Source organism: Xanthomonas sp. NCPPB 2250 (assembly GCF_056725265.1).
Window position 1 is genome coordinate 1,778,004 of the sequence record NZ_CM161520.1, and the last position, 453,655, is coordinate 2,231,658.

The window sequence follows — 453,655 nt, forward strand, 5'->3', positions numbered from 1 at the left end:
TGCACCGTGTGCGTGGACCGCGACGGCCGCGCGCTGGGCAACGCCATGCTGTGGCTGGACATGCGCGGGCAGGCCGCGATCGCGCGGCGCCTGCGCGGTCGTTGGCTCAACGTGCGCGGCTATGCGCCGCTGAAACTGCTGCGCTGGCTGCGCCTGAGCGGCGGCGCGCCGGCCGGCAGCGGCAAGGACTGCGCCGGCCACATCGCCTACCTGCGCGACCACGAACCGCAGCGCTACCAGCGCACGCACAAGTTCCTCAACGCGCTGGACTATCTCAACCTGCGCCTGACCGGGCGCTTCTGCGCCACCGCCGACTCGGTGCTCACCACCTGGGTCACCGACAACCGCGACCCGATGCGCATCCGCTACGACGACGGCTTGCTGCGCTTGCTCGGCATCGAACGCGACAAGCTGCCGGAGCTGGTGGCCTCCACCGAGGTGCTGGGGCCGCTGCTGCCGCAGGTGGCGGCGCAGCTGGGGCTGTCGCCGCAGACCCGGGTGATCGCCGGCGCCATCGACAACTCGGCGGTGGCGGTGGCCGCGGCGGTCGAGGACTACGCCGCGCATCTGTACCTGGGCACGTCGTCGTGGCTGGGCGCGCACGTGCCGCGGATGAAGACCGATGTGTTCAGCAACATCGCCGCGGTGCCGTGCGCGGTCAGCGGGCGCTACCTGGCCACGGCGCTGCAGTCTACCGCCGGCGCCAACCTGTCGTTCCTGCGCGACCGCATCCTGTTCCATCCCGACGAACTGCTGCGCGACGAAGAACGCCCGGACGTGTACGAGGTGCTCAACGTCATCGCCGCGCGCGTGCCGCCCGGGGCCAACGGCCTGGTGTACATGCCGTGGCTGTTCGGCGAGCGCACCCCGGTGGAGGATCACAGCCTGCGCGCCGGGCTGGTCAACCTGTCGCTGATGCACACCCGCGAGGACATCATCCGTGCCTTCATGGAAGGCGTGGCGTTGAACACGCGTTGGATGATGGAGCCGTTCGCGCGCCTGCTCGGCCGCGATCCCGGCGTGATCGCCGCGGTCGGCGGCGGCGCGCAGTCGGACCTGTGGTGCCAGATCATCGCCGACGTCAGCGGCCAGCCGATCCGGCAACTGCACAACCCGATCCAGGCCAATGCGATCGGCGCCACCTTCATCGCCGGCGTCGGCCTGGGCCGGCTGCGCTTCGCCGACCTGCCGGCGCTGCAACGCGCGCGCCGGGTGTACGAGCCGTCGCCGCTCACCCGCGCGCTGTACGACGACCGCTATGCGATGTTCCGCGAATTGCAGCGCACCCTCGCGCCGATCTACCGGCGCATGAATCCCGTTCCCGAATGCGTGCCGGAGGTTCCCCAGCATGTTTGCCCATGAACAACGCACGCGCGTTGTCGCGCTGTGCGTGGAGTTGTCGCGGCGCGGCTACCTGGCCGGCACCGGCGGCAACGTCGCGCTGCGCCTGGACGCCGAACGCTTCGCGGTGACGCCGTCGGCCATCGATTACCTGGCGATGCGCGCCGAGGACATCTGCGTGGTGCGCCTGGCCGACCTGCGGCAACTGGACGGCGCCGCCACGCCGTCGGTGGAGACCGGCCTGCATGCGCAGGTGCTGCGCCGCCGGCCCGACGTGGCCTGCAGCATCCACACCCACCAGCCGGTGGCCAGCGCCTGCGCGCTGCTGGGGGCGGCGCTGCCGGTGGAGGATCCGGCGTTGCAGGCAACGATCGGTGCCCGCGTGCCGATGGTCGGCTACTTCCCCTCCGGCACCGGGCTGCTGGCCTGGCTGCTGGCGCGGCAACTGCGCCCGTCGAGCAACGCCTATCTGATGCGCAACCACGGCGTGCTGTGCTGCGGCCGCAGCCTGGAACAGGCGGTGGCCGCGGTCGATGCGCTGGAGCAGGTGGCGCGCGATCACCTGGCGCGCCGCATCGAACGCCGCGCCCTGCACGACGCCGGCCTGGCCGCGCCGTTGCGCGCCGTCCTCACCGCACTGGAGGCCTGACCCCATGCACGCGTTTTCCGTTTCCGTTCCCCCGAGCCCGGCACCGACCATGAGCCAGACCCCCGCCATTTCGCAGTGGCCCGATGTGGACCAGCTGTACGCACGCTTCCATGCATTGGTGAACCAGCCGATGCGGCCGATCGGCGCCGCCGGCATGGCCAAGGTGATGCGCTATTTCGACGAGCGCTGCCAGGGCTCCAAGCGCCTGGGCGAGGCGGCCAAGCAGGTGATCCCCGGTGGCGTGCAGCACAACCTGGCGTTCAACCATCCGTTCCCGCTGGCCATGCACAGCGCCGATGGCGCGTACCTGACCGACGTGGACGGCAACCGCTACATCGACTTCCTGCAGGCCGGCGGCCCGACCCTGCTCGGGTCCAATCCGCCGGAACTGCGCGAGCATGTGCAGGCGGTGCTGGACCAGTGCGGCCCGGTAACCGGCCTGCTGCACGAGTACGAGGTCAAGCTGGCCGAACTGGTCTGCGCCAGCATGCCGGCGGTGGAGATGCTGCGCCTGCTCGGCTCCGGCACCGAGGCGGTGATGGGCGCGGTGCGCCTGGCCCGCACCCACACCCGCAAGAAATGGATCATCAAGATCGGCGGTGCCTACCACGGCTGGAGCGACCAGCTGGTGTACGGCATGCGCCTGCCGGGCACCGGGCGCATGGAGGCGATCGGCATCCCGCGCGGCGCCACCGCCTATACCCAGGAATGCCATCCCAACGATCTGGAGGCATTGCGGCGCAAGCTGCAGTTCAATCGCCTGCGCGGCGGCACCGCGGCGGTGCTGCTGGAACCGCTGGGGCCGGAGAGCGGCACGCGGCCGGTGCACCACGACTACAACCGGCAGGTGCGCAAGTTGTGCGACGAGTTCGGTGCGCTGCTGATCTTCGACGAAGTGGTCACCGGTTTCCGGCTCGGCCCGGGCGGTGCGCAGGGCTACTTCGGGGTCCTGCCGGACATCACCGTGCTCGGCAAGTGCCTGGCCGGCGGCTATCCGATGGCCGGCGCGATCGGCGGCCGCCGCGAGGTGATGATGAGCCTGGTCGGCGGCATCGGCACCACCGCGCGGCGCGCCTTCGTCGGCGGCACGCTGTCGGCCAATCCGCTGTCCTGCGTGGCCGGCTACCACGCCTTGCTGGAGGCGCAAAGCAGCGATGCCGCCGGCCAGGCCGGCCGCGCCGGCGATCGCCTGCGGCAGGGCCTGGAGGCGATCATCCGCCGTCTCGGCCTGCCATACGTGGTCTACAACATGGGCTCGATCGTGCACCTGCAGACCTCCGGCGTGCTGCTGCTGGACACCGGCAACCTGTACAAGCTGTGGCGCGTGCGCAACGAAGCCAAGGAGCGCAAGCACATGATGGAGGAGATGGGTGCGGCGTATTCGGCGCACGGGCTGATCACCCTGGCCGGCAGCCGCATCTACACCAGCCGCGCCGATACCGATGCGGTGGTCGACGAGTCGCTGAACCGCTTCGACGACGTGTTCAAGCTGGTGTAGCGCATGCCCACCGTCCCGCAGATCGAAGCACTCTGGCTGCACACCCGCGAGCGGCTCGTGGCCAAGCGCCTGCTCGGCGACGACGCGGCAGCCCTGGCGCTGCGCTGTCCGGACAACACGGCGATGTGCTGTGGCGCGCTCGAGGCGGAGCGGCCGCAGTGGCTGGACTGGCGCGACCCGGCGCTGCCGGCATGGGCGCAGGTGCACGCGCAGGTGTACCTGCAGCGTCCCGATGTCGGTGCCAGCGCCTGGTCGGCCGGCGCGTTCGGCCACCTTCTGGCCAATGTCGGCGGCGTGCTGCCGCAGGTCTTCGACGAACAGGCCCGGCACATCGGGCCGATGCCGCCGCCGTTTCCTGCGGTCGACGCGTTGGCGACGGCCGCGCCGGGCGTCGGCAGCGTCCTGCTGTTCGGCGGACGCCCGCTGTGTCTTGGCATCACCGCGCAGCGGCTGGCATTGAACGTGGAATTGTTCGAGAAATGCGCCAAGGCCTATGTGCTTGCCGCGGCCACCGGCGGGCAGGTGCGGGAGCTGCCCTGGTGGGTCCGGCGCATCGCCAACGGGCGGCTGCGCAAGGACCAGATGCGTGCCGCCGCGGCCTTCGCCGCGGGCGAATTGCCGGCCGAAAGCAAAGGCTACTGAGGGTCCATCGCGATGACCGCCACGCCATCCCCGTTTTCCGTCGCATCAACCGGCGTCCACGCGACACGTCCGCTCGCCGCGGCCTTGTCGATCGGCGCCATCGCGCTGCTGATCCTCGGCGTGCAGCCGATCGTGCTCGGCGCACTGGTCGAGCAGCACCTGATCACGTTGCCCGGCGTGGGCGTGGTGGCGATGGGCGAGATCATCGCGCTGGGGATCGGCGTGGCGCTGGGCGATGCGCTGCTGCCGGTGTCCTGGCAGCGTGCCACGGCGGTCGTGGCGGCGTTGCTGGCCGCGGCGCTGAACCTGGCAACGGTGCAGGCGCAGGGCGATGCGGCTTTCGTCGCGCTGCGCGCCGTCGCTGGCCTGGCCGAGGGCCTGCTGGTCTGGGTGGCCACCGTCAGCATCGTGCGCGCGGCCACGCCGGACCGGATCACCGCGGTGTTCATGGTGCTGCAGGCGCTGGCGCAGATCGCGCTGGCGGCGGCGCTGGCGCTGTGGGTGTTGCCGGCGGCGGGCTGGAAAGGCGGTTTCGTCGCCATGGCCGCGACCTGCCTGCTGGTGCTGCCGCTGGCGGCGGCACTGCCGGTGCCGGCAAGCCTGGCTCCCGCCGCCGATGCGCAGTGCGCGGCGACCGCCACCGCCAGGCTGCGCTGGTCGCCGGCGACGCTGGCGCCATTGCTGGTGGCGTTCCTGCAGATGTCGGCGATCGGAGCGCTGTGGGCGTACCTGGAGCCGCTGGCGTTGCGCGCGGGGCTGGACGCGCATGCGGCGCAACTGCAGACCTCGTGGGTGCTGGGCATGCAGATCGTCGGTGGCCTGGCGGCGATCTACTGGGTGCGCCGGCTCTCGGTGACGGCGACCCTGACCCTGGGCAGCGTGGCGCTGTGCCTGGTGGCCGCGGCGATGTACCGGGTTCCGGGCAATGCGGCGCTGGGCTTTGCCGCGGTGTGCGTGGCGTTCGGCTTCGCCTGGATGTTCCTGATGCCGTTCCATGTCGGCCTGGCGCTGCGCGCCGATGCGCAGGGGCGGGTGGCGGTGCTGGTGCCGGCCGCGCAGTTGATCGGGTCGGCCTGCGGGCCGTTGTTGGCGTCGCTGCTGCTGCATGCCGACGATCCGGCGCCGGTGCCGCTGGTCGGTCTGGGATTCGCGCTGGCTGCGGCGCTGCTGGCGCTGTGGATCGGCCGGCGGCAGCGCCGTCCGGCTGTCGTGGAGGCAGGCTCGCATGCGGGCTGATGGTGGTGGCCGTGCGAGCGCGCTGGCCGCTGTGGTGACGCGCTTCCGTCGGCCGCGCATGGCGCAGGGCAGGGGACTGTCAGGCACCGGGCGATGGCCGACGTCCGCCAAGCAGGAGCGCGGCGATGGCGCCTGAGCCCGTGCTGGACACCCCACCGGAGACGGTCGCGGCGCTGTTCGCCGCGCAGCAGGCCACCGCGCTGGCCTGGCGCGGCTCCTCGGCGAACACGCGGCGCGCGCATCTGCGTGCGCTGCGTGACGCCTTGCTGGCGCGACGGCAGGCGCTGATCGCCGCCTTCGCCGCCGATTTCGCCAAGCCCGCGCTGGAAGTGGAATTGACCGAGCTGCTGCCGGTGGTCGACGAGATCGCCACCGCCATCGCGCAGCTGCCGCGCTGGATGCGTCCGCGCAAGGTCGCGCCGACCCTGCTGGCCCTGGGCACGCGCGCGCGCATCGCGTTTCAGCCCAAGGGCCGCTGTCTGATCATCGGGCCCTGGAACTACCCGGTGGCCACCGTGTTGGGGCCACTGGTGTCGGCACTGGCCGCCGGCAACACGGCGCTGATCAAGCCCTCCGAATTCACCCCGCAGGTCAACGCGGTGCTGCAGGCGGTGCTGGAGGAGGCGTTCGCGCCGGAGGAGGTGGCCCTGGTGCAGGGCGGCGCGGCGACCGCGCAGGCCTTGCTGGCGTGTCCGTTCGACCATGTGTTCTTCACCGGTTCGGCGTCGGTCGGCCGGCAGGTGATGGCCGCGGCGGCGCGGCAGTTGACGCCGGTGACGCTGGAGCTCGGCGGCAAGTCGCCGGTGATCGTCGACCGCAGCGCCGACCTGCGTCTTGCCGCCGAGGTGATCGTCTGGGCCAAGCTGGTCAACGCCGGGCAGACCTGCATCGCGCCGGATACCTTGTTCGTGCATCGCGATGTCAGCGCGCGCCTGCTTGAGCACTGCCGCGCCCTGCTGGCGCAGCGCTACGGTGCCGACGCGCAGACGGTCGCCGCCAGTCCGCACCTGGCGCGCATGATCCACCCGGCGCATGCCGCGCGGGTGGCCGCACTGATCGACGAGGCGCGCGCCGGCGGCGCGCAGTTGCTGGCCGGTGGCGAGCACGACGCGGAGAGCTGCTACGTGGCGCCGACGCTGCTGGCGCAGGTGCCGGCGCAGGCGCGGATCGCGCAGGAAGAGATCTTCGGTCCGGTACTGCCGGTGGTCGAGTTCGCGCGCCTTGACGAGGTGCTCGACCGGCTCGACGCCGCGCCCAAGCCGCTGGCGCTGTACCTGTGGAGCCGCGACCGTGCCGGCATCGCCCAGGTGCTGGCGCGCACCAGTTCCGGCAGCGCGGTGGTCAACCACTGCCTGCAGCAGTTCGTGCACAGCGGTTTGCCGTTCGGCGGGGTGGGCGCCTCGGGATTCGGCAGCGCGCACGGCGTGCACGGCTTCCGCACCTTCTCGCACGAACGCGCGCTGCTGCGGGGCGGCCGCCTGCCGATCGTCAAGGCGTTCTTTCCTCCGTACACCACGTTGCAGCGGCGCTTGGCGGCCGGCCTCAGCGGATGGCTGGCACGGCGCTGAGCGACGCTACCGGTGTGCCAGGGGCGGGCGCGGTAAGATGCGGTGTCGGCGCGTGCCGCGACGTCCGGCGCAGCCCGCGCACCCATTGCCGCGGCGATGCGTGCCGTCAGGCTGGCGTCGTGCCGCCACCGCGGCGCCTGCTGCTTCACCACCATCGAGATCCCATGCCCGCCGACACGCCGCGCCCCTCCGCACCGCACCGCCCGCGCCTGACCGGGAACAAGGTGCCGGCCCAGCATCGCGCCACCGAGACCTACGAACAGATCCTCTCGGTCACCGCGCAACTGCTCGGCGACGTCGGCGTGGAGCGGCTGTCCACCAACCTGGTCTGCGCGCGTGCCGGGCTGACGCCGCCGGCGCTGTACCGCTATTTCCCCAACAAGTACGCGCTGCTGTCGGAACTGGGCCGGCGGCTGATGGAGCGGCAGAACCAACTCGTCCCCAAGTGGATCACGCTGCAGGCGATGAGCGGCACGCGCGAGGAATTGCAGCGCGCCCTCGCCGGGTTGGTGCTGGATACCTACCGCGTCACCAAGGCGACCGAGGGCGGGGTGTGGGTGCTGCGCGCGCTGCGCGCGGTGCCGGCGTTGCAGCAGGTGCGCCTGGAGTCGCATGCGCAGGTGACCAAGGGCCAGGTGCGCTTCCTCAGCGAAGCCTTCCCCGACGCCGACCCGCGCCAGTTGCGGCTGGTCAGCCGCATTGTGGTCGACCTGATCTATGCGACCGTGGAGTTGCTGTTCGACACCCGCCTGAGCGCGCGCGCGGTGGCCGATACGGTGGCGGCGATGATCGCCAGCCATATCGAGCAGCTGCGCGATGCGGCGACAGTGGGCTAGGCGACTTGGACTCGGTCGCTCGGGCGGCCGCGTTGTGGGAGGGGCTTCAGCCCCGACGCGCTGCAGGTGATGCGCGTCGGGGCTGAAGCCCCTCCCACAAAAGCCTCGTGACGTGCAGGTATTCGGGACGCTTGGCTTCGCACGCGATGCGCGTGCAGCCCGTGGTTGCTTTTGCGCTTCGACCGCGACGCTTCAGCGGTAAGGCCTCGCGGCTGAAGCCGCTCCTACCAAAAGCGCGATTCCGCCGAGAAGCGGGATGCCGCGCCGTATGCAAACGCTGCACCGGCGCGAAACGCTCATCCCGAATCCCGAATCCCGAATCCCGCGCTTGGCGCCAAGCGCCAAGCGCTTACTCGACCGCCAGATCGTCCACCTTCTGCCACCCGCGCGGCAGCAACCCGCCGCGGCTGGCGCGGGCGCCGAGGTAGGCGTCCAGGTCCTTGAACGACAGCGACATGGTGCGCTGGCCGCTCTTCACCAGCAGCGTGTTGCCCGGTGCCACCGCGGCGATCGCCACCACCCGTTCGGTGCTGAGCTTGGCCTTGGGGATGTCGATGATCTTGTTGCCCTTGCCCTTGTCCAGCTCGGGCAGGTCGGCGACCGGGAAGGCGAGCAGATGGCCGGCGCTGGTGACCGCGACGATGCGGTCGCTGCCCGCGCCGCTCACCGGTGCGGGCGGCAGCACCTTGGCGTTCGGGGTCAGGTTGAGCATGGCCTTGCCGGCCTTGTTGCGGCTGGTCAGGTTCTCGAAGCGGGTGACGAAGCCGTAGCCGTGCGAGGACGCCAGCACCAGGCGGCTGTCGTTCTCGCCGCTGGCGATGGCCTGGAACGAGGCGCCGGCCGCGGGCGCGAAGCGTCCGGTCAGCGGTTCGCCGTTGCCGCGTGCCGAGGGCAGGGTATGCACCAGGGTCGAGTAGGCGCGGCCTTCCGAATCCAGGAACGCCACCTGCTGCGTGCTGCGCCCGCGTACCGCCGCCAGCAGGCCGTCGCCGTCGCGGTAGGACAGCGCCGCCGGATCCACGTCGTGGCCCTTGGCCGCGCGGATCCAGCCCTTCTCCGACATCACTACGGTCATCGGCTCGCTCGGCACCAGCTCGGTCTCGTCGATGGCCTGGGCCGCGCCACGCTGCACCAGCGGCGAGCGCCGCGCATCGCCGAACTTCTTGGCGTCGGCCATCAGCTCGTCCTTGATCAGCTTCTTCAGCTTGGTCTTGCTGGCCAGCACCGCCTGCAGCTGCTCGCGTTCCTTGGCCAGCGCGTCCTGCTCGCCGCGGATCTTCATCTCTTCCAGCCGCGCCAGCTGGCGCAGGCGCGTTTCCAGGATGTAGTCGGCCTGTTCCTCGCTGAGCGCGAAGCGCGCGATCAGCGCCGGCTTCGGCTCGTCCTCGGTGCGGATGATGCGGATCACCTCATCCAGGTTGAGGAACGCGGTCAGCAACCCTTCCAACAGGTGCAGACGGCGCTCGACCTTCTCCAGCCGATGGTTGAGGCGGCGCACCACGGTGTCGCTGCGGAAGCGCAGCCATTCCTCCAGCAGGGTCTTGAGGTTCTTGACCTGCGGGCGGCCGTCCAGGCCGATCACGTTGAGATTGACCCGGTAGCTGCGCTCCAGGTCGGTGGTGGCGAACAGGTGGCCCATCAGCTGCTCGGCGTCGACCCGGTTGGAGCGCGGCACCAGCACCACCCGCACCGGGTTGGCGTGGTCGGACTCGTCGCGGATGTCTTCCAGCCAGGGCAGCTTCTTGGCGCGCATCTGCTGCGCGATCTGCTCGATCACCTTGGACGGCGACACCTGGTACGGCAGCGCCGTGACCACGATGTTGGCGTTTTCCTTCTGGTAGGTGGCGCGGGCGCGCACGCTGCCATGGCCGGTCTCGTAGATCGCGCGCAGGTCGGCGGCCGGGGTGATGATCTCGGCGGTGGTCGGGTAGTCCGGGCCGCGCACGTGCTCGCACAGGTCGCCGACGCTGGCATCGGGGTCGTCGAGCAGGCGGATCAGCGCGCTGACGATCTCATTGAGGTTGTGCGGCGGCACGTCGGTGGCCATGCCCACGGCGATGCCGGTGGTGCCGTTGAGCAGCAGGTGCGGCAGCCGCGCCGGCATCCAGGTCGGCTCGTCCAGGGTGCCGTCGAAGTTCGGCGACCAGTCCACCGTGCCCTGGCCGAGTTCGCCCAGCAGCACTTCGGCGATCGGAGTCAGCTTGGACTCGGTGTAGCGCATCGCCGCGAACGACTTCGGGTCGTCGGTGGAGCCGAAGTTGCCCTGGCCCTCGATCAGCGGGTAGCGGTAGGAGAACGGCTGCGCCATCAGCACCAGCGCTTCGTAGCAGGCGCTGTCGCCGTGCGGGTGGTACTTGCCGATCACGTCGCCGACGGTGCGCGCGGACTTCTTCGGCTTGGCCGTCGCGTTCAGGCCCAGCTCGCTCATCGCATAGATGATGCGCCGCTGCACCGGCTTGAGCCCGTCGCCGAGGAAGGGCAGGGCGCGGTCCAGCACCACGTACATGGAGTAGTCGAGGTAGGCGCGTTCGGCGTATTCGCGCAGCGGCAGCTGTTCGAAACCATGGAAGGCGGGGCGGGCGAGATCGGTCATGCGCGGGAAATACCTATAGGGGAACGCGGCGCCAGGCGCCGCAGGTCAGCCGGTCGATTATCCGGATGCGGCCGGCGATGCCAAGCCGCGCGTGCCGCCGGCGCTGGCCAGGTAACGGGCCGGAGGATGGCCGAAGCGGCCGCGAAAGGCGGTGACGAAGGCGCTGGGGCTGCTGTAGCCCAGCCGGAAGGCGGTATCGGCGACGCTGGCGCCGTCGCTGAGCCGGCGCAGCGCCTCGGCCAGCCGCGCCTGCTGGCGCCAGCCGGCGAAGCCGAAGCCGGTCTCGTCGCGGAAGTGGCGGCTCAGGCTGCGCGCCGACAGCCCGGCCCAGTGCGCCCACTGCGCCAGCGAGCGGTCGTCGGCGGGGGTTTCCAGCAGTTGGGTGGCGATGCGCAGCAGCCGGCGGTCGCGCGGCATCGGCAGGTGCAGATGCTCGACCGGAGCATTGCGCACCTCGTCCAGCAGCACCGCGCACAGGCGCTGCTGCTCGGCTTCCAGCGCCGGCGGCACCCCCCATTGGCTCATCCGCCGCAGCACTTCCCGGAACAGCCCGTTCATGCCGATCACGCAGGTCCGCGGCGGCAGGTCGGCGCAGACGTCGGGGCGGATCAGCACCAGGTAGCTGCGCACCCGCCCGGACACCTGCACCGTGTGAAGTTCCTGCGGCGGCATCCAGCCGGCGCAGCCCGGCGGCAGCGACCACTGGCCGTGCGCGGTGCGGGTGCCCAGCACACCGTCCTCCACGTAGATCAATTGCCCGCGCACATGGCGGTGCCAGTCCACCTCGCGCCGCAGCGACACCGGCGAATGCGCGATGAAGGCCAGCGCGGGCGGGCCATCGGCGCGCTCGAACCACTCCATGGCGCGCGGGTCCAGCGCGCTGTCGGAGCCGGCGCTGGCCGGAGCGTCGGTCGATTGGGTTGGCGCGATTTCGATATCCATTGTCCGGATTGTAATACCGAGCCATGGCCGCGCGCCGCTACAGTGCGCTCGCCGTCAGCGTTCCTTCGCTGCAACGCAGCATCTACTTTCCTTGGGGATATTTTCTTGACATATATTTCTAAATGAAAATAATAGGCGCCCATGAACTGCGCTCCCTCCTTCCCTGGCCAGCCCTCGTTCGGCCTGCTGCTGCGCCAGGTGCGTGACGGCCTGATGCGCCGCCTCGACCAGGCCATGGCCGGGCTGGAGCCGGACCTGGGCTTCAGCCACTACATCGGCATGAAGGCCCTGGCCCACATGGCGCCGTGCACCGCCAACGAACTGGCCCAGGCCATCGACCAGAACCCCAGCGCGGTGACGCGCCTGCTGGACAAGCTGGAAGACCTGGGCTGGGTGCGCCGCGAGGCGCACGCGCAGGACCGCCGCGCGCTGCGCCTGGTGCTGACCGACGAAGGCCAGGCGCTGTGGCAGCAGCTCAAGCAGCGCGGCGACGACGCCATCGCCGATGCCTTGCGCGATCTGTCCGCCGACGAGCGCGAGCACTTGTTTTCGCTGTTGGTCCGCGTCCGCGATTCCCTCAATTCGCCCTGAACCCGCCCACATGACTCTGTCCTCTTCTCCCTCCCGCCTGCGCCCGTTCGCGGTCGCGGCCCTCACCCTGGCACTGGCGGCCTGCGCCAGCAGCCGTGGCCTGGAACCGCAGGGGCGCCGGCTCGATGCCGACCGCCAGCTGCACATCGGCAAGACCCTGGCCGCCGACGCGCTGGCGCCGGCGCCGTGGCCGCAGCAGGACTGGTGGAAGGCGCTGGGCGATCCGCAGCTCGACGCACTGATCGCCGAGGCCCTGCAGGGCACGCCCAGCCTGGACGCGGCCGATGCGCGGCTGCGCCTGGCGCAGGCGCAGGCCGGCGCGGCCGATGCCGACCGCGGCGCCAAGCTGTCGCTGTCGGCCGGCTACACCGGCCTGCAACTGCCCAAGGGCCTGGTCGGCGACGAGATCGGCGGCAAGTACATCCACAACGAACAGGCGCTGCTGAACTTCAGCTACGGCTTCGACCTGTGGGGCGGCAAGCGCGCCTCGTGGGAGGCGGCGGTGGACCAGGCGCATGCGGCCGAGGTCGACGCGCAGGCCGCGCGCCTGGACCTGTCGGCCGGCGTCGCCCGCGCCTACGCGCAACTGGGCTACGCCTGGCACCTGTACGACCTGGCCGGCGCCGAACTGGCGCGCTCGGAGAACAGCCTCAAGCTGGTGCGGCAGCGCCGCGATGCCGGCATCGACAACAACCTGCAACTGCGCCAGGCCGAAGCGCGCGTGCCGGCGGCGCGCCAGCAGCAGGCGGCGGCGCAGCAGCAGATCGACGAAGCGCGCACTGCGCTGGCGGCCCTGCTCGGCCGCGGCCCGGACCGCGGGCTGCAGATCGAGCGGCCGCGCCTGCTCGACCCGCAGGCCGCGCGGGTGCCGTCGGTGCTGCCCAGCGACCTGCTCGGCCGCCGGCCCGACGTGGTCGCCGCGCGCTGGCGGGTGGAAGCCGCCTCGCAGGGCATCCATGCGGCCAAGGCGCAGTTCTATCCCAGCATCAACCTGAGCCTGCTGGGCGGTGTCGCCGCCACCAACCCGGGCGACCTGTTCAAGAGTTCGTCGGTGCTGGGCCTGCTCAGCCCGGGCGTGAGCCTGCCGCTGTTCGACAGCGGGCGGCTGCGCAGCCAGCTGGCCGAGCGCGATGCGCAGTACGACCTGGCGGTGGCCAACTACAACCAGACCCTGGTGGCGGCGTTGCGCGAGGTGGCCGATCAGGTCAACGCCGCGCGTTCGCTGGCCGAGCAGGCGCAGCAGCAGGCGCAGGCGCTGGAGACGGCGCAGGCCGCCTTCGACCTGTCGCAGCAGCGCTACCGCGCCGGCATCGGCAACTACCTGGACGTGCTCAGCGCGCAACAGCAGTTGCTGGACGCGCAGCAGCGCCTGGCGTCGCTGCAATCCAATCAGATCCTGGTCTCGGTGCGCCTGAATCAGGCGCTGGGCGGCGGCTACGACGCCACCTCCGCCGCCGATGCGCCGAGCTCTTCTTCTTCCGCACCTTCGCATTCCTGAGATCGCTGCAATGAATCAGACAACGACCCCCGCTTCCTCCGCTCCCGCCCCCAGCCGGCGCGGCAAGCTGCTGCGCGGCCTGGCCGTGGTAGTGGTGCTGGTGCTGATCGCGCTGGCGATCTGGTATTTCCTGGTCGGCCGCTGGCACGAGGACACCGACGACGCCTACGTGCAGGGCAACCTGGTGCAGATCACCCCGATGGTGGCCGGCACCGTGGTGCGCATCGACGCCGACGACGGCATGCGCGTGGAGCGCGGCCAGCCGCTGGTCAAGCTCGACCCGGCCGACACCGAGGTCGCGCTGCAGCAGGCCGAGGCCAATCTGGCGCGCACCGTGCGCCAGGTGCGCGGTCTGTACCGCTCGGTCGAGGGCGCCCAGGCCGAACTGTCCGCGCAGCAGGTGACCCTGCAGCGCGCCCGCGCCGACGTCGCCCGCCGTGCCAGCCTGGTCGCCACCGGGGCGATCTCCGCCGAAGAACTGGCGCATGCCCGCGATCAGCTGGCCGCCGCCGAGGCCGCGGTCAGCGGCTCGCGCGAGACCCTGGCGCGCAACCGCGCGTTGATCGACGAGAACGGCGTGGCCGACCAGCCCGACGTGCAGGGCGCCGCCGCGCAGGTGCGCCAGGCCTTCCTCAACAACGCCCGCAGCGCCATCGTCGCGCCGGTGGCCGGCTATGTGGCGCGGCGCTCGGTGCAGGTGGGCCAGCGCGTGCAGCCCGGCACCGCGCTGATGGCGGTGGTGCCGCTGAACCAGGTGTGGGTGGACGCCAACTTCAAGGAAACCCAGCTCAAGCACATGCGCCTGGGCCAGCCGGTGGAACTGGAGTCGGATGTGTACGGCAGCGCGGTGACCTACCACGGCACCGTGCAGAGCCTGGGCATCGGCACCGGCAGTGCGTTCTCGCTGCTGCCGGCGCAGAACGCCAGCGGCAACTGGATCAAGATCGTGCAGCGCGTGCCGGTGCGCATCGCCATCGACGCCAAGCAGCTGGAGCAGCACCCGCTGCGCATCGGCCTGTCGATGAAGGCCAACGTCAACCTGCATGACCAGAACGGCTCGGTGCTGCCGACCAAGCCGGCCAGCGGCGTGCTGCTGGATACCGATGTGTATGCGCAGCAGCTGCAGCAGGCCGATGCGGCCGTGAAGCAGATCATCCACGCCAACCTGCCCGACGCCGCCAAGGCGAACTGAGCCCGGTCATGTCCAACCAAGCTGCCGCTCCCGCCGCGCCCGGGGTTCCGGGCGCACCGGCCACCGGGTTCCGCCCGGCCAGTGTGGCGTTGTGCACGGTGGGCCTGGCGATGGCCTCGTTCATGCAGGTGCTCGACACCACCATCGCCAACGTCTCGCTGCCCACCATCGCCGGCAACCTCGGCGCCAGTTCGCAGCAGGCGACCTGGGTCATCACCTCGTTCGCGGTCAGCAACGCCATCGCGCTGCCGCTGACCGGCTTCCTCAGCCGCCGTTTCGGCGAGACCAAGCTGTTCGTGTGGGCCACGCTGGCCTTCACCGCGGCCTCGCTGCTGTGCGGCCTGGCCCAGAGCATGGGCATGCTGGTGGTGTCGCGCGCGCTGCAGGGCTTCGTCTGCGGCCCGATGTACCCGATCACCCAGAGCCTGCTGGTGTCGATCTACCCGCGCGAGAAACGCGGGCAGGCGTTGGCCTTGCTGGCGATGATCACCGTGGTCGCGCCCATCGCCGGGCCGATCCTCGGCGGCTGGATCACCGACAACTACAGCTGGGAATGGATCTTCCTGATCAACGTGCCGCTGGGCATCATCGCCGCGACCGTGGTCGGCTCGCAGCTGCGCGATCGTCCCGAGCCGATCGAGCGTCCACGCATGGACTATGTCGGCCTGATCACCCTGATCATCGGCGTGGGCTGCCTGCAGGTGGTGCTGGACCTGGGCAACGACGAGGACTGGTTCAGTTCGACCAAGATCGTCGTGCTCGCCGCGATCTCGGCGGTGGCGCTGGCGGTGTTCCTGATCTGGGAACTGACCGACAAGGATCCGATCGTCGACCTGCGGCTGTTCCGCCACCGCAACTTCCGCGCCGGCACCATGGCGCTGATCGTGGCCTATGCCGCGTTCTTCAGCGTGTCGTTGCTGATCCCGCAGTGGCTGCAGCGCGACATGGGCTACACCGCGATCTGGGCCGGCCTGGCCACTGCGCCGATCGGCATCCTGCCGGTGATCATGACCCCGTTCGTCGGCAAGTACGCCTCGCGCTTCGACCTGCGGATGCTGGCCAGCATCGCCTTCATCTTCATGGCCACCACCAGCTTCATGCGCTCGGACTTCAACCTGCAGGTGGATTTCCCGCACGTGGCCGGCGTGCAGTTGCTGATGGGCGTGGGCGTGGCGCTGTTCTTCATGCCGGTGCTGCAGATCCTGCTGTCGGACCTGGACGGGCGCGAGATCGCCGCCGGCTCCGGCCTGGCCACGTTCCTGCGCACGCTGGGCGGCAGCTTCGCCGCCTCGCTGACCACCTACCTGTGGGCCAAGCGCACGCAGTTGCACCATGCGCACCTGACCGAGCACATCTCCACCTACACGCCGGGCATGCAGGAACAGGTGCAGATGATGGGCAACGGCAGCCTGCAGAACGGCGCGGCGCTGCTCAACAACACCATCAACCACCAAGCCTCGCAGATGGGCTTCAACGACATCTTCTACCTGCTGGGCTGGACCTTCCTCGGGATCATCTTCTTCCTGTGGCTGGCCAAGCCGCCGTTCGGCGGCGGCGGTGGCGCGGCGGCGGCTGGCGGCCACTGAGCCTCGACGGCGGCACGTCGGCACGGACGGCACCACGCCCGGTGCCGTTCCGTGCCGCTGCAATGGTGGTGCGATAGCGGCGCATGCACCCCATTGCCTGATGGCGTGCCGTCCGGCGCGCCGCACCCGGGCATGCCAAGTGGCATGCGCGTCCGGCGTCGCGCTCCAGCGCCGGGACACTTGCCGCTGCCGCGGCCTGCGCACCAGAATGCGGCTCTTCGCAGGCTTCGGCAGCCCCGCACATGCAGCGCTTTCTCCGCGCCTTCGGCGCCCGCTTTGCCGCATCGCTTCCGCGCGCGGCCGTCCTCGTACTGCTGTGCCTTGGCGCGCACCCGGGCCATGCGCAGGCCGCGTCGCCGCCGGCGCCCTCGCCAGTGCCGGTGACCCCGGCCGATCGCCTGCACCAAGCCTGGTGGGCCGAGCGCCACCAGCAGGTGTTGGCGCAGGTGCATGCGCGCCCGGATGCGCCGCTGCTGCTGATCGGCGATTCGATCACCCAGAACTACGAGAAGGCGCAGGCACCGGACGAAGACTTCCAGTCGACCTGGCAGACCTTCTACGGCAGCCGCGGCGCGCTCAACCTCGGCTTCAGCGGCGACGCCACCGAACACGTGCTGTGGCGCCTGCAGCACGGCGAGGTCGACGGCCTGCGGCCCAAGGTCGCGATCCTGCTGATCGGCACCAACAACACCGGCCACGAAGGGCACAGCGCGGCGGACACGGTGCGCGGCATCGATGCGGTGGTGGCCACGCTGGAGCAGCGCCTGCCGCGCACGCGCATCCTGTTGCTCGGCGTGCTGCCCAGCGGACTGTCGGCGCAGAAGAGCGCGCGCGATGCCGAGGTCAACCGCGCGCTGGCGGTGCGCTACGGCGACAACCCGCGCGTGGCCTACCTGGACATCGGCACGGTGTTCCAGCGCACCGACGGCACGCTGGATCCGAGCCTCTTCTACGATCCGCGGCAGCATCCCGGCAGTGGCGCGCTGCACCCGGACACGCGCGGGCAGCGGCGCATGGCCGAGGCCATCGAGCCGACCCTGGCGCGGCTGCTCGACGAGGCGCCGCGGGTGCCGCTGGACGCGATGACCGACGTCGACACCGCGCGTATCGCGGTGCCCTGGCTGGAGCAGGATTCCTACGACTGGTACGGACGCCACCATGCCGCGCTGGACGCGGCGCGGCAGTTGCAGCCGCAGGTGGTGATGCTCGGCGATTCGATCACCCATTTCTGGGCGGGCGCGCCCCAGGCGATCCGGGTGAATGGCGCGCAGGCCTGGCAGCGCACCTTCGGCGACGCGCCGGTGCTGAACCTGGGCTTCGGCTGGGACCGCACCCAGAACGTGCTGTGGCGGCTGCGCCAGGGCGAGGTGGACGGCCTGGCGCCGCGCTGGGTGGTGATCAACCTCGGCACCAACAATCTCGCCGGCACCGAGCATGCGCGCACCAACACGCCGCAGGAGACCGCCGACGGCGTCGCGGCGGTGGTCGCCGAGATCCGGCGGCGCCTGCCGCGCAGCCGGATCGTGCTGATGGGCATCTTCCCGCGCGGCTTCGCCGCCGATGCGCCGCAGCGTGCGCCGATCCTGGAAACCAACCGCCTGCTGGCCGCGCGCTTCGCCCACGACCCGCAGGTGCGCTGGCTCGACATCGGCGCGCGCTTCCTGCAGCCGGACGGCACCCTGCCGGCGGCGCTGATGCCCGATGGCACCCATCCCAGCGAAGCGGGCTACGCGATCTGGGGCGAGGCGCTGCGCAAGCTCGGCGTCGGCGGCTGAAAGGGCGTCTCGAACAACGCGCGTTGCCGCGGCTCAGCGGGACACGTGGTTGCCCTCGTAGGAGCGGCTTTAGCCGCGACAGGCGCTACCGATAACGCCTCGTCGCGGCTGAAGCCGCTCCTACAAGTGGCCTTCGGTCGTTGCTAGTGATGCCCGAAAGCCGCACCCGCCGCCGATGCGACCTCAGCCGTTATCGGGCTTGAGCAGTTCCAGCACGGCTTCGCGGCGCCGCACCGAGGCGTTGCGATAGCGCGCGAGCAGGGCGCGCTCCTGCGCGTCCTGCGCCAGCAACGGATAGTCGGCGGGCAGGTCCTGCACGCGCTTGCCGGGACCGACGCCGCACACCAGTTCGTCGAGCGAGCGGTTCAGCACGCTGCGCAGCGTCGGCAGCAGGCGGAAGCTCGGCGTTTCGCGGTCGTTCTCCCAGGCCGACACCGAGGACTTGGTGACGTCCAGCGCGAAGCCCAACTGCTCCTGGGTGAGCCCGGCGGCTTTTCTGGCTTCGCGCAAACGCTCGCCGAAGCTATTCATCGCGGTGGGCCTTGGGGGACGGCGGGCCTACCAAGATATGGAGCATCCGCCGGCTTGTCGTACAGTCACGCTTGACTCCAATTGTTCGGAGATTCAATACTCGTGCGGTGCGGAATGCACGGACGCGCGAGGATGCGCATGCAGGACATGGAGGTTGTGGACACGAGGGTGTCGGCGCCGCGGTGCGCCGCCGCCATGCGTTGGCCGATCGCGGCACGACGCGGCGCCTGCCGGTACGTGGGGGAGGGCGCATGGCCACCTACGAAGTGAGACTCCGGCGCGTCGCGCAACTGGAGCCGTCCTTGCAGGTGCTGGTGCATGCCGCCAATGCCTACCTGGCCGCGCGTGCGGCCGAACGCCACAACCCGGGCTACCGTGCCTACAAGGTGGCGGTGTGGGTGAAGGGCGTGCGCGTGGACATCGGTCCGTTGCGTCCGCCGCAGCGCTGAGCGCCGCGGCCTGCGCGCAGCCAACAAAAAACCCGCCGAAGCGGGTTTTGAGATCTTGCTCGACCTGTCGGTCGTGGTGCCCAGGAGAGGACTCGAACCTCCACGGTTTTACCCGCTAGTACCTGAAACTAGTGCGTCTACCAATTCCGCCACCTGGGCAACTCAGAACGAGGATTGTGCGCGTGGCGGCGGGCACTGTCAAGCGTTTTGCGACGGCGGCAGTGCAGCGCCGTCGCGGACGCGTCGGTGGCGACCTCAGTAGCCGACGTTGAAGCGCAGGCCCTGGTTGATCGCGCAGCGGTAGCCGAGGGTGCTGCCGGTCTGCTGGTAGCTGGGCAGGGCGAACACGAACATGGTGAAGTCCACCGTGTTGTCGGGATGCACCTGGTAGCGCAGGAACTGCTGGATCGGCTTGCCGTCGCGGCCGACGGTAACGTGCTCGTCGGCGAAGGACAGGGTGCCGTCGGCGGTGACGCGGTAGGCGCCGATGCGCAGGCCGCCACGGGTCTGGCTCGGGGTGGCGCCGCCGGAGGTCGGCGTGCACTGGCTCAGGTCGATCGCCACGGCGACGGAGGCGCCGCTGTCCAGGGCGCGCTGGATCTCGGTGAGCGAGCCGAGCGAGGCGTCGTCGGCAGTGGCGGCAGAAGCGCTGCCGGCGCTGGCGAACAGGGCGGCGGCGAGCAGGGAAGCGGACAGGCTGTGCATGGGGGAGGCTCCGGAGCGTGGGGGAGGGCGACGGATTGCCGGATGCAAACTAGCGAGGCGCCGAATCGGGTCAACCGACAAAATCGCGAACTTCCGCTGCCGTCACGGCGCATCTTCGAAGCAGGTCCGCTTGTGACAGCGCTGTGTCGGAATCGGCATCGCGCATGCTGTTTTCCGCCGAATCCGCGCGCCGTCGAAGCGTGCGCGGGTGCACAGCCGCGCGGCGCTTGGGATGTGCGCGGCACCGCTGCGTGCCTCGGTCGGATCGCGTCATCGATGCCGGCAATCGAGACCGGCGCAAAAATAGGCGTTGACAAGGTCGCGGCGGCACCGCAGAATTCGCGGCCTTCAGCGCCCAGGTGGCGGAATTGGTAGACGCACTAGTTTCAGGTACTAGCGGGTAAAACCGTGGAGGTTCGAGTCCTCTCCTGGGCACCACAGGCAACATCGCGAGAGCGCTGAACTCTCGCACCGACCGGCCCGCTGACGCGGGCTTCGTCGTTTCTGGGGCGCACGTTCGCCGCGGCGCGGCGCCCGGTTCGGGTGACGGCCACCTGCATGGGAGTACCATGCGCGGATGACAACTCGCAAAAGCAAGTCCGGCAAGCCCGGCAAATCCGCGTCTGGCGACGCGCCCACCTCCGATACGCCGAAGAAATCGCGTCTGCCCGCCTGGATGCCCAGCTTCCTGCGCCGTGGCCCCAAGCCGCCGCTGCAACCGCTGCACCCACCGTCGCCACCGCCGGCGGCCGCGCCCGACGTCGCCGCGCCGATCCAGGACCCCTATGCCGCACGCGAGGCCGAGCGCTACGCGCAGCCGATCGCCAGCCGCGAGGCGATCCTGCAACTGCTCGAACGCTGCGACGGCCCGCAGACCCTGGACGAACTGGCCGAACAGCTCGGCCTGACCGAGCCGACCCGCAAGGAAGCGCTGAGCAAGCGCCTGGGTGCGATGCTGCGCGAAGCCCAGGTTGTGCAGAACCGCCGCGGCGGCTACGCGCCGCTGCAGCAGACCAACCTGATCCCCGGCGTGGTGATCGCCAATCCGGACGGCTTCGGCTTCCTGCGCCCGGACGAGGGCGGCGACGACCTGTTCCTGCCGCCGTACGAAATGCGCAAGGTGCTGCATGGCGACCGCGCGCTGGCCAACGTCACCGGCATCGACCGCCGCGGCCGCCGCGAGGGCAGCATCGCGCGCGTGCTTGAGCGCGGCCTGACCCGCCTGATCGGCCGCTTCAGCCTGGAAGCCGGCATCGCCTTCGTGGTGCCGGACGACAAGCGCATCCAGCGCAACGTGCAGATCCCCGCCGATGCCGTCGGCGAGGCCCGCGACGGGCAACTGGTGGTGTGCGAACTCACCTCCGCGCCGGACGCGCGGCGCCCGCCGATCGGCAAGATCATCGCGGTGCTGGGCGACAAGCTGACCCCGTCGCTGCTGGTGGAAGCGGCGATCCACGGCCACGAACTGCCCTACGAATTCCCGCAGGAGGTGCTGGACGAGGCCGCGGCGGTGCCGCTGACGGTGGAGCCGGCGGCGATCAAGGGCCGCGTGGACCTGCGGCAGACGCCGCTGGTGACCATCGACGGTGCCGACGCCAAGGACTTCGACGACGCGGTGTTCTGCGAGTCCAACGCCGACGGGTTCCGCCTGGTGGTGGCGATCGCCGACGTGTCGCACTACGTGCGTCCGGGCACGCCGCTGGATACCGAAGCGGTCAAGCGCGCGACCTCGGTGTACTTCCCCGGTTTCGTGGTGCCGATGCTGCCGGAGACGTTGTCCAACGGCATCTGCTCGCTCAACCCCAAGGTCGACCGCATGTGCTTCGTCTGCGACATGCAGATCGACCGCCAGGGCGAGGTGGCCGGTGCGCGCTTCTACGAGGCGGTGATGAATTCGCACGCGCGGCTCACCTACGAGCAGGTGTGGCAGGCGGTGGGCGAAAAAGACGAGCAGGTGCGCAAGGACGTGGCGGCGGTGCTGCCGCAGCTGGAGCGGCTGCATCAGCTGTACCAGATCCTGGCCAAGGCGCGCGCGCGCCGCGGCGCGATCGAGTTCGAGACCGCGGAAGTGCGCTTCGTGCTCGACAACACCGGCGAGGTGACCCAGGCCGGCATGCTGGTGCGCAACGACGCGCACAAGCTGATCGAGGAATGCATGATCGCCGCCAACGTGGCCGCGGCGCGCTACCTGCTGGAAACGCATATCCCCGCGCCGTTCCGCGTGCACGAGCGCCCGCCGGAATCCAAGTACGCCGACCTGCTGGAGTTCCTCAAGGAGTTCAAGCTGAGCCTGCCGGCATGGAGCAAGGTGGTGCCGGGCGACTACACCAAGCTGCTGAAGAAGGTGCGCGAGCGCCCGGACGCGGCGCTGCTGGAATCGGTGCTGCTGCGCAGCCAGAGCATGGCCGTGTACTCGCCCGACAACGCCGGCCACTTCGGCCTGGCGCTGGAGGCGTACGCGCACTTCACCTCGCCGATCCGCCGTTATCCGGACCTGCTGGTGCATCGCGCGATCAAGTACGCGCTGACCCGCGGCGCGCCGGACAAGTACCTGTACGCGCCCCGCGCGATGGCGGCGCTGGCGCTGCAGTGCTCCGAGCGCGAGCGCCGCGCCGACGAGGCCGAGCGCGAGGTCGACGAGCGCTACCGCGCCGCGTGGATGGAGAAGCACGTCGGCGGGCAGTTCGACGGCGTGGTCAGCGGCGTCACCAGCTTCGGCCTGTTCGTCGAGCTGGACCAGTCCAAGGTCAACGGCCTGATCCACGTGACCCAGTTGCCGCAGGACTATTACCAGTTCGACGCGACCCGCAAGACCCTGACCGGCGAGCGCCGCGGGCGCGAGTTCCGCCTGGGCGACCGCGTGCGCATCCTGGTGCTGAAGGCGAGCATGGAAGAGCGCAAGATCGACTTCCGCCTGGTCGAGGAAGGCTCGTCGGCACACGACGAGTTGCCGCCGCCGCCGCCGCGTGGGCAGCCGGCCAAGCGCAAGAAAAAGAAGTACTGACGGCGCAGCGTCGCGGCGAGCCGCCTGGCGGCCGCCGCGATCGCGCTTCCCGTGCGTCGTGCGGGAGCCCTGCGCGATGCGGTTCGCAGCGGAGAGCGGATATGGAGCAGGAGCAGGAGTACAGCGGCGGTTGCCAGTGCGGTGCGGTGCGGTTCCGCGTGCGCGGACGGCTGCACGACGCCTCGATCTGCCATTGCCGGATGTGCCAGAAGGCGTTCGGCGCCTACTACGCGCCGCTGGTCTCCACCCGCGGTGCGGAATTGACCTGGACCCGCGGCACACCCAGGCGCTTCGCCTCGTCCAACCTGGTGCAGCGCGGCTTCTGCGCCGACTGCGGCACGCCGCTGACCTACGAAGCGCCGGACGGCATCGCGGTGGCGGCCGGCGCTTTCGACCATCCGGAGGCCGTGCCGCCGACTATCCAGTACGGCATCGAAGCGAAGTTGCCGTTCGTGGACGCGCTGCATCGGCTGTCGGCGATCCGCACCGAGGGCGACCTGGCCGCCGCGCCGTTCCTGGCCGATATCGTCCCGCGCCAGCATCCGGACCACGACACCGAGCACTGGCCGGTCTGAGCTGCGATGGGCAGTGCCGACGGCGAGCGGAGTGTGTCGGGAGACTGCCGGTAACCTCGGGTGATCGGCGCGCCAGGCAGCAGGCCGGGGTTCCCCAGGTCACCGCGTCGGGACTGAAGTCCCTCCCACAAGGCCCGTCGCGCCCAGACTGGATGGCGCTGCATCGGTGGTCTTGCCGCCGCGACACGCATGCCCCGGGCATCTCAGGAAAGCACGACGTCTCGGCCAGGCCGCTTCTGCCAATCCCGAATCCCCATTCCCCAATCCCAGCCCCCCAGGCATGACGCCAGCGGCCACAACCCCTACCATGCCCGCTTTCCTTACGCGTAGTCCCGCCTCATGAGCAAGCAGAACCAGTGGATCGTCGGCGTCAACGCCGTGGCGTCGTCGATCGAGAACGACGCCGACAACGTGCGCGAGGTGCTGGTGGAGGCGGGCAGCAAGAATCCGCGCCTGCAGGAGATCGAGGAGAACGCGCGGCGCAAGGGCATCGACGTGCGGCGGGTGAACACGCAGGCGCTGGACGGCGTCGGCGGCTCGGTGCGGCACCAGGGCGTGGCCGCGCGTTATGCCGCGGCGCGGACCTGGGCCGAGAGCGAATTGGAAGGCCTGGTCAGCGCCGCCGAGGGCCGCGCCCTGCTGCTGGTGCTGGACGGCGTGCAGGACCCGCACAACCTCGGCGCCTGCCTGCGCAGCGCCGCCGCGGCCGGGGTGACCGCGGTGGTGATTCCCAAGGACAAATCGGCGCCGGTCAACGCCACCGTGCGCAAGACCTCGGCCGGCGCCGCCGACCGCCTGCCGATCGTGGCGGTGACCAACCTGGCGCGCTGCCTGCGCGAGCTGCAGAAGCAGGGCGTGTGGATCTACGGCCTGGCCGGCGAGGCCGAGACCTCGCTGTACGCGCAGGACCTGCGTGGCAACGTGGCGCTGGTGCTGGGCGGCGAGTCCGACGGCCTGCGCCGGCTGACCCGGGAGCATTGCGACGGCCTGGTGCGGATCCCGATGCCGGGCGAGATCGAGAGCCTCAACGTCTCGGTCGCCGCCGGCGTGACCCTGTTCGAGGCGGTGCGGCAGCGCCTGGGCTGAGCGCGGTACCGCTGTGGCCGACCTGCGACACCAACGGCGCTCCCCCATCGGGAGCAAAAGCCACTCTCCCCCCGGGAGAGGGGTTGGGGTGAGGGTGCGGGGCGAAGCCATCGCGCATCAAGACAGCACCAGACTTCGCCCGCACCCTTGTCCGCCGCTGCGATGGATGCCTCCCCAGGCTGCGCCCGTACCCTCATCCGCCCCTTCGGGGCACCTTCTCCCGATGGGAGAAGGGAGCGCGCTGCGGCTGGAGCCCCTTTCCCGCCGGGAGAGGGGTTGGGGTGAGGGTGCGGGGCGAAGCCTTCGCGCATCAGGACGACACCAGGCTGCGCCCGTACCCTCATCCGCCCCTTCGGGGCTCCTTCTTCCGGTGGGAGAAGGGAGCGTGCTGCGATGGAATGTTGTTGCTGCTGTCCTGTGCAAAGGCCGCTCCGGCTTAACCGCCGCGCAATCTTCACGCGTCCTTTTCCCGCAGCCTGCTACCGCCTCCACCCGCAGCGACGCTTTTTTGCCTACCATGGGCGCTCGTCCCGTGTTCCGCTCCGGTAATGAGTCTGTGTCGCCCCCGTCCCCTTGACGCTGGCCCCCCGCGCCAGGGTCCTGTCGCGCCCCGCCTGCGTTGGATCGGGTCGGGACGGTGAACGTCGCCAGGGGGAGGGGGGAGACGGCGCTCGCACGCGACCGCGGGCGCGCCTGGCCGGCTGCCTGGCCGATGCTGCTGTTCTTGCTGCTTGCATTGGGCGTGGCGTGGCGCGCCGTTGCCGCCGATGGTGGCGCAGACGGGGTGCCGCCGCTACGCGACTACGCGATCGATTCCTGGACCTCGCGCAACGGCCTGCCGCACAACTCCCTGCGCGATCTGGCGCAGACCCCGGACGGCCGCCTGTGGTTCGCCACCTGGGAAGGGCTGGTGCGCTACAACGGCCAGGACTTCACCGTCATCGACCGCAGCACCCGGCCGGGCCTGCCCGACAACGGGGTGGGCTCGCTGTACGTGGACCGCGCCGGCGCGCTGTGGCTGAGCGATTCGCGCGGTAATCTCGGCCGCCACGATGCGGCCGGCAACTGGCGCTTCTGGCGGCAGCCGCCGGGCTGGCCGCATGCGCTGATCCACGCCATGACCCAGGACCGCGACGGCCGCATGTGGCTGCTGTTCGAAGGCAACGGCCTGGGCTGCCTGTGGCCGGACGGCCGCTTCGATTACCAGCCGGCGCCGCGCGACCTGCCGTTGGCGGCGAGCTTCCCGCACCTGGCCGCCGACGATCAGGGGCGCATCTGGATCGGCAGTCTCGATGGCCTGCTGTACCGCGACCCGCAGGGCGTGCTGCGGCGCGCGCCGGCCGCGTTCGGCCTGCCGCCGGGGCTGGCCTGGCCGTATCGGGCACCGGACGGCTCGCTGTGGGTGGTGGCCGGCGAGAACCTGTACAGACTGCAGGGCGAGCACGCGGTGCTCGTGCAGCACCTGCCGGGCTATGGCCATTTCACCTCGATGCTGCGCGACCGCGATGGCGCGATCTGGCTGGGCACCGAGAACCAGGGACTGCTGCGGATCAGTGTGCACGGCATCGAGCGCATGCTGCCGGGCGACGTGCTGCCCAACGGACGTATCGTCAGCCTGCTGCAGGACGCCGAGGGCAGCATCTGGATCGGCGCAAATGGCGGCCTGTTCCGGCTGCGCGAGACGCTGTTCGCCGGCTACACCCGCCGCGACGGACTCAGTGGCGACTACGTGCGGGCGCTGCTGGAGACGCCGGACGGCGCGCTGTGGATCGGCAGCGCCGCCGGGCTGGACCGGATGGCGCCGGATGGCCGCATCGCCCCGGTTGCGCTGCGCGACGCGCCATCGGTCCTGAGCCTGGCGCGCGGCAGCGACGGCGACCTGTGGATGGGCACCTACGCCGACGGCGTGTTTCGCCTGCGCGACGGCCGCGTCGTGCGCCACTACGGAACCAACGAGGGCTTGCCCAGCGGGCAGGTGCGTGCGCTCAGCGTCGATGCCGCCGGCACGGTCTGGATCGGCACGCGCAGCGGGGTGATGCGCATCGATGGCGACCGGCTGTCGGTGCCGGACGTGCCCGGCTTGCCGCACGGCCTGATCACCGCCCTGGCCAGCGTCGACGGCGCGCTGTGGATCGGCTCGGTCGAAGGCGCGGCGGTACTGCGTGATGGCCGGGTGCGGAAGCTGGCGCTGGAACCGCTGGGCGGCGCGCGCACCGTGTTCGGATTCCAGGCGCTGGGCCGCGACGTGTGGATTTCCACCGACCGCGGCCTGCACCGCGACCGCGACGGCCAGCTGGCGCGGGTGGGGCTGGAGCAGGGCATGCCGGTGGACACGGTGTTCCAACTGGTCCGCGACCGCCTCGGCAATGTCTGGATCAGCAGCAACCGCGGCGTGCTGCGGACCACCGCGGCGGCGCTGGACGCGGTCGCCGACGGCCGCCAGGCACGGTTGCAGGTGAGCCGTTACGACGAGATCGACGGCATGTCCAACGCCCAGGGCAATGGCAGCTCCGGGCCGTCGATGATCCTGCGCCATGACGGTACGGTGTGGCTGGTCACCGCCGGCGGCGTCAGCATGGTCGATCCGCGGCGCCTGGCGCGCTTCCGCGATCGTTTGCCGCCGCCGGCCGCGATCGAGAGCGTGCTGCTGGATGGCCAGCCCTTCCCGTGGCAGAACACGTCGCAACTGCCCGGCGCCAAGCGCATCACCGTGTCCTACGTCGGCCTCAGCTATCTGCTGCCCGAGCGCATCCGCTACCGCACCCGGCTCGACGGCCTGGACACCGGTTGGATCGACCGCGGCAACCAGCGCAGCGTGGAGTTCATCGGGCTGCCGCCGGGCGACTACACCCTGCACGTGGCCGCGGCGCATCCGGACGGCGCCTGGAGCACGCGCGAAGCCGTGTGGCGTTTCAGCGTGGCGCCGCTGTGGTGGCAGCGACACAGCGTCCATGCGGCGGCCGTGGTGGCGCTGCTGCTGGCGCTGGTGCTGCTGTACCGCTACCTGATCGCGCGCTACAAACGTCGCGCCCTGCGCCTGGAGCGGTTGGTGGCGCGGCGCACCAGCGCGCTGCGGCTGCAGACCGAGCGCCTGCTGCAGGCCGATGCCGAGAAGAGCCAGCTGCTGGCGGAACTGCAGCGCCAGGCCACCGCGTTCGAGCGCCTGGCGCACGAGGATGCGCTAACCGCGTTGCCCAACCGGCGTCACTTCGACGAGGTGCTGGTGCACAGCATGCAGCGCGCGCAACGCAGTGGCGCGCCGCTGTGCCTGTTGGTGATGGACATCGACCGCTTCAAGCAGATCAACGACGGCTACTCGCATGCCACCGGCGATGCGGTGCTGCGCGAGGTCGGGCAACTGCTGCTGAGCGCCTGCCGCGCCTCCGACCTGCCGGCGCGTCTGGGCGGCGAAGAGTTCGCGGTGCTGCTCGGCGACACGCCGCTGGCCGACGCCGAGCGCCTGGCCACGCGCCTGCGCGACCTGTTCCATGCACGCCTGCAGTGGGCGCCCGAGGCGCCGGCGCTGCGCGTCACCTTCAGCGCCGGCCTGGTCGCGCTGCGCCCGGACGACACGCCGAGCCAGTGGCTGGAACGCGCCGATGGCGCGCTTTACCGGGCCAAGGGCATGGGGCGCGATCGGGTGTGCGTGGGTTGAGTGCATGCGTTCGGGCATGCGGATCGAGTGCTGTCGTTCTGCCTTGTCGCGTGATCGCAGACGCGAGCGTTTCAGCGTGCGGCGTGCTGGTCCAGCATCTCCAGCGCCATCTCCGCCGCCTCACGGGTGTCTGGATGTTCCGACTGCAACGACAGGGCCAGCCCCGCGCGCAAGGTCGGATCCGCAAAGGCGGCGGCTAACTGCGTGACCCAGTAGCGGCTGCCGTCAGGTAGCGCGGGATCGTCGAGCGCCTCCCGGATCGCGGCAAGGGCGTCGCTGCGGTCGCAGGCATGGAACACGTCCTCGACCAGCGGATAGATACCCCAGCCATCGCCGTGGCCGAAGGAGCGCAGGAACAGCGGCAGCACGTCGCGGTCCGGATCGGCCAGAAACAGCCGTCTCGCCGCGTCATAGGCGTCGATCAGCGCCTGGGTGAGCTGGTCGTCGTCGGGCAGCGGCTGGTGCGCGCGCAGGAACACCATCGCGTCGGTCTTGTTCACTAGAGCGCGTTTATCTTCATGGCGCGCCATGATGCGCGTTGTCGTGCGGTGGCGCAGCGCCTGCTTCGGTCGCCGCGGCATCAATCGCGGCGTCAGCGCGGTTGCGGCGCAATTGCTGCAGCAGGATCAGGGCGACCGCCAGCGCGAACAGGTTCAGCCCAAGGAAGCTCGCGCCCTCCGGGCGGAACAGGGTGAACAGGAAGTGGCTGCCGAGCATGAAGTTTGCGCCGGTCTTGAGCGGGGCGAACTGGACGCCGGCGGTGAGATGAAATCCGCAGGCGAACATGTAGCTGACCCAAGGACTGTTGAAGGCCGGCACCTGCGCCAGCCAGAACGTCCGGTTGACGCGGATCGCGTTGGGCCGGCCTTCCAGCAACTGGATGCCGCAGTAGATACCCCAGCTGTAGAGCGCGGCGAACGCGGCGCAGATGATCCAGTCGGCCGGCTGCCGCAGATTCGGCACCTGGCTGACGATGGCAAGAAAGCCGATGCCGGCGCCGCCGATGTCGAGAATGCCGATGCTGCGGCGCTTCCATGCTTGCATGACGCTGTCGTCCTGGTTGTGGGGGCGCCTTGGCCGGCGCGGCGGCGAGCGTAGCACGCGTGCCGGCGTGTCTCGGGATGCGGTCGTGCTCGTGCGAATGCACGCCTCGAAGTGGCGGCCGAGGAACAGGATCAGCGCGTAGCCAGATGCCGCGATACCTTCGCGGTCAGCAGCTGCACCAGCGCCGGATCCATGTAGGCGAAGTCGTCGGGGATGCCGAGGCAGACGATGCGTGCGCGGCCGAGATGGCGCTTGAACCGGCGCGACAGCTTGGTGCGATGCGCCGGTTCCATGACGAAGACGATGTCCGCCCACTCCAGCAGTTCCGGGGTGATTGGGGTGTCCGCGTCGTGGTCGACGCCGGCCGAGGCGGTGTCCACGCCGGGCCAGGTGGCGAACACCTGTTCCGCGGTGGGGCTGCGCAGCCGGTTGCGGCTGCAGACGAACAGCAGGTGGCGGGTCATGCGAGCCGCTGCCGGCGTGTGCGCGGCGCTATCACGGGTGGTTCGGCCGCCATGGCGACGGGCCAACGCGCAGGCGGTGCGCGCGTGTCGTGCAATCCATGCCGCGGCTATGGCGCCGCGCCGACCGGCGGGGCCGGCCAGGCGTTGGCGATCTTGCAGAACAGGCGCGCGGTCTGCTCGGTGTCGTAGACCGCGCTGTGCGCGTCGGCGGCGTTCCAGTCGAAGCCGGCGGCCTGCACCGCGCGCGCCAGCACGGTCTGGCCGTAGGCGATGCCGGCGAGGGTGACGGTGTCGAACACGCTGAAGGGATGGAACGGGTTGCGTTTGTGGCCGCAGCGGGCGACCGTGGCATTGAGGAAGTTGAGATCGAAATGGGCGTTGTGGCCGACAAGGATGGCGCGCTGGCACCCGTACTTCTTCACCGCCGCGCGCACCGGCGCGAACACGTGGTCCAGCGCCTCGCGTTCGGGCTTGGCGAAGCGGAACGGATGGTCCAGGACAATGCCGGTGACCTCCAGCGACTTCGGATCGATCAGGGTGCCCGGCGCCGGTACCACGTGCGCGCTGGCGGTGACGCCGGGATACAACTGGCCGAAATCGTCCATCTCGATCGGCACCACCGCGATCTCCAGCAGCGCATGCTTGTTCCAGTCGAAACCGCCGGTTTCCACGTCCACCACCACAGGCAGGTAGCCGCGGAAACGCCGCGACATCGGGGTGATGACCAGGGGTTGCGAGGGGCTGTCGACCGAATCGTTCATCCGCCAAGGTTAGCAGAGCGCGGCCGCCGGCCGCCGCGGCGTCACTCCGGCAAGCGCGTGCCGAGCACGCTGCCCTGCGCGCGCAGCCGTTCCAGCAGGGCCGCGCCCTCGTACAGCAGGGCGGCGGGCGCAAGGCCGTGCGCGGCGGCCAGGTCCAGCAGCAGTGCGCGTCCGCTGCGCGTGCCGGACTGCAGCGCCGCCAGCACGTCATAGGCCAGCGGCGCCAGTTCGGCGAAGCGCACCTGGCCGTCGGCCTCGCGCCGCGCCAGCAGGCAGGTCGGCTGCGCCGGCGCCGTGTCCGGCTGCCAGGCCGGGCCGATGCGCTGCACCGGCCAGCGGTAGCGCAGCAGGCGTAGCCAGGGCGACAGCAGCGGGATGCCGTCGAGCAGGTCGCCGTGTGGCGCGTGCGGCGGCAGCGCCGCGTCGTCGATCTGCACCTGCAGTTCCACGGTCTCGTAGTGCGCCAGTTCGGCCAGCCACGGGCGCTGCGGATCGGGCGCGCGCTGCGCCAGGAACGCCACCAGTTCGTCGCCCAGGCGCGGGAACAGCGGGGTGCGGGCGCGGTGTTCGGCGCAGAACGCGCGCAGCAGCGCCGTCCAGTCGGTGTCGCCGAGGGTGGCGCGCAGCACCGGAAACTGGCCGCCCAGCAGCTGCGCCAGATTGTCGAAGAACAGGGCGCGATACACCGCCAGGCGCTGTGGCGGGATGTCAGCGGGCGGCGGGTGCCGCTGAGGATCGCGCAGATGCAGGGTCAGCGCGAACTGCTGCGCGCGCAGCGTCTCGCTCATGCGTCGGGCGACTGCGCACGCGCCTGCGTGGCGCGGATGCACTGCACTTCGTCCAGCAGCTCGCCCAGCGGCGGGAACTGGCCGTCGCGCTCGAGCACGGTGGGACGCACGCCGTGCAGGCGGTAGGCGGCGGCGAGCAGGGTCCACACCGGGTCGGCCACCGGCGCGGCGTGGGTGTCGATCTTCAGCCCGCTGGCCGGGTCGTCGCGGTGTCCGGCGACGTGGTACGAGGCGATGCGCGCGCTGGGCAGGGCGGCGAGGAAGGCCAGCGCGTCGTCGCCGTGGTTGCACGCATTGACGTGCACGTTGTTGACGTCCAGCAGCAGGTCGCAGTCGGCCTCGGCCAGCACCGCGGTCACGAAGGCGGCTTCGCTCATCGCCTGGCCCGGTGCGGCGTAGTAGGAGACGTTTTCCACCGCGATGCGCCGGCCCAGCGCGTCCTGCACCTGGGCGATGCGCGCGCCGACGTGGCGCACCGCTTCGTCGGTGAACGGCAGCGGCATCAGTTCGTAGAGGTGGCCGTCGTCGGCGCTGTAGCTGAGGTGCTCGCTGTACAGCGCGACCCGGTGCCGGTCGAGGAACTCCCGGGTCTGCTGCAGCAGGGTGGTGTCCAGCGCCGCCACGCCGCCCAGCGACAGCGACAGGCCGTGGCAGCTGAGCGGATGCCGCGCGCTCAGCGTCTGCAGCAGTTCCCCGGGGCGGCCACCGACGCCGATCCAGTTGTCCGGTGCGCATTCGAGGAAATCGAACGCGTCCGCCGGTGCCTGCAGCAGGTCCTGCAGCAGGCCGCGGCGCAGCCCGAGGCCGGCGCTGGCCGCGGCCAGCGGCCGGGCGTCGTACCGGGGTGGTTCAGAGGCTGCCACCGCATTTGCCCTCGCCGCACTTGCCTTCGGCCATGGCCTTGTCGTCGTGCTTGGCCTGGGGTGTGGCGGCGCGAGCGGCCGCCTCGGGCTTGGCCGGCGTCGCCGCCGGGGCGTGCGCGCCGCAACTGCCGTCGCCGGCCTTGGCGCCGCAGCCGCCTTCGCTGGCCTTGGCCGGATCGGCGGCCTGCCTGGCCTGCGCCGGCGGCGCGGGCGTCGGCGTTGCCGGCGCGCTCGCCTCGCTGCTTTGCGGCGGGGTGACGGCAGCCTGCGCGCCCAGCGCATAGCCCTGGGCGAGGTCGGTCATCGCCAGCGCGGAAGCGGACAGGCCGATCCCGCCAAGCAGGACCGCACCGGCGAGGGCAGAGGACGGACGGGACGACGTGGACATGCGCAGGCTCCTGGCGATGGACGGGGCCGGTCGGGGAGGCCGGCAGTGCGCCAAGCCTACCCGCTGCCGCACCGCGCTGCATGCGGCGCTGCGTGACAACAAAAAAGGCTCCGTTGCGCACGGAGCCCGGGGACGCCAGGGCGGCGGAACGGCGCATGGCCGGTCCGCACGCCGGGGGTCAGATGCCGCTGGTGGAGCTGGTCTCGTCGCGCTTGTCGCGCGGCGGCAGCGGCTCGTCGCCGTGCACCAGGAACCACACGTTCTCGGCGATGTTGGTGGCGTGGTCGCCGATCCGCTCCAGGTTCTTGGCCATGAACAGCAGGTGCGTGCACGGGGTGATGTTGCGCGGGTCTTCCATCATGTAGGTCAGCAGCTCGCGGAACAGCGCGGTGTACTGCGCATCGAGCTGCGCGTCGCCCTGGCGCACCAGCAGCGCGGCGTCGGCGTCGTTGTTCTGGTAGGCGGCCAGCGCCGCGCGCACCTGTTCGGCGGCGAGCTTGCCGAGCTGGCGCAGGCCCAGGGTCTGCGGCATGGGCGGGGACATGTTCAGCGCGATCGAGCGCTTGGCGACGTTGGCGGCGTAGTCGCCGATGCGTTCGACGTCGGCGGGAATGCGCAGGCCGGCCAGGATCTCGCGCAGGTCGCGCGCCATCGGCCCGCGCAGCGCCAGGCGCATCACGTCATGGCTGATGGAGTGTTCGAGCGCGTCGATTGCTTCGTCGTTGACGACGATGCGCAGCGCGGCGTTGTCGTCGCGGCGTTCGACCACGTCCAGCGCCGCTTCCAACTGCGCCACCGCGGTTTCGCCCATGCGCACGATCTCGGCGGCGAGGCGATGCTGTTCTTCGTCGTAGCTCTTCACGATGTGCTCGTTGGGCTGAGTGTTCATGTCGTAGGTCCAATAGGTGCGTTGGTGTCGCCGCGGCCATGCCTGGCGGTGCGGTGCTGGCGTCGCCGGGCGCCCGCCCGAGGGGCGGCGGGCGCGGCCGCTGCGACGAGGCAGCGGCGGCCGCAGCGGCTCAGCCGAAACGGCCGGTGATGTAGTCTTCGGTCTGCTGCTTGTTCGGCTGCGAGAAGATGATTTCGGTGCGGTCGTGCTCGATCAGGTCGCCCAGGTACATGAAGGCGGTGTAGTCGGACACGCGCGCGGCCTGCTGCATGTTGTGGGTGACGATGACGATGGTGTAGTCGTTCTTCAGCTCTTCCACCAGTTGCTCGATGCGGCTGGTCGAGATCGGGTCCAGCGCCGAGGTCGGTTCGTCGAGCAGCAGCACGTCCGGGCGCAGCGCCACCGCGCGGGCGATGCACAGGCGCTGCTGCTGGCCGCCGGACAGGCCCAGCGCGCTCTGCCCGAGCTTGTCCTTGACCTCGTCCCACAGCGCGCCCTGGCGCAGCGCGTGCTCGACGCGGTCGGCCATGTCGGCCTTGGACAGCTTCTCGTGGTGGCGGATGCCGTAGGCGACGTTCTCGAAGATGGTCATCGGGAACGGCACCGGCTTCTGGAACACCATGCCGACCTTGCTGCGCAGGCGGTTCATCGGGTACTTCGGCGAGAGGATGTTCTCGCCGTCCAGCAGCACCTCGCCGCGCGCTTCCAGCTTCGGGTACAGCGCGTAGATGCGGTTGAAGATGCGCAGCAGGGTGGACTTGCCGCAGCCGGACGGGCCGATCAGCGCGGTGACGCGCTTCTCCGGCACCTCCAGGTTGATGCCCTTCAGTGCGTGGTACTTGTCGTAGTAGAAGTCCAGGCCGCGCGCGGCGATCTTGACCGGCGACGGCGCCAGTGCGGTGTGCCCGTGGGGCATGGCGATGCGGTGCATCGGTGCGGCGTTGTGGTGATCGTTCATGGCCGGGTCCATAGGGGGCTCAATCGTTGGATGTCTTGTAGCGCCGCAGAATGCCGCGCGCGCCGAGGCTGACCAGCAGCACGAACACGGTCAGCACCAGGGCGCCCGACCAGGCCAATTGCTGCCAGGTGGGGTAGGGGCTGCCGGCAAAGGAGTTCATCACCACCGGGACGCTCGCCATCGGCTGCATGATGTTGTTGTTCCAGTACTGGTTGCCGAACGCGGTGAACAGCAGCGGCGCGGTCTCGCCGCTTATGCGCGCCAGCGCCAGCAGCACGCCGGTGACGATGCCGGCCGAAGCGCTGCGGTACAGCACCTGGATGGTCACCTTCCATTGCGGAATGCCCAAGGACAGGGCCGCTTCGCGCATCTGCGCCGGCACCAGGCGCAGCATCTCGTCGGTGGTGCGCACCACCACCGGCAGCACGATGAAGGCCAGCGACAGCGCACCGGCCATGGCCGAGAAGCGCCCGCCGGTCTGCATCACGTACAGCGTGTACACGAACAGGCCGAGCACGATCGACGGCGCCGACAGCAGGATGTCGTTGACGAAGCGCACCACCTGGCCGGTCTTGCGCGCGTTGCCGTATTCGGCCAGCCAGGTGCCGGCGGCCACGCCCAGCGGGGTGCCGATCAGCAACGCCAGGCCGCACATCACCGCGCTGCCGAAAAACGCGTTGGCCAGGCCGCCTTCTTCGCCCGGCGGCGGGGTCATGCGGGTGAACAGGTCCACGTTGATGCCCGAGATGCCCTTGGCCAGCAGGGTCCACAGGATCCAGCCCAGGAACACCAGCCCGAACAGCGCGGTGAGGCAGGACAGCAGCAGCGCGAACACGTTGATCACGCGGCGGCGGTTGTACAGGCGGTGGGCGACGTCGGCGGCCATCTCAGTTTCCCTCCTTGCGCGACAGTTGCGCCAGCATCAGGCGGGCGATCGCCAGCACGATGAAGGTGACGATGAACAGCACGAAGCCCAGCAGCAGCAGCGCCGAGCGGTAGGTCTCGGTGGCTTCGCCGAAGTCGTTGGCGATCAGCGCGGCGATGGTGGTGCCCGGCTCCAGCAGCGACGGCGACAGCCGCACCGTGTTGCCGACCACGAAGGCCACCGCCATGGTCTCGCCGAGCGCGCGGCCCAGGCCCAGGAAGATGCCGCCGATCACTGCCGAGCGTGTGTAGGGCAGCACGATGTCCCAGCTCACTTCCCACTTGGTCGAGCCCAGCGCGTAGGCCGATTCCTTCAGCCGCGTCGGCACGGTGAGGAACACTTCGCGCATCACCGAGGAGATGAACGGGATCACCATGATCGCCAGCACGAAACCGGCAGTGAGCAGGCCGATGCCCAGGGGCGGGCCCTGGAACATCGGGCCGATCAGCGGCAACGTGCCCAGGTGGTCGTTGAGCCACGGCGTGCCGTACTCGGTCATCACCGGTACCAGCACGAACAGACCCCACATGCCGTAGATGATCGAGGGAATGCCGGCCAGCAGTTCGATCGCGGTCCCGATCGGGCCGCGCAGCCAGCGTGGCGACACCTCGGTGAGGAAGAAGGCGATGCCGTAGCTCACCGGCACCGCGATCAGCATCGCGATCAGTGCGGTGACCAGGGTGCCGTAGATCGGCGCCAGCGCGCCGTACTTGTTCTCGACCGGATTCCATTCGCTGGAATAGAAGAAGCTCAGGCCCTGCAGCTGCAGGGCGTGGCGGCCGCCCCACAGCATCGACAGCGCCGCGCTGGCCAGGGCGACGAGGACGAACACGACGGTGGCGGTGAGGATCCAGCGGAACAATCGGTCGGCGCGGGCGTCACGCAGGTCGCGTCCGCGTGGCGCCGACATCGCTTCGGGAAGGACAGTGCTGTTCATGGGCTCGGTCGTCGCCGGAGCACGCGCCTGCGCGCTCCGATCGTGGCCGCGGCGGGGATGACCGCGCGCGGTGGGTGGTTGCATCGCTCCCGCACAGGCGGGAACCCGAAAGTCCGGATCACAAGTTGCCGAGACGGCGACCGGCGGCGCCTGGACTGCACCGCCGGTCGCCGGTTGCCGCCGCGGTGCGCGCAGTGCGCACCGCAGTGGCGCTTACTTGAATTCCTTGCTCCAGTAGGACTCGATCTGCTGCACCAGTTCCGGCGGCAGCGGCACGTAGTGCAGGGCGTCGGCCTGCGGCTGGCCCTTCTCGAAGGCCCACTTGAAGAAGTCCAGGGTCGCCTTGCTGCGCGCCGGGTCCTTGGCCTGCTTGTGCATCAGCATGAAGTTGGTGGCGGTGATCGGCCACGCCTGTGCGCCCGCGGCGTTGGTGATGACCAGGTTGAAGTCCTTGGCGTTGGCCCAGTCGGCCGACGCGGCGGCCGCGGCGAAGCTCTCGGCATTGGGCTGCACCCAGTTGCCGGCGGCGTTCTGCATCGACGCGTACGGCATCTTGTTCTGCAGCGCGTAGGCCAGTTCGACGTAGCCGATCGAGCCCTTGATCTGCTGCACGTACGAGGCCACGCCTTCGTTGCCCTTGCCGCCTACGCCGCCCGGCCACTGCACCGAGGTGCCTTCGCCGACCTTGCCCTTCCACTCCGGGCTGACCTTGGACAGGTAGTTGGTGAAGTTGAAGCTGGTACCCGAGCCGTCGGAGCGGTGCACCAGGTTGATCTTGGTGTCGGGCAGGGTCACGCCCGGATTCAGCGCGGTCAGCGCCGGGTCGTTCCACTTGCTGATCTTGCCCAGGAAGATGTCCGCCAGCACCGGGCCGGTCAGCCGCAGCTTGCCTGCGTCCATGCCGTCGAGGTTGACCACCGGCACCACCCCCCCAATCGCCGAGGGGAACTGGCCGAGGCCGGCCGCGGCCAGCTCGGCGCTGTCCAGCGGCTTGTCGGAAGAGCCGAAATCGACCGTGCCGGCCTTGATCTGGGCGATGCCGCCGCCGGAACCGATCGACTGGTAGTTGATCTTGTTGCCGGTGGCCGCGTTGTAGTCGGCCGACCACTTGGAGATCAGCGGGTAGATGAAGGAGGCACCGGCGCCGGAAATCTCCGCCGCGGTCTTGGCGCCGGCGGCCGGCGCGGCAGCGGGCGTCCCGCCTGCCGCATCGGCGGCGCCCTGCTTGTCGCCGTTGCCGGGCTGGCAGGCGGTGACGGCGAAGGCCAGGGCGAGGGACAGGACGGCAATGCGCGCCGGCTGCAGTTTCATGGGGGTCACTCCGTAGCGAAGAGCGCCGGGACATCCGGCGGATGCTCGCTATGAAATGATATTTTTGTTACAGCGAGATGACTTGCGGACTGGTTGGCGGACGCCATCACGGGATGCGGCGTTGGCGCCGCCTTCCGGGACAGTGGCGGGGCAGGGCGGCGTGGCCCCGCTGGGCCTCCGCACGGCTCCGACAGCGCGGACAAAAAAAGACGCGGACCCTGCGATCCGCGCCTTCGGGACATCGCCTTGCCGGCGCGCGAGCGCCGGACGGGCGAGACGCCGGCTTACTTCATGTTCTGCGCCCAGTAGGCTTCGATCTGCTTGACCAGCGGCTCCGGCAGCGGCACGTAGTCCAGCGCCTTGGCCTGCGGCTGGCCCTGCTCGAACGACCACTTGAAGAAGTCCAGCGCGGCCTTCGACGACGCCGGCTTCTTGGCCTTCTTGTACATGATGGCCCAGGTGGTGGCGGTGATCGGCCACGCGTCCTGGCCCGGCGCGTTGGTCATGATCAGGTTGAAGTCCTTGGCCGACTTCCAGTCCGCGGTGGCGGCGGCGGCGGAGAAGGTCTTGTCGTCCGGCATCACGAAACGGCCGGCGGCGTTCTTCATGCCGGCGTAGCTGAGCTTGTTCTGCAGCGCGTAGGCGTACTCGACGTAGCCGATGCCGCCGCGGATCTGCTTGACGTAGGCGGCCACGCCTTCGTTGCCCTTGCCGCCGATGCCGGCCGGCCACTGCACGGCGGTGCCTTCACCGACCTTGCTCTTCCACTCCGGGCTGACCTTGGACAGGTAGTTGGTGAAGTTGAAGCTGGTGCCCGAACCGTCGGAGCGGTGCACGATGGTGATCTTCAGGTCGGGCAGGGTCAGGCCCGGGTTCAGCGCGGCGATCGCCGGGTCGTTCCACTTGGTGATCTTGCCGAGGAAGATGTTGGCCAGCACGGTGCCGTCGAGCTTCATCGCGCCCGGGGCCACGCCCGCCACGTTGAACACCGGCACGATGCCGCCGATCACGACCGGGAACTGGCCCAGGCCGAACTTTTCCAGCTCCGCGCCGCTCAGCGGCTTGTCGGAGGCGCCGAAATCGACCGTGGCCGCCTGGATCTGCGCGATGCCGCCGCCGGAACCGATCGACTGGTAGTTGACGCGGTTGCCGCTTTTCTCAGCATAGGCAGCCGACCACTTCGACAGCACCGGGTAGACGAAGCTGGAGCCTGCGCCAGTGACGTCGGTGGCTTGCGCCGCGAGCGAAAACGTAGCGACCGCGGCGGCTGCCAGCAGTCGGAGCTTGAGGGAACGCATCGGGAGAACTCCTGAAATAGGTGGAATGCCGGCACCCCGGCCGGCATCGGCTGCATTCCAAGACTTTTTCATGAACGTCTGAAGAAAATCAGATGTCAGTCCGGTGACAGCCTTGCCGGACAGGGTTGCCTTCGTTTCGAAACGAAGCTGACTCAAAACCGTCATGTCTTTGACGGAATCTTTACAAATGGTCGGGCCATCGCACTGGGGCCGCACCGCACCCATACCACCCTGCCACCACCCATCGGAGAGATTCTAATGCGTTCCCATCTTCTCGCCACGGCGATCCTCGCCAGCCTCGGCCTCGCGTCGGCGCCGCAGGCGTTCGCGGCGAAGGCCAAGGCCAGCAGCAACCCGCCCGCCGTCAGCGCTGCCCAGCTGCAGCAGCTGCAGGCTCAGATCGAAGCGCTGCAGACCCAGGTCCAGCAACTGCAGGCGCAGTCGGAAGCCCTGCAGGCGCAGTCCGACGCGCAGTCGGAAGTGAATGTCGTGCAGGCCCAGGCGACCGAAACGGCGCAGGCCAGCGCCGCCAAGGTCGACAAGCTCGCCAAGCTGGTCAACGACAACAAGATCGGCGGCCGCATGTTCTTCGACCTGACCAACATCGACCGCACCAGCGGCGGCGCCAAGACCGCCGCCAGCGGCACCGGTCTGGACGTCAAGCGCTTCTACCTGACCGTCGACCACAGCTTCAACGAGATCTGGTCGGCCAACCTGACCACCGACTTCCAATACAGCTCGGCGCTGTCCAACACCCAGTTGTTCGTCAAGAAGGCCTACGTGCAGGGCAAGTTCGACGACGCCTTCGCGCTGCGCATCGGTGCCGCCGACATGCCGTGGGTGCCGTTCGTCGAGAAGTTCTACGGCTACCGCTACGTCGAGAACACCCTGACCGACCGCCTGAAGTACGCCAACTCCTCCGACTGGGGCCTGCACGCCTTCGGCGACCTGGGCTCGCAGGTCAACTACGCGATGTCGGTGGTCAACGGTGCCGGCTACAAGAACCCGACCCGCGGCAAGGGCATGGACGTGGAAGGCCGCGTCGCCTACATGCCGATGCAGAACCTGGCCATCGCCGTCGGCGCCTACTCGGGCAAGCTGGGCAAGGAAACCGACATCCTCGACGCGCAGCACGACTACACCCGCGCCGATGCGATGGTCGCCTACGCCGATTCCAACTTCCGTCTGGGCGGCGAGTACTTCCAGGCCAAGAACCTCAACAACGTGCTGACCCCGGCCACCGACAAGTCCAGCGGCTGGTCGGTGTGGGGCAGCGTGGCGCTGACCGACGGCGGCATCAACGCCTTCGCCCGCTACGACAAGACCGACCTGAGCAAGACCATCGACCCGACCCTGGCCGACAAGTACTGGAACGTCGGCGTCGAGTTCCCGGTGCTGAAGAACCTGAAGCTGGCCACCGTGTACAAGTACACGCACCAGGACAACGCCAGCAAGAAGACCGACGTGGAAACCAAGGAATTCGGCGTCTGGGGCGACCTGTCGTTCTGATTCGCGGAGATTCCCCCAGGTTGTACGAAAGGCGGCGCATTGCGCCGCCTTTCTTTTTTGCGGCGTGATCGCCGAGGCGCGCGATGGGGCGCGGGCCGGGGTGCCTTTCACGGTTCGCGTCGACGGCCGTGGACGATGCTGTGAATTGTGCGGCGCAGCACTTGTCATCACCGAAGTGCCTTCCTACTGTCGAGGCATGCTCGCTCGCCTGTCCATGCTGTTGTTGACTGCGTTGCTGGCGCTGTCCGCGATCCGTGCAGGATCGGCCGCGGCGGCGGCACCGGTGGCGCTGTGTGCGAGCGCCTGTGCCAGCGATGTCGACGCCGACCGCGATGGGGTGCCGCCCGAGCTGGACGCGCCAGCCGCCGATCCCGATCCCCACGATGCACCGCTCGCGGTCGCGCCCGCGTTGTTTCCGCCGGCTCTCCTGATCGGGCCCGTCTTGGCTGCGCGCGCGGCGGCGCCTCGCCGCAGCTATCGCCGCCCCGCACTGCGTCCTCCATCCCGGGCCTGACGCCTGCATCGCCGCAGTGGCGATGCCGATTCCCCTCTGTTGTTTGCGTCTGCGTCGTGCCCAGTGCGGTACGGCCGCTCTCCCCCTGTGCCTGGAGATTCCCCATGCAACGTTTGCTCGACGGCTTCCGCCACTTCCGCAACGAGGTCTATCCCCGCCAACGCGGGCTGTTCCGGCAGCTCGCCGCCGGCCAGACCCCGCACACGCTGTTCATCACCTGTGCCGATTCGCGGGTGATGCCGGAACTAATGTTCGCCGCGCAGCCCGGCGAGCTGTTCGTCTACCGCAACATCGGCAACGTGGTGCCGCCGTACTCGCAGCACGTCAGCGGCGTGGTCGCGGCGATCGAATACGCGGTGGCGGTGCTGCAGGTCGAACACATCGTGATCTGCGGCCATACCGATTGCGGCGCAATGAAGGCGGTGCTCAATCCCGCCTCCCTGCAGGATGTGCCGACCGTGGCGGCCTGGCTCAAGCACACCGACAGCGCGCGCCAGGTCGCCGCGCAACACGGCCATGCCGCCCATGCCGAGGATGCGCTGCACTGCCTGACCGAGGAGAACGTGGTGGCGCAGCTGGACCACCTGCGCACGCAACCGGTGGTGGCGGCGCGGCTGGCGCGCGGCGCGCTGCGCATCCATGGCTGGATCTACGACATCGGCCATGGCGAGATCCGCGCCTTCGACGCGGAGCAGGGGCGCTTCCTGCCGCTGCTGCCGGAAGCCGGTCGGCGCCCGCCCGATGCCACGCCGCCGCCGCGCCTGGCGCCGGTCCTGCGCAACGTCGCCGTCTGAGGAGTCGTCCATGCACACCATGACAGAGCACGCTCCGGCCGGCGCTTCCGCGCTGGCCCGTTACCTGCGCGGCGGCGCCTTCGGCCGCGACCTGCTGGCCTCGGTGGTGGTCTTCCTGGTCGCCTTGCCGCTGTGCATGGGCATCGCGATCGCATCGGGCATGCCGCCGGCCGCCGGCCTGATCACCGGTATCGTCGGCGGTCTGGTGGTCGGCTTGATCGCCGGCTCGCCGCTGCAGGTCAGCGGCCCGGCCGCGGGATTGGCGGTGCTGGTGTTCGAACTGGTCCGCGCGCACGGCGTGGCGGCGCTGGGGCCGGTGATCCTGCTGGCCGGTGCGATCCAACTGCTGGCCGGGTTGTGTCGCGCCGGCGTGTGGTTCCGCATGACCTCGCCGGCGGTGGTCGCTGGCATGCTCTCGGGCATCGGCATCCTGATCGTCGCCTCGCAGTCGCACGTGCTGCTGGATGCGGCACCGAAGGCGCGCGGCCTGGAGAACTTCGCCGCGTTGCCGGCGGTGCTGTGGCGCGCGCTGGACGCCGGCGTGGGGCGTGCCGCCTTGCTGGTCGGCCTGGGCACCATCGCGATCATGCTGGTGTGGGAGCGCTTGCGTCCGCAGCGCCTGCGCTTCGTCCCGGGCGCCTTGCTGGCGGTGGTGGCGATGACCGCACTGGTGCAAGTGCAGGGGCTGGACGTGCGCAAGGTCGACGTGCCGGCCAACCTGCTCTCGGCGATCCGGGTGCCGAGCCTGGACGACATGCTCGGCGTGCTCGATGCCACGCTGCTGCTGTCGGCGCTGACCTTCGCCTTCATCGCCAGCGCCGAGACCCTGCTGTCGGCGGCGGCGGTGGACCGCATGCACCAGGGGCCGCGTACCCGGTACGACCGCGAACTGGCGGCGCAGGGCGTGGGCAACATGCTGTGCGGTCTGCTTGGCGCGTTGCCGATGACCGGCGTGATCGTACGCAGCGCGGCCAACGTGCAGGCCGGCGCGGCCACCCGCGTCTCCACCATGCTGCACGCGGGCTGGCTGCTGGTGTTCGCGCTGCTGCTGCCCTGGCTGCTGCGGATGACGCCGGTGGCGTGCCTGGCCGGCATCCTGGTCTACACCGGGCTGAAGATGGTCAAGCTGGGGCAGGTGCGCGAACTGGCCGCGTACGGCCGCGGCACCGCCGCGATCTACCTGGCGACGACTTTCGCCATCGTCGCCACCGACCTGCTGACCGGCGTGTTGATCGGTTTCGCGTTGTCGCTGCTGCGGCTGGCGCTGCAGCAGTCGCGGCTGACGGTCGACGTGCATGCGCACGAGGACGCCGGCGCAGAGGACGCTGGTGCCGGTGCGGGCAAGCTGCGCCTGTCGCTGGAGGGCTCGGCCACCTTCCTGCGCGTGCCGACGATGGCGCGGACCCTGGAGCGGCTGCCGCCCAACACCGAGCTGCACCTGGACGTGGCGCGGCTACGCCATGTCGACCATGCGTGCCTGGAACTGTTGCGCGACTGGAGCCGCAACGCCGCGTCCCGCGGTTGCGCGCTGGTGGTGGACTGGAAGGAACTGGACCGGCGCGTGGAAGGGCAACGCGCGGCGTAGTCGGTGGATGTTGCCGGCAGTTGCGCGTTGGTCATGCGAACACCGGCAGGAGCGGATTCGACCGCGACGAACGTAGGTGGGCAGTGTTGGCTGCGCAGAGCGTCGCGGCTGAAGCCGCTCCTACAATGCAGCCGGAGCGATCCCTGCTGGCGTTGTATGAGCGGTTTCGCCCGTGGCGAGCGCTGCCGGTGGCGGAGATTGTCGCGGCTGAAGCCGCTCCTACAGGAGCTGGGTGGCATCTCGTGGAGAACTGTAGGAGCGGTTTCAACCGCGACGGGCGCAGCGGCGGACGACATGCGCCGCGCAAGTTGCCGAAGCCGACATCCCGGTGGTGTATCGGCGGGCGTTGCGCCAGGCCACTCAACCCGGCGTCTTGTCCTTGTATCTGCAAAGATCGCGGATCGCACACTGCGGGCAGTCGGGCTTGCGCGCCTTGCACACGTAGCGGCCGTGCAGGATCAGCCAGTGGTGCGCGTCGTGCAGGAACTGCGCCGGCACGCGCTTGAGCAAGGCGTCCTCGACCGCGCGCACGTCCTTGCCCGGGGCAAGCCCGGTGCGGTTGGCGACGCGGAAGATGTGCGTGTCCACCGCCATGGTCGGTTCGCCGAAGGCGGTGTTGAGCACCACGTTGGCGGTCTTGCGGCCGACCCCGGGCAGCGCTTCCAGCGCGGCGCGCGAGCGCGGCACCTCGCCGCCGTGCTGCTCGACCAGGATGCGGCAGGTGGCGATGACGTTCTTGGCCTTGGCGTTGAACAGGCCGATGGTGGAGATGTAGCGCTTCAGCCCGTCCTCGCCCAGCGCCAGGATCGCGGCCGGCGTGTTCGCCACCGGATACAGGCGCCGCGTGGCCTTGTTGACGCCGACGTCGGTGGCCTGCGCCGAGAGGATCACCGCGATCAGCAGTTCGAACGGGCTGTCGTATTCCAGCTCGGTGGTCGGGCTGGGGTTGAGTTCGGACAGCCGCGAGAACAGCTCGTGGATCTCGTCCTTGCTCAGCAGGCGTCCGCGCCGTGCAGGCGGGCTTGCGCTCGTGCTCGCGGTCGCGCTCATTGGCCGCCTCGCTGCGCGGCCTTGGCCTTGGCGCGGGCCAGAATCGCCGCGGCGGCCGCAGGCAGGGCCGGCGCGCCCGGTGTGGCCGTGGTCGACGTCGAGGCGATCGCTGTCGTTGCCGCACGTCGCGCCTGGCGCGCATTGGCATGTCGCTCCAGGCGCGCGCTGCGCGCCCGGTAGCGCGCACGCGCGTCCCACGCATCGCGCAGGCGCTGCTGCGCGGCCAGCACCTGCGCGCGCAACTGCGGATGCGCCGGGTCCAGGCGATCGTCGTCCGGATCGGTGCCGCGGTAGTCCATCAGGCCGCCGTCGATCGCGGCATCCAGATCGTCGTCCAGGATCCAGCGGAGCAACTGCAGCGGCGTGGCGGGAGCGGGGGCGTGCGACATCGTGTGCGGGCTCAGCGGTTGCGGAACTGCGGCGGGCGCCGCTCCAGGAAGGCGCGGGTGCCTTCGCGCATGTCCTCGCTGGAGAACAGCAGGCCGAATTGCGCGGTTTCGTACTCCAGCCCCTGTTCGATCGCGCTTTCGCCACCGATCTGGATCGCGTCGAGGATGCCGCGCAGCGCCAGCGGCGCGGCATCGGCCAGTTGCTGCGCCAATTTCAGCGTGGTCGCCTGCAGTTCGCCGGCGGCGACCACGCGGTTGACCAGGCCCAACTGCAGTGCGCGCGCCGCGTCGATCGGCGCGCCGAGCAGGCACAGTTCCAGCGCCGCGGGGCGGCCGATCAGCCGCAGCAGGCGCTGGGTGCCGCCGAAGCCGGGAATCAGCCCGAGATTGATCTCCGGCTGGCCCAGGCGCGCGCCCTCGGCGGCCACGCGCAGGTGGCAGGCCATCGCCAGTTCCAGCCCGCCGCCGAGGGCGAAGCCGTTGACCATCGCCAGCACCGGCTTGGGCATGCGCTCGATCCGGCGCATCAGGCGCTGGCCCAGTTGCGAGAAATCGCGGCCCTGCACCGGTGTCAGTTCGTTCATTTCGGCGATGTCGGCGCCGGCCACGAAGGCTTTCTCGCCGGCGCCGGTCAGCACCACCACGCGGATCTGCGGGTCGTCCGCGGCCGCGGCGAAGGCCGCATCCAGCGCCTGCAAAACCTGGCGATTCAAGGCGTTGAGCTTGTCGGCTCGATTCACGGTGAGGATGCGGATCGCACCCTGGGTATCGGCGAGGACCGGCGTGCCGGACATGTGCATTCCTGGTTGTTAAAAAAAAGTAATGGGAACTCTGGGCGGGCCGTACCAGTCAGAGCAGCGTCGTCGGTAGCGGTTATGCGCCGCGGCGGCTATCCTAACGCGTCATCTCAGGCGGCACGGGCCGCCCTGTGCCACCACCCTGGAGAATTGTTTGATGAAGTTGCGTTCTATTGCGGTCGCTGTCGCGGCCCTCGCCCTGAGCGGCAATGCGTTCGCCCAGGACACCTCGTCCGAGAAGGGCAAGCTGAGCTATTACTTCGGCTACGACTACGGCAACAACCTTGCCGAACTCACCGGCCGCGGCGAGCAGCTCGATATCAATGCGGTGGTGAAGGGCTTGCAGGACGCCTACGCCAAGAAGCAGCCGGCGGTCAGCGCCGACCAGCTGAAGCCGGCGGTGGAAGCGTTCCAGAAGCGCGAGCAGGCCCGCGCCCAGCAGGCCAAGGCCGACTACGAGAAGGCCGCTGCCGAGAACAAGACCAAGAGCGACCAGTTCATGGCCCAGAACAAGGCCAAGGCTGGCGTGCAGACGCTGCCGAGCGGCGTGCAGTACCGCGTGATCGAGGCCGGCAAGGGTGCCAAGCCGACCCAGGCCAGCACCGTGCAGCTGGAAGTGGCCGGTCCGTACCCGTTCGGCCAGCGTCCGGCGCAGGCGCGTCCGGCGCAGCAGATCCCGGCGATCAAGGTCAGCGAAGTCGAGATGCAGGCCATGCGCGACACGCTGCTGCAGATGCCGGCCGGCTCCAAGTGGGAAGTGACCCTGCCGCCGGACAAGGCCTACGGTGCCGACCCGCGTACGCCGTTCCCGCCGAACGTGGCGGTGCAGTTCGAGATCAAGCTGGTCAGCGTCAAGTAAGCACGCCGTTCCAGTGCACGACGATTGCGCCGGCAGCGATGCCGGCGCAATTTTTTTTGGCAGGCAACGACGGCGCCGACGAATCGCGCTAGGCTGGCAAGGTGTCGAATCCGATGGATCCCGTTCCGCATGCCCTGCTCACGCCCTGCATCGGTCTCTGCCGTCTCGATGCGCAGGGTTATTGCGCCGGCTGCCTGCGCAGCGGCGACGAGATCGCACGCTGGCGCGGCATGAGCGACGCCGAACGCCGCCGCTACATGGACGAGGTCCTGCCGGGCCGCGGCTGGTCGCCGTCGCCGGGGCAGCGTTTGGCCGAACGCGCGCACCTGCTGCGCGCACTGCACCCGCTGCAGCAGCCGCCGGCGGGGCCGGGCTGGAACCACCACGAACTGCAGGATCTGCTGCCGGACGGCGCGCCGGTGGAAGCGGCGGTGCTGGCCGGCCTGGTGCCGCGTGCCGATGGCACCCACGTGCTGCTGACCCGGCGCACCGACAGCCTGCGTCACCACGGCGGCCAGGTCAGCTTTCCCGGCGGCCGCATCGAGGCCAGCGACGCCGATGCGGTGGCCGCGGCGCTGCGCGAGAGCGAGGAGGAGATCGCGCTGGCGGCGACCCAGGCCGAGCCGCTGGGCTACCTGGATCCGTTCGTCACCATCAGCGGCTTCCGGGTGATGCCGGTGGTCGCGGCGATCGATCCGCGCTTCGTGCCGCAGCCGCATCCGGGCGAGGTGGCCGAGGTGTTCGAGGTGCCGCTGGCCTACCTGATGGCGCCCGACAACCTGCGCAGCATCGAGACCGATTACCGCGGACGCCCGCGCGTCGTGCTGGAGTACGGCTGGCCCGGCCAGCGGATCTGGGGCGCGACCGCGGCGATCCTGCTCAACCTGCGTCGCCGACTGGAGCAAGCCGCATGACCGCAACGTCCCCCGAATGGCACACCCTGGTCGAGGCGCCGACGCTGGCCGCGGCGCTCGGCGATCCCACGCTGCGCCTGGTCGATGCGCGGTTCGTGCCGGCGGCGCTGCTCGATCCTGCTGCGGCGGCGGCCGCGCGCGAGGCCTATGCGCAATCGCACCTGCCCGGCGCGGTGTACGCCGATCTGAACGCGGATCTGTCCGATCTCGGCCGTCCCGGCCTGGGCCGGCATCCGCTGCCGGACGACGCGGCCTTCGCGCGCACGCTCGGCCAATGGGGCATCGGCCCGCAGCGCCAGGTGGTGGTGTACGACGCTGGCGACGGCAGCATGGCCGCTGCCCGCCTGTGGTGGATGCTGGGCCTGCTCGGCCATCGCCGGGTCGCCGTGCTCGACGGCGGCCTGGCCGAATGGCGCCGGCTCGGCCTGCCGGAAACCGACGCGGCCTCCGCGCCGTCGCCGCTGCCGCCGTATCCGCAGGCGTTCGATGCGGCGCGCATCGTCTCCGCCGAGGAGGTGGCCGCGCGCCTGCACGAGGCGCCGGGCTGGTTGCTGGATGCGCGCCCCGGCGAGCGCTTCCGTGGCGAGGTGGAGCCGATCGACCCGCTGCCCGGGCACGTGCCCGGCGCGCTCAACCGGCCGCTGGCGCAGAACCTGCGCGACGGCCGCCTGCGCCCGGCGCAGGAATTGCGCGCGGAACTGCAGCCGCTGCTGCAGGGGCGCGATCCGCGCGAGGTGGTGCTGATGTGCGGCTCCGGCGTCACCGCCTGCCATCTGCTGTTGGCGCTGGAGCATGCCGGCCTGCACGGCGCGCGCGTGTATGCCGGCTCCTGGAGCGGCTGGATCGCCGATCCGGCACGGCCGCGCGCCATCGGCTAGGGCCGGCGCCGGTCCACACGGAACGCATGCACGATGGCACGCGACAGGGGCGGCACCATGCGCTGGCGTGAGGCCTGCGGGCTGGCGATGCTGCTGGGCCTGGCCGCCTGCGGCGACCGCCGCGCGGCGGCCGATGGCGCCGACGCCTCGCCGCGCGCGCAATCGGCCACGCACTATCGCGAGGCGGTGCAGCGTGGCCGCGCGCAGCGCCTGGCGACGTTGCGGGCGCCGTCCGGCTGGTTGAGCTATACCGGCTCTGGCCGCCTGCACAGCGGCCTGCACCGGGTCGGCAGCGCACCCGACAACGATGTGCAGTTGCCGGCCGGTCCGGCGCATCTGGGCGTGCTGCAGGTGGATCCGCAGGAGGGCGTGCAGTTCCAGCCCGCAGCGGACGCGCCGGTGCAGGTGAACAGCCAGCCGTTCGCCGGCGGCCGCCTGGAGACCGACGCGGCGCACGGCACCGAGACCCGGGTGATGCTGGGGGCGCAGGAGTTCTACGTGGTGCGCACCGGCAACCTGTTTGGCTGGCGCTTCCGGGATCCGCAGGCGCCGGCGCGCGCGCGCTTCCGCGGCATCGACTACTTCCCGATCGATCCGCAGTGGCGGGTGGTGGCCGACTGGCACCCGGTGCCGGCGCCGCGTGCGATGGTGCTGCTCACCTCGATCGGCACGCCGCAGCCGCTGGCCCTGGTCGGCAGCGCCGACTTCGTGCTGCAGGGGCGGCGCTACCGCCTGCAGGTGCTGCGCGACGGCGCCGGCCAGCGTCTGTTCCTGCCGTTCTCCGATCGCACCAGCGGCCGCGAGAGCTATGGCGGCGCCCGCTATCTGTTCGTGCCGGCGCCGCAGGGTGGCCGCATCGTGCTGGATTTCAACCTGGCGCAGAACCCGCCGTGCGCGTTCACCCCGCACGTGGTGTGTCCGCTGGCGCCGGTCGGCAATCGCCTGGACGTGGCGGTGACCGCGGGCGAGAAGAACTACGTCGGCGTGCACTGAGCGCGCGTGGAATTTCCGTAGGAGCGGCTTCAGCCGCGACGGGCGGTTCCCGGTGAAGCCGTCGCGGCTGAAGCCGCTCCTACGGGGAGCGTGCGAATGCGGCGCTGTCTGCTACTCCATCGCGGCCCGGATCGACCGTTCCAATCCACCTCCAGCGCGATCACACAGGCGGCGCATACGGCGCCAGCGCCACCGCCTCCAGCACCTGCGGCCATGGGAAGCGCGGACCCGGATCCAGCTTGCGCTGCACCTGCCGCGTCGGATCGTCGCTGGCCGGTTCCAGGCTGCGGTCCAGCGCGTCGTGTCCGGCGATGTGGTGCAGCTGCGGCAGTTCCGCGCGCAACTGCTGCAGCAGCCGGATCAGCGCCTGCACTTGCGCTGGCGAGTAGTCCTCCGTCATCGCCTGGTGGCGCGAATCCAGCCACAGCGGATAGCGCCCGCGGTTGACCAGTTCGATGCCCAGCGATTGCCGGTTGTAGCCGCGCACGTGGTGCGCGATCCGCTGCAGCGGCACGTAGCGGTGCACGCTGCCGTCGCGGTCGATGTAGAAATGGCCGCTGTTGCCGGTGCCCGACGGATACAGCACGCGTTCGCCATACAGGCGCGCGCTGGCCAGGTCCGGCAGCTCGGTGCAGTGGATCACCGCCAGCGTGATGCTGTCCGGCGCGCGCTCCTCCAGCAGTCCGACGTAGGGCAGGGGCGCATCGTGGATCGGCAACGGCGAGGTGGGCGGCATGCGCGGATGCTAGCATTCGCCGATGACCCTGAATTCCGAAAGCCCGCTGGCGACCCTGCTGGCCACACTGCCGCGCGCCGGACGCGTGGAATGGATCGGCCTGCGCCCGGCGCGCGACGTGCCGATGCACGCCGTCGACGCCGCTGCGGCGCAGACCGATGGCGGCCTGCACGGCGATCGCTACGCCGGCCGCAACGGCAAGCGCGGCGTGACCCTGATCCAGGCCGAACACTTGCCGGCGATCGCCGCGCTGGCCGGGCATGCGGCGGTGGCGCCGGCGACCCTGCGGCGCAACGTGGTGGTCTCGGGCATTCCGCTGATCGCACTGAAGGGGCGCCGCTTCCGCATCGGCGACGTCGAGCTGGAAGGCATCGCGCCGTGCGATCCGTGCTCGCGCATGGAGCAGGCGCTGGGGCCCGGCGGCTACAACGCCATGCGCGGCCACGGCGGCCTGTGCGCACGCATCGTGCAGGGCGGCACGCTGCGGCTGGGCGATGCGGTGGTGGCGCTGTGAGCCGCGGCCACTGCATCCTCTCGCACGGCTTCGAGAGCGGGCCGGACGCGATCAAGGTGACCGCATTGGCCGAGGTGGCGGAACGCCTGGGCTGGAGCCATTCGCGCCCGGACTACACCGACCTGGATGCGCGCCGCGACATCAGCCCGCTGGGCGACGTGCCGACGCGCCTGCAGCGCCTGCTGGAACTGGCGCAGGCGGCGGCGCAGCGCGGGCCGGTCGTACTGGCCGGTTCCAGCCTCGGCGCCTACATCGCCGCGCAGGTGTCGCTGCACGTGCCGGTGCGCGGCCTGTTCCTGATGGTGCCGCCGACGCGGATGGGGCACATGCCGGCGCTGGATGCGGCACCGGTGCCGACCTCGGTGGTGCATGCCTGGCGCGACGAACTGATTCCCGCCAGTGAAGTGATCGCCTGGGCGCAGGCGCGTGCCGCGCGGTTGTTGCTGGTCGACGACACGCACCGCCTGGGCGAGCACGTGGCGACCTCGGCGCAGGCCTTCGCCGAGCTGCTGGAGCGCCTGTGAGCGCATCCGACGACATGCTGTTGCGCGCCGAGCGGCCGGCCGACGCGGCGGCGATCGAGGCGCTGACCCTGGTCGCCTTCTTCCGCGTCGCGCACAGCCGCCACGACGAGCAGGACATCATCGAACGGCTGCGCGCGGACGGCGCGCTGACCCTGTCGCTGGTGATCGAGCACGAGGGCTACATCGTCGGCCATGTCGCGGTGTCGCCAGTGAGCCTGTCCGACGACAGCCGCGGCTGGTACGGGCTGGGACCGCTGTCGGTGGGGCCGGGCCACCAGCGCCAGGGCCTGGGCACGCGCCTGGTGCGCGAGGCGCTGGCGCAGTTGCAGGCGCTGGGCGCGGCCGGCTGCGTGGTGCTGGGCGACCCGGCCTACTACGCGCGTTTCGGCTTCCGCCCGGAACCTGGGCTGACGCTGCCGGGTGCGCCGGTCGAGGCCTTCCAGGCGCTGGCTTTCGGCGAGCGCCTGCCGCCGATGGCCGAGGTGGCCTACCACCCGGCGTTCCTGTCCGCGGCCTGAGCCAGCGCGGCGCACCGTGGCCCGTCGCGGTCGGGGTGCGTTAGCATCGTTCCGCGTCCACCCCGATCGAGGAACCACGCCGATGCGCCATTGATGCCGCCGTCTTCGCGACGGCCTTCGTCCTTCCTGCCGAGCGATCGGCGGGCACGACCGGCATCCATGGAGGTTCCCATGACGCATCCGCTGCTTGCGCTGGACAGCGCGACCCATGTCCTGCCCGACGGCAGGATCCTGTTCTCCGATCTGCACTTCGCGCTCGATGCGCGCCGCACCGGCCTGGTCGGCCGCAACGGCGTCGGCAAGAGCGTGTTCGCACGCCTGCTCGCCGGCGAACTGACGCCCAGCGCCGGACGCTGCGTGCGCCACGGCCGCCTGCATTACGTGCCGCAGCAGATCGCGCCGGCGCCGCATGCCACCGTCGCCGACCTGGCCGGCGTGGGCGCGGCGTTGCGGGCGCTGGCGCGGATCGAGGCAGGCAGTGCCGACGTGGCCGATTTCGACGCGCTCGGCGAACGCTGGGACATCGCCCAGCGCCTGCAGGCGCAGCTGCACGCGCACGACCTCGGCGCGCTGGAGCCGCACCGCCTGGCAGCCACGCTCAGCGGCGGCGAAGCGATGCGGGTGGCGCTGGTCGGTGCCTGGCTGGCCGATGCCGATGCGCTGATCCTGGACGAGCCGACCCTGCACCTGGACGCGGCGCAGCGGCAGCGCCTGCGCGAGGCGCTGCAGCGCTGGCCGGGCGGCCTGCTGGTGATCAGCCACGATGCGCTGCTGCTGCAGGACATGCAGCGCACGCTGGAACTGTCGCCAGGCGGGCTGCGCGACTATGGCGGCGATTACGCGTTCTACCTGCGGTGCCGGACGCGCGAGCGCGAGGCCGCGCAGGCCGAACTGGCGCAGCACAAGCTGCAGCACGCGCGCGACAACGCCGCCTGGCAGGCGCAGCACGATCGACAGCAGCGGCGCAGTGCGCGCGGGCGGCAGCAGGCCGGCGCGGCCAACCAGGCGCCGATCCTGCTCGGCCGGCAGAAGCAGCGCAGCCAGGACAGCGCCGGCAAGCGCGTGCGCGATCATCAGGCCACGCAGGCGCGCAGCCTGGCGCGGATCGCCGAGGCCGCGCGCCAGGTACAGCCCGACGCGCCGGTGGCGCTGTTCGCGCCGCCGCCGGCCGATGCGGCCACCCGGCGCCTGGTCGAACTGCAGGCGCTGCGGCTGCCGTTCGCGCCGGCGACGCGGCAGCCGCTGGATCTGGTGGTGCAGGGCGGCGCACGGATCGGCGTGGTCGGGGCCAACGGCAGCGGCAAGTCGACCCTGCTGCGCGCGCTAGCAGGGCAGGTGGCGGCGCTGTCCGGCAGTTGCCGGGTGCGCGCCGCCAGCGCCTACCTGGATCAGTCGCTGGTGTCGCTGGACCCGGCGGCCACCGCGCTGGCGCAGGTGCAGGCCGCAGCGCCCGGCATCGCACTCGCCGACTTGCGCACGCGATTGGCCTTGCTCGGCCTGGACGCGCAGCGCATCGGCGTGCCCTGCGGCCAGCTCAGCGGCGGCGAACGGCTGAAGACCGCGCTGGCCTGCGCCTTCTACCGCACGCCGCCGGCCGAACTGCTGTTGCTGGACGAGCCGGACAACCACCTGGACCGCGAAGCCCGCGACGCACTGCGCGCGGTGCTGCTGCAGTATCCCGGCGCGCTGCTGGTGGTCTCGCACGATGCGGACTTCCTGGACACGCTGTGCCTGCAGCAGCGCTTGCAGGCCGATGCCGAGGCGTGGCGGCTGACGCCGTGGTGAGCGGCGTACGCTGCCGTCGACGGGGGCGGCCGCCGGGTGCTGGGCGGCGAGCGGGGAGGGCACCGACAGCGTCAGTGCCCTCGCCGCGATGGTCTGCGCAACCTGCAGCCTTCATCGATCCGTGCCGCGGTCGACGTGGCGCGTCGCAGGGCGGCGCGATGGCCGCCGCTCAGGCATCGGTGGAACGGCTCACCGCCTCCCACGCGGCGATGTCGGTCGTCAGGCGGTCGAGCTTGTCGCGCACCAGGCCCAGCGCGTCGCTCCCCAACAACAGATGTGCAGGTGGTGCAGGCGCGTCGATCAACGCCAGCATGGCCTGGGCGGCCTTGGCCGGGTCGCCGAGCTGACGGCCGCTCTTGGCCTGGCGGGCGTCGCGGATCGGATCGAACAGCGCGTCGTAGTCGGCGATGCTGCGTGGCGTCCTGACCATCGAACGGCCCGCCCAGTCGGTGCGGAACGACCCGGGCGCCACCGCCGTCACGTGGATGCCCAGCGTGGCGACCTCCTGTCCCAGTGCCTCGGAGATGCCCTCCAGCGCGAACTTACTGCCGCAGTAGTAGGCGATGCCGGGCATGGTGATGAAGCCGCCCATCGAGGTGATGTTGACGATGTGCCCGCGACGTCGCTGCCGCATGTAGGGCAGGACCGCCTGCATCATCGCCACGGCGCCGACCACGTTGACCTCGAGTTGGCGGCGCAGGTCCGCCAGCGGCGATTCCTCCAGGATGCCCTCGTGGCCGTAGCCGGCATTGTTGACCAGCACGTCCAGCGGCCCGACCGTGGCTTCGAGCTCGGCGACGAGGCCGGGAATGGCCTCGACGTCGGTGACGTCCAGCACGCGGGCGACCGCCCCGGCGCCGAGCGCCTCGAACTCCCGCCGTGCCTGCGCGCTGCGCACGGTGCCGACGACCCGATGCCCGGCCGCCAGCGCCGCTTGAGCCAGCGCGCGGCCGAAGCCGCTGCTGACGCCGGTGATGAGCAAGGTTTTCTGCTGCGTCATGGCACGCTCCTGAGGGGATGAGCGGCGAATGATGCGATGATCGACGCGCCGCGCCGATGCCGCGACCTCTGCAATCCTTGACTGTTCCTATGACTGTTGCCGCCAGTTCCGTGGACCTGCTGCGTGCCCTGGCACCGCAGGAGGGCTACAACCTGACCGCCTTGCCGGATGTCCGCGTGCTGCGTTCGGACCGGCCGCTGACCGATACGCCGGTGCTGTACGACCCGGGCATCGTCATCGTCTGCCAGGGCGCCAAGCGCGGCCATTTCGGCGCGTCGGTGTTCGTCTACGACGAGCAGCACTATCTGTCCGTCGCCGTCCCGGTGCCCTTCACCATGCAGTCCGATGGCAGCGCGGAGCGGCCATTGCTGGCGCTGTACCTGCACCTGGACTTCCAGCTCGCGGCCGGCCTGCTGGTCGAGCTCGACCAGGCCGGTCCGGTGCCGCTGGCGCAGGCGCCGGCGAGCATGCTGTCCAGCCCGATGGACGACACCATGCGACAGACCGTGCAGCGCCTGCTGCAGGCACTGAGCCGCCCGCTGGACGCGACGATCCTCGGCCGCGCGCTCGTGCGCGAGCTGTACTTCCGCGTGCTGACCGGGCCGCAAGGCCACGGGCTGCGCGCGGCCTTGACGCAGCAAGGCCACTTCGGCCGCATCGGTCGTGCCCTGCAGCGCATCCACCGCGATCACGCCCGACGGCTCGATGTCGCGCGGCTGGCGCGCGAGGCGGGGATGAGCACGCCCTCGTTCCATGCGCATTTCAAGGCGGTGACCCAGGTCGCGCCGATGCAGTATCTGAAGTCGATCCGCCTGCACCAGGCGCGGCTGCTGATGGCGCGCGAGGGCATGACCGCCGCGGCCGCCGGTCACGCGGTCGGCTACGAGAGCGCGTCGCAGTTCGCCCGCGAGTTCAAGCGCCTGTTCGGCCGGCCGCCGATGGCCGAAGCACGGCGCATGCGTGCCGAGTTCGCGGTGCCGCCGGCCATGCCCGGGGCCGGATTCGTGGCCTCGCATTGAGCGCTGCGTCGCGCGCCGCGGCGATGCCGGGCGTGTCCGCAGCATCGTCTGTACCCGCCACGGCGCCAGGCCGGTCGCACGCTGACGCGCGCGCCGGCAGGCCGGCATTGCTGCGCCAGCCAGGCGAGGGCGGTGAGGGCTGTCGCCGCGCACGGCGCCGGAGTGCCGCGCAGGCCCTGTGGTATTCTGCGCGCCGTTCCGGTGCGGTGCGTTCGCGTGCTCATCCCCGATCCGCGGCCGCGGCCGCGGCAACGCCGGATCCGGCGCCGGCGATGCGCCACGCGCGCGGCGTCCGCCGTGCCTCCCTCCCGTCCGTCCTGGTCCGCCTTCCGTGAAATTCTTCGTCTCCTGCGCCAAGGGCCTGGAATACCTGCTTGTCGATGAACTGCTCGCGCTCGGCGCGGCGCAGGCCACCGCCACCGTCGCCGGGGTCAATGCCGAAGGCAGCCTGCAGGACGCGCAGCGCGCGGTGCTGTGGTCGCGCCTGGCCAGCCGGGTGCTGTGGCCGTTGCAGTCCTTCGACTGCCCCGACGAGGCGGCGCTGTACGCCGGCGTGGCCGCGCTGCCGTGGCGCAGCCATCTGGCGCCGCAGCACACCCTGGCGGTGGACGCGCATGTGTCCGGCACCGGCATCACCCATGCGCGCTTCGCCGCCCAGCGGGTCAAGGACGCGGTGGTGGACACGCTGCGCGGCGAGGGCCTGGAGCGACCGTCGGTGGACGTGGAGCACCCGGACCTGCGCCTGAACCTGTCGCTGCGCAAGGGGCGCGCGACGCTGTCGGTGGATCTGGGCGGCGGCTCGCTGCACCGGCGCGGCTGGCGCCAGGCGCAGAACGAGGCGCCGCTGAAGGAGAACCTGGCCGCGGCGGTACTGCTGCGCGGGCAGTGGCCGGCGCTGTATGCGCAGGGCGGCGGGCTGCTGGATCCGATGTGCGGCAGCGGCACGCTGCTGATCGAAGGCGCGCTGATGGCCGCCGATGTCGCGCCGGGCCTGCTGCGCGGCGAACTGGCGGCGCAGCAGCGCGGCGACACCGATGCCGATGCCGCGCCGAGCCGCTGGCTGGGGTTCGATGTGGCGGCCTGGCGGACGCTGCTGGCCGAGGCGCGGCAGCGCGCCCAGGTCGGTCGCGCCGCGTTGCGGCCGGTGCTGTACGGCAGCGACATCGACCCGCATGCGCTGCGCGCGGCGCGCGAGAACGCGCTGGCGGCCGGCGTGGTCGAGGCGATCGCCTTCGCCGCGCACGACGTCGCGGCATTGCCTGCGCCGGCGCAGGCGTTGGGCACGGTGGTGTGCAATCCCCCCTACGACGAGCGCCTGGCCGCCGATGCGGCGCTGTACCGGCGCCTGGGCGATGCGCTCAAGCGCGCGGTGCCGCAGTGGCGCGCCAGCCTGCTGTGCGGCAGCGACGAACTGGCCTACGCCACCGGCCTGCGCGCGGCCAAGAAGTACCAGATGTTCAACGGCGCGCTGGAGTGCCCGTTGATCGTCTGCGACCCGATCGCGGTCGCGCCGCGTGCCGGCGCCACGGAGGAGCCGCGCGCGCTCAGCGACGGCGCGCAGATGGTCGCCAACCGCCTGCGCAAGAACCTGCGCAAGTTCAAGACCTGGCGCACGCGCGAGCGGATCGGCTGCTACCGCGCCTACGATGCCGACCTGCCCGAGTACGCGGCGGCGATCGACGTGTACGAGGAAGACGGCGGCCAGGCACGCACCTTCCTGCACGTGCAGGAGTACGCGGCGCCGGACAGCATTCCCGATGTGGACGTGCGCCGCCGCCGCAACGAACTGCTGGCGGCGGCGCGCGAGGTGTTCGCGGTGCCGGCCGAGCAGGTGGCGTTGAAGACCCGCGAACGCGGCAAGGGCGGCAGCAAGTACGGCCGTTTCGAGCAGCGCGGCGAGTTCCTGGTGGTGCGCGAGCACGACGCGTTGCTGCGGGTGAACCTGTTCGACTACCTGGATACCGGGCTGTTCCTCGACCACCGCCCGCTGCGCGGGGTGATGGCGCAACAGGCGCGCGGCAAGCGTTTCCTCAACCTGTTCTGCTACACCGGTGTGGCCAGCGTGCAGGCGGCGGTGGCCGGCGCCGATTCCACCACCAGCGTGGACCTGTCCGGCACCTATTTGCAGTGGTGCGCCGACAACCTGGCCTTCAACGGCAAGGGCGGCGCGCAGCACCGGCTGGTGCAGGCCGACGCGCTGAGCTGGCTGGAGGCCGAGAAGAACCGCTACGACGTTATCTTCTGCGACCCGCCGACCTTCTCCAACTCCGCGCGCGCCGAGGATTTCGACATCCAGCGCGAGCACGTGCGGCTGTTGCGCGCGGCGGTGGCGCGGCTGATGCCCGAGGGCGTGCTGTACTTCTCCAACAACTTCCGCCGCTTCAAGCTGGACGAGAACGCGCTGGCCGAATTCGCGGTGTGCGAGGAGATCAGCGCGCAGACCATCGACGTCGATTTCGAGCGCAACCCGCGCATCCACCGCGCCTGGCGCCTGCAGCGGCGTTGAGAAGCGGTGCCCTGTTTTTTTGTAGGAGCGGCTTCAGCCGCGATGGGCGTGACCGGTCACGCCCGTCGCGGAGCGTAGTGCGCTGTTCCTTCTCCATCCGGGAGAAGGTGCTCGAAGGGGCGGGTGAGGGTACGGGCGAAGGCGCGTGTCCTCGATCTCTGCGCGTCGCCTCGCGCCGTCCCCTCACCCAAACCCCGTCTCCCGGGGGGAGAGGGGCTTGTATCAACCGCCGTGTTGCCCCAGCGCGGCCTGCGCCTTGCCGCGTGGCGGCGGGTCATCCTCGGTCTCGCGCTCGTTCCAGTACGCCTGGATCTGCAGGATCTGCGGCAGGATCGCCTCGAACAACTGCACCAGGCGCGGCTCGAACTGGCTGCCGGCCTTGTCGCGGAACAGCGCCATGGCCTGTTCCAGCGGCCAGGCGTCCTTGTACGGGCGCGGCGAGGTGAGCGCATCGAACACGTCGGCCAGCGCCACGATCCGTGCCGATTCGGGAATCTGCGTGCCTGAAACGCCGGCCGGGTAACCGCCGCCGTCCCAGTGCTCGTGGTGGTACAGGGAGACCTCGGCGGCGAGCCGGAACAGCGGCGCGTTGCTGCGGCTGAGGATGTCGTAGCCGATCCGCGGGTGCCGCTTCATGACCTGCCACTCGGCGGCGTCCAGCGGCCCGGGCTTCTTCAGCACCGCATCGGGGATGCCGATCTTGCCGGTGTCGTGCATCGGCGCGGCCTGCTCCAGCAGGTCGGCGTCCTCGCACGACCAGCCGGCGGCCAGCGCGAGCGCGCGGGCGTAGGCGGCCATGCGCCAGATATGCGTGCCGGTGTCCGAGTCGCTGTAGTGGCCGGCCATGCCCAGCATCTCGATCGCGTCGCGGTGGCTGTCGGCCAGGCTGGTGGCGCTGACCAGCGACAGGTGGGTGCGCACCCGTGCGCGCAGGATGCTCGGCGAGTAGGGTTTGGTGATGTAGTCGACGCCGCCGGCGTCGAACCCGATGCTCTCGTCGGTGTCCTTGTCCTTGCCGGTGACGAAGATGATCGGGATCGCCGCGCTGCGCACGTCTTCCTTGAGGGTACGGGCGAGGGTGTAGCCGTCGATGTCGGGCAGGTCGACGTCCAGCAGGATCAGCGCCGGGCGGTGCTTGGCCACCCCGCGCAGGGCTTCGGCGCCGTTCTTGGCGAACACCAGCGCATAGTCCTCGCGCAGGAGCTGGCGGATCAGCGCCAGGTTGCTGGGTTCGTCATCGACACAGAGGATGCAAGGCTGGGTCATGGTGGGTTCCCGTCGGACACGCGCCGCCGCGCGGGCGGCGCTCTCTCAATCGCGTGCATCGGCCAGCCATCGCCTGACTTGAGCCTCGGCTTCGCGGAAGGAAAAATTCTCCAGCAACTGCTGCAGTTCGGCGGCCTGCGCCGCCGGCAGGACCGGCGCGAGTTGCCGCAGCGTGCGGTCGATGCGGTCCGGATCGTCGCTGTCCAGCACCTGCAGCACCTGATACCAGGAGGCCTGCAGCGTCGCCGGATCGACCGCGGCGATGTTCGCTGCCGCAGGTGGCGTCGCAACCTGGGTCGCGTCGGCGAAGCGCAGCACTTCGGCAGCGGTGTCGGCCATCGCCGCGGCCAGCGCGGCGATCTCGGCGTCGGCCTGCGTCGGCGCCGTGCTCAAGCGTTCTTCCAGGGCGGCGCTGGCGATGCTCAACGCCGGCAAGGCCAGCGATCCGGCCGAGCCGCGCAACTTGTGCACCAGCGAGACGGCCTCGGCGGGCCGTCGCGTTTCCAGCAGGGTGCGGACGCTGGCCGCCGGGTCCGGATGTTCCTGCAACAGCTTCAGCAGATAGCGCCGATACGGATCGCGCTCGCCCCAGAGCCGCTGCGCCTGGACGGTGTCGAGCAACGCAGGGTCGCTGACCGGCCACTCGTCCGCCGGCAGCGCCGACGGTGGCACCGCCAGCGGCAGCAGTGGCAGCGCGGTCAGGTCCGGCGGCAGGAACCGACGGATGATCGCGATCAGGTCCTCGACCTGGAACGGTTTGGCGATGAAGTCGTTCATGCCGCTGGACAGCGCCATCTCCTGCTGCTGGCGATAGGCGCCGGCGGTGAGGGCGATCACCGGCACGGCGGCCAGGTCCGGATCGGCACGCAGCTGCCGGGTGGCTTCGTAGCCGTCCATGGTCGGCATCTGCACGTCCATCAGCACGACGTGGAAGCGGCCGGGATCGCGGCGTAGCCGCTGCAGCGCCTGCGCGCCGTCCTGCGCCAGGTCGACCAGCGCGCCTTCGCCTTCGAGGATGCGCTGCGCGACCTCGCGGTTGATGTCGCTGTCGTCGACCACCAGCAAGCGGGCCCCGGCCAGGCGTGCGACGCCGTCGCCGTGCGCTGGCGCGGGCAGCTCGCCGTTGCGGCGCGCCAGCAGCATGGCGATGGTGCGCTGCAGGGCCGAGGCGGTGACCGGCTTGGTCATCACCGCATCCACGTCGGCGACGCCAGGCTGCTGCTCCTGGATCATGCGCCGCTCGTAGGCGGTGACCATGACGATGATGGGCTGCCGGTCCGGCGCCGATTGCGCGCGGATGCGCTGGGCCACGCTCAACCCGTCCAGGTCGGGCATGCGCCAGTCCAGCAGGATGACGTCGAATTCGGCCCGTTCCGGCGCGGCCGCGGCCAACGCGGCGGTGCCGCTGGACACCGCTTCCACCTGCCAGCCGAAGCCGTTGGCGATGTCGGTCAGGCTGCGTCTGACCAGGTCGTGGTCGTCGGCGATCAGCACCCGCCGCGCCTGCGCCGGTTCGGCGTCGGCGGCCGGTGCCGGCGCCACCGCGAACGGAATGACGAAGTAGAAATCGCTGCCCTGGCCGGGGGCGCTCTGCACTTCCAATTGCCCGCCCATCAGCTCCACCAGGCGCCGGCTGATGGTCAGGCCCAGGCCGCTGCCGCCATAGCGGCGGCTGGTGGAGGTGTCGGCCTGCAGGAACGGCGAGAAGATCAGGCTCTGTTTCTCGCGCGGGATGCCGATGCCGGTGTCGCGCACCGAGAACAGCAGCTTGAGCTTGCCGGGTTCGGCGCCGGGGAAGGCGCGCACCGACAGTGCCACCTCCCCCTGTTCGGTGAACTTGATGGCGTTGCCCACCAGGTTGATCAGCACCTGGTTCAGGCGCAGCGCGTCGCCGCGCAGCCAGCGGCAGCCCGGCGGCAGCGGCTCGACGATCATCTCCACCGGCTTGGCGCTGGTCGCCGAGGTCATCAGCGCGGCGATGTTCTCCAGCAACTCGTTGAGATCGAACGGCGCCGATTCCAGGTCGATGCGTCCGGACTCGATCTTGGAGAAGTCGAGGATGTCGTTGATGATCTCCAGCAGGTTGCGTGCGGACAGCTCGATCTTCTGGATCATGTCCTGCGCCGCCTGCGACAGCGCGCTGTGCCGCAGCAGGTAGAGCATGCCCAGGATCGCGTTCATCGGCGTGCGGATCTCGTGGCTCATGTTGGCCAGGAAATCGCTCTTGGACTGGTTGGCGCTTTCGGCCGCGTCGATCGCCAGGCGCAGCTCGCGCTCGCGCCGCTTCTGCTCGGTCAGATCGACCGCGATGCCGAGGTAGCCGATCACCCGGTCGTCGTCGTCGCGCAGCGTGCTCAGGGTGAGCAAGACCGGGAAGGCGTGGCCATCCTTGCTCAGGTAGGTCCACTCGCGGGTGTCGCTGCGTCCCAGCGTGGACAGCGCGGCCACCGACTCGAACGAGGGCTGCACCGGCATGCCCGATTGCGCGGCCATGCGCTCGGCGCGTGCGCTCAGCTGTTCCGGGTCCAGGAACAGGCCCGTGGCCTTGCGCCCGATCAACTCGTGCGCGGCGTAGCCGAGCAGCAGTTCGGCGGCCGGATTGAACAGGGTGATGACGCCGTCCGGATCGGTGGCGACGATCGCGTAGCCGGCATTGGCCAGGATCGCGCGCTGCAGCGCCGAATAGGTCACCAGTTCGCTGGTGCGCTCGGCCACCTGCTGCTCCAGCGTGGCGTTGAGCTCCAGCACCCGCGCCTGCGCGCGCACCTGTTCGGTGACGTCGTGCAGCAGGTGCGAATGGCCGATGGTGCCGCCGCGGGTGCCGGCGATCGGCGAGACGCTGGCCAGGACGCTGACGGTGTGACCATCGCGGTGGCGCAGTTCGCGGACGCCGTCGCCGCTGTCGATGGGATCGCGGACGTGCGCGCCCAGCAACCGCTGCAGCGGCTGGCCGATGGCCTGCTCCGGGGTGTAGCCGAAGATGCGCGTGGCCGCGGGATTCCAGTGGGTCACGCGGCCGCTCAGGTCTTCGGCGACGATCGCTTCGCTGGTGCCGGCGACCAGGGCGGCCAGCTGGCTCTGTTCGCTGAGGATCAGGTCGCGGCGGCGCAGGCTGGTCAGGAACACGTACAGCAGGGTGGCGAGCAACAGCGCGATGCCGGCGGCCAGGGCGCCGGCGAACAGCGGCGAGGTCTGGTCGAGCGCGCGCACGAAGCCCGGCGTGGCGTGTGCATCGATGCGCCACTGGCGTCCATAGACCGCCAGGGTGCGTTCGGCGGTGGGGCCTCCGGCCAGGATCGGTGTGGCGTTGTCGCGATAGAACGGCTGCGCCGGGGTCTGGCTGTCGGCCAGGCTCAGATGCAGTTCGCTGCGGTGGTCGTCGGAGGAGGCCAGTACCTCGGCGATGCTCAGCGGCGCGTACGCCCAGCCGGTGGTGGCCTGCCAGCGCTGTTCCGGGGTCTGCAGCGGCAGGCCTTCGCGATACACCGGCAACAACAGCAGAAAGCCGCTCTTGCCCAGCCCCGGCCGCTGCACCAGGCGGATCGGCGCGGTGATGGTGGGCTTGCCCGAGTGCGCGGCGGCGATCGCCGCGTCGCGTCGCGCCGGTTCGGAGGCGATGTCGAAGCCCTGTGCCGGCGTGTTGGACTGCGTCGGCTGGATGTAGACGATGACGAAGCGATCGCCGTCGTGCGGCCCCAGCTCACTGATCTGCAGCGACGGTGCGCCGTCGGCGCGGGCCTGCTGCAGGAACGTCGCCTCGTCGGCGCGCGGCACCCGCTGGATGTAGCCGAAGCCGCGCACCCCCGGGAACTCGCGCAGGTAGTCGCGCGAGGCGCTGTAGCGGGCGAAGCGCTCGCGCGAGATGCGGTCGCCACCGGCCGCGATCACCGCACCGCGCGCGCCGCGCAGGCCGTGCTCGTACATGTCCAGGCGTTGTCGCAGATCGTTGGCCACGTGCGAGGCCAGTTGCTGGAAGCGCGCCTGCGCCTGCGCGCGGTTGCGCTGCTGCACGCCATGCGCGATCAGCAGCGCGGCGAGCAGCCCGACGGCCAGCACGGCCAGGGCGGCGAGCCGCGCAAGCCGCGCAGGGCCGGCGATGGGTGTCCGGCGTTTCTTCGACATGCTCCCCCTTCCTCTGGCGAACGCGCGTTCGGCACGCGCATCGGCTTCCCCCGACCGGTTGCGGGATGGCGTTCACAGCGGCGACGCAGGCCCCGCAGGTCGTCCCCCAACGCTAGCGCGGGCGTGGCTGTCGCGCCAGCCCTTCGGTGCAAAGAGTCGAGGCGTGTCTACACCTTGCTGCGTGGGTGGCACCGGGTGCCGCGGGTCGGCGGTCCGTCGTGGGGTGCGTGCGTCGCATCATGCGTCGGCAGCGGGCCGGCCGCTCCAGCGGCGCAGTGCATCCTTGCCATGCACGCTCAGCCAAGCAGCGTGACGGCAGCGTGCAGTGCCAGCCCGATCAATCCGCCGACCAGAGTGCCGTTGAAACGGATGTACTGCAGGTCGCGGCCCACGCTCAGCTCCAGTTGCTCGACCAGGTGGCGTTCGTCCCAGCCCTTCACGGTCTGCGCGATGTGCTCGGTGACGCCGCTGCGCAGGCGCTGGGTCAGCCGCTCGGCACCGCCGAGCAGGTGCTGGTTGAGCGCCTCGCGCAGGGCGGGATCCTGCGCCAGCGACTGGCCGAGCGCGCCGAGGGCGCGCTGCAGGTGCTGCACCAGCGCGCCGTCCTGGCGCGACAGGTCCTCGCGCAGCGCGCCGTGGATCTGATCCCACAGGCCCTGCACGTACTCCTGCACGCCGGGGTGGTCGATCAGCCGCTGCTTCAGCGCCTGCACTTTCTCGGCGGTGGCGGGATCGGCGCGCAGCCGCTGCACGTAACCGCCGAGCCAGCGCTCGTAGTCCTGGCGCAGCGGATGCTGCGGCTGCGACAGCACCTCCTGCAGTTCCTCCAGCAGCGCGTGCGCCAGGCGCTCGGCGAGGGTGTCGGCGATGCCTTCCACCGGCTTCACCCATTCCACGGTGCCGACCAGCTTGGGCCATTCGCGCCGCGCGTACTTGACGATCATTGCCGACACCCGCTGCTTGACCGCGGCATCGTCCAGGTGCCGGCCGAGCCGGGTCAGCGCTTCGTCGAGCAGTGCGTGGTGGCGGCCGTCGGCGGTGAGCAGGCCGAGCAGTTCGCCGGCGGTGGCGGCGGCGTCCCAGTCGCGCAGCCGCGCCACCACGAAACCATGGATGCGGCGCCGCACCGCGGCTTCGTCCAGCAGGTCCAGCGCCTGCAACGCCCAGCCGCGGGCCAGATCGGCCAGCCGTGCGGATTGCGCCGGCTCGGCCAGCCACTGGCCCAGCCGCGCCGCGGGATCGAACGCGCTGAGCTTGGCCAGCAGCGCGCCCGGTTCCAGGAACTGATCGCGCACGAACACCGCCAGGCTGTCGGCGATGCGGGCCTTGCCGTGCGGGATGATCGCGGTGTGCGGAATCGGCAGGCCCAGCGGATGCCGGAACAGCGCCACCACCGCGAACCAGTCCGCCAGCGCGCCGACCGTGGCCGCTTCGCAGAACGCGCCGACCCAGGCCCACACCCCGTGCAGGCCCATGGCATGGCTGAGCAGGAAGCCGCACAGCATCGCCAGCAGCAACAGCGCCGCCAGCAGCTTCATGCGCCGCAGCTGCGCGCGGCGCGGATCGGGGGGCAGGGCAGGGCCGGAAGACACGCTCATGCGGCCGAGTCTACGCAGTGCGCGGTGAGTGCGGTTGCATGAGCGGCGCCGAGGTCATCCGGCCGCGGCACGGATGGCCTGTACGCGTGGATCAGCCCGGCAACTGAGCGCGCAGCGCCGCCACTTCCTCGCGCAGCGCCTGGTTCTCGGCCTCGAGTTCGGCCACGCGCTGGCGCAACGCCAGCGTGGCGTCGCCCTCGGCGTCCGCTGCGGACGCCGCGTCCTCGGCGGCGGCCGGCGGCGTCGGTTTGGGCTTGCGCTTGGACTCGCGGGCGCGCTTGGCGGCCTGCTTCAGTTCGTCCTTGCCGGCCATCGCCGCGGCGCGCTGTTCCTCCTCGGGCAGGCTGGCTACCGCCGCGGCGGCATTGATCGAGATCGCACCGGACTTGACCGCTTCCACCACCTCGGCCGCGGCCTGCTTCTGGATCTTCTCGATCTGCACCACCTGGCTGTTGCTGAGCCGCGCCACGCGCGCCAGCTCGGCGCGGCTCAGCGGTGCCGGCGCGTCCGCCCAGGGCGGCGTATCGGCGTCGTTGACGGCATCGGCGGAATCGGCGGCGGCACGGTCGGTGTCGGCGACGTCGGCAGCGGGGGTGTCCGCGGCGGCGGCGCTGGCGCGCCGCTCGGCGAGGATCTCGCGCTTGCGCAGCGCCAGCACACCACGCTGGAAGTCGGAGACGCTGCGCCGGCCCAGATGCTGGTCGATCATCCACAGGTGCACGTCCTGCAGCGACTGGAAGCGGGTGTTCTGCACGGTCTGGAACGGCAGGCCGTGCTTCTGGCAGATGCCGTAGCGGTTGTGCCCGTCGACCAGGATGTCGCCCCACAGCACCAGCGCGTCGCGGCAGCCCTCGGCCAGCAGGCTGCGTTCCAGGGCAGCGTATTCGTCGGCGGTCAGCGGATCGATGTAGGCCTTGAGGTCTTCTTTGACAACGATGTTCATCAACGGGCAGTGCGGCGTGGCGACGGGGGCGGCATTGTAGAGGGCCGGGATTGGGGATTGGCGGATTCGGGATTCGCAAATGCGCAAATCTGCGTGCTGTTGCCAATCCCCAATCCCGAATGCCCAATCCCGGCTCGCGCAGCGAGCCTTACCCCACAACCACCTCACTGATCTGCATCACCGGCGTCAGGTCGGTGTAGTTGCTGATGTCGCCGAGGATCTCCTCCGCATGCGGGCCGAAGCCGGCCTGGAAGGACTCCACCGAGTCGCTGAAGATGTGGCACATGCCGACGTAGGTCGGGTCGCTGCCGGGGGTGCCGCCGGACAGGCCCTTGTCCACGGTGTAGCGCAGGCAGGCCGCGCCCATGCGCGCCTGCACCAGCGGCATGTGCGTGTCGCGGTAGTAGGCATGGTCGAAACGGGCGCCTGGCGTGTACGGGTACATCACGCTGACCTTGATCATGGAGCGGCTCCTGTGGCGGCGGTGGACCCGGCCGGGCGCCGGGGTGGCGCAAGGCTACACCCGGCCCCCGGCCGGCGTGTGTTGCGTTGCGGTGGGCGCAGGGCCGGGAATGGGGAATCGGGATTGGGGAATCGCAACAGCAAGAGCAATGGGTGCGGTTGCCCGGCTGCCCGATGCGCGCACCGCGGCGCTTTTGCGATTCCCCAATCCCGATTCCCCATTCCCAGCCCTTTACCGCATCGTCGGCATCGTGAACTCGGCGCCGGCCGCGGCCTCGGGCCAGCGCGCGGTGACGGTCTTGAGCCGGGTGTAGAAGCGCACCCCGTCCGGGCCGTGCACGTGCAGCGGCCCGAACAGCGAGCGCTTCCAGCCGCCGAAGCTGTGGAAGGCCATCGGCACCGGGATCGGCACGTTGATGCCGACCATGCCGGCCTGCACCTGCCGCGCGAACGCGCGCGCCGCGCCGCCGTCGCGGGTGAACACCGCCGCGCCGTTGCCGTAGTCGTGGTCGGCGATCAGGCGCAACGCGGCGGCGGCGTCGGCCACCCGCACCACGCACAGCACCGGGCCGAAGATCTCTTCGCGGTAGATGCGCATGTCGCTGCGCACGTGGTCGAACAGGCTGCCGCCGAGGAAGAAGCCCTGCAGGTGGTCGGGCGCACCCGCAGGGCGGCCGTCCACAACCAGGCGCGCGCCCTCGGCCACGCCGCTGTGGATGTAGCCGAGCACGCGCTCCCGGTGCGCGGCGCTGACCAGCGGGCCCATGTCCGGCTCGTCGCGGCCGACGTCGGCCTGGCCCGCGCCCAGGCGCAGCGCGGCCACGCGCGGCGCCAGCTTGGCCACCAGCGCATCGGCCAGCGCGTCGCCCATGCACACCGCCACCGAGATCGCCATGCAGCGTTCGCCGGCCGAGCCGTAGCCGGCCCCGAGCAGGGCGTCGGCGACATCGTCCAGGTCGGCGTCGGGCAGCACCACCAGGTGATTCTTGGCCCCGCCCAGCGCCTGCACGCGCTTGCCCAGCGCACTGCCGCGCGCGTACAGGTCGGCGGCCACCGCGGTGGAGCCGACGAAGCTGAGCGCCTGCACCTGCGGGTGCGCCAGCAGCGCGTCCACTGCCGGCTTGGCGCCGTGCACCACGTTGCACACGCCGGCCGGCAATCCGGCCTCGTGCAGCCATTCGGCCAGGAGCAGCGACGCCGAGGGCGCGTGTTCGGAGGGCTTGAGCACGAAGCTGTTGCCGCAGGCCAATGCCACCGGCAGCATCCACAGCGGCACCATCGCCGGGAAGTTGAACGGGGTGACGCCGGCCACCACGCCCAGCGGCGCGTATTCGCTCCAGGCGTCCACGCCGCGGCCGACGTCGTGCGAATGCTCGCCCTTGAGCAGGTGCGGGATGCCGCAGGCGAACTCCACCACCTCCATGCCGCGGACCACTTCGCCGCGCGCGTCGGTCACGGTCTTGCCGTGCTCGGCGCTGATGCAGCGTGCCAGTGCATCGGCATTGCGTTCCAGCAGCTCGCGGAAGCGGAACAGCACCCGCGCGCGCTGCAGCGGCGGCGTCGCCGCCCATCCGGGGAAGGCCGCACTGGCGGCGCGCACCGCCATCTCCACCGCATGCGCGGCGCCCAGCGGCACGTGGCGCTGGACGACGCCTGTGGCCGGGTCGAAGACCTCGGCGTGGTCGTCGCCGCGGAAGGCGACGGGCTGGCCGTCGATGTAGTGGGACAGGGTGTCGCGCATCGTGCTCGATCCTCGGATGGACAGGGTCAGCCCAGCGCGTCCAGCGGCCGCACGAACTCCTGGCCCAGCGCTTGCGCCACCGCGCGGTGGGTGAGCTTGCCGGCATGCACGTTGAGGCCGTTGCGCAGGTCCTGGTCGTCGCGCAGCGCCTGCAGTCCGTGTTCGGCCAGCAGCAGCACGAACGGCAGGGTGGCGTTGGTCAGGGCGAAGGTGGAGGTGCGGGCCACGCCGCCGGGCATGTTGGCCACGCAGTAATGCACGATGCCGTCGACCTCGTAGGTCGGCTGCTGGTGCGTGGTCGGGCGGCTGGTCTCGAAGCAGCCGCCCTGGTCGATCGCCACGTCCACCAACACCGAGCCGGGCCGCAGCAGCGCCAGTTGGTCGCGCGACACCAGCTTGGGCGCGGCCGCGCCGGGGATCAGCACCGCGCCGATCACCAGGTCGGTGTGCGGCAGGCACTGCTCGATCGCATCGCGGGTGGAGTACAGCGTGGTCAGTTGCTGGCCGTAGAGCTCGTCCAGGTACTTGAGCCGCTCCAGCGAGCGGTCCAGCACGGTCACGCGCGCGTGCAGGCCCATCGCCATGCGCGCGGCGTTGATGCCGACCACGCCGCCGCCGATCACCAGCACCTGCGCCGGCTTGACCCCGGGCACGCCGCCGAGCAACACGCCGGAGCCGCCCTGCGCCTTCTCCAGCGCATGCGCGCCGGCCTGGATCGCCATGCGCCCGGCGACCTCGCTCATCGGCGCCAGCAGCGGCAGGCCGCCGTGGCCATCGGTGACGGTCTCGTAGGCGATGGCGGTGCAGCCGGAGCGCTGCAGCGCCGCCGCCTGCTGCGGATCCGGCGCCAGGTGCAGATAGGTGAACAGCAATTGCCCGGGGCGCAGCATCGCGCATTCCTCCGGCTGCGGTTCCTTGACCTTGACGATCATCTCGGCCTGCGCGAACACGCTGGCCGCATCCTCGGCGATGCGTGCGCCAGCGCGCTCGTACTCGGCATCGGTCAGACCGATGGACTGGCCGCCGCCGCGCTGCACCAGCACCTGGTGGCCCTGCACCACCAGTTCGCGGACCCCGGACGGGGTCAGCCCGATCCGGTACTCGTGGTTCTTGATCTCTTTCGGAACGCCGACCAGCATGAGCGGTTCTCCAGGCAGACGCAGCGCGTGGGGAGCGCGGGCGGTGGGTTGGGTGAGGGAAGGATCAGGGTGTGCTGCGGATCATGTCCGCCAGCACCGCGAAGATGCGCTCGATGTGCGTGGCTTCCACGATCAGCGGCGGCGACAGCGCGATGGTGTCGCCGGTGACGCGGATCAGCAGGTCGCCTTCGTGGAAGCAGCGCTCGAAGATCTCGTAGGCACGCGCGCCGGGCGCGCCCTTGCGCGGCGCCAGTTCGATCGCGCCGATCAGGCCGAAATTGCGGATGTCGATGACGTGCGGCAGATCGCGCAGCCGGTGGATGGCCTCCTCCCACACCGGGCCCAGTTCGATCGCCTTGTCGAACAACTGTTCCTCGGCATAGGTGTCCAGCGTCGCCAGCGCGGCGGCGCAGGCCAGCGGATGGCCGGAGTAGGTGTAGCCGTGGAACAGGTCGATGGCGTTGGCCGGGCCGTGCGCGAACGCCTCGTGGATGGCGTGGGACACGAACACCGCGCCCATCGGCACGCAGCCGTTGGTCAGCCCCTTGGCTGTGGTGATCATGTCCGGGGTCACGCCGAAGCGCTGCGCGGCGAAGGCGTGGCCGACGCGGCCGTAGCCGGTGATGACCTCGTCGAAGATCAGCAGGATGCCGTGCTTGTCGCACAGTTCGCGGATGCGCTGCAGGTAGCCGTGCGGCGGCAGCACCACCCCGGCAGAGCCGGAGATCGGCTCGATGATCACCGCGGCGATGGTGGAAGCGTCGTGCAGGGTGACCAGCCGCTCCAGGTCCTCGGCCAGTTCGGCGCCATGCGTCGGCAGGCCGCGCGAGAACGCGTTGCGCTCCAGGTCGAGCGTGTGCCGCAGATGGTCCACGCCCGGCAGCAGCGGGCCGAATGCCTTGCGGTTGTTCGGCAGGCCGCCCACCGAGATACCGCCGAATCCGACCCCGTGGTAGCCCTTTTCGCGGCCGATGAAGCGGGTGCGCTGGCCCTCGCCGCGGGCGCGGTGATAGGCCAGCGCGATCTTCAGCGCGGTGTCCACCGACTCGGAGCCGGAGTTGGTGTAGAAGACGTGGTCCAGGCCCGGCGGCGCCAGTTCCACCAGCCGCTCGGCCAGCACGAACGGCAGCGGCGAGCCCATCTGGAAGGTCGGCGCGAAATCCAGCGTGGCGATCTGCCGTGCCACCGCCTCGACGATGCGCGGCCGCGCGTGGCCGGCGTTGCAGCACCACAGCCCGGCGGTGCCGTCGAGGATCTGGCGCCCGTCCACGCTGCGGTAGTGCATGCCCTCGGCCGAGGCCAGCAGCCGCGGCCGCGCCTTGAACTGGCGGTTGGCGGTGAACGGCATCCAGAACGCCTCCAGCGTGTCCGGCGCGCGGGTGGCCTGCGCGGCGTAGTGATCGGACAGCGCCTGGGACGAGAGGGGCGGCTGAGGGCGCATCGCAGGCTCCACGCGAGGGATGTTGAAAAAACTTTACACCATGCCGCTGCGCCGGGTGTGACCCGGCGTGTCGCAGTTCGCGCGAATCGAGCGGGCTTTTCCTGGTTGCGCCGCAACACGGGCGCGCGGCGCGAAATTGACCGTCCGGGGTGGGTGTGTAAAGTATCCGGCAACACCGCCACCGGCGTTCCCATTCGCGATGGATATCGGCGCCCGCCTGCATCGGGTTCGCACCGCCCACGGCCTGAGCCAGCGCGAGCTGGCCAAGCGGGTGGGCGTGACCAACAGCACCATCTCGCTGATCGAGCAGAACAAGGTCAGTCCGTCGGTCAGTTCGCTGAAGAAGGTGCTGGACGGCATCCCGATCTCGCTGGCCGAATTCTTCACCCAGGACCTGGACGCCGGCGCGGCCGATGCGCCGTTCTATCGCGCCGACGAACTGCCCGACGTCGGCAGCGACGGCATCCATTATTACCTGGTCGGCCGGCATCGCCCGCAGCGGCAGATGTGCATCCTGCGCGAGGTGATGCCGCCCGGCAGCGACACCGGCAGCGCGATGCTGGTGCACGACGGCGAAGAGGGCGGGGTGGTGGTGGCCGGCGAGGTGGAGATCACCGTCGGCAGCCAGGTGCGGGTGCTGCGCGCCGGCGAGGGCTACTATTTCGAAAGCCGGGTGCCGCACCGGTTCCGCAACGTCGGCAGCGAGACCGCGGTGCTGGTCAGCGCCAATACGCCGGCCACGTTCTGAGCCGCATGCGCAGCGCGCCACCGTTGGCCGTCGCGTCCCTCCGATCCTTCCTCCGCAGCAGGAGTTCCCGATGACCGCACCCCGCACCCGCGACGCCTGGCAGGCGCTGGCCGACACGCTGCGTCCGCGGACCCAGGCCTTCATCGACGGCCGCTACGTCGATGCCGCCAGTGGCAAGACCTTCGACTGCATCAGCCCCATCGACGGCCGCCTGCTGGGCCGCGTGGCCGAGGGCGAGGCCGCCGACATCGACCGCGCGGTCGCCGCGGCGCGGCGCAGCTTCGAGGCCGGGCACTGGTCGCAGGCAAAGCCGGCGCAGCGCAAGAAGACCCTGCTGGCGTTGGCCCAGTTGGTCGAACGCCATGCCGACGAACTGGCCTTGCTGGAGTCGCTGGACATGGGCAAGCCGGTGCGCGATGCGCGCCGGGTCGACCTGGCGGCGACGGTGCGCTGCCTGTCCTGGACCGCCGAGGCGGTGGACAAGCTGTACGGCGAAGTGGCGCCGACCGGACAGGACGAACTGGGCCTGATCACCCGCGAGCCGCTGGGCGTGGTCGGCGCGATCGTGCCGTGGAACTTCCCGCTGCTGATGGCGGCGTGGAAGATCGCCCCGGCGCTGGCCGCGGGCAACTCGGTGGTGCTGAAACCGTCGGAGAAATCGCCGCTGAGCGCGCTGCGCCTGGCCGAACTGGTCGCCGAGGCGGGCATTCCCGACGGCGTGTTCAACGTGGTGCCGGGCTTCGGCAAGGGCGCCGGCGAGCCGCTGGCGCTGCACATGGACGTGGACGGGCTGGTGTTCACCGGCTCCACCGCGGTCGGCCGGCGCCTGCTGCAGTGCGCGGGGCTGTCGAACATGAAACGCGCGTACATGGAGTGCGGTGGCAAGAGCCCGAACCTGGTGTTCGCCGATGCGCCGGACCTGGAACAGGCGGCGCAGGCGGCGGCGATGGCGATCTTCTACAACCAGGGCGAGGTCTGCACCGCGGCCTCGCGGCTGCTGGTGGAGCGTTCGATCAAGGACAGCTTCGTCGAGCGCGTGGTCGCCGCCGGCCGCGCGCTGCAGCCGCGGCATCCGTTCGACGACGATGCGGCGATGGGCGCGCTGGTCGACGAGACCCAGACCCACCGCGTGCTCGACTACATCGCCCGCGGCAACGCCGAGGGCGCGCGCCTGCTGCTCGGCGGCAAGCGCGTGGAGGTGGTGCCCGGCGGCTGCTACGTGGAGCCGACCATCTTCGACGAGGTCGGCCACGAACACACCATCGCCCGCGAGGAGATCTTCGGCCCGGTGCTGTCGGTGATCGCCTTCGACGACGAGGCGCACGCCCTGCGCATGGCCAACGACAGCGACTACGGCCTGGCGGCGGGTGTGTGGACCCGCGACATCGGCCGCGCGCACCGCGTCGCACGCAAGCTGCGTGCCGGCAGCGTGTGGGTGAACTACTGGGACGGCGGCGACATGACCGCCCCGTTCGGCGGCTACAAGCAATCGGGCAACGGCCGCGACAAGTCGCTGCACGCCTTCGACAAATACACGGAGATGAAGGCGACCTGGATCAATCTGGGTGAGTAGCGGGGAGTGGGGATTTGGGATTGGGGATTGGTGAAAAGCGGGGTTGCGGCTGCGGATGTCGTAGGAGCGGCTTCAGCCGCGACAGGCCTTCCCGGGAAGGCCATCGCGGCTGAAGCCGCTCCTACGACGGCAACGGCGGCGTTTCAGATCGCGGTGCAGCCACTCATCCCCAATCCCGACTCCCCAATCCCGGCTCTCTCTCCACCCGGCACGCGAAACAGCCCTGCCGCGCATGATGCAGATGCAGGTAGCGCACCTGCGGATCGGCGAAGGCGCAGGCGATCGCGGTGGCGATGCGTTCGCCCGGCTGCACGTCGGCGGCGATCAGCATGTCGTGGGCGTCGTAGCCGCGCAGCGAGATCAGGCGGCGGACGATGGCATCGGGTACTTCGCCCGGCGCCGGTGTGGCGGTGGCGACGTGGCGGCGCACGTAGATCGGTCCGGCGGCGCGGTACGGGGTCTGCGCGGGTTGGTGCAGGTAGTGCAGCAACAGCAGTTCCTCGCCGGGCCGCGCGTCCTCCAGGCTGATCCGGCAGGGATAGCCGAGCGCGCTGTCGGCGCGGAGGCGCCGCGCATGGCGCGCCTGCAGTTGCGCATCGTCGAGATCGAACAGCGGGGCGAACGCGGCGGCCGGCAGGCCGACGCAACGGAAGCTGGACATGGGCGCTCCAGGAACGGATGGAGCGCGCAGCGTGCCGGTCGGCGTGCCGCCGTGCCGGCCGCATTCGGACACGGCACTGGTCACGCCTGGCATCCGGCATGGAGGCGGTGGCGCCTGGCGCGTCGCGGTGGCGGCGTTCGCAGCGCGGCGGCGGGTGAGGGGCGCGACGTACGTGCGAGGGTCGCTCTACGCGTCGGCCCGGATGGCGACGTTACGCGCACGAGCACGCAGGCCTTGCGTGCGTGGCGGTCCGCGTCGGCGCTGCGGCAACCGGCGGCGGGCAGCCGTTCTAGGTCGATTGACCTAGTCGCATTGCCGGCATTAGGATGATTGTCCTAAGGGGCTTGGCCTGATCGGGGGGATGAGGATGGACACGCGCGCACGCATCGTTGCCGAGGCCGACCGACTGTTCTACGCGCAGGGCTATGCGGTCACCTCGTTCGCCGATGTCGCCGATGCGGTCGGCATCTCCCGCGGCAACTTCTACCACCACTTCAAGAGCAAGGACGCGATCCTGGATGCGGTGATCGCGCTGCGCCTGGAACGGACCCGGGCGATGCTGCAAGGCTGGGAAGACGCAGCGGCGGCACCCGCCGACGGCATTCGCCAGTTCATCCAGATCGTGGTGCGCAACCAGGCGTCGATCATGCGCCATGGCTGCCCGGTGGGAAGCTTGTGCGGCGAATTGTCCAAGCTCGAGCACCCTGCGCAGGCGCAGGCCACGCAGCTGTTCGGCCTGTTCCGCCAGTGGCTGCGCCGGCAGTTCGAACGCCTCGGGCGCAGCGCCGAGGCCGATGCGCTGGCCATGCACGTGCTGGCCTTCAGCCAGGGCGTGGCGGTGCTGGCGCAGGCGTTCGGCGATGCGGATTTCGTCCAGCGCGAGGTCGCGCGCATGCAGGCCTGGCTCGACGCGGTTGCCGCCGCGCCGGCAGCCACGTGATCGGCGTCGTTTTCCTCTTTCCTACTCGCAGGAGCGTGCTCATGTTCATCGTGTTGTTGCGTTTTGCCGCCGATCGCAGTCAGGCCGGGCCGTTGCTGCAGGCGCATGTGCAGTGGTTGCAGCAGGGCTTCGACGATGGCGTGTTCGCGCTGGCCGGGAGCCTGCCGCCGCAGGCCGGCGGCGCGATCCTGGCGCATGGCCTGAGCCGCGCCGACCTCGAGCGCCGGCTGCAGGCGGACCCGTTCGTTGCGGCCGGCGTGGTGCGCAGCGAAATCGTCGAGGTGGCGCCGGCCAAGGCCGCACCCGGCCTCGAGTTCCTGCTGGCATGAGCCGGCGTCGCGGCATCGACAGGACCAGCGCATGAACGCCACCATTCCCGGCCCGGACGGTCGCCCGCGTTGCCGCTGGTGCGCGGCGGCGCCGGAGTTCTTCCACTACCACGACAGCGAGTGGGGCCTTCCGGTCGACGACGACCGCCGCCTGTTCGAGAAGCTGTGCCTGGAGGGATTCCAGTCCGGGTTGAGCTGGCGCACCATCCTGGCCAAGCGCGAGAACTTCCGCGCGGCCTTCCTCGACTTCGATTACCAGCGCCTTGCCTTATTCGACGACGGCGACGTGGCGCGGCTGCTGCAGGATCCCGGGATCGTCCGCCACCGCGGCAAGATCGAGGCGGCCATCCACAATGCGCGCATGGCCCAGGCGCTGGTGCGGCAGGAAGGTTCGCTGGCGGCGTTCGTCTGGCGCTACGAGGCGCCGGCGGCGGACACCGCGCAAACGCGTGCGACCTCGCCCGAATCGGTGGCGTTGTCGAAGGCGCTGAAGGCGCGCGGCTGGAAGTTCGTCGGGCCGACCACGGTGTATGCCTTCATGCAGGCCATGGGCCTGGTCAACGATCACGCCGAGGACTGCGTGGTGCGTGCGCAGGTGGAACGGGCGCGGGCGCGTTTCCGCCGCCCCTGAGCGGCGGATGCGCGGGCCCGGCCGATCGTGGCGGGCGGGCCGCGATGGCGACGCGTCCGCGCCTCAGCGCGGCAGGTAATCGGCGAAGGCGATCAGATGCCGCGGATCGGCCGACTGCACCTGGTCGGCGTCCTTGACCAAGGCCTCGGCGTCGGGCGAAGGATTTGGGTTCATCTCCCAGCGCTGCTGGATGCGCTTGTGGAACAGCCACTGCTTGCGCTGCGGGTCGTAGCGGAAGGTGATGAAGTCGGTCCAGTGCTGGCCGCAGGAGACCCCGTTCTGCACGGTGAAGTAGCGACCCTTGGCCGCGAACGGTTCGTCGCCATCGGTGAACGGATCGCACTGGCCGCCCTCGTCGCGCTTGAGGATCACCCGGTCGTTGCGCGCCGCCAGCCGGTAGTGGCCGTCGCCCTGCTGCACGAAGATCAGCAGCGGTCGCGCCGGGGCCGGATCGCGCTGCGCCTCGCCGCGCTGCTGCAGCGCGACCAAATAATCGGCGCGGCCGTCGCCATCGAGATCGGCCTGCAACTGCGCCAGCGGCTGATAGCCGGCCGGCACCTGGCGCAGCACATCGGCGGGAAGGTCGGCTGCATGGGCGAGATGGCTGCCGAGCAGCAGGGCGGCGGCGACGCCGAGGCGGGACGGGGCGGGCATGGGCGTTTCGCAAGCGAAGGGGGCGCAAGCCTAACCGACCGGGTCGCGGGAGCGGAATCACGCGTCCGCCGGCGTCCTGTGCGCTGGTGGATCGTGGGGCGCGCGTCCGGCCGTCCCGCGCCAGAGCAGCGCCAGCGCACGGAGGCGTGTGCTGGCGGGCGCGGCGACGGCGGAGCGCGTTTTGTAATACCCTCGGCTCGTCCGGTCGTCCGTTCTGGCGCCGTTCAGCGAACGGGACGGTGAGGCTGCCGCAGGCGCTCCACCGCCACCAGGGGGCCAGGTCTCGGAGGAAAGAACTGCATGAATGAAACGCATCGCATCATTGGCTCCGTGCCGGCCGATCACGCTGGCGTGCTCTCGAAGGAACGCATCGTCGCCCAGCCCGGGTTCAACCGCTGGCTGGTGCCGCCGGCGGCGCTGGCCATCCATCTGTGCATCGGCATGGCCTACGGCTTCAGCGTGTTCTGGTTGCCGCTGTCCAAGGCGCTGGGCGTCACCGCGGCGGTGGCCTGTCCGCCCGACATGGGTTTCCTGGCGCGCATCGTCTCGGCCAGTTGCGACTGGAAGATCAGCGAACTGCAGTGGATGTACACGCTGTTCTTCGTGTTGCTGGGCTGCTCGGCGGCGCTGTGGGGCGGCTGGCTGGAACGCGCCGGCCCGCGCAAGGCCGGCGTGGTCGCGGCGCTGTGCTGGTGCGGCGGCTTGGTGATCTCGGCGCTGGGCATCCACCTGCACCAGATCTGGCTGCTGTGGCTGGGCTCGGGCGTGATCGGCGGCATCGGCCTGGGGCTGGGCTACATCTCGCCGGTGTCGACGCTGATCAAGTGGTTCCCGGACCGCCGCGGCATGGCCACCGGCATGGCGATCATGGGCTTCGGCGGCGGCGCGATGATCGGCAGCCCGCTGGCCGACGCGCTGATGCGGCATTTCGCCGGCCCCGACTCGGTGGGCGTGAAGGAAACCTTCCTGGTCATGGCCGGGCTGTATTTCGTGTTCATGATGGCCGGCGCGTTCGGTTACCGGGTGCCGCCGAGCGGCTGGACCCCGGCCGGCTGGACCGCGCCGACGGCCAGCGCCAACGCCATGATCACCGCCCATCACGTGCACGTGCGCAAGGTCTGGGGCATCCCGCAGTTCTGGCTGCTGTGGGGCGTGCTGTGCCTGAACGTGTCGGCCGGCATCGGCGTGATCGGCATGGCCTCGCCGATGCTGCAGGAGGTGTTCGGCGGCCGCCTGATCGGCGTCGATGCCGGCTTCGCCAGCCTCGACACCGCGCAACTGGCGGCCATCGCCGCCATCGCCGCCGGCTTCACCGGCCTGCTGAGCCTGTTCAACATCGGCGGGCGTTTCTTCTGGGCCAGCATGTCCGACAAGCTCGGCCGCAAGCACACCTACTCGCTGTTCTTCGTGCTCGGCATCGCCCTGTACGCGGCCGCGCCGTGGGCCGGCAAGTTCGGCGGCAGTGCGCTGTTCGTCGGCATCTTCTGCGTGATCGTGTCGATGTACGGCGGCGGCTTCGCCACCATCCCGGCCTACCTGGCCGACCTGTTCGGCACGCAGATGGTCGGCGCCATCCACGGCCGCCTGCTGACCGCCTGGGCCACCGCCGGCATCCTCGGCCCGGTGGTGGTGGGTTACATGCGCGAGTACCAGTTGGGCATGGGTGTGCCGCCGTCACAGGTGTACAACACCACCATGTACATCCTTGCCGGGATGCTGGTGCTGGGCCTGATCTGCAACCTGCTGGTACGGCCGGTCGCGGCCAGGCATTTCATGACGCCGGAGGAACTGGCGGCGGAGAAGCGGCTGGCGCACGAGCGGGTCGGCGGCAGCGGCCAGGCGGCGCTGGACGCGGCACAGCTGGCGCAGGTCGGCCGCGGCGGCAACCCGTTGTGGCTGATACTGGCCTGGCTGGCGGTCGGGGCGCCGATGCTGTGGGGCATCTGGGTCACCCTGCAGAAGGCGTTCGTGCTGTTCCACTGAGTCCGGAGGGTCGCGATGTATTCGGGTGCGTCATCCAGGCCGGGCGCGGTCGCGCGCGGTGTGTGTCGCCACCGCGACGGGCGCACGGCCCTCGCCCAGGACCTGGTCGCGGCCGAGGTGCCGGTGGCGTTCGCCTACAACGACACGCCCTTCGTGGTGATGATGGCCACGCCGGAAGACCTGGAGGATTTCGCGCTCGGCTTCTCGCTCAGCGAGGGCATCGTCGAGGCGCCGGCGCAGTTGCGCATCGAGGCGGTCGAAACGTATCTGGAAGGCGTGTCCCTGCGCCTGCGGATTCCGCCGACGCAGGCGGCGGCATTACAGGCGCGGCGCCGCAACCTGGACGGGCGCAGCGGCTGCGGCGTGTGCGGCAGCGAGTCACTGGAGGCGGTGTTGCGCGTGCCGCGGCCGGTGCCGGCCGGTACCCCGATCGCGCCCGAGGCACTGGCCCAGGCCCTGCGCGCGCTGCGCGCGCAGCAGACCCTCAACGCGCTGACCGGCGCCACCCATGCCGCGGCCTGGGCCGACGCGCGCGGCGAGCTGCAGCTGATCCGCGAGGACGTCGGCCGCCACAACGCGCTGGACAAGCTGATCGGCGCGCTGGCCGGCGCCGGTCTCGATCCGGCCGCCGGCTTCGCGGTGGTCACCAGCCGTGCCAGCTACGAAATGGCGATGAAGGCCTCGCAGGCCGGCATCCCCTTGCTGGCCGCCATTTCCGCGCCCACCGCGCTGGCCATCGCGCTCGCCGACAGCGCCGGCCTCACCCTGATCGGCTTCGCCCGCGATCACGATTACGTCGTCTACAGCCATCCGCAGCGCCTGGGGCAGCACGTCCCACCGCAGACCGAACCCGCCGGAGAGCCCGCATGAGCAAGAAGACCATCCAGCCGTACACGCAACCGGCCGGCGGTTGGGGCGCGTTGCGCGCCGTGGCCAAGCACCTGATGGAGCAGGACGTGGCGGTGCAGGGCGCCAAGACCCTGCTGCACGCCAACCAGCCCGATGGCTTCGACTGCCCCGGTTGCGCCTGGCCCGACCGCGACCACACCTCCACCTTCGAGTTCTGCGAGAACGGCGCCAAGGCGGTGGCGGCCGAATCCACCGCGCGCCGTGCCACCCCCGAGCTGTTCGCCCAGCACAGCGTCGCGCAACTGGCCCGCTACAGCGACTACTGGCTGGAAGGGCAGGGCCGGCTGACCCAGCCGCTGCGCTACGACGCCGACACCGACCACTACGTGCCGATCGACTGGGACGACGCGTTCGCGCTGATCGCCCAGCATCTCAATGGCCTGGCCTCGCCGAACGAGGCGATCTTCTACACCTCCGGCCGCACCAGCAACGAGGCCGCGTTCCTGTACCAGCTGTTCGTGCGCGAGTTCGGCACCAACAACTTCCCGGACTGCTCCAACATGTGCCACGAGCCGTCCGGCACCGCGCTCAAGGCGCAGATCGGGGTCGGCAAGGGCACGGTGTCGCTGCAGGATTTCGAACTGGCCGATGCGATCTTCATCTTCGGCCAGAACCCCGGTACCAACCATCCGCGCATGCTCGGCGAACTGCGCCAGGCGGCCAAGCGCGGCGCGGCGATCGTCTCGTTCAATCCGCTGCGCGAACGCGGCCTGGAGAAGTTCGCCGATCCGCAGGACAAGCTGCAGATGCTGCACAACGGCTCCACGCGCATCTCCTCGGACTACTTCCAGCTCAAGATCGGCGGCGACCTGGCGGCGGTGAAGGGCATCATCAAGCATGTGCTGGAGCGCGACGCCGAGGCGGCCAGCAGTGCTCAGCCGCGGCTGCTGGACCTGGAGTTCATCGCCGGCCATACCGTCGGCTTCGAGGCTTTCGCCGCCGAGGTCGCGGCCGAGCCGTGGGACACCATCGTCGAGGAGTCCGGGCTGAGCGAGGCCGAACTGCGCAAGGCCGGCGAGATCTACCTCAAGGCCGAGCGCCTGATCGCCTGCTGGGGCATGGGCATCACCCAGCACAAGCATTCGGTGGCGACTATCCAGATGATCGCCAACCTGCTGCTGCTGCGCGGCCATCTCGGCCGTCCCGGCGCCGGCGCCTGTCCGGTGCGCGGCCACAGCAACGTGCAGGGCGACCGCACGATGATGATCTACGAGAAGCCGCCGGAGGCGTTCCTGGACCGGCTGCAGGCGGTGTTCGGCTTCGCGCCGCCGCGCGCGCCCGGTTACGACACGGTCGGTGCGATCGAGGCGATGGCCGACGGCCGCGCCAAGGTGTTCTTCGCCATGGGCGGCAATTTCGCCACCGCCACCCCCGATACCGACGCGACCCATCGTGCGCTGCGCCGCTGCGAGCTCACCGTGCACGTCACCACCAAGCTCAACCGCAGCCACCTGGTGCACGGCCGCGACGCGCTGATCCTGCCGTGCCTGGGCCGCACCGAGATCGACATCCAGGAGGGCGGGCCGCAGCACGTGAGCGTCGAGGATTCGATGAGCATGGTGCACCTGTCCGGCGGCATCAATCCGCCGGCCTCGCCGCAGTTGCTGTCCGAGCCGGCCATCGTGGCGCGGCTGGCCGAGGCTACGCTGGGGGCGCGCAGCGCGATACGCTGGCGCTGGCTGGTGGCCGACTACGACCGCATCCGCGACCTGATCGGGCAGATGTTCGACGACTTCGCCGACTTCAACGCGCGGGTGCGGGTGCCGGGCGGCTTCCGCCTGTCCAACGGCGCGCGCGACCGCGAATGGGACACGCCGGAGGGCCGCGCGGTGTTCAAGGTGCATGCGGTGCCCACCGACAATCCGATCCACCGCGCGCGCCGTCAGCACCCCGGGCAACTGGTGTTCACCCTGGCGACCACGCGCTCGCACGATCAGTACAACACCACCATCTACGGCCTGGACGACCGCTACCGCGGCGTGTTCGGCGAGCGCCGGGTGCTGTTCATCAACGCGGCCGATATCGCCGATCTGGGCATGCATGCCGGCGACTGGGTGGACCTGCACAGCCTCTGCGAGGATGGCGTGCCGCGCCAGGCCAAGCGTTTCATGCTGGTCGAGTACAACATTCCGCGCGGCTGCCTGGCGGCCTACTACCCGGAGACCAATGCGCTGGTGCCCTTGTCCAGCTTCGCCGACGAGGCACGCACGCCGACCTCCAAGTCGATTCCGGTGGTGGTCACCGCGCATCTGGCCGACGCCGCCGCGGCCGCCCCGCGCGACATCGGTGTGGCGCTTGTCCGCTGATCCGCTGCTGACCGCGCGTCTGTTGCGATTGCTGGCCGAGGCGCCGGACGGCATGGCGCTGGCGCGTGTGTGCAAGCGCCTGGACGTGCGCATGAGCGTGCTGTTGCGCACGCTGGCCTGGCTCGGCGATGCCGAACTCGCCGGGCAGCCGGGACCGGGCTGGGTGCGGGTGGAGCGGCGCGGCGAACGCGAGATCGCGGTGCTTGCCGAGGCAGGCCGAGCCGCTGCGCAGGCGGCGGGTACTGCCTCGTCCTGAGTCCGGCGGTGGCCGTCGGGCCGGGCCTGTGATGCGCACCACGGGATGCACCGAGCCTGCCAGCGCATGGCGCATTTTTTCGCCGTGTCCGCGCCGCACGCGGTCAAGTTTGCTTCCACCATGCCGATGAGGCGATCACGCATCGCGGGTGTCGTGTCGTGTTCGCCAGGGCAGGACACCGGCACTGCGACAACGCGTGCAGGGCCCGATCCACCGACACGGCGCTCCGGGGAGGGGCCTGAGGATGTCCAGGTTGTTGTTCAAGCGCAGTCCGTTCTATTGGTCGTTGGCGACGCTGCTGATCGGCGCGGCGCTCACCACCGTGGTGGCGTTGCAACTGCAACGGGCCAACGCGCGGCACACGCAAGCGCAACTGGACGCGAAAGCCCACGTCGCCTTCGATCGCATCGAAGAGCTGCTGTCCAACTACGACCACGGCTTGCGCGGCATGCGCGGCATGATCGTCACCGCCGGCGACGAACTGCACGGCGATCAGGTGCTGCGCTACAGCCAGAGCCGCGATCTGCGCCGCGAGTTTCCGGGCGCGCGCGGCTTCGGCTTCATCCGCCGTGTCGCGGCGGCCGAGCAGGAACGCTTCGTCGCCACCGAGCGCGCGCTGGGGCGCAAGGACTTCGACATCCGGCAATTGGCGCCGCACAATGGCGACCGCTTCGTCATCCAGTACATCGAGCCGGTGGACAGCAACGCCGCGGCGCTGGGCCTGGACATCGCCTCGGAGTCGTCGCGCCGTAGCGCGGCCATGGCGGCGGCGCTGAGCGGCGAATCGCGTTTGACCGGGCCGATCACGCTGGTGCAGGCCGGCGCGCAGCATGCGCAGTCGTTCCTGTTGTTGCTGCCGGTCTACCGCAGCGCCACCACGCCGCCAGCGGCGGCGCAACGCCTACGCGAGCTGCGGGGCTGGACCTATGCGCCGCTGCTGATGCCGCAGGTGATGCAGGCGTTGGATCTGGATCCGCAGCGGATCGAACTGACGCTGAGCGACGAGAACGCGGATGCTGGCGCGACGCCGTTCTATCGCAATGTGCCGCAGGCCACGCTCGCGCAGGCGCCGCGTGCCGAGTTGCGGCGCGACGTGATGGGGCGGCACTGGCGGATGGACATGGTCGCCAGCCCGGCCTTCGTCGCCGCCAGCGCGCGCTGGTCGGTGCACGCCGCGGTGCTGGGTGGCGCGCTGCTCAGCGTGCTGGCGTCCGCACTGGCGTTCGCGCTGTGCAGCAATCACCTGCGGCGCCGGCAGATTGCCCGCGACCAGGCGAACCTGGTCGCGGTGGTGCAGAGCTCGGCCGACGGCATCATCGGCAAGACCCTGGAGGGCGTGGTCACCAGCTGGAACCGCGCTGCCGAACAACTGTTCGGTTTCAGCGAGGCCGAGGCGGTGGGCCGGCGCCTGGGCGAGCTGATCGTGCCGCCGGAACTGATGCACGAGGAGGAGTCTGTACTGCGGCGGATCGGACGCGGCGAGGACGTGCCGTATTTCGAGACCGTGCGCCGGCATGCCGACGGACGCCTGATCGACGTGCTGGTCAGCGTCTCGCCGATCTACAGCGCCGAAGGCCGGCCGATCGGCGCGTCCAAGACGGTGCGCGACATCTCCGAGCAGAAGGCGGTACGTGCGCAGATCCTGGCCCTGAACGCCACCCTGGAAAGCCAGGTGGCGGCGCGGACCGCCGAGTTGAGCCGCAGCACCGCGATGCTCGAAGGCGTGCTGAGCGCCGCGTCGGAAGTGGCGATCATCGCCACCGACCGCGACGGCACCATCACCCTGTTCAACACCGGCGCCGAGCGCCTGCTCGGCTACCGCCGCGAGGACGTGGTCGGCACGCTGAACCCCGGCGCGTTCCATCTGCCCGAGGAGGTGGCCGCCCGCGGCGCGATGCTGGCCGCCGAACTGGGGCATCCGGTGGAAGGCTTCCGCGTGTTCGTGGAAAAGGCCGAGCGCGATGGCGCCGACATCTGCGAGTGGACGTATGTGCGTCGCGACGGCGCGACCCGCCAGGTGAGCCTGGTGGTCACGGCGATCCGCACCGCACAGGGCGAACTCTCCGGCTACCTGGGCATCGCCCTGGACATCAGCGAACGGCAGGCCGCCGAGCGCTCGCTGGCGCGCAGCATGGCCCTGACCCAGGCGATCCTGGACACGGCGGTCAATCCCATCATCACCTTCGATGCGCGCGGCAAGGTACGCTCGGTCAATCGCGCCGGCGAGCGCGTGTTCGGGTACGGCGCCGAGGAGATCGTCGGTGAGGACGTGAGCCGGCTGATGCCCGAGGCGGCTTCCAGCCTGCATGCGGCGATGGCGGCCGACGTGCCGCCGACGGGTGCGTGGCCGGAACGCGTCGACAATGCCCGCGAACTGCAGGCAGTGCGCAAGAACGGCGACGCGTTCGCGATCGAGATCAGTCTCGGCACGATGTGGATGGACGGCGAGTGCCTGGTGGTCGGCGTCATCGCCGACATCACCGAGCGGCATCGCCAGCGCCAGGCGCTGACCCGCGCGCACGACCAGCTGGCGATGGCGGCCGACACCGCCGAACTCGGCATCTGGACCTGGACCCCGGGCGATGACGCGCTGGAATGCAACGAGCGCATGTACGACCTGTACGAGTGGCCTGCGGCCCTGCGCGAACGCGGCTTGCGCTATGCCGACTGGCGGGTGAAAGTGCATCCCGACGACATCGCGATGACCGAGGCCAGCCTGCAATCGGCGGTGGCGCACGGGACGGTCTACGACCCGGTGTTCCGGGTGCAGTGCAGCGACGGCGGCCTGCGGCATATCCAGGCCGGCGCGCATACCGAACGCGATGCGCAGGGCCGGGTCACCCGGGTCATCGGCATCAACCGCGACATCAGCGCGCAACTGCAGGCCGAGCAGGACCTGCGCCAGGCCAAGGCGCGCGCCGACGAGGCCAGCCAGGCCAAATCCTCGTTCCTGGCCAACATGAGCCACGAGATCCGCACGCCGATGAATGCGGTGCTGGGCATGCTGCAACTGCTGCAGCGCACCGCGCTGGATGCGCGCCAGGACGATTACGTGGGCAAGGCGCAGAAGGCCGGCAAGTCGCTGCTGAGCCTGCTCAACGACATCCTCGACTACTCCAAGATCGAGGCCGGCAAGCTGCAGCTGGACCTGCATCCGTTCCGCATCGAGGAGTTGCTGCGCGACCTGGCGGTGGTGCTGGCCGGCAATCACCAGCGGCCGGAAGTGGAGATCGTGTACCAGCTCGACCGTGGTATCCCCGATCGCGTGATCGGCGATGCGCTGCGCCTGCAGCAGGTGCTGATCAACCTGGCCGGCAACGCGCTCAAGTTCACCGAGCACGGGCATGTGCGCTTGCGCGTGGAACTGCTGCAGCGGCAGGCGCAGGCGGTAACCCTGCGGATGATCGTGGAGGACACCGGCATCGGCATCAGTGCCGAGCAGCAACAGCGCATCTTCCACAGCTTCACGCAGGCCGAGGCCTCGATCAGCCGCCGCTTCGGCGGCAGCGGCCTGGGCCTGGTGATCAGCCGGCGCTTGATCGGCATGATGGGCGGCGAGCTGCAGGTGCACAGCGTGCTCGGCGAGGGCAGCCGGTTCTGGTTCGATCTGCCGTTGATGCTGGATGCCAACGGCGAGGGGGCGGCTGGATGCGGCGGCGCGCATCCGCGGCATGTGCTGGTGGTCGACGACAGTGCGCTGGTGCGCGAGGTACTGACCGACGCGCTGGGCGCCTGCGGCTGGCAGGTGGAGGGCGTCGCCAGTGGCGAGGACGCGGTGGCGCGTGCGGTCGCGGCCGAGCGCGAGGGCGCACGCTTCGACGCCGTGTTGATGGATTGGCGCCTGCCCGGCATCGATGGCGTCACCGCGGCGGCGCAACTGCGCGCAGTGTGCGCCGCGCCGCCGTTGGTGCTGATGCTGACCGCCTACCAGAGCGAACTGCTGGGCCAGACCCAGCGCCACGTGTCGCCGCCGTTCGCCGATCACCTGGTCAAGCCGGTGACGCCGTGCCAGGTGATCGAAGCCCTGGAGCGGGCCTGGAGCGGGGGTGCCAGGATCGCTGCGCCAGTGCCGGCGTCGCAGCGCGTGGCGCGCCTGCCCGGGCTGCGCGTGCTGGTGGTCGAGGACAATGCGCTGAACCGGCAGGTGGCCGAGGAACTGCTGTGTGCGGAGGGCGCGCAGGTGGCGCTGGCCGAGGACGGCCTGTCCGGCGTGCAGTGCGTGCGCGACAGCGGCCAGGTCTTCGACGTGGTGGTGATGGACATGCAGATGCCGCGCGTGGACGGCCTGGAGGCGACCCGGCGCATCCGTGCCGATGCGCGTTTCGCGCGATTGCCGATCCTGGCGATGACCGCCAATGCGGCGCAGGACGACGTCGATGCCTGCCTGGCGGCGGGCATGGACGCGCATATCGGCAAGCCGATCGATCTGGAACAGATGGTGGAGGCGCTGCTGCGCCTGAGTGGCCGCGCCGCCGCGCCGGCATCGGTGGCCCCGCAGCCTGCGCCGTCCGCGCCGGCGGCGCCGGCTGCGCTCGATGCGATCCTGGCCCGGTTCGGCAACAACGCCGGCCTGTTCGTGCGCATGCTGGACGCCTTCGCCGAGGAGCACCGCACGCTGCTGCAGCGGGTCGAGGCGGCCTTGCGGCAGGGCGATGCCGGTGCCATTGCCGATGCCGCACACGCTTTGAAAGGCAGCGCCGCGACGCTGGGCGCCGCCACCCTGGCGCAGGCCGCTGCCGTGCTGGAGCAGGACGCCCGCGGCGGACGCCTGCCCGACGTCGCGGCGACGCTGGCGGCGCTGCGCGCGGCGGCCGCGCAGGATCTGGACGCGCTGCGCACCGCGGCCGCGCCGCTGCGCGCGCCCGCACCGCCTGCCGGCACGAACGCCATGGCCGAAGACGCCCTGCTGCCGTGGTTGCGCGCGCTGGAGCCGCTGCTGCGCCAGTCCGACCTGGCCGCATTGACCCTGCTGGAGCAGGCCCCGCCGACCATCGCCGGCGCCCAGGCTGGCGACGCGCTGCGCCTGCGCGAGCAGGTGCAGACGCTGCGCTTCGACGACGCCTTGGTCACGTTGAACGCCCTGTTGGAGACCGCTTCCCGATGAGCGATTTCGCTGCCTATCGACGCCTCGCCCCGCAGGGACGGCGCCCGCGCGTGCTGATCGTGGACGACCAGCCGATCAACATCCATGCGCTGCACGAACTGCTGCGCGACGCCTGCGAAGTCAGCATGGCGCTGGATGGCACGCGTGCACTGGCCTTGTGCCAGCAGCAGCCGCCGGACCTGGTGCTGCTGGACGTGATGATGCCGGAGCTGGACGGCCTGCAGGTCTGCCGCCGGCTCAAGGCCGACCCGGCGACCGCGGACATCCCGGTGGTGTTCGTCACCGGGCAGGATGCGCCGGAGGACGAGGTGGCCGCGCTGGAAGCCGGCGGCGCCGATTTCATCAGCAAGCCGGTGCAGCCGGTGGTGGTGCGGGCGCGGGTGCAGAATCATCTGATCATGAAGCTGCAGAGCGACCTGCTGCGCGAAGTCGCGTTGCTGGATGGGCTGACCGGGGTCGCCAACCGCCGCCGTTTCGACGACGCCCTGGCCACGCACTGGCAGGCCTGCCTGCGCGAAGGCAAGCCCTGCGGGGCGCTGATGATCGACGTGGACTACTTCAAGCGCTACAACGATCACTATGGCCATCAGCTCGGCGACGGCTGCCTGCGCGCCGTCGCCCAGGCGCTGGCCGGCTGCGTGCTGCGCCCGCACGATCTGCTCGCCCGCTATGGCGGCGAGGAGTTCGTGGCGTTGCTGCCGGGCAGCGATGCCGACGGCGTGCGCGAAGTGGCGCAGCGCATGCTGCAGCGGGTCGCCGAGCTGCAGCTGGCGCACGACGCCTCGCCGCTGGGGCCATGCGTGAGCATCAGCCTGGGCGGCGCGGTGGCGGTCCCTCAGGCCGACGCCAGCGCCGCACAACTGCTGGCGCAGGCCGACGCGCAGTTGTATCTGGCCAAGCAGGGCGGGCGCGCGCGGGCCTGCGTGGGGTGAGGCGCCGCGCCGGCGATCGTTGCCGGCGCAACCAAGCGCGTCGCCTCGGCGCCGATCTGCCAGAATCGGCCGATTGCCTGTCGATGTCGCCTCCATGACCGTTGCCGCGTCTCCCGTTCCGCCCGTCAACTCGCCGCGTCGCGTGCTGCTGGCCAGCCTGGTCGGCACCACCATCGAGTTCTTCGACTTCTACATCTACGCCACCGCCGCGGTGCTAGTGTTCCCCAAGCTGTTCTTCCCCGAAGGCGATGCCGATGCGGCGCAGCTGCAGTCGCTGGCGACCTTCGCCGTGGCCTTCGTCGCGCGGCCGCTGGGATCGGCGCTGTTCGGCCATTTCGGCGACCGCATCGGCCGCAAGGCCACCCTGGTCGCGGCGCTGCTGACCATGGGTCTGTCCACCGTGCTGATCGGCCTGCTGCCCGGCTACGACCGGATCGGCCTGTGGGCGCCGGCGCTGCTGGTGCTGTGCCGCTTCGGCCAGGGCCTGGGCCTGGGCGGGGAGTGGGGCGGGGCGGTGCTGCTGGCCACCGAGAACGCGCCGCCGGGCAAGCGCGCCTGGTACGGCATGTTCCCGCAGCTGGGCGCGCCCCTGGGCTTCCTGCTGTGTTCGGGCATCTTCCTGCTGCTGGGCGCGTTGCTGGACGAGGCGCAGTTCCTGCGCTGGGGCTGGCGCATTCCGTTCGTCGCCAGCGCCCTGCTGGTGATCACCGGGCTGTGGGTGCGCCTGCGCATCCACGAGACCCCGGACTTCCAGCGCGCCCTGGACCGCAACGAACGCGTGCGCCTGCCGATGCAGACGGTGCTCTCGCAGCACATCGGCGCGACGCTGCTGGGCACGTTCGCGGTGCTGGCGACCTTCGTGCTGTTTTACCTGATGACGGTGTTCGCGCTGGGCTACGGCACCACCACGCTGCACTACAGCCGCGAGCAGTTCCTGCTGCTGCAGATGGTCGGCATCCTGTTCTTCGCCGCCGGCATCCCGTTGTCGGCCTGGTACGGCGACCGTCGCGGCACGCGCCCGGCGATGCTGGTGGCCAGCGTGGCCATCGTCGCGTTCGGGCTGCTGTTCGCGCCGCTGTTCCAGGCCGGGCAGCCCTGGCAGGTGCTGGGCTTCCTGGCGCTGGGGTTCTTCTTCATGGGCCTGACCTACGGCCCCTGCGGCACGCTGCTGGCCGAATTGTTCCCGGTGCCGGTGCGCTACACCGGCGCCTCGCTGGCGTTCAACCTGGCGGGCATCGTCGGTGCGGCGCCGGCGCCGTACGTGGCGGTGTGGCTGGCCAAGCAGTACGGCCTGCCGTGGGTGGGCTACTACCTCAGCGCGGCGGCGCTGCTGACCTTGCTGGCCCTGCTGGCGATCAGGCGGCCGCGTCGCTGAGCGCCGGCTCCGCCGGCGGCGCGTGTTCGACCCGGTTGCGGCCGCCGGCCTTGGCCAGGTACAGGTACTTGTCGGCCTCGGTCAGCAGCGGATGCAGGGTCTGCCGCTGCGGACCGCTGCTGCTGACGCCGATGCTGATGGTCAGACGCAGGGTCTGCGTGCCCAGCGGAATCGCGAGGTCGGCGATGCGCGCGCGCAGGGTTTCGAAGTAATCGGCGGCCGCGGCGGGGTCCAGGCCCGGCACCAGCATGCAGAATTCCTCGCCGCCGAAGCGCGCCACCATGTCCTGCGGGCGCGCGTGCGCGGCCAGGGTGGCCGCCACCGCGCGCAGCGCTTCGTCGCCGGCCTCGTGGCCGAAGGTGTCGTTGATGTGCTTGAAATGGTCGATGTCGAGCATCGCCACGCCGACCGGCTCCTGCCGCGCCAGCCACTTTGCCAGCACGCGCTGGCTCTGTTCGAGGAAGTGCCGGCGGTTGGGCAGGCTGGTGAGGAAGTCGCGTGTCGCCAGGTCCTGCAGGGTGCCGATCAGCTCCAGCTGATCCACGTTCTGCGAGACCCGGCAGAAGAATTCCTCGCGCGAGAAGGGCTTGCGCAGGAAGTCGTTGGCGCCGTTCTTGAGGAAGCGCGGCACCAGCGACGGGTCGTTGTTGCCGGACAGGCCGATCACCGCCAGCATGTCGCGCGCGCGCAACGCGCGCAGCCGGCGGGTGAATTCCACGCCTTCCATGCCCGGCATTTCCTGGTCCACCACCGCCAGACGGATGGACGGATTGGCCTCGATCGCGCGCAGCCCGGCGGCGCCGTCGGCGGCCTCCACCACGCGGTAGCCGTACATCGACAGCAGGGAGGCGGCATAGGCGCGCGCCGACGGCGAGTCGTCCACCACCAGCGCGGTGATGGAGCGGTTGCGCGCCAGTCGCTGCACCAGCCAGGCCAGGTAGTCGATGCTGTCCGGTGCGTTCTTCAGGACGAAGTCGATGATCTGCTGGGTCAGGATGCGCTTGCGCAGGCTCTCGTCGTAGACCCCGCTGACCACCACCGTGGGCAGCCCGCGCGCGACGAAGAAGTCCACGACGGTGTCGCGGTCGCCGTCGGCCAGCACCAGCCCGGTCAGCGCCAGGAACCAGGGGCCGCCGTCATCCAGGGCGGCGGCGGCCTCGGCCAGGGTGGAGACCACCACGACCGGCAGTTCGACCCGTTGCTCGATCGCCGCGCGCAGCAGGTCGGTGAAGGTGCGCGAGTTTTCCACCAGCAGGATGCGCTGCTGTGCGGGGCTGCCGTCGGGGGCGATCGGGGCGATCGACAACGGGTGCGACATGCATGCCTCGCGGGCGGCAATCCAGGGGTGGAACCCGGTTAGCGGCCGTGTGCGCGCAAACTTGAGGGCGGCGCGGGTGCGTCGCTGGCTACCAGAGCGCGTCGCGCAGCTTGTACCAGGACATCGCCGCCACCAGCAGCGGCGTGCGCAGCAGGCGGCCGCCGGGAAAGGGCGCGTGCGGGATCCGCGCGAACACGTCCAGCCGCTGCGCCTGCCCGGCGATCGCCGCGGCGATGACCGCGCCGGCCAGGCCGGTGGCGGCCACCCCATGGCCGGAGAAGCCCTGCGCGAAATACACGTTCGGGGTCAGCCGGCCCCAATGCGGGGCGCGGTTGCGGGTGATGTCGACGTAGCCGCCCCACACCGCGTCCATCTCGACCTGGCGCAGTTGCGGGAACACCCGGCGCATGCGCCGGGTCATCACCCCGCGCAGGCCGGGCGGCGGCAGCGACGAATAGCTGGCGCGGCCGCCGAACAGCAGCCGGTGGTCGCGGCTGAGGCGGAAGTAGTCCAGCGCCCAGTTGACGTCGGCCACCGCCATGTCGTTGCCGATCAGCTCACGCGCCAACGCTTCGCCCAGCGGCGCGCTGGCGCCGATGTAGGTGCCGACCGGCATGATCCGCGATTCCAGTTCCGGAGCGATGCCGCGCAGCCAGGCATTGCCGGCGAGGATGGCGAACTCGCCCTCGACCTCGCCGTGCGCGCTGCGCAGGATCGGCCGCGCGCCGCGCACCAGTTGCGTGACCGGCGTCTGCTCGTAGATGCGCACGCCGGCCGCCAGTGCCGCGCGCGCCAGGCCACGCGCGTAGTCCAGCGGATGCAGGTGGCCGCTGGCCGCGTCGTACATCGCGCCCAGGTAGCGTGGGCTGCGCAACTGCGACTGCAACTGCGCGCGGTCCCACCACTGCAGCGGATAGTCGTAGCGCTGCGCCATCTCGATGATGCCGGCGCGCAACTCGCGTTCCTGGCGCGGCTTGATCGCCACGTGCGCATGGCCGTCGCGCCAGTCGCAGGCGATGCCATGGCGGGCGATGCGGGTACGCAGCAACTGCATGCCGTCCCGGGAGAAATCGAACAGCAGCCGCGCATCGTCCTGGCCGAGCAGGGCTTCCAGGGTGTGCTGTTCGCAGCCGTAGCCGACGATGGCCTGGCCGCCGTTGCGCCCGGACGCACCCCAGCCGACCCGCTGCGCCTCCAGCACCACCACCCGATACCCGACCTCGGCCAGTGCCAGCGCCGCACTCAGCCCGGTATAGCCCGCACCGAGGATGCACACATCGGCGCGTACCTGGCCGCGCAGCGGCGCCTGCGCCGGGAACGGCGTGGCGCTGTCGGTGTACCAGTTGCGGGCGGAAGCAGGCATGGGATTAGGGATTGGGGATTGGGAATTGAGATCAGCGATAGCGTGATGGACCTTCGGCGGGCGTAAATCTCCTTGTAACGAATCCCCAATCCCGAATGCCCAATCCCCGCTCCTCACACCGTCCGCAAATACCAGCGATAGTCCACATCGCTGACCTGCGCCTGGAAATCCAGCAGCTCGCGGCGCTTCTGCTGGCCGTAGATATGCCGGAAGCGCGTGCCGAACGCGGTGGCGGCGAAGTCGCTGTCCACGAAGCGGGCGATCGCGCTGCGCCAGTCCGGTTCGCGTGCGGCGTGTTGCGCGTAGGCGTTGCCCTGGGTCGGCGGGCCGGGGTCGAGGCCCTGCGCCAGGCCGTGTTCGATGCCGGCCAGCACCGCCGCGACGACCAGGTAGGGATTGGCGTCGGCGCCGGCGATGCGGTGTTCGATGCGGGTGTTGGCCGGGTCGCTGTGCGGCACCCGCATCGCCACGGTGCGGTTGTTGAAGCCCCAGCTGTCGTTGAGCGGGACGAAGGCATTGGCGACGAAGCGCCGGTAGCTGTTGGCGTGCGGGGCGAACAGCAGCAGGCAGTCCTCGGCGCTGTGCTGCAATCCGCCGATGGCATGGCACAGGGGCGCGGCCGGCGCCTGCGGGGTGCAGGCGAACACGTTGTGGCCGGCATCGTCGAGCAGGCTCACGTGCACGTGCAGACCGCTGCCGGATTGCGCGGCGAACGGCTTGGCCATGAAGCTGGCAAGCAGGCCCTGCTGCTGCGCGATCGCCTTGATCGCGCGCTTGAGCAGCACCGCATCGTCGCAGGCGGCCAGCGCATCGGCGCGGTGCTTGAGGTTGATCTCGAACTGGCCGGGCGCGTATTCGGCGACCGCGGTGTCGGCCGGGATGCCCTGCGCGCGGCAGGCCTGCGCGACCGCGTCGGTGAAGCCGCGCTGGTCGTCCAGTTCCTGCATGTAATAGACCTGGGTGCTGTCGTTGCGCAGTCCGCTGTGGGCGTGCAGCGGCGGCTGCGGGCGGCCGTGCGCGTCGGCGTGCGGGTCGAACAGGTAGAACTCCAGCTCCACCGCGATCACCGGCGTCAGCCCGCGTGCCTGCAGGCGTGCCAGCACCTGCGCCAGCACCTGGCGCGGGGCGAAGTCGAGCGCGCCGCCGGCGCCGTCCTGCATCGCCAGCAGCAGTTGCGCCGACGGCACCGGCGCCCACGGTACCGGCCGCAGACTGCCCGGCACCGGGAAGCACAGCCGATCTTCGTCGCCGATGTCGTAGCCCAGCCCGGTTTCCTCGACGGTATTGCCGGTGATGTCGGTGGCGATCAGCGACATCGGCAGGCACACCCCGTCTCGGTAGACCTTGTCCAACGCGTCGCGGGCGATGCGCTTGCCGCGCAGCAGGCCGTTGCAGTCCGGCAGCAGCAGGTCGACCTGCTCGCAGCCGGCGATACGCTGCAGGGTCTGGGCATCGTCCGGGGGCAGCAGCGGGGCGTCGTGCATGCGGGTCACATCGCGGCGGACGGCGGGAGTGCTTCGAGCTTAGCAGAGCGCCATGGCGTCAAGAATACTCAACAGCGGCAGGCGGCGACGTGCCGACGCTCGCTCGCGCGGCACGCTGGCCGTGTTGCGCTTTTGCGGCATGGCAGCGGAGATTTTGCGGCATCGTGCAGGCCGGTATCGCGTCTGCAGGTGTGTTGTGCGCCGTGTCCCACTGCGTGTCGTGTTGTAAAAATAAAACGCTCGCGGTAACTTGCGAGGACGCCACACGAGTTCTTCGCATGGCCGTATCGCCCTTGGTCGGCGTGCCGACCGACCGCAAGCTCATCGGCCATCATCCGTTCCTGGCCGCGGGCGAAAAGTATCTGCGCGCCGCCGTCGACGGGGCGGGGGTGACCCCGGTGCTGCTGCCGTCGCTGCAGCCCCCGGTCGACGCCCGCGCCTGGCTGACGCGGCTCGATGGCCTGCTGCTGACCGGCGCGGCCAGCAACATCGAGCCACATCATTACAGCGACGAGCTAAGCTGGCTCGGCAACCTGCATGACCCGGCGCGCGACGCCAACACGCTGGACCTGATTCCGCAGGCGATCTCGCTGGGCCTGCCGATCCTGGCGATCTGCCGCGGCTTCCAGGAAGTCAACGTCGCCCTCGGCGGCACCCTGCACCAGAAGGTGCATGCGCAGCCGGGGCTGTCCGATCACCGCGAGGATCCGCGGGCGACGCTGGAGGCGCAGTACGCGCCGGCGCACGAGGTGGCGCTGAGCGAAGGCGGCTGGCTGGAGGAGATCGCCGGCCGCGGGCGGGTGCGGGTCAACTCGCTGCACGGGCAGGGCGTGGCCCGGCTCGGCGGCGACCTGATCGTCGAGGCGCTGGCGCCGGACGGACTGATCGAGGCCTTCCGCGGCATCGGCCCCGGTTTCCTGCTCGGTGTGCAATGGCATCCGGAGTGGCGGGTCCTCGACGACCCGTTCTATCTCGGCATCTTCCAATCCTTCGGCGACGCCTGTCGCCACTATGCGGCCAGCCGCAGGCACTGATTCCCATGGCCAGTCGACCCCGATCGCGCAAGCACACCCCGGAACAACAGGAAAGCTCGCTGCGGCGCTGGCTCAAGGAACGCCACATCACCGAGGTCGAATGCCTGGTGCCGGACATCACCGGCAACGCGCGCGGCAAGATCATTCCCGCCGCCAAGTTCTCGCACGACTACGGCACGCGCCTGCCAGAGGGCATCTTCGCCACCACCGTCACCGGCGACTACCCGGACGACTACTACGACCTGACGTCGCCGTCGGATTCGGACATGCAGCTGCGCCCGGACCCGGACACGGTGCGCATGGTGCCGTGGGCCGCCGACCCGACCGCGCAGGTGATCCACGATTGCTATACCAAGGAAGGCCAGCCGCACGAACTGGCGCCGCGCAACGTGCTGCGCCGGGTGCTGGAGGCGTATGCGGCGATCGGCTGCAAGCCGGTGGTGGCGCCGGAGCTGGAGTTCTTCCTGGTGCAGAAGAACACCGACCCGGACTTTCCGTTGCTGCCGCCGGCCGGCCGCTCGGGTCGGCCGGAGACGGCACGGCAGTCGTACTCGATCGACGCGGTCAACGAGTTTGATCCGATCCTTGACCTGATGTACGACTATTGCGACGCGATGGAACTGGACGTGGACACGCTGATCCACGAATCCGGCGCGGCGCAGCTGGAGGTCAACTTCACCCACGACGACGCGCTGTCGCGCGCCGACCAGGTGTTCCTGTTCAAGCGCACCATGCGCGAGGCGGCGCTGCGCCACGGCGTCTACGCCACCTTCCTGGCCAAGCCGATGGAGAACGAGCCTGGCAGTGCGATGCACATCCACCAGAGCCTGGTGGACAAGCACGGCAAGAACGTCTTCAGCGGCCGCCGCGCCGGGGAGTACAGCCGCACCTTCGCCCATTACCTGGCGGGCCTGCAGAAGTACGTGCCGATGGCGATGGCGTTCTTCGCGCCCAACGTCAATTCCTACCGGCGGTTGATGTTCGGCGAGGTGTCGCCGAGCAATGTGCTGTGGGGCTTCGACAACCGCACCTGCGGCCTGCGCGTGCCGATCGACACGATCGAGAACATGCGTGTGGAGAGCCGCTTCGCCGGTTCCGACGCCAATCCGTACCTGGCGATGGCGGCGACGCTGGCCTGCGGCCTGCTCGGGATCCGCGAAAAGCTCGAACCGACCGAGCCGACCACCGGCAGTGGCAAGGAGATGGGCTATCAGTTGCCGCGCTCGCTGGGCGAGGCGCTGGACGAGCTGGAGCGGTGCGGGCCGTTGCAGGAGTTGCTGGGGCCGCGCTTCGTGCGGGCGTACATTTCGGTCAAGCGCAAGGAGTATGAGACGTTCTTCCGGGTGATCAGTTCGTGGGAGCGGGAGTTCTTGTTGTTGAACGTGTGAGTTGCTGGTGGCTTTCGTACGCATCGTTTGCGACGGAATTGCCTACGCGCTCTGCAGTAGATTCGTTCCTGCCGTTGCCGTTGCTGTTGCTGTTGCTGTTGCTTCGGTTGTTGCTTTTGACTTACCGGGTTCCCTTCCGAAGCGGCGGCCATCGCGGGGAAAAACCCTAAGGGCGGCGTACATGGATGTACGCCGTCCGCGGCAGGGGCAGGATGCCCCTTCCGCGGATCCCCGTGATGGACGCGGACCCGGAGCGCGCAGCGCGGAGGGCGCGAAGGCAGGGCGCGCTTTCTTTTGGTTACCTTTTCTTTGCGCGAGCAAAGAAAAGTAACTCGCCCGAAAGGGCGAAAGCCTTTGCTTTTGACTGACGCATCAGATGAAGTGAACTGTAGGAGCGGCTTTAGCCGCGACAGCCACAATGGACTTTCGCTGTCGCGGCTGAAGCCGCTCCTACAATCCAGCGGCGGCCGCCGTAGGAGCAGGTGCAAGAGCAAAGCTTTCGCCTGGCGGCGAGTCACTTTTCTTTGCTTGTGCAAAGAAAAGTAACCAAAAGAAAGCACACCCTGCCTCGCGCCCTCCGCGCTAACGCGCTCCGGGTCCGCGTCCAACCCGGGGATTCGCGGAAGGGGCATCCTGCCCCTGCCGCGAACGGCGCACGTCCATGTGCGCCGCCCCTTCGGGGTTTTTCCCCAGGCCGGCCGCCGCTTCGGAAGGGAACCCGGTAAATCAAAAGCAACGGCAAAGGCAAAGGCAACAACAGCAACAGCAAGAGCAGCAGCAACAGCAAGAGCAAAGCTTGGCCGCGGTAGCGGCCTTGGTACCGACATTGGAGTGGACATGGACCGGATCGACACGCGCGCCCTGCAGGACCTGGATGCCGCGCACCACCTGCACCCGTTCAACGACAACGCCGCCCTGGCGCAGAAAGGCACCCGCATCCTCACCCGCGGCGACGGCGCCTACGTCTGGGATGCCGACGGCAACCAGTTGCTGGATGCCTTCGCCGGCCTGTGGTGCGTCAACGTCGGCTACGGGCGCAAGGAACTGGGCCAGGCCGCCGCGCGGCAGATGGAACAGCTGGCGTACTACAACAGCTTCTTCCAGTGCACCACCGAACCGACCATCCGCCTGGCCGCCAAGCTCGCCGAACTGGCGCCGGGCGACCTCGACCATGCCTTCTTCACCAACTCCGGCTCCGAGGCCAACGACACCATCCTGCGCCTGGTGCGGCACTTCTGGGCCGTGCAGGACCAGCCGCAGAAGACCATCTTCATCGGCCGCCACGACGGCTACCACGGCACCACCATGGCCGGTGCCAGCCTCGGTGGGATGAAGGGCATGCACCGCCAGGGCGGCCTGCCGATCCCCGACATCCACCACATCGATCCGCCATATGGCTTCGGCGACGGCTGCGACATGGATCCGGACGAGTACGGGCTGCTGGCCGCGCGGCGGCTGGAGGACAAGATCCTGGAACTGGGGCCGGAGCGGGTGGCCGCGTTCATCGGCGAGCCGATCATGGGCGCGATCGGCGTGTACATCCCGCCGCGCAGCTACTGGCCGGAGATCGAGCGCATCTGCCGCCGCTACGACGTGCTGCTGGTCGCCGACGAGGTGATCTGCGGCTTCGGCCGCACCGGCGAATGGTTCGGATCGCAGCACTTCGGCTTCCAGCCGGACGTGATGACCATCGCCAAGGGCATCACGTCCGGCTACATCCCGCTCGGCGCGGCCATGTTCGGCACGCGCGTGGCCACGGTGCTGAAGGAGCAGGGCGGCGAGTTGGCGCATGGCTGCACCTATTCCGGGCACCCGGTGTGCGCGGCGGTGGCGCTGGAGAACCTGCGCCTGCTGCAGGACGAGGGCATCGTCGAACGCGCGCGCAGCGAGATCGCGCCGTACCTGGCGCAACGCTGGGCCGAGCTGGGCGAGCACCGGCTGGTGGGCGAGGCGCGCATCGTCGGCATGATCGGCGCGCTGGAACTGGTGCCGGACAAGCCGCGGCGGCACTACTTCCCCGAGCGCGGCAAGGTCGGCGCATTGTGCCGCGACAATGCGCTGCGCCGCGGCCTGATCCTGCGCGCCACCAACGATGCGATGCTGCTGTCGCCGCCGCTGATCCTCAGCCGTGCCCAGGTCGACGAACTGTTCGACAAGGCCTGGCTGGCGCTGGAGGATACGGCCCAGGCGCTGGGCAAATAGCCCGGCGCTGGGTAGTCTGGAACGTCCACCCCGGATCCGGCGCGCGGCGCCGATCCTCCCCCTCTTGCCCATGGACCTGCGGAGACCTGCCATGACCTTGCGACTGCTCACTCTTTCCCTGGCCACGGCGCTGCTCGCCGGCTGCGGCGGCTCCGGCAGCGATGCGGACAAGGCGGGGCAGGGCGAGGCGAAGGTCCTCAACGTCTACAACTACTCGGACTACATCGCCGAGAACACGATTCCCGACTTCGAGAAGCAGTCCGGCATCAAGGTCACCTACGACGTCTTCGACAGCGACGAGATGGTGGAGACCAAGCTGCTGGCCGGCGGCAGCGGCTACGACGTGGTGGTGCCGACGCTGAACTTCTTCGGCCGGCAGATCCAGGCCGGCGTGTTCCTGCCGCTGGACAAGAGCAAGATCCCGAACCTGGCCAATCTCGATCCGCAGATCATGCAGCGCATCGCGCAGCAGGACCCGGGCAACAAGTACGGCGTGCCGTACATGGTCGGCACCACCGGCATCGGCTACAACGTGGACAAGGTCAAGGCCGCGTTCGGCAGCACCGACATCGCCAACAGCTGGGACCTGGTGTTCAAGCCGGAGAATCTGTCCAAGCTCAAGGACTGCGGCGTGACCCTGCTGGACACGCCCTCGGACCTGATCCCGATCGCACTGCACTACCTGGGCGAGGATCCGCACAGCACCGACCCGGCCAAGATCGAGCAGGCCGCGGCGCTGATCAAGCGCATCCGCCCGTATGTGCAGAACTTCCACTCCTCGCAGTACGTGACCTCGCTGGCCAACGGCAGTACCTGCCTGGCGGTGGGCTGGTCCGGCGACATCATCCAGGCCCGCGACCGCGCCGAGGAAGCCAAGAACGGCGTGCACGTGGCCTATTCGATTCCCAAGGAAGGCGCGCCGCAGTGGTTCGACATGCTGGCCATTCCCAAGGACGCCAAGCATCCGGAGAACGCCTACGCGTTCATCAACTACCTGCTGACGCCCAAGGTGGCCGCGGCCAATACCGACTTCATCCACTACGCCAACCCGGTGCCGCAGGCGACCCCGCTGGTGGACGCGGCGATCCGCAACGATCCCACCATCTATCCGCCGCCGGAAGTGGCCGCGAAGATGTTCACCTATTCGATCAACCCGCCCGAGGTGGACAAGCTGTACACCCGCCTGTGGACGGAGATCAAGACCGGCCGCTGAGCCGGTGGTGTTGCGGTCCGGGTAAGGCTTTGCGGGTTGCCCCGGACCGCTATCGCGCTGCGCTTGCCCGAGCGACCAGGGTAAGCGTAAGCGGCTGTTGTGGGAGGGACTTCAGTCCCGACGTCATGCCGCCCAGGACGCATCGTGTCTTCGCTCGTCGCGGCTGAAGCCGCTCCTACCCCTTTTACCGGTGCACGCAGGCACCGCGCCGGCACGCTCTCCCGTTTGAGATCGGAGCCGGCAACACCCTCTCCCGTAGGAGCGGCTTCAGCCGCGACGGGCCTTCCCGATCGCGCCCCGTCGCGCCGCTGAAGGACGCTCCGACACATCGCTCCCCCATCGGGATGAGAGAGCGGGGTCATCGCTCCCTCGACCCAGGCGGCCGGGTCTGGCGCTGCACAGCGCCCGCCATCGCGGCGACGCTGCAGCGCCACCGCCACGCGATGCTCACACACTCTGTACTCACCGGTACAAATAATGCGCCGGCCGGCGTACGCTACCGTTTGGTGGCGTCGCCGTTCCGACCCGGCGACGTTCTTCCTCTCCCCAGGAATCAGCGACTTGAGCAACCACGACCCAGACTCCTCACAGGCGCCGCGGCAGGGCGCCGCGCGCGACGCCCATGCCGGCCAGGGCCAGTCCGGCTCGCCCCGGGACGACAAGGGCCATGACGGCAAGGGCCAAGCCGACGACGGCAAGTCCGACACCCCGTCGCCGCTGAAGAACCCCAAGGTCAAATGGACCCTGCTGCTGATCGGCCTGCTGGTGGTGATCGGCCTGGTGGTGTGGCTGATCTATTACCTCACCACCGGCCGCTACCTGCAGGAGACCAACAACGCCTATCTGCAGGCCGATACGGTGGCGGTGGCGCCGCGGGTCAACGGCTACGTGACCGCGGTGTACGTGCGCGACAACCAGAGCGTGACCGCCGGGCAGCCGCTGCTGGAGATCGACCCGCGCACCTATCGCGCCACCCTGGAGCAGGCGCAGGCGGCGATCGCGGTACGCCAGGCCGACATCGCCGCCGCCGAGGCCGGGCTGCAGGCGCAGCGCGCCAGCCTGCTGCAGGCGCGCACCCAGGTCACTGCCGCCGCCGCCAGCCTGCGCTTCGCCCAGGGCGAGGCCAAGCGCTTCGGGCCGCTGGCCGCGTCCGGCGCCGACACGCACGAACACTACGAAAGCATCGTCCACGACCGCGACCGCGCGCAGGCGCAGTTCGACGCGGCCAAGGCCCAGGTCGTCGCCGCCGAGAGCCAGGTGCAGGGCACCAGCGCCAAGCTCGACCAGGCCCGCGCCGGGCTGGTGCAGGCGCAGGCCGACGCCGCGCAGGCGCAGGTGGCGGTGGAGGACACCCGCCTGACCGCGCGCATCGCCGGCCGCATCGGCGACAAGACCGTGCAGGTCGGCCAGTTCGTCGCGGCCGGCACCCGGTTGATGAGCGTGGTGCCGGTGGACGCGCTGTACCTGAGCGCCAACTTCAAGGAAACCCAGGTCGGGCTGATGCGGCCGGGGCAGCCGGCGCGGATCGAGGTCGACGCGCTGTCCGGGGTGGAACTGGACGGCGTGGTCGAGAGCATCGCCCCGGGCACCGGGTCGCAGTTCGCGCTGCTGCCGCCGGAGAACGCCACCGGCAACTTCACCAAGGTGGTGCAGCGGGTGCCGGTGCGCATCCGTCTCAAGGCCGGCGCCGAGGCGCGCAAGGTGCTGGTGCCGGGCATGTCGGTGACGGTGACCGTCGATACGCGCAGCGCCAAGGACGCCAAGGAGCGCGTGGAGGAAGAGGACGCGCAGGGCCAGGATGCCGTCGCCCCGCGCGGGCGCACCCCGTGAGCGAAGCGGCCGCGGCGGCTGGCGCGCAGGCGTCGCAAAAGGCCGACACCGGGGCCTGGCTGGCGGTGGCCGCCGGCACCATCGGCTCGTTCATGGCGACGCTGGACATCTCCATCGTCAACGCCGCGTTGCCGACCATCCAGGGCGAGGTCGGCGCCAGCGGCACCGAGGGCACCTGGATCTCGACCTCCTACCTGGTCGCCGAGATCGTGATGATCCCGCTGACCGGCTGGTTCGTGCGCACCCTCGGGCTGCGCAACTTCCTGCTGATCTGCGCGCTGCTGTTCACCTTCTTCTCGGTGGTGTGCGGGCTGTCCAACAGCCTGACCATGATGATCCTCGGCCGTGTCGGCCAGGGCTTCGCCGGCGGCGCGCTGATCCCCACGGCGCTGACCATCGTCGCCACGCGGCTGCCGCCGGCGCAGCAGACCCTGGGCACGGCGCTGTTCGGCATGACCGTGATCCTGGGCCCGGTGATCGGGCCGCTGCTGGGCGGCTGGCTCACCGAGAACGTCAGCTGGCACTACGCGTTCTTCCTCAACGTGCCGGTCTGCGCCGGCCTGGTGGCGCTGCTGCTGCTCGGGCTGCCGCACGAGCGCATGTATCTGCGCGGGCTGCTGGACGCGGACTGGCTCGGCATCTTCGGCCTGACCGCGGGCCTGGGCGCGCTGACCGTGGTGCTGGAAGAAGGCCAGCGCGAGCGCTGGTTCGAATCCACCGAGATCGTGCTGCTGAGCGTGGTCTCGCTGGTCGGCTTCATCGCCCTGGTGGCCTCGCAGTTCTTCAGCCGGCAGCCGGTGATCCGCCTGTCGATCCTGCTGCAGCGCAGTTTCGGCGCGGTGTTCGTGATGGTGATGGCGGTGGGCATGATCCTGTTCGGGGTCATGTACATGATCCCGCAGTTCCTGGCGGTGATCTCCGGCTACAACACCGAGCAGTCCGGCTACGTGGTGCTGCTGTCGGGCATCCCCACGGTGCTGCTGATGCCGATGATGCCCAAGCTGCTGACCACGGTGGACGTGCGCGTGCTGGTGCTCGGCGGGTTGAGCTGCTTCGCCGCGGCCTGCTTCGTCAACATGCACCTCACCGCCGAGTCGGTGGGCATGCATTTCGTCGCCGGGCAGCTGCTGCAGGGCTGCGGGCTGGCGCTGGCGATGATGTCGCTCAACCAGGCGGCGATCTCCTCGGTGCCGCCGGACCTGGCCGGCGACGCCTCGGGTTTGTTCAATGCCGCGCGCAACATGGGCGGCTCGATCGGCCTGGCGCTGATCTCCACCTTCCAGGAGCGGCGCATGGTGTTCCATACGCAGATGCTCGGCAGCGGCACCACCGCCAATTCGCCGCTGGCGCAGGACTACCTGCACGGCATCGCCGCGCAACTGCAGTCGGTGTCCGGCGCTGGCGCGGCGATGCAGTCGCTGGCGCAACTGGCGCGGCTGGTGCAGCAGCAGGCGCTGGTGATGACCTACAACGACCTGTTCTGGATCTTCGGGGTGATCGTGGTCTGCACGATCCCGCTGGCGTTCCTGCTCAAGCCGCTGCCCAAGGGCGGCGCTCCGCTCGCGATGCATTGAGGATTCCATGGCCCTGCGTTTCTCCCGCGTTCTCGTCGCCGCCGCGCTGCCCTCGCTGCTGTCGGCCTGCATGCTCGGCCCGGACTACGTGAAGCCGCCGCCGGTGGCCGAGGCGGCGCTGGCGCCGCCGCGGCTGCACCGCGCCGATGCCACGGCCGCCGCCGCCGGCGTGGTGCCGGCACCGCCGCCGCAGCGCTGGTGGGACACCCTGCAGGATCCGCAATTGACCATGCTGGTCGAGCAGGCCCTGCAGCACAGCCCGAACCTGCGCGTGGCGCAGGCGCGCCTGCGCGCCTCGCGCGCGCTGGTCGACCAGCGCCACGCCGAGCAGTTGCCCAGCGTCGGGGCGACGGCCGCCTATCTCAACGCGCGCGCGCCGGATGCGCTGACCGACCGCCTGGGCAGCATCGCCGCCGGCACCGGCCAGCCGGTGGAGATCGATCCGCGCGCGCAGCTCTACAGCGTCGGCATCGATGCCAGCTGGGAACTGGATTTCTTCGGCCGCCGCCGCCGCGCCAGCGAGGGCGCACTGGCCGATGCCCAGGCCGACGAGGCCGACCTCGCCGACGCGCAGGTGCAGATCGCCGCCGAAGTGGGGCAGGCCTACCTGGGCTACCGCAGCACGCGTGCGCGCATGGCCGTGGCCCAGCGCAACCTGGAGGCTGCCCGGCAGACCCTGCAACTGACCCGGCAGCGCCGCGAGCGCGGCGCCGACGCCGACCTGCAGGTGGAACGCGCGCAGGCGCAACTGCAGCAACAGGAAGCGGTACTCCCGGACCTGCAGGCCCAGGCGCAGGTGGCGCTGGACCAGTTGGCGCTGATGATCGGCCGCGAGCCCGGCGCGCTCGATGCCGAACTGGCCGCCGACCGGCCGTTGCCGACGCTGCCGGCGACGGTGCCGGTGGACGATGCCGGCGCGTTGATCCGCCGGCGCCCGGACGTGCGCCGCGCCGAGCGCCAGCTGGCCGCCTCGTCGGCGAAGATCGGCGAAGCGCTGACCGCGTATTTCCCGCAGGTCACGCTGCTGGGCAACATCGGCATGGCCGCGACCTCGCCGGGCGATCTCGGCCGCGATGCCGTCAACAGCGTGGTGGCGCCCTTCCTGCGCTGGTCGATCTTCGATTTCGGCGGCACCCGCGCCAAGGTCGAGCAGGCCCGCGCCGGCAACGCCGCGCGGCTGGCCGCCTACGAAGGCACGGTGCTGGCCGCGCTGCAGGATGCCAACGGCGCCCTGGCGCGGTTCGGCGCCGCGCGCCAGCAGGCGCTGGCGGCGGACAAGGCCGCGGCCTCGGCCGATCGTTCCGCAGCGTTGCTGCAACAACGCTATGCCGCCGGCGCCTCGTCGCTGATCGATGCGCTGGACGTGCAGCGCCAGCAGGCCTCGGCCCAGGACAGTGCGCTGCAGGCGCATACCCAGTTGCTGCTGCGCTACGTGGCCTTGCAGAAGAGCCTGGGCCTGGGCTGGGCGGCACCGGAAGCGCCGGCGTCCGCGCCAGCGCCAGCCACCGCGCAGTAAGCGCGCGCTGCTTTGACGAATCCCCAATCCCGACTCCCGAATCCCGCGCTTCCACGGTATCGCCGACGCGGCCCCCCACGGCTACACTGAGGCTCACCGCGCCGCGGTCGCCGCCGCAGCGGCGCTCCGCACGACGGCGTGCTTCATGGGGAATCACCGATGGCGTTGAGCGAAGCGAGAACCGACCATCTGCCGGCACCGCCGCCGGCCAAGGGTGCCGGCTATGTGTCCATCGCCGGCCTGCGCAAGGAATTCGACGGGTTCGTCGCGCTGGACGACATCGACCTGGATATCGGCCAGGGCGAGATCTTCGCGCTGCTGGGCGGTTCCGGCAGCGGCAAGTCGACGCTGCTGCGCTGCCTGGGTGGGTTCGAGCAGCCCAGCCGCGGCCGCATCGTGCTCGACGGCCAGCCGCTGGATGGGCTGCCGCCGTACCAGCGCCCGCTCAACATGATGTTCCAGTCCTATGCGCTGTTCCCGCACATGAGCGTGGAGCAGAACATCGCCTTCGGGCTGAAGCAGGACGGCCTGTCGCGCAGCGCCATCGCCAGCCGCGTCGGCGAGATGCTGGAGCTGGTACGGCTGGGCACGCTCGGCAAGCGCAAGCCGCACCAGCTCTCCGGCGGCCAGCAGCAGCGCGTGGCGCTGGCGCGCTCGCTGGCCAAGCGGCCGAAACTGCTGCTGCTGGACGAGCCGATGGGCGCGCTGGACAAGAAGCTGCGCTCGCAGATGCAACTGGAACTGGTCTCGATCATCGAGACCTCGGGGGTGACCTGCGTGATGGTCACCCACGACCAGGAGGAGGCGATGACCATGGCCACGCGCATCGCGCTGATGGAGCATGGCCGCATCCGCCAGGTCGGCACGCCGGGCGACATCTACGAGTCGCCGAACAGCCGTTTCGTCGCCGAGTTCATCGGCTCGGTGAACATGTTCGAGGGCCGCATCGGCGAGGACCACCCCGATCACGTGACCGTGCTCTGCCCGCAGTTCCCGGTGCCGATCTACATCAGCCACGGCATCACCGGCGTGGAAGGGCAGGAGGTGGCGTTCGCGGTGCGTCCGGAAAAGGTCTGGATCACCAAGGGCGAACCCGAGCAGACCTACAACAAGGCGCCTGGCACCATCGAGGACATCGCCTATTTCGGCAGCCACTCGATCTTCCACGTGCGCCTGCCCAGCGGCATCCGCGTGCAGTCCAACTTCGCCAACCAGAAGCGCTGGGACAGCGAAGGCATGACCTGGGGCGACACGGTATGGGTGTCGTGGGACGACAACGACGGCGTGGTGCTGACCGCATGAGCGCGCCCGTCGTCCCGGTGCCGCCGCAACCGACGCCGCGGCTGCGCCTGCAGCAGCGGTTGCGCCTGGGCTCGCTGCCGGCGCTGCGCTGGCTGGTGATCGCCGCGCCGTACCTGTGGCTGCTGCTGTTCTTCGCGATCCCGTTCCTGATCGTGCTGCGCATCTCCTTCGCCGAACAGGCGATCCGCAGCCCGCCGTACAGCGAGCTGCTGCAGGTCCGCGACGGCGTGCTGACGCTGAAGCTGACCCTGCAGAACTACCTGGCGCTGCTGCGCGACCACCAGTACATCGAGGCCTACTGGGGGTCGATCAAGATCGCCGGCATCTCCACCGCGCTGACCCTGCTGATCGGCTACCCGATGGCCTACGCGATCGCGCGGCTGTCGCCGTCGGCGCGCAACATCGCGATGATGCTGGTGGTGCTGCCGTCGTGGACCTCGTTCCTGATCCGCGTCTACGCCTGGATCGGCATCCTCGACAGCAACGGCGTGCTCAACCGGGCGCTGCTGGCGCTGGGCGTGATCGATGCGCCGCTGCACATCCTCTACACCCCTGTCGCCGCCTACATCGGCATCGTCTACTGCTACCTGCCGTTCATGGTGCTGCCGCTGTACGCGACCCTGGTCAAGCTCGACCAGCGCCTGCTCGAGGCCGCCTACGATCTTGGCGCGCCGCCGTGGAAGGCGTTCCTGACCGTGACCCTGCCGCTGTCGCGGCCGGGCATCGTCGCCGGCTGCATGCTGGTGATGATTCCGGCGGTGGGCGAGTTCGTGATCCCGGAGATGCTCGGCGGCCCGGACACGCTGATGATCGGCCGGGTGCTGTGGGGCGAGTTCTTCAACAACCGCGACTGGCCGACCGCCTCGGCGGTGGCGATCGCGATGCTGGCGCTGCTGATGGTGCCGATCCTGATCTTCAACCGCTACCAGCAGCGCCAGCTCGAAGGCGGGCAGGCATGAGCGGCGCGCGCGGCGGCATGGGCAGGGTATTGCGGTGGACGGTGCTGGGCGCCGGCTTTGCCTTCCTGTACCTGCCGATCCTGCTGTTGATGGTGTATTCGTTCAACGCCTCCAAGCTGGCGACGGTGTGGGCCGGCTTCTCCACCAAGTGGTACGGCGAACTGCTGCGCGACCGGCAGATCCTGCAGGCGGCGTGGATCAGCCTGAAGGTGGCGTTCTGGACCGCCACCGCGTCGATGGTGCTCGGCACGCTGGCGGCGATGGCGATGACCCGCTTCCGCCGCTTTCCCAGCAAGAGCCTGTTCGGCGCGCTGGTGACCGCGCCGCTGGTGATGCCGGAGGTGATCATCGGCCTGTCGATCATGATGATGCTGGTGTCGATGGGCGGCGTGCTCGGCATCCCGCCCAAGGGCGTGATGGCGATCTGGGCCGCGCATGTCACCTTCACCCTGTCCTTCGTCACCGTGGTGGTGTCCTCGCGCCTGCAGGAACTGGACCGTTCGCTGGAAGAAGCGGCGATGGATCTGGGCGCCAACCGGCTCAAGGTGTTCTTCCTGATCACCGTGCCGATCATCGCCCCGGCGCTGGTGTCGGGCTGGCTGCTGGCGTTCACCCTGTCGCTGGACGACGTGGTGATCGCCAACTTCGTCGCCGGCCCGGATTCGACCACGCTGCCGATGACCGTGTTCTCCTCGGTGCGCATGGGCCTGAAGCCCAAGATCAACGCACTGGCCACGCTGATGGTGCTGGCGGTGTCGATCGCCGCCGTCGTCGGCTGGTGGCTGATGGCGCGCAGCGAAAAGCGCCGCCAGCGCGATATCCAGCTTGCCCAGCAGCAAGCCGGCTAGGGCGTGACGTCGCTCCATGTAGGAGCGGCTTTAGCCGCGATTGGGCATTGCCGGTAAAGGCCCCGTCGTAGCTAATCCCGAAAGGGGCCGAGAGCCGCTCCTACGGGCCTCGCGGAACACTGTGAGCCATCGCATTCGACAGCATCGCCACGTCGCCGCAACGTCCACAGCGCTAGGCTGATTGCACATTTTTCCAGGAGTCCGCGCGATGCCTTACGACACCGTCAATCCGGCCAACGGCCAGGTCGAATACAGTCTCGAGCTGATGGATGCCGCCGCCGTCGAACAGCGCCTGGCCGCTGCGGCGCAGGCGTTCCCGGGTTGGGCGGCGACGCCGCTGGAGCAGCGCGGCGCGCTGCTGCGCAAGGTCGGTGCGCAGCTGCGCGAACAGCGCGACGCGATCCAGCGGGTGATGACCGCGGAAATGGGCAAGCTGCGCAAGGAGGCCCTGGCCGAACTCGACAAGTGCGCCGCCGCCTGCGACTACTACGCCGAGCATGCGGCGGACTACCTGCGCGAGCAGGCCGTGGCCACCGATGCGCAGCGCAGCTACGTGCGCTACGAACCGCTGGGCTGCGTGCTGGCGGTGATGCCATGGAACTTCCCGATCTGGCAGGTGTTCCGCTTTCTGGCGCCAGCGCTGATGGCCGGCAACGTCGCCCTGCTCAAGCACGCCAGCAACGTGCCGCGCTGCGCCGACGCGATCCGCAAGGTGCTGGCCGACGCCGGCGTGCCGGACGGGGTGTTCGACGTGCTGCACATCGACAACGACCAGGCCGCCGAGGTGCTGCGCGATGCGCGCGTGGCCGCGGTCACCCTGACCGGCAGCGAGCGCGCCGGCCGCTCCATCGCCGCCAATGCCGGCGGGCAGTTGAAGAAGTGCGTGATGGAGCTGGGCGGCAGCGACGCCTTCGTGGTGCTGGACGACGCCGACCTCGACGCCACCGTCGCCGCAGCGGTGAAGTCGCGCTTCGACAACGCCGGGCAGACCTGCATCGCGGCCAAGCGCTTCGTGGTGGTGGAGGCGATCGCCGACGAATTCGTGCGCCGCTTCGTGGCCGCCGCCGCCGAGCGTCGCCTCGGCGACCCGCAGGACGAGGCGACCACGCTGGCGCCGATGGCGCGCCAGGACCTGCGCGACGAACTGCACAAGCAGGTGCAGGCCAGCATCGCGAAGGGCGCCAAACCGCTGCTCGGTTGCGAACCCGAGCGCGACAGCCACGCCGGCTATCCGGCGTCGATCCTCGACCACGTGGCGCCAGGCATGCCGGCCTACGACGAGGAACTGTTCGGCCCGGTTGCCGCAATTCTGCGCGTGGCCGACGAAGCAGAGGCGGTGCGCGTGGCCAACGACACCACCTTCGGCCTCGGCGGCAGCGTCTGGACCGCCGACCCTGCCCGTGGCGAGCGCGTGGCCTGCCAACTGCAGTGCGGCGCCGCCTTCGTCAACGCCATCGTCAAGAGCGACGTGCGCCTGCCGTTCGGCGGCATCAAGCGCTCCGGCTTCGGCCGCGAACTGGCCGAGCATGGCATCCATGAGTTCATGAACATCAAGTCGGTGTATGTTGGGTGAGGCGGGGATTGGGAAGTCGGGATTGGGGATTCGCAAATGCGGATCCCCTTCGCCGATGTACCCCTTGCAACCCAGGCGTTAAACCATCAGGCGCAGCGCACCGCTTCAACGAATCCCCAATCCCCAATCTCCAATCCCGGCTTCACAGCCACCTCGCCCGCTTGAACGCCACATACAGCGCCACGCAGACCGCGGCGACGCCGCCGACCATCAGCGGGTAGGCCCAGGGCCATTCCAGTTCCGGCATCTGCTTGAAGTTCATGCCGTACCAACTGGTGATCAGGGTCGGGGCGGCGAGCAGGGCGGCCCAGGCGCCGAGGCGTTTGACCGTCTCGCCCTGGGCCAGGGTGACCAGCGACAGGTTCACGCTCAGCGCGGTGCCCAGCATCTCGCGCAGGGTGTCGATGGCGTCGTTGGTGCGCACGGCATGGTCGAGCACGTCGCGCACGTACAGGCGCACTTCTTCGGCGATCAGCGGGCCGGGGTGGCGCTTGAGGTGCGCCAGCACGTCCTGCAGCGGCGCCACCGCCAGGCGCATCTGGTTGAGTTCGCGCTTGAGTTCGTACAGGCGGATGGCGGTGTCGCGGCGGTACGACTCGGCGAAGATGTCGGCCTCCAGCCGTTCCAGGCTCTGCCGGAAGGCGTCGAGGATCGGCTGGTAGTTGTCCACCACATAGTCCAGCACCGCGTAGAGCGCATAGGACGGGCCCAGTTTCATCAGCGAGGCCTCGCGTTCCAGCCGCTCGCGCACCGGCGCGTAGGGCAGCGAGGCGCCATGGCGCACGGTCAGCAGGAAGCGCGCGCCGAGGAAGGCGTGGGTTTCGCCGTAGACGATGCGCTCGTCGATCACCTGCGCGGTGTGCACCGCCAGGAACAGCGAGTTGCCGAAGGCCTCGACCTTCGGTCGCTGGTGCGCCTTGCGGGTGTCCTCGATCGCCAGTTCGTGCAGCTGGAACTCTTCCTTGAGCTGCTGCAGCACCGCGTCGCCGGGTTCGTACATGCCGACCCAGACGAAGCCGTCGTCGTGGCCGGCCAGCACGTCGCTGATCTGCTCCAGGGAGATGTCGTGGCGGCGGCCGTGGCCGTCGTAGTGCACGCAGTTGATGACGCAGGCGGGATTGGCGGTCGCGGAGGCCATGGCAGGATCGTGTTCGGCGGAGGCGCGCGTGGCGAGTGGCGTGACGGTATCAGGGCTGCGGGCGAGGGCGGGTGAGCGCCCAGGCCAGCGCCGCGTGCACCGGCAGCAGCAATGCGATCCATTGCAGGTTGAACTGCGGCTGCAGCATCGACAGCCAATGGATCAGCAGCGCGGCGCCGGCCAGCGCCACCACCAGCCACAGCAGCACATCGAACCAGCGTCCGGGGCGGCGCCCGCGCAGCACCGCAAGACCGCCGACCAGCAGTGGCAGGCACAGCGGATCCAGCAGCAGCAGGTTGCGGTTGCCCCAGGCGGCGCGATGCTCGCTGAAGCCCCACAGGTACAGCAGGACCGCGCCGCCGAGCGCGCACAGCAGCCAGAACGGCAGCGCCAGCGCGGCCAGCCAGCGCGGGCGGCGGCCCAGCGCCAGCACGCCCGCCGCCGCGGCCAGCCCGACCAGCAGCCACGGCCACCAGTGCCGCAGCTGTTCCGGCGGTTCCGGCGGCAGCCGCTGCGGCAGCAACTGCTGGCGCGCCTGCACCAGCGGGCGGCCTTCGCTGTTGCGCACCTCGCTCAGGCTCTCGGCCAGGCGCATCGGCACGAACGCCTCTTCCCAGCGCGACAGCGGCTTGTCGGCGTACGGGCCCAGGCCCAGGTCGAAGCCCAGCCACATCCACGGTGCCGGCGAGGCCAGGCGCACCGATTCGCTGCGGTAGGTGTTGCCGCGCGAGCGGCCGGACAGCTGCGCATGCAGCGCGCCGCCCATGGCCCGGTCCAGCGCGTCGCGGACCATCGTGGCGCAGTTGGCGGTGTAGTAGTCGTAGCGGTAGCGCGCGTTTTCCGGGCGCGCGCGCCAGGCCAGCGCCTGCTGCAGCGCACGCGCCTGCGCGGGCGCCAGGTCCAGCCACTGGATATCCACGCCGCGGCCGGCCTCGCGGTACTGCTCCAGATCCTCCTGCAGCGGCAGCGCGACCAGGTAGTAGCGCATGTCGCCGGCGGCGAAGCGACCGACGAAGCCCGGTTCGCTGGGGTCGAAGAAACCGAAGTTGTACGAGGTCGCCTGGCCCGTGCGCGGGTCGAGCACCACGATGGCGTCATGGCCGAAGCGCTCGAAGAACACTTCGCCGGGCTGCATCGTCGCCACGCCGATGCGTGGTGCGGGGTCGTTGGCGCCGGCGGCGGTGGTCGCAGCCGCGTCGGGCACTGCGGGCGCCGCTGCGGCCAGCGGCGGCGGTGCCGCCGGATCCGCAGGCGCGGCCTGCGCGACCGCCAGCCCGGTCCACAGGGCCAGCAGCATTCCCAGCCAGCAGGCCGCGCGCATGCGCGGCACGCGGTGCGTGCTCAAGCGCCGTCCTGCGCGGGAGGCGGCAGGATGGTGACGTGGAAGGCCTGCACCCGGCGCGCGTCGGCCCGCGCCACGCGGAACGCGAACCGCCCAAGGGTCAGTTCCTCGCCGGTCTCGGGCAGGTGCCCGATCGCCTCGGTGACCAGCCCGCCGACGGTGTCGTAGTCGTCGTCCGGGAAGTCGGCGCCGAAGCGCTCGTTGAAATCCTCGATCGGGGTCAGCGCATCCACCACGTACTGGCCGTCGGCCTGCGCCGCGATCAGCGAGGCCTCGTCCTCGGCGTCGTCGTGCTCGTCGTCGATGTCGCCGACGATCTGCTCCAGCACGTCCTCGATGGTCACCAGCCCGGCCACGCCGCCGTACTCGTCGACCACGATCGCCATGTGGTTGCGCGAGAGCCGGAACTCCTTGAGCAGCACGTTGAGCTTCTTCGACTCGGGAATCAGCACCGCCGGACGCAGCAGTTCGCGCACCGTGCCGGGACCGTGGTCGGCGACCACGCCGCGCAGCAGGTCCTTGGCCAGCAGGATGCCGAGGATGTCGTCCTTGTTCTCGCCATGCACCGGGAAGCGCGAGTGGCCGGATTCGACCACCTGCTTCATCAGGTCGAGGAAGCGCGACTCCACCGGCAGCGACACCATCTGCGCGCGCGAGACCATCACGTCGCCGACGGTGAGTTCGGAGACCGACAGCGCGCCCTCCATCATGCGCAGCGTGTCGGCGGCGATCAGGCCATCGTGCTGCGCGTCGCGCAGCACCTCGACCAGATCGTCGCGGGTGTGCGGGTCGCCGGAGAACACCGAGGTCAGGCGTTCCAGCCAGCCGCGACGTTTTTCGTGGGATTCCGGGGAGGTACTACTCGGTCCGTCTTCTGACATGTTCTGTGGGTAGGCGCCCGGTCGAACGGGCGGTAACCGCAAGTCTAGCAGGGCGGTCGCGACAGCATCGCGACGTCGGCGGCCCGCACCGGTAGGCCCGCCACCGCGGATTCAGCCGCCCTTGGGCGGCGTATGCAGGGCGTCCGGTGCCGGTGCCGCGCCCGGCTCCTCGGGCAGGTCCAGGCTGTAGCTGCAGCCGGCCAGGGTCTTGCCGGGGTGCGATTTCACCGTGGACACGCTGAGGATGATCGACTCGATCATCGGCTCGCCGGTCTTGGGATCGTGCACGTCGCGGCTGAGCACTTCACGGCCGAACATGGCCTTCTCCGGGGTGTCCACCGCCGCTTCCAGATTCAGGCGCTTGGCCAGCGGCCGCGGGTCGGGCAGGTCCAGGATCGCCATCACGCTGGCGCCGGAGAAGGCGATGCGCTCGCTGCTGTAGCCGAACACCTGGATCGGCCGGGTCAGCGCGTACTCGGTCATGAACAGGTTGGACTGCGGCAGCGGCCGCCAGCCGTGCGCGACCGCCTTCAGCGGATCGGCCAGCAGCGGCGCCAGCGCGGCGAAGTCGGCCACGTGCTGGCGGCATTCCAGCAGGGCCGGCAGGTCGACGGACGGATCGGTAGCCGCGGGGACGGCAGGCGCCGCAGCGGGTGGCGCGGATGGCGTGGCGGTCGCCGCCGCCGGAGCGACGCAGGCGAGCGCGAGCAGGACGAGCGAAGGACGGATCAACGCACGGAACCTCGAAGAAAAGCGGGGCTGCGGCGATCGCCGCGCGGCCACGTTACCGCCGGCGCCTGCGCTTGACCAGCGCGGGGCAAGCCGTTGTCGCCGGATCAACGTTCGCCGGCGTAGGGGTCGGACACGCCGAGATCGGCGAGGATCTCGCGCTCCAGTTGCTCCATCGCCTCGGCTTCCTTGTCGTCCTCGTGGTCCCAGCCGAGCAGGTGCAGCACGCCGTGCACGGTCAGGTGCGCGTAGTGCGCGCTGAGCGGCTTGTCCTGTTCGACGGCTTCGCGCGCCACCACGGGTGCGCAAATCACCAGGTCGCCGAGCAGCGGCAGCTTCATGCCCTTCGGCAGCCCCTCCGGCAATTCGGCCGGGAAGCTGAGCACGTTGGTGGCGTAGTCCTTGCCGCGGTAGTGCAGGTTGAGGGCGCGGCCTTCGCGGTCGTCGACCAGGCGGATCGCCAGGTCGGCCTCGCGGATGCGGCCCTTCAGTGCCGCGGCGACCCACTTGCGGAAGCTCGGCGCCGCCGGCAGCCCGGCGCGGGGCAGGGCGTAGCTGACGCCGACATCGAGGCGGACGGGACCTTTGGTCATGGCGGAACGGCCGGGTGCAGCGGTGGGGGCCACAGTATCGCGCTAACGCACGCTCAGGGCGAAGCCCAGTCGCCGGCGTCGTAGGCGATCTCGATCACAGCGGCATTGCCTGTGGTGCGATCGATGCCGGCGTCCGCGGCGGATTTGCTGCAGTTGAAGCCCTGGTAGAGGGCGCTCTGGCGGACGAGCTGCAGTGCCGCCTGTTCCGGCTTGCCGTTCGGGTCGATCTGGATGGTCGGTGTCGCGCAGCCGCCGACATTGGTCACCTGGATGGCGGGCACGAGCGCGCGCGCCGCCTGGTCGGCGAGGGTGTCGAAGACATCCGGTCCGATGTCCTGCGCAGCGGCCGACACGCGCACCTTGAAGTAGTAGAGCTGTTTGTAGAACAGGTAGCCGTTGGAGCGGGCCGGTGCGTCCTCCGGGTCGAGGCGCAATTCCATCCGCAGCTTTTCTCCGGGCACACGTTGGGCCTCGGCGATCGCCGCGACCAGCGCCTTGTCCAGGGCGCTGGCGGCCTTCGGTGCGGGTTCGGCCACGTCGCCCAGTACGAACCGCTGCGCGCCCAGTTCGTGCAGTTCCGCGTAGGTGCCGCCGGAGACCGCTGCGGCCAGATCGGCGCGGAAGCCCGCCATGCCGTCGGCGATGGCGCGCGCCGATTCCTTTTGTCCGGCGGGATAGACGAACACGTTGATGGTCAGTTCCGGATGACCGTTCAGCACGTAGAGGAAGCCGGCGCCGGCGGCCTTGGCGGCCGGGTCGTACTTGCTGCTGCGCAGGCTGAAGTCGCCCACCGTGTCGGGAGCGACCACGTAGCTGGTTTCGACGAAGGGCCGCGCCGGCGTGGATGCGGGCGGCGCGGCCGCGGCGGCAGCCGCTGGCGCGGCGCAAGTGGCCAGGATCGGCCAGAGCAGACAGGCGGACAACGACGCTCGCTGGAACATGGCACCTCCCCGTGTACGGCAACAGCATCGCAGTGTACGTCGGTCACTGCGATGTGGCGCCTGCGCGGTTGCTATCGAGTACCGCGGCAGGTGCGCGGAAGCAGGCTCAGGTCACGCACGCGACCAGGAACAGCAGCGGAGTTTTTTCGTCGTCGATGCGGTAGGCCAGGCTACCCATCGGGCCTCGCTGGCACTGCGGATTGTCGCGACGGATTTCCACCGTGGCGGCGAAGCGCCCCGACGCGGGCAGCCACACCGCGGCCTGGCCGCGTTCGAGCAGTTGGCCGACGAGGTAGAGACTGTCCGCCGGCACCTTTGCGTAGGCCAGCGCGTTGCAGCCGAAGCGGTCGCGCGTCGCGCCGACGGTCTCGGCCGCATTGAGCAGCGCTTGCGCGCGGGTGCCGGCGATCCAGGCCAGGCGTTGCGCCTCGTCGTCGCGCGGCGCGGTCGGCGAAGTGCGGGCGATCGCCGCGGCGCGCTCGAGGACGTCGCGCGGCAGTCCCATGCTGGCCGTGTCCTGGACGATCGATAGGCACGGCGGGGTCAGCGATTGCGCCAGGGAGATGCGCTGCGGTGCCGGGTCCTGCGCCGGCGGCGGATCCTGCGGCTGGCTGCTGGCGCCGCCGGCCACGCAAAGCAGCGCTGCCAGCAGGCCGGGCCAGGGCCGGATCATGCGGACGGGCCGCTGGCGCGGTCGACCACGTCGCGCTTCTCGTAGGCGTTGACGATGCGCGCCACCAGCGGATGCCGGACCACGTCGCGCGCCTCGAAGAACGTGAAGCTGACCCCGTCCACCTCGTGCAGCACCTCGACGGCATCGCGCAGGCCGGACTTGACGTGCTTGGGCAGGTCGATCTGGGTCAGGTCGCCGGTGACCACCGCGGTGCTGCCGAAGCCGAGCCGGGTCAGGAACATCTTCATCTGCTCGATGGTGGTGTTCTGCGCCTCGTCCAGGATCACGTAGGCATCGTTGAGGGTGCGCCCGCGCATGTAGGCCAGCGGTGCGATCTCGATGACGTTCTTCTCCAGCAGCTTGACCACCTTCTCCACGCCCAGCATCTCGTACAGCGCGTCGTACAGCGGGCGCAGGTAGGGATCGACCTTCTGGGTGAGGTCGCCGGGCAGGAAGCCCAGTTTCTCGCCGGCCTCCACCGCCGGGCGCACCAGGATCAGGCGCTGCACCCGCGATTCGTTCAGCGCTTCCACCGCGCTGGCCACGGCCAGGAAGGTCTTGCCGGTGCCGGCCGGCCCGATGCCGAAGTTGATGTCGTGGGTGGCGATCTGGTGCAGGTACTTGGCCTGGTTGGCGCCGCGTCCGCGCACCGTGCCGCGCCTGACCTTGATCGCCACGTCCTGCGGCTGGTAGGCGCGCTGCGTCACCTGGTCGACGTTGGACTGGTTGAGCCGCAGGTGGATTTCCTGGTCGTCGAAGGCGACGTGCTCGGCCTCGGCGTACAGCGCCTGCAGCAGCCGCTCGGCCGCCGCCACCGCCTGCTCCGGCCCGGTCACCCGGTACACGTTGCCGCGGTTGGAGATCTCCACGCCCAGGCGCAGTTCGATCTGCCGCAGGTGCGCATCGAACGGGCCGGCCAGGTTGGCCAGGCGTTCGGTGTCGGCGGGGTCCAGGGTGAAGTCGCGTTGCGCAGGGGTGGTCATGGCGGGCGCGCGCCGCCGGCGGCGACGTCGAAAAAAAGAGGGGCGCAAAGGGTAGCGCGCGGCGCGTAGCCGGGCCAGTGAAGGGCGCGCGGCGACGGCGTCGGCATCGGCGGCGGCATGTCGGTGCGGTCAATGTACGCCTTGCGGATCCGCAAGTGCAAGTGCCGCGCCGCCGCCCGGACCTCCGCGCCGCGGCAATGGCAACGTTGTCCACAATGCATGTGGATCGATTGTCCAAAAGCCTGTGGACAACCGCGCGAACGCCTTGCCACGCAAGGCGCCGCCCTGTGGTGGCGAAAAAATCGCACCCGTGCGGCCGGCGACGCATGCAGGGCGGCGCGCGTTCCTTCGAAATCGATTGCGACGCGCTTTATCGACCGCCGCCGCCAGCGTCGTTTCCACGCCGCGCGGCGCGCGCCTGCATCCAGGCGTCCGCAATCGCGTGTGCAATGGCGGGGTCGTCCACGACCAGGATCAGGTGCCCATGGTGGTCGCTGTACTGCACGGCGATGTTGATGCCGGCGGCGCCGAGCATGCCGGTCAGCAGGCCGAGCTGTCCCGGCGTGTCCTGGTCCAGGCGCAGGCTCACCACCGGATGTTCGGCGGCCACGTGGAAACCGTGCGCGCGCAAGGTCTCGCTTGCCGGTGCGGCGGCATCGAACAGGAAGTGCGCGACCGCGCGCCCGTCTACGCGCCACACGCCGCCGCCTTCGATGCTGATGCCGGCCGCGCCGAGTGCCTGGGCCATCGCGGACAGGGCGCCTGGGCAGTCTTCGAGGTGGATTTCGACGTCCTTCATCGCGCGGCCTCCGGCGGCTCGCCCGGGCGCACGATCGTCGCCTCGCAACGCACCGGCATGGCGCAGCTGTTGGCGATGAAGCACTGCGCGTGGGCCTTTGCGTGCAAGGCCTGTGCGCGGTACGCGTTGCTGTCCGCCGCGATGGTCACGCGCGGTGCCAGCGCCACCTCGCGAAAGCGTCCGCCCTGGCCGGGGCGCATCTCCAGCCAGCCCTGGGCCTGGTCCTCGTAGGCCAGCACCCGGATGCCGGTATGCGCGCACAGGGCCAGGTAGGTGAGCATGTGGCAGGCGGCGAGGGCGCCGACGAACAGGTCTTCCGGATTGTGCAGCGCCGGGTCGCCGAGGAAGAGCGGGTCGGCGCTGCCGGTCAGCATGGGTTTGCCGGAAACGGCCAACGCGTAATCGCGACCGTAGCCGCTGTAGTCGACGGTGCCGCCGCCGCGGTTGCCGATCCAGTGCAAGTGCGATGTGTAGTGGTGCAGCGTGTCGGCCATGCGCCTGCCTCGTGTGGGAAGCGGGCACGGTAGGCCGGAGCGCGGCGGCATGCTTCGTCTAGAATCGAAGCATGAGCGAGGACACCCTGCTTGCGCGCGCCGCCTTCCTGCTCGGCGACCCGGCGCGCAGCCGCATGCTGGCGGCACTGATGAGCGGCCAGGCACGTACTGCCAGCGAACTGGCGCTGGACGGCGCGGTGGCGCCGTCGACTGCGAGCCGGCACTTGTCGCAACTGGTCGACGCCGGCTTGCTCGCGGTGGCCCGCCAAGGGCGGCACCGCTATTTCCGTCTGGCCGGCGCAGACGTCGCCGCGGCGGTCGAGGCGATGATGGGAGTGGCGCCGCCGCCGACGCGGCGGGTCGGCCCGGCGGATCCCGCCTTGCGCCGCGCGCGGGTGTGCTACGACCACCTTGCCGGCGAACTGGCGATCCGCTGGCGTCAGCAGATGGAAGCGCGTGGGCATCTGCTGTGCAGCGACGGCATGGCCCTGAGCGCATCCGGTGCCGCCTGGTGCGCGGCGATCGGCATCGACGTGGCTTCGCTGCGTGCGTCGCGGCGGCCGCTGTGCCGGCCGTGCCTGGACTGGAGCGAGCGCCGCGACCACGTCGCCGGTGCGCTGGGCAGCGCCGTGCTCCGGTATCTCCTCGACACCGGCCTGGCCCGGCGCGTGCCGGATTCGCGGGTGGTACAGATCGGCCCGCGCGGCGAGCGCTTCCTCAGCGCGCTCGACTAGCGTGTACCCGGCGCCGCTCAGGCCGCGGCGTCGTCCTCGGCCAGGTGCAGGCGGCCGCGCAGCGAATTGCTCAGCGCCTCGGTGATCGTCACCTCGACGAACTGGCCGATCAGGCGCGGATGGCCGGGGAAGTTCACCGAGCGCATGTTCTCGGTCTTGCCCGTCAGTTCGGCCGGGTTCTTCTTCGACGGCCCTTCCACCAGCACGGTCTGCACGCTGCCGATCATGCTCTGCGAGATCTGCTGCGCATGCGCGTTGATGTGCGCCTGCAGCCGCGCCAGCCGCGCATGCTTGACCGCCTCGGGGGTGTCGTCTTCCAGGTCGGCGGCGGGCGTGCCCGGGCGCCGCGAATAGATGAAGGAGAAGCTCTGGTCGAAGCCCACGTCCTCGATCAGCTTCATGGTCTTGTCGAAGTCGGCGTCGGTCTCGCCGGGGAAGCCGACGATGAAGTCGGAACTGATCGAGATGTCCGGGCGCACCGCGCGCAGCTTGCGGATCTTCTGCTTGAATTCCAGCGCGGTGTAGCCGCGCTTCATCGCGCTGAGGATGCGGTCGCTGCCGGCCTGCACCGGCAGGTGCAGGTAGTTGGCCAGCTGCGGCACGTCGCGGTAGGCCTCCACCAGCGAGTCGCTGAATTCCAGCGGATGCGAGGTGGTGAAGCGGATGCGGCCGATGCCCTCGATCTGCGCGATGCTGCGGATCAGCAGGCCCAGGTCGGCGACCTGCGCTTCCTCGCCGGCCTCGGCGTCGGCGTAGGGGCCGCGGTAGGCGTTGACGTTCTGGCCGAGCAGGTTGATCTCGCGCACGCCTTGCGCGGCCAGTTGCGCCACTTCCACCAGCACGTCCTCGAACGGGCGGCTGATCTCCTCGCCGCGGGTGTAGGGCACCACGCAGAACGAGCAGTACTTGGAGCAGCCTTCCATGATCGACACGAAGGCCGACGGGCCTTCGGCGCGCGGCTCCGGCAGGCGATCGAACTTCTCGACCTCGGGGAAGCTGATGTCCACCTGCGACTTGCCCGATTCGCGGCGCGCGCGGATCAGCTCCGGCAGCCGGTGCAGGGTCTGCGGGCCGAACACCAGGTCCACGTAGGGCGCGCGCTTCACGATCGCCTCGCCTTCCTGCGAGGCCACGCAGCCGCCGACGCCGATGATCACCTGCTTGCCGCCGGCCTTGAGCGCCTTCCAGCGGCCGAGCTGGCTGAACACCTTCTCCTGCGCCTTCTCGCGGATCGAGCAGGTGTTGACCAGGACCACGTCCGCTTCTTCTGGATTGTCGGTCAGCTCCAGGCCCTCGGACGCGGCGAGCACGTCGGCCATCTTGGCCGAGTCGTACTCGTTCATCTGGCAACCGTGGGTCTTGATGTACAGCTTGCCGCGCACCGGCGCGGGTGCGGCGGCGGTGCCGGCGGAGGGCAGGGGATGCAGGGCGGTCCCGGGCATGGCGCTTAATCCAGGCGGGTGGAAAGGAAGCCGGCTAGTTTACCCGTGCCGGCGCGCGGGCGCAGGTCAGCCGCCCGCGGCATCCACCGCCAGCGCCCGCTGCACCGCCGGCCGCTCGGCCATGCGCTCGGCGTAGGCGCGGGTCGGCGCCGGCGAATCGAGCAGGCCGAACTGCAGCATCCAGCCCAGCGCGCTGCCCCACAGCACGTCGGCCGCGCTGCAGCGCGCGCCAAGCAGGTAGTCGCCGCGCGCCAGTTGCGCGTCCACCACCGCCAGCACGGTGTCGCAGTCGGCATACGGCGACATCGCCCGCGGTGGCGGGGCGCGCTTGAGCGCGCGGTCGACCAGGGCCGGTTCGAAGCAGGCGCCGTAGAACGCCAGCCAGCGCAGGTAGGGGCCACGCAGCGGGTCGCCGATCGGCGGCGCCAGTCCGGCTTCGGGATACAGGTCGGCCAGGTAGGGGTAGATCGCACCCTGCTCGGTCACCACCGCGCCGGCATGGACGATCGCCGGCACCTTGCCCATCGGGTTGATCGCCAGGTAGTCCGGCGCCAGTTGCGCCTGCCGATCGAAGTCGATGCGCTCGATGGCGTAGTCGGCACCCAGTTCCTCGAGCAGGATCAGCACGCCGCGCGAGCGCGAATGCGGGTTGTGGAACAGGGTGATGTGGCGGTCGGTGGTCATGGGCGGCTCCTGGATGGTCGGTCTGCACACCCTAGACCCCATTGCGGACAGATCCTGTCCGCAATAGCGTGCATCCATGTCATCGCCCGCCGCCCGTCTGTTGCGCCTGATCGCCTTGCTGCAGACCCGACGGCTGTGGTCCGGCGCCGAACTGGCGGCGCGGCTGGGGGTGGACCGGCGCAGCCTGCGCCGTGACGTGGAGCGGCTGCGCGCGCTGGGTTATGCGGTGGAGGCGGCGGCCGGGGTCGGCGGCGGTTACCGGCTGGCCGCGGGCGCACAGATGCTGCCGCTGCTGTTCGAGGAGGACGAGGCAGTGGCGGTCGCGGTGGCGCTGCGCGCCGCCTGCGCCAGCATGGCCGGCCTGGAGGACACCGCGGTACGGGTGCTGGCCAAGCTCGAACCGCTGCTGCCGGCGCGGGTGCGGCAGCGCGCCGAGGCCTTGCAGGGGGCGACCCTGGCGCTGGGCCAGGACCCGCTGCGGCCGGACACGCGGGTGCTGATCGGGGTCGCCAGCGCTTGCCGCGACCGGCGCCTGCTGGGCTTCGCCTACCGCGACCATACCGGCCGCGCCAGCGAGCGGCTGGTCGAGCCCTTGCGCCTGGTCAACGCCGGCCGCCGCTGGTACCTGCTGGCCTGGGACCGCGGCCGTGCCGACTGGCGCACCTTCCGCGCCGAACGCATCGTGCCGCCCTTGCAGCTCGGCGCGGCGGTGGCGTTGCGCCTGCCGCCGCAGGAACCGGCGGCCATGGTCGACGCGGCGATCCGCTACAGCCCGCAGGCGATGGGCTTCGCCCTCAGCGTGCGGCTGCGCGGCAGCGCCGCCGAGCTCGGCGCGCGCATTCCGCTGTGGTGCGGCACCCTGCAGGACGAGGCCGACGGCCACTGCCGGCTGTCGCTGCTGGCCGACGCGGTGCCGTGGCTGGCGGCGCAGTTGCTGACCATCGGCGTGCCGTTCGCCGGGCTGGAGGCCACGCCCGAGGTGCGGACGGCGCTGCGCGGGGTGCTGAACGCATTGCTGGAGCAGGTGCCGGAGCCGGCACCGGTGGAGTAGGTCATTCGGCCGGGGAGGGCGCACTGGCCGCCCGGCGCTGCCGCGGCCCCGGGCGGCGCGGACTTGGCAAGCGCCGGGGAAGTTGGGACACTCGCCGCCATGAAGGGGATGCTGTGGCTCCTGGGGCTGGGACTCGCCACGTTGACGGCTGCGCCGGCCAGCGCCGGCACCCTGTACAAGTGCACCGGCAACGATGGCGTGCCCAGCTACGGCAGCAAGCGCGTTTCCGGCGCCAGCTGCAGCGTGATCGGCCGCTACACCCCCGACCGCCGCGCCGCGCGAACCGCCCCGGCGCCTGCGCCGGCCAAGGCCAGCACCGAGCGGCCGCCCAGCCGCGGCGTCATCGCCAGTGCCGGCACCGTGGCGCCGGCCACCCTGATCAGCGCGCCGGTCGCCGCGCCGACCCCGGTGACCGCCAACGCCGTGCCCAACCGGGTGGCGCCGGTGCCGCCCGGCAGCAGCGGCGCACCGCGGCGTCTGGTCAGCGGCCAGCTGTATTCGTACATGAAGGATGGCGTGCGCCACTACACCAGTGCGCGCCCGACCCAGGTCGCCAATCTCGGCGCGGTGCGCACGATCCGCTACAGCTTCATGGAAACCTGCTACGCCTGCGCCAACCCGGGGGTCAACTTCGGTGCGGTGCGCCTGAACACCACCGCCTACCAGAGCGAGATCGCCGCCGCCGCGCGCGAGTACGGCGTCGACGAAGCGGTGGTGCGCGCCATCATCCACGCCGAGTCCGCCTACAACCCGACGGCGCTCAGCCGCGCCGGCGCGCAGGGGCTGATGCAGTTGATGCCGCCGACCGCACGCCGCTTCGGTGTCAGCGATTCGTTTGATGCAGCGCAAAACATTCGCGGCGGCGTGCAGTACCTGGCGTGGCTGCTGAAGCGCTTCAACGGCAATCTCAGCCTGGCCGCGGCCGGCTACAACGCCGGCGAAGGCGCGGTAGACAAACACGGCGGGGTGCCGCCGTACAGCGAGACCCAACGCTACGTGCAACGGGTCGGCGTGCTCGCCGAGCGCTACCGCGGCGTGCTGGCGACCGCGCATTGAGCCATCGCCGCGGCCCGGCAGGAGGCGTTGCGCGTCCATTGTCGGCGCGTTAAGGGTTCCGCTACACTGCAGTGGATTCAGTGCGGCTCGACCCCCACCGAGCTGCTGGCAGCCTCACGCTACCCAATCACAGATCGGAGTGCCGGATGGCCAACGATGGGGTCAACGATTCTGTAAATGTAGGACGCCGCCGCTTTCTCACCGCCACCACGTCTGTCGTGGGCGCGGTCGGTGCGGGGTTCGTCGCGGTTCCTTTCATCAAGTCCTGGAATCCGAGCGCAAAGGCCAAGCTGGCCGGCGCGCCGGTCACCGCCGATATCAGCGCCCTGCAGGAAGGGCAGCGCTTGATCCTGGAATGGCGCGGCCAGCCGATCTGGATCGTCAAGCGCTCCAAGGCGATGCTCGATGCGTTGCCGTCGCTGGACAGCCGGCTCAAGGATCCGGAGTCCACCAACAAGGACCAGCAGCCGGACTACGTGCTGAAGAATCCGGAGTACCGCTCGATCAAGCCCGACGTCTCGGTGCTGGTCGGCCTGTGCACGCATCTGGGCTGCTCGCCGGAAATGGTCGCCGAGATCCGCCCCGAACCCTACGACCCCGACTGGAAGGGCGGCTATTTCTGCCCCTGCCACAAGTCGCGCTTCGACATGTCCGGCCGCGTGTTCCAGGGCGTGCCGGCGCCGATCAACCTGCTGGTGCCGCCGCACCACTACCAGGACGACAACACGCTGGTGATCGGCGTGGACCCGAGCGCGTCCGCGAAGGGAGGGGCGTAAGTCATGGCCGACAACATCCTCACCCGCACCGCGGGCAACGTGTTCGACTGGGTCAACGAGCGCGCCCCCGGGCTGATGCCGTTCTACCGCAAGCACGTCACCGAGTACTACGCGCCGAAGAACTTCAACCTCTGGTACTACTTCGGCTCGCTGGCGATGGTGGTGCTGGTCAACCAGATCGTCACCGGCATCTTCCTGACGATGCACTACAAGACCAGCGCGGCCGAGGCGTTCAACTCGGTCGAGTACATCATGCGCGACGTCGAGTGGGGCTGGCTGATCCGCTACATGCACTCCACCGGCGCCTCGCTGTTCTTTATCGTGGTGTACCTGCACATGTTCCGCGGGCTGATGTACGGCAGCTACAAGAAGCCGCGCGAGCTGGTGTGGATCCTGGGCATGCTGATCTACCTGGTGCTGATGGCCGAAGCCTTCATGGGCTACGTGCTGCCCTGGGGGCAGATGTCGTTCTGGGGCGCCAAGGTGATCATCTCGCTGTTCGGCGCCATCCCGGTGATCGGCAACGGCCTGACCGAGTGGATCATGGGCGACTACCTGCCGTCCGACGCCACCCTCAACCGCTTCTTCGCCCTGCACGTGATCGCCCTGCCGCTGGTGCTGCTGCTGCTGGTGGTGCTGCACCTGGGCGCGCTGCACGAGGTCGGTTCCAACAACCCCGACGGCGTGGAGATCAAGAAGGGGCCCAAGGGCAATCGCTGGAGCCCGATCAAGCCGGCCGACGGCATCCCGTTCCATCCGTACTACACGGTCAAGGATCTGGTCGGCGTCGGTTTCCTGCTGATGATCGGCGCCTTCATCATCTTCTTCGCGCCCGGCTTCGGCGGCCTGTTCCTGGAGCACGACAACTTCACCGAGGCCAACCGCCTGGTGACGCCGGAGCACATCAAGCCGGTCTGGTACTACACCCCGTACTACGCGATGTTGCGGGTGGTGCCGAACAAGCTCGGTGGCGTGCTGGTGATGTTCTCGGCCATCGCGATCCTATTCCTGGTGCCGTGGCTGGATCGCGCCAAGGTCAAGTCGATCCGCTACCGAGGCTGGATCTCGCGGGTGATGCTGGGGATGCTTGCGGTGTGCTTCGTCTGGCTCGGCGTGATCGGTTCCGGCCCGGGCACCGAGATCATCGAGACCTACATCGGTCGCGTGCTGACCGTGCTGTATTTCGCCTTCTTCCTGACGATGCCGATATGGACCTCGCTGGATCGAACCAAGCCGGTGCCGGAGCGGGTGAGCAGCCATGACTAAGCGCCTGATCGCTGTGCTCGCCGGCTTTGCTTCGGCCTTGCTGCTGTCCGCCTCGGCCATGGCCGCCGAGGGTGCCGCCACCCTGCAGGCCGGCAACGACCTGGGCGACCGCGCCTCGCTGCAGCGCGGCGCCAAGCTGTTCATGAACTACTGTTCCGGCTGCCATTCGCTGAAGTACCTGCGCTACCAGCGCATGGCCGAGGATCTGGGCCTGAGCGAGGACGAGGTGATGCACAACCTCAACTTCACCGGCGCCAAGATCGGCGAACACATCGAGACGGCGATGCCGCACGATGCGGCGACCAAGTGGTTCGGCAAGGCGCCGCCGGACCTGAGTCTGATCGCCCGCGTGCGCGGCACCGACTGGGTCTACACCTACCTCAAGTCGTTCTATCTCGACCAGTCGCGGCCGCTGGGCTGGAACAACAAGCTGTTCGCCAACGCCTCCATGCCCAATCCGCTGTGGGACCTGCAGGGCCTGCAGCAGCCGGTCTACGGCAAGGCCGAGCAGCCGGGCGTGGACAAGCCGGTGGAGCGGCTGCAACTGGCGACGCCGGGCAAGCAGAGCCCGGTCGAGTTCGACCAGACGGTGCGCGACATCAGCAATTTCCTCGAATACGCCGGCGAGCCGGCGGCGCTGAAGCGGCAGAGCCTGGGCGTGTGGGTGGTGCTGTTCCTGGCGCTGCTGACCTTCCTGGCCTATCTGCTGAAGAAGGAATACTGGAAGGACGTGCATTGAGCGGCGGCCGTTTCGGCCGCATCCCGGCTGCACCGTTGCTGAGCCGATCCCCTGTTCATCCTATTGGCTTTTGTGAGCGAGGGTTGCACACTCAGGGGCCGTGACGACCGTCCGCAATGTGCGGGCGGCGTCGATGCGGCCGGCGGATTCCGGCCGTCGGAGAGCCTTGAATGGCGGCGAGTTTGCGCATGCGAAATACCTTGACGTTGTTTTCCTCCACGGATGATGTCCTGTGCCACCGCGTCCGCCTGGTGCTCGCGGCCAAGGGCGTGACCTACGATTTCGTGGCGGTGGATCCGCAGAATCCGCCGGAAGACCTGATCGACCTGAATCCCTACCACTCGGTGCCGACCCTGGTCGAGCGCGAGCTGGTGCTGTACGCCGCCTCGGTGGTCAGCGAGTACCTGGACGAGCGCTATCCGCATCCGCCGCTGATGCCGGTCGACCCGCTCTCGCGCGCGCGGCTGCGCCTGGCGATGCTGCGCATCGAGCACGACTGGGTACCGCAGGTGCAGGCGATCCAGCTCGGCAACAAGGCCCAGGCCGAAGCCGGGCGCAAGCGCCTGAAGGAACTGCTGACCGCGTCGGTGCCGCTGTTCAAGGCCAGCAAGTTCTTCCTAAATCCGGAGATGAGCCTGGCCGACTGCGCGATGGCGCCGATCATCTGGCGCCTGCAGGCGCTGGATATCCCGCTGCCGAAGGACGGCAAGGCGATCGAGGATTACGGCAACCGCATCTTCCGCAATCCGGGGTTCATCCGCAGCCTGACCGATCAGGAAAAGAAACTGCGCGACCTGCCGGCATGATGCTGTCCGCCGCGCCGTCTCCATTGTCTTCCGAGCTGTACCGGCCTTGCGCGCCGGCACGTAGAATGGGCGCATGAGCGACGACACTTCCCGCATGACCAGCCATCGCCCGTACCTGCTGCGGGCGCTGGTGGAATGGATCAACGACAACGGCATGACGCCGCACATCCTGGTGGATGCGGGCCTGCCCGGCGTCCAGGTGCCGCCGAGCGCGGTCAAGGACGGACGGGTGGTGCTGAACATCGCCGAGCGTGCGGTGGTGCGGCTGCAGATCGACAACGAGGGGGTCAGCTTCACCGCCCGCTTCGGCGGCGTCAGCTACCCGGTGCAGGTGCCGATGTCCGCGGTGCTGGCGGTCTATGCACGCGAAACCGGGCAGGGCATGGCGCTGCCGGACGACATCCACGGCGCCAGCGAGCCGCCGGGCGACGACACCCCGCCACCGCCGCGGCCGGGCGGTTCCGACGACGCCGGCAAGCGGCCGCGCCTGCGCGTGGTCAAGTAAAGCATCGGATGCGCGGCCGCGGTGGCCGCGCTTCACCCATCCAAGCGTTGGCGTTTTCGGTGTTCGTGCGCCGCGTACCGCGTTGTTCTGTCGTAGGAGCGGCTTCAGCCGCGACGGGCATTACCGGTAACGCCCATCGCGGCTGAAGCCGCTGCTACATTCGCCGTCCATTTCAGGTGGCATGCGCATCGCCCGCGCACTCAGCTTCGCTGTCGCCCGACACGCCACACGCCATCGGTATCGGTGCGTGGCTGTCGCGCGCGGCTCAGTCGCGCTGCGCGCGCGCTTCCTGCAGGCTGCTCACGCTGGCGACCGACGGCCCGGTGAACGCGATCAGCTGATCGCCGAGCAGTACCAGGCGCCCGCTGTGGCGGTCGGTGCCATCGTAGGAATAGTCGAAGCGGAAACTGCGCTCGAAGCCGAGCCAGCCGTTGGGCAGGCGCCGCAGGCGCAGGCCGGTGCCGTGCACGCTCTGGTCCAGCCACTGCACGTCGGCGGCCTTGCAGGCGTTGCGGCCGAGGATTTCGGCGCGTTCGGCAGCGGCACGCGAGGCGTTCCAGAACGCGAACACCGCGGCGCCGGCGATCATCAACAGGATCAGGCTGGGCATGGCGTCACTGTAGCGAGGTGCCGGTAGGCGGGCAATCTTGCTTGGGGCGGGGATTGGGGATTCGGGAATGGGGATTGGCAAGAGCTGCGCCCTTGGGCGGTGTCGCGCGCTGCTCGTAGATGTCTTGGGGTGAGGCGCCGCGGCTGACGGACGCCTCCAAGCCTCCGCCATGGTCCTGAGCGAGGCACCTGCATGTATTGATGACGCGCGGTGTGCGTCCACCGGAATCCCGGTGTTGAGAGGCGCCCTGGTGTTGCGATTGGACGAATACGCCTTAGCGCTGTGGCTGTGACTGCGGTTCGGTCCTGGGGGCCTGGTTGCCGGTGGGCGCGGTGGGTTGCGGCGGTGCTGGTGCTGCGGTGGGGACGGGGGATACCGCCGCCGGCGTGTTCGGGCCGGTGGGTGGTGCGGGCGGTGCCGGCGGGGCGGCGGGCGTGCCGGGGGCCGTGCTGGCCGCGGGCGCGGCGGGCGTCGTCATCGGCGCGGCGGCGGGATCGGTCGGGGCGGTCGGCAGCAGCACCTGCGCCTGCGGTTGCAGCTTCAGCAGGGCCGACCAGTCCTGTCGGTTGAAGTCGCACAGTTCCTCGTGGCCGGGTGTGCATTCGAGCGCGGCGCCTTCGTCGTTCTGGTCCTGCGCCAGCGGCGCATCCAGTTGCAGGCGCCCGCTGCGGTCCAGCTTGAGCTTGCGCATGGTCACCGCGTTGAACACGTTGCCGCCGATCAGGTACAGGGTCTGGTCGCCGCCGACATTGGCCGCGACCACGATGTCGCAATGCGATTCCCACGGCAGCGGGCGGCCGCGCGCCAGCGCTTCGCGCAGGCCGGCGGTGCCGACCGGTTGCCGGCGTCCGCGCAGGAAGCACAGCAGGTCGCCAGGGGCAGGCTTTTCCTGCTGCGGGTCGGCGAAGCGATAGGGCAGGCCGTCGGCGCCGGCCTGGTAGGCGGCACGGATGTAGTCGATATGGCGGATCGAGGTGTGGAAGCCGGCCACACCGGCGCGCACCATCACGTAGGACACGAACGCCGCCGACCACGGGTTGTCGACGATGAAGGCGCGGCAGTCGTTTTCGCGGTAGCGCGACCCGTCCAGCTGCTGGCAGCTCTCCGCGCCGTCGAAGCGGCCCATCGCGCCCAGCGTGCCGCTGTCGCGCCAGTAGGCGGCGACGCGCTGCCAGGCTTCGATGCCGTCGTCGGCAAGGTCGGCGCGCTCGGCCTCGGTCACGCGCAGGCCGGCCAGGCGGCCGTCGCGATCGATGAACGGGCGCCACCACAGCCGGTGCTCGTTGCAGGCGGTGCGCACGATCGCCACCGCCGCCGGGGTCAGGCCGAAGCGTGGCGGCAGATCGCAGACTTCCGCGGCCGCGGCGCGGCCGGCGGGAAACAGAGCGGCGACACACAGCAGCGCGAACCAGGGGCGGAACATCGGTGAACTCGGTGGGGACGGGGAAGCGCGCAGCGTCGCAGAGCGGCATTGGCGAGGCCGTGAAGTGTAGGGCGTGCCGCGCGATCCAGGCAGATCGCGCCGTGCTGGCTAGCGCGTTCCGGGCGGATCAGGCGCTTCGCGATTGCCCTTGGGGTGGTGGGACTCACCCAGCGGGGTGGAAACGATCAACGTCGCGACTGGGCCATGCGTGCAGACATGCACGCATGGGATGTATCCGCGTTCGCTGCGTGTGGATTCGCCGCGCGGTCGCCTCGTTACACGCGGACTGGCCGCTACTGCGGCGGCGTTCCGAGTTTCAGCGACAGATCCACCGCCTGCACGTGCTTGGTCAAGGCGCCGATGGAGATGCAGTCGACGCCGTCCTGCGCGATCGCGCGCACCGCGTCCAGGTCGACACCGCCGGAGACTTCCAGCGGAATCGCGCGATTGAACGGCGCAGCCGCGGCGATCGCCACCGCGTCGCGGCGCTGTTCTGCGGTGAAGTCGTCGATCAGGATGCGATCGCAGCCGGCTTCCAGCGCTTCGCGCAGTTGCTCCAGGGTTTCCACCTCGACCACCAGCGGCAGCGCCGGCCACTGCGCGCGCGCGGCGGCCACCGCCGCAGGCAGCGAGCCGGCGGCGTGGATGTGGTTCTCCTTGAGCATCACCGTGTCGTACAGACCGATGCGGTGATTGCTGCCGCCGCCGCAGCGCACTGCGTACTTCTGCGCCAGGCGCAGGCCGGGCAGGGTCTTGCGCGTGTCCAGGATGCGCGCGCCGGTGCCGGCGACCGCGGCCACGTAGGCGGCGGTGGCGGTGGCGGTGGCCGACAGGGTCTGCAGGAAGTTCAGCGAGGCGCGCTCGGCGCTGACCAGGGCGCGACTGCGCCCGTGCAGCAACGCCAGCACCGTGCCGGCGGCCACGCGCTGGCCTTCGGCCACCTGCCAGTCGATGCGGACCTGCGGATCCAGCGCCTGGTGGCAGGCGTCGAACCAGGGGCGGCCGGCGATCACGGCGTCTTGCTTGCACAGCAGGTAGGCGCTGTCGGCGTGGTCGGGCAGCAGCGCGGCGGTGACGTCGCCGCTGCCGAGATCCTCGGCCAGCGCACGCGCCACGTCGGCGGCGATCAGCTCCGCGGCGGGCGCCTGCGGCGGCGCCGTGTCGCGGCTCATTTGGCCGGGAAGTCGGCGAGCTGGGCGGTGCCGATGGCCTCTTCGGCCAGCAGCACCGGAATGCCGTCGTCGACGCGGAACACCTGCTTGCGGTCGCGGGTGATCAAGGCTTCGCGCAGCGGTTGCGCCTGCGCACTGCCATCGGCGCGCTGCACGCCGCCGGCGGCGATGGCGCGGTTCAGCGCCTCCAGGCCGCGCGCCTCCAGCAGCGCCAGCGGTTGGCGGGTGTCGGGCGAGCACAGCAGGTCGAGCAGTTTGCGGTCCATCCGGTCTTCGTCTTGCGTGGAAGACGGCTAGAATACGTCTTTAAGGCAGGGGACGGCCATGACCTCCAAGCAAACCGCGCCGCTCGTCGGCATCGTGATGGGTTCCCGCTCCGACTGGGAGACAATGCAGCATGCTGCGCAGAAACTCGATGCGCTGGGTGTGCCCTATGAAGTGAAGGTGGTGTCGGCGCACCGCACCCCGGATGTGTTGTTCTCCTACGCCGAGCAGGCGGCTGGGCGCGGCCTGCGCGCGATCGTGGCCGGCGCCGGCGGCGCCGCGCACCTGCCGGGCATGCTCGCAGCCAAGACCGCAGTGCCGGTGCTGGGCGTGCCGGTGCAGTCCAAGGCGCTCAACGGCATGGACTCGCTGCTGTCGATCGTGCAGATGCCGGCCGGCATCCCGGTGGCCACCTTCGCGATCGGCAATGCCGGCGCGGCCAACGCCGCGCTGTTCGCTGCGGCGATGCTGGCCCACGACCACGTTGAGATCGGTGCCGCGCTGGGCGAGTTCCGCCAGCGCCAGACCGACGACGTGATGGCCAAGGACGATCCGCGCCAATGACCACCGTCGGCATTCTGGGGGCGGGGCAGTTGGCACGGATGATGGCGGTGGCGGGCGTGCCGCTGGGCCTGCGCTTCGCGCTGCTGGATCCGGCCGCCGATGCCTGCGCCGGGCAGGTGGCGCCGCTGCGGGTCGGCGACTATGCCGACGAGACCGCGCTGGCCGCGTTCGCGGACGCGGTCGATGTGGCGACCTTCGATTTCGAGAATGTGCCGGCGGATAGCGCGGCTGCCCTGGCCGGGCAGGTGCCGGTGTTCCCGAGCCCGGATGCGCTGGCCGTGGCGCAGGATCGCCTGGCCGAGAAGACCCTGTTCCGCGAGCTCGGCATTCCCGTGCCGGCGTTCGCCGCGATCGACACCCGCGCCGATCTGGACGCGGCGCTGGCGCAGGTCGGCACGCCCTGCATCCTCAAGACCCGCCGGCTCGGCTACGACGGCAAGGGCCAGTTCCGCATCGCCTCCGCCGCCGACGCCGATGCGGCCTGGGCGGCGCTGGGCGCGCAGGCGGCCAGCGTCGGCCTGATCGCCGAGGCGTTCGTGCCGTTCCAGCGCGAGGTCAGCGTGGTGGCGGTACGCGGCCGCGACGGCGAGTTCCGCACCTGGCCGCTGACCGAGAACTGGCATGTGCACGGCGTGCTGTCGGCCAGCCTGGCGCCGGCGCAGGCCGATGCCGCGCTTGAACAAGCGGCGGTGGCGCATGCGCGTGCCCTGGCCGAGCGCCTGCAATACGTGGGCGTGTTCGCGCTGGAACTGTTCTGCCGCGACGGCGAACTGCTGGCCAACGAGATGGCCCCGCGCGTGCACAACTCCGGCCACTGGACCATCGAAGGTGCGGAGACCTCGCAGTTCGAGAACCATCTGCGCGCGGTGCTGGGGCTGCCCTTGGGATCTACGCGCATGCGCGGCCATGCCTGCATGCTCAACTGGATCGGCGCGATGCCCGATGCCGCACCGGTCCTGGCGCAGCCCGGCGGACACTGGCACGACTACGGCAAGCAGCCGCGCGAGGGCCGCAAGGTCGGCCACGCCACTTTGCGCGAGGACACGCCGGAGGCGCTGGCGCAGGCCCTGCAGACCGTGGGCGCACAGTTGCAGCGCGAGCCCCAGGTCGCCCCGGTGATCGCCGCATTACGCGGCGAGCGCTGAAACCAGCAGCAGGCCCAGGCCACGCCTGGGCCAGGAACTGGCGGCCACGGCCGCCGCTCCTGCGAATCCCCAATCCCGACTCCCCAATCCCCGCTCACCGCAGATTCGACGCCGCGAACTCCCAATTGACCAGTTTCCAGAACGCCTGCAGATAGCGCGCGCGGTCGCCGGGATAGTCGATGTAGTAAGCGTGTTCCCAGACGTCGCAGCCGAGCAGCGGCGTGTCGTCGCCGGTCAGCGGGGTGCCGGCGTTGGCGGTGCTGACCACGGCCAGGTTGCCGTCGGGACGCTGCACCAGCCACACCCAGCCCGAACCGAACAGCGCCAGGGCCATGCGCTCGAACTCGGCCTTGAATCGGGCCACGTCGCCGAAACTCCTGGTCAGGCGCTCGCCGAGCGCGCCGCCCGGTTCGCCGCCGCCGCGCGGGCGCAGGCCGCGCCAGTAGAACTCGTGATTCCAGACCTCGGCCGCTTCCTGGAACAGCCGGCCCTGCGCGCGCCGCAGCAGCTCCGGCAGCGCCAGCTCGGCCAGGTCGCTGCCGGCGAGCCGCGCATTGAGCCGTTCCACCAAGGCGCGCTGGTGCTGGCCGTGGTGCTGTTCCACCGCCGCGGCGGACAGGTGCGGGGCCAGCGCCGCAGCGGCGTAGGGCAGGGGAGCGAGTTCGATGGGCATGGATCCTCTGGCGGTTTCGGGCGCGCGTCGCGGTACTGCCGCGCGCAGGGCTTACACTATGCGGCTACGCGAGAGTCTAGCCGACCGCCAAGGTCGTTCTTTCGCCCCAGCAGGAGAGAACCCGCATGCAGGTGATGGAGCGCATCCAGGCCGACGTCGAACGCCATCCCATCGTGTTGTTCATGAAGGGCACGCCGCAGTACCCGATGTGCGGCTTTTCCAGTCGCGCGTTGCAGGCGCTGCTGGCCGCCGGCGCCGACCGCCTGCACACCGTCAACGTGCTCGACGAGCCGGAGATCCGTGCCAATCTGCCGCGCTATTCGAACTGGCCGACGTTCCCGCAGCTGTTCATCCATGGCGAGCTGATCGGTGGCTGCGACATCACCATGGAACTGTTCGAGTCCGGCGAGTTGCAGCGCATCGTGACCGAGGCCTACCAGTCGTGAGTGCGCCTGCGTCGCCGCAGGCCGGCGCGCTGGCGCAGCGGGTGATCCTGGTCAGTGGCGCCGCCGGCGGGCTCGGCAGCGCCGCGGCGCTGGCCTGCGCCCAGGCGGGGGCCAGCGTGGTCCTGCTCGGGCACAAGCCGGCACGCTTGAACCGCGTCTACGACGCGATCGCCGCGGTCGGCGCCGCGCCGCTGCTGTACCCGCTGGACCTGCTCGGCGCCACTCCGCCGGACTACGCGACCCTGGCCGAGCGCCTGCAGGGCGAGCTCGGCCGCCTGGACGGGCTGCTGCACTGCGCCGCCGACTTCGCCGGACTGACCCCGTTCGAGCATGCCGATCCGGCCCAGTTCGCGCGCGCGATCCACGTCAATCTGACTGCCGCGGCCTGGCTGACCCAGGCCTGCCTGCCGTTGCTGCGGCAGGCCGAGGATGCCGCGATCGTGTTCGCGGTGGACGATCCGGCGCGGGTCGGCCAGGCCTACTGGGGCGGCTACGGCGCGGCCCAGCACGGCCGCCGCGGCCTGCTGGCGAGCCTGCACGGCGAGCTGGCCGCCTCGCGCGTGCGCGTGGCCGGCCTGCAGCCGGGGCCGATGCGCACCGCCTTGCGCGCCCGTGCCTACACCCATCAAGAAGACCGCGACGCGGTCGATCCGGCGCGCTACGCCGGCGCCTGCGTCGACCTGCTGTCGCCCGCCGGCGCCGCGCACCGCGGCGCAATCTGGAATCCCCTGGCATGACCATCCTGTCGGCAGCGCTGCTGCTGTTCCTGATCCTCGACCCGCTGGGCAACATCCCGGTGTTCCTCAGCGTGCTCAAGCCGCTGCCGGCGCGGCGTCAGCGCATCGTGCTGGCGCGCGAGCTGCTGATCGCGCTGGGCGTGCTGATGGGCTTCCTGTGGGGCGGCAAATACGCCCTGGAAGTGATGCACCTGCGCCAGGAGTCGGTGGCGATCGCCGGCGGCATCGTGCTGTTCCTGATCGGCATCCGCATGATCTTCCCGCGCCCGGAAGGGCTGATGGGCGAAATTCCCGACGGCGAGCCCTTCATCGTGCCGCTGGCCATCCCGCTGGTCGCTGGTCCCTCCGGCATGGCCGCGGTGATGCTGATGGGCAGCAACGAGCCGACCCGGTTGGGCGAGTGGAGCCTGGCGCTGATCCTGGCCTGGCTGGCGACCTCGGCCCTGCTGTTCTCCGGCACGCTGCTGTACAAGCTGCTCGGCATGCGCGTGCTGACCGCGGTCGAGCGGCTGATGGGCATGCTGCTGGTGGCGATCTCGGTGCAGATGTTCCTGGACGGGCTGACGGCCTATCTGAAGTCGCCGGTCGCCGGCTGAGGTTGCGGCGTGGGCAAGTGACGGGTGCCGTGGGGACGGCGCCGGCCCTGGGCACACTGTAGTTCGCAGCGCCGCCTGAGGCGGCCCCCGTCACGCGGCACGGGTAGGGGATCTGCGGCCGACAGCCGTCCCGGGCGACCCTTCGCGCCTGTCCCGGCGTTGTCGCCGATGCCCGCCAGGACTGGGATCGACGTCTTCTGATGTCCGCTTGTGCCGCGTTGTCACGGTTTGGCAACAAATTGGCCCTATGGTGTTAAACTCATGTTAACCCTTGCGGGGAATCGGCAAGGGTGACCAGCCCCCTCATTCCGCGGCCGTGCGCACGTACCCCGCACGGCCTGCCATGCGCATTTCGTCAAACTCCATCGAGGCTATTGCAATGATTCAACCCCGTCTGCGGATGTCCAAGCTCACTCTGGGCCTCGTTGCGGCGCTGGCCGCGGCGCCGGTGTTCGCCCAGAGCACCTCCGCCGGTGTCGGCGGTGTGGTGACCCACGGCGGCCAGCCGGTCGCCGGCGCCGAGGTGACCATCACCCACGTCGAGTCGGGCACGGTCAGCCGCGCCACCACCGATGCCGCCGGTCGCTACAACGCGCGCGGCCTGCGCGTCGGCGGTCCGTACAGCATCACCATCACCAAGTCGGGCGACGGCACCAAGACCGAAGACGGCGTGTACCTGAGCGTCAACCAGAACGCCACCATCAACGCCGACCTGACCGGCGACATGGCTGCGCCGACCACGCTGGAGACGGTCAACGCGGTCGCCATCGCCACCGGCTCGGAAGTGTTCAGCGCCACCAAGATGGGCTCGGGCACCAACGTCGGCCGCGAGCAGATCGAAGCGCTGCCGTCGATCAACGGCAACATCCAGGACTACATGCGCCTGGATCCGCGCGTGGCCTTCGTCGATCGCGCCTCGGGCACGATCAGCGCCGGCGGCCTGAACCCGCGCTACAACTCGATCAACATCGACGGCGTCTCGGCCAGCGACACCTTCGGCCTGGAAGGCAACAACATGACCACCCGGCGTCAGCCGGTGTCGATGGAGGCGATCGAAGCCATCGACGTCAACCTGTCCAACTACGACGTCAGCATCGCCAGCGCCGCCGGCGCCACCGTCAACGCGGTGACCAAGTCCGGTACCAACGAGTTCCACGGTTCGGTGTACGGCAGCTATCGCGATGGCGACTGGTTCGGCGACAACCCGGACGGCAGCAAGTTCAACGGCTTCACCAAGGAGAAGACCTACGGCGCGACCTTCGGCGGCCCGATCGTCAAGGACAAGCTGTTCTTCTTCGCCAACTACGAGAAGTTCCAGCAGGATGCGCCGGGCCTCGACCTGGGCAGCACCGCGCTGGGCAAGGCCAACGCCAAGTACGGCATGGCCGACGTGACCCGCGCCCAGCAGATCGCCAAGAACTACGGCTTCGACGCCGGCACCCTGGACAGCGACGGCAACACCGACCTGAAGGAATACGCGCTCAAGCTCGACTGGAACATCAGCGACAACCACCGCGCCAGCTTCCGCTACAGCAAGCTCGACCAGAGCAAGCTGCGCATCAACGGCGCCGGCAGCTCCAGCCAGGCCTCGCTGAGCTCGTACTGGTACCAGCACGAGAAGTCGGTCGAGAGCTACGTCGGCCAGCTGTTCAGCGACTGGTCCGAGAACTTCTCCACCGAGTTCAAGGTGTCCTACCGCGACTACTCCGCGATCCGCGTGGTGCCGACCAATGCGCCGAGCATCGCCGTGTACTTCGACGGTTCGGTCGCCAACCCGACCGGCGACGTGCTGTTCCTGGGCACCGAGACCAACTCGCAGGGCAACATCCTCACCACCAAGACCTGGAACTACTACGGTGCGGGTACCCTGACCCTGGACAACCACAACCTGAAGTTCGGCGTCGACTACAGCACCAACGACATCTACAACCTGTACGGCCGCAACACCTGGGGCGTGTACACCTTCTTCGGCCTGGACAACTTCGCCAGCGGCCGCTGGAGCTCGTACCAGCTCAACCAGGAGCGTAGCCCGGGTTCGATCGCGGCCGACTACAAGAACAGCAACCTCGGCCTGTTTGTGCAGGACACCTGGTACGTCAACAACAACCTGACCCTGACCCTGGGTCTGCGTGGCGATCGCGCGAAGGTGAGCCCGGATCCGACCTACAACGCCGGTGCGCAGGCGGTGTTCGGCTACGACAACAGCAAGATCTTCAACGGCGATTTCCTGATCCAGCCGCGCGTCGGCTTCAATTACACCTTCGACACCGACCGTCCGACCCAGTTGCGCGGTGGCGTGGGCCTGTTCCAGGGCGATGCGCCGCAGGTGTGGATCGGCAACAGCTACTCCAACACCGGCTTCAACTACAACGCTTATAGCCTGACCACGTACGATCCGACGGTGCCGTTCAGCGCCAACAAGGATACCCAGCCGGTCCCGAATCGTCCCGGTTCGGCGACCCAGGGCGTGAGCTTCGTCGGCAACGACTTCAAGCTGCCGTCGCTGTACAAGGCCAACCTGGCCCTGGATCACGAACTGCCGTGGTACGGCATCGTGGCCTCGGCCGAGTTGCTGGTGACCAAGGTCAACAACGGTCTGTACTACAAGAGCCTGAACATCGGTCGTGTCACCCCGGGGCAGGATCCGAGCCCGGCCTACTACGGTCCGGATGGCCGTGCGCTGTACTGGAACCCGGCGCGTACCGGCCGTCCTTGGGCGACCGGCGATAACCGCTCTGGTCGCAACACCAGTTACAGCGACGTTTACCTGATCGACAACACCGACAAGGGCAAGACCCAGCAGTTCACCGTGTCGCTGTCCAAGCCGTTCAGCGAAGGCGGCGACTGGTCCTGGACCCTGGGCTACACCTACACCCACGCCACCGAAGTCGGTTCGCTGACCAGCTCCACCGCCAGCTCGGGCTGGGGCTACCAGTACGCCTTCAACGCCAACTCGGAAACCGAGAACACCTCGCGCTACGAGATCAAGGACCGCATCTCCGGCTCGCTGGACTGGAAGCACATGTTCTTCGGCGACTACGAGACCCGCGTGGGCCTGGTCTACGAAGGCCGCAGCGGCCGTCCGTACAGCTACGTGTTCAACGGCGACGCCAACGGCGACGGTCGTTCGACCAACGACCTGTTCTACGTGCCGAAGGGCCCGGGCGACGTGCTGTTCGGCACGCTGAGCAACACCGGTGCGTTCACCGCCAACCCGGCGCTGCAGCAGCAGTTCTTCGACTGGCTGGCCAAGAACCCGCAGCTGGCCAAGTACGCCGGCAGCTACGCCCCGGCCAACGGCTTCCGTTCCGGCTGGATCAACACCTTCGACGTGCGCATCACCCAACAGCTGCCGGGCTTCTTCAAGGGCCACAAGTCCGAGGTCTGGCTGGACATCCAGAACGTGGGCAACCTGCTGAACAAGAAGTGGGGCCGGATCTACGACTACGGCTTCTACGCCGACGCCCGCGTCGCCAACCTGCAGGGCATCTACCAGGGCAAGTACGTGTACAACACCCTGTACACCGACCAGCCGACGGCCGCCAATGCCGACGCCGACGGTTTCAACACCGGCGTGTCGCAGTGGTCGCTGCAGCTGGGCTTCCGCTATCAGTTCTGATCGCGGCGCACGCTAGCTGAAGCGTTGGAAACGGCCGGGGCGACCCGGCCGTTTTCTTTTTATGGGGGCTGACGTTAAAGTCGCCGGCTGACGACACCGACAAGACATTCGATATGACGACCAGCAATACGGCGGCGCGCGCGCTGCCGGTAGTGGATGCGCGGATCTACCCGCGCGGCGGCCTGGACATCCTCTCGCGCGTGGAAGTGGCGCGCCTGCGCGACGCCTCCAGCGGCGGCCTGCACGAACTGTTGCGGCGCTGCGCGCTGGCGGTGCTGACCAGCGGCAGCGCCTCGGACGATCCGCGCGCGGCGCGCGATCTGTATCCCGACTTCGACATCCAGGTGGTGCAGCGCGACCGTGGCGTGCGCATCGACCTGCTCAACGCGCCGGCGATGGCCTTCGTCGACGGCGAGATCATCAATGGCGTGGCCGAGCTGCTGTTCGCCGTGGTCCGCGACCTGGCCTACATGGCCATCGAGTTGGGCCCCGAATCCAGCACCGACCTGCAGTCCAGCGAAGGCATCACCAATGCGGTGTTCGGGCAGTTGCGCAATGCGCGCATCCTGCAGCCGACCGATCCCAAGCTGGTGGTGTGCTGGGGCGGCCATTCGATCTCGCGCGACGAGTACCTGTACACCAAGCAGGTCGGCTACGAGCTGGGCCTGCGCGGGCTGGACATCTGCACCGGTTGCGGCCCGGGCGCGATGAAGGGGCCGATGAAGGGCGCCACCATCGCCCATGCCAAGCAGCGCAAGCACGACAACCGCTACATCGGCGTGACCGAGCCGGGCATCATCGCCGCCGAGTCGCCGAACCCGATCGTCAACCACCTGGTGATCATGCCGGACATCGAGAAGCGCCTGGAGGCCTTCGTCCGCATCGGCCACGGCATCATCGTGTTCCCCGGCGGTGTCGGCACCGCCGAGGAGATCCTGTATCTGCTCGGCATCCTGCTGCGCGAGGAGAACCGCGACCTGCCGTTCCCGCTGATCCTCACCGGCCCGACCATCGCCGCGCCGTATTTCGAGCAGATCGACCGCTTCCTGCGCCTGACCCTGGGCGAAGTGGCCACCTCGCGCTACGAGATCGTGGTCGGCGATCCGGTGGCGGTGGCGCGCAAGATGGCCGCCGGCATCCAGCACGTGCGCACGCACCGCAAGGAGCAGAAGGACGCGTTCTACTTCAATTGGTCGGTGGACATTCCGCTGGAGTATCAGCGTCCGTTCGAGCCGACCCACGAGGCGATGGCCGCGCTGGATCTGCACCATGGCCGTCCGCCGCATGCGCTGGCCGCGGACCTGCGCCGCGCCTTCTCCGGCATCGTCGCCGGCAACGTCAAGGAAGACGGCATGCGCCGGATCGAGCAGCATGGCCCGTTCGAGATCCACGGCGATGCGGACATGATGCAGGCCTTGGACGAATTGCTGCGCGCCTTCGTCGAACAGCGCCGCATGAAGATTTCCGGCGAGTATCGGCCCTGCTACCGGGTCATGGCCTGAGTCCGATCCGGATCGTCGCGACGAACCAGGCGCCATCGCTGGCGGTGTGCAGCGAGGCGCCTTCCAGGCTGTCCAGGCGCGTGCGCAGCGCCGACAGGCCGACGCGGTGACCGCGACCGATATGCGGCGACAGGCCGCCTATCGGCACCGGGTTGCGCACGCTGATCTCCAGGGCGCCGTCGCGTTCGCCGATGGCGATGCCGATCTCGCCGCCCTCGGCACTGCATTCGATGCCGTGGTGCACGGCGTTCTCCAGCAGCGGTTGCAGCGACAGCCGCGGAATCCGCACCGGTGCCGGCGCCTCGGGTACTTCCCAATGTACGCGCAGGCGCGGCCCGAAGCGGATCGCCTCGATGTCCAGGTAGCGCCTGGCCAGGTCGATCTCGTCCTGCAGGTCGACCAGGTCCGGCGCGGCCAGCGCGGCGCGGAACAGATCCGACAGGTCCATCAGCAGCTGTTCCACCTGCTGCGGCTGCCGGTGCACCAGCATCACCGCGGTGTTGAGCGTGTTGAACAGGAAGTGCGGCTGCACGCGCGCGGTCAGTGCGTCGATCTCGGCCTGCTTGGCGCGTTCGACCAGTTGCTTGATGCGCACGTGGTTGTGCAGCGCGGCCATGCCGAGCAGGCCGATCAGCAGGGCGATGCCGGACAACTGCAACGACAGCGTCAGCCATGCGCGGTCGGAGAGCTGCCAGTAGTCGCCGAAGGCATAGAGAATCACGCCGCTGATCAGCCAGGTCAGCGCCTGCATCAGGCCCAGTGTGGCCACGGTGATGGACAGGAAGCCGCACCCGGCCAGCGCCCGGCGCAACAGCAGCAGGCTCGCCAGGGTCAGCAGCGCGACCCACTGGATGCCCAGCGACGCCAGCCCGAAGTAGACCCAGCGGCTCCCTGCCATGCCCGTGCCCGGGACCGGGGTCAGGGCCAGGATGGCGGCGATGCACTCGCCGGCCATCACGATCCAGATCAGGGTCGAGGGTTGCTTGAGGACCTGGAGCTGGTCCTTGGAGTAGGCAGAGGCGGGCATCGGGGCGGAAGGCAGTGGGGCAGGGCCGAGGTGCATCATGCCGGCTGGCGCCCTGCCGCGCACGGTCCGTCCACTCCCCCATATCCGCCATCCGTCGGCAACGGCTGGCGCGGCGGCGGTCCGGCCGCTAGCGTGGCCGGCGGGAGAATCTGGGGAAGGATATGGCTGTTCCTTGCGCGCGTGGCCTTGCCGAACGGACGCAGCGTGGTTTCACGCTGGTGGAACTGATGGTCACCGTGGCGGTGCTGGCGATCATCATGGCGCTGGCGGTGCCCAGTTTCACCGGTCTGATCCGCAGCAACCGCTTGACCGGCGCCGCCAACGAACTGATCGCCGCGGTGCAGTTGACGCGCTCGGAGGCGGTGCGCCTGAACGGTGGCGTCAGCCTGTGCCGCAGCGACGACGGCGCGACCTGCGCCAGCGGCGGCAACTGGACCCGCTACCTGACCGTCGCCCGCGACGGCACCGTGCTGCGCAGCACGACCCTGCGCACTGGCCTGGTCGTCACCAGTACGACCCTGGATGCCATGGGCGACAAGCTGACCTTCGGAGCAGACGGCATCGCGCGCAACAGCAGCGGTACGCCGGTGACGGGTGGCATCGTCGTCTGCATGGCGGTTACCAATCCATCCAACAATGTCCGGAACGTCAAACTGATGGGCGGCAGCCGCGCCCAGGTCACATCGACATCCGACGGCGGCAGCTGCACCACCCCCGGCTGAGCCGGTTCCGGCAAGCGGAGACACCATGAAGCGGTTCGAGAGCGGCAGACACATGGCGGGCGTCACCCTCATCGAGGTAATGATCTCGGTGCTGATCCTGGGGGTGGGGATGCTGGGCGTGGCGGCGATGCAGACCACGGCGCTGCGCAACAACCAGAGTGCGCTGCAGCGCAGCCAGATCGTCATGCAGACCTACACCATCCTCGATGCGATGCGGGCCAACCGCAGCGCGGCGATGCTGGGTGCCTACAACACCGGCAGCATGCTCTGCACGGCGCCGGCAGCGGGCGACCTGGTGGCGAACGACAAGGCGGTCTGGCTCAGCGGGTTGAAGGCGGCGATCGGGGGCGACCCGGCCACGACGTGCGGCTCCATCGCCTGCAACGACGGCAATTGCACGATCACCGTGCAATGGGACGACAGCCGCGGCGTGAACTCCAGTACTGGCGGCAACACCAGCGGCAGCGCGACCCAGACCCTGAGCACGGCGGCCCAACTGTGAACACACTGATCGCGCGGGCGCTGCCACGGCGCCAATCCGGCTTCAACCTGATCGAGCTGATGATCTCGATGTTGCTCGGCCTGCTGGTGGTCGGTGCGGCGATCGGCATCTTTCTCTCCAACCGCCAGACCTATGCGGCGACCGAGGGCCTCAGTCGGCTCCAGGAGTCGGCCCGGACCGGTTTCGAGATGATGGCGCAGGATATCCGCGAGGCGGGCGGCAATCCTTGCGATTCCGGATTGCCGGTCGCGAACGTGCTGAACAATCCCGTGGCGAGCTGGTGGATGAATTGGGCGCTGCCGCTGACCGGCTACAAAAACAGCAACCCGTCCGGTCTCACCATCACGGCAGGGACCGACGCGATCCAGATCCTCTCCGCCGGTACCGGCGGCGCCACCGTGATCGCGCACAACCCCGCGAACCAGACGCTGACGCTCAACGCGGCAGCGCCGGACCTGCACAGCAACGCGATCATGCTGCTGTGCGATCGCCAGCAACTGGCGGTGCTGCAGGTGAACAGCGTTTCCGGCACCACGGCCAGTTACGCGAGCGGCGGCCTCAATACCTGCACACGACTCGGACGCCTGCCGGGCGTGTGCGTCGCCGGCTCGAACAATTACACCTACGAGATCAACTCCATCCTGACCGAAGTGCGGGCGGTGCGGTGGTATGTCGCGGCCAGCAGCGGAGGAACGGGCGGCACCTCCTTGTATCAGGAAGTGGCCCTGCCGGGCGGCACGAGCCAGAAGAACGAAATCGCCGATGGCGTCACCGGCCTGCAGTTCAATTATCTGTCGACCGGCCAGACCGCATATCAGCCCGCCAGCGTGGTCGCCAACTGGGCCAACGTGATCGCGGTGAAGATCGACATGACTGTCAGCGCCGATACGGCGTCCGGCGCAAACAAGCAGCCGGTGACGCGGACCTTCAGCACGATCGTGAGCATCAGGAACCGGAACCCGTGAAAACGTCGCCATCGCTCCGCCGGCAGTCCGGCATCTCGCTCATCGTCGTCCTGCTGCTGTTGCTGGTGATGACCCTGCTGGGGCTTGCCGTCTTGCGCGGCACGCTGCTGCAGGAGCGCATGTCCTCCAACATGTACGACCGCAGCCTGGGGTTCCAGGCCGCCGAAGGCGCCTTGCGCGATGCGGAGAAACTGATTCAGACAGAGGCTGGAAAGGGCAACACCGTCGGCTTCAACTGCGTGAAGGTCCCCGGCACCGTATGCCCTGCGGTTCCCAGCAACACGTATACCGGCAATGCCTCCAGCGGCTGTGCGCTGGGCACCCAGGAGTGCTGGGTGGACGGCACGGTGACGCCGGCGGGCCAGGCCGTCCCGGCCCAGTACTACATCCAGTATCTGGGCCAGCGCACCAGCGAGGATCAGCTGGGCCTGGGATCGAGCATCAATCAGAACCAGTACGGCGGCACCGGCGGCACCTCGCTGGAGCACTACTACCGCGTCATCGCGCGCAGCGGCAACCCGGCCGCGTCCAATGGCCGGGCCATCGTCGTGCTGCAGACCAACGTCACCGTCAAGTAAGGACCCCACTATGACCAGTCGAGCGAAGAAGACGACGTACCGGGACTGGCTCCTTGCCGTGGTGGCCGGTGTGTTCATCGGTACCGTCGGCGGCGCCGGCGCGGATGTGGATGTCTCGCAGTCGCCGCTGTATGTGGGCAGCGACGTGCCTGGTAACCTCGCGATCGTTGCGTCAGTGGAATATCCAACCGCAATCAGTGTGGCGAATCTGGGGGATTTCGCTATCGGTCCAAAGTATGTGGGGTACTTCGACTCAGGAAAATGTTATAAGTATAATTATGACAAAATTGAGGCCAATCGCTACTTTTATCCGGTAAATAATTCGGTCGCAAAGCCTGATGCTAATTATCAGTGCAATGTGGATGGTTATTGGTCGGGTAATTTCCTGAATTGGGCTGCCACCCAAACTATCGATCCATTCCGTTCAGCTATGACGGGTGGCTATCGGGTCGTGGATACGCCAACGACAACTATTCTTGAGAAAGCAATTGGTGATAGACCTGACCAGGGCGATTTTCCGCGTCGCACTGTATCTAATGCGAATGCTATCAAGGGTGGGATAGCTTCCAAATGGGGCGTCCTCAGGATTCGGGTTGATGGATTAGGGAGTCAGATGTGGATAAGCAACAATCTTGATCTCAAGAATGTGTCCACTCCAGTATATGACTACAATCCTGCCGTGCATACGCTGGATGGCGGCTGCTTGGAGAAGAATATACTTGGCTTTTGCACTCTGAGGGACAATGACGCTATTTTTGCTGTTAGCATAAGAGTCAAGGTTTGTGATAACTCGGCTGGCCTTGAGGATAATTGTGTGGCCTATTCCCAGGGGTATAAACCTGAGGGGCTTATCCAGCAATATTCTCGGCGAATAAAGTATAGCATTTTTGGATATCTTAATGTCGATGGCAATGGCGTCGATACCGGCATATTGCGGTCTCGGCAAAAATTTGTCGGACCAAAAACTTATGCTCCGGAGCAAGGGGTTGCTGCTAATCCGAACTCTGAGTGGGATCCTTCCACCGGGGTGCTTGCCGTAAATCCTGACAAGGCAGACGCTGATGCGACAACTTTGCTCGTGGGTGGTAATAAGTCAATTCAGAATAGTGGGGTGATCAATTACCTGAACAAATTTGGCCAAATGAATACTGGCAAGAATATTAAAAGTAATGACGACGTAAGTGAACTCTATTACGCTGCCTTGAGGTATTTCAAGAAGCAGGGGGACGTGCCTGCGTATTCGGCATTCACGAGTGGTGACGCTAATGTGCGGTATCAGCAGGCTGATGCATTTCCCGTCATCACCAAGTGGAACGAAAAGGGGATCGACCCAATTTCGTACTGGTGTCAGACAAATGTGATCTTGGGTATTGGTGATACGAATACGCATAATGATAAAAATCTTCCCGGCAATAATGGTGCTGGTAAAACTAGTCGGGATAACGAACCTGCGATGCCACCGGAAATTCAGGCTGACAGCACCGTGGATGTGGTGAAACTGTTGACTCGAATTCTGAAAATGGAAGGTCAGTCGGACGATGTTGCATTAAGTCGCTCCATAGAAAAAGGATTTAATAATGTCGGCTTGGGGAACTCTGGTTATATCGCGGCGCTTGCTTATCATGCGCACACCAAGGATTTGCGTCCTGATTTGAAGGGTAGTCAAACAGTTTCGACGCACTGGGTCGATGTGGTCGAAGGCGGGGATTATAAGACCAAACTGACAAACCAGTATTGGCTTGCCGGTAAATATGGTGGCTTCGCCGTGCCCGCCGGATATGATTCCGATACAAATGAAACACCCCTGGCATTGGGTTCTTGGTGGACAAGTAATGAGTATGTAGGTGCAAGCACAAGTTTTCAGCGCGCAGACAATTTCTACGTAGCGAATGAGGCTACAAAGATGGTCGCAAGTTTGCGCAAGGCTTTTGAGCGCATCTTGGATGAGATGAGGGGGTCTGCAGCATCTCTCGCCAGCAATACCACCAAGCTGGAAGCGGGAGCGCGCACCTATCAGTCGGTGTTCTACAGCGGCACTTGGCGTGGCGATGTGGTGGCGTACGACGTCAACCAGACCACCGGCGAGCTGACCCAGGCGTGGAGCGCGGGCGCGCAGTTCCCGGCGTGGAATACCCGGACGATCAAGTTCGCCAACTCGGCCGGAAATCTGGACGATTTCGTCTACGGCAAGCTGGGCAATACGCCGTTGTCCTCGGCCACGCAAAACCAGATCAACTATCTGCGTGGCGATCGCTCGCAGGAGAAGGCCAACGGTGGCGTCCTGCGTACCCGTAGCGGCATCCTGGGCGACATCGTCAACTCGCAGCCGGTCTATGTGGGAGCACCCAACCCGCGGCTGTACACGACGGCGACGTTCAATGGCGCCAGCACTTACGCCTCCTTCGCGGCGGCTAAGTCCACGCGTGCGCCGATGATCTATGTCGGTGCCAATGACGGCATGCTGCATGGGTTCGATGCCAGCACCGGTGCGGAGAAGTTCGCCTTCGTGCCGAAAGCGGCGATGACCGGGTTGCTGGACTACACCGATCCGAACTACCAGCACCGCTATTACGTGGATGGCGAACTTACCGTCTCGGATGTCTACATAGGTGGCAGCTGGCGGTCCGTCTTGGTCGGAACGATGGGGCGTGGTGGCTCGGGCATGTTCGCGCTCGATGTCACCGACCCTAACAACATCTCATTGCTGTGGGACAAGACTTCTGCGGATATCACGCAACTGGGCAACAATCTCGGCAAACCGATCATCGGGCAACTCGTCGACGGTCAGTGGTACGCGATGCTCGGCAATGGTCCCAACAGCACCAGCGATTCTGACTACCTCATCCTGGTAAATATCTCTGGTGGAGCCGCCACGCAGATTGCTGCAGGAACCGGCAGCAATAACGGCTTGTCGGGCGTGCTGGCTTGGTCATCCAACAACAATTTCATCGTCGATCGCCTGTATGCCGGCGACCTCGCAGGCAATCTGTGGGCGTTCGACATGTCCGGTACACGCGGCATCCCGCGCAGACTGTTCTCCGCCAGCTATGCATCCAAAGCGCAGCCGATCACCGCCGCGCCCACGGCGGCAAAGGATCCGGCGACGGGCCTGACCTGGGTGTTCTTCGGGACGGGCAAGTACCTGTCCAGCGGCGATCTGGGAAACAAGGACGTACAGAGTTGGTATGGCCTGATCGACCGCGGCACCACCATCCCCTCCAATCGTTCCACCCTAAACAAGGTCAACATCCTGCAGGAAGGCACCGTCAACGGCTTCGCCGTGCGCGTGATCGAGGATAAGCCCAACGCCGGGCAGGATGGCTGGTACATGGACCTGCTGTCGCCTCCCGGCACGCCGCAGGGCGAGCGCATGGTGGTGTCCAACTTCTTCCAGGGCACGGCGCTGATCGGGACCACGCGTATTCCGGATTCGGGCGATGTGTGCAGCCCCAGCGGCAAGGGCTTCGTGATGGCGATCAACCCGTTCACCGGCGGCCGGCTGTCGCAATCCTTCTTCGACCTGGACGGCAGCGGCGGATCCAGCACCGGCGATACACTCAATGGCACCCCTGTCTCCGGCATCGGCCTGAACAGCAGCCCCAACAGTCCGATCTTCATCGGCAACCAGATGCAGATCGCGTTGGATAACGCGAGTACGACCACGCTCGGCACCAACAGCAGCGCGCTCAGCATGAAGCGCGTGTCCTGGCGCGAACTCCTGAGGAACAATTGATGCGACTTTCTTCCCTTCCGTCCCGCCGGCAGCGCGGCTTCACCCTGATCGAACTGATGATCGTGGTCGCGATCGTGGGTGTTCTGGCGGCGATCGCGTTCGCCAGCTATCAGTCGCACGTCATCAAGGCCCGTCGCTCGGCGGCGTCCGTGTGCTTGCAGCAAGGGGCGCAGCTCATCGAGCGCTACTACACCACCAAGCTGACGTATGAGGGTGTTCCCAAGCCTCAGTGCGGAAGCGATGCCGTGCAGTTCTACAACGTCGATTTCACAGGTACGCCGAATGCAAACACGTTCAAGTTGACGGCGACGCCGATCGGTCCGCAGTTGGCCAAGGACACCCAGTGCGGCGCGCTCAGCATCGATCAGAAGGGGGCGCGTACGACGTCTACCGGCGCTGGCGAGGGCACCTGCTGGTGAAGCTGGGCCGGTAGGGCGCAGTTGCAGTCAGGAAAGTACGGGTTCACCCCTTGCGGTCGGCATGAGGCCTCTATACAATGCGCCTCCCCGCCCGAATAGCTCAGCCGGTTAGAGCACTTGACTGTTAATCAGGGGGTCGTTGGTTCGAGTCCAACTTCGGGCGCCAAATCCGCAAAGGCCGCGAGCGATCGCGGCCTTTGCTTTTGCGCGTCAGTCCGGCGTCCTGCAGGGCATCGGTTCGGTCGCTTTTCGCGTGCGGATGCGTCCGGTGTTGTTCACCACCACCGCTGCGCGTAGCCGGCCCCGCTCGCAGATGTTGACGGTCAGGTTGCTGCCGGCGCTGCGTCCGTCGGGCAGGAAGCGGATCGAGGGCCGGCCTTGGTTGGAGCGCAGGACCAGCTCGCCGGCGCCCGGTGCGCTGCCTTCGCTGAGGATGCTGTCCGGCGCGATCGGCTGGCCTTGTCGCTCCGGGTCGCGGAACACCAGCCAGCCGTGGCTCCAGTCGCTGTCGCTGCGGCAACTGCCGTCTCCGTTGGACGGGCAGGCGCTGACCGGGACGCCGAAGCTGATGGCGCTGCTGCGTGCCAGGGCGAAGTGCGCGCTCAGCTGGTGCGTGGCGGCCGTCAAGCGCTGGTTCGCCAGCAGTTCCCGGAACGCCGGCAGGCCGATGCCGGCGAGCAGGCAGATCACCGCCATCACGATCATGGCCTCGAGCAATGTGTAGCCTTTGGTTGCAGCGTTCCGCATGTCCGTCGTCTCCCGGTGCGAGGTCGCCAGTCTCGCGGCCGGGCGGCAGGGCTTGAATGAGGGGGTTGTGCGTTCCCATGTAGGAAATCTCCCCGGCGCGGGGTCGGCCGACACTGTCGGCCTCGCTCTTCACCTTGAGGCTTGTGCATGTCCGACCGTTTCCAACTCGTATCGCCGTATTCGCCGGCCGGCGACCAGCCGCAGGCGATCGAGAAGCTGGTGGCCGGCTTCGAAGCCGGCCTGGCCAAGCAGACCCTGCTCGGCGTGACCGGGTCGGGCAAGACCTACACCATCGCCAACGTGGTCCAGGCGATCCAGAAGCCGACCCTGGTGATGGCGCCGAACAAGACCCTGGCGGCGCAGCTGTACGGCGAATTCAAGGCGTTCTTCCCCAACAACGCGGTCGAGTACTTCGTCAGCTACTACGACTACTACCAGCCCGAGGCGTACGTGCCGTCCTCGGACACCTTCATCGAGAAGGACAGTTCGATCAACGAGCACATCGAGCAGATGCGCCTGGCTGCGACCAAGACCCTGCTGTCGCGGCGCGATGCGCTGGTGGTGGCGACGGTCTCGGCGATCTACGGCCTGGGCGCGCCGGAGGACTACCTGTCGCTGCGGCTGATCCTGTCGATCGGCGAGCATGTCGAGCAGCGCCAGCTGATCCGCCACCTGACCGATCTGCAGTACACCCGTAACGAGTACGAACTGCACCGCGGCAGTTTCCGCGTGCGCGGCGAGGTCATCGATGTGTTCCCGGCCGAATCCGACAGCGAGGCTTTGCGCATCGAACTGTTCGACGGAGACGTGGAGCAGCTGATCCTGTTCGATCCGCTGACCGGCGAGACCCTGCGCAAGCTGCAGCGCTACACGATCTACCCCAAGACCCACTACGCCACCACCCGCGAGCGCACGCTCAGCGCAGTGGACACGATCAAGCTGGAGCTGAAGGACCGGCTCGAACAGCTGTACGCGCAGAACAAGCTGGTGGAGGCGCAGCGGCTGGCGCAGCGCACCCAGTTCGACCTGGAAATGATGGCCGAGGTCGGCTTCTGCAACGGCATCGAGAACTACTCGCGGCATCTGACCGGCAAGGCGCCGGGCGAGCCGCCGCCGACCCTGTTCGACTATCTGCCGCCGGACGCATTGCTGGTGGTGGACGAGTCGCACGTCACCGTGCCGCAGATCGGCGCGATGTACAAAGGCGACCGCTCGCGCAAGGAAACCCTGGTGGAATTCGGCTTCCGCCTGCCGTCGGCGCTGGACAACCGGCCGCTGCGCTTCGAGGAATGGGAGGCGCGCTCGCCGCGCAGCATCTACGTGTCGGCCACGCCGGGGCCCTACGAGTTGCGCGAGTCGGCCGGCGAGATCACCGAACTGGTGGTGCGCCCGACCGGACTGATCGATCCGGAAGTGGAGATCCGGCCGGTGGCGACCCAGGTCGACGATCTGTTGTCGGAGATCAACCTGCGCGTGGCCGATGGCGACCGCGTCCTGGTCACCACGCTGACCAAACGCATGGCCGAGAACCTCACCGAGTACCTTGGCGAGCACGGGGTGAAGGTGCGCTACCTGCACTCGGACATCGACACGGTCGAGCGCGTGGAGATCATCCGCGACCTGCGCCTGGGCAAGTTCGACGTGCTGGTCGGCATCAACCTGCTGCGCGAGGGCCTGGACATGCCGGAGGTCTCGCTGGTCGCGATCCTGGACGCCGACAAGGAAGGCTTCCTGCGCTCCACCGGCTCGCTGATCCAGACGATCGGCCGTGCCGCGCGCAACCTGCGCGGCAAGGCCATCCTGTATGCGGACAAGATGACGCGTTCGATGCAGGCCGCGATCGACGAAACCGGGCGCCGCCGGGAGAAGCAGGTGGAGTACAACCTGGAACACGGGATCGTCCCGAAGTCGGTGGCGCGCCCGATCGTGGACATCCTGGAGGGGGCGCGCGAGGACGCGACCGAGGCCAAGTCGGGCAAGGGCAAAGGCAAGGGCAAGGCGCGCCGGGTCGCGGAAGAGCCGGCCGACTATCGGACGCTGGCGCCGGCGGAGATCGCCTCGCGACTCAAGGCGCTGGAGCAGGAGATGTACCAGCACGCGCGCGACCTGGAGTTCGAGGACGCGGCACGGGTCCGCGACCAGATCAAGAAGCTGCGCGACGCCAGCCTGGTGGGCTAGACGGGCCGCAGCGGCGCCCGATCGGAAGGTGGGTATTGTTCTTGTCCGCCAGGTGGGCTAAGATTCGCGCCCCTGCAGCGGTGCGCCGCGGCAGAGAAGGGCGGTTAGCTCAGCGGTAGAGCACTACCTTGACATGGTAGGGGTCACAGGTTCGAACCCTGTACCGCCCACCACGACGCGAAAAAGCGAACGTGGAAACGACAAAGCCGGCAGACGCCGGCTTTTTTGTGTCTGCGCTCCCGCCAGCGGGTGCGCTCGGATGCTGGCCGCGCGGCCGGGCTTGCTTTAGCATCCGAGCGGACGATCAGGCGAGGAGGCCAGGCGCATGGTGGAATACCATCATACGGTGCAAGTCAAAGGACGCTACCAGCTCGTGGCGTTGACCCGGGAGCCGGAGTACAGCCCGGCCAACGTGGTGGGCTATACGGTCACCACCGACGGCGGTGCGCGGGTGGATCCGCACGACATGTCCTGGGACGAGGCGCGTGTCTTCCTGGACACCCTGATCGAGCGCGATCGGGACGCGGTCAGCGCGGAGAAGAAGCCGTCGCGGAACAAGCCGAGCACGCGGCAGCGTCGCTAGCGCGCCATGCGCGTCTGGGCGGGTGCAAACCCGCCGGCAGCGATCGCTCCCGCAGGACATGCCGGAGTCCGGGGCATTGCGCAGGCGCCATCTGGGGCCTGGCGCTTGTGACGGGCCGACCTTCCTGGCCGAGCGCCGTTTCCGGTTGACGCCGTGTTGGCAGGTCCTCCTGCCGCGCACACCACCGACGCAACTCCTCTCAAAGCGTGGAACTCGCTCTAGAATGTCGGCCAGGATGGATCAGGGAGGATAGGGCTTGTCGAATCGTAAACTCGTTGCGGCGGCGCTCGTCGTCGTGCTCACGGCCGTCTGCGGCTATTTCCTGTCCGGCTACCTGGTCCTGCTGTTGCTGAAGCTGGACACGCGGATGTTCGGGCTAGGCACCTACTACCAGTACGTTCACGCCATCGGCTTGCCGGAGGTGGCTCCGTACGTCGGCAAGATCAAATGGGCCGGCTACCTCGGCTTCGGCTTGCCCGGCCTGGTGGCCCTGCTGATCCTGGTGCTGATGTTCAAGCCGCCCAAGCGCAGCCTGCATGGCGACGCGCGCTTCGCCGGCGCGGCCGACCTGTCCAAGCATGGGCTGTTCAAGACCAGCGGCGACGGCATCGTGGTCGGCAAGTTCCGCGGCAAGCTGGTGCGCCTCAGCGGCCAGCAGTTCGTGATCCTGGCGGCCCCGACCCGGTCGGGCAAGGGTGTCGGCGTGGTCATTCCGAACCTGCTGGAGTACCAGGAATCGGTGGTGGTCCTGGACATCAAGCAGGAGAACTTCGATCTGACCAGCGGCTGGCGCGCCAGCCAGGGCCAGGAGGTGTTCCTGTTCAATCCGTTCGCCGAGGATCGCCGCACGCATCGCTGGAATCCGCTCAGCTACGTCTCCGACGATCCGGCGTTCCGCGTCTCGGACTTGATGAGCATCGCCGCCATGCTGTATCCGGATGGCTCCGACGACCAGAAGTTCTGGGTCAGCCAGGCGCGCAATGCGTTCATGGCGTTCTCGCTGTACCTGTTCGAGAACTGGGACGACGAGCGCAACATCGGCTTCCCCGGCGGGCTCGGCACGCCGACGCTGGGTGCGATCTACCGTCTGTCTTCCGGCGACGGCACCGACCTGAAGAAGTACCTGAAGTCGCTGTCGGAGCGGCGTTTCCTGAGCGGCAACGCCAAGTCGGCATTCTCCAATCTGCTGTCGCAGGCGGACGAGACCTTCGCCTCGATCATGGGCACGCTGAAGGAGCCGCTCAATGCCTGGATCAATCCGGTGCTGGACGCGGCCACCAGTGACAACGACTTCCTGCTGACCGACCTGCGCAAGAAGAAGATGACCATCTACATCGGCATCCAGCCCAACAAGCTGGCCGAGAGCCGCCTGATCATCAACCTGTTCTTCAGCCAGATCATCAACCTCAACACCAAGGAGCTGCCCAAGAGCAATCCGGCGTTGAAGTATCAGTGCCTGCTGCTGATGGACGAGTTCACCGCGATCGGCAAGGTCGACATCATCGCCTCGGCAGTGTCATATATGGCTGGCTACAATGTCCGCCTTCTGCCGATCATCCAGAGCATGGCCCAGCTCGATGCCACCTATGGCAAGGACATCTCGCGGACCATCATCACGAATCATGCACTGCAGATTCTCTACGCTCCGCGCGAGCAGCAGGATGCCAACGACTACTCCGAGATGCTCGGCTACACCACCTTCCGCAAGAAGAACGTCACCCGCGGCAAGGACGTGACCCGAAGCGTGTCGGAGGAGAAGCGGGCGCTGATGCTGCCGCAGGAATTGAAGGCGATGGGCAACGATCAAGAGGTGTTCTTGTACGAGGGCATTCCGCACCCGGTGAAGTGCGACAAGATCAAGTACTACAAGGATCGCTACTTCACCGCGCGGCTGCGCCCCAAAGTCGACATTCCGACGCTCTCGATCTGAAAGTGTGACGAAAAACACCTATTTTTTGGGCTTATTTATCATTTGAACGTTTTTTTGCCAAATGCTTGACGTGGGCATGCCCCTGCGGCACATTCTCGCGAGTATGGCGGTGCGTTGGTAACAGAAACAGGAACAGGGGCGTGGGCCGAACGGCGCACGTAAGGGGTGACATGGAAGGTTTGCTGTCAAATTCCGTTTTCTTCGGCGCTGATCGCGCGGCCTCGGATACGTCCCGTTGTCTGCCGCAGATCCGTGCCCGCGCCGTTCCCGGCGCCTTCCTTGCCGCGACGCGCGTGTCGTGCCGTCGCGTCGAACTTCGCCATCCAGCAGTGGGCCGCCTGCGCGCCGTCCGCTCTCAATACGTTTCCGCAATTCAGAGGCTCGTGTGAAAAGAACGCATATGTTTCGGCTGATCGCTACGTTGAGTGCCGTCGCGCTGTTGAGCGCCTGTGCAACCAGGCCGGCACCCGACTTCCGCGGCAAGTGGAAGCCGGTCAACCGTTTCTCCGAGTCGACCATGGAGATCCCGCTGTACTCGTCGTACGTGTATCAGGCGATCCCGATGGACGGCACGCTCAAGACGATGCTCGAGCGCTGGGCCAAGGATTCGAACATGCAACTGTCCTATGGCATCCAGTCCGATTACACGCTGTATGCCCCGGTCGCCAAGATCAACACCACCAGCATCCAGCAGGCGGTCGCCGAGCTGAGCGTGGTCTATGCGCAGGAAGGGCTGAGCGTGACCGCGGCGGGCAATCGCATCCTGGTGCAGCCGTCGTCGTCGCTGAGCGGCGCGCCGGCAGCCAGCGGCAGCGCGAAGTGACGTCACCGTCGGCCTGCACGCTGCGCGCCGACAGCCACATTACGAAACCTGGTGAAGTCTGATGTTCGGTAAAAAGCCGGTCGAAAGCGAAAACGTCAACAAAGCGGTAGCGAAGGCGGTCAACTACGAAATCAGCATTGCGGATCTGGCTCGCCGCAGCGAGCGCCGTGCGTGGTGGGTCGCGTTCGGAGCGATCATTTTGTGTTTGCTTCTCGGTGGCGGTTACTACTACATGCTGCCGTTGAAGCAGAAAGTGCCGTATCTGGTGATGGCGGATGCGTACACCGGCAATTCGACGGTGTCGGTGCTGCGCGACATCAGCGATATGCACAGCATCACGACAAGCGAAGCGTTGGCCAGAAGCAATGTGGCAAGGTTCATCACCGCCAGAGAGTCCTATGATTTCGAGATGATGGGACTCAACGACTGGGATACGGTGTTCTCGATGGCGCCAAAGTCCACGGCGGTGGGCGCCGAGTACTACAACTTGAATGTAGGTAATCCGAGTTCGCCATATAACACCTACGGTAAGGCTCGAGCCATTCGGGTGAAGATCTTGAGCATCAACCTGCTGGGTGGAGGCGGCAAACCCTACACTGGTGCCAATGTTCGCTTCCAGCGCAGTATTTACGACAAGAAGAACGGCCAGTCCACGTTTCTGGACAACAAGTTCGCCATTCTTGGCTTCCGCTACAACAACAATCTTGCGATGGAAGAAAATCTGCGCGTGCAGAATCCGCTCGGCTTCCAGGTAACCGACTACCGGGTCGACAACGACTATTCGGCCATGCCGGTTCCTCCGTCGGCCGCCGTGCAGGCGCCTGCAACAGGTGCGGCTCAGCAGCCGATGACGGGGCAGCAGCAGGTACCAGGGCAGCAGCAGGTACCAGGGCAGCAGCAGGTACCAGGGCAGCCGATGGCGCCGGACGCGAACGGCTCCATGCCGTTCCCGCAGCAGGCGCCGATGCCCAACCCGGCGAGCCCGCCTGTCTATCCAGGGGCGCAGCCGGCTGCGGCGTCCCCTGCACCCAACGTTGCACCTCAGCACAACGGTAATGGAGCGAACGTTCGATGAGTTTCCTGACGAAAACCGGTTCGGCGCATCTTGCGTTGCTGGCTCTGGGCCTGTTCGCGCCGATCGCGTCGGCCCAGGTGGTCCAGCAGTACGAGTACGAGCCTGACAAGATCTATCAGGTACGTACCGGCCTGGGCATCACCACGCAGATCGAACTGAGCCCGAACGAGAAGATCCTCGATTACAGCACCGGTTTCACCAGTGGCTGGGAACTCAGCCGTCGCGAGAACGTCTTCTACCTGAAGCCGAAGAACGTCGACGTCGACACCAACATGATGATCCGCACCGCCACCCACTCCTACATCCTCGAATTGAAGGTGGTAGCGACGGATTGGCAGCGGCTGGAGCAGGCCAAGCAGGCCGGCGTGCAATACAAGGTGACCTTCACCTATCCGAAGGACACCAGCTTTGCCGCAGCCAGCGACGAGGTGAAGGACGAGTCGCAGCTCGACACGCGCCTCACCAAGGATCGTCATTACTACTTCGACTACGACTATTCCACGCGTTCCAAGCAAATGTGGATCGTGCCGAGCAGCGTCTACGACGATGGCAAGTTCACCTATATCAAAATGGATCTGACGCGTTTCCCCACTGGCAACTTCCCGGCTGTGTTCGGTCGCGAGAAGGAGAGCGATGAGGATTTCCTGGTCAATACGACAGTCGAGGGCAACACCCTGATTGTCCATGGGACCTATCCCTTCCTGGTCATCCGCCACGGCAAGAATGTTGTCGGCTTGCGTAGGAACAAGCAAAAGTGAACTCGAATCTACCCCCGTCTGACGAAAACTACGGCAACGACCACGGTCAGCCGCGTTCCCCGCATGCGGACGATGCGCCGCGCGAGAATCCCTATTTCGCTCGCCAGCAGCAGACCGCTGACCCGGATCTGGACGCCAACGAGCCGGTGCTCCGCTCCAGCGATCTGAAGAAGCTCAATCGCAAGGCGCTGGTGTTCCTGGGCGGCATCGCCGCGCTGTTGATCCTGGCGATCTTCTGGCTGGTGAGCGGCAGCAGCACGCCTGAGCCGGCGCCGAAGCCGCGCCAGGAAGCGGTGGTGGCGCCTGCGCTGCCGCAGACGGCCCCGCCGCCGCCGGTGCAGCCGGCCGAGCCGGTACCGCTGGCCGAGCAGCCTAGCCTTCCCCCGCTGCCGCCGATGCCCACCGACAATGACCCCATGGTGCAGTCGTCGTCTCGGCAGGACCGCGGGCCGTCCCTCCTGGAGCGGCGCATGGCCGGCATGCAACAGGACGCAGGCATGGGCGGGCAGGGTATTGGCATGCCGCAGGGTCAGGAGCAGGGAGGCTTGCAGCAGCAGGACCAGGTGACGTCCGCGAAGCCGATCGCCAACCCGGACGGTTTGCTGGTGCGCGGCACCTATATCCGTTGCGTGCTGGAAACCCGGATCATCACCGATTTCCCGGGCTTCACTTCCTGCATCATCACCGAGCCGGTGTATTCCATCAACGGTCGTCGCCTGTTGCTGCCGAAGGGATCGAAGATCCTCGGCCAGTACGGTTCCGCGGAACCGAACGGCCCGCGCATGCAGGTGGTCTGGGACCGCATCACCACCCCCACCGGCATTGATGTGACCCTGGTCGGACCCGGCGTCGACAATCTCGGCAGCGCCGGCCATCCGGGCCAATACAGTGCGCATTGGGCGAGCCGCATCTCGTCCGCGCTGATGATCAGCTTGCTCAGCGATGCCTTCAAGTGGGCGGCGGCCGAGCATGGCCCGAAGACCACGACCACCGGCATCAATTCCGGCGTGGTCACCGAGCAGCCGTACGAGAGCAATACGGCGCAGTCCATCCAGCGTCTGGCCGACCAGGCCCTGGATCGCCGCCGTCCCGCCACCGTGACCATCAACCAGGGCACTATCGTGAACGTCTACGTCGCCAAGGACGTCGACTTCACGGCCGTGCTGCCGCGTTGACCGAGATCGAGACAGCGACGTGACGTTCGACGACTCTCCGACCGCGCAGATCTCCACGGATTTCCTGGATTACCAGTATTCTGTGCTGGGCATCCTGGATTACCTCAACTCGCCGGAGGTGACGGAAATCTGCATCAACCGTCCCGGCGAGCTGTACCTGGAGACCCTGCGTGGCTGGCAGCGAATGGATATCCCGTCGCTGACGTTCGACCGCGCGCGGCAGTTCTGTACAGCGGTGGTCAACGAGAGCAATACCGGCCAGCGCATCACCGATGCCGACCCGGTGGTGTCGTTGACCTTTCCCACAGGGCAGCGCGCGCAGTTCGTGATCCCGCCGGCCTGCGACGCCGGCAAGGTGTCGATCACCATCCGCCTGCCGTCCAAGCACACCAAGACCCTGGAGCAATACAAGGAAGACGGCTTCTTCCAGGAGATCCTGGAGGTGCAGTCGGGTCTGAGCGAGCAGGATCGCGAGCTTCTCGAGCTCCGTCGGCAGCGCGATTACGCCGAGTTCTTCAAGAAGGCGGTGCTGTTCAAGAAGAACGTCGTCGTTGCCGGCGCCACCGGTAGCGGCAAGACCACCTTCATGAAGTCTCTGGTGAATCACATCCCGCACGAAGAGCGGCTGGTGACGATCGAGGACGCGCGTGAGCTCTTCATCAGTCAGCCCAATTCCGTGCATTTGCTCTACTCGAAAGGCGGACAAAGCTCGAGCAACGTCACCGCGAAGAGCTGCATGGAAGCATGCCTGCGCATGAAGCCCGACCGCATCATTCTTGCGGAGTTGCGTGGCGACGAGTCGTTCTACTTCATCCGCAACTGCGCCTCGGGTCATCCCGGTTCCATCACCAGCTGCCATGCTGGCAGCATCGGGCAGACCTGGGATCAGTTGGCGCTCATGGTCAAGGCGTCGGCCGAAGGGTCGGGCCTGGAGTTCGCCGTCATCAAGCGGTTGTTGATGATGACCATCGACATCGTTGTCCACATCAAATCGCACGCGGGCCGGCGCTATATCACCGGTATCGATTTCGATCCGGAACGCATGCAGTCGGGTGGGGGATGAATATGTTCATTAAGGTGATAGGGCGAAACAGCGCCGATTGACTTTGAATTTTTCTTCCAACACGATTGATTTGCGACATCTGCGGCGTTCTGGGCGATTTGCCGCGATGCCGATGCATAGGGAGTAACCACGGCATGTTGCCAGGCATGGAACTACTCAGCTGTCCCGAAATGGCGGTTCCGGCTGAAGTCATGCAGCACGTTGTGCGCGTCGAGTCGTCGCACAATCCGTTTGCGATCGGTGTGGTCGGTGGTCGCCTGGTGCGCCAGCCGCAGAACCTGTCCGAAGCGGTGGCCACGGCGCGGATGCTGGAAGAGAAGGGCTACAATTTCTCCCTCGGTCTCGGGCAGGTCAACCGCTACAACCTGATCAAGTACGGCCTGGATACCTACGAAAAAGCATTCAAGACCTGTCCCAATCTGCAGGCCGCCTCGAAGATCCTGGCCGAGTGCTATAGCCGCTCCGGCGGTAACTGGGGCAAGTCGTTCAGCTGTTACTACTCCGGAAACTTCGAGACCGGGTACCGCCACGGTTACGTGCAGAAGGTCTACGCGTCGATCAACCAGGGCAGGGCGCTCGCCGCGTCCACCGCTGGTGCGATCCCGGTGATCCCGGCCGGAAGCGTGCGTCGTGTGGTCAACGACTCGGTGAGGGCCGCGGCGGTGCGCGAAGTCGATTCGATCGTGTCGCGGCGCATCGACGCGGCGGCCAATCGACTCGCCAGCGATCTTGCGAAGCAAGCTCAATCATCAGTACGTTCCCAGGCTGCCATTCCGGCGCCGGTGCAGCCAATAGCGGGTGCTATGGTTGCCGCATCGGCGCAGGCGACGGCTGCAGATTCCGATCTCTACATCATACGACCGACAGGCGCCGGCAAAGGAGTGGCGGTTCCTGCAGGTGGCGGAGCGACTCCAGCTCCGCAACTTCCCGCAAACGCGCCTCAGGCGGTGGCGGGAGCGGCCGTTCCTGGCGCAAGTACGCCGCCGCCGACCTCGGGCGACGGGGCCTTCGTATTCTAGCCAGACGCAGTAGCACGGCCATGCAAATGGCTTTTGATCACCCCCTGTTTTCCAGTCAAGGAGTTACTCATGAAGTTCAATAACGATCAAGTGAAGTCGAACGCCAAGGTTGTTGGTACGGCAGCGTTGAAGGCGGCGGTGTTTGTCGTCGCATTGCTCGCGTCCAACTTTGCGATGGCGCAGGAGTATGCAGATGTCGACACCAAGGTGTGTGGCTTCCTCGGCAAGACCAACAACATCCTGAACATGGCATCCATCGTGGTGGTGACGATCGCGGTCGTGTTCGCCGGTTACCAGATCGCGTTCGCACACAAGCGCGTTGCCGAAGTGGCGCCGGTGCTGCTGGGTGGCGTGCTGATCGGCGCGGCCGGCCAGTTGGCCAAGATGCTGATCGGCGACACCGGCCAGAAGCAGTGCACGGCCACTGCGGCGATCGACATGATCCAGCACGTTCTGCACTATGCATAAGAACGTACTTTTCCGGGGCTGCACCCGGCCGGCGATGTTTTTCGGGGTGCCGTACATTCCGTTCTTCATCGGCGCGGGTGGCGGCTTCCTGATGGGTATCTATTTCGATATGTGGCTGCTGCTGCTCATTCCGGTCATCGTCTTCATCATGCAGCAGATGACCAAGCGGGACGAGATGATCTTCCGCATGCTCGGGTTGCGCTGGATGATGCGGATGCGCGTGCGCAACCTGCAGCGCTATTCCGGCATGTGGGTGTTCTCGCCGAATGAGTACAGGAAAGAGGTGCCGGGCGCCAAGCGCTAGCTTGGAACCGGGCGCCGGGTTTCGACCCCATGCACGACGCCTGTGTCGTGCATGGGGTTGTTGGGTTTTTCGTGTCGACTCGCCGGCAATGCTGGTGTGAGCGAGGTCGGCGGTTCCCGGTGCATGTGCGCCGGGCCTTGGCAAGACGAAACGGATTCTGAGTCACTTCATTATGTTCATCCCGGATACTTCCATCAGCGAGTTCATCTCCATCTCCACGCATGTGGCGCCGTCCGTGCTGAAGACGACGGGAGGAGATTTCATGCTGGTCTGGCACTTGGGCGGGCTGCCGTTCGTGGGCCGCGAAGAGTGGGAGATCGAACACCGGCACAACACGTTCAACCGCATGCTGCAGACGCTGCGCGCTCCGGATTTCGCCAATGTGGCGTTCTGGGTGCATGATGTGCGCCGCCGCCGTCGCATCAAGAACGGCAGCAAGTTCAAGCAGGCGTTCAACCAGGCCTTGTCTGATCAGTACTACGGGACATTGTCCTCGCAGAAGATCATGCAGAACGAGCTGTACATGACCATGATGTATCGCCCGGTAGTGACCGGTAAGCGTCTCATGGATAAGTCGTCGAACATTTCCCAGTTGCAGTCAGAACAGGACCAGGCGGTCGCCAAGGTCCTTGAACTTGCAGGCAACGTCGAAGCCGTGCTCAAGGATTACTCGCCCTACCGGCTGAGCATGTACGAAGCCAGCAATGGCGTGGTGTTCTCCGAGGCGCTGGAGTTCTTCGGCTATCTGATCAACCGCATCGACGAGCCGGTGCCGGTGCTGCAGGCGCCGGTGCCCGCGTATCTGCCGGTCAGCAAGCACATGTTCGCCAACAAGACCGGCGACTACGTGATCAAGACCCCGGAGGGCGTCAATCATTTCGGTGCCATTCTGAACATCAAGGAATACACCGACGGCACCTATCCGGGCATCCTCAATGGCCTGAAGTATCTCGACTTCGAGTATGTGGTGACCCACTCCTTCAGCCCGATGGGCCGGCACGACGCGCTGAAGGTGCTCGATCGCACCAAGGGCATGATGGTGTCCTCGGGCGACAAGGCGGTCAGCCAGATCCATGAGCTCGACCTGGCGATGGATCAGTTGTCGTCGGGCAATTTCGTGTTGGGCGAGTATCACTTCACTATCGCCGTTTACGCCGAGACGCAGGAAAAGCTCGCGCAGCAGGTGGCGACTACGCGCGCCGAGCTGTCCAACGCCGGCTTCGTCTCGACCAAGGAGGATTTGGCGGTCGCTTCTTCCTTCTACGCTCAGTTGCCCGGCAACTGGCGCTATCGCACGCGTCTGGCCAATGTCAGTTCGTTGAACTTCCTTGGCCTTTCGCCGCTGCACAACTTCGCCCAGGGCAAGCGCGAGAACAATCCGTGGGGCGAGTGCGTCACCACCTTGCAGACCACCAACGGCCAGCCGTACTACTTCAATTTCCACGCCACGCATCCGGCGGAGAACTCGCTCGGCGAGAAGGCGATCGCCAACACCATGGTGATCGGCAAGTCGGGTACCGGTAAGACCGCGTTGATCAACTTCCTGCTCAGCCAGGTGCAGAAGTTCGATCCGATCCCGACCATCTTCTTCTTCGACAAGGATCGCGGGGCCGAGATCTTCGTGCGCGCCTGCGGCGGCAACTACCTGGCGCTGGAGAACGGCAAGCCCACCGGCTTCAACCCGTTCCAGTGCGAGCGCACCGAGGCGAACGTGCAGTTCCTGGCCGACCTGATCAAGGTCCTGGCCGGCAAGATCGAGTACACCTCGCGCGAGGAGGAGGACATCTTCCGCGGCGTGGAGGGCATGCTCGACACGCCCATGCATCTGCGCAGCATGACCAACTTCCGCAAGAGCCTGCCCAACATGGGCGACGACGGTCTGTACGCGCGCATGCGCAAGTGGACGGCCGGCAACTCGCACGGTTGGGTGTTCGACAATCCGGTCGATACGATCGACCTCGAGAAGGCCAGTATCATCGGCTTCGACTACACCGACGTCATCGACAATCCGGAAGTGCGGGTTCCGGTCATCAACTACCTGCTGCATCGGCTGGAAGCCCTGATCGACGGCCGGCCGCTCATCTACGTGATGGACGAGTTCTGGAAGATTCTTGATGGCAAGGGTGGCCTGAAGGAATTCGCCAAGAACAAGCAGAAGACCATTCGTAAACAGAACGGCCTGGGCATTTTCGCCACCCAGAGCCCGGAGGATGCGCTCGCCAGCGACATTTCCGCGGCGTTGGTCGAACAGACCGCGACGATGATCCTGCTGCCCAATCCCAATGCCAGCAAGGAAGACTACATGGACGGCCTCAAGCTCACCGAGGCCGAGTACCAGGTCGTGGTCAGCCTGGACGAGCGCTCGCGCTGCTTCCTGGTCAAGCAGGGCCACGGGTCGTCGGTGTGCCAGCTCAATCTGCGCGGCATGGACGATGCGCTGTCGGTCATCTCGGCGTCGACCGACAATATCGAAATCATGCACCAGGTGCTGGAGCGCAAGGCCAAGGAGCACGGCGTCGCGCCGGACGATCTGACGCCCGAGCAGTGGTTGAACGAGTTCTACGCACGTCGCAAGGGCTCCGGAAAATCGGGTCCGGCGAGGTCGGTGTCTTCGGATAATCGCGGGGCGGCAGCGGTCACCTGACCGCTTTGCCCAAATCACGCATGGCGGTTTTTCCACCAGATCTGTGTTGAGGTATTTATGAACAAGATGACGAAATCCTTCACCCGTATTCGCATTGTTGGCGGGGTTGCCTTGCTTGCCTTCTTGCTGCCGGCAACCGCGTTTGCGCAATGGGAAGTGGTCGACAACAAGCAAATCGACGAGAACGGGAAAAACACCGAAAAACTCCACGACAAGCTCGATGAGATCTACAAGTCCGGTTTCATCAGCAAGAGCACCGGGGAGAAGCCCAGTGGCGAAGAAGTCGACAAGCCGAAAGAGAAGCTCCAGAAGGTCGACGACAATTACGGTGTTTCAACCTGTGCCAGCACGACATCCGGCACGCCGGTTTCAAGCGAACAGCAAAAGACCTGTGAGCTCATTCAGCGCACGCGCAATTCGCAGTACAACTACATGGTGGCCATGTACGACATCACTGACAAACGCTTGAAGCGGTTGCGGGAGATCGAAAATGAACGTCAGAACATCAAGCCCGAGCAGGTTGGCTTGCTGGAAGACAACACCAACAAGCTGATTGCGCTCAAGACGTTGATGGATATCGATCGCCAGCAGACCGAGTCGGCCATGTTCGCCTACGAGAAGCGGCTCGCGTTCCTGACAGAAGTGCAGTCAGCGGGAGCCAAGGCGGCCATGACCGGCCAGACGGCGCCATCGGCTACGGATACCGGTGGTGGTGGCTTGTTTCCGGGGTGGAGCGGTCTTGGCGATATCGCGAGCAAGGCGGTTGGCGGTGCGGTAGTGCTAGGCGCGCTGCAGGCGATCAAGTCGGACGGCAAGATTCATAGGTTGAGTATCGACGATTAACCTGAATCTCTTTCAGTTTCTAAAGGGTCGGTTTGTGGCAATGATGTTTTGCGATGCGGGCGCCCGCGCGATGGAGTGTTTATGAATTTCTTAACGGATTTGGGGAATTATTTAGTATTCACCCGCATCAACGACTTCCTGCGCGACGAAATCGACTACTTCCAATGGTCGCTGCTGCTGCGCATGTCCTGGTGGGTCTCCGTGACGGCGATGAGCGCGCTGACACTGTGGGTGCTCTACAAGGGCTACCGTGTGGCCACCGGCCAGTCGCGCGAGTTCGCGATGGATCTGGTGGTGACCTCGCTGCGTTCGGCGCTGATCGTCGGCGCTGCCATGAGCTTTGTGTCCGCGAGCAACCCTTCAGGAGAGGGCGACACGAATAGCCTCTATTGGCGTCTCACCGATGGATTGAGCAGCGCCATCGTGAAGACGGTCTCAGGCAGTTCGCAGAGTCCCTACAAGGAAATCGACAAGAACCTGGCGCTCATGCAGGTGGGCATGACGGTCATCGACCAGATCAATACGGCCGGCAATTCGGAGCGCCAGAGCGAGAAGGATCGGGCGCGCATGTTCACTGGCATCGGCATGGCGGGCCCGGCGATCGTCGGTGGGTCGTTGCTCTTGTTGAACAAGTTGGCGATGGCGCTGTTCGTCGGTTTTGGGCCGTTGTTCATCCTGTGTCTGCTATTCGATGCCACGAAGTCCTTGTTTCAGAGGTGGCTCTTGTACGGGATCGGAACGGTGTTCTCTTTGTCTGTGCTGACGTTCACCGTTGCGCTTTCGACGAAGGTGACGACGGCGGTGGCATCGGGGTTCATCGCGGCTTGGGCAGCGTCGAATGGCTCAAGCGAGGGCGTGACCAGTATGTCCTTGCAGCAGGGAGGGATCGGCTTGGTACTGAGCACGTTGATCATCACTGCACCACCTATGGCGGCTTCATTCTTCCAGGGCACCCTGGGCCAGTTCAGTGCGTATTCGGCGTTCGGTCAGATCGGGCGCGATCCGGCCAGTGGTCGGCCTTATACCCCGCAAGCGCCTTCTAGCGCCACGCAAACTACAACCGATCACACCAATACTCAGGTCCAAAATAATTATTCGAATTTGAATCGCGGCGCAGATGGGCAGAGTCAGGTTGCAGCCCCTGGGAGTCGTGGCGCTTACGGGAATAATGGCTAAATTATGAATAAAAAGATATTTTTATTTGTATTGTATTTTTTGCTTTGTTTTGTTTCTTTGGGGGTGTACGGCCAAACCCGTTGCCCAGTGGGTGCGCAGGCTGGGAGTGCACAATGTCTTCCAGATGATGCGGGTGAAGCGCCTCCACGCCCTACTGGTGAATGGATCAAAACTTGGGGTGCACTAGTCAGTTCAAATACGGCACATGGAGCATGGACATCCAAAGGGAAATTCTCCAAGGATGATGCCGTTAGTGATGCTTTAGGTAGATGTCAAGCTACCGGTGCTCCCGACTGTCATATTGATTCGACTTATTTTAATCAATGCGTGGCGGTTGTTGGTTCGCCCGATAAGATAGGGCTATCAATTTCCAAGGCGAAGAACGAGTCTATAGCAAAAAGTGCTGCATCTGCTGATTGCCAGCAGAGAGGAGGGCGGCAGTGTGAAGTGAAATTTTCCGACTGCACTGAGCCATTCTTCAGGAAATTTTAATGCTTAGTTGTGATGGCAAGAAAGCTTTTGGCTATGCATTAGACGCTTCCAGCTTAGTAGGGTAACCAACAGATGGCGACTAGGTGGTGCGGGCGATCTGGATCGCGACAGGGTGGGCGGGGACATGAGAAAAATCGTCGATTTTGAAATTGATGTTTCCAGGCCTCATAGGGTCGAAATGTGTGGTATTTCGATGCGCAGCCTTGTTGCTTTTTTTGTTGGAGCTTTTCTTCCAGCAACTCTGTTTGCCCAAACACGTTGTCCGGTTGGGGGGCTTGCTGGAAGCGCTCAGTGTCTCCCTGATGAAGAAAGCTCCTCATCTGCTCGTCCTACGGGGCAGTGGATTAAAACATGGGGTGGCATTGCTAGTGCCCCAAATGGGGAGGGTGGGGTAAGTTCAGGGCAGTTGTCCAAGGTGGATGCTGAGAATGTCGCTCTGCAGAACTGTAGAGCGACTGGTGCCGATCACTGCAGGGTTAACTTCGTCTACTACAATCAATGCGCTGCTCTCGCATACCCAGTGGGTAGTGCGGGTGGCTTTTTTCGTACAGGGAAGACTATTGATGAGGCAGTGAAGTTGGCAGTCGTTGATTGTGAAAAAGAGATGGTTGGGCATCATTGCAAGATTAAGGTAAACGAGTGTACGGATCCTGTTTTTAGAAAGTACTAGAGCTTTATTTTTGCGTGATATTTGTGCGTGCTATTCAGATATTTATTGTGTGCGCTCGAAATGGTCGATGGGTTTAAAGATAATCCAGCTTCAACAGAGTTGATGGGTTGCGCCGTCGTCGAAGACGACGAGTATCGGAATGAAATTTTGAAAGGAGCAAGTCCATGAAAAAGTTGCTGCTGGTGATGCTCTGTTCCACGGCTTGGAGTGCGATGGCTCAATCGCCCCAGGAGCATCTTCGCTATCGGAACGACGATCCGTTCGTGTTTTGTACTGAGGGTCAGAAGGACCCGGGCAAGTGTTGGGTGCCGCTGCCTCCCTATACCACGGGAGCCTACATGACGATGCCCTACTGTCAGCCCATCGATCCGTACGGAAAGCCTTGGACGCCGCAAGACTACGATTCGCTCGGGCAGTATCAGCGCGTCTGTCCGCTGGCGTTGAAGTCCGGTGGCTGGACGGGAAAGAAGCCTGCAAATATGTCGCCAACGGAACATTGAGCGAGGGCATGCGTGCTGAGGTGTTTTTGCTCGGCTGAATCGAATTGCCGTCGGCGATCAGGGATGTCGAAACGATCCAGGCGCCAAAACTGACGATTCAGGCCGATGGCGGCGCAGTGCTGAATACGTATGCAAGCACCGCTGAGATTCCTGCATCAACGCTACTCTAGCGCAGCGTTTCGCGTGCTCGCCGCACGCGCAATCTCTGCCCGAAGGGGGGCGTTGCATGTCTCAGGCTCCATGGTGGCGCGGTGCCGTCATCTATCAGATCTATCCGCGTAGCTTTCTCGACGCCAATGGCGACGGTATCGGCGACTTGCCCGGCATCGTGCGCAAGCTGGACTACATCTCGGCGTTGGGCGTGGATGCGATCTGGATCTCGCCGTTCTTCAAGTCGCCGATGGCCGATTTCGGCTACGACATCGCCGACTATCGTGAGGTCGATCCGTTGTTCGGCACCATGGCCGACTTCGATGCCCTGCTGGCCAAGGCGCATGCGCTGGGCCTGAAGGTGATGATCGACCAGGTGCTCAGTCACACCTCGGTGGAGCACGACTGGTTCAAGGAAAGCCGGCAGAGCCGCGACAATCCGAAGGCGGATTGGTACGTGTGGGCCGATGCGCGCGAAGACGGGGCGCCGCCGAACAACTGGCTGTCGATCTTCGGTGGCGTGGCGTGGCAGTGGGAACCGCGCCGCGGGCAGTACTATCTGCACAATTTCCTGGCCTCGCAGCCGGATCTGAATTTCCACAATCCGCAGGTGCAGCAGGCGACACTGGACAACGTGGAGTTCTGGCTGGCGCGCGGTGTCGACGGCTTCCGGCTGGACGCGATCAATTTCTGCTTCCACGATCCGCAACTGCGCGACAACCCGCCCAAGCCGCCGGAAAAGCGCGTCGGCCGCGGCTTCAGCCCGGACAATCCATACGCCTTCCAGTACCACTACTACAACAACACGCAGGCGGAGAACCTGCCGTTCCTGCAGAAGCTGCGCGGTCTGCTCGACCGCTATCCGGGGACGGTGAGCCTGGGCGAGATCTCGTCGGAGGATTCGCTGGCAACCACGGCCGAATACACCCGCGCCGGGCACCTGCACATGGGCTACAGCTTCGAACTGCTGACCGACGATTTCAGCGCCGCCTACATCCGCGAGACGGTCTCGCGTCTGGAAGCGGCGATGACCGAAGGCTGGCCGTGCTGGGCGATTTCCAATCATGACGTGCAACGCGCGGTCACGCGTTGGGGGCAGGGCGCCGAGACGCCGGCCTTCGCGCGGCTGCTGATCGCGATGCTGTGTTCGCTGCGCGGCTCGGTCTGCGTCTACCAGGGCGAAGAGCTCGGCCTGGGCGAGGCAGAGGTGCCGTTCGAGGCGCTGCAGGATCCCTATGGCATCGCGTTCTGGCCGAACTTCAAGGGCCGCGATGGGTGCCGGACGCCGCTGCCGTGGGATGCCAGCGAGCAGGCCGGTTTCAGCACCGGGACGCCTTGGTTGCCGATCGCGGCGGCGCATCGCGCACAATCGGTCGCGGCACAGGAGGCCGACCCGCAGTCGGTTCTGCATGCGATTCGCCAGTTCCTGGCCTGGCGCAAGCGCCATCCGGCCCTGCGTGAGGGCGACATCGTCTTCCACGAGACGGCTGAGCCCGTGCTGATGTTCCAGCGTCGCCACGCCGCGCAGCGCTTGCTGCTGGCGTTCAATCTATCCGCCGAGGCCGCCGACGTGGCGCTGCCTGAGGGCGGTTGGCAGGCGCTGCAGGTGCCGGGCGTGGTCGCGGGCGCGGCCGGAGAGCGCTTGCGTTTGCCCGGCTATGCGATGGTGTGCCTGCAAGGCGCGTGAGCGCGGCCAAGCGATTGCTGCGACGGCAGCGTCGCATCCTGCTGTGTGGCTACGGCGCTGCCAGGATGGCATTTGGGAGAGACAGTCCAGCGTGCATCGCGTCGGATAGGCCTCATGCCTGCCGAGGACCTTGGCGCTTGTCGGACGACACTGATCTCTCCGGAATTTCAGTGTCCATAGTGGCATATTGCGGTGGCTGCGCCATCTTCGCAGTCTGGCGTGCCCGGTAATCAGGGCACGCGTCGTCGCCGACAGTCACGCCGTCCTGGAACCAAGGCCGGCTCGGAGACTTGCCTCGCCGGCCCACACAACAGACTGCTGCGTCGCCGCCGGCGCCGGCTGGGCGTCGCGGCCACGAATCCGCCGTCATCGTTGCCTTGGTGTCCATCTCGGCAATGTCACCATGTCTGCACGCCGGCCTTTGTGATCTGAAGACGCCGCTTTTCCAGCGACGCCACCAAGTCTCGATCTCGCAGCGTCCTGGCTGAGACCCGTCGTCAACGATGGTGGTGTTGACCTCGATCAGCTACCGCAGCATCGGGTCGGCGCGGATGCATGATCCGTGGCGCGGTCGGGCCGGTCAGTTCGGAGTTCAGCGTTGAATGTCCAGGCATGGCGCTTTCTGCCACGTAGAGGGCTTGGGCCATGCGCTCCTGAAGTACAGATCCTTTTCAGCGACGCGGCCATTTCGCGCGCCCCCGGATTTTTTGTTGGGAACTTCGCAGGCGCGGCGAGATCTCCATCAGTTCCCGCGCGATCGCCTTCTGTAGATCTTCTTGCAGGCGAAGAGGTTGGTGTGCGCCCTCCAATCCTCTCGTCTTGATCCGTTCGGCACAAACCAGATCGCCGCCGCTGCTCGATCCTGATCTCATCGTTTTCTCGTCAGCCACCGCGGCATTTGACGCAACCGTCCGCGGCAACCGCCCCAACGAAAACGCCCGCCGGGTGCGCCGGCGGGCGTCGTCTGCAGCCTCTACGTGGGACTCAGAACTTGTAGTTCACGCCCAGCATGTAGGTGCGGCCCCATTCGACGTACTCCAGCGGGCGATCCTTGGTGCCGGCGTAGGTGCGGTAGGGCGAGTTGGTCAGGTTGCTCGCCTGCAGCAGCAGGCTCAGCCCGGCCAGGGTGCTGCCGTCGGCGAAGGTGTAGCTGACCTGCGCGTCGGTGACGTTCTCGCCGACCACATAGCGCAGCGTGCGGTTGCCGTTGAAGTTGCCGATCTCGCCGATGAAGTCCGAACGCCGCCGCTGGCTGACGCGTGCTTCGAAGCCGTTGCGCTCGTAGTAGGCGGTGAAGTTGTACACGCGCTTGGACAGGCCGGGCAGGTCGATCGGCGCCGAGCCCACGCTGGACGCGCTTTCGGGATCGACGATCTTGATGTCGCTGTCGTTGAACGTGGCACTGGCCTGGATGCCGAAGCCGCGCAGGCTGTCGGTGAACATGTCCAGCGGCAGCGAGGCGGTCAGCTCGAGCCCGCGCAGGGTGCCGCCCTTGCCGTTCTGCGGCGAGGAGAAGGTACCGGTGGTCTGCACCGGCACGGTCATGTTGGGCGGGCGCACGTAGCTGGCGAGCAGAGCGGAGAAGTCGTAATCGTCGCGCGACTGCGTGTAGATGTAGCTCTTCAGGTCCTTGTAGAACACCGCGGCGGCCACGTAGGCCTTTTCGCCGAAGTACTTCTCGTACGACAGGTCCAGCGCGTTGGCACGCCACGGGTCGAGCAGGGGATTGCCGCCGCTGCCGCCGGGCTTGCCGGTGGAGGTGTCAACGCCGAAGTCCAGGCCGGCACGCATCTGGTCCACGCGCGGCCGCGCCACCTGCTTGGCCGCGGCAAAGCGCAGGGTCTGCTGGTGCGGGAACAGGAAGGCCAGGTTGAGGCTCGGCAGCCAGTCGTTGTAGGTCTTGCCCGCGTCGATCGGCAGCACGTTCTGGCCGGCGGGACGGGACTGGTCGAAGTAGCTGGACTGCGAGCTCTGGTCGGCGTGCTGCAACTGCACGCCGATGTTGCCGCGCACGCCGACCTCGCCGATGTCGGTGTTGATGTTGGCGCGGAGCCAGGCCGTGGTGATCTTCTCCTGCACCGTCCACGACTTCGGAATCAGGTAGTCCAGGTTGGTGACCGGGTTGAAGGTCATGTAGCGCGAGACCGCCGCCGGCACGTTCCAGGCCGGGATGGTGCCGATGCCGGCGAAGCCGAGGTTGACCGGGTCGTACTGCAGGTCGCTGGCGATGCTGGTGTCGCCCTGCGCGCCGAGCAGGATGTTGCCCTCGGCCTGGGTCTTCTGCTTGCGGCGGTCGGCGTAGTTCACGCCCACGTCGATGTCCGAGAACCAGGTCAGCGCCTGCGGCGCCGGCAGGGTCGCCGCCAGGCGGCCGCCTTTCAGGCGATCCTCGACCTCCGGCACCTTGCCGTAGCCGGAGCCGTAGATGGTGTTGGTCAGGAACAGGTTGTTCGGGTCGGAGTAGTCGCGGCCGGGGGTGATCTGCGAAAAGCCATTCGGCTTGACCACGAGACCGACCGTGTCCAGCTGCGGCATCGGCACCAACTGCAGGTTGTTCTCCAGGTTCAGCTCCTTGCGGGTGGCCTTGGAGTAGTTCAGGTCGGCCATCAGGCGCACGCTGCCGAGGTTGAACTCGTTGTTCCAGCCGAATGCGTCGATCTTGTCCTTGCGCTTGTTGTACATGCCGCGCACCAGCGGATACACGCCGCTGGCGGTGCCGCCGGTGAAGCTGCCGCTGGCGTCGACCTGCGGATTGGTGATCAGCAGGCCGGGCGTGTAGCCGCCGTTGTAGTTGCTGAGATTGACCTCGAACTGATTGGCGGTGTCGATCTGCTCGGCTTCGGTATGGAATGCGTCGAAGGTGCTGGTCCAGCTGCTGGACGGACGGAACTGCACGGTCGCCATCACGCCGTCGCGCTTGTTGTTGCCGGTGCGGCGCAGCGCCTTGATGCCGTCGGAGAAGTAGGTGCCCGGGGCCACGCCGGGGCGGCTGCCGCTGTCGGTGTTCTGCGTGGTCCACGGCTCGTACAGGCCGACCTGGTTTTCCTGGATCGGCATGTCGCTGTGGGCGTAGCCGATCGAGAATCCCAGGGTGTTGTCCAGGAACTGGTCGATGTAGCTGGCGCTGAAGCGATTGCCGAAAGCGTCGACATCGGCGGCCTTGCCGAGCGAGCTCTTCTGCAGGCGGCCGCTGACGGCGATCACCCGGTCCGGGAAGCTCAGCGGGCGCACGGTCTGCATGTCGATGGTGCCGGATAGGCCCTGGCCGACCAGGCCGGCGTCGGGCGTCTTGTACACGGTCACGCCGTTGACCAGTTCCGACGGGTACTGGTCGAACTCGACGCTGCGGTTGTCGCCGGTGCTGACCACCTCGCGGCCGTTGAGCAGGGTAGTGGCGAAGTCGGGCGACAGGCCGCGCACGCTGATCACCTGGGCGCGGCCGGCGACGCGCTGCGCGGCCAGGCCGGGCAAGCGGCCGAGCGATTCGGCGATGCTCACGTCCGGCAGCTTGCCGATGTCCTCGGCCGAGATCGCTTCGACGATGGACGTCGAGTCCTGCTTGATCGCGATGGCGTTCTCGATGCCGCGGCGGATGCCGGTCACCTGGACCTTGTCCAGTTCGGTGACCGGATCCTTGGACGTGGTGGCGGTGGTATCGGACTGTGCAGCAGCCAGCATCGGCGTCATCGCGACGGCCAGCGCCAGCGTCAGCGCGTTGCGCTTGTGGTTCAACATTTTCCCCTCCCAGGCAATGTTGTCTTGCGAATGTCTGAACCGGCGAGGCGGCCGGATGTGCGTGTCGCGCAGCCGCAGGGCGGTGTCGCGATTGCGCTGTATGGTAGACACGCGGCTTCGTCGCGAACGCCCGCTGCATACGTATTCACTGGCCTGTATCGCATTGGAAGCGCTTTCAGGATCGCAATGTCGTGCGCGTGCCGTTACGCCGGTGCCGCTGCGAGCATGCGCGTGCTTCATGCAACTGACGTCGCCTGGCATGAACACGCGGGTGCTGCACTGAGAGTGATGACAGTGGGTACGCCGGCATGCGGACTTCGGGCGAGCTTGCAGATGGCGCGACATGGTTTGGCGGACGCCGCGCGCAGCGCCGCTGACCTGCCGCGCACGATGGCGCGGTGCCGCAGGGGCGAGCACCGTGGTCCGGCATGGTGAGTGCATCCCACCGCCGCTGTGCTGCCGGCGGTGCTGCGTGCCGCATGGTGGAGCGTCAGCGCGAGGCAGCCGTGCCTGCGGAGGCCGGCGCCGGGTCCAGCGGGACGAAACGGATCGCCTGACCGCCGCCAGGTGCCAACTTCACCTGCAACTGATCGCGGCTGGTGACCACGCGCTGCTCGCGCACGAAGTCGAACGGATTGTGCTGGTAGTCGGCGGCGTCGCCGTCGCGGTAGATCTCGGCGCGGTAGCGCACGCCGGGCTCAAGGAAGCCCAGCGCGATCGGCAGCACGCGGCCGTGCTCGTCGGTGATGCTGCCGAGGAACCAGTCGCGGCTGTGGCGGTCCTTGCGCACGATGGTCACGTAATCGCCGATCTCGCCGTCGAGCACGCGGCTGTCGTCCCAGTCCACCGCCACGTCCTCGATGAAGCGGAAGGCGTCGCGGTGCTGCAGGTAGTGCTCGGGCAGGTCGGCGGCCATCTGGATCGGGCTGTACAGGGTCACGTACAGCGCCAGTTGCCGCGCCAGCGTACTCGGAATCGCGCGTCCGCCGCGGCCCGTCAGGCTGAGGATGCCGGGGGTGTAGTCCATCGGCCCGGCCAGCATCCGCGTGAACACCAGGTTCACTTCGTGCTCCGGCGGGTTCGGCGGTTCGCCCCAGGCGTTGTACTCCATGCCGCGTGCGCCTTCGCGCGAGAGCCAGTTCGGGTAGGTGCGGCGCAGGCCGGTGTCCTTGATCGGCTCGTGGGCGTTGACCGACAGGTGGCGCCTGGCGGCTTCCTGCACCACCTTGAGATGGTGGCGGGCCATGAACTGGCCGTCGTGCCATTCGCGCCACAGCGGGCCGCCGGCGGGATTGCGCCGGTCCACCTGGCCGTCGTCGCAGACGTAGCCGGTCTTGAAGGTGTCCACGCCCAAGCGCGCATACAGATCCAGCGCCGCATCGAGCTGGTCTTCGTAGTGCTCTACCGCACAGCCGGTCTCGTGGTGGCCGATCAGGTGCACGCCCTTCTTCGCCGCGTAGGCGCTGAGCGCATCGATGTCGAAGTCCGCGGTGGCGCGGGTGAAGTCGAAGTCGTCGCCGTTGCCGACCCAGTTGCCGTCCCAGCCGGGGTTCCAGCCTTCCACCAGCACGCCGCGGAAGCCGTGCGCCGCGGCGAAGTCGATGTAGCGGCGGGTATTGGCGGTGGTGGCGGCATGCGTGGGGCCGCGCGCCCAGGTTTCCTGGTTCAGGTGCATCGACCACCACACGCCGATGTACTTGGCCGGGTGCACCCAGCTCACGTCGCCCAGCGCGTTGGGTTCGTTGAGGTTGAGGATCAGGTTGGAATCGACCAGGCCGCCGGCCGTGTCGCTGATCTGCAGCGTACGCCACGGCGTGTCGAAGGGCAGGGCGCGGCGGACCTTCCAGCCTTCCGCCGACGGCGACAGTTGCGCATGCAGGCGCTGGCCTTCGCCGCGGCGCAGCCACATGCCGGCGTAGTCGACCAGGGCGGCCTCGTGGATGGCCAGGTGCAGGCCGTCCTGGCTGCGCAGGGTGAACGGCGTGTGCGTCAGCGGCACTTCGCGCAGCGGCGTGCGCCGGTACAGGTATTCGTAGTGGATGGGCGCGCCGGCGGGAATCCACCAGGCGGTCGCCTCGGGGACGATGTCGAACTCGGTGAGTTCTTCGTCGATGATCGCTTCCTGCATGCCGGCCTGTTGCGGAAAGCTGTAGCGGAAGCCGAGCCCGTCGTCGTAGACGCGGAACACCACCGCGAAGCGGCGCTGGCGGCCACCGCGCTCGCCCAGCTCCACGCGCAGTTCGTTGTAGTGATTGCGCACGTAGCGGCGCTCGCCCCAGGGCTGCTCCCAGGTTTCGTCGACGCTGCGGCTGCGCTGGTCCAGCAGCGCGAGGTCGCGATCCAGGCTGCCGTCGCGCAACTGGAAGCCGAGCCGCGATTCGCCGATCACCGGCTCGCCCAGGCGCTGCACGCGATAACTGGGGCGGCCGTCGTCCAGTTGCACGGACACCCGCAGGATCCTGTCGGGCGATGCGATGCTGGCCACGGTCTGCGGTGCGGCGCGCAGTCCGGGCGCGATGCACAGGAGCAGCGTCGCCAGCCACGACGGCAGGTGCCGCGTCGGGCGCAGGCGCGATGAGGCGTGAAGCGGCAGCGGCATGTCCCCTCCCAGGGCGACCGTGGCATCGCAACGACTATAGCGAGGCGGTTCCTGGCCGCCGGAGGCCCGTACGATGAATACGTATGCAACTGCACGCGCCGCGGTGCCGCCCGTCTACCATGTCCGCAGCGCCCCCGCGATGCGGAGGCGGCGACCGCAGCGCCGGCGTGCCGGCCTGCGCTTCCACCATGCAGGCAAAGAGGGAGGGAGGTCGATCGGTGCGAGCCGGTCTGCCGCTTCGATGCTGAAGATGATTTGCTTGGCCGCCACCTTGGGTGCTGCGGCGTCGGCGTCTGCTGGACAGACGTCATTGCAGTGGCGCGGTCAGACCGCGCAGGCCGAGGCCACCGCCGACGGCGGCTTCGTGCTGCACGCGGCCCAAGGCACGCGCACGGTGCCGGCGCAGCCGTTGCGCAGCGAGACCGATAGCCCGTTGTTCGATGCGCTGTTCGCGCTGGCGCAACAGGAACTGCGCGACGACCAGGTCCAGGCGATCCGCGACCCGGCGTTCGATCACGGCAAGCCGTTGCCGTGCGATTGCTACCAGACCGGCGAGCGCTGGCCCTACGTGTGGACCCGCGACGTCAGCTATGCCGCCGACCTGGCCCTGGCGCGGCTGGATCCCGAGCGCGCGCGCCGCTCGCTGCGCTTCAAGCTGTCGCCGATGCGCGGCGCCGACGCGCTGCCGGGGCTGTTCGTGGCGCAGGACACCGGCTCCGGCGGCAGCTGGCCGGTGAGCAGCGACCGCGTGGTGTGGTTCCTGGCCGCGCGCCACCTGCTGGACGATCCGGCCTTCGCCGCCGACACCCGCGCCGCACTCACTGCCACGCTGGCGCAGGATCGCGCGTTCGCGTTCGACCCGCGCATCGGCCTGTACCGCGGCGAGACCTCGTTCCTGGACTGGCGCGAGCAGACCTATCCGGCCTGGACCCGCGAGGACGTCGGCTTCATCGCCAGTTCCTTCGCGCTGTCGACCAACGTGCTGCACTACCAGGCGCTGCGCCTGGGCGAGCGCCTGGCCCGCGAGCAGGGCGATGCCCAGGCGGCCGCACGCTATGCCGGCTGGGCCGATGCGCTGCGCCAGGCGATCGCGCAACGCTTCTGGCGCGAGGACCGCGGCACCTACGTCGGCTACATCGGCACGGCCGAGCATCCGGTGCGCTACGAAAGCTACGATCTGCTTGGCCTGTCGCTGGCAGTGCTGGCCGACGTGCTGCCGACCGCGCGCGCGCGCCAGGCGCTGGCCCGCTATCCCGCGGTGGAGGCGGGCAGCCCGGTGGTGTGGCCGCAGCAGCGCGAGGTGCCCATCTACCACAACCGGGCCATCTGGCCGTTCGTCAGCGCCTATGCGCTACGCGCGGCACGGCAGACCGACGACAGCGCGCGCATCGACCTGGAAGTGCGCTCGTTGCTGCGCGGCGCCGCGCTGGCCGGCTCGAACATGGAGAACTACGAGTTCCTGAGCCAGGCCGCACATGTCGACGACGGCGCGCTCAGCGGCCCGGTGGTCAATTCACCGCGGCAGTTGTGGTCGGTGGCCGGCTATCTGGCGATGGTGATGGAGGGCGTGTTCGGCGTGGAGGACGACGGCCGCGTGCTGCCCAAGCTGCCGACCAGCCTGGTGCCCATGCTGTTCGGCGAGCGCCAGGAGATCGCGTTGCAGCTGCAGGACCGGCGCATCGTGCTGTGGCGTCCTGCGCAACTGCAGGGCGACCTGCTGGTCGCCGGCAAGACCCATAGCCAGGACGGTGTGACCACCATCGATCTGGTGGCGCGCGACAGCGGCAGCACGCCATTGCAAATGCTCACGGCCACGGACGCCTTCGCGCCGCTGGCGCCGCCGGCGCCCCAGCTGCGGCGCGAGACCGAGGGCTGGCGGGTGCAGGCGGCTGCGGACTCGGTGTTGTACGTCGATGGGCAGGCACGCACGGGCAGCGCCGACGGCGCGCTGCTGCCGCTGGCCGAGCGCGTGCAATGCCTGAGCCTGACCCGGCAGGGCAAGCGTTGGGAGTCGTTGCACAGCCCCACCGTCTGCGTCGGCGACATTGCCCGCGTGGAGGGCGCAGACGATTGGACGTGGACGGCGCCGCACGATGGCATGTATCGGCTGAGCCTGCGTTACGTCAACGCGCACGGTCCGATCAACACCGGCGTCACCGCCGCGGTCAAACGCCTCCAGGTGCAGTGCGGCGCAGCGTCGCCGCAGTCGCAGCCGCTGGTGATGCCACACAGTATCGGCGAGCAGACCTCAACGGCGGCGCTGTTCGCGCTGCAGGCCGGGCAGCGTTGCGTCGCGCGGTTGCTGCCGGCGGCGAACATGAGCGCGCTGCAGCACTTCGCACGCTACACCGGCGGCCAGGGCGGCGCCGATGGCGTGGTCAATGACGCCGATGTCGCCGCGCTGCTGATCGCACCGGCCGGCCCGACGGAGGAGCGCCCATGAGCGCCTTGCCACGCGCCAAGCCGGCGCTGTCGTTCTGGCAGATCTGGAACATGTGCTTCGGGTTCCTGGGCATCCAGTTCGGCTTCGCGTTGCAGAACGCCAATGCCAGCCGCATCTTCCAGACCCTCGGCGCGGACATGGACCAGGTGCCCGGACTGTGGATCGCCGCACCGCTGACCGGCCTGATCGTGCAGCCGATCGTCGGTTACCTGTCCGACCGCACCTGGAACCGCTTCGGCCGGCGCCGCCCGTACTTCATGGTCGGCGCGCTGTTCACCACGCTGGCCCTGCTGGTCATGCCGAACTCGCCAGCCCTGTGGGTGGCGGCCGGGACGCTGTGGGTGCTGGACGCCTCGATCAACATCTCGATGGAGCCGTTCCGCGCCTTCGTCGGCGACCAGCTGCCGACACGCCAGCGCGCCACTGGCTACGCCATGCAGAGTTTCTTCATCGGTGTCGGCGCGGTGGTGGCGAGCATGCTGCCGTGGCTGCTGGCGCACTGGGGCGTCAGCAACACCGCCGGGCCCGGCGAGGTGCCGGCGACGGTGCGCTACGCGTTCTATTTCGGCGGCGCGGTGCTGTTCCTGTCCATCGGCTGGACCGTACTGCGCACCCGCGAGTATCCGCCTGAAGACCTGCACGGCTTCGACGTCGCCATGCCAGCCGCCACGGCGGCGCAACCGCGCCGTGTCGATGGCGCCGCTGCGCTGTGGTGTGCGGTGGGCATTGCCGGCGCGGTAGCCATCGCCTGGTGCCGCGGCGACCGCATGCTGTACGTGCTGGCCGGCCTGTGCATCGGCTACGGCATGCTGCAGGGCGTGGCGCCGCGACTGCGCAGCGGACACATGCTGGCGGCGATCGTCTGCGATCTGCAGACCATGCCGCAGGCGATGCGGCGGCTGGCCTGGGTCCAGTTCTTCTCCTGGTTCGCGCTGTTCGCGATGTGGATCTACACCACCGCGGCGGTCACCCAGACCCACTATGGCACCCACGATGCCACCTCGGCTGCCTACAACGACGGGGCAAACTGGGTCGGCGTGCTGTTCGCCGCCTACAACGGCTTCGCCGCCCTGGCGGCGATCGCCATTCCGCTGCTGGTGCGCGCCTGCGGGTTGCGCATGAGTCATCTGCTCAACCTGTGCCTGGGCGCGGCCGGCCTGCTGTCGTTCCTGTGGATCCGCGATCCGCAGTGGCTGCTGCTGTCGATGGTCGGGGTGGGCTTCGCCTGGGCGTCGATCCTGTCGCTGCCGTATGCGCTGCTGTCGGACAGCGTGCCGGCGGCGAAGATGGGCGTGTACATGGGCATCTTCAATTTCTTCATCGTGATCCCGCAGTTGGTCGCGGTCAGCGTGCTGGGCTTCGTGCTCACGCACTGGCTCGGCGGCCGGCCGCTGTACGCGCTGGCGATCGGCGGCGGCAGCCTGCTGGTGGCGGCGCTGTGCGTACTGTGGGTGCCGTCGGATTCGGGAGCGAACGCATGATCGATCGGATGTCGCTGTTGGCGCTGGCCCTGCTGGGTGCCTGCGCTGGGTCGGCGCAGGCCCAGGCGCCTGCGCAGGAGGAGTTCTACGGCACGCTGGAGCCGTTCGCCAGCGAGGCGGTGTACTTCGTGGTCACCGATCGCTTCGTCAACGGCGATCCGGGCAACGATCATCGCGACCAGGGCGGTGCGCATCGCACCTTCGACATCCCGATCCCGGCGCCGCCGGGCGAGAGCGACAACATCGGCTACCTCGGCGGCGACTTCAAGGGCGTGGTCGACAACGCCGGCTACATCCGCGACCTGGGCTTCGGCGCGGTGTGGATCACGCCGATCGTCGACAACCCGGACGAAGCCTTCACCGGCGGCAAGCCGATCACCTGGGGCAGCTCGCTGAGCGACCGCGGCAAGACCGGCTACCACGGCTACTGGGGCGTGAACTTCTACAAGCTCGACGAGCATCTGCCGAGTCCGGGCCTGGACTTCGCCGGTTTCACCCAGGCCATGCACGCGCAGCAGCTGAAGGTGGTGCTGGACATCGTCGGCAACCACGGCTCACCGGCCTGGACCATGCCCAAGCGGCAGCCGATGTTCGGCCAGGTCTTCGACCGCGACGGCAAACTGATCGCCGACCATCAGAACCTGCCGCCATCCAAGCTGGACCCGGCGCACAACCCGCTGCACGCGTTCTACAACACCGGCGGCAACCTGGCGCAGCTGTCCGATTTCAACGAGCGCAATCCGGCGGTGATGGAATACCTGGTTGGCGCCTACTCGCAGTGGCTGGGGCAGGGCGCCGACGCGTTCCGGATCGACACCATCGGCTGGATGCCCGACAGCTTCTGGCACGAGTTCGTGCGCCGCATCCGCGCGCAGCGTCCGGGCATGTTCATGTTCGGCGAGGACTTCGACTACAACGCGCACAAGATCGCCGGCCACACCTGGGCCGACAACGCCGGCGTCAGCGTGCTGGATTTCCCGCTCAAGCAGGCACTGGCGGCGACGTTCGGCCACGCCCAGCGCGGCTACGAGACGCTGCAGCCGGCGCTGTACCTGGAGCGCGGCCCGTACGCCAATCCGTACGAGCTGATGACCTTCTACGACAACCACGACATGGCGCGGCTGGACGCCAGCGACGCCGGTTTCATCGATGCGCACAATTGGCTGTTCACCGCGCGCGGCATCCCGGTGATCTACTACGGCTCGGAGACCGGCTTCATGCGCGGCCGTGCCGAGCACGCCGGCAACCGCAACTATTTCGGCCAGGAGCGGGTGAACGCCGCCCCGTCCAGCCCGATCTTCGCGCCGCTGCGGCGTATCGCCACGCTGCGCCAGCGCAGCCCGGCGCTGCAGCGCGGCCTGCAGCTCAACCTGCAGTTGTCCGGCGACGAGGCGGTGTTCTACCGCGTGTTCCAGCATGCGGGCAGCACCCAGACCGCGCTGGTGCTGCTGAACAAGAGCGATGCGCCACGCACGCTGGAGGTGCGCCGCTACCTGCAGCCCGGCACCTGGCACGACGGCTTCGACGGCAGCGCCATCGAGGTGACCGATGTCCTGCGCGCCGAGGTGCCGGCACACGGCGTGCGCGTGTTCCTGTCCGATGCGCCGATCGTGCGCCCGGACCTGCGCGCGCGGCTGCGCTGGCTGATGGCGGCCAAGGACGGCGTGGCGCCGGCGCCCTGAGCGCGGCGCGGCAGGCGTTGCCGGGCGCGCAGGGCTGCGGGACTCGGCGTGCGACGAGCACGCTGCGTCAGGTTCCTGGTGTCTCCGGCCAATGACAGGCGGAGGCGCTGCCGTGACGCAGGCCGGCCGGGTCAGCTGCGCAGCGAGGAGCCGCGCAGCGCCAGCGTGACCGGCAGGGTGCGGCTGCTCACCGGCTGACCGGCGATCTGCGCCAACAAGGTGTCCACCAGCACCGCACCGGCCAGCTTGGTGTCCTGCTGCACCGTCGACAGCGCCGGATCGACGCTGGCGGCCACCGGGATATCGTCGAAGCCGGCCAGGGCCACGTCCTCGGGTACGCGCAGACCATGCTCGCGCAGCGCCTTCAGTGCGCCGATGGCGATCAGGTCGCTGGCGGCGAACAGCGCATCGAAGCGCTCGCCGCGGCCGAGCAGGGCCAGGGCGGCCTCGTAGCCGGACTGCTCGGTGGTGATCGCATCGACCTGCAGCGCCGGCGTGGCCTCGGCGCCGGCCGCGCGCAGTGCCTGCAGGTGACCGCGATAGCGTTCCAGGAACTCGGGGTAATGATTGGAGGCGTCGCCGAGGAAGGCGATGCGGCGGCGGCCCTGTGCCAGCAGGTGTGCGGTGATGTCGTGCCCGCCCTGGAAGTTGTCGCTGCCGATCGAGACCCCGGGCTGCCCGGGCAGCACCGCGCCCCAACGCACGAAATGGGTGCCCTGGTCGACCAGGTGCTGCAGCCGCTGCTGCGCCTGCAGGTAGTCGCCGTAGCCGAGCAGGATCAGTCCGTCCGCCTTCTGGCTGTCGCCGTAGTCGGCGCGCCAGTTGTCCGACAACTGCTGGAACGACACCAGCAGGTCGTAGCCGTGGCGGGCGCAGGCGCGGGTGATCGAGCCCAGCATCGAGTGGAAGAACGGGTTGATCAGCGAGTCGTCGGTGGTCGGGTCTTCGAAGAACAGCAGCGCCAGGGTGCCGGCATTGCGCAGGCGCAGGCTGGAGGCGTGCTTGTCGACCTTGTAGTTCAACTCGCGCGCGATCGCCAGGATCTTGCGCCGGGTCTGCTCGTTGACCGCCGGACTGCCGCGCAGCGCGCGCGAGACCGTGGGTTGCGAGACGCCTGCCAGGTAGGCGATGTCCAGCGATGTGGCCTTGCCTTTGATGACGGCGCGTCCGGGTGCGGGGAAAACGTCGGCGAAGCATGCCATGGCGGCTGCTGTAGCTCTTGCTGCGGCGCAGCGAAGCGGCGAGGGTTGCAGCGTGACCTGTCCTCTCCGTTGTGTCTTCAATATCGGTCAATACCGATGTTTACCGTTTTGGTAAAGATTGGTTTACCATCTTGCCCCACCACAAGATCCGGACATGGGTGGCCCGCGGCGACGCCGGCCGAGCGTGCGACATGAGCACTACCACCGCCCTCGCTTGAGTTCCCGCCCAAGGCTGTCCGAGCAGGCGCCCTTGTGGCGCCTTCTTTCTGTCCCGCGTCCGCCGCGACCGCCACCACGGTGGCATGGACGCCATCCCCCCGTTTTCCTTTCCGCCGACTCCCATGATCACGATCACGCTCCCCGACGGCAGCCGCCGCGAATTCGAACACCCCGTCAGCCCCATGGACGTTGCCCAGTCCATCGGCCCCGGCCTGGCCAAGGCGACCATCGCCGGCCAGGTCGACGGCCGCCTGGTCGACGCCTGCGACCTCATCGACCACGACGCCAGCCTGCGCCTGATCACCGCCAAGGACGCCGAGGGCGTGGAGATCATCCGCCACTCCTGCGCGCACCTGGTCGGCCACGCGGTCAAGCAGCTGTATCCCGAGGTCAAGATGGTGATCGGCCCGGTCATCGCCGAGGGCTTCTACTACGACATCTACAGCGAGCGCCCGTTCACCCCCGAGGACATGGCGGCGATCGAGAAGCGCATGCAGGAGCTGATCGCGCAGGACTACGACGTGATCAAGAAGGTCACGCCGCGCGCCGAGGTCATCGAGCTGTTCAAGCAGCGCGGCGAGGACTACAAGCTGCGCCTGATCGAGGACATGCCCGACGACGTCACCGCGATGGGCCTGTACTACCACCAGGAATACGTGGACATGTGCCGCGGCCCGCACGTGCCGAACACGCGCTTCCTCAAGGCCTTCAAGCTGACCCGCATCTCCGGCGCCTACTGGCGCGGCGACGCCAAGAACGAGCAGCTGCAGCGCATCTACGGCACCGCCTGGGCCGACAAGAAGCAGCTCGAGGCCTACATCCTGCGCATGGAGGAAGCCGACAAGCGCGACCACCGCAAGATCGGCAAGCAGCAGGACCTGTTCCACCTGCAGGAAGAGGGTCCGGGCCTGGTGTTCTGGCACCCCAAGGGCTGGTCGATCTGGCAGGTGGTCGAGCAGTACATGCGCAAGGTCTACCGCGACAGCGGCTACGGCGAGGTGCGCTGCCCGCAGATCCTGGACGTGTCGCTGTGGCAGAAGTCCGGCCACTGGGACAACTACCAGGACAACATGTTCTTCACCGAGTCGGAGAAGCGCACCTACGCGGTCAAGCCGATGAACTGCCCCGGCCACGTGCAGGTGTTCAACCAGGGCCTGCACAGCTACCGCGACCTGCCGATCCGCTACGGCGAGTTCGGCGCCTGCCACCGCAACGAGCCCTCCGGCGCGCTGCACGGCATCCTGCGCGTGCGCGGCTTCACCCAGGACGACGGCCACATCTTCTGCACCGAGCAGCAGATCGAGGCCGAGGTCACCGCCTTCCACCAGCAGGCGCTGAAGGTGTACGGCGACTTCGGTTTCGACGATATCCAGATCAAGATCGCCCTGCGCCCGGAAAAGCGCCTCGGCGACGACGCCACCTGGGACAAGGCCGAGGCCGCGCTGCGCGCCGCGCTCGGTGCCTGCGGGGTGGAGTGGCAGGAACTGTCGGGCGAGGGCGCCTTCTACGGCCCGAAGATCGAGTACCACCTGAAGGACGCGATCGGCCGCACCTGGCAGCTCGGCACCATGCAGGTGGATTTCATGATGCCCGGCCGCCTCGGCGCCGAGTACGTGGACGAGCACAGCCAGAAAAAGCATCCGGTGATGCTGCACCGGGCCATTGTCGGTTCGATGGAGCGGTTCATCGGCATCCTGATCGAGCATCACGCCGGTATGTTCCCGGCCTGGCTGGCGCCGGTGCAGGCCGTGGTCATGAACATCACGGACGCGCAGGCAGACTATGTAGACAACGTGCGGAAACTCCTTGCAAATCAAGGCTTCCGCATCGAGGCCGATTTGCGGAACGAAAAAATCGGTTATAAGATTCGCGAACACACGCTACAGCGGGTGCCGTACCTGTTGGTCGCGGGCGACCGCGAGACGGAAAACGGCGCGATTGCGGTCCGTACGCGATCGGGGGAGGATCTGGGCACCATGTCGGTCGCCGCCTTCGCCGAACGGCTGCGCGCCGAGCAGTTGGCGTGACACCACCCTGGTGCGGACGGAGCCTCCGTCCGCGCCAGTCCGATTCCCCTGGGAGATTGCAACATCAGTACCCCTGACAACAAACAGAACCGCAAGAACCAAGAGATCCGCGTGCCGCGCGTGCGCGTGATCGGCGCGGACGGCGAGATGGTCGGCGTGTTGACCCGCGACGAAGCGCTGGCGCTGGCCGAAGAGGACGGACTCGACTTGGTCGAGATCCAGCCGCAGGCCGATCCGCCGGTCTGCAAGATCATGGACTTCGGCAAGTTCAAGTTCGAGCAGCAGAAAAAGGCCAACGAAGCCAAGAAGAAGACCAAGCAGGTCGAGATCAAGGAAATCAAGTTCCGTCCGGTCACCGACGAAGGCGATTACCAGATCAAGCTGCGCAACATGCGCCGTTTCATCGAGGAAGGCGACAAGGTCAAGGTCAACATCCGCTTCCGCGGCCGCGAGATGAGCCATCAGGAGCTCGGTCGCGAAATGGCTGCGCGGATCGAGGCCGATCTGGGCGAAGACATCGTCATCGAATCGCGTCCGCGCCTGGAAGGCCGGCAGATGGTGATGATGATCGCGCCGAAGAAGCGCTGATCCGCCGCCGCAGCACGGGATCGCGCCCCGCCAGCGGCAGGCGCGCGGTTCTGTGGTCTCTGTGGCCAGCTTTTTCTTGACGTTCCGGGCGTAGCGCGGCTGCGCCGTTGCGGCGTGCCCGTGCGCCGCGCAGCCTGCGCGAATCCCGAATCCCGAATCCCGAATCCCGAATCCCGAATCCCGGGGCGCAAGCGCCCGTCGAACTGCATGATTTGCAAGGCATTCCAAGCCCTGGCATAATGCGCGGCCCAGTTCATCGGGTTTGCCGCTCGCGCGGCAATAGGACCCGCCCGGATCCTTAGTGGATCAAGGGCTTACAAGCAGGTAAGGGCACGGACGGAAAGTGTGGCGCAGCCACCGCCCTGACCAGTGACAAAACACCATCAAGGACATTGCAATGCCCAAGATCAAGACCAACCGGGCGGCGGCCAAGCGTTTCCGCAAGACCGCCTCCGGCAAGTACAAGGCCGGCCACGCCAACCGTAGCCACATCCTCACCAAGAAAGCGACCAAGCGGAAGCGCAACCTGCGGCAGACGAACCACGTCCGTGCCGAGGACGCAGGCCGTCTGGACCGTATGCTTCCCTACCTCTGAGGACTGAACCATGGCTCGAGTCAAGCGTGGCGTCCAGGCGCGCCGTCGTCACAAGAAAGTTCTGAACCTCGCCAAGGGCTACTACAACGCCCGTCGCAAGGTCTTCCGCGTCGCCAAGCAGGCGGTGATCAAGGCGCAGCAGTACGCCTACATCGGCCGCAAGCAGAAGAAGCGCAATTTCCGTTCGCTGTGGATCACCCGCATCAATGCGGCGGCCCGCATCAACGGCATGAGCTACAGCCGTTTCATGAACGGCCTGCTCAAGGCCGGCATCACCCTCGACCGCAAGGTGCTGGCGGACATCGCCGTGCACGACGCGCAGGGCTTTGCCGCCCTGGCGGAGAAGGCGAAGGGCGCGCTGGCGGCATAAGTTTGCGAATCCCCGCAGGAACCCGCGCGTACAAGTGCGGGGTTCGGCGGGAGCAATCGCAGGCATGCAGGGGAAGGGCGCAAGTCCTTCCCCTTTTGCGTTTTGGGCGTCCCGGCGACGGGGCGCCTGCCGGGTAGGAGGTTCCGCATCGGCGGGACACGGTGGCCACGGGTTCGGCCGGAGCAGTGAGGCGCGAGTGCAATGAGTGAGATCGATTCCCTGAGCGGGCAGGCGCTGGCGGACATCGCCGCGGCGCAGAGTCCGGAGGCGCTGGAGCAACTGCGGGTCGCGCTGCTCGGCAAAAGCGGCAGCATCACCGCCCAGCTCAAGCAGCTCGGCGCGCTGGCGCCGGAGCAGCGCAAGCTGGCCGGCGAGGCGATCAACCGCGCGCGCGACACGGTGTCCGCCGCGCTGGCCGAGCGCCGCACGCTGCTGGAGACCGCCGCGCTGGACGCGCGCCTGGCCGCCGAGCGCATCGACGTGACCCTGCCGGGGCGGCGCGGCGAACGCGGCGGGCTGCATCCGGTCACCCGCACCCTGGAGCGCATCACCGAGATCTTCGCGCGGCTGGGCTACGAACTGTCCGACGGCCCCGAGATCGAGGACGACTGGCACAACTTCGAGGCGCTGAACTTCCCGCCGCACCATCCGGCGCGGGCGATGCACGACACCTTCTATTTCGGCGACGGCCGCCTGCTGCGCACCCACACCTCGGGCGTGCAAGTGCGCTACATGGGGGAGCATGCGCCGCCGCTGCGCATGATCGCCGCCGGCAAGGTCTATCGCAGCGACAGCGACCAGACCCATTCGCCGATGTTCCACCAGGTCGAAGGCCTGCTGGTCGACGAGCACGCGACCTTCGCCGATCTCAAGGGCACCCTGGCCGAGTTCGTGCGCGCGTTCTTCGAGCGCGATTTCCAGATGCGTTTCCGTCCCAGCTATTTCCCCTTCGTCGAGCCCGGCGCCGAGGTCGACATCGCCTGGCAGCAGCCCGACGGCAGCACCCGCTGGCTGGAAGTGCTCGGCTGCGGCATGGTGCACCCGAACGTGCTGCGCAACGTCGGCATCGACCCGGAGCGCTACACCGGCTTCGCCTTCGGCATGGGCGTGGAGCGCTTCGCGATGCTGCGCTACGGCGTCAACGACCTGCGCGCCTTCTTCGAGAACGACGTGCGGTTCCTGCGGCAGTTTGCTTGAGGGCGGGGATTCGGGAGTGGGAATTGGGGATTCGTTGAAGCGAGTTCCCTTCCAATCTTCCGGTCCCACGCGTATCCGCTCCTGCGAATCCCCACTCCCGAATCCCCAATCCCGGCTCCCCAATGAAATTCAGCGAAAACTGGCTGCGCAGCCACGTTCCGACCCAGGCCACGCGTGAGCAGCTCACCGCGACCCTGACCGCCATCGGCCTGGAGGTCGAGGAGGTCGTGCCGCTCGGCGACGGCCTGCAGCAGGTGGTGGTGGCGCGGATCGTCGAGGCTGCGCCGCATCCCGAGGCCGACCGGTTGCAGGTGTGCCGGGTCGATGCCGGGCAGGGCGAGCTGCTGCAGATCGTCTGCGGCGCGCCCAATGCGCGCGCGGGCCTGGTCGCGCCGCTGGCCCTGGTAGGCGCCCAGGTCGGCGGCATCGCGATCAAGCCGGCCAAGCTGCGCGGGGTCGCGTCCAACGGCATGCTGTGCTCGGCCAAGGAGCTGGGCCTGGACAACGACGCGTCCGGCCTGTTCGAACTGCCCGACGATGCGCCGATCGGCCAGGCGCTGATAGAGTATCTGGGCCTGCCCGACGCCAGCATCGAGATCAAGCTCACGCCCAACCGTGCCGACTGCTTCGGCGTGCGCGGCATCGCCTACGACGTCGCCGCAGCCTGCGGCAGCGACGTGCTGCCGTTGGCGGTGACGCCGGCCGCTGTGAGCAGCGAGCGCACGCTGACCGTCGCGCTGGACGCGGGCGCCGACGCGCCGCGTTACTGCGGTCGCGTGGTCGAGGACCTGGATCCGGCGGCGAAGACGCCGCTGTGGATGGCCGAGCGCCTGCGCCGCAGCGGCGTGCGTCCGCTGTCGCTGCTGGTGGACATCACCCAGTACGTGATGCTGGAACTGGGCCAGCCGATGCATGCGTTCGACCTCGACACGTTGCAGGGCCCGGTCGGCGTGCGCCATGCGCGCGCCGGCGAGACCCTGACCCTGCTCGATGGCCGCGAGGCCGCGCTGGATCCGGCGTTCCTGCTGATCACCGATGCCGATCGGCCGGTGGCGCTGGCCGGGCTGATGGGCGGCCACGCCACCCGCGTCACCGAGACCACCCGGCACGTGTTCCTGGAGGCGGCGCATTTCGCCCCGGCGGCGATCATGGGCCGCGGGCGCAAGCTCGGCCTGCACACCGATGCCGGCCACCGTTTCGAGCGCGGCGTGGATCCGGCTTTGCCGCGACAGGCGCTGGAGCTGGCGACGCGGCTGGTGCTGGAACTGGCCGGCGGACGCGCCGGCCCGGTGGTCGAGGCCGCCTTGCCCGAGTTCCTGCCGGCGCCGGCACCGATCGCGCTGCGCCGCGCGCGCATCCTGCGCGTGCTCGGCATCGAGATCGCCGACGCCGACGTCGAGCGCATCCTGCGCGCGCTGGGCATGGACGTGGCCGCCTCGGCCGATGGCTGGCAGGTCACCGCGCCCAGCCGCCGCTTCGACATCGCCATCGAAGAGGATCTGATCGAGGAACTGGCCCGCATCCACGGCTACGACCGCCTGCCGACCACCTTGCCGGGCGGCGCCACGCGCATCGCCATGGACAGCGAGACCCAGCTGGACGAGCGCAGCGTGCGCCGCCAGTTGCTGGCGCGCGATCTGCTGGAAACCATCAACTACGCCTTCGTCGATGCCGCGCTGCTGGACCAGTGGGGCCTGCACGACGGGCGCGTGGCCCTGGCCAATCCGCTCAGCGCCGAACTGGCGGTGATGCGTCCATCGCTGCTGCCGGGGCTGGTGGCCGCGCTGGGCCGCAACGCCGCGCGCCAGGCCGGGCGCGTGCGCCTGTTCGAGCTGGGCAAGGTGTTCGCCGCGGCGGAAGCCGGCGCCGCGCCGACCGAAACCCAGCGGGTGGCGGCGGCGGTGTGCGGCGATGCCGACGCCCTGCAATGGGGCCTGCCGGCGCGCAAGGTCGATTTCCACGACCTCAAGGGCGACCTGGACGCCCTGGCCGCGGCCTCCGGCGCACGCCTGGACTACCGGGCGTCGACGCATCCGTTCGCGCATCCGACCCGGTCGGCCGACGTCTATCGCGACGACGTGCGGATCGGCTGGATCGGCCAACTGCACCCGCGGCTGCTGCAGGCGATGCAGATCGACGTCGATGTGCTGGCGTTCGAGCTGGACCTGGCGCCGCTGGCCGCGCGGGCCCTGCCGCGCGCCGCCGAGCTGTCGCGGTTCCCATCGGTGCGTCGCGACCTGGCCTTCGTGGTGCCGGACGCGGTGAGTTGGGCGGCGCTGGCGCGCAGCGTGCGCGCGGCGGTGGGGCCCTTGCTGCGCGAGGTCGTGCTGTTCGACCGCTACGTCGGCGCGGGGGTCGAGGCTGGTTGCAAGAGTCTCGCTATGGGCTTGATTTTGCAGGACAACACGCGCACTCTGACAGACCGCGACGTGGAGGCGGTGGTCGCCGATGCGGTGGCCGCGCTGGCGCGGGAACACGACGCGCGGATGCGTGGTTGAGAAGGACAGGGGATAGCAGGGCGATGGCGTTGACCAAAGCGGAAATGGCCGAGCGGTTGTTCGACGAAGTCGGGCTGAACAAGCGCGAGGCCAAGGAATTCGTCGATGCGTTCTTCGACGTGCTGCGCGATGCGCTCGAGCAGGGGCGGCAGGTGAAGCTGTCCGGTTTCGGCAACTTCGACCTGCGCCGCAAGAACCAACGGCCCGGCCGCAATCCCAAGACCGGCGAAGAGATCCCGATTTCGGCGCGGACAGTGGTGACCTTCCGTCCCGGACAGAAGCTCAAGGAGCGAGTGGAGGCTTATGCTGGACCCGGGCAGTAACCGCGAACTTCCGCCGATTCCGGCCAAGCGCTACTTCACCATTGGTGAGGTCAGCGAGCTGTGCGACGTCAAGCCGCACGTGCTGCGCTACTGGGAGACCGAATTCCCCAGCCTGGAACCGGTCAAGCGGCGCGGCAACCGGCGCTACTACCAGCGCCACGACGTGCTGATGGTGCGGCAGATCCGCAGCCTGCTGTACGAACAGGGCTATACCATCGGCGGCGCACGCCTGCGCCTGGAAGGCGAGGGTGCCCGCCAGGAGTCGGCGTTGAGCAACCAGATCATCAAGCAGGTGCGGCAGGAGCTGGAAGAAGTCCTGCAGTTGCTGCGGCGGTAAGCCACGGCGGCGCTGCTGCCGCTAGGAATGGCCGCGGCAAACCCGCTATAATCGCCAGCTCGCCGCAAGGCGGGTCCGCCATGACGGCGGAGACGCAACACACCGGGGTATAGCGCAGCCTGGTAGCGCACTAGTCTGGGGGACTAGTGGTCGTCGGTTCGAATCCGGCTACCCCGACCATCTTTCGAAGGCCCATGTCTGCGACATGGGCCTTTTTGTTTGGGCGCGTTGGATCGGCGGCGCTCGTGCGGCCGATGTCGGCAATGGGCCGCCCGCCGGGATGCCAACGCGTGTCGGTATCGCGATGTATGGCGATCTGTATCGGCACAGGGAGGCTGGCGCGTCGCCGTAGACAAAACGCGCGGGATTGCGCTGTCCCGCGACGGCGTCGTCGCCCTGCCAGAGCGGAAAGCCCCATGGGAACTGAGAGCTACGCAGCGTCAATGTGTTGACATTGATCACGTTAACATCGCGTCGATGGAACGTTCACGGGTCCTTGCTACGCTGAATCGCTGGACATGTAGTTGAACCCTCGCGTTACTGCGTCAAAAAAATGTCGGGTAACGCCTTGGTGACGGCAGATGCCTGTGCCATAGTGCGTTGCAACACGAAGCTTCGCTGTTGGCCAGGGCCGCTCGTCCCAGGCAGGAATTGACACCGTAATCATCCTCCGACCGGGAACGGAACCCTGGCCGGCTGGGGGAGTGCGGCGCTTCGAAAACCAATCGACAGAGGGCATCAGCATCGCGCATGGGTAAACTTTCCGTGACCTTCCACTGGGCGCTGGCCCTTTCCTGTCTGGCGCTGCTGTCGGCCTGCAGCAGCGGGCCGGCGATGCGGTCGGACCTGCCGCCGGGCGATCCGCTGGCTGCCTCCATGGGCAAGCCGGAATACCTGCTCGGCCCCGGCGACCTGCTCACGGTCAAGGTGTTCCAGGTCGACGATCTGGAGCGCCAGGTGCGGGTCGACAACGAGGGCCGCATCTCGTTGCCGCTGATCGGCGACGTGAAGGCCGCCGGCTCCAGCGTCAACGCCCTGCAGAAGGAGATCGCCGACCGCTACCGCAACGGCTATCTGCAGAACCCGCAGGTGTCGGTGCTGGTCGACGAGTTCACCGGCAACCGGGTCACGGTCACCGGCGCCGTCAGCGAGCCGGGCATCTATCCCATCCAGGGCTCCGCCTTGACCTTGCAGCAGGCGCTGTCGCTGGGCAAGGGCGTCAGTGACGTGGCCAGCCGCGGCAACGTGGTGGTGTTCCGCACCGTCGGCGGGCAGAAGATGCTGGCGCGTTTCGATCTGCGCGATATCCAGAAGGGCGCCGCGCCCGATCCGGCGATCTACGGCGGCGACATCGTGGTGGTGTACCGCTCCGATGCGCTGGTATTGCTGCGCACCGTGGTGCAGCTGACCCCGTTCGTGATGGTCTGGAGGGCCTACCGATGAGCGCCTCCACCTTGCCTCCCGCTTCCGCGCCGCGCCCGCGTCCTGTGGGTGCCCCGCTAAGCCCGGCCGACATCGGCCTGCTGGATTACTGGAATGCGCTGTACCGGCAGCGTTGGCTGATCGTCGGCATCACCGGGGCAGTCGTCCTGCTGGCGTTGCTGGTCATCCTGCTGATGACCCCCAAGTACCGCGCCACCAGCGTGCTGCAGATCGAGCGCGAATCGCTCAACGTCGCCAACGTCGCCAACCTGATGCCGGTGGAATCGCCGCAGGATCGCGACTTCTACCAGACCCAGTACGAACTGCTCGGCAGCCGTTCGCTGGCGCGGCAGGTGATCCGCGAGGCGAAGCTGACCGAGGCGCCGGCGTTCAAGCCGCTGGTCGACGAAGCCCTGGAGAAGCTGCAGGACAACGGCGACGGGCGTGCGCCGACGCCGCAGGCACGCGCTGCCGCGGCGGAGAACGCGCTGGTCGGCCCGGTGCTGGATGCCTTGACCATCGAGCCGGTCCGCGACTCGCGCCTGGTGCGGATCAACTTCGATTCGCCCGACCGCGTGCTGGCCACGCGGGTGGCCAACACCTACGCCAAGATGTTCATCGCTTCGACCCAGGAACGTCGGCTGCAGGCGTCCTCCTTCGCCGCGCGCTACCTGTCCGAACGCCTGGCGCAACTGCGCGACAAGGTCGAGGAGTCGGAGAAGAACGCGGTCGACTATTCCAGCCAGGAACAGATCGTGTCGATGGGCGAGGACAAGCCTTCCCTGCCGACGCAGAACATGAGCGAGCTGAATGTGCGCCTGGCCGCGGCGCAGGATGCGCGGATCAAGGCGGAGGCGGCCTGGCGCCAGGCCGGCATCGGCGACGGCATGGGCCTGCCGCAGGTGGTCAGCAGTCCGCTGATCCAGAGCCTGCGCACCGAACAGGCCAAGCTGACCGCCGACTACCAGCAGAAGCTGGCCACGTTCCAGCCCGGCTACCCGGAAATGCAGCGGCTGCAGAACCAGATCGCCGAGACCAAGCGGCAGATCGCCAACGAGATCGCCAATATCCGCAGCGCGCTGAAGAACGACTACGAGGCGGCGCGGCAGCAGGAGACCCTGCTCAGCGACCGCATCGCGGCCCTGAAGAACGACGAACTGGACCTGCAGACCCGCAGCATCCGCTACACCATGCTGCGCCGCGAGGCCGATACCAACCGCCAGCTCTACGACGCGCTGCTGCAGCGCTACAAGGAGATCGGCGTGGTCGGCAATGTGGGCACCAACAACATTTCGATCGTTGACCGCGCCGATGTGCCGGGCAAGCCGAGCTCGCCGAAGAAGCTGCTCGGCCTGGCGCTGGCCTTCGTGTTCGGCCTGTTCCTGGCGGTGGCGGTGGCGCTGGTGCGCTACTTCATCCGCGAGGCCGAAGCCGCGGCGGCGGCATCGGCGTGATGTCGCGGCGTCATGGCGCGCCGCACCGCGCGAGGCGCGGGTGCGTGCCGCACCGCACACAACGGCATCGGTTCGACGCACAGTCTTCAGTGAGGTGATACGTGGTTCAGCTAGGCAATGAGGTGCTCCATTATTTTCCAGCGCGGTTGTACGAAGACGTTGTTCTGTTGAAGTAATCACGGGCTGCCGTGGACCTGGGGTCGGCGAGGGAGGCGCCGCAGCGGTCCACAGGCAGGCGAAATCGAGGCCCGGCGGCGTCGCATGTTCCCCCGCATGCCGACCGACCGGGTTTGGATAGGAATCCCGATCATGCTTTTGGCAGACCTGAGTAGCGCCACCTATACGACCTCCTCGCCGCGCATGTTGTCCAAGTACGCGGCCGCGGCAGACATCCTGTTGCGCGTGTCCGACCTGACCGTCATGGTCGGCGGCGCGTTGCTCACCCACCGGTTGCTGTTCGGCACCTGGATGCCGGAACCGGCCTACCGGGTGGCGATCGGCACCACCCTGCTGTACGCGGTGATCTGCTTCGCGCTGTTCCCGCTGTACCGCAGCTGGCGCGGGCGTGGCCTGCTGCGCGAGATGATGGTGTTGAGCCTGGCCTGTGGCGGCGTGTTCGCCCTGTTCGCCATGCATGCCTTCGTGGTGCAGTTCGGCCAGCAGGTCTCGCGGCTGTGGATCGGCACCTGGTTCGTCACCAGCCTGGGAACGCTGCTGCTCTCGCGCACGGTGGTGCGCGGCGTGCTCAACCGGCTGCGCTCCGAAGGCGTGGACGTGCAGCGCGTGGTCGTGGTCGGCCTGCGCCATCCGGTGGTGAAGATCCACAACTACCTGAGCCGCAATCCCTGGGTGGGCATGCAGGTGGTGGGCTACTTCAGCAGCGACTACGACCTGTCGGTGGCCGACCATCCGCAGAAGCTGCAGTGCCTGGGCGAGGGCACCGCCGACGCGCTGATCGACTACCTCGACGACCACCAGGTCGAGCAGGTGTGGATCTCGCTGCCGCTGGGCGAGCGCGACCACATCAAGCAGCTGCTGCAGCGCATGGACCGCTATCCGATCCAGGTCAGGCTCATCCCGGACCTGTTCGACTTCGGCATGCTCAACCAGTCCGGCGACCAGATCGGCAACGTGCCGGTGATCAACCTGCGCCAGGGCGGCGTGGACCGCAACACCTACTTCGTGGTCGCCAAGGCGCTGCAGGACAAGCTGGTGGCGCTGGCAGCGCTGGCCGTGCTGTGGCCGCTGATGCTGGCGATCGCGGTGGGCGTGAAGCTGAGCTCGCCGGGCCCGGTGTTCTTCCGCCAGCGCCGCCATGGCCTGGGCGGGCGCGAGTTCTACATGTACAAGTTCCGCTCCATGCGTGTGCAGCAGGAGCCCAGCGACGTGGTGGTGCAGGCCACGCGCGGCGACAGCCGGGTGACCCGCTTCGGCGCGTTCCTGCGCCGCACCAGCCTGGACGAGCTGCCGCAGCTGTTCAACGTGCTCGGCGGCAGCATGTCGGTGGTGGGGCCGCGTCCGCACGCGGCGCAGCACAACACCCACTACGAGAAGCTGATCCACCATTACATGCAGCGGCACTACGTCAAGCCGGGCATTACCGGCTGGGCGCAGGTCAACGGCTTCCGCGGCGAGACGCCGGAACTGCGCACGATGAAGAAGCGCATCCAGTACGACCTGGACTACATCCGCCGCTGGTCGTTGTGGCTGGACACGCGGATCATCGTGCTGACCGCGTTCAAGGTGCTTGGGCAGAAGACCGCCTACTGATGCGCCCGATGCGTCTTCTTCCCGCCGACCGTGAACAGCGCCGGCGTCGCTTCCGCGTCGCCGTCGTTCCCGTCCTGCCTGCGCCGAACGGCGTGGCGCGCGACACGTTGCTGCCGCGCGTGACGGCAGCGTATCGCCGCGTTGGCGTGCAACGCGCCGCTGCCGCAGCGAGGTGCGCATGCTGAGCGTGCCGGACATGCCGCTGCGCGAGCAGCGCCGCAACCTGCTGATCGAGCTGGTGCTGCTGTTCGCGGTCGGCTACAACTTCGTGCTGGCGGTGATCAACGCCAAGGTGTTCCGGGTCAGCCCGGCGATGACCTACGCGGTGGAACTGGCGGTGTACGCCGCCTGCTTCCTGCTCGGCCTGCGCGCGCTGGACCGCAAGCGCATGGCGATGGTGTTCACCGGCATCGCACTGCTGGCGCTGCTGATGCTGGTGCGCCTGTTCATGGCGTGGACGCTGGATCCAAAATTCTTCCGCGATGCGCTGATTCCATTCGCCTTCCTGCTGCTGGGCGCAGCCTACACCGGCTCGCTGCCGCGCATGTTCGTGCGCATGGCGCTGCTGGTCTCGCTGGTGGCGGTGTTCGAACTGGCGCTGCCCAAGGTCTACGGCGACGTGGTCAACCCCAAGAGCTATTTCGTCAATGCGCGTGGCGCCAGCGCATCGAGCTTCTGGAACCAAGACAGCAACCTGTTCGTCAGTGCGACACGCCCGGGCGCGCGCAACTTCCTGCCGTCCTCGAACCTGCCGCGCGCCTCCTCGGTGTTCATCGAGCCGGTGACGATGGGCAACTTCATCATCTTCTTCACCGCGATCCTGCTGACGTTCTGGCGCTGGATGCGGCCGATCGCGATCGTCGCCTCGGTGGCGATGATCGGCTTCCTGATCGTGGCCTCGGACGGGCGCCTGGCCGCCGGTACCTGCGTGATGATGGCGCTGCTGAGTCCGTTGCTGCTGCGCATGGACCAGCGCCTGGGCTTCTTGATCTTCTTCGCGGTGATGGGCGGGGCGTGGCTGCTGGTGTGGGCCTCCGGCATCCAGAGTTATGAGGACACCACGCTGGGGCGGGTGTTCTTCACGGTCGATTCGATCCGCAGGATGAGCGCCGATGCGTGGATGGGGCTGGACGTGGACCAGCCGTACCGCTACTTCGACAGCGGCATCGCCTACTTCATCTCCTCGCAGTCGGTGCTGCTGGTGCTGGCGTTCCTGCTGGCGTACTCATTCGCGATGCTGATGCGCACCATCGAAGGGCAGTTGTTCAAGAACCTGCTGATCTTCGCCTTCTCGCTGAGCCTGCTGGTTTCCAACGGCTATTTCTCGATCAAGACCGCGGCGCTGTGGTGGTTCGTGTGCGGCTGCCTGTGGCAGATGGCGCCCCGCCTGCGCGAGTCAGCCGCAGTGTCTGCGGCGCCGGCTCCCCGCATCCCGGCGGTGCCGGCATGAGTGCGCCCGCCACGGCCGTCTCCGCATCCGTGCCCGCGCAGGGCCGCACCGCGCGAGCGAGCGCGCCGCGCGACATGCGCATCGATGCGGCCAAGGCGATCGCGATCCTGCTGGTGGTGTTCGGGCATGCCAAGGGCATTCCGCACGCCTACGTGATCCTGGCCTACAGCTTCCACGTGCCGATGTTCTTCCTGTTGTCGGGCTGGGTCGGCGAGGCCTTCGGCAACCGCCCGCTGACCCTGGCCACGGTCGGCAAGCTGGCGCGCAGCCTGCTGCTGCCTTACGTGGCGTTCTTCTTCGTCGCCTACGCGTACTGGATGCTGACCCGGCATATCGGCAGCAAGGCGCAACTGTGGGGCGACCGGCCCTGGTGGGAGCCGCTGCTGGGCCTGGTCAGCGGCATCGGGCCCAAGCTCTACGTGATGCCTGCGCTGTGGTTCCTGCCGGCGCTGTTCGTGACCACGCTGGCCTATCTGGCGCTGCGTCGGACGCTGTCGGTGTCGGCCCTGGCCGCGCTGTCGCTGCCGCTGGCGTGGGGCTGGGCCTGCTGGTTTCCGGGGCAGGACATGCGCCTGCCGTTCTCGCTGGACGTGCTGCCGGTGGCGTTGTGCTTCTTCGCGATCGGCGCGCTCGCCGCGACGCGGGCGCAGTGGTGGCCGGCACGGCCGGCCGGCAATGCGCTGGCGACGGTGCTGCTGGGCGCGGCCTGGTTCGCGATCGCCTGGCACAACGGCCGCGTGGACGTGAACATGCTCAAGTTCGGCGATTCCCCGCTGGCGTTCCTCGCCGCCAGCCTGCTCGGCAGCGCCATGGCCTTGTGCGCCGCCGGGCTGGTGCGGCACTGGGCCTGGCTGCAGTGGATCGGACGCAACACCTTGCTGATCCTGTGCACGCACACCTTGCTGTTCTCGGTGATGGCCGGCGTCGCCGCCCGCACCGGCCTGGTCCGCGGCGATGCCTGGGGACCGGCCTGGGCGGTGTCGGTGAGTGTGCTGGCGGTACTGATCAGCGTGCCGATCCGCGTGGTGCTGGTGCGGATCGCGCCGTGGATGATCGGCGTGCGCCGCAGTGCGGTCGCGGGAGCGACGGCATGACGGCGGCGCCGCGGGCCGCGCACGGGCGCGATGGAGGCCGGGCATGAAGGTGGTGCATGTGGTGCGCCAGTTCCATCCGTCGGTGGGCGGCATGGAGGAGGTGGTACTGAACATCGCGCGCCGCCATCTGCAGCAGGGCCGCGACCAGGTCGAGGTGGTGAGCCTGGACCGGGTGTTCACCGATCCGCAGCAGCGCCTGGCACCGCGCGACAGCCACCAGGGCGTGCCGATCGTGCGCTTGCCGTACCGCGGCTCCTCGCGCTATCCGCTGGCGCCGTCGGTGCTGGCGGCGGTGCGCGGCGCCGATCTGCTGCACGTGCATGGCATCGACTTCTTCTACGACTTCCTGGCCCTGACCCGGCCGCTGCACCGTGTGCCGATGATCGTGTCCACCCATGGCGGTTTCTTCCATACCACCTATGCCTCGCGCCTGAAGATGCTCTGGTTCAAGACCCTCACCCGCGCCTCCGCACTCGCCTACGCGCGGGTGGTGGCGACCAGCGAGAACGACGGCCAGCTGTTCTCGCAGGTGGTCGCGCCGCAGCGGCTGCGGGTGATCGAGAACGGGGTGGACGTGGACAAGTTCGCCGGGCAGGGCAGTGCTGCGCCGGGGCGCACGCTGATCTACTTCGGGCGCTGGTCGGTCAACAAGGGCCTGCTGGAGACGTTGGACCTTTTGCGCGCGCTGGCCGCACACGATCCGGCCTGGCAGCTGATCGTGGCCGGGCGCGAGTACGACTTCAGCGTGGCCGACCTGCAGCAGGCGATCGCCGAGCGCGGCCTGCAGCAGCGGGTGCGCCTGCAGGTGGCGCCGACCCAGGCGCAACTGGCGCAGTTGCTCGGCAGCGCGCAGTACTTCGTGTGCCTGTCGCGGCACGAGGGGTTCGGCCTGGCCGCGGTGGAAGCGATGAGCGCGGGGCTGCTGCCGATCCTCAGCGACATCCCGCCGTTCGCGCGCCTGCACCGCGAGTCGGGGCAGGGCGTGCTGGTCGACCCGGCCGATGCGCAGGCGGCCGCGGCCACGGTGCGCGCCTTCGCCGCCGGCACCGATGCGGACTTCGCCGCGCAGCGCGCAGCGGCGATGGCCTACGCGCATCGCTACGACTGGGACCGCGTGGTCGGCGCCTATCTGGACGAATACCGCCTGGCGCTGGGCGGCGCGGAGGGCGGACGATGAGCGGCGAGAGCCAGCGCCAGGGCACGTCGCAGCAGGCCGCGCCGGCGGTCACCGTGCTGCTGTCCACCGAGCGCCCGACCGCGACCACCAATCCCTATCTGACCCAGCTCTACGCGGCGCTGCCGCCGCAGGTGCAGCTGCGCTTCTTCTCGATGCGCGCGGCACTGCTGTCGCGCTACGACGTGCTGCACCTGCATTGGCCGGAGTACCTGCTGCGGCACCGCACCGCGCTCGGTGCGCTGGCCAAGCAGCTCTGTGTCGCCGTGCTGCTGCTGCGGCTGCGCCTGGCCGGCGTGCCGCTGGTGCGCACCCTGCACAACGTGGCGCCGCACGAGGACAAGGGCTGGCGCGAACGCCTGTTGCTGCGCTGGATCGACCGCCAGACTGCGCGCTGGATCCGCATCAACGCGACCACGCCCGCGCGCGCGCCGGCCACCGACACCATCCTGCACGGCCATTACCGCGACTGGTACGCGCCGCTGCCGCAACCGCCGCGTGTCCCCGGGCGCCTGCTGCACTTCGGGCTGCTGCGCCCGTACAAGGGCGTGGAGACGCTGATCGCGACGTTCGGCGCGCTGCCCGATCCGCAACTCAGCCTGCGCATCGCCGGCAATCCGATCGATGCGCAGATCCGCGGCGTGGTCGAGCGCGCCTGCGCCGAGGATCCGCGGATCAGCGCGCGCCTGCAGTACGTGGAGGACGCGGTGCTGGCGCAGGAGGTCGGCGAGGCCGAACTGGTGGTGCTGCCGTACCGGCAGATGCACAACTCCGGCACCTTGCTGCTGGCGCTGTCGCTGGCGCGCCCGGTGCTGGCGCCGTGGAGCGAGGCCAATGCCGCCATCGCCGACGAGGTCGGCGCGCAGTGGGTGCAGCTGTACCGGGGCGAGCTGGATGCGGCGCAACTGGCGCAGGCCCTGACGCAGGCGCAGCAGTTGCCGGCCGACGCCGTGCCGGACCTGTCGCGGCGCGACTGGAACGGCATCGGCCTGCAGCACTACCGCAGCTATCTGCAGGCGCTGACCGCGCGCCGCGGGGAGGGCGCATGAGCAGCGCCGAGACCCCGCGGCCGGCGGCGCCGCAACCTGGGCTGGGCGCGCGCGCGGCCGGCGGTGCGGCGGTGACCATGGCCGGGCAGCTGGCCAAGATGGTGGTGCAGTTCGGCGGCATCATTCTGCTGGCGCGGCTGCTGACGCCCTACGACTACGGCCTGATGGCGATGGTGACGGCGATCGTCGGCATGGCCGAGATCCTGCGCGACTTCGGCCTGTCCTCGGCGGCGATCCAGGCCAAGCACGTCAGCCGCGAACAGCGCGACAACCTGTTCTGGATCAACAGCGGCATCGGCCTGGCGCTGGCCATCGTGGTGTTCCTGTCCTCGTCGTGGATCGCGCACTTCTACCGCGAGCCGGCCTTGCTCGGCATCTCGCAGGCGCTGGCGGTGACCTTCCTGCTCAACGGCATGACCACGCAGTACCGCGCGCACCTGAGCCGCGCGCTGCGCTTCGGCCAGGTCTCGCTGAGCGATGTCGGCGCGCAGGTGCTGGGCCTGCTGGCCGGCGTCGGCGTGGCCCTGGCCGGCTACGGCTACTGGGCGCTGGTCTGGCAGCAGGTAGTGCAGGCGCTGGTCAACCTGTTGATCGCTGGCGCCTGCGCGCGCTGGCTGCCGCGCGGCTATCGGCGCGACGCGCCGATGCGCACCTTCCTGAGCTTCGGCTGGAACCTGATGGCGGCGCAGTTGCTCGGCTATGCCAGCCGCAACGTCGGCCAGGTGATCATCGGCCACCGCATCGGCGCCGAGGCGCTGGGCCTGTACAACCGCGCGTTCCAGCTGCTGATGATGCCGCTGAACCAGATCAACGCGCCGGCGACCTCGGTGGCCTTGCCGGTGCTGTCGCAGCTGCAGGACGATCCGCCGCGCTTCGGCAACTTCCTGCTGCGCGGGCAGACGGTGATGGTGCACCTGATCGTCGCGCTGTTCTCCTTCGCCTGCGCGCTGGCGATGCCGTTGATCGTGCTGGTGCTCGGCGAACAGTGGCGGCCGGCGGTGCCGCTGTTCCAGGTACTGACGCTCGGCGGCATCTTCCAGACCGCCTCCTACGCCACGTACTGGGTGTTCCTGGCGCTGGGCCTGATGCGCCAGCAGCTGGTGTACTCGGTGGTGGGGCGGGTGATGCTGATCGCCTGCATCTTCGCCGGCTCGCTGTGGGGCGTGATGGGCGTGACCGTGGGCTACACGCTGGGCTTGCTGGTGATGTGGCCGCTGTCGGTGATCTGGATCGCGCGCATCGCGCCGCAGATCCCGGCCTGGGAGTTGTTCAACAACGCCTTGCGCGCAGTGCTCGGCTACGGCGTCTGCGGCGTTGCCGCGTACTTCTCCGCACAGCAGTGGGGTGGCGCGTCGTTGTGGCTGCAACTGATCGTCGGCGCGGTGGCCATGGCGCTGGGCTGCCTGCTGGTGTTCGCGCTGTGGCCGGCGTTCCGCCGCGACGTGCTGGCGATCCTGCAGATGCGCACGCTGTTGCGCCAGGCGCGGGGACCGCGATGAACGCCGGACTGCCGCGTCTTTCTTTCCCTTCCATCCGCCTAGGAGCGAGCGCATGAGCGATTCTTCCGCAGCGGCGCTGCCCACGTCAGCGCCGAGCGCAGCGGCCACCGGCCGGCCGCCGTGCTACCTGGTGCTGTCGGCGCACGACTACCGCACGCCGCGGCGCGCCAACATCCACTTCATTGCCGACGAGCTGGCCAAGCGCGGCACCACGCGCTTCTTCTCGCTGCGCTACAGCCTGCTGTCGCGGCTCAAGGGCGACTTGCGCCTGCCGCTGGACGCCACCGCCAACCAGGTGGTTCGCCACAACGGCGTGGACTGCTATCTGTGGCGCGCGCTGCTGCATCCGTTCAACACCCGGCGGCGCTGGCTGCGGCCGCTGGAAGACCTGATGTTCAAGCTGTACGCGGCGCGCGCGCCGGCCACGCTGATCCGCTGGATGCGCGAGGCCGACGTGATCGTGTTCGAGAGCGGCATCGCGGTGGCCTTCATCGCGCTGGCGGCGCGGATCAACCCGACCGCACGCAAGGTGTACCGGGCCTCCGACGGCTTGAGCACGATCAACGTCGCCGACTACATCGAGCGCGAGTTCGACCGCGTGGCGCCGAGCCTGGACGTGATCGCGCTGGTGTCGCCGGCGATGGCCGAGGAGGTCGCCAGCCGTCACAACGTGTACCACGTCGGCCACGGCGTGGACCACGACCTGCACACGTTGGGCGACCCGTCGCCGTACGGCGAGGGCATCCACGCGGTGGCGGTAGGGTCGATGCTGTTCGATCCTGCGTTCTTCGTCGCTGCCAGCCGCGCCTTCCCGCAGGTCACCTTCCACGTGATCGGCTCGGGCATGGGGCGTGCGCCGGGCTATGGCGACAACGTGGTGGTGTACGGCGAGATGAAGCACGCCGAGACCATCCGCTACATCAAGCACGCCCGCTTCGGCATCGCCCCGTACGCGTCCGAGCAGGTGCCGGCGTATCTGGCCGACAGTTCGATGAAGCTGCTGCAGTACGACTTCTTCGGCCTGCCGGCCGTCTGCCCCAATGCCGTGGTCGGCCGCTATCCGTCGCGCTTCGGTTACACGCCCGGCGACGAGGCGTCGATCGTCACGGCGATCGGGCAGGCGCTGCAGGCGCCGCACGTGCGCCATCGGCAGTGCCTGAGCTGGTCCGACACCACCGACCGGGTGCTGGACCCGGCCGCCTACCCGGAGACCCGTCTGTTCGCCGACGGCGTGGCCTGAGTCCACGCCCCGGCTTGTCCGCCGTACACCCCGCGCAACCAAGGAGGACCGATGTCCGCATTGCAAAAATGGATCGATTACGAAGAGCGCCGGGCGCTGTTCTGGTGGAAGCCGAAGAACGGCGAGATCAACGTCGGCGATCACCTCTCCAAGATCATCGTCTCCAACGTGCTCGGCCAGCGCGACCGCACCTTGCTGGACAAGCGCGACAAGCGCACGCGGCTGATCGCGATCGGGTCGGTGCTGCATTTCGCCCGCGATGGCGACACCGTGTGGGGCAGCGGCGTCAACGGCAAGATTCCCGCCGACCGCCATACCTTCCGCCAGCTCGACGTGCGTGCGGTGCGCGGCCCCAAGACCCGCGCGTTCCTGCGCGAGCGCGGCCTGCAGGTGCCGGAGGTCTACGGCGATCCGGGTCTGCTGATGCCGTTGTTCTTCCCGCGCGAGGCGCTGTTGGCGCCATCGGCGCGGCAGCCGTTCCTGGTGGTGCCGCACTTCAACGAACCGTTGGACAAGTATGCGCAGTACAAGGACCACCTGGTGCTGCCGAACCGCCAGCCGGCCGCCTTCGTGCGGCAATTGCTCGGCGCCGACCTGGTCGTGTCCAGTTCCCTGCACGGACTGATCCTGGCCGAGGCCTACGGCGTGCCGTCTGTGTACCTGGACTGGGGCAACGGCGAGGACCGCTTCAAGTACGACGACTACTACGCCGGTACCGGCCGCGGCCGCTGGCATGCCGGGCACACGGTGGAGGAATGCGTGGCGCTGGGCGGCAATACCGTGTTCGATCTGGCCGCGGTGCAACGCGGCCTGCTGGAGAGCTTTCCGCATGACCTCTGGTGAGCGCGCGACCGGCGAGGTGCTGGCGCTGGGCGGTTATCCGATCCTGCGCAGCACCGAGGCCGAGTTCGTTGCCGCGTTGCTGCAGGCGCTGGCGCGCGGCGAGCGCCGCCAGGTGTTCTTCGCCAACACCAATTTCGTGGTGCAGTGCCAGGCCCTGCGCGAGCGCCTGGCCGCGGCGGACGTGTGCATCGTCAACGACGGCATCGGCATGGACCTGGGCGCGCTGCTGGTGCACGGCCGCCGCTTCGCCGGCAACCTCAACGGCACCGATCTGATTCCGGCGCTGTGCCGGCAGAGTCCGCGTCCGCTGCGCTTCTTCCTGCTCGGCGGCCGTCCCGGCGTGGCCGATGCCGCGGCGCAGACCTTGCGGCGGTCGCTGGGGCAGCAGGTGGTCGGTACCTGCGACGGCTATGCCGAGTTCGCCGCGGCCGGCGACGGGCTGGCCGCGCGCATCAACGCCAGTGGCGCCGACGTGCTGCTGGTGGCGTTCGGCAACCCGCTGCAGGAGCGCTGGCTGCTGCAGCACGCCGGGCAACTGCAGGTGCCGCTGGCGTTCGGCGTGGGCGCGCTGCTGGACTTCCTGTCCGGCACCGCGCGGCGTGCGCCGGCCTGGGTGCGCCGGCTGCGCCTGGAATGGATCTACCGCCTGCTGCGCGAGCCGCGGCGCCTGCTCAAGCGGTACAGCTTGGATCTGCTGGTGTTCTTCGCGCTGTGCCTGCGGCATGGCAGGCGGCTGGGCGCCACGCCGCCTGCACGGGACTCGCTGCGCCCCTCGTGACGTCGACCGGCCGCCGCCGAGGAAATGGCGCGGCCTGACATCCGCACGGCCACGCGCCGGATTAGACTGGACGCATGTCCAGCGCCGCCGCTTTCCGAATCGCCGCCTTGGTGCGCGACCTGTCGCTGCTGCCGCACCCGGAAGGCGGGCGCTACGCGCGCGTGCATACCTCGGCCTTGACCGTGCAGCACGAGCAGACTCTGCGCCCGGCCTGCACCGCCATCCGCTTCCTGCTGGCGCAGGGCGAAGTCAGCAATTGGCACCGCATCGATGCCGACGAGACCTGGCAATGGGAAGAGGGCGGGGCACTGGAACTGCTGGGCTTCGATCCGCAGCATGGCCTGCAGCGCTACCGCCTGGATGCCAGCGAGCGCGGTGGCATGCCGTCGGTGGTGATCGCGGCGGGCACCTGGCAGGCCGCGCGTCCGCTGGCCGACTACTGCCTGGTGCGCTGCGTGGTGGCGCCGGGGTTCCTGTGGGAGCGCTTCGAACTGCTGGCGGACACCGATCCGCTGGCCACGCACCTGCCGAAGCTGGCGGACTGATGCCGGGGCGGCGCGGGGTGCGCGCGGCGACCGCGCTGGGGACCGTCGCGCGCCGGCTCGGCTCGGCGTTGTGCCTGGCGGCGGCGTTGCTGGCGGCGGGCGTGCCCGCGGTGCAGGCGCAGACCGCGACGCCGGCCGCACCAACCCATCCGCCGGTGGTCGACCTGGAGGCGGTGCTGGTGAGCGGGCGCCAGCCCGGCCCGGGGCTGTGGCAGGTCCGCCGCGGCGATCACGTGCTGTGGATCCTCGGCACGGTGTCGCCGCTGCCCAAGCGCATGCAGTGGGAGTCGGGCGAAGTGGAGCGGGTGATCGCCCAATCGCAACAGGTGATCGCGGCGCCGACCCTCACTCTGGACTCGGGCCTGGGCATGTTCCGCAGCCTGATGCTGCTGCCGTCCTTGCTCAAGGCGCGGCGCAATCCCGACGACCGCACCCTGCAGCAGGTGCTGCCGCCCGAGCTGTATGCGCGTTGGCTGCCGCTGAAGGCGCGCTACCTGGGCCGCGACGGCAGCGTGGAACGCTGGCGGCCGGTGTTCGCGGCGCAGGAGCTGTACGAAGCGGCGATGCGCACCTCCGGCCTGAGCCTGGGCAGCGTCGTGCAGCCGGTGATCGAGCGTGCGGCCAAGCGCGCCAGGGTGCCGATCGTGCCGGTGGTGGTGGAGGTCAAGGTGCCCGACGCCAAGCGCGCGCTGCAGGAGTTCCGGGCGACCTCTCTCAACGACAGTGCCTGTTTCGCGCGCACCCTGCAGGTCATCGATCGCGACCTGGAGACGATGCGCCAGCGCGCCAATGCCTGGTCCGAAGGCGATCTGGACACGCTGGCCGCGCTGCCCGCCAACGATCAGTACCGGGTCTGCCTGGACGCGGTCGGCGAAGCGGCGATCGCGCGCAAGCTGGGCCTGGGCGATGTGCGCCAGCGTGCGCAGGCGGCCTGGCTGCAGGCGGCCGAACGGGCGCTGGCGCAGAACCGCTCCAGTTTCGCGGCGTTGCCGATGCAGACCCTGCAGGAGCCGGGCGGGCCGCTGGATCGGCTACGCGCCAGCGGCGCCGAGGTGATCGCGCCTTAGGTCACGCGCTGGAGACACCCGGGCAATCAGAAGCGGCACGAGGCACATCAAGCATCCTGCGCAATGCCGCAAGCAGCCACGGCACGCGCCAGCCGCCGTGCCGTTGCTCTGCTCGCAATCGCGGCGGGTCAGCCCGCCGCGGTACGCGGTGCGCTGGCGCCCAGCTGCGGCCAGCGCTTCAGCACCGCGGCGCGGATGCCGGCGGCGTCGATGCCGGCTTCGGCCAGCAGTTGCTCGCGGCTGGCGTGGTGCTGGAACGCATCGGGCAGGCCCAGGTGCAGCACCGGGCGCAGCACGCCTTCGGCGTTGAGCAGCTCGGCCACGCCGGAACCGGCACCGCCGGCCACCACGTTGTCCTCGATGGTCACGAAGCCTTCGTGGCTCTGCGCAAGCTCCAGCAGCAGGGCGCGGTCCAGCGGCTTGACGAAGCGCATGTTGACCACGCTCAGGCCCAGCTCGCGGCCGACCTGTTCGGCCGCCGCCAGGGTCGCGCCGAACGCCAGCAGCGCCACCGTGTGGCCCTGCGCGCGCAGCTGCGCCTTGCCGATCGGCAGGGGTTCCAGCGTGGTCCCGGGGGCGACCCCGGGGCCGGTGCCGCGCGGGTAGCGCACCGCGGCCGGGCCGGCATGGCGCAGGCCGGTGCTGAGCAGTTGCCGGCACTCGGCTTCGTCGGCCGGCGCCATCACTACCAGATGCGGCACGCAGCGCAGGAAACTCAGGTCCAGGTTGCCGGCATGGGTGGCGCCATCCGGGCCGACCACGCCGCCGCGGTCGATCGCGAACAGCACGTCGAGCTGCTGCACCGCCACGTCGTGCACCAACTGGTCGTAGCCGCGCTGCAGGAAGGTGGAATAGATCGCCACCACGGGCTTGGCGCCGTGTACGGCCATGCCCGCGGCCAGGGTCACCGCGTGCTGCTCGGCGATGGCCACGTCGAAGTAGCGCTGCGGATACTCCTTGCTGAAGCGCACCAGGCCCGAGCCTTCGCGCATCGCCGGGGTGATCGCCAGCAGCGCCGGCTCGGCCGCAGCCATGTCGCAGATCCAGTCGCCGAACACGTCGGTGTAGGTCGGCGCCTTGGCGCCCGGCTTGGTCACCAGGCCCTTGCTCGGATCGAACGGGCCCACGGCGTGGTAGCCGATCTGATCACCCTCGGCCAGTTCGTAGCCCTTGCCCTTGGTGGTGATGACGTGCAGCAGCTGCGGACCTTTGAGGGTCTTGAGCGTCTTCAGCGCGCCGAGCAGCGCCGGCAGGTCGTGGCCGTCGATCGGGCCGGTGTAGTGGAAGCCCATTTCCTCGAACAGCGTGGACGGCACGAACATGCCCTTCCAGTGCTCCTCCCAGCGGCGCACGAAACGCGCGGTGGGGTTGCTCTTCTTGTCGCCGAGGATCTTCTTGCCGCCTTCGCGGATGGCGTTGAGGGTCTTGCTGCCGCTCATCCGCCCCAGCATCTTGGTGACCCCGCCGACCGCCTCGGAGATCGACATGCGGTTGTCGTTGAGGATCACCAGCAGGTTCGGTTCCGGGTCCATGCCGCCGGCGTGGTTCAGCGCCTCGTAGGCCATGCCCGCGGTCATCGCGCCGTCGCCGATCACCGCCACCACCTTGCGCTCGTCGCCCATGCGCTGCAGCGCCACCGCCATGCCCAGCGCGGCCGAAATCGAGGTGGAGGAATGGCCGACGCCGAAGGTGTCGTACTCGCTTTCCTCGCGCTTGGGGAACGGCGCCACGCCGTCGGCCTGCTTGACCGTGTGGATGCGGTCGCGGCGCCCGGTGAGGATCTTGTGCGGGTAGGTCTGGTGGCCGACGTCCCACACCAGTTGATCGACCGGCGTGTCGTAGAGGTAGTGCAGGGCGACGGTGAGTTCGATCACGCCCAGTCCGGCGCCGAAGTGGCCGCCGCTCTTGCCGACGCACTCGATCAGAAAGGCACGCAGTTCCTCGGCGATGGCCGGCAGCTCCGATTCATCGAAGCGACGCAGTTCTTCGGGGACCTGGATGCGCGAGAGGCGCGGATAGCGGGTGGGGTCGATCATCGGAATGGAGGTTCAGCGGACCTGTCATTTTCCTCTCCATTCCGGGCACGTGCAATCAACCCGTTCATCCGCGGGCGCGTGGATGGCCGGTTTCGGCCGGGGTGCGGCAATCCGTCGCAGCGGACGTGAGGGCGGCGTGAGGCCGCGCGGCTACAGCGAGAGCTTGGAGCGCTTCGGCAACTGCGCCTTCAGGAACGACATCTGGTCGGCCAGGATGTTGCGGTTGGACAGGATCAGGTGCTCGATCCAGCTCGGCCGGTACGGCACCGCCAGCAGTGGCATCGACGCCTGCTGCGGGGTGCGGTTGCCCTTGCGCGAGTTGCAGTGGAAGCAGGCGGTGACCACGTTCTCCCAGATGTCGCGGCCGCCCTTGGACACCGGCAGCACATGGTCGCGGGTCAGTTGCGGGCGGCTGAACTGCTGGCCGCAGTACAGGCACAGCTGCGCGTCGCGGGCGAACAGCGCGGTGTTGGTCAGGGTCGGGGTGGGGTCGAGCGCACGCGCATGCGCGTGGCCGCGCGCGGCGATGATCGGGTGCAGCTCCAGCACGCTGCGCTCGCCGCTGGCGCGACAGATGCCGCCGTGAATGTGCAGGCACGGCTCGCCGAGGGTCCAGGCCACCGCGCCGCGTGCGTACAGGCAGGCGGCGTCCTGCCAGTTGATCCAGTCCAGCACGCGGCCATGCGCGTCCAGCGACAGCAGCCGGACCGAAGGCAGGTGAGAAGGGGACGCCGCAGGCGACGGGACCGCGGCCGAGGCGCCGCAGGCCCCGGTATCGATCAGACCAAGCGTTGTTGTGTCTGTCTCCATCGGGAAGACAGCTTATACCCGATTAGTGACGGTTTGTGTATCGGTCGCGGCGGGCCGTGCGGCCCCGGCACGGCGTGCATGCCGGGGCCGCGTCCGGACCTGGATGTGCGACTCAGAACTGCGCGTCGGCCAGCGCCATCAGCGGCGCGGCGCCGCTGTCGATGGCCGCGGCGTGGGTCAGCGTGCGCGGCAGCAGGCGGGCGTAGTAGAAGCGCGCGGTCTCGCGCTTGGACTGCTTGAACGCCTCGCCATGCGCCGAGGCCTCGGCCGCGGCGACGCTGCGCGCCCACCAGTAGGCCAACACCACGTAGCCGGAATAGAACACGTAGTCGTAGCTGGCCGCGCCCAGTTCCTCGGGATTGCCGGCGGCGCGCTGCAGGATGCGCTTGGTCAGCGCCGCCCACTCGGTGGCCTTCTCGCGCAGCGGCGCGACGAATTCCGCCACCGCCGGGTTGTCGGCGTGCTCGGTCAGGAAGGCCTCGATCTGCGCCAGGAACAGCTTCAGCCCCGCGCCCTGGCTGGACGCGGTCTTGCGCCCGATCAGGTCCAGCGCCTGGATGCCGGTGGTGCCTTCGTACAGGGTGGTGATGCGCGCGTCGCGCGCCAGCTGCTCCATGCCGTGTTCGTGGATGTAGCCGTGGCCGCCGAAGCACTGCAGCGCGTGATAGGTGTTCTCCACCGCCCACTCGGTCTGGCAGGCCTTGGAGATCGGGGTGAGGAAGCTGACCAGCACGTCGGCCTGCTCGCGCTCGGCCGGGTCCTGGGCGCTGTGCGCGATGTCGATCAGGGTGGCGGCATGCAGCGCCAGCAGGCGGCTGCCTTCGGTCAGCGCCTTCACCGTCAGCAGCATGCGGCGCACGTCCGGGTGCACCAGGATCGGGTCGGCCGGCTTCTCCGGCAACTTGGCGCCGCTGAGCGAACGCGACTGCAGGCGCTCGCGGGCGTAGTGCAGCGCGTTCTGGTAGGCGCGTTCGGACAGACCGATGCCCTGCAGGCCGACGCCCAGACGCGCGGTGTTCATCATAGTGAACATGGCCTGCAGACCTTTGTGCGGCTGCCCGACCAAATAGCCCTCGGCGCCGTCGAAGTTCATCACGCAGGTGGCCGAGCCGTGGATGCCCATCTTGTGCTCCAGCGAGCCGCAGCGCAGCGCGTTGCGCTCGCCGACGCTGCCGTCGCGGGCGACTTTGAACTTCGGCACCACCAGCAGCGAGATGCCCTTGGCGCCGGCCGGCGCGTCCGGCAGCCGCGCCAGCACCAGGTGCACGATGTTGTCGGTGAAGTCGTGCTCGCCGGCGGTGATGAAGATCTTGGTGCCGCTGACCGACCAGCTGCCGTCGGCGTTGGGTTCGGCGCGGGTCTTGAGCAGGCCCAGGTCGGTGCCGCAGTGCGGTTCGGTCAGGCACATGGTGCCGGTCCAGCGGCCATCCACCAGTGGCTTCAGGAACACCTCCTGCTGCCAGGCCTCGCCGTGCTGCTTGAGCGCCTCGACCGCGCCGTGCGACAGCAGCGGGAAGTTGCCCCAGGCCAGGTTGGCGGCGTTGACCATTTCGTTGAGCGGCACGCCGAGGGTGTGCGGCAGGCCCTGGCCGCCGAACTCGGCGGCGGCGGTCAGCCCGGTCCAGCCGCCCTCGGCGAACTGCCGGTAGGCCTCGCGGAAGCCGGGCGCGGTGGTCACTGCGCCGGTGGTCTTGTCCAGGGTGCAGCCGTGCTCGTCGCCGACCCGGTTCAGTGGCGCCAGCACGGTGCCGGTGAAGCGCGCCGCTTCCTCCAGCACCGCGTCGATCAGTTCGGCATTGGCGTCGGCATGGCCGAGGCGGGCGAACAAGGTCTCCACCTGCAGCACGTCGTGCAGCGCGAAGCGGAGATCGGTCAACGGGGCTTGATAGGTGCTCATGCGATCGCTCGTGACGAGGGCCGCGGTGCGGCCGAGGCGCCCAGGATACTATGGCGTATGGAGTGTGCGCAGCCGCGGCGAACCGGCCGGTGCGCGGTGCCGTTCAGTCGAGCAGGCCGTGGCGGACCGCGTAGCGCACCAGTTCGGCGGTATTGCGCATGCCCAGCTTGTTGAGCACGCGGAAGCGGTGGTTCTCCGCGGTCTTGACGCTGATCTGCAGCACCCGCGCGATCTCCTTGGTGGTGCGGCCCTCCACGATCAGGTGGAACACCTCGCGTTCGCGCGCGGTCAGGCTGCGGTAGGGATCGGGCGGCAGCGCCTGCGGCTGCTGCATCTGCGCCACCAGCGCCTGCGCAGCCTGCGGCGAGAAGTGGCCGCGGCCGGCGTGCAGGTTGCGCACCGCGGCGATCAGGTCGGCGCTGGCGCTGTCCTTGAGCAGATAGCCGGAGGCGCCGGCGCGCACCGCGTGCAGCACGTATTCGTGTTCCTCGTGCATGGTCAGCACCAGGATCCGCGCCAGCGGCACGGTCTCGCACAGCCGCCGGACCACGTCGATGCCGTTGAGCCGCGGCATCGAGATGTCCACGATCGCCACGTCCGGGCTGGTCGCCTCGGCCTTGGCCAGCGCCTCGATGCCGTCGGCGGCCTGCGCCACCACCTGGATGCCGTCGATCGCGTCGAGCACGGCGACCAAGCTTTCGCGCACCAGGGTGTGGTCGTCGGCGATGAGGACCCGGATCGGCGCGCTCATGCCGGTGCGCTCCCATCGCGCCGACAGGCGGGATCTCGCGGCGCGTGCAGCGTCGCGTGGGTGTCGGGGCGGGGCAGGGCGATCACGTTCAATCGGCCTCCAGCGGGACCCGGATCTGCACGCAGCAACCCTCGCCCGGGGACGATTGCAGGCGCAGGCTGCCGCCGCTCAGGCGCAGGCGTTCGCGCAGGCCGCTCAGGCCGCTGCCGCCGGCCACCAGCGCCTGCTGCGGGTCGCAGCCGCGGCCGTCGTCGAGCACCTGCAGATGCGCCCAGCCGTCGCGGGCCACCAGCCGCAGCAGCACCGACTGCGCGCGGGCGTGCTTGAGCGCATTGGTCAGCGCTTCCTGCGCGCTGCGGAACAGCAGCGTCTGCAGCGCTTCGTCCAGTGCCGGCAGCGGGCCGATCTCGACGCTGACCGGGGTGGCGCCGGCGGCGGACTGGCTGCGGCCCAGCCAGCCCAGCGCGGCTTCCAGTCCCAGGTCGTCGAGGATCGGCGGGCGCAGCAAGCGCGACATCTGCCGGGTGTCTTCCAGCGCCTGCGTGCACAGCTGGATGGCGTCTTCCAGCGGCGCGCGCAACGCGGCGTCGGCCGCGCCGAGCGCCGCGCCCAGTTGCGCCAGCCGGTGCTTGAGCACGGTGAGGTTCTGGCCGACGCCGTCGTGCAGCTCGCGGGCCAGGCGCCGGCGTTCGTCCTCCTGCACCTTGACCACGGCGCGGCCGAGGCGGCGGAACTCGCGTTCGTTGGCCTCCAGGCGCTGCAGCAGCAGGCGGTAGCGTTCGGCGGCGGTCGCGGCGGCGTCGTTCATGGCGTGGTCTGTGCGCGCGCGACAGCGGAACCGTCGGTGGCCTGCGCCGCGGCGCGGCGGGCACGTTGTGCGGCGGCGTGGTCGCCGAGCGCGTCCAGGCGCTGCGCGGCCTGCGTGTGCAGGGCGGCGGCGAACAGCGGGCTGCCGCGCAGCAGCAGGGTCTGCACCTGCGCATAGCGCGCCGCGACCTGGTCGGCCGCGCCGTAGCGCAGCGCCTGCTGCAGATAGCGCAGGCGCAGTCCGGCATTGCCCAGGCGGGCGACGTCGGTTTCCAGCGCGGCCAGGGCAGGTTCGTCGTGCGCCGCCTGCACCTGCACCTGCAGTTGCAGCAGGCGGGTGCCGCTGGCGCGCGCCAGCGCCTCGGCCTGGCGCAGCGCGGCGGCGGCCGCGGTGTCATCGCCGTCGCGTTCGGCCAGTTGCGCCTGCAGCAGCGCCGCACTCGCGCGCTGTTCGCTGGACACCGAGGCGGGCGCTTGCCGCTGCACCTGCTGCAGCGCCAGCCGCGCTTGCGCCCGGTCGTCCAGCGCCAGCCACACCTGCGCGCGCAGCAAGGCGATGTCGGTCTGCCCGCGCTGGTCGCGGCTCTGCTGGAACAGCCGTTGCGCCTGGTCCAGTTCGGTCAGCGCCACCGCGCGCTGGCCTTGCCAGAACGCCAACTCGGCCAGGTTGCGCCGGCTCACCGCCACTTCTTCGAGCATCTGGTGGCGCTCGGCCTCGCGCAGCGCTTGGCTCAGCAGGGTCTGCGCCTGGGTCCAGTGGCCGCGTGCAGTGGCCAGCAGGCCGAGGTTCTGCGCGGTGCGCACGCGGCCGGTGGCGTCGTTGAGGTCGGCATAGGCGCGCGCGGCCTGTTCCCAGAACGCCTGCGCGCTGTCCAGGTCGCCCAGCTGGAAATGCGCGAAGCCGATGTTGTTGAGCGTCTCGGCGACGCCGTGCGCATCGCCGATCGCGCGCCAGGCGGTCAGCGCGCCGCGGAACGCCTGCAGCGCCTGCGGGTAGTCGCCGCGCTCCTCGGCCAGCAGGCCGAGTTCGTTGGCGGCGGCGGCCTGGCCGTCGCGGTCGCCGAGGTCGACGTACAGCGCCTGCGCCTGCTGCAGTTTCTGTTCGGCCTCGGCGAAGGCGCCGCCGATGCTCAGCGTGCCGGCCAGGTTGCGCAGGCTGGTGGCGACGCCACGGCGATTGCCGACCTGCCGGCGCAGTTCCACCGCGCGCAGGTACTGCGCCTGCGCCTGCTGGGCCAGGCCGAGCCGGCCGTAGCCCACGCCCAGTGCGTTCACCGTCTCCGCTTCGCCATACAGGTCGCGGCCGCGGCGGAACAGCAGTTGCGCGCGCAGCAGGTCGTCGTCCACCGCAGTGGCGGCGTTGCCGCTGAGGATCGCCAGCTTGCCCAGCGCCAGCCACAGCCGCGGGTCGTCGGGATCGCGCTGCGCCAGCGCGCGCAGGCGATCGCGTGCCGCGTCCAGGTGGCCGGCCTGCGCCTGGATGCGTGCGACCTGCAGCTGCACCTCGCTGTCGTCGGGCCGGGCCGTGGCCAACGCCTCCCAGGCGCGGTCGGCAGCGGCGAGATCGTCTTCGGCTTCCAGGCGCAGCGCCGCCAGCAGCGCCAGGGTGCGCGGCCGCGCCGGCGCCGCGGGCGCGCGCGCATCCAGCGCTTCGCGCGCCTTCTGTTCTTCGCCGATGGCTTGCGCCGCGACCACCTCGGCCAGGCGCAACGGTGCGGACTGCGGCGCCTGCGCGCTGGACTCGGCGAACTGCTGCAGTGCCTGCGCGCTGTCGTCGTGCTGCTGCGCTGCCAGGCCGCGCGCATACGCCTGCAGCGCGGCGGGTGGGGGCAGGTCGTCGGGCAGGGTGGCGCCTTCGCCGAGCAGCGCCCTGGACGCGATCGGCAACCAGGCGGCGTAGGCCGCGGCCGGATCGGCGGCGGTCGGTCCGTCGATGTGTTGCGGCGCGCCGCTGGCCGGGTGCAGCAGCGCCTGCAGGCGCCAGCCGGCGCCTTGGTGTTGCAGGCTCGGCTGCAGCACGCGTTGCGCCGAAGCGAGCCGGCGCAGTGCCGCCACGTCCAGCGGCGCCTGGCCGGTGGGGTCGTACTGGCGCAACGCCTGCCGGGTGCGCGCGTCATCGACCACGGTCAGCGTTTCGCCGAGGCTGCCGCGCAGCCAGGTGCCGAGCGCCAGGCGTTGCTCGGCGCTGCCCGGGTCGCCGGCCAGTGGCAGGACCAGCAGGCGCGGCAGCGGTTGCGCGGCGACCACCGGCGGCGGGGCGCTGGCGCGTTGCGCCTGCCACTGCCAGGCACCGACGCCAAGCAGGGCAACACCGGCGAGCGTCGCGGCCAGGCCCAGGCCGAGCCGGCGCCAGCGCCGCCGATCGCGCGGCAGTTGCCGGTGCTCGATCGCCACGATGACTTCGCCGGCGTGCTGCAAGCGGTCGCGCGGCTGCGGGCGCAACAGCCGCTGCAGCAGCCGCACCAGCCAGCCCGGGGCGTCCGCGCGCAGCCGGTCCACCGGCGGCGGCTCGCGCAGCATGCGCTGGGCCAGCGTCTCGGACAGGGTGCCGCCGGCGAACGGCACCTGCCCGGCGAGCATTTCGTAGAGGATCAGGCCCAGCGCGTAGAGGTCGCTGCGCGGGTCGAGCGCGTCGCCGCGCGCCTGTTCCGGCGACAGGTAGGCGGGCGTGCCGATGATGTTGCCCAGGGTCGCGCCGAGACCGCTGCTGGCCATCGAGCAGGCCACGCCGAAGTCGCTGATCAGCGCATCGCCGCCGCGCTGCAGCAGGATGTTGGCCGGCTTGAGGTCGCGGTGCACGACGCCGCGCGCATGCGCCGCCTGCAGGCCGCGGGCGATGTCGCCGGCGATGCGCAAGGCGGTGTCGACGTCCAGCCGTTCCTCGCGCTGCAGCCGCGCCTCCAGCGACTCGCCGTCCACGTAGTCCATGCTGATCAGCCAGCGCCCGGCGTGTTCGGCCAGATCGTGGATCCGCACCACGTGCGGGCTGGACACCTGCCGCGCCAGCAGCAGTTCCTGGCGGAAGCGGGCGAATGCCTGCGGCCGCTGCGCCAGTTCCGGGCGCAGCAGCTTGACCGCGACATCGATGCCCAGCGCCTGGTCGTGGGCCAGGTACACCAGGCCCATGCCGCCGATGCCGAGCAAACGCTCGATGCGGAAGCGGCCGGCCAGCACGTCGCCCGGGGCCAGGCTCTCCTGCGCGTACAGGCCGGTGGCGGTGGCCGCGTCGCTCATGCCGGCCCAGGACCCTGTTCCGCCCCGGTGTCGCGCAGCGCCTGGCGTGCGGCGATCCACAGCGCGGCGCGCTCGCAGAAGGCTTCGAGCAATTGCATGTCCAGCGCACCGATGGCGCTGCCGGCGCGGCGGCTGTCCGCATAGATCGCGCCGAGCGCGCGGGCGCCGTCGCGCAGCGGCAGGCACAGCAGGGTGCGCAGGCCGGCGGCGCAGACCGAGGCGCGCTCGGCCAGCCACGGCACGCCGCCGACGTCGTGGGCCACGGTGGCCTGGCCGTCGCGCAGGGCGCGTTGCAGGGCGCCCTCGCTGCCCGGGAGGCTGTGCTGCAGCGGCAGCGGCCCGATCCCGTGGCTGGCCGCGACGCGCTGGCCGTGCGCCTCGGCCAGGACCAGCAGGCCGCGTTCGGCCTGGGCCAGTTCGACCACCGCGTCCAGGCTGGCGCCGAGCAGATCGTCGAGTCCGCCGATCTGGGCAAGCCCTTGGGTGAGGGCGGTGGCGCGATCGCAGCGGGCGCGCTGGCGGCGTTCGGCCAGGTCCGCGTCGGCCGGGCTGAGCGGGGCGAACTCGGCGTAGATGTCGCCAAAGCGCAGCCAGGTCGCGGTCTCCAGCGCGATCGGCGCGGCTACGCGCACGCCATCGCGGAAGCTGCCGTTCTTGCTGCCCAGGTCGTGCAACTGCCAGTGGCCGTCGGCCTGCGGCTGCAGTTGCGCGTGCCAGCGCGACACCGAGGGGTGTTCCAGCGCCAGCGCGTTGTCGGCCGCACGGCCGATCGCCAGGGTCTGCCCGGTGGCGAGCAGCAGCGTCGGTGCCGGCGCGTCGGGCAGGTAGGCAGTCAGGCGCGCGGGCATCGCGGCGTGTCCTCCGTCGCGGTGCGTGCGACCGGTCCCGCAGCGCTCAAGGCGCGTAGAGACGTTGGTAGTCGATGGAGAAGCGCAGCGTCGCGGCGCCGGCCAGCAGTTCGCCGGCGGGGTTGCCTGCGCTCATGCCGGCGTTCCAGGTTTGCGCGATGCCATGGCCGGCGCGCGACGACACCTGCTCGCGGAACCCGTCCAGCGCGACCGTGGCGGCGGTGTAGTCGGCATTGGCCAGGGCGCTCTGTACGCTGTTCAGCATCGCGACCAGCGGCGCCGCCTCATTGGCGGGCAACTGTGCCACCAGCGCCTGCAGCCGACTCAGCTTGGCGGCCACCACGTTGGCGGTCGGGCGCAGGTCGTGGAGCACGATGAACTGCGAGAAGCCGCCGGTGGTGCCGCGGGCGCGGACGCTGCCCGGGGCGATCTCGTCGGTGATGTCGCGGAAATCGCCGCCCTCCGGGGCCTTGAACAGGCGCAGGGTGCTGTCGGCGGTATAGGCCAGCGCATGCGTGTGCAGCTCCACATGCACGACGCGCCTGAAGGTCAGGCCGCCGCTCGGTGGCGGTGTCACCGTGATCAGCAGCGGCAACTGCGACGGCACCTGGCCGGTCTGCGTGCTCGGCAGCCGCGGCAGCAAGGCCGTGACCTGGGCCGGAGTCAGCAGTTCCGCGCTCAGACCGAGGCTGGCCGGGCTGAGGTCGCTGACGTTGTCGAACTCCAGCGTCAGTTCCGCGAGCGGGTGCGGGCCGGCGCCGATTGCCGCCGTCGCCACATTGCCGCTCACGTCCACCTGCACGGGCAGCGGTTGCGCGGCGAGCCCGCCGGACGCCGCGACGGCGCAGAACAGCAGGCAAACCCTTGCGAACATCGTATGCATCTGAAACCCCCTGTTGCATGTGCCGGCACCACGCACCGCGCCTGCGTTCCGCCCGGCACCGCGGCGCGCGGCAGAGCGGCCTTCGTCCCGATCATACCGATCCGTACGGGCGATGCACGCGGCCCTGGGTGTTTCCACCCACGCGCGCTAGGGGCGATCCCGGATAGGCGCCACCGCGCGGCCGCGTCAGGCTGCAGTCACCCGCCCGTCCCGGGCCCACCAACCGGAGATTCCAGATGCCCATCCGTCGTCCCGCACTCGCCATCGGCATTTGCGCCGTTCTCGCCAGCGGCGTCTTCGCTGGCGGCAAGGCCGAAGCCGCCGCGCATCTGGACAGCCTGCTGGAGTCCAAGCTGGCCAGCACGCCGCTGACCGACGAGCTGCAGATCGTCATCACCTACAAGCAGTCCAAGCCGGTCTCGGCGGCGCAGCTGACCGTGTTGCACGACCTGGGCATCACCCGCGGCGTCAGCATGCAGACCCTGCCGATCGCCGGTGCGCTGGCCACGCCGGAGGAGATCCTGGCGCTGGCCGAGCGCGACGACGTCGCTTCGATCTACTACAACGCCCCGCTGCGCTACTTCAACCAGGACGCGCGCCAGGCCACCGGGGTCGACCGTGCGCAGAGCAATCCGGGCGACTTCGGCCGCACCGTGCCGTACACCGGCCGCGGCGTCGGCGTGCTGATCAACGACTCGGGCATCGACGCCACCCACCGCGACCTGGCCTATGGCGACCGCGTGGTGCAGAACGTGCTGGCCAACACCAACCTGCACAATCTGAATTCGATGCTGCCGGTCACCTACCTGGAGGGCGTGCCGAACACCGACGCCGGTTCCGGGCATGGCACCCATTGCGCCGGCACGGTCGGCGGCAGCGGCGCGCAGTCCGGCGGCAAGTACCGCGGCGTGGCGACCGGCGCCAGCCTGGTCGGCTACGGTTCCAGCGGTGTGCTGCTGGTGCTGGATGCGGTGGGCGGCCTGGACTACGCGGCCTCGCACCAGAACAGCTTCAAGGATCCGATCCGCGTCGTCAGCAACTCCTGGGGCACCTCCGGCAAGTTCGACCCGGCCGATCCGGTCAACGTCGCCACCTACGAGCTGTACAAGCGCGGCATCGTCAGCGTGTTCGCCGCCGGCAACGACGGTCCCAAGGAGGACACCCACAATCCGTACGCACAGGCGCCGTGGGTGATCTCGGTCGCCGCCGGCAATGTCGACGGCACGCTGGCCGACTTCTCCTCGCGCGGCAAGGCCGGCGAGCGCGATACCTTCACCACCGCCGACGGCAAGAGCTGGACCCACATCAACCAGCCCAGCATCACCGCGCCGGGCGTGGACATCATCTCCACCCGCGCCTCCACCGGCCTGCTGCCGCCGCTGGCCGCGCAGAAGGACGAAAAGCTGATCGCGCCGGCGCAGCTGCCGTTCTACACCACCATGAGCGGCACCTCGATGGCCACGCCGCATGTGGCCGGTGTGGTGGCGTTGGTGCTGGAGGCCAATCCGAACCTGACCCCGGACCAGGTCAAGGACCTGATCGAGCGCACCGCCACGCCGATGGCGGGACGTGCGTCCTGGGAAGTGGGCGCCGGCTATCTCAACGCCTACTCGGCGCTGCGCGAGGCCAGCAAGAAGTAACCGGGTCGGGCGGACGCCGACGTCCGCCCGATCCCCGCAGGCGCAGCCTCGGTGGCGGCGTTTGCGTTGCAGTCGGGACGCCGTCGTTCGCTGGCGTCGTCCCGCTCCGCCCGCATGACTGGCGTCGTCGACGCCCTCGCGGCTGCCTTCGAGCACGCTGTCGCCGTTCGGCAGCGCACTCGACCGGCTTCCGCGGCCCCCGTGCTGGGGCGTGCGGGGTTCCATCGCCCCCGGAATGGCGTCCGGGATCGGTGGGCCCCGCACGTCCCGCATTTTTTTGTGTCGGCAGCCTCGCGCCGCATGCGTCGGCCGTTCCCCTGCTGCCGGTTCCCGTCTTTCCTGCAGGTCGATACCCGTCTGCAGCGACGCAGTCCGGGCCGTCTGGTTCGGCGCGTGCTGGCGGTCCCATGCCACCCGCACTCCAGTCTCGATCGCACGAGGTGCCGGCACGAACTGCCGGTAATCCATCGTCGCTTCACACCTGGTCGCCGGACATGCCTGGCTGAGTGTTTCCACCCGGCCTGCCTGGGTGCGATACCGGATTGGCCGCGCATCGGCGCGCCCGGCACGCTGCGGTGACCGCCCGCCACGGGCTTCGACGATCCGGAGATTCCGCAATGTCCATTCGCCGTCCCGTTCTTGCCGTCGGTATCTGCGCCGTCCTTGCCGGCGGTGTGTTCGCCGGCGGCGATGCCCTGGCCGCCGCGCATCTCGACCAGGTACTGGAAGCCAAGCTCGCCGCTGCGCCGGCCGGCGACGCACTGCAGATCGTGATCACCTACGATCAGTCCGGGCCGGTCTCGGCCTCGCAACTCACCGCGCTGCATGCGCTGGGCATCACCCGCGGGATCACCATGCGCACGCTGCCGATCGCCGGCGCGCTGGCCACGCCGGCCGAGATCCGCGCGCTGGCGCAGCGCGACGACATCGCCTCGATCTACTACAACGCACCGCTGCGCTATTTCAACAAGGAAGCGCGCGAGCTGACCGGCGTGGACCGCGCGCAGGGCAATCCCCGCGATTTCGGCCGCGCGCTGCCCTATAGCGGCCGCGGCGTCGGGGTGATGATCAACGACTCCGGCATCGATGCCACCCATCGCGATCTCGCCTACGGCACCCGCGTCGTGCAGAACGTGCTGGGTACCACCAACCTGGCCAACGTCGATGCGATGCTGCCGATCACCTATGCGGAGGGCGTGCCCAATACCGACTTCGGCTCCGGCCATGGCACGCACTGCGCCGGCACGGTCGGCGGCACCGGCGCGCAGTCCAACGGCGCCTATCGCGGCGTGGCGACCGGCGCCAGTCTGGTCGGCTACGGATCCGGCGCGGTGCTGCTGATCCTGGACGCGGTCGGCGGCCTCGACTATGCGGCCACGCATCAGTTCAGCTTCAAGGATCCGATCCGCGTCACCAGCAATTCCTGGGGCTCCTCCGGAAAGTTCGATCCGCAGAATCCGGTCAACGTCGCCACCTACGAGCTGTACAAGCGCGGCATCGTCAGCGTGTTCGCCGCCGGCAACGACGGCCCCAACGAGGACACCCACAATCCGTACGCGCAGGCACCGTGGGTGATCTCGGTGGCCGCGGGCGAGAAGGACGGCACGCTGGCCGACTTCTCCTCGCGCGGCAAGCGCGGCGAGAGCGGCAGCTTCACCATGGCCGACGGCAAGACCTGGACCTATCTCAACGAGCCGACGATCACCGCGCCCGGCGTGGATATCGTCTCCACCCGCGATTCCACCGGCGCGCTGCCGCCGTTGGCCGCGGACAAGGACAGCAAGCTGATCGCCCCGGCGCAACTGCCGTTCTACACCACCATGAGCGGTACCTCGATGGCCACCCCGCACGTGGCCGGCATCGTCGCGCTGCTGCTGGAGGCCAACCCGGACCTGACCCCGGACCAGGTCAAGGACCTACTCGAACGCACCGCCACCAACATCCCCGGGCGCACGTACTGGGAGGCTGGCGCGGGCTACGTGAATGCCTACGCCGCGCTGTTGGACGCGAGCAAGAAGCGCAGCGGCTTCGGCAAGACCGTCAATGCCCTGCATCCGTTCAACAGCAATGCGCTGGTGCTGCCCGGCGGCAGCCAGCCGTTCGAGGTGGCATTCTCGCCGGTGGGGACGCCGCAGACGCAGGCGTTCATCGTCGGCAAGGACGTCGCCTGGGTCAGCGCCAAGGCCACCATCGACGCCAACACCCAGGCATTGGTGCTGACCGATCCGGACGGCGTCAGCCACGGCTCGCCGGTGGCGTTGCCGTTGCTGGGCAGCACGGTCAGCGTCGGCGCGCCCGGCAAGCCGGGCACCTGGACCATCAGCGTGCGCGGCATCGGCTCGATCAGCGGCGTGCCGGTGGCGCCCAAGGGCAGCAACGGCATCGCGGCCCCGGGCACGGTACGCGGTACCCTGGATTTCCTGCGCAGCGGCGGCTACACCGGCCTCAACGACGTCGCCAGCGGCGATCGCGATCGTGGCGCGGTGGAGTACGCGGTGGCCAACCGCCTGATCGATGGTTACGCCGATGGCTTGTTCCGCCCGCAGAATCCGCTCAAGCGTGCCGAGTTGGCGCGTTACCTGGTGATGGGCGCCGGCGTGCGCCAGGCACTGCCGGCCACGCCCAGCTTCAGCGGGCTCGGCCGCAACGATCCGGCCTATCCGTTCGCCGAGGCGGCCGTGGGCAAGGGCGGGGTGCTGCGCGACCTGCAGCAGAACCAGGCCGCGGTGATGGGGCTGGTCGCCGGCGATTTCCGTCCCAACGACGCCGTCAGCAAGCTGCAACTGGCGTATTCGCTGGTGCAGGCGCTGGGCCTGCAGACGCAGGCGCTGGCCTTCGACGGCGCGCTGTCGGTGAGCTACAACAACCAGCGCCTGCCGATCGAGGACGTGGCGGCGATCCCGAGCAACCTGCGTGGCTACGTGCAGTTGGCGCTGGATGCCGGCATTCTCAACGCGCGCTTCGCGGTGACCCAGGGGCCGCAGGACCTGCAGCCGACCCTGCATGCCTACTTCGACCCAGGCAGCACGGTGTCGCGCAGCGGCTATGCGGTGATTGCCGGGCGCTTCCTCGGCGTCAATCGGCAGGCCAAGGACTGAGGACTGCGGTGACCGTGGCGACAGCATGCGCGCAGGTGCAAGGCCTGCGCCGTGCTGGTTTCCTGCGGTAGGCGTCTGCCGCCGCCACGAGCGCGCCACCAGCAACGCGTTGTTGCCGCGGCTCGGCGGGATCTGTCGTTGCGAATCGTAGGAGCGGCTTCAGCCGCGACGCGGTTCAGCAGGAACGCGCGTCGCGGCTGAAGCCGCTCCTACAAATGGTGTTTCGTCGTTGCTGGAGCCCCGAAAGCCGCTCCCATATGTGAGCCTCGCTGGTCGCTAGGGGCCCCATCGGCGCGGCATCAGTTTTGCCGCGGATGCACGCTGACCGTCGCGGTCATGCCGGCGGCGAGCAGGGTGCCCTGCGGCACGCTGGCCGGATCGATGCGGATGCGCACCGGCACGCGCTGCGCCAGGCGGATCCAGTTGAAGGTGGGGCTGACGTCGGCCAGCAGCGAGGTGCCGGTCGGATTGTCGCTGTCGGAGATGCCACGGGCGATGCCCTCGACCTGGCCGTGCAGCATCAGGCCGCCGCTCATCAGGCGGATGTCGGCGCGGTCGCCGACGTGGACCCGCGGCAGCTTGGTTTCCTCGAAATAGCCGTAGACCCACATCGCATCGTCGCGGACCAGCGCCAGGCGCGCACTGCCGGCCTGGGCGTAGTCGCCCACGCGCACTTCCAGATTGGTGATGTAGCCGTCGGCGGTGGCGCGGACCTGGGTGCGCTGCAGATCCAGCTCGGCCAGGTCGAGCGCGGCCTGCGCCTGTTCCACCGATGCCACCGCCTGCGCCTGCGCCGCGGTGGCCTGGCCGCGCAGCGCCGCGCTGCGGTGCACGTCGGCCTGCGCCGAACGCGCGGTGGCTTCGGCGTCCGAGCGCGCCTCGGCGGAGATGACCGCGGCGGCGCGCGCGCGCCGTTCGGCCTGGGCGCGGCGCATCTGGAATTCCGCCTCGCTGGCCGCCTGGGTGGCGGCCGCCGCCGACAGGCTGGCGCCGGCCGCACGCGCCTGCGCCTGCGCGACCGCAAGGTTGGCGCGGGCTTTTTCCAGGGCCAGCTCGTAGCGCTTGCGGTCCACGCTGAACAGCAGGTCGCCGCGCTTGACGTGCTGGTTGTCGCGCACGGCGACCGCATCGACCAGGCCGGACACGTCCGGCGCGATACGCACCACTTCCGCGCGCACGCGGCCGTCGCGGGTCCAGGGCGAGAGCATGTAATGGCGCCACAGCGCATGCGCCAGCAGGGCGGCGACCAGCACCACGAGGGCGGTCAGGGCGAAACGGATCAGGGCAGGGGTCTTCATGGCGGGACTCACGGAAGAAGGAGCAGGCCGAGCGCGGCGAATGCGCCGACGTAGATGGCCAGACGGAACAGGGAGGGATGCCAGGCGTAGCGGTACAGGCCGGCGCGGCCGGCGACCGCGTCCAGCGCCCAGGCCACCAGCAGCAGGGCCAGGCCCAGCACCAGCAGGCCGGGCACGTACACCCCGGCGATCGAGAGTTCAGCGGGCAGCAGCATCGTCGGCTCCTGGGGGGGCGGTGGTCGGCGCAGGCGTATCGGCCAGCGCGGCGAGAACGGAATCGGCGTCGAGCAGCGCGCCGCGCAGCAGCAACAGGTGCTCGCGGGTGGGTTTCCAGCGCAGCGGTACCGCGCCTTCCACCTGGCTGGCGGCCAGCGCTGCCTCCACCCGCTGCAAGGCGTGTCCGTGCCGTTGCGGGCTGGGGTCGAGATACAGATCGGCCAGCGCCTGCACGGCGGCCTCCACCGCGGTGGCCAGGGCCGGCGGCAGCGTGCCTGCGGCCGCATCGCGGCGCAGTTCGACCAGGGTGCGCCCGGTTTCGTGCACCGACAGCGCCCAGCCGAGCAGGTCGCGCAGTTCGTCGCTGCCCGGCGGGGTGTGCGCGACGATCTGCTGGAACAGGTCGCGGTTGACGCTCTCCAGTTGCAGCGCCAGCCCCGGCAGCGGCGCACGCGCGGCCAGCGTGGTCTGCCGCCGCAGCCGCTCCAGCAGGCGCCGGCGCTGCCAGCGGGTGCCGATCACCGGCGGCACGAATACGAACGTCGCGCTCACCGCCAGCGTCCCCAGCAGCAGCGGCACCACGCTGTTGAAGGTGGCCGCGGCGTTGAAGCTCGGCGTCGGCTGGACCGCCAGGATCGAAACGAAGGCCAGGTTGGCGCCGGTGGCGAAGCCGTACAGCGCCGGCTTCGAGGCCAGGTACAGGGTCACCAGCAGGAACGGCAGGGTGCCGGCGACGAACAGCACATAGCCGTCCATCTGCGGCAGCACCAGCAACTGGCAAATCACGCCGAGCACGATGCCGAACACGAACCCCTTGAACAGCGAGCGCGCGGCAGCGGGCGCGTTGGCGCTGGACGACAGGATCGCGCTCAGCGCCACTGCCTGGAACACCGCGGTGGCGCCGCTGATCCAGCCGGCCTGGATCCACAGCCAGCACATCGTCGCCACCAGCAACGCGCTGCGCAGCGCGGTCAGTGCGGCCGCGGCGTAATCGTTGCCGCGCACGAACACCGCGGTGTCGCCGCGGTCCTGCGGCGTGCGCCACTGCTGCGGCGCGACCAGGGTCGCCTCGGTGGCCACGTAGTCGTGCAGGTCGGCGAAGAACCGCTGCAGCAGCGACACGCCGGTGTCGAATCCCTCGTGCCGTGCCGCCGGCAGGGCCACGCGTGCCTCGGCCGCACGCGTCGCCAGCGCATCGCGGCACGCCGCCAGCTTGCGCGCGGTCGCGGCCGCGCCCTCGCGTCCGCCGCGGTCGCTGAGTGCGGCCCTCAGCGGCCGATACAGGCCGATCAGCGCCTCGGCCACCTCGGCATCGCTGCTGCGCAGCAGCCGGTTGATGTAGTGGTGCAGCGCCTGGAAGCTGGTCGACACCGCCATGAAACGCTGGTTGAGCAGGCGCAGGCGGCCGCTGCGCACCCGTGCCTCCGGATCCTCGAACACCACCGAACTGCGCAGGTCCTCGATGGTCACCGCGTCGCGCACGAAGCGCAGGTGCGCCTGCTCCATCGCCTCGCGCGGCAGCTGGCCGCCGGTGGCGTCGCGGACGAAGTCCAGGAAACCGTCGGACGCGCGGCGCACGGTGTCGCGCAGGGTCTGGCGCAGCCGGCTGGGAAACACCACGTCGCTGACGATGCCGGTCACCAGCAGGCCCAGCACCACCTCGGTCACCCGCGCCACCACCAGGTTGAACACGTTCTGCGGCTGGTTCACCGCCGGCAGCGCGATCAGCGCCACCGTGTAGCCGGACAGCACGAAGGCATAGGCCTTGAAGTTGCGGTACAGCAGCGCGCCGCCGGTGCAGGCGCCGATCCACAGCGACAGCGCCAGCACGAACAGCACCGGCTCCTGCGGGAACAGCGCCACCATCGTCAGCGCCGCGACGCTGCCGATCAGCGTGCCCAGCACCCGGTAGAAGCCCTTGGCGAAGACCATGCCGGTCTGCCGGTGCATCACCACCACGACGGTGATCATCGCGGTCATCGGCGAGGCCAGGTCCAGGCGCAGGGCGATCCAGCCGGCGAGATAGATCGACAGCAGCGTGCGCAGCACGAACAGCCAGGCCTCGCCTTCGCCGCGCAGGGCGTCGGCCAGCAGGGTGCGCAGGCCTGGCGCTGCCTCGGCAGCGGCGGCGGCGTTGGGCTGCTGCGCGCTCATGCGGCGTCCTCGACCCCGCGCAGCAGGGTCTTCAGCAGCGCCTGCAATTGCGCCAGCGCCGCCGGATCCAGGTGCCGCACATACGTGTCGAGCTGGGCGGAGAGGTCGGGGATCAGCGCCTCGATCAGGCGCTCGCCGGCCTCCGTCAGGCGCAGCAGCAGCATGCGCCGGTCCTCGGCACTGGGCATGCGCTGGATCAGGCCCTTGTCGACCAGCTGACTGGTCAGACGGGTGATGTTGGCCGACTTCTCGCCCGCCGCGTCGCTCAGCTGGGACGGGTTCAAGGTTCCGTCGGGGCTGGCGTCGATCATCATCAGCACGTTGTATTCGGCATAGCTCAGGCCATAGGGCCGCAACACCTCGTTGCTCTGGTCCAGGCTGAGCTTGTGCAGCAGCTTGATCAGCCGCAGGACCAGCGCGGCTTGCCGCGGGAAGTGCGGATGCTTGCGGGCGGTCACGTCCAGGCGCTGCTCGGTGGCGGCGAAGCGGCTCATGCGCGGCTCGATAATTTGTACATGTGTAAATAATACATTTATGTATTAATTTTGCGGTAACGCGGGCTGAACGCGGCCCGCTGGAGGAGGTGTGCCTCAGGAAAAACGCGCGGACAGGCCTGCGCCGAGGGCGCAGTGCGTTAGCGTGCCGCGCGGCAGGTCGAGGCAGCGCCTGTGTCCGGTGAAGCGCGGGTCGACGCGCAGGCGCGTTCCGCGCCCGGAAGCCGGGACGTCGCGTTCGAGAGAGCGGGGACAGGTGGCGCCTCAGCGCCACCGCCGGGTCAACGCAGCACGCCGTCCAGGCCGGGCGCGGGCGAGAGCATGTTGCGGGTGTCGATGTCGAAGCTGCGCGGCTTCTTGTCTTCGGGCGTCGCGGCGATGCTGCCCTTCAGGGTGTACTCCAGGCTGCGGCGGCCGGCCAGAGCATCGGCGACGGCCATGCGCGCGTTCGAGCTGGGCTTCAGCGCGACGCTCACCACGTCCGCCGTCTCCGGGCCGATCGAGATCCCGGGTGCGGCCTGCAGGCTGCCGGCCGCCTCGCCGCCCACACCCAGGTCCAGGCGCAGGGTGTCGTAGCGCATCGGGATGCTGCTGTAGTTCTGCAGGCGCAGGTCCACCTTCCAGCTGCCGTCCATGTTGACCGTCAGTTGCTGCACGCTGGCGGCCGGGTCGGACACACGCCGCACGATGCCGTCGCTGCAGGCGCCGAGCAACGCAGTGCACAACACGAGCAAGCCGAGGCGGAGCGGGTGACGCATGGGCGGAATCCACGGAAAGGAAGACCGGCGAAGACTACACCACACCCCTGTCTGCCGTGGTGGCGCAGCGATGGCGAGCCTCCCGGACTGCGCGAGCCGCGGAAAGCTGGCGGCATGCCGACGGTCGCCGGCGCGACGCGACACAGCGCAAGGCGAACAGCGGACACGCTCTACTGGCGCCTTCCTTGGTGTCGTGCGCTTCCGCCACTGGAATGGCAGGCCCACCCAACCTAGCTGCGCGATGGCGTCGTCTGCGGCGTGCAATCTGCCGTCAGCCCCTCATCCGGCACGCGGCCGGCCTCCGGGTCCGCCATTACCTCGTTCCGTTACGCCATCAGCCTCCGTTGCTCCTCCTCCGATCGCCCTTGGCGCAGCAACCCATCAGATCATCCGAAGAGGCTGACCCGCACGTGCCTGAGGACGTTCAGGCATGGCGGAATGACCGCAGCTGGTCTGGCGTCCAGTCGGTGTCCTCGGCGATCCGGCCAGCGGCCATCACCAAGGCGTCCCTGCCGTGCGCCGGCCGGATGCCGAGGACGTGTCCAGCATCGCGCCCCCTCGGATCGGACGCAGTCGGCGCAGGCCGCGGCGGTCGGTAGGAAAATTCTGCAACATTGCGCTTGCCCAATCCCGATCACCTCGCTATGATGCGCGTCCTCGCACCGGTCCTGCCGCGTTGCGCAGTGGCCGAGTAGCTCAGTTGGTAGAGCAGGGGATTGAAAATCCCCGTGTCGGCGGTTCGATTCCGTCCTCGGCCACCATATTTATCAAGGCTCTACAGCGATGTAGAGCCTTTCTTTTTCCCGGTTTGCACCAGTTTTGCACCATGACGCGCGGCGGGCATGCGTATCGTGTTCGCGCCCAGGTGCATTGGGAGCGCGCCGACCTTCCTCGCTATGCAGACTTCCGCATGCGCGACCCTTGTTCCTGCGGCCGCTTACACCGATCGCGTGTGAAGAAGGTGTGTCCACGTCCGTAGACAAGTGCACTCAGCTCACGGTTTTTCGGGATATTCCGCTCAATCAAAGGCATCGCCTGTCGTAATCATAGGCACGGGCAATCGGGGGAACCTGCCAATGACCAGCGGATTCGGACGGAGATGTGGCGGCGTGGCCCTGCTGTTGGCCATGGCCGGCAACGCCGTGGCAGCCCCTTCCGACCGGACCGAGCACGCAGGCGAGCAGGGCGGTCCTGGTGCCGATGCGCCCTACATCGAGCAGGTCGGCTCCGAGTGCGTGATGGTCAATACCTACCTGCAGCGACGCGACGGGGTGGTCGAGCGCGTGGTGCTGCGCGAGCCGGTGCAGTGCGCCAACCGGCCGGACCAGCGCTCCATGGCCGATCTGAGCAACTGACCGCCGCGCCATGACGGCCGGCGTCCTGCGCCGCGCTTTACATCGCTGCGCCGCTCCTGCATAAGCTGCTGCTTCCCGTCCATCGGAACCTGCGCATGCGCCTTTCGCCGATCGCGCTGCTGTTGCTGGCGTGCCTGTTGTGCCTCGCACCGCCGCTGCGCGCCGCGCAGCCGGTGACCTCGGTCGCCGCGTTCGATCTCGGCCGTTATGCCGGGCAGTGGCACGAGATCGCGCATCTGCCGGTCTCCTTCCAGAAGAAATGCGTCGGCGACGTCACCGCGGCCTATGTGCTGCGCGACGACGGTCAGGTGGGCGTGCGCAATGCCTGCCGCACCGCCAGTGGCGACACGCTGGCGGCCGACGGCGTGGCCCGGCGGGTCGAGGGCCATCCCGGGCGGCTGCAGGTGCGCTTCGCGCCGGATTGGCTGGCCTGGCTGCCGATGGTGTGGGCCGACTACTGGGTGATCGCGCTCGACCCGGATTATCAATGGGCGCTGATCGGCGAACCCGGACGCAAGTACCTGTGGGTGCTGTCGCGCTCGCCGCGCATGCAGCGCAGCGTGTTCGAGGGCATCAAGGCCAAGGCGGTGGCGATGGGGTACGACCTCGACCCGCTGCTGGTGGTCGCGCCGCTGGACTGAGTGGGCGCTGCCGGCGCGTCGTTGCGGGCGGATCGGTGCCACATGGGCGACAGGCGCTGAAGACCGGGCGATCGCTGGGGCTTTGCCGCGCGCTGTACGCCAGCTTGGGGCAGCGATCCGCCGGCGGTGGCCGTTGCCCTGGAAGATGCGCATTGGCGTCTGCTGTCTGGCGGCGCATCGTGCATGCCGGGGTGGCGCGTCGCGAGCCACCGTGTGTGACGGACGCTGCAACCGCTCGGCGTCAGCCGGGAAATGCCGTCAGGGCCGCGGCCAGCAGGTCTGCGCTGTCGCCGTCGCGCAGCGCCTGCAGGGCGTTGCGGCCATCGGCCAGACGCACCTCCCGCAGCCATTGCGACAGCGTCGCCAGATCGCTGCCGCAGCCGTTCCAGGCTACGCAGATGGTGTCGCCGACATTGTGCAGGTCGGCCTGGTTCAGATGCTCCAGGGTGCCGTCATGCGCCAGCCAGGCGAGTGCGCGTTGCGCATCCTCCGGTGCGCCATAGGCGGCGCCGTCGATCAGCGACAGCAGGTCGCTGCTGTCGGCGCGCCGCTCGGCCCGGCGCCGTTCGGCGCGACGCATGCCCTGCAGGATCGCCTTGATCCTTCCTTCGTGAATGCTGTCGGTCATGGTCGGCGAGGCGATGCGGCTGGAAGGATCACTCTGCACGCTCGGCGCGCAGTTGCAGTTCGCCGTCGGCCAGGCGTGCGCGCAGCCGATCGCCGGGGGCGACCTGAGCGGCCGAGCGCACCACGCTGCCGTCGTCGACGCGGGTCAGGATGCTGTAGCCGCGCGCCACGGTCGCCAGCGGGCTGACCGTCTCCAGTGCACGCGCCAGCGCGCGCAGGCGCTGTGCATCGGCCTGCAGTTGCCGCGCCATCGCCGCCTGCGGACGTCGGCCCAGCGCCAGCAGGCGCACCCGCAGCATCGCCAGCCGCCGTTGCGGCTGTGCGGCGCGCAGTACCGCGGCGGCGTGGCGCAACTGGGCATGCCGGCGTTCCTGCTGCTGCCGCCACACCGCCGCCAGCCGCCGTCCGATCTCGTGCTGGCGGCGCTGCAGCAACTGCAGGCGCACTTGCGGGCTCTGCGCCTGCAGGCGCAGCAGGGCGCGGTCGGCGCGTTGCTGCGCTTGCCGCAGCCGGTGCTGCTGCCAGCGCAGCAGCGCGGCATGTTGGGAGCGCAGGCGCGCGCCGAGATCGCGCTGGTCGGGGACCAGCAATTCGGCGGCGACCGATGGAGTGGGGGCGCGCAGGTCGGCGGCGAAATCGGCCAGGGTCACGTCGGTCTCGTGGCCGACGGCCGACACCACCGGCGTGACCGCCGCGGCGATGGTGCGTGCCAGGTGTTCGTCGTTGAACGCCCACAGGTCCTCCAGCGAGCCGCCGCCGCGGGTCAGCAGGATCGCGTCGTAGCGGCCGCTGGCGTCGGCCTGGCGCAGCAAGGCGGCGATCTGCGCCGCGGCGCTGTCGCCCTGGACCAAGCTCGGCAGGATGTCCACCTGCAGCAGCGGCATGCGCCGGCCGAGCACGCTCAACACGTCGCGCACGGCGGCGCCGCTGGGCGAGGTGATGACCGCCAGGCGCCGCACGAAGCCGGGCAGGGCGCGCTTGCGATCGCTGGCGAACAGGCCTTCTGCGGCGAGCCGGGCCTTCAGCTCCTCGAACGCCCGGCGCAACGCGCCTTCGCCGGCTTCCTCCAGATGATCCAGCACCAACTGGTAGTCGCCGCGCGCCTCGTACAGGGTCAGGCGCCCGCGCGCCAGTACGCGCAGGCCTTCGCGCGGCACGAACCGCAGCCATTGGCTCTTGGGCTTGAACATCGCGCAGCGCACCTGCGCGCGCGCATCCTTCAGGGTGAAGTAGAGGTGGCCGGACGAGGGGCGGGTGACGTTGCCCAGTTCGCCTTCCACCCAGGCCAGCGGGAAGGCGCTCTCCAGCAGGTCGCGGGCCAGCGTGTTGAGCTGGCTGGGGCTGAGGATCTGGTCGGCGCGATCGGACATGCGGGCAGTGCAGGGCGTACGGGCGCCTATCCTCGCACGTCCGCTTTCGGCGCCGGTGATGCCGGCGCTGACACGTCGGCCGGTGCTTGCGCATGCCGGGCCAGCGCCCATTGCACGTGCTCGCGCACCAGCGGCGAGGGATGCTGCGCGCGCGCGCCGAGCGCAGCCAGTACCTGCGGTGTGGTCGGCGCATTGCCCAGCGCCACCGCCAGATTGCGCAGCCAGCGTTCGTGGCCGCTGCGGCGGATCGCGCTGCCTTCGGTGCGGCGCAGGAACTCGTCTTCCTCCCAGGCGAACAGCTGCGCCAGCGTGGCCTTGTCCAGGTCGTTGCGCGCACGGAAGTCCGGCTCGTCGCTGCGCTTGGCGAACTTGTTCCAGGGGCAGATCAGCTGGCAGTCGTCGCAGCCGAAGATGCGGTTGCCGATCGCCGGGCGCAGGTCCTCGGGAATCGCGCCGTCGTGCTCGATGGTCAGGTAGGCGATGCAGCGGCGCGCATCCAGCCGGTACGGCGCGACGATCGCCTGGGTGGGGCAGACGTCGATGCAGCGCGTGCAGGTGCCGCAGTGGGCGCTGGCCGGCGGATCGATCGGCAGCGGCAGGTCGACGTAGATCTCGCCGAGGAAGAACCAGGAACCGCCATTGCGGTCGATCAGGCAGGTGTGCTTGCCGATCCAGCCCAGACCGGCGTCGCGCGCCAGGGCGCGTTCGAGCACCGGTGCCGAATCGACGAACACGCGGTGGCCGAACGGGCCGATCTCGTCCTGGATGCGCTCGGCCAGCTTCTGCAGGCGGTTGCGCATCAGCTTGTGGTAGTCGCGGCCAAGTGCATAGCGCGCGACGTAGGCGCGCTCGCCGTCGCGCAGCGTGTCCCAGGCCGAGTCGTCGTCGTTGCGGCCGTAGTCCAGGCCCACCGAGATCACCCGCAAGGTGCCGGGGATGAGTTCGGCCGGGCGGGAACGCTTGTCGCCATGCTGGGCCATCCAGTGCATCGTCCCGTACAGACCCTGTTCCAGCCAATCGCGCAGATGCGCCTCGTCCTGTTGCAGTTCGATCCCTGCGATGCCGCAGCGCTGGAAGCCGAACGTGCGCGCCAGCGCGCGAATGCGCGCGGCCGCGGCGTGGGGATCGGCGATGTCGAGGCGGTCAGACATCGCGCAAGTATAGAATCCCGTGCATGTACGACTGCTTCGATCTCTACGCCACCGCGGCTGCGCGCCGCATCGATGCGCAGGCCACGGCGCTGCTCGGCGGCGACGGCTATACGCTGATGCAGCGTGCCGGCCAGGCCGCCTGGCAGACGCTGCTGCAGCGCTGGCCGCAGGCGCAGCGCATCCTGGTGGCGTGCGGCAGCGGCAACAACAGTGGCGATGGCTACGTGCTGGCACGGCTGGCGCATCGCGCCGGGCGCCAGGTATGCGTGCTGCAGTTGCCCGGACGTGGCCCGCAATCGCCGCTGGCGCAGCGTGCCTGTACCGACTACATCGGCGTCGGCGGTCGCATCGAGGAGTTCGACGCCGCACTCGCGCCGGCAGACGTGGTGGTCGATGCGCTGCTCGGCATCGGCCTCAATCGCGCGCCGGACGCCGAACTGGCGGCACTGCTGGGTGCACTGGGCGGGCTTGGCGCGCCGGTGCTGGCGCTGGACGTGCCCAGTGGCGTGGACGCCGAGTCCGGCAGCGTGCCCGGCGCGGTGCTGCGGGCGACGCTGACCTTGCAGTTCATCGTGGCGCATGCCGGCTTGCATACTGGCGCGGCCTTGAACCATGTCGGCGAGCGCGCGCTGGCGATGCTGGAAGTACCGCCCGCCGCCTTCGCCGACTGTGCGCCGCGCGCGCAGGCCTGGACCATCGGCGCCTTGCGCCGCCATCTGGCGCCGCGCCGGCAGGACAGCCACAAGGGCGACTCCGGGCATGTGCTGTGCGTCGGCGGCAACCTCGGCAGCGGCGGTGCGGTGATGCTCAGTGCCGAATCGGCCTTGCGCAGCGGCGCCGGCCTGGTCAGCGTGGCGACCCGCGCCGCGCACGTGGCGCCGCTGCTGGCGCGCTGCCCGGAGGCGATGGCGCATGCGGTCGACGAGCCGGCGGCGTTGGCGCCATTGCTGCGCAAGGCCAGCGTGGTTGCGCTCGGTCCCGGGCTGGGCCAGGACGCCTGGGCGCAGGCGCTGTGGCAGACGGTCCTGGCCGATGAGGATCGCGCGCTGGTGCTGGATGCCGACGCATTGAATCTGCTCGCACGGGCGCCGCGCGCGGTGCCGCAGGCGGTGCTGACCCCGCATCCGGGCGAGGCCGGGCGCCTGCTCGGCATCGCCACCGCCGAGGTGCAGCGCGATCGCTTCGCGGCCGCTGCGGCCTTGGCCGAACGCTACCAGGCGACGATTGTGCTGAAGGGGGCCGGCAGCCTGGTCGCCGCGCCCGGGCAGACGCCGCGAGTGATCGCCGCCGGCAATCCGGGCATGGCGGTCGGCGGCATGGGCGATCTGTTGACCGGGGTGATCGCGGCGCTGCGCGCGCAAGGGTTGCCGGCGTTCGAGGCGGCCAGCGTCGGCGCCCTGCTGCACGCCGCTGCCGGCGACCACGCCGCTGCCGCGGGCCAGCGCGGGCTGCTGCCCACCGACCTGTTGCCGGCGCTGCGGCGCCTGTCCAATCCGGAATCCGAACCATGAGCATCACCTTGTTCCTGCCCGACAGCGAGGCCACCGAACGCCTCGGCCGCGCGCTGGCCGCGACCCGCCCAGCGCAGGCCGCGGTGCATCTGCACGGGGATCTGGGTGCCGGCAAATCCACCCTGGCACGGGCGCTGCTGCGCGCGCTCGGGGTGCAGGGCGCAATCCGCAGCCCCACCTACACCCTGGTGGAGCGCTACCCGCTGGCCGATGGCGAGGCCTGGCACCTGGATCTGTACCGCATCGGCGCGGCGGGCGAGCTGGATTTCCTCGGGCTGGACGAGGGCGGGGCCACGCTGTGGCTGGTGGAATGGCCGGAGCGCGGCGGCGACGTGCTGGCGCCCGCCGATCTGGACGTGCGCCTGGCGGTGCACGGCGACGGGCGTCGTGTCGCCCTGCAGGCGCGCACCGAGGTGGGCACCGCATGGCTGGCGCAGACGGCCCAGCAGGCCGACTTGCAGGGACTTTTTGCCGGCTGACGCTAGAAAGTGAAGGCAGGTTATGGATTATTAAGGGAAAACCGCTTGCCTTTGGCTCCCGGCGATGTTTGAATCGCGTTATGCGCCCGGGGACCCGTTTTTTCGCCAGTTTCGCCGCTGCCGCAGGCTGGTGCCTGGCGGCGCAGACGGCGTTTGCCGGGCAGGTACAGTCGGTCTCGCTCGATAACGGTGCCACCGGCACCCGCGCCGAGATCCGCCTGCAGGGCAGTGGCGGCTTCAGCACGCTGTCGCTGGCCAATCCGAATCGTCTGGTCGTCGATCTTCCCGACTCCTCTGCCGCCAAGGGCCTGAAGCTGCCGGCCGGTGGCGGCGTGGTCAGCGCAGTGCGCACCGGGCATCCGGTGCCGGGTACCTTGCGTATCGTGTTCGACCTGAGCAGTTCGGTGGTGGCGTTCAAGCCGCAGATGCAGACCATTGGCGGCAGTTCGGTGCTGGTGATCGAGTGGCCGGGCGAGGCACCGGCGGGCAAGGCGGTCGCCGGCGACGCGCCGGCAGCCGTGGCCCCGCTGCCGCAGGCCGCGCCTGTCGCGGCGCCCAAGCCGGTAGTGGATGCGCGTGCCGAAGCGGCGCGTGCGACTGCGGCGCTGACCTCGTCGGTGGTGCAGCGTGCCAGCCAGCCAGCGCCGGCGCCGGTGCCGCCGCCTGCCGCGCCCACGCCCGCGCCGACCGTCGTTGCCGCTGCGCCGAGCGTTGCTGCCGCGGTGGCAGGCCGTCCTGTGCCCGGCGTTGTGCCGACGCCTGCGCCTGCGACAGTCGCGCCGCCGGCGAACGCGCCGTCCGAGCGTGACGACGCGGACGACGATGCGGCGGTGGCTGCTGCCGCCGAAGCGCGGCCGGTGATGCCGAGCGCGGCCTCGCGGGTGAAGATGGCGCCGGGCATGCGTCCGCTGATCGTGGCCATCGATCCCGGCCATGGCGGCCAGGATCCCGGTGCCAGTGGTCCGACCGGCAAGCATGAGAAGGACGTGACCCTGGCGATCGGCCGCGAACTGGCGCGCCAGATCAACGCCACGCCGGGCATGAAGGCCTACATGACCCGCACCACGGACGTGTTCATTCCCCTGCCGATGCGCGCGCAGAAGGCGCGTGCGGCCAAGGCCGACATCTTCATCTCGATCCACGCCGACGCGGCCGAGAATCGCAGCGCGACCGGATCGTCGGTGTACGTGCTGTCGACCAAGGGCGCGTCCTCGCAGCGCGCGCGCTGGTTGGCGGACAAGGAAAACGCCGCCGACCTGATCGGCGGCGTGCGCCTGCAGAAGACCGACAGTACGCTTGCCAACGTGTTGCTGGACCTGGCCCAGAGCGGCCACATGAAGGCCTCCGAAGATGCGGCCGGGCATGTGCTGGGCGGGCTGAAGCGGATCGGCAACAACCACAAGCCGGACATCGAGCGCGCCAACTTCGCGGTGCTGCGCACCTCGGACATGCCGGCGATGCTGGTCGAAACCGCCTTCATCTCCAACCCGGACGAAGAACGCCGGCTGACCGATCCGGCCTACCAGCGCCGCATCGCCGGTGCCGTGCTCGACGGCGTCAGTACCTTCTTCACCCGGCAGCCGCCGCCGGGCACGCTGTTCGCCGCGCGCGCGCAGGCCGAGGCGGAAGCGGCCAGCACGGTGGCCGGCGGCAGCCGCTGAGGCGCTATCATTAACGGCTGATCCTCGATGACGGCGTCCGCGCCGCGAGCCGTGCCGATGTCCTTGTCCTGCTGTCGTTTTCGTCCTGTCGCCACGACCGGCGCGCGTCTGTGCGCGCATGGAGCGAAGACGGCATGAGCATCCGTCAGCTGCCCGAGATCCTGATCAACCAGATCGCCGCCGGCGAAGTGGTCGAGCGTCCGGCTTCTGTCGTCAAGGAACTGGTGGAGAACGCGCTGGACGCCGGCGCGCAGCGCGTCGACATCGATCTGGAAGAAGGCGGCGTGCGCCTGATCCGCATCCGCGACGACGGTGGCGGCATCGCGCCCGAGGAACTGCCGCTGGCCATCTCGCGGCACGCGACCAGCAAGATTGCGTCGCTGGACGACCTGGAATCGGTGGGCACGCTCGGGTTCCGTGGCGAAGCGTTGCCGTCGATCGCCTCGGTCAGCCGCTTCACCCTGGCTTCGCGCCGTGCCGGCGACGAACACGGTGCGGCCCTGCAGGTCGAAGGCGGCAAGGTCGGCGAGGTGCAGCCGCGCGCGTTGCCGCCGGGCACCCTGGTCGAGGTCCGCGAGCTGTTCTACAACGTGCCGGCGCGGCGCAAGTTCCTGCGCGCCGAACGCACCGAACTCGGCCACATCGAGGAGTGGCTGCGTTCGCTGGCGCTGGCGCGCCCGGACGTGGAGCTGCGCGTCTCGCACAACGGCAAGCCGTCGCGGCGCTACAAGCCGGGCGACCTGTATTCGGACGCGCGCCTGGGCGAGACCCTGGGCGAAGACTTCGCAAGGCAGGCGCTGCGCGTGGACCACAGCGGTGCCGGCCTGCGCCTGCATGGCTGGATCGCGCAGCCGCATTACTCGCGCGCCAGCGCCGACCAGCAATACCTCTACGTCAACGGCCGCTCGGTGCGCGATCGCAGCGTCGCCCATGCGGTGAAGATGGCCTACGGCGACGTGCTGTTCCATGGGCGGCAGCCGGCCTATGTGCTGTTCCTGGAGCTGGAACCGGCGCGGGTGGACGTCAACGTGCATCCGGCCAAGCACGAGGTGCGTTTCCGCGATGCGCGGCTGATCCACGATTTCGTCTACCGCACGCTGCAGGACGCGCTGGCGCAGACCCGTGCCGGCAGTCTGCCGGGCACGCTCGGTGCCGAAGCGGCGGCCGCGGCGCCTGCCGCGGGTGCTGCGGCCTGGGCGCCCGCGGGCATGCAGAGCAGTGGGAGTGGCGCAGGTGGCGGCGGGCAGGGCTATGGTTACGGCGCGCAGTGGCGCCCGGCGCAATCGCCGTTGGGCCTGCGCGTGGAAGAGGCGCCGGCCGCCTATGCGGCGCTGTACGCGCCCGCCGCGGAGGCGGGAAGTGCCGCCGGCCTACCGCGGCAGACCCAGGATCCGGCCGGCGGCTTGCCGCCGACAGCCGCCGACAGCGGCGTGCCGCCGCTCGGCTACGCCATCGCGCAATTGCACGGCATCTACATCCTGGCCGAGAACGCCGACGGCCTGATCGTGGTCGACATGCACGCTGCGCACGAACGTATCGGCTACGAGCGCCTGAAGACCGCGCACGACGGCATCGGCCTGCATGCGCAGCCGCTGCTGGTGCCGATCACCCTGGCCGTCGGCGAACGCGATGCCGACACCGCCGAGCGCGAGGCGGAGACGCTGGCCGCGCTCGGTTTCGAGATCACCCGCAGCGGACCGCAATCGCTGCACGTGCGCAGCATCCCCGCACTGCTGGCGCAGGCCGAGCCGGAGGCCTTGCTGCGCGACGTGCTGACCGACCTGCGCGAACACGGCCACAGCGGCCGTGTCGCCGGCGCGCGCGATGCGCTGCTGTCGACCATGGCCTGTCACGGCGCGGTGCGCGCCAACCGTCGCCTCACCATTCCGGAAATGAACGCGCTGCTGCGCGACATGGAGGCCACCGAGCGCTCCGGACAATGCAATCATGGGCGTCCGACCTGGGCGCGGTTCACCCTGGGCGAGATCGATCGTTGGTTCTTGCGGGGGCGATGATGGACAAGCGGATGTGGACGACGGCGCTGCTGGCGCTCGTCGCCTTGAGTGGCTGCGGCAAGCAGGCGCCGGCACCGGCCGCGCCGAAGGCGATGGACGCGCGGTTCGTGGCCGACGAGCAGGCCTGGCGCGCGCAGCGCCAGCACGAACTGCAGGCGCCGGACGGCTGGACCAGCCTGGTCGGCCTGCACTGGCTGGAACTGAAGGAGCACTACATCGGCAGCGGCGCGGACAGCGGCATCCGCCTGGCGGTGGGGCCGACGCGGATGGCGCTGGTGTCGCAGGCGCAGCGCGAGGTGTACCTGACCCCCGAGCGCGGCGCCGCGCTCAGTGTCGCCGGCGCGCCAGTGCAGGGGCGGATCCGCCTGTACAGCGACCACGATCCGCAGCCGACGGTGGTCGACTTCGACGACGGCAAGGGCAAGCTCAGCCTGATCGAACGTGGCGGCCGCTATGCGCTGCGGGTCAAGCACGCCGATGCGCCGACCAGGCTCGGTTTCGCTGGCGTGCCGTACTGGCCGCTGGCCGAATCCTGGCGCGTGCACGGGCGTTTCGTGCCCAATCCGCCGGGCACGACCCTGCCCATCGTCGACATCATCGGCGTCACCACGCCATCGCCCAATCCCGGCGCGCTGGAGTTCGAGCGCGGCGGCAAGCGCTACCGCCTGCAGGCGATCGGCGAACCCGGCCAGCCGCTGTTCGTGGTGTTCGCCGACCGCACGAGCGGCCACGGCAGCTACCCCGCCGGGCGCTTCCTGGACGTGGACCCGCCCGCGGCCGACGGCAGCGTGGTGCTGGATTTCAACCGCGCCTACGACCCGCCGTGCGCGTTCACCCCGTTCGCCACCTGTCCGTTGCCGCCGCCGGAGAACCGCCTCGACCTGGCGGTGGATGCCGGCGAGAAGGCCTATGCCGCCGCCCATTGACCCGAGGATGCCGATGACCCCGTTCCCGCGCCTGTTGCGCCGCCTGCTGCTGGGCCTGTCGCTGTGCCTGGTGCTGCCGGCACTGGCCCGCACGCCGCCGCCGGTGGCCGCGACGCCTGTCGCGCCTGCCGCCGCAGCGCCCACGGTGGTGCCGCCCACGCCGCTGTTGTGGAAGGTCAGCGGCCCGCGCGGCACGCTGTACCTGCTGGGCTCGTTCCACATGCTCAAGGCCGACGACTACCCGCTGGCGCGCGAAGTCGATGCGGCTTACGCGGCGTCGCCGCGGCTGCTGTTCGAACTGGCGCCGAAGGACGTGGACGCGCCGCAGCTGGGTGCGCAGATGCTGCAGGCGGCGCAGCGCCACGACGGCAAGCGGCTGCAGGACGATCTGGACCCGGCGACCTGGGAGCGGCTGCGCCGCTATGCCGCCGGCCACGGCCTGCCGCTGGCGCAGATGAGCGGCTTCGAGCCGTGGTTCGTCGGCCTCAGCATCAGCATCGCCGACATGAAGGCGCAGGGCCTGGAGGCCGATGCCGGGCTGGATCGTCATTTCATGACACTGGCCGTGCAGGACGGCAAGAGCGCCGAGGGCCTGGAGACCGCGCAGGCGCAGATCGACCTGCTCGACGGCATGGACCCGGTGGAGCAGAAGCAGATGCTGACCGAGGCGCTGGACGATGCCGAGCAGGGCGCGGCGCAGACCCTGCGCCTGCACGACGCCTGGCGCCGCGGCGACGAGCGCCAGCTGTGGCAGGAGATCGGCGCGCAGATGAAGCGCGACTACCCGCGGCTGTACCAGCGCATCGACGTGGAGCGCAACCAGGCCTGGCTGCCGCGCCTGGAGCAGCGCCTGAAGGACGGCGGCGGCGACACCCTGGTGGTGGTCGGTGCGTTGCACCTGCTCGGGCCGGACGGCGTGGTCGATGGCCTGCGTGCGCGCGGCTACAAGGTCGAGCGGATCTGCGGGAACTGCAAGCCGGCGAAGTCGCGCTGACATACGCCTGCGAGGCTTCGCCCGTACCCTCATCCGCCCCTTCGGGGCACCTTCTCCCGAGGGGAGAAGGGAGACGCTAGAGCCCCTCTCCCGTCGGGAGAGGGGTTGGGGTGAGGGTAGGGCGCGAAGCGCCCCGCCGAACCTCACCCGGTCGCGGGACTCAGCGCGGACGCGACTTCGGCGCTGCACCCGCCGGCGGTTCGCCGGGCTTGCCGGTGCCCGCGCCCGCGGCCGGGCGGCCGAAGCCGGCGCCGAGGTTGCGCTGGAATTCCTGCCACAGCTCCAGATTGCGCTCGGTGAGCTGGTTCATCATGGTCCACGGGGTCTGCCCCAGCAGATTGCCCATCTGCTGGCGGAACTGCTGCTGCTGGTCGAGGAACACCTGCATGCTGCGCTCCAGGTAGTTGCCCATGAAGCCCTGCAGCGAGTCGCCGTAGAAGCGGATGATCTGGCTGAGCAACTGCGTGGACAGCATCGGTTCGCCGTCCTGTTCCTGGTCGGCGATGATCTGCAGCAGGACCGCGCGGCTGAGGTCTTCGCCGGTCTTGGCGTCGCGGACTTCGAATTCCTCGCCGTCGATGATCAGCTGGCGAACGTCTTCGATGGTGATGTAACTGGAGATCTCGGTGTCGTAGAGGCGGCGATTGGGATACTTCTTGATGATGCGAATCTCAGCCATGAAGCGATCGCTCTGTGACGGTAGGCGCGCAGCATGGCGCAGCGCAGCAGGGCTTGCAACCGCCGAAAGTACCTGAACACGCGGGTGCAGCAAAAAAATCATGCTGCGCAACATTTGCAGCGCAACAACGGGCGCCAGACCGCCCACGACGGCCGCCCGAGGGTAGCGTTACCTCGCGCGAACGCCGCCGATCGAGCGGTGAGCCCATCACCACCCCATGTGGTGGCCGCCGTTGATGTCCAGGTTCGAGCCGGTGATCCACGCGGCCTCTTCGGCGACCAGGAACGCCACGGCGTAGGCGATCTCTTCCGGCTTGCCGAGGCGCCCGGTGGGGATGTCCGCGGCGATCTTGGCGCGCACTTCCTCCGGTACCGCCATCACCATGTCGGTGGCGACATAGCCCGGCGAGACCGTGTTGACGGTGATGCCGTAGCTGGCGTTCTCGCGCGCCAGGGAAATGGTGAAGCCATGCATGCCGGCCTTGGCCGCGGCGTAGTTGGCCTGGCCGTACTGGCCCTTGAGGCCGTTGATCGAGCTGATCTGGATGACCCGCCCCCAACGTTTCTGGCGCATGCCCTCGATCACCGGACGGGTGACGTTGAACACCGAGTTGAGGTTGGTGTTGATGACCTCGTGCCACTGTTCGGCGGTCATCTTGTGGAAGGTGGTGTCGCGGGTGATGCCGGCGTTGTTGACCAGGATCTCGACCGGGCCGAGCTGGCGTTCGACCTCACGCACCAGGGTCTGCGCGTGTTGGGGCGAGGCGACGTCGCCGGGCACGATGGCGACGTCGTGGCCACGCTCGCGCATGCGCTGCTGCCAGGCCAGGGCCTTGGCCTGGTCGCGGTAGTTGCTGGCCACGCGGTGGCCCTGCGCGGCCAGCCGCTCGCAGATTGCGGTGCCGATGCCGCCGGTGCCGCCGGTGACCAGCGCAACGCGTGATGTCATGGATGTCGCTCCGGATAGAAATGGTGGGAAAGGACGGCCGCGGCGCGGCCCAGGGTCCGATTCTAGTCAGCCTTGATGTCGCTGGGGATAGCGGGCGCGACTGGCGCCGCATCGTCCACGCGTCGGTCCTGTGCCGGCAACCGCGTCGGGTCGAAGGCGCGCAGCGCGGCGGCGAGCAGCGCCGGCACCGACCCGACGCCGGCCAACGCTGCAGGCGGCTGGCCCAGCGTGGCCCAGGCCAGGCGCAGCGCCGGCAGCGGATCGGCATCGTCCAGCGGCAGCGCCGCGTGCGACTTGGACAGCTTGCGGCCATCGGCGTCGAGCAGCAGCGGCAGGTGCAGGTAGCGCGGCGTGGGCAGGCCCAGCGCACGCTGCAGCAGGATCTGTCGCGGCGTGGAGTCCAGCAGGTCGGCGCCGCGCACCACGTCGGTGATGCCTTGTGCGGCATCGTCGACCACCACGGCCAGTTGGTACGCCCAGCAGCCGTCGGCGCGCAGCAGCACCACATCGCCGACCTCGGCATGGACGTCCTGGCTCAGCCGGCCGCGCACGCCGTCGTCGAAGGCGACCACGCTGGCCGCGCCGGGTGGCACGCGCAGGCGGATGGCCGGCTGCGCGCGTGGCGCGTCGGTGACGCAAGCGTGGTGCACGCCCCCCTGCGCCGCCAGGGCGCTGCGGCTGCAACTGCAGGGGAAGGCGAGGCCGGCCTGCAGCAGCCGCTGCAGCGCGTCGCGGTAGACCGGATCGCGCTCGCTCTGCCGCAGCACCGGTCCGTCGGCCTCCAGGCCGCAGGCGCGCAGGCTCGCCAGTTGCCGCTCGGCGGCACCGGGCACGCTGCGCGGGCGGTCCACGTCCTCGATGCGCAGCAGCCATTCGCCGCCGGCGTGGCGCGCCAACAGCCAACTGCCGAAGGCGGCGAGCAGGGATCCCAGGTGCAGCGGGCCGGTGGGCGAGGGCGCAAAGCGGCCGCGGTAGGGAGGCGAAGACATGGGCAAGCTGAATCCTCGGTCAGGTAAGCGCTTGAATTCAAGCGGGCAACCCCGCAGATTCGAGCCAATCCTTCCATTTAATCTGTGCGGAGCCCACGCTCACATGTTCAATCGTATCGCCCTGTTCCTCATCACCAACCTGGCGGTGCTGGTGCTGGCCGGCATTGTCATGTCCGTGTTCGGGGTCAATCCCAACCAGATGGGCGGCCTGCTGGTGATGGCCGCGATCTTCGGCTTCGGCGGCTCGCTGGTGTCGCTGCTGCTGTCCAAGTTCATGGCCAAGCGCGCCACCGGCGCGCAGGTGATCACCGAGCCGCGCAACCACACCGAGCGCTGGCTGCTGCAGACCGTGCAGCGCCAGGCGCAGGCGGCCGGCATCGGCATGCCAGAGGTCGCCGTGTACGACGGCCCGGAGATCAACGCCTTCGCCACCGGCGCCAACCGCAACAACGCGCTGGTCGCCGTTTCCACCGGCCTGCTGCAGAACATGACCGAGGACGAGGCCGAGGCGGTGCTGGGCCATGAAATCAGCCACATCGCCAACGGCGACATGGTGACCATGGCATTGCTGCAGGGCGTGCTCAACACTTTCGTGATCGTGCTGGCGCGCGTGGTCGGTGGCGTGGTGGACAGCTACCTGTCCGGCAACCGCGACGGCCGCCGCGGCCTGGCCTACTACGCGATCGTGATGGTGCTGGAGATGGTGTTCGGCCTGTTCGCGACGATGATCGCGATGTGGTTCTCGCGCCATCGCGAGTTCCGCGCCGATGCCGGCGGCGCCAGCCTGGCCGGCCGCGCCAAGATGATCGCGGCGCTGCAGCGCCTGGAACTCAACCATGGCCAGAGCACCTTGCCGTCGCAGGTGCAGGCCTTCGGCATCGCCGGTGGTCTGGGCCATGGCCTGCGCAAGCTGTTCATGAGCCACCCGCCGCTGTCCGAGCGCATCGCCACCCTGCGCGCCTCGCACGTCAACGCGACAGTGAGCTGAGCGCTTGCGGGATCGACGGCGCCGGCCGGCGTAGCGAAGGCTTCGCCGGCCGTTGCTTTTGCGAATCCCCAATCCCCAATCTCGAATCCCGGCCCCTCAGGCAAAATCGAACGTCATCCCCGGCGCGGCCAGGCCGACGAATTCGCCCTGCACGTAGTCGACGCCGGCGCTGAACAGCAGGCTCATCGAGGTCGCGTCGGACACGAACTCGGCGATGGTGCGGATGCTCGCCGACTGCGCGCGTGCGGTGATCTCGCGGATCTTGTCCTGGTGTTCGCGGGTCTGGGTCAGGTCCTGGGTGAAGCCGCGGTCCAGCTTCAGGAACGAGGGCTGGAAGTGCGCCAGCAACTGGAACGAGTCCAGGCCCGAACCGAACTGTTCCAGCCCGACCTTGCAGCCCAAGGCGGTGGCGTCGGCCAGGAACTGCTGCGCGTTGCGCAGGTGGGTGAACACCTTGGCCTCCGGCGTCTGCAGCCACAGGCGGTCGCCGGGCACGCCGTGCGTCGCCAGTTCGCGCCGGATCAGGTCGACCATCTGGGTGTCGGCGAAGGCTTCCGGGCTGACCTTGACCAGCAGGCTGGTGGCGTGGCCGGCGCGCTGGCGTTCGCCGATGACGGCGATCGCACGGGCGACCACCCAGCGGTCGATCTCGGCGGTCAGGCCATGCTCGGCAGCGATGCCGAGGAAGGTCGACGGGCCGATCAGTTCGTCGTTGCGCTCCAGGCGCAGGTAGGCCTCGTACAGCTCGTGCGGTTCGCCCTGCAGGTTCAGCACCGGCTGGTAGTGCAGCAGGAAGCCGTCGCCGGCCAGGGCCTCGCGCAGGTGCTGGACCCAGCGCTGCACGCGCTCTTCCTCGAGTCGGTCGGCCGCGCCCGGGTCGAAGATCTTGCAGGCGTTGCCGCCCAGTTCGACGGTCGCCTGCACGTTCTCGCTGGCGCGGGCCAGGACCTGGCCGACGCTGGCGATCTTCTCGCCGATCTGCACGCCGCCGATGCTGACGGTGACCGTGGCCGAGCGCTCGCCGACGCTGAACACGTGGCTGGCGTAGGCCTGCAACAGGCGCTCGGCCAGCGCCGCGGTGCGCGCATAGTCGCCTTCCAGCAACAGCGCGAAATTGTGCTCGCCGAAGCGCGCGGCCTGCACGTCGCCGTCGATGGCGGCAGCCAGGTGCTGGGCCAATGCGGCGACCAGCGCGTCGGCCGAATCCAGGCCGATGTCGGCCAACAGGCGTGCGTAATGATCCGGCTCGACCAGCAGGAAGCCGTACTGGCCTTCGCCGCGGCCGACCTGGGCCACCGCGGTTTCCAGCGCCAGCATGAAGGTGGGGCGGTTGAGCAGGCCGGTGACCTGGTCGCGTTGGCGCAGGTCCTCGACCTCGCGCGCCAGTTCCGGGTCGAACTCCTCGCGGCGGCGGAACACCACCTGCACGCAGGCCTCGCCCTCGTAGCTGGCGGTGGCGAACTCCATCGTCGCCGGAAAGCTGTCGCCTTCCAGGGTGCGCGCGTCCACCTGGTACTGCGCCGGCGGCGGTTCGCCCTTGCCCAGCGACTTCAGCAACTGTTTGAAACCTTCCACGTGCTGCGGGGCGACCATGTCCAGCAGCGACACGCCTTCGACGTCGTCGAACGACTCGAACCCGAACATCTCCAGGTAGGCGTCGTTGGCGCGGATGTGCATGCCCTCGTGGATGTAGGCGATCGGATCGCGCGAGGAGGCGATCAGCGCGTCGCAGCGGCGCTCGGTCTCGCGCATCTGCGCTTCGATCCGGCGCAGGCCGCGCCGCGCCTGCAGGTCGGCCCAGGTGGTGCGGACCACGGCCAGCAAATGCTCGGGTCGCTGCCGCAGCGCGATCGCGCGCGCGCCGCCGGCCACGGCCTCCAGCCATTCCTGTTCGTCGATGCGCTCGGCCAGCACGATGACCGGGATGTCCTTGCCGCTGGCGGCGACCCGTTGCAGCACCTGCGGCAGCGGGATCGACTGCGCCTGCGCGCTGAGCACCAGGTCGATCGGCTGTGCGGTCAGCATCGCCGACAACTCCTCGGCGTGCTGCGGACGCGACGGTCGCACCGCGATGCCGCTGTTGCGCAGGCTGCTGACGATCGCCTCGGCGTCTTCGCCGCTGTCGTCGACGATCATCAGGCGGAGGGTGATGTCTTTGCCTGTGTGCATGAAGCCTCCCGGGGACGGGGTTTAATACACGATGGCCGCTGTCGCGTCCATGGATGGGGGGCGGGGATTGGGGATTCGGGATTGGGGATTGGCAAAAGCGGGTTCGCGATGTCTGAAGGTTCGCGTGTTACCCATGGCCGACCAAGATGAGCGGAGTAGGCCTTGGCGAATCCCCAATCCCGAATCCCCAATCCCGGCGGCAGGGTCACGCCGCCAAACCAGCGGCATGGCCCGAGGCCCAGGCCCACTGGAAGTTGTAGCCGCCCAGCCAGCCGGTGACGTCGAGCACTTCGCCGACGAAGTACAGGCCGGGCACGCGCCGCGATTCCATGGTCGAGGACGACACCTGGTCGGTGTCCACGCCGCCCAGGGTGACTTCGGCGGTGCGGTAGCCCTCGGTGCCGCTGGCCACCAGCGGCCAGGCGCCGAGCAGCTCGGCGGCGGCGCGCAGCTGCGGCTCGTCCAGCTGGCGCACCGGCTTGTCCGGCAGCCACACCTCGCACAGGCGTTGCGCGAAGCGACGCGGCAGTGCCTCGCCCAGCACCGTGCGCAGCTCGGCGGCGCCGCGCAGGCGTTTCTGTTCGCGCAGCCAGGTCTCCGCGTCCTGTCCCGGCAGCAGGTCCAGGCGCAGGTCGTCGCCCGGTTGCCAGTACGAGGAGATCTGAAGGATCGCCGGGCCGCTGACGCCGCGGTGGGTGATCAGCATGAAGTTGCGGAAGCGCGCGCCGTTGCAACTGGCCTCGACCGGCAGCGCCAGGCCGGACAGGTCGTGCAGGCGTTCCTGGTGCTTGCCGCTGAGGGTCAGCGGCACCAGCCCGGCGCGGGTCGGCAGCACCGCGTGGCCGAACTGCCGCGCCAGCTCGTAGCCGAAGCCGCTGGCGCCGAGGCTGGGGATCGACAGGCCGCCGGTCGCCACCACCAGCGAGGCCGCATGCACCGGGCCATCGTCGGTGTCCAGGCGGAACCCCTCGCTGCCGCGCTCCACCGCGCGCACGCTGCAGTCGGTGCGCACCGTCACCCCCGCCGCGGCGCACTCGTCCACCAGCATGCGCACGATCTGCTTGGAGGACGCGTCGCAGAACAACTGCCCCAGTTCCTTCTCGTGGTAAGCGATGTGGTGGCGTTCGACCAGATCGATGAAATCGGCCGGGCGGTAGCGGGCCAGTGCCGACTTGCAGAAGTGCGGGTTGGCCGACAGGAAGTTGCCCGGCCCGGTGCCGGTATTGGTGAAGTTGCAGCGGCCGCCGCCGGACATCAGGATCTTCTTGCCGACCTTGTTGGCATGGTCGATCACCCGCACACGGCGCCCGCGCTGGCCGGCGGCGATCGCGCACATCAGCCCGGCGGCGCCGGCGCCGAGTACCACGACATCGGTGCGGAGTGGGGCGGTCCCGGCGCTCATGCCGCGGCTTTGCGCACCGTGGGGGTGAAGGCGAAGCTGCCGCTGTCGCCCAGCCACTGCACCTCGCCGTCCTGGATCACCACGTCGAAGCGCATGCTGCGCTGGATCAGTTCGGCCGCCGCGGCAACGGCATCGGCCGGCAGGTCGATCACCTGCACCTGCTTGAGCTTGCCTAGGGCGGAGGCATTCTTGTCCCACCAGATGTCCGCGGCGCGGCCGCCGTAGTTGGCGACCACCACCGAGCGCGCCCGGCCGCAGGCCTTGCGCACCCGCGACTCGTCGGGCTGGCCGACCTCGATCCATTGCTCGATCGCGCCGGTGTAGTCCATCCGCCACAGGTCGGGTTCGTCGTCGCTGCTCAGGCCCTTGCCGAACAGCAGGCGCTCCTCGGCGTACAGGGCGAAGGTCAGCAGGCGCGCCATCAGCCGCTGATCGGTCTCGGACGGGTGTTGCGCCAGGGTCAGGGAATGGGCGGCGTAGTAGCCGCGGTCCATGTCGGAAATCTGCAGCTCCGCCTTGCGGAGGGTGGCGGTGAGGGCCATGCGGCTACCGGGATCGAGGGCGCACTAGGATACGGTGTGGGGCCGTCGCTGGCCGGGGACTTGTGGGGGAGCGGGAGAATCGAGACCGGGGGCGCGTGTCCGACCCGGGGCCGGGGCGGGGGGAGGGGGAGCTACGGCCACCTCCGGCGTGGTCGCAGGCTCAGTCGCCGTTGTCCGGTCCATGGCGGATTTGCGCAGTTTCCGCGGATCGGCAGGCGGATCGGCAGCGCCGGCGTTAACTTTAGGGTTGGGTTCAGCTTCCTTGTGGTGGATCCCGGTTTGTCTACACAAACATGTCGCTTTTTGATCACGACCCGCGTATGGTGGCCCCACTGTGTTTGCTAGAGTCACCGTGAATCGTGGCTTGGTGCAGTAGATCTCACGATCCACTTCATCGTTCCGCTCGCTTTACTAACGCCTGCAACTCAGTCTCGGCCTCGATTTCCGATGGCTGCGATTTCTTCAATTCAATGTTTCAGGAGTTAGCAAATGTCTGAGCGTCAGAACGGTACCGTGAAGTGGTTCAACGATGCCAAGGGCTTCGGCTTCATCACCCCGGAAAGCGGCCCGGACCTGTTCGTGCATTTCCGCGCGATCCAGGGCACCGGCTTCAAGTCGCTGCAGGAAGGCCAGAAGGTGACCTTCGTCGCAGTGCAGGGCCAGAAGGGTATGCAGGCTGACCAGGTGCAGGCCGTCTAAGGACGTCTGCCACCGCAAGGTGCCGAACGCCGGGAGCGCAAGCTTCCGGCGTTTTTGTTTGGGCGTTTCTTTTTTCGGACAGCGAATTCCGCTGATCGCGGCGCCTTCGCCATGGCGCCAGATGCAGCGACGATGCCCTGCATGCGCGGGTTCACACCTGCATCCGGCTACCATGGCGGCCCCCGAGCTCCGGAGCCGTCGCCATGATCACCGTGCATCACCTCAACCAGTCCCGGTCGCAGCGCGTGCTGTGGTTGCTGGAGGAACTGGCGCTGCCGTACCAGGTGATCAAGTACCAGCGCGACCCCAAGACCATGCTGGCGCCGCCGGAGCTGCGCGCGATCCATCCGCTGGGCAAGTCGCCGGTGCTGGTGGACGACGGCCATGTCCTCGCCGAGTCCGGGGCCATCCTCGACTATCTGGTGGACCGCTACGACACCGGCAGCACGCTGTCGCCGGCGCCGCAGCCGCTGGATTCGCCCGAGCGCCTGCGCTACCGCTACTGGATGCACTACGCCGAGGGGTCGGCGATGCCGCCGCTGCTGATGAGCCTGGTGTTCGGGCGGATCCGCTCGGCGAAGATGCCGTTCTTCGCGCGGCCGATCGCCAAGGCCATCGTCGACAAGGCGATGCATGGTTTCGTCGGGCCGCAGGTGCGCCTGCACCTGGACTGGATGGAGCGCGAACTGGCCGAGACCGGCTGGTTCGCCGGCGACCGCTTCACCGCCGCGGACGTGCAGATGAGCTTCCCGGTGCAGGCCGCGGCGGCGCGCATCGGCCTGCAGACGCATCCGAACCTGGCCGGATTCGTGCAGCGGATCGAGCAGCGCCCCGCCTATCAGCGCGCGCTGCAGCAGGGCGGTCCATTCGAGCTGCTCGGCAGCGCGGACGGTTGAGTTCCGTCCGCATCGTCCGGATCAGCGGGCGGCGGGACGTGCCGGGCAGGCACGCACGAAGGCGATGCTGTCGGCCATGACCGGCAGCGCCGGGTCGTCCTTGCGCAGCGCCAGCACCAGCCGCATGTGGCCGACGCCGGGATAGGTCTTCAGTTCGGCCGGTACCCCGACGCGCTGCAGTGCGGCCTGCAGCGACTGGCTGTTGTGCGGCTCCACCACGGTGTCGGCGTCGCCGTGCAGCAGCAGCGCCGGCGGCTCGTCGCCGTCGACGAAGTTCACCGGCTGCGAGCGCCGCTGTTGCGCCGGGTCCTGGCCGAACATGCCGATCAGGTCCGGGTCGGTCAGTGGCAGGAAGTCGTAGGGGCCGGCCAGCCCGACCAGGCCGCACAGTTGCCGCGGCGACAGGCCCTGCGCCTGCAGCCAATGACCGTCGGTGGCTAGCAGCGCGGCGATGTGCGCGCCGGCGGAGTGGCCCATCAGCACCAGCCGTTGCGGATCGCCGCCGTAGGCGGCGGCATGGCGCTGGCTCCAGGCCACCGCCGTGGCGGCATCGCGCATGAAGCCGTCCAGGGTCACCTGCGGATACTTGCGGTAGTCCGGCACGATCGCGACCACGCCGTGCCGCGCCAGCGCTTCGCCGGCCCAGCGGTAGTTCTGGCGGTTGCCGGTCTTCCAGGTACCGCCGTGGAAGAACACCACCACCGGCGCGTGTTCCACCCCGGCCGGGCGGTACACGTCCAGTGCCAGGCCATGCGCCGCGTCGTAGACGATCCCGCGTTGCTCGTGGAGGCCATGCCGCGAAGAGCTGGCGTTGAGGCCGCCGAAGAACAGGCTGCTGCAGGCCGAGACCAGCAGCGAGGACAGGGCGATCAGGGCGTTGCGGGGCCAGCGGGGCGAAGACGGTCGGTCGGACATGGGCGATCCCTGAGAGGAGCGCGGAGCATGCCGGATGGCCATGTCGGCGGCGAGTGGAGGTGGGGCGGGGAGTGGGGATTCGGGAGTGGGGATTGGTAAAAGCGTGGCTTCCTGCGCGTGCGCTTTGCCTTGGCGGCTGACCGACCCTCACCCCAACCCCTCTCCCGGGGGGGAGAGGGGCTTGTACCCCCATCTCCCTCTGGAAGAAGGTGCCGCGAAGGGGCGGATGAGGGTACGAGCGCCGCCTGGTGCAGTTGAAGCACTGCATGCGCTTCGCGCCCCGACCCTCACCCCAACCCCTATCCCGGGGGGGGGGGAGGGGCTTGCACCCCCTTCTCCCTCCGGGAGAAGGTGCCCCGAAGGGGCGGATGAGGGTACGGGCGCCGCCTGGTGCAGTTGCAGCACTGCATGCGCTTCGCGCCCCGACCCTCACCCCAGCCCCTCTCCCGGGAGGAGAGGGGCTGGGCGTGCCCGCGGGGACGAAGGGGGCATGCTTGCGTTGCACGAAGCGTGCACCTTGTGCTCACCCTGTGGCCTTTCCAATGAAGCCTGCGACTTCTACGCTCTTGCCCATGCCTTCCTTGCGTTTCGACAATCGCTTCGTCGCCGAGCTGCCTGGCGACCCGGAAACCGGTCCGCGGCGCCGCGAAGTGCTGGGCGCGCTGTGGTCGTCGGTCGAGCCGACGCCGGTCGCGGCGCCGCGGCTGCTGGCGTATTCGCCGGAGGTGGCCGCCTTGCTCGGGCTGTCAGAGCAGGAGGTGCAAGCGCCGGAGTTCGCCGCGGTGTTCGCCGGCAATGCGCGCTATCCGAGCATGCAGCCCTATGCGGCGAACTATGGGGGTCATCAGTTCGGGCATTGGGCCGGGCAACTCGGCGACGGCCGCGCGATCTCGCTGGGCGAGGCCCTGGGCGTGGACGGGCGGCGCTGGGAGCTGCAGCTCAAGGGCGCCGGGCCCACGCCGTATTCGCGCGGTGCCGATGGCCGCGCGGTGCTGCGTTCGTCGATCCGCGAGTTCCTGTGCAGCGAGGCCATGCATCACCTGGGCGTGCCGACCACGCGCGCGCTGAGCCTGGTCGGCACCGGCGAGACGGTGGTGCGCGACATGTTCTACGACGGCCATCCGCGCGCCGAACCGGGCGCGGTGGTGTGCCGGGTGGCGCCGTCGTTCGTGCGCTTCGGCAGTTTCGAATTGCCGGCCGCGCGTGGCGACACCGCCTTGCTGCGGCGCCTGGCCGATCTGGTGATCGCACGCGATTTCCCGGAGCTGTCCGGCACCGGTGGCGCGCGCGATGCGGCCTGGTTCGCCGAGATCTGTGCGCGCACCGCACGCATGGTGGCGCACTGGATGCGGGTCGGTTTCGTGCACGGGGTGATGAACACCGACAACATGTCGATCCTGGGCCTGACCATCGACTACGGCCCCTACGGCTGGATCGACGACTACGATCCGGACTGGACCCCCAACACCACCGATGCGCAGGGACGCCGCTACCGCTTCGGTACGCAGCCGCAGGTTGCGTACTGGAACCTCGGCCGGCTCGCGCAGGCGCTGGCGCCGCTGTTCGACGACGTCGCGCCACTGCACGATGGCCTGGAGCGGTTCCGCGCCGAGTATGCGCAGGCCGAGCGCGACAACATCGCGGCCAAGCTCGGCCTGGAGAGCTGCGGCGACGAGGATGTCGCGCTGATGCGCGACCTGCTGGAGTTGCTGCAGCAGGGCGAGGTCGACATGACCCTGTGGTTCCGCGGCTTGAGCGCGCTGCCGCTGCCGCCGTGGACGCCGGCGCAGACTCTGGCGGCGCTGGCCGACGCGTTCTACGACCCGGACAAGCTGGCGGCGCAGGCGCCGGCGTTCGAGGCCTGGCTGGCCCGCTATGCGCAGCGCCTGCAGCAGGATCCGTTGCCCGCGGCCGCCCGCGCCGCGCGGATGCGCGCGGCCAACCCGCGCTACGTGCTGCGCAACTACCTGGCGCAGCAGGCGATCGACCGCGCCGAGCAGGGCGACACCGGCGGCATCGATGAGCTGCTGGAGGTGATGCGCCATCCGTACGACGAGCAGCCCGGGCGCGAGTCCTTCGCGGCGAAGCGTCCGGACTGGGCGCGGAGCCGGGCTGGCTGTTCGATGCTGTCGTGCAGTTCCTGAGCAGGGTCGGCGCGTGCGCTCAGGGCGCGGTCGCGCCGCGATAGCGCCAGGCGGCCAGGAAGGTCGCCACCACTTCCTCCGCCAGCGCCTGCTGCGCGGCCGCGTCCGGCGCCTGGCCGTTGAGCATCGCGCCGGGATAGGCATAGCCGAAGGTGGCGCCGATGAACGCGGTGGCGGCGAGGGTAGGGCGTGCGACCTGCACGTCGCCGCGCGCGTGCAGGGTCTGCAGCAAGGCGCTCAGGCGCTCGCGCAGGCGGCCGGCGCGGCGCTGGTGCAGCGACTGCAGCAGGTCCGGCATCTGCGCGCTGGCCTGCACCAGCAGGCGATGCAGGCGCAGGGCATCGGGCGCGTACAGGTGCGCCGGCACGGTCAGCGCGATCTGCCGCAGGGTCGCGGGCAGGTCCTGTGCGGTGGCGCTGCCGATGTTCTCCAGCCGGGTCTGCAACTCCTCGCCCAGTGCCTCGAACACCTGCATCATCAGCTCGGCCTTGCTGGAAAAATGGTTGTACAGGCTCTGCCGGGTGAGCCCGGCCTGGCTGGCGATCTGCTCCAGCGACACGTCCAGCCCGTGCTCCAGCAGCAGGGTGCGTGCCGCCGCCAGCAGGCGCGGCCGCGCCAGTGCCGGGCGTCCACGCGGGCGCGCGGGCACGACCGTTGTCGCCGGCTCGGCCGTCGCCATCGCAGTTTGCGCATCCTGGCGGCGAAGGGTTGCGCTTCCCTTCATGATTGTTTTTTTGTCTTTGAGTAAATTAAATGATCCTCCCCGCCGTTCCCAGGATCAAGCGCATGCCCGCGCCTTTCGTCCAGCGCCGCCGCGCGCTGCCGTTGCTGCTGTCCGTCGTCGTGCTCGCGTTCGCCGGTTGCAAGGGGGGAGGCAAGGCGCCGGCGCCGGCAGCGAAGACGGTGGAGGTGGTGACCCTGCAGCCGCAGAGCGTGCCGCTGAGCGTGGAACTGGCCGGGCGCACCGTGGCCTCGGAAGAATCGGAGGTGCGGCCGCAGGTCAGCGGCATCCTGCGCCAGCGGCTGTTCGAGGAGGGCGCCACGGTGCGGGCCGGGCAGCCGCTGTTCCAGATCGAACCGACCCTGTACCAGGCCGCCGCCAACCAGGCGCAGGCCAACCTGGCCACCGCCGAGGCCACGCTCGCCGCCGCCACGCTGCGCGCCGAGCGCTATCGCACCCTGGGCAAGACCCGGCTGGCCGCGCAGCAGGACGTGGACGATGCGCAGGCCGCCTACAAGCAGGCGTTGGCCAGTCGCGACGCGCAACGCGCGGCGCTGGACACCGCGCGCACGCAGCTGCGCTTCGCCACGGTGCTGGCGCCGATCGGCGGGCGCATCGGCCGCGCGCGGGTGACCCCCGGCGCGCTGGTCACCGCCAACCAGACCGATGCCATCGCCAAGATCCAGCAACTGGATCCGATGAACGTGGACATCACCCAGTCCGGCAACCAGTTCCTGGCGCTGCGCCGGGCGATCGCCGCCGGCGGCGTGCAGCCGGCCAGCACGCAGGTGCGGCTGACCCTGTCCGACGGTACCGCGTATCCGCTGCCCGGCACGCTGGAGTTCGCCGACCTCGACGTGGAGGAGACCACCGGTGCGGTGACCCTGCGCGCCCGCTTCCCCAATCCCGATGCGCAACTGCTGCCGGGCATGTACGTGCGCGCGCTGGTCGGGCAGGGCGTGCGCCAGCAGGCGCTGCTGGTGCCGCAGGCGGCGGTGGACCGCACCCCGCGCGGCGAGGCGGTGGCCTGGGTGGTGGGCGCCGACAATGTGGTGCGCCAGCGTGAGTTCACCACGCTGCGTGCGGTCGGCGACCGCTGGCTGGTCGGCGATGGCCTCAAGCCCGGCGAGCGGGTGGTGGTGGCGGGCCGGCAGGGCCTCAGCGACGGTGCCAAGGTGACGGTCAAAACCGCCGCCACCGCGGCCGCGCCTGCCGCCAGCCAGGGCTGAGCACGCATGTTGCCGCGTTTCTTCATCCATCGCCCGATCTTCGCCTGGGTCCTGGCCATCTGCATCATGGCCGCCGGCGCCATCGCCGTGTTCACCCTGCCGATCGAGCAGTATCCGGACATCGCGCCGCCATCGGTGAACGTCACCGCCACCTACAACGGCGCCTCAGCGCAGACCGTGGAGGACAGCGTCACCCAGGTGATCGAACAGCAGATCAAGGGCATCGACCACCTGCTGTACTTCTCCTCGACCAGTTCCTCGTCCGGGCAGGCGCGGATCAGCATCACCTTCGACCAGGCGGCCAATCCCGACATCGCCCAGGTGCAGGTGCAGAACGCGGTCAACCAGGCGCTCAACCGGCTGCCGCAGGAAGTGCAGCAGCAGGGCGTGACCGTGGCCAAGTCGCAGGGCGACAGCCTGATGGCGGTGGCGATCTACGACCGCACCGACCGCATGGACAACGTCGACATCTCCGACTACCTGGTCAGCACCCTGCAGGATCCGATCAGCCGCATCAACGGCGTCGGCGAGATCAACGTGTTCGGCGCGCAGTACGCGATGCGGGTGTGGCTGGACCCGCACAAGCTCAACGCCTACCAACTGATGCCCGGCGACGTGCGCAGCGCGATCCTGGCGCAGAACACCCAGGTCACCGCCGGCGAACTCGGCGCGCTGCCCACCGGCGCCGAGCAGGAACTCAACGCCACGGTCACCGCGCAGTCGCGGCTGCAGACGCCGGAACAGTTCCGGCAGATCATCCTGGCCACGCGCGCGGACGGCTCCAGCGTGCGCCTGGGCGATGTGGCGCGGGTGGAGATCGGCGCGGAGAACTACCAGAACAACGCCACGCTCAACGGCCATCCGGCGTCCGGCTTCTCGGTGACGCTGTCGGCCGGCGCCAATGCGATCGCCACCTCCGACGCGATCCACGCCACCATCGAACGGCTCAAGCCGACCTTCCCGCCGGGCCTGGACGTGGCCTATCCGCGCGACAGCACGCCGTTCGTGCGCATCTCGATCGAGAACGTGGTGCACACCCTGGCCGAGGCCATCGTGCTGGTGGTGGTGGTGATGTTCCTTTTCCTGCAGAACGCCCGCGCCACGCTGATCCCGGCGATCACCGTGCCGGTGGTGCTGCTGGGCACCTTCGGCATCCTCGCCGCGGCCGGCTTCACCATCAACACGCTGACCCTGTTCGCGATGGTGCTGGCGATCGGCCTGCTGGTCGACGACGCCATCGTGGTGGTGGAGAACGTCGAGCGGATCATGCACGAAGAGCACCTGCCGCCGCGCGAAGCCACCGAGCGCTCGATGGGCGAGATCACCGGCGCGCTGATCGGCATCACCGTGGTGCTGGGCGCGGTGTTCCTGCCGATGGCGTTCTTCGGCGGCTCCACCGGCATCATCTACCGGCAGTTCTCCATCACCATCGCGTCGGCGATGGCGCTGTCGGCGCTGGTCGCGCTGACCCTGACCCCGGCGCTGTGCGCGACCCTGCTCAAGCCGGTGGAGCAGGAGCGCAAGCTCGGCCGTTTCTTCCAGTGGTTCAACCGCAGCGTCGAGCGCGGCCAGCAGGCGTACCAGCGCCGCCTCGGCACGGTGCTGCAGCGGCCGCGGCGCTGGATGGTGCTGTATGCGCTGGTGGTGCTGGCGATGGTGGTGCTGTACATGCGCATGCCGACCGGCTTCCTGCCGGTGGAGGATCAGGGCCAGGTGCAGATCCAGTTCACCACGCCGGAAGGCACGCCGCTGGCCAAGACCCAGGCGCTGGGCAAGCGCATCAGCGATTACTTCATGACCCACGAGAAGGCCAATCTCACCGCGATCTTCATGGTGGTCGGCCGCAACAATGCCGGTACCGGGCAGAATGCCGGCCAGGCGTTCGTGGCGCTCACGCCGTGGGGCGAGCGCAACCGCGACAACACCGCGCAGGCCATCATCGACCGTGCCAATGCGCATTTCCGCGATGTCGGCGACGCCAAGATCAGCGTGCTGTCGCCGCCGGCGGTGCGCGGCCTGGGCCAGTCCAGCGGCTTCGAACTGTGGATTCGCGACAGCGACGGCGCCGGCCGCGCGGCGCTGCTGAAGGCGCAGCAGCAGGTGCTCAAGGAGGCTGGCGACGATCCGCAGCTGACCGCGGTGCGGCTCAACGGCCTGGGCGACAAGGCGCAACTGCAGGTGGACATCGACCACGCCCAGGCCAGCGCGCTGGGACTGGCGCAGAGCGACATCAACGCGACCCTGGCCACCGCCTGGGGCGGCAGCTACGTCAACGACTTCATCGACCGCGGCCGGGTCAAGCGCGTGTACGTGCAGGGCGATGCGCCGTACCGCGCGCTGCCGGAGGACATCGCGCAGTGGTACGTGCGCGGCAGCGGCGGGCAGATGGCGCCGTTCGCCAGTTTCGCCAGCACCCACTGGACCCGCGGCCCGCAGCTGCAGCAGCGCTTCAACGGCCTGCCGGCGTCGCAGATCCAGGGCGGTGCGGCGGCCGGCAGCAGTTCCGGCGAGGCGATGCAGCGGATGCAGGCGCTGGTGGCCAAGCAGGAGGGCTTCGATCTGCAGTGGAGCGGGCTGTCCTACCAGGAGCAGTTGTCCAGCAACCAGACGCTGTGGCTGTACACGGCCTCGATCCTGTTCATTTTCCTGTGCCTGGCGGCGCTGTACGAAAGCTGGTCGATCCCGGTGGCGGTGCTGCTGGTGATTCCGCTGGGCGTGGTCGGCACCGTGCTGGCGACCACCCTGGCCGGGTTCGTCAACGACATCTACTTCCAGGTCGGCCTGCTGACCACGATCGGCCTGTCGGCGAAGAACGCGATCCTGATCGTCGAATTCGCCGAGGCGCGGCAGCGTGCCGGGCGGCCGTTGCTGGAGGCGACACTCGAAGGCGCGCGGCTGCGCCTGCGGCCGATCGTGATGACCTCGCTGGCGTTCGTCGCCGGCGTGCTGCCGCTGGCGCTGTCCACCGGCGCCGGCGCTTCCAGCCGCCGCGAGATCGGCGTGTGCGTGATCGGTGGCATGGTCACCGGCACCGTGCTGGCAGTGTTGCTGGTGCCGTTGTTCTTCGTGCTGGTGCGCGGCCTGTTTCGCGGGTCCGCGCGGCAGGACGCGAGCGCTGCGGCGGCGTAAGTCGTAGACCGACGAGGCGGCCCCGCGACGCGGTGCCGCCTTGCGACTAGACTTTGCGTTCCCCCACGCCATACGACTGTGCGATGAACGATTTCTCCTGTTGCGGCGCGCCCAGCGACGCACCGGCCCACTGGTCCGGCCGCATCCGCGATATCGCCGATTTCCCGAAGCCGGGCATCGTGTTCAAGGACATCACCCCGCTGCTGGCCGACGGCCCGGATTTCGCCTCGGCGCTGGACGAAATGGCGCGTCCGTGGCGCACCACGCCGCTGCAGGCGGTGCTGGGCATCGAGTCGCGCGGCTTCATCCTGGGCGCGGCGCTGGCGCACGAACTACGCACGGGCTTCGTGCCGGTGCGCAAGCCGGGCAAGCTGCCGGGCAGGACGGTGACCCAGGAGTACGCACTGGAGTACGGCAGCGACCGCATCGAAATGCACGCCGATGCGCTCCCGGCCGGCGCGCGCGTGCTGCTGGTCGATGACGTGCTCGCCACCGGCGGTACCCTGCGCGCGGCCCTGGCGTTGGCGCAGCAACTGGAACTGGAAGTGGTCGGCGCCGCGGTGCTGGTGGAACTGCAGGCGCTGCGTGGACGCGATCGCTGGAGCGAGGCCTTGCCGCTGCTGGCGACGCTGACTTACTGAGCACGGCCACTGCTCATGGCAGCGCAGGTGGCGCGGCCGGAGATCGACGCGTTGCGCGCGGCCGCGGCGCGCATGCGGCGCGGCGATCGCGCATGGCGCGGCCGATGCCTGACGCCGCAACCGCAGGCACCGTGTCAGGTGGGGTAGATCACCGTTTCCAGGCTGGGGTCGGCGTGCGCGGCGGCATGGCTCAAATGGCCATCGAACGGACCGACCTTGCAGATCCGGCCGTCGTCGGCGAACACCAGCTGCAGCCCGTGTTCGGCTTCCCAGTCGCAGTTGCATTCCAGGCTGATGCGCAGGCGGCCGTCGCGATAGCGGCTGACGTAGGCTTCGCTGCCGAACTGCACGTGCGCCCATATTTCGTCGGGGCCGGCGATGTCCGGGCACGGCCATCCGTACTTGGCGCACAGCGCCTGCGTGTGACGGTAGTAGGCGAACACGTGCGGCGCGGCGGCGGCGAATACCACGGCGTCGAGCTGCAGGAACGTTGCGATGGCGGACGCGGCGTCGGCCGGGATGTCGCCGGCGGTGCAGTCCTCCAGGATGAAGCAGCAGGTGTGGTGCATCCAGGCCACCGGGACCGCGTCGCTCCACAGGCTGCCGTCCTCGTCCGGGCGCAACGACGCCAGGAGTTGCGCCGTCGCGCTCACAGCTTGGCGACCCGGAACCGGCGGCCCTTGATCTTGCCGGCCTGCAACTGCGCCAGCGCCTTGCCGGCGTGGGCGCGGGCGATGGCGACGTAGGAGCGGGTGGCGTAGATCGCGATCTTGCCGATCGCCGCGCCGGACAGCCCGGCATCGCCGGTCAGCGCGCCGAGGATGTCGCCGGGACGCAGCTTGTCGGTCTTGCCGCCGTCGATGCGCAGGGTGACCATCGCCGCCTGCGGCAGCTGCGCCGGCCGTGCGGTGGCCAGCGGCGCGCGCGACCAGCGCAGCGGCTGGCCCTGCTCGGTTTCCAGCGCCTGCGCGCGCGCGGTCTCGCGCGGCGCCACCAGGCTCAGCGCCAGGCCGTGCTTGCCGGCGCGCGCGGTGCGGCCGATGCGGTGGCGGTAGGTCTCGGTGTCGGTCGGCAGTTCGTAGTTGATCACCGCGGCCAGGTCTTCCACGTCCAGCCCGCGCGCGGCCACGTCGCTGGCCACCAGCACGTTGCAACTGCGGTTGACGAAGCGCACCAGCACCTCGTCGCGGTCGCGCTGTTCCATGTCGCCATGCAGCGCCAGCGCGGAGAAGCCGAATTGCTGCAGCGAGCCGGCGACCTCGTCGACCTCCTTGCGGGTATTGCAGAACACCACGCTGGATTCGGGCGTGAAGCGCAGCAGCAGGCCGGCCACCGCCTTCTGCCGGTAGGTGGGGTCGACCTCGAAGAACTGCTGGTCGATCTCCGGCGCGCTGTCGGCGCCTTCGACGGTGATTTCCGCCGGTTCCTTCAGCAGGTCGCGCGCCAATGCGCGGATTTCCTCGGGGAAGGTGGCCGAGAACAGCAGGCTCTGCCTATGCTTGTCGCAGCGGCTGGCGATCTCGCGGATCGGCTCCTCGAAGCCCATGTCGAGCATGCGGTCGGCCTCGTCCAGCACCAGCGTGCGCACGCCGCCCAGGTGCAGCGCCCGCTTGCGCGCCAGCTCTTGGATCCGGCCGGGCGTGCCGACCACCACCTGCGGGTCGTGCGCCTCCAGCGAGGCCAGTTGCGGCGCAAGCGGCATGCCGCCGGTCAGCACCACCAGTTTCATGTTGGGAATGCCGGTGGCCAGCTTGCGCAACTGCTTGCCGACCTGGTCGGCCAGTTCGCGGGTCGGGCACAGCACCAGCGCCTGTGCGCGGCTCAGCGCCGGATCCAGCTTGTGCAACAGGCCCAGGCCGAACGCCGCGGTCTTGCCGCTGCCGGTGGGCGCCTGCACGATGACGTCCTGGCCGGCCAGGATCGGCGGCAGGCTCTGCGCCTGCACCGGGGTCATGCTGGTGTAGCCGAGCGCGTCGATGCCGGGCGCGAGCGCCGGGGAAAGGGAGAGGGTGGCGAAATCGTTCATGCGGCATTTTAGCTGGTGGGGCCGGGACTCGGGACCCGGGACCCGGAACGTCAACAGCAAAAGGGCATTTCGACTCGCACGACGCGCCGCTTTTTGCTTTCCGGGTCCCGGGTCCCGGGTCCCGTACAATACGGCATGCCTCTTATCACTCTGCAGAACCTCGACTACAGCGTCGGCGGCCCCTTGTTGCTGGAAAAGACCGACCTGTCGATCGAGCCGGGCGAACGCATCGCCTTGATCGGCCGCAACGGCGCCGGCAAATCCACCCTGATGAAATTGATCGCCGGCGAGCTCAAGCCCGACGACGGCGAGGTCCGCGTGCAGCAGGGCGTGCGCATCGCCCGGCTGGAACAGGAGGTGCCGCATGGCGCCGCCGGCAGCGTGTTCGACGTGGTCGCCGACGGCCTGGGCGAGCTCGGCCATTGGCTGGCCGAGTTCCATCGGCTCAGCCATGCCGCCGAGTTCGACGGCGATGCGCTGGGCGCGGTGCAGTCCAAGATCGATGGCGCCAATGGCTGGGCCCTGGATCAGCGGGTCAACGAGACCCTGACCCGCCTGGAACTGGACGGCGACGCCGAGTTCGCGCGGCTGTCCGGCGGCATGAAGCGCCGCGTGCTGCTGGCGCGCGCGCTGGTGTCGGCACCGGACCTGTTGCTGCTGGACGAGCCGACCAACCACCTCGACATCGAGGCCATCGACTGGCTCGAAGGCTTCCTCAAGGGCTGGAACGGCAGCGTGGTGTTCGTGACCCACGACCGGCGGTTCCTGCGTGCCCTGGCCACCCGTATCGTCGAGATCGACCGCGGCCAGGTCAGCAGTTGGCCGGGCGACTGGGCCAACTACGAGCGCCGCCGCGAGGAGCGGCTCAACGCGCAGGCGCAGGAGAACGCGCGCTTCGACAAGCTGCTGGCGCAGGAAGAAGTGTGGATCCGCCAGGGCATCAAGGCCCGGCGCACCCGCGACGAGGGCCGGGTACGGCGACTGGAAGCGATGCGCCGCGAGCGCACCCAGCGCCGCGAACTCGGCGGCAACGTACGCATGGAAGCGGCGCAGGGCGAGTCCTCCGGCAAGAAGGTGATCGAGGCCAAGGAGCTGAGCTTCGCCTTCGGCGCGCGCAGCATGGTGCGCGACTTCTCCACCACCATCCTGCGCGGCGACCGCATCGGCCTGATCGGCCCCAATGGCAGCGGCAAGACCACGCTGCTGAAGCTGCTGCTGGGCGAACTGAGCCCGGACCAGGGCGAAGTGCGCGCCGGCACCAATCTGCAGGTGGCGTATTTCGACCAGTACCGCGCCACCCTGCGCGAGGACTGGAGCGCGATCGAGAACGTGGCCGAGGGCCGCGACTTCATCGAGGTCAACGGCAAGCGCAAGCACGTGCACGCCTACCTGCAGGACTTCCTGTTCACCCCGGAGCGTGCGCGCGCGCCGATCACCCGCCTGTCCGGTGGCGAGCGCAACCGCCTGCTGCTGGCGCGGCTGTTCGCGCAGCCGTCCAACCTGCTGGTGATGGACGAACCGACCAACGACCTCGACGTGGAAACCCTGGAGCTGCTGGAAGAGCTGCTGGGCGACTACAGCGGCACCTTGTTGTTGGTCAGCCACGACCGCGACTTCATCGACAACGTGGTCACCTCGACCATGGTCATGGAAGGCGACGGCCGCATCGGCGAGTACGTCGGCGGCTACAGCGACTGGGTGCGCCAGCGCCCGTCGGCGCCGGCCAGCGCGATGGCGGTAGCCAAGGCCTCGGCCACCGCGGCGGCGACCACGCCGGTCGCGGCCGCTGCAGCGGCGCCGGCGCCGGTGCCGGCCAAGCGCAAGCTCAGCTACAAGGACGCGCGCGAACTGGAGCAGTTGCCGGCGCGGATCGAAGCGCTGGAACAGCAGGTCGCGGCGCTGACCGAGGCGATGGCCGACCCGGCGTTCTACCAGCGCGACGCGGCGGCGGTGACCGCGCACACGCAAGCCTTGAGCCAGGCGCAGGCGGACCTGGATACGGCGTATGCGCGCTGGAGCGAGCTGGACGGGTGAGAAACCGGGTCCCGGGACCGGGGACCCGGGACCCGGAAAAGCAACGGCAAATCAAGCAAGTGGCATTGGTTTCCGCAGGACGCGCTGGCAACGGCGCTAGGCGGGATCCTGCTCTTCCGGGTCCCGGGTCCCCGGTCCCGGGTCCCGGCTACCGCCCACGAACGCGACGAAGCTGACGCCGTCCTGCGCCCACTCGCGGGCGACGTCGTCGAGGATGTCCAGCAGCACGTCGCAGGCCGGCTGCGCCACCGCCTGCAACTGCCCGGCGTCCTCCAGCAGCAGCGCGTAGCCGCGCGGCGAGGGCAGCCAGGACAGGTCGCGCAGGCCGTCGGTCAGCGCGTCCCAGTTGCGGCCGAAGCCGGGCGGGAAGTCCAGTTGCGCGGCCAGCCGCATCAGCAGCATGGCCTTGCCGGTGCAGCCGTGCAGGTCGATCCGGCACAGCCGCAGGCCGGCGTCGCGGGCCAGGGCGGCGACGCTGTCCAGGTCGCGGTTGGCGACGCGGTAGACGCCGGAGGCGGCCGGCTCGGCCAGGTTCAGCGCGAACGGGAAGCCGCTCATCGCGCCGGCCCTGCGCCGCCGACCTGGAAGCTGCGGAAACTGTCGTAGTGGTCGTCGCTGTAGTACCAGACCTGCGGCGGTGTGCCGCCGGTGACGATGCGGCGCGTGCCGCGATGCGACAGTCCTGGCGTCTCGACGGTGTATTCGCGGTAGTAGCCGCGCGGTTGCGCGGGCAGCCGGTTCTCGCGGTTGCCGAACACGCTGCCGTCCTGGCGGTGCGGGAACGGGCCGCCACGCAGGATCAGCGCAACCGTGGCGCGCGCTTCGGGCGGCAGGAATGCGGGCAGCTCCGGCGCCGCGGCATCCGATGCGGCGGCTGCCTTGCCGGGCGCGGTGTACGGCGCTTGTGCGGCCGCCTCGAGCGAGGGCGCGAACTGCTGGTGCGGCGGATGCTGCAGCCCACGGATGCCCCACAGCCCGCCCACCAGCAACACGATGGCGGCGATCAACAGCACGGGCTTGCGCATGGACTCTCCTGCAGGAATGGCGGCGGCGCGCGGCATGGCGCCATCGCGCACAGTATGGGCCGGCCTGCCTGTTCCCGCTCTAAACGCCGCCGGTCACCGCCGTGACGCAGGCGATTCACATCCGACTAACCGGGGCGTGGGGCATGGTAGGCGCCGATTCGCAAGGCCGGCCGGCACCGCCGCCGCGGGATGGGACGATGTTTCCCCAGCCGCGCCCTTGGTAAGGTCGCCGACCGTCCCTACCATTGCTCACGCAACGCTCGTCCTTTCGACGGCGAAAGTCCAGGAGAACCGCATGGCCTACACCCTCCCCAAGTTGCCCTACGCCTACGACGCGCTGGAACCGCACATCGATGCGCAGACGATGGAGATCCATCACACCAAGCATCACCAGACCTACATCAACAACGTCAACGCCGCGCTGGAAGGCACCGAGTACGCCGATCTGCCGATCGAGGCGCTGGTGTCCAAGCTGAAGTCGCTGCCGGAGAACCTGCAGGGCCCGGTGCGCAACAACGGCGGCGGCCATGCCAACCACTCGCTGTTCTGGACGGTGATGGCGCCCAACGCCGGCGGCACCCCCAGCGGCGACGTCGGCAAGGCGATCGACAGCGAGCTGGGCGGCTTCGACAAGTTCAAGGAAGCTTTCACCAAGGCCGCGCTGACCCGCTTCGGCAGCGGCTGGGCCTGGCTGAGCGTCACCCCCGACAAGAAGCTGGTGGTCGAGAGCACCGCCAACCAGGACAGCCCGCTGTTCGAGGGCAACACCCCGATCCTGGGCCTGGACGTGTGGGAACACGCCTACTACCTGAAGTACCAGAACCGCCGTCCGGACTACATCGGCGCGTTCTTCAACGTGGTCGACTGGAAGGAAGTGGAGCGCCGCTACCACGCCGCGATCGCCTGATCGCGCGCCAGCGCTGCACAATGAAGAAGGCCGGGTTCGCCCGGCCTTTTTTTGTCTGGATGCCAGGGCAGACGCGCTGGAAGTGCGGGTGGGGCGTGGCTGCCAGGTTGGTACGCTGCCCTTGCGCGCGTGATCAGCGTGCTTCGGCAGCGATGGCGGCCTACGCCGCATTGGCCGCCGCTTGCGCCGGTGCGTCGCCAGGGCGTCTCTAAAAAGCTAGGGGCGCACGCGTAGGAGCGGCTTCAGCCGCGACAGGCATTCCCGGGAATGCCCATCGCGGCTGAAGCCGCTCCTTGTATCTGGACATGTCGCCCCTAAACAGGCGTCATGTCTTCCGACTGATCATCGGAGGAGGTGTGGGAGGTCCAGTCGCTCCTAAAGCTTCGAGCTTGCATCGTAGATCGGCTCCGCCCTCCACATGCTGGCCCTTGGGTGTCCGAACGGTATCCAGAGTCCGCCCCCCCGGGCGTGAACTCGCATCGACAAGGCAGGACCGGGCCCAGCGCCGATCATGACCCTGACACGATGGAGGAATCGCGCATGTCTCCCGTCATCGGCATCGACGTCGCCAAACGCAGTTTCGATGTGGCCATCGAGCTGACCAATGGCAAGCACCGTACCAAGGCCAAGTTGTCCAACGATGCCAAGGGCTTCCAGGCCCTGCAGGCATGGCTGCAGACGCATGCCCAGTCCGATAGCTGGATCGCCATGGAGGCCACCGGCACCTACCACCAGGCGCTGGCCGAGTTCCTCCACGCACGAGGCTATCGGGTGTGCGTGCTCAACCCGGCACAGACGGCCGCGTACGCACGCAGCCAACTCAGCCGGGTCAAGACCGATCGCAGCGATGCCAAGCTGATCGCCAGCTATGCCCTGCGTCACCGCGAGCAGTTACGCCGTTGGTCCCCTGATCCGCCGGCGCTCAAGCAGCTTAAAGCGCTGGTGCGCCGGCGCCAGGATCTGCAACAGATGCTGCAGATGGAGCGCAACCGGCTGGACGTCGCTCCGGCCCAGGTGAAGGACTCGATCCAGGTCCATCTGGCCGATCTGCAACACCACATCGCCCAGATCGAGCAGGCCATCGATGACCATATCGACCAGGATCCGACCTTGCGTGGGCAGCGCGAGCTGCTGGTGAGCATCCAGGGCATTGCCGACACCAGCGCGGCCTTGATGCTGGCCGAGCTTGGCGATGTGAGGCGCTTCGCCGATGCCTCGGCGGTGACCGCCTTCGCGGGCCTGAATCCGTGCCTGCAGGAGTCGGGCGAGCGCAAAGGCCACGTCTGCATCTCGCGTACCGGCTCGTCCCGCCTGCGCGCGGGCCTGTTCATGCCGGCCCTGGTGGCCATGACCCACAACCCGATCATCCGGGCGCTGAAACAGCGGCTGAGCGAACGCGGCAAAGCCGGCAAGCAGATCGTGTGCGCCGCCATGCGCAAGCTCCTGCACCTGGCCTACGGCGTTCTCAAATCGGGCACGGCGTTCGATCCGAAAAGGGGCCTTGCCTGCTAGGGGGTAAGACGGTATCTACAATCGCGGCGATACATCATGCCGAGCTGCGGCAGTAACGCGTTATTAGAGGTGCCCTAAAGCCGCGCCGAGGCTTTCCGTGGAAGGCCTCGCGGCTGAAGCCGCTCCTACAACAGATGCGGTCATGCGTGACGAAAGCAGGGGATTAGCGGTGCCCGATGGTCCTGGGGCGATGGCATGCCGATGCCGATCCATTCCCATGTGCCGCATCGCATGGCAGTGATCGCCCCGCGCGCGAATGCGCCCAGGCAGGCCGTCCACTATGGCGCCGGTTGCAGCGATGTCGGTATCGGGTCCAGCGGTTGCAGCGCCATCAGCAGGCCGCGCGTGCCGGCCGCGGGCAGGTCGGGTGCCGGCGCGAACAGGCGGGCGCCGTGCAGCGGGCGGAAGTGGCCGCGTTCGAAAAACACGTGGTCGGCGGCCGCGGCCGCGGCCGTGCCGGGCGCACGCACGTCGATCCGGTTGCGCGCCGCTTCGCCGCGCACGCTGGCGTCCTCGAAGCGCACCGCCAACGGTGCCAGCTCGGGCGCGCGCGCCGCCGCAAAGAAGCCGCCTGCCAGCAGCGAGGGCACACCCTCGGCGGTGGCATCGATCCAGGCCATCAGGTCCTCGGCCTGTTCGCGGCGGCTGGCGCCGCCGTCGCGCGTCGCGTGCAGGCGGGTGAAGTACAGGTTCACCGGCTGCCCGTGCAGGTCCACCCGCACCAGGCCGGCCACGCTGTAGTCCTCCAGCGGATGCAGCAAGGTCTCGGCTTCTTCCAGCACCGGCAGGCGGGTCAGCAGCGCGTTGCCGCGACGTTGCGGCCGGCTCGGCGGATCGGGGCTGATGAAGTGGCAGTGGTAGCCCAGGCGCGCGGCCAGCCATTGCGCCTGGTTCGGCATTTCCGGCGTCTGCAGCACTTCCTGCAGGGCGATGGCGTCGGGATGCAGGCGCTGCAGGGCCACGACGATGCGCTCGCGGCGCGCGATCCAGTCGTCGCCGTCCTGCGTAGCGCGCGGATCCGGGGCGAGCGTGAGCGTGACCACGGTGAGGGGACTCTCAGGCGCTGCGGAGACCGGCCGCACCGCGTCCGCCGCGACGTGCGCCTGCGCCAATGCCGCCACGGCCAGCAACAGCCAGCCGGTGCGATGCCATCGGAAGACGCGGGGAGTCATGTGGCGATGCTACGGCGCAGGGTCTCAGGGTTGCGTATACAGCCGGTGGTGCTGCGGCGTCCGCCACACAATCGGTGCTGCGCACGTCGCGATCGCGAACATCGCCCCGCCGCCGCGCGCAAAGGCGCGGAGGCGGGGCGGGGATCGGGACACGGCGCGCGTGCGCCGCGGCCCTCGGTCAATGCTGCAGCACGCCGTCCTTCAGGTGCAGTGGCGCGCGCGCCTCCACCTGCGTCGCCGAACGGCCCAGCAGCAGTTCGTAGTCGCCGGCGGCAATGTGCCAGTGGCGCTGCTTCGGGTCGTAGTCGGCCAGGGTCTTGGGCTCGGCGACGATGCTGACGTGGCGGCTCTCGCCCGGCTTGAGCGTCAGCTTGTCCCAGCCGACCAGGCGGATCGGGGTGTGGTGGCCCTGCGGCAGGCGCAGGTACAGCTGCGGCACGTCGGCACCTTCGCGATCGCCGGTGTTGCGCACGTCGAAGCTGGCGACGACACGGTGACCGTCGGCCTGTACCTTGAAGTTCGAGTAGGCGAACGTGGTGTAGGACAGGCCGTAGCCGAACGGATACACCGGCTCCAGGCCGCGTGCGGCGAACCAGCGGTAGCCGACATTCGCGCCTTCGATGCTGTAGTCGACGTTGCTGCCGGCCGGTTGCGCCGGCTTGAAGCCCAGGCCGGGAATCGACGGCCGCGGCAGTTGCGACACGTCGCGCAGCCAGGTCACCGGCAGGCGGCCGGACGGATTGACCTCGCCCAGCAGCAGCCGCGCCAGGCCTTCGCCGCCGCGGATGCCCGGGTACCAGGCCTCCAGCACCGCCGGAACCTGCTGCAGCCACGGCATCGCCACCGGGCCGTTGGTCTCCAGCACCACCGCCGTCTTCGGGTTGGCCTTGGCCACCGCCGCGATCAGCGCGTCCTGCTTGTCGGGCAGGGCGATGTCCGGCAGGTCCACCGACTCGGCCGACCATTGCGTGGCGAACACGATGGCCACCTCGGCCTCGCGCGCGAGCTTGGCCGCCGCGGCCGGGTCGTCGCCGCTGGCGTAGTCGATCTGCGCGTCCGGCAGCGCCTTGCGCAACGCCTGCAGCGGCGAGGACGGATGGAACATCACCGGGCCGGGCCAGGTGGTCGGGGCGATCCCCGGCACCGCGTTGCCGCCGTTGACGGTGATGCCGACCATCGAGGAGCCACCGCCGCCGATCACACCCTTGTCGGCATGCCCGCCGATCACCGCGATGCGGCGCAGGTTGCGCGACAGCGGCAGCAGCTTGCCCTCGTTGCGCAACAGCACCGTGCCTTCCTCGACCACGCGCTGCGCGGCCAGGCCGCCGGCGGCGTCGTCGATCGGCTGGTGCTGCGGCGGGTTGTCGAAGCTGCCGGTGGCGATGAAGGCGCGCAGGATGCGCTTGACCATGTCGTCCAGGCGCGCCTGCGGCACGGTGCCGGCGGACACCGCCATGCGCAGCGGCTGGTCGAAGTACACCGCCTTGTCGAACACTTCGCCGGCCGACTGCTGGTCCAGGCCGGCCAGCGCCGCCTTGGAGCCGCTGTGCACGCCGCCCCAGTCGGACATCACGTAGCCGGGGAACTTCCATTCCTGCTTCAGCACCTGGTTGAGCAGGTAGTCGTGCTCGCAGCCGTACACGCCGTTGATGCGGTTGTACGAGCACATCACCGAGCCGGGCTGGCCGATCTTCAGCGCCAGCTCGAAGGCCAGCAGGTCCGACTCGTGCATGGCCTGTTCGCCGATGTCGGCGCTGTGGGTGTTGCGCCCGGTCTCCAGGTCGTTCATCGCGAAGTGCTTCATGGTCGAGACCACGTGCTGGCTCTGCACGCCGCGGATCGATTCGCCGACCATCGTGCCGGCCAGCAGCGGATCCTCGCCGGCGTACTCGAAGTTGCGGCCGTTGCGCGGGTCGCGCTGCAGGTTGACGCTGCCGGCCAGCAGCACGTTGAAGCCCTGCTGCCAGGCTTCGCGGCCCATGGTGGCGCCGCCGGCGAAGGCCAGTGCGCGGTTCCAGGTGGCGGCGGTGGCGGGGCCGGAGGGCAGCGCGGTGGCGTGGTCGCCGGGGCGGATGTTGCCGGGATTGGTCACGCCGACGCCGGCATCGGCCAGCTGCTGCGCGGGGATGCCCAGGCGTTCGACCGCCGGCACGTAGCCGGCCGAGCCGACCGCGCCGGGCGGACGCGGGCCGCCGTCCTTGCCCAGCCCGAAGTAGCTGTGCAGCATCTGGAATTTCTCGTCCGGGGTCATCGCCTGCACCAGCAGCGCGGCGCGCCGGTCCGGCGATAGGCTGCGGTCGTTCCACGGGCGCTGCGCAGCGGCGGCGTTCGGCGTGGTCGCCGTGCCCGCGGCCGCCGCTGGCGGCGCGGCGACGGCAGGCGAGGCCAGCGCGAGGGTCAGGCAAAGGGATCCTGTAAACGTTTTCATATCGGGGCGAACAGCCTCTTCAGCAGATGACGGGAAGGCGCATCGGGGGGAGTCGGGGGAGGGTGGAACCGCGCGTCAGGACGGTGCTTCGTCGCTGCGCATGACCGGGTACAGGCGGTAGCGCTCGTCCCAGGAACTGTGGCGGCGGTAGAAGAACTCCAGCCGCGCCTGCGGATCCTTGGCGAAGGCCGCGTCGTGTTCGAGCCTATCCTCGAACTCGGCCTTCAGCGCCGGGTCGCTGGCCAGCATCTGCCGCGCCACGTCCTCGGCGACGTAGTCTTCCATGTACTCGGCGCGCTCGAACGCGCTGTTGAACTCGCCCCATTGCAGCAACGAGTCCGGGGCCTGCGGTTCCAGCAGCGCCATCAGCAGCCGCGCCTTGGGCTGGGCGATCGGCACGAACAGCGCGCCGGCGCCGACCGCGCGGGTCTCCGGCTTCCAGGCGCCGGTGACGCTGAGTCGCTGATGGCCTTCGGACGAGCGGGCGGCGAAGCTGGCGTCGTCGGCACGGAAGGTCTGCACCGGCAGGGTGGCGTCGTGCTCCAGCGTGCGGAAGGCGATGCCGTGCTGGCGCAGCTTGGCGCCGACCAGGGCGGCCTGCGCCGCCGGCACCAGGTAGCCGGCGCGCGGCGCGGCGACTTCCACGCTGGGCACGATCTGATCGCGCAATGGCACCCGCCAGATCTGTGGGGTGCGCTCGTCGTAACGGGTCATCAGCGCGCCGGACACCGGCGAGGGCGTGCGCGTGTAGGCGTAGCCGCGGAAGTCCACCAGGTGCGAGGCGTCGGTGGTACGGTAGTCCAGCGCCACGGTCTTGCCGCCCAGGGCTTGCGCGCGGGTGTCGGCCGCCAGCGCGTCGGCGCGCCACTGCGCACCGTGCCGCGCCACCTGCTGCAGCACCGAGACGATGGTGTTGCGGGTGATGCGCACGCGCTCGGGGTAGCGCTTCCAGGAATGCGTTTCCACCAGCATGCCGAAGCGGTTGCGCAGCTGGAAATAGCCGTGCGAGAAGCGCGGCGTCGGCACGCCGTCCTCGAAGCCGGAGGCCGGGTCGTCATTGACCACGAAGGAGGGGTAGTAGGGCAGCGGCAGCGAGCCCTGCCGCTTCAGATCGGCGAGCACGCCGTCGCGCAGGCGCAGGCCATCGCCGCGCAGTGCGGTATCGCCGGCGTGCAGCGGCTCCACCTGGATCGACACGTCGTGCTCGAACTGCGCGCCGTCGGTGACGTGCAGGTCCACATACACGAGCGGGTCCCACTGCTCGACCATGCGCAGCATCGCCTGCATCTCCGGCGCGTCGGCCTTGACGTAGTCGCGGTTGAGGTTGAGGTTCTGTGCGGTGGTGCGCCAGCCCATCTGTTCCGGACCACGCTGGTTGGGCCGGTTCCAGGCGCCGAAGCGCTCGTGCCCGTCGACGTTGAACACCGGCACGAACAGCCACACCTGCTTGTCCAGCGCGCCGCGCGCGGCCTGGCCGTCGAGCAGTTGGCGCAGCGCCAGGAAGCCGGCGTCCTTGCCGTCGATCTCGCCAGCGTGGATGCCACCCTGGATCAGCACCACCGGCAGCTTGCGCGCCTGTGCGGCTGCCGGATCCAGTGCACCCGAGGTCGACACGGCCAGCGCCTTCATCGGCCGGCCTTCCGGGGTGGTGCCGAAGTCGAAGCAGCGCACCGCGTGCGGATAGCGCTGCGCGAACGCATCGCACAGCGCGATGGTTTCGGCGTAGCGGCCGGTGCGCGCGAATCCGCTGCGCTCGGCTTCGGTGGACAGGCCCGCCTCGCTGGCCAGCGACGGCATGCTGCACAGCAGCATCGGCAGCAACAGGGTGGCCAGCCAGGGTCGGATCATCTCGGCACCGTCTCGGGACAGGCCCCCATGATGCGGGCAGCGCGCCGATTGCGAAAGCACCCTGGGGCGTGTCACCCATTCCCGAGCACGCGGCATACTCGGGAATGGGTGACACGCCCTGGCGGTTCGATTCGCCGGAACGATCGGGTAACCTTCTGAAAATTTTGCCTGGACGAGGGCCCGTGAGCAGCCAAGCCACCACGAGGAACGCCGCATGAGCGCGGCGCAAGAGCGCGCCACTGCGCGGATGCCGCGGCAGATTCCGTACATCATCGGCAACGAGGCCTGCGAGCGCTTCAGCTTCTACGGGATGCGCAACATCCTGGTGCAGTTCCTGATCACCTCGCTGCTGCTGCAGGAAGTGACGGCGCCCGGCCGCGAGGCCGAAGCCAAGCACATCATGCACAGCTTCATGATCGGCGTGTACTTCTTCCCGCTGCTCGGCGGCTGGCTGGCCGATCGCTTCTTCGGCAAGTACAGCACCATCCTGTGGTTCAGCCTGATCTACTGCGTGGGCCACCTGTGCCTGGCGCTGTTCGAGGGTCATCGCAACGGCTTCTTCCTCGGTCTGGGCCTGATCGCGCTGGGCGCGGGCGGGATCAAGCCGCTGGTGGCCTCGTTCATGGGCGACCAGTTCGACCAGGGCAACAAGCACCTGGCCAAGGTGGTGTTCGACGCCTTCTACTGGATCATCAACTTCGGCTCGCTGTTCGCCTCGCTGCTGATCCCGCTGGCGCTGAAGAACCTGGGGCCGGCGTGGGCGTTCGGCATCCCCGGCATCCTGATGCTGGTGGCGACCCTGGTGTTCTGGGCCGGGCGCCACCGCTACGTGCGCGTGCCGCTGCCGCCGAAGGATCCGCATGGTTTCGCCCAGGTGGTGCGCACCGCGCTGCTGCGGCAGGCGCCGGGACAGGGGCGTCCCGGCCTGGCCCTGGCCGGCGTGGCGGTGCTGCTGGCGCTGGCGACGTTCGCCCTCGTGCCGACCCTGGGCCTGGTGATCTGCCTGTGCCTGGCGCTGGTGCTGCTGTTGGCCGGCATCGGTGGCGGTACCTGGTGGCAACTGGAGCGCGCCCGCGCGCTGCATCCTGACGCGGCGGTGGACGGCGTGCGTGCGGTGCTGCGGGTGCTGGTGGTGTTCGCGCTGGTCACCCCGTTCTTCTCGCTGTTCGATCAGAAGGCCTCGACCTGGGTGCTGCAGGGCCAGCAGATGCAGATGCCGGCGTGGTTCAGCGCCTCGCAGATGCAGGCGCTGAATCCGGCGCTGGTGATGCTGCTGATCCCGTTCAACAATCTGGTGCTGTATCCGCTGCTGCGCCGGCGCGGCTACGAGCCGACCGCGCTGCGGCGGATGACCGCCGGCATCGCCTTCAGCGGCCTGGCCTGGATCGTGGTCGGCACGCTGCAGGTGATGATGGACGGCGGCGACGCTTTGTCCATCGCCTGGCAGATCCTGCCGTATGCGCTGCTGACCTTCGGCGAAGTGCTGGTCTCGGCGACGGGCCTGGAATTCGCCTACAGCCAGGCGCCGCAGTCGATGAAGGGCGTGGTGATGAGTTTCTGGAACCTCACCACCACCGTCGGCAACCTGTGGGTGCTGCTGTCCAACGCGGCGGTGCGCAACGACCGCGTCACCGCGCACATCGGCAGCACCGGGCTCAGCGAGACCGCGTTCCTGATGTTCTTCTTCGCCGCCTTCGCATTCGTCGCCGCACTGCTGTTCGGGCTGTACGCGCGCCGCTACCGCATGGTCGACCACTACCGCCCCGCCTGAGACCCCGCATGCCCTCCGTCACCCCCGTCAACCTGATCCTGATCGTCCTCACCGTGCTGGTGTCGTGGGCGGCGTTCAACAACCGTCGGCTGCTCGATCGGCTGATCCTGTGGCCGCCGGCGATCGACCGCCACAAGCAGTACGACCGACTGGTGACCTACGGCTTCATCCATGCCGATTTCCCGCACCTGCTGTTCAACATGGTCACGCTGTACTTCTTCGGCGGCCCGATCGAGGTGCTGATGGAGCGGATGACCGGCAACATGCTGGTGTATCCGCTGTTCTACCTGTCGGCGCTGGTGGTCTCGATCCTGCCCAGCTACCTGAAGAACCAGAAGAACCCCAACTACATGAGCCTGGGCGCATCCGGCGCGGTGTCGGCGGTGCTGTTCGCCTTCATCCTGATGGCGCCGTGGACCGGGATCTTCTTCTTCTTCATCCCGATTCCGATCCCGGCGATCCTGTATGCCGTGTTCTATGTCGGCTACAGCATCTGGATGGACCGCCGCGGCGGCGACAACGTCAACCACAGCGCGCACCTGGCCGGCGCGGCGTTCGGCGTGATGTTCCTGCTGATCATGGAGCCCTCGGTGCTGCAGCACTTCCTGGGCGAGCTGGCGAACCCGCGCTTCGGGCGCGGTTGATCCGCGACGCGGTGGCGTCCGCACGGGCGTGCGGCGCCGCGATCGGCGCCTCTCTCATTCGCGGCGCTGGGTATGCGCCGTGGCGCCGATGCGGTCGTGGGCACGCATCGCGCATGGGGCAGGTGGCGGTCCGTCAGGCCGCCCTCTGTGTTCAGCGGGTCTGCTGCCCGCGCAACTGCACCTTGGCGCTGCCGATGGCGGCGTTCTCGTAGGTGCGCTTGAGGCGCTGGTAGACCTCGTCGTCGAGCTGCAGGAACTCGCCGCCCTGGTGGTCGCCGCTGACCGACAGTTGGAACAGCCCTTCCAGCAGGGAGGCGTTGTGGTCGCCCTGGTCGTATTTGCTCTCGGTCTCGCTCATGCGCGTGGTTCCCTGTTGGATCGCTGCGTGATGGGAGGTGCAACTCCCATGCCAGGTTTTCGGCCTGTCCTGGTGGTATCGGCCGCGCGCGGCACGACTTGAGCGGCGTACGGTTGACGCGCCGCGTCGGCGGCGTGACGCCCTGGGGCAGGTGTTTCACATCGCCGCGGCAAGCCGCAGCGGACACTGCATGCTCCGCGACACATTCCACTCCCTCATGTCCGTACCGAACGTCCCGATCGCGCACGATCCGCAGCAGCACCGTTTCAGCCTGCAGGTCGACGGCCACCGCGCCGAACTCGACTACGTACTGGAGCAGGGGCGCATGGTCATCACCCACACCGGGGTGCCTGGCGCGATCGGCGGGCGCGGGCTGGCGGCGCAACTGGTCGCCGCCGCGCTGGATCATGCGCAGGCACAAGGCTGGAAGGTGGTGCCGGCGTGTTCGTACGCGGCCGTGTTCATCCATCGGCATCCGCAGTACGCGGCGCTGCTCGATTGAGCATTGGGCACCGCAACGGCGCGATAATGCGCGCCACTTTTACAGGCATCGCAGGAACAGGGGCAGTCGACGTGAGCAGGGCAGAGACGATGGGCAACGGGCGGATGGCATGGACGGCACTGGCAGTCGCGGCGGCGCTGGCACTGGCCGGCTGCAAACGCGAGGAACCGGCCGCCGCACCGGCGCCCGCCGCGGCACCGGCACAAAGCGAGGCCGCCGCGGCGCCGGAGCCGGCGCAGACCACGCCGCCGGAACTGAAGGACATCGTCGAACACAGCCCCAGCTATGTGGTCGGCATCACTTTCCCGCCATCGATCAACCGCTATCCCGGACTGGCCGAGGCGGCCAACCGCTATGCGCAGAGCGCGCGCAGCGAGCTGATGGAAGCGGTGGACGGGCTCGGCAACGATCGCCCGCGCGCGCCCTACGAACTCTCGCTGCAGTTCGAGATGCTGCTGGAGCGTCCGGACCTGGTCGCGCTGAGCGCCGACGGCAGCCGCTACACCGGCGGCGCGCACGGCGAACCGCTGGTGGCGCGTTGGGTGTGGCTGCCGCAGCAGCAGCGCATGCTCACCGCCGAGACGCTGATCCCGGATGCGTCGCACTGGAAGCAGGTGGCCGGCTACGTCGCCGCGCAACTGCGCCAGGCGGTGCAGACGCGGGTGGATGCCGAACAGGTGCCACCGGAGGACCAGGACGAGCAGGTGCGCAGCGCCAGCAAGATGATCGCCGAAGGCACCGAGCCGCAGCCCGGCAACTTCAGCCAGTTCCAGCCGTTGGTCGACGCGGCGGGCAAGATCACCGCCTTGCGCTTCGTGTTCCCGCCGTACCAGGTGGGGCCGTACGCCGATGGCACGCAGACGGTGGACGTGCCGGCCAGCGTGCTGCGCGAGCTGGTGGCACCGGAATACGCGCCGCTGTTCGCCGCCTGAGCGGTGGCCGGCGCGCCAGCGCGCGTCGGCGTCGGCGTCGGCGTGCGGTGCACGGCGTCGACAGCATGCGGGAACGCAACGCATGCCCTCGTCGGGACGCTGCGCAATGGGTAGCATTGGCGGCTACCCCACTTGCAATCGATTTCTTATGGGCAGTTTCGATCAGACCGAGCGGCGCGTGGCGCACACCTGCGCGCGCTATCCGGCCTTCCCGCGCGAGCCCGCCGTGCTGGTCCGGCTGGTCAAGCACCTGTACAAGCGCGTGCATGCCAATGCCAGCGGGGTGCTCAAGGAGTACGGCATCAGCCCGCCTGAGTACGAGATCCTGATGATGCTGTACGGCACGCCCGAGCAGTGCATCACCCCCACCGAGGTGGCCGAGGCCGCCAGCGAGAAGCCGGCCAACATCACCCGTCTCACCGACAGCCTGTGCAGCAAGGGGCTGCTGTCGCGCACGGCCAGTCCGGAAGACCGGCGCAAGGTCGCGCTGACCCTGCAGCCGGCCGGCATCGCCCTGATCGAACGCCTGCTGCCGGACGTGTGTGCGTTCCTGGAGACGGAAACCGCGGCGCTGGATGCCGGCGAGCAGCAGCAGCTGGAGATATTGCTGAAGAAGATGCTGGCCGGCATCGATGGCCTTGACGCTGCCGCCGAGTCGAAGACGCAGGCGGCGTTGCCCTGAGGGCACCTCGAAGAAGGTGCGTCCGCGGCATCGAGCGTGAATCGATGTGCTGTAGGAGCAGCTTCAGGGCATCTCTAATAACGCGTTATTGCCGCGGCTCGGCATGATGTCCTTTCTCGATTGTAGGAGCGGCTTCAGCCGCGACGGGCATTCCCGGTAACGCCCGTAGCGGCTGAAGCCGCTCCTACCGAACGTGTTCCGGCGTGCTTCGGAGGTGCGCCAAGGCGCGTTGTCCATCCCGAAGCAAGCGGGGCATCGTCCTGTTTCTAGCGCCAGCCGCGCTCGCGCGCGCGCTGCTCGCCGTCGGCATCCAGCGCCTCGCCGGCGATGCGCGCATCCACTGCCTGCAGCACGGCGGCCGGCATCGGGCTGGCCGCCATGCGCATGCCGCCGCCGTCGTGGCGTTCGCCGGCGGGCACCAGCAGTTCCACCCGCCATGCGCCGTCGCGTTGGCAGGCCAGGCCGGCGCTTGCACTCGGCAAGGCGAAGGTGCGGCAGTAATGGCCGTCGCGATCGCGGAAGCTCAGGCCGATGCGCACGTTTCCCCGGGACTGGCCGGACAACTGCTGCGTCAGCGCCTGTGCTAGCGCACCCTCGGCGACGCCACCCTGGGCCGCCGCGACCGTCGGGCCGTGCGCATCGCCCGGCGGCAATTGCCGCTGCGCGATCCACAGCCCCAGCAACAACGCCGCGGCCAAGGCCGCCGGCAGCGCCCAGCGGCGGCGCGCACGCGGCCGCAGCGGCGTCGGCCGGCTGGCTTGCGCCATCCCCGGGACGGGCGAGGACGGCAGCGCCGCGACATCGGCGTGCTGGCCGGGCGCGCCGGTGGGCCGTTCCCGCGCGGCGGCGAGCAGGCGCGCGGGTACTGCTTCGTCCAGCACCGGGGCGAAGCCGGCGCGCAACCGCGCCTGCAGGCTGCGCAGCCGCTCCAGCGCCTGCGCCAGTTGCGGGTCGCTGCGCAACGCCGCTTCCACCTGGGCGGCCTGCGCCGCATCCAGTTCGCCATCGGCATAGGCCTGCAGCGTGAGTGCGTCGATCGTGGTGTTCATGCGGTCGCCTCCAGTGACGCCTGCAGGGCTTCGCGCCCACGCGCGAGCCGACTGGTGAGTGTGCCGAGCGGAATCTCCAGCACCGCCGCGGCATCCTTGTAGGACAGGCCTTCGATCAGCACCAGTGCGATCGCCAGGCGTTGCTCCTCGGGCAGGCCGGCCATCGCGGCCTGGACGGCCATCCAGTCCTGCTGCCGCTCCAGCGGCGTGTCGCCGACGTGCTCGCCCTCGGCCGCATCGACGAAGACCTGCCGCCGTCGCCGCTGCGCCCGCACCTCGTCGATCCAGGCGTGGCGGATGATGCCGTACAGCCAGTACTGCAGCGGCGTCTCCGGCCGCCATTGCCCGGCGCGGCGCAGCGCGCGCTCGATCGCGATCTGCAGCAGGTCGTCGGCGTCCTCGCGATGGCCGGCGACGGCACGCGCGAAGCGCCGCAACTGCGGCAGCAGGGTACAGATGCCGTCGCCGACGGCGGCCGTGGGATCGGCGTGCATGTCGGTGATACGTTCGGCGGAGGGGTTTTCTTCCATGGGCGCGGCGCGGCGTTCACCGCGTGTCGGGATGGCAGGATTAGTGTGGCACGCCAACAGGGGCGGACAACGGAGCGGGGCATGGCGACGGGCAGACGAATGCGCTGGATGGCCGTGGCATGGCTGGCGGTGGCGACACCGGCATGGGCGCAGCTGGCGCTGCCGTCGGCCGGCGGGCTGGTGCAGGACGTGACCCAGGGCGTGCAGGGCGGCATGAATCGGGTGGGAGAGTCGCTGCAGGACGCGCGCGGCCAGGTCGAACGGCTGCGCCTGAAACGCCTGCAGGCGCTGCTGCGCAGCGATCCGCGCGGGCTGGAGCGCGACGAGGGCGGCGCCGTGGTGATGCGCGGGCAGGTGGTGGCACTGGAGCCGGACCCTGCTGCGCTGCAGGCGGCGCAGGCGGCCGGCTTCGCGGTGCTGGAGCAGCGCAGCTTCGGCGAATTCGGCCTGCGCCTGGTGGTGCTGCAGGTGCCTTCGGGCCTGTCCACGCGCCGCGCGCTGCAGCAGCTGCGCGAGCGCGATCCGCAGGGCGATTACGACTACAACCACGTCTACAGCGGATCGGCAGCGACGCCGCCGGCGCCTGCCAGCGTATCCGCCGCTCCGGCGGCCTCGGGGGCCGCGGCGGGCGGCTTCGTGGTCGGCCTGATCGACAGCGGCGTGGACGCGGCGCATCCGGCGCTGGCCGGCGTACAGGTGCAATCCTGGGGCTGCGACGGGCAGGTGCGCGCGCAGCCGCACGGCACCGCCGTCGCCTCGCTGCTGGCGGGACGCGCGGTGGCGCACGGGCCGTTCGCGCGCACGCTGTATGCGGCCGACATCTACTGCGGGCAGGCCGACGGCGGCACCGTGGTGGAGTTGGTCGGCGCGTTGGCGTGGATGGCACAGCAGCAGGTGCCAGTGATCAACATCAGCCTGATCGGTGGGCCCAACCGCGCATTGCAGCTCGCCGTGCAGCGCATGCTCGCGCGCGGCCACGTGCTGGTCGCGGCGGTCGGCAACGATGGCCCGGCGGCACCGCCACTGTATCCCGCGTCCTATCCCGGAGTGATTGGCGTCACCGCGGTGGATGCGCGCGCGCGGGTGTTGCCGGAGGCGGGGCGAGGGCCGCAGGTGACGTTCGCCGCGGTCGGCGAACTGATCGCCGCGGCACCGCAGGGCCGCTGGCAGACGCAGCGCGGCACCTCCTTCGCCGCGCCGCTGGTGGCGCGGCTGGCGGCGCAGGCCTTGCCGCAGCCGGATCCGCAGGCGGCCGCGCAGGTACGCGCGCAGTTGCAGGCGCAGGCGCGCGATCTCGGTGTGCCCGGCACCGATCCGGTGTACGGCGCCGGGCTGCTCGGCGCGGACCTGCCGCTGCAGCGCGCGCCGGGCGGCTGAACGCATTCTGTCTGCGTCCCGCCTGCACGGGATGTTCTGCGTCGCTCGATTCGTAGGGAGATATGAGAGCCGCAGATGGCCTGCGGCGACACGAGGAGAACGCGATGAACGGCAAGACTCTGTTGGCGAGCGCGGTGCTGGTGGCGACGGTGACGCTGACCCCGGGCGTGGCCGGCGCGCAGGTGCTGGGTGGTGCGGGCAGCGTGGGTGGTGCGGTCAACGGCACCCTGGGCGGCCTGGGCGGCGGCAGCCTCGGCGGCAACGGGATGGGCGCAGGCCGCCTGGACGCCGGAGTGCCGCTGGATCGCGCCCGCAGCGGCATCGAGCAGTCCTCGCAGCGTGCGCGGATGGCGGCGCAGCGGGCGGCGGCGCGTGGCGCGGCCACCGCTGACGGCGCGGCGCAGACCGCCGGCACTGCGGTGAACCAGGGCCGCACGCTGGCCGGCAATGCCGCCGCCAGCGGCAGTGCGGCGGCACGCAGCGCGGCCGGCAGCGCAGTCGGTCAGGCCAACGGCGCGCTCGGCGCGGCGGCCAGCGCGGCCAATCCCGCCGCGGCGCTGTCGACGGCCGGCAATGCCGCCGGTGCAGTCAATGGCGTGACCGGTAACGGTGCTGCGTCGAGTGCGGCCGGTAACGGCAGCGGCAGCGGCAGCGGCAACGGCAACGGCGTCGCCAGCGGCGGCAGCCTGCCGACGGTGCCGGCGCTGTCCGGCAGCGGCAGTGCCAACGGTGCGGCCAGCGGCAGCGCCTCGCACAGCGTGGGCACGCACGGCGGGTCGGTGTCGGGCCAGGCGGGCGCGGGCGGCCAGGGCGGTGCGCAGGCCGGCACCGGTCAGGCGCAGGGGCAGGCCGGCGGCGCGGCGTCGCTGGGCGTCAGCGTCGATGCCTCCGGCAACGGCCAGTAAGCCAGCTGCGGGCGAGGCGCGACGCACCGCGCATCGCCGCTGAAAACGCAGGCTGAAAAACACGACGCCCGGCTGAGCCGGGCGTCGTGCGTGTTGCGTCCTGCGGTCGGTCGCGGGTGTGTTCCGCCGCGACGTGGCGGCACGGCCGCATGGGCCGTGCCGCGCTGCGCCTCAGCGTGCGCTCGGCGTCGCCGCCGGCGTGGCGTTGAGGCCGCGCTTCTCCAGCAAGGGTTCGATCTGCGGCGCGTGCCCGGCGAAGTCCTGGAACAACTGCATCGCATCGACGCTGCCGCCGCGCGAGAGCAGGGTCTTGCGGAAGCGGTCGCCGTTGGCGCGGCTCAGCCCGCCATGCTGCTTGAACCACTGCTGGGTGTTGGCGTCCAGCACCTCGGCCCAGATGTAGGCGTAGTAGCCGGCCGCGTAGCCGCCCATGATGTGGCTGAAGTACGGCGTGCGGTAGCGCGGCGGCACCGGCGCATAGGCGATGCCGTCGGCGGCCAGCGCCTTGGCCTCGAAGTCCATCACGCCCGATGCGGGCGGCACCTGGCCGGCGCTCAGCTGGTGCCAGCGCTGGTCCAGCATCGCCGCGCCCAGGTACTCGGTGGTGGCGAAGCCCTGGTTGAACTTGGCGGTGGCCACCACCTTGTCCAGCAGCGCCTGCGGCATCGGCGCGCCGCTCTGGTAGTGCTTGGCGTAGTGCTTGAGGATGGCCGGATCGTCGGCCCACATCTCGTTGACCTGCGAGGGGAACTCGACGAAGTCGCGCGGCACGCTGGTGCCGGAGAAGTACGGGTACTTCACGTTCGAGAACATGCCGTGCAGCGCATGGCCGAACTCGTGGAAGGCGGTGGTGACCTCGTCCCAGGTCAGCAGGGTCGGTTGCCCGGCCGGCGGCTTGGGGATGTTGAGGTGGTTGGCGACCACCGGCTTGTCGCCGGTCAGCGCCGATTGCGACACGTAGGAGCTCATCCAGGCGCCGCCGCGCTTGGATTCGCGCGCGTACATGTCGGCGATGAAGATCGCCAGCTGGCTGCCGTCGGCGTCGAACACGTCGTAGACCAGCACGTCGTCGCGGTAGGTGGGCAGGTCGGTACGCTGCTTGAAGGTCAGCCCGTACTCCTGGTTGGCGGCGTAGAACACGCCGTTCTCCAGCACGTTCTTCAGTTCGAAGTAGGGCTTGAGCTGGGCCTCGTCGAAGTCGTACTTGGCCTGGCGCACCTTCTCGGTGTAGTAGGCCCAGTCCCAGGCCTCGAGCTTGAAGCTGGGCTTGCCGGCGGCCTTCTGCTCCTGGTCGATCATCGCCTGCAGGTCGGCCGCCTCGCGCTTGGCGTTGGCCACCGCGGCCGGGGCCAGCTTGCCGAGCATGGCGTTGACGGCCTCGGGGGTCTTGGCGGTCTGGGTTTCCAGCGAGTAGGTGGCGTGGTTCGGGTAGCCGAGCAGCTTGGCGCGGTCGGCGCGCAGGGTCATGATCCGCGACACCAGCGCGGTGTTGTCGTACGGGCCGCCGTGGCTGCCGCGCGACACCGAGGCTTCGTAGATCTTCTGCCGCAGCGCGCGATCCTTGAGCTGGGCCAGCGGCGGCTGGCCGGTGGTGTTGAGCAGGGCGATCACGTACTTGCCGTCCAGTTTGCGGGCCTTGGCCGCTTCGGCGGCCGCGGCGATCTGTGCGTCGGACAGGCCATCGAGTTGCTTGACGTCGTCCACCACCACCGCGGCGGCGTTCACTTCGGCCAGCACGTTCTGGCTGAACTTGGTGCCCAGTTCGGCCAGTTCGGCGTTCATCGCCTTGAGCTTGGCCTTGTCGGCGTCGTTGAGCTTGGCGCCGTCGCGGACGAAGTCGCTGTGGTACTTCTCGACCAGGCGCACGCCCTCCGCGTCCAGGCCGAGCTGGTTGCGGGTGTCGTACAGGGTCTGGATGCGTGCGAACAGCTTGGGATTGAGCGCGATCGCATCGCGGTGCGCGGCCAGCTTGGTCGAATAATCGGCCTGCAGTTTCTTGCGGGTGTCGTTGGTGTCGGCACCGACCAGGTTGAAGAACACGGTGGTGGCACGGTCCAGGATCTGCCCGCTCTTCTCCATCGCCACGATGGTGTTGTCGAAGGTGGGCTTGGCGGTCTGGTCGGCGATGGCCTGCATTTCCTTCAGCTGCTGCGCCATGCCGGCGTCGAACGCGGGCGCGAAATCGCTGTCCTTGATCTTGTCGAACTGCGGGTAATGCAGCGGCAGCGGGCTTTCGGCGAAGAACGGGTTGGCCTGCGTGGCGGCGGTTGCAGCGGTGGGCGTGGTGGCCGGAGCGGCGTAGGCGGGCATGGCGAGTCCGAGCGTGGCGGCGAGGGCAAGGGCGAGGCGAGAGGTCATCAAGCGGTATCCGCAATCATGGTGATCGGGCAGGCTACCCCAGGGCGGCAGGCGTGACCCGTGACGAAAGCCATGGGCGCACTGCAGCATAGGCGCTTGTTTCTCTTGGCTTTGCGGCATTTGGCGTGAACCTTGACGCAGTGCGCTCTCGCGCGTGGCGGCGCCGGTGCGGCCACGCATCGGTGGTGCGCTGGCGGTGTGTGTCGGCGCGTTCGCGCCGACCTCTGCGACGCGGCCTCGCGCATCGGCCCCGGTTCGCTGGCGACGCGTGCGGCCACCGCGTAGCATCGCCTCGACCCAGCGCCGCAGCGGCGCGCCGCGCCACGAGGACCCATGGACACGCCGACCACCGCCTATGCTTTCACCGCGACCACCTTGGACGGGCAGGAGCAGCCGCTCGCCGAGTACGCCGGCAAGGTGCTGCTGATCGTCAACGTCGCCTCCAAGTGCGGCTTCACCCCGCAGTACGCCGGGCTGCAGGCGCTGTGGCAGCGCTATCGTGAGCGCGGGCTGGTGGTGCTGGGCTTTCCCTGCGATCAGTTCGGCCATCAGGAGCCGGGCGATGCCGCCGAGATCCGTCAGTTCTGCTCGCTCAGCTACGACGTCGATTTCCCGATGTTCGCCAAGGTGCAGGTCAACGGCGACGGCGCGCATCCGCTGTGGCGCTGGCTCAAGCAGCAGAAATCCGGGCTGCTCGGCATTGCCGCGATCAAGTGGAATTTCAGCAAGTTCCTGGTCGGCCGCGACGGCCAGGTGCTGGCACGCTATGCGCCGACCGACAAGCCGGAAGCGCTGGCCGACGAGATCGAGCGGGCGCTGGGGTGAGTAGGCAACCGGTTAGTCCAGGCTGCTCGGATACTGCTCTTGTGGGAGGGACTTCAGTCCCGACGCCTTCAAGTCAAACGCGTCGGGACTGAAGTCCCTCCCACACTATTTCGCCACTGTTCGCTTTGATCTGTTGCCGTGTCGCTTATGCCGGTAGGAGCGGCTTCAGCCGCGATGCTTTACCGGTAACGCCCGTCGCGGCTGAAGCCGCTCCTACGACGGGAGACGCGCAGCGCCGTCACTTCTCGACGAAGGCGCGCTCGAATACATAGTGCCCCGGCGAGCCGATGCGCGGCGAGGCGACGAAGCCGCGGGCGTCCAGGGTGTGGCGCAGGTCGGCCAGCATCTGCGGGCTGCCGCAGATCATCGCGCGGTCGTGTTCCGGGTTCAGCGGCGGCAGGCCCAGGGTGCGCTGCATCTGGCCGCTCTCGAGCAACTCGGTGAGGCGGCCGCGGTTGCGGAAGTCCTCGCGGGTCACCGCCGGGTAGTACAGCAGCTTCTCGCGGATGGTCTCGCCGAGGAACTCGTGCTGCGGCAGTTCCTTCTCGAAATAGTCGCGGTAGGCCAGGTCCTTCTCGAAGCGCACGCCGTGGGTGAGGATCACCTTGTCGAAGCGCTCGTAGGTTTCCGGATCCTTGATCACCGACAGCCACGGTGCCAGGCCGGTGCCGGTGCCCAGCAGGTACAGGTGGCGGCCCGGGTGCAGGTCGCTGATCAGCAGGGTGCCGGTGGGCTTCTTGCCGACCAGCACCGAATCGCCCGGCTTGATGTGCTGCAGGCGCGAGGTCAGCGGGCCGTCCGGCACCTTGATGCTGAAGAACTCCAACTGCTCTTCCCAGTTGGCGCTGGCGATGGAGTAGGCGCGCAGCAGCGGCCGCGTCTCCGTCTCCAGGCCGATCATCACGAACTGGCCGTTGTCGAAGCGGAAGCCGTCGTTGCGGGTGGTGGTGAAGCTGAAGTAGTCCTCGGTCCAGTGGCGGACATCGAGCACCGTTTCGGGGCCAAAAGCGGAAGACATGCCGTTAATCGTGATGGGGAAGGAACGGCGGCCATTCTACCCCATGCCGACTCAAATGAGATCAACTCTCATTTGAGGGTCGGGCCGATCCCGGCGATCCGGCTCACTTCTCGAACGAGACCTCGTAGGAGAGGTACAGCGGTGCCTGCGGCGGCGCCAGCAGCGGGCGCTGGCGCAGGAAACGCTCCAGGCACAGGGCCAGCGGGGTGGTGCCGTTGCGCCAGCTGGCGCCGACGCTGCCGTCGGCCTGCACCTGCACCACCACGGTGAACGGCGAGGTGTCCGGACGCGGCGTGGCGCAACTGGCCACGCCCTCGTCCAGCGCCGCGCGCTGCAGGGTCTGCAGGCGCTCCTGCATGGCCGCCGGCAGGCCGGCCTCGTCGCGGTCGGCCAGGGCCTTGGCCGCGGCGTAGTCGGAGGGCGCCGGCGTGTCCGCGGCGGGAGCGGCGAGCGCCGGGACGGCGAGGGCGGCGGCGAACAGGCAGGGCAGGGTGCGGAGCATGGCGGTGTCGGAAGGGGCGGACCAGGCTCAACGATACCCAGCGGCCTGCAGTTCGAACAGTTCCGCGTAGCGGCCGCCCTGTGCCATCAGTTCGTCGTGGGTGCCGCTGGCCTCGATCCGGCCGTCGGCCAAGACCAGGATGCGGTCGGCCATGCGCACGCTGGAGAAGCGGTGCGAGATCAGCACCGCGGTGCGGTTGTCGGACAGCTCCTTGAAGCGCTGGAACACCTCGAACTCGCTGCGCGCGTCCAGCGCGGCGGTCGGTTCGTCGAGGATCATCACCTGGGCGTCGCGCATGTAGGCGCGGGCAATGGCGATCTTCTGCCACTGCCCGCCGGAGAGGTCCACGCCGGTCTTGAAGCGGCGCCCGATCACCTGCGCGTAGCCCTGCGGCAGGCCGTCGATCAGCTCGGCGGCCATCGCCCGCTGCGCCGCGGCGCGGATCCGCGGCGCGTCGTCCAGTGCGTCGACCTGGCCGACGCCGATGTTCTCGCCGGCACTGAAGTGATAGCGCACGAAGTCCTGGAAGATCACCCCGAGGTTGGCGCGCAGGTCGTCCAGGTCGTAGTCGCGCAGGTCGCGGCCGTCGAGCAGGATGCGGCCTTCGTCCGGGTCGTACAGCCGCGCCAGCAGCTTGACCAGGGTGGTCTTGCCGGCGCCGTTCTCGCCGACCAGGGCCAGCACCTCGCCGGCGCGCAGCGCGAAGTCCAGGTGCCGCACCGCCCACTGCTCGGCGTCCGGGTAGCGGAAGCCGACGTTCTCGAACACGAAGCCCTGCACGATCGGCCGCGGTACCGGCACCGCGCCCGGGCGGGTGCGGATCTCCGGGACGATGCGGAAGAACGAGTACAGGTCGTCCAGGTACAGCGCCTGCCCAGCTACCTGCGAGAAGCCGATCAGCAGGCCTTCCAGCAACTGCCGCAGGCGCAGGAAGCTGCCGGCCAGAAAGGTCAGGTCGCCGATGCTGAAGTCGCCGCGCACGGTGCGCCAGGCGATGTAGCCGTAGGCGCCGTAGTAGCCCAGCGTGCCCAGCGCCGCCAGCACGGTGCCCCACAGCATGCGCTTGCGCGCCAGCGCGCGGTTGGCCTGGAAGTAGCGGTCGGCCAGGGCGCGGTAGCGCGCGATCAGGAAGTTGTGCAAGTTGAAGATCTTCACTTCCTTGGCGGTCTCGACGCTGGCGCCGAGCTGGCGCAGATAGTCGAGCTGGCGGCGTTCGGCCGTCCACTGGAAGTTGAGCGAGTAGCCGAGCGCGTTGAAGTGCGCCTCGCCGATGAAGGCCGGCACCAGCGCCACCGCCAGCAGGGCGATGAGCCACGGCGCGTACACCAGCAGGCCGACCGCGAAGCTGACCACGGTGATCGCGTCCTGCACCTGGCCGAACAACTGGCTCATCAGGTTCATGCGGCCCATGGTCTGGCGCCGCGCGCGGTCCAGCCGGTCCTGCTGCTCCGGATCCTCGAAATCCTCCAGGTCCAGCTGCGCGGCGTGCTCCATCAACTGCACACTGGTGGTGTTGTTGAACAGCTCCGACAGCAGCGTGTCGGCATAGCTGACCAGCCGCCCGAGCAGGTCCGAGGCGATCGCCAGCGCCAGCTCCAGGCCCAGCAGTTCCAGCAGCCGGTTCAGGCGGCCGCTGGCCAGGGCCTGGCCCAGCGAGTCGAAGCCGGGCGATTGCCCGACCAGGTGGATGGCCTCGTCGATGATCAGCTTGCCGACGTACAGCGCGGCCACCGGCAGCAGCGCACGGATCACGCGCAGGCCGATGCTGCTCAGGGTCAGCCAGCGGCTGGTCTGCCAGATCTGGCGCAGGAACGGCGGCAGGTTGCGCATCGCATCGAAGCGCTCGCGCAGGCTCGGGCCGGTGCGGGGCGCGGCGCGGGCGCCGCCATGGGAAGGGGAGGTGGAGGCCATCGGCGCATTGTGCCGGGGCAGGGTGTGCGCGGGGAGTGTGGGCTGCACCGGGACGCAGGCTGCATCGGGGCTGACGCCGGTGGCGGGCGCGCGCTTGCTGAGGGCGCGGCATGGGTGAGCCTCGTCGATGTCCTGCCAAGGCTACTGCCATGTCCGTCCCTGCCGTCTCTGTGTTCGCCCGCCTGCGTGCGCATCTGCCGTCGTGGCGCGAACTGCTCGGCTGCACGATTCTCGTCCTGCTTGCCGCTGCGCTGCTGCGGTGGGGCGACGCGACTATGTTGGCGCTGACGCTGTCGTATGGAGTCTTCGCGATCGGCTACAGCCTGTTCCGCTTGTTCGGCGGTCGTAGCGGCATCGACCTCGAGCAGTTGTGGCGCGAGGTGCTCAATGCGGTCCTCGGTCTGTGCTGATGGGGTTCGTAGCGGCGTGGGCAGCCCGGCGCGACGGCTGTGTCATGCGGCGTGTCGCACCCTCACCCCAACCTCTCTCCCGGGGAGAGGGGCGAGCGCGTCCCTTCTCCCTGCGGGAGAAGGTACCCCGAAGGGGCGGATGAGGATACGGGCGAAGCCTCGAAATGCTTGCTACCGCCAGGCGTTCCATGGCGGCCGTACCCTCACCCCAACCCCTCTCCCGGTGGGAGAGGGGCTGATGGAGGCGTCTGGCTGGAGCTTCTTTCGGCTTACTCGTCCAGCCGCAGCGTCAGGCACTTGGCGGCGCCGCCGGCCTTGAGGAATTCGTCCAGCGGGGTCTGCACCACGCGGTAGCCGATCGCCGCCAGGGCGGCGCACAGCGCGGGCGAGGCGCGGTTGAGCAGCAGGGTGTCGTCCAGGTCCACCGCGTTGCAGGCGAAGGCGAGGGCGTCGGCCTCGCCGACGGCGATGCGCCGCGAGGCCGGGACGTGCTGGGCGATCGCCTGCTGCGCGTCGGCGTCGAACGCGGCCGGGTAGTACAGCAGGTAGCCGTCGCGCAGCGGGCAGAAGCAGGTGTCCAGGTGATAGAAGCGCGCGTCGACCAGGCGCAGCGGCACCACCTCGATGTCCAGCAGGTCGGTCAGTTCGTGCGCGGCGGCCAGGTCGCTGCGGTGGCCGTGGCCCATCCACAGCCGGCGTGCGCCGCGGTCCAGCAGCGCATCGCCGGCGCCTTCGAAATACACCTGCTCGGGCAGTTCGCAGATGCGCAGGCCGGCCTGGCGGCACCAGGCGGTGAACAAGGCTTCCTCGCCACGGCGTTCGGCGTGGCGGAAGCGGCTGGGCACGAAACGGTCGCCGAGCACCAGGCCGGCGTTGGCGCTGAACACCATGTCCGGCAGGCCCGGCGCCGCGGCGATGCAGTCGACGCGGGCGCCTGCCGCCTCGGCGGCGGCCACCAGCGCGTTCCATTGCGCCTGCGCGCGCTCGCGGCTGGCGGCGTGGACGTTGCCTTCCATCCACGGGTTGATCACGTAGTCCACCGCGAAGTGCTGCGGCGCGCACATCAGCAAGCGGTGGCGGTAGCTGGCGCCGGTGCGGGAGTGCGGCTCGGGGGAGGCGAGGGCCAGGTCGGTTTCGTCGGCCAGGCCGACAGCAAGGGCGTTCTCGATCATGCGCGCGCTCCATGTCTGGGATGCGCGCCACGCTAGCGGCGGCGTGTTGCGGGGACATGTCGGTCTTGGTGGCGGGAGTGGGGATTCGGGATTGGGGATTCGTGCAAGCAGAACCGCGCGCGCTGGGGGTCTGCCTGGCGCTGGCGTGTGGGGAGTGCGTCCAGCTGCCAGCACTCGGAATTCGGAAGCGCTATGCATCCTTGCCGACTACGCGATCCTGCTTCCGAATCCCCAATGCCGAATCCCCAATCCCGGCGCGCAGCGCCCTTACGGCAGCGCCGGCTGCAGCCCCACGCCCAGCCGGTTCCAGGCGTTGATCACGGCCACGGCCATGGTCAGCGCACTGATCCCGGCCGGGTCGAACTGCGTCGCCAGTGCGTCGTAGACGACCTGCGGCGGTGCACCGGCAGGCAGCGTGGTCAATGCCTCGGCCCAGTCCAGCGCGGCGCGCTCGCGGGCGTCGAAGAAGCGGCTGTCGCGCCAGGCGGCGAGGGTGTCGAGCTTGCGTGGCTCGGTGCCGGCGCTGCGCAGGGCGGCGGCGTGCATGTCCATGCAATAGGCGCAGCCGTTGAGTTGGGAGACGCGCAGGAACACCAGTTCGGTGAGGGCGCTGCCGAGGATGCCGTCGTGGACCTGCTGACTGGCGCTGAGCAGGGCGCGGAATGCGTCGGGTTCGTGGCGGGTGTAGTCGATGCGATGGAAGTGCATGGTGGGTCGCGCATGGCGGCCACCATGGCCGCCTTCCCCTCCAGGACGCGGCGGCGTGTGCCGGCGTGACAGCGCCGCCGCAGCTCAGTCGTCGCTGGCTGCAGATTTCGCCGTCGGCGCCGGCAGCTTGTCCGGGTTCATCAGCGTCAGCACCTCGGCGATGCGTTCGCCGTCGATCACCAGCACAGTCACCGACTGCAGCCGCGGCCCCAGGAAGCGCAGGATCGCCGGTTCGCCGTTGACCGTGCCGATCCGCGCCTGCAGGCCCAGGCCGCGCCGCGCCACGGCCCAGTACAGCCGGCCGATGCGCTCGGCGCCGTGCAAGGGGCGCAGGCTCGCGGTGACCTTGCCACCGCCGTCGGACAGCAACTGCGCATCGGCATGCAGCAAGGCGGCGATGGCGGCGCGGTCGCCGCGCTGCGAGGCGTGCAGGAAGCGCTCCAGCAACTGGCGGTGGCGCTCGGGCGTGACCGCGAAGCGCGCCTGGCCCTGGCCGAGCCGCTCGCGCGCCCGATGCACCAGTTGCCGGCAGCCGGCCTCGCTGCGCTCCAGGGCGTGGCCGATCTGCGCGTAGTCGTAGTCGAACGCCTCCTTCAGCAGGAACGCCGCGCGCTCGTGCGGGTTCAGCCGCTCCAGCAACGCCAGGAACGCCACCGATACCTGCTCGGCGCGGTCGTGGCGCTCGGCCGGGTCGGCGTCGTCGGCGATCTCCAGCGGCTCGGGCAGCCACGGGCCGACGTAGTGGACGCGGACGCTGCGCGCCGCACGCAGGCGGTCCAGCCCGAGCCGGGTAGCGGCGGTCACCAGCCAGGCTTCGGGGTCGCGGATCGCCCCGCGGTCGCTGGCCTGCCAGCGCAGCCAGGCGTCCTGCACGGTGTCCTCGGCGTCGGCGCGGCTGCCGAGCAGGCGGTAGGCCAGGCCGAACAGCCGGGGGCGGTGGGATTCGAAGGTCGGATCGTGGGTCATGACGACCAGGACGGAACAGGGCGTGCCGGCGTGACAGCGGGCGGGCCCGCCACTTTGCCCTAAAATGGGCGGGTTTCCCCCCGCCAGCCGCAGAGCCAGCCGTGACCTCGATCAAGCAGGAAGACCTCATCCAGTCCGTCGCCGACGCGCTGCAGTACATCAGCTACTACCACCCGGTCGACTACATCAAGAACCTGTCCGCGGCCTACGAGCGCGAGCAGTCGCCGGCGGCCAAGGACGCCATCGCGCAGATCCTGATCAATTCGCGCATGTGCGCCGAGGGCCACCGGCCGATCTGCCAGGACACCGGCATCGTCACCGTGTTCCTCGAGATCGGCATGAACGTGCGCTGGGACGACGCCACCATGGGCGTGGAGGACATGGTCAACGAGGGCGTGCGCCGCGCCTACAACCATCCGGACAACAAGCTGCGCGCCTCGGTGCTGGCCGATCCGGCCGGCAAGCGCCAGAACACCAAGGACAACACCCCGGCGGTGGTCAACGTGAAGGTCGTCCCCGGCGACACCGTCGACGTCATCGTCGCGGCCAAGGGCGGCGGCTCGGAGGCCAAGAGCAAGTTCGCCATGCTCAATCCCTCCGATTCCATCGTCGACTGGGTGCTCAAGACCGTGCCGACCATGGGCGCCGGCTGGTGCCCGCCGGGCATGCTCGGCATCGGCATCGGCGGCACCGCCGAGAAGGCGATGCTGCTGGCCAAGGAAGCGCTGATGGAGCCGATCGACATCGTCGACCTGCAGGCCCGCGGCGCGTCCAATCGTTCCGAGGAACTGCGCCTGGAGCTGTACGAGAAGGTCAACGCGCTGGGCATCGGCGCGCAGGGCCTGGGCGGCCTGACCACGGTGCTGGACATCAAGGTCAAGGATTACCCGACCCACGCCGCCAACCTGCCGGTGGCGCTGATCCCCAATTGCGCGGCCACCCGCCATGCGCACTTCACCCTGGACGGCAGCGGCGCGGTGATGCTGGATCCGCCCTCGCTGGAAGACTGGCCCAAGCTCACCTACAACCCGACCAACGCGCGCCGGGTGAACCTGGACACCATCACCCGCGAGGAAGTGGCCAGCTTCAAGCCGGGCGAGACGATCCTGCTCAACGGCAAACTGCTGACCGGCCGCGACGCCGCGCACAAGCGGATGATCGACATGCTCAACCGCGGCGAGACGCTGCCGGTGGACTTCACCAACCGCTTCATCTACTACGTCGGCCCGGTCGATCCGGTGCGCGACGAAGTGGTCGGCCCGGCCGGCCCCACCACCGCCACGCGCATGGACAAGTTCACCCGGCAGATGCTGGAGCAGACCGGCCTGCTGGGCATGGTCGGCAAGTCCGAGCGCGGCGATGCGGCGATCGCCGCGATCCGCGACAACAAGGCGGTGTACCTGATGGCGGTCGGCGGCTCGGCCTACCTGGTGTCCAAGGCGATCAAGGCCAGCAAGGTGCTGGCGTTCGAAGACCTGGGCATGGAGGCGATCTACGAGTTCGAGGTCAAGGACATGCCGGTGACCGTGGCGGTCGATTCCAGCGGCGAGTCGGTGCACAAGACCGGCCCGCGCGAGTGGCAGGCGCGCATCGGCAAGATCCCGGTGGTGGTCGAGGCCTGATCGGCCGCAGCGCGAAAGCCGGCGAAGTCGCCGGCGTCGTCCGCGGCGCTGGCGGTGCGCCGGCGCCGCGGCAATAATCGGCGCTGGTTCCGCCTCCGGGGAAAGCGTCGTGTCCATCGTGCTTTACGGCTCGCCCAGTACCGCCTCGTTCGTCGTGCACTGGTTGCTGATCGAACTGCAGGTCGATTTCGAACTGCGCATGCTCGATTTCGAGCGCCATGAGCAGAAAAGCCCCGAGTACCTGGCGCTCAACCCGCAGGGGCGGGTACCGACGCTGGTGCTGGACGGGCAGGTGCTGACCGAATCGGTCGCCATCGCCATGCACCTGGCCGACCTGTATCCGCACGCCGGCCTGGCGCCGCCGCCCGGCACCCATGAACGCGCGGCCTATTACCGCTGGATGCTGTTCGGCGCCTACACCCTGATGCCGGCCTACCGCGACTGGTTCTATCCCGACGAACCGGCCGGCGCCGACAACGCCGAGCGCGTGCGTGCCAGTGCCCGCGCGTTCCTGGAAAAGGCCTGGGACGAGGTGGCGGCCCACCTGGAGCAGGGCGGCCCGTATCTGCTGGGCGAGCACTGCAGCGCCGCCGACTTCGTGCTGGTCATGCTGATGCGCTGGTCGCGCAACATGCCGCGGCCCACCGACAGCTGGCCGGCGCTCAAGGCACTGGCCGAGCGGATGAAGGCGCGCCCGGCGTTCCACGAGACCTATCGGCGGGAAGGCATTACCGACTGGGCGTGAGCAGCGGCGCGGAAGCGCGGATCCGGAAGCAACGGCGGCTACGTCGTGGGGCGTCGGCTGTCGGGGTTCCGGCAGCTTCCCCGGACAACGAAGATGGGTTCGTTGAAACTTTGCTCCTCCGTTTTTTCTGGTCCTCGACATGAGCGCCGAATCAGCAAAGCGCTGATTCACAAGCACGTGTGCTGACCGTTCACGTGGTTTGCGCTCACCCGTATGGAAGCATCGCGCGTCGCTGTGTAGCCAGCGGCGCCCCCTCCTGCGTCATCTTGTCGCACCCGCCACTGCGGCCGACCCGCTGCCGACGCGGCCGCCTAGAATGACGCGGTGTCCGTCCTCCGTGCTCCCGCTCGATTGCGCCGCCTGATGCGCTGGCCCGCCTTGCTGGCCGCGCTGCTACTGGTGGTCGCGCCGGTGGCCAGCCGGCTGCTGGAGACCGCAAGCCTGTCGGTGCCGATGTGCACGACCGCCGGGTTGCAGGCGATGCCGGAACTGCCACCGGAACATGGTGCCGCGCACGCGATCCACGCCGATCACCACGAGGTGTCGGGCGCACAGCGCGACCATGGCCTGGCGCATGCCGCCTGCGATTACTGCCTGCTCGCCGCGCGGCTGCTGCCGTGGCTGGCGATCGTCCTGCTGCTGGCCGCGGCCTTGCCGGCGCCAAGGGTCGCGACGCCGCTGCGCCGTCGCGTCCATGCCGCCGTGCGCTGGCGGGCGCACGCCGCACGCGGGCCGCCACTGAATCTCCAGAACGCTCTCCTGTTTCCGGTGCGCTAGGCGCGCCGGTGCCGTTCTTTTCTGGAGTTCACCTCATGCCTCAGTTCCTGCCGTCGCCCGCGCGGGCGGCGTTGTCGTGCTGCATTCTTGTCAGTCTGTTTCCCGCTTCCGGCCACGCCGAGGCGCCCGATGCCACCACCCTCGACCGGATGCAGGTGACCGCCACCGCGCCGGTCGCGCCGCTGACCTGGACGGTCGATCCGAAGCTGCCGCGGCAGCCGGTGCCGGCCAGCGACGGTGCCGACTATCTGAAGACCGTGCCGGGCTTCGCCGCGATCCGTAACGGCGGCACCAACGGCGATCCGGTCCTGCGCGGCATGTTCGGCTCGCGGCTCAACGTGCTCAGCAACGACGGCACCCTCGTCGGGGCGTGCCCGGCGCGGATGGACAACGCCCTGTCCTACATCGCGCCGGAGACCTTCGACCGGCTCACCATCGTCAAGGGCCCGCAGACCGTGCGCTGGGGCCCCGGCGCCTCCGCCGGCACCGTGCGCTTCGAGCGCGACACCCCGCATTACGCGGCACCGACGCTGGAAGGCGAGGCCAGCGCGCTGGTCGGGTCCTGGAACCGCAACGACCAGAACCTGGACCTGCGCGGCGGCAACCGCAGCGGTTACGCCCGCGTGGACGCCAACCGCTCCGAGTCCGGCGACTACCGCGACGGCGACGGCGCAGTGGTGCCCTCGCGCTGGCGCAAGTGGAATGCCGACGCCGCGGTCGGCTGGACCCCGGACCCGGACACCGTGCTGGAACTCTCCGCCGGCAGCGGCGACGGCCTGGCCCGCTACGCCGGGCGCAGCATGGACGGCACCCAGTTCCGTCGCACCAGCTACGCCGCGCGCTTCGAGCGCACCGACCTGCCCGGCGCCTGGGAAGCGCTGCGCGCCAATGCCTACGTCAACGACGCCGACCACGTCATGGACAACTACACGTTGCGCCGGCCCAACCCGCAGTCGGCGATGCCGATGCCGATGGCCGCCAACGTGGACCGACGCACCCGCGGCGGGCGCGTGGAATCGGAGTGGCGCTGGGACCAGGTCGTGGTCCAGGCCGGCGTCGACACCCAGCAAAGCCGCCACCGCGACCGCAGCGCCAGCGGCGAGGGCGCATACCGGACCGTGCCGTGGCGCACCGACGCGCGGTTCGACAACCTCGGTGCCTTTGCCGAAGCCACCTTCGGCGCCGGCACGGCGCAGCGCTGGATTGCCGGCCTGCGCCTGGACCGCGCGCAGGTCGAGGACACCCGCCGCAGCATCGGCATGATGGGCATGCCCAATCCCACCGCCGGGCAGACGCGCAGCGAAGACTTGGGCAGTGGCTTCCTGCGCGTGGAGCGCAACCTCTCGGCCGACACCGTCTGGTATGCCGGCCTCGGCCGCAGCGCACGCATGCCGGACTACTGGGAACTGTTCTCCGCCGACATGGGCCCGATGGGCGCGGCCAACGCCTTCGCCGGGCTGCGCCCGGAACGCACCACCCAGCTCGATCTCGGCCTGCAGTACCGCGGCGCGACCGTGCAGGGTTGGGTCTCCGCCTACGCCGGGCGGGTGCAGGACTTCATCCTCTTCACCTATGCCGACGGCGGCATGATGGGCACCACCACCCGCGTCGACAACGTCGACGCGCGCATCGCCGGCGCCGAGGCGGGACTGGATTGGCAGCCGCTGCACGGCCTGACCCTTGGCGGCACGCTGGCCTACGCCTGGGGCGAAAACCGCAGCGACGGCACGCCGTTGCCGCAGATGCCGCCGCTGGAATCGCGGCTGCGACTGGAGTGGGAAGGGCAGCGCTGGTCGGCCGGGGCGCTGCTGCGCGCGGTGGCGCGGCAGGGGCGGGTGGCGCTGGACCAGGGCAACGTGGTTGGCCGCGACCTCGGCCGCAGCGCCGGTTTCGCCACGCTGGGGCTGAGCGGCGGCTACCGGGTCAGTGAAGGGCTGCGGCTGAGCGCCGGCATCGACAACGTGTTCGACCGGCGCTACAGCGAACATCTCAACCTGGCCGGCAGCGCCGATTTCGGCTTCCCGGCCGACCCGGTGCGCATCGCCGAACCGGGCCGCAATCTCTGGCTGAAGGGCAATTACCGGTTCTGAGCGATCGGCGCCAGTTGATCAGTGGGCGCGGTCGCGTGGCGGCCGCGCCGCCGTCGCGGTGAGGCCCGGCGATGTGCCCCGGGCAACTCCTCGTATGCAGTGCGCAGCGATTCGGCATTGCATGCAGGAAACCTCGACGCTGTCCGCGCGCGCCGTCACTGCAGCAATCCAGACGTCCACGGGGCGTGCGCGTCCGACGCGTGACCAGCACGCGCGACGTCCGCCAGGCGGGCGCCGCGCGTGTGACTCAGGTGCGGCCGATCAGAACCATTCCAGCAGCGAGATGCCGACGCCCACATAGGTGGCGCGGTGGTTGTAGTCGATCATGCTCTCGCCATAGCCGTCGAACACCTGCACATGGCCGCGCAGCAGGTTGCTGATCGGGAAGCCCCAGTCCAGCTGCACCGCGCCGTGCGAGCGGTCGCCGCCGCGCAGCGAATGCCGTGCCATCAGCGCCACCTCGTGGCCGTTGCGGTTGTAGATCAGGGTCGCGTCGCCGCGGCCCATGTAGTCCTCGATGTCCGGATTGTTGTCCTGCTTGCGGCTCTCCGGGATGCGGTACCAGGGGCGCAGCACCAGCGCCCAGTTGTCGCGGTCCAGGCCGATGTTGAGCATCGCCCGGTTCCAGCTGCGCGACAGCGGATCGCTGCGGCCGTTGGACTGGTGGGTCAGCTGGATGCCGGTCATCCGGCCCTTCCAGCCGAACAGGCTGTAGTTGTTGCGGAACACCAGCATCAGTTCCGGCTCGTAGTTGGTCTCGCGGAACGGTCGCGACTGCTCCGCGTTGTAGACCTGCCAGCGCGAGCTCTGGGTATACGCGCCCCACAGGTCGCCGTTGTCGCCGAAGATGTTCTCCACGATCTTGGTCTTGAAGCTCAGCTGGAACTTCGCCTCCACGCTGTCCAGCGGCTCGGCGGTGGTCACCGTGTTGACCGGGTTCGGCGAGGACGGCAGCTCGTTCTTCTTGCTGGTCCAGAACGCCGGCAGCAGGTACACCGGCTTGTAGGCGCGCAACTGGAAGGTGCCCAGCTTGGAGTCCTTGGCAAGTTCCCAGCGGCTGTCCAGCAGCGAGCCCTTGCCGGCATTGGCGATGGTGCTGTCGTAGCGGTCCTGCTTGAAGATCGCGGCGGCGCGCTGGCGGGTGCGCTCGGCGACGCCGGCATCCTCCGGCACGCTGGCGTCCAGCTGTTGCTTCTGGCGTTCGCTGGCAGCCTGCGCCGCGGCATCGGCCGCCTGCGGGTCGGCGGTGCGGCGCGACAGCGCCTGGTCGTAGCAGGCCAGGCGGGCGGCGTCGCTGGAAATCGCCACGCAGGCTTCCGGCGAGGCGGGGGTGGGCAGGACTTCCTGCGCGTGCGCAAGCGGCACGGCCGCGATCGACAGCAGCAACAGGGGACGGACCTGACGATGGGACATGCGGTTCTCGCTGCAACGGGCGGCGCGGGCGGGTGGTGCGCTGCCGGGGTGAATGGCCGGCAGGGAAAATACAGGAAGTGACGACAACAGGGTCATCACACGTTCATGCTGCCGCCGCGACGCCGTCTTCAGGCGGGCTGCGTCAGACCACCCAGGCCACCGCGAACACCGCGAGCATCGCCAGGGCCAGCCCGAGCTTGGCGGTGGTACCCAGGACGATGCCCAGCCAGGTGCCGACGCCGACGCGGGTCGCCTGGCGCAGTTCGCGGCCGTGCCAGTACTCCCCGGCCAGGGCGCCGACGAAGGGGCCAACGAACAGCCCGATGGGCATGAAGAACATGCCGGCGATCCCGCCCAGCACCGACCCCCACAGCGCCTTGCGGCTGGCACCGACGCGCTGCGCACCGAACGCGGTGGCCAACAGGTCGACCAGCAGCGACAGCGCGGTGAGCACGCCCAGCACGGTCAGCGTCGGCCAGCCCAGCCGCTGGAAGCCGTCGGCCCAGGCCGCCAGCAGCATCCCGGCGAACATCAGCGGCGTGCCTGGCAGGGCCGGCAGCAGCACCCCTGCCAGCCCGACCAGAACCAGGAGACCGGCACAGACGTAATAGATGAACGCAGGGTCCATGTGGCTCACCGCGGGGGAGATTTGGGGGTTGACAGATGGGGTCTTTTTGCTGATTGCATTTTCATTTTGACCGGGGTAAGTTGCAGCCGCTGCGTTTGCAAAGGTCACCGTGAATCGTGGCCTGATGCGGTAGATCCACCGATCCGCTACATCGTTATACCTCGCTTCCTCCTTGCAACCAGCCGCCGCACCCCACGGCGTACCCACCCCTGAGACGTGTTCCAAGGAGTAAGTCGATCATGAACGGCACTGGCAATCGCGAAAACGGCACCGTGAAGTGGTTCAACGATGCCAAGGGTTTCGGTTTCATCAGCCGCGAAAACGGCGAGGACGTGTTCGTGCACTTCCGGGCGATCCAGACCCAGGGCTTCAAGAGCCTGAAGGAAGGCCAGAAGGTCAGCTTCACCGTGGTGCAGGGCCAGAAGGGCCTGCAGGCCGACGCGGTGCAGCCGCTCTGAGGCGTTGTCGCGCGCGGCGCCGCGCGCAGCAAAAAGGCCCGCGCTGCGGGCCTTTTTGCGTTTCAGGGCAGGTCGGCGAGGCCGATCAGCGCGGCACGACGCGCCCGTTGACCACGCGCACGTAGGTGTTCTCGCGCACACCAGCCAGGTCGCGCTGGTTGACCACGATCACCCGGCCGTCGTCCATCTGCACATGCATGTCGTAGGTGTCGCTGGTGACGTTCTTCTGTATCTGGTTGCCGGCCAGCGCGCCGGCCGCCGCACCGGCCACGGCCGACACGTTCTGGTTGCCCTTGCTGCCGCCGGTGTGGTCGGAAATCTCGTGGCCGGCGACCGCGCCGACGATGCCGCCCAGGATCGCGCCGGTGGCCGACGGCGCGGTGCGGCCGGACGGCACGGTGTCGATGCGGGTGACGATGCCGCAGTCGGCGCAGCGGGTCTGGGTGTAACCGCCGCGCGCCGGCTGGCTGTAGCCGCCGCCGTAACCGCCGCCATAACCCGGGGACGTGGCGCAGCCTGCCAGCGCCAGGGTCGCCACGGCAGCGGTGGCCATCAGTTGAATCTTCATGGGTGCTCTCCTCGACAGTGATGGAGCGCGGCGGCAGCGCCGCGTTCGCACGCATCCTGTCCACCCCTGCGTGAATGAAACGCCAACCCTGGCAGGTGCCGTTCAGCCTCGCGCCGGCCGGCGTCAGCGGCAATTCATCGAGACGCGCACTGGCACTTGCGCGGCGTGGCCACGCCGCCGGCGCAGCGAGACCTGCGTCGGTCCGTCAGCGAACCCCCTGCAGCAAGCTCGGCAGCGCTCTCGCCGAACGCTCAGCGGAAATCGCGGTGGCAGGCGTCGCAGCGTTCGTCGATCTGCTGGCGCGCCTGCGCCAGCGCCGCGCAGTCGGCCGGCGGCTGCGCCAGCGCCGCGTCCACGCCGGCGCGCAGCGCATCGGCGTGCTCGCGAAAGCGGCTGTCGTCGGCCAGGTCGGGAAACGCCGTGCCCAGCTCGTCGCCGAGCAGGCGCAGCGTGCGCAGCCGCGCCTGCGGACCCGCGCCGCTGCATTGCCGGTGCGCGGTGTCGCGTTCGAGCAGCGCCAGTTGCTTGCCCATGACCTGCATCAGGCTGCGCGGGAACGGATCCTGCCGCGCCTGCACCGCGCGCAGCGCCATCACCGTCAGCACCAGGCCGAGCAACAGGCCGGCCAGCAGCACGAACAGATAGCGGGACGCGGAAGCGGGCGGGGGCGGCTTGGCCATGGGTGGCATGCGCGGCGGGATGGAGTGCCGATGGTACGCCTGCTGCAAGGCGGCGCGCGGACGCCAGGCGCGAATCCCCAATCCCCAATCCCGGCTCCCCAGGCAATCCCCTAAAATGCGCGGATGAACGAACAATGGCGCGAACGCTTCGCCGGCATCGACCGGCTCTACGGGCAAGGCACGATCGCGCGGCTGGCGCAGTGCCGGGTGGCGGTGGTGGGCATGGGCGGGGTCGGCTCGTGGGTGGTCGAGGCGCTGGCGCGCTCGGCCGTCGGGCATCTGACCCTGATCGACGCCGACGACATCTGCGTGTCCAACACCAACCGGCAACTGCCGGCACTGGCCGGTCAGTACGGGCGCAACAAGGCGGTGGCGATGGCCGAGCGCTGCGTGGCGATCAATCCTCAGATCGAGGCGGTGGCGGTCGAGGCCTTCCTCACCCCGACCAACATCGCCGAGGTGCTCGATGCCGGCTTCGACCTGGTGATCGATGCCTGCGACAGCTTTCGGGTCAAGGTCGAGACCATCGCCTGGTGCCGGCGGCGCAAGCTGCCGCTGCTGACCGTGGGCTCGGCCGGCGGGCGCACCGATCCGACCCTGGTGCGGATCCGCGACGTGTCGCGCACCGAGCACGACGCCATGCTGGCGCTGATCCGCAAGAAGCTGCGCAGCGAATTCAATTTCCCCAAGAACCCGCAGCGCTATTTCGGCGTGCCGGCGGTGTACTCGCTGGAGAACGTGCGCTATCCGCAGGCCGATGGCAGCGTCTGCGGACTGCGGCCGGTGCTGGGGCCTGACGCGGCCTTGAACCTGGACTGCGGCGCCGGGCTGGGCGCGGCCACCCACATCACCGGTGCGTTCGCCTTCGCCGCGGTCGGCAAGGCGCTGGAGATGCTGTTGAAGCGCGCGGTGGCGCGCGAGGCGGCGGCCGCCTAGCGCGCGCCGGACGGCGGCGGCGCGTCCGGGGCGCGCGTGGCCGCACCGCTCATCAGGTTGCGCTCGGTGCCGGCCTGCAGGAAGGCCAGCCGTTCCAGGTCGTGCGCCGGCTGCGGCCGGCCGAACAGGAAGCCCTGGAAGTGCCGGCAACCCATCGCCGAGAGCATCTCGCACTGCTGCGCATCCTCGATGCCTTCGGCCAGCGCCACCATGCCCATCACCTCCGAGATCTCCACGATCTTGGCCAGCAGGCGCCGCGAGGACTCGTCGGCCTTGGCGTCGTTGACGAACTGCCGGTCGATCTTGAGCTTGGTGACCGGCAGCGTCCTGAGCATGGCCAGCGACGAGAAGCCGGTGCCGAAATCGTCCAGCGCCCAGCCGATGCCGAACGCCTTGAGTTCGTGCATCTTGGCGCGCACCCCGGCGGTGTCCACGTACAGCGCCGACTCGGTCAGCTCGAATTCCAGCGACGCCGGCGCCACGCCCTCGCTGGTGATCACCTGCTTCACCGACGCCACGAAGTTGGGATCGAGCAATTGCACCGGGCTGACGTTCACCGCGACCACCAGCGCACGCAGATCCTGCTCGTGCGACCAGCGCCGCAGCGTGCTGCAGACCTGACGCAGCACTTCCAGTCCCACGTCCCGGATCAACTGGCTCTCTTCGGCCAGCGGGATGAACTTGTCCGGGGTCAGCAGCTTGCCGCTGGGGTGGCGCCAGCGCACCAGCGCCTCGGCGCCGAGCATGCTGCCGTTCGCGCTGACCTGCGGCTGGTACAGCACCTCGATCTCGCCGTTACCGACTGCACGCGCCAGCTCCCGCTCCAGCGAAATGCGCGCGTTCACGTCGTTGCGGTAGATGTGCAGGATCGCCGCGAGCAGGCCGGCCGCGCAGGCCATGTTGGAGATCGCGCCGAGCCGGCGCATCCCCGGCGGCGGCGAGGACGCCGGCGCCAGCCAGTCCAGTTCGCCCGAACCGAACGCGACGAAGGCGCCCAGGCACGCCAGCGGGAACACCAGCGCGCGGTAGCTGCGGCTGCGGTCGAACACGAACAGCGCGCCGGCCGCCAGCGGCAGGAAAAAAGTGTGCACCGAGCGCGGCACCGTGCCGATCGGCGCATCGATGATCGAGATCACCAGCACCACCACGAACACGCCATGCGCCACCAGCGACAACGAGGCCTCGTCGCAATGGCGGCGGCGGCACAGCGCGAGCAGGCCGACCGCCGTGAGCCCGACGAAGGCGAGCGCCAGTTCCGGCCGGCCGTAGTACAGGTAGCACACGGTCCACAATGCGCCGAGCGTGGTGCACGAGACCCCGGCCAGGGTCAGGGTGCTGCGCATCTTGCGGCTGCGATTGCTGTCGCGGAATTTCAGGGAGACCCAGCTTTCGCCGTTGGAGACGTGTTTCTCCGAACTCGCGCCGCTTTTCATCGTCGTGGCGCTCGCATGCGCGATGGCGCCGCTCGCGCCGGGGCGGCCGCGGAGGAGGCGATCGCACGCGTGCGCCGCGCGCTGTGGAGAAGCGGGTAGGGGATACGGCTTGCCGGTTGTTTCACGCCAGGATGATCCGATCTGCCAGAACGCGTGCCATCGAGCCGGCCGCCGAGCCTTTGCTGAGAGCGAACGGGTTCACACTCCGGTGCCTGGCGGACAAAAGATCCGCTCGCTGTTCAGCGCGGTGCACAGTAGCAGAAGCCAGCAGGCGGAAACCCTGTCGAAAGACCGTGATCCGGTAGCCCAGTTCACAGTTTCGCGCGAAAGATGCGCAGCAAGCGACGTTCGCGCGGATTGCTGCAGCGTGGAGTTGCGCGTTGGCCGGTGTGCCGGTGTGCAGAGCGGCGCTTGCGCATGGTGCTGCCACGCCGGCGAGCGGTGTGCGGCTGTCTGCGGGGACAGTCCTGCGTCAGCCCGGCGCGGCTGTGTCGGGAAGCATGTCGGGCAGGCCGAACAAGCGCCGCGCATTGGCCGTGGTCTGCGCGGCGATGGAGGCGGCAGGTGCGTCGCGCAGCTCGGCGATGGTGTCCAGCACCGTACGCAGCCGCGCCGGTTCATTGCGCTGGCCGCGGATCGCGGCATCGGGCTGGTCCGGCGCATCGGTTTCCAGCAGCAGCTGTTGCAACGGCACCGTGGCGGCGAGCCGGCGCAGGCGCTGCGCCCGTGCGTAGGTGACCGGTCCGCCCAGGCCGATCAGGAAATCCAGCGACTGCAACTGCGCCGCCTGCTCGGCGCTGCCCGCGAAACTGTGCACCACGCCGCGCAGGCGCCCGACCTTGCGGATCGCCAGGATCACCGCGTCCACCGCGCGCCGCGCATGCACGATCACCGGCAGGTCGAACTCTCGTGCCAGTTGCAGCTGGCCGGCGAAGTAGCGCTGCTGCTCGGCTTCGTCCAGGCCTTCGACGAAGAAGTCCAGGCCGCATTCGCCGATGGCGCAGGGACGCTCGCGTTCGATCCACTCGCCGAGCAAAGGCAGGTGCTCGGGCCGGTGCTCGGCGAGGAACAGTGGATGCAGGCCATACGCCGGATACAGGCCGGGCGCGGCCGCGCAGACCGCACGCAGCTTCGCCCAGGACGCCGCGGTCACCGCCGGCACCACCTGCGCCTGCACGCCCGCCGCCTGCGCGCGTGCGATCACCGCGTCGCGGTCCGGATCGAACTCCTCCGCGTCGAGATGGCAATGGCTGTCGATCAACGGCATCGGCGCTCAGCGGCGCACGCGCTGCGCGGTCGAGTTCAACGGCTCGGTGGCCGGCGCCGGGGTGCGGGTCTTCCAGTTGGCCAGCAGCAGGGTGCCCAGGCCGAACACGATCTCGTCGATGAAGGGCACCGGATCGGGCAGCAGCACGCTCAGCACGAACAGCCCGGCGGTGATCTTGAACAGCGTCGGGTAGCGCAATTTGCCCGCCCAGCGCAGCAGCGGATAGACGATCGGGTTGGGCATGTGGGGTGCTCCGGGGCAGCGGTGGAAACGCTAACAGCTTTGATATGGCGACGTTCCAGCGGCGTTACCAGTCGCGGGTACGGCGCGTTACTGAATAGGGAGCGGATCGGTTCAGCTTCGGCATGGTAATCACAGCACCGTAGACAACGCGGTCAGCCCGCAGGAGAGCACACATGAAAAGCACTACGACAACCGTTCTGGTCGCGGCTGGCGCCTTGCTGGTCGGCGGCGTCGCCACCGCGGCCTTCATGAACAATCGCGACAAACCCGTGGACGTCGCCAGCAGCGACGTGCGCCCGGCCCTGGACAATACCCGCGGCGACAGCGCGATGGACAACAGCGTCGGCGGCAAGCTCGAGTACGCCGATGTGGTGCGGGTCGACCCGATCACCCAGAAGCAGCAGCGCTACGCCGAGGTGATCGGCACCGAGCCGCTGCGCCAGACCTCCACCACCACCACGCCGCGCCAGGTGTGCAACGACGTGGTGGTGCAGGAGCGCCTGCCCGAGCGCGACGGCAATGTCGGCGGTACCGTGGTCGGCGCGGTGGTCGGCGGCCTGCTCGGCAACCAGATCGGCCATGGCAACGGCCGCAAGGCCGCGACCGCGGCCGGCGCGGTGGCCGGTGGTTTCATCGGCAACCGCATCGACCAGAACCATGTCGGCGGCCGCGTGGTCGACCGCACCGAGCGCCAGTGCCACACCGAGAACAGCACCGCGCAGTCCTCGACCGTCACCGGCTACAACGTGACCTACCGCAACGACGACGGCACCACCGGCACCATGCGCATGGACAGCAAGCCGGGCAGCCGCATCGCCATGGGCACGCAGGACGTGGTCAAGGGCTACGACGTGACCTACCGCTACGACGGCCAGGAAAAGACCGTGCGCATGGACGACCGCCCGAACAGCGACCGCCTGCCGGTGCTGGACGGCCGCCTGGTCACCCAGACCGCCTCGGCCGGCGACGTCGCCGTCAGCCAGCGCTGAGTCGCAGTCGGTTGCACCTCCGAAGGCCGGCGCTTGCGCCGGCCTTCGTCTATCTGCCGGCGGCGGCGCGGGCGGGGCCGATACAATGCGGTTTTCGCCGTGGATGCCGCCATGCCCCTGCCTTGCGACGACCTGTTCAACGTAGCCGCGCTGCTCAGCGAGGAGGAGCGCGCGATCCAGCAGGCGGTGGCGCGCTTCGTCGACGCGAAGGTGCTGCCGGTGATCGGCGAGGCCTTCGACCAGGCGCGGTTCCCGCGCGAACTGGTGCCGGAACTGGCGCAACTGGGCCTGCTCGGCGCCAGCCTGCCGGCCGGGCAGGGCGGTGGCGGCCTCAACGCGGTCTGCTACGGCCTGATCTGCCAGGAACTGGAGCGTGGCGACAGCGGCCTGCGCAGCTTCGTCAGCGTGCAGTCCTCGCTGTGCATGTACCCGATCCACGCCTACGGCAGCGACGCGCAGCGTCAGCGCTGGTTGCCGGCGATGGCCGCCGGCACGGCGATCGGTTGCTTCGGCCTGACCGAGTCCCAGGGCGGCTCCGACCCGGCGGCGATGCAGACCCGTGCGATGCGCGACGGCGACGGTTGGCGCCTGAGCGGCAGCAAGATGTGGATCACCAACGGCAGCATCGCCGACGTGGCGATCGTGTGGGCGCAGACCGACGACGGCATCCAGGGTTTCCTGGTCGAGGCCGGCACCCCGGGCTTCGGCACCCAGGACATCGCGCACAAGATGAGCCTGCGCGCCTCGGTGACCTCGGCGCTGTTCTTCGACGACGTGCGCCTGCCCGAGAGCCAGCGCCTACCCGGTGTGCGCGGCCTGAAGGGGCCGCTGGGCTGCCTGACCCAGGCCCGCTACGGCATCAGCTGGGGCGCGATCGGCGCGGCCATCGCCTGCCTGCGCGAGGCGATGGCCTATGCCGGCGAGCGCATGCTGTTCGGGCGGCCGCTGGCGGCCACCCAGAGCGCGCAGATCAAGCTGGCCGACATGGCGCGGCGCATCGCTAGCGCGCAGTTGCTGGCGCTGCAACTGGGCCGGCTCAAGGATGCCGGCACGCTGCAGCCGGCGCAGGTGTCGCTGGCCAAGTGGAACAACGTGCGCATGGCCCTGGACATCGCCCGCGAATGCCGCGACCTGCTCGGCGGCGCCGGCATCACCACCGACTACGGCGCGATCCGGCATGCGCTGAACCTGGAATCGGTGATCACCTACGAGGGCACCGAGACCGTGCACCAACTGGTGGTCGGCCGCGAACTGACCGGTATCAATGCGTTTTGAAGCCATCGCCCGCGGCCGGCCGCGGGCCTGTTCACAGGAGAACCGACGATGAGCGTCTTCGATGTGCGCGTGGAAACCGAGCGCCTGTTGCTGCGCCCGCCTACTGCCGAGGATTTCGCGGCGTTCTGCGCCTTTTCCGCCGACGCCGAGACCATGCATCACCTTGGTGGCATGCAGGCGCCATCGGTGGTCTGGCGCAGCCTGACCTCGCTGGTCGGCAGCTGGCAGTTGCAGGGATTTGCGATGTTCTCGGTGATCGAGAAGCGCAGCGGGCAGTGGATCGGCCGGGTCGGCCCCTGGCAGCCGCACGGCTGGCCAGGCCCGGAAGTCGGCTGGGGCATCGCCCGCGCGTTCTGGGGCCTGGGCTATGCGCCGGAGGCGGCCACGGCGTCGATCGACTGGGCGTTCGCGCAGTTGGGCTGGACCGAGGTGATCCACACCATCGTGCCGGACAACGCCAACTCCAAGGCGGTGGCGGCCAAGCTAGGCTCGCGCTACCTGCGCCAGGACCGCCTGCCCGAGCCGCTGCAGGCATTCGAGGTGGAAGTGTGGGGGCAGTCGCGCGCGCAGTGGCAGGCGCGGGGCTGAGCCACGACGACGACGGCATTCGACACAGGAGCGGCGCATGGCATCCGAACGTTTTCCCCTGACCGTGTACGGCATGGCGCTGTCCGGCAATTGCTACAAGGTGCGGCTGTTGCTGGAGCAGCTCGGCTGCGGCTACCGCTGGGTCGAGGTCGACAGCGCCAACGGCCAGACCCGCACCCCGGCGTTCCTGGCCAAGAATCCCAACGGCAAGGTGCCGCTGCTGGAGCGCGAGGACGGCCGTGTGCTGGCCGAATCCAACGCCATCCTGTGCTGGCTGGCCGAGGGCACCGGCTATCTGCCCGCCGATCCCTGGCAGCGCGCGCAGGCGCTGAGCTGGCTGTTCTTCGAGCAGTACAGCCACGAACCCTACGTGGCGGTGGCGCGCTTCGTCTGCGGTTGGACGCCGCCGGACTCGCCGCGCCGTGCCGAACTGCCGCGCCTGCGCGAGGGCGCGCTGCGGGCGCTGGCGGTGATGGAGCAGCACCTGCAGGCGCAGGCCTGGTTCACCGGGCCGGCCTACGGCATCGCCGATATCGCGCTGTTCGCCTATACGCATTGCGCCGGCGATGCCGGCATCGCGCTGACCCAGTATCCGGCGCTGTGCGACTGGCTGCAGCGGGTGCGCGCGACGCCGGGTTTCGTGGCGCTGCCGCCGCTGCCGGAGGAGGTGCAGGGACGCCTGGCGCAGACCGCGACGTCAACGGCGTTCACCTGACTGCCGCGTGCCGGCGGCTAGCCTGCAGGTCCATTCGGTCAGGAGTAACGCCATGAGCCAGTACCGCATCGCCGTGTTCGTCGGCAGCCTGCGCAAGGAATCGTTCAACCGGCGCCTGGCGCACGCGCTGGAGCGACTTGCCGGCGACCGTGCGAGTTTCGAGTATGTCGAGATCGGCGACCTGCCGCTGTACAACCAGGACCACGACCACGACTATCCGGCGCAGGGCCGGCGCCTGAAGACGCAGGTCAGCAGCGCCGACGCGGTGCTGTTCGTCACTCCCGAATACAACCGCTCCATCCCCGGCGTGCTCAAGAACGCCATCGACCTGGGCTCGCGGCCGTACGGCGAGAGCGCCTTCGCCGGCAAGCCGGCGGCGGTGTGCGGGACCTCGCCGGGGGCGATCGGCACGGCCATGGCGCAGCAGCACCTGCGCAACGTGCTGGCCTACCTGGACATGCCGGTGCTGGGGCAGCCGGAGATCTTTCTGCAGTTCAAGGAGGGCCTGATCGCCGAGGACGGCGCCATCGACGACGAGCGCACGCGCAAGTTCCTCGCCGGCTTCGTCGACAAGTTCATCGCCTGGATCGACGAACTGCAGGCCTGAGCGCTATCCCGGCGCGTGCCGTGGTGCGCCGATGGGGCAGGGCGGGCCTTGCGCGACGCGGCCTCGGCGAGGTTCTCAACCGCTTGTCCCCAGACTTGTCCCCAGCCTCTGGCGAGGCGTGGCGACGCACGGGCCGCCGCTCAGGCAGGCGCCCTGTGTTAAGCGTCGCCCTAGCCCCGGCCGGGCGCGGCGACTAAAATCGGCGCCCGGGCTGCGGTGAGGCCGCGCCCGGCGCCCGCGCCCCACAGAGAAGACCCAGCCTATGTCCGCCCGTCCCGGCTACCGCGGCGATCGCAAAAGCGAGCGCAGCGAACGCAGCGAGCCGCGTCTCGACCAGTTGCGCGTGCCGCCGCACTCGATCGAGGCCGAACAGGCCGTGCTCGGCGGCCTGATGCTGGCGCCGGACGCCTACGACCGGGTCAACGACCAGCTCACCGAGAACGACTTCTACCGGCGCGATCACCAGTTGATCTACCGCGCGATCCGCGAGCTGGCCGAAAAGGGGCGCCCGTTCGATGCGGTGACCCTGGGCGAGTGGTTCGAATCGCAGGGCAAGCTGGAGATGGTCGGCGACGGCGCCTACCTGATCGAACTGGCCAGCACCACGCCCTCGGCCGCCAACATCGTCGCCTACGCGGAAATCGTCCGCGACAAGGCGGTGCTGCGGCAGTTGATCGAGGTCGGCACCACCATCGTCAACGACGGCTTCCAGCCGGAAGGGCGCGAGAGTTCGGAACTGCTGGCATCGGCGGAAAAGGCGGTGTTCCAGATCGCCGAGGCCGGCGCGCGCGGGCGCAGCGACTTCGTGGCGATGCCCGGCGCGTTGAAGGACGCGTTCGAGGAACTGCGCAACCGCTTCGAGAACGGCGGCAACATCACCGGCCTGCCGACCGGCTACAACGATTTCGACGCGATGACCGCCGGCCTGCAGCCGACCGACCTGATCATCCTCGCCGCGCGTCCGGCGATGGGCAAGACCACCTTCGCGCTGAACATCGCCGAGTACGCGGCGATCAAGTCGAAGAAGGCGGTGGCGGTGTTCTCGATGGAAATGTCGGCCTCGCAGCTGGCGATGCGCCTGATCTCCTCCAACGGCCGCATCAACGCGCAGCGCCTGCGCACCGGCCAGCTCGAGGACGAGGACTGGGCGCGGGTCACCGGCGCGATCAAGATGCTCAAGGAGACCAAGATCTTCATCGACGACACGCCGGGCGTGTCGCCGGAAGTGCTGCGCTCCAAGGCGCGCCGGCTCAAGCGCGAGCACGACCTGGGCCTGATCGTGATCGACTACCTGCAGCTGATGTCCGTGCCCGGCAACAGCGAGAACCGCGCCACCGAGATCTCGGAGATCTCGCGCTCGCTCAAGGGCCTGGCCAAGGAACTCGGCGTGCCGGTGATCGCGCTGTCGCAGCTCAACCGCTCGCTGGAAACCCGCACCGACAAGCGCCCGGTGATGGCCGACTTGCGCGAATCGGGCGCGATCGAGCAGGACGCGGACATGATCGTGTTCATCTACCGCGACGACTACTACAACAAGGAAAATTCGCCGGACAAGGGCCTGGCCGAAATCATCATCGGCAAGCACCGCGGCGGCCCGACCGGGTCGTGCAAGCTCAAGTTCTTCGGCGAATACACCCGTTTCGACAACCTCGCCCACGATTCGGTGGGTGCGTTCGAGTAAGCCTGCGCGCTATACGCACATCATCTGGCGAGTGCGGCGCCCGGTACGTTCCGGGCGCCGGCGTGAGGGCGCGACGCAGCGATCAGTAGGGAATCTCGATCTCGGCGTTGCTGGTGGCGTCGTAGGTGTTGGCGCCGTACTCGGCGTGGTGGGTGCAGACCACGGTGATCTTGCGATAGATGCCGTAGACGAAGTTCGACTTGAAGTGCACGTCGACCAGCGCGCCGTTGCCTTCCTCGTCGTAGTCGGTGGTGTAGCCGTTGCCGATCTGGTCGTAGGCGTTGCAGCGCACGTTGATGTAGTTGGCGTCGACGCGGTCGTTGTTGGCGTTGGCGAAGCGCGAGTACGCGCGGATCTTCAGGCGCTTGCCGCCGGCCGGACGTCCGTCGGACTCGTAGCCCTGGTTCTGGATCACGCCCTGCAGCGTGTAGACCGGCGTGCTGCCGCCACCACCGCCGCCGCCACCACCACATTCGACGCCATTGTCGATGCCGACTTCGTTCTGGAATTGGCCCGGTTCGGTGGTGCACGCCATCGCCAGCGGGGCGGCGAGGCTCAGTGCGAGGGTGAGGGCGGCTTTTGCGATGCGCTTGTCCATGGGTCTTGCTCTCCTGAAATCATTGCGAATGTCGGCGATGGGCGTGGCCGTGCTGCGCCATTCGCTGCCCGCAGCGCGTCGCGGCCCTGTCGATGCAGGTCCGGGCGCGGGCGGTTCGGGGCGCACGCAACCGCGCTCGCCGGCGGTGATGGCCGTGAGATCGCAGGGGCGATGGCGGATGTTCCCCCGTGCGCGCGAGACGGCCGTGGCCATGTCGTGCGCGGTGCAGCGAAAGCACGGATGACGTCCTTCCCCGGAACGTCATCCATCAGCAGCGGTCGCGGCGCCGCTTCGACATGACGGCGCCCGCCACGGCGTTATAGCAGGGCGGACGAGGCGCACGTGCGCGGCGCGCGGCGATGTCTACGAAATCCGGCCAGCGCGGCCCGCGTCGCGTCAGGATCGGCAGCGTCGAAGCATGTGCGACTCGCGCCGCATGCTCACCTGGCCGCTGCACCCGATCCGTATCATAGCGCGTCCTTCGCTGCATCCCCTCGCATGAGCTACGCCATCGTCTGGTTCCGGCGCGACCTGCGCCTGCACGATCAACCTGCCCTGCAGGCCGCCCTGGATGCCGGGCATACGCCGGTGCCGGTGTACCTGCACAGCCCGGAGGACGAGGGCGCCTGGGCCGCCGGCGCGGCTTCGCGCAGCTGGCTGCAGCGCTCGCTGGCGGCGCTGGACGCGCAACTGCGCGAGCGCGGTTCGCGCCTGATCCTGCGCCAGGGCCCGGCCGAGACCGCGTTGCGCGAGGTGATCGCCGAGTGCGGCGCGGTGGCGGTGTACTGGAACCGGCGCTACGAGCCGGCCACGCAGCCGCGCGATGCGCGGCTCAAGCGCGAACTGCGCGAGCAGGGCCTGGAGGTGCACAGCCACAACAGCGCGCTGCTGTTCGAACCCTGGCAACTGGCGACGCAGCAGGGCGGCCCGTACAAGGTGTTCACCCCGTTCTGGCGCAGCGCCTTGAGCCATTGGCAGGTGCCCGCGTTGCAGGCCGCGCCGAAGACGCTGCCTGCGCCGCCCAAGGATCTGGACAGCCTGCCGCTGGAACGACTTGGCCTTGCCCCGGCGCTGGCCTGGGATCGCGGCTTCTGGGAGGTCTGGCAGCCGGGCGAGGCGGGCGCGCACGAGGCGCTGGACGTGTTCGTCGATGGCGCGCTGCGCGACTATCTCGATGGCCGCGACCGTCCCGACCAGGTCGGCACCTCGCGGCTGTCGCCGCACCTGCATTTCGGCGAGATCGCGCCGTGGCGCATCGTCGCGACGCTGGAACAGCAGCGCCGCGCCGCCACCGCCGCGGCGATCGACGGCTACATCCGCCAGCTCGGCTGGCGCGATTTCGCCCATCACCTGCTGCACCATTTCCCGGACACGCCCGAGCGCAACCTCAATCCGCGCTTCGAGCGCTTCCGCTGGGCCACGCCCGATGCGGCGACATTGCACGCCTGGCAGCGCGGACGCACCGGCGTGCCGATCGTCGATGCCGGCCTGCGTGAGCTGTGGCACACCGGCTGGATGCACAACCGCGTGCGCATGATCGTCGCCAGCTACCTGTGCAAGCACCTGCGCGTGCATTGGTCCGAAGGCGCGCGCTGGTTCTGGGACACCCTGGTCGATGCCGACCTGGCCAACAACACGCTGGGCTGGCAGTGGGTGGCCGGCACCGGCGCCGATGCCGCGCCGTATTTTCGCGTGTTCAACCCGGTGACCCAAGCGCAGAAGTTCGATCCGAAGGGCGAGTACATCGCGCGTTGGGTGCCGGAACTGGCGGCGCTGCCGGTGGCCGACCGCTTCGCGCCCTGGCAGGCGCCGCAGCGACTGGCGCACGCCGCGCCGCAGTATCCGCGGCAGCCGATCGTGGACTTGGCCGCCGGCCGCGATGCGGCGCTGGCCGCCTATCGCGAGACCGCCGCCGGCTGAGCACGGCGCCGTGTTGCGCGGCGCAGCACGACCGCTGGCGCGATTGACGCCCTTCGCGGGGCCATGATTCACTCCGGGCTCGGACAGGAGCCCGCATGGCCACCAGCTCAGCTCGCCGCAAGCCGCAGCGCGAACCGATGTCGCGCGTGGACACCGCCTGGTTGCGGATGGACCGGCCGACCAATCCGATGATGATCACCGGCGTGCTGATGTTCGACGAGCCGCTGACCCTGCCTGCGCTCAAGCAACTGGTGCGCAAGCGCTTCCTGGCCTTCCCGCGCTTCCTGCAGAAGCCGGTGGAGACCGCCACCGGCGCCTACTGGCAGCGCGACGACGATTTCGATCTGGACTGGCACGTGCGCCTGTCGGCCTTGCCCGGGCGCGGGCAGAAGAAGGCGCTGGAGCGCTTCGCCGGGCAGATGGCGTCCACGCCCTTGGACAAGACCAAGCCGCTGTGGCAGTTCCACCTCATCGAACGCTACGAAGGCGGCTCGGCGCTGGTGGCGCGGATCCACCACAGCTATGCCGACGGCATCGCGCTGGTGCAGGTGCTGCTGTCGCTGACCGATACCCAGCGCACCCCGGAGCCGTCGGCGCAGCTCGGGCGCGCCTGGCTCAAGGACGACGGCAAGGAGGTGGTGCGCCGGGTCGGTGCGGTGGACCGCTACCTCAAGCTCGGCGGGCGCATGCTCGACAAGGGCCGGGCGATGGCGCAGGACCCGAACCTGCCGCAGATGCTGGCGCGCGAAGGCGGGCTGATCGGCCGCGAACTGGTCAATGCCCTGTTGCTGGCCGACGATCCGCCGACGCTGCTACGCGGCCGTCTCGGCGTCAGCAAGCGCGTGGCCTGGGCCGAACCGCTGGACCTGGACGAGGTCAAGGCGGTGGGCCGCGCCTGCGACTGCACGGTCAACGACGTGCTGATGGCGACCATGGCCGGCGCCCTGCGCGACTACATGCTCGAACGCGGCGAACGCCTGGACGGGGTGACCCTGCGCGCCACCGTGCCGGTCAACCTGCGCCCGCTGGAGCACGCGCGCAAGCTCGGCAACCACTTCGGCCTGGTGTTCCTGGACCTGCCGGTGGGCGAGGCCAACCCGGTGCGGCGGCTGCAGTGCGTGGCCGAGTCGATGCAGCAGCTCAAGCAGTCGCGCCAGGCGATGGTGGTCTTCGGCCTGCTGGCCGCGGTGGGCATGGCGCCGGCGGCGCTGCAGTCGGCGGCGCTGGACCTGTTCAGTCGCAAGGCCACCACCGTGGCGACCAACGTGCCGGGCCCGCAGCAACCGCTGTACCTGGCCGGCAGCCGCGTGCGCGAGATGATGTTCTGGGTGCCGCAGACCGGCTCGATCGGCGTCGGCGTGTCGATCATGAGCTACAACCACCGCGTGCATTTCGGCCTGATCGGCGATGCGCGGCTCATTCCCGATCCGGACGCGGTGATGCGCCGGGTCGGCGCCGAATTCGAAAAGCTGCTGTACCTGGCGCTGATGGGCGATTGGGAGCAGCCGCTGCGCGCGGCCGACGCCGAAGACCTGCTGCCGTCTTCCTGAACCGGGCACATCGCGTGTCGGGCTGCGTTCATCCGCGCCTCGCGTGGCCCTGTTTATGCTGCGGCCACGTCAAACCAGGTTCGGAGAGAACATGATGAAAACGACCACCCTTCGCGGCGTGTCCGTGGCCCTGGCCAGCGCGCTGGTGCTGTCCGCCTGCGCCACCGGCGGCTCCTACGTGCAGCGCGATCAGTACGGCAATCCCACCGAGCAGCAGAACCGCACCGGCCGCGGCGCGCTGATCGGCACCGCGGTCGGCGTCGCCGCCGGCCTGCTCAGCGGCAGCAGCGCCACCGAGCGCCGCCAGCACGCGATGATCGGCGCCGGCATCGGCGCGCTCAGCGGCGCGGCGATCGGCAACTACCAGGATCGGCAGGAGCGCGCGCTGCGCGAGCGCACCGCCAACACCGGCATCGACGTGCGCCGCGACGGCGACAACATCACCCTCAACCTGCCCGACGGCATCACCTTCGACTTCAACCAGTCCACGCTCAAGCCGCAGTTCTATTCGGCGCTCAACGGCGTGGCCCAGACCCTGGGCGAATACAACCAGACCATGATCGAAGTGGTCGGGCACACCGACAGCATCGGCAGCGATGCGGTCAACCAGCGCCTGTCCGAACAGCGCGCGTCCTCGGTGGCCGCCTACCTGACCGCGCAGGGCGTGCAGCCCGAGCGCATCCAGACCCTGGGCGCGGGCAAGAAGTACCCGATCGCCGACAACAGCACCGAGGCCGGTCGCGCGCAGAACCGCCGCGTGGAGATCCGCGTGGTGCCGCTGCGTGCCTCGGCCGGCTGACCGATCCGATCCGCCGACCGCAACGACGAACGGGCCGCACTGCGGCCCGTTCGCGTTTCTGCGCTGCTGCTGGGACGCGTTGTGCGCGGCGCGGCTCAGACCAGCGCCGCGTCCTCTTCGTCCTCGGCTTCCGTCTCCAGCGCCGCGTCCGCCGGCACCGGCGCGGCGGCCACGCGCGGCAGGCTGGCCAGCGACTGCGTGTTCATCGCCACGCCGCTGCACAGGGTGAACTCGGCGCCGTCCTCGGCCTGCTGCGTGGCCAGCTTGGCCGGGCACTGCGCCATCATGTAGCTGACGTCGAAGTTGAGCTTGTCGACCAGGAAGTCGACGAAGGCGCGCACCTTCGGCGAGAGCATGCGCCCGCCCGGGAACACCGCGTTGAAATCCAGGTCCGGCCCGACCCAGCCGCCGAGCACGCGCCGCGCCTTGCCGGCCTCGATCAGCGGCTTGATCGTCGCATCGCTGGCCAGCACCAGGCCTTCGCCGCAGACCAGGCCGCCGATCAGCGCCGCCGAGTCGTTGGCCAGCAGGATCGGCTGGACCAGGAATTCGCCGCTCTGCTTGCCGTTGCGCAGCGGCCAGCACAGCCGGTTGCCGCCGCCGCGGCCGTTGCTCAGCGCCAGCGTGCGGTGGTGCTGCAGGTCGTCCGGATGCAGCGGTTCGCCGTGGCGCTCGATGTAGTACGGGCTGGCGAAGACCTGGGTGCGGAAGGTGGCGAGCTTGCGCGCGACCATGGTCGAATCCGGCAGCGTGCCCATGTGCAGGGCCACGTCCACGCCTTCGGCGATCGGGTCGACCTTGTCGCTGGTCATGATCATCTCCAGCCGCACTTCCGGATGCTGGCGGTGGAACTCGCCCAGGATCGGCGCCACCCAGGAAATGCCGGCCGAGTAGGGCACGCTGAAGCGCAGCCAGCCGCGCGGGCCGGCCTGCAGCTGGCCCACCGCGCTCTCGGCTTCCTCCAGTTCGCGGGCGATGCGCTGGCAATGCTCGTGGTAGACCGCGCCGGCCTCGGTCAGCCCGAGCCGGCGCGTGGTCCGGTGCAGCAGGCGCGCGCCCAGCCGCGCCTCCAGGTCCTGCACCTTGCGGCTGACGGTGGTCTTCGGCAGGCCGAGGGCATTGGCCGCGGCGATGAAGCTGCCTTGCTCGACCACCTTGACGAAGATCAGGGTGTCGTTCAGATCGTGGCTCATGGCGGTTCCTTGGGGTGGAGACGATTGGACCGATAGCGGGACGATTATTCCCCTTAATTCGGACTAATCAAGTGCGGCTTTGGCGCCTAATTTGTCCGCATTCGCCATCACCGACGAGCTTTGCCCATGTCGATGCGCACTCTGTTCCAGTTTTTCGCCTGCCCCGATCGCCAGCCGCGGCGCCGTTCCGCGCCGGTAGCGACGGCGCAATCCCTTTACCCGAAAGCGTTTCGCGAGTTCACGCCGCCGCCGCGGCGGCAGGGTGGCAGCAGCCTGCGCCTGGGCGCCTCGGGTAACGATCGGCTGGGTCGAATAGCGATTGTCCCGTCCGCGGGAGGAAAAGTCCCGTGAGCGGGATGTTGGCCCCCGAGGTCCTGGTCCTCGGAGGCAGCGGCACGGTCGGGCAGGGCGTGGTCCAGGCGCTGCTGGAGGCGGGCAGCCCGGTGTTGGCGGTGGCGCGCGACCGCGCCCGCCTGGCCGCGCTGCGCGACCGCCACCGCGACGAACCCGGCCTGGACGTGCTGTGCGGCTCGGTCGGCACCGACGCGGCTGCCGCTGCCTTGGTCGCCGAGATCGCGCAGCGGCCGCGGCCGCTGGCCGCGGTGGTCGCCGCCCTGGGCAGTCCGCTGCGGCCGGGGCGCCTGCTGGAGCGACCGCTGGGCGCGCTGCGCCGGCGCCTGGATGCGGACCTGCTGCCGCACCTCGCTGCCGCACGGCATCTGCTGCCGTTGCTGGCGCAGCACGAGCGCGGCGCGCGCTACGTGCTGCTCGGCAGTCCCTGCGCGCTGCGCGCCTGGTCCGGGCACGGCGACAGTTCGGTCGCGGCCTCCGCGATCCGCATGCTCGCGCAGGTGCTGCACGAGGAAGCCAAGCCGCTGGGCGTGCACGTGCACCTGCTGTCGCTGTCCGAGCCGGTGTGCCGCAGCGACGACGCCATCGGCGACTGCCCGGAGTGGTTCACCACCCTCGGCGTCGGCCGCGCCGTGGTCCACCTGCTCGCCGATCCGCAGCGGCCGGACCGCGCCCTGGTCGAGATCGACCGCCGCCACCTTGCCCAGCCGCGCAGCGCCTTGCTCACCCCCTTGCCGTTTTCCTTCTCCACCCACGAGGTCTCTCCATGAATCCGATTCCGATGCCGTCGCGCCTGCTGCCGGGCGCCCTGCGCCCGCTGGCGGTGGCGCTGCTGGTCGCCACGCTCGCCGCCTGCGGCGGCAAGGCCAACGAACAGGGCGCGCCGCCGCCGCCGAGCGTGGGCGTGGCGCCCGCGCTGCAGAAGCAGATCAGTCAGTGGGACGAGTTCAGCGGCCGCGTCGAGGCGGTCGAGCACGTCGACCTGCGCCCGCGCGTGTCCGGCTACATCGACAAGGTCAACTACGTCGAAGGGCAGGAGGTGAAGAAGGGCGATGTGCTGTTCACCATCGACGCGCGCAGCTACCGCGCCGACCTGGCGCGCGCCGAGGCCGACCTGGCGCGCGCACGTACCCAGGCCAAGCTCAGCGCCAGCGAGGCCGCGCGCGCCAAGACCCTGTCCGAACAGCAGGCCATCTCCACCGAGAGCTGGGAACAGCGGCGCGCCGCGGCCGAGCAGGCGCAGGCCGACGTGCTGGCCGCGCAGGCGGCGGTGGACAGCGCACGCCTGAACCTGGAATGGACCCAGGTGCGCGCGCCGATCGCCGGCCGCGCCGGCCGCGCGATGGTCACCGCCGGCAACCTGGTCAGCGCCGGCGACAGCGCCAGCGTGCTGACCACGCTGGTGTCGCTGGACAAGGTGCACGTGTACTTCGACGCCGACGAAGGCACCTTCCTGCGCTATGCGCAGATGGCGCGCGACGGCCAGCGCCCGAGCGAGCGCGACGGCAGCCTGCCGGTGCAGGTCGGCCTGGTCGGCGAGGACGGCTATCCGCATGCCGGCAAGGTCGATTTCCTCGACAACCAGCTGGTGCGCAGCACCGGCACCATCCACGTGCGCGCGCTGCTGGACAACGCCGACCGCCGCTTCACCCCCGGCCTGTTCGCGCGGGTGCGGCTGCTCGGCAGCGGCCGCTTCGACGCGGTGCTGATCGACGATCGCGCGGTGCTCACCGACCAGGACCGCAAGTACGTCTACGTGGTCGACAAGGACGGCAAGGCGCAGCGGCGCGACGTGCAGCTCGGCCGCAGCGCCGACGGCCTGCGCATCGTGCAGAGCGGCTTGTCCGCCGGCGACAAGGTCATCGTCGACGGCGTGCAGAAGGTGTTCATGCCCGGCATGCCGGTGCAGGCCAAGCCGATCGCACAGACCGCGTCGCCTGCCGCACCGCGGCAGGCCGTCGCCCTCGACTGAGTCGCGGGCGCCGACGCAGCACCGGCCGGGTCATGACCGACCGGCCGCGCCCGCCGGGCCCGTGATGGCCCGGCGCCGCCACCGGCATGCCTGCGTCCGCGCCCGGCCCCCCGTTTCATCCGTTTCCAGGACCACCACCCATGGACTTTTCCAGATTCTTCATCGACCGGCCGATCTTCGCCGCCGTGCTGTCGATCGTCATTTTCGCCGCGGGCCTGATCGCCATCCCGCTGCTGCCCATCGGCGAATATCCCGACGTGGTGCCGCCTTCGGTGGTAGTGCGCACGGTGTATCCGGGCGCCAACCCCAAGGTCATCGCCGAGACCGTCGCCACGCCGCTGGAGGAAGCGATCAACGGCGTGGAGAACATGATGTACATCAAGTCGGTCGCCGGTTCCGACGGCGTGCTGCAGATGACCGTGACCTTCCGCCCGGGCACCGATCCGGACGATGCCGCGGTCAAGGTGCAGAACCGCGTGGCGCAGGCGCAGGCGCGCCTGCCCGAGGACGTGCGGCGGCAGGGCGTGACCACGCAGAAGCAGTCGCCGACCTTCCTGATGGTAGTGCACCTGACCTCGCCCAAGGGCAAGTACGACACGCTGTACCTGCGCAACTACGCACGCCTGCACGTCAAGGACGCGCTGGCGCGGATCCAGGGCGTGGGCGATGCGCAGGTGTTCGGCGGCGGCGACTACGCGATGCGGGCGTGGCTGGACCCGGAGCGGGTGGCCGCGCGCGGGCTCACCGCCAGCGACGTGGTCGCGGCGATGCGCGAGCAGAACGTGCAGGTCTCCGCCGGTCAGCTCGGCGCCGAGCCGATGCCGGAGAGCAAGTTCCTGACCCTGATCAACGCGCAGGGCCGCCTGCGTACCGAACAGGAGTTCGGCGACATCGTGCTCAAGGTCGGCGCCGACGGCCAGACCGTGCGCCTGTCCGACGTCGCCCGGCTGCAGCTGGGCGCCGGCGACTACACCTTGCGCGCGCAGCTGGACGGCAAGAACGCGGTCGGCATCGGCATCTTCCAGGCGCCGGGCGCCAATGCGCTGCAGATCCGCGACCAGGTCATCGCCAAGATGGACGAGCTGACCAAGCAGTTCCCCGACGACGTGAAGTACGAGGCGGTGTACGACACCACCATCTTCGTGCGCGACTCGATCAGCGCGGTGGTCCACACCCTGCTGGAGGCGGTGCTGCTGGTGGTGCTGGTGGTGATCCTGTTCCTGCAGACCTGGCGCGCCTCGATCATTCCGCTGATCGCGGTGCCGGTGTCGGTGGTCGGCACCTTCGCCGCGCTGTACCTGCTGGGCTTCTCGATCAACACGCTGACCCTGTTCGGGCTGGTGCTGGCGATCGGCATCGTGGTCGACGATGCGATCGTGGTGGTGGAGAACGTGGAGCGCAACATCGAGGAGGGGTTGACCCCGCTGGCGGCCGCCCACCAGGCGATGCGCGAGGTGTCCGGCCCGATCATCGCGATCGCGCTGGTGCTGTGCGCGGTGTTCGTGCCGATGGCGTTCCTGTCCGGGGTCACCGGGCAGTTCTACAAGCAGTTCGCGGTGACCATCGCCATTTCGACGGTGATCTCGGCGATCAACTCGCTGACCCTGTCGCCGGCGCTGGCCGCGCGCCTGCTGCAAGGCCACGACGCGCCCAAGGACCGCCTGTCGCGTGGCATGGAGCGGCTGTTCGGCGGCTGGCTGTTCCGTCCGTTCAACCGCTTCTTCCACCGCAGCTCCGACCGCTACCAGGGTGCGGTGTCGCGCATCCTCGGCCGCCGCGGCGCGGTGTTCGCGGTGTACGTGGCGCTGCTGCTGGTGACCGGGCTGATGTTCAAGGCGGTGCCGGGCGGCTTCATCCCGACCCAGGACAAGATGTACCTGATCGCCGGTGTGAAGCTGCCGGAAGGTGCCTCGATCGAGCGCACCGACGCGATGCTGCGCAAGGTCGCCACCATCGCCATGCAGACCGATGGCGTGGCGCATGCGATCTCGTTCCCGGGCCTCAACGCGCTGCAGTTCACCAACACCCCCAATACCGGCGTGGTGTTCCTGCCGCTGAAGCCGTTCGCCGAGCGCCACCGCAGCGCGCTGGAGATCAATGCCGAGATCAACCAGCGCATCTCGCAACTGGGCGAGGGCATGTCGTTCGCCTTCATGCCGCCGCCGATCCTCGGCCTGGGCAACGGTAACGGCTACCAGCTGTTCATCGAAGACCGCGCCAACCTCGGCTACGGCGCACTGCAGAACGCGGTCAGCACCATGCAGGGTGCGGTGGCGCAGACCCCGGGCATGAGCTTCCCGATCGGCACCTACCAGGCCAACGTGCCGCAGCTCGATGCCGAGGTCGACCGGGTCAAGGCCAAGGCCCAGGGCGTGGCCCTGACCGATCTGTTCGACACCTTGCAGACCTACCTGGGCTCGACCTACGTCAACGACTTCAACCAGTTCGGCCGCACCTGGCAGGTAATCGCCCAGGCCGATGCGCCGTTCCGCGAGAGCGTGGAGGACATCGCCCGGCTGCGCACCCGCAATGCGCAGGGCGAGATGGTGCCGATCGGCTCGATGGTGACGATCAAGCAGACCTACGGCCCGGACCCGGTGCTGCGCTACAACGGCTATCCGGCCGCCGACCTGGCCGGCGAAGCCGATGCGCGCTCGCTGTCCTCGGCCGAGGCGATGGCCAAGATCACCCAGATCGCCAAGCAGGTGCTGCCCAACGGCATGGAGATCGAGTGGACCGACCTGAGCTACCAGCAGGCCACCCAGGGCAATGCGGCGTTGGTGGTGTTCCCGCTGGCGGTGCTGCTGGCGTTCCTGGTGCTGGCCGCGCTGTACGAGAGCTGGACGCTGCCGCTGGCGGTGATCCTGATCGTGCCGATGACCCTGCTGTCGGCGCTGTTCGGTGTGTGGTTGAGCGGCGGCGACAACAACGTGTTCGTGCAGGTCGGCCTGGTGGTGCTGATGGGCCTGGCGTGCAAGAACGCGATCCTGATCGTCGAGTTCGCCCGCGAACTGGAACTGCAGGGCAAGGGCATCGTCGAATCGGCGCTGCAGGCCTGCCGCCTGCGCCTGCGCCCGATCGTGATGACCTCCATCGCCTTCATCGCCGGCACGGTGCCGCTGGTGTTCTCGCATGGCGCGGGCGCGGAAGTGCGCTCTGCCACCGGCATCACCGTGTTCGCCGGCATGCTGGGCGTGACCCTGTTCGGTCTGTTCCTCACCCCCGTGTTCTATGTCGCCCTGCGCAAGCTGGCCGGGCGGCCGCTGGTCTCGCATGCGCCGGCCCATGCCGACGCGCCGGCGCACGGCTGATTCCTTTCCCATCCTTCTCAGGAGTTTCGCAATGAACGCAGCACACAAGATCGCCCTGGTCACCGGCGCCACCCGCGGCATCGGCCTGCACACCGTGCGGCAGCTGGCCGAAGCCGGCGTGCACACCCTGCTGGCCGGACGCGACGCCACCCGCGCCAGCGCCGCGGCCCTGGAACTGCAGGGCGAAGGCCTGCCGGTCGAGCCGCTGACCCTGGACGTCACCGACGCCGCCAGCATCGCCGCCGCAGTGGAGACGGTGCGCGCACGCCATGGGCGGCTGGACATCCTGGTCAACAACGCCGGCATCCTGCGCGACGACCTGCGCCTGAGCGTGTCGCAGCAGAGCCTGGAGACCTGGCGCGAGACCTTCGACACCAACCTGTTCGGCCTGATCGCGGTCACCCAGGCGTTCCTGCCGCTGCTGCGCGAAGCGCCGGCCGCGCGCATCGTCAACGTCTCCAGCGTGCTCGGTTCGCTGGCGCTGCACAGCCAGCCCGGGTCGCCGATCTACGACTTCAAGGTGCCGGCCTACAACGTGTCCAAGAGCGCGGTGAATGCCTGGACCATCCAGTTGGCCTACGAACTGCGCGAGACCCCGATCAAGGTCAACACCATCCACCCCGGCTACGTGAAGACCGACATGAATGCGGGCGAGGGCGAGCTGGAAGTGGCCGACGGCGCGCGCAGCAGCGTGATGATGGCGCTGCTCGACGCCGACGGCCCCACCGGCAGCTACACCCATGTCGGACAGGTGCTGCCATGGTGATCCGTCCTGTCTTCGGCGCACTGGCGCTGGCGCTGCTCAGCGCCTGCGCCAGCGTCGGCCCCGACTACCACGCACCGGCGCAGCCGCCGGTGACCCTGCAGGGTGCGGCGTCGCCGGTGTTCGCGACCGACTCGCCGGTCGCCTCCTGGTGGGCGCAGTTCGACGATCCGGTGCTGGAACAGCTGGTGCACGACGGGCTGGTCGCCAACCTGGACCTGCGCCTCGCCCTGGCGCGCGTGCACGAGGCGCGCGCGGTCTTCGCCGAGCAGCGCCTGGACCAGGCGCCGCATGTCACCGCCGGCGGCGACTACACCCGCGGCAAGGCCCCGGACGCGGACGCCGGCGGCGCGCGCGTGCTGACCGAAAGCTACCGGCTGGGCTTCGATGCCGGTTGGGAGCTGGACCTGTTCGGGCGCCAGCGCCGCGCCAGCGAAGCGGCGCGTGCGAACCTGGAAGCCGAACAGGCCGGCCTGGCCGACGCCCAGGTCACCGTGGCCGCGGAGGTGGCACGCAACTACTTCGCCCTGCGCGGCACGCAGAAGCGCATCGCCCTGGCGCGGACCACGCTGGACAACCTGCGCGACACCCAGCGGCTGACCGAGACCCGTTGGCGACTGGGCGCCGGCAGCGAACTGGACGTGCAGAGCAGCCGCGCGCGGCTGAAGGCGATCGAGGCCGACATCCCGCTGCTGGAAGTCGATGCCGCACAGGCGCGGCACCGGCTGGCGGTGCTGCTGGGCAAGCCGCCCGGCGCGCTCGATGCACTGCTGGCGCCGCAGCCGACCCCGGCCTATGCACGGGCCTTGCCGCTGGGCGATACCACGCAGTTGCTGCGCCGGCGTCCGGACGTGCGCATCGCCGAACGCCGTCTGGCGGCGGCGACCGCGCGCGTCGGCGTGGCCACCGCCGACCTGTTCCCGCGGATCAGCCTGTCCGGTTTCGTCGGCTTCCTGTCCGGCGATGCCGGCGCCTTGCTGCACGGCCGCAGCAAGGCCTGGTCGCTGACCCCGTCGATCCAGTGGGCGGCATTCGACATCGGTAGCGTGCGGGCACGCCTGCGCGCGAGCGAGGCGCAGGCCGACGGCGCTGCCGCCGACTACGAGAAAGCCGTGCTCGGCGCACTGGAAGACACCGAGAACGCCTTGACCGCCTATGCCCACGAACAGGCACGGCTGGCGATCGTGGCCGAACAGACGCAGGCGGCGCAGCGTGCCGAGGCGTTGGCCCAGATCCGCTATCGCGAAGGCTCGGAGGATTTCCTGACCCTGCTCGATGCGCAGCGCACGCAATTGACCGCCGAGGCGGCCCTGGCCGACGCCGAGGCAGCGGTGAACATCGGCGTGGTGCGGGTGTACAAGGCGCTCGGTGGTTGGGGGCAGGACGCGGGCACGGAGGCTGGCAGGGATGTCGCGACCACCGCGGTGGCGGCGTCTGCGGTGAAGGCGCGCTGACCGGCAGGCCGCGAAGACCGCGGTGCGGGCGGACTGCACGCACCGTGGCCTTCTCGGCACCTCACTTCATCTGCTTTTTGTCAGCATCAGGCCGGTGCGGGTTTCCGTAGGAGCGGCTTCAGCCGCGACGGGCGTTCCCGGTGTGGCCCTTCGCGGCTGCATGACAGTTGACTCCCCCAATCGCTTGCGGCGAGTCCTGCGGGTGCACTGTGGGAGGGACTTCAGTCCCGACGCATTGCGCCATCGGAACGCACGCCACTTCGCGCGGCATCACAGTCGATGCCCACAGGATGCTTCCCGTCATCAGAGCCCCCCTGGTGACAGCGACCGGGCCGAAGACCAGCCGGGCAGGCGGCAGATCGCTGCGGGTGCTGGTCGCTCAGTCCTGCGCCACGTCCTCGGCGATCACATAACGGTCGCGACCGTTGTTCTTGGCCTGGTACAGCGCGGTGTCGGCGCGCGAGAACCAGTCGTGCCACTGCACCTCGTCGCACAGCATCGCCGCGCCCAACGACACGGTGATGGTGCCGTTGGGGCCGCGCAGCGCAGAGCGGGTGGCATCGTGCAGGCGCCTGGCGAAGGCGGACAGTTCGGTCGCGGACTGCAGCCGTGCCACCACCACGAACTCCTCGCCGCCGAACCGGAACACCTCGTCCGGCGCGCGTACCTGCGCGCGCAGCAGCGCCGCCAGCTCGGCCAGCACCCGGTCGCCCTCGGCATGGCCGTAGAGGTCGTTGACCTCCTTGAAGTGATCGATGTCGAGCACGATCAGCCCGTGCCGGCGGGTCGCACGGCGCGGATCGGCCACCCGTTGCGACAGGCTGCGCTCGAGCATGCGACGGTTCGGCAGCCCGGTCAGCGAATCGTGCGACGCCAGTTGCTCCAGTTGCACGCGATCGCCTTCCACCCGCAACGCCAGCATGTAGCCCAGCCCGGTGATCAGCAACGACACCGAGATCATCGAGAAGAAGTGCTCGGCACCCAGGGTGCTCGGGGTCACTACCAGCAGCACCGCGATCAGCGTGGCATTGCAGGCCAGCGCGACATGGCGCGTCACCACGAAGAAATTGCTCATCATCACCAGGTACAGCCACGGCACCGCGGCGTGGCGCAGTGCATGGCAGGCCAGGGCGCTGCCCAGCAACCAGCTCAGCGACAGCAGCGGATCCATGCGGCCGTCGCCGCGGTGCAGCGCCAGCCACGTCGCCAGCGCGGCCAGGCCGGCCAGCGCGGCGCCGGCCAGTGCGGTCAACGGCGCGCCGATCGCCATCTGATAGACGGCGAACAGCAGCAGCACCCCGGCCGTGGACGGACCGAGTGCCTTGATGATGCCGAGCCGGAAGTGCCGACGCAGGGTCAATCCGGCGCTCACGGGGCTGGACTCCGGAGCGGCGCACGGCCATTGCGGGCGGGCTTGCGAGGGCGGGCAATGAGCATGGCGACGTCAGGATGGCGGAGAGGCGTTGCGGTGGCAGATGCAAGTTCCATGCCTGAGGTTCTTTTGTGGTGAATATCCCGAAGCTGACCGGGGCGCAGCGGGATTGCCGACACGCACGGCATCACGACGACGTCGCATTGGCGGAGGGATCGGCGTCGCGCCGATCAACCTGCGCCACGCGGCAGACGTTGTCTGGCGGCGGGTAGGACAGCGCTGTTGCGAGGACGCTCGCACCTGCCTCTAACCCACGGGAGAAGGTGGCGCGCCGCGCCGGATGAGGGGACGGGCGAAGCGGGGCGCTAGCCGGGCGAACCGTACTGTCGTCGCGTGGGGCGGCGCTATGCGCAAATGGACGCAGCGCCGACACGACAGCCTATCTCTGCACCGCTAACGTCGCCGGCGCGATGGGGTCGGCGAGATGCGCCTGCCAGGAGGCGGGTTACGCTTCGCTGCCGTCGATGGCCTTCAGCCCCTTCTGGCTGAGCGCAAGATCGCCGTCCTCGCCTTGCGCCGCGTAGTCCTCGCGCACCGCCCAGGTCGCCTCGGCTTCACTGACCGGGGTGGTGGCATGGATGTCCTGCAGGATGCGCAGTTGTTCCTGGGTCAATGGCATGGCGGATGTCCGAAGCGTGGAGGGCTCCTCACCGTACAGGCTGGTGGTGACGGGCATGTCTGTTCGTTACCGCAATGCGCAATCACCCCACCGCCGTGACGCGATCGTGGCGATCGCTGGATGGGTAAGGGGTTCTCATCGCACGCCCTCGACGCCGCCGACATCATTTCGCAACGCCTCAAGGACGCCGGCGTAACGGGCGCCCACGCATGATGCGCCTACCAGCTGTGCGGCCGGGGCGATGCCTGGGGCTGCTTCAAGGATGCAGGCATCCGCGGCTGGACCACTTTCTTACGCACCGGCAGGCCCAGTGGCCTGCAGGTGCTTTTTTATTGCGAACAATGCGTGAGTGCCGTCTGCGATGCGGCTAGCGCGACAACAGCTTGGTCTTCTGCGCCTGGAACTCGGCCTCGGTGAGCAGGCCTTTCTTCCGCAGGTCGTCCAGCTTCAGCAGCTCGGCGTACAGATCGGGCGACGCGCTAGGTGCGGGCGTAGGCGCACTGGTCGTGGCGTGCGAGGGAACGCTCTCGTTCACCTCGATCTGCATGTCGGCCCGCGGCTGCAGTCCGACGGTTTCGCTCGATCCGTGCGGAACCAGGCGGAACTGATACTCGACATACGGCCACTGGCCTGGTCCGCCAGCATCCATCGATTCCATCGCCACTGGCACCGCCTGCATGTCCTTGGCGGCGGCAAAGGCGTTGGCGGCCAAGAGCGCCTTGCGCTTGGTGGTGGCTGCGCTGGCGAAGACGCCTGCGTGATTCTTGACCGTCACCATCCAGACGCCTGGCGACACCTGCACGAACTCTGGTTCGCCAGCGTGCGCGGTACCGGCCAGCACCATCCACAGCATGGGCGCGAACAGCATGCGTTTCATGATCTTCCCCGGTGAAGTGGTCGCGGTGCCTGTCGGCAGGGCAGGTCGGTGGGCCTTTGCGACCAAGGCGTCCGATCATGGCACGCGGCTGCGCGATGTGGCCGACCAGCGTGGGCAAGCGCGGCGACACCCTGGTGGGTGTGGCACGTGGTTGTGGCCACCATCAGGCACAAAAAAAGCCGGAAGCCTCGATGCGATCGGGATTCCAGCTTCGTTTGCACGTCCATGGACGTTTGGATGGTGGAGGTGGGCGGAATCGAACCGCCGTCCGAAGGCACTCCATCCCCGGCACTACATGCTTAGCTCATCGTTGGATCTCGCCCCGGAACAGCACGATGTGCGAAGCGCATCCCGGGACCAGCCTGCTTGATTTAGCCAATGGCTGACAGGCAGCCACCACCGGCGATTCCGTGATAATGACCCTACGTCGCGAGCACGGACACAAGCGATTTCGGGGCTAGGCCTTAAGCGGCCAGTGCGTAGTTGTCGTCGTTGGCAACTATAAGTTTGCGGCTGGATTTACGAGGAAAGCTGCCCCCTCGGCATGCGCCAAGCGATTTTGCAACCCCCGTCGAAACCAGTGCACCCCCGGGGACAACGTCAAACGCTGACCTGCACAGTGTAGGGATCGGGGAGGCCAGTCACAAGCCTTGAGACGGGCCCCGCTTAAGCTGGCTTCACTGCGACGCCGGCCCTGTCACGCCGCCGTCCCCCAGGCATTCCCCCAGGCATGGAGCAGCGCAATGGCAAGCAGACAGCCGCGTGGCCGCAGCAGCGGGCGTACGCCCAAGACACCCGTCACGTCCTCGACGTCCACGCCCGGCAAGGCGCTGGCCAAGGCGCAGGCGAGATCTGCCGCCAAGCCGACAGCAACAACGCGCAAGACGACAGCGGGTGGCGCGCGTGCTGCCAAGGCAGTGAAGAAGACGACGTCGGCATCGGCAGCTCCATCTACGAAGGCGCCTGCATCGGCAAGGCCGGCAGCACCGTCCAGGTCTCACGCCGCGGCTCCTGGTGCCGGCAGGCCCGCCGCGGCGATGCCCGCCGCCACGCCGCCGGCGAGCAACGCGCTGCGGCCCAAGGCCACCGGCGAAGGTTCGCTGGCGCAGGGGCGGGCACGCACGGTCGTCTACATCCATGGCATCGGCAACAAGCCGCCGGCCGAGGTGTTGCGCTGCCAATGGGATCGCGCGCTGTTCGGCCGCGCGATGGGCGAGCGCACGCGCATGGCCTACTGGGTCAACCGCGAACGCTATCCGTCGCCGGAGCCCGGCGATTGCCAGGACCAGGACCGCGGCCCGGTGCTGAACCAGGCCGAGCAGCGCGTGCTCAGCGCGCTCGGTGTGGCCCCGCAACTGGCCGATCTGCGCCAGCTCGCCGACACGCTGGCCGCCAGCGAGGCCGAGCGCGTACGGCTGCACCAAGTGCTGGACGAGGTGGAGGCGGCGGCGCCGGCACCGGCGGCTGCGGCCGCCGACGTGCACGCGCAGGGCGTGGTCGATGTGCTCAACCGCGCACTGCTGAAGCTGATCTCCGCCGCGCTGCTGCAGGACGTGCACGACTTCTTCTTCGTGCCGGCGCGGCGCACGCAGATGCGCGAGAGCCTGCTGCAGCGCATCCGCGCCGGTGGCGGCCCGTTCGTGATCATCGCGCACAGCCAAGGCTCGCTGATCGCCTACGACGTGCTGCGCGAGCTGCAGCCGCAGGACTGCGAGGTGTCGCTGCTGCTCACGCTCGGCTCGCCGCTGGGGCTGCCGGTGGTGCGCAGCATGTTCAAGGAGTGGACTGGCACGCCGAAGCTGCCGTTTCCGCCCTGCGTGGCGCGCTGGGTCAACGTCGCCGAGCGGCGCGACCCGGTGGCGCTGGACGCCGATCTCAGCGACGACATCGCCGATGCCGGCGGGCGCTTCCAGAACATCGCCGGGTCGAAGATCAACCCGGATTGGCAGCACAACCCGCATTCGGCCGCCGGCTACCTGTCCATCCCCGACGTGCGCGCCGAGGTGAGGCGCGCGGTGGGCGTGGGCTTCGACCAGCCGATCGCGCATCCGGTGCTGATCAAGGACTTGTCCGACCAGTTGGAGGCGCGCGCGCCGGATTATCGGCATGAGGTGCTGATCGAACTGGAGCGGCTGTCCGAGGCCGGCGATCCGGCGCAGCGCAAGCATGAGCTGATCGCCGCATTGCGCACGCTCACCGAGGCCTCCACCGGCCTGCATGGCGAGGCGCTGGATGCGCAGATCGAACTGGAGGACACCCTGCAGCGCTACGTGTCGGCGCGGTTGACCCGGTTCGAGATCGAGAGCCTGCGCGAGCGCTATCGCGACCTCAACCTCAAGCGTTTGTGGCGCGATGCCGGCAAGCGCGCGCTGATCTACCAGTCGCGCAGCACGATCCAGGTGGACGCGGCGCAGGTGGCCTATCGCGCGCTCGGCAGCGGCATCGGCTGGGCGGTGCTGGACAGCGGCATCGCCGCGGCGCATCCGCACTTCCATACCGCCGGGCAACCGGCGACCGTGCTCGCCCAGTGGGACTGCACCCAGCGCGGGCGCCCGCGCGCGCTGCGCCCGGGCGAGGCCGGCTTCGACGCGCTCGACGGCAACGGCCACGGCACCCACGTGGCCGGCATCATCGCCGGGCAATGCGAGGCGCCGCTGCCGGGCGTGCCGACCACGGCGCCGCTGCAGTTCGCCGGCATGGCGCCGCTGGCGCGGTTGTATGGGCTGAAGGTGCTGGACGACGACGGCAACGGGCGCGACTCGTGGATCATCAAGGGCGTGCAGCAGGTGGCTGAACTCAACGAGCGCGCCGGCGAACTGGTGGTGCACGGAGTCAACCTGAGCCTGGGCGGCTACTTCGACGCCGAGAGCTACGGCTGCGGCTTCACCCCACTGTGCAACGAACTGCGCCGGCTGTGGCGGCAGGGCGTGGTGGTGGTGATCGCGGCCGGCAACGACGGCCTGGCCTGGCTGATGCAGGGCGATGGCGAGGCCTACCCGCTGAACCTGGACCTGAGCATCGGCGACCCGGCCAACCTGGAGGAATCGCTGGCGGTGGGCTCGGTGCACAAGAGCAGCCCGCACAGCTACGGCATTTCGTACTTCTCTTCGCGTGGCCCGACCGCCGATGGCCGCTACAAGCCCGACCTGGTCGCGCCGGGCGAAAAGATCCTGTCGGCGCACCACGGCTATGCGCTCGAGGATCCCGGCACCTGGATGGTGGAGATGAGCGGCACCAGCATGGCCGCGGCGCATGTGTCCGGGCTGATCGCCGCCTTCCTGTCGGTACGCCGTGAGTTCATCGGTGCGCCGGATCGGGTCAAGCAACTGGTGCTGGCGCAGTGCCTGGACCTGCAGCGCGATCGCTACATGCAGGGCAGTGGGCTGCCGAGCCTGATGCGGATGCTTGGGGGGACGTGAGTGGGCAGGGATGGGGGATTTGGGAGTGGGGATTCGCAACAGCGGCTTCACGCGTCGCCTGGGCGTTTCGCCAGGGCGGTCTCAGCCGCGAGGCGCTTGGGCTTGGATGATCAGCCATTCGGCTGCTGAAAAGCCGGGGATTCGAAATTTGGGATTCGCAACGGTGGTTTCCTGGGTAGCACGGTCTCCCGTGTGGGAGCGGCTTCAGCCGCGACGCGGTGAGGCCGGGATTGGGGATGGGCGGCAATCGAGGGGCGGAACAGTCTCAGGGGCCGCCCGCCTTTCATGTCGGAATCTGCTTTCGCCGCAATGGCTGACTGCCGATGTTTCCGGATGAGGGCATGAAACGGGTTGCGCGTTTTCTGCGACCGGTGCGCCCCAATCACGTCGCGTTCCGACTTCATCGCGTCGCGGCTGAAGCCGCTCCCACAAGGGCATCCATGCATCGCGGTGCGTTCTTGCGGCTGCCGTGCGTGCCATGGCGTTACGGCGTCGCACTTGCGGCTGAGCTTGTGGGAATGGGAGCCGCCGTTGCGACTCTCCAATCCCCAATCCCGGCTTCACCCGGTCGCGGCTTAAGCCGCTCCTACGGGAAAGGCGAGGCGGGCAGGGCCGCTGGGACGGGCAGGAGATCCGCTGTTGCGAATCCCCAATCCCAAATCCCGGCTTTTCAGCAGCCGAATGGCTGATCATCCCCGCCACTCAGGCATTCTTGTTGTGCCGACGCATGATTCGCTGTTTGTCGCGGGCCCAGTCGCGGTCCTTGGCCGCGTTGCGCTTGTCGTGGTCCTGCTTGCCCTTGGCCAGCGCGATCTCGAGCTTGATCTTGTTCTTGCTCCAGTACATCGCGGTGGGCACGAGGGTGTAGCCATCGCGTTCGACGCGGCCGATCAGCTTGTCGATCTCGTTCCGGTGCAGCAGCAGCTTGCGCGTGCGCCGGTCGTCGGCGACCACGTGGGTGGAGGCCTGGATCAACGGGGTGATCTGCGCACCGAACAGGAACAGCTCGCCCTGGCGCACGAACGCGTAGCTCTCGCCGATGTTGGCGCGGCCGGCGCGGATCGACTTCACCTCCCAGCCCTGCAGGGCCAGGCCCGCCTCGTAGCGGTCCTCCAGGTGATATTCGTGGCGCGCGCGCTTGTTCAGGGCGATGGTCTTGTTGGCCGTCGCGCCGTTTGCTTTATCCTTGACGGGTTTCTTGCTCATCTTGCTATTGTCTCCGATTCGGGGCCTCCCGAACGTCTTGGTCCCACTTCCCGTCCCGAATGCCTATCATCCGCCGCAGCGCTCTGGTCGAACACGCCGCAACGCGCATGTTCGATCTGGTCAACGACGTCGCCGCCTATCCGCGCCGGTTCGCCTGGTGCGACGCGGCCCATATCCTCGAGCAGAACGACCGCGTCCTGGTGGCGCGGCTCGACCTGGGGCTGGGCTCGTTCCGCACCTGGTTCACCACCGAGAACAGCCTGCAGCGCCCGGATCGCATCGATATGCAGCTGCGCGACGGTCCGTTCAAGCGTCTGCAGGGGCAGTGGACCTTCCAGGGCTTCAACGAGCACGCCAGCAAGGTCAGCCTGATGCTCGACTTCGAACCCGCCTCGCGCCTGCTGGGCCCGGCGCTGGCGCTGGGCTTCCAGAGCCTGGCCGACCGCATGGTCAACGACTTCGTGCGCGTGGCCGACCGGGAACAGGCCTAGCCGCCATGCAGGTCGAGGTGGTGCTGGCCTGGCCGGAGCGCTTCGTGTCGCAGCGGCTTGAGCTGCCGGAAGGCGCGACCGTGGCCGATGCGCTGGCCGCCGCCGCGTTGCCCGAAGCGACGCCCGGCATGCCGTGCGCGGTCTACGGCGAAGTCGCCGCGCCGACGCGGCTGCTGCAGGACGGCGACCGGGTGGAATTGCTCAGGCCGTTGCTGATCGACCCGAAGGACGCCAGGCGACGCCGCGCCAAGCCGCGCTGAGCCGCGCTGAGCGGCGGGGCGCGACGCGGACGCCGGCTCATTCGCCGCGGCGCTGCTTCTTCTTGTCCTTGGCCAGGTTGCGGCCGAACTGGCGCACGCTGTTCTTGGCCAGCTCTTCGTCCTGGTCCGGGAAGTAGTCGCCTTCCCAGCGGGTGACCATGTCGTTGTCGAAGAACACGACGAAGTTCTTGATCTCGGTACGGCCAACGCGATCGACACGCTCGGTGGAGGTGTAGTCCCAGCGCTGCGCATGGAACGGATCCGGGATCGAGGGGCTGCCCAGCAGCGCGCTGACCTGCTGCTTGCTCTGTCCGACCTTCAGCTGTTCGACGGCCGACGGCTTGATCAGATTGCCCTGATAGATGGGCTGCTTGTAAATGATGCCGCAGCCAGCGGTGGACAGGGCAACAGCGGCGACCAGCAGGAGATTGCGCATCGGGGACAGGGCTGAATGAAATCACGTCGATGATACACTCCCCGCGACCGCCGCGACCCATTCCCAGGCAGCTGGCGATAAACCAGCTATGAACGGAGACGCCATGGAATCCCACGATCTGCGCAAAGTCGGCCTGAAGGTCACGCACCCCCGGATGCGCATCCTCGAGCTGCTGGAGCAGAAGTCGGCGCGGCACCACATGACCGCCGAGGAGATCTATCGGCAGTTGCTGGACCACGGCGACGAGATCGGCCTGGCCACCGTGTACCGCGTGCTGACCCAGTTCGAGGCGGCCGGGCTGGTGCTCAAGCACAACTTCGAGGGCGGCCAGGCGGTGTACGAACTGGACCGCGGCGGCCACCACGACCACATGGTGGACGTGGACACCGGCAAGATCATCGAGTTCGAAAGCGCGGAGATCGAAGAGTTGCAGCGCAAGATCGCCGCCGATCACGGCTACGAGCTGGAAGAGCACTCGCTGGTGCTGTACGTGCGCAGCAAGCGGCCGAGCGGCAAGAAGGGGTGAGGCTGGCGGCCGGGTCGGCCTTGCCGGCCTGTGTTTCCCTCGGCGCAAGCGCGCTGGGGCTTCGCCACGCACCCTCACCCCAACCCCTCTCCCGGCGGGACAGGGGCTAAGGCTTCTCCCTTCTCCCCTCGGGAGAAGGTGCCCCGCAGGGGCGGATGAGGGTGCGGGTGTCGCCGCGTGGATCGGTCAGCGGGTCGCTCCGCGCCGAACCCTCACCCCAACCCCTCTCCCGGTGGGAGAGGGGCTACGGCTTCTCCCTTCTCCCATCGGGAGAAGGTGCCCCGCAGGGGCGGATGAGGGTCCCGCCGCCGGCCGCTCAGCCCGCGCTGAGCAGCAGCCGCTTGGCGGCGGCGCGGGCTTCCTTGCTGACCTCGACACCGCCCAGCATCCGTGCCAGTTCTTCCTCGCGCTGGCGCGGCGCCAGCAGTTCCACCGAGCTCTGGGTCATGCCTTCGACCGGCGCCTTGCTGACCCGGTAATGGGCGTGGCCCTGGGCGGCGACCTGCGGCAGGTGGGTCACGCACAGCACCTGGCGCTGCTCGCCGAGCGCGCGCAGCTTCTTGCCGACGATGTCGGCGACGGCGCCGCCGATGCCCGAGTCCACTTCGTCGAAGACCATGGTCGGGACCGCGTCCAGGCCCAGCGCGGCGACCTCGATCGCCAGCGAGATGCGCGACAGTTCGCCGCCGGAGGCGACCTTGCGCAGCGCGCGCGGCGGCTGCCCGGCGTTGGCGGCGACCAGGAACTCGACCCGCTCGGCGCCGGCCGGGTCCGGCCGTTCGGTGTCGTGCGGCTCAAGCTGGATCAGGAAGCGGCCGCCGCCCATGCCCAGTTCGCCGATCAGGGCGGTGGTGTCGTGCGACAGCGCTTGCGCGCCACGGTCGCGGGTGGCGGTCAGTGCGGCCGCGGCGTCGCGCCAAGCCTGGGTGGCCTGGGCGATCTCGGCGTCGAGCACGTCCAGCCGCTCGCCGGCGCCGCGCAGGCTCTCCACTTCGGCGAGCAGGGCGTCGCGGTGGTCGGCCAGCGCGTCCACGCCGATGCGGTGCTTGCGCGCCAGGTCGTGCAGGCGGCCGAGCTTGCGCTCCATCTCGTCGAACTGCGCCGGGTCGGCGTCCAAGTCGTCGCGGACCCGGTCGATCAGCGCCAGCGCTTCCTCCAACTGGATGCTGGCGCTGTCGATCAGCGCCTGTACTTCGGCCAGGCGCGGGTCGTACTCGCCGACCTTGCCAAGTTCGTGGCGGGTCTGCTGCAGCAGATCCAGCACCGCCGGCGCCTCGTCGCCGTTGAGCCGCTGCGCCGCGCCTTCGCAGGCGCCGATCAGTGCGGCGGCGTGGGCCTGGCGGCGGTGGTTGGCGTCCAGGGCGGCGATCGCCGCCGGGTCCAGGTCCTCGCGCTGCAGTTCGGCCAACTGGTGCTGCAGGAAACCGATGCGGTCGCTGACGTCGCCCTGCGCGAGCAGGGTCTCGCGCTCGCTGAGCAGACCCTGCCAGCGGGCGGCGGCGGCGCGCACCGCGGCGCGCTCGGCGTCGTTGCGGGCATAGGCGTCGAGCAGGCCGAGCTGGCTGCCGCGCGAGAGCAGGGCCTGGTGTTCGTGCTGGCCGTGGATCTCGACCAGGTGGCCGGCCAGCTCCGCCAGTTGCGACAGGGTCACCGGGCGCCCGTTGATCCAGGCGCGCGAGCCGCCGTCGGCGCGGATCACCCGCCGCAGCTGGCAGTGGTCTTCGTCGTCGAGTTCGTTCTCGCGCAGCCAGGCGCGGGCCTGGGCGGGGGCGACGAACTCGGCCGACAGCTCGGCGCGGTCGGCGCCGTGGCGGACCACGCCGCTGTCGGCGCGCAACCCGGACAGGAAGCCGAGCGCGTCCACCATCAGCGACTTGCCGGCGCCGGTTTCGCCGGACACCACGGTCATGCCGGGGCCGAATTCCAGTTCGGTGCCGCGTACGACGGCGAAATCCTTGATCGAAAGATGTCTGAGCATGGGGTCTGCATCCGGGGCCGCGCAACGCTAGCATGCGCGGGTAGGTGGGCCAATGACTTGCCAAGCCGGCGTGCAGACATTATCTAAGGACCAGTCTCACGGGTTGATTCCATGCGCGCTTCCCCGGTCCATTCCAGCCTCGATCCGCGTGCCCGTCAGCTGCTGCGCACGCTGATCTCGCGCTACATCCGCGACGGCGAGCCGGTCGGCTCGCAGACCCTGGCCCGCCATGCCGGGCTGGACGTGAGCCCGGCGACGATCCGCAACATCCTGGCCGACCTGGAGGACGCCGGGCTGCTGAGCTCGCCGCACACCTCGGCCGGACGCGTGCCCACCGCCACCGGCTACCGGGTGTTCGTCGACAGCCTGGTGCAGATGCGCCCGCCGGCCGAAGGCGAGGTGGCACGACTGCGTGCGGAGATGGCCAATGCCGCCGGCACCCAGGCCTTGCTGGGCAGCGCTTCGGAGCTGCTGTCGGCGATGACCCACTTCGTCGGCGTGGTCAGCGCGCCCAAGCGCGAGCAGTTCGCGTTCCGGCACATCGACTTCGTGCCGCTGGACGCGCGGCGGGTGCTGGCGATTCTGGTGTTCGCCGACAACGAAGTGCAGAACCGGGTCATCGAGCCGCGCAAGGCCTACGAGCCGGGCGAGCTGGAGCGGGTGGCCAACTATCTGAACCGGCATTTCGCCGGGCGCGCGCTGGCCGACATCCGCGCCAGCCTGCTGCGCGACCTGCGCCATGCGCGCGACGAGATGGAGCAGTTGCTGGCGCACAGCGTCGAACTGGCCGAGCAGGCGCTGGCGCCGGCCGGCGACGACATGGTGCTGGCCGGGCAGACCAAGTTGATGGGTGTGCAGGGCCTGTCGGACCTGGAGCGGCTGCGCGAACTGTTCGAGGTCTTCGCCAGCAAGCGTGAGATCCTGCAGCTGCTTGAACGCACCATCCGCGCGCCTGGCGTGCGCATCTTCATCGGCGAGGAGACCGGCATGGTGCCGCTGGAGAGCGTGTCGCTGGTGACCGCCCCGTACATGGCCGGCGGCCAGGTGCTGGGCGTGCTCGGCGTGATCGGCCCCAAGCGCATGGACTACGACCGGGTCATCCCCCTGGTCCAGACAGCCGCCGACGTCCTCGGCGCCCGCCTGGATCCATCCCCACCCGGCGATCGCTGAGCGCAGCGCTGGTCGAAGCGCCGCCGCCTCATCCGCCAGCAGGCCATCCCGCCGCGCCCGGGCGAATCTCCAATCCCCAATCCCGAATCCCCAATCCCAGCCTCACTTGAATCCGCCCGCGCCGCCCACATAGGTGGTCCGGTAAGGCGGGACGTACCCCGCCAGGGATACGGACATGACGCAAGAGCACCCCGAATTCGATTCCGAACACCTGACCGAGGCGCAGCAGCCCTCGACCGATCCGCTGCAGGCGGAGATCGAGACGCTGCGCAGCGAACTGGCCCTGGTCAAGGCCGACGCCCTGCGCGAGCGGGCCGACCTGGAGAACCAGCGCAAGCGCATTGCCCGCGACGTGGAGCAGGCGCGCAAGTTCGCCAACGAGCGCCTGCTCGGCGACCTGCTGCCGGTGTTCGACAGTCTGGACGCGGGGTTGACCGCCGCCGGCAGCGAGCCCAGCCCGCTGCGCGACGGCCTGGAGCTGACCTACAAGCAGTTGCTCAAGGTCGCCGCCGACAACGGCCTGACCCTGCTCGACCCGACCGGCGAGCCGTTCAACCCCGAGCATCACCAGGCGATCAGCCAGGCCGAGGCCGAGGGCGTGGCCCCGGGGCATGTGATCCAGGTGTTCCAGAAGGGCTACCTGCTCAACGACCGCCTGCTGCGGCCCGCTTTAGTGGTCGTGGCCAAGCACGACTGAGCGCGCCGGCCGCCCGCGCCTGAACCCGGCGCGGCGGCGGTGGAACGCTAATTTGCGGCGATGGCTTGAATGACCTGCAGCCATCCCTATATCCGAACCAGATCCCGGCACTGGCCGGCTACACGACCTTTCAGGAGTCATTGCAATGGGCAAGATCATCGGCATCGACCTGGGCACGACCAATTCGTGCGTGGCGATCATGGACGGCGGCAAGGCCCGCGTCATCGAGAATTCCGAGGGTGACCGCACCACGCCTTCGATCGTCGCCTACACCAAGGACGGCGAAGTGCTGGTGGGCGCCTCGGCCAAGCGCCAGGCCGTCACCAACCCCAAGAACACCTTCTACGCGGTCAAGCGCCTGATCGGCCGCAAGTTCACCGACGCCGAAGTCCAGAAGGACATCGGCCTGGTGCCGTACAGCATCGTCCAGCACGACAACGGCGACGCCTGGGTGGCCACCGCCGACGGGCGCAAGCTGGCCTCGCAGGAAATCTCCGCGCAGGTGCTGGAGAAGATGAAGAAGACCGCCGAGGCGTTCCTGGGCGAGACCGTCACCGAGGCAGTCATCACCGTGCCGGCGTACTTCAACGACAGCCAGCGCCAGGCGACCAAGGACGCTGGCCGCATCGCCGGCCTGGACGTCAAGCGCATCATCAACGAGCCGACCGCGGCCGCGCTGGCCTACGGCCTGGACAAGGGCCAGGGCGGCGACCGCAAGATCGCGGTGTACGACCTGGGCGGCGGCACCTTCGACGTGTCGATCATCGAGATCGCCAACGTCGACGGCGAGAAGCAGTTCGAAGTGCTGGCCACCAACGGCGATACCTTCCTGGGCGGCGAAGACTTCGACAAGCGCGTCATCGACTACCTGGTGGAAGAGTTCAACAAGGACCAGGGCATCGACCTGCGCAAGGATCCGCTGGCGCTGCAGCGCCTGAAGGACGCCGCCGAGCGCGCCAAGATCGAGCTGTCGTCCTCGCAGCAGACCGAAGTCAACCTGCCGTACGTCACCGCCGACGCGTCGGGCCCGAAGCACCTCAACATCAAGCTGACCCGGGCCAAGCTCGAGGCGCTGGTGGAGGATCTGGTCAAGCGCACCATCGATCCGTGCCGCACCGCGCTGAACGACGCCGGCCTGCGCGCCAGCGACATCACCGAGGTGATCCTGGTCGGTGGCCAGACCCGCATGCCGAAGGTGCAGCAGGCGGTGGCCGAGTTCTTCGGCAAGGAGCCGCGCAAGGACGTCAACCCCGACGAGGCCGTGGCGCTGGGCGCCGCGATCCAGGGCGGCGTGCTGGCCGGCGACGTCAAGGACGTGCTGCTGCTCGACGTGACCCCGCTGAGCCTGGGTATCGAGACCCTGGGCGGCGTGTTCACCAAGATCATCGAGAAGAACACGACCATCCCGACCAAGGCCTCGCAGGTGTTCTCCACCGCCGAGGACAACCAGTCGGCGGTGACCGTGCACGTGCTGCAGGGCGAGCGCGAGCAGGCCCGCTACAACAAGTCGCTGGCCAAGTTCGACCTGTCCGGCATCGAGCCGGCGCCGCGTGGCCTGCCGCAGGTGGAGGTGTCCTTCGACATCGACGCCAACGGCATCCTGCACGTGTCGGCCAAGGACAAGAAGACCAACAAGGAACAGAAGGTCGAGATCAAGGCCGGCTCCGGCCTGTCGGACGACGAGATCCAGCGGATGGTCGCCGACGCGGAAGCCAACCGCGAGGAAGACAAGAAGTTCCACGAGCTGGTGCAGGCGCGCAACCAGGCCGATGGCCTGATCCACGCGACCCGCAGCGCGATCACCGAGCACGGCAGCAAGGTCGGCGGCGATGTCATCGGCAAGGTCGAGTCGGCGCTGGCGGATCTGGAAACCGCGATGAAGGGCGACGACAAGGGCCAGATCGAGGCCAAGACCAAGGCGTTGGAAGAGGCCGGTCAGTCGCTGTACGCGGCCGCGGCGGCGGGCGAGCAGCAGCCGGGCGGCAACGCCGGCGGCGCGCATGCGTCCTCGGCCCACGCCGACGACGTGGTCGACGCCGAGTTCACCGAAGTCAAGGACGACAAGAAGTAAGCCGGGATTGGGGATTCGGGATTGGGGATTCGCAAAGGCCTTGGCCTGTTGGTTCCCACTCCCATCCCTGTCCATCAAGTTTGTAAAAGCGGAAGAGCCGAGGCTCTCCGCTTTTGCATTGAACGAATCCCGACTCCCGAATCTCGAATCCCCGCCCCATGAGCAAACGCGACTATTACGAAGTGCTGGGTGTGGCCCGCACCGCCAGCGACGACGAGCTGAAGAAGGCCTATCGCCGTTGCGCGATGAAGTACCACCCGGACCGCAATCCCGGCGACCAAGCCGCCGAGGCCGCGTTCAAGGAATGCAAGGAAGCCTATGAGGTGCTGTCCGACGGCAACCGCCGGCGCATGTACGACGCGCATGGCCACGCCGCGTTCGAGCACGGCATGGGCGGGATGGGCGGCGGCCCTGGCGGCCCGGACATGGGCGATATCTTCGGCGACATCTTCGGCAACATCTTCGGTGGTGCCGGCGGTGGCGGACGTGCCCCGCGGCGTGGCGCCGACATCGGCTACGTGCTGGAGCTGGACCTGGAAGAAGCGGTGGCCGGCATCGAGCGCCGCATCGAGATTCCGACCCTGAGCGAATGCGAGCACTGCCACGGCAGCGGCTCGGAGGACGGCAAGGTCGAGACCTGCGTGACCTGCCACGGGCGCGGCCAGGTGCGCATCCAGCGCGGCATCTTCGCCATGCAGCAGACCTGCCCGCAGTGCGCCGGCCGCGGCCAGATCGTGCAGAACCCCTGCGGCGTGTGCCACGGCGCCGGGCGCGTGGAAGAGACCAAGGTGCTGTCGGTGAAGATTCCCGCCGGCGTCGACAACGGCGACCGCATCCGCCTGTCGGGCGAGGGCGAGGCCGGTCCGGCCGGCACCCCGCCGGGCGACCTGTACGTGGAAGTGCGCGTGCGCGAGCACCCGATCTTCCAGCGCGACGGCGACGACCTGCACTGCGAGGTGCCGATCCGCATCTCGCAGGCGGCCCTTGGCGACACCGTGCGCGTGGCCACCCTCGGCGGCGAGGCGGAGATCCGCATTCCGGCCGAGACCCAGACCGGCAAGCTGTTCCGCTTGCGCGGCAAGGGCGTGCGCTCGGTGCGCAGCCGCAGCGAAGGCGATCTGTACTGCCGGGTGGTGGTGGAGACGCCGATCAATCTCACCGCCGACCAGCGCAAGCTGCTGGAGCAGTTCGAGTCCACCTTCACCGGCGAGGACGCGCGCAAGCATTCGCCGAAGTCGGCCACCTTCATCGATGGGGTGAAGGGGTTCTGGGACCGGATGACGTCGTGACGTGAGCCGGGATTAGGGATTCGGGATTCGGGATTAGGGATGACCAGCCTGCGGCTGTTGGAAGCCGGGATTCGGGATTGGTGATGACCAGCCTGCGGCTGTTGAGAGCCGGGATTCGTGATGGTCCCGGTGTTGTTTCCCGCAGTGCTTTTGTGGGAGGGGCTTCAGCCCCGACGCTTTACCGTTAAAGCGTCGCGGCCGAAGCCGCTCCTACAAGTGGAATACTTCGCCGCTGAGCGGAGTGAGAAATAGAAATTCTTGATTCCGGATGGTGTTTGGACTTCTCCCGCATCCTGGCCCCGTTGTAGGAGCGGCTTCAGCCGCGACGCTTTCTCGTCGGAGCGTCGCAGCTGAGGCCGTTGTTGCTGAAAGCCTCCGCAACACCGCGCATGCGCGCGCCGCTGAGCGTCCTTGCGCCAGCGCTACACTAAGGCGATGAATGCTTCCGCCGACAGCTCCGCCGCAAGTCATCTCATCCATGGTCGCCGCCAGCGCCCCGACGGGCCGGTGCCGGTCGACGTCATTTCCGTGCAGTCGCAACTGGTCTACGGCCATGCCGGCAATAGCGCGGCGGTGCCGCCGTTGCGCGCGCTGGGCCTGCGTGTGGCGGAGATCCCGACCACGCTGCTGAGCAATGCGCCGTTCTACGCGACCTTGCGCGGCAAGGTGCTGCCGTCGGACTGGTTCGCCGACCTGTTGCTCGGCGCCAGCGAACGCGGCCTGCCGCAACGCGCGCGCATGCTGGTGTCCGGCTACTTCGGCAGCGTCGGCAATGGTGCCGCTTTCGCCGACTGGCTCGACGCCACGCTGCCGCAGTGCCCGACGCTGCGCTACTGCCTGGACCCGGTGATCGGCGATACGCATACCGGTCCCTATGTGGAACCGGGCCTGGAAGCGATCTTCGCCGAACGCCTGCTGCCGCACGCGTGGCTGGTGACGCCGAATGCGTTCGAACTCGGCCGCCTGACCGGCATGCCGGCACTGGCCCAGGACGAGGCGATCGCCGCGGCGCGCGTGTTGCTGGCGCGCGGCCCGCAGTGGGTGCTTGCGCATAGCGTCGGCGGCGACGCCGGACAATTGGTGACGCTGGCGGTGAGCCGCGAGGCGGTCTACCGCTGGTGCTCGCCCTTGCTGCCCGTGGATGTCGCCGGTACCGGCGATGTGCTGATGGCGCTGCTGGTGGCCTTCCTGCTGCGCGGCGACAGCTTCGAGGCGGCGATCGGTCGCGCCATCGCCGGCGTGCATGCGGCGCTGGAGGCGACCCTGGCCGCGGATGTGGAAGAGCTGGACGTGCTGGCGGCAGCGCCGGCCGCGCTGGCCACGCCGTTGCGCTTCGTCGCCGAGCGCCTGGCGTGAGCCTGCGCCCGGTCGTCGGCATCGTCGGCAGCGCCGGCGCCTATGGCCGCTGGCTGAGCCGCTTCTTCCGCGAGCGCATGCAGTTGCAGGTGATCGGCCACGATCCGGCCGACCCGCAGTCGCTGGCGCCGGAGGCGCTGCTGCAACAGGCGCAGGTGCTGATCTTCTCCGCGCCGATCCGGCACACGCCGGCCTTGATCGGCGAATACGTGCAGCGCGCCGGCGGCCGCGAACACGGCCAGCTGTGGCTGGACGTCACCTCGGTCAAGGCCGCGCCGGTGGCGGCGATGCTGGCCTCGCAGGCGGAAGTGGCCGGCCTGCATCCGATGACCGCGCCGCCGAAGTCGCCCACGCTCAAGGGCCGCGTGCTGGTGGTGTGCGAGGCGCGGGTGGCGCAATGGCAGCCCTGGCTGCAGCAGCTGTATGCGGCGCTGGAAGGCGAGTGCGTGCGCACCACGCCCGAGCACCACGACCGGGTAATGGCCCTGGTGCAGGCGATGGTCCACGCCACGCACCTGGCCCAGGCCGGGGTACTGCGCGAGCATGCGCCGGCGCTGGGGCCGTTGCAGGCCTTGCTGCCGTACCGCTCGGCCTCGTTCGAACTGGATACCGCGATCATCGCGCGCATCCTGGCCCTGAATCCGGCCATCTACGAAGACATCCAGTTCGGCAATCCGCATGTCGGCGATGTGCTGGACGGGCTGATCGCGCAACTGTCGCGGCTGCGCGATCAGGTCGGCCGTGGCGACGACGCGGCGCGCGCGCAGTTTCGTGCCGAGTTTCTCGATGCCAACCGGCAGGCGTTGGGCGAGGCGGCGATCGCGCAGGGCAACTACAGCTATGAACGGGTGGGGTACTTGCTCGCCGATCTGACCGAGCAGGCCACGCTCAGCGTGTACTTGCCGGAAGACCGCGCCGGCTCGCTGCGCGCGCTGTTGCACGTGTTCGAGCGCCATGGCGTCAACCTCGCCTCGATCCACTCCTCGCGCACGCAGGCGGGCGAACTGCATTTCCGGCTCGGTTTCGATCCGGACAGCGACGCAACCGCCGTGCGCGCGGCCGCGGCGGAGATCGATGCCAGCGGGATCGGGCGCGTGTTGACGGGTTGATTGGCGCGGCGCTTGCCGATTGCCCAATTTCTTGAGTTCACGTGGTCGCGGCTGAAGCCGCTCCTACGAAAGCCGGAAGCGACCCTCGTAGGAGCGGCTTCAGCCGCGACCGCGCAATTCCCGAGACGCGTGGAGGGAAACCACCACCACCTGCTCGCAATTCATCCACAGCGCATGTGGATGGCCGCTGCGCAAACATGTGGATAACTGTCGGCGCGCCTTGCGCGGCAAGCCTGTCAAGAGGTGTGGCGAAAAATTCACCAGTTTGCCGCCAGTGCCCCGAACGCCAGTGGCGATGACAGGGCACGGCGGCATACCGTGGTAGCGACGCTAGACCGCGGTCAGGGTCAACTCGCCACCGGTGGTGACGAACTGCTGGCCGCGGCGGATCAGCTTGCGGCCGTCGGCCAGTTCGTAGCGCAGTCCGCTGTCGGCGTGCGGGTCGTGCTGCGCCTGCTGCTGGCGCGGCGCATCGTCCTGGAATTCGGTGATCAGATAGGTCTCGCCGTCGGGACCGAGGGCGGGCAATTGGCGAAAGGACATCGGAAGCCTCCTGTCGAACGCTGCATCGAATGCGGTGCGCCTCGGCGGCGTTCGCGACACGCGCGGACCGCAGCAGACGCGGCTCGACCGTAGTCCTGCCGCCGTTAGCGCGGCGTGCTCAGTCGATGAACTGCAGGCGAGCGAGTTCGGCGTACAGCCCGTCCTGTGCCAGCAGCTCGGCATGGGTGCCCTGGGCGACGATGCGGCCGTGGTCCATCACCACGATGCGGTCGGCTTTGAGCACGGTGGCCAGGCGGTGCGCGATCACCAGGGTGGTGCGCCCGGCCATCAGCCGCTCCAGCGCCTGCTGCACGGCATGTTCGCTCTGCGCGTCCAGAGCGCTGGTGGCTTCGTCCAGCAACAGGATCGGCGCGTCCTTGAGCAGGGCGCGGGCGATGGCGATGCGCTGCTGCTGGCCGCCGGACAGGCGCGCGCCGCGCTCGCCCAGTTCGCTGGCATAGCCGTCGGGCAACTGCCGCAGGAAGGCATCGGCTTCGGCCGCGCGCGCCGCGGCCTCGACTTCGGCTTCGCTGGCCTCGAGCCGGCCATAGCGGATGTTGTCGGCGGCGCTGGCGGCAAACAGGGTCGGGTGCTGCGGCACCAGCCCGATCGCCGCGCGCAGCTGCGATGGGTCCAGCGTGCGCAGGTCCAGGCCGTCCACCTGCAGGCTGCCCGATTGCGGATCGTGGAAGCGCATCAGCAGCGCCAGCACCGTGCTCTTGCCCGCCCCGGAGGGGCCGACCAGGGCCACGCTTTCGCCGGGCCGCACGTGCAGGTCGAAGCCGTCCAGCGCTGGGTGATCGGGGCGCTGCGGGTAGCGGAAGCTGACGTTGTCGAAGCGCACCTCGCCAAGCAGGGGCTGCGGCAACGCGCGCGGCTGCGCCGGCGCGACGATTTCGGGGCGCTCCTGGAACAGTTCGGCGATGCGGCCCATGCCGCCGGCCGCGCGCTGCAGGTCGTTCCAGACTTCGGCCAGCGAGGCCACCGAGCCGCCGCCGAACATCGCGTACAGCACGAACTGGCCGAGCGCGCCGGCGCTCAGTTCGCCGGCGGCGACCTCGTGCGCGCCCGACCACAGCACCAGCACGATGGCGCCGAAGATCAGCACGATGGCCGCGGCGGTGATCATCGCCTGTGCGCCGACCCGGCGCCGCGCCACCGCAACGGTCTGCGCCAGCGCCTCGCCGAAGCGGCCGCGTTCGTAGCCTTCGCGCGCGTACGCCTGCACCGTGCGCACCGCGCCCAGGGTCTCGGCGGCCAGGGTGTTGGCGTCGGCGACGCGGTCCTGGCTGGCGCGCGAGATCTTCTGCAGGCGGCGCGCGCCGAGCACGATCGGCAGGACCGCCAGCGGGATGCCGAGCAGGGTGTAGGCGGCCAGGTGCGGGCTGGTCACGCACAGCATCACCACGCTGCCGACCGCGGTGACCGTGCTGCGCAGCGCCACCGACATGGTGCTGCCGATCACCCCGCGCAGCAGTTCGCTGTCGGCCGACAGGCGCGAGACCAGTTCGCCGCTGCGGTTGCGGTCGTGGAAGCCGGCGTGCAGGCCGATCAGGTGCGTGTACAGGCGCTCGCGCAGGTCGGCGACCACTTTCTCGCCGAGCAGCGACACGAAGTAGAAGCGCGTGGCGGTCGCCACCGCCAGTACCAGCGCGACCGCGAACAGCAGGGCGAACGACTGGTTGATGCGGCTGCTGTCGCTGAAGCCGTGATCGATCATCTGCCGCACCGCCACCGGCAGGCTCAGCGTGGCGCTGGAGGAGATCGCCAGCGCCACCAGCCAGGCGACGAGCAGGCCGCGCCGGCGACGCACGAACGGCCACAGGGTGCGCAGGCTGCCGAGCCTGCGCAGCGACTTGGCCTGGTCGGCCGACGGGGTGTTCATGCGGGGGCGGGTTCCGAACAGCGGACCCGATTGCGAGTGGCGTCGCGCAGGCGGGTTTTCAAGGCGTCGACGCGATCGCTGGGCAGGCGCAGGCGCAATTCGGCGCCGCCGGCATCGAAGCGTTCATCGAGTTTCTCCGCGGCGCAGGCGCTCAGTGCGGCATGCACCGCACCCAGGTCGTCGAAGCCGCAGTGCAGGGTGAGCAGGCTCAAGGCCAGCAGCGGTTGCCGCGGCGCCAGGCGCAGGCACTCGGCCGCGCTGCCGCCGTAGGCGCGGACCAGGCCGCCGGCGCCGAGCTTGATGCCGCCGTACCAGCGCGTGACCACCACCACCACGCGGTCGAAGCCCTGGCCGTCGATCGCCGCCAGGATCGGCCGGCCGGCGGTGCCGGCGGGCTCGCCGTCGTCGCTGGAGCGGTACTCGTCGCCGTGGCGGTAGGCCCAGCAATTGTGGGTGGCGTCGGCCACCATCACCTGCTGCACGAACGCCAGCGCTGCGCCGGCCTCGGCGATCGGCGCGGCGTGGGCCAGGAAGCGGCTGTGCTTGATCTCCACGATGTGGCTGACGGGGTGCGGGAGCGTATCGGGCATCGGGAGCATTGTAGACGAGGCGCGCGGCCGGCCTGCGGCGCAGGCGCCGGCAGCGCACGGCTCAGTCCTGCAGCAGCGTGCGCAGGTCTGCGGGCACCGTGCGGTGCGGGTGGGTGCGCTGGAAGCGCAGCAGGCTGGCGCGGGCGACGTCCAGTTCGCCGCCATCGCGGCGCTCGCGGATCCGTTGCAGCCAGCGCCGCGGGGGCAATTGCGCGTCGTCCTCCACGGCGACTTCCACTGCGGCCGCCGAGGCGCCAGCGGAGGACCGGGGCTGTGCCGATGCGGCGGCGGGCGCGGCAGACGATGTGGAAGGTTGCAGCGACAGCGCCTCCGACGATCCGGTGGCAGCGGCCTGCGTGCGCGCGGCGGCCGCCAGCTTGGCCTGGCGGGCGTCGTCGGTGGGCGCGTTGCGTGCCCAGGTGTCCTGCGTCGTTGCCGCGCGCGCCGGTGCGCGCAAGGCCATGGCGGCGGGGGCGTCTTGCTGTTCGGCGGCCGATTCAGGAGACGGCTCGCTAATGTCCGCCGCGATCGCCGGTGACGGTGGCGGTGGTGCCGGGGCCGGGGCCGGCGGTGCAGCGGGCGCCACCATCGCCGGTGGCGCGGGAGGGGCCAGGTTCTTCGCGGGCACCGGCTTGCGCGCCTGCGCCTCCGGCAGCGGCGCGGCAGGTGCTTCGGCTTCCCTGCGCGCCGAGGCCACAGCGGCGGGCGCTGTGGCCTCGGGGGCCGCCGGCGCGGTGGCATCCGACGCCGGCTCCGCGGAGGGCGGTGCCGGCGATGCGGCTGGTGCAGAGGGGGCGTCGGTGGCGGGCGTCGCTGCTGGAGCAGGCGCTGCCGACGGCATCGGCGCCAAGGGCACCGGCGGGCGTGCGCGCCAGGCGATGCCGGCCACCAGCACCAGCGAGGCCGCCAGGCCCAGCCAGGTCGGCCAGCGTGACCGCGACGCCGATGCGGCGGGGCGGGATGCAGGCGCGGGGTCTCGTTCGGCCGAGGTGGGGGTGGCTGGGGGGATGGACGCTGGCATCGCGGCGGTGGCCTGCGCCCGCGCCCGTTCGGCGGCGCTGCTGGGATACTCCGCGATCTCGACGGCGCCCGGCGCGACTGCCGCGCGGGCAGCAGCCAGGATCGCCGCATCCAGCGCTGGGGGCGGCAATGCCTGCTGGCCCAGGCGCAGGCGTTCGGCGAGCGCGCGCTCTTCCGGGGTCAGCGGTTCGTCGGCGCTCATCCGCCCAGCCTCGCGCGCAGTTTGTCCATCGCATAGCGCAGCCGCGACTTGACCGTCTCGCGGCCGACGCCGGTGATCTGCCCGATCTCGTCCAGGCTCAATTCCTGCTCCAGGCGCAGCAGCAGCACGTCGCGTTGCTCCTCGGGAAGCGCATCCAGCGCCAGTTGCAACTGGCGCCGTTGTTCGAAGGCGGACAACTGCCGCTCCGGGGTGTCGGGGTCCTGCACGCGGGCGGTGCGCAGGTCGGCGTCGGCCGGCGCCGGCGGGCGGTGCTTGGCCGCGCGCCAATGGTCGCCGAGTCGATTGTGGGCGATGCGCAGCAGCCAGGTGGTGAACGCGGCCTGCGGCTGCCAGTCCAGGCGTGCGGCGATCACCCGCTGCCACACGTCCTGGAACAGTTCTTCGGCCAGCGCCCGGTCGCGCAGCTGCCGCAGCAGGTACTGGTACAGGCGGCCGCGATGGCGCAGGTACAGGGTCTCGAACGCGCGTGCGTCGCCGGCGGCATAGGCCAGCATCAGGGCTTCGTCGCTCGCTTCGACCGGGGCGTCCACGGCGGCAAGCCTAAGCGTTCGCCGGTCCGCCGCATAGTCGGGAGGCGGGGGCCCGGGAGAGGGCGTCGATGGCGGAAATTCGGACAACATGGGTAGACAAACGCCTATCGCGACACTTCGGGGTCGATCGGGCGTCGATCGGTGCATGCAACGGGTATGCTGGTGGTGAAGGGCGAGCGTGGAGCAGTTCCGGGGGGCCCTGCAGGAGTTGTCGTCGATGCTGTTCAATTCGTCCACCACGGTCCGCGAAGACCCATCCGGCGGCCATGCCCCCGCGCGCACGGCGCAGGCCCTGTGCGGCCTGCTGCCGCCCGGCAGCGCCGTGGCGATCGGCTGCGGCGACGGTGTGGTCGGCCGCCTGCACGGCGCCAGCGCAGAGGCGCCGGGCTGGTTGCAGGCGCTGGTCGCGGAGGCGCTGGTCGACACCGCGCCGCTGCCGTCGACGGTGCCGGCGGTGCTGCACGTGCACCGCACCGCCGAAGGCGCCTGCGTGGCCATCGGCGCGGAGCTGGCGCAGCCGCTGGACGCAGCGCAACGCGCGGCCTGGTGCGATGCCGCCGTCGCCTTCGGCCTCAACCTGCTCGACACCGAGCGCATGCGCGCGCGCATCGAGGGCCTGGAGAAATCCAAGCAGCTGCAGCAGGCGCTGTACGAGATCGCCGACCTGGCCGGCGCCGATCTGGAAATGAGTCAGATGCTGCAGCGCGTGCATGCGGTCCTGGAATCGCTGATGTACGCGGAGAACTGCTACATCGTCGAGTACGACGAAGATCAGCAGAGCATGCGCTTTCTGTATTTCTCCGACCGCCACGACGACTTCGTCGCCGATCCGGAGCAGACCTACTTCCTGCGCGACATGCCGCACAGCCTCACCGTGGGGCTGCTGCGCCACGGCCGCGCGGTGCGCGGGCCCTCGGAGCAGGTGCGCGAACGCCTGCAGGTGGGCTACAACGCCGAACACGGCCCGGAGAGCCGCGACTGGCTGGGCGTGCCGATGCTGCGCGAGGGCCGCGTGTGCGGCGCCATCGTGGTGCAGAACTACGACTACGCGCTGCGCTACACCGACGCCGACCGCGCGCTGCTGGCCTACGTGGCGCAGCACGTGCAGACCGCGATGGACCGGCGCCATGCGCAGGTGCAACTGGAGCGGCGGGTGCACCTGCGGACCCAGGAACTGCAGCGCGCCAACCGCGACCTGCAGGACGAGATCCAGGAGCGCAAGCGCGCCGAGACGCTGCAACTGGCGCTGTTCCGCATCGCCGAGCTGGCGATCCGCTCGGAAAGCCTGCAGCAGTTCTACACCGAGGTGCACGCCATCGTCGGCGGGCTGATCGACGCGCGCAACCTGTACATCGCGCTGCTGTCCGACGACGACACGATGCTGGAGTTCGTGTACTCGGTGGACGAGTTCACCCCGTACCGGCCGCAACGGCGGCGCGGCCGCGGACTGACCGAGTACGTGATGCGGGTGCGGCGTCCGCAACTGCTCGAACTTCCCGACATCGACGCCTTGCTGGCGCAGGGCGAGGTACAGGAGTACGGCCAGCGCCCCTACAGCTGGCTGGGCGTGCCGCTGTTCGACGAAGGCGAGGTGATCGGCGCGATCGTGGTGCAGAGCTACATCGCCAAGGTGCGGTTCACCGAGCACGACCAGCGACTGCTGACCTTCGTCGCGCACAACGTCGGCAGCGGCCTGGCGCGGCAGCGCGCGCAGGAACGGCTGCGGCTGGCGCACGCGGAGCTGGAGCAGCGCGTGGAGGAGCGCACCCGCGAACTGGCCGAGGTCAACGAGCAATTGCTGGCGCAGATCGCCGAACGCTGGCGTGCCGAGCAGCGCCTGACCCATCAGGCGCTGCACGATGCGCTGACCGGGTTGCCGAACCGATCGCATCTGCTGGACCGGCTCAGCGAGGCGATCTCCCGCGCCCGCGGCGGCGGCAGGACCTTCGCCGTGCTGTTCCTGGATCTGGACCGGTTCAAGCTGGTCAACGACAGCATCGGCCACGCCGCCGGCGACGAGATGCTGGTGCAGGTGGCCAAACGCATCGTCTCCACGATCCGCGGCCAGGACGTGGTGGCGCGCCTGGGCGGCGACGAGTTCGCGGTGCTGACGCCGTGCGAGCACGGCCTGGACGGCGCGCGCGAATTGGCGCGGCGCCTGCTGCACGTGCTCGGCCAGCCGATGTGGGTGGCCGGCCGCGAGTTGTTCCCGTCCGGCAGCCTGGGCATCGCCGCCTGGCATCCGCGCTACCACAACGGCGAGGAGATGCTGCGCGACGCCGACGCGGCCATGTACCGGGCCAAGGCGCAGACGCAGGATCGCTGCGTGGTGTTCGACGAGGCCATGCGCGAGGCGGCGCTGCGCAGCCTGGATCTGGAGGCGGACCTGCGCCGGGCGATCAACAACCGCGACTTCGAGCCGTTCTACCAGCCGATCGTGCGCCTGCGCGACGGCGAGGTGATCGGCCACGAAGCGCTGCTGCGCTGGCGCCACGAAAGTCGTGGCTTGCTGGTGCCGAGCCAGTTCATCGACCTGGGCGAGGAGAGCGGCCTGATCGAGCAGGTGGACTGGCTGCTGTACGCGCAGGTGATCCGGCGCCTGGCGCAGAGCGAGGGCGGCTACGTCTCGGTCAACGTCTCGCCGCGGCACTTCCGCTCGCCGGATTTCACCGAGCGGCTGTTCGGGCTGATCGACACCGCCGGCGCCGATCCGCGCCGGCTGCGCGTGGAGATCACCGAGGTGGCGCTGCTCGACGACGCACCGCGCACCCTGACCATCCTGCAGGCGCTGCGCGAGCGCGGCGTGCTGGCGCAACTGGACGACTTCGGTACCGGCTTCTCGGCCCTGTCCTACCTGCACCGCTTCCCGATCTCGGTGCTGAAGATCGACCAGAGCTTCGTCGCCGGCCTGCAGGACGAGGGCAGTACCGGCAGCCACGCGCTGGTGCGCGGCATTCTCGCCCTGGCCAGCACCCTGGGCATCGAAACGGTGGGCGAAGGCATCGAGACCGAGCAGCAACTGGCGACCCTGCGCGAACTGGGTTGCGACTACGGGCAGGGCTATCTGCTTGGGCGCCCGGCCGCCGCGCCGCAACCGCTCTGAGGCGGCCACGTGCCGAGCGCGTCGCCATGCGCGTGGCGCCCGCGTCCGCACGCGCGTGTTGGCCCCAGCGCGAGACGTTGCGGCGCGTTTGTTCGATGCGCGCCTCCGTCACATCCCCAGCCGCTGGAGCGACTGAGCAGTTCGCCATCGCAGCTTGTCGTGTAGGAGCGGCTTCAGCCGCGACCGGGCGTTCCTGGTAAAGCCCCATCGCGGCTGAAGCCGCTCCTACAGGACTCTTCCCGTCGTGACGCCAAGCGCCCGGCGCTTGCCGCCGACACGTTGCCTTGGGCTTCAGTGCAACGCGTTGCGTCGCTTTTCATCAATCCGCGCCATGGAAGCAGTGAGGCGCCGGAATCTGTAACGCGTCGCCACGCGCCAGATGCTTACCGCCGATCAGAGACGCTCTCAGCGCAGCGCGTTGCGTCGCTTCTCGTCAATCCACTTCGACGCCTGCGCCGGCGTGTACTCGCGCATCCAGCCCAGCATCGTGTCGATGTCGCTGCCGTACCACAGGTCGGCGCGCTGGTCGGGGTGCAGGAAGCGCTCTTCGACCATGCGATCGATCATGCCGATCAGCGGCGCGTAGAACCCTTCCACGTCGAGGAAGGCGCAGGGCTTGTTGCCGATGCCGAGTTGGCGCCAGGTCAGCATCTCGAAGATTTCTTCCATGGTGCCGAAGCCGCCGGGCAGGGCGACGAAGGCGTCGGACAGGTCGAACATGCGCGACTTGCGCTCGTGCATCGAACCGACGATCTCCAGTTCGGTGAGGCCGCGGTGCGCCACTTCCCAGTCGGCCAGTTGCTTGGGAATCACGCCGGTGACCTCGCCGCCGGCGGAGAGCACCGCATTGGCCACGGTGCCCATCAGACCGACATTGCCGCCGCCATAGACCAGGCGCAGCCCCTGCTCGGCGATGCGCGTGCCCAGCGCGGTGGCACGTTCGACATAGGCGGGCTTGTTGCCGGCGTTGGAGCCGCAGTAGACGCAGATGCTTTTCATGGGATTGGGGAGTTGGGATTGGGGATTCGTAACGGCGGGATGTTGCCGGGCGTAAGGGTTAACGGTGTCGGGAGCAGGGCGTGCGGCTTTGGTCGACCGATTCGGCACCTTGTGGCGATCCGCAAAGCACGACGCCGGGCTTTCGCCCGGCGCCATGCCACTGCCGGAAAGATGCGGGACGGGGTACCGCTTTGCGAATCCCCAATCCCGACTCCCCAATCCCAGCCTCAGTTGGCCTTATGGATCGCCCGCTTGCTCACCGCCATGGCCGCGTCGTGGATCGCTTCGGACAGGGTGGGGTGGGCGTGGCAGATGCGCGCCAGGTCGTCGGCCGAGCCGTTGAACTCCATGGTCAGCACACCTTCGTGGACCAGTTCGGAGACGCCGACGCCGACCAGGTGCATGCCCAGCACGCGGTCGGTCTCGGCGTGGGCGATGACCTTGACGAAGCCCGCGGGCTCGCCCATCGCCACCGCACGGCCGATCGCCGCGAACGGGAAGCTGCCGGCCTTGTACGGCACGCCCTCGGCCTTGAGCTGCTGCTCGGTCTTGCCGACCCAGGCGATTTCCGGCTCGGTGTAGATGACCCACGGAATGGTGTCGAAGTTGACGTGGCCGGGCAGGCCGGCGATCAGTTCGGCGACCGCGATGCCTTCCTCGAAGCCCTTGTGCGCCAGCATCGGCCCACGCACGCAGTCGCCGATCGCCCACACGCCGTCGACGCCGGTGTGGCAGTGCGCATCGACCTCGATCTGGCCGCGCTCGTTGACCTTGACGCCGGTACCGTCGGCCAGCAGACCCTTGGTGGCGGCGCGGCGGCCGACGGCCACCAGCAGCTTGTCCACGTTGAGGGTCTTCTCGCCTTCGCCGTCGCTATAGGTGACGACCACTTCCTGCTTCTTGCCCTTGCCGGTGACCTCGGTCTTGGAGACCTTGGCGCCGAGCTTGATGTCCAGGCCCTGCTTCTTGAATTCCTTCAAGGCGGTCTTGGCCACTTCGGCATCGGCCAGGGCCAGGAAGTCCGGCAGCGCTTCGAGGATGGTGACCTCGGCGCCCAGGCGCTTCCACACGCTGCCCAGTTCCAGGCCGATCACGCCGGCGCCGATCACCGCCAGGCGCTTGGGCACCTCGGTGAAGTCCAGCGCGCCGACGTTGTCGACGATGGTCTCGCCGTCGAACTTGGCGAACGGCAGTTCGATCGAATCCGAGCCGGCGGCCAGGATCACGTTGGTGCCCTTCAGCTCGACTTCGCTGCCGTCGTGCTGCTTGACCTTGACCACGTTGCCCGGCTGCAGCTCACCGAAGCCGTAGTACGGGGTGATCTTGTTCGCCTTGAACAGCATCGCGATGCCGCCGGTGAACTGCTTGACGATCTTGTCCTTGCGCCCGACCATCGCCGCGACGTCGATCTTGGCGTCCTTGAAACTGATGCCGTGCTCGCCGAACAGGTGGCCCATGTTCCAGAACTGGCGCGAGGAATCCAGCAGCGCCTTGGACGGAATGCAGCCCACGCGCAGGCAGGTGCCGCCGAGCGCCGGCTTGCCGTCCTTGCCGAGCGCCGCGTCGATGCACGCGGTCTTCAGGCCCAACTGGGCGGCACGGATGGCCGCGTGATAGCCGGCGGGACCGGCACCGATGACGACGACGTCGAAATTTTCAGCCATTTCAGAATCCTTTGCCTTTCCCTTCTCCCGCCGGGAGAAGGTGGCGCGTAGCGCCGGATGAGGGTGCGGCGGAGCGGGGCGAGCTGCCGGGGCTTGCAGGGTTGGAGGGCGGGCGCTGGGCGTTGTCCAGTGCGGTCGTACCCTCACCCCAACCCCTCTCCCGGTGGGAGAGGGGCTTCAGGCGCTTACAGACCGAACAGCATCCGGCCCGGGTTTTCCAGCTGGTTCTTGATGTCGACCAGGAACTGCACCGAGTCCTTGCCGTCGATGATGCGGTGGTCGTAGGACAGCGCCAGGTACATCATCGGTGCGATCACGACCTGGCCGTTCTCGGCGATCGGACGCTCCTTGATCGCGTGCATGCCCAGGATCGCGCTCTGCGGCGGGTTGATGATCGGGGTCGACAGCAGCGAGCCGAAGGTGCCGCCGTTGGTCACGGTGAAGGTGCCGCCCTGCAGTTCTTCCAGGCTCAGCTTGCCGTCGCGCGCCTTCTTGGCGTAGTCGGCGATGCCCTGTTCGATGTCCGCGAAGGACTGCCGCTCGACGTTGCGCAGCACCGGCGTGACCAGGCCCTTGTCGGTGGACACGGCGATGGAGATGTCGCTGTAGCCGTGGTAGATGATGTCGTCGCCGTCGATCGAGGCGTTGACCAGCGGGAAGCGCTGCAGCGCGTTGGCCGCGGCCTTGACGAAGAAGCTCATGAAGCCGAGCTTGATGCCGTGAGCCTTCTGGAACTCGTCCTGCAGCTCCTTGCGCGCGGCGGAGACCTTGGCCAGGTTGACCTCGTTGAAGGTGGTCAGCATCGCGGTCGAGTTCTTCGACTGCATCAGGCGCTCGGCGATGCGCTTGCGCACGCGGGTCATCGGCACGCGCTCTTCCGGACGCGCACCGCTGGCCTTGCCGGCGCCGCCGTTCTTGGCGTAGTTGAGGATGTCTTCCTTGGTCACCGCGCCGCGGCGGCCGGTGCCTTCGACCTGCGACGGATCCACGCCTTCGGTGATGGCACTGAAGCGCGCGCCCGGCGGCAGGCTGGACACATCACCGGCGGCCTTCGGCGCGTCGGCCTTGGCGGCCTTCGGCGCTTCCGCGGCAGCGGCCTTGGGCGCTTCGGCCTTCGGCGCATCGGCAACCTTGGCCTCGGCCGGCGCCGCAGCGGCGGTCGCGCCTTCCTCGATGATCGCCAGCAGCTGCGAGCTGGTCACGGTGGCGCCGGTCTCGAACTTGATCTCCTTCAGCACGCCATCGACGGGCGAGGGCACTTCCAGCACGACCTTGTCGGTCTCCAGGTCCACCAGGTTCTCGTCGCGCTTGACCGCGTCGCCGGCCTTCTTGTGCCAGCTGGCGATGGTGGCATCGGATACGGATTCGGGCAGTACCGGAACTTTGACTTCGGTGGCCATTGCAGGGGGCGTCCTAGTGGTGTCTTTTTTGAAGTGTGAAAGGGGGTTTATTCAGCGACTTGGTCGTTGAACGGATTCAACAGCGCATCGGCGACCAGCTTCAGCTGTTCTTCCACGTGCTCGGCGAAATGGCCGGCGGCGGGAGACGGCGAACGGGCGCGGCCGGCGTAGTGCAGGCTCTGTCCGTCGGCCAGGCAGGCCTGCAGGTGGTGCTTGATCTGGTACCAGGCGCCCTGGTTCTGCGGCTCTTCCTGGCACCAGACCAGGTCGGTGGCATTGCCGTAGCGCTTCAGTTCGGCCGACAGCAGCTCGCGCGGGAACGGATACAGCTGCTCCACGCGCAGGATGGCGACGTCGTCCTGGCCGCGCTTGGTCTGGTCCTCGAGCAGGTCGTAGTAGACCTTGCCCGAGCAGGCGACCACGCGCTTGACCTTCTTCGGGTCGGCCTTGGCGTCCGGGATCAGGTGCTGGAACTCGCCGTCGGCCAGTTCTTCCAGGGTCGACACCGCCAGCTTGTGGCGCAGCAGCGACTTGGGCGTCATCACCACCAGCGGCTTGCGCGTGGACATGCGCATCTGCCGGCGGATCATGTGGAAGGCCTGCGCCGGGGTGGTGGGCACGCAGACCAGCATGTTCTCCAGCGCGCACAGCTGCAGGAAGCGCTCCAGGCGCGCGGAGCTGTGCTCCGGGCCCTGGCCTTCGTAGCCGTGCGGCAGGAACAGCGACAGGCCGGAGATGCGGCCCCACTTGGCTTCGCCGGCGGCGATGAACTGGTCGATCACCACCTGCGCGCCGTTGGCGAAGTCGCCGAACTGCGCTTCCCAGATGCACAGCGCATTGGGATCGGTGGTGGAGTAGCCATACTCGAAGCCCATCACCGCCTCCTCGCTGAGCAGCGAGTCGATCACGGTGGCGTCTTCCGGGTTCTCCACCAGCTGGCGCAGCGGCAGGTAGTAGCTGTCGGTCTTCTGGTCGTGCAGGATCGCGTGGCGGTGGAAGAACGTACCGCGGCCCGCGTCCTGGCCGACCAGGCGCAGCTTGTGGCCTTCGCCCAGCAGGGTGGCGTAGGCCAGGTTCTCGGCGAAGCCCCAGTCGCCCGGCAGTTCGCCGGCGGCCATCTTCACCCGGTCCTCGTAGATCTTGGCCACGCGCGGGTGCAGCTCGACGCCGCCCGGGATGGTGGTGATGATCTTGGCCAACTGGTCCAGGGTCTTGCGCTTGACCGTGGTGTCGACCTTGTCCGTCAGCTTGCCCGACAGGTACTTGGACCAGTCGATGGCGAATTCGTCGGGCTTGCGGGTCGCCAGCTCGGTGGTGTACTCGCCCGAGTCGAGCTTGTTGCGGTAGCCGTCGACCAGCGCCTGCGCCTCGCCGGCCTGCAGCACGCCTTCGCTTTCCAGCTGGGCGGCGTACAGCTCGCGGGTGGTCTTGTGCTTGCGGATGGTCTGGTACATCACCGGCTGGGTGGCCGCCGGCTCGTCGGCCTCGTTGTGGCCCCAGCGGCGGTAGCAGACCAGGTCGATGACCACGTCCTTGTTGAACTGCTGGCGGAAGTCGTAGGCCAGGTTGGCCACGAACGCCACCGCGTCCGGATCGTCGCCGTTCACATGGAACACCGGCGCGCCGATCATCTTCGCGACGTCGGTGCAGTACAGCGTGGAACGGGCGTCGTCGCGGGCGCTGGTGGTGAAGCCGATCTGGTTGTTGACCACGATGTGCACGGTGCCGCCGACCGCGAAGCCGCGCGCCTGCGACATCTGGAACAGCTCCATGACCACGCCCTGGCCGGCGAACGCGGCGTCGCCGTGGATGATCACCGGCAGCACCGACTTGCGCGCGGCGTCGCCGTAGCGCTCCTGGCGCGACCGCACGCTGCCGACCACCACCGGATCGACGATCTCCAGGTGCGAGGGGTTGAACGCCAGCGCCAGGTGCACCGACTTGCCGTCTGCCACCGCCACGTCGGCGGAGAAGCCCATGTGGTACTTCACGTCGCCGGTGTGGGCGCGGTCGTCGTGGGCATGCTCGAACTTGCCTTCGAACTCGTCGAACAGCTTGCGCGGGTTCTTGCCCAGGGTGTTGACCAGCACATTGAGGCGGCCGCGGTGGGCCATGCCGACCACGATGTCCTTGACCGTGTCGCTGCCGGCGCGCTGCACCAGCACGTCCATCATCGGGATCAGCGAGTCGCCGCCTTCCAGCGAGAAGCGCTTCTGGCCGACGTACTTGGTGTGCAGGTAGCGCTCCAGGCCCTCGGCGGCGGTGATCCGCTCCAGGGTGCGGCGGCGGCTGGCGGTGTCGCCGGCGATGTTGCCGCCCGCGTTCTCCAGGCGCTGGTAGATCCACTGGCGCTGTTCGAACTCGGAGATGTGCATGAACTCGCTGCCGATCGACCCGGTGTAGGTCGCCTTCAGCCGCGCCAGCAGGTCGCGCAGTTTCATCCGCGGCTGGCCGCCGAGGCCGCCGGTGCTGAACTCGCTGCCCAGATCGCTTTCCGACAGGCTATGGAACGGCAGGCCCAGGTCCGGCGGGTTCACCGGCGGGGTCAGGCCCAGCGGATCCAGCCGCGCGCCGAGGTGGCCGCGCGAACGGTAGGCGGTGATCAGGCGGCCGACATGGCGCTCGCGCTCGTCGCCGCTCGGGCCGGTGCCGCTGTTGGCGGCCTGGCGCGCGGCGCTGGCGATGTGGGCGATGACCGCCGAGTGGGGGACGTCACCGGCATCGCGGCCCTGGAAGCCGTCGAAGTAGGTTTTCCACTTGGGATCGATGCTGTCGGGAGAGACCAGATACTGCTCGTACAGGTCTTCGATATAGGCGGCATTGCCGCCGGCGAGTTGCGATGACTGCGCAAACTGCTTGAGTAGATTGTCCACGATGGTGGGGTGCGGTCGCTTTGTTTGGGGTGGCTTGCGGCAGGAACCGGCGGACGCGAGGGCCGCGCGGGCGTAATCAAGCGCAAAAATTATACCCCCATGAACCAGCCGGGGTGTGCATTCGGCGTGGTCAAGGCCGATCCCGGTTCATCCGTGGCGCGCGCGGCGGCGTCGGTCCGGCTGCCTCACCAGCCCAGGGCGCGCAGTTCGCTGCATGGGCGCGCACGCTCCCAGACCCGGTCGAAGGTGGCGCGCAACTGGCGTGCGCGGCCGCCACCGAGCAGGTCGGTCTCGCCGTCGTAACGGTGACCGAGTCCACGGAAGTAGTAGCCTCCGCCCTCGTTGACCAGGTAGGCGGTGGCGTCGCTGCGGTCCACCGGATCGCTGACTTCGCGGAACTGGAACACGCTGGGCAGGCGTTGCGCCAGGCCCAGCAAGGGCGCACCGGCTCGCTGCGGCGCGGCCGCGTCGTGCAGCAGCACGCGCACCTGCTTGGCATGCCCGGCGACCGCGAAGCGGCGCAGTTGCTCCAGCACGCGGGGATCGTCGAGCAGGCCCGGATCCAGTGCGCGGCTGTGGATCAGCACCTGGCGGCGGGCCTGTGCCAGCACCGCGATGCTGGCGGCGAGGGCCATCGCCGCGTCCTCCACCGCCACGGCGCCGTCGAAGCGGCGGCGCAGCGGCACGGCCTCCGCGGTGGCGGCCACGCCGCCCGGGGGCGGCAGGAAGCCATGACGGGCGCAGAACGCCAGTGCCGCGGCCGGCACCTGCAGTTCCAGTTGCGGCCAGTGCCGGCGCTGCGCTTCCTCGATCAGGCCGCGCAGCAGCGCGCTGCCGACGCCGCGCCCGCGCCAGTCCGGCAGCACCGCCAGCGCGGCGATCCGCCGGTCCGCGCCGAGCCGGGCCGCGCCCACCGCGTGGCCGTCCTCGCTGCGCGCGACCAGGTGCTCGCCCAGCGCGTCCGGCGCGGCGGCGGCGTCGGCCAGGTCCACGGTGGCGCCGGCCGCGGCACGCAGCGCGCGCAGTTCGACGCCGTCGCGGACGGGGTCGAGCGCAGCGATGCGGAAACCGGGGCCGGACATGGTCGGATCAGGCTGGGTCGGCGTCCTCGTCGGGCGCGTCCTCGGCCTCCAGCGGCTGGTAGAAGCCGCCTTCGATCAGCTCCAGCAGGGTCTGCCTGCCGGCCGCCGACAGCGCCGCGTAGTCGGTGCCGTCGATGTGCTCGGCCGCGGCCAGGCGCTTGGCGTCCTTGACCGGCAGCGCGAACTCCTGGCCGCTGCAGAACAGCATGGCGCCGCGACTGGCACGCCGCCACGCCGGCCGCGCCCACGGGTGCCGCTGCAGGACCAGGCCCTGCTCCAGCGCGGCGGCGATCTCCTCCGCCGGGGGCAGGCCAGCCGGCGGCAGGATGTCGCCGGCGGCGCGGTAGGTGGTGATGAAGCGGCCGAACCAGGCGCCCAGCTTGTCCGGGTCGTTCATGCGCAGCGCGTTCAGCGCCTCGACCACGCGGCCCATCGCCGCCGCGTCGATCTCGTACGGGTCGGCCGGCGCCTGCAGATCCTCGTCGTGGTAGCGCAGCGCCTCGTCGGCGCCGTCGATCAGGGTGTCCAGGTAATCGGCGATCAGCTCGGCCGAGGACGGTGCGCGCATGCCCACCGAGAAGGTCAGGCAGGCGTCTTCGGCGACGCCGTGATGCGGCACCAGCGGCGGCAGGTACAGCATGTCGCCCGGCCCCAGCACCCAGTCGTGGGTCGGGTCGAACTGGCGCAGCAGCTTCAGCTCCACGTCGTCGCGGAAGTCGGTCGGCGGCGCCGGGCGGCCCAGCGCGACGCTGGCGTCGATCTGCCAGCGGCGATGGCCGTGGGCCTGCAGCAGGAACACGTCGTAATGGTCCACGTGCGCGCCGACCGAGCCGCCGCGCGCGGCGAAACTGACCATCACGTCGTCCACCCGCCAGCGCGGCAGGAAGCGGAACTGCTCGAGCAGGGCGCGGATGTCCGGGTCCCACTTGTCCACGTCCTGCACCAGCAGGGTCCAGTCGTGGTCGGGCATACCGGGGAATTCGTGCTCCTGGAACGGGCCGCTGCGCACGCGCCAGCGGTCGTTGGCGCGGTCGTGCTCGATCAGCCGCGACAGCGCCGCTTCCTCGCAAGCCAGGCCGGCCAGGTCGCCCGGCTCGATCGGCGAAACGAAGCCGGGGAAGGCGTTGCGGATCAGCAACGGGCGCTTGTGCCAGTAGTCGCGCAGGAAGGTCGCCGCGGGCATGCCCAGCGGTTGCCCGGGACGGGCGTGGAGTTCGAAGGCGGGAGCGGCGGTCTTGCGGGCAGCCATGTGCGGTGGGTCCTTGCGACGCGGAAGGTAAAGGGCAGGCGCAGCGGCGCCGGCCGACCCCGCCATTGTCCGCCGGTTTGGCGCGTGGGGCCATCGCGCTGGTCTTCGTGTGCGCCGCCGTGCGCGGATGGGCGGCCATTCGGAGGCCCTGGCGGCGTGTCGCGACCGCGCATCGTGGGTGGCCCCGTGCGCGCAGGCCATGGGCGGCGCCAGGCGCATCCGGACTGGGCGATGACGGCGACGCCCCGGGTAGGTCAGGGCAGTGGGGGCGCAGCGCCGCTCGCGCTATTGGACGAGGATGCGGTTGTCGCGGCCGCCGTCGTCGACCTGGGCGCTGCCGCTGCGCTGGACGATGGCATTGCCGTTGCCCTGCAGGGCGATGGTGTCGATCTCGCTGGCCTGCAGCTGGTTCTGGTCGCCGGATACGTCCAATGTCGCGATGCGCGCCATCTGCAGCCGGCCATGGCGGCCGAACAATGCGACCTGCCCGACATCGCCGCGCATCGCGATCTGGGCGTTGTCGCCGAGCACGCGCAGGGTGTCGGCCCGCTCGATCTGCAGGTTGCCGTTGCGGCCGAACAGGCTGACGGTCGCGCAGTGCCCGTGCAGCACCAGGGTGGCGTCGCGGCCAACGATGTTCAGGTCGCGACCGTCGCAGTCGATATCGCCGCTGGCCGAGGCGGCCATGCGGATCGGCGCCTCGGCGTCGCGCTCGTCGCCATCGGCGATGTCGCCGGCCGACGGCGCCGCCGCGATCGGCGGCGCGGCCGGCATGACCACGGTGCGTGGGGCGGCGGTGTGCGCGCCATCGCCGGCCGGCGGGCGTGGCGCCTGCGCGCAGCCGGCCAAGACCAGCAGCGGCAACACAAACAACGGGGTGGGTCTCATCGCGGGGCTCTGCTGTGAGCCACCAGCATGCCCCGGGCCGATTAACCCAGGATGGACGGACCTAGCTCAGACGCCGCGCGCCAGCCGCTCGGCGAGGCCGACGTAGCCGCCCGGGGTCAAGTCGCGCAGGCGCTGCTTGGCGTCCTCGGGCAGGTCCAGGGTTTCGACGAAGGCGCGCATCGACTCGGCGGTGATGCCCTGGCCGCGGGTCAGCGCCTTGAGCTGCTCGTAGGGATTGGGCAGGCCGTGGCGGCGCATCACCGTCTGCACGGCTTCGGCCAGCACCTCCCAGGCGGCATCCAGGTCGGCGTCCAGGCGCTCCGGGTTCACGGTCAGCTTGCCCAGGCCCTTGGCCAGCGAGTCCAGCGCCACCTGGGTGTGGCCGAAGGCGGTGCCGAGCGCGCGCAGCACGGTGGAGTCGGTGAGGTCGCGCTGCCAGCGGCTGATCGGCAGCTTGGCCGAGAAGTGCTCGAACAGGGCGTTGGCGATGCCGAAGTTGCCTTCGGCGTTCTCGAAGTCGATCGGGTTGACCTTGTGCGGCATGGTCGAGGAGCCGACTTCGCCTTCCTTGAGCTTCTGCTTGAAGTAGCCCAGCGAGATGTAGCCCCAGATGTCGCGCGCCAGGTCGATCAGCACGGTGTTGGCGCGGCGGGTGGCGTCGCCCAGTTCGGCGACGTTGTCGTGCGGCTCGATCTGGGTGGTGTACGGGTTGAACACCAGGCCCAGGCTTTCCACGAAGCGCTGCGCGAAGCTTGGCCAGTCGACGTCGGGGTAGCTGGCGACGTGGGCGTTGTAGTTGCCGACCGCGCCGTTGATCTTGCCGGTCAGCTCGACCGCGGCGATCTGCCGGCGCTGGCGCTCGAGGCGCGCGACCACGTTGGCGATCTCCTTGCCCAGGGTGGTCGGCGAGGCGGTCTGGCCGTGGGTGCGCGACAGCATCGGCTGCGCGGCCTGCGCATGGGCCAGCGCGCGCAGCGTGGCGATCACCGCATCCAGGGTCGGCAGCAGCACCTCGCGCCGGGCCTGCTCCAGCATCAGCCCGTAGCTGAGGTTGTTGATGTCCTCGCTGGTACAGGCGAAATGCACGAACTCCAGGGCCGGGCCGAGTTCGGCGTCGTCCTTGAGCTGCTCCTTGATGAAGTACTCCACTGCCTTGACGTCGTGGTTGGTGGTGCGCTCGATCTGCTTGACCCGCGCCGCGTGTTCCACGCCGAAGCCGTCGGCCAGCGCGCGCAGGCGCTGCGCCGCTGCCGGCGAGAACGCCGCCAGTTCGCCGATGCCCGGCTCGGCGCCCAGCGCCAGCAGCCATTCGATCTCCACCTTCACCCGCGCCTTGATCAGGCCGTATTCGGAGAAGATCGGCCGCAGGGCGTCGACCTTGCCGGCATAGCGGCCATCGAGCGGGGACAGGGCGAGCAGGGCGGAATCGGACATGGCGGGGCGTGGGGTGATGTCGGCGGGGGCGCCATTCTACGTCGGCGCGGCCTCGGCGGCCCGTCAGGTGTGCCATCCCTTCCTGAGTACGCCGCGCCGCAGCCCTTCGGCTTGGGCCTGGCAGGCGCGTCGCCGGTGCCGCGTGGCATGACCCAACCGCCAGTCAGGCGCTGCGCCACGCAACGCCAGCGGGAAGCCCAACGTGGCACCCTCAGGAAGGGATGACGGACCCCAGCCGCACCATGACCGCCTGGATGCGGTGCCCGGCCATGCGCTTGACCGTGAACAGGTGGCCGTCGATCTGCAACTGCTCGCCTTCCTCGGGCAGCCGCTGCAACTGGTGCACGATCAGCCCGCCGACCGAGTTGAGGTGCTCCGGTGCGCGCAGGTCGCGGCCGAGCAGGCGTTCGAGGCGGAAGATCGAGGTCGAGCCGGCCACCAGTACACTGCCGTCGGCGCCGCGGGTCGGCGCGTCCTTGACCACGTGCGGGTGCTCGTCCTCGATGTCGCCGACCACCACTTCCAGCAGGTCTTCCAGGGTGAAGTAGCCGAGGATGCGGCCGTGCTCGTCCACGCACAGCGCCATGTGCGTGGTGCCGGTGCGGAAGCGCTCCAGTACCAGCGGCACCGGCGTTTCCAGCGCGATCAGGTTGGCCGGGCGCAGCAGCGGACGCAGATCGTCGCTGCGGCGGCCGCGGGCGATCTCCACCAGCAGGTCCTTCATGTGCAGGATGCCCAGCACCTGCTCGCCGTCGCGGTCGAACCACGGATAGCGGCTGTAGCGGCTGTCGGCGAACTCGGCCATCACCGCGTCCAGCGCCATGCCCTCGCGGAACCCGCGCAGATGGTCGCGCGCGCGCATCAGGTCGCCGGCCACCAGTTCCGGCAACTCCAAGGCATGGCTCATCAGGGTCAGCTCGTGATCGGGCGCGGCGCCGGCGGGTTGCTGGCGGCCGACGATCAGCTTCAGTTCCTCGCGCGAATAGCGGTGCGAGGTGTGCTCGACATCGCCCCAGCCCGCGGCCTTCAGCAGCCCGTTGGCGCTGGTGTTGAGCAGCCAGATCGCCGGATACATCGCCCAGTAGAACAGGTACAGCGGTGCGGCGGTCCACAGCGACATGCGCTCCGGGCGGCGGATCGCCATCGACTTGGGGGCCAGTTCGCCCAGCACGATGTGCAGGAACGAGATGACGCTGAAGGCGATGACGAAGGCGCTCAGGCGCGCCGCCTCTTCGCTCAGCCCCAGCAGGTCGAACAGCGGCTGCAGCAGATGCGCGAAGGCCGGCTCGCCGACCCAGCCCAGGCCCAGCGAAGACAGGGTGATGCCGAGCTGGCAGGCCGACAGATAGGCGTCGAGGTGGCCGTGCACGTTGAGCAGCAGGCGGCCGCGCCAGCCGTGGTGCTCGGCCAGGCCCACGGCCTGCGTGTGGCGCAGCTTGACCAGGGCGAACTCAGCGGCGACGAAGAAGCCGTTGAGCAGCACCAGCAGCATCGCCAGCGCCAGCAGCAGGAGGTTGCCGATCATGTGCGTTCCCCGGCGCGCGCCGCTGGCGCGTCATGGCGCCGGGCGGGAGAGGTGGAAACGGCGGGGTGCGTGGTCCGGCGCAGCGTGCGCCGGCATCTACAGTCTGAATCGTCGCCCATGGCGGCGTGAGAGTTCCATCGGTGATACGTCGCCGCAGTCTAGCCGATGCGCTGCGTCGTTGCCGCGCGCACGCGCCGTCCCGCGCATTCCGTCACATGGCACCGCAGCCACATACACCATGGATCAGCGCGCAGAACCGCTGTCACGAATCCCCACTCCCCACTCCCCGGCCTTTCAGCAGCCGAATGGCTGATCATCCCCGCACTCAACCATCACGCCGCGACGATCTTTTCGTTTGCTAGACTTTCTGTAACCGTTTTCAACCTCGATATTCCCCCATGAAATCTTCCTTGCGTCTGGCGGCGCTGGCCGCCGCTGTGTCCGTTTTTCTCACCGCCTGCGGTGGCAAGCCTGCGGCGACACCAGCCGGTTCCGATGCCAGTGCCGATGCCAACCATGCATCCGCCGATGCCGGCGCCAGCGACGCGGACCAGGCGCTGACCGGCAAGCTCAACGCCTACATCGAATGCTTCAACAAGGTCGATGGGCGCATCCACGAAGGCGCGCAACAGTACGTGCGCTGGATGGCCGACCCCAAGGCCGGCCCCACCGGCAAGGAAACCAGCGTGTACGGGCCCGCCCCGATCGACGAGTACGCGATGAAGCTGTGCGACGCGCCGATGACCCAGGCGATCGCGGCCAAGCCGTCGCTGCCGGCGCTGGATGCCGCGGCGAAGCGCTATCTGGCCGCCTTGAAGACGCTGCAGCCGCTGGCCAACCAGGCGCGCGACTACTACGACCGCGAGGACTACCAGGACGACCAGTTCGCCAAGGGCAAGCAACTGCATGCGCCGCTGATGGCCGCGCTGTCCGAATTCCACGAGGCCAGCGAGGCCTTCAGCCACGAACTGGAAGCGCAGAACGACGCCGCGCAGCGCGAGCAGCTGAAGGCGATGGAAAAGGCCGAGGGCCGCACCCGCGACTTCTATCGGCTGTCGATGATGCTCGAGGCCAAGGACATCGTCGGCCTGATGCAGGACGACGACTTCGACACCGCCAAGGCCACGGCATTGGTGGCCGGCTTCAACAGCCTGTCCGACGAGGCGCACGCCAAGGTCGCCAACCAGGAGCCGGGCAAGTCCGACTGGAGCGGTTTCGAGAGCGCGGCGGAGAACTTCCGCAAGGAATCCAAGGCACGCATCAAGCGGGTGGCGGAGAAGATTCCGTACAGCGCATTCGAGCAGCGCTCGCTGGACAATCCGATCGTCGCGCCGGAGGGTTCGCCGGCACGCTTGCTCAAGAGCTACAACGACCTGGTGTTCCAGAGCAACCGCCAGCGCTGAGCCTGCGGGCCGGCGGCGCACGCCGCTGGCCCCTGGCCGTGCCGCCGCCACGCCGGCACGGCATGCTGTCGTCCCGTCTTTCGCCGGCAAACGAGCGCGGTGTGCTTCTTCCGCAGCACGCCGCTGGTGCGCTTGCAGGGCGAGCATCATTCCCCGTACACGTTGCGGGGCTCAGTGGATCGATCCTCGAGCATGTCTGCCTGCCGACTTCGGCAGCCCGCCAGCTTCCCGCGCCTCCAGACATTCCTAACATCCGCCGGCGCACACTGCTGACGCCGGGCGCTGCGCCACGGATAATGCGCGCGCCAGCCGCAGTCCCGCCAGCCTGCCTCCCCGGACGTCCGACGACGGCGCCGATGGATTCCCTTTTGCAGATGCGGAGATTGCGCAATGAGTGACACATTCAGGGTCGAACACGACAGCATGGGCGAACTGCAGGTGCCCGCCGATGCCTTGTGGGGGGCACAGACCCAGCGTGCGGTACAGAACTTTCCGGTGTCCGGGCAGCCGATGCCGCGCGGCTTCATCCGCGCGCTGGGCCTGATCAAGGCCGCCGCGGCCGGCGTCAACGCCGACCTGGAGCTGTTGCCCAAGGCCGTCGCCAAGGCGATCCAGGCCGCTGCGCTCGAGGTGGCCGACGGCCGCCACGACGCGCACTTCCCGATCGACATCTACCAGACCGGGTCCGGCACCTCGTCGAACATGAACGCCAACGAGGTCATTGCCACGCTGGCCAACCGTGCCGCCAAGGGCGAGGGCAAGAACGGCAGCAAGGCGCTGCCGGCGGTACATCCCAACGACCACGTCAACCTCGGCCAGAGTTCCAACGACGTGGTCCCCACCGCGATCCGCGTCGCTGCGCTGCTGGCGGCGCGCGAGCATCTGCTGCCGTCGCTCAAGCACCTGCGCAAGACGATCGACAAGCGCGCCAAGCAGCTGCAGGGCGTGGTCAAGACCGGGCGCACCCATCTGATGGACGCAATGCCGCTGACCTTTGGCCAGGAGTTCGGTGCCTGGTCGGCGCAGCTCGTATCGGCGCAGGCGCGCATCGACGACAGCCTCAAGCGCCTGCGCCGGCTGCCGCTGGGCGGCACTGCGATCGGCACCGGCATCAACGCCGATCCGCGCTTCGGCGGCAAGGTCGCCAAGGCGCTGTCGGCGCTGACCGACCAAACCTTCGAGAGCGCCGAGAACAAGTTCGAGGGCCTGGCCGCGCAGGACGATGCGGTGGAACTGTCCGGCCAGCTCAACGCGCTGGCGGTGGCGCTGATCAAGATCGCCAACGACCTGCGCTGGATGAACGCCGGGCCGCTGGCCGGCCTCGGCGAGATCGAGTTGCCGGCGTTGCAGCCGGGCAGCTCGATCATGCCGGGCAAGGTCAATCCGGTGATTCCCGAAGCCACGGTGATGGCCTGCGCGCAGGTGATCGGCCACCACACTGCGATCACCGTGGCCGGGCAGACCGGCAACTTCCAGTTGAACGTGACCCTGCCGCTGATCGCGGCGAACCTGCTGGACTCGATCCAGTTGCTGGGCAATGTGTCGGTGTTGCTGGCCGATTCGGCGATCGCCGGCCTCAAGGTGCGCGAGGAGCGGGTGCGCGAAGCGCTCGACCGCAATCCGATCCTGGTGACCGCGCTGAATCCGATCATCGGCTACGAGAAGGCCGCGGCGATCGCCAAGCGTGCCTACAAGGAGAACCGGCCGGTGCTGGAGGTGGCCAAGGAGGACAGCGGCCTCGGCGAGGACGAACTGCGCCGGCTGCTGGACCCTGCCGCACTGACCGAAGGCGGCATCCATGCCGGTGCGGGCGGCGGCGGCTGAGCCGCGCCAGCGCTGCATGCAGGCCTGGCACGGCCGTGTGGTCGTGCCAGGCGCAATAGACGATCGCACGGTGAAAGCAGTCGGGACTGAAGTCCCTCCCACATTGCGCCTGGACGCCTCACCGCAAGCCTCTGTAGGAGCGGCTTCAGCCGCGATGGGCTTTACCGAGAACGCCCATCGCGGCTGAAGCCGCTCCTACAGGGGAACCTCCAATCCTTCGAGGCTCTCTCGTGCCGGGCTTGCCGACGCCGGCAGCCCTCAGCGGCGCTCGGCCTGCAGGTTGCCGAAGCTGTCGCGGTACGGCTGCAACGAGGGAATGTCGCGCAGCACCGCCGCCTGCGCTTCGGTGATTTCCGGGGTCGGCGCGAAGCCGACCGAGCGCATGTTCGGGTCCGGCGCCGCGGTCTCCAGGGTGCGCTGGCGCTGCATCTGCAGGTGCATGAACAACTGCTGCAGTTCGGTGCGCTGCGCGGCGGGCAGCGGCAGTTCGATGTCGTCGATGCGCAGGCTGCCGTCGGGCCCAATGGTGGCATTGGCGGCCGGGGCGCGGCGCAGCATCACGTTCATGCTGTCCACCGCCACCCGCGGCTTGCTGCGCTCGGCGCGCGAGGAGGTGGTCTCGCCGCCGCGTCCGCCGCAGGCGGCGAGCAGCAGGCACAACGACAGCAGCGAAAACCAGGCGAACAGCGTCTTCTTCATGGCGGAGGTGGAGCGGGGGGAATGCCACCCATTCTAGAGCGTGTGGGCGCGGCGCGGCGTGCGGCCGCATGTCGCAGGGACCATCCGACCGCTCGCCGCAGGTCATGCATGGCCGACCCGGCGCGCGCGCACCGGGCCGGCTTGGGCATTACGCCGCCGATTGCCTGCAGTCGCGCACGTCGTTGTCTTCCAGCGTGGAGTACGGGCGGAACGCGGGCACCTTCTGCATCAGCGCATCCTGCGCGGCGCGCAGCGCGGCGACCTGGTCGCAGATCTTCAGCGCCGCCTGCTTGATCTTGTCGGCCTGCGCCTCGACGCGCTCGCCGATATGGTCGGTGTCGCCGCTGAGCACGCCGCTGATGGCATCGCCGGCCGCCTTCACGCCCAGTGCCGCGCCGGCCTTGCCGACTTCCACGCCCTGCTTGCCGACGGCCTCGATCTGGCTGCGGTAGGCCAGCAGCAGGCGCTGCTGCTCGGCGTCCAGGGCGACCGGCTTGCCGTCGATCAGCAGCTTGCCGTCGCGGGTGATGGTGGCCGGCGGCTGGCCATCGGCCTTCAGGGTGAGGTCGCCGTTGAGGAAGGTCAGACTTTGCGCGCCACCGTGATCGACGACGACGCGGTCGTTCGACGAAGCCGAGCGCTGGCAGGCGCTGAGCGAGAACAGCACGGCCAGGGCGACGCCGGCCAGGGACAGGGAACGGTACTGCATGGGCGCGTCCTCGTGTGGATGTGGAAGGAGATCGGGTGGCAGGATCAGCGCGGCTTGGGCAGGTTGACGCTGCCGCGCACGCCGCGGTGGGTGACGTCGCCGCTGCCGACCTTCTGCACGCTCAGGTTGCCGCCGACAGTGCCGACATCCAGGTCGCCGGAGCCCACGGTCTGCACCGCGACATTGCCGGTGACGTCGCGCAGTTGCACGTCGCCGGAGCCGACGCTGTCGACCTGCACGCTGCCGCGCACGCCGTGCACGGTCAGGTCGCCGGAGCCGACGGTGCCGACCTTGACGTCGCCGCCGACCTGGTCGGCCTTGACGTCGCCCGAGCCCAGCGTCGGCAGGGCCACGCTGCCGACATTGCGCAGTTCGATGTCGCCGGAGCCGACCGTGGCGCTGACCGCGCCGCGAATGTTCTGCGCGTGCAGGTCGCCGGAGCCGACCTTGGCGTCGAGCGAGGCCACGCCGCTGATCTCGGCGTCGCCGGAGCCAAGCTGCAGCTGCACCGGCAGGTTGGCCGGGATGCTGCCGGCCACGTTGAGGTAGGCGTAGCGGTTGCCGACGCTGATGCCGTGGATCTTGCCCTCGTGCTTCAGCGTCACCACCAGGGTGTCGCCGTCGTGGCGCTGGCGCAGGGTCAGCTCCTTGAGCATGTCCGCGTCGGAGGCGCAGGCGCGGCCGCGCAGGGTGGAGTCGCCGCTGGCGCCGCTGAGCTTGAGGTCGTTCTGCTGCATGTCCAGCAGCACCGACTTGACGCCGGTCAAGTCCAGCTTCAGTTCGCGCGGTTCGGAATACTTGCAGTCGTCGGCCAGGGCGACGGCCGGCAGCGACAGCAGGGCACACAGGGCGAGGGTCTTGCGCATCGGGACACTCCTTGCAGAAAAGGGTAGAGGGACGGAGGTGCGATCAGGCTTCGTCGCGCCAGCGGCGCACGTAGATCGCGGCGACGATGAAGGCCACGCCGACCGCGGCGCCGATCCAGATGTCGGGGTCGCGGAACAGCACCCAGCTGTCGCCGAGATGGATCGCATTGACCAGATCCTGCGGGCCGCTGATGTGGGTCTCGGCCACCTGCTCGTTCAGCACCGGGCCCCAGCTGCCGGGCAGCACGCTGAGCAGGCCGCGATAGACCACGGTGTACCAGATCAGGTTGTGGTTGACATTGAGCATCGGCAGGATGCCCATCATGCTGGCCATCACACAGCCCAGGATCGGGATCAGCACCGCCCACAGGAACGGCTTGCTGCGCGCCCAGGCCGAGCACAGCATCAGCCAGCCGATCGCCGGCAGCGACCACATCACCTGCACCGGCAAAGCGGCCAGGACCATGCCGATGATGCGCAGCGGGTGCGATTCGGTGAAGACCGCGGTGCTCTGCGGGATGCCGTTGACCGACAGGGTCAGGGCGGTGACCACCCACAGCGCCAGGCCGATCAGCAGGCCAATGCCGATCGCCAGCAGCGGCGCCAGCAGCAGCGCCCAGGCGGCCTTGGACAGCACGGTGCCGGTGTCCGACAGCGGCAGCGACTTCCAGAACAGCACGCTGCGGTCGCGGCGGTCGTCGTACAGCGCGCCCAGCGCGTAGAAGAACACCACGAAGCCGACCACGATGCAGGCCAGGATCACGCCGGCGAGCATGGTGCCGTCGCCGACCGCGCCGATGATCTGGTGGGCATTGTTGACCTGGCCTTCCCATTGCACATCGTTCAGATGCACGCCGCCGCCATGGTTGCGGCCGGCGATGCTGCCGATGATCGACAGCACCGTGTACAGGGTGGCGACGATGCCGCCGGTGATGACCGGGGCCCACAGGAAACCGCCGCGGTGTTCCCAGAACTCGCGCTTGAGCAGCCACTTGAACGTGGACACGGGAGAGATCGATTTGGCGGGAGCGTTCATGCGTAGGTGCCCTTCATGATGGCGACGAACAGGTCGGCCAGGCCGGGGGTGCGGGTTTCGCCGAGTGCGGCCAGTTGCGCCTGCGGCACGCCGTCGTACAGGAATACCGACTTGCCGAACGGCAGGCCGCGTTCGTCGATCGGCTGCAGCGCGCGCGCCGCCTCGATGCGCTCGGCCGGCACCAGCAGTTCGGTGTAGCGGGTGGCCATGTGCTCCATGTCGGCGCTGAGCACGATGCGGCCGTCGCGGATGAACAGCACGTCGGTGAGGATGTGCTCGATCTCCTCCACCTGGTGGGTGGTGATGATGATGGTCTTCTGTTCGTCGAAGTAGTCTTCCAGCAGGCGCTGGTAGAACTCCTTGCGGTACAGGATGTCCAGGCCCAGGGTCGGTTCGTCCAGCACCAGCAGGCGCGCGTCGATCGCCATCACCAGGGCCAGGTGCAACTGCACGATCATGCCCTTGGACATCTCGCGCACCCGCAGCTTGGGCGAGAGCTTGGTGTTGGCCAGGAAGCGCTCGCACTTGGCGCGATCGAAGCGCGGATGCACGCCGGCGACGAAGTCGATCGCCTCGCTCACCCGCATCCAGCGCGGCAGCACCGCCACGTCGGCGATGAAGCACACTTCGTTCATCAGCGCGTCGCGCTGCCTGCGCGGGTCCATGCCCAGCACGCGCAGTTCGCCTTCCACGGCAGTCAGGCCCAGCACCGCCTTCAGCGCGGTGGTCTTGCCGGCGCCGTTGGGGCCGATCAGGCCGACGATGCGGCCCGGCGCGATGGCGAAGGACGCATCGGCCAGCGCCGGCTTGTTGTTGTAGGTCTTGCGCAACCCCTGCGCGTAGACGACGGATTCGGATGCGGCGACAGCGGCAGTCATGGCGTTTTCCCCGGTGGCAACAAGTCTTGCAGTGTCAGGCCCAGGCGCTGGATGCGTTCCAGCACCAGAGGCCACTCTTCGTTGAGGAAGCGCTCGCGCTCGCTGCCGCGCAGCTTCTGCGCCGCTTCCTCGGTCATGAACATGCCCAGCCCGCGGCGCTTCTCGACCAGGGCCTCGTCGGCCAATTCCTGGTAGGCGCGCGAGACGGTGATCGGGTTGAGCTGGTACTCGGCGGCCACCTGGCGCACCGAGGGCAGGGCGTCGCCGGGCTTGAGGATGCCGTCGAGCATCATCGCGATGACGCGCTCCTTCAGCTGGCGGTAGATCGGAGCGCCGTCGCTCCATTGGATATCGCTCATGGTCAGCTCCGTGGGCGCAGGGTGCGCGCGAAGGAGAAATAAGGCACGGACAGCGAAGCCCGCAGACGCCGCACCGCCGGGACGGTGGAAGGTGCGGCGCCGGCGGCGCTGTCGTCGTGCGGCGTGCTGGCGCCATAATCCAGCGGCCGTCCCTGGTGGCGTTGGGCGCCGATCCAGCTCGCGCAGAGCAGGGTGCCGACGATGACCAGGGCCGGAAGACTGCGCTGGAGGCGTTTGAGATTCATCGTGGGACCTGCTCTGGGTGAGTGGTGTTGTATTTAACTATAACACCGTTACACGTCATGTCAACACGCTGCGGACCCAACTTCCGACCTGGTCGCGTGCCACTTCCTTCTTCTTCTCGACGGTGCCCCATGAAACTTCCCAAGCGTCTGTTTTTCCTCGCGATCCTGGCCGCTGCCGGCAACGTCGGCAGTGCCTGGGCCGGCTCTCTGCTGGATCGGGACTACCGTCCGCTGGCCGGCAAGGAGAAGGTGAACCTGAACAAGACCTACGGCGGCAAGGTGCTGCTGGTGGTCAACACCGCCAGCAAGTGCGGCTACACCCCGCAGTACGACGGCCTGGAGAAGCTGCAGCAGCAGTACGCGGCGCAGGGCTTCAGCGTGCTCGGCTTCCCGTCCAACGACTTCAAGGGCCAGGAGCCGGGATCGGAGAAGCAGATCCAGGAATTCTGCACGCTCACCTACGGGGTGAAGTTCCCGATGTTCGAGAAGGTGCACGTGATCGGCGACGAGGCGACGCCGCTGTACAAGCAACTGACCCAGGCCACCGGTGTGGCGCCGGGCTGGAATTTCCACAAGTATCTGATCGCGCGCGATGGGCGCGTGGTCGCGCAATTCCCGAGCAAGGTCACGCCCGACGATCCGGCCTTGCGCAGTGCCATCGAACGCGAACTGAAAGCGCAGCCGGCGTCGCACTGAAAGCGGGTCAACATCTCGGCCGCGCATGCGACAATGCCGGCCTCTTTCTGCGCCAGCTCGGCGCGTCCAGTTCACAGTTCACTTCCAGGGAAAGTAGCGAATGAAGATGGGAATGCGCGGCGCCGTGGCGTCGCTGGTGGTGGGGATGGCGATGGTCGCCGGTCACGCGTCCGCGCAGGCGCCGGCTGCCGGCAGCACGGCGACGACGCTGAGCACCGAGAAGCAGAAGGTCAGCTACGCGATCGGCATGGATGTGGCGCGTTCGTTCGAGCCCATCGCCCAGGACATCGACGTGGACGCGATGCAGCGCGCGATCGAGAACGCCTTCAAGCAGGGCAAGCCGCTGCTGTCCGATGAGCAGACCCAGGCCACCGACACCGCGCTGCGCACGCAGCTGGCCGCGCGCAACGGCCAGCCGGTACCGGGCATGGCGCCGGGCGCGCAGCCGCCGCCGGTGTCCAAGGAGAACGTGGGCCTGATGCTGGGCGACCGTGCGGTCGGTCCGTCGCTGGCGCGGATCCAGAACGACATCGATCTGCCGACGCTGATGGGCGCGGTGCGCACGGTGTTCGCCAAGGGCCAGACCGCGATGACCCAGGAGCAGGCGATGGCCACGCTGCAGGCCTTCGGCGCGTCCAAGCAGGCCGCGGTGGCGACCAAGAACAAGCAGGAAGGCAATGCCTTTCTGGCCCAGAACAAGAACCAGAAGGGCGTGATCACCACTCCGTCCGGCCTGCAGTACATGGTGCTGCGCGAAGGTAGCGGCGCGCGGCCCACGTCCAGCAGCAAGGTGCGGGTGAACTACGAGGGCAAGCTGCTCGACGGCACCGTCTTCGACAGCTCCTACAAGAACGGCCAGCCGGCCGAGTTCGCGCTGAACCAGGTCGTGCCGGGCTGGAGCGAGGGCGTGGCGCTGATGCCGGTGGGGTCCAAGTACCGCTTCTGGATTCCGTCCAATCTGGGCTACGGCCCGCAGGGAATGCCGGGCAGCCCGATCGGCCCGGATGCGATGTTGACCTTCGACGTGGAACTTTTGAACATCCTTCAATAACCGAAAGGAGATTACATGCGCGTAGCGATATTCGGCACCGGCTATGTCGGGCTCGTCACCGGAACCTGTCTGGCCGAAGTCGGCCACCATGTGGTGTGCGTAGACATCGACCAGGCCAAGGTGGATGGGCTCAACAAGGGCGTGGTCCCGATTTACGAGCCTGGCCTCTCGCCGATGGTCAAGGCCAATCACGCCGCACGGAGGCTGTTCTTCACCACCGATGCGGCCAGCGCCATCGCGCATGGGGATATCGTGTTCATCGCCGTCGGCACGCCGCCGGACGAGGACGGTAGCGCAGATCTGCAGTACGTCCTGGCGGTGGCCCGCACCATCGGCCAGCACATCCAGGGGCCGACCATCGTGGTCAACAAGTCGACGGTGCCGGTCGGCACCGCCGACAAGGTGCGCGCGGCGATCGCCGCCGAGCTGGAAGCGCGCGGCGAGGCGATCGAGTTCGACGTGGTCTCCAACCCGGAGTTCCTGAAGGAAGGCGATGCGGTCGCCGATTGCATGCGCCCGGACCGCATCGTCATCGGCAGCAGCAAGCCCGGCTCGGCCGCGCGCCTGCGTCGTCTGTACGCGCCGTTCAACCGCAACCACGACCGCATCGTGGAGATGGACGTGCGCTCGGCCGAACTGACCAAGTACGCGGCCAACGCGATGCTGGCGACCAAGATCAGTTTCATGAACGAGATCGCCAACATCGCCGAGCGCGTCGGTGCCGACGTGGAGAAGGTGCGCCAGGGCATCGGCTCGGATCCGCGCATCGGCTGGCACTTCATCTACCCGGGTGCCGGCTATGGCGGCTCGTGCTTCCCCAAGGACGTGCAGGCGCTGGCGCGCACCGCGCAGCAGTACGGCCATGCGCCCAGGCTGCTGGATGCGGTGGAAGCGGTCAACGAGGCGCAGAAGGGCCACCTGTACGAGCTGATCCAGCGCCACTACGGTGCGGCGCAGTCGCTGAAGGGCAAGACCTTCGCGGTGTGGGGCCTGGCCTTCAAGCCCAATACCGACGACATGCGTGCCGCCTCCAGCCGCCGCCTGCTGGCGCAACTGTGGGAGGCGGGCGCGACGGTGCGCGCCTACGATCCGGAGGCGACCGAGGAGGCCAAGCGCATCTTCGGCGAGCGCGCCGACCTGCACTTCTGCGACGATGCCTTCGACGCGCTGGAAGGCGCTGATGCGCTGGCGGTGGTCACCGAGTGGAAGCAGTTCCGCAGCCCCGACTTCACCCGCATGAAGGAGCTGATCGGCGATGCGGTGGTGTTCGACGGCCGCAATCTCTACGATCCGCAGGAAATCGAGAGCTTCGGCCTGGCGTACTACGGCATCGGCCGCGGACGTTCGATCCATGCAGCATGATTTTTCCACCCAGGATCGGTTGCTGGAAAACCGCCTGATCGAGCTGGAAACGCGCCTCTCCTTCCAGGAGCAGGCGCTGTCGGAAATGAGCGATGCCCTGGCCGAAGCGCGTATCGAAAGCCAGCGCAACGCCGAGTTGCTGCGTCACCTGCTCGAAGATCTGGGCAAGGTGCGCAGCACGCTCTACGCCGATCCGGCCGACGAACCGCCGCCGCCGCATTACTGATCCCCCGAACCGACCGATGCCGTCCCGATGAGCGATACCCTCCGCGAGCAGTTGCTGGGCCTGGGCTTCAAGCCCGCGCCGAAACCCGAACGCAAAGCCCCGCCTGCCGCGCCGCGGCCGCAGGGACGGCCGGGCCAGCGCCCGGCACCGGCCGGGGCGCGCGGCGAGCGCGCTCCCGGCGGCGCGCCCAACGCCGGCAAGCCCGGCGGCGGGCGCGGCCGTCCGCACGGGAACGGCCCTGGTCAGGGCAAGCCGCAGGGCGCGGGCGGGCAGCCGGGGCGGCCGCCGCGCAGCCGCGAGGACATCGACCTGGCCAAGGCCTATGCGATCCGTGCCCAGCGCGAGAAGGACGAGCGCATCGAGGCCGAGCGGCAGAAGCAGGAAGAGGCGCGCCTGCGCCGCGAGGCGCGGGCCAAGCTCGACGAACTGCTCAAGGGCCAGGCGCTGAACCACGCCGAGGCCGACATCGCCCGCCATTTCCCCTATGGCGGCAAGATCAAGCGCATCTACGTCACCGCCGACCAGCTCAAGGCGCTCAACGCCGGCGAGTTGGGCGTGCTGCAGCAGAACGGCCGCTACCTGCTGGTGACCGCGGCGCTGCTGGACCAGGCCGAAGCGATCTTCCCGGCGGCGGTGGCGCTGCGGGTCGATCCGAACGCGACGGCAGAAGAAGACCCCTACGCCGATCCCAAGTACCAGATCCCCGACGACCTGGTCTGGTAAACGTGGCGCTGCCAGGGACGGGCACGCTGGCCGCCGGGCGCGGCCACACGCCGCCGCACGCGCAGGCCGGCGGCGGCTATCTGCCGTACGTGGACGGGCTGCGCGCGATCGCGGTGCTGGCGGTGATCGCCTACCACCTCGATCCGGCATGGCTGCCGGGCGGGTTCACCGGCGTGGACATGTTCTTCGTGATCTCCGGCTTCGTGGTCAGCGCGTCGTTGCAGCGCCTGCCGGCGGCCGGACAGCTGTGTGTGTTCGCGCAGTTCTATGCGCGGCGCCTGCGCCGCATCGCGCCGGCCCTGGTGGTGTGCCTGCTGGTCACGGCCCTGGCCAGCGGCCTGTTCATTCCCGAGTCCTGGCTCAGTGAGACCAGCGCCAAAACCGGACGCATGGCCTTCGTCGGCCTCAGCAACTGGGTGCTGGCCGCGACCGGCAACGATTACTTCTCGCCCAAGGCCGAATTCAATCCGTACACGCATACCTGGTCGCTGGGCGTGGAGGAGCAGTTCTATCTGCTGTTCCCGCTGCTGTTCCTGGCCTGGAACCGTGGCGGCCGCGGCCGGGTGTGGTCGACGCTGCTGGTGGCGCTGGCCTCGGCCGCCTCGCTGGCGTTCGCCTGGCGGCATAGCCGCGACGCCGGCGATGCGGCGGCCGCGTTCTACCTGACCACCGCACGTTTCTGGCAACTGGGCAGCGGCGTGCTGCTGTACCAGGTGCTGGCGCTGCGCGGACGCTTCGAGGCCGGGACGCAGGCGCCGCCGCCGGGCGCCTGGAGCTGGCGTTCGCCATTGCTGGCGATGGCGCTGGCCGCGGTGGTGGTCGGCCTGTGGTGCGCGCGTCCCGGCCATTCGCCGTGGCCGGATGGACTATGGCCGGTGCTGGGCATACTCGGCCTGCTGGCGCTGCTGCATGGCGCTCCGGCCGGCTGGAGCCGGCGTGCGCTGGCGCACCGCGTCCCGGTGGCGATCGGCCGCGTGTCGTACTCGCTGTATCTGTGGCACTGGCCGGTGTTCGTGCTGTTCCGCTGGACCGTCGGTCTGGAATCGGCGCCGACCAGGGCCGCGGCGCTGCTGCTGGTCGCCTTGCTGGCGCTGGCCTCGTACCACTGGGTGGAGCTGCCGTGGCGGCATGGCCGCATCGGCCGCGCGCGCACGCCGGCGCGGACCATCGTCGCCGGGCTGGGCCTGGTGCTGCTCGCCGGCGGCACCCATGCGCTGCTGCAGAACGCCCAGCGCTATTACGGGCTGAGCACGGTCAGCCGGCATCCGCTGGACTGGTACGCCTATGCCAAGGGCTTGCGCCGGGAGTTTCCGCAGTGCGTGCTGCAGACCCGTCAGGTGCCGGTGCAGGTGGGCAGCGCCAAGCTGTTCGAGCGTGGCGCCTGCACGCTGCCCAACCGCGATGGCGGCGGCCAGGTGTTCGTGGCCGGCGACTCGCATGCGCTGGCCTACAACGAACTGCTGCGGCGCTTCGCGCTACAGAGCGGGATGCCGGTGCGGCTGTATGGCGTCGGCGGTTGCCCGATCGTCGGCCTGCAGGCCTGGCAGGCCAGCAATCCCGGCTGCCAGGCCTATGAACGCAGCACCCTGGCCGACGTCGCCGCGCACGCGCGCGACGGTGATGTGCTGTTTCTGCCCGCCCTGCGCGTGCTGCGCCTGGCCGATCAGGACCGCCTGTTCGACGAGACCGCGGCGATGGCCGAGCAGGAGGGTGCCGAGGCGCAGGCCGCGCGCAGCGCTGGCGAAGCGGCTGCGGTCGCGCTGCTGCAGCCCTTGGCGCAGCGCGGCGTGCGTATCGTCTTCGAAGCGCCCAAGCCGGTGCTGCGTGCGCCGCCGTATCGCTGTTCGGACTGGTTCAACCGCGGCAATCCGATCTGCGCGCGCGGCATCCCGATCCCACGCGCGACCATGGAGCGTTACCGTGCGCCGGTGCTGCAGAGCCTGCAGCGCATCGCCGCGCAGCTGCCGCATGCCTCGGTGTGGGATCCGTTGCCGCTGCTGTGCGAGGCGCAGTACTGCAGCGGCAGCCGCGACGGGCGCCCGCTGTTCTTCGATGCCGATCACCTCAGCGGCTACGGCAACCGGGTGCTGCTGCCGGGCTTCACATCGCACATTGCGGCGATCCAGGCACACTCGCCGCCGGCGCCTTGAGGCGCAGCCCTCCGCTCCCGCATCGCAAGGAGTTCGCGCATGCCTGTTCTGCCTTTTCTCGCGCCGCAGCGATCGCGGGCGGTGCCGTCGTCCGTCGCCACCCGCCATGGCCGCCGGCCGCAGTTGCGCCGCCGCGGCGATGTGCTGCTGCGCGGGGCGCTGCTGCTGGCGGCCACTAGCGGCATTGCCGGCGTGGCCTGCGCCGAGGACGCGCCGGCGTTTGACCGGCCCGGTATCGGTTTCGCCTCGACTACCCTGCAGCGTGGTCAACTGGCCTGGGAGCAGGCGTTCTTCGATGGCAGCTACGACCGCGACGGCGACGTGCGCAGCACCGAATACGTCGCCAACAGCCGGCTGCGGTTCGGCCTGAGCGCGCGCACCGAGTTGCAACTGGCGATCGACAGCCAGGTGTGGCAGCGCGTGCGCGGCGGCGGGCAGGACCAGCGCGGGCACAGTGGTGGCGACGCCAGCATCGGCTTGAAGCAGGCGTTGCCCAGCGCCAGCGACCGCGTCAGCTGGGCCTTGCTCGGCAGCGTCAGCCTGCCGGTCGGGCGCGCGCCGTATGGCGATGCCGGCCACCGCCACGACCTGGGCGTGAGTGCCGGCTTGGATCTGCCCGAAGGGCGCAGCCTGGCGCTGTACGGCAATGTCAGCGACAGCGAGGACGGCTCCGGCTGGAGCGTCTCGCCGAGCTACACCTTCTACGCCAGCGACACCCTGAGCGCCTACGTCGAGGCCGGCATCGGCGGCGGCGAGGACGAGATGCGCGCGCTCGGCAGCGGCGTCACCTGGCTGTTCGCCAACCGCGTGCAACTGGATCTGTCGGTGCTGCGCGGCCTCTCGTCGCAAACCCCGGACTGGCAGGGCGGCCTCGGCATTTCGGTGTTGCTGCGCTGAGGTCCATGGTGCGGTGATGGCGTGAATCGCGCCTCCGTGCAACCAAGTGCCTGGCACGGTTTCACCCAGGCGCCTTGGATGGCGGGGCAGGCATGCGTGAGCGAGTCCCTGCCGGCAAGGAGTTTCAATCCACACGCCGGTGAGGACGTGACGAGGGAATGCTATTAGAACGGGTGCCGTTTATCGTCGTTTCAATCCGCGCGCCCGCGAGGGCGCGACCGACACCTGGTACTTGTCATAGCTGTCCCGCACGGGGTTTCAATCCACGCGTCCGTGAGGGCGCGACACGGCCGGGATCGGCGAACTGCCGCGCATGACGCTGTTTCAATCCACGCGCCCGTGAGGGCGCGACAATGGCTCAAACCCCTCTTCGCGCAGCTTCTTTAGTTTCAATCCACGCGCCCGTGAGGGCGCGACTGAACCGCGCCCCGTCGGTGGTCCACACGCACCTGTTTCAATCCACGCGCCCGTGAGGGCGCGACGTGCCGAGCAGAGCGATTCCAGCGCCAGGATGACGTTTCAATCCACGCGCCCGTGAGGGCGCGACCGGACGCGGCGCGACACGCGCGCTATCTCAACATCGTTTCAATCCACGCGCCCGTGAGGGCGCGACTGCTTGCCACCTTCGTTGCCCTGACCCTCGGCGGTTTCAATCCACGCGCCCGTGAGGGCGCGACCCTATCTGACCGTCCGCTACGACATGGCGGACGAGTTTCAATCCACGCGCCCGTGAGGGCGCGACGAGTCGGCTGTGTGCTCCTTCAAGCCGGCAAAGGCGTTTCAATCCACGCGCCCGTGAGGGCGCGACCTCAGGCGCGCCCCATCCGGCCAATGGCAGGCGATGTTTCAATCCACGCGCCCGTGAGGGCGCGACCTGGCCTATCGGGACGGCGACGTGATCGTGTGGCGGTTTCAATCCACGCGCCCGTGAGGGCGCGACTGACCAAGGAGGGCAAGCCTTCCGGCCTGTGGGGGTTTCAATCCACGCGCCCGTGAGGGCGCGACCGCTGGCCGACGTCAACCGCGAGACCGTGGCGGCGTTTCAATCCACGCGCCCGTGAGGGCGCGACTGCCCGACGTGCCAGGGTGCCGGTGAGCTGATCCGGTTTCAATCCACGCGCCCGTGAGGGCGCGACCGATCGTGAAGTGGCGCAGTACCTGTTCTACTTCCTGTTTCAATCCACGCGCCCGTGAGGGCGCGACTCGTACTGGCCTTCGGCGACGTCCGCGGCAATCGGTTTCAATCCACGCGCCCGTGAGGGCGCGACTGATCGCCGCGGCGCTGCCCAGGTCGGTGAGGGCGTTTCAATCCACGCGCCCGTGAGGGCGCGACGATACAAGGAAATCGAAGCCCAGCGCGTGCACCTGTTTCAATCCACGCGCCCGTGAGGGCGCGACAGGCGCGCGAGGCCTACGTCGCCAAGTTCCACAAGTTTCAATCCACGCGCCCGTGAGGGCGCGACCGTGTCCACCCGCTTCCGCCTTGGCGACTACTGGCTCGTTTCAATCCACGCGCCCGTGAGGGCGCGACCAGGGAGATTGACCTTCGCAACATCAAGACCGAGTTTCAATCCACGCGCCCGTGAGGGCGCGACTGGGAGTGATGATGGCGGGGCGACCGAAGGGGCGAGTTTCAATCCACGCGCCCGTGAGGGCGCGACGTCTGAGGGCGCACCACCATCACAGCCTGTCGCCCGGTTTCAATCCACGCGCCCGTGAGGGCGCGACCCTATCCATCTTGTCCGGATAGCTTGAATTAATGTCGTTTCAATCCACGCGCCCGTGAGGGCGCGACGCGAACCGCTGGCCAACGGCGGCCAAGCCGGCCGGGTTTCAATCCACGCGCCCGTGAGGGCGCGACCGCCCTCAGCATAACTGCCGGCCGGGACTAAGGAAAAAGTGCCGATTTCGCGAAACGGGCGTGCGGCGACGTGCAGGGGGCGGGGCTGCCTTGCCCGGTTTCGCGATGCCCAGGAATTTCGCTTTTTCGATCAAGTGCTTATCGGGATTCGCGAACCGGCCGGGAAAACCCCGGGCGCTTCCGGTTCGCGCCGACGGCGCACGTCCTTGCGTCGCCATCCGAACCCGGTGTGCCGATCAGCGCCGGGCGCTCAGTCGCTGACGGCGCGCCCGTCGTTGGGCGGCAGCACCTCGGGCACGTGCGTGTCGTACTGGTGCAGCACTTCCGCGAAACCATGGCGCGGTTGCCAGCCCAGCGCGTCCAGCGCCCGTTGCGGCGAGTAGACGCGATCGATCCGTTCCGGCAGTGCCCAGCCGCGTTGCGCGAACGCCGCCACCAGCAACGGCGCGCGGCGGTGCAGGACCGTTGGTGCCGCGGTGTGCAGCTCGGCGCAATCCTCGCGCAGGAACGGGGTGGCGCCGGAAATCACGAACGTTGCGGCTGCCGGCCCGGCGTGCCGCAATGCCGCCGCATGGGCCTCGGCGACGTCGCGCGCGTCGATGCCGCGATGCAGGCGGAATGCCGCCATCACGTTGACCGGTTCCGGGAAGCAGCGCGACATGCGCAGGATGCGCACGCTCGGCCCGCCCTGGTCGGCCGCTTCTCTCAGCAGCGCCTCGGCCTCCAGCTTGGTGTGGTGGTAGATGGTGCGCGGCTGCGGCGTCAGTGTCTCGTCGACCCAGCCGGCGCTGCCGTCGGGAGTGGCGGCGTCGCCATACAGCGCGGTGGTGCTGGTGAACACGATGCGGCGCACGCCGGCCGCCGCCGCGGCATCCAGGACGCGGCGCGTGCCGTGGACATTGACCTGGCGGAAGCGCGCCGCCGGCACATGCGCGACGTGCGGGGCATGCAGCGCGGCGGTGTGGATCACGGCGTCCACGCCCTGCAGTGCGCGCGTCAGCAGTGCGGCATCGTCGAGGTCGCCGACCCAGTCGGCGGTGGAGCAGGGCGTCCGGTCGAAGCCGCTGACGCGGTGCTCGCGCGCGAGCCGGATATGGATCGCGCGGCCGACCCGGCCGGCACTGCCGGTGACCACGATCTTCAGCGGGGACGGAGTGGACATGGGCATCGGCGATGGACTCGAAGGCACGCGGGGCGACACAGGCGCTATGGGGCGCGCCTGCGGTCGGCGTGGGCTCACTCCGGATCGTAGTCCAGGTTCGAGGCCAGCCAGCGTTCGGCCTGTTGCAGCGAGACGCCCTTGCGCCGGGCGTAGTCGGCGAGCTGGTCCTTGCCCAGCCGGCCGACCACGAAGTACTGGCTCTGCGGGTGGCTGAAGTAGTAGCCGGACACCGCGGCAGTCGGCAGCATCGCGAAGCTCTCGGTCAGCGACATGCCGGCGTTGCGACCGGCATCGAGCAGGGCGAACAGGGTCTGCTTCTCGCTGTGGTCGGGGCAGGCCGGATAGCCGGGCGCGGGACGGATGCCGCGATAGCGCTCGGCGATCAGCGCCTCGTTGTCCAGCGCCTCGTCGTCGGCATAGCCCCAGAACTCGGTGCGCACGCGCTGGTGCAGGCGCTCGGCCAGCGCCTCGGCCAGGCGGTCGGCCAGGGCCTTGAGCAGGATCGCGTTGTAGTCGTCGTGCGCCGCCTCGAAGCGCGCCACGTGCGGTTCGATGCCGATGCCGGCGGTCACCGCGAACGCACCGATCCAGTCCTGCTTGCCGCTGTCGCGCGGCGCGATGAAGTCGGCCAGGCAGAAGTCCGGACGCTCGGCGGGCTTGTCGACCTGTTGGCGCAGGAAATGCAGGAGGTGCCGGGACTCGGGACCCGGGACCCGGGACCCGGGGGAAGCAAATCCAGGGCTGTCGGCAGCTTCTTGCTGTTGCGGGTCCCGGGTCCCGGGTCCCGAGTCCCGGGCCTCAACCACCACCTCCACATCATCCCCCACCGACTGCGCCGGCCACAGCCCGAACACGGCCTTGGCGGTCAGCCATTTCTCCTCCACGATCCGCTGCAGCATCGCCCGTGCGTCCTGGTACAGCTCGCTGGCCTGCTGGCCGACGATCTCGTCGGTGAGGATCGCCGGGAACTTGCCGGCCAGTTCCCAGGCCTGGAAGAACGGGGTCCAGTCGATCAGCGGGACCAGGTCGTCCAGCGGGTAGTCGTCGAACACGTGCAGGCCGGGCTGGCGCGGCGCTGGCGGGGTGTAGGCGTCCCAGCCGCCGTCGAAGCGCTGCCCGCGCGCGTGCGCGAGCGAGACCAGGCGCTTGGCGTCGCCGCGGTTCTTGTGGCGCTGGCGGATCTCGGCGTAGTCGGCGTCGTTGGCGGCGACGAAGGCCGCGCGCAGTTCGCGCGAGATGAGCGACTGCGCCACGCCGACCGCGCGCGAGGCGTCCTTGACCCAGACCGTCGGCGCCGCGTAGTGCGGGTCGATCTTCAGCGCGGTGTGCGCGCGTGAGGTGGTGGCGCCGCCGATCAGCAGCGGCATCGAGAAGCCCTGCCGCTGCATCTCGCGGGCGACGTGGGTCATCTCTTCCAGCGACGGGGTGATCAGCCCCGACAGGCCGATGATGTCGGCGTTCTCGGCGCGGGCGCGATCGAGGATGGTCTGGGTCGGCACCATCACCCCCAGGTCGATCACGTCGAAGTTGTTGCAGGCCAGGACCACGCCGACGATGTTCTTGCCGATGTCGTGCACGTCGCCCTTGACCGTGGCCATGACGATCTTGCCGTTGGACTTGCCGGTGTCGCCGCTGCGCAGCTTCTCCGCCTCGATGTAGGGCAGCAGGTAGGCCACCGCCTTCTTCATCACCCGCGCCGATTTCACCACCTGCGGCAGGAACATCTTGCCGGCGCCGAACAGGTCGCCGACCACGTTCATGCCGTCCATCAGCGGGCCTTCGATCACGTCCAGCGGCCGCGAGGCCTGCTGCCGCGCCTCCTCGGTATCGACCTCGACGAACTCGTCGATGCCGTGCACCAGCGCGTGGCTCAACCGCTCGCGCACGGTCTTCTCACGCCACGCCAGCTTTTCCCGATTCCCGATGCCCGAATCCCGATTCCCCGCTTTCTTGTAGCGTTCGGCGATTTCCAGCAGGCGTTCGGTGGCATCGCGGCGGCGGTTGAGGATCACGTCCTCCACGCGCTCGCGCAGCTCCGGGTCCAACTCGTCGTAGATCGGCATGCCGCCGGCGTTGACGATGCCCATGTCCATGCCGGCGGCGATGGCGTGGTACAGGAATACCGAATGGATCGCCTGGCGCACGGTCTCGTTGCCGCGGAACGAGAACGACACGTTGGAGACGCCGCCGGAGACATGGCAGTGCGGCAGGGTGCGCTTGATCTCGCGGGTGGCCTCGATGAAGTCGACCGCGTAGTTGTCGTGCTCCTCGATGCCGGTGGCCACGGCGAAGATGTTCGGATCGAAGATGATGTCTTCCGGCGGGAACCCGACCTGCTCGGTGAGGATGCGGTAGGCGCGGGTGCAGATCTCCACCTTGCGCGCGCAGGTGTCGGCCTGGCCGACCTCGTCGAAGGCCATCACCACCGCCGCGGCGCCGTAGCGCAGCACCTTGCGCGCGTGCTCGACGAACGGCGCCTCGCCTTCCTTGAGCGAGATCGAGTTGACCACGCTCTTGCCCTGCAGGCACTTCAGCCCGGCCTCGATCACGCTCCACTTGGAGGAGTCGACCATCACCGGGATGCGTGCGATGTCCGGCTCGGACATGATCAGGTTGAGAAAGCGCACCATCGCCTTCTCCGAGTCGATCAGTCCCTCGTCCATGTTGACGTCGAGGATCTGCGCGCCGTTGGCGACCTGCTGGCGCGCCACCTCCACCGCTTCCTCGTAGCGCTCTTCCTTGATCAGCTTGCGGAACTGCGCGCTGCCGGTGACGTTGGTGCGCTCGCCGACATTGACGAACAGCAGGTCCGGGGTCAGCAGCAACGGCTCCAGGCCGGACAGGCGGGTGTGGCGGGCGGAGGACATGGTCAGCGTTCCGGAAACGGGGAGGTGCCGGCGCACGCGCAGGCGGCAGCGTGCCCGCGCAGGACTGCGCGGGCGGGGGCGGCGGGCGTGCGCGCGGCGGACATCAGGCGGCCTGCGCCGGTGCCGACAGCGGCACGCGCGGCGGCAGCCCGCGCACCGCCTCGGCGATGGCGCGGATGTGCGCCGGGGTGGTGCCGCAGCAGCCGCCGACCAGGTTCAGCAGCCCGGACTCGGCGAACTCGCGCAGAGTCGCCGCCATTTCCTCCGGCGTCTCGTCGTACTCGCCGAAGGCGTTGGGCAGGCCAGCGTTGGGATGCGCGCTGACGTAGCCGTCGGCGATCCGCGCCAGGGTCTCCACGTGCGGCCGCAGGTCCTTGGCGCCGAGCGCGCAGTTCAGCCCGACCGAAAGCGGCCGCCCGTGCGCGACCGAGGCATAGAACGCTTCGGCGGTCTGCCCGGACAGGGTGCGGCCGGAGGCATCGGTGATGGTGCCGGAGATCATCACCGGCAGGCGCCCGCCGCGTGCGTCGAACACTTCCTCGATCGCGTACAGCGCGGCCTTGGCGTTGAGCGTGTCGAAGATGGTCTCGACCATCAGCGTGTCGGCGCCGCCGTCGATCAGGCCGTCGATGGCCTCGCGGTAGGTGGCGCGCAGCTCGTCGAAGCTGGTGTTGCGGAAGCCGGGGTCGTTGACGTCCGGGCTGATCGAGGCGGTGCGGCTGGTCGGGCCGAGCACCCCGATCACGAACCGCGGCCTGTCCGGCGTCAGCGCTTCGACCGCGTCGCAGCAGGCACGCGCGACCTGCGCGCCGGCCTTGTTGAGTTCGTAGACCAGGTGTTCCAGGTGGTAGTCGGCCTGGCTGATCGACGTCGCGTTGAAGGTATTGGTCTCGAGCAGGTCGGCGCCGGCATCGAGGTAGGCACGGTGGATCTCGGCGATCACCTCCGGCCGGGTCAGCAGCAGCAGGTCGTTGTTGCCCTTCAGGTCGTGGCCCTGCGGCGCGTGGTCGCAGCCGGGGCCGTGCACGTGCACGGCCTGCGCGTCGTAGCCCTCGGCGAAGCGCTCGCCGCGGTAATCGGCCTCCTGCAGCCCATGACGCTGGATCATGGTGCCCATCGCCCCATCGATGATCAGGATGCGCTCGGACAGGGCCTGCAGCAGCGCTTCGGCGCGCTGGGGGTGGAGCCAGTTGGAGGCCGGGAGTGGGGATTGGGGATTGGGGATTGGTGAAACAGCCGCGCCACTCATGCTCCGGCCTCCGTCGTGGCTTTTGCCTTATCAAATCCCGAATCCCCACTCCCCAATCCCGGCTTCCCAGCAATCAACGAAATCACTTCGAAGTGCGGCGGGCGTTTCTCGCGGGTCACGGTTTCCAGGCTGGAGACCTCGAGCCCGGCCTTGCCGACGAACTTGCGCAGTTCCTTGGCCGAAAAGCCGAGGTTGACGTGGCCGTAGGCCTGCACCGCGGCCTTGTGCTCGTGGCGCGCCAGGCTGCACAGCAGCAGGCGGCCGCCCGGGCGCAGCACCCGCGCCGATTCGCAGACCGCCTGCGCCGGCTTGGTGGCGTAGGTCAGGGCATGCATCATCACCACCAGGTCGAAGCTGGCATCGGCGAAGGGCAGGGCATGCATGTCGCCCTCGCGCACTTCCACATTCCCGAGCCGGCGCAGGCGCTCGCTGGCCGCGGCCACCACCCGTGCGCTGGTGTCGATGCAGACGTAGCGGCGTGCGTGCGGCGCCACCAGTTCGGCGAGCACGCCATCGCCGGAGGCGATGTCGAGCACGTCGCCGGTCTCCAGCAGCGGCAGGGCGGTGCGTGCCAGCGCTTCCCAGGTGCGGCCGGGCGAATAGTGGCGTTCCATGTCGCCGGCCACCGAATCGGCCCAGTTCTGGTCGGCGGCGCGGTTGGCCAGCACCGCGGCCACGCGCTCGGCGTCCTGGCGCAGCAGCGGGTCGTCGCTGCCGGTGCTCAGCGCCAGCCACAGCGCACGCTGGGCCGGGTCCAGCAGGGTCTCGTCGAAGCGATAATAGGCCGACACGCCGGCGCGGCGGTCGCGCACCAGCCCGGCCTCCTTGAGCTTGGCCAGGTGGGTCGAGACCCGCGGCTGCGCCAGGCGGGTGATGGCCGACAACTCGGCCACGGTCAGTTCCTCCTGTTCCAGCAGCGCCAGCAGGCGCACGCGGGTGGCGTCGGCGAAGACCTTCAGCCGGGACGACCAGTCCTCCAGATCCATAAATATCTTCCTATCGCGATATAGAGATATTTTGGTCCGCGCAGCCGTTCCGGTCAAGTTGCACACGCCGGCGTATGGTTGGCACGGCTACAATGGCCGGACCAATATGCCCGGGAGGGGTTCGACGTGGATTTCAGCTTTACCGAAGAGCAATTGATGATCCAGGACGTGGCGCGGCGCATCGCCCAGGAGCGCATCGCCCCCAGCGCCGAGCATCACGACCGTGCCGGCGAATTCCCGCTGGAGAACATCCGCCTGCTGGGCGAGAACGGGCTGATGGGCATCGAGGTGCCGGAAGAATACGGCGGCGCCGGCATGGACCCGATCGCCTATGTGCTGGCGATGGTCGAGATCGCCGCCGGCGATGCGGCGCATTCGACCATCATGTCGGTCAACAACTCGCTGTTCTGCGCCGGCATCCTCAAGAACGGCAACGAGGAACAGAAGCAGAAGTACGTGCGCGCCATCGCCGAGGGCCGCGAGATCGGCGCCTTCGCGCTGACCGAGCCGCAGTCCGGCTCCGACGCCACCGCGATGCGGTGCCGCGCGGTGCGCCAGGACGACGGCAGCTTCGTCATCAACGGCAAGAAGAGCTGGATCACCTCCGGCCCGGTCGCCAAGTACATCGTGCTGTTCGCGATGAGCGAGCCGGAGCAGGGCGCGCGCGGCATCACTGCCTTCGTCGTGGACACCGACAAGCCGGGCTTCCACCGCGGCAAGACCGAGCCCAAGCTGGGCATCCGCGCCTCGGCCACCTGCGAGATCGAGTTCCAGGACTACGTGGCCAGCGCCGACGAGGTGCTGGGCACGCCGGGCGAAGGCTTCAAGATCGCGATGAGCGTGCTCGACGCCGGCCGCATCGGCATCGCCTCGCAGGCGATCGGCCTGGCCCGCGCCGCCTACGAGGCCACCCTGGAGTACGTGAAGGAGCGCAAGGCGTTCGGTTCGCCGATCGGCGCGTTCCAGATGACCCAGGCCAAGATCGCGGACATGAAGTGCAAGCTGGACGCGGCGCTGCTGCTGACCTTGCGCGCGGCCTGGCTGAAGGGGCAGGGCCAGCGCTTCACCACCGAAGCCTCGGTGGCCAAGCTGACCGCCTCCGAGGCGGCGATGTGGATCACCCACCAGGCGGTGCAGATCCACGGCGGCATGGGCTATTCCAAGGAGATGCCGCTGGAGCGTTACTTCCGCGATGCCAAGATCACCGAGATTTACGAGGGCACCAGCGAGATCCAGCGCCTGGTGATCGCCCGCAACGAGACGGGGTTGCGGTGAGGCCGGGAGTGGGGATTCGGGATTGGGGATTCGCCGGTTCCCGAATCGGTTGAGGATTCAGGAGAAGCGGCCGCAAGGCCGCTTTTTCTTTTTGTGGAAAAGCGATGCGTGGCGTTCGGGCTGCAATGCGTCGGGACTGAAGTCCCTCCCACAAGGGTTCTCCAGGCTTGCGCTGCCTGTTCAAGGAGTTCGTTCGGCTTCCTGCCAGTATTCCCCCAAACAAAAAGCGGCCTTGCGGCCGCTTTCTGTTTGTTTCTACAGAGAGGTATCAGGACCGGGAGCGGGACTTGACCGACGAATCCCCACTCCCGAATCCCCACTCCCCGCCGCTCAGCGATCCGGCTGATGCCGCGCCAGGCCGGCTTCCTGCATCTGCGTGAACTCCTTCGACGGCTCGTCCAGCTTGTCGCCGAGCATGCGCCGCACCATCACGAAGAACAGCGGGATGAACAGCACGCCCAGTACGGTGGCGAACAGCATGCCGCCGATCACGCCGGTACCGATGGCGTGGCGGGCGTTGGCGCCGGCGCCGGTGGAGATCGCCATCGGCAGCACGCCGAGGATGAAGGCGAACGAGGTCATCAGGATCGGGCGGAAGCGCAGGTGCGCCGCCTCGGCCGCGGCCTCGCGCAGGGTCTTGCCCATCGCCCGCTGCTCCACCGCGAACTCGACGATCAGGATCGCGTTCTTGGCGGCCAGGCCGATCACCGTGATCAGGCCGATCTTGAAGTAGATGTCGTTCGGCAGGCCACGCAGCAGCGAGAACGCCACCGCGCCGAGCACGCCGATCGGCACCACCAGCAGCACCGACACCGGGATCGACCAGCTTTCGTACAGCGCCGCCAGGCACAGGAACACCACCACGATCGACAGCACCAGCAGCAGCGTGGCGGTGTTGCCGGCGATGATTTCCTGGTACGACATGCCGCTCCAGTCGAAGCCGAAGCCCGGCGGCAGGTCGTTGTTGACGATGTCCTCCATCGCGCTCATCGCCTGGCCGGAACTGCCGCCCGGCGCCGGGTTGCCGACGATGTTGATCGCCGAGTAGCCGTTGTAGCGGCTCAGCGACGGCGAGCTGTAGATCCAGTCCGAGCTCACCACCGTGCTCAGCGGGATCATCTGCGGCAGGCCGCTGCTGTCGGAGGCGGTACTGCTGGGCACGTAGAAGTTGCGCAGCGACTCCGGGCCGGTGCGGAACGGCGCGTCGGCCTGCATGTTGACGCGCTTGATGCGGCCTTCGTAGAAGAAGTCGTTGACGTACACCGGTGCCAGCATCAGCTGGATCGACTGGTAGATGTCGTTGACCGACAGGCCCATCGACTGCGCCTGCACGCGGTCCACCTTCAACTGCAGCTGCGGCGAGTTCTCCAGGCCGTTCGGACGCACGCCGGCCAGGGTGTCCTGGCGCTGCGCGGCCTTGCCGAGCACGATGTTGCGTGCCTGCAGCAGGGCTTCCTCGCCCTGGCCGCTGCGGTCCTGCAGCCACATGTCGAAGCCGCCGAACTGGCCCAGGCCGTTCACCGTGGGCAGGTTGACCACGAAGATCTGCGCGTCCTTGATGCCGTAGAACATGCCGTTCAACTGCTGGATCAGGTCGCCGGCGGCGATGTCGCGCTCGTCCCAGGGCTTGAGCCGGATGAAGCCCATGCCCACGTTCTCGCCGCGGCCCAGGAAGCTGAAGCCGGCCACCTGCAGCATGCCTTCGACCGCCTTCTGCTGCTGCAGCACGCCGCGCATCTGCGCGAACACCTCGTTGGTGCGGGTCTTGGTCGCACCCGGCGGCAGCTGCACGATCGCCAGCGCGAAGCCTTGGTCCTCTTCCGGCAGGAAGCTACCCGGCATGCGCGTGAACAGGAAGCCGCACAGCACCGCCAGCAGGGCGAACACCGCCATCCAGCGCGGCGCGCGGCGGATGGTGCTGCCCACCGCGCCGACGTAGCGGTGCGCCAGCTTGTCGTAGTACTTGTTGAAGGTGCGGTAGACCCAGTTCGGGTTGTCGTTGTGGGTGGGCTTGAGGAACGCCGCACACAGCGCCGGGGTGAAGCTCAGCGCCAGGAAGGCGGAGAACGCCATCGACATGGCGATGGTGATCGCGAACTGCTTGTAGATCGCGCCGGCCGCGCCGGGCTGCATCGCCGACGGAATGAACACCGCCGCCAGCACCACGGTGATGGCCACCACCGCGCCGGTGATCTGGGTCATCGCCTTGTGCGTGGCCGCCTTCGGCGCCAGGTGCTCCTCGGACATGATGCGTTCGACGTTTTCGATCACCACGATCGCGTCGTCGACCACGATGCCGATCGCCAGCACCATCGCGAACAGGGTCAGCTGGTTGATGGTGAAGCCGATCGCCCACATGCCCAGGAAGGTGCCCAGCAGCGCCACCGGGATGACCAGGGTGGGGATGATGGTGGCGCGGAAGTTCTGCAGGAACACCAGCATCACCAGGAACACCAGCACGATCGCCTCGGCCAGGGTCTTGACCACTTCCTCGATCGAGATCTTGACGAAGGTGGTGCTCTCGTACGGCGTGAACCAGGTGACGCCCTGCGGGAAGCTGGGCTGCAGCTCGTCCATCTTGGCCTTGACCGCCTCGGACACGCTCAGCGCGTTGGCGCCCGGCAGCAGCTGAATGGCGAAGGCGCCGGTCGGCTTGCCGTTGTACTGGGTATCGAAGCCGAAGTTGGTCGGGCCGAACGCGACCCGGGCCACGTCCTTCAGCCGCACCACGGTGCCGTTGCCGTCGGCGCGCAGGATGATGTTCTCGAACTGCTCGGGCGAGGTGAAGCGGCCTTCGGCGCTGACCGTGGCGGTGAACGACTGGCCCTGCGGCGCCGGATCCGAACCGAGCGAACCGGCGGCGAACTGCACGTTCTGCGCGCGGATCGCGTTGTACACGTCGGTGGCGGACATGTGGTAACCCTGCAGCTTCTCCGGGTTCAACCAGATGTCCATGGCGTACTCGGCGCCGAACTGCTGGGTGCTGCCGACGCCGGGCACGCGCGAGATCTGTTCCAACACGCGCGACCCGACGATGTCGTTGAGCGCGTCGCGGTCGATCGACGGGTTGTCCGAACGCAGCGCGATCACGCTCAGGAAGCCGGCGTTGGCCTTGGCCACCACCACGCCCTGCGCGGTCACTTCCGAGGGCAGGCGCGGGGTCGCCAGCGACACCTTGTTCTGCACCTGCACCTGGGCGATGTCCGGGTCGGTGCCGGTCTCGAAGGTCAGGGTGATGGTGGCGCTGCCGCTGGAGGACGACGACGAGCTGAAGTACAGCAGGTGGTCGATGCCGGTCAGCTGCTGCTCGATCACCTGGGTGACCGAGCGTTCGGTGGTGCTGGCGCTGGCGCCGGGATAGGTGGCGGTGACGGTGACCTGGGGCGGGGCGATCGAGGGATACGACTCGACGCCGAGATTGAGGATGGCGATCACGCCGCTGAGCGAGATCAGGATCGCCACCACCCAGGCGAAGACCGGGTGTTCGATGAAGAACTTAGGCATGGGGGGAGTCCGTTACTGCTTCGGCTGGTCGGAAGACGAGGCGGCGTTCGGCGCATCGCCGTGCGCTGCGCCCTGCGCCGGGGCGGCGCCCTTGGCCGGCGCCGCGGCGCCCTGGGCACCCTGGCCGGGCGCTGCGCCGGCACCCGGGCCCTGGCCCTGGGCGGCGGCATTCGGATTCCACGGCTTGGCCACGGCCGGTGCGCCTTCCTTGACCTTGGGCAGGCCGCTGACCACGACCTGGTCGCCGTTCTGCAGGCCGCCGCTGACGATCCACTTGTCGCCCTGCTGGCCGGCCGTGGTCAGGTCCTTGCGCACCACCTTGCTGTCCTTGCCGACGACCATCGCATAGGCGCCCTTGGCGTCGCGCAGCACGGCCGCCTGCGGGATCAGGTACACGTCCTTGCGCTGGCCCAGGTTGGCCGAGAAGCTGACGAAGGCGCCGGGCAGCAGCACCCGGTCCGGATTGGGCAGCAGCGCGCGCAGCGTCACCGAGCCGGTGCTCGGGTCGACCGCGGCGCCGGAGAAGTCCAGGGTGCCGGCATGCGCATAGGTGCTGCCGTCGCCGAGCTTGATCTGCACGGTGGACTTGTCCTCGGCGTTGAGGGCGACGTTGCCTTCGGTCTGCGCCTGGCGCAGCTGCGCCAGTTCGTCGGAACTCATCGAGAAGTTGACGTACAGCGGGTCCAACTGGTCGATCGTGGTCAGCAGCGTGCTGTCGCCCTGGCCGACCAGCGCGCCCTCGGTGACCTGCTGCTTGCCGGCGCGGCCGGCGATCGGCGCGGTGACGGTGGCGTAGCCGAGGTTGATGCGCGCGGTTTCCACTGCCGCACGGGCCTGCTGCACCGACGCGGCGGAGCTGCGTTCGGTGGCCTCGGCGTTGTCCAGGTCGGACTTGGACACGTAGGCCTGCGGCGCCAGGCTGCGCGCGCGGGCGGCGGCGGCCTTGGCGTTGGCGTAGGTGGCTTCGGCCGCGGCCAGCTGGCCCTGCGCCGAGGCCAGGGTCGCACGCAGCGGCGCCGGGTCGATCTGGAACAGCGGCTGGCCTTCCTTGACGTCGGTGCCTTCGGTGTACAGGCGCTTTTCCAGCACGCCGGGCACGCGGGCGCGCACGTCGGCGCTACGGAACGCGGACAGGCGGCCGACCAGTTCGCGCTCAAGCGGCACGGTCTGCGGCTGCGCCTGCAGCACGCCCACTTCCGGCGGCGGCATGGCCTGCTGCTGCTCCTGTTTCTTGCAGGACGCCAACACCACCACGACGGCGCAGGCCAGGGCGAGAGAACGCAACGGGGAGGTCATCGGGTGGTACTCCGGTCTGGTTTTGTAGAAGGAAGGAAAGGGGCGGCGGCGAACGCGCGCAAAAAGCCGTCCACGGCGAACTCGGCCCAGGCGCGCTGCGCGGCGGCGTCGCCGCGATGCGCGCTGTGGAAGCGCTGACGCTCGAAATCCATGCCGACGATCATGCTCAACAGCAGCTCGGCCATGAAGTGCGGATCGTCATGCCGGAGCTGGCCGCACGCCATGGCGCCGCGCAGGCGCTCGCTCAGGCGCTGCATCAGCGCGCCGGCGCTGTCGCGGAACAGGGCGCGCGCTTCTTCGGGGAAGTGCCGCGACTCGGCGGCGATCAGCTGGCAACTCTGCAGTACACGGGGTTCGGACAGCTGCTCCAGGTACTCGCAGGCGAAGCGCAGCAGGCTGCCGCGCAGGTCGTCCTGCACCGGCTCCAGGTGCGCCGTGGCCAGATCGAGGTGATCCTGCATCGCCCGCCGCAGCAGGCCCTGCTTGCTGCGGTAGCGGCTGTACAGGGTCTGCTTGGAGCAGCCGGCGCGTGCCGCCACTGCATCCATGCTCAGGCCCATGCCTTCCTCGGCCAGCAATTCGCGCACGGCAGCGTACACGCGCTGGTCGCGCGCCTGGCGCTGTGCGGCGGAGGCGAGGGGAGTGCTCATCGATTGTGGACTATACCGTCCAGTTTAGAATTAGAACAGCCTTGACACAGGGGTGTTCTTGCTAACAACAGCGTGGCCGGCAAAGCATGGTGACCGCCGCGTGATGATGGTGTTGCGGTCGCTTTGCGCGATCTGGCGCGTCGCCGCGGCCGCGCCGTCGGTTTGCGATGCAGCAAGGTAGTTGAACGGAGCACCGGTACAATTCCGGCTTTCCCATCGAGCATCGTTGCTGCTCTCCGTCATGAAACCCAAACACGCCGCTTCCCGTTCCAAATCTTCGGCCGCCACCCGCACCTCCGCGACCCCGTCCGCCACCAAGCCGGCCAAGGCGCCTGCCAAGACCAAGGCGGCGGCCAAGCCTGCGGCCAAGTCCGCCGCCCCGCGCAAGGCCGCGACGCCGCCCAAGCTGGCCGCGACCGTGCCGGCGACCGCCAAGGTGATCGACGCGGCGCCCGCCGCCAGCGCCTTCAGCCTGGCCTCGGTGTTCGCGGCGCTGCGCAAGCGCTACCCGGCCGCGCGCCAGGAGGAGGCGCAGACCTTCGCCGAAGAGTTCTACAAGCGCATGGAGGAGGACGAGTTCCCCCACCACAGCGCGCAGGAGTGGGCGGCGCTGGCCGCGTCGATGCTGGAGTTCGCACGCAAGCGCAAGCCGGGCACGGTCAACGTGCGGGTGTTCAACCCGAACCTGAAGGACGACGGCTGGGAGTCGTCGCACACGGTGCTGCAGATCGTCAACGACGATATGCCGTTCCTGGTCGATTCGGTGAGCATGGCGCTGGCCGAGCTGGGCATCGGCGTGCACGTGCTCGGCCACCCGGTGCTGCGCATGCAGCGCGACAAGGGCGGCACGTTGGAGAACGTGGGCGAGGGCAAGGCGGAATCGCTGATGGCGCTGGAGATCGACCGCCAGCCGCCGGAAGACATGGCGCAGGTGGAAGCGGCGATCCGGCGCATCCTCGGCGAGGTGCGCAACATCGTGCGCGACTGGGGCGGCATGCGCGAGAAGATGCTGGCGCTGGCCGACGACCTGACCACGCGGCGCCTGCCGGTGGACGACAAGGGCCGGCGCGAGGCGCAGGAATTCCTGCGCTGGGCCGCGGCCGACCATTTCACCTTCTTCGGCTACCGCGAGTACCGGGTGGAGAAGCAGGGCGGCGAAGACGTGCTGGCGCCGCTGGAAGACAGCGGCCTGGGCCTGCTGCGCGGGCAGGACAAGTCGCCGGCGCGGCCGGTGCGCACGCTGGCCGCACACGGTCTCAGCGAGTCCGGCACCAAGGAAGCGCTGATCCTGACCAAGACCAATGCGCGCTCGCGGGTGCACCGCAGCGGCTACATGGACTACATCGGCGTGCTGGAGTTCGACGCCAAGGGCCGCATCGTCGCCGAACAGCGCTTCCTCGGCCTGTTCACCTCCAGCGCCTACAACCGCCGCCCGTGGGAGATCCCGCTGGTGCGCGAGCGCTTCGACTACGTGATGCGCAAGTCCGAACTGACCCCGAGCAGCCACAGCGGCAAGGCGCTGCGTCATATCCTGGAGACGCTGCCGCGCGAGGAGCTGTTCCAGTCCAACGAGGAAGAGCTGTACCGCACCGCGATGGGCATCCTCGGCCTGCAGGAGCGGGTGCGCAGCCGCCTGTTCCTGCGCCGCGACAAGTACGGCCGCTTCATTTCCGCGCTGGTGTACATCCCGCGCGAGCGCTTCAACACCGACGTGCGCCTGCGCATCGAGGCCTTGCTGAAGGACGCGCTGCACGGCGAGTACATCGATTCCAACGTGGTGCTGGGCGAATCGCCGCTGGCGCAGCTGCACATGATCGTGCGGCCCAAGCCGGGCGAGGCGCTGGAGTTCGACACCACCGAACTGGAATCGCGCCTGGCGCACCTGCTGCGCAACTGGCACGACGACCTGCGCGAGGCGCTGGTGGCCAGCTGCGGCGAGCGCGATGGCCTGCGCCTGGCCGCCGGCTACGGCCGCGCGCTGCCGGCCGGCTACATCGAGGAGTCGACCGCGCAGATCGCCGCGCGCGACGTCGAGCGCCTGGCCGCGCTGCGCGGCCCGGAAGACCTGCACCTGAGCCTGCAGGCGCTGCGCCGCGACGGCGCCGACAGCCTGCGCCTGAAGCTGTACCGCCAGCACGACGACCTGCCGCTGTCGGACGTGCTGCCGATGATGGAGAACCTGGGCCTGCGGGTGATCTCCGAGCGTCCGTACCGGCTGGTGGTCGATGGCACCGCGCTGTCCATCCAGGACTTCGAGGTCGAGCCGCTGGCCGGCAGCATCGATGTGGCCGCGGCCGATGCGCCGCTGTGCGAGGCGTTCGTGCGGATCTGGCGCGGCGATGCCGAGAACGACGGCTTCAACCGCCTGATCGTCGGCGCCAGCCTGAGCTGGCGCCAGGTCGCGGTGCTGCGCGGCTACTGCAAGTACCTGCTGCAGACCGGCGTACCGTTCTCGCAGGCTTACGTGGAAGAGACCTGCAACCGCTATCCGCTGCTGGCGCGGCTGCTGGTGGAACTGTTCGAGGCGCGCTTCGATCCGGCCACCGGCAACGAGAGCAAGGCGCAGATCGCCGAGGGACAGGCCGCGCTGACGGCGCAACTGCACCTGCTGGCCAAGGACGATGCCGCTGCGCTGAAGGCGCTGCAGCCGGTGATCGATGCGCGCAGCGGCAGCCGCGACGCGCAGCTGGAGGCGGTCTCGGCCGCCCTGCTGAAGCTGTTCGACCAGGTCGCCAGCCTCGACGAGGATCGCATCCTGCGCAGCTTCAAGGGCGTGATCGAGGCGACCCTGCGCACCAGCCACTACCAGCGCACCGCCGATGGCGGGCTGGGCCACTGCATCAGCTTCAAGCTGGATTCGGCCAAGGTGCCGGACCTGCCCAAGCCGCGTCCGTACCGCGAGATCTTCGTGTACGGCCCGCGCGTGGAAGGCGTGCACCTGCGCTTCGGCGCGGTGGCGCGCGGCGGCCTGCGCTGGTCCGACCGGCGCGAGGACTTCCGCACCGAGGTGCTGGGCCTGGTCAAGGCGCAGATGGTCAAGAACACGGTGATCGTGCCGGTCGGCGCCAAGGGCGGCTTCTTCTGCAAGCGTCCGCCGGTCGGCGGCGACCGCGACGCGGTGCTGGCCGAAGGCATCGCCTGCTACAAGCTGTTCATCCAGGGCCTGCTGGACATCACCGACAACATCGTCGGCGGCAAGATCGTGCCGCCGCCGCAGGTGGTGCGCCACGACCAGGACGATCCGTACCTGGTGGTCGCCGCCGACAAGGGCACGGCCACCTTCTCCGACATCGCCAACGGCCTGGCGCTGGACCACGGCTTCTGGCTGGGCGATGCGTTCGCCTCCGGCGGCTCGGTCGGCTACGACCACAAGGGCATGGGCATCACCGCGCGCGGCGCCTGGGAGTCGGTCAAGCGCCACTTCCGCGCCCTGGGCCGCGACTGCCAGAACGAGGACTTCACCTGCGTGGGCATCGGCGACATGTCCGGCGACGTGTTCGGCAACGGCATGCTGCTGTCGCGCCACATCCGCCTGCTGGCCGCGTTCGACCACCGCCACATCTTCCTCGACCCGAACCCGGACGCGGCGGCATCCTTCGCCGAGCGCGAGCGCCTGTTCAAGCTGCCGCGCTCCAGCTGGGCCGACTACGACGCCAAGTTGATCAGCGCCGGCGGCGGCATCTACCCGCGCACGCTCAAGTCGATCGAGATCAGCGCGCCGGTGCGCGAGGCGCTGGGCCTGGAGCCGGGCGTCAAGCAGCTCTCGCCGAACGACCTGATGAACGCCATCCTCAAGGCGCCGGTCGACCTGTTCTGGAACGGCGGCATCGGCACCTACGTCAAGGCCGCCAGCGAGACCCACGGCGATGTCGGCGACCGCGCCAACAACGGCCTGCGCGTCAACGGCGGCGAGCTGCGCTGCAAGGTCGTGGGCGAGGGCGGCAACCTCGGCCTGACCCAGCTCGGCCGCATCGAGGCCGCGCAGGTGGGCGTGCTGCTCAACACCGACTTCATCGACAACTCGGCCGGCGTGGACACCTCCGACCACGAGGTCAACATCAAGATCCTGCTCAACGACGTGGTGCAGGCCAAGAAGCTGACCCTGGACGCGCGCAACAAGCTGCTGGCGTCGATGACCGACGAAGTGGCCGAGCTGGTGCTGTGGGACAACATCCGCCAGAACCAGGCGCTGAGCCTGATGGAGCGGATGAGCGTCACCCGCCTGGGCTCCAAGCAGCACTTCATCCGCACCCTGGAGGCGCAGGGCCTGCTCGACCGGCAGATCGAATACCTGCCTTCGGACGCGGAAATCTCCGCACGCAAGGCGCGTGGCCAGGGCCTGACCCGGCCGGAACTGGCGGTGCTGCTGTCCTATTCCAAGCTGGTGGCGTTCCAGCAGCTGCTGGAATCGGACATCCCCGAGGACCCGTACCTGTCCAAGGAGCTGCAGCGCTACTTCCCGCAGCCGCTGCAGAAGAAGTACGCGGACGCGATGGAGCGGCACCGCCTCAAGCGCGAGATCATCGCCACCGCGGTGACCAACACCACCATCAACCGCATGGGCGCCACCTTCCTGATGCGCATGCAGGAAGACACCGGCCGCAGCATCGCCGAGGTCGCCAAGGCCTACACCATCAGCCGCGAGACGCTGGATGCGCGCGCGCTGTGGACGCAGATCGACGCGCTGGACGGCAAGGTGCCCGAGTCGGTGCAGATCGACGCGCTGGAGGTGATCTGGACGCTGCAGCGCGCCTTCGTGCGCTGGCTGCTGTTCCGCCCGGGCCCGATGCCGGGCATCACCGCCGCGGTGGAGCGCTACTACGAGCCGTTCAACGACATCCGCGTCGCCTCCGGCGTGCTGCCCGATTCGCAGCGTCCGCGCTACGAGGCGCTGGTGCAGGAGTGGCAGGACAAGGGCCTGCCGCCGGCGCTCGCCCAGCAGCTGTCGGAACTGCGCTTCCTGGAGCCGGCGTTCGACATCATCGAGATGGCGCGCACCCGCAAGCTCAAGCCGGTGGAGGTGTCGAAGGTGCACTTCCGCCTCGGCGAGGCGCTGCAGTTGCCGTGGCTGTTCGAGCAGATCGACGCGCTGGAGGTCAACGGCCGCTGGCATGCGGTGGCCCGCGGCGTGCTGCGCGACGAACTGGCCAAGCACCACGGCGTGCTGGCCGGCCAGGCACTGAGCCTGCCGGGCGGCACCGCCGAGGCCAAGGTGCAGCACTGGCTGCAGCGCGACGACAGCAGCCTGCGCTTCACCCTGAGCATGCTGCAGGAACTGGCTGCGCAGAAGACGCTGGACTACCCGACGGTGTCGGTGGCGGTGCAGCGACTCGGCCAGCTGGCGGCGCACGGCGTCTGACCGATCGCGCCGATGGCCAGGCCCGCGCGTGCGGGTCTGGCCCACAGCGGTACCGCGTCGCCCGATGGTGACGCATGGCGCGTGGCAGGCGGTTGCTGTCACGCGTCCTTGGTGGGGATCCGCGTTCGCCCCACTTTCCCCGTTGGAGCCAGGTCGGCGGCACACCGCTGCGGCGACCGACCGCGTCTTGCAAGGCCGCGGGATTCTGGCAGCCCGCGCTGATACGATCCGCGCCATCGGGCGAGCACACGGCTGCAGCGCCGCATTTCGAGGCGCACATGCTGTACCTGGCCATCCCCGCGGTGCTCCTGTTGTTGATCGTCTTCCTGGCGCGGCAGCCTCCGCTGGAGCTGCGGCTGGAGCGTGCGCTGCAGCAGGCACGGCAGGGCGACCTGCGACGCTTGCGTGCACTTGCCAGGAAATCGGTGGGCGATGCCGCCTATGCGCTGTTTCTGCAACTGGACGCCAACGGCGAGCAGGCCGCGGCGCTGGCGGCACTGAAGCGTGCGGTCTATGCCCGCACCTGGCTGGACATCCGTGGCTGCAGCGTGGCGATGCGCGCGTACGGCCGCCGTCGCTTCCTGGGCGTGGGCACCATTCCGGACCATGCCGCGCTGCTGGCCGAATGGAGCCGTCCCGGCTGGTGCTCGGGTGCCGGCTGGGAACCCGAACTGGCCTGGATCCAGGCCTGCGGCCCGGAAGCGTGCCGGGATCTGGCGCGCGCCTGGTATTGGCTGTGCCTGGCCGATGCGCGCAAGCAGCAGGGGATGGGCGAGATCCGGTCGGTGGAGCTGGCGCAGCAGGTGCGGGAGCATCTGGGCCCGCTGGTGCCGGCATCGGTGCGCCAGGCGATGCAGGAGCAGGCGGCGGAGACTGCGTGCCGCGACTTCATGTCCGGCAGATAAGGCGGGCGGAGCGACTCGGCCCGGTACCGGGCACCGGCCTGCAACGGCTGTCGCCGCAGGTCACATCACATCACATCGCGGTGCGGACGCGGCATGCAACTGCCGCGGATTGACCGCTGCCTCGGCTGCAAGCGCGTGCCGCCGGTTCGCCGCCGCGCGCCGGTCATGGCGCCCCGGGTATGATCGGGGCCATGAATGCTTCCGTCCTGCCGTCCTCGCCCCGCATCTGTTTCCTCGCCAGCGTCGCGCCGGAGGCGCAGCACGCGCGCACCCAACTGGTCGGGCGCTACGGCGATTGCGAGCCGGCCGATGCCGATGTGCTGTGCGCGCTCGGCGGCGATGGCTTCATGCTGCAGACCCTGCATCGCCACGGCAGCCTGGGCAAGCCGGTGTTCGGCATGAAGCTGGGCACGGTCGGTTTCCTGATGAACCAGTTCCGCGACGACGACCTGGTCGCGCGCCTGGCCCTGGCCGAGCCGGCCAAGCTGCGCCCGCTGGAAATGCTGGCGCAGACCGAATCCGGCGCCACCACAGGCTCGCTGGCCTACAACGAGGTCTCGCTGCTGCGGCAGACCCGCCAGGCCGCGCACGTGAGCATCGATCTCAACGGCCAGACCCGGGTCGACGAACTGATCTGCGACGGCGTGCTGGTGTCGACCCCGGCCGGCAGCACCGCCTACAACTCCTCCGCGCACGGACCGATCCTGCCGCTGGGCTCGCACACCCTGGCGCTGACCCCGATCGCGCCGTACCGGCCGCGGCGCTGGCGCGGCGCGATCCTCAAGGCCGACATCGAGGTGCGCTTCCGCGTGCTGGACCCGTACAAGCGCCCGGTCAGCGTCACCGCCGACTCGCACGAGACCCGCGACGTGGTCGAAGTGACCATCCGCGAATCCCGCGACCGCCTGGTCACCCTGCTGTTCGATCCGGAACACAATCTGGAGGAGCGGATCTTGAGCGAGCAATTTATGGTTTAGGGGCTGGGATTTGGGAGTGGGGATTGGGGATTCGTAACAGCGCACCGCTTTCTCCGATTCCTCTGTACACCCTCCGATCCCTTTGCCCGCTTTTGCCAATCCCCAATCCCCACTGCCGAATCCCTGCTCTCATGTCCGACAACTCCCCCCGTCTGCTCACCGTCGCGGTCACCTCGCGCGCCCTGTTCGATCTGGAAGAGGGCCATGCCCTGTTCGAGCGGGACGGGGTGGAGGCGTACAGCGCGTACCAGCGCGAGCGCGAGGACGATGTGCTGGCGCCCGGGGTGGCGTTCCCGGTGGTGCGTAAGCTGCTGGCGCTGAACCAGGGCACGCCGCCGGAGACGCCGCCGGTGGAGGTGATCCTGCTGTCGCGCAATTCCGCCGACACCGGGCTGCGCATCTTCAATTCGATCCAGCACTACGGGCTGGGCATCGTCCGCGCCACCTTCACCTCCGGCGAGGCGACCTGGCCCTACGTCAAGCCGTTCGGCACCGATCTGTTCCTCTCGGCCAATCCGGAGTCGGTGCGGCGCGCGCTCAGCCACGGCATCGCCGCGGCGACGATCCTGCCCAAGCCGCCGGGCGAGCACGCGCAGGAAGCGGCCGCCGCGGCCGGCGCGATCGATGCCGGCCGCCTGTCCACGCAGTTGCGCATCGCCTTCGATGGCGATGCGGTGATCTTCGGCGACGAGGGCGAGCGTTTCTCGCGCGAGCAGGGCGTGGAGGCGTTCGGCCGCTACGAGCGCGAGAACGCGCGCGAGCCGCTGACCGGCGGGCCGTTCCGCAATTTCCTGTCGGCGCTGCATGCGCTGCAGTCCGCCTTCCCGGCCGGCGAGGCCTCCCCGATCCGCACCGCGCTGGTCACCGCGCGCTCTGCGCCCGCCCATGAGCGGGTGATCCGCACCCTGCGCGAATGGGGCGTGCGCCTGGACGAGGCGCTGTTCCTCGGCGGCCGCCACAAGGGGCCGTTCCTGCAGGCGTTCGGCGCGGACATCTTCTTCGACGATTCGCAGCACAACATCGACAGCGCCGCCCGCGAGCGCGTCGCCGCCGGGCATGTGCCGCACGGGGTCGCCAACGACATCGCCAAGCCGTGAGCGCGGCGCCCGGCTGCGGCCGTTGGGCCGCGCTGCGCCGCCTGCTGCGGCAGGGAGCGGATGCGCCTGCCGACCTGCGTCCCGGACGACCCTACGTGCGCCACGGCTGGCGCTACACCAGCCTGCAGTTCAAGGGCGAGGTGACCCAGAGCCGCATGTACACCTGGTGGCCGGACGTGCTGCAGGTGGGCTACACGCGCAGCATGCTCGGCGCGCTGCTGCTGCGCCCGGACCCGCGGCGGATCGGCATCGTCGGCCTCGGCGGCGGCTCGCAGGCCAAGTTCTGCTACCGGCACCTGCCGCAGGCGCGGATCGAGGCGATCGAGGCCGACGCCGACGTGCTGGCCTTGCGCGCCGCCTTCCGCATCCCGGACGACGATGCGCGCTTCGAGGCCGTGCACGGCGACGGTGCCCGGCTGCTGCCGCAACGGCGCGACCGCTACGACCTGCTGCTGCTCGACGCCTACGACGCCGAGGGCATTCCGGCGGCGCTGCTCAGCCGCGGCTTCTACGAGGACTGCCATGCGGCGCTGGCGCCGGGCGGGGTGCTGGCGGTGAACCTGTACGACACCGACACGCGCCGCCATCTGGCGCATCTGCGCGCGCTGTTCGGCGGCCGCGTGCTGCGCCTGGACGAGCCGCAGATGGACAATCACGTGGTGTTCGCCTGGACCGGCGCACTGCCTGCGCTGGATGCGCACGCGGCCCTGGCCCGCCTGCCGTGGTCGGCGCGCTGGCAACTGCGCACGCCGTTCCGGCGCGTGCAGCAGGCGATGGCGGGCAGGACGGGAGCGGACGGGGTGCGTTAGCCAGGGCTGCTGCCGGGGGATGGCCGCGTCGGTCATACGATTCAGTCCACGCCATGCCGCCGCCGGTGCAAGCACGACGGGGGAGACACTGCATGCGGTCCCTGGCGACACCACGCGCCAGGACGATGGCAAGTCGCCTACAACGGCAGCAGGATGTTGCTGAGCTTCCAGTGCAGGCCCTCGCGAGTGAACACGAAGGGCACGGCGGTGCCGTCGGCGGTGTGCACGGTGGCGACGAAGCGCGTGGCCGATTCGAAGCGGTGCTCGGCCTGACGCAGCGGTTGCGGCGGGCGCGGCGCAGCGTAGGTGTCGCCGCCGACGGTGTCGCCGCTGGCACGTTTCCACAACGCATCGCCCTGCATCAGGGCGCCGATGCCGGCCGGGGTGACCATCGCATCCACGCTCATGCCACCGAGGCCGCCGGCCAGCGACAGCAGCGCCCCGCCGAACAGGCTGGACTGCAGGTCCGGGCCGGCACGGCGCACCAGCGCATCGTCCACCTGGGCCTTGAGGTTGACCCGCAGGGTGGGGAAATCGACGTAGCGCTCCAGTGCCGCGGCATCGCGCTCGCGCAGCGCCTGGTCGATGCCGCGGATCGCGAGATACGGCCCGGCCACGACGTAGCCACCCAGGGCGAGCAGGGCGAGGAACAGCAAGGCCAGCCATTTCTTCATCGCATGTCTCCTTGCGCGTGTGGGCATTGTGTAGGGGCGGCTTCAGCCGCGACGCGTGACCGGGAATGCCTGTCGCGGCTGAAGCCGCTTGTGTCAAATGAGAGTCTATCGTTGCAGGTGAGAGCGGAGTGCGGCAGGCCGTTTAGCCGCAGTGCCAAGCGAGCACGAGTAGGAGTCAGCGCCGCCGCACTCCGGTTCTCCTGCCTGACAAGCCCGAACAGTTGCCCGAGTGACGAGCTCGAACTCCACAAGCATGGGCATCGGCAGGAGCGCTCTCGTCCCTGAGTCTACTGTGGAGAACGTCTATGCGGCGCTATGTCGGGATCGATGTATCCAAGGCCGAACTGGTCATTCATGTCCTGCCGGACGAGCAGGCCTGGACCCAGCCCAATACGCCACAGGGGCAGTGTGCGCTGGCCCAACGTCTGGCTGGGCTGGGCTGCGAGCGGATCGTGCTGGAAGCCAGCGGTGGCTACGAACGTGCCGTGCTGCAGGTGCTCCGAAAGGCAGGCCTGCCGGCGGTGCGGATGGCCGCCGATCGTCCGCGCAAGCTAGCCCAGGCCTTGAGCCTGCATGCCAAGACCGATGCCCTGGACGCGCGCCTGCTGGCCATGGCTGCCCAGCGCATCCCGACCACGCCCACGCCCGTGGTGCCCGAGCACCAGCAGTCTCTTCGCGAACTGCTGGACCTGCGCGCCACCGTGGTCGGTCAGCGCGATGCCCATCGGCGGCGCCTGGAGCACATCACCAGCGCCAAGGTGCAACGCCACTGCCGAGAGGTAATCGCTCTGCTGAACCAGCAGATCCAGACGTTGACGCAGGAGATCGAGCAGCAGGGCAGGACCTGCTCGAGCCTCCCCAAGGTGCCAGGGCTCGGCACGATCCTGCGCGCGGTCCTGGCCGCGCGGCTGCCGGAACTGGGCACGCTGCCGCCGCGCAAGATCGCCGCCTTGGTCGGACTGGCCCCGTTCAATCACGACAGTGGTTGCTGGAAAGGCCAGCGCCGCATCAAAGGCGGACGTGCCGACGTGCGAGGCGTGCTGTACATGGCCACCTGGGCCAGCATCCGCGCCAAATCCCCCTTGGCCAACACCTACGCGCGCCTGCGCGCAGCGGGCAAGCCGGCCAAGGTCGCCATCGTCGCCTGCATGCACAAGTTCCTGCGCTGGCTCAATGCCATCGCGCGCGATCAGGCCCAATACGCTCCTCCTGTCATCGCGGCTGCTTGACAGTTGACTCCTACGGGAAGCACTGCCGTTCTAGAACTCCAGATCCAGCGCCGCGCACAGATAGTCCACGAACGGGCCCAGCGTCTGCAGGTCGGCGGCGACCTGCGTGCGCAGCCGCGGGCCGGTCATGGTCGCGTCGTCGAGCTGGCGCCAGAACACCCAGTTCTTGTGCTTGAGGTCGTCGATGTAGTCGAAGTCGGCCGGGAAACCGCGCGGCGGCCGCACCAGCATCTCGCTTTCCTCGAAGCCGAAGCGGCGACGCAGCGCCGGCGCATGCGCGGCGGCCTTCCAACTGCCGGGATTGTCGAAGATGAACTGGCGCACCTTGCGCTGCGTGTCCGGTTCCGGATGCCACAGCCCGGCGCCGACGAAGCTCTCGCCCGGCTGCAGGTGGATGTAGAACGAGGGCGCCGGCACCTGCTTGCGCCGCTCGTGGAACAGGCGCGCACCCTGCCAGGTCTTGTACGGCGACTTGTCATGGGAGAAGCGCGCGTCGCGGTGGATGCGGAACAGCGAGCCGCCGACGCCGCGCGGATCGGCGCGGAAATGCTCGCTGACCTGGGCCAGGTCCGGCTGCAGGTCGGTGATCAGGCGCAGGAACGGCTGGCGCACGTGTTCTTCGTACTTGTGCCGGTTGTCGTTGAACCAGGCCTTGTCGTTGTGCCGGGCCAGGGCCCGCAGGAACTTGAAGCTGGCGTCGCTGAAATAGCTGGTCATAGGCTGCGTTGCAGGTCGTGGCCCCAGGCGGCCAACTGGTCGAGCAGGGCTTGCTTGGTAGCATCCTGCGGGTGAGCCAGGCGTAAACCGGCCAGTTCCGCGTAGAAGGCGTCGAAGCTCAGTTCGGACAGGCCGCTGTCCTGCTGCAGGCGCTGCCGCCGGTAGTCGTCCCAGCGCGCCTGCTCGGCGATGGACAGGCTCTGCGGCCAGTTGCGTGCGCGGTAGCGGAACAGCAGTTCGGGCAGGCGTGGATCGCGGAACTGGCCTTCCAACGCGGCCAGCTGCGCCGGCGGCGTGGCGCGGACCTGGGCCATCGTGCGCTTGTCGCCATCGGCGAGGAAGCCGTCGTACAGCGAGGCGTCGACATCGGCCGGCGCCGTGGCGCGCTCGCTGGCGAACACCCGCCGCACCTTCTCCGCCAGCGCCGGGCCGGCCTCGCGCAGGCGCGCGGCCTTGGCCAGCAGCTGCACCGGGTCCAGCTGCAGCCGGGCGAAATCCGCCTCGCGCAGGTGCGCCCAGGCGACCAGCGCCGGCGCCTTGTTCAGATGCACTTCCTTGAGCGGGATGCGCTGTTCGCCCTCGGGCAGGTCGGCCTGCGGGGTGTACAGGCGGTCAGCGATCTGTTCCGGCGAATAGCGCAGCAGCGGCTCGATGTCGCCTTCCAGGTCGAACACCAGCACCCGGCTGTCGATGCGCGGGTGCCGCGCCAGCGGCAGCACCGGCGCCGCGCACAGGCGCGCAGCCGGATAGCGCATCGACACGTGCAGCACCGGCTGCATCGCCACCCCGTCGAGCAAGCTGCCGCAGAAGCGCTTGTCGCGCAGCTTCAGCGCGTACTCCCACAGCCGCGGCTGGCTGCGGCGGAAATGCCGGGCCATGCCGATGGTCGCGTACACGTCGGACAGCGCCTCGTGCGCATCGCCGTCGCGCACGCCGTTGGCCAGCGCCAGCTGCTCCAGCTTGAACGAGGTGGCGCCGTCCTCGCGCTGCGGCCAGACGATGCCCTCCGGGCGCAGCGCGTGCATCAGCCGCAGCATGTCCAGCAGGTCCCAGCGCGAGTTGCCGTTGCGCCATTCGCGTTCGTAGGGATCGTAGAAGTTGCGGAACAGGCCGTGGCGCACGAACTCGTCGTCGAAACGCAGCGAGTTGTAGCCCAGCGTGCAGGTCTGCGGCCGCGCCATCTGCTCGGCGATGCGCGCGAACGCCTCGGCTTCGCTGACGCCCTCGCGGAGTGCCTGCTGCGGGGTGATGCCGGTGATCAGGGTGGCGACCGGCGAGGGCAGCAGGTCGTCGGCCGGCTTGACGAAGAAACTGATCGGCTCCTCGATCACGTTGAGTTCGGCATCGGTGCGCACCGCGGCGAACTGCGCGATGCGCGTGCGCCGCGGATCGGCGCCGAAGGTTTCCAGGTCGTAGAAGAGGAAGCTGTCTGGCATGTGGGTCGAATGGTGCGGGCAAGGCAGGCGAGGCGCGAAGCGTGGGAGTGCGTGTAGGAGCGGCTTCAGCCGCGACGGGCGTTACCGGAAATGCCTATCGCGGCGCTCCTACGGAAGACCGGACACCCTGACAGGGTACGCCGGTTCAATGCGCCCCCTCCAGCGGCGTCAGCCGCGCGTGCACGATGCGCTCCAGCCAGCTCCAGTCGATCCGCGACAGATCGCTATGGCCCTGCGTGGCCTGGACCAGGATGTCGCGCTGTACCTCGCTGCGTTCCAGCGCCTGCGCGTACGGCGTGCGCAGGAAGGTGACCATGGTGTAGTGCGGCACGAAGCGGGTCGGATGCCGCGCCTGCAGGGCCTGGCCGAGTTCGCGCTGCAGCAGGAAGCCGGCATCGCCGACGCGGTCGCGCATTTCCACGTAGTTCTCCAGCGCCATCTGTTGGATCGCGCCGGCGTTGGGCTTGCGCTCGGCCTCGAAGGCGGCATAGGCGCGCGCCAGGTCCGGCTCGCGCTGCAGGTGCGCGGCCAGCGCCGCGCAATCCTCGAACGCGCAGTTCATGCCTTGCCCGTGGAACGGTACCATCGCGTGCGCGGCGTCGCCCAGCAGTACCGCGCGGCCGTCCAGGTGCCAGCGCTCCAGACGCAGCGTGCCGAGCAGGCCCGGCGGATGCTGCTCCCAATGCTCGGCCAGTTGCGGCATCAGCGGCAGCGCATCGGCGAAGTCGCGCGCGAACAGTGCGAGCGCCTCCTCGCCGCTGCGCACGGTGGCGAAGCTGGGCTCGCCCTTGTTGGGCAGGAACAGGGTGACGGTGAAGGTGCCTTCGTGATTGGGCAGGGCGATGCACATGTAGTGCCCGCGCGGCCAGATATGCAGGGCGTTGGCTTCGATGCGGAAGCCGCCGTCGGCGCCGGGCGGGATCTCCAGTTCCTTGTACGAGTGGTCGAGGAACTCGATGTGCTCGGCCATCGGCGCCTTGCGCTGCATCGCCGCGCGCAGCGCCGAGCCGGCACCGTCGGCGCCGATCATGCTGTCGAAGCGGATGTCGTGCGGCTGGTCGTCGCGGTCGTCGATGAAACGCGCATAGCCGGCATCGAAATCCACGGTGTGCAGGCGCCGGTAGAAGTGGATGCGCGCGCCGGCCTGTTCGGCGAGCTGCAGCAGGGTGATGTTGAGATCGTTGCGGTGTACCGACCAGATCACCTCGCTGTCGTCGCGGCCATAGCGCTGCAGCTGCTGGTGGCCGTCGGCGAAATGCACCATGCGCCCGCGCATCATCACCGCCTTGGCCATCACTGCGGCATCGGCACCGGCCTGGCGCAGCACGTGCAGGCCGCGTTCGGCCAGGGCCAGGTTGATCGAGCGGCCGCGCTCGTAATCGTGCACGCGCGGGTCGCCACGACGCTCGTAGACGGTGACCTGCCAGCCCTGGCGCGAGAGCAGGATGGCGAGCAGGGAGCCGGCCAGGCCGGCGCCGATCAGGGTGATGCTGCGGGGGGATGCGTTCAATGCGGTGTCCGGAAGGCGCGGCAGGCCGCCGCGCGGAGAAGGCGGCTCAGATGCCGGCCCAGGTTTCCACTTCCTCGACGAAGCGGTAGACGTCGCGGTAGCGGTTGTACAGCGGCACCGGGCTGATCCGGATCACGTCCGGCTCGCGCCAGTCGCCGAGCACGCCGACCGATTGCAGGTACTCGAACAGGGCACGGCCGCGCTCCCGCCCGCCGGCCACGCGCAGCGACAGCTGGCAGCCGCGTTGCGCCGGGTCGGACGGGGTGATGATCTGCAGGGTGTCGGCCAGGCGGGCGCGGATCAGCGTCTCCAGGTAGCCGGTCAGTTGCTGCGATTTCTGCCGCAGCGCGTCCAGCCCGGCGCGCTCGAACAGGTCCAGCGAGGCGCGCAGCGGGGCCATGCTCAGGATCGGCGGATTGCTCAGCTGCCAGCCGTCGGCTCCGGGCGCAGCGACGAACTCGGGCGCCATGCGGAAACGGGTGCGCTTGTCGTGGCCCCACCAGCCGGCGAAGCGCGGGGTCTCGCCGTGGCCGTGGCGTTCGTGCACGAAGGCGCCGGCGACCGCGCCGGGGCCGGCGTTGAGGTATTTGTAGTGGCACCACACCGCGAAGTCCGGCGCGGCATCGTGCAGGTGCAGCGGCACGTTGCCGATGGCGTGGGCCAGGTCGAAGCCGACCGCGGCGCCGGCCGCGCGCGCCAGCCGCGCCACCGCGGCCAGGTCGAAGGCCTGGCCGGTGCGGTACTGCACGCCCGGCCACAGCACCAGCGCCAGGCGCGGGCCGTGCTCGGCGATGGCGCGCTCGATCGCCGCCAGCGACACGGTGCCGTCGGCACCGTCGGGCTGCACTTCGATCAGGTCGGTGGCCGGGTCGAAGCCGTGGAACCGGATCTGCGAGGCTACCGCATGCTGGTCGGAGGGGAACGCGCCGGCCTCGATCAGGATCGCCGGGCGCTCGCGGGTGGGTCGGTAGAAGCTGACCATGAGCAGGTGCAGGTTCACCGTCAGCGTGTTCATCGCCACCACTTCGTGCGGATGCGCGCCGACCAGGCGCGCCAGCGGCGCAGCTAGCAGTTCGTGGTAGGTCATCCACTGCGTGTCGCCGTTGAAATGGCCTTCCACCGCCAGCGACGACCACTTGTCCAGCACCTCCTGCACCGCGGCGCGCGCGCCGCGCGGCTGCAGGCCCAGCGAGTTGCCGACGAAATAGGCCTGGTCGGCGCCCTGGTGCTGCGGGAACAGGAACTCCTGGCGCAGGGCCCGCAGCGGATCGGCGGCGTCGAGGGCGATGGCGTGCTGGCGGGACAGGATCTCGTTCATCGGCATTGGGTTCCGGGAAGCAGGGCGAGAGTCTAGAGCGTGTAGGACGACGGAAGGTGAGTGCGTGGCATAGCGCGGGGCGAGGCCACGTGTCCCTCTGCAACAGCGACGGCGCGGCCGGCGCGAGGCGATGGCACGTTCATCCGCTGCGGTGCGCGGTCACCGGCGGTTGTTCCTTGGCGGCCGCGGCAGCCGGCAGCAAGGCGCTGCGGACCAGGTGGGTCAGGGTACCGATGCTGTCGGCGACGCGGTCGCTGGTGTCGGCCAGCGCGGGCAGCGCGCCGCCGTCGCTGCCGTCCTGCGGCTGCGCGGCCAGCGCCTCGGCCAGGCGCCGCTCGCCCGCGCGCAGGCTGGCCTGCGCCGGCGGCGTGCCGGTGCGCAGGCTCTCGGCCAGTTCGGTCAGTGCGGCATGCGCCTGTTGCCGGAACTGCTGCAGCTCCGGCAGGGGCGGCAATGGCGGTGCATCGCGCAGCACCGCCTCCAGCGCCAGCGAGGCGCGGATCAGCCGGTTGCCGTTGGCCAGCACCGATTCGGCCAGGGTCAGTTCGCGCAGGTTGCGCTTGCGCCGCGGCTCGCCGCGCAGGCGTTCGATCGAGGCCTGCGCGTTGGTGCGCGCGGTGCGCGAGGCCGCGCGGGTCTCCGGCAGCGCCTGCAGGCGGCCTTCCAGCACCGCGTCGAGATGGTCGCGGTAGGCGAGCAGCAACTGCGCCAGGATCGCGCGGATGTGCTTGCGTTCCCAGGTCGGCCACAGCGCGTAGGCCGCCAGCGCCAGCGCGCTGCCGAGCACGGTGGCCTGGATGCGCTCGCCGATCGCCTCGCCCGGGGCCATGCCCTCGAACGACAGCAACAGCACCAGCATGCCGGTCAGGCAGGCCACGCCGAGCCCGTAGTTGACCTGAGTCAGCAGGCGGAACCCCAGGCAGAACACGGTCAGCAACAGCAGCCGCACCACCGCCCCGTCCATCACGAAGTGCGCCAGCACGGTGGCCAGCAACAGCCCGCCGAAGGTGCCGGCCACGCGCAGCGCGCCGAAGCTGAGGGTGCCGCCGAAATCCGGCTTGAGCACGATCGCCGTGGTCATCGGGATCCAGTAGCCGTGCGGGATCGCCTGCCAGCGGGCGAACAGCACCGCCAGCGCCAGGCACACGCCGCAGCGCAGCGCGTGGCGGAACGCCACCGAGGACAGCTTCAGATTCGCCCGCAAGGTCTGCAGCGGCGCCAGCGGGCGCAGCGCCGCCGGCAACTGCGCCTCGGCCAGTTCGGCCTGGATCTCGCCGCGGCTGCTGGCCCAGCGGCCATTGCGCGCCAGCGCGCGCAGCTGGCCGCCCAGGCCCTGCGCGCGGGCCACGGCGATGCGCAGCAGGCGGCGTTCGCGGGTGTCCTCGGCCTGCGCCTGCACCTGCGCCAGGGCGTCGACCAGATCGTCGAACCCGGTCATCGAGGCGGTGGCTGCGGCCGGGTCCTCGGCAGTGTCCAGCGCGTGCGCGAGCTGGTCCAGCACCACCGCGCTGCGTTCGAGCACGCGCTCGATCGGCAGCCGCGCGGGCGACGCTGCGTCCAGGCGTCCGTGCAGGTCGGCCAGGGTCAGCAGCTCCAGCCGCGCGCGTTCGCACAGCTCGGCGATCACCCGGAACGCCTGCACCGCACGCCCGCGCGAGCGATGTTCGCCGTGCAGCATCACCATCGCCTCGAGCACCGCTTCGGTCGCCGGCGGCGCGGCGGTCGCGCCGGGCCGCTGGCGGGCGATGCCGGCCAGTTGCCGCATCAGGTCGGCCAGGGCGAAGCGTTCCGGGCGGTAGCGCTGCAGCGGCCAGGCGGCCAGCGCCATCAGCATCTGCAGCACGCCGCCGGCGAAGATCAGCGTGGCCACGCCCACGCTCTGCAGCGGCGGCAGGCGTACGTCGGCGCTGACCACCAGCAGGATCATGCTGGTCAGCCCGACCCGCGCCGCCACCGGGCCCAGCGCCACCAGCAGACCGCCGCCCAGGCCGAGCAGCAGCGCGCTCAGCGCCAGCGCCACGGTGTGCGCGCCGATCAGCATGCCCAGCAGCGCGGCCACGCCTGCCGCCAGCGCGGCCATCAGCATGCGCTGCATCCGCGCCCGATACGGACCGGGCTGGTCGGAGAACATGGTGTTGAGGGCGCCGGTGGACACCGCCAGGCCCAGTTCGGCATGGCCGGCGGCCACGCCCAGCGCCAGCGGCGCGACCACCGCGGCGGTGTTGCGCAGGGCCACGCGCACCGGCACGTCGCGCGGCTTGAGCGCGATCAGGCTGCGCAGCATCGCGATCCGGAACGGCGCGGGGGCAGGGCGGTCACGGCGCGTCGGCCGCCGGCCGCGGATGCACGTGGCCGCAGTTGGCGCAGGTGCGCAGCGATTCGGAGGCGTAGAAGCGCGCGAACACCGGCGGGAAGTCGGTCTCGATGTTCTGCAGCGGGAAGTAGTGTTCGTACAGCAGGTGGTTGCAGCGCTCGCAGAACCACAGCAGGCCGTCCTGCTCGTGCGGCAGGCGCCGCCGCTCGATCACCAGGCCGACCGAGTTCGCGCCGCGCTGCGGCGAGTGCGGCACCTTCGGCGGCAGCAGGAAGGTCTCGCCGGCGCGGATCGGGATCTCGCGCACCGCGCCGTCCTCCTGGATCTTCAGCACCATCTCGCCTTCGAGCTGGTAGAACCACTCCGGGCCTTCGTCGTAGTGGTAGTCGCTGCGCGCGTTCGGCCCGCCGACCACCATCACGATGAAGTCGCCGGCGTGGATGCACTTGTTGCCCACCGGCGGCTTCAGCAGGTGCCGGTGGGCGTCGATCCAGGCGTGCAGGTTGAGCGGGCCGGGGAGCATGCGGATCCTTGATCGAGATGGCGGAGCGGCGCGCCGCTCAGCGGTCCTCGCGGTCCTGGCTGATGCGTGCCAGGGCGGCATCGTAGCGCGGCGCCAGGTCGTCGATGCGGCCAAGTTCCATGCCCAGGTCGTGCACGCGGCCGTCGCGCAGGCTGTAGACCCAGCCGTGCACGGTCAGTTCCTGGCCGCGCGCCCAGGCGTCGAGCACGATCGAAGTGCGGCTGACGTTGACCACCTGCTCTAGCACGTTGAGCTCGCACAGGCGCGCGTGCTGCACGTTGAGGTCGCCGGCCTGCTGCAGGCACTGCTCGTGCTTCTCGGCCACGTCGGTGACGTGGCGGATCCAGTTGTCGACCAGGCCCAGCCGCGCGCGGGTCAGGCCCGCGTGCACGCCGCCGCAGCCGTAGTGGCCGACCACCAGGATGTGCCGCACCTTCAGCACCTCGACCGCGAACTGGATCACCGACAGGCAGTTCAGGTCGGTGTGCACGACCACGTTGGCGATGTTGCGGTGGACGAACACCTCGCCCGGCGCCATGTCGATGATCTGGTTCGCCGGCACCCGCGAGTCGGAGCAGCCGATCCACAGGTACTCCGGGGTCTGCTGCTTGGACAGGCGGCTGAAGAACTCCGGATCCTCGCGGTTGATGCGTTCGGACCAGGAGCGGTTGTTGTCCAGCAGTTGTTCGATTTTGCTCATAGTCCGGCATTATTCCAGAAGCCCGCGGCCGGTGCGCGGCATGCGCCGACGCTGGTACCCGGATGGCTGGCATCCGCATGCACGCGGCGCCTCAGTGCGCAGCCGCCGCCGGATCGGGCTTTTGCCGATCCCGCCGATGCCGCCCGCTGCGCAGACTTCCTCCACGCCCACACCGGGCATCAGCGGAGGATCCCATGGCCGACTTCAACGCGTTCTTTCCGACCCTGCTCAAGCACGAGGGCGGCTTCGTCAACGACCCGGTGGATCCGGGCGGCGCCACCAACAAGGGCATCACCCTGGCCACGTTCCGCGTGTACGCCAAGAGCCTGCTGCAACTGGAACCGACCCTGGACAACCTGCGCGCGCTCACCGACGCGCAGGCCGGGGTGATCTACAAGACCTGCTACTGGAACGCGGTGCACGGCGACGAGATCGCGCTGCAGCCGCTGGCCAACATCCTGTTCGACTTCCAGGTCAACGCCGGCAACAACGCGATCAAGCTGCTGCAGCGCGTGCTCAACGCGCAGACCCCGACGCTGCAGCTGCCGGAGGACGGCAAGCTCGGCCCGGCCACGCTGGCGGCGCTGCTGGCGGCCGACCAGCGCGATCTCTATGCCCGCTACAAGCAGGGCCGGCGCGACTACTACCAGCGCCTGGTCGCGGCCAAACCGCCGCTCGCCAAGTTCCTCAAGGGCTGGCTGGCGCGCACCGACTCCTTCCCCGACCTGAGCTGAGTGCGCGCGCGGCAAGCGCCGCCGTTCCGCTGCCGTCGCCGACGGCGGCCTTCTTCCTCCAGGAGCGACCATGGCTGGACCGACCGCATTGAACGACCTGATCGAAGCGCTGGCCGGCGCCGTGATCGAGGCGCAGGACCGCATCGAGCAGCACCAGATGGCCAACCTCGGCGATTACTTCGACGAGTTCCACCGGCCCAAGAGCGTGATCATCCGCCTGCCGTCGCAGCACCCGCAGGCCGCCGAAGGCGATGAGGACTACTACCGCGCGCCGCTGCTGCCGCTGGTCTCGACCAACGTGCTGCGGATCAAGGACGTGGAGATCAGTTTCGATGCGCAGCTCGGCGACCTCGGCGGCCTGCAGTCCGCCGACGGCTTCTTCGCGCCGGAGTCGCCCGGCCCGCGCGGTGCCTGGCAGGCCAAGCGCACCGCCACCCGTTCCAGCGTGCGCGTGGATACCAGCGCCAGCGCGCGGAGCCAGCGCCAGAGTGCCGTCCACGTCGTGTTGCGCGTGGAGGGGACCGAACCGACTGACGGAGCGGCCAGATTGCTCAACCATCTGGCGCAGACGCAGGGCGTGTTCAAGACGGTCATGGCCGACAAGCCGGACGTCGCGGGCACGGACGATGTAACCAATCCCACCAACTAAGGAGTCACTGCAATGGCTGACGAACTCGTCAATATGTCAAGTCAATTCAAGGGTCTGCCGATGGGCGACCTGATCGGCGGCCCGCTCGATGCGGCCTGCGACGCGCAGGTCAAGCTGGCCCGCGCCACCGCCGATTTCATCCGCGTCATCGGCTTCCTGCCGCCGGACAACCCCGATCCGAAGAATCCGCAGGCGACCGGCGCCACCCGCACCGCCAGCTTCCGCTTCAAGCGGCCGGTCGACGATCCGGACAAGGCCGGCGGCATCGCCGAGGAAGAGGTCGAACTGGAAGTGCCGCTGCTGGCCATCGTCAACGTGCCCAGCCTGAGCATCCAGACCGTGGACATCACCTTCGACATGGAAGTGAAGTCGTCCTTCTCCTCGAAGGAGAAGACCGATGCCTCGGCGTCGATGTCGGCGGACGTGGAATACGGCTTCGGCCTGTTCAAGGCCAAGGTGCATATCCAGGGCTCGGTCTCCACCAGCAAGGAGAACACGCGCAGCTCGGACAACTCGGCCAAGTACCACGTCTCGGTGCATGCCGCGGACAAGGGCCCGCCGGAAGGTCTGGCGCGGGTGCTGGACATCCTGCAGACCTCGGTGGCGCCGCGCAAGATCGGCAAGCCCGAGCCGGTTCCCGCGTAAGTCCATAGCGGTCCGTTGAACCATCTCGTCGGGGGACTCGTCAACGATGTTCGACCTTACTGAAGTCAAGTTCGTCAAGCGGGTCGTGGTCGGCAGCGACAACCCGACGCAGATGCAATCGCCCGAGCAGATCGAAGCCGCGCGGGCCTTGCTCAACCGCTGCCTGAGCGATTCGCCGAAGGGCGCGATCATCGGCACCGAGAAGAATTTCGCCGTGCTGCAGATCGGCGAGCACCAGGTGGTGATGCAGTGGCTGTGCTACCACGTGGGCTTCCCGCGCAAGCCCGGCTGGATGAAGGACGACTGATGGCCAGCCTGCGCTGCGAGTTCGACCTGCTGCTGCAGGGGCTGTCGGCGGCCCTGCTGGATGCGCAGCGGCGCTGCCGCGCGCGTCACGCACAGGCCTTGCGCGCCTGCTTCGGCGCAGGCGAGACGCTGCCGGTGGCCTCGGACGCGGCCGAGCCGCCGACGCTGCAGATCCCGTTGTGGGAGCTGCGCGCCTGGCAATTGCCGCAGATCGGCGAACTGGCCCTGGCCTTCGACGTCGAACTGGACGTGGAGGAGGTGCCGGACGAGGCGCCGCGTCTGCTGCTGCAGGTGTTGCCGCGCCGGCCGCGGCGGCCCGGGCACCGCCTGCAGATCCTGTTCCGCGGCACCCACACCCCGGTCGGCGAGGTGCTGTTCGACGGTCAGCGGCTGAAGCTGTGGCAGCTGTCCGATGCGCCCGCCCCGCACGATCCCGCCCAGGAGACCGCACATGCGTAGACACGGCTTCATCCTGTCCCGGCACGACACCGACCTGTGGTGCCGAGAACTGCACATCGACCTGCGCTCGCTGGCCCGCGCGCAGCGGCTGCGCCGGCGTCGACGCCGGGCGCTGTGGCTGCTTGCCGTACTGTGCCTGGTGGCGGCCGTGGTGGCGCTGCTCTGGTTCGGTCTGTCCTGACCGCGCCCATCGTTTCCTTTCGTTTCCAACAGGAGAGTCGCATGCGTATCCGTTCGCGTGGTGTTGCGCGTTTCCCGCTCTGGCTGGCGCTGTGCCTGACCATGCCGTTCGCCGCCGGTGCCGCACCGCAGGCGCCGACGCCTGCTGCGCCGGCCGCAGCGTCCAACGCAGACGCGCTGCCGCCCGGCGAATGGAGCGGCACCCTGGCGCTGGATGCGCAGCGCCTGGCGGCCGTGCGCCTGGCCCAGCGCGACGGCAAGGCCAGGCTGATGTTCGGCTCGCCGTTGAACTGCGCCTTGCTGGTCAAGCCGCAACCGGGCGCCGGTTTCGCACTGGAATCGATCAATGGCGGCGCCTACTGCGACAAGCTGATGGGCAAGCCGCTGCGCGTGCAGCGCAGCGGCGACGACCTGCGCTTGAACGTCGACGGCAAGGACCTGCCAGTGGTGCTGCATGGCGATCCGGGCCAGCCCAGCCCGCTGCAGGGCACGTGGCGCGGGATGGCGCGCTCCGAGCGCGGCGATCGGGACGTTGCCGTGGACCTGAGCATCGCCGCGACCCCGCAGGCACCGGGCAAGCCCACGGTGCAACTGCGCTACGGCGCACCACGCCAGTGCGGAGTGCAGGCGTATTACGCCGGCATGCGTGAAGGAACGTCGGCGTATTCGCTGGATATCGCCCGCGGCGGCTATTGCGATCTCCTGAGCGACGGCCAACTGACCCTGCGCGCCAGGCCGGACGGCAAGCTCGAGCTGCAGATCCTGGACCGCGCCGGGACGCGTCGGGACAGCGCGCTATTGGAACGCGTCCCCGCCAACCCGTAATCCGTCGCGCAGACGCGCCGGCCGTCGTTTCCGTCCAGGAGTCGTGCGATGAACCTCGTCTGGATCAAGACGCTGGCCGGCGCCGCGTGGCGCCGGCTCACCGCGGCCCGTCGTGCCGGACCGCGCCTGCCGCCGCCGGGCATCCTGCCGCAACTGCGCGCCGAGTGCGAAGCGATGGCGCGCTATGCGCTGGAGCACGGCATGGCCGTGCCGCCGGAGCTGATCGCCCGCCTGTCGGCGCTGCTGGGCGCCGGCACGCCGGACGCCGATGGCGGCGACATCGAGGTGCACGCGCACGAACTGGCGCTCACCCACCGGCGGTTGGCGCAACTGATCCGCCCGGCCACGCCGCAGGCGGTGTTCCTGCTCGATGCCGAGCGCCGCCGACCGCACTGGGCGACCCTGCTCGGCCCGCTGCCGCTGGTGCGCGCGCTGACCGCCACCTCGCTGCTGTTCCTGTTCGCGGTGGTGGCGACGGCCCTGTCCAGCAAGGTCAGCGCGGACAACGTGCGCCTGGGCTTCCTGGATTCCTCGGGCAGCGTGTTGCTGTGGAATGCGCTGTTCCTGCTGTTCTGCGCGGGCCTGGGCGCCTCGTTCTCCTCGCTGTTCCAGGTGCACCGCTACGTCGCCGACGCCAGCTACGACCCCAAGTACGACGCCTCCTACGGCGCGCGCATGATCCTGGGCCTGATCGCCGGGCTGATCCTGGTCGAAGTGTTGCCGCCGGATCTGTTCGAAAGCGGCAGCATGCGCAGTTTCGGCAAGCCGACCCTGGCGATGCTGGGCGGCTTCTCCGCGACCGCGGTGTACCGTCTGCTGCAGCGTCTGGTCGATCTGATGGAGACGCTGGTGCGCGGCGATACCTCGGCACAGGCGCAGGCGTCGCTGGAAGTGCAGCGCGCCAGCAACGACACCGAGCGCATGCGCTGGCAAGGCGAGTTGGCCGCGCAGTTGATGGCGCTGCAGCAGTCGATCGAGGCCGGCACGCCGCCGGCGGCGATCCAGCAGCGCCTCGCCGAGTTCGCCCGCGGGATGCTGCAGGTGGAAGCCGCGCGTCTGCCACCGCCGCCATCGCCATCGCCGGCAGCGGACTGAACCCGACGGCGCGGTACCGGCGCATCGCCGGTGTTCCGATCATCATGCGTCGGCGCAGGACTTCGTTCTGCGTCACAGCGCGTGCGCGGTAGCACGGGATTCTGTCTACGAACCGAGACGAATGCGGCAATCCGCACAAGTTCAGCCGTCGTCGCCATCCATATCAGCCTGAAGCCGATGGCCGCCATGACACGGCGTGACAAGCTGAGAACGTAACGCAAGCGCAGGTTCAGCGCTGTCGCATCGATTGAAAAAGGGGCGCGTCGCGCTGCAGGGGGACGCGGGTTGCCGCGCGGTCGCGCGTTGGGAGTTCCATTGCCAACACAGGTAGAGAATGAACACACGTATCGTGATTGCCGCCGAACGCAGCATCGTGCTGGAGGGCATGGTGGCCCTGCTCAACAACACGCCGGACATCGACGTGGTCGGCCACGCGGTCGACGGACTGGAGTGCGTGCAACTGGTGACCCGACGGCAGCCGGATATCGTGCTGATGGACGTGATGCTGCCGGGCCTCAACGGCATCGAGGCCACCCGCCGGCTGCTGCAGCGCAGCCCGCGCAGCAAGGCGATCTGCATCGCCGCCTCCGATGCGGCGGCCAACGTGCGCGCGGCCATCGACGCCGGCGCCAAGGGCTACCTGGCGCGCAACAGCACCTTCCACGAATTGCTGCGCGCGATCCAGCAGGTCGGCAACGACCAGCTGTACATCAGCCCGCAACTGTCGCAGTCGCTGGTCAGCGAGTACCGCTGTCCGCCCGGCGATGCCGTCTCCGCCTATACGCTGCTGACCTCGCGCGAACGCGAGATCGTGCAGTTGCTGTCCGAGGGCCTGTCGACCAAGGAGATCGCCGCGCGCCTGCACATCAGCGTCAAGACCATCGGCACCCACCGCGAGCACATCATGCTCAAGCTGGGCATGCAGAGCATCGCGCAACTGACGCGCTATGCGATCCGCGAAGGTCTGTCGCCGCTGGAGGGAGGCAGGGCCAGTGCGCGCCATGCCGGGCACGACCGGCAGGGACCGGCCAGCCGTTGTGGGTGAGGCGGCGCACGCCGCCGCGCGTGCTGTGGCGGTGCGCACAATTTCATGGTCAGCCGCGCTGCGTGGCGGCGTGGTTCAGTCCGGACGTCGCGCGTGCATCAGCGCCGCGACGGCCTGCGCGCCGGTGTCGGCCTGGTCCCGCAGCGCCTCGCGTACCGCGGCCTGGTTGGCTGGCGGATGGTTCTGGCTGAGCTTGAACTTCAATTCGACCCGCTCGACCTCCAGGCGGAAGCCGACGATGCCGCGCAACTGGCGCCGGTGCGCGTCGTTGTCCGGCTCGTAGCGCCAGTCGCTGCCCAGCGCGCGTTCGTGGCGTTCGCTCAGCCGCGCCACCACATCGGCCAGCATCGCTTCGTCGTCGCTGGGCTGCAGGTGTCCGTGCAAATGTGCGGTGGCGTAGTTCCAGGTCGGTACCCGCGCCATCGCTTCCTTGTCCGGATACCAGCTCGGCGACACGTAGGCATGCGGGCCGTGCACGATCAGCAAGGCCGGCCCGGCGTGTCGGGCCTGCGGGTTGGCCCGCGACCAATGGCCTTCGACCAGGATGCGTTCGCCGTCGCGCCGGTACAGCACCGGCAATGGCGTGGCGCAGGGCAGGCCGTCGGCGACGGTGACCAGCGTGGCGAACGGGTGGTCCGCGATCAGCGCATCGAGCGCGCCCAGGTCGTGTTCGGCGAAGGCGGGCGCCACGTGCATCGCAGCAGGATCAGGCGCGCGCGCCCAGGGTCTGGGTCATGCGCCCGCGCAGGCCGGCGTCGTCGTCGGCCTGCGGCGGCGACACCTCGCCCAGCGAGAAGCCGCGCGCACGCGCATCGTCCTCGTCCAGGCCATCGAAGGCGACGAATTCGGCATCGAACAGCGCCGCGCGGGCGGTGTCCTCGCTGTCGTAGCTGAGGGTGTTGCCGTCGCTGTCCAGCACCTCGGCGGTGCCGGCGTCGCGCACGCGCAGGCGTGCCCACACCAGCAGGCGGCCGAGGCTGGCCAGGTACCACTGATCGTGGGCGGGAGAATCTGAGGTCATGGAATCACCAGGGAAAGCAGCCAGAGCAGGGCGGCCATGCCCAGGCCGAAGAAGATGGTCATCAGCGACAGCCAGGCCGGCGTCGCCAGCCCGGACAATCCGCGGTCGCCGAGCGGACGGTAGCGCCGCGCCAGCAGCCAGCCGAGCGCGACCGGCTTGAGGAAGGCACCCGGCCCGAACGCCGCCACCAGCGGCGGATGGCGGTCGCGGATGTGCACCAGGGTCAGCGGCCAGAAGATCAGGAACGCGCTGGCCCCGGCGATCGCCACGCCGACGAAGCACAGCGCGAAGAACAGGATCATGGCGCGCGCTCCCCGTGCCCGCTCAGAACTCGGCGCTGCCCGGGGCGCGCGGGTAGGGGATGGCGTCGCGGATGTTGCTCAGCCCGCACACGTACACCACCAGCCGCTCGAAGCCGAGGCCGAAGCCGGCATGCGGCACCGTGCCGTAGCGGCGGAAGTCGCGGTACCAGCCGTAGTGCTGCGGATCCAGGCCGAACTGCAGCATGCGCGCGTCGAGCACGTCCAGGCGCTCCTCGCGCTGGCTGCCGCCGATGATCTCGCCGATGCCGGGGGCCAGCACGTCCATCGCCGCGACGGTCTTGCCGTCGTCGTTCAGGCGCATGTAGAAGGCCTTGATGTGCTCGGGGTAGTTGGTCACCACCACCGGGCGGCCGACGTGCTGCTCGGTCAACCAGCGCTCGTGCTCGGTCTGCAGGTCCAGGCCCCATTCCACCGGGAACTCGAACTTCTGCCCGGACTTCTGCAGCAGGCCGATCGCATCGCCGTACTCGATGCGCTCGAACGGCGAGTTGATGAAGGTCTCCAGCTTGCTGATCGCGGTCTTGTCCACGCGCTCGGCGATGAACGCCAGGTCGTCGGCGCGCTCGTCCAGCACCGCGCGGAACAGATACTTGAGGAAGTCCTCGGCGACCCGCGCATCCTCGGCCAGGTCGGCGAAGGCGATCTCCGGCTCGATCATCCAGAACTCGGCCAGGTGCCGGGTGGTGTGGCTGTTCTCGGCGCGGAAGGTCGGGCCGAAGGTGTAGACCTTGCTCAGCGCCAGGCAGTAGGCCTCGACGTTGAGCTGGCCGGACACGGTCAGGAAGGTCTCCTTGCCGAAGAAGTCGCGGCCGAAGTCGACCTGGCCCTGCGCATCGCGCGGCAGGTTGGCCATGTCCAGGGTGGAGACGCGGAACATCTGCCCGGCACCTTCGGCGTCGGAGGTGGTGATGATCGGCGTGCTGATCCAGTTGTAGCCGTTCTGGTGGAAATAGCGGTGCACCGCCTGCGCCAGGCAGTTGCGGATGCGCGTCACCGCACCGAACAGGTTGGTGCGCGGGCGCAGGTGCGCGACCTCGCGCAGGAACTCCGGCGACATCGGCTTGGGCTGGATCGGGTAGGTCAGCGGGTCCTCGACCCAGCCCACCACCTCGACCGCGCTGGCCTGGATCTCGTACGACTGGCCCTTGCCCTGCGACTTGACCAGCACGCCCTTGGCGATCAGCGAGCAGCTGCCGGTGAGCCGCTTGACCTCGTCGAAGTTGGGCAGGGCATCGGTCGCCACCACCTGGATCGGGGCGAAGCAGGAGCCGTCGGACACGTTGATGAAAGCCAGTCCGGCAGATCCGCGCAGCGTGCGCACCCATCCCCGCACCGTGACTTCGCCGCCTTCCGGGATCTTCCCGGCCAGCGCATGTGCAACGCTCACCACCGTCATGACTTGAATCCTCGCCGCAGCGACTCGATATGGAAGGGGCAAGTGTACTGGCTGGAGCGCAGCGCTTGCGAGGCGTGGCGGCGATCGGCCGCCATCCTTCCTATAATGTCCGCTCGCAGTCGCCGGAGTCGTTCGTCATGGCCATCCGTCTCACCCCCGTCGCCCACGCCCGCGTGCAGCGTTTCGTCGCGCAGACGCCTGGTGCGCTGGGCTTGCGTTTCGGCGTGGAGCGCACCGGCTGTTCTGGCTGGGGCCACGTCACCGACCTGGCGCGCGAGGCGCGTCCGGACGACGCGGTGTTCGAGCAGGACGGCGTGCGCATCTATGTCGATGCCACCAGCCTGCCGCTGGTGGACGGCACCGAGATCGACTTCGCCAAGCAGGGCCTGGGCGAGACCTTCGTGTTCCGCAACCCGAATGCCACCGCCGAGTGCGGCTGCGGCGAGAGCTTCACCACCGACGCCGCGCACGCCGGCGCGGCCTGAGCGTCGCCGCTGCGGCGGCGCGGCCTCCTTATGGGATGAGCTCGAAGGCCGGGACCCGGGGCCCGGGACCGGGGACCCGGAAGAGCGGCCGGATGCGCTTCCTGGTGCAGGTGGGTTGAGGCATCTCGCCACGAAAGGCCCGGCGGTCTCGCTTTTCCGGGTCCCGGGTCCCGGCGTCATCGAGTCACGACATCACCCGGCCGCCCGCCACGGCACCTTGTCCGCAGCGGCACTTCTGCGCCATAATGTGCGGCTTCCTGCCTTCCCGGCAGGAGTCCTTGCCCCACCGCCGTCACCAACGCGGGGGGCTGTCCGGCCGCAAGGCCACATCCGAAAGGTAAACACCATGAGTCGTCATTACGAAATCGTGTTCCTGGTCCACCCGGACCAGAGCGAGCAGGTCCCGGCCATGATCGAGCGCTACAAGTCGCTGGTCGAGAACGGCAAGGGCACCATCCACCGTCTGGAAGACTGGGGCCGCCGCCAGCTGGCGTACCCGATCCAGAACCTGGTGAAGGCCCACTACGTCATGCTGAACATCGAAGTGGACCAGGCCGTGCTGAGCGAGCTGGTCGAGAGCTTCCGCTTCAACGACGCCGTGCTGCGCCACCTGGTGATCAAGCGCGACGGCGCCGACACCGAGCAGTCGCTGATCATGAAGAGCAAGGACGAGAAGGCCGACAAGCCCGAGCGCGGTGAGCGCCGTCGTCGCGACGACGAAGAGGGCGATGCGCCCGCCGCCGCCACCGAAACCGACGGCGACGCCGCCGAAGCCGCCTAAGGAGCACGCTCATGTCCAAGTTCTTCCGTCGTCGCAAGTTCTGCAAGTTCACCGCCGAAGGCGTCAAGGAGATCGACTACAAGGATCTCAACACCCTGCGCCAGTACCTCACCGAGAACGGCAAGATCGTGCCGAGCCGCGTGACCGGCACCAAGTCCAAGTACCAGCGTCAGCTGGCCACGGCGGTCAAGCGCGCGCGTTTCCTGGCGCTGATCCCGTACACGGACAACCACGACGTTTGATTCCGGGCCTCCCGGAACGCAACACGGCCCGCACCTCCCGGTGCGGGCATTCAACTGAAGTCTGGCGATCGAAGAGTGCGGTGCCGATCGGGCGCAAATCCCGATTCCCGAATCCCTAATCCCGGCTTCTCCTATTCGGACAGCACCCGTTGCGGCGGCCGCGTGCCGACGCTAACGAATAACGGAGCAAGACCATGCAACTGATTCTTCTGCAGAAAGTGACCAACCTGGGCGGCCTCGGCGACAAGGTCGACGTCAAGCCGGGCTACGGCCGCAATTACTTGGTGCCGCAGGGCAAGGCCGTGCCGGCCACCGCCGCCAACATCGCCGAGTTCGAAGCCAAGCGCGCCGAGTACGAAGCCAAGGCCAAGTCGATCCACGACGACGCCGAAGCCCGCGCCGCCAAGCTGGAAGGCGCCAGCGTGACCGTCAAGGCCAACGCGTCGACCGAAGGCAAGCTGTACGGCTCGGTCGGCCCGCGCGACATCGCCGAGGCCTTCACCGCCGCCGGCCTGCCGCTGGAGAAGGGCGAAGTGGTGCTGGGCGAAGGCGCGTTCCGCAACATCGGCGAGTACGAGGTGCTGGTGCGCCTGCACGCCGACGTGGAAACCACGGTCAAGGTCGTGGTCGAAGCCGACGCCTGATTCCTGCGTCATCGCTGTACCGACACGGGCACCGCAAGGTGCCCTTGTCGTTTTTGCCGACCGGCGCCGCCCTCGGCGGGCCATGCGGCCCTGGCCGGGCGCGGCCGGCGCAAGACCCGTCGGCTGCGAGTGCGACCGCCGTCGCAGCGTCGCGGCCGGGCGCAGGCCGCCCCAGCGCCGCGCAGGGGCCGCTATACTCAGCCACTCGTGTCCGATGTCGGCCCGGCGGTGTAGCCGCATCAATGGGTTGGAAGCAGGACCTCACCTGGATCTTCATTAGCGGCAGCGCAGCTCGGAATGCCGGCGGCGTCTGCCATGGATTGCCCGCACCATGCGCCTGTCGACCATCAAGCTGTCCGGCTTCAAGTCCTTCGTCGATCCGACCACGCTGCACCTGCCGACCAACATGACCGGCATCGTCGGTCCGAACGGCTGCGGCAAGTCGAACATCATCGACGCGGTGCGCTGGGTGATGGGCGAAAGCTCGGCCAGCCGGCTGCGCGGCGATTCGCTGACCGACGTGATCTTCTCCGGGTCCTCGGCGCGCAAGCCGGTGTCGCAGGCCACGGTGGAGCTGATCTTCGACAACACCGACCACACCATCGCCGGCGAGTACGCCTCGTTCAACGAGATCTCGGTCAAGCGCCAGGTCAGCCGCGACGGCAGCAGCAGCTACTACCTCAACGGCACCAAGTGCCGGCGCCGCGACATCACCGATCTGTTCCTGGGCACCGGCCTGGGCCCGCGCAGCTACTCGATCATCGAGCAGGGCATGATCAGCCAGATCATCGAGGCGCGCCCGGAGGACCTGCGCGTGTACCTGGAAGAGGCCGCCGGCATCTCCAAGTACAAGGAGCGGCGCAAGGAGACCGAGACCCGCATCCGCCACACCCGCGAGAACCTGGAGCGCCTGGGCGACCTGCGCGAGGAGATCGGCAAGCAGCTCGAGCACCTCAAGCGGCAGGCGCGCCAGGCCGAGCAGTACCAGGCGCTGCAGGAAGAGCGGCGGATCAAGGACGCGCAGTGGAAGGCGCTGGAATACCGCGGCCTGGACGGACGCCTGCAGGGCCTGCGCGAGGCGCTGGGCCAGGAAGAGACCCGCCTGCAGCAGCTGATCGCCGAGCAGCGCGATGCCGAGGCGCGCATCGAGACCGGCCGCGTGCGTCGCGAGGAGGCCGCCGAAGCGTTGAGCACCGCGCAGGCCGAGGTCTACAAGGTCGGCAGCACCCTGGCCCGGATCGAACAGCAGATCCAGCACCAGCGCGATCTGTCGCAGCGTCTGCACAAGGCGCGCGACGAGGCGCAACTGGCGCTGGCCGAGCTCGGCCAGCACATCGGCACCGACGAGGCCAAGCTGGCGCTGTTGCGCGAATCGGTCGACGTGGCCGGCCCGCAGCTGGAGCAGCTGCAGGAGGACAACGAATACAAGCAGGAAGCGCTGCGCGAGGCCGAGGCACGCCTGGCCGACTGGCAGCAGCGCTGGGAATCGCACCAGCGCAATACCGCCGAAGCCTCGCGCGCCGGCGAAGTGGAGCGCACCCGCGTCGATTACCTGGACCGGCAGTCGCTGGAAGCCGAGCGCCGCCGCGAGGCGCTGGTGGCCGAGCGCGCCGGGCTGGACCTGGACGCGCTGGCCGAGGCATTCGCACAACTGGAACTGCAGCACGAGACCCAGCGCGCCGCGCTTGACGGCCTGACCGAGCAGGTCGAGGCGCGCAAGCAGGCGGTCGCGGCGCTGCAGGACCAGCAGCGCAGCGCGCAGGCCGAGCTGGCCGACGTGCGCAAGCAGGCGCAGGCCGCACGCGGCCGGCTGTCGTCGCTGGAAACCCTGCAGCAGGCCGCGCTCGGCCAGGAGCAGGGCGCAGCAGTGGCCTGGCTGCAGGCGCGCGGGCTGGATTCGGCGGCGCGCGTAGGCGAGCGGCTCAGCGTGGAGAGCGGCTGGGAGAACGCGGTCGAAGGCGCGCTCGGGCAGTTGATCGAAGGCGTGCTGGTGGAGGCGCCGGAAACCCTGGTCGACGCCCTGGGCGAACTTGGCGAAGGCCGCATCGCCCTGGTCAGCGGCGAGGAAGCGGCGGAGACCTTCGCGCCGACCTCGCTCGCGGCCAAGGTGCAGGGGCCGATCGCGATCCGCCGCTTGTTGGCGCGGCTGCACGCGGCCGAGGATTTGACTGCGGCACGGGCGTTACTGCCGCAGCTGGGCGAGGGCGATTCCATCGTCACCCGCGATGGCGCGCGCCTGGGCCAGGGCTGGCTGCGGGTGTCGCGCTCGGGCGCGGCCAAGCAGGGCGCGCTGCTGCGCGAGCGCGAGATCCAGAGCCTGCGCGGCCAGATCGAGACGTTGCAGGAGCGCGAGGCCGACCTCGAACACCGCCTCGGCGAGATGCGCGCGCAATTGCTGGCCGGCGAGCAGCAACGCGAGGACGCGCAGCGCCAGCTGTACCAGGCGCACCGCAGCGCCTCCGAACTGGCCGGGCAGTTGCAGAGCCAGCAAGGAAAGGTCGACGCCGCGCGCACCCGCATCGAGCGCATCGAGCTGGAGGTCGCGCAGCTGCTGGAAACCCTCGACAGCAGTCGCGAGCAGGCGCGTGAGGCGCGTTCCAAGCTGGAGGACGCGGTCACCAGCATGGGCGACTTGGAGTCGGTGCGGCATGCGCTGGAAAGCGAGCGCCGCCAGCTCACCGAGGCGCGCGACCTGGCCCGCGACGCCGCGCGACGGGTGCGCGAGGCGTCGCATGCGCTGGCCCTGACCCTGGAGTCGCAGCGCACCCAGATCGCCTCGCTGAGCCAGGCGCTGGAGCGCATGGGCAACCAGCGCGGACAACTGGACGCGCGCCTGGGCGAACTCAGCGCACAACTGAACGAGGGCGATTCGCCGGTGCTGGCGCTGGAGGCCGAACACCAGGCCGCGCTGAGCGAGCGCGTGCGCACCGACCGCGCGCTCGGCGAGGCGCGTGCGCTGCTGGACGGCATCGACAACGAGCTGCGCGCGCTGGAGCAGACCCGCCAGCAGCGCGACGAGCAGGCGCTGGCGCAGCGCGAACGCATTGCCCAGCGCCGGCTCGACCAGCAGGCGCTGGTGCTCAGCGCCGAGCAGCTGTCGGCAGCGGTGGTCAAGGCCGGCTTCGTGCTCGAAGACGTGATCAACGGCCTGCCCGAACACGCCGACCCGGCCGAGTGGGAGCAGGCGGTGCAGCAGATCGATGGGCGCATGCGCCGGCTGGAGCCGGTCAACCTGGCGGCGATCAGCGAGTACGGCGAGGCCGCGCAGCGCGCCGAGTATCTGGAAGCGCAGGACGTCGACCTGAACACCGCGCTGGAGACGCTGGAAGACGCCATCCGCAAGATCGACCGCGAGACCCGCGGCCGCTTCAAGGACACCTTCGACCGGGTCAACTCCGGCGTGCAGGCGCTGTATCCGCGCCTGTTCGGCGGCGGCCACGCCTACCTGGAACTGACCGGCGAGGACCTGCTGGACACCGGCGTGGCGATCATGGCGCGGCCCCCGGGCAAGCGCGTGTCCAGCATCTCGCTGCTGTCCGGCGGCGAGAAAGCGATGACCGCGGTGGCCCTGGTGTTCGCGATCTTCCAGCTCAACCCGGCGCCGTTCTGCCTGCTCGACGAGGTGGACGCGCCGCTGGACGAGGCCAACGTGGGCCGCCTGGCGGCGATGGTCAAGGAAATGAGCGAGAAAGTGCAGTTCCTGTTCGTCAGCCACAACAAGGCGACGATGGAGGCGGCGCATCAGCTCAGTGGCGTCACCATGCGCGAGCCCGGCGTCAGCCGCCTGGTCAGCGTGGACCTCGAGGAGGCCGCGCGTTTGGCGGGCGCGGCCTGACGTGACATGCTAAAGGACGTGATGCGCGTCGAGGCCTGGTTCCCGCGTTGGCGGACCCGATGCGCACCCAGCAGTTGTTTTCCCCCTGTGTACCCTTGCCGGAGTAACCCCTGAATGTCCGACATGGCAATGCTACGCATCGGCATCCTCGCCGCCGGCTTGCTGTTGATTGCGGCGATCTTCCTGTTCGGCCGCCCGAAGAAACCGAGCCAGGGCCGGCGCGTGGAGCCGGCCGATCCGGCCGCGCCGCGACGCGAACCCTCGCTGGGCGACGCCGCCCCGGCCGCCGGCGATGACGCGCTGGTCGCGCCCGGCGCGGACGGCGAAGCGCACCAGCCCGACCTGGGCCTGCCTGCGGCGGAGGCGCCCGGCGCCGACCTCGGCAAGCGGCCGAGCCAGGATTTCGACAAGATCGTCTCGCTGTACGTCGCCGCCCGCGCCGGGCAGGTGCTGCGCGGCGAGGACATCGTGGTGGCCGCGGAGAAGACCGGCCTGACCTTCGGCCACATGAACGTGTTCCACCGCCTGGTGGAAGGGCATCCCGAGCGTGGTCCGATCTTCAGCATGGCCAGCATCATGAAGCCGGGCAGCTTCGACATGGCGCACATCCGCGAGATGGAGACCCCGGCGATCGCCTTCTTCCTGACCCTGCCGGCGCCGCTGACCGCGCTCGACGCCTGGGAGAAGATGCTGCCGACCGTGCAGCGCATGGGCGAACTGCTCGACGGCGTGGTCCTGGACGACAGCCGCAACGCCCTCGGACGCCAGCGCATCGCCCACATCCGCGACGACCTGCGCGCCTACGACCGCCAGCACCAGGCGCCGCCATTGACGAAGGCGCCGCGCTGGTGAGCGCCGCGCCGGTGGCGCGGCGCCGGGATTGGATAGTCGGGATTGGGGATTCGTAAAAGCGAGTTCCTGGTGCTGGTTCCCCCGCGTGCCTTTCCCTTCTCCCACCGGGAGAAGGTGCCCCGAAGGGGCGGATGAGGGTGCGACTGCCGCCGAGGCCAGAAGCCCCGGCATTGGCTCTCGCGCGTTGCGCCGGATCTAGCGGATTGTGCATCGTGAATGCGATGCACCAAGGCAAAACCAGCCCCGCCTTAGCGACGCCGCAGCCCCGCTTTTACGAATCCCCAATCCCAACTCCCCAATCCCAGGCGCGCTACTTGCGCGCCTTAACAAACGCCTCCCGAAACCGCAGCATCTCCGCCTCCGTGCCGACGGTGACGCGCACCAGCTTCGGCCAGATCGGCCAGCTGCGGCCGACGATCACGCCTTGCTTGGCCATCGCCGCGGCGAACGCGGCGCCGTCGCGCTTGACGTCGACCATGAAGCAGTTGGCCTGCGACGGCAGGCACTTGTAGCCCTTGCTCTGCAGCCAGGCGATGGTGGCGTCGCGGATGCGCGCGTTCTCGGCGCGGCGCGTCGGCACCAGTTGCAGGTCCTGCAGGCTGGCGATGCCGGCGGCCAGCGCCGGCACCGACACCGGATTCTGGCCGAACGCGGCCAGCTTGGTCTGCAGCCCCGGCGCGGCCACCGCCAGGCCCAGGCGCAGCCCGGCCATGCCGTACAGCTTGGAGAAGGTGCGCAGCACCAGCAGGTCCTGGCGCTGGCCGATCAGGTCGATCACCGACGGCTCGTCGCTGTAGTGCAGGTAGGCCTCGTCGACCAGCAGCACGCTGGAGGCCGGCTTGTTGGCCAGCAGCCATTCGATGTCGGCGCGCTTGGTGATCGAGCCGGTCGGGTTGTTCGGATTGCACAGATAGATCAGGCCGGCATTCGGATCGACGCTGGCCATGGCCTTGACGTCGTGCGCGCCGTCGGCGCGCAGCGGTACCCGCCGCACCGGCGCGCCATGCGCGGCGGCCACATCGGCCACCGCCTCGAAGGTCGGATCGGCCACCACCACGCCGGCGCGCGGCGTGGTGAAGGCGCGCGCGGCCCGCGCCAGCGGCTCGCTGGAGCCCGGATAGACGGCGACGTGGTCGGCGGGCAGGCGCTGCTGGCCGACGAAGGCGGCGATCAGTTCGTCGGACAGCTCGAACAGGTAGCGGCCGCTGCGCGGCAGGATCGCCTGTGCCGCGGCCAGCGCCGCGGGCGAAGGGCCTAGCGGGCATTCGTTGAAGTTCAGGTACACCGTGCCGGTTGCAGGCACTACGCCAGGTGTGGCCGCTGCAGTGTCGGCGGCCTTGCGCCGCGCCGCCTCGGCAACGGGGGCCAAGCCCACGGCGCCGAGCGCCAGACCGGAGGTAGCCAGGGACAGGAAGGAACGGCGCGAGACCGGTAGCGACACGTGGCTCTCCAGAGCGGGTGGGGGAGGTCACGTTAAAGAGGTGTTAATGGTGGGGCAAGGGAGTGAGGGGCCGGGATTCGGGATTTGGGACTTCGGGATGGGCTTGAGGCTGGGATTGGGGATTGGGGATTGGCAAAAGCCGGGTGGTGACGTCGATGGCGCTGTGCGCTCCGTACTCTCACCCCAACCCCTCTCCCGGTGGGAGAGGGGCTTTGGCTGTTCCCTTCTCCCATCGGGAGAAGGTGCCCCGCAGGGGCGGATGAGGGTACGACCGCCAACGACGCGAGAAGTCCGAGCTTGGGCTCTTGCGAATCCCCACTCCCGAATCGCGAATCTCGGCCCTTAAGCGAATCCCCACTCCCAAATCGCCAATCCCAGCCGTCGAGCCACTCCCGACTCCCCAATCCCAGCCTTCAAGCTACTATCGCCCCCCTCTCCGTTACCCCCATTTCCGCTGCGCATGACCGCAACTCCCGATCCCCAGCAGCGTGCCGCCGACCTGCGCCAGCGCATCGACGACGCCAATCACCGCTACTACGTGCTCGACGACAACACGATTCCCGATGCCGAGTACGACGCGCTGATGCGCGAGCTGGAAGCGCTGGAAGCCGCGCACCCGGAACTGGCCAGTGCGGACTCGCCGACGCGCCGGGTCGGTGCGCGGCCGGACGGCGGCTTTCCGGAAGTGCGCCATGCGATCCCGATGCTGTCGCTGGCCAATGCCTTCGAAACACCGGGCGTGGCCGAGGACGCCGACGATCGCACGCGCTTCGCCGAGGTCGCCGATTTCGAGCGCCGCATCGAGCGCGAACTGGACCTGGCCGCGCCGGTGTTCTCGGTCGAGCCGAAGCTGGACGGCCTGGCGATCAGCCTGCGCTACGAGGATGGCGTGTTCGTGCAGGGCGCCACCCGCGGCGACGGCAGCACCGGCGAGGACGTCACTGCCAACCTGCGCCAGGTGCGTTCGGTGCCGCTGAAGCTGCGCGACCTTGGCGCGCCGCCGCCGGCGGTGCTGGAAGTGCGCGGCGAGATCTACATGCCGCGCGCCGCCTTCGCCGCCTGGAACGCGCAGGCGCTGGAGCGCAACGAGAAGCTGCTGGCCAACCCGCGCAATGGCGCCGCCGGCTCGCTGCGCCAGCTCGATCCAGCGGTCACCCGGCGCCGGCCGCTGGCGTTCTTCGCCTACTCGGTGGGTGAGGTGCGCGGCCTGGAACTGCCCGAAACCCACTCGCAGACCCTGCAACTGCTGCGCGACTACGGCTTCCCGGTCGCGCCGGAGGCGGACACCGCCACCGGCTTCGATGGCCTGATCGCCTATTTCCGCCGCATCGGCGCCGCCCGCGATACCTTGCCGTACGACATCGACGGCGTGGTCTACAAGCTCGACGACTACGACCAGCAGCAGGCGATGGGCTTCGTCTCGCGCGCGCCGCGCTGGGCGCTGGCGCACAAGTTCCCGGCGCAGGAACAGTCGACCGTGCTGCGTGCGATCGAGGTGCAGATCGGCCGCACCGGCGCAGTCACCCCGGTGGCGCGGCTGGAGCCGGTGCAGGTCGCTGGCGTCACCGTCACCAACGCGACCTTGCACAACGCCGACCAGATCGCGCGGCTGGACGTGCGCGAGGGCGATACCGTGATCGTGCGCCGCGCCGGCGACGTGATCCCGGAGGTCGTGCGGGTGATCGAGGAACGGCGTCCGCCCGGCACCGTGCCGTGGACGATGCCGGCGGCGTGCCCGGTGTGCGGTTCGGAACTGGTCAAGGAGGAGGACGCGGTGGCCTGGCGCTGCAGCGGCGGCCTGGCCTGCGCCGCGCAGCGCAAGGAAGCCGTGCGTCACTTCGCCTCGCGCCGCGCGCTGGACATCGAAGGCCTGGGCGAGCGCCAGGCCGACGCCTTGGTCGAGTTTGGGTTCGTGCAGTCGCTGGCCGACCTGTACGCGTTGAGCGTGGAGGACCTGGTGCGGATGAAGGCCGCGCTGGACGCGTCCACCGCCGCCGACCTGCTGCAGGCGGTGGAGGACAGCAAGGGCGCGCTGGCGCTGGATGCGGCCGGCCGCGCCGCGTTGGAGGACGAGGCCGCCCAGTGGCGGCGCGCCGACTTCCTGCGCGCGCACCTGGCAGTGGACCTGAGCGGCAAGCTGGCGACCAAGTGGGCCGAGAACCTGGTTGCCGGCATCGACGCCAGTCGCGCCACCACGCTGCCGCGTTTCCTGTTCGCGCTGGGCATTCCGCATCTGGGCGAGACCACAGCCAAGGCGCTGGCCTACTGGCTGGGCTCGCTGGCGTTCGTGCGCAGCACCCCGGCGGTGCTGCTGCAGGCCTTGCCGGACATCGGCGGCGAGGTCGCGCGCTCGATCGCCACGTTCTTCGAGCAACCCGGCAACGCCGCGGTGGTCGATGCGCTGATCGATGCCGGCATCGGCTTCTCCGACGAGGGCAAGCCGCCGGCCGAACTGCGCGAGCGCCTGGATCTGGCGCATCTGCTCGGCACGCTGCCGGTGGACAAGCTCGGCGGCAAGAGTGCGCAGCGCCTGGCCGCCACCTACGGCACCCTGGACGCGCTGCTGCGCGCCAACGAAAGCGGCTGGACCGGGGCGGGCCTGTCCACGGCCGGTGCCGCCAACCTGGCCGCGTATCTGGCCGATCCGGCACAGAAGCAGGCGCTGTTGGACGCCGAGGCGGCGATGCAACGCCTGCTCGATGCCGCGCCGGCGCAGACGCAGCGTCGCGCCGGCCCGCTGGATGGGCAGACCGTGGTGCTGACCGGCACCCTGACCGCGCTGACCCGCGACGAGGCCAAGACGCAACTGGAGGCGCTGGGCGCCAAGGTCGCCGGCAGCGTGTCGAAGAAGACCGCCTTCGTGGTCGCCGGCGAGGCCGCCGGCTCCAAGCTCGACAAGGCGCAGGAGCTGGGCGTGGCGGTGTGGGACGAGGCGCAGTTGCTGGCGTTCCTGCAGTCGCAGGGGCAGGGCGCATGAGTGCGCTCGGCACGAAACAGGACGAGTTGCGCTGGCGCACCGCCGGCGTGGCCGATCAGCCGGCCTTGCTGGGGATGCTGCAGGCGTTCTACGCCGAGGACGGCATCGCTTTCGATGCCGAGCGCGTGGCGCGCGGCCTGCAGGCGCTGCTCACGCAGCCGGCACTGGGCGAGGCGCTGTTGTGGCTGGCGCCGGACGGCGCGGTGGTCGGCTATGCGCTGATCACCGCCTGTTTCAGCGTCGAACTGGGCGGGCGCTATCTGCTGCTCGACGAGTTGTACCTGGGCCCGGCCGCACGCGGCCGCGGCTGGGGTCGGCGCGCGATGGCGCTGGTCGAGGCGCGCGCCCGCGCGCTGGGCGTGGACGTGCTGCGGATGGAGGTCAATCACCACAACGCCGCCGCCAAGCGCCTGTACCTGGGCCTGGGCTATCGCGACGACGCGCGCGACCAACTGAGCCGCCGGCTCGACACGGCGTCCTGATGGATCTGCTGTCAGCCCTGCAGTTGCGCGCCCGGCTCAATGCCGCCATCCGCGGCTTCTTCGCCGCGCGCGGCGTGCTGGAAGTGGAGACGCCGATGCTGTCGGTGGCCGGCAACACCGAGCCGAACATCGACAGCTTCCAGACCCGTTTCAGCGGCCACGTCGACGCTGGTCCGGCGCTGCGCTGGCTGCGCACCTCGTCCGAGTACCCGCTGAAGCGGCTGCTCGCCGCAGGCATCGGCGACTGCTACGAACTGGGGCGGGTATTCCGCAACGGCGAGGCCGGCGGCCGCCACAATCCCGAGTTCACCATGCTCGAGTGGTACCGCGTCGGCTGGGATCACCGGCAGTTGATCGAGGAGACCGTGGAGCTGGTGCGCACCGCGCTGGCCCTGGTCGAACGCAGCGCCACGCTGCAGGTGCTCAGCTATCGCGACCTGTTCCTGCAGGGGCTGGAGTTGGATCCATTCACAGCGCCGTTGGAGGCGCTGCAGCAGCCGCTACGCGATATCCGCATCGATGCCGACGGTCTGGGCCGCGACGACTGGCTGGACCTGCTGATGACCCACTGCCTGCAGCCGGGGTTCCCGGCCGACCGCCTCACCGTGGTCCACGACTGGCCGGCCAGCCAGTGCGCGCTGGCGCGCATTCGCGACGGCGATCCGCCGGTGGCCGAGCGCTTCGAGCTGTACCTGGGCGGCTACGAACTGGCCAATGGCTATCACGAGCTCAACGATGCGGCCGAGCAGCGCCGGCGCTTCCTGCGCGACCATGCGCTGCGCCAGGCGCGCGGCGCAGTGCTGCCGCCGCTGGACGAACACCTGCTGCAGGCACTGCCGGCCTTGCCCGATTGCGCCGGCGTCGCGGTCGGCGTGGACCGGCTGCTGATGGCGATGCGCGGCACTGCGCAGATCGGCGAGGTGCTCGCCTACGATTTCGCGCATGCCTGAACGGGCCGTCACGAATCGCCGCGGCGCGTTGTTGCGTTGTCCACACCGATGATGGTTTGATCGGGCACGGCAAGCGCACGCTGCGCGCCAGCAGGTCTTCGTTGTTCAGGTTCTAGGCATAGGGGCAGAGCCAAGCATGAAGTGGGCGTACGGGCTCGGTGGCTGGTGTTGGCTGGGATTGGCGGCAAGCGCGTGGCCGATGCCATCGCCGGCGCAGATCGCCGACGCGTACGACGCCGCGGTGGTGCGCTGCGAGTCGCGCGACATGACCTGGGTGCACTGCCCGATGCCCACCGACCAGGGGGTGCAACTGGTGCGGCAACTCTCCGACAACGACTGCATTCGCGGCAGCGAGTGGGGCTCCGACGCCACCGGCGTGTGGGTGACCCTGGGCTGCCGCGCCGAGTTCCGTCCGAATCCGGTGGAAGCGCCGCGCAGCGCCATGCGCCGCGTGTTGCGCTGCGAGTCCGACGGACGCCTCGAAAGCTGCCCGGTGATGCTGCGCGGGGCCCCGGTGCGGCTGATGCGGCAGTTGTCGTCGGTGCCGTGCCGCGAGGAGCGCAGCTGGGGCGTGCGCCGCAACGAGATCTGGGTCGCGCGCGGTTGCCGCGGCGAGTTCGAGATCGGCGCCGCCGATGGCTCCGGCTTCCCCGCCGGCACGCGGCCGGTGCTGTGCGAATCCAAGGGCAAGGCGCGGCGCCGCTGCGGCGTCAGCGTGCAGGAGCGTGTCGAACTGCGCCGGCAATTGTCCGGCGCGCCCTGCGTGCAGGACGACAGCTGGGGCTGGGACCGCGACGGCATCTGGGTCGACAAGGGCTGCCGCGCCGAGTTCGGCGTCAACTGAGCACGCCGGCGCGGTGGCGCGCCGTCCTCAATCCGCAATCGCCGGCGTTTACAATGGCGCGATGAACGCCGCCCTCGATATCGATTACGCCCGCTACGACCATATCCGCCCGATCCTGTGGACCGGCGACGCGCTGGAGCTGCTGGACCAGCGCAAGCTGCCGTTCGCGGTCGAACACGTGCGCTGCACCGACAGCGACCAGGTCGCCGCGGCGATCCACGCCCTGGCCGTGCGCGGCGCGCCGGCGATCGGCATCGCTGCCGGCTGGGGCACGGTGCTGGCTGCACGCGAGGTGCAGGCCGAGAACGGCGCCGAGGCGTTGCTGAAGCTGGAGCCGGCCCTGCAGCGGCTCAATGCCGCGCGCCCGACCGCGGTCAACCTGGCCTGGGCGCTGGCGCGCATGCGCGGCGCGCTGGGCGCGGCAGGCAGCGACTGGCCGTCCGTGCTGGAGCGCGAGGCGCAGGCGATCGCCGAAGAGGACCTGGCCGCCAACCGGCACATGGGCGCGCTCGGTGCCGGCCTGATCGTGCCGGGCAGCGGCGTTCTGACCCATTGCAACACCGGCTCGCTGGCCACCGCCGGCTTCGGCACCGCGCTGGGCGTGATCCGCGCCGGCGTCGCCCAGCAGCGCATCGCCAAGGTGTTCGCCGGCGAGACCCGGCCGTGGCTGCAGGGCGCGCGGCTGACCGTGTGGGAACTGCAGCAGGACGGCATCGACGCCACGCTGATCGCCGATTCGGCGGCTTCGCACCTGATGAAGACTGGGGCGGTGCAGTGGGTGATCGTCGGCGCCGACCGCATCTGCGCCAATGGCGACACCGCCAACAAGATCGGCACCTACCAGCTGGCGATCGCCGCGCGCCATCACGGCGTCAAATTCATGGTGGTGGCGCCGTCGTCCACCGTGGACATGGACACCGCCGACGGCGCGCAGATCGAGATCGAGCAACGCGATCCGGGCGAGCTGTTCGGCGTCGGCGGCACGCGCACCGTGGCCGACGGCATCGCCGCCTGGAACCCGGTGTTCGACGTGACCCCGGCGGCGCTGATCGATGCCATCGTCACCGAGCGCGGGGTCATCGAGCAGCCGGACCCGGCACGCATGCGCGCCGCCTTCGGCGGCTGAGTTCCAGGGAGTGCCTCCGCGCCCGGCGGAGGCTGCCGATGGCGCGCAAGTGCTTGTTCGCGCCGGCAAAAACCGGGCAATCGGGCGCCCGTCATGCTAGAATCCGGCGGTTCGATCGACCGCCGTGCGCCCTAGGCGTGCGGCCGCGGCGGACCCGCCTGTCGCGGGCCCGTGGTGGTCGATCCGCCACCAGACTTACGGAACCCGAATGGCAGAATCCGCCAAGGAAATCATCCAGGTCAACCTGGAAGACGAGATGCGCAAGAGCTACCTCGATTACGCCATGAGCGTGATCGTGGGGCGTGCCCTCCCGGATGCGCGCGACGGCCTCAAGCCGGTGCATCGCCGCGTGTTGTTCGCGATGAACGAGTTGGGCGCGCACAGCAACAAGCCCTACTACAAGTCGGCGCGTATCGTCGGCGACGTCATCGGTAAGTACCACCCGCACGGCGACCAGTCGGTGTACGACACGCTGGTGCGCATGGCGCAGCCGTTCTCGCTGCGCTACCTGATGGTGGACGGGCAGGGCAACTTCGGTTCGGTCGACGGCGATTCCGCGGCGGCGATGCGTTACACCGAGGCGCGCATGTCGCGGCTCGCGCACGAGATGATGGCCGACATCGACAAGGAAACCGTCGATTTCCAGCCCAACTACGACGAGAAGGAACAGGAACCGTCGGTGATGCCGACGCGCTTCCCGAGCCTGCTGGTCAACGGCTCGGCCGGTATCGCGGTGGGCATGGCCACCAACATCCCGCCGCACAACCTGATCGAGTCGATCAACGCCTGCCTGGCGCTGATCGACAACCCGCAGATCGACGTCGACGGGTTGATGGAGCACATCCCCGGCCCGGATTTCCCGACCGCCGGCATCATCAACGGCACCACCGGCATCGTCGCCGGCTACCGCACCGGCCGTGGCCGCGTGCGCATGCGTGCCAAGGCCGAGATCGAGATCCAGGACAACGGCCGCGAAGCGATCGTGGTCACCGAGATCCCGTACCAGGTCAACAAGGCGCGGCTGATCGAGAAGATCGCCGAGCTGGTCAAGGAAAAGAAGCTCGAAGGCATCAGCGAGCTGCGCGACGAGTCCGACAAGGACGGCATGCGCATCTACATCGAGGTCAAGCGCGGCGAAGCCGCCGACGTGGTGCTGAACAACCTGTACCAGCAGACCCAGATGGAGTCGGTGTTCGGCATCAACATGGTGGCGCTGGTCGATGGCCGCCCGCAGTTGATGAACCTCAAGCAGATGCTGGAGGCGTTCGTCCGCCACCGCCGCGAAGTGGTCACCCGCCGCACCATCTTCGAACTGCGCAAGGCGCGCGCCCGCGCGCACATCCTGGAAGGTCTGACCGTCGCGCTCGCCAACATCGACGAGATGATCGAGCTGATCAAGACCTCGGCGAACCCGAACGAAGCGCGCGAGCGCATGCTGGCCAAGACCTGGCAGCCGGGCCTGGTCGGCGCGCTGCTCAACGCGGCCGGCGCCGAGGCCTCGCGCCCGGAAGACCTGCCCAGCGGCGTCGGCCTGGTCGGCGGCGGCTACCAGCTGACCGAAGTGCAGGCCACGCAGATCCTGGAAATGCGCCTGCACCGCCTCACCGGCCTGGAGCAGGAGCGCCTGACCGAGGAATACAAGCAGCTGCTGGACGCCATCGCCGGGCTGATCCGCATCCTGGAAAACCCGGACGTGCTGCTGCAGGTGATCCGCGAGGAACTGGTCAACATCCGCGAGGAGTACGGCGACGCACGCCGTACCGAGATCCGCCACAGCGAAGAGGATCTGGACATCCTCGACCTGATCGCGCCGGAAGACGTGGTGGTGACCCTGTCGCATGCCGGCTACGCCAAGCGCCAGCCGGTCAGCGCCTATCGCGCGCAACGCCGCGGCGGTCGTGGCCGCAGCGCGGCGGCGACCAAGGAAGAGGATTTCATCGACCAGCTGTGGCTGGTCAACACCCACGACACGCTGCTGACCTTCACCAGCAGCGGCAAGGTGTTCTGGCTGCCCGTGCACCAGTTGCCCGAGGCCGGGCCGAACGCGCGCGGCCGCCCGATCGTCAACTGGATTCCGCTGGAGAACGGCGAGCGCGTGCAGGCGGTGCTGCCGGTGCGCGAGTACGCCGAGGGCCGCTACGTGTTTTTCGCCACCCGCAACGGCATGGTCAAGAAGACCCCGCTGAGCGAGTTCGCGTTCCAGCGCAAGATCGGCAAGATCGCGATCAATCTGGACGAGGGCGATGCGCTGGTCGGCGTGGCGCTCACTGATGGCGAGCGCGACGTGCTGCTGTTCGCCTCCAACGGCAAGACCGTGCGCTTCTCCGAACGGCCCAAGGACGACGAGGCCGATGATGCGGTCGTCGACGAGGCCGGTGCCGACGACGGCGCCGTGGCCGACGACGAGGCCGCGGGCGAGGAGGGCGACGACGCCCGTGGCGCGCGTCGCAAGAGCCGCGGCGGTGTCAAGCCGACCGGGCGCAGCAGCCGCGGCGTGCGCGGCATCCGCCTGGCCAAGAGCGAGTACGTGGTGAGCCTGATCGTGGCCGAGCCGGCCGTGGGCCAGGACGAGGACGCCGAGGATGTCGACGCCGCGGCGGACACCGAGGTCGATGCCGAGGCGCGCAACGGCGACGAGGCCGATGCCTACATCCTCACCGCGACCGAGAACGGCTACGGCAAGCGCACCCCGCTGGGCGAGTATCCGCGCAAGGGCCGCGGCACCCAGGGCGTGATCGGCATCCAGACCAGCGAGCGCAACGGCAAGCTGGTCGGTGCGGTGCTGCTGAGCACCCGCGACGAAGTGCTGCTGATCTCCGACGGCGGCACCCTGGTGCGGACCCGCGCCTCGGAAATCTCCCGCGTCGGCCGCAACACCCAGGGCGTGACCCTGATCCGCCTGTCCAAGGGCGAGAAGCTGCAGGCGGTCGAACGCCTGGATGGCTCGCTGGTCGAGGAGGACGTGCTGCCTGGCGAGGACGGCGTCGCCGAAGGCGCTGGCGAGGTGGCACCACCACAGGAGTGATCCGCTCCTGAGCGAACGACGACGCCGGCCTTGTGCCGGCGTCGTCGTTTTAGGGATGGCCACCGCGACGATGCGGATGATCTGCTGCGAGCGTAGGCACGCGGCGTCAAGGCAGCCATTTGTACGATCGCTGCGCCGCACCGACTGCACATGCCGTCGGGTCGTCGTCGCTCTCGACGACACAGGCCGCGTGATGCCCAGGTCGATGCTGGATCACGGGGACGGCAAGGTTGCGTGTCAGCGTGTGTCAGCAGGAAACGCGCGGCATTCACCGGCCGCTTGGGATAAGGATGCGCGGCGCGCGTGCGCCGCTGCCACGGCGGATGTTCCGCGTGGCCGTGTCCTGCAAGGAGTGGCAATGAACGAATTCGAACGAACGCAGCGTCGCGGCGGCTGGCCGCTGCGCCTGCTCGGCGGCGCCTGCGTGCTGATCGGCATGGTGCTGGCGATCGGTGGCGCCTGGCTGCTGGCGATAGGCGGCTCCTGGTACTACCTGGTCGCCGGCCTCGGCCTGACGATCTCCGGCGTGCAACTGTGGCGCGCGCGGCGCAATGGTGCGCTGTGGTTTGCGGCGACCTTCCTGCTCTCGCTGCTGTGGGCGGCATGGGAGTCGGGCGCCGACTACTGGCGCTGGGTGCCGCGCATGGGCCTGATGGTGTTCCTGGCGCTGCTGCTGGCGCTACTCCTGCCGCGGCTGGACCGGCCGTTCTCGCGCAGGTTGTCGCGCACGCTCGCTACGGTGCTGGCGCTGGTGTTCGTCGGCGCGTTCGCGCTGGCGTTCCTACCCTATGGCGTCACCGAGGCCGACGGTACGCTGGCGCATGCGGCCGGCATGGCCGCGGCGCTGGCGACCCCGCGCACCGGCGCGCAGCCGGCCGACGCGCCCGCCGATGCCGACTGGGCCGCCTACGGTCGCGACAATGCAGGCAGCCGCTACACGCCGCTGCGGCAGATCGCTCCGGACAACGTGGCGCAGCTGCGTACCGCCTGGACCTTTCGCACCGGCGACCTGCCGGACAAGCGCTGGGGTGCGGAAACCACGCCGCTGAAGATCGGCGACAGCCTGTACCTGTGCAGTGCACGCAACCAGCTGATCGCGCTGGATGCGCGCAGCGGCCGCGAGCGCTGGCGCTACGATCCCAAGGTGGCCGACAAGGCGATCCCGTACACCGCCGCCTGCCGCGGCGTCAGCTACTACGCGGTGCCCGAGGCCGAGGCGACGGCGTCGGCCGCGTGCCGCCATCGCATCATAGAAGGCACGCTGGACGGGCGCCTGATCGCGGTCGATGCGGCTGACGGCAAGCCCTGCGAGGACTTCGGCCAGCATGGCCAGGTCGACATCACCGTCGGCATGGGTTCCACGCCGCCCGGCTATGTGTCGATCAATTCGCCGCCGACCATCGTGCGCGGCGTGGTCGTCACCGGCCACCAGGTGCTGGATGGACAGATGCGCTACGAACCGTCCGGCGTGATCCAGGGCTTCGACGCGGTCACCGGCGCGCTGCGCTGGGCCTGGGACATGACCCATCCGGACTGGACCGGCGCGCCGCCGCCGGGGCAGACCTGGACCCGCGGCACGCCGAACATGTGGACCAGCGCCGCCGGCGATGAACAGCTCGGCTACGTGTACCTGCCGATGGGCAATTCCTCGGCCGATTACTGGAGCAGTTCGCGCACCCCGCAGGAGGATCGCTACGCGACCTCGCTGGTCGCGCTGGACGTCGCCACCGGCAAGCCGGTGTGGAACTTCCAGACCACCCACATCGACGTGTGGGACTACGACCTGGGTTCGCAGCCGACGTTGCTGGATTTCCCGCACGACGGCACGACCGTGCCGGCGGTGCTGCTGCCGAGCAAGCAGGGCGAGCTGTACGTGCTCGACCGGCGCACCGGCAAGCCGCTGGTCGGGGTCGAGGAACGTGCGGTGCCCGGCGGCGGCGTGGAACCGCAGCGCCGCGCCAGGACCCAGCCGTTCTCGCTGTATCACTCGCTGCGCAAGCGCGACCTGACCGAGCGCGACATGTGGGGCATGACCCCGATCGATCAGCTGGTGTGCCGCATCCAGTTCCGCAGCGCCAGCTACAAGGGCATCTACACGCCGCCCGAGGCCAATCGCCATTCGATCGAGTATCCCGGCTACAACGGCGGCTCGGACTGGGGCAGCGTGGCGGTGGACCCACAGCGCGGGGTGATCGTCGCCAACTACAACGACATGCCCAACTACAACCGGCTGGTGCCGCGGGCCAAGGCCGACAAGCTGGGCTGGGCGCCGCGCGACCAGGTGCGCGGCGACAGCGGCGGTGCCGAGGGCGCGGGCGATCCGCAGGCGGGCACGCCGTACGCGATCAACGTCAACGCCGGCTGGCGCCTGCCGTTCACCGGGCTGCTGTGCAAGCAGCCGCCCTACGGCGGCATCCGAGCGATCGACCTGGCCAGCGGCAAGACCCTGTGGGACCGTCCGTTCGGCAGCGCGCGCGGCAATGGCCCGTTCGGCATCCACTCCGGATTGCCGATCGAGATCGGCACGCCCAACAACGGCGGCGCGGTGGTCAGCGCCAGCGGCCTGATCTTTATCGCCGCGGCCACCGACGACATGATCCGTGCGATCGATCTGGCCAGCGGCAAGACCCTGTGGCAGGCCAAGCTGCCGGCCGGTGGCCAGGCCACGCCGATGGTGTATGCGGTCGACGGACGCGAGTATCTGGTCATCGTCGCCGCTGGCCATCACTTCATGGAGACCAAGCGCGGCGATTACGTGATCGCCTACGCGCTGCCGCCGGCAGGGTGATGCTCGCCGTCGCTGCGAGGTCGCGGTGCGGCTTCGCGGCGGCGGGGCGTGGCGGAGGCGGGAAGGGTGTGATTGGCCTCCTGCCGCCGATCACGCCGGTCGCCTCGCGGTGTGTTCAATGGCGGTTGTGCGATGCGTCGTAGGAGCGGCTTCAGCCGCGACAGGCCTTCACCGGAAAGCCTGTCGTGGCTGAAGCCGCTCCTACGAAAGGGATCGCGATACGCTCAGCTTACGCCGACGTCTACTCCAACTGGTCGCGCGCAAACCCCGCGTCCAGCGCTTCCATCGCATCGCGCGGCTTGAGCTTGGCGGCCTTCTCGAACGCCGCGGCGGCGTCCTCTTCGCGCTTGTCGCCGTACAGCAACAGCAGCACGTTGGCGTGTTCGATGTGGGCGATCGGCGCGTCCGGCGCCAGCTTCAGCGCCTGCTGGATGTGCTGTTCGGCGGTGGCGGCCTTGGCGCCGTAGGTCAGGCCGCCGATCATCGCGCCGACCTTGCCGATGATCTCGGCGTGGTACAGGGCCAGTGCCATGTGCGCCTCGGCATGCTTGGGCTCCAGTTCCAGCGCCGCTTCCAGCGAGGCGCGCACCTTGCTGGCGATGCCCTGCTTGAGCGCCTTGACGATGCTCAGGCCCTGACTGTAGCGACCCAGCGCGAAGGCGTGGCGGTAGTGGCTGTTGGCCTCGTCCGGCAGCGCGGCGATCGCCGCCTCGGCCAGCGTCGCGGCCTGCTGCAGCCGCTGCAACTGCTCTTTTTCGTCGTCGACCAGATAGCCGGCGTGGATGCCGATCGCCTTGACCGCGACCGAGGCGCCGAACACGCCCAGCGCCTTGCCGGCCTCGTAGGCCTGCTGGAACTGTCCGTGGTGGAACGCCCGCCAGGCTTCGATCAGCGCGGCCGACAGGGTCTGTGCGTCGTGGCCCTTGCCGGCCTTGCCGGCGGCATCCAGCAGCGCCTGAGCGCGCGCCGGGTCCGGATAGGGTTCGCGGTCGCCGGCGTGCAGCTTGGGCCAGGCTTTCTTCAGCGCATCGCCGGCGTAGGCGTAGGCCTTGGCGTCGTACGGAAACGGCGCCCACGCGCCCGATTTTGCTGCCATGCGGATCTCCCTGTGCGGCGCCGGGCCACGGCGTCCGCGCCGAGCATGGCGCCGCTGCCGGCGCGTGGCAAGGGTGGGGCGCCGATAGTGTGTTTGCTCAAGCCGCCGGCGCCAGCATGGTGCGCATCGGGGCCACTGCCGGCCCCCTCTGGAGATCCTGCGATGGCGACCAAGAAGCGTTCCACCTCCGCGCTGCGGCCGGACCGGCTGAACCCGCGGCACCTGTGGCTGGCCGGGCTGGGCGTGGTCGCGCTGACCCGCAAGCGCGCGCTGGCCGCCGCCGCCGATGCTGCGCAGGGCGCTGCAACGCTCAAGGCGCTGGCCACGCAACTGGCCGACGAGGCCGAAAGCAGCGTGCGCGAGGGCGCCGCGGCGCTGCGCGACCAGGTGCAGCCGCTGAGCGCCGAGGTCGAGGCGCGCCTGCAGCCGGTGCTGGTGAAGCTGGGGTTGCAGGCGCGTCCGCAGTCGCGCAAGCGCGCCGCGACGGGCAAGCGCGGCGCTAAGCCGGCGGCGGCCAAGCGCAGCCCGGCCAAGCGCGGGACTGGCCGTCGTCGCGCTGGCGCCTGATCCGGCACCTCCGCACGCATGGCGGCCGGCCGCGCTCGGGCATACTTGCCGGCCACGACCTGACGAGAGACGGCGCCATGCAGATCCGGCCCGCCACGCTTGACGATGCCGAGGCGATGGTCGCGGTGCAGACTGCGATCTTCGCCGCCGGCCTGCGCAAGGCGCCGACCGATCTGGCGACGGTGCGCGCGACCTATCTGCAACATCCCGATCGTCTCCAGTGCGTGCTGGCCGAGGACGCCGACGGGCGTGTCCTCGGCTTCCAGTCGCTGCGCATCGCGCGTCCCGGCAATGCCTACGACGTGGCCGAGGGCTGGGGCATCATCGGCACCCACGTCGATCCGCGCGCGGCGCGCCGTGGGGTCGGCAGCGCGCTGTTCCGGGCCACCTGTGCGGCCGCGCGAAGCGCCGGGCTGACGCAGATCGACGCCAGCATCGCCGCCGACAATGCGCTCGGGCAAGCGTACTACGAGGCCATCGGCTTTCGCACCTACCGCACCCCGCCGGGCCTGGTCTGCAAGGTCTATCGGCTCGACGGGCCAGCCGCGCAGGCTGCCGCCGACTGAGCGGGCCCGCCCCGCCTGTGCTTGCGCGCAGGGCAGGGCGCGTCAATCCAGATAGGCGTCCATCAACGCGGCCAGGTGCGCGCGTTCGGCGTCGCGCAGGAACGGCGCGATCAGTTGCATCACCTGCACGATGCCGTGGCGGATCGCCACTTGCTCGTCCTTTTCGCCGCGCGCGGCCGCGTAGTTGAGCCAGAACGTGGCCACCACCAGCACGTTGGTGGCCACGCCACCGCGTTCCTGGGCGCTGGCGCGCATCGCGCCGGTCTGCGCCAGTCCCTCGAACACCGCCTGCACGCTGGCGTCGGCACGGCGCAGGATGCGCGCGAAGCGCAGGCGCAGGCGCCGGCTGCGGCTGAGGATCTCGACCAGGTCGCGGTACAGGAAGCGGTAGTCCCAGATGCACTCGAACACCAGGTGCAACTGCAGCCAGATATCCTCCAGCCCCGGCAGGCGCGCGCTCGGCAACGCCAGCGCCGTGTCCATGCGCTCCTCGTAGCGCGCGAACAGGTGCTCGATGATGTCGTCCTTGTTGCGGAAGTGGTAGTACAGGTTGCCCGGGCTGATCTCCAGCTCGTCGGCGATGTGGTTGGTGGTGACGTGCGGCTCGCCCTGCGCGTTGAACATCGCCAGGGCGGTCTCGAGGATGCGCCGCCGGGTGTCGCGGGCCATCAGGCCAGCAGCTTCTTCACCAGGTCCACGTATTTCTTCTGCGCGTCCGCCTGCGGCATGCCCTTGAGCTTGGCCCAGGCCTCGTACTTGGCGGTGCCGACGAAGTCGAAGAAGCCCGGCTTGGCGCCGCTGACGTCGCCCTCGGAGCCTTGCTTGTACAGCGCGTACAGCCGCAACAGGGTGTCGTTGTCGGGACGCTCGGCCCGCTGCTTGATGTCCTGGACCGCTTTCTCGAAGGCCGCCTTGCTGTCTGCCATGATCCCGCTCCGCCCTGACCGGCAGGCATCACAGCACGGGCGGGAGGCCGGGTCAACGCGGGCCGCGGCCGGTGGCCGGCTCGGATGCCGCGGTCACAGCATCGACAGTGCGTCGGCCTGGCGGCTGTCGGCGACGCGTTCGTGCGCATGCGCGGCCTCTTCGTGGGCGGCCTGCGCCTGCCGCGCCAGCGAGGCCTTGGCGGCGATGGAACGGATCGCATCGGTGACTTCGGCCAGCGGCACCTGCGTGCTGAGCCGCTGGAAGGTGTCGCGGCTGTTGTAGCCGGAACCGTCGCGCAGGTACTGCTCGTACATGGTCAGCAGTTCGGTGCAGGCGGCGGTGAGGGTTTCCATGTTGTTGCGCGCCAGCGCATGGCCGACCTGGTCCAGGTTGTGCAGGCAGTCGGATAGCCAGTGCAGGTCGTAGCGCGCGCTGGCCGGCTCCGGGCCGTTGTGGCCGCGGCTGTAGGCGCTGTAGCGGCGAATGCTGCGCGCCACGCGGGCGACGTGGGCCAGCAGGGTGCCGACTTCGTCGGCGATGTCGATCTGCGCCAGGGCGATGGTCGATGGCGGGGCGGCCGGGGGTGCCGCCGGTGTCGGCACCGGCTTCGGGGGGGCGGACGAAGGCGCCGCGGCCGGTGCGGCAGTGGCGGCCGCCGCCGCCGCGGGCGCCGCCTCGTACTCGTAGGTCGCGCGCAGGCGCTCGTGGTCCTGGCGCAGCGTTTCCAGTTCCTGCGCGCTGGCGGCGGCCTGCGCCTTCAGCTGGCTCAGCGCCGCCTGATACCGCGCGATCGTCTCCTTCGCAGTCGCGTCGCGCCGATAGGCATGCCCCAGACGCTGGAACAAGCCATGCGCGAACGCTGTGGCAACGGCAGCCCACAGCGCCACGGCAGGAGTGAGGTAGATCAGGATGCCCATGCAGGCTCCTTGAAACGATGCATCCCTTGTCGGCGCATCTCGGCCGAACTTGAGGCTGCATCGTGCGAGCGGTGACGCAGTTCCGCTTTGCCGCGTCGTGCGCCCGCCCGCCGCGCGCAGGCGGCGGGCGGGCGCCGGCCTCAGCGCAGGATGCCGGGCAGGTCCAGGTGCTTGTCGCGGGCGCAGTCGAGGGCGATTGCATACCCCGCATCGGCATGACGCATGACGCCGGTGGCGGGGTCGTTCCACAGCACGCGGGCGATGCGCTTGGCCGCCGCCTCGGTGCCGTCGCAGACGATGACCATGCCGGCGTGTTGCGAGAAGCCCATGCCGACACCGCCGCCGTGATGCAGCGAGACCCAGGTGGCGCCGCTGGCGGTGTTGAGCAGGGCGTTGAGCAGCGGCCAGTCGGAGACCGCGTCGGAGCCGTCGGCCATGGCCTCGGTCTCGCGGTTCGGCGAGGCGACGCTGCCGCTGTCCAGGTGGTCGCGGCCGATCACCACCGGCGCCTTCAGTTCGCCGTTGGCGACCATCTCGTTGAACGCCAGCCCCAGGCGGTCGCGGTCGCCCAGGCCGACCCAGCAGATGCGCGCGGGCAGGCCCTGGAACTGGATCTTCTCGGCGGCCATGTCCAGCCAGCGATGCAGGTGCGCATCGTCCGGGATCAGTTCCTTGACCTTGGCATCGGTCCTGGCGATGTCCTCCGGGTCGCCGCTCAGCGCGGCCCAGCGGAACGGGCCGACGCCGCGGCAGAACAGCGGACGGATGTAGGCGGGGACGAAGCCCGGGAAGTCGAAGGCATTGGCCACGCCTTCCTCCAGCGCCATCTGCCGCAGGTTGTTGCCGTAGTCCACGGTCGGCACGCCCAGGGCGTGGAAGCCGAGCATGGCGCGGATGTGGTTGGCCATCGAGGCGCGCGCGGCCTGTTCCACCTCCTTCGGTGCGGAGACGCGCCTGGCGTCCCACTGCTCGACCGTCCAGCCCTGCGGCAGGTAGCCGTTGACCGGGTCGTGCGCGGAGGTCTGGTCGGTCAGCAGGTCCGGCTTGACCCCGCGCGCCAGCAGCTCGGCCAGCACGTCGGCGACGTTGCCGAGCAGTCCGACCGAGCGCGGCGTCTTCGCCGCGCAGGCCTCGGCGATCAGGCGCAGCGCCTCGTCCAGCGAGTCGGTCCAGGTATCCAGGTAGCCGGTGCGCAGGCGCATGTCGATGCTGCTCTTGCGGCACTCCACCGCCAGGCACGAGGCGCCGGCCATCACCGCGGCCAGCGGCTGCGCGCCGCCCATGCCGCCGAGGCCGCCGGTGAACAGCCACTTGCCGGACAGGTCGCCGCCGTAGTGCTGCCGGCCCATTTCCACGAAGGTCTCGTAGGTGCCCTGGACGATGCCTTGCGCGCCGATGTAGATCCAGCTGCCGGCGGTCATCTGGCCGTACATGGCCAGGCCTTTCTTATCGAGTTCGTTGAAGTGGTCCCAGTTGGCCCAGCGCGGCACCAGGTTGGAATTGGCGATCAGCACCCGCGGCGCGTCGGCATGGGTGCGGAACACGCCGACCGGCTTGCCCGACTGCACCAGCAGGGTCTGGTCGTCGTCCAGCCGCTTGAGCGTCTCGACGATGGCGTCGAAGCTCTCCCAGTCGCGCGCGGCGCGGCCGATGCCGCCGTACACCACCAGTTCCTGCGGGCGCTCGGCCACGTCCGGGTGCAGGTTGTTCATCAGCATGCGCAGCGGCGCTTCGGTCAGCCAGCTCTTGGCGGTGAGGGCGCTGCTGGTGGGCGCTTGGATGGTGCGGGTGACGTCGAGGCGGGTCATGCGGGAATCCTCAGGTGGATGCGCGGAAGGCGGAACGCGGTGCGCGCGCGTCAGGCGGTGGCGCGGGCGGATGCGGCGGGGCTGCGGACGAAGTCGAGGCAGGACTGCAGCACCTGCTGCAGCACCGCGCGCAACGGCGCGGCGTATTCGGGTTGCCACGGCGAGGGCCAGTTGCTGGGGTCGACCGTGTCCGGCTCGTGCATGTAGCCGCGGCAGGCCAGTTCCATCTGGATCGCGTGCACGCCGTCGGCCGGCGCGCCGTGGTGGCGGGTGCTCCAGCCGCCCTTGAAGCGGCCGTTGCGCACGTGGCTGAAGCCGCTGCCGGCGCAGACGCGCTCCACCGCATCGGTCAGCGCTGCCGCGCAACTGCTGTCCACCGCGCCGGAGACGCCGGCGCTGCCAATGTTGAACTGCGGCAACTCGCCGTCGAACAGGTGCGGAATGCGCGAGCGGATCGAATGCGCGTCGTACACCACGATCGCCGGGTGCAGGGCGCGCAGGCGCGCGATTTCCGCATCCAGCGCGGCGTGGTAGGGCGCGAACCACTGCGCGCGGCGCGCGTCGATCTCGGCCGCATCCGGCTCGGCCCCGGGCCGGTACAGCGGCTGCGCGTCGAAGGTGGTCAGCGGGCACAGCCCGGTGGTGTTCTGCCCGGGATACAGCGACACCCCGGCCGGGTCGCGGTTGACGTCGATCACCGAGCGCGAGATCGCGGTGCGCACGGTGGTCGCGCCGAGCGTTGTGGCGAAGTCGTACAGCAGGTGCACCCACCAGTCGGCATCGCGCTGCGCCAGCCATGGCGAGACGAAGCGGTCGGACAGCGCCTCCGGCAGTTCGGTGCCGGTGTGCGGGAAGCTGAGGATCAGCGGCGCATCGCCGCGATGCACACTGAGCCAGTCGGGCAGGGATGTCATACGGCCTCGCGTTGTGCGTGTTCTGTAGGAGCGGCTTCAGCCGCGAACGGGGCATTGCCGGGAAAGCCTGGTGGCGGCTGATCCCAAAAAGGGGACAAGAGCCGCTCCTACGAGGGTGTCGTCGGATCAGGCGCTCGCCTCAGGCAGCCGCATTCCCACCGAAGCAGCCAGCGCGCCATCGCGCACCAGCGCGGTGGCGGCCAGCATGTCCGGGTGGAAATAGCGATCGTCCTGCAGCGCCGGGACGCGGACGCGCAGCAGCGCGCGTGCCGCTTCCAGGGCGGCGCTGGAGCGCAGCGGCGCGTGGAAGTCGCAGCCCTGCGCGGCCGCCAGCAGTTCGATGCCGACCACGTTGGCCGCGTTCTCGGCCATCGCCAGCAGACGGCGCGCGCCGTGCGCGGCCATCGACACGTGGTCTTCCTGGTTGGCCGAGGTCGGGATCGAATCGACGCTGGCCGGATAGGCGCGCTGCTTGTTCTCCGAGACCAGCGCCGCGGCGGTGACCTGCGGGATCATGAAGCCGGAGTTGAGGCCGGGCTTGGGGGTCAGGAACGCCGGCAATCCGGACAGCGCCGGATCCACCAGCATGGCGACGCGGCGCTCGCTGATCGAGCCGATCTCGCACACCGCCAGCGCCAGCATGTCGGCGGCGAAGGCCACCGGCTCGGCGTGGAAGTTGCCGCCGGACAGCGCCTCGCCGGTGTCGCTGAACACCAGCGGGTTGTCCGACACGCCGTTGGCCTCGGTGGCCAGGGTGGTGGCGGCCTGGCGCATCACGTCCAGCGCCGCGCCCATCACCTGCGGCTGGCAGCGCAGGCAGTACGGATCCTGCACGCGCACGTCGTTGTCGCGGTGCGAATCGCGGATCGCCGAGGCGTGCATCAAATCGCGCAGCGCCGCGGCGGTGGCGATCTGGCCAGGCTGGCCGCGCAGCGCGTGGATGCGCGGATCGAACGGGGTGTCCGAGCCTTTCGCGGCCTCGGTGGACAGCGCGCCGGCGACCAGCGCGGCATGGAACACGCGCTCGATCTCGAACAGCCCGGCCAGCGCATAGGCGGTGGAGAACTGGGTGCCGTTGAGCAGCGCCAGGCCCTCCTTGGCGCCCAGCGTCAGCGGCTGCAGCCCGGCCTGCCCCAGCGCCTGCGCCGCCGGCAGGCGGGCGTCGCCGACGAAGGCCTCGCCGACGCCGAGCATCACCGTGGCCAGGTGTGCCAGCGGCGCCAGGTCGCCGGAGGCGCCGACCGAGCCCTGGCACGGCACCACCGGGATCACCTCGTGCTGCAGCAGCGCTTCCAGCATCGACAAGGTTTCCGGGCGTACACCGGAGGCGCCCTGGGCGAGGCTGGCCAGTTTCAGCGCCATCATCAGCCGCACCACCGGCACCGGCATCGGCGCGCCGACCCCGGCTGCGTGCGACAGCACGATGTTGCGCTGCAGGGCCTCCAGGTCTTCGCGTTCGATGCGCACGCTCGCCAGCTTGCCGAAACCGGTGTTGATGCCGTACACCGGCGCGCCGGTGGCGACGATCGCCTCCACGGTGCGCGCGCTGCGCAGCACCGCGTCGGCGCAGGCCGGGTCCAGGCGCACGCTGGCGCCGCGGTACACGGCGCGCCACTGCGCCAGGCTGACCGCGCCGGGGCGCAGCAGGATCTCGTCGTCGCTCATTGTCCTCTCCAGATACGCGCATGCAGCGGGTTGAAGCCCATGCGATAGACCAATTCGGCCGGTTCGGCGATGTCCCAGATCGCCAGGTCGCAGGCCAGCCCGGCGCGCAGCCGGCCGACCTGGTCCTGGCGCCCGAGCGCGCGCGCCGCCTCGCGGGTGAAGCCGGCGATGCATTCGGCCACGGTCAGCCGGAACAGCGTCGCCGCCAGGTTCATCGCCAGCAGCGGGCTGGTCAGCGGCGAGGTGCCGGGGTTGCAGTCGGTGGCCAGCGCGCGCGGCACGCCGGCGGCGCGCAGCGCGGCGATCGGCGGCAACTGGGTGTCGCGGGTGAAATAGAACGCGCCCGGCAGCAGCACCGCGACGGTGCCGGCGGCGGCCATCGCGGCCACGCCGGCGGCGTCCAGGTATTCGACATGGTCGGCCGAGCGCGCACCGTAGCGTGCGGCCAGCGCCGCGCCGCCCTGGTTGGACAGCTGCTCGGCGTGGATCTTCAGCGCCAGCCCATGGCGTTGCGCGGCCTGGAACACCTGCTCGGTCTGCGCCGGGGTGAACGCCAGGTGCTCGCAGAACACGTCCACCGCCTCGGCCAGGCCTTGCGCGGCGACGGCGGGGATCATGCGCTCGCAGACCTCGTCGATGTAGGTCTGCGCCTCGCCGCCGGGCGGCACCGCGTGCGCGCCGAGGAAGGTCGGCGACACCGCCACCGGCCGCAGCTCGCCCAGGCGCCGCGCTACGCGCAGCAGGCGCAGTTCGTCGTCCAGGGTCAGGCCGTAGCCGGACTTGATCTCCACGGTGGTCACGCCCTCGGCCAGCAGCGCGTCCAGCCGCGGCAGGCTGGCGGCGAGCAGGGCGTCCTCGTCGGCGGCGCGGGTGGCGCGCACCGTGGAGACGATGCCGCCGCCGGCGCGGGCGATGTCGGCATAGCTGGCGCCGAGCAGGCGCTGCTCGAACTCGCCGGCGCGGTTGCCGGCATAGACCAGGTGGGTGTGGCAATCGATCAGGCCGGGGCCGATCCAGCGCCCGCCGCAATCGATGCTGCGCTGCGCCGACAGCGGGCCGGGCAACTGCGCGGCGGCGCCGGCGTAGACGATGCGGCCGTCGCGGCAGGCCACCACGCCGTCGTGGACCAGGCCCAATCCGCCGTCCTCGGCGTCCAGCGTCATCAGGTGCGCGTTGTGCCAGAGCGTGTCGCAGGGCATGGTCACGGGCAGGCTCGTCGGTTATTTTGTATATACAATATTGTGGTCGATGGAGGGTGTCCAGTGCAGACCCAGGCGCAGCAGCAGGCCAACGGCAACGCGGGATCTGGCGATTTCTGGTGCGCGCACGCGCTGCTGCCGCAGGGCTGGGCGCGCGACGTGCGCATCGGCGTGCGCGGCGGCCGCATCGCCACGGTGGAGCGCGGCGTGGCCGCAGCCCTGGGCGATCAGCGCCTGGACATCGTGGTGCCCGGGCTGGGCAATCTGCACAGCCACGCCTTCCAGCGCGGCATGGCCGGCCTGACCGAGATCGGCGGGCGCAGCGGCGACAGCTTCTGGAGCTGGCGCGAACTGATGTACCGCTTCCTGCAGCGGCTGAGCCCCGACGATCTGCAGGCCATCGCCGAGCAGGCCTACGTGGAGATGCTCGAGGCCGGCTTCACCCGGGTCGGCGAGTTCCATTATGTGCATCACGCCGCCGACGGCCGGCCCTACGCCGATCGCGCCGAGATGGCGCAGCGTCTGGCTGCCGCGGCGCAGACCAGCGGGATCGGCATGACCCTGTTGCCGGTGTTCTACGCGCATGCCGACTTCGGCGGCGCCGCGCCGAACCCGGCGCAGCAGCGCCTGCTGCACGACGTCGACGGGTTCGCCGCACTGCTGGACGGCAGCCGCCGCGCCCTGCAGGGGCTGGACGACGCGGTGCTGGGCCTGGCCCCGCACAGCCTGCGCGCGGTCACCCCGGACGAACTGGCGGCGCTGCTGCCGCTGTGCGACGGCCCGGTGCACATCCATATCGCCGAGCAGACCCGCGAAGTCGACGCCTGCCTGGCCTGGAGCGGGCAGCGGCCGGTGCAGTGGCTGCTGGCGCACGCGCCGGTGGATGCGCGCTGGTGCCTGGTCCACGCCACCCATGTCGACGCCGCCGAAGTGCAGGGCATCGCCGCCAGTGGCGCGGTGGTCGGGCTGTGTCCGATCACCGAAGCCAACCTCGGCGACGGCCTGTTCCCGATGCAGGACTTCCTGCGCGCCGGCGGCCGTTTCGGCGTGGGGTCGGACTCCAACGTGCTGATCGACGCGGCCGAAGAGCTGCGCCTGCTCGAGTACGGCCAGCGCCTGAGTCTGCGCGGGCGCAACGTGCTCACCGGCGACACCGCGCTGTCTAGCGGCCGCTTCCTGTTCCAGTCCGCCGCACAGGGCGCGGCGCAGGCGCTCGGCGTCGTCCAGGGCCTGTGCGAGGGCGCGTCGGCCGATCTGGTCGAACTGGACGCCACGCATCCGGCCTTGCAGGCGCGCGACGGCGACGCCTGGCTCGACAGCTGGCTGTTCGCCGCGCGCGGCGGCGCGGTGCGTTCGGTCTGGCGCCATGGGCGTGCGCTGGTACGCGAGGGCCGCCACCTGCAGCGCGAGGGCGTGGCCGCCCGCTACGCGCGTGCGCTGACCCGGCTGCTGGACGCATGAGCCGCGACCCGCGCGTGCTGTGCGCTGCCTGCCGTGGCACGGACTGCCGATGACCCCGGCCGCGCCGACGCTGCCGCTCAGCCAGCGCATCCGCCGCGACATCGAGGCGCACATCCGCAGCGGCGCGTGGCCGCCTGGCCACCGCATTCCGTTCGAGCACGAACTGATGGCGCAGTACGGCTGCTCGCGGATGACCGTCAACAAGGTGCTGGCGCTGCTCGCCGACGCCGGCATGATCGAGCGCCGACGCCGCGCCGGTTCGTTCGTGGCGCGGCCGCATCCGCACATGGAGCAGGTGGCGCTGGAGATCCCGGACATCCCGGTCGAGGTCGCGGCGCGTGGCCATGCCTATCGCTTCGAACTGCTGGAGCGGCAGCAGCGCGCCCCGCGCGCAGCGCTGCCGCAGGAAGCCGAGGTCGCCGCTGAGGGCAGCCTGCTGGCGCTGCAATGCCTGCACTACGCCGACGGCCGTCCGTTCGCGCTGGAAGAGCGGGTGATCAATCCGGTGGCGGTGCCGGAGGCCTTGCAGATGGACTTCGCGGTCACCGTGCCCGGCAGCTGGCTGCTGCAGCACGTGCCCTGGACCCGCGCCGAGCACCGCATCAGCGCAGTCGGCGCCAGTGCCGCGCAGGCGGCACGCCTGCAGGTGCCGGCCGGCACCGCGTGTCTACTGATCGACCGCCGCACCTGGCGCGGCGAGCAGGCGGTGACCTTCGTGCGCCAGGTGTTCCTCGGCGACACCTACGACCTGGTCGCGCGGTTCTCGCCCGGCGCGCGCTGAGCCTGGCGCGCACGGCCACTGCAGGCAACTCACGTACTCCCGGAAGCATCGTGCAGCAGCGGCTTCAGCCGCGACGACGTTGTCCGTGGAAGGCCGTTGCGGCTGACGCCGTTTTCCGGGACGACACGACGCGCGACGAGTGCAGGCGATGACGGGCACCGGCAGTCGCCTCGGCGATGCGCGATGCGCGATGTTGCGATGCCGCACGTTCGCCATACGCCAGCGTGCGTTTGTCCTGCCCGCCGCACTCTGGCAAGTTAGCGCCGGGGCCGGGCGAGGGGCCGTGGCCGCGGAACGAGGGATGGTTCGGCATGACGTATTTCGTGACAGGCGCCACCGGTTTCATCGGCCGCTACCTGATGGCCAAGCTGATGCGGCGCAAGGGCGTCGTGCATGTCCTGCTGCGCAAGGAGTCGCAGCGCAAGTTCGATGCGCTGGTGCGCGAGCAGGGTTGGGATCCCAAGCGCCTGGTGGTGCTGCACGGCGACGTCGGCGCCGAGTACTGCGGGTTGTCCGCGGCGCAACGCAAGGCGCTGCAGGGCAAGGTCAAGCATTTCTTCCACCTGGCCGCGCTGTACGACCTCACCGCCAAGGCCGAGGACCAGCGCATCGCCAACCTCGACGGCACCCGTAACGCGCTGGAGCTGGCCGCGCAGCTCGGCGCCGGCATCTTCCACCACACCAGTTCGATCGCGGTGGCCGGGCTGTACCCGGGCATCTTCCGCGAGGACATGTTCGAGGAAGCCGAGGGCCTGGACGATCCCTACCTGCGCACCAAGCACGATGCCGAGGCGCTGGTGCGCGCCGAGACCCGGATCAAGTGGCGCATCTACCGCCCGGCGATGGTGGTCGGCGATTCGCGCACCGGCGCCATCGACAAGATCGACGGTCCGTACTACTTCTTCCCGCTGATCAAGAAACTGCGCCAGCTGCTGCCGCCGTGGGCGCCGATGCTGGGCATCGAGGGCGGGCGGATCAACCTGGTGCCGGTGGACTTCGTCGCCGACGCGATGGACCACATCGCGCACAAGCCCAAGCTCGACGGCCACACCTTCCACCTCACCGACCCCGAGCCGCTGCGCGTGGGCGAGGTGCTCAACGTGTTCTGCCGCGCCGGCCACGCCCCGGAGATGACCCTGCGGGTGGACGCGCGCATGTTCGCGTTCGTGCCCTCGAGCATCCGCGCCGCGGTCGGCAGCCTGCCGCCGATCCGCCGCTTCACCGGCATGCTGCTGCGCGACTTCCGCATCCCGCGCGAGGTGCTGAAGTTCATCACCTATCCCACGCGCTTCGACAGCCGCGAGACCGAGCGCGCGCTCAAGGGCAGCGGCATCGCCGTGCCGCGGCTGGAAGACTACGCCTGGCGCCTGTGGGACCACTGGGAGCGGCACCTGGACCCGGACCTGTTCGTCGACCGCTCGCTCAAGGGCAAGGTCCGCGGCAAGGTGGTGCTGATCACCGGCGGTTCCTCGGGCATCGGCCTGGCCACCGCGCAGCGCGTCGCCGAGGCCGGCGCCATCACCGTCATCGTGGCCCGCGGCGAGCAGGAACTGCATGCCGCGCGCGATGCGATGAACGCCAAGGGCGGCAAGGTCTTCGCCTATACCGCCGACCTGTCGGACCTGGCCGACTGCGACCGCCTGCTCAAGACCGTGCTGGACGCGCATGGCCATGTGGACGTGCTGATCAACAACGCCGGCCGCTCGATTCGCCGCTCGATCGAACTCAGCTACGACCGCTTCCACGATTTCGAGCGGACCATGCAGTTGAACTACTTCGGCAGCCTGCGCCTGATCATGGGCGTGCTGCCGGGCATGACCGCGCGGCGCAAGGGCCACATCATCAACGTCAGCTCGATCGGCGTGCTGGCCAACTCGCCACGCTTCTCCGCCTACGTCGCCTCCAAGGCCGCGCTGGACGCCTGGAGCCGCTGCGCGCAGGGCGAGCTGTCGGGCAAGGGCATCAGCTTCACCACGGTCAACATGCCGCTGGTGAAGACCCCGATGATCGCTCCGACCAAGATGTACGACAGCGTGCCGACGCTGAGCGTGGACGAGGCCGCCGACCTGATGGTCAAGGCGATCATCGAACGCCCCAGCCGCGTGGCCACGCGCCTGGGCATCTTCGCCGCCCTGGTCAATGCCGTGGCGCCGAAAGCCTACGAGGTGGTGATGAACACCGCCTTCGAACTGTTCCCCGACTCGGCCGCGGCCAAGGGCGACCGCAAGGCGCTACGCGAGACCATACCCAGCCAGGAGCAGATCGCGTTTGCGGCGTTGATGCGGGGCGTGCATTGGTGATGGGGCGGGGATTGGGGAGTTGGGATTGGGGATTCGCAAAAGCGAGTTCCCGTATCGGATCCGGGTTTGCGTGGCCTAGTTCCTGCTGCTTTTCCGATGGGAGGCGGCGGGACGGGCAGTGGTCGTGGCGATCGCGGCGCTGCCTCAGAAGGAAGCCGACCTGGAGAGACGGCGATGGTTACGCTGCCGCACCACATCTGTGTTGATTGAGCGCTGATTCGAGATGCGAGGCTTCGCAAGAGCGCATCCGCCGCAGTAGCGCGCTTTTACCAATCCCCAATCCCGACTCCCCAATCCCCGCTCAGAACGTCCTACATTGCCGCCAGCGCACCGGTTCCTCTTTGCCCGGGCGCGGGTTGAGTTGGATGCGGACGGTGCGCAGGGACGGGTAGCGCTCCACTTCGCGGCAGATGCGCGGCCACACCTGGGCGTCGTCGCCGCTGCGGTCGACCACCAGGGTCATTTGCGTCTGCCAGATGCCGCGGATCACGCCCGGGGTGGCGGCCAGGGCCTTGGAGAGTTCCTGGCGGTTGCGCTGTTCGGTGGCGGGATCGGGGTCGGCCAGGTCGCCGGCGTCGTCCAGCGCCGGTTGGGGCGCGGCAGCGGTGGTGCTCGTTGGCGTGGTTGCGGCCGGCGTAGGCGCGGCTGCGGCAGCGGGCGTAGGCGATGACGCCGTTGCGGTCACGGCTGCCGGAGGCGCTGCGGGCTGCTGCAATGCCAGCGCACCGACGCCGGTCACCACGCCCAAGGCCAGCGAGGCCAGGCCGGCGATGGCGATGTGGCGCTGCGCGCGGCGGCGGCTGGCGCCGATCACCCCGTCTTCCAGTTCGCTGGGCAGGTAGGGCTTGAGCATCGGCCAGATGCGCCGGCCGTCGAGGATTTCCACCGCCTGCTTCTCGGCCGCGGCGATGCCGTCGCGCTGCACCTTGCCCTCGGTGATCAGGATGCCGCCCTGCGCGCCCATCAGCCGTGCCGCCGCGCCCAGTTCGTTGACCGCGGCCGAACCGATCCGATAGGCCCGGCCGTGCTTGCACGACAGCAGCCAGCGCGCGTCGCCGCGGGTCATCACGAAGTCGCTCTGCGGTTCCTGGCTCGCGTGCTCGTCGACGGTGGCGTCCTGCAGGTCGCGCTGTTCGCGCATCGCGCGCCGCACCATGTAGGAGAAATCGCGCCAGTGCAGGCCGGCCAGCGCATGCAGCCCGGCCATGGCCTCATTCTCGCGGCGCCGTACCAGCCACAGGTAGAGGCTGGCCGCCAGCCATGCCGCGACTGCCAAGACCGCTGCCGCTATCCAGGAAAACATGCTCGCACCCGCACACGCGCCGTAAGGAAGTCAGTGTATCGCCAGCGTGTCACGGCGCCGGCAAGGCGACAGCGGTGGAAGGCGGACAAAAAAGACCC

The 453,655-nt window shown here is 69.2% G+C and carries 383 protein-coding genes, 6 tRNA genes, 1 other RNA gene and 1 CRISPR repeat array (1 of these 391 running past the window's edge); of the genes, 225 read left to right on the top strand and 165 right to left on the bottom strand.

What is annotated here, in order from left to right; genetic code table 11:
• The 7 genes from AC1PMG_RS07375 to AC1PMG_RS07405 all read left to right on the top strand — a co-directional run.
• Window positions 1-1,362, top strand: partial view of a xylulokinase gene (locus tag AC1PMG_RS07375; protein WP_481111156.1) — the 3' portion only. It extends 282 nt beyond the left edge of the window; only the last 1,362 of its 1,644 coding nucleotides appear in the window; its start codon lies beyond the left edge, outside the window; the stop codon is at window positions 1,360-1,362.
• Window positions 1,349-1,990, top strand: coding sequence for a class II aldolase/adducin family protein (locus tag AC1PMG_RS07380; protein ID WP_481111157.1), 642 nt, complete (start codon window positions 1,349-1,351; stop codon window positions 1,988-1,990). The genes AC1PMG_RS07375 and AC1PMG_RS07380 overlap by 14 nt, the downstream gene beginning before the upstream one ends.
• A gap of 49 nt (window positions 1,991-2,039) precedes the next feature.
• Window positions 2,040-3,488 (top strand): aspartate aminotransferase family protein, encoded by a 1,449-nt coding sequence (locus AC1PMG_RS07385; protein WP_481111158.1) that lies wholly within the window; start codon window positions 2,040-2,042, stop codon window positions 3,486-3,488.
• Window positions 3,489-3,491: 3 nt separating this feature from the next.
• Window positions 3,492-4,130 carry a hypothetical protein gene (locus AC1PMG_RS07390; protein ID WP_481111159.1) on the top strand — a complete coding sequence of 213 codons (639 nt, stop codon included), beginning with the start codon at window positions 3,492-3,494 and terminating at the stop codon, window positions 4,128-4,130.
• Window positions 4,131-4,214: 84 nt separating this feature from the next.
• On the top strand, window positions 4,215-5,366 hold the full coding sequence (locus AC1PMG_RS07395) for an MFS transporter (RefSeq protein ID WP_481111160.1): 1,152 nt from the start codon (window positions 4,215-4,217) through the stop codon (window positions 5,364-5,366).
• Window positions 5,367-5,491: 125 nt separating this feature from the next.
• Window positions 5,492-6,934 (top strand): aldehyde dehydrogenase family protein, encoded by a 1,443-nt coding sequence (locus AC1PMG_RS07400; RefSeq protein WP_481111161.1) that lies wholly within the window; start codon window positions 5,492-5,494, stop codon window positions 6,932-6,934.
• A gap of 164 nt (window positions 6,935-7,098) precedes the next feature.
• The gene (locus AC1PMG_RS07405; RefSeq protein WP_152237643.1) at window positions 7,099-7,770 is read left to right on the top strand and encodes a TetR/AcrR family transcriptional regulator; all 672 of its coding nucleotides are present in this window, start codon (window positions 7,099-7,101) and stop codon (window positions 7,768-7,770) included.
• A 349-nt stretch (window positions 7,771-8,119) separates the two neighbouring features.
• Here AC1PMG_RS07405 and parC read toward each other — a convergent pair whose 3' ends face one another.
• Both parC and AC1PMG_RS07415 read right to left on the bottom strand, forming a co-directional pair.
• Entirely contained in the window at window positions 8,120-10,363 is a 2,244-nt protein-coding gene (parC, locus tag AC1PMG_RS07410; RefSeq protein ID WP_481111162.1) for a DNA topoisomerase IV subunit A, read from the bottom strand.
• 57 nt (window positions 10,364-10,420) lie between these two features.
• Window positions 10,421-11,305, bottom strand: coding sequence for an AraC family transcriptional regulator (locus AC1PMG_RS07415; RefSeq protein WP_481111163.1), 885 nt, complete (start codon window positions 11,303-11,305; stop codon window positions 10,421-10,423).
• Between the two features lie 141 nt (window positions 11,306-11,446).
• Here AC1PMG_RS07415 and AC1PMG_RS07420 point away from each other — a divergent pair, with 141 nt between their 5' ends.
• The 5 genes from AC1PMG_RS07420 to AC1PMG_RS07440 all read left to right on the top strand — a co-directional run bounded on the left by AC1PMG_RS07420 (window position 11,447) and on the right by AC1PMG_RS07440 (window position 17,947).
• Entirely contained in the window at window positions 11,447-11,896 is a 450-nt protein-coding gene (locus tag AC1PMG_RS07420) for a MarR family winged helix-turn-helix transcriptional regulator (protein WP_342072221.1), read from the top strand.
• A 10-nt stretch (window positions 11,897-11,906) separates the two neighbouring features.
• Window positions 11,907-13,394 (top strand): efflux transporter outer membrane subunit, encoded by a 1,488-nt coding sequence (locus tag AC1PMG_RS07425; protein ID WP_481111164.1) that lies wholly within the window; start codon window positions 11,907-11,909, stop codon window positions 13,392-13,394.
• A gap of 10 nt (window positions 13,395-13,404) precedes the next feature.
• The gene (locus AC1PMG_RS07430; protein ID WP_342072219.1) at window positions 13,405-14,586 is read left to right on the top strand and encodes an HlyD family secretion protein; all 1,182 of its coding nucleotides are present in this window, start codon (window positions 13,405-13,407) and stop codon (window positions 14,584-14,586) included.
• Between the two features lie 8 nt (window positions 14,587-14,594).
• Entirely contained in the window at window positions 14,595-16,172 is a 1,578-nt protein-coding gene (locus tag AC1PMG_RS07435; RefSeq protein ID WP_481111165.1) for a DHA2 family efflux MFS transporter permease subunit, read from the top strand.
• 242 nt (window positions 16,173-16,414) lie between these two features.
• On the top strand, window positions 16,415-17,947 hold the full coding sequence (locus tag AC1PMG_RS07440; protein WP_481111166.1) for a GDSL-type esterase/lipase family protein: 1,533 nt from the start codon (window positions 16,415-16,417) through the stop codon (window positions 17,945-17,947).
• A 183-nt stretch (window positions 17,948-18,130) separates the two neighbouring features.
• Here the strand turns inward: AC1PMG_RS07440 and AC1PMG_RS07445 are convergent, their stop codons facing one another.
• The gene (locus AC1PMG_RS07445; RefSeq protein WP_017910998.1) at window positions 18,131-18,478 is read right to left on the bottom strand and encodes a helix-turn-helix domain-containing protein; all 348 of its coding nucleotides are present in this window, start codon (window positions 18,476-18,478) and stop codon (window positions 18,131-18,133) included.
• Window positions 18,479-18,729: 251 nt separating this feature from the next.
• On the opposite strand from AC1PMG_RS07445, the gene AC1PMG_RS07450 reads away from it, so the two are divergent.
• Complete coding sequence (locus tag AC1PMG_RS07450; protein ID WP_010343993.1) at window positions 18,730-18,927, top strand: hypothetical protein; 198 nt, start codon at window positions 18,730-18,732, stop codon at window positions 18,925-18,927.
• A 74-nt stretch (window positions 18,928-19,001) separates the two neighbouring features.
• On the opposite strand, the gene AC1PMG_RS07455 is transcribed toward AC1PMG_RS07450, so the two are convergent.
• Window positions 19,002-19,086, bottom strand: a tRNA-Leu gene (locus AC1PMG_RS07455).
• Between the two features lie 96 nt (window positions 19,087-19,182).
• Window positions 19,183-19,632 carry a VirK family protein gene (locus AC1PMG_RS07460; protein WP_152245914.1) on the bottom strand — a complete coding sequence of 150 codons (450 nt, stop codon included), beginning with the start codon at window positions 19,630-19,632 and terminating at the stop codon, window positions 19,183-19,185.
• 353 nt (window positions 19,633-19,985) lie between these two features.
• On the opposite strand from AC1PMG_RS07460, the gene AC1PMG_RS07465 reads away from it, so the two are divergent.
• The 5 genes from AC1PMG_RS07465 (at window position 19,986) to AC1PMG_RS07485 (ending at window position 27,952) form a co-directional block, all read left to right on the top strand.
• Window positions 19,986-20,070, top strand: a tRNA-Leu gene (locus AC1PMG_RS07465).
• Window positions 20,071-20,308: 238 nt separating this feature from the next.
• Window positions 20,309-22,636 carry a ribonuclease R gene (gene rnr, locus AC1PMG_RS07470; RefSeq protein WP_481111635.1) on the top strand — a complete coding sequence of 776 codons (2,328 nt, stop codon included), beginning with the start codon at window positions 20,309-20,311 and terminating at the stop codon, window positions 22,634-22,636.
• Window positions 22,637-22,737: 101 nt separating this feature from the next.
• Window positions 22,738-23,211 (top strand): GFA family protein, encoded by a 474-nt coding sequence (locus AC1PMG_RS07475; protein ID WP_481111167.1) that lies wholly within the window; start codon window positions 22,738-22,740, stop codon window positions 23,209-23,211.
• Between the two features lie 339 nt (window positions 23,212-23,550).
• Window positions 23,551-24,297, top strand: coding sequence for a 23S rRNA (guanosine(2251)-2'-O)-methyltransferase RlmB (gene rlmB, locus AC1PMG_RS07480; protein ID WP_017913459.1), 747 nt, complete (start codon window positions 23,551-23,553; stop codon window positions 24,295-24,297).
• Between the two features lie 712 nt (window positions 24,298-25,009).
• Complete coding sequence (locus AC1PMG_RS07485; protein ID WP_481111168.1) at window positions 25,010-27,952, top strand: ligand-binding sensor domain-containing diguanylate cyclase; 2,943 nt, start codon at window positions 25,010-25,012, stop codon at window positions 27,950-27,952.
• A gap of 71 nt (window positions 27,953-28,023) precedes the next feature.
• Here the strand turns inward: AC1PMG_RS07485 and AC1PMG_RS07490 are convergent, their stop codons facing one another.
• The 13 genes from AC1PMG_RS07490 to pstS (AC1PMG_RS07550) form a co-directional block, all read right to left on the bottom strand.
• Window positions 28,024-28,452: a hypothetical protein gene (locus AC1PMG_RS07490; protein WP_481111169.1), complete on the bottom strand. Its 429-nt coding sequence runs from the start codon at window positions 28,450-28,452 to the stop codon at window positions 28,024-28,026.
• 16 nt (window positions 28,453-28,468) lie between these two features.
• Window positions 28,469-28,996: a hypothetical protein gene (locus AC1PMG_RS07495; RefSeq protein ID WP_481111170.1), complete on the bottom strand. Its 528-nt coding sequence runs from the start codon at window positions 28,994-28,996 to the stop codon at window positions 28,469-28,471.
• 131 nt (window positions 28,997-29,127) lie between these two features.
• Window positions 29,128-29,460, bottom strand: coding sequence for a low molecular weight protein tyrosine phosphatase family protein (locus tag AC1PMG_RS07500; protein WP_481111171.1), 333 nt, complete (start codon window positions 29,458-29,460; stop codon window positions 29,128-29,130).
• Window positions 29,461-29,567: 107 nt separating this feature from the next.
• Window positions 29,568-30,221: a ribonuclease T gene (rnt, locus tag AC1PMG_RS07505; protein ID WP_017911007.1), complete on the bottom strand. Its 654-nt coding sequence runs from the start codon at window positions 30,219-30,221 to the stop codon at window positions 29,568-29,570.
• Between the two features lie 41 nt (window positions 30,222-30,262).
• Complete coding sequence (locus tag AC1PMG_RS07510; RefSeq protein WP_481111172.1) at window positions 30,263-31,009, bottom strand: HvfC family RiPP maturation protein; 747 nt, start codon at window positions 31,007-31,009, stop codon at window positions 30,263-30,265.
• Window positions 31,006-31,872, bottom strand: a complete 867-nt coding sequence (locus AC1PMG_RS07515) for an HvfB family MNIO-type RiPP peptide maturase (RefSeq protein WP_481111173.1) — start codon at window positions 31,870-31,872, stop codon at window positions 31,006-31,008. Before AC1PMG_RS07515 ends, AC1PMG_RS07510 begins: the two co-directional genes overlap by 4 nt.
• Complete coding sequence (locus AC1PMG_RS07520) at window positions 31,859-32,260, bottom strand: HvfA family oxazolone/thioamide-modified RiPP metallophore (RefSeq protein ID WP_481111174.1); 402 nt, start codon at window positions 32,258-32,260, stop codon at window positions 31,859-31,861. The genes AC1PMG_RS07515 and AC1PMG_RS07520 overlap by 14 nt, the downstream gene beginning before the upstream one ends.
• A gap of 178 nt (window positions 32,261-32,438) precedes the next feature.
• Window positions 32,439-33,149, bottom strand: a complete 711-nt coding sequence (gene phoU / locus AC1PMG_RS07525; RefSeq protein ID WP_017914020.1) for a phosphate signaling complex protein PhoU — start codon at window positions 33,147-33,149, stop codon at window positions 32,439-32,441.
• 130 nt (window positions 33,150-33,279) lie between these two features.
• A complete protein-coding gene (gene pstB / locus AC1PMG_RS07530) occupies window positions 33,280-34,107 on the bottom strand; it encodes a phosphate ABC transporter ATP-binding protein PstB (protein ID WP_481111175.1) in 828 nt (275 codons plus the stop codon).
• Window positions 34,108-34,126: 19 nt separating this feature from the next.
• Window positions 34,127-34,993, bottom strand: a complete 867-nt coding sequence (gene pstA, locus AC1PMG_RS07535; protein WP_160965750.1) for a phosphate ABC transporter permease PstA — start codon at window positions 34,991-34,993, stop codon at window positions 34,127-34,129.
• Between the two features lies 1 nt (window position 34,994).
• A complete protein-coding gene (gene pstC, locus AC1PMG_RS07540) occupies window positions 34,995-35,969 on the bottom strand; it encodes a phosphate ABC transporter permease subunit PstC (RefSeq protein WP_481111176.1) in 975 nt (324 codons plus the stop codon).
• A gap of 213 nt (window positions 35,970-36,182) precedes the next feature.
• Window positions 36,183-37,280 carry a phosphate ABC transporter substrate-binding protein PstS gene (gene pstS / locus AC1PMG_RS07545; RefSeq protein WP_043092425.1) on the bottom strand — a complete coding sequence of 366 codons (1,098 nt, stop codon included), beginning with the start codon at window positions 37,278-37,280 and terminating at the stop codon, window positions 36,183-36,185.
• A gap of 284 nt (window positions 37,281-37,564) precedes the next feature.
• Window positions 37,565-38,578: a phosphate ABC transporter substrate-binding protein PstS gene (gene pstS, locus AC1PMG_RS07550; protein ID WP_481111177.1), complete on the bottom strand. Its 1,014-nt coding sequence runs from the start codon at window positions 38,576-38,578 to the stop codon at window positions 37,565-37,567.
• 258 nt (window positions 38,579-38,836) lie between these two features.
• On the opposite strand from pstS (AC1PMG_RS07550), the gene AC1PMG_RS07555 reads away from it, so the two are divergent.
• The 4 genes from AC1PMG_RS07555 (at window position 38,837) to AC1PMG_RS07570 (ending at window position 42,980) form a co-directional block, all read left to right on the top strand.
• On the top strand, window positions 38,837-40,087 hold the full coding sequence (locus AC1PMG_RS07555; RefSeq protein ID WP_017910158.1) for a porin: 1,251 nt from the start codon (window positions 38,837-38,839) through the stop codon (window positions 40,085-40,087).
• Window positions 40,088-40,283: 196 nt separating this feature from the next.
• Window positions 40,284-40,601, top strand: coding sequence for a hypothetical protein (locus tag AC1PMG_RS07560; RefSeq protein WP_481111178.1), 318 nt, complete (start codon window positions 40,284-40,286; stop codon window positions 40,599-40,601).
• Window positions 40,602-40,705: 104 nt separating this feature from the next.
• On the top strand, window positions 40,706-41,395 hold the full coding sequence (locus tag AC1PMG_RS07565) for a carbonic anhydrase (protein ID WP_019801843.1): 690 nt from the start codon (window positions 40,706-40,708) through the stop codon (window positions 41,393-41,395).
• A gap of 10 nt (window positions 41,396-41,405) precedes the next feature.
• Complete coding sequence (locus AC1PMG_RS07570) at window positions 41,406-42,980, top strand: SulP family inorganic anion transporter (protein WP_481111179.1); 1,575 nt, start codon at window positions 41,406-41,408, stop codon at window positions 42,978-42,980.
• 360 nt (window positions 42,981-43,340) lie between these two features.
• On the opposite strand, the gene nth is transcribed toward AC1PMG_RS07570, so the two are convergent.
• From nth to AC1PMG_RS07585, 3 genes are read right to left on the bottom strand one after another with little or no spacing between them, the layout of a single operon-like run.
• On the bottom strand, window positions 43,341-44,030 hold the full coding sequence (gene nth, locus AC1PMG_RS07575) for an endonuclease III (RefSeq protein ID WP_481111180.1): 690 nt from the start codon (window positions 44,028-44,030) through the stop codon (window positions 43,341-43,343).
• On the bottom strand, window positions 44,027-44,419 hold the full coding sequence (locus AC1PMG_RS07580; RefSeq protein WP_481111181.1) for a hypothetical protein: 393 nt from the start codon (window positions 44,417-44,419) through the stop codon (window positions 44,027-44,029). The genes nth and AC1PMG_RS07580 overlap by 4 nt, the downstream gene beginning before the upstream one ends.
• Window positions 44,420-44,430: 11 nt before the next feature.
• The gene (locus AC1PMG_RS07585; protein ID WP_481111182.1) at window positions 44,431-45,213 is read right to left on the bottom strand and encodes an enoyl-CoA hydratase/isomerase family protein; all 783 of its coding nucleotides are present in this window, start codon (window positions 45,211-45,213) and stop codon (window positions 44,431-44,433) included.
• Between the two features lie 160 nt (window positions 45,214-45,373).
• Here AC1PMG_RS07585 and AC1PMG_RS07590 point away from each other — a divergent pair, with 160 nt between their 5' ends.
• The 4 genes from AC1PMG_RS07590 (at window position 45,374) to AC1PMG_RS07605 (ending at window position 48,860) form a co-directional block, all read left to right on the top strand.
• A complete protein-coding gene (locus AC1PMG_RS07590) occupies window positions 45,374-46,075 on the top strand; it encodes an FKBP-type peptidyl-prolyl cis-trans isomerase N-terminal domain-containing protein (RefSeq protein ID WP_242159305.1) in 702 nt (233 codons plus the stop codon).
• 113 nt (window positions 46,076-46,188) lie between these two features.
• Complete coding sequence (locus AC1PMG_RS07595) at window positions 46,189-46,989, top strand: NUDIX hydrolase (RefSeq protein WP_481111183.1); 801 nt, start codon at window positions 46,189-46,191, stop codon at window positions 46,987-46,989.
• Window positions 46,986-47,867, top strand: a complete 882-nt coding sequence (locus AC1PMG_RS07600) for a sulfurtransferase (RefSeq protein ID WP_481111184.1) — start codon at window positions 46,986-46,988, stop codon at window positions 47,865-47,867. The genes AC1PMG_RS07595 and AC1PMG_RS07600 overlap by 4 nt, the downstream gene beginning before the upstream one ends.
• 57 nt (window positions 47,868-47,924) lie before the next feature.
• On the top strand, window positions 47,925-48,860 hold the full coding sequence (locus tag AC1PMG_RS07605) for a DUF1684 domain-containing protein (RefSeq protein WP_481111636.1): 936 nt from the start codon (window positions 47,925-47,927) through the stop codon (window positions 48,858-48,860).
• A 160-nt stretch (window positions 48,861-49,020) separates the two neighbouring features.
• On the opposite strand, the gene AC1PMG_RS07610 is transcribed toward AC1PMG_RS07605, so the two are convergent.
• Entirely contained in the window at window positions 49,021-49,596 is a 576-nt protein-coding gene (locus AC1PMG_RS07610; RefSeq protein ID WP_481111185.1) for an N-acetylmuramoyl-L-alanine amidase, read from the bottom strand.
• 22 nt (window positions 49,597-49,618) lie between these two features.
• On the opposite strand from AC1PMG_RS07610, the gene AC1PMG_RS07615 reads away from it, so the two are divergent.
• From AC1PMG_RS07615 to AC1PMG_RS07630, 4 genes are all read left to right on the top strand, one after another.
• On the top strand, window positions 49,619-50,110 hold the full coding sequence (locus AC1PMG_RS07615) for an MOSC domain-containing protein (RefSeq protein ID WP_481111186.1): 492 nt from the start codon (window positions 49,619-49,621) through the stop codon (window positions 50,108-50,110).
• A complete protein-coding gene (locus tag AC1PMG_RS07620; RefSeq protein ID WP_152247317.1) occupies window positions 50,107-50,634 on the top strand; it encodes an alpha/beta fold hydrolase in 528 nt (175 codons plus the stop codon). The genes AC1PMG_RS07615 and AC1PMG_RS07620 overlap by 4 nt, the downstream gene beginning before the upstream one ends.
• Window positions 50,635-50,648: 14 nt before the next feature.
• Complete coding sequence (locus AC1PMG_RS07625) at window positions 50,649-51,152, top strand: GNAT family N-acetyltransferase (protein ID WP_481111637.1); 504 nt, start codon at window positions 50,649-50,651, stop codon at window positions 51,150-51,152.
• A gap of 171 nt (window positions 51,153-51,323) precedes the next feature.
• Window positions 51,324-52,937 (top strand): ABC-F family ATP-binding cassette domain-containing protein, encoded by a 1,614-nt coding sequence (locus AC1PMG_RS07630; protein ID WP_481111187.1) that lies wholly within the window; start codon window positions 51,324-51,326, stop codon window positions 52,935-52,937.
• Between the two features lie 169 nt (window positions 52,938-53,106).
• Here AC1PMG_RS07630 and AC1PMG_RS07635 read toward each other — a convergent pair whose 3' ends face one another.
• Window positions 53,107-53,937 carry an oxidoreductase gene (locus AC1PMG_RS07635; RefSeq protein WP_481111188.1) on the bottom strand — a complete coding sequence of 277 codons (831 nt, stop codon included), beginning with the start codon at window positions 53,935-53,937 and terminating at the stop codon, window positions 53,107-53,109.
• Between the two features lie 89 nt (window positions 53,938-54,026).
• Between AC1PMG_RS07635 and AC1PMG_RS07640 the strand changes: the two genes are divergently transcribed.
• Complete coding sequence (locus AC1PMG_RS07640) at window positions 54,027-54,956, top strand: AraC family transcriptional regulator (RefSeq protein WP_481111189.1); 930 nt, start codon at window positions 54,027-54,029, stop codon at window positions 54,954-54,956.
• 331 nt (window positions 54,957-55,287) lie between these two features.
• The gene (gene rlmKL / locus AC1PMG_RS07645) at window positions 55,288-57,462 is read left to right on the top strand and encodes a bifunctional 23S rRNA (guanine(2069)-N(7))-methyltransferase RlmK/23S rRNA (guanine(2445)-N(2))-methyltransferase RlmL (RefSeq protein ID WP_481111190.1); all 2,175 of its coding nucleotides are present in this window, start codon (window positions 55,288-55,290) and stop codon (window positions 57,460-57,462) included.
• A 222-nt stretch (window positions 57,463-57,684) separates the two neighbouring features.
• On the opposite strand, the gene AC1PMG_RS07650 is transcribed toward rlmKL, so the two are convergent.
• The 8 genes from AC1PMG_RS07650 to aptA all read right to left on the bottom strand — a co-directional run bounded on the left by AC1PMG_RS07650 (window position 57,685) and on the right by aptA (window position 70,186).
• Entirely contained in the window at window positions 57,685-58,728 is a 1,044-nt protein-coding gene (locus tag AC1PMG_RS07650; RefSeq protein WP_481111191.1) for a response regulator, read from the bottom strand.
• A 45-nt stretch (window positions 58,729-58,773) separates the two neighbouring features.
• Window positions 58,774-62,850, bottom strand: a complete 4,077-nt coding sequence (locus AC1PMG_RS07655; protein WP_481111192.1) for a CHASE domain-containing hybrid sensor histidine kinase/response regulator — start codon at window positions 62,848-62,850, stop codon at window positions 58,774-58,776.
• Between the two features lie 296 nt (window positions 62,851-63,146).
• Window positions 63,147-64,448, bottom strand: a complete 1,302-nt coding sequence (locus tag AC1PMG_RS07660; protein ID WP_481111193.1) for a DUF445 domain-containing protein — start codon at window positions 64,446-64,448, stop codon at window positions 63,147-63,149.
• Between the two features lie 91 nt (window positions 64,449-64,539).
• Window positions 64,540-65,391 (bottom strand): ParB N-terminal domain-containing protein, encoded by an 852-nt coding sequence (locus tag AC1PMG_RS07665; protein ID WP_481111194.1) that lies wholly within the window; start codon window positions 65,389-65,391, stop codon window positions 64,540-64,542.
• 148 nt (window positions 65,392-65,539) lie between these two features.
• Window positions 65,540-65,854 carry an EthD family reductase gene (locus AC1PMG_RS07670; RefSeq protein WP_481111195.1) on the bottom strand — a complete coding sequence of 105 codons (315 nt, stop codon included), beginning with the start codon at window positions 65,852-65,854 and terminating at the stop codon, window positions 65,540-65,542.
• 231 nt (window positions 65,855-66,085) lie between these two features.
• Window positions 66,086-67,594, bottom strand: a complete 1,509-nt coding sequence (locus tag AC1PMG_RS07675; RefSeq protein ID WP_481111196.1) for a CoA-acylating methylmalonate-semialdehyde dehydrogenase — start codon at window positions 67,592-67,594, stop codon at window positions 66,086-66,088.
• Window positions 67,595-67,620: 26 nt separating this feature from the next.
• Entirely contained in the window at window positions 67,621-68,733 is a 1,113-nt protein-coding gene (gene ald / locus AC1PMG_RS07680; RefSeq protein WP_481111197.1) for an alanine dehydrogenase, read from the bottom strand.
• 64 nt (window positions 68,734-68,797) lie between these two features.
• A complete protein-coding gene (gene aptA / locus AC1PMG_RS07685; RefSeq protein WP_425509304.1) occupies window positions 68,798-70,186 on the bottom strand; it encodes an omega-aminotransferase AptA in 1,389 nt (462 codons plus the stop codon).
• 187 nt (window positions 70,187-70,373) lie between these two features.
• Here aptA and AC1PMG_RS07690 point away from each other — a divergent pair, with 187 nt between their 5' ends.
• Window positions 70,374-70,922, top strand: a complete 549-nt coding sequence (locus tag AC1PMG_RS07690) for a cupin domain-containing protein (RefSeq protein WP_267104479.1) — start codon at window positions 70,374-70,376, stop codon at window positions 70,920-70,922.
• 70 nt (window positions 70,923-70,992) lie between these two features.
• On the top strand, window positions 70,993-72,495 hold the full coding sequence (locus AC1PMG_RS07695; RefSeq protein ID WP_481111198.1) for an aldehyde dehydrogenase: 1,503 nt from the start codon (window positions 70,993-70,995) through the stop codon (window positions 72,493-72,495).
• Between the two features lie 163 nt (window positions 72,496-72,658).
• Here AC1PMG_RS07695 and AC1PMG_RS07700 read toward each other — a convergent pair whose 3' ends face one another.
• Window positions 72,659-73,156 (bottom strand): DUF1203 domain-containing protein, encoded by a 498-nt coding sequence (locus AC1PMG_RS07700; RefSeq protein ID WP_481111199.1) that lies wholly within the window; start codon window positions 73,154-73,156, stop codon window positions 72,659-72,661.
• A 367-nt stretch (window positions 73,157-73,523) separates the two neighbouring features.
• Between AC1PMG_RS07700 and AC1PMG_RS07705 the strand changes: the two genes are divergently transcribed.
• Genes AC1PMG_RS07705 through AC1PMG_RS07715 form a run of 3 tightly spaced genes read left to right on the top strand, consistent with a single transcriptional unit; the run spans window position 73,524 to window position 75,056 of the window.
• Complete coding sequence (locus AC1PMG_RS07705; protein ID WP_481111200.1) at window positions 73,524-74,096, top strand: TetR/AcrR family transcriptional regulator; 573 nt, start codon at window positions 73,524-73,526, stop codon at window positions 74,094-74,096.
• A gap of 41 nt (window positions 74,097-74,137) precedes the next feature.
• Window positions 74,138-74,425, top strand: a complete 288-nt coding sequence (locus AC1PMG_RS07710) for a YciI family protein (RefSeq protein WP_017915756.1) — start codon at window positions 74,138-74,140, stop codon at window positions 74,423-74,425.
• Between the two features lie 31 nt (window positions 74,426-74,456).
• Window positions 74,457-75,056: a DNA-3-methyladenine glycosylase I gene (locus AC1PMG_RS07715; protein WP_481111201.1), complete on the top strand. Its 600-nt coding sequence runs from the start codon at window positions 74,457-74,459 to the stop codon at window positions 75,054-75,056.
• A gap of 63 nt (window positions 75,057-75,119) precedes the next feature.
• Here the strand turns inward: AC1PMG_RS07715 and AC1PMG_RS07720 are convergent, their stop codons facing one another.
• Complete coding sequence (locus AC1PMG_RS07720) at window positions 75,120-75,710, bottom strand: hypothetical protein (RefSeq protein ID WP_481111202.1); 591 nt, start codon at window positions 75,708-75,710, stop codon at window positions 75,120-75,122.
• 300 nt (window positions 75,711-76,010) lie between these two features.
• Between AC1PMG_RS07720 and AC1PMG_RS07725 the strand changes: the two genes are divergently transcribed.
• From AC1PMG_RS07725 to AC1PMG_RS07755, 7 genes are all read left to right on the top strand, one after another.
• Window positions 76,011-77,693 carry an OFA family MFS transporter gene (locus tag AC1PMG_RS07725; protein WP_481111203.1) on the top strand — a complete coding sequence of 561 codons (1,683 nt, stop codon included), beginning with the start codon at window positions 76,011-76,013 and terminating at the stop codon, window positions 77,691-77,693.
• Window positions 77,694-77,708: 15 nt separating this feature from the next.
• Window positions 77,709-78,563, top strand: a complete 855-nt coding sequence (gene fdhD / locus AC1PMG_RS07730) for a formate dehydrogenase accessory sulfurtransferase FdhD (protein WP_481111204.1) — start codon at window positions 77,709-77,711, stop codon at window positions 78,561-78,563.
• Window positions 78,560-80,908, top strand: a complete 2,349-nt coding sequence (locus tag AC1PMG_RS07735) for an FdhF/YdeP family oxidoreductase (protein ID WP_481111205.1) — start codon at window positions 78,560-78,562, stop codon at window positions 80,906-80,908. Before fdhD ends, AC1PMG_RS07735 begins: the two co-directional genes overlap by 4 nt.
• Window positions 80,898-81,164: a hypothetical protein gene (locus tag AC1PMG_RS07740; RefSeq protein WP_481111206.1), complete on the top strand. Its 267-nt coding sequence runs from the start codon at window positions 80,898-80,900 to the stop codon at window positions 81,162-81,164. The genes AC1PMG_RS07735 and AC1PMG_RS07740 overlap by 11 nt, the downstream gene beginning before the upstream one ends.
• A gap of 244 nt (window positions 81,165-81,408) precedes the next feature.
• On the top strand, window positions 81,409-86,268 hold the full coding sequence (locus AC1PMG_RS07745) for a PAS domain S-box protein (RefSeq protein ID WP_481111207.1): 4,860 nt from the start codon (window positions 81,409-81,411) through the stop codon (window positions 86,266-86,268).
• Window positions 86,265-87,200 (top strand): diguanylate cyclase domain-containing protein, encoded by a 936-nt coding sequence (locus tag AC1PMG_RS07750; protein ID WP_481111208.1) that lies wholly within the window; start codon window positions 86,265-86,267, stop codon window positions 87,198-87,200. Before AC1PMG_RS07745 ends, AC1PMG_RS07750 begins: the two co-directional genes overlap by 4 nt.
• 94 nt (window positions 87,201-87,294) lie before the next feature.
• Window positions 87,295-88,575 (top strand): MFS transporter, encoded by a 1,281-nt coding sequence (locus AC1PMG_RS07755; RefSeq protein WP_481111209.1) that lies wholly within the window; start codon window positions 87,295-87,297, stop codon window positions 88,573-88,575.
• Here the strand turns inward: AC1PMG_RS07755 and AC1PMG_RS07760 are convergent.
• The 3 genes from AC1PMG_RS07760 to AC1PMG_RS07770 all read right to left on the bottom strand — a co-directional run bounded on the left by AC1PMG_RS07760 (window position 88,556) and on the right by AC1PMG_RS07770 (window position 92,740).
• Window positions 88,556-89,893 (bottom strand): GGDEF domain-containing response regulator, encoded by a 1,338-nt coding sequence (locus AC1PMG_RS07760; RefSeq protein WP_481111210.1) that lies wholly within the window; start codon window positions 89,891-89,893, stop codon window positions 88,556-88,558. The genes AC1PMG_RS07755 and AC1PMG_RS07760 overlap by 20 nt on opposite strands.
• 88 nt (window positions 89,894-89,981) lie before the next feature.
• A complete protein-coding gene (locus AC1PMG_RS07765; protein ID WP_481111211.1) occupies window positions 89,982-91,256 on the bottom strand; it encodes an NAD(P)/FAD-dependent oxidoreductase in 1,275 nt (424 codons plus the stop codon).
• A gap of 113 nt (window positions 91,257-91,369) precedes the next feature.
• Window positions 91,370-92,740, bottom strand: a complete 1,371-nt coding sequence (locus tag AC1PMG_RS07770) for a glutamine synthetase family protein (RefSeq protein ID WP_481111212.1) — start codon at window positions 92,738-92,740, stop codon at window positions 91,370-91,372.
• Between the two features lie 278 nt (window positions 92,741-93,018).
• Here AC1PMG_RS07770 and AC1PMG_RS07775 point away from each other — a divergent pair, with 278 nt between their 5' ends.
• The 11 genes from AC1PMG_RS07775 (at window position 93,019) to AC1PMG_RS07825 (ending at window position 108,179) form a co-directional block, all read left to right on the top strand.
• Complete coding sequence (locus AC1PMG_RS07775) at window positions 93,019-93,774, top strand: gamma-glutamyl-gamma-aminobutyrate hydrolase family protein (protein WP_481111213.1); 756 nt, start codon at window positions 93,019-93,021, stop codon at window positions 93,772-93,774.
• 5 nt (window positions 93,775-93,779) lie between these two features.
• Window positions 93,780-95,162, top strand: coding sequence for a glutamine synthetase family protein (locus AC1PMG_RS07780; protein ID WP_342072168.1), 1,383 nt, complete (start codon window positions 93,780-93,782; stop codon window positions 95,160-95,162).
• 837 nt (window positions 95,163-95,999) lie between these two features.
• The gene (locus AC1PMG_RS07785; RefSeq protein ID WP_481111214.1) at window positions 96,000-97,364 is read left to right on the top strand and encodes an aspartate aminotransferase family protein; all 1,365 of its coding nucleotides are present in this window, start codon (window positions 96,000-96,002) and stop codon (window positions 97,362-97,364) included.
• 91 nt (window positions 97,365-97,455) lie between these two features.
• Entirely contained in the window at window positions 97,456-98,577 is a 1,122-nt protein-coding gene (locus AC1PMG_RS07790) for a polyamine ABC transporter substrate-binding protein (RefSeq protein WP_342072166.1), read from the top strand.
• Window positions 98,578-99,138: 561 nt separating this feature from the next.
• On the top strand, window positions 99,139-100,407 hold the full coding sequence (locus AC1PMG_RS07795; RefSeq protein ID WP_481111215.1) for an HlyD family secretion protein: 1,269 nt from the start codon (window positions 99,139-99,141) through the stop codon (window positions 100,405-100,407).
• Entirely contained in the window at window positions 100,404-101,981 is a 1,578-nt protein-coding gene (locus tag AC1PMG_RS07800) for a DHA2 family efflux MFS transporter permease subunit (protein ID WP_481111216.1), read from the top strand. The genes AC1PMG_RS07795 and AC1PMG_RS07800 overlap by 4 nt, the downstream gene beginning before the upstream one ends.
• A 13-nt stretch (window positions 101,982-101,994) precedes the next feature.
• Complete coding sequence (locus AC1PMG_RS07805) at window positions 101,995-103,497, top strand: efflux transporter outer membrane subunit (protein WP_481111638.1); 1,503 nt, start codon at window positions 101,995-101,997, stop codon at window positions 103,495-103,497.
• Between the two features lie 159 nt (window positions 103,498-103,656).
• Complete coding sequence (locus AC1PMG_RS07810; RefSeq protein ID WP_342072163.1) at window positions 103,657-104,799, top strand: ABC transporter ATP-binding protein; 1,143 nt, start codon at window positions 103,657-103,659, stop codon at window positions 104,797-104,799.
• The gene (locus AC1PMG_RS07815; protein ID WP_481111217.1) at window positions 104,796-105,758 is read left to right on the top strand and encodes an ABC transporter permease subunit; all 963 of its coding nucleotides are present in this window, start codon (window positions 104,796-104,798) and stop codon (window positions 105,756-105,758) included. The genes AC1PMG_RS07810 and AC1PMG_RS07815 overlap by 4 nt, the downstream gene beginning before the upstream one ends.
• Window positions 105,755-106,606, top strand: coding sequence for an ABC transporter permease subunit (locus tag AC1PMG_RS07820; protein ID WP_481111218.1), 852 nt, complete (start codon window positions 105,755-105,757; stop codon window positions 106,604-106,606). Before AC1PMG_RS07815 ends, AC1PMG_RS07820 begins: the two co-directional genes overlap by 4 nt.
• Before the next feature lie 208 nt (window positions 106,607-106,814).
• A complete protein-coding gene (locus AC1PMG_RS07825) occupies window positions 106,815-108,179 on the top strand; it encodes an NAD-dependent succinate-semialdehyde dehydrogenase (RefSeq protein ID WP_481111219.1) in 1,365 nt (454 codons plus the stop codon).
• A 142-nt stretch (window positions 108,180-108,321) separates the two neighbouring features.
• Here the strand turns inward: AC1PMG_RS07825 and AC1PMG_RS07830 are convergent, their stop codons facing one another.
• From AC1PMG_RS07830 to AC1PMG_RS07875, 10 genes are all read right to left on the bottom strand, one after another.
• A complete protein-coding gene (locus tag AC1PMG_RS07830) occupies window positions 108,322-109,317 on the bottom strand; it encodes a magnesium and cobalt transport protein CorA (protein ID WP_481111220.1) in 996 nt (331 codons plus the stop codon).
• A 49-nt stretch (window positions 109,318-109,366) separates the two neighbouring features.
• Window positions 109,367-110,638, bottom strand: a complete 1,272-nt coding sequence (locus AC1PMG_RS07835; protein WP_481111639.1) for a lipoprotein N-acyltransferase Lnb domain-containing protein — start codon at window positions 110,636-110,638, stop codon at window positions 109,367-109,369.
• A 20-nt stretch (window positions 110,639-110,658) separates the two neighbouring features.
• On the bottom strand, window positions 110,659-111,540 hold the full coding sequence (locus tag AC1PMG_RS07840; protein ID WP_267101400.1) for an HlyC/CorC family transporter: 882 nt from the start codon (window positions 111,538-111,540) through the stop codon (window positions 110,659-110,661).
• A 111-nt stretch (window positions 111,541-111,651) separates the two neighbouring features.
• The gene (locus AC1PMG_RS07845; RefSeq protein ID WP_481111221.1) at window positions 111,652-112,272 is read right to left on the bottom strand and encodes a hypothetical protein; all 621 of its coding nucleotides are present in this window, start codon (window positions 112,270-112,272) and stop codon (window positions 111,652-111,654) included.
• 104 nt (window positions 112,273-112,376) lie between these two features.
• Window positions 112,377-112,862 (bottom strand): rRNA maturation RNase YbeY, encoded by a 486-nt coding sequence (gene ybeY, locus AC1PMG_RS07850; protein ID WP_481111222.1) that lies wholly within the window; start codon window positions 112,860-112,862, stop codon window positions 112,377-112,379.
• A 53-nt stretch (window positions 112,863-112,915) separates the two neighbouring features.
• Window positions 112,916-113,803 (bottom strand): hypothetical protein, encoded by an 888-nt coding sequence (locus tag AC1PMG_RS07855; protein WP_481111223.1) that lies wholly within the window; start codon window positions 113,801-113,803, stop codon window positions 112,916-112,918.
• Window positions 113,804-113,909: 106 nt separating this feature from the next.
• Window positions 113,910-114,476, bottom strand: coding sequence for a hypothetical protein (locus AC1PMG_RS07860; RefSeq protein WP_481111224.1), 567 nt, complete (start codon window positions 114,474-114,476; stop codon window positions 113,910-113,912).
• Window positions 114,473-115,459, bottom strand: coding sequence for a PhoH family protein (locus tag AC1PMG_RS07865; RefSeq protein ID WP_481111225.1), 987 nt, complete (start codon window positions 115,457-115,459; stop codon window positions 114,473-114,475). Before AC1PMG_RS07865 ends, AC1PMG_RS07860 begins: the two co-directional genes overlap by 4 nt.
• A 370-nt stretch (window positions 115,460-115,829) precedes the next feature.
• On the bottom strand, window positions 115,830-116,258 hold the full coding sequence (locus tag AC1PMG_RS07870; RefSeq protein WP_481111226.1) for a hypothetical protein: 429 nt from the start codon (window positions 116,256-116,258) through the stop codon (window positions 115,830-115,832).
• Window positions 116,255-116,752 carry an OsmC family protein gene (locus AC1PMG_RS07875; protein WP_481111227.1) on the bottom strand — a complete coding sequence of 166 codons (498 nt, stop codon included), beginning with the start codon at window positions 116,750-116,752 and terminating at the stop codon, window positions 116,255-116,257. Before AC1PMG_RS07875 ends, AC1PMG_RS07870 begins: the two co-directional genes overlap by 4 nt.
• A gap of 71 nt (window positions 116,753-116,823) precedes the next feature.
• Here AC1PMG_RS07875 and AC1PMG_RS07880 point away from each other — a divergent pair, with 71 nt between their 5' ends.
• Window positions 116,824-117,486 (top strand): ArsR/SmtB family transcription factor, encoded by a 663-nt coding sequence (locus tag AC1PMG_RS07880; protein ID WP_481111228.1) that lies wholly within the window; start codon window positions 116,824-116,826, stop codon window positions 117,484-117,486.
• 17 nt (window positions 117,487-117,503) lie between these two features.
• Here AC1PMG_RS07880 and miaB read toward each other — a convergent pair whose 3' ends face one another.
• Entirely contained in the window at window positions 117,504-118,928 is a 1,425-nt protein-coding gene (gene miaB / locus AC1PMG_RS07885) for a tRNA (N6-isopentenyl adenosine(37)-C2)-methylthiotransferase MiaB (RefSeq protein WP_481111229.1), read from the bottom strand.
• Between the two features lie 66 nt (window positions 118,929-118,994).
• Window positions 118,995-119,612, bottom strand: a complete 618-nt coding sequence (locus AC1PMG_RS07890) for a glutathione S-transferase family protein (protein ID WP_481111230.1) — start codon at window positions 119,610-119,612, stop codon at window positions 118,995-118,997.
• Between the two features lie 76 nt (window positions 119,613-119,688).
• Here AC1PMG_RS07890 and AC1PMG_RS07895 point away from each other — a divergent pair, with 76 nt between their 5' ends.
• From AC1PMG_RS07895 to AC1PMG_RS07925, 7 genes are all read left to right on the top strand, one after another.
• Window positions 119,689-120,663, top strand: a complete 975-nt coding sequence (locus AC1PMG_RS07895; protein WP_481111231.1) for a helix-turn-helix transcriptional regulator — start codon at window positions 119,689-119,691, stop codon at window positions 120,661-120,663.
• A 99-nt stretch (window positions 120,664-120,762) separates the two neighbouring features.
• Window positions 120,763-121,719, top strand: coding sequence for a transglycosylase SLT domain-containing protein (locus tag AC1PMG_RS07900; protein ID WP_481111232.1), 957 nt, complete (start codon window positions 120,763-120,765; stop codon window positions 121,717-121,719).
• 146 nt (window positions 121,720-121,865) lie between these two features.
• A complete protein-coding gene (gene petA, locus AC1PMG_RS07905; RefSeq protein WP_026143542.1) occupies window positions 121,866-122,495 on the top strand; it encodes a ubiquinol-cytochrome c reductase iron-sulfur subunit in 630 nt (209 codons plus the stop codon).
• 3 nt (window positions 122,496-122,498) lie between these two features.
• Window positions 122,499-123,761, top strand: a complete 1,263-nt coding sequence (locus AC1PMG_RS07910; protein WP_481111233.1) for a cytochrome b — start codon at window positions 122,499-122,501, stop codon at window positions 123,759-123,761.
• Entirely contained in the window at window positions 123,754-124,500 is a 747-nt protein-coding gene (locus AC1PMG_RS07915; RefSeq protein WP_048489889.1) for a cytochrome c1, read from the top strand. Before AC1PMG_RS07910 ends, AC1PMG_RS07915 begins: the two co-directional genes overlap by 8 nt.
• A gap of 170 nt (window positions 124,501-124,670) precedes the next feature.
• On the top strand, window positions 124,671-125,306 hold the full coding sequence (locus tag AC1PMG_RS07920; RefSeq protein WP_010342124.1) for a glutathione S-transferase N-terminal domain-containing protein: 636 nt from the start codon (window positions 124,671-124,673) through the stop codon (window positions 125,304-125,306).
• Window positions 125,307-125,379: 73 nt separating this feature from the next.
• Complete coding sequence (locus tag AC1PMG_RS07925; protein WP_152236429.1) at window positions 125,380-125,811, top strand: ClpXP protease specificity-enhancing factor; 432 nt, start codon at window positions 125,380-125,382, stop codon at window positions 125,809-125,811.
• A gap of 265 nt (window positions 125,812-126,076) precedes the next feature.
• On the opposite strand, the gene AC1PMG_RS07930 is transcribed toward AC1PMG_RS07925, so the two are convergent.
• The 4 genes from AC1PMG_RS07930 to AC1PMG_RS07945 all read right to left on the bottom strand — a co-directional run bounded on the left by AC1PMG_RS07930 (window position 126,077) and on the right by AC1PMG_RS07945 (window position 129,282).
• Window positions 126,077-126,421: a DUF3301 domain-containing protein gene (locus AC1PMG_RS07930; protein ID WP_017908204.1), complete on the bottom strand. Its 345-nt coding sequence runs from the start codon at window positions 126,419-126,421 to the stop codon at window positions 126,077-126,079.
• 274 nt (window positions 126,422-126,695) lie between these two features.
• Entirely contained in the window at window positions 126,696-127,844 is a 1,149-nt protein-coding gene (locus AC1PMG_RS07935) for a DUF2272 domain-containing protein (protein WP_481111234.1), read from the bottom strand.
• 293 nt (window positions 127,845-128,137) lie between these two features.
• Window positions 128,138-129,016 carry a carboxylating nicotinate-nucleotide diphosphorylase gene (nadC, locus tag AC1PMG_RS07940; protein WP_481111235.1) on the bottom strand — a complete coding sequence of 293 codons (879 nt, stop codon included), beginning with the start codon at window positions 129,014-129,016 and terminating at the stop codon, window positions 128,138-128,140.
• Window positions 129,013-129,282 carry a Trm112 family protein gene (locus tag AC1PMG_RS07945; protein ID WP_010342118.1) on the bottom strand — a complete coding sequence of 90 codons (270 nt, stop codon included), beginning with the start codon at window positions 129,280-129,282 and terminating at the stop codon, window positions 129,013-129,015. The genes nadC and AC1PMG_RS07945 overlap by 4 nt, the downstream gene beginning before the upstream one ends.
• Window positions 129,283-129,340: 58 nt before the next feature.
• On the opposite strand from AC1PMG_RS07945, the gene purE reads away from it, so the two are divergent.
• Window positions 129,341-129,844 (top strand): 5-(carboxyamino)imidazole ribonucleotide mutase, encoded by a 504-nt coding sequence (purE, locus tag AC1PMG_RS07950; protein ID WP_371181633.1) that lies wholly within the window; start codon window positions 129,341-129,343, stop codon window positions 129,842-129,844.
• The gene (locus AC1PMG_RS07955) at window positions 129,841-130,989 is read left to right on the top strand and encodes a 5-(carboxyamino)imidazole ribonucleotide synthase (protein ID WP_481111236.1); all 1,149 of its coding nucleotides are present in this window, start codon (window positions 129,841-129,843) and stop codon (window positions 130,987-130,989) included. The genes purE and AC1PMG_RS07955 overlap by 4 nt, the downstream gene beginning before the upstream one ends.
• Window positions 130,990-131,083: 94 nt before the next feature.
• On the opposite strand, the gene AC1PMG_RS07960 is transcribed toward AC1PMG_RS07955, so the two are convergent.
• A complete protein-coding gene (locus AC1PMG_RS07960; protein ID WP_481111237.1) occupies window positions 131,084-131,662 on the bottom strand; it encodes a superoxide dismutase in 579 nt (192 codons plus the stop codon).
• 125 nt (window positions 131,663-131,787) lie between these two features.
• Here AC1PMG_RS07960 and grxD point away from each other — a divergent pair, with 125 nt between their 5' ends.
• The 5 genes from grxD (at window position 131,788) to ppnN (ending at window position 138,562) form a co-directional block, all read left to right on the top strand.
• Window positions 131,788-132,108, top strand: a complete 321-nt coding sequence (gene grxD, locus AC1PMG_RS07965; protein ID WP_010342114.1) for a Grx4 family monothiol glutaredoxin — start codon at window positions 131,788-131,790, stop codon at window positions 132,106-132,108.
• Window positions 132,105-132,845: an SDR family NAD(P)-dependent oxidoreductase gene (locus AC1PMG_RS07970; protein ID WP_481111238.1), complete on the top strand. Its 741-nt coding sequence runs from the start codon at window positions 132,105-132,107 to the stop codon at window positions 132,843-132,845. Before grxD ends, AC1PMG_RS07970 begins: the two co-directional genes overlap by 4 nt.
• Window positions 132,842-133,441, top strand: a complete 600-nt coding sequence (locus AC1PMG_RS07975; protein WP_209031129.1) for a MarC family protein — start codon at window positions 132,842-132,844, stop codon at window positions 133,439-133,441. Before AC1PMG_RS07970 ends, AC1PMG_RS07975 begins: the two co-directional genes overlap by 4 nt.
• Before the next feature lie 400 nt (window positions 133,442-133,841).
• Window positions 133,842-137,060: a TonB-dependent receptor gene (locus AC1PMG_RS07980; protein WP_481111640.1), complete on the top strand. Its 3,219-nt coding sequence runs from the start codon at window positions 133,842-133,844 to the stop codon at window positions 137,058-137,060.
• Between the two features lie 113 nt (window positions 137,061-137,173).
• Window positions 137,174-138,562 (top strand): nucleotide 5'-monophosphate nucleosidase PpnN, encoded by a 1,389-nt coding sequence (gene ppnN, locus AC1PMG_RS07985; RefSeq protein WP_017907239.1) that lies wholly within the window; start codon window positions 137,174-137,176, stop codon window positions 138,560-138,562.
• On the opposite strand, the gene AC1PMG_RS07990 is transcribed toward ppnN, so the two are convergent.
• Window positions 138,552-139,589: a sensor histidine kinase gene (locus AC1PMG_RS07990; protein ID WP_017911246.1), complete on the bottom strand. Its 1,038-nt coding sequence runs from the start codon at window positions 139,587-139,589 to the stop codon at window positions 138,552-138,554. The two genes, ppnN and AC1PMG_RS07990, sit on opposite strands and share 11 nt — an antisense overlap.
• A gap of 227 nt (window positions 139,590-139,816) precedes the next feature.
• Here AC1PMG_RS07990 and AC1PMG_RS07995 point away from each other — a divergent pair, with 227 nt between their 5' ends.
• From AC1PMG_RS07995 to AC1PMG_RS08025, 7 genes are all read left to right on the top strand, one after another.
• Window positions 139,817-140,311 carry a GspH/FimT family pseudopilin gene (locus AC1PMG_RS07995; RefSeq protein WP_481111239.1) on the top strand — a complete coding sequence of 165 codons (495 nt, stop codon included), beginning with the start codon at window positions 139,817-139,819 and terminating at the stop codon, window positions 140,309-140,311.
• A 25-nt stretch (window positions 140,312-140,336) separates the two neighbouring features.
• Window positions 140,337-140,813 carry a type IV pilus modification protein PilV gene (gene pilV, locus AC1PMG_RS08000; RefSeq protein WP_267104511.1) on the top strand — a complete coding sequence of 159 codons (477 nt, stop codon included), beginning with the start codon at window positions 140,337-140,339 and terminating at the stop codon, window positions 140,811-140,813.
• Window positions 140,810-141,778, top strand: coding sequence for a PilW family protein (locus tag AC1PMG_RS08005; protein ID WP_481111240.1), 969 nt, complete (start codon window positions 140,810-140,812; stop codon window positions 141,776-141,778). Before pilV ends, AC1PMG_RS08005 begins: the two co-directional genes overlap by 4 nt.
• Window positions 141,775-142,356 (top strand): pilus assembly PilX family protein, encoded by a 582-nt coding sequence (locus AC1PMG_RS08010; RefSeq protein WP_481111241.1) that lies wholly within the window; start codon window positions 141,775-141,777, stop codon window positions 142,354-142,356. The genes AC1PMG_RS08005 and AC1PMG_RS08010 overlap by 4 nt, the downstream gene beginning before the upstream one ends.
• A gap of 10 nt (window positions 142,357-142,366) precedes the next feature.
• On the top strand, window positions 142,367-146,089 hold the full coding sequence (locus tag AC1PMG_RS08015) for a pilus assembly protein (protein WP_481111242.1): 3,723 nt from the start codon (window positions 142,367-142,369) through the stop codon (window positions 146,087-146,089).
• Entirely contained in the window at window positions 146,089-146,508 is a 420-nt protein-coding gene (locus AC1PMG_RS08020) for a type IV pilin protein (protein WP_481111243.1), read from the top strand. The genes AC1PMG_RS08015 and AC1PMG_RS08020 overlap by 1 nt, the downstream gene beginning before the upstream one ends.
• Window positions 146,509-146,597: 89 nt before the next feature.
• Window positions 146,598-146,674 (top strand) — tRNA-Asn (locus AC1PMG_RS08025).
• A gap of 44 nt (window positions 146,675-146,718) precedes the next feature.
• Here AC1PMG_RS08025 and AC1PMG_RS08030 read toward each other — a convergent pair.
• Window positions 146,719-147,255 (bottom strand): GspH/FimT family pseudopilin, encoded by a 537-nt coding sequence (locus tag AC1PMG_RS08030; RefSeq protein WP_481111244.1) that lies wholly within the window; start codon window positions 147,253-147,255, stop codon window positions 146,719-146,721.
• A gap of 147 nt (window positions 147,256-147,402) precedes the next feature.
• Here AC1PMG_RS08030 and uvrB point away from each other — a divergent pair, with 147 nt between their 5' ends.
• The 19 genes from uvrB (at window position 147,403) to AC1PMG_RS08125 (ending at window position 166,793) form a co-directional block, all read left to right on the top strand.
• The gene (gene uvrB, locus AC1PMG_RS08035; protein WP_481111245.1) at window positions 147,403-149,433 is read left to right on the top strand and encodes an excinuclease ABC subunit UvrB; all 2,031 of its coding nucleotides are present in this window, start codon (window positions 147,403-147,405) and stop codon (window positions 149,431-149,433) included.
• 98 nt (window positions 149,434-149,531) lie between these two features.
• A tRNA-Val gene (locus tag AC1PMG_RS08040) sits at window positions 149,532-149,606 on the top strand.
• Window positions 149,607-149,806: 200 nt separating this feature from the next.
• Window positions 149,807-150,016, top strand: a complete 210-nt coding sequence (locus tag AC1PMG_RS08045) for a hypothetical protein (RefSeq protein ID WP_223875548.1) — start codon at window positions 149,807-149,809, stop codon at window positions 150,014-150,016.
• A 256-nt stretch (window positions 150,017-150,272) separates the two neighbouring features.
• Window positions 150,273-151,946, top strand: a complete 1,674-nt coding sequence (locus AC1PMG_RS08050) for a type IV secretory system conjugative DNA transfer family protein (protein ID WP_150409464.1) — start codon at window positions 150,273-150,275, stop codon at window positions 151,944-151,946.
• 400 nt (window positions 151,947-152,346) lie between these two features.
• Window positions 152,347-152,769 carry a hypothetical protein gene (locus tag AC1PMG_RS08055; RefSeq protein ID WP_017916128.1) on the top strand — a complete coding sequence of 141 codons (423 nt, stop codon included), beginning with the start codon at window positions 152,347-152,349 and terminating at the stop codon, window positions 152,767-152,769.
• Window positions 152,770-152,830: 61 nt separating this feature from the next.
• Window positions 152,831-153,844, top strand: coding sequence for a VirB8 family type IV secretion system protein (locus tag AC1PMG_RS08060; RefSeq protein ID WP_342072131.1), 1,014 nt, complete (start codon window positions 152,831-152,833; stop codon window positions 153,842-153,844).
• The gene (locus AC1PMG_RS08065) at window positions 153,841-154,602 is read left to right on the top strand and encodes a TrbG/VirB9 family P-type conjugative transfer protein (RefSeq protein WP_017911235.1); all 762 of its coding nucleotides are present in this window, start codon (window positions 153,841-153,843) and stop codon (window positions 154,600-154,602) included. The genes AC1PMG_RS08060 and AC1PMG_RS08065 overlap by 4 nt, the downstream gene beginning before the upstream one ends.
• Window positions 154,599-155,777, top strand: a complete 1,179-nt coding sequence (locus AC1PMG_RS08070) for a TraB/TrbI/VirB10 family type IV secretion system protein (protein WP_481111246.1) — start codon at window positions 154,599-154,601, stop codon at window positions 155,775-155,777. Before AC1PMG_RS08065 ends, AC1PMG_RS08070 begins: the two co-directional genes overlap by 4 nt.
• 19 nt (window positions 155,778-155,796) lie before the next feature.
• Complete coding sequence (virB11, locus tag AC1PMG_RS08075; RefSeq protein ID WP_148829282.1) at window positions 155,797-156,840, top strand: P-type DNA transfer ATPase VirB11; 1,044 nt, start codon at window positions 155,797-155,799, stop codon at window positions 156,838-156,840.
• 134 nt (window positions 156,841-156,974) lie between these two features.
• Window positions 156,975-157,859, top strand: coding sequence for a lytic transglycosylase domain-containing protein (locus tag AC1PMG_RS08080; RefSeq protein WP_481111247.1), 885 nt, complete (start codon window positions 156,975-156,977; stop codon window positions 157,857-157,859).
• A gap of 69 nt (window positions 157,860-157,928) precedes the next feature.
• Window positions 157,929-158,327 carry a TrbC/VirB2 family protein gene (locus AC1PMG_RS08085; protein ID WP_148829281.1) on the top strand — a complete coding sequence of 133 codons (399 nt, stop codon included), beginning with the start codon at window positions 157,929-157,931 and terminating at the stop codon, window positions 158,325-158,327.
• Window positions 158,320-158,631: a VirB3 family type IV secretion system protein gene (locus AC1PMG_RS08090; protein ID WP_148829280.1), complete on the top strand. Its 312-nt coding sequence runs from the start codon at window positions 158,320-158,322 to the stop codon at window positions 158,629-158,631. Before AC1PMG_RS08085 ends, AC1PMG_RS08090 begins: the two co-directional genes overlap by 8 nt.
• Before the next feature lie 172 nt (window positions 158,632-158,803).
• Window positions 158,804-161,275 carry a VirB4 family type IV secretion/conjugal transfer ATPase gene (locus AC1PMG_RS08095; RefSeq protein WP_481111248.1) on the top strand — a complete coding sequence of 824 codons (2,472 nt, stop codon included), beginning with the start codon at window positions 158,804-158,806 and terminating at the stop codon, window positions 161,273-161,275.
• Between the two features lie 66 nt (window positions 161,276-161,341).
• Window positions 161,342-162,118 (top strand): hypothetical protein, encoded by a 777-nt coding sequence (locus AC1PMG_RS08100; protein ID WP_481111641.1) that lies wholly within the window; start codon window positions 161,342-161,344, stop codon window positions 162,116-162,118.
• Between the two features lie 81 nt (window positions 162,119-162,199).
• Complete coding sequence (locus AC1PMG_RS08105) at window positions 162,200-163,294, top strand: TrbL/VirB6 family protein (protein ID WP_481111249.1); 1,095 nt, start codon at window positions 162,200-162,202, stop codon at window positions 163,292-163,294.
• Window positions 163,295-163,297: 3 nt separating this feature from the next.
• Window positions 163,298-163,786 carry a DUF4189 domain-containing protein gene (locus AC1PMG_RS08110; protein ID WP_481111250.1) on the top strand — a complete coding sequence of 163 codons (489 nt, stop codon included), beginning with the start codon at window positions 163,298-163,300 and terminating at the stop codon, window positions 163,784-163,786.
• Window positions 163,787-163,910: 124 nt separating this feature from the next.
• On the top strand, window positions 163,911-164,456 hold the full coding sequence (locus AC1PMG_RS08115; RefSeq protein WP_481111251.1) for a DUF4189 domain-containing protein: 546 nt from the start codon (window positions 163,911-163,913) through the stop codon (window positions 164,454-164,456).
• 164 nt (window positions 164,457-164,620) lie between these two features.
• Entirely contained in the window at window positions 164,621-164,956 is a 336-nt protein-coding gene (locus AC1PMG_RS08120; RefSeq protein ID WP_342072124.1) for a hypothetical protein, read from the top strand.
• 226 nt (window positions 164,957-165,182) lie between these two features.
• Window positions 165,183-166,793 (top strand): alpha-amylase family glycosyl hydrolase, encoded by a 1,611-nt coding sequence (locus AC1PMG_RS08125; RefSeq protein ID WP_481111252.1) that lies wholly within the window; start codon window positions 165,183-165,185, stop codon window positions 166,791-166,793.
• 984 nt (window positions 166,794-167,777) lie between these two features.
• Here the strand turns inward: AC1PMG_RS08125 and AC1PMG_RS08130 are convergent.
• Both AC1PMG_RS08130 and AC1PMG_RS08135 read right to left on the bottom strand, forming a co-directional pair.
• On the bottom strand, window positions 167,778-170,528 hold the full coding sequence (locus tag AC1PMG_RS08130; protein WP_481111253.1) for a TonB-dependent receptor: 2,751 nt from the start codon (window positions 170,526-170,528) through the stop codon (window positions 167,778-167,780).
• Window positions 170,529-171,018: 490 nt separating this feature from the next.
• The gene (locus tag AC1PMG_RS08135; protein ID WP_481111254.1) at window positions 171,019-173,127 is read right to left on the bottom strand and encodes a glycoside hydrolase family 97 protein; all 2,109 of its coding nucleotides are present in this window, start codon (window positions 173,125-173,127) and stop codon (window positions 171,019-171,021) included.
• A gap of 241 nt (window positions 173,128-173,368) precedes the next feature.
• On the opposite strand from AC1PMG_RS08135, the gene AC1PMG_RS08140 reads away from it, so the two are divergent.
• From AC1PMG_RS08140 to AC1PMG_RS08150, 3 genes are read left to right on the top strand one after another with little or no spacing between them, the layout of a single operon-like run.
• Complete coding sequence (locus AC1PMG_RS08140) at window positions 173,369-175,570, top strand: alpha-L-rhamnosidase-related protein (RefSeq protein WP_481111255.1); 2,202 nt, start codon at window positions 173,369-173,371, stop codon at window positions 175,568-175,570.
• On the top strand, window positions 175,567-177,051 hold the full coding sequence (locus AC1PMG_RS08145) for an MFS transporter (protein ID WP_481111256.1): 1,485 nt from the start codon (window positions 175,567-175,569) through the stop codon (window positions 177,049-177,051). Before AC1PMG_RS08140 ends, AC1PMG_RS08145 begins: the two co-directional genes overlap by 4 nt.
• Window positions 177,052-177,059: 8 nt before the next feature.
• The gene (locus AC1PMG_RS08150; protein ID WP_481111642.1) at window positions 177,060-178,733 is read left to right on the top strand and encodes an alpha-amylase family glycosyl hydrolase; all 1,674 of its coding nucleotides are present in this window, start codon (window positions 177,060-177,062) and stop codon (window positions 178,731-178,733) included.
• 131 nt (window positions 178,734-178,864) lie between these two features.
• Here AC1PMG_RS08150 and AC1PMG_RS08155 read toward each other — a convergent pair whose 3' ends face one another.
• Window positions 178,865-179,935 carry a LacI family DNA-binding transcriptional regulator gene (locus AC1PMG_RS08155; protein WP_481111257.1) on the bottom strand — a complete coding sequence of 357 codons (1,071 nt, stop codon included), beginning with the start codon at window positions 179,933-179,935 and terminating at the stop codon, window positions 178,865-178,867.
• A 341-nt stretch (window positions 179,936-180,276) separates the two neighbouring features.
• Here AC1PMG_RS08155 and thrS point away from each other — a divergent pair, with 341 nt between their 5' ends.
• The 22 genes from thrS (at window position 180,277) to AC1PMG_RS08265 (ending at window position 203,474) form a co-directional block, all read left to right on the top strand.
• Window positions 180,277-182,181: a threonine--tRNA ligase gene (gene thrS / locus AC1PMG_RS08160; protein WP_481111258.1), complete on the top strand. Its 1,905-nt coding sequence runs from the start codon at window positions 180,277-180,279 to the stop codon at window positions 182,179-182,181.
• Window positions 182,182-182,229: 48 nt separating this feature from the next.
• On the top strand, window positions 182,230-182,769 hold the full coding sequence (infC, locus tag AC1PMG_RS08165; RefSeq protein ID WP_081613216.1) for a translation initiation factor IF-3: 540 nt from the start codon (window positions 182,230-182,232) through the stop codon (window positions 182,767-182,769).
• Between the two features lie 397 nt (window positions 182,770-183,166).
• Window positions 183,167-183,364 carry a 50S ribosomal protein L35 gene (gene rpmI, locus AC1PMG_RS08170; protein WP_010342861.1) on the top strand — a complete coding sequence of 66 codons (198 nt, stop codon included), beginning with the start codon at window positions 183,167-183,169 and terminating at the stop codon, window positions 183,362-183,364.
• 10 nt (window positions 183,365-183,374) lie between these two features.
• Entirely contained in the window at window positions 183,375-183,734 is a 360-nt protein-coding gene (gene rplT, locus AC1PMG_RS08175) for a 50S ribosomal protein L20 (protein WP_010342859.1), read from the top strand.
• A gap of 201 nt (window positions 183,735-183,935) precedes the next feature.
• Window positions 183,936-184,931, top strand: coding sequence for a phenylalanine--tRNA ligase subunit alpha (gene pheS / locus AC1PMG_RS08180; protein WP_010342858.1), 996 nt, complete (start codon window positions 183,936-183,938; stop codon window positions 184,929-184,931).
• A 122-nt stretch (window positions 184,932-185,053) separates the two neighbouring features.
• The gene (pheT, locus tag AC1PMG_RS08185; protein ID WP_481111259.1) at window positions 185,054-187,429 is read left to right on the top strand and encodes a phenylalanine--tRNA ligase subunit beta; all 2,376 of its coding nucleotides are present in this window, start codon (window positions 185,054-185,056) and stop codon (window positions 187,427-187,429) included.
• Between the two features lie 23 nt (window positions 187,430-187,452).
• Window positions 187,453-187,752 carry an integration host factor subunit alpha gene (locus AC1PMG_RS08190; protein WP_003466661.1) on the top strand — a complete coding sequence of 100 codons (300 nt, stop codon included), beginning with the start codon at window positions 187,453-187,455 and terminating at the stop codon, window positions 187,750-187,752.
• Entirely contained in the window at window positions 187,733-188,089 is a 357-nt protein-coding gene (locus AC1PMG_RS08195; RefSeq protein ID WP_009597860.1) for a MerR family transcriptional regulator, read from the top strand. Before AC1PMG_RS08190 ends, AC1PMG_RS08195 begins: the two co-directional genes overlap by 20 nt.
• A gap of 103 nt (window positions 188,090-188,192) precedes the next feature.
• A tRNA-Pro gene (locus AC1PMG_RS08200) sits at window positions 188,193-188,269 on the top strand.
• Window positions 188,270-188,839: 570 nt separating this feature from the next.
• Window positions 188,840-189,532: a polysaccharide biosynthesis/export family protein gene (locus AC1PMG_RS08205; protein ID WP_481111260.1), complete on the top strand. Its 693-nt coding sequence runs from the start codon at window positions 188,840-188,842 to the stop codon at window positions 189,530-189,532.
• On the top strand, window positions 189,529-190,965 hold the full coding sequence (locus AC1PMG_RS08210) for a GumC family protein (RefSeq protein ID WP_342072116.1): 1,437 nt from the start codon (window positions 189,529-189,531) through the stop codon (window positions 190,963-190,965). The genes AC1PMG_RS08205 and AC1PMG_RS08210 overlap by 4 nt, the downstream gene beginning before the upstream one ends.
• Window positions 190,966-191,274: 309 nt before the next feature.
• Window positions 191,275-192,735 (top strand): undecaprenyl-phosphate glucose phosphotransferase, encoded by a 1,461-nt coding sequence (locus tag AC1PMG_RS08215; protein ID WP_010342854.1) that lies wholly within the window; start codon window positions 191,275-191,277, stop codon window positions 192,733-192,735.
• Window positions 192,736-192,913: 178 nt separating this feature from the next.
• Window positions 192,914-194,185 (top strand): polysaccharide biosynthesis protein GumE, encoded by a 1,272-nt coding sequence (locus tag AC1PMG_RS08220; RefSeq protein ID WP_481111261.1) that lies wholly within the window; start codon window positions 192,914-192,916, stop codon window positions 194,183-194,185.
• Entirely contained in the window at window positions 194,182-195,279 is a 1,098-nt protein-coding gene (locus AC1PMG_RS08225; RefSeq protein ID WP_481111262.1) for an acyltransferase family protein, read from the top strand. Before AC1PMG_RS08220 ends, AC1PMG_RS08225 begins: the two co-directional genes overlap by 4 nt.
• Window positions 195,280-195,322: 43 nt before the next feature.
• Complete coding sequence (locus AC1PMG_RS08230; protein WP_481111263.1) at window positions 195,323-196,456, top strand: glycosyltransferase family 4 protein; 1,134 nt, start codon at window positions 195,323-195,325, stop codon at window positions 196,454-196,456.
• Window positions 196,453-197,502, top strand: coding sequence for a glycosyltransferase (locus AC1PMG_RS08235; RefSeq protein ID WP_481111264.1), 1,050 nt, complete (start codon window positions 196,453-196,455; stop codon window positions 197,500-197,502). Before AC1PMG_RS08230 ends, AC1PMG_RS08235 begins: the two co-directional genes overlap by 4 nt.
• On the top strand, window positions 197,499-199,001 hold the full coding sequence (locus tag AC1PMG_RS08240; RefSeq protein WP_481111265.1) for a lipopolysaccharide biosynthesis protein: 1,503 nt from the start codon (window positions 197,499-197,501) through the stop codon (window positions 198,999-199,001). Before AC1PMG_RS08235 ends, AC1PMG_RS08240 begins: the two co-directional genes overlap by 4 nt.
• 52 nt (window positions 199,002-199,053) lie before the next feature.
• On the top strand, window positions 199,054-200,241 hold the full coding sequence (locus AC1PMG_RS08245; RefSeq protein ID WP_481111266.1) for a GumK N-terminal domain-containing glycosyltransferase: 1,188 nt from the start codon (window positions 199,054-199,056) through the stop codon (window positions 200,239-200,241).
• Window positions 200,242-200,292: 51 nt separating this feature from the next.
• On the top strand, window positions 200,293-201,084 hold the full coding sequence (locus AC1PMG_RS08250; RefSeq protein WP_017910240.1) for a polysaccharide pyruvyl transferase family protein: 792 nt from the start codon (window positions 200,293-200,295) through the stop codon (window positions 201,082-201,084).
• The gene (locus AC1PMG_RS08255; protein ID WP_481111267.1) at window positions 201,071-201,862 is read left to right on the top strand and encodes a WecB/TagA/CpsF family glycosyltransferase; all 792 of its coding nucleotides are present in this window, start codon (window positions 201,071-201,073) and stop codon (window positions 201,860-201,862) included. Before AC1PMG_RS08250 ends, AC1PMG_RS08255 begins: the two co-directional genes overlap by 14 nt.
• A gap of 74 nt (window positions 201,863-201,936) precedes the next feature.
• Entirely contained in the window at window positions 201,937-202,407 is a 471-nt protein-coding gene (locus AC1PMG_RS08260) for a cupin domain-containing protein (RefSeq protein ID WP_048489941.1), read from the top strand.
• Entirely contained in the window at window positions 202,407-203,474 is a 1,068-nt protein-coding gene (locus AC1PMG_RS08265) for a TraB/GumN family protein (protein WP_481111268.1), read from the top strand. Before AC1PMG_RS08260 ends, AC1PMG_RS08265 begins: the two co-directional genes overlap by 1 nt.
• Window positions 203,475-203,602: 128 nt before the next feature.
• Here the strand turns inward: AC1PMG_RS08265 and dxs are convergent, their stop codons facing one another.
• The 8 genes from dxs to AC1PMG_RS08305 all read right to left on the bottom strand — a co-directional run bounded on the left by dxs (window position 203,603) and on the right by AC1PMG_RS08305 (window position 214,740).
• Window positions 203,603-205,510, bottom strand: coding sequence for a 1-deoxy-D-xylulose-5-phosphate synthase (gene dxs / locus AC1PMG_RS08270; protein WP_481111269.1), 1,908 nt, complete (start codon window positions 205,508-205,510; stop codon window positions 203,603-203,605).
• A gap of 150 nt (window positions 205,511-205,660) precedes the next feature.
• Window positions 205,661-206,320 (bottom strand): HNH endonuclease, encoded by a 660-nt coding sequence (locus AC1PMG_RS08275; protein WP_026143548.1) that lies wholly within the window; start codon window positions 206,318-206,320, stop codon window positions 205,661-205,663.
• Window positions 206,321-206,432: 112 nt separating this feature from the next.
• Window positions 206,433-208,217, bottom strand: a complete 1,785-nt coding sequence (locus AC1PMG_RS08280) for an acyl-CoA dehydrogenase C-terminal domain-containing protein (RefSeq protein WP_481111270.1) — start codon at window positions 208,215-208,217, stop codon at window positions 206,433-206,435.
• 103 nt (window positions 208,218-208,320) lie between these two features.
• Complete coding sequence (locus AC1PMG_RS08285; RefSeq protein WP_017911263.1) at window positions 208,321-208,968, bottom strand: response regulator; 648 nt, start codon at window positions 208,966-208,968, stop codon at window positions 208,321-208,323.
• 88 nt (window positions 208,969-209,056) lie between these two features.
• Window positions 209,057-209,776: a sensor histidine kinase gene (locus AC1PMG_RS08290; protein ID WP_481111271.1), complete on the bottom strand. Its 720-nt coding sequence runs from the start codon at window positions 209,774-209,776 to the stop codon at window positions 209,057-209,059.
• Entirely contained in the window at window positions 209,773-213,009 is a 3,237-nt protein-coding gene (locus tag AC1PMG_RS08295) for a protein kinase domain-containing protein (RefSeq protein ID WP_481111272.1), read from the bottom strand. The genes AC1PMG_RS08290 and AC1PMG_RS08295 overlap by 4 nt, the downstream gene beginning before the upstream one ends.
• Window positions 213,006-213,857, bottom strand: coding sequence for an FHA domain-containing protein (locus tag AC1PMG_RS08300; protein WP_481111273.1), 852 nt, complete (start codon window positions 213,855-213,857; stop codon window positions 213,006-213,008). Before AC1PMG_RS08300 ends, AC1PMG_RS08295 begins: the two co-directional genes overlap by 4 nt.
• 46 nt (window positions 213,858-213,903) lie before the next feature.
• Window positions 213,904-214,740 carry a DUF6689 family protein gene (locus AC1PMG_RS08305; RefSeq protein WP_481111274.1) on the bottom strand — a complete coding sequence of 279 codons (837 nt, stop codon included), beginning with the start codon at window positions 214,738-214,740 and terminating at the stop codon, window positions 213,904-213,906.
• Between the two features lie 236 nt (window positions 214,741-214,976).
• Here AC1PMG_RS08305 and AC1PMG_RS08310 point away from each other — a divergent pair, with 236 nt between their 5' ends.
• Together AC1PMG_RS08310 and AC1PMG_RS08315 are read left to right on the top strand one after the other, a co-directional pair.
• The gene (locus AC1PMG_RS08310) at window positions 214,977-216,380 is read left to right on the top strand and encodes a S8 family serine peptidase (protein ID WP_017912698.1); all 1,404 of its coding nucleotides are present in this window, start codon (window positions 214,977-214,979) and stop codon (window positions 216,378-216,380) included.
• A gap of 617 nt (window positions 216,381-216,997) precedes the next feature.
• Window positions 216,998-219,478 carry a S8 family serine peptidase gene (locus AC1PMG_RS08315; RefSeq protein ID WP_481111275.1) on the top strand — a complete coding sequence of 827 codons (2,481 nt, stop codon included), beginning with the start codon at window positions 216,998-217,000 and terminating at the stop codon, window positions 219,476-219,478.
• Between the two features lie 299 nt (window positions 219,479-219,777).
• Here AC1PMG_RS08315 and AC1PMG_RS08320 read toward each other — a convergent pair whose 3' ends face one another.
• The 5 genes from AC1PMG_RS08320 to AC1PMG_RS08340 form a co-directional block, all read right to left on the bottom strand.
• A complete protein-coding gene (locus AC1PMG_RS08320; protein ID WP_481111276.1) occupies window positions 219,778-220,776 on the bottom strand; it encodes an HlyD family secretion protein in 999 nt (332 codons plus the stop codon).
• A gap of 8 nt (window positions 220,777-220,784) precedes the next feature.
• Complete coding sequence (locus AC1PMG_RS08325; RefSeq protein ID WP_017916033.1) at window positions 220,785-220,991, bottom strand: DUF1656 domain-containing protein; 207 nt, start codon at window positions 220,989-220,991, stop codon at window positions 220,785-220,787.
• Complete coding sequence (locus AC1PMG_RS08330) at window positions 220,975-223,146, bottom strand: FUSC family protein (RefSeq protein WP_481111277.1); 2,172 nt, start codon at window positions 223,144-223,146, stop codon at window positions 220,975-220,977. The genes AC1PMG_RS08325 and AC1PMG_RS08330 overlap by 17 nt, the downstream gene beginning before the upstream one ends.
• A complete protein-coding gene (locus tag AC1PMG_RS08335) occupies window positions 223,143-223,640 on the bottom strand; it encodes a MarR family winged helix-turn-helix transcriptional regulator (RefSeq protein WP_342072100.1) in 498 nt (165 codons plus the stop codon). Before AC1PMG_RS08335 ends, AC1PMG_RS08330 begins: the two co-directional genes overlap by 4 nt.
• Before the next feature lie 281 nt (window positions 223,641-223,921).
• On the bottom strand, window positions 223,922-224,398 hold the full coding sequence (locus AC1PMG_RS08340) for an LEA/WHy family protein (RefSeq protein WP_481111278.1): 477 nt from the start codon (window positions 224,396-224,398) through the stop codon (window positions 223,922-223,924).
• Between the two features lie 685 nt (window positions 224,399-225,083).
• On the opposite strand from AC1PMG_RS08340, the gene AC1PMG_RS08345 reads away from it, so the two are divergent.
• The 3 genes from AC1PMG_RS08345 (at window position 225,084) to AC1PMG_RS08355 (ending at window position 226,394) form a co-directional block, all read left to right on the top strand.
• Window positions 225,084-225,159, top strand: a tRNA-Phe gene (locus AC1PMG_RS08345).
• 315 nt (window positions 225,160-225,474) lie between these two features.
• Entirely contained in the window at window positions 225,475-225,753 is a 279-nt protein-coding gene (locus AC1PMG_RS08350; RefSeq protein ID WP_481111279.1) for a hypothetical protein, read from the top strand.
• A 95-nt stretch (window positions 225,754-225,848) separates the two neighbouring features.
• Window positions 225,849-226,394: a lipocalin family protein gene (locus AC1PMG_RS08355; protein ID WP_267119875.1), complete on the top strand. Its 546-nt coding sequence runs from the start codon at window positions 225,849-225,851 to the stop codon at window positions 226,392-226,394.
• A 241-nt stretch (window positions 226,395-226,635) separates the two neighbouring features.
• Here the strand turns inward: AC1PMG_RS08355 and AC1PMG_RS08360 are convergent, their stop codons facing one another.
• The 3 genes from AC1PMG_RS08360 to queG are packed head-to-tail and all read right to left on the bottom strand — an operon-like array spanning window position 226,636 to window position 229,542.
• Window positions 226,636-227,022 (bottom strand): hypothetical protein, encoded by a 387-nt coding sequence (locus AC1PMG_RS08360; protein ID WP_342072097.1) that lies wholly within the window; start codon window positions 227,020-227,022, stop codon window positions 226,636-226,638.
• Between the two features lie 28 nt (window positions 227,023-227,050).
• Window positions 227,051-228,391, bottom strand: a complete 1,341-nt coding sequence (xseA, locus tag AC1PMG_RS08365; RefSeq protein WP_481111280.1) for an exodeoxyribonuclease VII large subunit — start codon at window positions 228,389-228,391, stop codon at window positions 227,051-227,053.
• 26 nt (window positions 228,392-228,417) lie between these two features.
• Window positions 228,418-229,542: a tRNA epoxyqueuosine(34) reductase QueG gene (queG, locus tag AC1PMG_RS08370; RefSeq protein ID WP_481111281.1), complete on the bottom strand. Its 1,125-nt coding sequence runs from the start codon at window positions 229,540-229,542 to the stop codon at window positions 228,418-228,420.
• Window positions 229,543-229,565: 23 nt separating this feature from the next.
• Here queG and AC1PMG_RS08375 point away from each other — a divergent pair, with 23 nt between their 5' ends.
• From AC1PMG_RS08375 to AC1PMG_RS08400, 6 genes are all read left to right on the top strand, one after another.
• Window positions 229,566-231,053, top strand: coding sequence for an NAD(P)H-hydrate dehydratase (locus AC1PMG_RS08375; RefSeq protein ID WP_481111282.1), 1,488 nt, complete (start codon window positions 229,566-229,568; stop codon window positions 231,051-231,053).
• Window positions 231,050-231,532 carry a tRNA (adenosine(37)-N6)-threonylcarbamoyltransferase complex ATPase subunit type 1 TsaE gene (tsaE, locus tag AC1PMG_RS08380; protein WP_481111283.1) on the top strand — a complete coding sequence of 161 codons (483 nt, stop codon included), beginning with the start codon at window positions 231,050-231,052 and terminating at the stop codon, window positions 231,530-231,532. Before AC1PMG_RS08375 ends, tsaE begins: the two co-directional genes overlap by 4 nt.
• A gap of 80 nt (window positions 231,533-231,612) precedes the next feature.
• On the top strand, window positions 231,613-233,193 hold the full coding sequence (locus tag AC1PMG_RS08385; RefSeq protein WP_481111284.1) for an N-acetylmuramoyl-L-alanine amidase: 1,581 nt from the start codon (window positions 231,613-231,615) through the stop codon (window positions 233,191-233,193).
• Between the two features lie 134 nt (window positions 233,194-233,327).
• Entirely contained in the window at window positions 233,328-235,208 is a 1,881-nt protein-coding gene (gene mutL, locus AC1PMG_RS08390) for a DNA mismatch repair endonuclease MutL (RefSeq protein WP_481111285.1), read from the top strand.
• On the top strand, window positions 235,208-236,134 hold the full coding sequence (locus tag AC1PMG_RS08395; RefSeq protein ID WP_481111286.1) for a DUF1684 domain-containing protein: 927 nt from the start codon (window positions 235,208-235,210) through the stop codon (window positions 236,132-236,134). Before mutL ends, AC1PMG_RS08395 begins: the two co-directional genes overlap by 1 nt.
• 13 nt (window positions 236,135-236,147) lie before the next feature.
• Window positions 236,148-237,128, top strand: a complete 981-nt coding sequence (locus tag AC1PMG_RS08400) for a TraB/GumN family protein (protein WP_481111287.1) — start codon at window positions 236,148-236,150, stop codon at window positions 237,126-237,128.
• A 160-nt stretch (window positions 237,129-237,288) separates the two neighbouring features.
• On the opposite strand, the gene phaR is transcribed toward AC1PMG_RS08400, so the two are convergent.
• The 3 genes from phaR to gluQRS form a co-directional block, all read right to left on the bottom strand.
• Window positions 237,289-237,807, bottom strand: coding sequence for a polyhydroxyalkanoate synthesis repressor PhaR (gene phaR, locus AC1PMG_RS08405; protein WP_017909334.1), 519 nt, complete (start codon window positions 237,805-237,807; stop codon window positions 237,289-237,291).
• 207 nt (window positions 237,808-238,014) lie between these two features.
• Window positions 238,015-238,755: an acetoacetyl-CoA reductase gene (gene phbB / locus AC1PMG_RS08410; RefSeq protein WP_481111288.1), complete on the bottom strand. Its 741-nt coding sequence runs from the start codon at window positions 238,753-238,755 to the stop codon at window positions 238,015-238,017.
• A 62-nt stretch (window positions 238,756-238,817) separates the two neighbouring features.
• Window positions 238,818-239,744, bottom strand: a complete 927-nt coding sequence (gluQRS, locus tag AC1PMG_RS08415; RefSeq protein WP_481111289.1) for a tRNA glutamyl-Q(34) synthetase GluQRS — start codon at window positions 239,742-239,744, stop codon at window positions 238,818-238,820.
• Between the two features lie 103 nt (window positions 239,745-239,847).
• Between gluQRS and htpX the strand changes: the two genes are divergently transcribed.
• Window positions 239,848-240,732, top strand: a complete 885-nt coding sequence (gene htpX / locus AC1PMG_RS08420; protein WP_481111290.1) for a protease HtpX — start codon at window positions 239,848-239,850, stop codon at window positions 240,730-240,732.
• Window positions 240,733-240,828: 96 nt separating this feature from the next.
• Here htpX and AC1PMG_RS08425 read toward each other — a convergent pair whose 3' ends face one another.
• From AC1PMG_RS08425 to AC1PMG_RS08435, 3 genes are all read right to left on the bottom strand, one after another.
• Window positions 240,829-242,901 (bottom strand): GGDEF/EAL domain-containing response regulator, encoded by a 2,073-nt coding sequence (locus tag AC1PMG_RS08425; RefSeq protein WP_481111291.1) that lies wholly within the window; start codon window positions 242,899-242,901, stop codon window positions 240,829-240,831.
• Between the two features lie 205 nt (window positions 242,902-243,106).
• Window positions 243,107-244,303: a BaiN/RdsA family NAD(P)/FAD-dependent oxidoreductase gene (locus AC1PMG_RS08430; protein ID WP_481111292.1), complete on the bottom strand. Its 1,197-nt coding sequence runs from the start codon at window positions 244,301-244,303 to the stop codon at window positions 243,107-243,109.
• Window positions 244,300-244,845, bottom strand: coding sequence for a YaeQ family protein (locus tag AC1PMG_RS08435; protein WP_209244615.1), 546 nt, complete (start codon window positions 244,843-244,845; stop codon window positions 244,300-244,302). Before AC1PMG_RS08435 ends, AC1PMG_RS08430 begins: the two co-directional genes overlap by 4 nt.
• Window positions 244,846-245,334: 489 nt before the next feature.
• On the opposite strand from AC1PMG_RS08435, the gene AC1PMG_RS08440 reads away from it, so the two are divergent.
• Together AC1PMG_RS08440 and AC1PMG_RS08445 are read left to right on the top strand one after the other, a co-directional pair.
• Window positions 245,335-245,544 (top strand): cold-shock protein, encoded by a 210-nt coding sequence (locus tag AC1PMG_RS08440; protein WP_017909327.1) that lies wholly within the window; start codon window positions 245,335-245,337, stop codon window positions 245,542-245,544.
• A gap of 203 nt (window positions 245,545-245,747) precedes the next feature.
• Window positions 245,748-246,440: a glutathione S-transferase family protein gene (locus tag AC1PMG_RS08445; protein WP_017909326.1), complete on the top strand. Its 693-nt coding sequence runs from the start codon at window positions 245,748-245,750 to the stop codon at window positions 246,438-246,440.
• Between the two features lie 21 nt (window positions 246,441-246,461).
• Here the strand turns inward: AC1PMG_RS08445 and AC1PMG_RS08450 are convergent, their stop codons facing one another.
• Complete coding sequence (locus AC1PMG_RS08450; RefSeq protein WP_481111293.1) at window positions 246,462-247,355, bottom strand: alpha/beta hydrolase; 894 nt, start codon at window positions 247,353-247,355, stop codon at window positions 246,462-246,464.
• A 572-nt stretch (window positions 247,356-247,927) separates the two neighbouring features.
• Here AC1PMG_RS08450 and AC1PMG_RS08455 point away from each other — a divergent pair.
• On the top strand, window positions 247,928-249,499 hold the full coding sequence (locus AC1PMG_RS08455; RefSeq protein ID WP_481111294.1) for a protein adenylyltransferase SelO: 1,572 nt from the start codon (window positions 247,928-247,930) through the stop codon (window positions 249,497-249,499).
• Window positions 249,500-249,518: 19 nt separating this feature from the next.
• Here the strand turns inward: AC1PMG_RS08455 and AC1PMG_RS08460 are convergent, their stop codons facing one another.
• Window positions 249,519-250,148 carry a TetR/AcrR family transcriptional regulator gene (locus AC1PMG_RS08460; protein ID WP_481111295.1) on the bottom strand — a complete coding sequence of 210 codons (630 nt, stop codon included), beginning with the start codon at window positions 250,146-250,148 and terminating at the stop codon, window positions 249,519-249,521.
• A gap of 137 nt (window positions 250,149-250,285) precedes the next feature.
• Between AC1PMG_RS08460 and AC1PMG_RS08465 the strand changes: the two genes are divergently transcribed.
• The 3 genes from AC1PMG_RS08465 (at window position 250,286) to AC1PMG_RS08475 (ending at window position 255,219) form a co-directional block, all read left to right on the top strand.
• The gene (locus AC1PMG_RS08465; RefSeq protein ID WP_481111296.1) at window positions 250,286-251,449 is read left to right on the top strand and encodes an efflux RND transporter periplasmic adaptor subunit; all 1,164 of its coding nucleotides are present in this window, start codon (window positions 250,286-250,288) and stop codon (window positions 251,447-251,449) included.
• A 6-nt stretch (window positions 251,450-251,455) separates the two neighbouring features.
• A complete protein-coding gene (locus AC1PMG_RS08470; protein ID WP_481111297.1) occupies window positions 251,456-254,578 on the top strand; it encodes an efflux RND transporter permease subunit in 3,123 nt (1,040 codons plus the stop codon).
• A gap of 83 nt (window positions 254,579-254,661) precedes the next feature.
• Window positions 254,662-255,219: an adenine phosphoribosyltransferase gene (locus AC1PMG_RS08475; protein ID WP_342072079.1), complete on the top strand. Its 558-nt coding sequence runs from the start codon at window positions 254,662-254,664 to the stop codon at window positions 255,217-255,219.
• A gap of 134 nt (window positions 255,220-255,353) precedes the next feature.
• On the opposite strand, the gene AC1PMG_RS08480 is transcribed toward AC1PMG_RS08475, so the two are convergent.
• A complete protein-coding gene (locus AC1PMG_RS08480; RefSeq protein ID WP_481111298.1) occupies window positions 255,354-255,872 on the bottom strand; it encodes a DUF6985 domain-containing protein in 519 nt (172 codons plus the stop codon).
• Window positions 255,869-257,245 carry an ATP-dependent RNA helicase DbpA gene (gene dbpA / locus AC1PMG_RS08485; RefSeq protein WP_481111299.1) on the bottom strand — a complete coding sequence of 459 codons (1,377 nt, stop codon included), beginning with the start codon at window positions 257,243-257,245 and terminating at the stop codon, window positions 255,869-255,871. The genes AC1PMG_RS08480 and dbpA overlap by 4 nt, the downstream gene beginning before the upstream one ends.
• 135 nt (window positions 257,246-257,380) lie before the next feature.
• Between dbpA and AC1PMG_RS08490 the strand changes: the two genes are divergently transcribed.
• Window positions 257,381-259,279: an ATP-binding cassette domain-containing protein gene (locus tag AC1PMG_RS08490; protein WP_481111300.1), complete on the top strand. Its 1,899-nt coding sequence runs from the start codon at window positions 257,381-257,383 to the stop codon at window positions 259,277-259,279.
• Window positions 259,280-259,375: 96 nt separating this feature from the next.
• On the opposite strand, the gene AC1PMG_RS08495 is transcribed toward AC1PMG_RS08490, so the two are convergent.
• Window positions 259,376-259,837, bottom strand: a complete 462-nt coding sequence (locus AC1PMG_RS08495; protein ID WP_481111301.1) for a barstar family protein — start codon at window positions 259,835-259,837, stop codon at window positions 259,376-259,378.
• Window positions 259,834-260,304 (bottom strand): guanyl-specific ribonuclease, encoded by a 471-nt coding sequence (locus tag AC1PMG_RS08500; protein ID WP_481111302.1) that lies wholly within the window; start codon window positions 260,302-260,304, stop codon window positions 259,834-259,836. Before AC1PMG_RS08500 ends, AC1PMG_RS08495 begins: the two co-directional genes overlap by 4 nt.
• Before the next feature lie 295 nt (window positions 260,305-260,599).
• Here AC1PMG_RS08500 and AC1PMG_RS08505 point away from each other — a divergent pair, with 295 nt between their 5' ends.
• Entirely contained in the window at window positions 260,600-261,211 is a 612-nt protein-coding gene (locus AC1PMG_RS08505) for a superoxide dismutase (RefSeq protein WP_481111303.1), read from the top strand.
• A 540-nt stretch (window positions 261,212-261,751) separates the two neighbouring features.
• Window positions 261,752-262,723 carry an IS110 family RNA-guided transposase gene (locus tag AC1PMG_RS08510; protein WP_481109034.1) on the top strand — a complete coding sequence of 324 codons (972 nt, stop codon included), beginning with the start codon at window positions 261,752-261,754 and terminating at the stop codon, window positions 262,721-262,723.
• A 278-nt stretch (window positions 262,724-263,001) separates the two neighbouring features.
• On the opposite strand, the gene AC1PMG_RS08515 is transcribed toward AC1PMG_RS08510, so the two are convergent.
• The 3 genes from AC1PMG_RS08515 to AC1PMG_RS08525 all read right to left on the bottom strand — a co-directional run bounded on the left by AC1PMG_RS08515 (window position 263,002) and on the right by AC1PMG_RS08525 (window position 268,171).
• On the bottom strand, window positions 263,002-263,895 hold the full coding sequence (locus AC1PMG_RS08515; RefSeq protein ID WP_481111304.1) for an endonuclease/exonuclease/phosphatase family protein: 894 nt from the start codon (window positions 263,893-263,895) through the stop codon (window positions 263,002-263,004).
• 178 nt (window positions 263,896-264,073) lie between these two features.
• Window positions 264,074-266,323, bottom strand: coding sequence for a beta-glucosidase family protein (locus tag AC1PMG_RS08520; protein ID WP_481111305.1), 2,250 nt, complete (start codon window positions 266,321-266,323; stop codon window positions 264,074-264,076).
• A 75-nt stretch (window positions 266,324-266,398) separates the two neighbouring features.
• The gene (locus tag AC1PMG_RS08525) at window positions 266,399-268,171 is read right to left on the bottom strand and encodes a M14 family metallopeptidase (RefSeq protein ID WP_481111306.1); all 1,773 of its coding nucleotides are present in this window, start codon (window positions 268,169-268,171) and stop codon (window positions 266,399-266,401) included.
• A 214-nt stretch (window positions 268,172-268,385) separates the two neighbouring features.
• On the opposite strand from AC1PMG_RS08525, the gene AC1PMG_RS08530 reads away from it, so the two are divergent.
• Complete coding sequence (locus tag AC1PMG_RS08530) at window positions 268,386-269,942, top strand: POT-type proton-dependent oligopeptide transporter (RefSeq protein WP_148829726.1); 1,557 nt, start codon at window positions 268,386-268,388, stop codon at window positions 269,940-269,942.
• 8 nt (window positions 269,943-269,950) lie between these two features.
• Window positions 269,951-270,586: a rhomboid family intramembrane serine protease gene (locus AC1PMG_RS08535; protein WP_017909504.1), complete on the top strand. Its 636-nt coding sequence runs from the start codon at window positions 269,951-269,953 to the stop codon at window positions 270,584-270,586.
• Between the two features lie 151 nt (window positions 270,587-270,737).
• Here AC1PMG_RS08535 and AC1PMG_RS08540 read toward each other — a convergent pair whose 3' ends face one another.
• Window positions 270,738-270,944, bottom strand: coding sequence for a hypothetical protein (locus AC1PMG_RS08540; RefSeq protein ID WP_481111307.1), 207 nt, complete (start codon window positions 270,942-270,944; stop codon window positions 270,738-270,740).
• A gap of 217 nt (window positions 270,945-271,161) precedes the next feature.
• On the opposite strand from AC1PMG_RS08540, the gene AC1PMG_RS08545 reads away from it, so the two are divergent.
• From AC1PMG_RS08545 to AC1PMG_RS08555, 3 genes are all read left to right on the top strand, one after another.
• The gene (locus AC1PMG_RS08545) at window positions 271,162-271,446 is read left to right on the top strand and encodes a GNAT family N-acetyltransferase (RefSeq protein WP_481111308.1); all 285 of its coding nucleotides are present in this window, start codon (window positions 271,162-271,164) and stop codon (window positions 271,444-271,446) included.
• Between the two features lie 104 nt (window positions 271,447-271,550).
• A complete protein-coding gene (locus AC1PMG_RS08550) occupies window positions 271,551-272,378 on the top strand; it encodes a DUF3298 and DUF4163 domain-containing protein (RefSeq protein WP_481111309.1) in 828 nt (275 codons plus the stop codon).
• Window positions 272,379-272,526: 148 nt separating this feature from the next.
• Window positions 272,527-273,060, top strand: coding sequence for a MarR family winged helix-turn-helix transcriptional regulator (locus AC1PMG_RS08555; RefSeq protein ID WP_342072068.1), 534 nt, complete (start codon window positions 272,527-272,529; stop codon window positions 273,058-273,060).
• Window positions 273,061-273,326: 266 nt separating this feature from the next.
• Here AC1PMG_RS08555 and AC1PMG_RS08560 read toward each other — a convergent pair whose 3' ends face one another.
• Window positions 273,327-274,109: an anti-sigma factor family protein gene (locus tag AC1PMG_RS08560; protein ID WP_481111310.1), complete on the bottom strand. Its 783-nt coding sequence runs from the start codon at window positions 274,107-274,109 to the stop codon at window positions 273,327-273,329.
• Window positions 274,106-274,639: an RNA polymerase sigma factor gene (locus tag AC1PMG_RS08565; RefSeq protein WP_017907990.1), complete on the bottom strand. Its 534-nt coding sequence runs from the start codon at window positions 274,637-274,639 to the stop codon at window positions 274,106-274,108. The genes AC1PMG_RS08560 and AC1PMG_RS08565 overlap by 4 nt, the downstream gene beginning before the upstream one ends.
• A gap of 108 nt (window positions 274,640-274,747) precedes the next feature.
• Between AC1PMG_RS08565 and AC1PMG_RS08570 the strand changes: the two genes are divergently transcribed.
• Window positions 274,748-276,016 (top strand): S8 family serine peptidase, encoded by a 1,269-nt coding sequence (locus AC1PMG_RS08570; protein WP_481111311.1) that lies wholly within the window; start codon window positions 274,748-274,750, stop codon window positions 276,014-276,016.
• A 104-nt stretch (window positions 276,017-276,120) separates the two neighbouring features.
• A complete protein-coding gene (locus AC1PMG_RS08575) occupies window positions 276,121-276,921 on the top strand; it encodes a hypothetical protein (protein WP_481111312.1) in 801 nt (266 codons plus the stop codon).
• 171 nt (window positions 276,922-277,092) lie between these two features.
• Here the strand turns inward: AC1PMG_RS08575 and AC1PMG_RS08580 are convergent, their stop codons facing one another.
• Window positions 277,093-279,279 (bottom strand): M3 family metallopeptidase, encoded by a 2,187-nt coding sequence (locus AC1PMG_RS08580; RefSeq protein WP_481111313.1) that lies wholly within the window; start codon window positions 279,277-279,279, stop codon window positions 277,093-277,095.
• 333 nt (window positions 279,280-279,612) lie between these two features.
• On the opposite strand from AC1PMG_RS08580, the gene AC1PMG_RS08585 reads away from it, so the two are divergent.
• Window positions 279,613-280,104 carry a glutathione peroxidase gene (locus AC1PMG_RS08585; RefSeq protein WP_295860276.1) on the top strand — a complete coding sequence of 164 codons (492 nt, stop codon included), beginning with the start codon at window positions 279,613-279,615 and terminating at the stop codon, window positions 280,102-280,104.
• A 238-nt stretch (window positions 280,105-280,342) separates the two neighbouring features.
• On the opposite strand, the gene AC1PMG_RS08590 is transcribed toward AC1PMG_RS08585, so the two are convergent.
• The 3 genes from AC1PMG_RS08590 to AC1PMG_RS08600 all read right to left on the bottom strand — a co-directional run bounded on the left by AC1PMG_RS08590 (window position 280,343) and on the right by AC1PMG_RS08600 (window position 283,535).
• Window positions 280,343-281,122: a ferredoxin--NADP reductase gene (locus AC1PMG_RS08590; RefSeq protein ID WP_150410206.1), complete on the bottom strand. Its 780-nt coding sequence runs from the start codon at window positions 281,120-281,122 to the stop codon at window positions 280,343-280,345.
• Between the two features lie 103 nt (window positions 281,123-281,225).
• Window positions 281,226-281,624 (bottom strand): hypothetical protein, encoded by a 399-nt coding sequence (locus tag AC1PMG_RS08595; protein ID WP_017909042.1) that lies wholly within the window; start codon window positions 281,622-281,624, stop codon window positions 281,226-281,228.
• 27 nt (window positions 281,625-281,651) lie between these two features.
• Entirely contained in the window at window positions 281,652-283,535 is a 1,884-nt protein-coding gene (locus AC1PMG_RS08600; RefSeq protein WP_481111314.1) for an ABC transporter ATP-binding protein, read from the bottom strand.
• Between the two features lie 149 nt (window positions 283,536-283,684).
• On the opposite strand from AC1PMG_RS08600, the gene AC1PMG_RS08605 reads away from it, so the two are divergent.
• Complete coding sequence (locus AC1PMG_RS08605) at window positions 283,685-283,945, top strand: hypothetical protein (protein WP_481111315.1); 261 nt, start codon at window positions 283,685-283,687, stop codon at window positions 283,943-283,945.
• 269 nt (window positions 283,946-284,214) lie between these two features.
• Here AC1PMG_RS08605 and AC1PMG_RS08610 read toward each other — a convergent pair whose 3' ends face one another.
• The 3 genes from AC1PMG_RS08610 to AC1PMG_RS08620 form a co-directional block, all read right to left on the bottom strand.
• On the bottom strand, window positions 284,215-285,117 hold the full coding sequence (locus AC1PMG_RS08610) for a dimethylarginine dimethylaminohydrolase family protein (protein ID WP_481111316.1): 903 nt from the start codon (window positions 285,115-285,117) through the stop codon (window positions 284,215-284,217).
• Between the two features lie 267 nt (window positions 285,118-285,384).
• Complete coding sequence (locus AC1PMG_RS08615) at window positions 285,385-285,825, bottom strand: carboxymuconolactone decarboxylase family protein (protein WP_481111317.1); 441 nt, start codon at window positions 285,823-285,825, stop codon at window positions 285,385-285,387.
• Between the two features lie 84 nt (window positions 285,826-285,909).
• Window positions 285,910-286,791 carry an RNA polymerase sigma-70 factor gene (locus AC1PMG_RS08620; protein ID WP_481111318.1) on the bottom strand — a complete coding sequence of 294 codons (882 nt, stop codon included), beginning with the start codon at window positions 286,789-286,791 and terminating at the stop codon, window positions 285,910-285,912.
• Window positions 286,792-286,892: 101 nt separating this feature from the next.
• On the opposite strand from AC1PMG_RS08620, the gene AC1PMG_RS08625 reads away from it, so the two are divergent.
• From AC1PMG_RS08625 to AC1PMG_RS08640, 4 genes are all read left to right on the top strand, one after another.
• Window positions 286,893-288,413, top strand: coding sequence for a fumarate hydratase (locus AC1PMG_RS08625; RefSeq protein ID WP_481111319.1), 1,521 nt, complete (start codon window positions 286,893-286,895; stop codon window positions 288,411-288,413).
• 109 nt (window positions 288,414-288,522) lie between these two features.
• On the top strand, window positions 288,523-289,158 hold the full coding sequence (locus AC1PMG_RS08630; protein ID WP_481111320.1) for a glutathione S-transferase family protein: 636 nt from the start codon (window positions 288,523-288,525) through the stop codon (window positions 289,156-289,158).
• Between the two features lie 363 nt (window positions 289,159-289,521).
• Complete coding sequence (locus AC1PMG_RS08635) at window positions 289,522-289,935, top strand: DUF2946 family protein (protein WP_481111321.1); 414 nt, start codon at window positions 289,522-289,524, stop codon at window positions 289,933-289,935.
• 35 nt (window positions 289,936-289,970) lie between these two features.
• Window positions 289,971-292,025 carry a TonB-dependent copper receptor gene (locus tag AC1PMG_RS08640; protein ID WP_026143479.1) on the top strand — a complete coding sequence of 685 codons (2,055 nt, stop codon included), beginning with the start codon at window positions 289,971-289,973 and terminating at the stop codon, window positions 292,023-292,025.
• A gap of 261 nt (window positions 292,026-292,286) precedes the next feature.
• Here the strand turns inward: AC1PMG_RS08640 and AC1PMG_RS08645 are convergent, their stop codons facing one another.
• Both AC1PMG_RS08645 and AC1PMG_RS08650 read right to left on the bottom strand, forming a co-directional pair.
• On the bottom strand, window positions 292,287-293,438 hold the full coding sequence (locus AC1PMG_RS08645) for a phospholipase A (protein WP_048491344.1): 1,152 nt from the start codon (window positions 293,436-293,438) through the stop codon (window positions 292,287-292,289).
• Between the two features lie 142 nt (window positions 293,439-293,580).
• Window positions 293,581-294,066 carry a DUF456 domain-containing protein gene (locus AC1PMG_RS08650; RefSeq protein ID WP_481111322.1) on the bottom strand — a complete coding sequence of 162 codons (486 nt, stop codon included), beginning with the start codon at window positions 294,064-294,066 and terminating at the stop codon, window positions 293,581-293,583.
• A gap of 239 nt (window positions 294,067-294,305) precedes the next feature.
• On the opposite strand from AC1PMG_RS08650, the gene AC1PMG_RS08655 reads away from it, so the two are divergent.
• Window positions 294,306-294,524 carry a cold-shock protein gene (locus tag AC1PMG_RS08655; protein ID WP_017909030.1) on the top strand — a complete coding sequence of 73 codons (219 nt, stop codon included), beginning with the start codon at window positions 294,306-294,308 and terminating at the stop codon, window positions 294,522-294,524.
• A gap of 85 nt (window positions 294,525-294,609) precedes the next feature.
• Here AC1PMG_RS08655 and AC1PMG_RS08660 read toward each other — a convergent pair whose 3' ends face one another.
• Both AC1PMG_RS08660 and AC1PMG_RS08665 read right to left on the bottom strand, forming a co-directional pair.
• Window positions 294,610-295,092 carry a glycine zipper 2TM domain-containing protein gene (locus AC1PMG_RS08660; RefSeq protein WP_481111323.1) on the bottom strand — a complete coding sequence of 161 codons (483 nt, stop codon included), beginning with the start codon at window positions 295,090-295,092 and terminating at the stop codon, window positions 294,610-294,612.
• A 251-nt stretch (window positions 295,093-295,343) separates the two neighbouring features.
• Entirely contained in the window at window positions 295,344-295,772 is a 429-nt protein-coding gene (locus tag AC1PMG_RS08665) for a hypothetical protein (RefSeq protein ID WP_481111324.1), read from the bottom strand.
• A 123-nt stretch (window positions 295,773-295,895) separates the two neighbouring features.
• On the opposite strand from AC1PMG_RS08665, the gene AC1PMG_RS08670 reads away from it, so the two are divergent.
• The gene (locus AC1PMG_RS08670) at window positions 295,896-296,708 is read left to right on the top strand and encodes a tRNA threonylcarbamoyladenosine dehydratase (RefSeq protein ID WP_481111325.1); all 813 of its coding nucleotides are present in this window, start codon (window positions 295,896-295,898) and stop codon (window positions 296,706-296,708) included.
• Here the strand turns inward: AC1PMG_RS08670 and AC1PMG_RS08675 are convergent.
• The 3 genes from AC1PMG_RS08675 to AC1PMG_RS08685 all read right to left on the bottom strand — a co-directional run bounded on the left by AC1PMG_RS08675 (window position 296,705) and on the right by AC1PMG_RS08685 (window position 299,651).
• Window positions 296,705-298,141, bottom strand: a complete 1,437-nt coding sequence (locus tag AC1PMG_RS08675; RefSeq protein ID WP_481111326.1) for a putative bifunctional diguanylate cyclase/phosphodiesterase — start codon at window positions 298,139-298,141, stop codon at window positions 296,705-296,707. The two genes, AC1PMG_RS08670 and AC1PMG_RS08675, sit on opposite strands and share 4 nt — an antisense overlap.
• Window positions 298,142-298,613: 472 nt before the next feature.
• Entirely contained in the window at window positions 298,614-299,408 is a 795-nt protein-coding gene (locus AC1PMG_RS08680) for a TatD family hydrolase (protein WP_481111327.1), read from the bottom strand.
• A 6-nt stretch (window positions 299,409-299,414) separates the two neighbouring features.
• On the bottom strand, window positions 299,415-299,651 hold the full coding sequence (locus AC1PMG_RS08685; protein WP_017912800.1) for a DUF6116 family protein: 237 nt from the start codon (window positions 299,649-299,651) through the stop codon (window positions 299,415-299,417).
• A gap of 173 nt (window positions 299,652-299,824) precedes the next feature.
• Between AC1PMG_RS08685 and AC1PMG_RS08690 the strand changes: the two genes are divergently transcribed.
• The 6 genes from AC1PMG_RS08690 (at window position 299,825) to AC1PMG_RS08715 (ending at window position 305,506) form a co-directional block, all read left to right on the top strand.
• Window positions 299,825-300,640, top strand: coding sequence for a glycine zipper 2TM domain-containing protein (locus AC1PMG_RS08690; RefSeq protein ID WP_342072047.1), 816 nt, complete (start codon window positions 299,825-299,827; stop codon window positions 300,638-300,640).
• Window positions 300,641-300,739: 99 nt separating this feature from the next.
• A complete protein-coding gene (locus AC1PMG_RS08695) occupies window positions 300,740-301,915 on the top strand; it encodes an acyl-CoA dehydrogenase family protein (protein WP_481111328.1) in 1,176 nt (391 codons plus the stop codon).
• 48 nt (window positions 301,916-301,963) lie between these two features.
• Complete coding sequence (locus AC1PMG_RS08700) at window positions 301,964-302,503, top strand: GNAT family N-acetyltransferase (protein ID WP_481111329.1); 540 nt, start codon at window positions 301,964-301,966, stop codon at window positions 302,501-302,503.
• Window positions 302,504-302,540: 37 nt separating this feature from the next.
• The gene (locus tag AC1PMG_RS08705; protein WP_481111330.1) at window positions 302,541-303,218 is read left to right on the top strand and encodes a glutathione S-transferase family protein; all 678 of its coding nucleotides are present in this window, start codon (window positions 302,541-302,543) and stop codon (window positions 303,216-303,218) included.
• A 52-nt stretch (window positions 303,219-303,270) separates the two neighbouring features.
• Window positions 303,271-303,825 (top strand): NADPH-dependent FMN reductase, encoded by a 555-nt coding sequence (locus AC1PMG_RS08710; RefSeq protein ID WP_481111331.1) that lies wholly within the window; start codon window positions 303,271-303,273, stop codon window positions 303,823-303,825.
• A gap of 262 nt (window positions 303,826-304,087) precedes the next feature.
• Complete coding sequence (locus AC1PMG_RS08715) at window positions 304,088-305,506, top strand: replicative DNA helicase (RefSeq protein ID WP_017909018.1); 1,419 nt, start codon at window positions 304,088-304,090, stop codon at window positions 305,504-305,506.
• 82 nt (window positions 305,507-305,588) lie between these two features.
• Here the strand turns inward: AC1PMG_RS08715 and AC1PMG_RS08720 are convergent, their stop codons facing one another.
• Window positions 305,589-306,104, bottom strand: a complete 516-nt coding sequence (locus AC1PMG_RS08720) for a hypothetical protein (protein WP_481111332.1) — start codon at window positions 306,102-306,104, stop codon at window positions 305,589-305,591.
• A gap of 498 nt (window positions 306,105-306,602) precedes the next feature.
• On the opposite strand from AC1PMG_RS08720, the gene AC1PMG_RS08725 reads away from it, so the two are divergent.
• From AC1PMG_RS08725 to AC1PMG_RS08735, 3 genes are all read left to right on the top strand, one after another.
• Window positions 306,603-308,024, top strand: a complete 1,422-nt coding sequence (locus AC1PMG_RS08725; protein ID WP_481111333.1) for a cryptochrome/photolyase family protein — start codon at window positions 306,603-306,605, stop codon at window positions 308,022-308,024.
• Between the two features lie 95 nt (window positions 308,025-308,119).
• Entirely contained in the window at window positions 308,120-309,574 is a 1,455-nt protein-coding gene (locus tag AC1PMG_RS08730) for a WS/DGAT/MGAT family O-acyltransferase (protein ID WP_017909015.1), read from the top strand.
• Between the two features lie 94 nt (window positions 309,575-309,668).
• Window positions 309,669-310,373, top strand: a complete 705-nt coding sequence (locus AC1PMG_RS08735) for a YiaD family glycine zipper/OmpA-like lipoprotein (protein ID WP_026143200.1) — start codon at window positions 309,669-309,671, stop codon at window positions 310,371-310,373.
• Window positions 310,374-310,468: 95 nt separating this feature from the next.
• Here AC1PMG_RS08735 and AC1PMG_RS08740 read toward each other — a convergent pair whose 3' ends face one another.
• A complete protein-coding gene (locus AC1PMG_RS08740; RefSeq protein ID WP_152235808.1) occupies window positions 310,469-311,566 on the bottom strand; it encodes a LysR family transcriptional regulator in 1,098 nt (365 codons plus the stop codon).
• 347 nt (window positions 311,567-311,913) lie between these two features.
• On the opposite strand from AC1PMG_RS08740, the gene AC1PMG_RS08745 reads away from it, so the two are divergent.
• The 5 genes from AC1PMG_RS08745 to AC1PMG_RS08765 all read left to right on the top strand — a co-directional run bounded on the left by AC1PMG_RS08745 (window position 311,914) and on the right by AC1PMG_RS08765 (window position 319,417).
• Entirely contained in the window at window positions 311,914-312,687 is a 774-nt protein-coding gene (locus AC1PMG_RS08745) for an SDR family NAD(P)-dependent oxidoreductase (RefSeq protein ID WP_481111334.1), read from the top strand.
• An 11-nt stretch (window positions 312,688-312,698) separates the two neighbouring features.
• Entirely contained in the window at window positions 312,699-313,889 is a 1,191-nt protein-coding gene (locus AC1PMG_RS08750; RefSeq protein WP_407136457.1) for an efflux RND transporter periplasmic adaptor subunit, read from the top strand.
• 140 nt (window positions 313,890-314,029) lie between these two features.
• Window positions 314,030-317,200, top strand: coding sequence for an efflux RND transporter permease subunit (locus AC1PMG_RS08755; RefSeq protein ID WP_267126261.1), 3,171 nt, complete (start codon window positions 314,030-314,032; stop codon window positions 317,198-317,200).
• A gap of 31 nt (window positions 317,201-317,231) precedes the next feature.
• Entirely contained in the window at window positions 317,232-317,966 is a 735-nt protein-coding gene (locus AC1PMG_RS08760) for an SDR family oxidoreductase (protein ID WP_342072037.1), read from the top strand.
• A complete protein-coding gene (locus AC1PMG_RS08765) occupies window positions 317,960-319,417 on the top strand; it encodes an efflux transporter outer membrane subunit (RefSeq protein WP_481111335.1) in 1,458 nt (485 codons plus the stop codon). The genes AC1PMG_RS08760 and AC1PMG_RS08765 overlap by 7 nt, the downstream gene beginning before the upstream one ends.
• A 379-nt stretch (window positions 319,418-319,796) precedes the next feature.
• Here the strand turns inward: AC1PMG_RS08765 and AC1PMG_RS08770 are convergent, their stop codons facing one another.
• The 4 genes from AC1PMG_RS08770 to ssrA all read right to left on the bottom strand — a co-directional run bounded on the left by AC1PMG_RS08770 (window position 319,797) and on the right by ssrA (window position 322,935).
• Window positions 319,797-320,789 (bottom strand): GGDEF domain-containing protein, encoded by a 993-nt coding sequence (locus tag AC1PMG_RS08770; RefSeq protein WP_342072035.1) that lies wholly within the window; start codon window positions 320,787-320,789, stop codon window positions 319,797-319,799.
• 505 nt (window positions 320,790-321,294) lie between these two features.
• Entirely contained in the window at window positions 321,295-321,525 is a 231-nt protein-coding gene (locus AC1PMG_RS08775) for a hypothetical protein (protein WP_481111336.1), read from the bottom strand.
• A 310-nt stretch (window positions 321,526-321,835) separates the two neighbouring features.
• Window positions 321,836-322,345 (bottom strand): SHOCT domain-containing protein, encoded by a 510-nt coding sequence (locus tag AC1PMG_RS08780; RefSeq protein ID WP_481111337.1) that lies wholly within the window; start codon window positions 322,343-322,345, stop codon window positions 321,836-321,838.
• Between the two features lie 238 nt (window positions 322,346-322,583).
• Window positions 322,584-322,935: a transfer-messenger RNA gene (gene ssrA, locus AC1PMG_RS08785) on the bottom strand.
• A 579-nt stretch (window positions 322,936-323,514) separates the two neighbouring features.
• Between ssrA and AC1PMG_RS08790 the strand changes: the two genes are divergently transcribed.
• The gene (locus AC1PMG_RS08790; protein WP_481111643.1) at window positions 323,515-325,764 is read left to right on the top strand and encodes a S8 family peptidase; all 2,250 of its coding nucleotides are present in this window, start codon (window positions 323,515-323,517) and stop codon (window positions 325,762-325,764) included.
• A 702-nt stretch (window positions 325,765-326,466) separates the two neighbouring features.
• On the opposite strand, the gene smpB is transcribed toward AC1PMG_RS08790, so the two are convergent.
• Window positions 326,467-326,970, bottom strand: a complete 504-nt coding sequence (gene smpB, locus AC1PMG_RS08795) for an SsrA-binding protein SmpB (protein WP_017908548.1) — start codon at window positions 326,968-326,970, stop codon at window positions 326,467-326,469.
• 59 nt (window positions 326,971-327,029) lie between these two features.
• On the opposite strand from smpB, the gene AC1PMG_RS08800 reads away from it, so the two are divergent.
• Entirely contained in the window at window positions 327,030-327,461 is a 432-nt protein-coding gene (locus tag AC1PMG_RS08800) for a type II toxin-antitoxin system RatA family toxin (protein WP_026144297.1), read from the top strand.
• A 5-nt stretch (window positions 327,462-327,466) separates the two neighbouring features.
• Entirely contained in the window at window positions 327,467-327,721 is a 255-nt protein-coding gene (locus AC1PMG_RS08805; RefSeq protein ID WP_267114402.1) for an RnfH family protein, read from the top strand.
• Window positions 327,722-327,758: 37 nt separating this feature from the next.
• Here the strand turns inward: AC1PMG_RS08805 and AC1PMG_RS08810 are convergent, their stop codons facing one another.
• Entirely contained in the window at window positions 327,759-328,157 is a 399-nt protein-coding gene (locus AC1PMG_RS08810) for an outer membrane protein assembly factor BamE (RefSeq protein WP_017908545.1), read from the bottom strand.
• A 103-nt stretch (window positions 328,158-328,260) separates the two neighbouring features.
• On the opposite strand from AC1PMG_RS08810, the gene fur reads away from it, so the two are divergent.
• A complete protein-coding gene (fur, locus tag AC1PMG_RS08815) occupies window positions 328,261-328,683 on the top strand; it encodes a ferric iron uptake transcriptional regulator (RefSeq protein ID WP_026143876.1) in 423 nt (140 codons plus the stop codon).
• Window positions 328,684-328,999: 316 nt separating this feature from the next.
• Here fur and recN read toward each other — a convergent pair whose 3' ends face one another.
• On the bottom strand, window positions 329,000-330,661 hold the full coding sequence (gene recN / locus AC1PMG_RS08820) for a DNA repair protein RecN (RefSeq protein ID WP_481111338.1): 1,662 nt from the start codon (window positions 330,659-330,661) through the stop codon (window positions 329,000-329,002).
• A 111-nt stretch (window positions 330,662-330,772) separates the two neighbouring features.
• Here recN and hrcA point away from each other — a divergent pair, with 111 nt between their 5' ends.
• The 6 genes from hrcA (at window position 330,773) to AC1PMG_RS08850 (ending at window position 338,353) form a co-directional block, all read left to right on the top strand.
• Window positions 330,773-331,831 carry a heat-inducible transcriptional repressor HrcA gene (hrcA, locus tag AC1PMG_RS08825; RefSeq protein ID WP_481111339.1) on the top strand — a complete coding sequence of 353 codons (1,059 nt, stop codon included), beginning with the start codon at window positions 330,773-330,775 and terminating at the stop codon, window positions 331,829-331,831.
• A gap of 175 nt (window positions 331,832-332,006) precedes the next feature.
• Entirely contained in the window at window positions 332,007-332,528 is a 522-nt protein-coding gene (grpE, locus tag AC1PMG_RS08830; protein WP_017913573.1) for a nucleotide exchange factor GrpE, read from the top strand.
• Between the two features lie 145 nt (window positions 332,529-332,673).
• Window positions 332,674-334,599, top strand: coding sequence for a molecular chaperone DnaK (dnaK, locus tag AC1PMG_RS08835; RefSeq protein ID WP_279363861.1), 1,926 nt, complete (start codon window positions 332,674-332,676; stop codon window positions 334,597-334,599).
• A gap of 158 nt (window positions 334,600-334,757) precedes the next feature.
• Complete coding sequence (gene dnaJ, locus AC1PMG_RS08840; protein WP_342072025.1) at window positions 334,758-335,888, top strand: molecular chaperone DnaJ; 1,131 nt, start codon at window positions 334,758-334,760, stop codon at window positions 335,886-335,888.
• Window positions 335,889-336,323: 435 nt separating this feature from the next.
• Window positions 336,324-337,244, top strand: coding sequence for a pyridoxal kinase (gene pdxY, locus AC1PMG_RS08845; RefSeq protein WP_148829317.1), 921 nt, complete (start codon window positions 336,324-336,326; stop codon window positions 337,242-337,244).
• Window positions 337,241-338,353 carry a prephenate dehydrogenase gene (locus AC1PMG_RS08850; protein ID WP_481111340.1) on the top strand — a complete coding sequence of 371 codons (1,113 nt, stop codon included), beginning with the start codon at window positions 337,241-337,243 and terminating at the stop codon, window positions 338,351-338,353. The genes pdxY and AC1PMG_RS08850 overlap by 4 nt, the downstream gene beginning before the upstream one ends.
• Window positions 338,354-338,683: 330 nt before the next feature.
• On the opposite strand, the gene AC1PMG_RS08855 is transcribed toward AC1PMG_RS08850, so the two are convergent.
• The 5 genes from AC1PMG_RS08855 to AC1PMG_RS08875 form a co-directional block, all read right to left on the bottom strand.
• Window positions 338,684-338,896: a hypothetical protein gene (locus tag AC1PMG_RS08855; protein ID WP_043092188.1), complete on the bottom strand. Its 213-nt coding sequence runs from the start codon at window positions 338,894-338,896 to the stop codon at window positions 338,684-338,686.
• Window positions 338,897-339,014: 118 nt separating this feature from the next.
• The gene (locus AC1PMG_RS08860; protein ID WP_481111341.1) at window positions 339,015-340,781 is read right to left on the bottom strand and encodes an ABC transporter transmembrane domain-containing protein; all 1,767 of its coding nucleotides are present in this window, start codon (window positions 340,779-340,781) and stop codon (window positions 339,015-339,017) included.
• Complete coding sequence (locus AC1PMG_RS08865) at window positions 340,778-341,371, bottom strand: IMPACT family protein (protein WP_481111342.1); 594 nt, start codon at window positions 341,369-341,371, stop codon at window positions 340,778-340,780. Before AC1PMG_RS08865 ends, AC1PMG_RS08860 begins: the two co-directional genes overlap by 4 nt.
• Window positions 341,372-341,432: 61 nt before the next feature.
• Window positions 341,433-342,593: a hypothetical protein gene (locus AC1PMG_RS08870; protein WP_481111343.1), complete on the bottom strand. Its 1,161-nt coding sequence runs from the start codon at window positions 342,591-342,593 to the stop codon at window positions 341,433-341,435.
• Window positions 342,590-343,144: an RNA polymerase sigma factor gene (locus tag AC1PMG_RS08875; RefSeq protein WP_160946038.1), complete on the bottom strand. Its 555-nt coding sequence runs from the start codon at window positions 343,142-343,144 to the stop codon at window positions 342,590-342,592. Before AC1PMG_RS08875 ends, AC1PMG_RS08870 begins: the two co-directional genes overlap by 4 nt.
• Window positions 343,145-343,361: 217 nt before the next feature.
• Here AC1PMG_RS08875 and AC1PMG_RS08880 point away from each other — a divergent pair, with 217 nt between their 5' ends.
• Complete coding sequence (locus tag AC1PMG_RS08880; protein WP_481111344.1) at window positions 343,362-346,247, top strand: bifunctional diguanylate cyclase/phosphodiesterase; 2,886 nt, start codon at window positions 343,362-343,364, stop codon at window positions 346,245-346,247.
• Between the two features lie 405 nt (window positions 346,248-346,652).
• Here AC1PMG_RS08880 and AC1PMG_RS08885 read toward each other — a convergent pair whose 3' ends face one another.
• The 9 genes from AC1PMG_RS08885 to AC1PMG_RS08925 all read right to left on the bottom strand — a co-directional run bounded on the left by AC1PMG_RS08885 (window position 346,653) and on the right by AC1PMG_RS08925 (window position 359,361).
• Window positions 346,653-347,246 (bottom strand): LOG family protein, encoded by a 594-nt coding sequence (locus AC1PMG_RS08885; protein ID WP_481111345.1) that lies wholly within the window; start codon window positions 347,244-347,246, stop codon window positions 346,653-346,655.
• 227 nt (window positions 347,247-347,473) lie between these two features.
• The gene (lpdA, locus tag AC1PMG_RS08890) at window positions 347,474-348,910 is read right to left on the bottom strand and encodes a dihydrolipoyl dehydrogenase (RefSeq protein ID WP_342072018.1); all 1,437 of its coding nucleotides are present in this window, start codon (window positions 348,908-348,910) and stop codon (window positions 347,474-347,476) included.
• 185 nt (window positions 348,911-349,095) lie between these two features.
• On the bottom strand, window positions 349,096-350,310 hold the full coding sequence (gene sucB / locus AC1PMG_RS08895; RefSeq protein WP_342072017.1) for a dihydrolipoyllysine-residue succinyltransferase: 1,215 nt from the start codon (window positions 350,308-350,310) through the stop codon (window positions 349,096-349,098).
• 47 nt (window positions 350,311-350,357) lie between these two features.
• Window positions 350,358-353,183, bottom strand: coding sequence for a 2-oxoglutarate dehydrogenase E1 component (locus AC1PMG_RS08900; protein ID WP_342072016.1), 2,826 nt, complete (start codon window positions 353,181-353,183; stop codon window positions 350,358-350,360).
• A gap of 185 nt (window positions 353,184-353,368) precedes the next feature.
• Window positions 353,369-354,265, bottom strand: a complete 897-nt coding sequence (locus tag AC1PMG_RS08905) for a GNAT family N-acetyltransferase (RefSeq protein WP_481111346.1) — start codon at window positions 354,263-354,265, stop codon at window positions 353,369-353,371.
• Window positions 354,266-354,272: 7 nt separating this feature from the next.
• Window positions 354,273-355,514: a ribosomal protein uL16 3-hydroxylase gene (locus tag AC1PMG_RS08910; RefSeq protein WP_481111347.1), complete on the bottom strand. Its 1,242-nt coding sequence runs from the start codon at window positions 355,512-355,514 to the stop codon at window positions 354,273-354,275.
• A 285-nt stretch (window positions 355,515-355,799) separates the two neighbouring features.
• The gene (locus AC1PMG_RS08915) at window positions 355,800-356,402 is read right to left on the bottom strand and encodes a DUF3060 domain-containing protein (protein WP_481111348.1); all 603 of its coding nucleotides are present in this window, start codon (window positions 356,400-356,402) and stop codon (window positions 355,800-355,802) included.
• Window positions 356,403-356,468: 66 nt separating this feature from the next.
• Window positions 356,469-357,836 (bottom strand): adenylosuccinate lyase, encoded by a 1,368-nt coding sequence (purB, locus tag AC1PMG_RS08920; RefSeq protein WP_481111349.1) that lies wholly within the window; start codon window positions 357,834-357,836, stop codon window positions 356,469-356,471.
• A gap of 211 nt (window positions 357,837-358,047) precedes the next feature.
• Complete coding sequence (locus tag AC1PMG_RS08925; protein WP_481111350.1) at window positions 358,048-359,361, bottom strand: hemolysin family protein; 1,314 nt, start codon at window positions 359,359-359,361, stop codon at window positions 358,048-358,050.
• A 398-nt stretch (window positions 359,362-359,759) separates the two neighbouring features.
• Here AC1PMG_RS08925 and AC1PMG_RS08930 point away from each other — a divergent pair, with 398 nt between their 5' ends.
• Window positions 359,760-360,764: a YiiG family protein gene (locus AC1PMG_RS08930; RefSeq protein WP_481111351.1), complete on the top strand. Its 1,005-nt coding sequence runs from the start codon at window positions 359,760-359,762 to the stop codon at window positions 360,762-360,764.
• A gap of 390 nt (window positions 360,765-361,154) precedes the next feature.
• Complete coding sequence (locus AC1PMG_RS08935) at window positions 361,155-362,588, top strand: class II fumarate hydratase (protein ID WP_481111352.1); 1,434 nt, start codon at window positions 361,155-361,157, stop codon at window positions 362,586-362,588.
• A gap of 258 nt (window positions 362,589-362,846) precedes the next feature.
• On the opposite strand, the gene AC1PMG_RS08940 is transcribed toward AC1PMG_RS08935, so the two are convergent.
• The 7 genes from AC1PMG_RS08940 to AC1PMG_RS08970 form a co-directional block, all read right to left on the bottom strand.
• The gene (locus AC1PMG_RS08940) at window positions 362,847-363,287 is read right to left on the bottom strand and encodes a hypothetical protein (RefSeq protein ID WP_017915026.1); all 441 of its coding nucleotides are present in this window, start codon (window positions 363,285-363,287) and stop codon (window positions 362,847-362,849) included.
• A 148-nt stretch (window positions 363,288-363,435) separates the two neighbouring features.
• Window positions 363,436-363,996 carry a DUF2884 family protein gene (locus AC1PMG_RS08945; protein ID WP_481111353.1) on the bottom strand — a complete coding sequence of 187 codons (561 nt, stop codon included), beginning with the start codon at window positions 363,994-363,996 and terminating at the stop codon, window positions 363,436-363,438.
• Between the two features lie 44 nt (window positions 363,997-364,040).
• Window positions 364,041-364,862 (bottom strand): DUF4097 family beta strand repeat-containing protein, encoded by an 822-nt coding sequence (locus AC1PMG_RS08950; protein WP_481111354.1) that lies wholly within the window; start codon window positions 364,860-364,862, stop codon window positions 364,041-364,043.
• A 43-nt stretch (window positions 364,863-364,905) separates the two neighbouring features.
• Entirely contained in the window at window positions 364,906-365,898 is a 993-nt protein-coding gene (locus AC1PMG_RS08955; protein WP_026144217.1) for a hypothetical protein, read from the bottom strand.
• Window positions 365,895-366,776: an ABC transporter ATP-binding protein gene (locus tag AC1PMG_RS08960; RefSeq protein WP_481111355.1), complete on the bottom strand. Its 882-nt coding sequence runs from the start codon at window positions 366,774-366,776 to the stop codon at window positions 365,895-365,897. Before AC1PMG_RS08960 ends, AC1PMG_RS08955 begins: the two co-directional genes overlap by 4 nt.
• Window positions 366,773-367,135, bottom strand: coding sequence for a GntR family transcriptional regulator (locus AC1PMG_RS08965; RefSeq protein ID WP_017908106.1), 363 nt, complete (start codon window positions 367,133-367,135; stop codon window positions 366,773-366,775). Before AC1PMG_RS08965 ends, AC1PMG_RS08960 begins: the two co-directional genes overlap by 4 nt.
• A 2-nt stretch (window positions 367,136-367,137) precedes the next feature.
• The gene (locus AC1PMG_RS08970; RefSeq protein WP_010344229.1) at window positions 367,138-367,380 is read right to left on the bottom strand and encodes a hypothetical protein; all 243 of its coding nucleotides are present in this window, start codon (window positions 367,378-367,380) and stop codon (window positions 367,138-367,140) included.
• A gap of 129 nt (window positions 367,381-367,509) precedes the next feature.
• Between AC1PMG_RS08970 and AC1PMG_RS08975 the strand changes: the two genes are divergently transcribed.
• The 7 genes from AC1PMG_RS08975 (at window position 367,510) to AC1PMG_RS09005 (ending at window position 374,485) form a co-directional block, all read left to right on the top strand.
• On the top strand, window positions 367,510-368,076 hold the full coding sequence (locus AC1PMG_RS08975) for a glutathione peroxidase (RefSeq protein ID WP_481111356.1): 567 nt from the start codon (window positions 367,510-367,512) through the stop codon (window positions 368,074-368,076).
• A 100-nt stretch (window positions 368,077-368,176) separates the two neighbouring features.
• A complete protein-coding gene (locus AC1PMG_RS08980; RefSeq protein WP_481111357.1) occupies window positions 368,177-369,127 on the top strand; it encodes an FKBP-type peptidyl-prolyl cis-trans isomerase N-terminal domain-containing protein in 951 nt (316 codons plus the stop codon).
• A gap of 15 nt (window positions 369,128-369,142) precedes the next feature.
• Window positions 369,143-370,489, top strand: a complete 1,347-nt coding sequence (locus AC1PMG_RS08985) for a UDP-glucose dehydrogenase family protein (protein ID WP_342072003.1) — start codon at window positions 369,143-369,145, stop codon at window positions 370,487-370,489.
• On the top strand, window positions 370,479-370,715 hold the full coding sequence (locus tag AC1PMG_RS08990; RefSeq protein ID WP_017908102.1) for a SlyX family protein: 237 nt from the start codon (window positions 370,479-370,481) through the stop codon (window positions 370,713-370,715). Before AC1PMG_RS08985 ends, AC1PMG_RS08990 begins: the two co-directional genes overlap by 11 nt.
• 27 nt (window positions 370,716-370,742) lie before the next feature.
• Window positions 370,743-371,438, top strand: coding sequence for a DUF2058 domain-containing protein (locus AC1PMG_RS08995; RefSeq protein WP_043092168.1), 696 nt, complete (start codon window positions 370,743-370,745; stop codon window positions 371,436-371,438).
• A gap of 2 nt (window positions 371,439-371,440) precedes the next feature.
• Window positions 371,441-373,588, top strand: a complete 2,148-nt coding sequence (locus AC1PMG_RS09000) for an acyltransferase family protein (RefSeq protein ID WP_481111358.1) — start codon at window positions 371,441-371,443, stop codon at window positions 373,586-373,588.
• Between the two features lie 39 nt (window positions 373,589-373,627).
• Entirely contained in the window at window positions 373,628-374,485 is an 858-nt protein-coding gene (locus AC1PMG_RS09005) for a transporter (protein ID WP_481111359.1), read from the top strand.
• A 121-nt stretch (window positions 374,486-374,606) separates the two neighbouring features.
• Window positions 374,607-376,346: a CRISPR direct-repeat array (repeat unit 31 nt; unit sequence GTTTCAATCCACGCGCCCGTGAGGGCGCGAC).
• Window positions 376,347-376,596: 250 nt separating this feature from the next.
• On the opposite strand, the gene AC1PMG_RS09010 is transcribed toward AC1PMG_RS09005, so the two are convergent.
• The 4 genes from AC1PMG_RS09010 to AC1PMG_RS09025 all read right to left on the bottom strand — a co-directional run bounded on the left by AC1PMG_RS09010 (window position 376,597) and on the right by AC1PMG_RS09025 (window position 382,610).
• On the bottom strand, window positions 376,597-377,508 hold the full coding sequence (locus AC1PMG_RS09010) for an NAD-dependent epimerase/dehydratase family protein (RefSeq protein ID WP_481111360.1): 912 nt from the start codon (window positions 377,506-377,508) through the stop codon (window positions 376,597-376,599).
• A 74-nt stretch (window positions 377,509-377,582) separates the two neighbouring features.
• Window positions 377,583-380,375 (bottom strand): methionine synthase, encoded by a 2,793-nt coding sequence (gene metH, locus AC1PMG_RS09015; protein ID WP_481111361.1) that lies wholly within the window; start codon window positions 380,373-380,375, stop codon window positions 377,583-377,585.
• 103 nt (window positions 380,376-380,478) lie between these two features.
• A complete protein-coding gene (locus AC1PMG_RS09020) occupies window positions 380,479-381,624 on the bottom strand; it encodes a homocysteine S-methyltransferase family protein (protein ID WP_481111362.1) in 1,146 nt (381 codons plus the stop codon).
• Window positions 381,621-382,610 carry an ArsR/SmtB family transcription factor gene (locus AC1PMG_RS09025; RefSeq protein WP_481111363.1) on the bottom strand — a complete coding sequence of 330 codons (990 nt, stop codon included), beginning with the start codon at window positions 382,608-382,610 and terminating at the stop codon, window positions 381,621-381,623. The genes AC1PMG_RS09020 and AC1PMG_RS09025 overlap by 4 nt, the downstream gene beginning before the upstream one ends.
• A gap of 126 nt (window positions 382,611-382,736) precedes the next feature.
• Between AC1PMG_RS09025 and AC1PMG_RS09030 the strand changes: the two genes are divergently transcribed.
• Window positions 382,737-383,885: an acyl-CoA dehydrogenase family protein gene (locus AC1PMG_RS09030; RefSeq protein WP_267094252.1), complete on the top strand. Its 1,149-nt coding sequence runs from the start codon at window positions 382,737-382,739 to the stop codon at window positions 383,883-383,885.
• A gap of 330 nt (window positions 383,886-384,215) precedes the next feature.
• Here the strand turns inward: AC1PMG_RS09030 and AC1PMG_RS09035 are convergent, their stop codons facing one another.
• The 3 genes from AC1PMG_RS09035 to AC1PMG_RS09045 are packed head-to-tail and all read right to left on the bottom strand — an operon-like array spanning window position 384,216 to window position 389,335.
• The gene (locus AC1PMG_RS09035) at window positions 384,216-387,389 is read right to left on the bottom strand and encodes a multidrug efflux RND transporter permease subunit (RefSeq protein ID WP_481111364.1); all 3,174 of its coding nucleotides are present in this window, start codon (window positions 387,387-387,389) and stop codon (window positions 384,216-384,218) included.
• A gap of 12 nt (window positions 387,390-387,401) precedes the next feature.
• A complete protein-coding gene (locus AC1PMG_RS09040; RefSeq protein WP_342071994.1) occupies window positions 387,402-388,685 on the bottom strand; it encodes an efflux RND transporter periplasmic adaptor subunit in 1,284 nt (427 codons plus the stop codon).
• Window positions 388,682-389,335 (bottom strand): TetR/AcrR family transcriptional regulator, encoded by a 654-nt coding sequence (locus tag AC1PMG_RS09045; protein ID WP_481111365.1) that lies wholly within the window; start codon window positions 389,333-389,335, stop codon window positions 388,682-388,684. The genes AC1PMG_RS09040 and AC1PMG_RS09045 overlap by 4 nt, the downstream gene beginning before the upstream one ends.
• A 241-nt stretch (window positions 389,336-389,576) precedes the next feature.
• On the opposite strand from AC1PMG_RS09045, the gene AC1PMG_RS09050 reads away from it, so the two are divergent.
• From AC1PMG_RS09050 to AC1PMG_RS09070, 5 genes are all read left to right on the top strand, one after another.
• Window positions 389,577-394,694: an NAD-glutamate dehydrogenase gene (locus AC1PMG_RS09050; protein WP_481111366.1), complete on the top strand. Its 5,118-nt coding sequence runs from the start codon at window positions 389,577-389,579 to the stop codon at window positions 394,692-394,694.
• 278 nt (window positions 394,695-394,972) lie between these two features.
• On the top strand, window positions 394,973-395,599 hold the full coding sequence (locus AC1PMG_RS09055; protein ID WP_481111367.1) for a hypothetical protein: 627 nt from the start codon (window positions 394,973-394,975) through the stop codon (window positions 395,597-395,599).
• Window positions 395,600-395,805: 206 nt separating this feature from the next.
• The gene (locus AC1PMG_RS09060) at window positions 395,806-396,576 is read left to right on the top strand and encodes an NAD kinase (protein WP_026143327.1); all 771 of its coding nucleotides are present in this window, start codon (window positions 395,806-395,808) and stop codon (window positions 396,574-396,576) included.
• A gap of 131 nt (window positions 396,577-396,707) precedes the next feature.
• Window positions 396,708-397,673: a 5'-nucleotidase gene (locus AC1PMG_RS09065; protein ID WP_481111368.1), complete on the top strand. Its 966-nt coding sequence runs from the start codon at window positions 396,708-396,710 to the stop codon at window positions 397,671-397,673.
• Window positions 397,670-398,482: a fused MFS/spermidine synthase gene (locus AC1PMG_RS09070; protein WP_481111369.1), complete on the top strand. Its 813-nt coding sequence runs from the start codon at window positions 397,670-397,672 to the stop codon at window positions 398,480-398,482. Before AC1PMG_RS09065 ends, AC1PMG_RS09070 begins: the two co-directional genes overlap by 4 nt.
• A 137-nt stretch (window positions 398,483-398,619) precedes the next feature.
• Here AC1PMG_RS09070 and AC1PMG_RS09075 read toward each other — a convergent pair whose 3' ends face one another.
• Window positions 398,620-399,156, bottom strand: coding sequence for a DUF2939 domain-containing protein (locus AC1PMG_RS09075; protein ID WP_481111370.1), 537 nt, complete (start codon window positions 399,154-399,156; stop codon window positions 398,620-398,622).
• 305 nt (window positions 399,157-399,461) lie between these two features.
• Between AC1PMG_RS09075 and AC1PMG_RS09080 the strand changes: the two genes are divergently transcribed.
• The gene (locus AC1PMG_RS09080) at window positions 399,462-400,385 is read left to right on the top strand and encodes an IS110 family transposase (protein WP_481110172.1); all 924 of its coding nucleotides are present in this window, start codon (window positions 399,462-399,464) and stop codon (window positions 400,383-400,385) included.
• Between the two features lie 30 nt (window positions 400,386-400,415).
• Here AC1PMG_RS09080 and AC1PMG_RS09085 read toward each other — a convergent pair whose 3' ends face one another.
• From AC1PMG_RS09085 to can, 7 genes are all read right to left on the bottom strand, one after another.
• On the bottom strand, window positions 400,416-401,102 hold the full coding sequence (locus AC1PMG_RS09085) for a DUF2461 domain-containing protein (RefSeq protein WP_481111371.1): 687 nt from the start codon (window positions 401,100-401,102) through the stop codon (window positions 400,416-400,418).
• Window positions 401,099-402,538 (bottom strand): exodeoxyribonuclease I, encoded by a 1,440-nt coding sequence (gene sbcB, locus AC1PMG_RS09090; RefSeq protein WP_481111372.1) that lies wholly within the window; start codon window positions 402,536-402,538, stop codon window positions 401,099-401,101. Before sbcB ends, AC1PMG_RS09085 begins: the two co-directional genes overlap by 4 nt.
• A 145-nt stretch (window positions 402,539-402,683) precedes the next feature.
• Window positions 402,684-404,048 carry an FAD-dependent oxidoreductase gene (locus AC1PMG_RS09095; RefSeq protein WP_481111373.1) on the bottom strand — a complete coding sequence of 455 codons (1,365 nt, stop codon included), beginning with the start codon at window positions 404,046-404,048 and terminating at the stop codon, window positions 402,684-402,686.
• 46 nt (window positions 404,049-404,094) lie between these two features.
• Window positions 404,095-405,366: a kynureninase gene (gene kynU, locus AC1PMG_RS09100; protein ID WP_481111374.1), complete on the bottom strand. Its 1,272-nt coding sequence runs from the start codon at window positions 405,364-405,366 to the stop codon at window positions 404,095-404,097.
• A gap of 139 nt (window positions 405,367-405,505) precedes the next feature.
• The gene (locus AC1PMG_RS09105) at window positions 405,506-407,650 is read right to left on the bottom strand and encodes an FUSC family protein (protein WP_481111375.1); all 2,145 of its coding nucleotides are present in this window, start codon (window positions 407,648-407,650) and stop codon (window positions 405,506-405,508) included.
• Window positions 407,651-407,681: 31 nt separating this feature from the next.
• Window positions 407,682-408,203, bottom strand: coding sequence for a 3-hydroxyanthranilate 3,4-dioxygenase (locus AC1PMG_RS09110; RefSeq protein WP_481111376.1), 522 nt, complete (start codon window positions 408,201-408,203; stop codon window positions 407,682-407,684).
• Window positions 408,204-408,240: 37 nt separating this feature from the next.
• A complete protein-coding gene (gene can, locus AC1PMG_RS09115) occupies window positions 408,241-408,903 on the bottom strand; it encodes a carbonate dehydratase (protein ID WP_481111377.1) in 663 nt (220 codons plus the stop codon).
• Between the two features lie 194 nt (window positions 408,904-409,097).
• Between can and AC1PMG_RS09120 the strand changes: the two genes are divergently transcribed.
• From AC1PMG_RS09120 to AC1PMG_RS09160, 9 genes are all read left to right on the top strand, one after another.
• Window positions 409,098-409,637, top strand: coding sequence for a glycoside hydrolase family 108 protein (locus AC1PMG_RS09120; protein WP_481111378.1), 540 nt, complete (start codon window positions 409,098-409,100; stop codon window positions 409,635-409,637).
• A 70-nt stretch (window positions 409,638-409,707) separates the two neighbouring features.
• Window positions 409,708-410,286 carry a DUF2589 domain-containing protein gene (locus AC1PMG_RS09125; protein ID WP_173003349.1) on the top strand — a complete coding sequence of 193 codons (579 nt, stop codon included), beginning with the start codon at window positions 409,708-409,710 and terminating at the stop codon, window positions 410,284-410,286.
• Window positions 410,287-410,298: 12 nt separating this feature from the next.
• The gene (locus AC1PMG_RS09130) at window positions 410,299-410,931 is read left to right on the top strand and encodes a DUF2589 domain-containing protein (RefSeq protein ID WP_026143450.1); all 633 of its coding nucleotides are present in this window, start codon (window positions 410,299-410,301) and stop codon (window positions 410,929-410,931) included.
• A gap of 46 nt (window positions 410,932-410,977) precedes the next feature.
• Window positions 410,978-411,238, top strand: coding sequence for a hypothetical protein (locus AC1PMG_RS09135; RefSeq protein ID WP_017910927.1), 261 nt, complete (start codon window positions 410,978-410,980; stop codon window positions 411,236-411,238).
• Window positions 411,238-411,696, top strand: a complete 459-nt coding sequence (locus AC1PMG_RS09140; protein ID WP_342071980.1) for a hypothetical protein — start codon at window positions 411,238-411,240, stop codon at window positions 411,694-411,696. The genes AC1PMG_RS09135 and AC1PMG_RS09140 overlap by 1 nt, the downstream gene beginning before the upstream one ends.
• Window positions 411,689-411,877 carry a hypothetical protein gene (locus tag AC1PMG_RS09145; RefSeq protein ID WP_017910929.1) on the top strand — a complete coding sequence of 63 codons (189 nt, stop codon included), beginning with the start codon at window positions 411,689-411,691 and terminating at the stop codon, window positions 411,875-411,877. The genes AC1PMG_RS09140 and AC1PMG_RS09145 overlap by 8 nt, the downstream gene beginning before the upstream one ends.
• A gap of 41 nt (window positions 411,878-411,918) precedes the next feature.
• A complete protein-coding gene (locus AC1PMG_RS09150; RefSeq protein WP_481111379.1) occupies window positions 411,919-412,701 on the top strand; it encodes a hypothetical protein in 783 nt (260 codons plus the stop codon).
• Window positions 412,702-412,875: 174 nt separating this feature from the next.
• Window positions 412,876-413,796 (top strand): hypothetical protein, encoded by a 921-nt coding sequence (locus AC1PMG_RS09155; RefSeq protein WP_481111644.1) that lies wholly within the window; start codon window positions 412,876-412,878, stop codon window positions 413,794-413,796.
• A 334-nt stretch (window positions 413,797-414,130) separates the two neighbouring features.
• Window positions 414,131-414,841 (top strand): response regulator, encoded by a 711-nt coding sequence (locus AC1PMG_RS09160; protein ID WP_017912470.1) that lies wholly within the window; start codon window positions 414,131-414,133, stop codon window positions 414,839-414,841.
• Window positions 414,842-414,916: 75 nt separating this feature from the next.
• On the opposite strand, the gene AC1PMG_RS09165 is transcribed toward AC1PMG_RS09160, so the two are convergent.
• Genes AC1PMG_RS09165 through asnS form a run of 4 tightly spaced genes read right to left on the bottom strand, consistent with a single transcriptional unit; the run spans window position 414,917 to window position 417,581 of the window.
• Window positions 414,917-415,537 (bottom strand): FMN-binding negative transcriptional regulator, encoded by a 621-nt coding sequence (locus AC1PMG_RS09165; protein WP_481111380.1) that lies wholly within the window; start codon window positions 415,535-415,537, stop codon window positions 414,917-414,919.
• Between the two features lie 10 nt (window positions 415,538-415,547).
• On the bottom strand, window positions 415,548-415,862 hold the full coding sequence (locus tag AC1PMG_RS09170) for a hypothetical protein (RefSeq protein ID WP_019800125.1): 315 nt from the start codon (window positions 415,860-415,862) through the stop codon (window positions 415,548-415,550).
• Window positions 415,859-416,164 (bottom strand): hypothetical protein, encoded by a 306-nt coding sequence (locus AC1PMG_RS09175; RefSeq protein ID WP_017907180.1) that lies wholly within the window; start codon window positions 416,162-416,164, stop codon window positions 415,859-415,861. The genes AC1PMG_RS09170 and AC1PMG_RS09175 overlap by 4 nt, the downstream gene beginning before the upstream one ends.
• Window positions 416,165-416,186: 22 nt before the next feature.
• Window positions 416,187-417,581 carry an asparagine--tRNA ligase gene (gene asnS / locus AC1PMG_RS09180; RefSeq protein ID WP_017907179.1) on the bottom strand — a complete coding sequence of 465 codons (1,395 nt, stop codon included), beginning with the start codon at window positions 417,579-417,581 and terminating at the stop codon, window positions 416,187-416,189.
• 137 nt (window positions 417,582-417,718) lie between these two features.
• Here asnS and AC1PMG_RS09185 point away from each other — a divergent pair, with 137 nt between their 5' ends.
• From AC1PMG_RS09185 to zipA, 6 genes are all read left to right on the top strand, one after another.
• Complete coding sequence (locus AC1PMG_RS09185; RefSeq protein ID WP_481111381.1) at window positions 417,719-418,066, top strand: HesB/IscA family protein; 348 nt, start codon at window positions 417,719-417,721, stop codon at window positions 418,064-418,066.
• 346 nt (window positions 418,067-418,412) lie between these two features.
• The gene (gene rpsF, locus AC1PMG_RS09190; RefSeq protein ID WP_010342529.1) at window positions 418,413-418,847 is read left to right on the top strand and encodes a 30S ribosomal protein S6; all 435 of its coding nucleotides are present in this window, start codon (window positions 418,413-418,415) and stop codon (window positions 418,845-418,847) included.
• An 11-nt stretch (window positions 418,848-418,858) separates the two neighbouring features.
• Window positions 418,859-419,089: a 30S ribosomal protein S18 gene (gene rpsR, locus AC1PMG_RS09195; RefSeq protein WP_002804494.1), complete on the top strand. Its 231-nt coding sequence runs from the start codon at window positions 418,859-418,861 to the stop codon at window positions 419,087-419,089.
• A 194-nt stretch (window positions 419,090-419,283) separates the two neighbouring features.
• Entirely contained in the window at window positions 419,284-419,733 is a 450-nt protein-coding gene (gene rplI, locus AC1PMG_RS09200; protein ID WP_048492024.1) for a 50S ribosomal protein L9, read from the top strand.
• 331 nt (window positions 419,734-420,064) lie between these two features.
• Window positions 420,065-423,568, top strand: coding sequence for a chromosome segregation protein SMC (gene smc / locus AC1PMG_RS09205; RefSeq protein ID WP_481111382.1), 3,504 nt, complete (start codon window positions 420,065-420,067; stop codon window positions 423,566-423,568).
• Window positions 423,569-423,682: 114 nt separating this feature from the next.
• A complete protein-coding gene (zipA, locus tag AC1PMG_RS09210; protein ID WP_152182579.1) occupies window positions 423,683-424,420 on the top strand; it encodes a cell division protein ZipA in 738 nt (245 codons plus the stop codon).
• Between the two features lie 310 nt (window positions 424,421-424,730).
• Here zipA and AC1PMG_RS09215 read toward each other — a convergent pair whose 3' ends face one another.
• Window positions 424,731-425,861, bottom strand: a complete 1,131-nt coding sequence (locus AC1PMG_RS09215; protein WP_481111383.1) for a pyridoxal phosphate-dependent aminotransferase — start codon at window positions 425,859-425,861, stop codon at window positions 424,731-424,733.
• Between the two features lie 460 nt (window positions 425,862-426,321).
• Between AC1PMG_RS09215 and ligA the strand changes: the two genes are divergently transcribed.
• The 7 genes from ligA to AC1PMG_RS09250 all read left to right on the top strand — a co-directional run bounded on the left by ligA (window position 426,322) and on the right by AC1PMG_RS09250 (window position 438,053).
• Window positions 426,322-428,838, top strand: coding sequence for an NAD-dependent DNA ligase LigA (gene ligA / locus AC1PMG_RS09220; protein ID WP_481111384.1), 2,517 nt, complete (start codon window positions 426,322-426,324; stop codon window positions 428,836-428,838).
• Window positions 428,835-429,320, top strand: a complete 486-nt coding sequence (locus AC1PMG_RS09225; RefSeq protein WP_481111385.1) for an N-acetyltransferase family protein — start codon at window positions 428,835-428,837, stop codon at window positions 429,318-429,320. Before ligA ends, AC1PMG_RS09225 begins: the two co-directional genes overlap by 4 nt.
• On the top strand, window positions 429,320-430,270 hold the full coding sequence (gene epmA / locus AC1PMG_RS09230; protein ID WP_481111386.1) for an EF-P lysine aminoacylase EpmA: 951 nt from the start codon (window positions 429,320-429,322) through the stop codon (window positions 430,268-430,270). Before AC1PMG_RS09225 ends, epmA begins: the two co-directional genes overlap by 1 nt.
• 136 nt (window positions 430,271-430,406) lie before the next feature.
• The gene (locus AC1PMG_RS09235; RefSeq protein WP_481111387.1) at window positions 430,407-431,114 is read left to right on the top strand and encodes a DUF3011 domain-containing protein; all 708 of its coding nucleotides are present in this window, start codon (window positions 430,407-430,409) and stop codon (window positions 431,112-431,114) included.
• Window positions 431,115-431,175: 61 nt separating this feature from the next.
• A complete protein-coding gene (gene mtnA / locus AC1PMG_RS09240; protein WP_481111388.1) occupies window positions 431,176-432,240 on the top strand; it encodes an S-methyl-5-thioribose-1-phosphate isomerase in 1,065 nt (354 codons plus the stop codon).
• 208 nt (window positions 432,241-432,448) lie between these two features.
• A complete protein-coding gene (gyrA, locus tag AC1PMG_RS09245) occupies window positions 432,449-435,265 on the top strand; it encodes a DNA gyrase subunit A (protein ID WP_481111389.1) in 2,817 nt (938 codons plus the stop codon).
• Window positions 435,266-435,623: 358 nt separating this feature from the next.
• On the top strand, window positions 435,624-438,053 hold the full coding sequence (locus tag AC1PMG_RS09250; RefSeq protein WP_481111390.1) for a membrane-bound PQQ-dependent dehydrogenase, glucose/quinate/shikimate family: 2,430 nt from the start codon (window positions 435,624-435,626) through the stop codon (window positions 438,051-438,053).
• Between the two features lie 241 nt (window positions 438,054-438,294).
• Here the strand turns inward: AC1PMG_RS09250 and AC1PMG_RS09255 are convergent, their stop codons facing one another.
• Complete coding sequence (locus tag AC1PMG_RS09255; RefSeq protein ID WP_481111391.1) at window positions 438,295-439,149, bottom strand: hypothetical protein; 855 nt, start codon at window positions 439,147-439,149, stop codon at window positions 438,295-438,297.
• A 162-nt stretch (window positions 439,150-439,311) separates the two neighbouring features.
• On the opposite strand from AC1PMG_RS09255, the gene AC1PMG_RS09260 reads away from it, so the two are divergent.
• Window positions 439,312-439,716 carry a hypothetical protein gene (locus AC1PMG_RS09260; protein ID WP_481111392.1) on the top strand — a complete coding sequence of 135 codons (405 nt, stop codon included), beginning with the start codon at window positions 439,312-439,314 and terminating at the stop codon, window positions 439,714-439,716.
• A gap of 77 nt (window positions 439,717-439,793) precedes the next feature.
• Window positions 439,794-440,282, top strand: a complete 489-nt coding sequence (locus tag AC1PMG_RS09265) for an N-acetyltransferase family protein (protein ID WP_481111393.1) — start codon at window positions 439,794-439,796, stop codon at window positions 440,280-440,282.
• Between the two features lie 42 nt (window positions 440,283-440,324).
• Here AC1PMG_RS09265 and AC1PMG_RS09270 read toward each other — a convergent pair whose 3' ends face one another.
• From AC1PMG_RS09270 to hutI, 7 genes are all read right to left on the bottom strand, one after another.
• A complete protein-coding gene (locus AC1PMG_RS09270) occupies window positions 440,325-440,951 on the bottom strand; it encodes a TetR/AcrR family transcriptional regulator (protein ID WP_017909406.1) in 627 nt (208 codons plus the stop codon).
• On the bottom strand, window positions 440,951-441,208 hold the full coding sequence (locus tag AC1PMG_RS09275) for an acyl-CoA-binding protein (RefSeq protein ID WP_010342548.1): 258 nt from the start codon (window positions 441,206-441,208) through the stop codon (window positions 440,951-440,953). Before AC1PMG_RS09275 ends, AC1PMG_RS09270 begins: the two co-directional genes overlap by 1 nt.
• A 93-nt stretch (window positions 441,209-441,301) precedes the next feature.
• Window positions 441,302-442,126 (bottom strand): hypothetical protein, encoded by an 825-nt coding sequence (locus tag AC1PMG_RS09280; protein ID WP_481111394.1) that lies wholly within the window; start codon window positions 442,124-442,126, stop codon window positions 441,302-441,304.
• A 140-nt stretch (window positions 442,127-442,266) separates the two neighbouring features.
• Entirely contained in the window at window positions 442,267-443,934 is a 1,668-nt protein-coding gene (gene hutU, locus AC1PMG_RS09285) for a urocanate hydratase (RefSeq protein ID WP_481111395.1), read from the bottom strand.
• A gap of 50 nt (window positions 443,935-443,984) precedes the next feature.
• Window positions 443,985-444,848, bottom strand: coding sequence for an N-formylglutamate deformylase (gene hutG / locus AC1PMG_RS09290; protein WP_481111396.1), 864 nt, complete (start codon window positions 444,846-444,848; stop codon window positions 443,985-443,987).
• Between the two features lie 126 nt (window positions 444,849-444,974).
• The gene (gene hutH / locus AC1PMG_RS09295) at window positions 444,975-446,513 is read right to left on the bottom strand and encodes a histidine ammonia-lyase (protein ID WP_481111397.1); all 1,539 of its coding nucleotides are present in this window, start codon (window positions 446,511-446,513) and stop codon (window positions 444,975-444,977) included.
• A complete protein-coding gene (gene hutI / locus AC1PMG_RS09300; RefSeq protein WP_481111645.1) occupies window positions 446,510-447,712 on the bottom strand; it encodes an imidazolonepropionase in 1,203 nt (400 codons plus the stop codon). Before hutI ends, hutH begins: the two co-directional genes overlap by 4 nt.
• A 63-nt stretch (window positions 447,713-447,775) precedes the next feature.
• On the opposite strand from hutI, the gene AC1PMG_RS09305 reads away from it, so the two are divergent.
• From AC1PMG_RS09305 to AC1PMG_RS09315, 3 genes are all read left to right on the top strand, one after another.
• Window positions 447,776-449,173 carry a formimidoylglutamate deiminase gene (locus AC1PMG_RS09305; protein WP_481111398.1) on the top strand — a complete coding sequence of 466 codons (1,398 nt, stop codon included), beginning with the start codon at window positions 447,776-447,778 and terminating at the stop codon, window positions 449,171-449,173.
• A gap of 49 nt (window positions 449,174-449,222) precedes the next feature.
• Entirely contained in the window at window positions 449,223-449,954 is a 732-nt protein-coding gene (gene hutC, locus AC1PMG_RS09310; protein WP_481111399.1) for a histidine utilization repressor, read from the top strand.
• A 311-nt stretch (window positions 449,955-450,265) separates the two neighbouring features.
• A complete protein-coding gene (locus AC1PMG_RS09315) occupies window positions 450,266-452,254 on the top strand; it encodes an SDR family oxidoreductase (protein ID WP_481111400.1) in 1,989 nt (662 codons plus the stop codon).
• 301 nt (window positions 452,255-452,555) lie between these two features.
• Here AC1PMG_RS09315 and AC1PMG_RS09320 read toward each other — a convergent pair whose 3' ends face one another.
• Window positions 452,556-453,557, bottom strand: coding sequence for a restriction endonuclease (locus tag AC1PMG_RS09320; protein WP_481111401.1), 1,002 nt, complete (start codon window positions 453,555-453,557; stop codon window positions 452,556-452,558).
• Window positions 453,558-453,655: the final 98 nt, after the last annotated feature.

What these genes read in the sequence shown, in the direction of transcription:
- AC1PMG_RS08235 (WP_481111264.1), top strand. Translation starts at nt 196,453, where the DNA reads ATGAGCGGCGAGAGCCAGCGCCAGGGCACGTCGCAGCAGGCCGCGCCG.
- AC1PMG_RS08680 (WP_481111327.1), bottom strand. Translation starts at nt 299,408, where the DNA reads ATGCCGTTGATCGACAGCCATTGCCATCTCGACGCGGAGGAGTTCGAT.
- AC1PMG_RS07475 (WP_481111167.1), top strand. Translation starts at nt 22,738, where the DNA reads ATGGAGCAGGAGCAGGAGTACAGCGGCGGTTGCCAGTGCGGTGCGGTG.
- AC1PMG_RS07615 (WP_481111186.1), top strand. Translation starts at nt 49,619, where the DNA reads ATGACCCTGAATTCCGAAAGCCCGCTGGCGACCCTGCTGGCCACACTG.
- AC1PMG_RS08570 (WP_481111311.1), top strand. Translation starts at nt 274,748, where the DNA reads ATGGCCGTGGCATGGCTGGCGGTGGCGACACCGGCATGGGCGCAGCTG.
- AC1PMG_RS08975 (WP_481111356.1), top strand. Translation starts at nt 367,510, where the DNA reads ATGAAACTTCCCAAGCGTCTGTTTTTCCTCGCGATCCTGGCCGCTGCC.
- AC1PMG_RS07765 (WP_481111211.1), bottom strand. Translation starts at nt 91,256, where the DNA reads ATGCCTGCTTCCGCCCGCAACTGGTACACCGACAGCGCCACGCCGTTC.
- AC1PMG_RS09120 (WP_481111378.1), top strand. Translation starts at nt 409,098, where the DNA reads ATGGCCGACTTCAACGCGTTCTTTCCGACCCTGCTCAAGCACGAGGGC.
- AC1PMG_RS08425 (WP_481111291.1), bottom strand. Translation starts at nt 242,901, where the DNA reads ATGCACACAGGCAAAGACATCACCCTCCGCCTGATGATCGTCGACGAC.
- AC1PMG_RS09085 (WP_481111371.1), bottom strand. Translation starts at nt 401,102, where the DNA reads ATGACCAGCTATTTCAGCGACGCCAGCTTCAAGTTCCTGCGGGCCCTG.
- AC1PMG_RS08275 (WP_026143548.1), bottom strand. Translation starts at nt 206,320, where the DNA reads ATGGAGACAGACACAACAACGCTTGGTCTGATCGATACCGGGGCCTGC.
- AC1PMG_RS08765 (WP_481111335.1), top strand. Translation starts at nt 317,960, where the DNA reads ATGGTGATCCGTCCTGTCTTCGGCGCACTGGCGCTGGCGCTGCTCAGC.
- AC1PMG_RS08800 (WP_026144297.1), top strand. Translation starts at nt 327,030, where the DNA reads ATGCCTATCATCCGCCGCAGCGCTCTGGTCGAACACGCCGCAACGCGC.
- AC1PMG_RS07520 (WP_481111174.1), bottom strand. Translation starts at nt 32,260, where the DNA reads ATGTCCACGTCGTCCCGTCCGTCCTCTGCCCTCGCCGGTGCGGTCCTG.
- AC1PMG_RS08220 (WP_481111261.1), top strand. Translation starts at nt 192,914, where the DNA reads ATGCTGAGCGTGCCGGACATGCCGCTGCGCGAGCAGCGCCGCAACCTG.
- AC1PMG_RS08510 (WP_481109034.1), top strand. Translation starts at nt 261,752, where the DNA reads ATGTCTCCCGTCATCGGCATCGACGTCGCCAAACGCAGTTTCGATGTG.
- AC1PMG_RS08910 (WP_481111347.1), bottom strand. Translation starts at nt 355,514, where the DNA reads ATGGCTGCCCGCAAGACCGCCGCTCCCGCCTTCGAACTCCACGCCCGT.
- AC1PMG_RS07755 (WP_481111209.1), top strand. Translation starts at nt 87,295, where the DNA reads ATGACCGTTGCCGCGTCTCCCGTTCCGCCCGTCAACTCGCCGCGTCGC.
- AC1PMG_RS08435 (WP_209244615.1), bottom strand. Translation starts at nt 244,845, where the DNA reads ATGGCCCTCACCGCCACCCTCCGCAAGGCGGAGCTGCAGATTTCCGAC.
- pstC (WP_481111176.1), bottom strand. Translation starts at nt 35,969, where the DNA reads ATGAACAGCACTGTCCTTCCCGAAGCGATGTCGGCGCCACGCGGACGC.
- AC1PMG_RS08585 (WP_295860276.1), top strand. Translation starts at nt 279,613, where the DNA reads ATGGACACGCCGACCACCGCCTATGCTTTCACCGCGACCACCTTGGAC.
- tsaE (WP_481111283.1), top strand. Translation starts at nt 231,050, where the DNA reads ATGAGCATCACCTTGTTCCTGCCCGACAGCGAGGCCACCGAACGCCTC.
- AC1PMG_RS07700 (WP_481111199.1), bottom strand. Translation starts at nt 73,156, where the DNA reads ATGTCCAGCTTCCGTTGCGTCGGCCTGCCGGCCGCCGCGTTCGCCCCG.
- can (WP_481111377.1), bottom strand. Translation starts at nt 408,903, where the DNA reads ATGAGCAAAATCGAACAACTGCTGGACAACAACCGCTCCTGGTCCGAA.
- AC1PMG_RS08915 (WP_481111348.1), bottom strand. Translation starts at nt 356,402, where the DNA reads ATGAGACCCACCCCGTTGTTTGTGTTGCCGCTGCTGGTCTTGGCCGGC.
- AC1PMG_RS08535 (WP_017909504.1), top strand. Translation starts at nt 269,951, where the DNA reads ATGCCCTCCGTCACCCCCGTCAACCTGATCCTGATCGTCCTCACCGTG.
- AC1PMG_RS08455 (WP_481111294.1), top strand. Translation starts at nt 247,928, where the DNA reads ATGCCTTCCTTGCGTTTCGACAATCGCTTCGTCGCCGAGCTGCCTGGC.
- phoU (WP_017914020.1), bottom strand. Translation starts at nt 33,149, where the DNA reads ATGAACACTCAGCCCAACGAGCACATCGTGAAGAGCTACGACGAAGAA.
- purE (WP_371181633.1), top strand. Translation starts at nt 129,341, where the DNA reads ATGACCTCCAAGCAAACCGCGCCGCTCGTCGGCATCGTGATGGGTTCC.
- AC1PMG_RS08305 (WP_481111274.1), bottom strand. Translation starts at nt 214,740, where the DNA reads ATGCATACGATGTTCGCAAGGGTTTGCCTGCTGTTCTGCGCCGTCGCG.
- AC1PMG_RS07705 (WP_481111200.1), top strand. Translation starts at nt 73,524, where the DNA reads ATGGACACGCGCGCACGCATCGTTGCCGAGGCCGACCGACTGTTCTAC.
- AC1PMG_RS08565 (WP_017907990.1), bottom strand. Translation starts at nt 274,639, where the DNA reads ATGGAAGAAAACCCCTCCGCCGAACGTATCACCGACATGCACGCCGAT.
- AC1PMG_RS08105 (WP_481111249.1), top strand. Translation starts at nt 162,200, where the DNA reads ATGAATTTCTTAACGGATTTGGGGAATTATTTAGTATTCACCCGCATC.
- AC1PMG_RS07910 (WP_481111233.1), top strand. Translation starts at nt 122,499, where the DNA reads ATGGCCGACAACATCCTCACCCGCACCGCGGGCAACGTGTTCGACTGG.
- AC1PMG_RS08870 (WP_481111343.1), bottom strand. Translation starts at nt 342,593, where the DNA reads ATGAGCGCCGACGAACCGCTGACCCCGGAAGAGCGCGCGCTCGCCGAA.
- AC1PMG_RS08950 (WP_481111354.1), bottom strand. Translation starts at nt 364,862, where the DNA reads ATGCGCAAGACCCTCGCCCTGTGTGCCCTGCTGTCGCTGCCGGCCGTC.
- AC1PMG_RS09130 (WP_026143450.1), top strand. Translation starts at nt 410,299, where the DNA reads ATGGCTGACGAACTCGTCAATATGTCAAGTCAATTCAAGGGTCTGCCG.
- AC1PMG_RS08760 (WP_342072037.1), top strand. Translation starts at nt 317,232, where the DNA reads ATGAACGCAGCACACAAGATCGCCCTGGTCACCGGCGCCACCCGCGGC.
- AC1PMG_RS08775 (WP_481111336.1), bottom strand. Translation starts at nt 321,525, where the DNA reads ATGCCCGTCACCACCAGCCTGTACGGTGAGGAGCCCTCCACGCTTCGG.
- AC1PMG_RS09110 (WP_481111376.1), bottom strand. Translation starts at nt 408,203, where the DNA reads ATGCTCCCCGGCCCGCTCAACCTGCACGCCTGGATCGACGCCCACCGG.
- AC1PMG_RS08285 (WP_017911263.1), bottom strand. Translation starts at nt 208,968, where the DNA reads ATGAGCGCGCCGATCCGGGTCCTCATCGCCGACGACCACACCCTGGTG.
- AC1PMG_RS08230 (WP_481111263.1), top strand. Translation starts at nt 195,323, where the DNA reads ATGAAGGTGGTGCATGTGGTGCGCCAGTTCCATCCGTCGGTGGGCGGC.
- AC1PMG_RS07485 (WP_481111168.1), top strand. Translation starts at nt 25,010, where the DNA reads ATGCTGCTGTTCTTGCTGCTTGCATTGGGCGTGGCGTGGCGCGCCGTT.
- smc (WP_481111382.1), top strand. Translation starts at nt 420,065, where the DNA reads ATGCGCCTGTCGACCATCAAGCTGTCCGGCTTCAAGTCCTTCGTCGAT.
- AC1PMG_RS07405 (WP_152237643.1), top strand. Translation starts at nt 7,099, where the DNA reads ATGCCCGCCGACACGCCGCGCCCCTCCGCACCGCACCGCCCGCGCCTG.
- AC1PMG_RS08935 (WP_481111352.1), top strand. Translation starts at nt 361,155, where the DNA reads ATGAGTGACACATTCAGGGTCGAACACGACAGCATGGGCGAACTGCAG.
- AC1PMG_RS07635 (WP_481111188.1), bottom strand. Translation starts at nt 53,937, where the DNA reads ATGACGCAGCAGAAAACCTTGCTCATCACCGGCGTCAGCAGCGGCTTC.
- xseA (WP_481111280.1), bottom strand. Translation starts at nt 228,391, where the DNA reads ATGTCCGATCGCGCCGACCAGATCCTCAGCCCCAGCCAGCTCAACACG.
- hutU (WP_481111395.1), bottom strand. Translation starts at nt 443,934, where the DNA reads ATGACCCGCCTCGACGTCACCCGCACCATCCAAGCGCCCACCAGCAGC.
- AC1PMG_RS07590 (WP_242159305.1), top strand. Translation starts at nt 45,374, where the DNA reads ATGAAGTTGCGTTCTATTGCGGTCGCTGTCGCGGCCCTCGCCCTGAGC.
- AC1PMG_RS09315 (WP_481111400.1), top strand. Translation starts at nt 450,266, where the DNA reads ATGACGTATTTCGTGACAGGCGCCACCGGTTTCATCGGCCGCTACCTG.
- AC1PMG_RS09155 (WP_481111644.1), top strand. Translation starts at nt 412,876, where the DNA reads ATGGCGCGCTATGCGCTGGAGCACGGCATGGCCGTGCCGCCGGAGCTG.
- miaB (WP_481111229.1), bottom strand. Translation starts at nt 118,928, where the DNA reads ATGCCCGGGACCGCCCTGCATCCCCTGCCCTCCGCCGGCACCGCCGCC.
- AC1PMG_RS07960 (WP_481111237.1), bottom strand. Translation starts at nt 131,662, where the DNA reads ATGCCCATCGAACTCGCTCCCCTGCCCTACGCCGCTGCGGCGCTGGCC.
- AC1PMG_RS08555 (WP_342072068.1), top strand. Translation starts at nt 272,527, where the DNA reads ATGGGCAGTTTCGATCAGACCGAGCGGCGCGTGGCGCACACCTGCGCG.
- dnaJ (WP_342072025.1), top strand. Translation starts at nt 334,758, where the DNA reads ATGAGCAAACGCGACTATTACGAAGTGCTGGGTGTGGCCCGCACCGCC.
- AC1PMG_RS09185 (WP_481111381.1), top strand. Translation starts at nt 417,719, where the DNA reads ATGGCCATCCGTCTCACCCCCGTCGCCCACGCCCGCGTGCAGCGTTTC.
- AC1PMG_RS07420 (WP_342072221.1), top strand. Translation starts at nt 11,447, where the DNA reads ATGAACTGCGCTCCCTCCTTCCCTGGCCAGCCCTCGTTCGGCCTGCTG.
- lpdA (WP_342072018.1), bottom strand. Translation starts at nt 348,910, where the DNA reads ATGGCTGAAAATTTCGACGTCGTCGTCATCGGTGCCGGTCCCGCCGGC.
- pilV (WP_267104511.1), top strand. Translation starts at nt 140,337, where the DNA reads ATGAAGCGGTTCGAGAGCGGCAGACACATGGCGGGCGTCACCCTCATC.
- AC1PMG_RS08700 (WP_481111329.1), top strand. Translation starts at nt 301,964, where the DNA reads ATGAGCGTCTTCGATGTGCGCGTGGAAACCGAGCGCCTGTTGCTGCGC.
- AC1PMG_RS07385 (WP_481111158.1), top strand. Translation starts at nt 2,040, where the DNA reads ATGAGCCAGACCCCCGCCATTTCGCAGTGGCCCGATGTGGACCAGCTG.
- AC1PMG_RS07435 (WP_481111165.1), top strand. Translation starts at nt 14,595, where the DNA reads ATGTCCAACCAAGCTGCCGCTCCCGCCGCGCCCGGGGTTCCGGGCGCA.
- pheS (WP_010342858.1), top strand. Translation starts at nt 183,936, where the DNA reads ATGAGTGAGATCGATTCCCTGAGCGGGCAGGCGCTGGCGGACATCGCC.
- AC1PMG_RS07640 (WP_481111189.1), top strand. Translation starts at nt 54,027, where the DNA reads ATGACTGTTGCCGCCAGTTCCGTGGACCTGCTGCGTGCCCTGGCACCG.
- AC1PMG_RS08640 (WP_026143479.1), top strand. Translation starts at nt 289,971, where the DNA reads ATGCCTCAGTTCCTGCCGTCGCCCGCGCGGGCGGCGTTGTCGTGCTGC.
- AC1PMG_RS08590 (WP_150410206.1), bottom strand. Translation starts at nt 281,122, where the DNA reads ATGTCTTCCGCTTTTGGCCCCGAAACGGTGCTCGATGTCCGCCACTGG.
- AC1PMG_RS09040 (WP_342071994.1), bottom strand. Translation starts at nt 388,685, where the DNA reads ATGACCTCCCCGTTGCGTTCTCTCGCCCTGGCCTGCGCCGTCGTGGTG.
- AC1PMG_RS07775 (WP_481111213.1), top strand. Translation starts at nt 93,019, where the DNA reads ATGGCCGTATCGCCCTTGGTCGGCGTGCCGACCGACCGCAAGCTCATC.
- AC1PMG_RS09065 (WP_481111368.1), top strand. Translation starts at nt 396,708, where the DNA reads ATGTCCGACAACTCCCCCCGTCTGCTCACCGTCGCGGTCACCTCGCGC.
- AC1PMG_RS09260 (WP_481111392.1), top strand. Translation starts at nt 439,312, where the DNA reads ATGGCGACCAAGAAGCGTTCCACCTCCGCGCTGCGGCCGGACCGGCTG.
- AC1PMG_RS08995 (WP_043092168.1), top strand. Translation starts at nt 370,743, where the DNA reads ATGAGCGATACCCTCCGCGAGCAGTTGCTGGGCCTGGGCTTCAAGCCC.
- AC1PMG_RS07495 (WP_481111170.1), bottom strand. Translation starts at nt 28,996, where the DNA reads ATGCAAGCATGGAAGCGCCGCAGCATCGGCATTCTCGACATCGGCGGC.
- AC1PMG_RS08960 (WP_481111355.1), bottom strand. Translation starts at nt 366,776, where the DNA reads ATGACTGCCGCTGTCGCCGCATCCGAATCCGTCGTCTACGCGCAGGGG.
- AC1PMG_RS09250 (WP_481111390.1), top strand. Translation starts at nt 435,624, where the DNA reads ATGAACGAATTCGAACGAACGCAGCGTCGCGGCGGCTGGCCGCTGCGC.
- AC1PMG_RS08755 (WP_267126261.1), top strand. Translation starts at nt 314,030, where the DNA reads ATGGACTTTTCCAGATTCTTCATCGACCGGCCGATCTTCGCCGCCGTG.
- AC1PMG_RS09075 (WP_481111370.1), bottom strand. Translation starts at nt 399,156, where the DNA reads ATGAAGAAATGGCTGGCCTTGCTGTTCCTCGCCCTGCTCGCCCTGGGT.
- ligA (WP_481111384.1), top strand. Translation starts at nt 426,322, where the DNA reads ATGACCGCAACTCCCGATCCCCAGCAGCGTGCCGCCGACCTGCGCCAG.
- AC1PMG_RS08560 (WP_481111310.1), bottom strand. Translation starts at nt 274,109, where the DNA reads ATGAACACCACGATCGACGCACTCACGCTGCAGGCCTATGCCGATGGC.
- AC1PMG_RS08310 (WP_017912698.1), top strand. Translation starts at nt 214,977, where the DNA reads ATGCCCATCCGTCGTCCCGCACTCGCCATCGGCATTTGCGCCGTTCTC.
- AC1PMG_RS07610 (WP_481111185.1), bottom strand. Translation starts at nt 49,596, where the DNA reads ATGCCGCCCACCTCGCCGTTGCCGATCCACGATGCGCCCCTGCCCTAC.
- AC1PMG_RS07780 (WP_342072168.1), top strand. Translation starts at nt 93,780, where the DNA reads ATGGCCAGTCGACCCCGATCGCGCAAGCACACCCCGGAACAACAGGAA.
- AC1PMG_RS08375 (WP_481111282.1), top strand. Translation starts at nt 229,566, where the DNA reads ATGTACGACTGCTTCGATCTCTACGCCACCGCGGCTGCGCGCCGCATC.
- AC1PMG_RS07660 (WP_481111193.1), bottom strand. Translation starts at nt 64,448, where the DNA reads ATGAGCGTGTCTTCCGGCCCTGCCCTGCCCCCCGATCCGCGCCGCGCG.
- AC1PMG_RS07725 (WP_481111203.1), top strand. Translation starts at nt 76,011, where the DNA reads ATGAATGAAACGCATCGCATCATTGGCTCCGTGCCGGCCGATCACGCT.
- rnr (WP_481111635.1), top strand. Translation starts at nt 20,309, where the DNA reads ATGCCCAGCTTCCTGCGCCGTGGCCCCAAGCCGCCGCTGCAACCGCTG.
- AC1PMG_RS09050 (WP_481111366.1), top strand. Translation starts at nt 389,577, where the DNA reads ATGAAACCCAAACACGCCGCTTCCCGTTCCAAATCTTCGGCCGCCACC.
- AC1PMG_RS07785 (WP_481111214.1), top strand. Translation starts at nt 96,000, where the DNA reads ATGGACCGGATCGACACGCGCGCCCTGCAGGACCTGGATGCCGCGCAC.
- AC1PMG_RS08650 (WP_481111322.1), bottom strand. Translation starts at nt 294,066, where the DNA reads ATGGACCCTGCGTTCATCTATTACGTCTGTGCCGGTCTCCTGGTTCTG.
- AC1PMG_RS07600 (WP_481111184.1), top strand. Translation starts at nt 46,986, where the DNA reads ATGACCGCAACGTCCCCCGAATGGCACACCCTGGTCGAGGCGCCGACG.
- AC1PMG_RS08645 (WP_048491344.1), bottom strand. Translation starts at nt 293,438, where the DNA reads ATGTCCCATCGTCAGGTCCGTCCCCTGTTGCTGCTGTCGATCGCGGCC.
- AC1PMG_RS09055 (WP_481111367.1), top strand. Translation starts at nt 394,973, where the DNA reads ATGCTGTACCTGGCCATCCCCGCGGTGCTCCTGTTGTTGATCGTCTTC.
- hutH (WP_481111397.1), bottom strand. Translation starts at nt 446,513, where the DNA reads ATGAGCGACGACGAGATCCTGCTGCGCCCCGGCGCGGTCAGCCTGGCG.
- pheT (WP_481111259.1), top strand. Translation starts at nt 185,054, where the DNA reads ATGAAATTCAGCGAAAACTGGCTGCGCAGCCACGTTCCGACCCAGGCC.
- AC1PMG_RS09235 (WP_481111387.1), top strand. Translation starts at nt 430,407, where the DNA reads ATGAAGTGGGCGTACGGGCTCGGTGGCTGGTGTTGGCTGGGATTGGCG.
- AC1PMG_RS07390 (WP_481111159.1), top strand. Translation starts at nt 3,492, where the DNA reads ATGCCCACCGTCCCGCAGATCGAAGCACTCTGGCTGCACACCCGCGAG.
- phbB (WP_481111288.1), bottom strand. Translation starts at nt 238,755, where the DNA reads ATGACATCACGCGTTGCGCTGGTCACCGGCGGCACCGGCGGCATCGGC.
- AC1PMG_RS08515 (WP_481111304.1), bottom strand. Translation starts at nt 263,895, where the DNA reads ATGACTCCCCGCGTCTTCCGATGGCATCGCACCGGCTGGCTGTTGCTG.
- AC1PMG_RS08865 (WP_481111342.1), bottom strand. Translation starts at nt 341,371, where the DNA reads ATGCCCGATACGCTCCCGCACCCCGTCAGCCACATCGTGGAGATCAAG.
- epmA (WP_481111386.1), top strand. Translation starts at nt 429,320, where the DNA reads ATGGATCTGCTGTCAGCCCTGCAGTTGCGCGCCCGGCTCAATGCCGCC.
- AC1PMG_RS08120 (WP_342072124.1), top strand. Translation starts at nt 164,621, where the DNA reads ATGAAAAAGTTGCTGCTGGTGATGCTCTGTTCCACGGCTTGGAGTGCG.
- rplI (WP_048492024.1), top strand. Translation starts at nt 419,284, where the DNA reads ATGCAACTGATTCTTCTGCAGAAAGTGACCAACCTGGGCGGCCTCGGC.
- AC1PMG_RS08100 (WP_481111641.1), top strand. Translation starts at nt 161,342, where the DNA reads ATGACGAAATCCTTCACCCGTATTCGCATTGTTGGCGGGGTTGCCTTG.
- AC1PMG_RS09020 (WP_481111362.1), bottom strand. Translation starts at nt 381,624, where the DNA reads ATGAGTGGCGCGGCTGTTTCACCAATCCCCAATCCCCAATCCCCACTC.
- AC1PMG_RS07665 (WP_481111194.1), bottom strand. Translation starts at nt 65,391, where the DNA reads ATGAACATCGTTGTCAAAGAAGACCTCAAGGCCTACATCGATCCGCTG.
- grpE (WP_017913573.1), top strand. Translation starts at nt 332,007, where the DNA reads ATGACGCAAGAGCACCCCGAATTCGATTCCGAACACCTGACCGAGGCG.
- AC1PMG_RS08505 (WP_481111303.1), top strand. Translation starts at nt 260,600, where the DNA reads ATGGCCTACACCCTCCCCAAGTTGCCCTACGCCTACGACGCGCTGGAA.
- AC1PMG_RS08685 (WP_017912800.1), bottom strand. Translation starts at nt 299,651, where the DNA reads ATGCCCAACCCGATCGTCTATCCGCTGCTGCGCTGGGCGGGCAAATTG.
- AC1PMG_RS08690 (WP_342072047.1), top strand. Translation starts at nt 299,825, where the DNA reads ATGAAAAGCACTACGACAACCGTTCTGGTCGCGGCTGGCGCCTTGCTG.
- rlmB (WP_017913459.1), top strand. Translation starts at nt 23,551, where the DNA reads ATGAGCAAGCAGAACCAGTGGATCGTCGGCGTCAACGCCGTGGCGTCG.
- AC1PMG_RS08080 (WP_481111247.1), top strand. Translation starts at nt 156,975, where the DNA reads ATGTTGCCAGGCATGGAACTACTCAGCTGTCCCGAAATGGCGGTTCCG.
- AC1PMG_RS08140 (WP_481111255.1), top strand. Translation starts at nt 173,369, where the DNA reads ATGCTGAAGATGATTTGCTTGGCCGCCACCTTGGGTGCTGCGGCGTCG.
- AC1PMG_RS08250 (WP_017910240.1), top strand. Translation starts at nt 200,293, where the DNA reads ATGTCCGCATTGCAAAAATGGATCGATTACGAAGAGCGCCGGGCGCTG.
- AC1PMG_RS08595 (WP_017909042.1), bottom strand. Translation starts at nt 281,624, where the DNA reads ATGCTCCGCACCCTGCCCTGCCTGTTCGCCGCCGCCCTCGCCGTCCCG.
- AC1PMG_RS08955 (WP_026144217.1), bottom strand. Translation starts at nt 365,898, where the DNA reads ATGAACGCTCCCGCCAAATCGATCTCTCCCGTGTCCACGTTCAAGTGG.
- AC1PMG_RS08635 (WP_481111321.1), top strand. Translation starts at nt 289,522, where the DNA reads ATGCGCTGGCCCGCCTTGCTGGCCGCGCTGCTACTGGTGGTCGCGCCG.
- AC1PMG_RS07835 (WP_481111639.1), bottom strand. Translation starts at nt 110,638, where the DNA reads ATGCGCGCGGCCTGCTGGCTGGGAATGCTGCTGGCCCTGTGGACCGGG.
- AC1PMG_RS09165 (WP_481111380.1), bottom strand. Translation starts at nt 415,537, where the DNA reads ATGCACGTGGCGCCCGCCTTCGCCGAACACGACCTGGGCGCGCTCGAT.
- rpsR (WP_002804494.1), top strand. Translation starts at nt 418,859, where the DNA reads ATGTCCAAGTTCTTCCGTCGTCGCAAGTTCTGCAAGTTCACCGCCGAA.
- AC1PMG_RS07890 (WP_481111230.1), bottom strand. Translation starts at nt 119,612, where the DNA reads ATGACCACCGACCGCCACATCACCCTGTTCCACAACCCGCATTCGCGC.
- AC1PMG_RS08205 (WP_481111260.1), top strand. Translation starts at nt 188,840, where the DNA reads ATGGGTAAACTTTCCGTGACCTTCCACTGGGCGCTGGCCCTTTCCTGT.
- AC1PMG_RS08015 (WP_481111242.1), top strand. Translation starts at nt 142,367, where the DNA reads ATGACCAGTCGAGCGAAGAAGACGACGTACCGGGACTGGCTCCTTGCC.
- AC1PMG_RS08725 (WP_481111333.1), top strand. Translation starts at nt 306,603, where the DNA reads ATGAGCTACGCCATCGTCTGGTTCCGGCGCGACCTGCGCCTGCACGAT.
- AC1PMG_RS08315 (WP_481111275.1), top strand. Translation starts at nt 216,998, where the DNA reads ATGTCCATTCGCCGTCCCGTTCTTGCCGTCGGTATCTGCGCCGTCCTT.
- AC1PMG_RS07650 (WP_481111191.1), bottom strand. Translation starts at nt 58,728, where the DNA reads ATGACCCAGCCTTGCATCCTCTGTGTCGATGACGAACCCAGCAACCTG.
- AC1PMG_RS09255 (WP_481111391.1), bottom strand. Translation starts at nt 439,149, where the DNA reads ATGGCAGCAAAATCGGGCGCGTGGGCGCCGTTTCCGTACGACGCCAAG.
- AC1PMG_RS08095 (WP_481111248.1), top strand. Translation starts at nt 158,804, where the DNA reads ATGTTCATCCCGGATACTTCCATCAGCGAGTTCATCTCCATCTCCACG.
- AC1PMG_RS08265 (WP_481111268.1), top strand. Translation starts at nt 202,407, where the DNA reads ATGCCGGGGCGGCGCGGGGTGCGCGCGGCGACCGCGCTGGGGACCGTC.
- AC1PMG_RS07735 (WP_481111205.1), top strand. Translation starts at nt 78,560, where the DNA reads ATGAGCAAGAAGACCATCCAGCCGTACACGCAACCGGCCGGCGGTTGG.
- AC1PMG_RS07560 (WP_481111178.1), top strand. Translation starts at nt 40,284, where the DNA reads ATGCTCGCTCGCCTGTCCATGCTGTTGTTGACTGCGTTGCTGGCGCTG.
- AC1PMG_RS08115 (WP_481111251.1), top strand. Translation starts at nt 163,911, where the DNA reads ATGAGAAAAATCGTCGATTTTGAAATTGATGTTTCCAGGCCTCATAGG.
- AC1PMG_RS08530 (WP_148829726.1), top strand. Translation starts at nt 268,386, where the DNA reads ATGAGCGCGGCGCAAGAGCGCGCCACTGCGCGGATGCCGCGGCAGATT.
- AC1PMG_RS07450 (WP_010343993.1), top strand. Translation starts at nt 18,730, where the DNA reads ATGGCCACCTACGAAGTGAGACTCCGGCGCGTCGCGCAACTGGAGCCG.
- AC1PMG_RS07425 (WP_481111164.1), top strand. Translation starts at nt 11,907, where the DNA reads ATGACTCTGTCCTCTTCTCCCTCCCGCCTGCGCCCGTTCGCGGTCGCG.
- dnaK (WP_279363861.1), top strand. Translation starts at nt 332,674, where the DNA reads ATGGGCAAGATCATCGGCATCGACCTGGGCACGACCAATTCGTGCGTG.
- AC1PMG_RS08780 (WP_481111337.1), bottom strand. Translation starts at nt 322,345, where the DNA reads ATGAAACGCATGCTGTTCGCGCCCATGCTGTGGATGGTGCTGGCCGGT.
- hutG (WP_481111396.1), bottom strand. Translation starts at nt 444,848, where the DNA reads ATGACATCCCTGCCCGACTGGCTCAGTGTGCATCGCGGCGATGCGCCG.
- AC1PMG_RS08210 (WP_342072116.1), top strand. Translation starts at nt 189,529, where the DNA reads ATGAGCGCCTCCACCTTGCCTCCCGCTTCCGCGCCGCGCCCGCGTCCT.
- ppnN (WP_017907239.1), top strand. Translation starts at nt 137,174, where the DNA reads ATGACGACCAGCAATACGGCGGCGCGCGCGCTGCCGGTAGTGGATGCG.
- AC1PMG_RS08810 (WP_017908545.1), bottom strand. Translation starts at nt 328,157, where the DNA reads ATGCGCAATCTCCTGCTGGTCGCCGCTGTTGCCCTGTCCACCGCTGGC.
- AC1PMG_RS07675 (WP_481111196.1), bottom strand. Translation starts at nt 67,594, where the DNA reads ATGCGCGACACCCTGTCCCACTACATCGACGGCCAGCCCGTCGCCTTC.
- AC1PMG_RS07840 (WP_267101400.1), bottom strand. Translation starts at nt 111,540, where the DNA reads ATGTCAGAAGACGGACCGAGTAGTACCTCCCCGGAATCCCACGAAAAA.
- AC1PMG_RS08605 (WP_481111315.1), top strand. Translation starts at nt 283,685, where the DNA reads ATGTCCGTCCCTGCCGTCTCTGTGTTCGCCCGCCTGCGTGCGCATCTG.
- AC1PMG_RS08020 (WP_481111243.1), top strand. Translation starts at nt 146,089, where the DNA reads ATGCGACTTTCTTCCCTTCCGTCCCGCCGGCAGCGCGGCTTCACCCTG.
- AC1PMG_RS08245 (WP_481111266.1), top strand. Translation starts at nt 199,054, where the DNA reads ATGAGCGATTCTTCCGCAGCGGCGCTGCCCACGTCAGCGCCGAGCGCA.
- AC1PMG_RS08750 (WP_407136457.1), top strand. Translation starts at nt 312,699, where the DNA reads ATGCCGTCGCGCCTGCTGCCGGGCGCCCTGCGCCCGCTGGCGGTGGCG.
- AC1PMG_RS07565 (WP_019801843.1), top strand. Translation starts at nt 40,706, where the DNA reads ATGCAACGTTTGCTCGACGGCTTCCGCCACTTCCGCAACGAGGTCTAT.
- AC1PMG_RS08940 (WP_017915026.1), bottom strand. Translation starts at nt 363,287, where the DNA reads ATGAAGAAGACGCTGTTCGCCTGGTTTTCGCTGCTGTCGTTGTGCCTG.
- AC1PMG_RS07925 (WP_152236429.1), top strand. Translation starts at nt 125,380, where the DNA reads ATGAGCGACGACACTTCCCGCATGACCAGCCATCGCCCGTACCTGCTG.
- nadC (WP_481111235.1), bottom strand. Translation starts at nt 129,016, where the DNA reads ATGAGCCGCGACACGGCGCCGCCGCAGGCGCCCGCCGCGGAGCTGATC.
- AC1PMG_RS08710 (WP_481111331.1), top strand. Translation starts at nt 303,271, where the DNA reads ATGAGCCAGTACCGCATCGCCGTGTTCGTCGGCAGCCTGCGCAAGGAA.
- AC1PMG_RS07955 (WP_481111236.1), top strand. Translation starts at nt 129,841, where the DNA reads ATGACCACCGTCGGCATTCTGGGGGCGGGGCAGTTGGCACGGATGATG.
- AC1PMG_RS08990 (WP_017908102.1), top strand. Translation starts at nt 370,479, where the DNA reads ATGCAGCATGATTTTTCCACCCAGGATCGGTTGCTGGAAAACCGCCTG.
- AC1PMG_RS07980 (WP_481111640.1), top strand. Translation starts at nt 133,842, where the DNA reads ATGTCCAAGCTCACTCTGGGCCTCGTTGCGGCGCTGGCCGCGGCGCCG.
- AC1PMG_RS09145 (WP_017910929.1), top strand. Translation starts at nt 411,689, where the DNA reads ATGCGTAGACACGGCTTCATCCTGTCCCGGCACGACACCGACCTGTGG.
- AC1PMG_RS08475 (WP_342072079.1), top strand. Translation starts at nt 254,662, where the DNA reads ATGAACGATTTCTCCTGTTGCGGCGCGCCCAGCGACGCACCGGCCCAC.
- AC1PMG_RS08355 (WP_267119875.1), top strand. Translation starts at nt 225,849, where the DNA reads ATGCGCCTTTCGCCGATCGCGCTGCTGTTGCTGGCGTGCCTGTTGTGC.
- AC1PMG_RS08065 (WP_017911235.1), top strand. Translation starts at nt 153,841, where the DNA reads ATGAGTTTCCTGACGAAAACCGGTTCGGCGCATCTTGCGTTGCTGGCT.
- AC1PMG_RS07990 (WP_017911246.1), bottom strand. Translation starts at nt 139,589, where the DNA reads ATGCCCGCCTCTGCCTACTCCAAGGACCAGCTCCAGGTCCTCAAGCAA.
- pstS (WP_481111177.1), bottom strand. Translation starts at nt 38,578, where the DNA reads ATGCGTTCCCTCAAGCTCCGACTGCTGGCAGCCGCCGCGGTCGCTACG.
- AC1PMG_RS08335 (WP_342072100.1), bottom strand. Translation starts at nt 223,640, where the DNA reads ATGAGCCGCTTCGCCGCCACCGAGCAGCGCCTGGACGTGACCGCCCGC.
- AC1PMG_RS08655 (WP_017909030.1), top strand. Translation starts at nt 294,306, where the DNA reads ATGAACGGCACTGGCAATCGCGAAAACGGCACCGTGAAGTGGTTCAAC.
- AC1PMG_RS07625 (WP_481111637.1), top strand. Translation starts at nt 50,649, where the DNA reads ATGCTGTTGCGCGCCGAGCGGCCGGCCGACGCGGCGGCGATCGAGGCG.
- AC1PMG_RS08615 (WP_481111317.1), bottom strand. Translation starts at nt 285,825, where the DNA reads ATGCACTTCCATCGCATCGACTACACCCGCCACGAACCCGACGCATTC.
- AC1PMG_RS09275 (WP_010342548.1), bottom strand. Translation starts at nt 441,208, where the DNA reads ATGGCAGACAGCAAGGCGGCCTTCGAGAAAGCGGTCCAGGACATCAAG.
- AC1PMG_RS09170 (WP_019800125.1), bottom strand. Translation starts at nt 415,862, where the DNA reads ATGACCTCAGATTCTCCCGCCCACGATCAGTGGTACCTGGCCAGCCTC.
- AC1PMG_RS08260 (WP_048489941.1), top strand. Translation starts at nt 201,937, where the DNA reads ATGTCCAGCGCCGCCGCTTTCCGAATCGCCGCCTTGGTGCGCGACCTG.
- AC1PMG_RS07585 (WP_481111182.1), bottom strand. Translation starts at nt 45,213, where the DNA reads ATGTCCGGCACGCCGGTCCTCGCCGATACCCAGGGTGCGATCCGCATC.
- htpX (WP_481111290.1), top strand. Translation starts at nt 239,848, where the DNA reads ATGTTCAATCGTATCGCCCTGTTCCTCATCACCAACCTGGCGGTGCTG.
- AC1PMG_RS07820 (WP_481111218.1), top strand. Translation starts at nt 105,755, where the DNA reads ATGAGCGGCGCGCGCGGCGGCATGGGCAGGGTATTGCGGTGGACGGTG.
- AC1PMG_RS08720 (WP_481111332.1), bottom strand. Translation starts at nt 306,104, where the DNA reads ATGGACAAGCGCATCGCAAAAGCCGCCCTCACCCTCGCACTGAGCCTC.
- AC1PMG_RS09270 (WP_017909406.1), bottom strand. Translation starts at nt 440,951, where the DNA reads ATGGCCCGCGACACCCGGCGGCGCATCCTCGAGACCGCCCTGGCGATG.
- AC1PMG_RS08465 (WP_481111296.1), top strand. Translation starts at nt 250,286, where the DNA reads ATGCCCGCGCCTTTCGTCCAGCGCCGCCGCGCGCTGCCGTTGCTGCTG.
- pstB (WP_481111175.1), bottom strand. Translation starts at nt 34,107, where the DNA reads ATGAACGATCACCACAACGCCGCACCGATGCACCGCATCGCCATGCCC.
- AC1PMG_RS07440 (WP_481111166.1), top strand. Translation starts at nt 16,415, where the DNA reads ATGCAGCGCTTTCTCCGCGCCTTCGGCGCCCGCTTTGCCGCATCGCTT.
- AC1PMG_RS07930 (WP_017908204.1), bottom strand. Translation starts at nt 126,421, where the DNA reads ATGCCCAGCCTGATCCTGTTGATGATCGCCGGCGCCGCGGTGTTCGCG.
- AC1PMG_RS08970 (WP_010344229.1), bottom strand. Translation starts at nt 367,380, where the DNA reads ATGAATCTCAAACGCCTCCAGCGCAGTCTTCCGGCCCTGGTCATCGTC.
- AC1PMG_RS07715 (WP_481111201.1), top strand. Translation starts at nt 74,457, where the DNA reads ATGAACGCCACCATTCCCGGCCCGGACGGTCGCCCGCGTTGCCGCTGG.
- AC1PMG_RS07915 (WP_048489889.1), top strand. Translation starts at nt 123,754, where the DNA reads ATGACTAAGCGCCTGATCGCTGTGCTCGCCGGCTTTGCTTCGGCCTTG.
- rplT (WP_010342859.1), top strand. Translation starts at nt 183,375, where the DNA reads ATGGCTCGAGTCAAGCGTGGCGTCCAGGCGCGCCGTCGTCACAAGAAA.
- rpsF (WP_010342529.1), top strand. Translation starts at nt 418,413, where the DNA reads ATGAGTCGTCATTACGAAATCGTGTTCCTGGTCCACCCGGACCAGAGC.
- AC1PMG_RS09025 (WP_481111363.1), bottom strand. Translation starts at nt 382,610, where the DNA reads ATGGATCTGGAGGACTGGTCGTCCCGGCTGAAGGTCTTCGCCGACGCC.
- AC1PMG_RS08575 (WP_481111312.1), top strand. Translation starts at nt 276,121, where the DNA reads ATGAACGGCAAGACTCTGTTGGCGAGCGCGGTGCTGGTGGCGACGGTG.
- AC1PMG_RS07975 (WP_209031129.1), top strand. Translation starts at nt 132,842, where the DNA reads ATGACCATCCTGTCGGCAGCGCTGCTGCTGTTCCTGATCCTCGACCCG.
- AC1PMG_RS08290 (WP_481111271.1), bottom strand. Translation starts at nt 209,776, where the DNA reads ATGAACGACGCCGCCGCGACCGCCGCCGAACGCTACCGCCTGCTGCTG.
- gyrA (WP_481111389.1), top strand. Translation starts at nt 432,449, where the DNA reads ATGGCAGAATCCGCCAAGGAAATCATCCAGGTCAACCTGGAAGACGAG.
- AC1PMG_RS09005 (WP_481111359.1), top strand. Translation starts at nt 373,628, where the DNA reads ATGCCTGTTCTGCCTTTTCTCGCGCCGCAGCGATCGCGGGCGGTGCCG.
- AC1PMG_RS08030 (WP_481111244.1), bottom strand. Translation starts at nt 147,255, where the DNA reads ATGCGGAACGCTGCAACCAAAGGCTACACATTGCTCGAGGCCATGATC.
- AC1PMG_RS08350 (WP_481111279.1), top strand. Translation starts at nt 225,475, where the DNA reads ATGACCAGCGGATTCGGACGGAGATGTGGCGGCGTGGCCCTGCTGTTG.
- AC1PMG_RS09105 (WP_481111375.1), bottom strand. Translation starts at nt 407,650, where the DNA reads ATGCTGCGCAGCCTGATCGCGCTCAAGCCGCGCGACGTGCCGGTGCGC.
- AC1PMG_RS08130 (WP_481111253.1), bottom strand. Translation starts at nt 170,528, where the DNA reads ATGTTGAACCACAAGCGCAACGCGCTGACGCTGGCGCTGGCCGTCGCG.
- AC1PMG_RS09080 (WP_481110172.1), top strand. Translation starts at nt 399,462, where the DNA reads ATGCGGCGCTATGTCGGGATCGATGTATCCAAGGCCGAACTGGTCATT.
- phaR (WP_017909334.1), bottom strand. Translation starts at nt 237,807, where the DNA reads ATGGCTGAGATTCGCATCATCAAGAAGTATCCCAATCGCCGCCTCTAC.
- thrS (WP_481111258.1), top strand. Translation starts at nt 180,277, where the DNA reads ATGATCACGATCACGCTCCCCGACGGCAGCCGCCGCGAATTCGAACAC.
- parC (WP_481111162.1), bottom strand. Translation starts at nt 10,363, where the DNA reads ATGACCGATCTCGCCCGCCCCGCCTTCCATGGTTTCGAACAGCTGCCG.
- AC1PMG_RS08470 (WP_481111297.1), top strand. Translation starts at nt 251,456, where the DNA reads ATGTTGCCGCGTTTCTTCATCCATCGCCCGATCTTCGCCTGGGTCCTG.
- AC1PMG_RS08730 (WP_017909015.1), top strand. Translation starts at nt 308,120, where the DNA reads ATGGCCACCAGCTCAGCTCGCCGCAAGCCGCAGCGCGAACCGATGTCG.
- AC1PMG_RS08395 (WP_481111286.1), top strand. Translation starts at nt 235,208, where the DNA reads ATGGACAAGCGGATGTGGACGACGGCGCTGCTGGCGCTCGTCGCCTTG.
- AC1PMG_RS08225 (WP_481111262.1), top strand. Translation starts at nt 194,182, where the DNA reads ATGAGTGCGCCCGCCACGGCCGTCTCCGCATCCGTGCCCGCGCAGGGC.
- hrcA (WP_481111339.1), top strand. Translation starts at nt 330,773, where the DNA reads ATGCGCGCTTCCCCGGTCCATTCCAGCCTCGATCCGCGTGCCCGTCAG.
- AC1PMG_RS09135 (WP_017910927.1), top strand. Translation starts at nt 410,978, where the DNA reads ATGTTCGACCTTACTGAAGTCAAGTTCGTCAAGCGGGTCGTGGTCGGC.
- AC1PMG_RS08600 (WP_481111314.1), bottom strand. Translation starts at nt 283,535, where the DNA reads ATGGCCTCCACCTCCCCTTCCCATGGCGGCGCCCGCGCCGCGCCCCGC.
- AC1PMG_RS08980 (WP_481111357.1), top strand. Translation starts at nt 368,177, where the DNA reads ATGAAGATGGGAATGCGCGGCGCCGTGGCGTCGCTGGTGGTGGGGATG.
- mtnA (WP_481111388.1), top strand. Translation starts at nt 431,176, where the DNA reads ATGAACGCCGCCCTCGATATCGATTACGCCCGCTACGACCATATCCGC.
- AC1PMG_RS08880 (WP_481111344.1), top strand. Translation starts at nt 343,362, where the DNA reads ATGCTGTTCAATTCGTCCACCACGGTCCGCGAAGACCCATCCGGCGGC.
- AC1PMG_RS07430 (WP_342072219.1), top strand. Translation starts at nt 13,405, where the DNA reads ATGAATCAGACAACGACCCCCGCTTCCTCCGCTCCCGCCCCCAGCCGG.
- sbcB (WP_481111372.1), bottom strand. Translation starts at nt 402,538, where the DNA reads ATGCCAGACAGCTTCCTCTTCTACGACCTGGAAACCTTCGGCGCCGAT.
- hutI (WP_481111645.1), bottom strand. Translation starts at nt 447,712, where the DNA reads ATGCCCTGCGACACGCTCTGGCACAACGCGCACCTGATGACGCTGGAC.
- AC1PMG_RS07810 (WP_342072163.1), top strand. Translation starts at nt 103,657, where the DNA reads ATGGCGTTGAGCGAAGCGAGAACCGACCATCTGCCGGCACCGCCGCCG.
- AC1PMG_RS07815 (WP_481111217.1), top strand. Translation starts at nt 104,796, where the DNA reads ATGAGCGCGCCCGTCGTCCCGGTGCCGCCGCAACCGACGCCGCGGCTG.
- AC1PMG_RS09045 (WP_481111365.1), bottom strand. Translation starts at nt 389,335, where the DNA reads ATGAGCACTCCCCTCGCCTCCGCCGCACAGCGCCAGGCGCGCGACCAG.
- uvrB (WP_481111245.1), top strand. Translation starts at nt 147,403, where the DNA reads ATGTCCGACCGTTTCCAACTCGTATCGCCGTATTCGCCGGCCGGCGAC.
- AC1PMG_RS08885 (WP_481111345.1), bottom strand. Translation starts at nt 347,246, where the DNA reads ATGAAAAGCATCTGCGTCTACTGCGGCTCCAACGCCGGCAACAAGCCC.
- AC1PMG_RS07790 (WP_342072166.1), top strand. Translation starts at nt 97,456, where the DNA reads ATGACCTTGCGACTGCTCACTCTTTCCCTGGCCACGGCGCTGCTCGCC.
- AC1PMG_RS08545 (WP_481111308.1), top strand. Translation starts at nt 271,162, where the DNA reads ATGTCCGTACCGAACGTCCCGATCGCGCACGATCCGCAGCAGCACCGT.
- AC1PMG_RS07760 (WP_481111210.1), bottom strand. Translation starts at nt 89,893, where the DNA reads ATGTCGCACCCGTTGTCGATCGCCCCGATCGCCCCCGACGGCAGCCCC.
- AC1PMG_RS08490 (WP_481111300.1), top strand. Translation starts at nt 257,381, where the DNA reads ATGCCTCTTATCACTCTGCAGAACCTCGACTACAGCGTCGGCGGCCCC.
- AC1PMG_RS07745 (WP_481111207.1), top strand. Translation starts at nt 81,409, where the DNA reads ATGTCCAGGTTGTTGTTCAAGCGCAGTCCGTTCTATTGGTCGTTGGCG.
- AC1PMG_RS08925 (WP_481111350.1), bottom strand. Translation starts at nt 359,361, where the DNA reads ATGATCGGCAACCTCCTGCTGCTGGCGCTGGCGATGCTGCTGGTGCTG.
- AC1PMG_RS07855 (WP_481111223.1), bottom strand. Translation starts at nt 113,803, where the DNA reads ATGTTCCAGCGAGCGTCGTTGTCCGCCTGTCTGCTCTGGCCGATCCTG.
- AC1PMG_RS08085 (WP_148829281.1), top strand. Translation starts at nt 157,929, where the DNA reads ATGAAGTTCAATAACGATCAAGTGAAGTCGAACGCCAAGGTTGTTGGT.
- AC1PMG_RS08945 (WP_481111353.1), bottom strand. Translation starts at nt 363,996, where the DNA reads ATGCAGTACCGTTCCCTGTCCCTGGCCGGCGTCGCCCTGGCCGTGCTG.
- ybeY (WP_481111222.1), bottom strand. Translation starts at nt 112,862, where the DNA reads ATGACCAAAGGTCCCGTCCGCCTCGATGTCGGCGTCAGCTACGCCCTG.
- queG (WP_481111281.1), bottom strand. Translation starts at nt 229,542, where the DNA reads ATGTCTGACCGCCTCGACATCGCCGATCCCCACGCCGCGGCCGCGCGC.
- AC1PMG_RS08090 (WP_148829280.1), top strand. Translation starts at nt 158,320, where the DNA reads ATGCATAAGAACGTACTTTTCCGGGGCTGCACCCGGCCGGCGATGTTT.
- hutC (WP_481111399.1), top strand. Translation starts at nt 449,223, where the DNA reads ATGACCCCGGCCGCGCCGACGCTGCCGCTCAGCCAGCGCATCCGCCGC.
- AC1PMG_RS07605 (WP_481111636.1), top strand. Translation starts at nt 47,925, where the DNA reads ATGCGCTGGCGTGAGGCCTGCGGGCTGGCGATGCTGCTGGGCCTGGCC.
- fdhD (WP_481111204.1), top strand. Translation starts at nt 77,709, where the DNA reads ATGTATTCGGGTGCGTCATCCAGGCCGGGCGCGGTCGCGCGCGGTGTG.
- AC1PMG_RS09010 (WP_481111360.1), bottom strand. Translation starts at nt 377,508, where the DNA reads ATGTCCACTCCGTCCCCGCTGAAGATCGTGGTCACCGGCAGTGCCGGC.
- recN (WP_481111338.1), bottom strand. Translation starts at nt 330,661, where the DNA reads ATGCTCAGACATCTTTCGATCAAGGATTTCGCCGTCGTACGCGGCACC.
- AC1PMG_RS07460 (WP_152245914.1), bottom strand. Translation starts at nt 19,632, where the DNA reads ATGCACAGCCTGTCCGCTTCCCTGCTCGCCGCCGCCCTGTTCGCCAGC.
- AC1PMG_RS07750 (WP_481111208.1), top strand. Translation starts at nt 86,265, where the DNA reads ATGAGCGATTTCGCTGCCTATCGACGCCTCGCCCCGCAGGGACGGCGC.
- AC1PMG_RS08905 (WP_481111346.1), bottom strand. Translation starts at nt 354,265, where the DNA reads ATGTCCGGCCCCGGTTTCCGCATCGCTGCGCTCGACCCCGTCCGCGAC.
- metH (WP_481111361.1), bottom strand. Translation starts at nt 380,375, where the DNA reads ATGTCCTCCGCCCGCCACACCCGCCTGTCCGGCCTGGAGCCGTTGCTG.
- AC1PMG_RS08320 (WP_481111276.1), bottom strand. Translation starts at nt 220,776, where the DNA reads ATGAAGACCCCTGCCCTGATCCGTTTCGCCCTGACCGCCCTCGTGGTG.
- AC1PMG_RS08055 (WP_017916128.1), top strand. Translation starts at nt 152,347, where the DNA reads ATGTTTCGGCTGATCGCTACGTTGAGTGCCGTCGCGCTGTTGAGCGCC.
- AC1PMG_RS07630 (WP_481111187.1), top strand. Translation starts at nt 51,324, where the DNA reads ATGACGCATCCGCTGCTTGCGCTGGACAGCGCGACCCATGTCCTGCCC.
- nth (WP_481111180.1), bottom strand. Translation starts at nt 44,030, where the DNA reads ATGAGCGCGACCGCGAGCACGAGCGCAAGCCCGCCTGCACGGCGCGGA.
- AC1PMG_RS08110 (WP_481111250.1), top strand. Translation starts at nt 163,298, where the DNA reads ATGAATAAAAAGATATTTTTATTTGTATTGTATTTTTTGCTTTGTTTT.
- fur (WP_026143876.1), top strand. Translation starts at nt 328,261, where the DNA reads ATGGAATCCCACGATCTGCGCAAAGTCGGCCTGAAGGTCACGCACCCC.
- AC1PMG_RS08520 (WP_481111305.1), bottom strand. Translation starts at nt 266,323, where the DNA reads ATGAAAACGTTTACAGGATCCCTTTGCCTGACCCTCGCGCTGGCCTCG.
- AC1PMG_RS07895 (WP_481111231.1), top strand. Translation starts at nt 119,689, where the DNA reads ATGTCATCGCCCGCCGCCCGTCTGTTGCGCCTGATCGCCTTGCTGCAG.
- AC1PMG_RS07670 (WP_481111195.1), bottom strand. Translation starts at nt 65,854, where the DNA reads ATGATCAAGGTCAGCGTGATGTACCCGTACACGCCAGGCGCCCGTTTC.
- AC1PMG_RS09175 (WP_017907180.1), bottom strand. Translation starts at nt 416,164, where the DNA reads ATGATCCTGTTCTTCGCGCTGTGCTTCGTCGGCGTGGCGATCGCCGGG.
- AC1PMG_RS08145 (WP_481111256.1), top strand. Translation starts at nt 175,567, where the DNA reads ATGAGCGCCTTGCCACGCGCCAAGCCGGCGCTGTCGTTCTGGCAGATC.
- AC1PMG_RS07920 (WP_010342124.1), top strand. Translation starts at nt 124,671, where the DNA reads ATGGCGGCGAGTTTGCGCATGCGAAATACCTTGACGTTGTTTTCCTCC.
- AC1PMG_RS08360 (WP_342072097.1), bottom strand. Translation starts at nt 227,022, where the DNA reads ATGACCGACAGCATTCACGAAGGAAGGATCAAGGCGATCCTGCAGGGC.
- AC1PMG_RS08330 (WP_481111277.1), bottom strand. Translation starts at nt 223,146, where the DNA reads ATGAGCGCGCAGCAGCCCAACGCCGCCGCCGCTGCCGAGGCAGCGCCA.
- AC1PMG_RS08740 (WP_152235808.1), bottom strand. Translation starts at nt 311,566, where the DNA reads ATGAGCCACGATCTGAACGACACCCTGATCTTCGTCAAGGTGGTCGAG.
- AC1PMG_RS07945 (WP_010342118.1), bottom strand. Translation starts at nt 129,282, where the DNA reads ATGGACCGCAAACTGCTCGACCTGCTGTGCTCGCCCGACACCCGCCAA.
- AC1PMG_RS09035 (WP_481111364.1), bottom strand. Translation starts at nt 387,389, where the DNA reads ATGCCTAAGTTCTTCATCGAACACCCGGTCTTCGCCTGGGTGGTGGCG.
- AC1PMG_RS07380 (WP_481111157.1), top strand. Translation starts at nt 1,349, where the DNA reads ATGTTTGCCCATGAACAACGCACGCGCGTTGTCGCGCTGTGCGTGGAG.
- AC1PMG_RS08610 (WP_481111316.1), bottom strand. Translation starts at nt 285,117, where the DNA reads ATGATCGAGAACGCCCTTGCTGTCGGCCTGGCCGACGAAACCGACCTG.
- AC1PMG_RS08855 (WP_043092188.1), bottom strand. Translation starts at nt 338,896, where the DNA reads ATGTCCTTTCGCCAATTGCCCGCCCTCGGTCCCGACGGCGAGACCTAT.
- AC1PMG_RS08660 (WP_481111323.1), bottom strand. Translation starts at nt 295,092, where the DNA reads ATGAAGATTCAACTGATGGCCACCGCTGCCGTGGCGACCCTGGCGCTG.
- AC1PMG_RS08580 (WP_481111313.1), bottom strand. Translation starts at nt 279,279, where the DNA reads ATGACCTCTCGCCTCGCCCTTGCCCTCGCCGCCACGCTCGGACTCGCC.
- AC1PMG_RS07690 (WP_267104479.1), top strand. Translation starts at nt 70,374, where the DNA reads ATGGATATCGGCGCCCGCCTGCATCGGGTTCGCACCGCCCACGGCCTG.
- AC1PMG_RS08715 (WP_017909018.1), top strand. Translation starts at nt 304,088, where the DNA reads ATGTCCGCCCGTCCCGGCTACCGCGGCGATCGCAAAAGCGAGCGCAGC.
- dxs (WP_481111269.1), bottom strand. Translation starts at nt 205,510, where the DNA reads ATGATCGACCCCACCCGCTATCCGCGCCTCTCGCGCATCCAGGTCCCC.
- AC1PMG_RS08540 (WP_481111307.1), bottom strand. Translation starts at nt 270,944, where the DNA reads ATGAGCGAGACCGAGAGCAAATACGACCAGGGCGACCACAACGCCTCC.
- pstA (WP_160965750.1), bottom strand. Translation starts at nt 34,993, where the DNA reads ATGGCCGCCGACGTCGCCCACCGCCTGTACAACCGCCGCCGCGTGATC.
- petA (WP_026143542.1), top strand. Translation starts at nt 121,866, where the DNA reads ATGGCCAACGATGGGGTCAACGATTCTGTAAATGTAGGACGCCGCCGC.
- AC1PMG_RS08060 (WP_342072131.1), top strand. Translation starts at nt 152,831, where the DNA reads ATGTTCGGTAAAAAGCCGGTCGAAAGCGAAAACGTCAACAAAGCGGTA.
- AC1PMG_RS08295 (WP_481111272.1), bottom strand. Translation starts at nt 213,009, where the DNA reads ATGAGCGACGCGGCCACCGCCACCGGCCTGTACGCGCAGGAGAGCCTG.
- AC1PMG_RS08400 (WP_481111287.1), top strand. Translation starts at nt 236,148, where the DNA reads ATGACCCCGTTCCCGCGCCTGTTGCGCCGCCTGCTGCTGGGCCTGTCG.
- AC1PMG_RS08195 (WP_009597860.1), top strand. Translation starts at nt 187,733, where the DNA reads ATGCTGGACCCGGGCAGTAACCGCGAACTTCCGCCGATTCCGGCCAAG.
- AC1PMG_RS08735 (WP_026143200.1), top strand. Translation starts at nt 309,669, where the DNA reads ATGAAAACGACCACCCTTCGCGGCGTGTCCGTGGCCCTGGCCAGCGCG.
- AC1PMG_RS09125 (WP_173003349.1), top strand. Translation starts at nt 409,708, where the DNA reads ATGGCTGGACCGACCGCATTGAACGACCTGATCGAAGCGCTGGCCGGC.
- ald (WP_481111197.1), bottom strand. Translation starts at nt 68,733, where the DNA reads ATGCTGGTCGGCGTTCCGAAAGAGATCAAGAACCACGAGTACCGGATC.
- AC1PMG_RS08665 (WP_481111324.1), bottom strand. Translation starts at nt 295,772, where the DNA reads ATGGCCAAGCCGCCCCCGCCCGCTTCCGCGTCCCGCTATCTGTTCGTG.
- AC1PMG_RS09265 (WP_481111393.1), top strand. Translation starts at nt 439,794, where the DNA reads ATGCAGATCCGGCCCGCCACGCTTGACGATGCCGAGGCGATGGTCGCG.
- AC1PMG_RS08125 (WP_481111252.1), top strand. Translation starts at nt 165,183, where the DNA reads ATGTCTCAGGCTCCATGGTGGCGCGGTGCCGTCATCTATCAGATCTAT.
- AC1PMG_RS09160 (WP_017912470.1), top strand. Translation starts at nt 414,131, where the DNA reads ATGAACACACGTATCGTGATTGCCGCCGAACGCAGCATCGTGCTGGAG.
- AC1PMG_RS07825 (WP_481111219.1), top strand. Translation starts at nt 106,815, where the DNA reads ATGCCTTACGACACCGTCAATCCGGCCAACGGCCAGGTCGAATACAGT.
- AC1PMG_RS07865 (WP_481111225.1), bottom strand. Translation starts at nt 115,459, where the DNA reads ATGACCACCCCTGCGCAACGCGACTTCACCCTGGACCCCGCCGACACC.
- AC1PMG_RS08255 (WP_481111267.1), top strand. Translation starts at nt 201,071, where the DNA reads ATGACCTCTGGTGAGCGCGCGACCGGCGAGGTGCTGGCGCTGGGCGGT.
- AC1PMG_RS09150 (WP_481111379.1), top strand. Translation starts at nt 411,919, where the DNA reads ATGCGTATCCGTTCGCGTGGTGTTGCGCGTTTCCCGCTCTGGCTGGCG.
- AC1PMG_RS08675 (WP_481111326.1), bottom strand. Translation starts at nt 298,141, where the DNA reads ATGAAAAGCGGCGCGAGTTCGGAGAAACACGTCTCCAACGGCGAAAGC.
- AC1PMG_RS08385 (WP_481111284.1), top strand. Translation starts at nt 231,613, where the DNA reads ATGCGCCCGGGGACCCGTTTTTTCGCCAGTTTCGCCGCTGCCGCAGGC.
- AC1PMG_RS08705 (WP_481111330.1), top strand. Translation starts at nt 302,541, where the DNA reads ATGGCATCCGAACGTTTTCCCCTGACCGTGTACGGCATGGCGCTGTCC.
- grxD (WP_010342114.1), top strand. Translation starts at nt 131,788, where the DNA reads ATGCAGGTGATGGAGCGCATCCAGGCCGACGTCGAACGCCATCCCATC.
- AC1PMG_RS08325 (WP_017916033.1), bottom strand. Translation starts at nt 220,991, where the DNA reads ATGCTGCTGCCCGCTGAACTCTCGATCGCCGGGGTGTACGTGCCCGGC.
- AC1PMG_RS07510 (WP_481111172.1), bottom strand. Translation starts at nt 31,009, where the DNA reads ATGAGCGAGACGCTGCGCGCGCAGCAGTTCGCGCTGACCCTGCATCTG.
- AC1PMG_RS07500 (WP_481111171.1), bottom strand. Translation starts at nt 29,460, where the DNA reads ATGACCCGCCACCTGCTGTTCGTCTGCAGCCGCAACCGGCTGCGCAGC.
- AC1PMG_RS09140 (WP_342071980.1), top strand. Translation starts at nt 411,238, where the DNA reads ATGGCCAGCCTGCGCTGCGAGTTCGACCTGCTGCTGCAGGGGCTGTCG.
- AC1PMG_RS08500 (WP_481111302.1), bottom strand. Translation starts at nt 260,304, where the DNA reads ATGCGCAAGCCCGTGCTGTTGATCGCCGCCATCGTGTTGCTGGTGGGC.
- AC1PMG_RS08440 (WP_017909327.1), top strand. Translation starts at nt 245,335, where the DNA reads ATGTCTGAGCGTCAGAACGGTACCGTGAAGTGGTTCAACGATGCCAAG.
- AC1PMG_RS08280 (WP_481111270.1), bottom strand. Translation starts at nt 208,217, where the DNA reads ATGAGCACCTATCAAGCCCCGTTGACCGATCTCCGCTTCGCGCTGCAC.
- AC1PMG_RS07580 (WP_481111181.1), bottom strand. Translation starts at nt 44,419, where the DNA reads ATGTCGCACGCCCCCGCTCCCGCCACGCCGCTGCAGTTGCTCCGCTGG.
- kynU (WP_481111374.1), bottom strand. Translation starts at nt 405,366, where the DNA reads ATGAACGAGATCCTGTCCCGCCAGCACGCCATCGCCCTCGACGCCGCC.
- AC1PMG_RS07870 (WP_481111226.1), bottom strand. Translation starts at nt 116,258, where the DNA reads ATGAAGGACGTCGAAATCCACCTCGAAGACTGCCCAGGCGCCCTGTCC.
- AC1PMG_RS07770 (WP_481111212.1), bottom strand. Translation starts at nt 92,740, where the DNA reads ATGCACGACGCCCCGCTGCTGCCCCCGGACGATGCCCAGACCCTGCAG.
- AC1PMG_RS08525 (WP_481111306.1), bottom strand. Translation starts at nt 268,171, where the DNA reads ATGATCCGACCCTGGCTGGCCACCCTGTTGCTGCCGATGCTGCTGTGC.
- AC1PMG_RS08965 (WP_017908106.1), bottom strand. Translation starts at nt 367,135, where the DNA reads ATGAGCGATATCCAATGGAGCGACGGCGCTCCGATCTACCGCCAGCTG.
- AC1PMG_RS07900 (WP_481111232.1), top strand. Translation starts at nt 120,763, where the DNA reads ATGAAGGGGATGCTGTGGCTCCTGGGGCTGGGACTCGCCACGTTGACG.
- AC1PMG_RS09280 (WP_481111394.1), bottom strand. Translation starts at nt 442,126, where the DNA reads ATGGGCATCCTGATCTACCTCACTCCTGCCGTGGCGCTGTGGGCTGCC.
- AC1PMG_RS09225 (WP_481111385.1), top strand. Translation starts at nt 428,835, where the DNA reads ATGAGTGCGCTCGGCACGAAACAGGACGAGTTGCGCTGGCGCACCGCC.
- dbpA (WP_481111299.1), bottom strand. Translation starts at nt 257,245, where the DNA reads ATGAACGATTTCGCCACCCTCTCCCTTTCCCCGGCGCTCGCGCCCGGC.
- AC1PMG_RS08495 (WP_481111301.1), bottom strand. Translation starts at nt 259,837, where the DNA reads ATGAGCGGCTTCCCGTTCGCGCTGAACCTGGCCGAGCCGGCCGCCTCC.
- AC1PMG_RS08155 (WP_481111257.1), bottom strand. Translation starts at nt 179,935, where the DNA reads ATGGCATGCTTCGCCGACGTTTTCCCCGCACCCGGACGCGCCGTCATC.
- AC1PMG_RS07720 (WP_481111202.1), bottom strand. Translation starts at nt 75,710, where the DNA reads ATGCCCGCCCCGTCCCGCCTCGGCGTCGCCGCCGCCCTGCTGCTCGGC.
- rpmI (WP_010342861.1), top strand. Translation starts at nt 183,167, where the DNA reads ATGCCCAAGATCAAGACCAACCGGGCGGCGGCCAAGCGTTTCCGCAAG.
- AC1PMG_RS08670 (WP_481111325.1), top strand. Translation starts at nt 295,896, where the DNA reads ATGAACGAACAATGGCGCGAACGCTTCGCCGGCATCGACCGGCTCTAC.
- AC1PMG_RS08340 (WP_481111278.1), bottom strand. Translation starts at nt 224,398, where the DNA reads ATGCGTCACCCGCTCCGCCTCGGCTTGCTCGTGTTGTGCACTGCGTTG.
- AC1PMG_RS07830 (WP_481111220.1), bottom strand. Translation starts at nt 109,317, where the DNA reads ATGGCCTCCGCGACCGCCAATCCCGCCTGCGTCATCAACTGCGTGCAC.
- AC1PMG_RS08450 (WP_481111293.1), bottom strand. Translation starts at nt 247,355, where the DNA reads ATGTCCGACCGACCGTCTTCGCCCCGCTGGCCCCGCAACGCCCTGATC.
- AC1PMG_RS07400 (WP_481111161.1), top strand. Translation starts at nt 5,492, where the DNA reads ATGGCGCCTGAGCCCGTGCTGGACACCCCACCGGAGACGGTCGCGGCG.
- AC1PMG_RS08240 (WP_481111265.1), top strand. Translation starts at nt 197,499, where the DNA reads ATGAGCAGCGCCGAGACCCCGCGGCCGGCGGCGCCGCAACCTGGGCTG.
- AC1PMG_RS07860 (WP_481111224.1), bottom strand. Translation starts at nt 114,476, where the DNA reads ATGATCCGGCCCTGGCCCGGCCTGCTGGCAGCGCTGCTTTGCGTGGCC.
- AC1PMG_RS09320 (WP_481111401.1), bottom strand. Translation starts at nt 453,557, where the DNA reads ATGTTTTCCTGGATAGCGGCAGCGGTCTTGGCAGTCGCGGCATGGCTG.
- AC1PMG_RS08985 (WP_342072003.1), top strand. Translation starts at nt 369,143, where the DNA reads ATGCGCGTAGCGATATTCGGCACCGGCTATGTCGGGCTCGTCACCGGA.
- zipA (WP_152182579.1), top strand. Translation starts at nt 423,683, where the DNA reads ATGTCCGACATGGCAATGCTACGCATCGGCATCCTCGCCGCCGGCTTG.
- AC1PMG_RS07595 (WP_481111183.1), top strand. Translation starts at nt 46,189, where the DNA reads ATGGATCCCGTTCCGCATGCCCTGCTCACGCCCTGCATCGGTCTCTGC.
- pdxY (WP_148829317.1), top strand. Translation starts at nt 336,324, where the DNA reads ATGAATGCTTCCGCCGACAGCTCCGCCGCAAGTCATCTCATCCATGGT.
- AC1PMG_RS07445 (WP_017910998.1), bottom strand. Translation starts at nt 18,478, where the DNA reads ATGAATAGCTTCGGCGAGCGTTTGCGCGAAGCCAGAAAAGCCGCCGGG.
- AC1PMG_RS08135 (WP_481111254.1), bottom strand. Translation starts at nt 173,127, where the DNA reads ATGCCGCTGCCGCTTCACGCCTCATCGCGCCTGCGCCCGACGCGGCAC.
- AC1PMG_RS08860 (WP_481111341.1), bottom strand. Translation starts at nt 340,781, where the DNA reads ATGAACACCCCGTCGGCCGACCAGGCCAAGTCGCTGCGCAGGCTCGGC.
- gluQRS (WP_481111289.1), bottom strand. Translation starts at nt 239,744, where the DNA reads ATGTCTTCGCCTCCCTACCGCGGCCGCTTTGCGCCCTCGCCCACCGGC.
- AC1PMG_RS08190 (WP_003466661.1), top strand. Translation starts at nt 187,453, where the DNA reads ATGGCGTTGACCAAAGCGGAAATGGCCGAGCGGTTGTTCGACGAAGTC.
- AC1PMG_RS08445 (WP_017909326.1), top strand. Translation starts at nt 245,748, where the DNA reads ATGATCACCGTGCATCACCTCAACCAGTCCCGGTCGCAGCGCGTGCTG.
- AC1PMG_RS08150 (WP_481111642.1), top strand. Translation starts at nt 177,060, where the DNA reads ATGTCGCTGTTGGCGCTGGCCCTGCTGGGTGCCTGCGCTGGGTCGGCG.
- AC1PMG_RS08300 (WP_481111273.1), bottom strand. Translation starts at nt 213,857, where the DNA reads ATGCCCGCGCGCCTGACTGCCTACCTGCCCGACGCGCCGGCACCGACG.
- AC1PMG_RS07570 (WP_481111179.1), top strand. Translation starts at nt 41,406, where the DNA reads ATGCACACCATGACAGAGCACGCTCCGGCCGGCGCTTCCGCGCTGGCC.
- smpB (WP_017908548.1), bottom strand. Translation starts at nt 326,970, where the DNA reads ATGAGCAAGAAACCCGTCAAGGATAAAGCAAACGGCGCGACGGCCAAC.
- AC1PMG_RS07415 (WP_481111163.1), bottom strand. Translation starts at nt 11,305, where the DNA reads ATGGATATCGAAATCGCGCCAACCCAATCGACCGACGCTCCGGCCAGC.
- AC1PMG_RS07655 (WP_481111192.1), bottom strand. Translation starts at nt 62,850, where the DNA reads ATGTCGAAGAAACGCCGGACACCCATCGCCGGCCCTGCGCGGCTTGCG.
- AC1PMG_RS08620 (WP_481111318.1), bottom strand. Translation starts at nt 286,791, where the DNA reads ATGACCCACGATCCGACCTTCGAATCCCACCGCCCCCGGCTGTTCGGC.
- AC1PMG_RS07875 (WP_481111227.1), bottom strand. Translation starts at nt 116,752, where the DNA reads ATGGCCGACACGCTGCACCACTACACATCGCACTTGCACTGGATCGGC.
- AC1PMG_RS07935 (WP_481111234.1), bottom strand. Translation starts at nt 127,844, where the DNA reads ATGTTCCGCCCCTGGTTCGCGCTGCTGTGTGTCGCCGCTCTGTTTCCC.
- asnS (WP_017907179.1), bottom strand. Translation starts at nt 417,581, where the DNA reads ATGACGGTGGTGAGCGTTGCACATGCGCTGGCCGGGAAGATCCCGGAA.
- AC1PMG_RS08430 (WP_481111292.1), bottom strand. Translation starts at nt 244,303, where the DNA reads ATGAGCGCCGGGACCGCCCCACTCCGCACCGATGTCGTGGTACTCGGC.
- AC1PMG_RS07695 (WP_481111198.1), top strand. Translation starts at nt 70,993, where the DNA reads ATGACCGCACCCCGCACCCGCGACGCCTGGCAGGCGCTGGCCGACACG.
- sucB (WP_342072017.1), bottom strand. Translation starts at nt 350,310, where the DNA reads ATGGCCACCGAAGTCAAAGTTCCGGTACTGCCCGAATCCGTATCCGAT.
- purB (WP_481111349.1), bottom strand. Translation starts at nt 357,836, where the DNA reads ATGTCCGATTCCGCCCTGCTCGCCCTGTCCCCGCTCGATGGCCGCTAT.
- AC1PMG_RS07710 (WP_017915756.1), top strand. Translation starts at nt 74,138, where the DNA reads ATGTTCATCGTGTTGTTGCGTTTTGCCGCCGATCGCAGTCAGGCCGGG.
- rnt (WP_017911007.1), bottom strand. Translation starts at nt 30,221, where the DNA reads ATGAACGATTCGGTCGACAGCCCCTCGCAACCCCTGGTCATCACCCCG.
- pstS (WP_043092425.1), bottom strand. Translation starts at nt 37,280, where the DNA reads ATGAAACTGCAGCCGGCGCGCATTGCCGTCCTGTCCCTCGCCCTGGCC.
- AC1PMG_RS07880 (WP_481111228.1), top strand. Translation starts at nt 116,824, where the DNA reads ATGAGCGAGGACACCCTGCTTGCGCGCGCCGCCTTCCTGCTCGGCGAC.
- AC1PMG_RS08550 (WP_481111309.1), top strand. Translation starts at nt 271,551, where the DNA reads ATGGCATGGACGGCACTGGCAGTCGCGGCGGCGCTGGCACTGGCCGGC.
- AC1PMG_RS08215 (WP_010342854.1), top strand. Translation starts at nt 191,275, where the DNA reads ATGCTTTTGGCAGACCTGAGTAGCGCCACCTATACGACCTCCTCGCCG.
- AC1PMG_RS07995 (WP_481111239.1), top strand. Translation starts at nt 139,817, where the DNA reads ATGGTCACCGTGGCGGTGCTGGCGATCATCATGGCGCTGGCGGTGCCC.
- mutL (WP_481111285.1), top strand. Translation starts at nt 233,328, where the DNA reads ATGAGCATCCGTCAGCTGCCCGAGATCCTGATCAACCAGATCGCCGCC.
- AC1PMG_RS07555 (WP_017910158.1), top strand. Translation starts at nt 38,837, where the DNA reads ATGCGTTCCCATCTTCTCGCCACGGCGATCCTCGCCAGCCTCGGCCTC.
- AC1PMG_RS08930 (WP_481111351.1), top strand. Translation starts at nt 359,760, where the DNA reads ATGAAATCTTCCTTGCGTCTGGCGGCGCTGGCCGCCGCTGTGTCCGTT.
- AC1PMG_RS08805 (WP_267114402.1), top strand. Translation starts at nt 327,467, where the DNA reads ATGCAGGTCGAGGTGGTGCTGGCCTGGCCGGAGCGCTTCGTGTCGCAG.